The sequence below is a fragment of the Burkholderia sp. BCC0397 genome (assembly GCF_902832865.1).
Lineage (GTDB): Bacteria > Pseudomonadota > Gammaproteobacteria > Burkholderiales > Burkholderiaceae > Burkholderia.
This window is the reverse complement of record NZ_CADFDL010000004.1, coordinates 283,576-710,739: the sequence shown is the minus strand read 5'-3', so window position 1 is coordinate 710,739 and position 427,164 is coordinate 283,576. Positions and strand designations below refer to the sequence as shown.

Here is a 427,164-nt window from a genome sequence, read left to right as displayed (position 1 = left end):
GGCGGCGGCGGCGGCGGCGGCCATGGTGACGGCGGCGGCGGTCACGGCAATGGCGGCGGCCATGGTGACGGCGGCGGCGGTCACGGTAATGGCGGCGGCAATGGCGGCGGAAACGGTAACGGCGGCGGAAGCGGCGGCGGCGCCAATGGCACCGGCGGCCACGGCAATGGCGGCGGCAACGGTAACGGCAATGGCAGTGGCGGCGCCGGCAACGGCGGGGCCAACGGCGTCGGCAATGGCCACGGGACCGGCAACGGCAATGGCGGCGGTCACGGCAACGGCGGATCGTCCGGCGGCAACCACTGACCCGACGCGTTGCCCGGCCGAATACGGTCAGAGCATCTCGAGCGCGCGCTTGCTGCGCGGCGGACGGAAATACGCGTCAAGCTGCGCGCGCTCGTCATCGCTCAACACGAAATCGAGCGCGGCGCGGTTGTCGCGCACGTGTTCGATCCGCGACGCCTTCGGAATCGCGAATACACCGGGCTGCGCGAGCACCCATGCCAGTGCGACGCGCATCACCGACACGCCGCGCAGCCGCGCGATCTCGTCGAGCGGCGAGCGTTTCGGCAGCCGCCCGTGATCGACCGGGCTGTATGCCATCGCCGGGATCCGATGGTCGGCCAGCCACGGCAGCAGGTCGAATTCCGGGCCGCGTCGCGCGATGTTGTAGAGAATCTGGTTGGTTGCGCACGCCCCACCGCCCGCCTCGTCGACGAGTTCGGACATGTCGGCCGTATCGAAGTTGCTCACGCCCCAGTGGCGGATCTTGCCCGCGCGCTGCAACGCGTCGAAGCCCTCGACGGTTTCCTCGAGCGGCACCGAACCGCGCCAGTGCAGCAGGTACAGGTCGAGGCGATCGGTACGCAGGCGCTTGAGGCTCGCGTCGCACGCGGCGACGACGCCGCGCCGGCTTGCATGGTGCGGATAGACCTTGCTGACGAGAAACACGTCGTCGCGCAGGCCCGCGAGCGCATCGCCGACCAGTTCCTCGGTCGCGCCGTCGCCATACATCTCGGCCGTATCGACCAATGTCATCCCGAGCTCGACACCCTCGCGCAGCGCGGCGATCTCGTCCGCGCGCCGCGCCGGCCGCTCGCCCATTTCCCAGGTGCCCAGGCCCAGCTTCGGAATCGTCTCGCCGTTCGGCAAAACGACCGTGGCGATCGTGTCTGTCATGCGTTCCTCGTCGTGGATCGTGGCCGCACACCGCGGCCGAAGCATCGGATACGACGCATCAGTGTAGTCAATCGGTGCGCCCCCGGCCTATTACACGGCAAAAACCGGCTATAACGGCGCGGCATGATGACTTAGAATGGCCGCAACCTGATCGATACCCATTGTATGAAGGCACCCACGGACGACCGCTGGCAGGACCTGCGCCCCGACCCCGACAACGATACGCCGCTCTACCTGCAGCTCGCCCGCAAGCTCGGCGATGCGATCCACGACAACCGCTGGACGGCCGGCGAAGCGCTGCCTTCCGAGCGTGTGTTGTCCGAAGCGCTCGGCGTGTCGCGCATCACCGCGCGCAAGGCGATTGCGCTGCTCGTCGAGCAAGGCTTGATCCGCCGCACGCAGGGCGCGGGCAACTTCATCCAGCCGCGCTACGAGGATCCGCTGTCGCGGCTGTCGAGCTTCAGCGAAATGCTCGAGCGCCGCGGCTTCAAGCCGAGCTCGCAGTGGCTCGCGCGCGAAATCCAGCCCGCGAACCGCGACGAAGTGATCCAGCTCGGACTGTCGCCGGCCGCATCGGTTACACGCCTGAAACGCCTGCGCCTCGCCGACGGCATCGTGATGGCCGTCGAGAACTCGACGTTCCCCGCCACGCTGATTCCCGATCCGCAGGCGATCGTCGGCTCGCTGTACAGCTATCTCGAAGCGCGCGGCACGCCGATCGTGCGCGCGCTGCAGCATTTCCGCGCGGTCAACGCGACCGACGAGATCGCCGAGCAGATGGGCATCGCCCCGCACGACGCACTCCTGCTGATCACGCGGATCGGCTATACGTCCGACCAGCGCGCGATCGAACTGACCGATACCTACTGCCGCAACGACTACTACGATTTCGTGGTCGAACTGCGCAAGTAACGCGAGCGCACGTCGCCGGCCCTCACAGCCAGCGTGCGTCGTCGGTGCCGAGCGGCACGGGCGGACGCGCGAACGACGGCGGCGTCGCCGACAGCCGCTCGGCCGGCCGCACGGTGTCGAGCACGCCGAACGGCGACGCAATGCGGTCGATCCGATCGCGCGCGTCGGCAAGCGCGAGATCGGGCGCCTGCAGCCCGTCCGGCACGGCGCCGAACGACTGCAGCCAGCGCCCCGTCTGCGCGAGCGACATCCGCACGTGCCAGCTTCCCCCTTCGCGCGCCCGCCGTGCGAGCGCGATCATCGCGCCGAACGCCGCGAGATACCCCGTTGCATGATCGAGCGCCTGGCACGGCAGATGGCGCGGCCCGCTCGCCTGCGCGGCCTGCTGCTCCTGCCATGCGATTCCGCTCGCCGACTGCACGAGGCTGTCGAACCCGCGCCGCTTCGCCCAGGGCCCTGCGTGCCCGTACGCCGACACCGACACGTAGACGATACCGGGCCGCCGCGCCGCCAGGGCCTGCGGCGTGAAGCCGCGCGCCTCGAGCGCGCCGGGCCGGTACGACTGCAGGAACACGTCCGCATCGCGCGCCAGAGCGTGCAGCGTATCGACGCCTGCCGCGTCGCGCAGATCGATCCACGTCGAACGCTTGCCGCGCCCGTTGTCGATCACGAGCGGCGCGATGTTCGGCAGGTGCGGACCGTTGACGAGCAGCGTCTGCGCGCCGTGCGACGCCAGCGTGCGGCCCGCGACCGGCCCCGCGATGATGCGCGTGAGATCGAGCACGCGCACGCCGGCCAGCGGCTGGCCGGCCTCGCCGCGGCCGATCGGCTCGGCCGGCGCGTCGCCGATCCGCTCGATCTCGAACAGCGGCAGCGACGCGATCGCGCGCGCCTGCTCGTGCGCCGCCCATTCGTCAGGGGTTCTGATCAATGCCGCGCACAGGCCGGCGTCGGCCAGCGCGGTATCGAGTGCCGCGCCGTCCCACGTACGGATCGCCGCGGCGACGTCGGCGGGCTGCGAGCCGCAGCCGAGCACGTCGAGAATGCCGTGCAGGTGATGCGGGAAATTCGCGTGCAGCTGAATCCAGCGTCCGTCGCCCGTCTCGAAGAAGCCGGTCACCGGATGGCGCAACTCCGGCGGCGGCCCGTCGTCCACGCGCAGGTAGCGTTCGCTGCGGAACGCCACGAGCGCGTCGCGCACCGACACGTCGACCGATTGCGCCACGCCCGTTCGCAGCCGATGGCATTCGGCTGCCGCGAGCCCGGCTGCGGCGATCGTCGCGGCGGCAAGCGTGCCGACATGAAACGTCGACGGCAGCGTCGGGTCCTGCCCGGTCACGGTCGTGCGGGCCAGCGCGTCGCGCTCGCCGTCTGCGAGTTGCCAAAGATGCGCCAATGCGAATTCGGGTGTCATGGTGAAGGAGACGCCGTTGAGGAGACGGAATCGAGTCTAGAATTCGCGACAGGCACGATCAATCTTGATTGCGCAAATCAATACATAACGAATAGTTGTAGCGGGCCCGCACTTCATGCGCGGCGACAGGAGCAACCGGCATGATGTCCGTCAGTGCGCAGGAAGCCGCCGGCATGCTCGGCGTCAGCGTGAGCACCCTTTACGCGTACGTGAGCCGCGGCCTGCTGCGCTCGCTGCCCGACGGCGCGACCAAGCGCCGCCGCTACGACGCAAACGAGGTGCGCCTGCTCGCGCGCCGCCGCGCCGACGCGAAGCGCGCGGGCGGCGTCGCCGAACGTTCGCTCGACTGGGGCGTGCCGGTATTGGAATCGCGAATCACGCAGATCGCCGACGGCCGCCTGCGCTACCGCGGCGCCGATGCGATCGCGCTGGCCGACGCGGCGACACTCGAGGAAACGGCCGCGCGGCTGTGGGACTGTCCGCCCGCGCGGCTAGCCGCCACGTCGCTCGCATCGACCGGTTTCGATGCGGCGCAGTGGGACGACTGGGCGCGTCGCTGGGCACATCTCGCGCCGCTCGAACGAGCGCTGGTGCTGCTGCCGGCCGCCGCCGCGTCGCTGCCGCGCCTGTGGGCGCAGGGGCGCGACGCCCAGCTCGATTCCGCGGCGCTGCTGCTGCGCGTCGCGACGGCCGCGCTCGCCGGCATTGCGCCGGGCGACGCACCCCTGCACCGTCAGCTCGCGGCCGCGTGGCGCGTGCGACGGCGCAATGAGGCCGACCTGCTGCGGCGTGCGCTCGTGCTGTGCGCCGATCACGAACTGAATCCGTCGACCTTCTCGGTGCGCTGCATCGCGTCGACCGGCACCCATCTGTTCGGCGCGATCTCGGGCGGGCTCGCGGCGCTGTCGGGGCCGCGCCACGGCGGCGAGACGTTCCGCGCCGGCACGCTGCTCGACGAAGCCGCCCGCGCCGCCGATCTCGATCGCTACCTCGCGCTGCGGCTGGCGCACGACGAACGCGCGGACGGCGGCCGCACGGCCCTGTCCGGCTTCGCGCACCCGCTGTACCCCGACGGCGACCCGCGCGCGCGGGCGCTGCTCGATGCGCTGCATGCGGCGGCGTCCGAGCGGCCGGCGCTGCGCATGGCGCGCGCGCTCGCCACGCGTGTCGAAGCGGCGACGGGCCTGCGGCCGACGATCGATTTCGCGCTCGCGGTGCTGGCGCGCACGCTCGCGCTGCCCGACGGCGCGGCGTTCACGCTGTTCGCGGCCGGCCGCACGGCCGGCTGGATCGCGCATGCGCTCGAACAGTACGCGGACGGGAAACTGATCCGCCCGCGGGCGCGCTACGTCGGCAGCGACGCGGCCGCGTGACGCCGGCCGCCGCGCCACGCGGCGAACGGGCGCCACCATGCAGACGAACGGCGCACGGCCGGCGCCGCGAGCGGGCCGAACGCGAACGTCGCGCCGCGCGGCCCGGCGCTGACCCACGCGCGCGTGCCGGGCAGCAGCGTCAGCGATGCGCCCGCGCCCAGCCAGTGATCGTCGGGCCGCCCCTCGACGGTCACCCACACGTCGCCTTCGGCCACCTCGAGCAGCGTGCGATCGACGATCCGCCACCGTCCGGCCGGCTCGTCGCCGTCCATCACGTAAAGTCGCAGTTCGCGCATGGCAGCCTCCTGGTCGCACGGATTCGATGCCACCAGTATTTCGGATAGCGGCGGCACATGGACAGATACGGCCGCAGACGCTTTCGGCTGAACTGTACTGGCCGCCCGACGGAGACAGGCGTCCGGCCGGCCGGGCCGGGCGGGGCCACATGACATAGCGCCGAACCTGCACGGCGCGGCGGCTTTCCCTACAATGTCGGCTGTCCCGCGCCACCGCCCCTGCCGTCATGTTCCAACGCCCGCCTGCCGCCGCTCCCGGCGAAAAGAACCTCACCGTGATGCTCTGGCTCGTTGCGACGGGCTTCTTCATGCAGACGCTCGACGCGACGATCGTCAACACGGCGCTGCCGTCGATGGCCGCGAGCCTCGGCGAATCGCCGCTGCGGATGCAATCGGTCGTGATCGCGTACTCGCTGACGATGGCGGTGATGATCCCGGTATCGGGCTGGCTCGCCGACACGTTCGGCACGCGGCGCGTGTTCTTCAGCGCGATCCTGGTGTTCTCGCTCGGCTCGCTGCTGTGCGCGAACGCCCATACGCTGACGCAGCTCGTCGCGTTCCGCGTCGTGCAGGGCGTCGGCGGCGCGATGCTGCTGCCAGTCGGGCGGCTCGCGGTGCTGCGCACGTTCCCGGCCGAGCGCTACCTGCCCGCGCTGTCGTTCGTCGCGATTCCTGGCCTGATCGGCCCGCTGATCGGGCCGACGCTCGGCGGCTGGCTCGTGAAGATCGCGTCGTGGCACTGGATCTTCCTGATCAATGTGCCGGTCGGCGTCGCGGGCTGCATCGCGACCTTCTATTCGATGCCCGATTCACGCAACCCGGCCGCCGGCCGCTTCGACCTGAAAGGCTATCTGCTGCTGACGATCGGCATGGTCGCGATCTCGCTGTCGCTCGACGGGCTCGCCGATCTCGGCATGCAGCACGCGGCCGTGCTGGTGCTGCTGATCCTGAGCCTCGCGTGCTTCGTCGCGTACGGGCTGTACGCGGTGCGCGCGCCGCAGCCGATCTTCTCGCTCGAGCTGTTCAAGATCCACACGTTCAGCGTCGGGCTGCTCGGCAACCTGTTCGCGCGGATCGGCAGCGGCGCGATGCCGTACCTGATCCCGCTGCTGCTGCAGGTGAGCCTCGGCTACTCGGCGTTCGAGGCCGGGCTGATGATGCTGCCGGTCGCGGCGGCCGGCATGTTCTCGAAGCGGATCATCACGCGCCTGATCACGCAGCACGGCTACCGCAAGGTGCTGCTCGCGAACACGATCATGGTCGGCGTGATGATGGCGAGCTTCGCGCTGATGCGCGACACGGTGCCGGTGTGGGTGAAGGTCGTGCATCTCGCGCTGTTCGGCGGCTTCAACTCGATGCAGTTCACCGCGATGAACACGCTGACGCTGAAGGATCTCGGCACCGGCGGCGCGAGCAGCGGCAACAGCCTGTTCTCGCTCGTGCAGATGCTGTCGATGAGCCTCGGCGTCACGGTCGCCGGCGCGCTGCTCGCGACGTTCACCGGCATGCTGCGCACCGTGACGCCGAGCAACACGCTGCCGGCGTTCCATGCGACGTTCATCTGCGTCGGGATCATCACGGCCGCGTCCGCGTGGATCTTCGCGCAGCTCGCGCCGGAGATCCGCAGCACCGCGCGCAAGACCGACCCGTCCGAGCGCGCGTGACGCGCGGCGCGCGCCGAATCGGGCCGGCGCGCACCATCGCGGTGCAACGCGGCCCGGCGCGCGTGCGCGTGCCGACCGCGACGGGCGGCCGCACGCGGCCCCCTGCCGTGCATGCTTCTTGCTCGCCTGTTCTGAAGGTAAACTGGGAGTCTCCTTCGGCCGACATCATGAGCATGATCGAAATCGATCCCCCCGGCTTTCAGCCGCCCCGCCCGATCGCCGGCGACGACGGGAACCGGCGCACCGTGCTGTACGGCGGCTACACCGTGTTCAGCGTGTTCCAGCCCGTTTTCTCGGTGTCGCACCGGCGCGCGATCGGCTATCACGCGTCGCTGCGCGCGCACGACGAGGAAAGCCGCCAGGTGGCGTCGCACGAGGTGTTCACGCAGGCAGCGCGGCGCGGCGACCTGCTCGAGCTCGGCCGGCTCGCCGAATCGCTGCATCTCGGTAACTTCCACGCGTTCGACAGCCACGACGAATGGCTCTTCCTGAGCCTGCATCCGGCCGCGCTGATGGACACCATCTACGGCGACGCGCTGCTCGCGAACCTGAAGGCGCTCGGGCTGCCGCCGCACCGCGTGGTGCTCGAGGTGCCCGAGCAGGCCGGCGGCGAGACGCCGCGCTATGCGGCGATCATCGACGGGCTGCGCAAGGCCGGCTTCCTGATCGCGCTCGTCGGGTTCGGCGCGAAGCATTCGAACATCGATCGCGTGTGGCATCTGCATCCCGACATCGTCACGCTCGACCGCGGCATCCTCGCGCAGGCGAGCGAGCACTCGCATCTCGAACGCGTGCTGCCGGGGCTCGTGTCGCTGCTGCACGAATCCGGCCAGCTCGTGCTGATGGGCGGGCTCGCGACCGAACGCGACGCGCTGATCGCGCTCGAATGCGACGTCGATTTCGTGCAGGGCCAGTACTTCGCGGGGCCAAGCGTCGATCCCGTGCAGCCGCAGGCCGCCGCGGGCTGCATGGATACGCTGTCGGCCGCGTTGCGGCTGCGCGTCGCGCAGCGCGAGCGCACGCAGGCGGAACGGCTCGCGCCGTACGTCGCCGCGCTCGAGGAAGCGAGCCGCAAGCTCGGCGCGGGCGAATCGCTCACCGATGCGGCGGCCGCCGTGCTCGGGCTGCCCGAGACCGCGCGCTGCTTCCTGCTCGACGCGTCGGGCCGCCAGATCGGCGACAACGTGCTCGCGCGCGGCAGCGTGTCGCAACGCGCGAAGCGCTTCCGGCCGCTGCTGCATTCCGAAGGCGCGAGCTGGGAACGCCGCCCGTACTTCATCGACGCGATGCGCGCGCCGGGCGGCGTGCACCTGACGCCGCCCTACCTGTCGATCAACGAGGCGCACCTGTGCGTGACCGCGTCGATCGCCGCCCCGGCCGCGACGGGCATGCAGGTGCTCTGCGTCGACATCAACTGGGAAGCGGCGCTCAGCCGCGAGTGAACCCGACAGCGCGCCGCGTTCATGCGTCGCCGCCCGCCTTGCGCACGATCAGCCGGTGCACGCGCTTGCCGGACGACGCGCTGACGACCTCGTGTTCGTCGATCACCTGCACGCCGGCGCCCAGCGCCGCGCGCATCCGCGCCGAGTCGAGCGACGTATAGAGGCGGCCGCGCTCGTCGCGCAACGTGCCGTTTCCGGCCACCCGCCAGCTCAGGTACAGCGTGCCGCCCGGCATCAGCAGATCGGCCAGCCGCGCGGCGGCGGCCGCTGCGTCCGCCTGTTCGAGATGCATGACGACCGTTTCGCACAGCACGTTGCGAAACGCGCCGGACGGTACGCCGGCCAGCGCCGGCAACGCGGCCAGCTCGAAAACCAGACCCTGATGGCGCCGCCGCGCCTCGTCGAGCAGCGCGGCGCTCGCGTCGTAGCCGCGCACGTCGAAGCCGCGCGACGCGAGCCAGGCCGTGTCGCGCCCCGCGCCACAGCCGACGTCGGCGGTCAGTCCTGGCGAAAAATGCTGTTCGAGCAACGCGTACGTGTCGTCGGGCGCAGCCTGGTCGAGCCAGTCCTGCGCGTATTGCGCGGCATGAGCCTCGTAGGCATCGAGAGTCGGGCGATCCACCATGGCGATTGCTCCGCAAAGGCGTCGTATGACGCACTCCGCATCTTAGCCGTTGCGCACGGCCCGCGCCCCCGGCGGATGGCGCGACACCGGCCTACGCGGCCGGCACGTGGCCCGCACGTAGCGCCTGCGCGGACAGGTCGGCCCACAGCGCATCGCCGCGCCACGCCGGACGCGCCGCCGCGCTTTCCGCGTCGTGGACGAGCGCGCACAGGCGCGCATTGACCGGCGCCGGCGCACCGAAGCGCCCGGCCAGCCGCACGATTTCACCGTTGATCCAGTCGACTTCGGTCGCGCGGCGCGCCGCGAGATCGTCGGACATCGACGACCGCGCCAACGGATCGATCGCGAGCATCCGGCCGCCGAGCACGCGAAAAGCCGCATCGGGCAGATCGAGCACGGCCGGGATCCAGGCGGCCGGCAGCGGCGTCAACCGCGCAGGCCGGATCGCGGCCCGCGCCAGCCAGTGCAGCGCCTCGCGCTGGGCCAATGCGACGCAGCGCCGGTACGTGCGTTGGGCAAGTTCGTCGCGCAGCGGCAGGTTCGCGAGCGCGTTGACAGCGTTGTTCAGGTTGAGCAGCAGCTTCGCCCACTGCACGGCGCGCATGTCGCGATGCAGCACGAGCGGCAATCCGGCGCGCGCGAACAGGCCGGTGAACGACCGCAGCGCGGGCGACGCGTCGGCCGCGAGCGTACCGGCCGAACCCTGGTGAAACGCGCCGGGCTCGCGCTCGATCACGTTGAACGGCACCATGCCGGCCAGCACGGTCGCTTGCGGTAGCGCGTCGCGTAGCGTGTCGGCGTGGTGCAGGCCGTTCTGGAAGCTGATCACGATCGTGCCGGGCCGCAGTACGCCGGCCAGTTGCGCGGCGACCTCGCGCGTGGCCGCCGACTTCACCGTGACGAGCACGAGCCGTGCGTCGGCCGCCGCGGCCGGATCATCGGTCGCGAATCCGACATCGGCCGGCGCCAGCGCCGCGCGATAACCGCGCTGATCGGTCAGCGTGAGCCCATGCAGATGTATCGCGTCGCCGATCCGCGCGCGGCCGACGAGCGTCACGTGCGCGCCGCCCGCCGCGAGGCGGCCGCCGAGATAGCAGCCGACCGCCCCCGCGCCGAACACGCAGACCGGCCCGGCCGGCCCATCAGACATGCGAATGCGCGCCGCCATGCACGGGGCCCGCGCGCCGCTCGACTTCGCGGCGCACGTCGCCGCGCAGCCCCGCGAAGAACGCGACCTCGGCGACGACGAACAGCGGCCCGACGATCAGGCCGACCAGATCGTCGACGAACGCGGGCTTGCGGCCTTCGAACCAGTGCCCGACGAACTGCACGATCCAGCCGACGACGAACGCGCCGATACCGATCGCGAGCCATTGCACGGTCGGCAGCGGCGCCAGCGACTGCGCGGCCCACAGGCCGAGCGCGAGCAGCACGGTCATCACGATCCCGAACCGCAGGTCGAGACGCAGGTAGAACACCGCGGACACGACGGCGAACAGCAGCGCCGGCGACAGCGCGATACCGGCCAGCGCCCCGATCGCCGGCCGCGACAGCAACACCTCGACCGCAAACACGATCATCGGGATGCCGACCAGATGCGTCGCGATGTTGCGCGCGTCGCGATGGTAGGCCGCATACTGGGAAAGATGGTCTTCGAGGGTTTTCATGGCGTCTCCTGATCGGTTATTGAGCGCTATGATGCGCGTCACGCCCGAGAACCTCTGTCAGCTACCCGACATCGCGTGCCCATGCCTGCCTCGCTCGCCCCGTACCTGCCGCAGATCGAAGCGAACCCGTGGTTCGCCGCGCTGCCGCCCGCGCTACGCGCGGCGCTGATCGCCCGCGCGACGCTGCGCCGTCTGCCGGCCGGCCACGCGCTGTTCCGGCGCGGCGACCCGCCGTGCGGGCTGTACGCGGTACTGGCCGGTTCACTCACGATAGGTGCGGTCGATCCGCAGGGCAAGGAAGCGCTGCTGACGGTGGCCGAGCCCGTCACGTGGTTCGGCGAGATCGCGTTGTTCGACGGCCAGCCGCGCACGCACGACGCCATCGCGCTCGACGACGCGCTGCTGCTGCACGTGCCGCAGGCCGCGCTGCTCGCGATCCTCGATACGACGCCGCAATACTGGCGGCAGTTCGCGCTGCTGATGGCGCAAAAGCTGCGCCTGAGCTTCCTGACCGTCGAGTCGATGAGCGTGATGCCGGCCGCGCAGCGGCTCGCCGCGCGGCTGCTGATGATCGCCGAAGGCTACGGCGGCATCAGCGCCGGGCGCATGCACATCCGGCTGTCGCAGGAAACGCTCGCGTCGATGCTGTCGCTGACGCGGCAGACCACCAACCAGTTGCTGAAGGCGCTGCAGGCCGACGGCGTCGTGCGGCTGCACGTCGGCGAGATCGAGCTCGTGGACATCGACGCGCTGCGCCGCGCGAGCGGGCTCGGCGACGGCACGTACTGAACGCCGCACAACGGTCTCGATCAACCTCTATCGGCCGCTACGCGCAGCCCGCGGCCGCCGAGTTGCGCTATCGTGGCGGCTCGTTCCGTCCGCCGCGCGCACCGCCTTGAATACGTCGACCCTCCCCGCCTCCGCCCGTCATCCGTGGCCCGTATTCATCGCGTTCCTGCGGCTCGGCCTCACGTCGTTCGGGGGGCCGGTCGCGCATCTCGGCTACTTTCGCGCGGAATTCGTCACGCGGCGCGGCTGGCTCACCGAGCGCACCTATGCCGATCTCGTCGGGCTGTGCCAGTTCCTGCCGGGACCGGCGAGCAGCCAGGTCGGGATGGCGATCGGTCTCGCGCGTGCCGGCTATGCCGGCATGTTCGCCGCATGGCTCGGTTTCACGCTGCCGTCGGCGCTGCTGATGATGCTGTTCGCGCTCGGCGTTCATGCAACGGGCGCGCCGATCGAAGCCGGCGCGCTGCACGGGCTGCGCATCGTGTCGGTCGCGGTGATCGCGCAAGCCGTGTGGGGCATGGCGCGCACGCTGTGTCCGGATGCGCGGCGCGTCACGCTGATGGCCGCAGCCGCATGTGTCGCGCTGCTCGCGCCGGCCGCCTGGACGCAAATCGCGGTGATCGTCGCGGCCGGGGCGACCGGTCTCGTCCTGCTGCCGCAACCGGCGCGCGACGCGCACGAACCGTTGCCGCTGCACGTATCGCGCCGCGCAGGGGTGCTGTGGCTCGCAGTGTTCGCGGCGCTGCTCGTCGCGCTGCCGTTCGCGGCCCGCGCGCTGCGCTCCGATACGCTCGCCGTCGTCGATGCGTTCTTCCGCACGGGCGCGCTCGTGTTCGGCGGCGGCCATGTGGTGCTGCCGCTGCTGCAGGCGGCGGTAGTCGCGCCCGGCTGGGTCGGCGATTCGGCGTTTCTCGCCGGGTATGGGGTCGCGCAGGCGGTGCCAGGGCCGCTGTTCACGTTCTCGGCATTCCTCGGTGCGTCGCTGCGCGATGCGCGATGCGCGATGCGCGATGCGCCGAACGGCTGGCTCGGCGGCATGATCGCACTCGTGTCGATCTTCGCGCCGTCGTTCCTGCTCATCGCCGGCACCGTGCCATTCTGGGAGCGCCTGCGCCGCAGCGCGCAGATGCAGGCCGCGCTCGCCGGCGTGAACGCAGCCGTCGTCGGGCTGCTGCTCGCCGCGCTCTATCACCCGGTGTGGACCGACACGATCGTCGCGCCGCGCGACCTGGCCGCCGCACTGGTCGCCTTCGTCGCGCTGGTGTTCTGGCGCGTGCCGCCGTGGGCCGTCGTGATCGCGAGCGCGACGCTCGGCTGGCTGCTCGGCATGGCCGGCTGATCCGGCCGACGCGGCACGTTCGGAGCGGGACCAAAAACAAAAAGCCCTCGAAACGAGGGCTTTTTTCGATGCCGCGCGCCGTGGCGGCGCGCAGGTGCCGGACTTACGCGAAGTTCTTCGCTGCGAAGTCCCAGTTCACGATGTTCCAGAACGCTTCGACGAACTTCGGACGGGCATTGCGGTAGTCGATGTAGTACGCGTGTTCCCACACGTCGATCGTCAGCAGCGCCTTGTCGGCGGTCGTCAGCGGCGTCGCTGCGTTGCTCGTCGACACGATGTCGAGCGAACCGTCAGCCTTCTTCACCAGCCATGCCCAGCCCGAACCGAACGTGCCGACCGCGGCCTTCGTGAACGCTTCCTTGAACGCGTCGTACGAACCCCACTTCGCGGTGATCGCATCGCCCAGCGCGCCCGTCGGTGCGCCGCCGCCGTTCGGCGACAGGCTGTTCCAGAAGAACGTGTGATTCCAGATTTGCGCGGCGTTGTTGAAGATGCCGCCCGACGACTTCTTGATGATCTCTTCCAGCGGCAGGTTTTCGAATTCCGTGCCCGGGATCAGATTGTTCAGGTTCGTCACATAAGCCTGATGATGCTTGCCGTAGTGGTACTGGATCGTCTCGAGCGAGATGGTCGGCGCGAGTGCGTCTTCAGCGTACGGGAGCGGCGGGAGCGTATGAGCCATGGCGATTCCTTCGTTGAGTATGTAGGGGGGCTTGTGTTGAATGCTGCCGAGCGTCCGATTGTAGGCGAGGACGAATAACCCCGCAAACTCACGGGCCATTTATCCGCAGTATGCGAAAAAGCGATGCTGGCGCAACGTCCGGCAGGACCAACCCGACGATGCGCAGCATTCGTGCCCGGCCGCGCCGCACGCGTTGCGACGTTCCTCGCGTTTCGCTCGCGCCGCTTACGTCAGATCGTATCGGTCAGCCGCGGCTGCACGTCGGCGAGCGACACGTCCGCCGAGCCTTCGGCGAGATGCACGGTCAGGCGCCGCTGCGGCTTCAGCGCGTTCGGCGCGCGCACCGCGCGGCCCGTCTGCGCATCGATCAGCGCCGCATAGCCGCGCTCGAGCGTGCGCTGCGGGCTCAGCACCTCGAGCCGTGCCGCACAGGCTGACACACGCGCCGTGTCGCGTTCATGACGGCGCTGCAATGCGACCGCGAGACGTTGCGACAGCCCCGCGAGCGCATGGCCCGCCTGTGACGGATCGGGCCGCGCGCGCTGCCAGCGCAGTTGCGCCAGCGCGAAACGCGCACGTGCATCGCGCACCGGCCGCGATGCCGCCGACGCCAGCCGCACCGCGAGCTGTTCGACGTGCGTGCGCTGCCGCTGCAGCCGCTCGGCCGGGCTCACGAGCCGGCGCGCGAGCCAGTCGAGCTGCTGCGCACGCTGTTCGAGCCGGCGCGCCATGCCGCGCGCGAGCGCACGCTGGCGCTCGTCGACCTCGCGCAGCAGCAGCGCGCGCTGCGGGCTCGCGAGCTCGGCCGCGCCGGTCGGTGTCGGCGCACGCAGGTCGGCCGCGAAGTCCGCGATCGTGAAATCGGTTTCGTGCCCGACGCCGCTGACGACCGGCAATTCGCTCGCCGCGATCGCGCGCGCCAGCGCTTCGTCGTTGAACGACCACAGATCCTCGATCGAGCCGCCGCCGCGACAGACCAGCAGCACGTCGACCTCGCGCCGCGCATTCGCGGTCGCGACGGCCGCGACGAGCTTGTCGGCGGAACCGGCGCCCTGCACGGGCGCCGGATAGACGATCACCGGAATATGCGGCGCGCGCCGGGCGAGCGTCGTCAGCACGTCGCGCAGCGCGGCGGCCTGCAGCGACGTGACGATGCCGATCGCGCGCGGGTGGGCCGGCAACGGCCGCTTGCGCTCGGGGGCGAACAGGCCCTCGCCTTCGAGCTGCGCCTTCAGCCGCAGGAACGCCTCGTACAGGCGCCCCTGCCCGGTGCGCCGCACGGCTTCGACGTTGAGCTGCACTTCGCCGCGCGGCTCGTACATCGTGACGACCGCGCGCACCTCGATGCGGTCGCCTTCGCGCGGCGTGAATTCCGCGTATTGGGCGCGGCCGCGGAACATCACGCAGCGCATCTGCGCCTGCTGGTCCTTGATCGAGAAATACCAGTGGCCGCTCGCGGCGCGCGTGAAATTCGACACTTCGCCGGAAATCCACAGCAGCGGAAACGAACGCTCGAGCATCGTCGAAATCGCACGATTGAGCGCCGAAACGGGAATCACTTCGTCGCCGCCGCGCGTGGCGCCGGGGGCGGAAAAAGGAGAATCGGAAAGCATGGGCGGTCGGATGAATGCAGGCGGCGTCACGATAGTCCGACACGCGCGCGGCGTCCAGCGCCGCCGCATTCGCCGCCGCGCGCGGAAAGGTGTCCACACTCTGGCATTCGTCCGCGTAAAACGCTCGGAAACCGCTAAAAAAACCAGACGATTCCTCGTAACGCGTTGATTTTTATAATTTTTTAAACCTTTCGAAATGATTCTCATCCGATTCGATGCCCGCCGGACGGGCGTTTGAGGCAATCGAGCGGGGAGTTTTTCACAGAGTTATCCACAGGCCGCGCCGATCCGGCCCCGTGAGCTACGGCGGCCAGTCGCCCTTGCCGCGCCGGCGTGCGGCGCGCTAGAGTGCCGCCTTCCACCGATCCTGCGGCATGCGCCGCCCAACGGAGAATCCGCCTTGACGAATCCGTCCCTCGCCGCGGCGCACGACGCGCCACGCCCGGCCCGATGAGCGCGCCCGGCGGCCCGCTCGCGCGACTCGAAGCGCGTCTGACACGCGAATGGCAGCGGCGCGGCGCGCTCGCGTGGGCGCTCACGCCGTTCGCATGCGTGTTCGGCCTGTGCGCGGCGCTGCGGCGCACCGCTTACATGCAAGGCTGGAAGCAGCCGGTCGATGTCGGCGTGCCCGTCGTCGTGGTCGGCAACGTGACCGTCGGCGGCACCGGCAAGACACCGACCGTGATCGCGCTCGTCGACGCGCTGCGCGCGGCCGGCTTCACGCCCGGCGTCGTGTCGCGCGGCTACGGCGCGAACGTGAAGGCGCCGACCGCCGTCACGCCGGCGTCGCGCGCGGGCGCGGCCGGCGACGAACCGCTGCTGATCGCGCGCCGCACCGGCGCGCCCGTGTGGGTGTGCCCGGACCGCGTCGCGGCCGCGCAGGCGCTGCGCGCCGCGCATCCGGACGTCGACGTGATCGTCAGCGACGACGGCCTCCAGCATTACCGCCTCGCGCGCACCGTCGAACTCGTCGTATTCGACCACCGGCTCGGTGGCAACGGCTTCCTGCTGCCGGCCGGGCCGCTGCGCGAGCCGCTGTCGCGGCACCGCGACGCGACGCTCGTCAACGACCCGTACAGCGGCGCGCTGCCGCCATGGCCCGACACCTACGCGCTCGCGCTGACGCCGGGCGCCGCGTGGCATCTCGACCAGCCCGCGCTGCGCCGCCCGCTGTCGCAATTCGCGAACGAGCGCGTGCTCGCCGCGGCCGGCATCGGCGCGCCGGAACGCTTCTTCGCGACGCTGCGCGCGGCCGGCCTTGCGCCGGCGACCCGCGCGCTGCCCGACCATTACGCGTTCGTCGACAATCCGTTCGTCGACGATGCCGTCGATGCGATCCTGATCACCGAGAAGGATGCAGTAAAATTGGGCGCTTCCTGGCGCGACGCCCGACTGTGGGTTGTCCCCGTCGAAGCCGCGCTCGACCCTCGCCTCATTGCCCTCGTTGTGGAGAAACTCCGTGGACGCTCGCCTGCTTGAAATCATTGTGTGCCCTATCTGCAAAGGCCCGCTCCACTACGACCGTGCCGCGCAGGAGCTGATCTGCAACGCGGACAAGCTCGCCTACCCGATCCGCGACGGCATCCCCGTGATGCTCGTCGACGAAGCGCGCCAGACCGTCGAAGGCACGCCGGTCGACCCGGCCGGCCGCTGAACCGCCGCGCCGCTCGCCCGGCGCACCGATTCGACACTGACGGCCCGGCCCCGGCCGGGTCGCCGCACTCCGCCGGGCGACCGGCTTCCGGCGTCGCCCGCCCCGTCCTTCTCAGCGCTCCCCGATGACTCACCCGCCACCCTTCATCGCCGTCATTCCCGCCCGGCTCGCGTCGACGCGGCTCCCGAACAAGCCGCTCGCCGATCTCGGCGGCAAGCCGATGGTCGTGCGCGTCGCCGAGCGCGCGCGCGAAGCGGGCGCGCAGCAGGTGCTCGTCGCATCCGACGCGCAAAGCGTGCTCGACGCGGCGCGCGACCACGGCTTCGAAGCGGTGCTCACGCGAGCCGACCATCCGTCCGGCACCGATCGGCTCGCGGAAGTCGCGGCGGCCTTCGGCTGGCGCGACGACACCGTCGTCGTCAACGTGCAGGGCGACGAGCCGCTGATCGACCCCGTGCTCGTGCGCGACGTAGCGTCGCACCTGGCCGCGCATCCGGCCTGCGCGATCGCGACCGCAGCCCATCCGATCCACGATGCGGCCGACGTGTTCAACCCGAACGTCGTGAAGGTCGCGCTCGACGCGCAGAGCGTCGCGCTGTACTTCTCGCGCGCGCCGATTCCGTGGAGCCGCGACGCCTACCAGCCGCACTGGCCCAACGTCGCAGCCATGCCAGCACCGGCTTTCCCGGTCTATCGGCACATCGGCCTCTATGCGTATCGCGCGCGTTTTCTGCGCACTTATCCGTCGCTCGCGCAGGCGCCGATCGAACAAGCCGAGCAGCTCGAACAGCTGCGCGCGCTGTGGCACGGCGAGCGCATCGCGGTGCTGATCACCGCGTCCGCGCCCGAAGCCGGCATCGACACGCCGGCCGATCTCGCGCGCGTGCAGGCCCTTTTTCAGCCGGGTTCAAAATAACCCGTGGCATAATCAGGCGATTGTGCGAGCCGTCCGCGACCAGCGCGTCCTCGCTTGACCCCACCCGTGGCACTGCCGGCAGCCGCGCGTCGCCCAAGCCGACGCGCCGCATCAGACCGGTCCGCCGCGCGCCGGGCAAGCCCCGCGCCCGCTGTCGCCGACGCCTTTGTGTCTCGCCACACGAATCTACATACTTGGAGATATCACCATGCGTTTGATCCTGTTGGGCGCGCCCGGCGCGGGAAAGGGCACCCAAGCAAACTTCATCAAGGAAAAATTCGGGATTCCGCAAATCTCGACGGGCGACATGCTGCGCGCGGCCGTGAAGGCCGGCACGCCGCTCGGCGTCGAGGCGAAGGGCTACATGGATGCCGGCAAGCTCGTGCCGGACGCGCTGATCATCGGCCTCGTCAAGGAACGCCTGAAGGAATCCGACTGCGCGAACGGCTATCTGTTCGACGGCTTCCCGCGCACGATCGCGCAGGCTGACGCGATGAAGGAAGCCGGCGTCGCGATCGACTACGTGCTCGAGATCGACGTCCCGTTCTCGGAAATCGTCGAGCGCATGAGCGGCCGCCGCACGCACCCGGCATCGGGGCGCACGTACCACGTCAAGTTCAACCCGCCGAAGGTCGAAGGTCACGACGACGTGACGGGCGAACCGCTGATCCAGCGCGACGACGACAAGGAAGAAACTGTCAAAAAGCGTCTCGAAGTGTACGAAGCGCAGACCAAGCCGCTGATCACGTACTACGGCGACTGGTCGCAGCGTGGCGAGGAAAACGGTCTGAAGGCACCGCAGTATCGCAAGATCTCGGGCCTCGGCACCGTCGACGAAATCCGCGAGCGCGCGTTTGGCGCACTGAAGTAAGCAGCGCGTCGCGCACCCGCAAGCCGCCCGTTCCGGGCGGCTTTTTTTTCGCCTGCCGCGATTGGCGCGCGCAAGAAAAACGCCCGCGATGCGGGCGTTCTTTCCGTGTGCGGGCAGCGGTGCGCCGGCGGCTCAATCCTCGCCGTCGCGCTGCATCCGCTGCCGTAATTCGCTGACCTGCGACTCGACGACGGTCGCGTCTTCCGCCTCGGGCCGCTCGCCGAGATACTGCTCGAGATCCTCGAGCGCGGGGCGCAGGTAGTCGAGCCGCGCATACGCGAAGCCGCGGTCGCGCACCTCGTCGAGCTGCTCGGGCAGCAGGATCACGAGCCGCTGCTGCACCGCGAGCAGCCGCTGCCAGCGTTCCGTCTGCAGATAGATCGTCTTCAGGTTGCGCAGCATCCGCGCGATGATCTCGCGGCTCGTCGCGGGCTGCAGCAGCGCGCGCAACGCGCTGTCGACCGCACCGGCGGCACGCGCGACGTACGGCTCGAGCATCTCGACCATCTCGGCTTCGGACAGCGAATGGCCGTTGGTCGGATCGATGATCAGGTCGCCGTCCGGCAGCGTCACGCGCAGCAGGAAATGGCCGGGGAACGAGACGCCGCGCGCCGGCACGCCGATCTGCTCGGCGAGCTCCAGGTACAGCACCGACAGCGAGATCGGGATCCCGCGCCGCCGTTTCAGCACGGCGTTCAGGTGGCTGTTATCGGGGTCGTAGTAATCGTTGTGATTGCACGCGAACCCCAGCTCGCGGAAGAAGAAGTCGGTCAGCGCGGCGACGCGGCCCTTCAGGTCCGTATCGTCGGCGAGCCGCCGGCGCAGCCGCGCCGCCAGCATGTCGAGTTCGGCCAGCGTGCCCTGCAGGTCGAGGTCGGGATACGCGTCCTGCGCCAGCGACAGCGCGGCTTCCGTGACGGGCAGACTGTCGTCGTCCGCCACGAGCGTGCTGAAGTAGTCGAGGACGCGGGTCATTGCGGTCGTCACTTGGCGCGCCTTCTGAAATAAGCGTATTTGAAGCCCATCACCCACAACATACCGAAATATAGTGCAGCAAACAGCACGAGGCACGCAGCCATCAGCGCAATGCGATCGAGCGGCTGCGCACGCATCCCGGTCCAGTCGAAACTGATCGCGCACCAGTGCATCAGGCCCGCGAGCACGAGCGCCGCGCCGACGAGCTGCACGAAGAAGCGCAGCCAGCCCGGCGACGGCTGGTAGATGCCGCGCTTGCGCAGCCCGAGGAACAGCAGCAGCGAATTCAGGCACGCGCCGACGCCGATGCTCAGCGTGAGGCCCGCAGCACCGAGCAGCGGCACGAACACGTAGTTCGAGAGCTGCGTGACGATGAGCACGCCGATCGCGATCTTCACCGGCGTCTTGATGTCCTGCTTCGCATAGAAGCCCGGCGCGAGGATCTTGATCAGGATGATGCCGACGAGGCCGATCCCGTAGGTGGCGAGCGCCCGCGCGACCATCGTGACGGTATGCGCGTCGAACTTGCCGTAGTTGAACAGCGTCGCGGTGAGCGGCGTCGCGAAGAAGAACAGCGCGAGCGCGCTCGGCGCCGCGAGCAGGAACGTGACGCGCAGCCCCCAGTCGAGCAGCGCCGAATATTCGTGCGAATCGGCGTCGACGTGCGCCTTCGACAGGCTCGGCAGCAGGATCGTGCCGAGCGCGACGCCGAGCAGCGCCGTCGGGAATTCCATCAGGCGGTCGGCGTAATTGATCCACGACACCGCCCCCTGCCCGAGCCGTGACGCGATGTTGGTGTTGATGATCAGCGACAATTGCGCGACGGACACCGCGAACGTCGCGGGCACCATCTTCGCGAGCACGCGCTTCACACCCGGATGACGCAGCGCGCGCAGCGGGTTGACGCCGATCAGCGGCACCATGTCGATCTTCTTCAGGCCCGGCAGCTGCACGAGAAACTGCAGCACGCCGCCGACGATGACGGCCCACGCGAGCGCGTAGACCGGCACCTTCAGGTGCGGCGCGACGAACACGGCCGCGGCGATGAACGCGACGTTGAGCAGCACCGGCGCGAACGCGGGCAGCGAGAAGCTCTTGTACGTGTTCAGCACGCCGGAGGCGAGCGTGGTCAGCGAAATGAACACGATGTACGGGAACATGATCCGCGTCATCGTGACCGCGAGCGGGAACGCCTGGCCGTCGCTGTGCAGGCCGGACGCGACCGCGAACACGACCCACGACGCGCCGGCGATGCCGACGACCGACAGCACGGCCAGCGCCCACGCGAGCACGGTGGACATCGCGTCGACGAGCGCCTTCGTCGCATCGTGCCCCTGCTGGTTCTTGAACTCGGCGAGGATCGGCACGAACGCCTGCGAGAACGCGCCTTCGGCGGACAGGCGGCGCAGCAGGTTCGGGATACGGAAGGCGACGTAGAACGCGTCGGTGTATTGACTGGCGCCGAACGCACGGGCGATCAGCGTCTCGCGGGCCAGTCCGGTCACGCGCGACAGCAGCGTGAAGCCGCTGACCGTCAGCAGGGCTCGGAATAGATTCATGGGGCGCTTATTATACGGACGTTGCGCGACGCGGCCACCGGCCGATGCCGAAAAGCGCACCCGCCGCCGGCGCCCCATCCGGCGGGCGTTACGTTGAACTTGCCACTCGCTTGATTTTGTTGTTATAATCGCCGGTTTCTGGGCTCGTACATGCACGGCAACTGCCGTTTTCATGTCCCGGCCTCGGTTAAACTCACCGTTTTTTTATGCGCCCCTGGGCAATCGTTCTCAGGGGACGGATCGAAAAGCAGCGCTTGGCCGTCAGGCTCCAAGCTCTGGAAACAGGACAGGATAAGGAACCGTCATGGCTAACTCCGCACAAGCACGCAAGCGCGCCCGCCAGGCCGCGAAGGCAAACTCGCACAACTCGGCGCTGCGCTCGAAATTCCGTACCGCGATCAAGTCGGTTCGCAAGGCTGTTGAAGCCGGCGACCAGGCAAAGGCTGCCGAGCTGTTCAAGGCTGCCGTGAAGACGATCGACACGATCGCCGACAAGAAGATCGTTCACAAGAACAAGGCCGCTCGCAGCAAGAGCCGCCTGGCCGCAGCCGTCAAAGGCGTGCAGGCAGCAGCGTAACTCCGGTGCGCCCGCTCGCGCGGGCGTTCCTGTTTCCTGCGATCGCAAAAAAGCCCGCCTAGGCGGGCTTTTTTGTTGCCTGTCGCCGGCGCATCATGCGCGGCAGCGGCATTTGCCCGGGCGGGCGCGGCACGCGCCCTCGCCCGTCGGCATCACTCACTTCTTCGCGTTGTAATCCGGCAGTTCGCACGCCTCGGTCACGACGAGGTTGTTGTCCTTCGCGAAATTCAGCACGAAATCGAAAGCCATCGGCTCGATGTCGCGCAACCGCGAATCGAGGATCACGCATTTCAGGTCGCCGAGCATCGTCGGGCGCACGTACAGCGAATACTTGAGACGCGCATTCGGCCCGCTCGCCCCCGGCCCGAAGCAGGCCATCACACCGGCCAGACGTTCCGACCAGTCGCTCGGGCGAAACTTTTTCCCGTCTTTCGTGATGCCCTGGATGAAAAATTCGGTCGGAGGGGTTTCAGCCATGTGGTTACCCAAGTGACGGCCCGGCGATGTCCAGGCAACGGCGCCTGGATACGCGAACACAAAGCTGGAGGGTCGGCGGCACGAGCCGATCGATATCCCGAAAACGGGGCGTCGATGCGCGCCGCCGGTGGACTGCACCGGATTTGTGCAGCGCACGGCTTGTGTCCGGCAGAGCGCGAAAAGCCTTGCCTGCCGGGCTGGAGAAAACTTTTGGATTATACCGCAGCGCGCCATCGCGCGTCGTCCCGACGCCTGCCTTCCCGCACCGCCGGCCGCGCGCGACGATCCTGTCCCGCGTCGCTCCACGGCTCGTCAAAGCACAGAAAATCCTTTATGCTGCTTTGAGTTATCCACACCCGACGGCGGCGCCGTCCGGCCTCGCTGCCGGGTGAAACCCGCCGTATTTCGTTTCATGACCGCCAAAACCATTCGTCACTACCTGCAGTTCAAGGATTTCTCGCTGGAAGACTACGAGTACGTGCTCGAACGCACGGGTATCCTGAAGCGCAAATTCAAGAACTACGAGACCTACCACCCGCTGCACGACCGCACGCTCGCGATGATCTTCGAGAAGAGCTCGACGCGCACGCGCCTGTCGTTCGAGGCCGGGATCTTCCAGCTCGGCGGCCACGCCGTCTTCATGAGCACACGCGACACGCAGCTCGGCCGCGGCGAACCCGTCGAGGATTCCGCGCAGGTCATCTCGCGGATGGTCGACATCATCATGATCCGGACGTTCGAGCAGGACGTGATCACTCGCTTCGCGCAGAACTCCCGCGTGCCGGTGATCAACGGCCTGACCAACGACTACCACCCGTGCCAGGTGCTCGCGGACATCTTCACGTACTACGAGCACCGCGGCCCGATCGCCGGCAAGACCGTCGCGTGGGTCGGCGACGCGAACAACATGCTCTATACGTGGATCGAAGCCGCGCAGATCCTCGGCTTCAAGCTGCGCCTGTCGACGCCGCCCGGCTATGCGCTCGACATGAAGCTCGTGTCGCCCGACAGCGCGCCGTTCTACGAGGTGTTCGACGATCCGAACGAAGCGTGCAAGGGCGCCGATCTCGTGACGACCGACGTGTGGACGAGCATGGGGTTCGAAGCCGAGAACGAAGCACGCATGCAGGCGTTTGCCGACTGGTGCGTCGACGAGGAAATGATGGGCCACGCGAATCCGGACGCCCTCTTCATGCACTGCCTGCCCGCGCACCGCGGCGAGGAAGTGACGGCCGGCGTGATCGACGGCCCGCAGAGCGTCGTGTGGGACGAGGCGGAAAACCGCCTGCACGTGCAGAAGGCGCTGATGGAGTTCCTGCTGCTCGGTCGCCTCAAGCACTGACGCGCCGCAACGCACCCGCGTAAAAAAGCGCCGGTCGAACGATCGGCGCTTTTCGTTTGGATGCGCCGAAACCGGCGTGCGCGCTGCGTTACAGGCAGACCGGCTCCGCCTCCAGCTCGACGCCGAACCGCGCGCGCACGTCAGCCTGGATCGCCCGCGCCAGCGCAAGCACCTCGGCGCCCGTCGCGCCGCCGCGATTGACGAGCACGAGCGCCTGGCGGTCGTGCACGGCCGCCGCGCCCAGCGCGCGCCCCTTCCAGCCGCAGCGGTCGATCAACCAGCCGGCCGCGAGCTTCACGTGCCCGTCCGGCTGCGGATACGACACGACCTCCGGCGCGCGGGCGCGCAGCGCCTCGAACTGCGCGGCGTCGATCACCGGATTCTTGAAGAAACTGCCCGCATTGCCGAGCACCAGCGGATCGGGCAGCTTCGCGCGGCGGATCGCGACGACCGCATCGAACACGTCGCGCGGCGTCGCCGCATCGGCCGCGATGCCGCGTGCATCGAGCTCGCGCGTGACGTCCGCGTAGCCGAGCCGCGGCGTCCATTGCTTCGGCAGCCGGAACGTCACCGCGACGATCGCGAACCGGCCGCGCCCTTCCCGCTTGAAGAAACTATCGCGATAGCCGAACGCGCAGCGCGCGGCGTCGAAACGCTCGCTACGCCCCGTCGCCAGCTCGACCGCGACCAGCGAATCGAAATACGCCTTCATCTCGAGGCCGTACGCGCCGATGTTCTGGATCGGCGCGGCGCCGACGGTGCCCGGGATCAGCGCGAGATTCTCGAGGCCCGGCATCCCGTGCTCGAGCGTCCACGCGACGAACGCGTGCCAGTTCTCGCCGCCGCCGGCCTCGACGTACCACGCGTCGTCGTCCTCGCGCACGACGCGGCGGCCGGCGATCTCGTCGAGCAGCACAATGCCGTCGAAATCGCGTGTGAACACGATATTGCTGCCGCCGCCGAGCACGAGCTGCGGCAGGTTCGCGACCCGCGGGTCGCGATGCAGCGCCTCGAACTGCGCCGCCTGCGTGACGCGCGCGGCGAAGCGCGCGCGCGCGGCGATGCCGAACGTGTTGTGCGCGGCGAGCGGATGGTCGGGAAGCAGCGACAGGGCGGAATCGTCAGGAGGCATCGGCATTCGCGGTCACGTCGGCCCGGGCGGCGCATGGCCGGCCTTGGGCAAACGGAAGGGCATCGGTAAAATGGCAAACAGTCCGCAATTATAGCGAGTGCCCGCGCGCGAGCCGGGTGCCCGCATCTCAAGGGAGAATGCCATGCCATCGTTCGACGTCGTTTCCGAAGCGAACATGATCGAAGTGAAGAACGCCATCGAGCAGTCGAACAAGGAAATTTCGACGCGCTTCGACTTCAAGGGCTCCGACGCACGCGTCGAGCAGAAGGAACGCGAGTTGACGCTGTTCGCCGACGACGATTTCAAGCTCGGCCAGGTCAAGGACGTGCTGATCGGCAAGCTGGCCAAGCGCAACGTCGACGTGCGCTTCCTCGACTACGGCAAGGTCGAGAAGATCGGCGGCGACAAGGTCAAGCAGATCGTCACCGTGAAGAAAGGCGTGACGGGCGACCTCGCGAAGAAGATCGTGCGCCTCGTGAAGGACAGCAAGATCAAGGTGCAGGCGAGCATCCAGGGCGACGCGGTGCGCATCTCGGGCACGAAGCGCGACGACCTGCAAAGCACGATCGCGATGCTGCGCAAGGACGTGACCGACACGCCGCTCGACTTCAACAACTTCCGCGACTGACCGGCCGCCGGCCCGTCGCGTCATCCGGCCGGGCCCCGCCTACGCGGCGCGCCCGGCGCGCGGCAAGCGCCGCGCGTTCTCAGGCTTTCCCGCCGTCCTGCGCGCCGCCGTCCGCGGCCGCCTTCTTCTTGTCGCCGATCCGGCTCTCCTGCCCCGCGAGCAGCTTCGAAATGTTGCCGCGGTGACGCCACACGAGCAGCACGCTCATCGCGAGCACGGCCCATGCGACCGGGTTATGGCCGGTGCCGAACAGGAACACGTCGAATACCGGCGCGAACACGGCCGCCACCAGCGCCGCGAGCGACGAATAGCGGAAGAAGAACGCGACGATCAGCCAGGTCAGCGCGGTCGCGAGCCCGAGCACGGGGTGCACGGCGAGCAGCACGCCCGCCGCGGTCGCGACGCCCTTGCCGCCCTGGAAGCGGAAGAACACCGGGTACAGGTGACCAAGGAACACGGCGATCGCGACCCACGCGACCGCGACGTCGGGCAGGCCGAAGTGCCGGGCGAGCCAGACGGCGATCCAGCCCTTGAATGCGTCGCCGACGAGCGTCAGGATCGCGGCCTTCTTGTTGCCGCTGCGCAGCACGTTGGTCGCGCCGGGATTCTTCGACCCGTACGAACGGGGGTCGGCCAGGCCCATCGTGGCGCTGACGACGACGGCGAACGACACCGAACCGATCAGGTAGGCAACGAGGGCGGCGAGCAGGATCTGCATGCGGGGAACTCTTCTTTCAACGTATCGGGAAAGGGACGGCCGTGCGCGGCAAGCCGGCAAGCCGAAACGGCGCCCATTCTACCGAACGGGCGCGGACTGCCACGAAGGTGAAACCCTCAGTCGACACTCGCGCACTGCACCGGCTGCGCACCGAGCAGCGACGTGAGCACCGCCGGCGCGAGGCTGACGAGGTAGCCGCGCCGGCCGCCGTTCAGGTAGATCGTCGGAAATTCGAGGATCGTCGCCTCGACGTAGACGGGCATCGCCTTGCGTGTACCGAACGGCGACGTGCCGCCGACGAGATAGCCCGAATGGCGGTTCGCGACCTCGGGCTTGCACGGCTCGACGCGCTTCGCGCCGATCTGCCGCGCGAGATTCTTCGTCGACACGGTGCGGTCGCCGTGCATCAGCACGATCAGCGGCTTCGCGTGTTCGTCTTCCATCACGAGCGTCTTCACGACGCTGTGCTCGTCGACGCCGAGCTGGCGCGCCGATTCGCCGGTGCCGCCGTGCTCGACGTATTCGTACGGATGCTCGCCGAAGGCGACGCCATGACGGCGCAGCAACTGGGTCGCGGGGGTTTCGGACACGTGTCTGGATTTGCTCATGGCGGCATTTTAATGGCGAACGATCAACGGGCGCGCAATGGCGTGCCCGCGCCGACGGTATACTCGCGGCCCGTTTTTCCGCCGGGTGGCCCGCCGCATCGCGACGACGATTCCGCTCATCATCGTTGCGAACATCGCGAAGCGCTATTGCCCGATTGGCCGATTGTGGCGCGCGCGCCGTCATGGCACGATCGTTCGCAAACGTCGTCGGCCGCCGCCGGCCCCTCATCTGGAGACGCCATGCCCTCGCCCCCCCGTTCATCCGAATCGCTCGACGTCGATGCGCTGCTCGCCGCGCTGCCACGCCGCATCGCCGACGTGCCTGCCCATCGGGCCGCGCAGTCGCCCGCGCATCCGGCGCTGATCGAAGATGCGCGCCGCCTGTCGTACGGCGATCTGGCGCAGGCCGTCGAGGCGGCGGCCGCGCGGCTGGCGAACCTCGGCGTGCAAGGCGGCGACCGCGTGATGATCGTCGCGGAAAACTGCGTCGCGCAGATCGTGCTGCTGTTCGCGGCCGCCCGCATCGACGCCTGGGCGCTCGTGTCGAACGCGCGGCTGTCGGCCGCCGAGCTCGACGCGATCGCCGCGCACGCGCGCCCGAAGCTGATCGCGTTCACGACCGACGCATCGGCCGACGCGCGCGCCCATGCCGAGCGGCTCGGCGCCACGCCCGCCGGTGCGCTGCCGGTCGACATCGGCGCGTGGTCGTATCGGGTCGATGCGAGCGCGCCCGCCGAACCGGTGGCCGCCGACGGCGCCGAGCAATGCGCGGCGCTGATCTACACGACGGGCACGACCGGTACGCCGAAAGGCGTGATGCTGTCGCACCGCAACCTGCTGTTCATCGCGGCGACGTCGAGCACGCTGCGCCGCGTGTCGCCCGACGACGTCGTCTACACGGTGCTGCCCGTGTCGCACGTGTACGGGCTCGCATCGGTGTGCCTCGGCAGCCTGTACGCGGGCGCGACGCTGCGGCTCGCGCCGCGCTTCGCGCCGGAAGCCATCCGCGTCGCGCTCGCCGACGAAGGTGTCACGATCTTCCAGGGTGTGCCGGCGATGCACGCGAAGCTGCTCGAACATCTGCACACGCACGGCCACGCATGGCGCGCGCCGCGGCTGCGCTTCGCGTATTCGGGCGGCTCGCCGCTCGATGCGAACCTGAAGGCCCGCGTCGAGCGCCTGTACGGCGTGCCGCTGCATAACGGCTACGGGATGACCGAAAGCAGCCCGACGATCACGCAGACGCCGCTCGACGCGCCGCGCACGGACAGCTCGGTCGGCGTGCCGATTCCGGGCGTCGACATGAGGATCGTCGCGCCGGACGGCACCGACGTGCCGCCGGGCGAAGTCGGCGAGATCCGCGTGCGCGGGCCGAACGTGATGCTCGGCTACTACCGCAACGCGGACGCGACGCGCGCGGCCGTGTCGCCGGACGGCTGGCTGAGCACTGGCGATCTCGCGCGGCAGGAGGCGGACGGCGCGGTGACGATCGTAGGCCGCAGCAAGGAGCTGATCATCCGCTCGGGCTTCAACGTGTATCCGGTCGAGGTCGAGCAGGTGCTGAACGCGCACCCGGACGTCGTGCAGGCGGCCGTGATCGGCCGCGCGATCGAAGGCAACGAGGAAGTGCTGGCGTTCGTCGAACTGGTGCCGGGCGCTGCGGCGGACGAAACGGCATTGCACGCATGGTGCACGGATCGGCTCACGGCTTACAAGCGCCCCGCGCACATCCGCGTGCTCGATGCGCTGCCGGCCGCGTCGACCGGCAAGGTGCTCAAGCACCGGCTGCGCGAGCTGGTCTGACGCGGGCGCCGCGCGCTGGAGCCCGCATCCGCGCCCGCGCTGCACCGCGCCGCATGCACGCGTCGCGCGTCAGCCGCGCGGATGGTGCTGCGCGTGCAGCGTCTTCAGCCGTTCGCGCGCGACGTGCGTATAGATCTGCGTGGTCGAGATGTCGCTGTGGCCGAGCAGCAACTGCACGACGCGCAGGTCGGCGCCGTGGTTCAGCAGGTGCGTCGCGAACGCGTGCCGCAGCGTGTGCGGCGACAGGTGCGCGCGCACGTCGGCCTGCTGCGCGTGGCGCTTGATGATGTTCCAGAACTGCTGGCGCGTCATCCCGTCGCCGCGCGCGGTCACGAACAGTGCGTCGGCCGCGCGCGCGCCGAGCAGCGCCGGCCGCGCGTCGCGCAGATAGCGCTCGATCCAGCCGTGCGCGACTTCGCCGAACGGCACGAGCCGCTCCTTCGAACCCTTGCCCATCACGCGCACGACGCCTTCGTTGAGGCCGACCTCGACCGTCTTCAGCGTCACGAGCTCGCTCACGCGCAGCCCGCTCGCATACATCAGCTCGAGCATCGTGCGATCGCGCAGGCCGAGCGGCGTGCCGATGTCGGGCGCGCCGAGCAGCGCCTCGACCTGCGCCTCGGACAGCGTCGACGGAAACCGGGCCGCCTGTTTCGCGGACGTGATCCGCAGCGTCGGGTCGGCGCTCGCGCGATGCTCGCGCACGGCCCAGCCGTAATAGCGGCGGAACACGGACAGTCGCCGGTTCGACGACGTCGCCTTGCCGTCGCTGCGCGCGGCGATGTAGCCCGTCACCATCGCCTCGTCGGCCGAGTCGAGCGGCGCGTCGTGCGTCGCGGCCAGCCAGTGGGAAAACAGCGCCAGGTCGCGCCGGTACGCGTCGAGCGTGTTGCGCGCGAGCCCGTGCTCGAGCCACAGCGCATCGCAGAACACGTCGATCGACGCGCGGCTCGCGAGCAGCGCGGGCGATGCCGCGACGGTGTCGGTGTCGTTGTCGGCGTCGGGGGACATCATCGGTTCGCTCATTGGTACGGCACGCCCTCGTGCGCCAGCAGCCAGCGCTTCACTTGCTGGTAATAGCCGTTGTCGTCGTGATTCGCGAACCCGCCGAGGCCGCCCGCCGCGACGACGCGATGGCACGGGATCACGAGCGGGAAGTAGTTCGCGCCGCATGCCTGGCCGACCGCGCGCGGCGCGCTGCCGATCCGCTTCGCGACCTGGCCGTAGGTCAGCACCGTACCGGGCGGGATATCGCTGATCACGTCCCACACGCGGTGCTGGAATGCGCTGCCAACGTCGGCGAGCGGCAGGTCGAAGCGTGCAGACGCACGCTCGAAATAACGTTCGATCTGCTCGACCGCGCGCTTCGCGAGCGCCGAATCCGGATCGACCGACTTCATCGATTCGGGCAGATAGACGATCTCGCGCACCACCGCGGCATCCGTGCGGATGCCGACCTTGCCGAACGGCGCGTCGATGACTGCGTTGAACATTGCATTCTCCTGACCGGGGGATGGCGCGCGGCCCTGCTCGCGCGCCGACGACACTTTACGCCGCCTTCACGCGGCTCGCAGCGCCCATTCGACATGCTCGCGCACGACCGGCGACGGATCGTCGGCCCGTGCGCGCAGCGCGGCGACGATCGCGTCGCGCGCCGGCGGCGCGAGCCGGTCCGCGCCGGCGCGCAGCGCATTGCCGAGCCCGACCGCGAGATTGCGCAGCCAGCTTTCGTAGCCGATGCGGCGGATCGCGCTGCCCTGCATCCGCGTATCGAACGTGTCGGCATCCCACGCGAACAGCTCGACGAGCGTCGCGCGGTCGAGGCCGTGCCGCACGTCGAAATCGGCGACGGGCGCGGCCTGCGCGAACTTGTTCCACGGGCACACGAGCTGGCAGTCGTCGCAGCCGTACACGCGATTGCCGATCATCGGCCGCAGCGGCTCGGGGATGCTGCCTTTCAGTTCGATCGTCAGGTACGAGATGCAGCGGCGCGCATCGACACGGTACGGCTCGACGATCGCGCCGGTCGGGCACGCGTCGATGCAGCGCGTGCAGCTGCCGCAATGCGCGCCGGGCGCTTCGGGCGCGGTGTCGGGCGACGTGTGCGCGTCGGTCGGCAGCGGCAGGTCGACGTAGATCTCGCCGAGAAAGAACAGCGAGCCGGCATCGCGCTGCAGCAGCAGCGTGTGCTTGCCGCGCCAGCCGACCCCGGCCTTCTGCGCGAGCTCGACTTCGAGCACGGGCGCCGAATCGGTGAACACGCGGTAGCCGAACCCGCCGATCTCGTGCTCGATACGCTCCGCGAGCGTCTGCAGCCGGTTGCGCAGCACCTTGTGATAATCGCGGCCGCGCGCATAGATCGACACGACGGCCGCCTGCGGATCGTCGAGCCGCGCCCGTTCGCGCGCGCGCCAGTCGTGCGGCGCGAGCGCGCCGGGCTCGCCACCGGGCGCCTCGTCAGCGAGCGTCTGGGCCGGCAAATAGGCGAGCCGCACGGAGATCACGCGTCGCGTACCGGCCACAAGTTCGGCCGGCCGCGCGCGTTTCATCCCATGTTTCGCCATATAATCCATTTCGCCGTGGTATCCGGCTTCCAGCCAGGCGGCGAGGCCCGCTTCGGCATCCGAGAGATCGGTATCGCTGATGCCGATCGCCCCGAAACCCAATTCGCGCCCCCACGCCCTGATGCGAGCGGCGAGCGCAGTCAACACCGCATCGTCGAGCGCGCACTGCGCCGCGCCTTCGTCACGAGTCGAAGGCCTGTCGGATGCGGCGCGTTCCGGTAGTCGGTTCATCGCACTATTTTACGAGAATGCCAGCCACGCCCAGCCAACCGCCTCATGCCATGTTGCCCGCCCCGCTCGCGGAGCGCGTGATCGCGCTCGCCGACGAAGCGGCAACCGAGGCCTTCGGCACGCGCTTCGCGCACGCGCTCGACGCAGCGCGCATCGAGCTCGACCGCGTCCATGCGTTCGACGGGCTGCAGATCCAGCTGGTCGGCGATCTCGGCGCGGGCAAGACGAGCCTCGTGCGCGCGATCCTGCGCGGCCTCGGCCACCAGGGACGCGTGCGCAGCCCGACCTATACGCTCGTCGAGCCGTACGCGCTCGAACGCAGCGATGGGGAACTCGAGGTCTATCACTTCGATCTGTATCGATTCAACGATCCGGCCGAATGGTCCGACGCAGGCTTTCGCGAATATTTCAATTCCAGCGCGATCTGCCTCGTCGAATGGCCGCAACAGGCGGGCGCCCTGCTCGGCGTGCCCGATCTGGTTTTCTCGCTCGACGTGGACGGCGACGGCCGCGCTCTCACCGTCCGGGCGTACAGCGCTTCAGGAAAGGCATGTCTCGAAAGATGTTGATCAAACCGTTCCGCTCGATCGAATCGGCGGCCACCGCGACGCACAACTGGCGGCGCCGTCAGATCCTGCGCGCGGGGGCGTCGACGCTGGTGCTCGGTCTCGTCGCGCCGCGGCTCGCGCACGCGTCGTCGGTGCTCGGCGTGCGCGTGTGGCCCGCGCGCGATTACACGCGCGTCACGATCGAATCCGACCAGCCGCTGCAGAATAGCCAACAGCTGCTGCAGGGCCCCGACCGGCTCGTCGTCGACCTGAGCGGCCTCGACCTCGACCAGGCGCTGCGCGACCTCGTCTCGAAGATCGCGCCGAACGATCCGCAGATCCAGTCGGTGCGCGTCGGCCAGTATCAGCCGCACGTCGTGCGGATGGTGTTCGACCTGAAAGGCTCGGTGAAACCGCAGGTGTTCACGCTGCCGCCCGTCGGCACGTACAAGTACCGGCTCGTGTTCGACCTGTATCCGGCCGTCGCGCCCGATCCGCTGTCCGACCTGATCGCGCAGACGGAACGCAAGGAACAGGCGCTCAACGACAACGCGCGCGCGCAGCAGATGCAGCCGCCGTCCACGCTGACCGGCCCGGGCACCCCGCCGCCCGCCGCCGGCGACAACAGCGACGCGTTCTTCCAGCGTTTCGCGCAGAACACGCCGGCCGCGCCGCATGCGCCGCCGGCCGCCGGCACGCCGTCGACGCCCGCGAAGCCGGCCGTCAAGCCGCCGCCCGTCATCGCGCGCCGCGACGACAACGACGACGACGGCGACACCTACAAGTTCACCGCGCCGAAATCGGGCAAGGGCGGCACCGTGCGTCTGCTGACGGTCGCGATCGACCCCGGCCACGGCGGCGAGGATCCGGGCGCGATCGGCGGCGGCGGCACGTACGAGAAACACATCGCGCTCGACATCGCGAAGAAGCTGCGCGCGAAAATCGACGCCGCGCCGAACATGCGCGCAATGATGACGCGCGACGCCGATTTCTTCGTGCCGCTGAACGTGCGCGTGCAGAAGGCGCGCCGCGTCGGCGCGGATCTCTTCGTGTCGATCCACGCGGACGCGTTCACGACGCCGTCCGCGCGCGGCTCGTCGGTGTTCGCGCTGTCCGACCACGGCGCGACGAGCGCCGCGGCGCGCTGGATGGCGAACAAGGAGAATTCGTCGGACCTGATCGGCGGCATCAACATCAAGACGGCGGACGCGGCGGTGAACCGCGCGCTGTTCGACATGTCGACGACCGCGCAGATCCGCGACTCGCTGCGCTACGGCAACTACGTGCTGAAGGAAGTGGGCGGCATCAACAAGCTGCACAAGGGCTCGGTCGAGCAGGCCGGGTTCGCGGTGCTGAAGGCGCCCGACATTCCGTCGATCCTCGTCGAGACCGCGTTCATCAGCAACCCGGACGAAGAGCGCCGGCTCAACGACGACAGCTATCGCGACGAGATGGCCGACGCGATCTTCCGCGGCATCAAGCGTTACTTCGCCGCGAATCCGCCGCTCGCGAAAAACCGGATGGCCTGAGCGCCGCCCGTTCCCTGCCGCCGGCACGCAGCGCGTGCCGGCGCGTCACGACGCCGCGAAGCGGCTCAGCAGTTTCCCGCCGAACACGTTCACCGCGAGCCCGCCCATCACGAGCGCGGCGCCGATCAGCTGCGCTTGCGTCAGATGCTCGTCGAGCAGCAGCGCCGACGACGCGAGCCCGACGATCGGCACCAGCAACGAGAACTGCGCGACCTGCGCGGCCGGGTAGCGCGACAGCAGGCGGCTCCACAGCCCGTAGCCGAGCAGCGTCGCGACGAACGCGAGATAGACGACCGCGAAGATCGACGCGCCGTCCAGCCCGGCGAGCGCGGTCGCGATCCGCTGCGGCCCTTCGAACCACAGCGACAGCAGGAAGAACGGCACGGGCGGCACGAGGCTTGCCCACACGACGAGCGACACGAGGTTCGCCTTCCCGACCTTCTTCGTGACGATATTGCCGACGGCCCACATCGCGGCCGCGCAGATCGTCAGCAGGAAGCCCGCGAGCGTCATCGCGCGGCCGCCCTGCGCGGCGATCACGACGAGCCCGCCCGCGGCGATCGCGAGCCCGAGCAGGTTCTGCACGCGCAGCCGCTCGCCGAGGAACAGCATCGCGAACACCAGCGTGAAGAACGCCTGTGACTGCAGCACGAGCGATGCGAGGCCGGCCGGCATGCCGACGTACATGCCGGTGAACAGGAACACGAACTGGCCGAGCTGGATCGTCGCGCCGTACAGCACCAGCAGCCGCCACGAAATCTGCGGCCGGCGCACGAAGAACACCGCGGGCACGGCCGCGAGCGTGAAGCGCAGCGCGCCGAGCAGCATCGGCGGCATGCCGTGCAGGCCGACCTTGATCACGACGAAGTTCACGCCCCACGCCAGGATCACGACCAGCGCGAGCAGCAGGTCCTTCGGGGCCATCATCGGCGTCTCCTCGATTGTCGGATGTTTTCTGAAGCCGGTCAGTCTACCGGGTTTCGCCGCCCGGCCCGATACCCGCGCGACGCGCATGGAATCGGCGGCGCGCGCGGCGGCTTGTGCAACGCGGCGGATGCCGCACGACGCGTGCCTGCCGCGGCCGCCTCGCGCCGCCAGTACAATGACCGGCAATCCAGCCGCTCCCCACGAGGCCCGCCATGACCGACTCGATCAAAGCCCTGCTGAAGCCGCACGTACGCGACATCGGCAACCTGCAGGTGCGCCGCACGCTGCCCGCGCTCGCCGCACGCCTCGTCGGCCCGTTCATCTTCTTCGATCACATGGGGCCCGCGGCGCTGCCGGCCGGCACCGGGCTCGACGTGCGCCCGCATCCGCACATCGGGCTCGCGACGGTCACCTACCTGTTCGACGGCGCGATCCTGCACCGCGACAGCCTCGGCTCGCTGCAGGAAATCGTGCCGGGCGACGTGAACTGGATGACGGCCGGCCGTGGGATCGTCCACTCGGAGCGCACGCCGGACGCGCAACGCGCCCGCGGCCACACCGTGCACGGCATCCAGACCTGGGTCGCGCTGCCGCAGGCGCACGAGACGACCGCGCCGTCGTTCGAGCACCATGCGGCCGATACGCTGCCCAAGCGGAACGAAGACGGCGTGGCGCTGACGGTGATCGCCGGCGACGCGTTCGGGCTGAGCTCGCCCGTGATGACGTTCTCGCGCACGCTGTACGTCGCGGCCGAATTCGCGGCCGGCGGCCGGCTCGAACTCGATGCGTCGCACGAAGAGCGCGCGGTCTACGTGGTCGACGGCGAACTCGCGATCGACGGCACGCCGGTGCCGGCCGAACAGATGGCCGTGCTCGCGCCGGGCGCGACGGTCACGCTGACGAGCGGCCGCGGCGCGCGCGCGATGCTGCTCGGCGGCGACCGGATCGACGGCGAACGCTACATCGAATGGAATTTCGTCGCGAGCAGCCGCGACGCGATCGAGCGTGCGAAAGCGGCGTGGACGCGCCAGGAAATGGGCAAGGTGCCGGGCGAGACCGAATGGATTCCGCTGCCCGAATCGAAGCCGCGTTGAAAAAGCGGCGCGCCGCCCCCATCCTGACGATATTCGAACGGAAGAGAACGACATGGACACCACGCTTGCCACATTCGAGAAAGACGTCATCGAGGCGTCGCTGGACACGCCCGTGCTGGTCGACTTCTGGGCGCCGTGGTGCGGCCCCTGCAAGACGCTCGGCCCGCTGCTGGAAAAGCTCGAAGCCGACTATGCAGGCCGCTGGAAGCTCGTGAAGGTCAACGTCGACGAGAACCAGGAACTCGCCGCGCACTTCCAGACGCGCAGCATCCCGCACGTGATCGCGTTCGCCGACGGGCGCCCGGTCGACCAGTTCGTCGGCGTGCTGCCCGAAGGCCAGTTGCGCGCGTTCCTCGACCGGCTGCTGCCGGCTGCCGAGGAAGCCGAGCGCCGTGCCGCGCAGTACGCGATGGCCGAACAGCGCTTCGACGATGCGCTCACGCACCTCGAAGCGGCGCTCGCGCTGAACCCCGGCTACGACGACGCGCGCCTCGACCTGATCGAACTGCTGCTCGCGCGCAACGAGGTCGACGCCGCGCGCGCCGAAACCGAGCGCCTGTCGCCGCAAACCGTGCAGAACGGCGACCCGCGCTACCAGGCGATCAAGACCCGTTTCGACGCGCTCGACGCCACGGCCGACCTGCCGCCGACCGACGCGCTCGAAGCGCGCATCGCGGCGAACCCGGCCGATCTCGACGCGCGCTTCGACCTCGCGCAGAGCCTGATCGCACGGCGCGCGTACGAAGGCGCGCTGGAACAGTTGCTGGAAATCGTGACGCGCGATCGCGCGTACGGCGACGACCTCGGCCGCCGCACGATGATCTCGGTGTTCGAACTGGCCGGCGATCGCCCCGACCTCATCGCCGCGTGGCGACGCAAGCTGAGCATGGCGCTCAACTGACCTGACGCGCGACCGGCCGGGCCGCGATGGCCCGGCTGGCTTGCCGTATCGCTCGCGGCGCGTTACCCGCGCCGCGGTATCACCGTTCCCTGCCCGCGCGTCGCGCGCTCAGCCGGCCGCCTGCGCCGCGATCGCCCGCAACGCATGCGCGGCAGCCGCGAACCCGAAGCTCGCAGTCACGCACACGCTCGAACCGAAGCCCGCACAGTTGAGCCCCGCGACGTGCGCGGCCGCGGACGGCTCCGCGCCGTCCTCGATGTCGCAGGCCGCCGCTTCCGGATAGATCAGCGGCTCGTCCGAATACACGGCGCTGACCTTGAAGCGCGCCTTCGGCCCGCGCGGAAAACCGTGCTGCTTGCGCAACTGCGCGCGCACCTTCGACAGCAGCGGATCCTGGATCGTCAGCGCGAGATCGTCGATGCGGATGCGTGTGGGGTCGAGCTGCCCGCCCGCGCCGCCGACGACGATCAACGGCTGCCGTTTCGCGACGCACCACGCGATCAGCGCGACCTTCGTGCGCACGCTGTCGATCGCATCGATCACGTAGTCGAAGCCGCCGCCGAGCAGCGCGTCGAAGTTGTCGGGCTCGACGAAATCCTCGATCCGGTTCACGCGGCACGCGGGATCGATCAGCGCGATCCGCTCGGCCATCGCGTCGACCTTCGGCTTGCCGTAATTGCCGTCGAGCGCATGGACCTGCCGGTTCGTGTTGCTTTCCGCGACGTTGTCGAGATCGATCAGCGTCAGCGTGCCGACCGCGTTGCGCGCGAGCGCCTCGGCCACCCACGACCCGACGCCGCCGATCCCGATCACCGCGACGTGCGCCCGCTCGAACGCGGCGGCCGCCGGCGCGCCATACAGGCGCGCGACGCCGCCGAAACGCCGCGCGCGATCCACGTCAAGCTGGATTTCCGGGGTCGGGGTAAGATCAGAAGAACTGGGCGGGGCAGCGTCGGCGGAGGACATGGCAGCAAGGAAAACGTAAGTCGTGCAGCCCTCTATTTTGCCTGAACTCCCCGCTCCCACGCGCCACTGTGCACGCACGATTCTTGCGCGTTCGCTATACTGGCCCCAGATTGAAGCGTTTGCATAACATGACGACTCTCGCCGATCTTCGCATCAACTATTCGCGTGCTTCGCTCGACGAAGCCGATGCCGCCCCCGACCCCTTCGCCCAGTTCGATCGCTGGTTCAAGGAGGCGCTCGCCGCCAAATTGCCCGAGCCGAACACGATGACGCTCGCGACCGTCGGCGCCGACGGCCGGCCGTCGGCCCGGATCGTGCTCATCAAGGGCGTCGACGAACGCGGGTTCGTCTTCTTCACCAATTACGAAAGCCGCAAGGGACACGATCTCGCCGTGCATCCGCAAGCCGCGCTGCTGTTCTACTGGATCGAGCTCGAGCGCCAGGTGCGCATCGAAGGCCGGATCGAGAAAACCAGCGCGGAAGAAAGCGACCGCTATTTCGCGTCGCGCCCGCTCGGCTCGCGCATCGGCGCATGGGCGTCCGACCAAAGCGCCGTGATCGACAGCCGCGCGACGCTCGAAGCGCGCGAACAGGCCGTCAGCGAACGCTACGGCGACAACCCGCCGCGCCCGCCGCACTGGGGCGGCTACCGCCTCATGCCCGACGCGATCGAGTTCTGGCAGGGGCGCCCGTCGCGGCTGCACGACCGCCTGCTCTATACGCGCGACGCCGCGGCGTCGCCGGGCTGGACGATCTCGCGCCTGTCGCCGTAAGCGCGGCGCCGGCGCACGCCGGTCGTGTCTCGTGTTGCATCCGGGCGCCCGCGCCGCAAGCGGCGGGCGCCGGTCAAGATACTTGGCTGTATTCGATTCAACGAACAAACGGAGAATCCAAATGTTCTGGGAAAAGAAGCTGGCACAGTGGGCGGATGAAGTACGGGCGAAAGCGAACATACCGGCGCGACTCGTGCTGTGGAACGGCGATCAACTCGATTTCGGCACCTTCAGCGCACCGCAGGTCACGCTGAAGGTGAACAGCGCGTCGGCGTTGCCGCTGCTGCTCGAACCGAGCCTCGACAATCTCGGCGAGGCGTACGTGAAGGGCAAGATCGACATCGAAGGCAAGCTGTCGGACATCATCAACATCAGCTACTCGCTCGCGCGCAGCACCGTGACGAGCGCAAGCAAGCTCGCACGCGTGAAGCGCTACTTCAATCACACGAAGAGCACCGACCGGAAGGCGATCCAGTACCACTACGACGTCTCGAACGAGTTCTATCGGCTGTGGCTCGACGAGAACATGGTGTACTCGTGCGCGTACTTCGAGAACGGCGACGAGGATCTCGCCACCGCGCAGATCAAGAAGATCGACCACATCCTGACGAAGATCCAGCTCGAGCCCGGCCAGCGCCTGCTCGACATCGGCTGCGGCTGGGGCGCGCTCGTGCTGCGCGCCGCGCAGAAGTTCGGCGCGACGTGTCTCGGCGTGACGCTGTCGCAGAACCAGTTCGACCTCGCGACCGCGCGCGTGAAGGCCGCGGGGCTGGAGGACCGGATCGAGATTCGTCTGCAGGATTACCGCGAGGTCGAAGGCCAGTTCGACCGCATCACGAGCGTCGGGATGTTCGAGCACGTCGGCCGCAAGAACCTGCCGCTCTACTTCTCGCGCGTGCACGACCTGCTCGCCGACGACGGCATCGCGATGAACCACGGGATCACGTCGACCGACGCGGAAAGCGGCGAAACGGCGCTCGGCGGCGGCGAATTCATCGATCGCTACGTGTTCCCGGACGGCGAGCTGCCGCACATCAGCCTCGCGCTCGAAGCGGCGCAGCGCGGCGGACTCGAGGCGGTTGACGTCGAAAGCCTGCGCCGGCACTATGCGCGCACGCTCGATATCTGGACGGAAAACTTCGAAGCGAAAGCCGAAGAAGCGAGAAAGCTCGTCGACGACGAAAAATTCCGCATCTGGCGCGTGTATCTGGCCGGCTGCGCGTATGCGTTCGAGCACGACGACGTGTCGATCTTCCAGATCGTGTGCCGCAAGGCCGGACGCAGCGCGAAAACGCTGCCGTGGTCGCGGCGCTACATGTACGAACACGCGCTGCCGCGCTAGGCGGCGCCTCACGCTGGGCATGCATGGGTGACGGCAGGACGCGGCGCAAGACGCCGCCGGAACGACAGCAGCGCGACGACGCCAACGAGTCGCACGCCGACGGACAATTCGACCTGTTCGGCGTGCCGACGGACGCCGCACGCGCGTCGCCCGCGAGCAACGACCGCCCCGCCAGCCCCGATGAGCACGTGACGCCGGACGCGCAGGAAGACGCGCGACCGACGCCGCCCGCCCGTACGATCTCCCGCCCCGCCGCCGCCGACGACGAGCCTGCACCATCGTCCGGCCTGCTGTGGGACGAGCCGTCCCCGCCGGCCGCCGCGCCGAAGAAAGGCCGCCGCAAGCGCGGCGTGCTGCCCGCACCGATTTCGGCGGACGTGGCCGACGCCGCGGCCGGCCTGCCGCCGAACGTGCGGCTCGGCACGTCGTCGTGGTATTTCCCCGGCTGGAACGGCATCGTCTACGACGGCGATTTCGCGCAGACGAAGCTGTCGCGCGAAGGGCTCGAAGCGTACGGCGCGCATCCGCTGCTGAAGAGCGTCAGCCTCGACCGGTCGTTCTACGGCCCGCTGTCGGTGGCCGACTACCTGCGCTACGCGCAGCAGGTGCCCGACGATTTCCGCTTCGTCGTGAAGGCGCCGGCCGCGGTGACCGACGCGGTGATCCGCGGCCGGCGCGGCGAGCCGTCCGGGCCGAACCCGACCTTCCTCGATGCGCCGCTCGCGATCCGCGAATTCGTGCAGCCGTGTCTCGACGGGCTCGGCCGGAAAGCTGGCGTGCTCGTATTCCAGTTCTCGCCGCTGCCCGATCAGCTGCTCGCGGAGCCGGCCGCGCTGATCGACCGGCTCGCCGCGTTCTTCGCGGCGCTGCCGCCACTGCCGCCACTGCCGCCGGACGCCGACGGCACGCGTTACGCGATCGAGATCCGCGACGCGAGCCTGCTCACGCCGCGCTTCATCCGCGCGCTGGCCGCGCTCGGCGTGCGCTACTGCGTCGGCCTGCACGCGCGGATGCCCGACCCGCTGCGCCAGGCCGCCGCGCTCGCGCTGCTCGACGGCGACGCGCCGGGCCCGCTGATCGTGCGCTGGAGCCTGCACGGCGGCTTCAAGTACGAGCAGGCGAAAGCGAAATACGAGCCGTTCGACAAGCTCGTCGACGAGGATCCGGCCACGCGCTCGGCGCTCGCCGAACTGGCCGCGCGCTACGCGCTGGCCGGGCAGCCGGTGATCATCACGATCAACAACAAGGCGGAAGGCTCCGCGCCGCTGTCGTGCATCGCGCTCGCACGCGAAATCGCCGCCGCGTGCGCGCAGTGGCGCAACGAGGCGGCTTGACGTCGGTTTCGCCGGTTGCCGCCGACGCTCAGGCGCCGCGCAGCGACTTCAGCCGGTGCGAGAACTTCTGCCGGAATTTCGCGAGCTTCGGCCCGATCACGACCGAGCAATAGCCCTGCCCCGGGTTACGCGCGTAATAGTTCTGATGATAGTCCTCGGCCGGCCAGTAGTTGCCATCGAGCGGCACGACCTGCGTGACGATCGGCTGTCCGAACACCTGTTCGCGCTCGAGCGTGCGGATCACGTCGAGCGCCGTGTCGCGCTGCGCATCCGAATGCGTGAACACGACCGACCGGTACTGCGTGCCGACGTCGTTACCCTGCCGGTTCAACTGGGTCGGATCGTGCGTCGCGAAGAAGATCTCGAGGATCTCGCGATAGCCGATGCGCGCCGGATCGAACGTCACGTTGACGACTTCCGCGTGGCCCGTGTCGCCTTCGCAGATGTCGCGATAGCCGGGATTGCGCGTCTGGCCGCCCGCGTAACCCGACTGGACGGCCGTCACGCCGTCGACGTCGAGAAACACGGCCTCCGTGCACCAGAAACACCCGCCTCCGAGCGTCGCGGTTTCAAGCATCTCGTTCCCCATGAAATCAGCCCCTCGTGGATGACGGCAGCCGGCACGCGAATGCCGGCGCCACCGTTGCGCGTCGCCGCTGCCCGCCCGCGATGCGGGAGGCAGCGGCACTTCGTCAAGTATCTCACTCGCGCGCGAACCTGGCAGATCGGCCAGGTGCCGCACGCGCTCCGTCGCGGCTTTCTCGTCTACACTTAGACACGCGCCAGCGACGGCCAACCCGTCGCGCCCGCGCAGCGTCCGATGCATGCCCGACCCCGATGCCAACATCATCTGCCGGAACATCGATATGCACGCCTTGACAGACATTGCCTGCCTCGCGGGCCTGGTCGCCGACACGCCAATCGCACCATCGCGATGGCGCGCGCCCGTTTCACCGCGAGCACCGCGCGGCAACCCTTCGCCTTTTCCCGCTTTCACGACCTGATGCACGACATCGCGCGCGTCGCCGACGCGTGCCTCCGCCTGCCGCTCGCGCCGCCGGCATGATGCGCGCCGCGCGGCAACCGCAGTCCGCACGCCCGCAATGAACGGCCGTGCGTCCACGATCCGACACCACCGAGAGGGCATCACCATGAGCATGCGGCCTGACCCGACGTTTCACGCTTCGCCCGAGCTTGCGATGCAGGCGCCGGCGGAGGAGTTCGCCTATACGTTGTTGCTGAGCCCCGATTTTTCCAGACCCGACGCGCTCGCCGTGATCGACGTGAAGCCCGGTTCGTCGACGTACGGCAAGATCGTGCATACGGTGACGATGCCGAACACCGGCGACGAGTTTCACCACTTCGGCTGGAATGCGTGCTCGTCGTCGCTGTCGCCGCTGACCGGCCATGCGTTCCTCGAGCGCCGCTTCCTGATCATCCCCGGCCTGCGCTCGTCGCGCATCTACGTGATCGACACGAAGCCGCACCCGACGCAGGCGCGCATCCACAAGATCATCGAGCCCGACGAGATCTTCGCGAAGACCGGCTATTCGCGGCCGCACACCGTGCATTGCGGCCCCGAGGGCATCTACGTGAGCACGCTCGGCGGGGCGGGCAAGGACGGCACCGACGGCGCGCCCGGCATCTTCATCATGGATTGCGAGACCTTCGACGTGCTCGGCCGCTGGGAGATCGATCGCGGCCCGCAGGACAAGCATTACGACTTCTGGTGGAACCTGCCGCGCGACTACATGGTGTCGAGCGAATGGGCGCTGCCGCCGCAATTCGAGAACGGGATCGTCCCCGAGGATCTGCTCGCGAACAAGTACGGGCATCGGCTGCATTTCTGGGACCTGCGCGCGCGGCGCAACGTGCAGACGATCGATCTCGGCGCGCAGCACCAGATGGCGCTCGAGGTGCGGCCCGCGCACGACCCGGTGCGCGAATACGGATTCGTCGGCGTCGTGGTCGATACGACCAATCTCGAAGGCTCGATCTGGACCTGGTGGCGCGAAGGCGGCCAGTTTCATGTGAAGAAGACCGCGACGATTCCGGCCGAGCCGGCCGCGGCCGACGCGCTGCCGCCGCTGCTGCAAGGATTCGGCGCGGTGCCGCCGCTCGTGACCGACATCGACCTGTCGCTCGACGACCGCTTCCTGTACGTGTCGTGCTGGGGCACCGGCGAGATGCGCCAGTACGACGTGTCGGATCCGCACAACCCGGTGCTCGCGGGGTCGGTACGCATCGGCGGCATCGCGCGCCGCGCGCCGCACACGAACGGCCGCACATTCGCGGGCGGCCCGCAGATGGTCGAGATCAGCCGCGACGGCCGGCGCGTGTACTGGACCAACTCGCTCTATTCGACGTGGGACGACCAGTTCTATCCGGACGGCGTGCCGGCCGCGCAGGTGCTCGCGCACGCGGGGCCGGACGGCGGGCTGACGCTCGCCGACGACTACTGGGTCGAATTCCCCGACGGCTACCGCGCGCATCAGATCCGGCTCGAAGGCGGCGACTGCTCGACCGACTCGTTCTGCTATCCGTCGGTCAAGCGTTGAGCGCCGGCCTTCATGCGCCGTTCGCGCTGTGGGCGGCCGTGCTCGCGAGCGGCGTCTATCACGGGCTCAACCCGGCGATGGGCTGGCCGCTCGCGGTGTCGAACGCGCTGATGACGCGCCGCGGTGGCGCGCTCGTCGCGGCGCTCGGCTATCTCGCGCTCGGTCATGCGCTCGCCGTCTTCGCGGTGATGCTGCCGTTCGGGCTGCTTGCGGCGCTGCTCGCATGGCAGTCGGCGATCCGGATCGGCGCGAGCGCGCTCGTGATCGGCTTCGGCGCGGTGCTGCTGATCCGGCGTCGGCATCCGCGGGCGCTCGCGCGGATTCCGCCGGCGCGGCTCGGCCTGTGGTCGTTCGCGGTCGCGCTCGCGCACGGCGCGGGGCTGATGCTCGTGCCGATCTACCTCGGCCTGTGCGGGCTCGACCGGGATGCCGGCCACCGCGCGGCCGCGATGCTCGTCGATGCGCATCTCGGGATGGCGCTCGTCGTCGCGGCCGTGCATGCGGCCGCGATGATCGCCGCCGGCGGCGGGCTCGCGTGGCTCGTGTACCGCTATCTCGGGCTGAAGTTCGTGTCGCGGAGCTGGTTCAATCTGGATGCGGTATGGGCGTCGAGCCTGATCGTGACGGGTGCGTTGTCGCTCGGGCTGGCGGCGGCGCGATAGTGCGGGGCAGCGATGCCAGGTGGAACAACGGGGTGCCAGCCGGAACGGCCGCACCGTCGAAAAACGCGACAGAACGGCGCTGCCGGCCGCGCACCGCAGTGTTCGCTACGCCACCCTGCCGTCGCGCTGCGCCGCCCGACCGGGCCCGGCGGCCCCGATTCCGCTAAAATCGGGCCATGCGCACCCCTTCCCACTCGACCGCGTTGTCGTCTTTCGTCCGCCGCGCCCGTCACGCCCGTGTCGTGTCGCGCCCGCTCGTCCCGTTCCGGATGACTGCCCGATGAGCCACGCCAATCCGCCGGATTTCGACGCGGCCGCCTTCCGGCAGGCGCTCGGCCAGTTCGCGACGGGCGTGACGGTGATCACGACGCAGGCGCCGTCCGGCCAGCTGATCGGCATCACCGCCAGCTCGTTCAATTCGGTTTCGCTCGATCCGCCGCTCGTGCTGTGGAGCCTCGCGCACAAATCGGCGTCGACGCCGGTGTTCCGCGGCAACAGCCATTACGTGGTGAACGTGCTCGCGGCGTCGCAGCTCGACCTGTGCAAGCGCTTCTCGACCTACAAGGGCGACCGCTTCGAAGGGATCGCGCATGCGGCCGGCAACTCGGGGATGCCCGTGCTCGACGGCGCACTCGCATGGTTCGAATGCCACAACCGCAGCCGCTACGACGAAGGCGACCACGTGATCTTCGTCGGCGAAGTGGAACGCTGCGGCGTGCGCGCCGTATCGGAAACGGCACCGCCACTCGTGTTCCACGGCGGCGGCTTCCACGGCCTCACACCGCTTTGATCGCCCCCGTGCGCGCCAGGCCGACCGGCGCGCCGGCTTCGTCCTTCAGCGTCTGCAGCACGATGTTCGAACGGATGTCCATCACGCCCGGCGCCTTGTAGAGGCGGTTCAGCACGAAATCCGAATAGTGCTTGAGGTTGTGCGCGAGCACGCGCAGCAGATAGTGGCTCTCGCCCGTCACGACGAACGCGCCGACCACCTCCGGCCATTCGCGCAGCGCTTCCGCGAAGCGCTCGTGCCATTGATTCTCTTCGTTGCGCATCGACACCTGCACGAACGCCTCGAGCTCGAAGCCGAGCTTCTCGCGGCTCAGGCACGCGCGATAGTGCTCGATCACGCCCTGCTCCTCGAGCAGGCGCATGCGGCGCAGGCAGGCGGATGGCGAAAGCGAGATGCGTTCGGCCAGGTCGAGATTGCTGATTCTGCCTTCCTCCTGCAGTACCGCCAGAATCCGGCAGTCGGTGGCATCGAGCGTGATCGCGTGCATTTTTGGTCCCCGTTTTCCCTCTCAGTCGAATTATCTGCCAATCTGGCGGATTGTCCATGTTTATTTCGCAAGCACTTTCTGCGAGCGTCCACCTATCATTCGAAGCATCGACTCACGCTTCGTCATGCCATGGACACACTCTGGGACATCTCGCCGCCTGTCAGCCCCGCCACCCCCGTGTGGCCGGGCGATACGCCCGTTTCCGTCGAACGCGTGTGGCGCATGGAGGCCGGTTCGCCGGTCAACGTCGCGCGCCTGACGCTGTCGCCGCACACGGGCGCGCACTGCGACGCGCCGCTGCACTACGACGCCGACGGCGCACCGATCGGCGCGGTGCCGCTCGACACCTATCTCGGCCCGTGCCGCGTGATCCATTGCATCGGCGCATCGCCGGTCGTGCGGCCGGCCGACCTCGCGGCCGCGCTCGACGGCGTGCCGCCGCGCGTGCTGCTGCGCACGTACCCGCGCGCCAGCGTCGAGCAATGGGACAGCGATTTCTGCGCGGTCGCGCCCGACACCGTCGACCTGCTCGCCGCGCACGGCGTGAAGCTGATCGGCATCGATACGCCGTCGCTCGACCCGCAGGAATCGAAGACGATGGATGCGCATCACCGTGTGCGCGCGCACCGGATGGCGATCCTCGAAGGCATCGTGCTCGACGACGTGCCGCCCGGCGACTACGAACTGATCGCGCTGCCGCTGAAATTCGCGACGCTCGACGCGAGCCCCGTGCGCGCGGTGCTGCGCGCGCTGCCCGCGCAGGCTTCCTGATTACCCGACCTACGACCCGACATCATGATGATCAAGACCCGTGAAGACGCGCTCGCGCTCGACCGCGACGACCCGCTGGCCCCGCTGCGCGACCAGTTCTCGCTGCCCGACGGCGTGATCTACCTCGACGGCAACTCGCTCGGCGCGCAGCCGCGCGCCTCGGCTGCCCGCGCGCAGCAGGTGATCGGCGCCGAATGGGGCGAAGGCCTGATCCGCAGCTGGAACACGGCCGGCTGGTTCGCGCTGCCGCGCCGCCTCGGCGACAAGCTCGCGACGCTGATCGGCGGCGCGCCCGGCGAAACGGTCGTCACCGACACCATCTCGATCAACCTGTTCAAGCTGCTGTCGGCGATGCTGCGTCACCAGGCCGAGCGTGCGCCCGAGCGCCGCGTGATCGTGTCGGAACGCTCGAACTTCCCGACCGACCTGTATATCGCGCAGGGGCTGATCGAACAGCTCGGCGGCGACTACGCGCTGCGCCTGATCGACGATCCGGCCGACCTGCCGGGCGCACTCGGCGCGGACACGGCCGTCGCGATGATCACGCACGTGAACTACCGCACCGGCTACATGCACGACATGCCGGCCGTCACGCAGCTCGTGCACGACGCGGGCGCGCTGATGCTGTGGGATCTCGCGCACTCGGCCGGCGCGGTGCCGGTCGACCTGAACGGCGCACGCGCGGACGGCGCGGTCGGCTGCACGTACAAGTACCTGAACGGCGGCCCCGGCTCGCCCGCGTTCGTGTGGGTGCCGCAGCGCCATCTCGCGCATTTCTCGCAGCCGCTGTCCGGCTGGTGGGGCCACCGTGCGCCGTTCGCGATGCAGCCGGGCTTCGCGCCCGATCCGGGCATTGCGCGCTTCCTGTGCGGCACGCAGCCGATCGTGTCGATGTCGATGGTCGAATCCGGGCTCGACGTGTTCCTGCAGACCGACATGGACACGATCCGCCGCAAGTCGCTCGCGCTGACCGACGCGTTCATCGCGCTCGTCGAAGCGCGCTGCGCGGGCCTGTCGCTGAAGCTGGTCACGCCGCGCGCGCATCACCAGCGCGGCTCGCAGGCGAGCTTCGAGCATCCGCACGGCTACGAAGTGATGCAGGCGCTGATCGCGCGCGGCGTGATCGGCGACTACCGCGAGCCGTACGTGCTGCGCTTCGGCTTCACGCCGCTCTATACGCGCTTCGCCGACGTGTGGGATGCGGTCGAGACGCTGCGCGACATCCTCGCCACCGACGCGTGGAAGGCGCCCGAGTTCGCCGAACGCGGCGCGGTGACCTGACCGGTTTTGCGCGGCGCGCCGCAGTTGCATGCGGTGCGCGCGCCGCGCGTTCGTCATTCAAATCTGGAGAAAGTCGTGAATTCTGGTCATATGCAGCCCCCCGGCGGCGACGCGCCGGCAGGCTGTCCGTTCTCGGGCGCACGCGCCGCCCAGCCGGCGCAAGCCGCGCACGAAGCGCCGCACGTGCCGGGCGATGCCGCTGAAGGCGGCTGGCACGACGCGCAGCTCGATTTCTCGAAGTCGATGAGCTACGGCGACTACCTGTCGCTGAATGCAATCCTCGACGCGCAGCATCCGCTGTCGCCCGATCACAACGAGATGCTGTTCATCATCCAGCATCAGACGAGCGAGCTGTGGATGAAGCTCGCGCTGTTCGAACTGCGCGGCGCGCTCGATGCGGTGCGCACCGACGCGCTGCCGCCCGCGTTCAAGATGCTCGCGCGCGTGTCGCGCATCCTCGAGCAACTGGTGCAGGCGTGGAACGTGCTGTCGACGATGACGCCGTCCGAGTATTCGGCGATGCGGCCGTATCTCGGCCAGTCGTCGGGCTTCCAGTCGTACCAGTATCGCCAGCTCGAATTCCTGCTCGGCAACAAGAACGCGCAGATGCTGCAGCCGCATGCGCACCGGCCCGACATCCTCGAACAGGTGCGCGCGACGCTCGAGGCGCCGTCGTTCTACGACGAGGTCGTGCGCCTGCTCGCGCGGCGCGGGTTTCCGATCGCGCCGGAGCGGCTCGAGCGCGACTGGACCCAGCCGATGCAGCACGACGAAACGGTCGAAGCCGCGTGGCTCGAGGTCTATCGTCATCCGCAGCAGCACTGGGAGCTGTACGAGATGGCCGAGGAACTGGTCGATCTCGAGGATGCGTTCCGCCAGTGGCGCTTCCGTCACGTGACGACGGTCGAACGCATCATCGGCTTCAAGCAGGGCACCGGCGGCACGAGCGGCGCGCCGTACCTGCGCAAGATGCTCGACGTCGTGCTGTTCCCCGAGCTCTGGCACGTGCGCACCACGCTGTAACGCACGTGATGCGTCCGCACGTCACGACGACGTGCGGGCGAGTTCCTCCCCTTCGCGCGGCACCGCCCGTTCGCGAGTCAGCCGCGGAATGTGCCGCCGCATCACGAGCAGCGCGACGCACACCACGCCCATCGCCACGGCCAGCATCGTCAGGTACGCGCCCGCGCCGCCCGCCGTGATCACGATCGCGCCCGCGAACGCGCTGAGGATCGCGCCGAGCCGGCCGAACGCGAGCGCGCCCGCGGTGCCGGTCGCGCGCACGGCCGTCGGGTAGATGTACGCGCACAGCGCATACATCGTCGACTGCACCGCATTGACGAACAGCCCGTGCAGGCCGAGCCCGACGATCAGCCAGCCCGTATGGCGGCTCGCATCGACGCCCATCAGCCATACCGCGGTCGCCGCGCCGCCGATGCTGCACAGCGCGAGCGGCCAGCGCGACCCCGCATGCGCGATCGCCCATGCGCACAGCAGCGCGCCGATCACGCCGCCGAGGTTGTACGCGGTGAGTCCCGAGCCCGCGACCGACACGCTCAACCCGCTCGCCGCGAGCATCGTCGGCAGCCAGCTGAACGCCGCGTACACGGCGAGCAGGCACATGAAGAACGCGCACCACAGCGCGATCGTGTCGCGCGCCTGGCCGCTCGCGAACAGCGCGCCGAAACCGCCGCGGCCGCCGGGCGTGCGCGCGTCCTTCATATCGGTGAACACGGTGCCCGGCGCGACCGGCCGCTGCATCCGCGCGAGCAGCGCACCGAGTTCGGGCCAGCGTGCGGGGCGCCGCGCGAGATAGCGCGGCGATTCGGGCAACGCGCGCACGAGCACGAAGCCGAGCACGAGCGGCAACGCGCCGCCCGCGAAGAACAGCCCGCGCCAGCCGTAGCGCGGCAGCACCTCGTGCGCGAACAGGCCGGCGAGCATCCCGCCGAGCGGCACGCAGACGATCGTCGCGGTCACCATCATCGTGCGGCGCCGCGCGGGCGTGTATTCGGCGGTCATCGTGGTGGCCGTCGGCAGTGCGCCGCCGATCCCGAGCCCCGCGCAAAAGCGCAGCATCGCGATCGTCGCGACGTCGGGCGCGAAGCCGATCGCGCAGGTCGCGACGCCGAACAGGAACACGCTGCCGATCACGGCCTGGCGGCGGCCGAAGCGGTCCGCGACGATCCCCGCGCACGCGCTGCCGATGCCCATCCCGACCAGCCCCGCCGCGACGGCCGGCGCGAATGCGCCGCGCGTGATGCCCCACTCGCGGATCAGCACCGGAATCGCGAAACCGATCAACTGGCCGTCGAAGCCGTCGAGCACGATCGCGAACGCGGCGAGCAGCACCACGCCGCGCTGCATCGGCGTAAACGGCCCGTCGTCGAGCGTCGTGCCGATGTCGATCGACGGCGGCAGCCGTCCATCCGATGCGTCGCGCGTGCTCATGCGACCTCCCGGGCGCCGCGCGTCGGCGGCAAGGTGCGCGAACGGCGCGCGGCAAGACAACGGCATTCGATGGCTTTCATGGCGTCTCCATTTGCCCGGGCTGGCGCACACGCGTGCCCGGATCTCGTGCTGCGCAGTCGGCCGGCGCCCATGCATCGGCGCCGGCGTCCTGTCCTGCCCTTCACGATCCGGCGCCATCGCCCCGCGGGCGCGGCATCCGTATCGTCACGCGGCGCCAGCCGGCCGCCGGCCTGTTGCTCAGTTCGTCCGTGCGTCGATCAACCGGACGAGCGCGAGCAGCGTCTCGGCATGCGGCACCGCGACGCCCGCTTCGCGCGCGGCCGCGACGACCTTGCCGTTGATCGCGTCGATTTCGGTGCGGCGGCCCGCGAGCACGTCCTGCAGCATCGACGGGCGATGGCCGCGGTGTTCGCGGATTGCATGCTCGACGTTGCGCGCGATGCGTTCGCCGTCGACCGCAATGCCCTTCGCGCGCGCGACGGCGGCGGTCTCGGCCGCGATCGCCAGCGCGAGCCGCGGACCGTCGTGATGATGGCCGAGCTGGTCGACGGTGCAGCCCGTCGCCGCGCACAGCGTGTTGAGCGCCGCATTGAACGCGACCTTCTCCCAGATCGCGGCCCACACGTCGGCATCGAGCGTGCACGCGAGCCCCGCGCGCGACAGCGCGTCGGCCACGGCCATCGCGAATGGGCGCGCCGCGCCGTCGGCCGTCATCATGCGGATCGTGCCGGCGCCATGCGAGCGCACGTGTGCAGGGCCGGCCGCATCGGCCGGCCACGTCGTCACGCCGACCAGGATGCGCTCGAGCGGCACGAACGCATTCAGCGTCTCGACGTTGCCGAGCCCGTTCTGCAGCGTCAGCACGAACGTGTCCGACGTCAGCAGCGCGCGCACGCCGCCGAGCGCCGCCCGCGTGTGCAGCGATTTCGTGAAAACGATCAGCAGATCGAACGGTGTGTCGGGCGCGGCGGCCGCGTGCGTATTCGCGGCTTCCGGCCGCACGGCCTGCAGCGTGCGAATGCGCCGTTCGCCTCGGTCGTCGTCGATGCGCAGCCCGTCGCGACGGATCGCATCGAGATGCGCATCGTTCACGTCGATCAGCGTGACGGCTTCGCCGCTTTCGGCGAGCCGGCCGCCGAACAGCGAGCCCATCGCGCCCGCGCCCAGAATCGCGATTCTCATCGTCGTCGACCTCGTCAGAATGGATAGTGGCGCGGCGCCGTCTGCACGGTGATCCAGCGCAGGTCGGTGAACGCGGCGATGCCGGCCTGGCCGCCGAAATGGCCGAAGCCGCTGTCCTTCACGCCGCCGAACGGCATCTGCGCCTCGTCGTGCACGGTCGGGCCGTTCACGTGACAGATGCCCGATTCGATACGCGCCGCGACACGCAGCGCCCGCGCGACGTCGCGGCTGAACACGGCCGACGCCAGCCCGAACGCGTTGTCGTTCGCGCAGCGGATCGCGGCCTCCGCGCCGTCGACGCGCACGATGCCCTTCACCGGGCCGAACGATTCTTCCGCGTAGATGCGCATCGCCGGCGTCACGTGGTCGAGCAGCGTCGCGGGAAACAGCGTGCTGTCGGCCTTGCCGCCGCACCGCAGCGTCGCGCCGTGTGCGAGCGCATCGTCGATCAGCGCGTTGCAGCGCTCGACGGCCTTCGTGTCGATCAGCGAACCGAGCACGACGGGCCCCTGGCGCGGGTCGCCGAGCGGCAGCGATGCGGCCTTGGCGGCGAGCTTCGCGACGAACGCGTCGGCGATCGACGCATCGACGACGATGCGCTCGGTCGACATGCAGATCTGCCCGGAATTCGCGAAGGCGCCGAAGGCGGCCGCGGCGACCGCCGCGTCGAGATCGGCATCGTCGAGCACGATGAACGGCGCCTTGCCGCCGAGTTCCAGCACCGCCGGTTTCAGGTGACGCGCGCACGCTTCGGCGACGATCCGCCCGACCCGCGTCGACCCGGTGAAATTCACGCGGCGCACGGCCGGATGTGCGATCAGTGCGTCGACGACGGCGCCCGCATCGTCGGGCGCGTTCGTCACGAAGTTGACGACGCCCGACGGCAGCCCGGCCTCCTGCAGCGCCTCGACGACCAGCCCGTGCGTGACGGGGCACAGCTCCGAGCCTTTCAGCACGATCGTGTTGCCGCAGGCGAGCGGCAGCGCGAGCGCGCGCGTCGCGAGAATCACCGGCGCATTCCACGGCGCGATGCCGAGCACGACGCCGGCCGGCTGCCGCACGCCCATCGCGAGCGAGCCCGGCACGTCGGACGGAATCAGCTCGCCGCCGACCTGCGTGGTCAGCGACGCGGCCTCGATGAGCCCGCTCGCCGCGAGCTGCACGTTGAAGCCGGCCCACAGCGCGGATGCGCCCGTCTCGGCCGCCATCGCGGCGACAAATTGTTCATGCTTCGCTTCGAGCGCGGCAGCCGCCTTCAGCAGCAGCGCGCGGCGGGCGCCGGGCCCGAGCGCGGCCCATTCGGGAAACGCGCGGGCAGCCGCATCGGCCGCCGCGCGCGCATCGTCGACGGTGCCCGCGGGCGCGGCCGACGCGATTTCGCCGTCGAGCGGGTTGCGGCGCACGAAGGTCGCGCCGCTGGACGAGTGGCGGCGTTCGCCGCCGATCAGCATTGCTACGGTTTGCATGGAATCTCCGGAAAGACGCGCGCCGCGCGTCAGGCAATCTCGACTTCGACGACGACCGGCGTCGCCGCACGCAGCGCGTCGGTCAGCACGTCGCGCAGCTTCGCCGCTTCGGCGACGCGCACGCCGCGGCAGCCCATCCCTTGCGCGAGCGCGACGAAATCCAGGTCGGGCAGATCGGTGCCCTGCACCGGGTCGCCGGGGCCGAAGCCGAACACGAGCGCGAAATCCTGCAACGCCGCGTAACGCCGGTTGTTCAGGATCACGAACGTGATCGGCAGTTTCAGCTGCGCGGCGCTCCACAGCGCCTGGATCGAATACAGGCTCGAACCGTCGCCGATCAGCCCGATCACGCGCCGGCCCGGCTGCGCGAGCGCGACGCCGACGGCGGCCGGCATCCCGTAGCCGAGCCCGCCGCTATCCATCGTGTAGAACGTGCCGCTGCGCGTGAACGGCAGATGCTCCTGCATCACCGGCCGCGCGCTCGGCGCCTCCTCGACGACGATGTCGTGTGCGTCGCGCACGTCGGCGAGCGTCTGCAGCGCGAACGCGACCGACATGCGCTCGCCGGCAGCCGGTGCGTCGACACGGACCCGCGGCGCGCGCGGCGCGGGCATCGGCCGCTCGGGTGGCGCCGGTCGCGCAAGAAGATCGCGCGCGGCGAGCCGCAAATTGCCGACGACCGCATCGCCCGACGGCGTCCACGCGGCGACGCCCGGATCGTCGACGAGCTGCACGAGCGTCGCACCCTGCGGCACGTGCGGGCCGAAGCCTTCGATGTGATAGGTGAACGCGGGCGCGCCGAACGCGAACACGAGATCGTGCCCGTCGAGCCGCGCGACGATCTTCTCGCGGATCGCGGGCAGGAAGCCGGCGAACAGCGGATGGTCCTCGGGAAAGCTGCAGCGCCCCGACATCGGCGCGACGTACACGCGCGCACGGTGCCGCTCGGCGAGACGCACGACGTCGTCCCACGCCCCCGCGCGATCGACGGCCCCGCCGACCACGAACGCGGGGCGCCGCGCGGCGTCGAGCGCGTCGCCGAGCCGCGCGAGCGCATCGGGATCGGGCCGCACGATACTGCTGACGTCGCGCCGCGGCAGCAACTCGGCCGGCTGGTCCCAGTCGTCGACCGGAATCGACACGAACACGGGGCCGCGCGGCTCCTGCATCGCGATGCGGTACGCCCGCGCGATCGCGGCCGGCACGTCCTGCGCGCGAGCGGGCTCGACGCTCCATTTCACGTAAGGCTTCGGCAGCTCGGCGGCCTGCGTCGCGCCGAGGAACGGATCGAACGGCAGGATCGCGCGCGCCTGCTGGCCCGCGGTGACGATCAGCGGCGTGCGGTTCTTGAACGCGGTAAACAGATTGCCCATCGCGTTGCCGACGCCCGCCGCCGAGTGCAGGTTGACGACCGCCGCATGGCCGGTGGCCTGCGCGTGACCGTCGGCCATCCCGACCACGACGGCTTCGTGCAGGCCGAGCACGTAGCGGAAATCGTCGGGGAAATCGCGGAACATCGGCAGCTCGGTCGAGCCGGGATTGCCGAACACGCGGTCGATGCCGAACTGGCGGAGCAAGTCGATGACGGTGTCGCGGACGGTGATCGGTGCGGCGGAATGGGACGGGGTGCCGGACATGCTCGGGCGTCTCCTCGATGGCTTGGCGGTTTCCATAGTATCGAAGCGCAAGCCATTCACTGATACTGTATTTTCTGCAAAAAGCCATTACGCTCCAGCATGACTTTCGATCTCCGACAACTGCGCGCGTTCACGACGATCGTCGCGTGCGGCAGCCTCGGCCGCGCGGCCGACGCATTGCATGTCACGCAGCCGGCGCTGAGCCGGATCCTGAAGCGGCTCGAGGAGCAGGTCGGCGCGCCGCTGTTCGAGCGCCATTCGAAGGGCGTGCAACTCACCGCGTTCGGCGAAGCGTTGCTGCCGCACGCGACGCTGCTGCAGCACGAGGCCGAGCATGCGCGCGAGGAGCTCGACGCGATGCGCGGATTCGCGAAGGGCACGATCAAGGTCGGTACGGTGGGCAGCATCGCGAGCCTCGTACTGCCGATCGCGGTCGGCCGCGTGCTCGACCGCTGGCCGAACCTGCGCGTCGAAATCATCGAAGGTGTGTGGGACCGGCTCGCGGAAGGGCTGAACAAGCACGAGATCGACTTGGCGCTGTCCGCGCACGGGCCCGATACCGACGAGATCGTCGCGATTCCCGAATGCCGCTGGGAAGATCGCAGCCATATCGTTGCGGCGCCGCACCATCCGCTGCGCGCGCTCGGCCGCGCGCCGACGCTCGCCGATACGCTGCACGCACGCTGGGCGATTCCGCCGCGCGGCACCGCGCCGTTCGACCACATGCGCGCGACCTTCGACGCGCACGGGCTCCCGTTGCCCGACATCGCGGTCGAGACGCGCTCGGTCACGACGCTGAAAAGCCTGGTCGCGCACGCCGGCTTCCTCTGCTGGATGGCCGAGCCGATGTATGGCGCCGAGCGGCGCGCCGGCACGATCGACACGCTGCCCGTGCGCGAAGTAGTCGCGGTGCGTACGCTCACCGCGTTCCGGCGCCGCCACGGGATCCTGCCGGGGCCGGCCGGCAAGCTGCTCGACGAACTCGTCGCACTCACGCGCGAAGGGCGCTGACGCTTTTTTCCGCCCGCTCCGGCGCGCCTGCCCTGCCCGCGCACCGCCGCAGCGCACCATCGAAATGCCGTGTCCCCGCCTTGACTTTCGTTCGCCCGAATACGATCATTCGCTCACACAAAGAGCAAATGATCGTATTCGACACGATAGACAGGCAGGAACAGGAGACACCGGATGAGCGAATCGCCCTCCGCCCACGCGCCCGTGCTGCTGCACATCGGCGCGGGCTCGTTTCACCGCGCGCACCAGGCGTGGTATCTGCATCGCGTGAACGCGGCCGTGCCGGCCGACGAACGCTGGTCGCTGACCGTCGGCAACATCCGCGACGACATGCGTGAGACGATGGACGCGCTCGCCGCGCAACACGGCGCGTACACGCTCGAAACCGTCACGCCGCAAGGCGAGCGCGCGTACGAGACGATCCGTTCGATCACGCGCGTGCTGCCGTGGTCGATCGATCTCGCCGCGCTGATCGACGCCGGCGCCGATCCGGCCTGCCGGATCGTGTCGTTCACCGTCACCGAAGGCGGCTACTACCTCGACGAACACAACCGGCTCGACGTCGCGAACGCCGATCTCGCCGCCGACCTGCAGGGCGCGCGCACGACCCTGTACGGTGCGCTCGCGGCGCTGCTCGCCGAACGCGTGAAGCGCGGCGCGGGCCCGCTCACGCTGCAAAGCTGCGACAACCTGCGCAACAACGGCGCACGCTTTCGCGCGGGGATGCGCGAATTCCTCGAACGGCGCGGCGAAGCGGATCTCATCGCGTGGTTCGATGCGAACGTCGAGACGCCCAGCGCGATGGTCGACCGCATCACGCCGCGCCCGACCGCCGACGTGCGCGAACGCGTGCGCGCGGCCACCGGCGTCGACGACGCGTGCCCGGTGATGGGCGAATCGTTCATCCAGTGGGTGATCGAGGACCGCTTCGCGGCCGGCCGGCCGCGCTGGGAGCTGGCCGGCGCGGAACTCGTCGACGACGTGCATCCGTATGAGGAAGCGAAGATCCGCATCCTCAACGCGACCCACAGCTGCATTGCATGGGCCGGCACGCTCGCGGGCTACACCTACATTCACGAAGGCACGCACGACGCGGCGATCCGCCGCTTCGCGCACGACTACGTGACGCAGGACGTAATCCCGTGCCTGACGCCGAGCCCGCTCGATCTCGCGCGCTACCGCGACGTCGTGCTGGAGCGCTTCGGCAACCCGTACGTGCTCGACACGAACCAGCGCGTCGCGGCCGACGGCTTCTCGAAGATTCCCGGCTTCATCGCGCCGACGCTCGCCGAATCGTTCGCGCGCGGCGCCGCGCCGGTCGCCACCGCCGTGCTGCCCGCGCTGTTCCTGCGCTTTCTCGAACGCTGGGCGCGCGGCACGCTGCCGTATGCGTACCAGGACGGCGTGATGGACGAGAGCAGCGCACGCGCGCTCGTCGGGGCCGACGATCCGGTCGTCGCGCTGTGCGCGAGCCGCGCGCTGTGGGGCTCGCTGGCCGGCAACGCGGCGCTGTTCGAAGCGTTGCGCGCCGGGCTCGCGCGCGTCGACGCATGGCTCGCGGCGCGCTGACGACGCGCGCGCCGGCGCCCGGCCGCGCAGCCAGGCGAACCTGCTTGGCACATGCCGTGCGGCACGGCTAAAGTAGCGGCTCCTCTCTGACGGAACGGATCGCTCATGTATCTCGGCATCGACCTCGGCACCTCGGAAGTGAAGGTGCTGCTGCTCGCCCCGGACGGCGCGGTCGTCGGCACCGCCGGCTCGCCGTTCAGCGTGTCGCGGCCGCATCCGCGCTGGGCCGAACAGCATCCGGACGACTGGTGGCAAGGCACGCTCGCCGCGCTCGCGGCGTTGCGCGAGCGGCATCCCCAGGCGTTCGCGCAGGTGCGCGGCATCGGCCTGTCGGGCCAGATGCACGGCGCGGTGCTGCTCGGCCGCGACGATCGCGTGCTGCGCCCCGCGATCCTCTGGAACGACATGCGCAGCGCCGACGAATGCGCGCTGCTCACCGAACGCGCGCCCGATCTCCATGCGCTGGCCGGCAACCTCGCGATGCCCGGCTTCACCGCGCCGAAACTGCTGTGGGTCGCGAAGCACGAACCCGACGTGTTCGCGGCGACCGCGTGCGTGCTGATGCCGAAGGACTACCTGCGATTCCGGCTGACCGGCGCGAAAGTGTCCGATCCGTCGGACGCGGCCGGCACGCTGTGGCTCGACGTTGCACGCCGCGACTGGTCCGATGCGCTACTCGCTGCGTGCGGGATGACGCGCGAGCAGATGCCGCGCATCGTCGAGGGCAACGCGCCGTCCGGCACGCTGCGTGCGGACATCGCACGCGCGCTCGGGCTGTCGGAGGCCGTCGTGGTCGCGGGCGGCGGCGGCGACAACGCGACGAGCGCGCTCGGCATCGGCGCGATCCACGCGGGCGACGGCTTCGTGTCGCTCGGCACGTCCGGCGTGCTGAGCGTGGTCGGCGACCGCTTCATGCCGAATCCCGCATCGGCCGTGCATGCGTTCTGCCATGCGATTCCCGACCGCTGGCAACTGATGAGCGTCGTGCTGTCGGCCGCGAGCTGCCTGCGCTGGGTCTGCAAGCTGACCGGCACCGACGAGCCCGCGCTGCTCGCCGAAGTCGAGGCGCTCGACCCCGACGCGCTCGCGGCGGCGCCGCTGTTCCTGCCCTACCTGTCGGGCGAGCGCACGCCGCACAACGATCCGTACGCGCAGGGCGTGTTCTTCGGCATGACGCACGCGACCGAGCGCGCGCACCTCGGCTATGCGGTACTCGAAGGCGTGACGCTCGGGCTCGCCGACGGCCTCGACGCGCTGCATGCGGCCGGCGTCGAAACCGACCAGTTGTCGCTGATCGGCGGCGGCGCGCGCAGCGCGTTCTGGGCGCAACTGATCGCGGATGCGCTGAACGTGCGCACGCGCCAGATCGGCGGCGGCGAAACGGGCGCGGCGCTCGGCGCGGCACGGCTCGGCTGGCTGGCCGTCGGCGGCGATCCGCAGACGGTGCTGACCAAGCCGCCGGTGCGCGCCGAATACGCGCCGGACGCTGCCCGCCATGCGCGGCTGCGCGAACGCCTCGATGCGTTCCGCACGCTGTACCGTCACGTGCGGCCGCTGTACGAACCGTCGCGCGCACGGCTCGCGTAGGCGCCGCGCTCGCACGGCCGGCCGCCGGCCGTGCGCGCGACATGCGGTACAGTGGATGCCGTCATGCGGCCCGCCGGCCGGCCCGCGGGGCGGCCCCCAGATCCGAACCGAATCGCTATCGTGTCCAAGTCCTCAGAAAAACTCGATCTCGCCACGCGCGCCGCGTGGCTTTACTACGTCGCGGGCGACACGCAGAACGAAATCGCCGAAAAGCTGCAAGTGTCGCGCCCCGTCGCGCAGCGCCTCGTCGCGTTCGCGGTCGAGAAGAACCTGATCCGCGTGCGCGTCGACCATCAGCTCGCCGACTGTCTGGATCTCGGCGCGCAGCTGTCGAAACGCTACGGCCTCGCGATGTGCGAAGTCGTGCCGGTCGACGCCGACGCGCCCGACGCGATTGACCGCAAGCTCGCGGTCGCCGGCGCGCAGGTGATGGAGCGCTACCTGAACGAAACGCGGCCGATGGTGATCGCGGTCAGCAGCGGCCGGACGCTGAAGGCCGCGGTCGCGCAGATCGCGCAGATCGACCGCCCGCAGCACCGGCTCGTGTCGATGGTCGGCGCGATCGCGGCCGACGGCTCGTCGAACCGCTACGACGTCGCGCAGTACATCTCCGAGAAAACCGGCAGCAAGCACTTCCTGCTGCCCGCGCCGCTGTTCGCCGACAGCGACGCCGAGCGCGCGCAGTGGTGCAACCACCGGCTGTACCGGATCGTCGAGGCGCTGTCGGGCGAGGCCGACGTCGCGTTCGTCGGGATCGGCAACATCGGCCCGCACTGCCCGCTCTACGAAGACGGCTTCATCACCGAACAGGAACGCGACGAGATGACCGCGCTCGGCGCGGTGGCCGAACTGCTCGGCGTGCCGATCGACGCGCAGGGCAAGCTGATCGACGTGTCGACCAGCGCACGCGTGACGAGCGTGTCGCTCGCCACGCCGCCGAAGCTGCCGACGATCGCGTTCGCCGGCGGCCCGAAAAAACACGACGCGGTGATTGCCGCGCTGCGCGGCGGCTGGCTGTCTGGGCTCGTCACCGACGAAGCCTGCGCGCGCGCCGCGCTCGCCGCGAAGGCGGCCTGACGCCGCCGTCGCACGCGCCGGTTCAGGCCGCGCGCGGTGCCGGAAACGCATGCCGGCGCGCGCGCCACGCGCCGACCCACGCCAGCGCCAGCAGCGCAACGAGCACCCACGGAATCGCGCCGGCGCCCGTCGCGCCGAGCAGCATCCCGCCCGCGATGCCGCCGCCGGCAATCGCCAGGTTCCACACCGTCACGAGCATCGACTGCGCGACATCGGCCGACTCCCCCGCCGCGTTCGCGGTGGCCGTCTGGAACAATGTCGGCGCGCCGCCGAACGCGAGCCCCCACAGCACGACGCCCGCATAGACGATCGTCATCCCGGAACCGGCGCCGAGCATCGCCGCCGCCAGCGCGAACAGCGCGATGCTCGCGAGCGTCAGGCGTCGCTGCGCGGCGCCGATCCATGCGCCCGTCAGCGCGATGCCGACGAGCGACGCGATGCCGAACACGAACAGCACCACATCGACCTGCGCGCCCATCCGCACGCCCGCAAGGAACGGCGCGACGTACGTGTACAGCATGTTGTGCGCGAGCACGTACGCGAACATCACGGTCAGCACCGGCCGCACGCCGGGCAGCGTCATCACGCCGAGCACCGGCTCGCGCGCGCCGGCCTGCTGCCCCGGATAGTCGGGCACGCGCACGCGGATCCAGCCGATCAGCGCGAGCGCCGCGAGCGTGATCAACGCGAACGCGACGCGCCAGCCGAGCGCCGCGCCCAGCGCGGTGCCGGCCGGAATCCCGATCGACATCGCAACCGGCGCGCCGAGCATCGCGACCGCGATCGCGCGGCCGCGCAGCGACGCGTCGACCATCCGGCTCGCATAGCCGGCCAGCAGCGCCCACAGCAACCCGGCCGCCATCCCGGCGACGAACCGTGCTGCCAGCGTGAGCGCGTAGTACGGCGATGCGGCCGTCACCGCATTCGACACGACGAACCCGGCCAGCGCCGCGAGCAGCAGCGGGCGCCGGCGCATCGCGCGGGTCGCGGCGACGAGCGGAATCGCCGCGGCGATCGAACCGAGCGCATAGACGGTCACCAGTTGGCCGATCAGCGCCTCGGTCACGTGCAGGTCGGCGCTCATCAGTGGCAGCAGGCCGGCCGGCAGCGCTTCGGTGAGAATCGTGATGAAGCCGGCAGTGGCAAGCGCAAGCAGGTTCGCGACCGGCAGGCGCGCGAGCACCGGTGCAGACGAACCCGATGCAGGATCGGCGGCCCGGTCGGCGGCGGCCGCGGAAGCGGACGGGGAAGCGGATACGCACTCGCTCATGCCGCGCTCCGGTCGTCGACGCCATACACCGCATCGCGCACGTCGGTGACGATGCGCCCGTGCATCCCTTCGTACAACGTATTGGTCAGCGCGACGACGGTCAGCCCGGCCGCGCGGTCGACGAACCACGCATGCCCGTACGCGCCGCCCCAGCGCCAGGTGCCGACCGACTCAGGCGACTGCGCGGCCGCCGGATCGCGCAGCACCGAAAAGCCGAGCCCGAAACCGAATCCCGGCGCATCCCGCAATGCGTGCGCGCCCGGCTGCACCCGCGCCATCTCGTCGATCCAGCGCGGTGCGAGCCAGCCGTCGAGGCCCGTGCGCAGCGTATCGAGCAGCGTCAGGCAATCGTGCGCGGTGCCGACCATGCCCGCGCCGCCGGACGGCCACGCGGTCGCATCGAACGCGCGCGCCGGCTCGAAGCGGATGCCGACCGTGCCGTCGAACACCGGCACGAGATCGTCGTCGGCCATCCGGCGCGGCGCGCCCGGCGTGCTCACGTAAGGCGTCGCGACGCGCTCGGCGTCGGGCGCGACGAATGCGGTATCGGACATCCCGAGCGGCGTCGTGACGAGCGCGGCCACGGCCTGCGGGAGCGGGCGGCCGTCGACCGCCTCGATCAGCGCGCCCGCCACGTCGGTCGCGAGCGAATAGCCCCACGACGTGCCGGGCGCGAACTGCAGCGGCACGCCGGCGATGCGCCGCACGTTCTCGGCGAGCGACAGGCTCGCGCGATCCATCCCGTCGGATACGCCCGCGCGTGCATACGGGCCGTCGCCGTCCGCTTCGAAGAAGCGATAGCCGAGGCCGGCCGTATGCGACAGCAGATGCCGCAGCGTGATGTTCGCCGGCGTGCCGTCCGCGAGCGTCGGCATGAACGCGGGGAGCCAGCGCGCGACCGGCTCGTCGAGCCCGATGCGGCCTGCCGCGACCAGCCGCATCGCGGCGGCGGTCACGATCGGCTTGGACACCGACGCGAGCCGGAACAGCGTGTCCTCGCGCATCGGCGTGCCGGCTTCGCGATCGGCCAGCCCGGCCGCGCGTGCATAACGCACTTCGCCGTCGCGCGCGACCAGCACGACCGCGCCGACCACGCGCGAATCGGCCAGCGCGCGATCGAGCACGGCGTCGAGCCGCGCGCGCAGCGCGGCGTCCGGTTCTCTGCGGGGGGCGGTGACAGGCAGGGATGACATGGCGTGACCTCGAACAATGAAGGAACGCCCATCGTAGGGAGCCGGCGCGGGAAGAAAAACCGGGGTAGAGTTCCGGACACTCCGGACATCGATGTCCGTAATCGGAAACCTGCATGGAAAATCTTGGCGGCTTCGTCGTATTCGTCCAGGTCGCGGAAACGCGCAGTTTCGTCGCGGCCGGTCGCGCGCTCGGGCTGTCGGCGTCGGCAATCGGCAAGCGCATCGCACGGCTCGAAGCGCGGCTGAACGTGCGACTGTTTCACCGCAGCACGCGCAGCATCACGCTAACCGCGGAAGGCGCGCGCTTCCTGGAACGATGCCGGCGCGTGATCGCCGAGATCGACGCGGCCGAGCAGGAACTCACGCACAGCGCCAACGCGCCGCGCGGGCGGCTGCGCGTGAGCCTGCCGACGATCGGCACGCTGCTGCTGCCGGTGCTCGCCGACTTCATGGCCGCGTATCCGGAAATCGAACTCGACATCGACTTCAGCGACCGGATCGTCGACGTGGTCGACGAAGGCTTCGACGCGGTGCTGCGCACCGGCCGGCCGACGGATTCGCGGCTGTCGTCGCGCCTCCTCGGCCACTTCGGCCAGCACCTCGTCGCATCGCCCGACTATCTCGAACGGCACGGCACGCCGCGCACGCCGGCCGATCTCGTGCAGCACCGCTGCCTGCACTACCGCTTCCCGAGCAGCGGCAAGCTCGAGATCTGGCCGCTGCGCGCGTCGCGCTCGGGCACGCCGCCGGCGATACCCGTCTCGATGGTCAGCAACAGCGCGGAGACGCGCCTGTGCTTCGCGCTGCGCGGGCTCGGCATCGCGTGCCTGCCCGAGTTCTTCGTGCGCGACGCGCTCGACGACGGCGCGCTGCGCGCGGTGCTCAGCGAGCACGTCGTGAGCCGCACGCCGTTCTACGTGCTGTGGCCTTCAGGCCGTCATCCGACGCCGAAGCTGCGCGCGTTCGTCGACTACATGGCCGAGCACTTGCGCCTGTAACCGGCGCCCGCCGTCACGCGGCCTTCGCGTGCACACTGAGCCGCCGGAACGCCTGCCCGTGCTCGTCGAACAGGTGGCAGTGCTCGGCCTGCGCATGCACGCGCAGCGCGTCGCCGGTGCGGTACGTGTCGAGCGGCGGAATCCGCGCGATCAGCCCGTCCGGCGCGACGGCCGACTCCGCATACAGATACGCGGCGTCGCCGAGCGATTCGACGGCCATCGTCCGCGCGGCGACGCCCGCCGCCGCCGCATCGACCAGCAGATGCTCGGGCCGCACGCCGACGGTCACCGCAGCGCCGCGCTGCAGCCCCGCCGCGTCGACCGCGACACGCTGCGTCTCGCCGCTGTCGAAGCGCACGAGCACGCCGCCCGCATCGGCCGATTCGACCGTGCCCTTCAGGAAGTTCATCTTCGGCGAGCCGATGAAGCCCGCGACGAACTGGTTCGCCGGCGCGTGATACAACTCGTTCGGCGTGCCGACCTGCTGCACCGCGCCGCCCGACAGCACGACGATCTTGTCCGCGAGCGTCATCGCCTCGACCTGGTCATGCGTCACGTAGATCATCGTCGTCTTCAGCTCGTCGTGCAGCCGCGCGAATTCCAGCCGCATCTTCACGCGCAGCGCGGCGTCGAGGTTCGACAGCGGTTCGTCGAACAGGAACACCTTCGGCTTGCGCGTGATCGCGCGGCCGATCGCGACGCGCTGCCGCTGGCCGCCCGACAGCTGCTTCGGCTTGCGGTCGAGCAGGTGATCGATGTGCAGGATCTTCGCGGCCTGCTTCACCGCCTGGTCGATCTCGGGCTTCTTCGCACCCGCGAGCTTGAGGCCGAACGCCATGTTGTCGTACAGCGTCATGTGCGGATACAGCGCATACGACTGGAACACCATCGCGATGCCGCGCTTCGCGCTCGGCACGTCGTTGACCTTCGCGCCGTCGATCAGCAGGTCGCCGTTCGAAATGTCCTCGAGGCCGGCGATCATCCGCATCAGCGTGGATTTGCCGCAGCCGCTCGGGCCGACGAACACGACGAATTCGCCGTCGGCGATGTCGAGGTTCACGTTGCGCAGCACTTCGGTGTCGTCGTAGCGCTTCGCGATGTTGCGCAGGAGCACGCTTGCCATGATCTGTCTCCGTTCGTTCGTGATGCGCCGCGTGACACGCGGCGCGCAATCGTTGCTAGTTCGGCAGCACCGCGCCCGTCGCCTGCCAGCGCGCGACGTAGCCGGGCAGCTCGTGCATGTCGTCGAATACGTGACGCGCGCCGATGCCGCGCAACGCGTCGATCTGCGCGGCCGATGCGTGCCCGCCGCCGACGAAGCCGAGCACGGTCATGCCGGCCGCGGCCGCCGCGGTGATGCCGGTCACGCTGTCCTCGACGACCAGGCATTGCGCGGGCACCGCGCCGAGCGTGCGCGCGGCCGCCAGATACACGTCCGGCGCCGGCTTCGGCCGCGCGACCGAATCCGCGCAGAACAGCCTGTCGCCGAAGAAGCGCGCGAGGCCGGTACGCGCGAGCGCCGCTTCGACGTACGCGCGATAGCTGTTGCTCGCGCAGGCCGTCGTCAGTGGAATCGCGGCCAGCGCCGCATCGATGCCATCGACCATCGGCGCATTGACGGCCGCCGCCTCGACCGCGCGGCGGATCGCGTCGACGTCGTCGGCCGACAGCGTGCGCCCCACCGCTTCGCTCGCGCCGGCCAGCACGCGCTCGATGCGCAGCCCGAGCAGCGGCATCACGGCCGGCCGCGCATCGACGCCCGGCCAGCGCGCATCGAGTTCGCGCACGATCACGTCGGCGGCCACGGCCTCGCTGTCGATCAGCACGCCGTCGCAATCGCAGATCAGCACGTTCATGCCGTGACCGTTCGTGCGTTCGCCGGCCGCACCTTCGCCGGCCGCGCTCATTTGACCGCCCCGAACGTGAGCCCGCGCACGAGCTGCTTCTGCGACAGCCAGCCGACGATCAGGATCGGCGCGACCGCGAGCAGCGAAGCGGCGGACAGCTTCGCCCAGAACAGCCCTTCGGGGCTCGAGTACGACGCGATGAACACGGTCAACGGCGCGGCGTTCGAGCTCGACAGGTTGATGCTCCAGAACGCCTCGTTCCACGACAGGATCACGAGCAGCAGCGCGGTGGACGCGAGCCCCGGCAGCGCCATCGGCATCAGCAGGTAGACGATCTCCTGCCACGTCGACGCGCCGTCGATGCGCCCGGCTTCGAGGATGTCCTTCGGGATCTCGTTGAAGTACGTGAAGGTCATCCACACCGCGATCGGCAGGTTGATCAGCGTGTAGACGATCACGAGCCCCGACACCGTATCGAGCAGCCCCGCGTTCTTCCACAGCAGGTAGATCGGCACGAGCACGCCGACCGACGGCATCATCTTGGTCGACAGCATCCACAGCAGCACTTTCTGCGTGCGATGGTTCGGGAAGAACGCCATCGCGTACGCGGCCGGCACCGCGAACAGCAGCGAGATCACCGTGACGCCCGCCGAGATCAGCACCGAATTCCACGCGAACGCGAAGTAGTTGCTGCGCGCGAACACCTCGCGGAAGCTGTCGAGCGTCGGCATGAAGAACAGCGTCGACGCGTACGCCTGCTGCTCGGTCTTGAACGCGGTGATCGCCATCCAGAAGATCGGGAAGAACAGCAGCAGTGCGATCAGCCACGCGAGCGCGCCGGGCAGCGCGCGCCGCACGAGGTCGAACACGGCCGGCGTGCGCCGGCCTGCGAAGGTCAGGTCGCTCATTTGTCGTATTCCCCCTTCAGGTTGCGCGCGAGCATCCGCACGAGGAAGAACGACACGACGTTCGCAACCACGACGGCGATGATGCCGCCCGCGGACGCGAGGCCGACGTCGAACTGCTGCAGGCCGAGCGCGTAGATCAGGTACGACAGGTTGGTCGTCGCGTCGCCGGGGCCGCCGCCGGTCGTCGTGTAGATTTCCGCGAAGATCGACAGCAGGAAGATCGTCTCCATCATCACGACCACGGCGATCGCGCGCTTCAGGTGCGGCAGCGTGATGTAGAAGAACATCGCGATCGGGCCGGCGCCGTCGATGCGCGCGGCTTCCTTCTGCTCCTGGTCGAGCGACTGGATCGCGGTGAACAGGATCAGGAATGCGAACGGCAGCCACTGCCACGCGACGATGATGATCACGGCGGTCAGCGGGTAATCGGCGAACCAGTCGATCGGCGTCATCCCGAGCGCGCGCATCGCGTTCGCGACGAGCCCGTACACCGGATGCAGGATCATGTTCTTCCAGATCAGCGCGGAGACGGTCGGCATCACGAAGAACGGTGCGATCGCGAGCAGGCGCGCAATGCCCTGCCCGTAGAACTTGCGGTCGAACAGCACGGCCATCAGCACGCCGCCGACCACCGTGATCGCGAGCACCGCGCCGATCAGCACGAGCGTGTGCCAGATCGCGGGCAAAAACGACGGATCGGTCGCGAGGAAGCGGTAGTTGTCGAACCCGGCGAAGCCCTTCACGTCCGGGTTCAGCAGGTTGTAGCGCGAGAACGAATACCAGATCGTCATCGCGAGCGGAATCGACATCCACAGCAGCAGCACCGCGACGGACGGCGACACGAGCCAGCTCGCGCCGCCGCGCGCACGGCGCGGCGCGCCGGGCGGCAGCGACGCGTCGCCGACCGACGGCGCGTGACTCAGGGGAAGACGCAGGTGACGCATGATCGGAGTCCCTCCGGTTGATACGCGGGCGCGAACGGCCTGCCCGCCTGTCAGCTTCGCCGGCCCGCGCCGTGTGCCACGGCGCACGATGCGGGCCGCGCGACGGCTTGCGCGTTACTTCTTGTAGCCGGCCTGCCGTACCGCGCGGTCGGCGGCGGCCTGGCCCGCGGCGAGCGCCTGGTCGACCGACATCTGGCCCGCGACCGCGCCCGCGATCGACTGGCCGACCACCGTGCCGAACGACTGGAATTCAGGAATCCCGACGTACTGCACGCCCGTGTACGGCACCTTCTTCAGCGACGGATCGTTCGGGTCGGCCGTCTCGATCGCCTTCAGCACGAAGTCCGAGAACGGCGCGGCGGCCTTGTACTCGGGGCGCTGATACGTCGACGTGCGCGTGCCCGGCGGCACCGAGGCCCAGCCTTCGTCCTTGCCGGCCATCTCGATGTACTGCTTCGAGGTCGCCCACGCGATGAACTTGCGCGCGGCGTCCTGCTGCTTCGACGTCTTCGGCACGGCCAGCGCCCACGCCCACAGCCAGTGCGAGCCCTTCGGCGTGGCGGCGACCGGCGCGGCCGCGAAGCCGATCTTGTCGGCCACCTGCGACTGCTGCTTGTTGTAGAGCATCCCGGCCGCGACCGTCGCGTCGATCCACATCGCGCACTTGCCGGACGCGGTCAGCGTCAGGTTCTCGTTGAAGCCGTTCGAGCTCGCGCCCGGCGGGCCGTTCTTCTTCAGCAGGTTCACGTAGAAATTGATCGCCTTCTTCCATTCGGGCGACGTGAGCTGCGCGTTCCAGTTGTCGTCGAACCAGCGGCCGCCGAACGTGTTCACGACCGTCGACACGTACGCCATGTTCTCGCCCCAGCCAGCCTTGCCGCGCAGGCAGATCCCGTAGGTGCCCTTCGACTTGTCGGTGAGCTTGTCCGCGAATTCGGCGATCTGGTCGTAGGTCGGCTGGTCGGGCATCTTCAGCCCCTTCGCCGCGAACAGGTCCTTGCGGTAGAACGTCATCGAGCTTTCCACGTAGAACGGCAGCGCGTAGAGCTGGCCGTTGTACGACAGGCTGTCGCGCGCGGTCTTCACGATGTCGTTCAGGTCGTAGTCGGCCGGCAGGCCCGTGATCGGCGCGAGCCAGCCGCGCTTGCCCCACTGCGGCGTTTCATAGGTGCCGATCGCCATCACGTCGAACTGGCCGCTGCCGGTCGTGATGTCGGTCGTCGCGCGCTGGCGCAGCACGTTCTCCTCGAGGATCACCCAGTTCAGCTTGATGTCGGGGTTCGCTTTCTCGAACGCCGGCGACAGCTTCTTCAGCTCGATCATGTCGGGGTTGTTCAGCGTCGCGATCGTCAGCGTGCCGGCGGACGCCGCGCAGGCCGCCGTCGCGAGCGCGGCTCCGGCGAAACAGCGTGCGGCGGCGTCGAGCATCTTTCGTTGCATGGCATGTCTCCTGTGATTGTTCGATGTATCGTCGTTCCTGCGTTTCCTTCACGGCCCGTCATGCCGGCCGCTGCATGCCGCACGCACGCGCGTAGTGCGCGATCACGTCGCGTATCCGGTGGCGCACCCACGCGCGCGGCGCCTTCGCGAGCCCGCCCGCGCGGCACGCCGCGTAGACATCCGGCAGCCACTGCGCGACGAGCGTCTCCGGCACCGGCTGCCGCGCGAGGTTGCTAAACAGTTGCTCGACCGCGGCCGCGACGGCCGGCTGCAGCCAGTAGTAGCGAATGCGGTCGCTGTAGCTGAACTGGCGCGCGAGCCGCTGCGCGGTCTCGTCGCCGCGGTAGTACGGCGCCCAGTGCTCGGGCTGCGCGCGCATCGCCGCATCGACGACGTCGCGCAGCCGCGAACGCTGCGCGACGTCGTCGATCAGCGCGTCCTCGATGAACGTCAGCGCGAACAGCGCCTCGCGCAGCGCGAACGTCAGCGCGGGGCCGACCTTCAACACCGCGAAGTGGTCGCGCACCAGCGCGGCGAGCGCGGCTTCGGTCTGGTAATCGGTCGAATGCGCTTCGAACACGAGGCGCGGTGTCTGCAGGATACTCGCGCCCAGTGACGCTGCCTTGGCGCTGTCGTAATCGAGCACGTGGCGATCGTCGAAGTCGACACCCGGCTGCGCGACGATCGCGACGACGCGCGTCCACGCGTCGTCGAGCCCGGCCGCCGAGAACGCGCGGCGATGCGCGTCGAGCGTCGCCGCGATGCTGTCGCTGCGCGTGACCGCGATCTGCGCGATCTCGTCGTGACTCGCCTCGCCGCTCACTTCGCCGCCGGGCGTCGGCACCTCGGTGCCGATTACGTAGACGGGCGCGATCCCGACGCGCGTCGCCGCGTCTTCCGCGACGCGGCACAGCTCGGCCGCGCGCGCGGCGATCGTGTGATCGTCGAGCCGGGCCGGATCGTCCGCGCACGCCATGCTCGCATCGAGATGGATCTTTTCGAATCCGGCTTCGACGTAGGCCGCGACCATCGCAGCGGCTTCACGCATCGCGTCGGCCGCGCGGCGATGCCGCCACGGGTTCGGGCCAAGATGGTCGCCACCGAGCACGAGCGCCGTCGGCGCAAGCCCGCAGCGCGCGGCGATCGCATCGACGTCGCGGCGGAAATCGGCGGGCGTCATGCCCGTATAGCCGCCAAGATGGTTCACCTGATTGCAGGTCGCCTCGATCAGCAGCGGCGAGCCGTCCGTGCGCGCGGCTTCGCACGCGGCCTCCAGCACGAGCCGGTGCGCGCTGCAGATCGAATAGATGCCGCGCTGCGCGTCCGCGCGGTTCGCGTCGAAGATCATCCGCAGCACGGTGTCCGCGTGCGCGGTGCGCGTGCGTTCGGCAACGGTCGTCAGGCCGGACATGCGATACCTCGTTCGGTCAGGAAACGGTCGATCTCGGCCGCGCTGCTGTTGCCTTCCATCGGGCCGCGCCGCGTGACCGCGATCGCGCCGGCCGCGTTCGCGCGGCGCAGCGCGACATCGATCGGCACGCCCGCGACGAGGCTCGCGACCAGCGTGCCGCCGAAGCAGTCGCCGGCGCCGGTCGGATCGACTTCGTCGACCGCGAACGCCGGCGCCTCGGCACGGTGCGCGCGATCGAACGCGACGCTGCCTTGCGCGCCGCGCTTGAGCACGACACGCTCGAGCAGCGGATGCGTCGCGAGCAGGCCGGCGATCGCGCGCTCGGCCGGCTGCGGCCCGCAGAAGAACGGCAGGTCGGCTTCGCTCGGCAGGAACAGGTGGCACGCGGCGAGCATCTCGTCGAGTGCTGCGCGCATCGGGCGGAAACTCAGCATTTCGGGCCGCACGTTCGGATCGAACGACACCTTGGCCCCGGCGCGCGCGGCCTCGATCACGCCGCGCTGCACGGCCGCGATCGCCGATTCGCTCGTCAGCGACGAGCCCATCACGTGAAAGTAGCGACAGCCGTCGAACATCGCGGCGTCGACGTCGGACGCATCGACGCATGCAGCGGCACTGGTCGACAGCGAGAAGACGAAACTGCGCGAGCCGTCGTCGCGATACGCGACGAACGCTGTGCCGGTCGGGCGTGCGACGCGGCGAATGCGCGCGACGTCGACGCCGTCGCGTGCGAGCCGCGCGACGATCGCGTCGCCGAACGCATCGCGGCCGACGCAGCCCGCATACGCGACGCGCGCGCCGAGCCGGGCGGCCTGGTCGGCAAAGATCGCCGGCGCACCGCTCGGGAACGGTCCGGCGAACAGGCCGGGCGTATCGAAGCCCTGGCCGCGCTCGGCGGCGACGAATTCGGCCAGCAGTTCGCCGGCGACGACGATCTCGGCCATCAGGCGAGCCCTCCTCGTTCGACGGCGGCCGCTGCGTCGCGGGCCGGCCGGCGGGTGGCGCGTGCGAGCGGCGCCATATCAGCTCATCCAGTTGCCGCCGTCGACGTTCAGCGTCTGGGCGGTGATGTAGTCGGCGTCGGCCGACGCGAGGAACAACGCGGCGCCCGTCAGGTCGCCCGGCACGCCCATGCGGCCGAGCGGCACGGCTTCGCCCACGAGCCGCTTCTTCTCGCCGAGCGGCCGGTTCTCGTAGCGCGCGAACAGCGCATCGACCTGTTCCCACATCGGCGTGTCGACGACGCCCGGCGCGATGCCGTTCACGTTGATCCGGTGCGGCGCGAGCGCGAGCGCGGCCGACTGCGTGTAGCTGATCACCGCGGCCTTGGTCGCGCAGTAGTGCGAAACGAGTGCCTCGCCGCGACGGCCGGCCTGCGACGACATGTTGACGATCTTGCCGCCGCGCCCCTGCTCGACCATCCGCTGCGCGACGGCCTGCATCAGGAAGAACAGCCCTTTCACGTTGACCGAGAACAGCCGGTCGAACACGTCCCACGATTCGTCGAGGATCGGCCGCATGTCGAACAGCGCCGCGTTGTTGAACAGGATGTCGACGCCGCCGAAGCGCTCGACCGCCGTGGCGACGATCCGCTCGATGTCGTCGCGGCGCGTGACGTCGGCCGTGACGGCCACCGCGCGGCCGGGATTGGCCTCGATCAGCCGCGCGAGCGAGCCGCCTGCCGGCTTCAGGTCGACGAGTACGCAGCGCGCGCCCTCGTCCAGATAGCGTTGCGCGACCGCCTCGCCGATGCCGCTTGCGGCGCCCGTCAGGATCGCGACCTTGTCTTCCAGTCTCACTGGCTGTCTCCGGTTCGTTCTGTTGCACGACGGTCGCGAGGTGAGCGAACGCTCTCCGACCGATCAATTGCTCTGTTAGTGATCGAATGATCGGATACGCGATACGCGCTGTCAAGACGACGTGACGGCTTTCTATGACGCGCTGCGGCACGACGGCGCACGACGACGCCCCGCCGCGCCCGCACGGCAACGCGCGCGGCGCACGGTGCGGCGCAGTGGCATTGACGGTGAAGGGGACGGAGCGAGGGCGGGAAAACGGAATTCGCGCTGCACGGTGCGACGATACGTTATATCATCGCCATACTTTGTTTCATCGCCCTGCTTCACGCCATGGCTACCTCATCGCCCATCGACGCCCGGCTGTCCCGGGCCGACGCATTCGCCGCCGAGCACGGGCTCGCGTGGACGCCGCTGCGCCGCCAGGTCTACGAACGCGTGCTGGCCGCGCAGCGCCCGATCGGCGCGTACGACCTGCTCGCCGAACTCGAACCGCAACGCGGCCGCGTGCCGCCGACGACCGTCTATCGCGCGTTGGATTTCCTCGTCGAGCACGGCTTCATCCATCGGATCGAATCGAAGAACGCGTTCTTCGCCTGCTGCGAGATCGGCGTGCCGCACGAAGGCCAGTTCCTGATCTGCGACTCGTGCGGCGACACCGTCGAGATTCCCGGCGGCGACCTCGCGAAGCAGTTGTCCGCGAGCGGGCCCGCGCACGGTTTCGAAGTCCACCACCAGGTCGTCGAGTTGAGCGGCCTGTGCGGGCACTGCAAGCGCAAGCCCGCGCAACGCTGACGCCGCATCGCGCGGCGTACGCGCCGCCCTTCCAACGAGGAGTTCCATGTCCATTGCCCTGAAGCGCGCGCCGCGGCGCGCCCTGTCGCCTGTCCGCTGGCTCGCCGCCGCTGCCGCCGCCCTGTCGATCGCGGCACCCGCGCTCGCGCAGGCCGCGACCGTCAACGTCGTCGCCGCCGAGAATTTCTACGGCGACGTCGCGTCGCAGATCGGCGGCCGCCATGTCGCGGTCACGAGCATCCTCAGCAATCCGGATCAGGATCCGCACCTGTTCGAGGCGAGCCCGAAAACGGCCCGGGCGCTCCAGCACGCGCAGGTCGTGATCTACAACGGCGCCGACTACGATCCGTGGATGGGCAAGCTGCTCGGCGCATCGAAGCAGGCGAAGCGCGCGACGATCGTCGTCGCCGAGCTGGTCGGCAAGAAGGCCGGCGACAACCCGCACCTGTGGTACGACCCGGCGACGATGCCGGCGGCCGCACGCGCGATCGCGGCCGAGTTCGGCCGCGCCGACCCGGCGAACAAGGCCGAGTACGACGCGAACCTGCAGAAATTCGTCGCGTCGCTGAAGCCCGTCGACGACAAGGTCGCCGCGCTGCGCGCGAAATACAAGGGCGTGCCCGTGACGGCCACCGAGCCCGTGTTCGGCTATATGTCGGATGCGATCGGCCTCGACATGCGCAACCAGCGCTTCCAGCTCGCGACGATGAACGACACCGAGGCGAGTGCGCAGGACGTCGCCGCGTTCGAGAACGACCTGCGCAAGAAGCAGGTGCGCGTGCTGATCTACAACAGCCAGGCCGAAGAACCGATGACCAAGCGCATGCTGAAGATCGCGCGCGACGGCGGCGTGCCGACCGTCAGCGTCACCGAGACGCAGCCGGCCGGCAAGACCTTCCAGCAATGGATGATCGGCCAGCTCGACGCGCTCGCCGCCGCGCTGGCCGCCGGCAAGCAATAACACGACCGCAACACCATGACCGCCACTCCCCACGCCCTCGCCGTCGATCGCGTCACGCTCGAACTGGGCGGCCGCACGATCCTGCGCGATGTCAGCTTCTCGATCGAGCCCGGCGAATTCGTCGGCGTGCTCGGGCCGAACGGCGCGGGCAAGACGACGCTGATGCGCGCGGTGCTCGGCCTCGTCCCCGTGTCGGCCGGCACGCTGTCGGTCGGCGGCGTGCCGGTCGTGCGCGGCAACGCATCGATCGGCTACATGCCGCAGATCAGGAGCGGCCTCGCGAACCGCCGGATGCGCGGTTACGACTTCGTCGCGATGGCCGCCGACGGCTACCGCTGGGGCCTGCCGCACACGAACGCGGCCACGCGCCGCGACGTCGATCGCGTGCTCGATCTCGTCGGCGGCACGTCGCTCGCGCGCCGGCCGCTGTCCGAACTGTCGGGCGGCGAACGGCAGCGGCTGCTGCTCGCGCAATGCCTGCTCGGCAATCCGAAGCTGCTGCTGCTCGACGAGCCGCTGATCAGCCTCGACCCGAACCATCAGCGCGGCGTCGTCGAACTGGTGCGCAACGTGCAGCGCGAGCTCGGCATCACCGTGCTGTTCTCCGCGCACGAACTGAATCCGCTGCTGAACGCGCTCGACCGCGTGCTGTATCTCGGCAACGGCGTCGCGGCGCTCGGCACCGTCGACGAGGTGATCACGAAGCCCGTGCTGTCGCGGCTCTACGGATCGCCGATCGACGTGATGCGCGTGAACGGCAAGATCTTCGTGATGTCGGGCGACGTCGAGATCGAGAAGCACGATCACGAACACGAGGACGACGACGGTCACTCGCACGGCGGTGGCGGCGGCCACGGCCATCACCACCACGGACACGCTCATCCCGGGCATTCGCACGATGTTTGAATACGACTTCATGATCAACGCCTTCGCGGCGTCCGGGATCGTCGCGGTGCTCGCGGGCATCGTCGGCTATTTCCTGGTGCTGCGCGGGCAGACCTTCGCCGGCCACGCGCTGTCGCACGTCGGCTTCACCGGCGCGACGGGCGCGGTGCTGCTCGGCCTCTCGCCGATCTGGGGGATGGTCGGCTTCACGCTCGCGGCCGGGATCGGGATGGGTGCGCTCGGCGAAAAGCTCGCGGGCCGCGACGTCGCGATCGGCGTGATCCTGTCCGGCGCGCTCGGCTTCGGCCTGCTGTTCCTGCACTTCTACACGTCGTTCGCGACGCAGGTCACCGCGCTGCTGTTCGGCAACGTGCTCGCGGTCAGCCGCGACACGCTCGCGGTGCTCGCCGGCATCGGCGCGGTGAGCCTCGCCGCGCTCGCGCTGATCGCGCGGCCGCTGTTGTTCGCGTCGCTTCAACCTGAACTGGCCGAAGCCAAGGGCGTGTCGCTGCGCACGGTGTCGATGCTGTTCCTCGCGGTATGCGCACTCGCGGTGGCCGCGGCGACGCAGATCGTCGGCGTGCTGCTCGTGTTCACGCTGCTGGTCGGGCCGGCGGCCGCCGCGCAGAACGTGTCGACGCGACTGTCGACGGGCGTGCTGCTCGCCGCGCTGTTCGCGCTGTTCGAAGCGTGGGCCGGCATCGTGCTCGCGTACCACACCGACTGGCCGACGAGCTTCTGGATCACCGCGCTGTCGGCGCTCGTGTATGGCGCGAGCCTGTTGCGGCGCAACTGATCGGCCCGGCGATCGCCGCCCGATGCCAAAAAAACGCCGGCGTGCCCGAGGGCAGCGCCGGCGTTTTTTTCATGCGCCCGCGAGTTGCGTGCGGCGCGCCGTATGCGTTACCTGCTTCCGCCGCTGCTCACCGCACAAGCACGCGCGTGATGCGCGAGGTGATCGGCGATGAACGTCGAGATGAAGTAGTAGCCGTGGTCGTAGCCCGGATGGCGGCGCAGCGTCAGCGGCTGGCCAGCCTTCGCGCACGCGGCTTCGAACACGTCGGGGTTCAGCTGGTTCGCGAGGAATTGATCAGCGAGACCCTGATCGATCAGGATGCCATCCGCGAACTTCGGCGCATCGGCGCGCGCGACGAGTTCGCTCGCGTCGTGTGCCTTCCATGCATCGCGATCGTCACCGAGGTAACCCGAGAACGCCTTCTCGCCCCACGGGCAGCGCGTCGGCGCGGCGATCGGCGCGAACGCCGACACCGACCGGTACAGGCCCGGATGACGCAACGCGAGCGTCAGCGCCCCGTGCCCGCCCATCGAGTGCCCGAAAATGCCGAGCCGCGCGCCGTCGATCGGCAGCTCGGCCGCGACGAGCTCGCGCAGCTCGCCCGTCACGTAGGACTCCATCCGGTAATGCGTCGACCACGGCGCTTCGGTCGCATCGACGTAGAAGCCCGCGCCGACGCCGAAGTCCCATGCATCGGTCTCGCCCGGTACGCCCGCGCCGCGCGGGCTCGTGTCGGGCATCACGAGCGCGATGCCGTGCTGCGCCGCGTATTGCTGCGCGCCGGCCTTGATCGCGAACGTCTCGTCGGTGCACGTGAGCCCCGCGAGATAGAACAGCGCCGGCACGCGCCCGTGCGCGGCCTGCGGCGGCAGGTACACCGAAAACTTCATCGGCAGGCCGATGGCGGCCGAATCGTGACGGTAGAAACGCTGCTCGCCGCCGTGGCACGCATGCGAGGAAACGAGTTCGAGCATGGCGGTGCGCTCCCGGTCAGTACAGCACGACCGAGCGGATCGACTCGCCGGCCTTCATCAGGTCGAAGCCTTCGTTGATCCGCTCGAGCGGCAGCGTGTGCGTGATCAGGTCGTCGATGTTGATCTTGCCTTCCATGTACCAGTCGACGATCTTCGGCACGTCGGTGCGGCCACGCGCGCCGCCGAACGCCGAGCCCTTCCATTCGCGCCCCGTCACCAGCTGGAATGGACGCGTGGCGATCTCCTCGCCGGCCGCAGCCACGCCGATGATGAACGACTGGCCCCAGCCCTTGTGCGTGCATTCGAGCGCCTGGCGCATCAGCTTCACGTTGCCGACGCATTCGAACGAGTAGTCGGCGCCGCCGTCGGTCAGTTGCACGATGTGGTCGACGACGTTCTCGACTTCGTTCGGGTTGATGAAGTGCGTCATCCCGAACTTCTTCGCGAGCTCGACGCGCTTCGGGTTGATGTCGACGCCGATGATCTTGTCCGCGCCGACCATCTTCGCGCCCTGGATCACGTTCAGGCCGATCCCGCCGAGGCCGAACACGACGACGTTCGCGCCGGCCTCGACCTTCGCCGAGTACACGACCGCGCCGACGCCCGTCGTCACGCCGCAGCCGATGTAGCAGATCTTGTCGAACGGCGCGTCCTCGCGCACCTTCGCGACCGCGATCTCCGGCACGACGATGTAGTTCGAGAACGTCGACGTGCCCATGTAGTGGAACAGCGGCTTGCCGTCGAGCGAGAAGCGCGACGTCGCGTCCGGCATCAGGCCCTTGCCCTGCGTCGCGCGGATCTTCTGGCACAGGTTGGTCTTGCGCGACAGGCAGAACTTGCACTCGCGGCATTCGGGCGTGTAGAGCGGAATCACGTGGTCGCCCTTCCTCACGGTGCCGACGCCGGGGCCGACGTCGACCACCACGCCCGCGCCTTCATGGCCGAGGATCGCCGGGAAGATCCCTTCCGGATCGGCGCCCGACAGCGTGTAGTAGTCGGTGTGGCAGATGCCCGTCGCCTTCACTTCGATCAGCACTTCGCCGGCGCGCGGCCCTTCGAGATCGACTTCCTCGATCGTCAGCGGCGCACCCGCCTTCCATGCAATCGCGGCTTTCGTTTTCATCGTGTCACTCCTGTGTGTCGGTGAGATCGGCCCGGGCCGGCGTGTCGGCGCCGGCCGGGGTTTCATGCAAAGCGGTCGAAGCCGTGCCGCGCGGCACGGCGCAAGAATCTCGTGCTCGCCATGATGGCCGCTCCCGCCGCGCATCGCGTGCGGGAAACGGTCGCCGGCTTGCCAGGATGCGTCATCGCTGGCGCAAAAGAACAAGTGTTCGAGTTTAAACGCCCGTCGTGAACCATGCATCCGTGCGCGCGTACAGATCGACGAAGCGTGCGTGGCGTGCGGCCAGCGGGCGGTCGTCCTGCGGTGCCGCGACCGGCGACGCGCTCGGCGCCAGCGCGCGCAACGCCTCTTCACGCCAATGCCCGATCGCGACGCCCGCGAGCAGCGCGGCGCCGCGCGTCGCGGCGTTCGGGCAGTCGATCGCCTGCAGCGACGCGCCGAGCGCGTCGGCGAGCAACTGGCGCCAGCGCGGATCGACCGAGCCGCCGCCCGCGAGGCGCAGCGTCGTCACCGCGTCGCCCCGATCGGCGTCGCGGATCGCATCGAGCCCCGCGCGCAACGCGAACGCGACGCCTTCGAATGCGGCGCGCATCATCGCGCCGCGCGTGTCGCCGAGCCCGAGGCCGAGCCAGCCGCCGCGCGCATCGGGGTTCATCCACGGCGAACGCTCGCCGGTCAGGTACGGCAGGAAGCACAGCCGTTCGGACGCCGGCTGCGCGAACGCGTCGTCATACGCATCGGCCCATCGCGCGTAGCCGAGCCAGCCGCGCACGGCTTCGAGCGCGAGCCCGACGTTCTGCATCGCCGCCATCGTGTAATAGCCGCCGCCGGCCGCCGCACGATAGCGATGCAATCCGCGCCGCGCGGGCGGCAGCGCATCCGCGAGCACGACGATCTGCCCGCCGCTGCCGGTCGTCAGCAGCGCGTCGCCGGCCGCGGCCAGCCCGCTGCCGAGCGCCGCGCACGCGGTATCGGCCGCGCCCGTTGCGAGCGGCACGCCGGCCGGCAGGCCGAGCGCGGCGGCGGCCGGCGCGCCGAGTACGCCGCAGCGCGCGGTGGACGCACGAACCGGCGCGAAGCGGTCGGCAGGCAGGCCGAGCGTGTCGATCAAGGCGATATCCCACGCGCCGTCGGGCGTCGCGAGCGCGGTTGCGCACGCGTCGCTCGGATCGGCCGCCACGTCGCCGCCGAGCGCGATGCGCAGCCAGTCCTTCGGCTGCACGGCCCAGCGCGCGGCACGCAGCGCATCGGGTTCGTGCGCCGCCAGCCAGCGCAACAGCGGGCCCGCCATGCCGGGCGCGACGGGATTCGGGACGACGGGTAATCCGGCGACGGGCAATCCGGCGACGGGCAATCCGGCGACGGGCAATCCGGCCGCCGGCCAGCCGGCCGCGTCCGCCTCGCGCGCCGCGCGCGTGTCGGGCCACAGCAGCGCGGGCCGCACCGGCTGGCCGGCCGCGTCGATCAGCACGACGCCATGCATCTGGCCCGAAAAGCCGATCGCCGCGACCTGCGCGCGCTCGTCGGCCGGCAGCCGTGCGGCCGCGCGCACGAGCGCCTGCCACCAGGTGTCGGGCGCGATTTCCGCCCAGCCGGGCTGCGGCGACGACAACCCATAAGGTTCGCTCGCGACGGCCCGCTCGACGCCGTCGGCATCGAGCGTGACGAGTTTGACGGAGCCAGTGCCGAGGTCGATTCCGAGCAGGCGCATGACGTAAGGAGATTCGTATGAACGGATGTCGATGATAACGGGATCGCGATGCGCGCCCCGGTTTTTGCCGCCGCGTCGACGCATCGAAAGGGCGGTCGGCTCGCCGCGCTCCACCGGCTGCACCTTGCACGCAAAAGCGGCCGGTCGCGGGTTAACCCGGCACGGTTTCCGCACACCGCTTTTTGCCACTATGCGGCTCGCCCGATACACACCATAAAGCGCGCCATATTTGACATGGGGGCCGGCGCTATTTTGAAGCGCTATAAAACCGGTACACCTCACTCCTGCGGCAGTTTCCCGATGATCGACCCCCTGCTCCATACCGAAATGGCATATCGAACCAGCAAAGAGCGGAATAGAACCCAGTGCTCTTGTTGCATGGATTCATTCCGAATAACTTCGTATCACCCCGAAAACAAGATCATGGAGTGAGACAGATGCAATCGAACACGGTCCATCCGTGCGATGAAGTGCTGCCGACCGGCAAGCTGGTAACGCTTGGCCTGCAACACGTCCTCGTCATGTACGCCGGCGCCGTCGCCGTGCCGCTTATCGTCGGCGCCGCGCTCAAGCTGCCGAAAGACCAGATCGCGTTCCTGATCAGCGCCGATCTGTTTTCGTGCGGCATCGCCACGCTGATCCAGACGCTCGGCCTGTGGATCTTCGGGATCCGCCTGCCCGTCATCATGGGCTGCACGTTCGCGGCCGTCGGCCCGATGATCGCGATCGGCACGAACCCCGGCCTCGGCATTCTCGACATCTTCGGCTCGACCATCGCCGCCGGCATCATCGGCATCGTGCTCGCGCCGATGATCGGCAAGCTGTTGCGGTTCTTCCCGCCCGTGGTCGTCGGCACGGTGATCGCCGTGATCGGGCTGTCGCTGATGGAAGTGGGCATCAACTGGGCGGCCGGCGGCGTCGGCAATCCCGAGTACGGCAGCCCCGTCTATCTCGGCCTGTCGCTGCTCGTGCTCATGCTGATCCTGCTGATCAACAAGTTCGGCCGCGGCTTCATCGCGAACATCTCGGTGCTGCTCGGCATCGTCGCCGGCTTCGTGATCGCGTTCGCGATCGGCCGCGTGAACACCGACGGCGTGGCGCATGCGCCGTGGGTCGGCTTCGTGATGCCGTTCCACTTCGGCCTGCCGCACTTCGACCCGCTGTCGATCGTGACGATGGTCACGGTGATGTTCGTCACGTTCATCGAATCGACCGGCATGTTCCTCGCGGTCGGCGACATGGTCGATCGCCCGGTCAACCAGGAGCGCCTCGTGCGCGGCCTGCGCGTCGACGGCCTCGGCACGCTGATCGGCGGCATCTTCAACTCGTTCCCGCATACGTCGTTCTCGCAGAACGTCGGCCTGATCGGCGTGACGGGCGTGAAGAGCCGCTTCGTGTGTGCGACGGGCGGCGTGATCCTCGTGCTGCTCGGGCTGTTCCCGAAGATGGCGCAGGTCGTCGCGTCGGTGCCGCCGTTCGTACTCGGCGGCGCAGGCATCGTGATGTTCGGGATGGTCGCCGCGAACGGCATCAAGGTGCTGTCGAAGGTCGACTTCGTGAACAACTCGCACAACCTGTTCATCGTCGCCGTGAGCGTCGGGATGGGCCTCGTGCCGGTCGTGTCGCCGCACTTCTTCTCGAAGCTGCCGCCCGCGCTCGCGCCGATCCTGCACAGCGGCATCCTGCTGGCATCGGCCTCGGCCGTGATCCTGAACATCGTGTTCAACGGCGTGAAAGGCGAAAAGGATGCGCGCTGCGAGATTCGGCGCGCGGGACACGACTTCGACGGGCGGTCAGCCGATCTGCACTGATGGACATCACGCATGCGTCGGCTTGTGACGGGCCGGCGCTTGCCGCATGGTGCGTAAGGAGCCGCTTCACACCGTCAAAATGTGCAGCACTACGCGGCAGATCGCGGCCAAGACCTCATTTCACTTGGCAAGGGCATTCATGCGGGCAACCGGGAAGGAAGTCGATTTCTACTCGTCGGCCATTATCCGGAAAACCGTTCAAATGATGCGACTTATAAAGCCTGGCATCGACGTCGATAGGTGCTCGACCAAGCCCCAATGTGACTAGAAGCCCCTTGATACTTTCCGCGCGTTGTTGAGCCAGCACGCGCGGCTGTCTTTCGTCAGCTTCGGCAAGGCCACCGACAGACGTACGATCAAGATTGGGATATTTGAGTTGAAGGTCTATCGTCCAATTGGCCAGCTTTATGAGCTCATCGCCGGGCACTTTGGCAGAATCTCTTTCAAACGAAACATCAAGCGTATGAACCGGGGAGCAGGCGAATGTCCCGGCCGAGAAAAATACCAGTGCAATACATGCCGGTCCTTTTACCATATCGATTTTCCGTTGGGTCCAATCAGATTCAACACGGATCGCCCTGCCACACCGCCTCTAATCCTCATAGATCACATACCCGGCAATGCTATCCGCATTATTGATTGCGAGATCGGGGCGCGTCCGAGCCAATACCAAGCACTCGCGCATGAAATATTGATGATCCTGAGCGCCAAAAGTGTCGGCAAAATGAGTGCACTCATGAATCAGTGTCGATAACATCGAGTCCTTCGCGCTGGATATGGGACGCATCCCACAAAAGTTCTCATGGATACAAATAGTATGCGTAGCAGTGTCAGGGCCGCAAACATGAGCGACGGCACCATCAGGATCCTTGTTATTCGGCGTACAACCAAGATATCGATCAAGTTCCTCTGATTGACGAACAAAGTTTCGAGGCTTGAGATCGCGCATCACCCGACTTACTCGTGCGAGGCCGACTGTCAGACGTTGCCGAATCGTTTCATCGCTTGAGCCAAACCACGTTGCGACGCGCTGACGTTCGACCGCCCCCCACTTGCGTAAGTCTACGAGCCGTACGTCGATCATTTGTACGGCTCTGTCGCGTAATGTTAGAACCATACGGCGAAATTCCGCATCAGTCATGTTTGGACAGATGGGCGGCCCGTTCGATATCAATGCTTCGATTATCGAACCTTCGTTCATGTCTGTCATCGCCTCTGCAATTGCTACACGATCGCCGTCACTCATTCTTCTTCCCCGCTGACTTCCAGTTTTACCGATTCAGACTTCGCTGTGACCACTCGCATGGTATGGCCCTGCGCATCAGTAGTCCCTGACGCCAGCACGTCACCACGGTAATTTGTGATCCAATACCGAACACCCGCAACAGGTTGCCTGGACTTCTTGTTGCGAATGACGAACTGCTGATCGTGGACTGCTGTGCCTCCTCTTGCAGGGGCGACACCTAAGGCATTCTTCCCTGCCAACCGCGCCACCTCTTCCGCGGTAAAGGTCATCTTCATGCCGCGCTCGGCATAGAAAACAGGTGGCGGATTGCAATCGCAGACGTTGATATCACCACTCAACGCCCACGGCTTGCCGTTTGGTCCAGTGCCGGGCCAGCGTGGGCCCTCCGGGGCGACAAACCCTTCCTGCCTGCATGCCGTGCAGTACGTCTTCATGTAGAGCGTTGCGATATGTACGCGCGGCGGCGGATTGGAACAGGTGACGTCCTCCAGTCCTTCCGTAATCGTGGCGCTGCCGCCCTGATCACCTTTGGCAAGGAAATAACGAATCATGAGGTCTTGCCTCGATGCACAGCAGTTAGGCGCTTCATAACGGTGAAGGCGTCAGCAGATACCAAGCCATCACGCTCAGGGCTATCGGTAATGACGTCGCCGTTATCTAGTTCGCTACCGACGAAAGCCAGCGGCTGGAAGTCTCCGTTATCCACCAGCCCAAGGCCGCTTATGATTCGCGCGGTCGAACCGTCTGCGTAGTGAATCCGATTACCCACGACACCAGCCTTGCCAAGGCGGACACCGGTGTCCCACGTGCCGGTAGCTTCGCGCAACGCACCGCCTCGTGCGGTCGTGGCTCCTCGTACAGCCAACCGGTAGCGCGGCAGCGCAGGCGGCGGCACATAATCCTCGTTAAACAATCCCTCGGCCGTTTCGCCAGCCTGTACCTGAATTCCCCACAGCCGCTGAAGCGTTTCGACGATACGATCGCCGTTGCTCAACCGACTACCCACCAGCGCAAACGGCTTATCGCTGCAAATCGCATATTCGCCTGCGCCATCCATAATGACGGCCTCGCTGCCATCCTCGTAGGTGACGACATCGCCAACACGGGCAACGACAAGCCCGGCGACTGTCAGGCCGCTGGTAGCATTGGTTACCCGCCCACCGCGCTCAGTGAGCGCCCCGATGGTGGCAAAAAGATGGGTCGGTGCAGTCTGCTCGCTCTTCATCCGGATTTCCTTTCTCGACAATGGGTGAGGAATGCTCCATGCAAAATTTGCACGGACGAGAAAGAAGAATCAATCAGACGAATTCGAATTTCGTATAACTAATTATTATAAGAACCGTTCAACAGCAAATGAGCCTGCAGCCGCTGGCTTCCATCGAGCCGTGATCCTGAACATCGTGTTCAACGGCGTGAAAGGCGAAAAGGATGCGCGCTGCGAGATTCGGCGCGCGGGACACGACTTCGATGGGCGTCCCGCCGACGTGCACCACTGATCGCGCCGCACCGGACGACGGCGCGAAGCGGTAACGACGAACGCCACGGCATGCCGTGGCGTTTTGTTTGATTCCCCGCACGATCCGACAGCGCAAAAGAAAACGCCACGGATTTGCGTCCGTGGCGTTTTCGTTTCCGCATACAGCCGGTTCGACGTGCAAGCGCGGCAGACCGCGCCTGCCCCTTCTCCGTGCTTACCCGTTCGTCGCAGTGACCGACGCAGGCGCCGGAGCGGCCGCCTTGTCGTAATCGACCGGTGCATCCGGCGCGCGCGGCGCTTCGCCTGCGCGCTGGATCCAGCCGCCGCCGAGCGCGCGGTACAGGTCGACCAGGTTCGTCCAGCGTGCCAGACGTGCGCTGATCAGCGACTGCTGCGCCGAGTACAGATCCGTCTGCGCGGTCAGCACCGACAGGTAGCTGTCGACACCGTTCTTGTAACGCAGGTCCGACAGATCGAAGCGACGCTGCTGCGCGTGCTCGTTGCGCTCGAGCGCCGCGATCTGCTGATCATACGTGCCGCGTGCGGCAAGACCGTCCGACACTTCGCGGAATGCCGACTGGATCGCCTTCTCGTAGTTCGCGATCTCGATGCGCTTCTGCACGTTCGCGAGATCGAGGTTCGCGATGTTCTGCCCGCCTTCGAAGATCGGCAGCGCGATGCTCGGCGCGAACGACCACGCCGCCGTGCCGGCCTTGAACAGGCCGCCCAGCGTCGGGCTCGCGGTGCCGAACGCGCCCGTCAGCGAGATCTTCGGGAAGAACGCCGCGCGGGCCGCGCCGATGTTCGCGTTCGCGGCCAGCAGCGTCTGCTCGGCCTGCATCACGTCAGGACGACGCGTCAGCAGATCCGACGGCAGGCCAGCCGGCACATCAGTCAGCAGGTTCTGCGCGTCGAGCGGCATGCCCGCCGGCAGATCGTCCGGCAGCGGCTCGCCGACCAGCAGCACCAGCGCGTTCAGCGCCTGCGCGCGGGCACGTGCCTGCGCCTGCTGGTTCGCGAGCGCCGTCTCGACCACCGTCTGCGCCTGACGCAGCTCGAGCTCGGAGCCCGTGCCGTTGTCGAACTGCAGCTTGGTCAAGTCGTACGACGCCTGCGCAGACTTCAGCGTGTCCTCCGTGACCTTCAGCAGATCGTCGGTCGACAGCAGCGTCAGGTACTGGTCAGCCACCTGCGACACCAGCGATATCTCCGACGCCTGCCGCGCGTACGACGTCGACAGGTACTGCGCGAGCGCCTGATCCTTCAGGCTCTGCACACGGCCGAACAGGTCGAGCTCCCACGACGCGGACAGCCCGACGTTGTAGGTGCGCGAGATCAGCGGCGCCCTTGTCGTCGACACACCGGCCGGCAGACGCTGGATGTTGCCGGTGCCGGTACCGTCGAGCGTCGGGAACAGCCCCGCGCGCGTGATCTGGTACTGCGCACGCGCCGCCTCGATGTTCAGCACCGACACGCGCAGGTCGCGGTTGTTTTTCAGCGCGATCTCGATCAGCCGCTGCAGGCGCGGATCGACGAAGAACTCGCGCCAGCCGATGGCAGTCGCCGCCTGGCCGTTCGCGCTGCGCGCGCCGGCCGCGCCCGGCTGCGTCGCGTAGACGCCGCCGGCCGGGTACGCCTGCGCGACGGGTGCGTCGGGCCGCTTGTAATGCGGCGCCATCGTGCAGCCCGTGGCAAAGAGCGCGACTGCGATTGCAGTCAAAGCGTGTTTTTGCATCATCACTGTCCCTTGTTGCCTTGGTCGCCGTTGCCCGGCTTCTCTTCGTGGTGCGAGTGCTCCTGAGCCAGGCGCAGCGCCTCGTCGGCATCTTCCTTCTCGCCGCTGAAGATCGCACGGATCTTCACGAAGAACATCGGGATCATGAAAATCGCGAGGAACGTCGCCGTGATCATCCCGCCGATCACGCCCGTGCCGATCGCGTGCTGGCTGGCCGAACCCGCGCCGTTGCTGATCGCGAGCGGCATCACGCCGAGAATGAACGCGAGCGACGTCATCAGGATCGGGCGCAGCCGCAGGCGCGCCGCTTCCAGCGCGGCCTCGATCGGCCCCATCTTCTCCGTCACCTGAAGTTCGCGTGCGAACTCGACGATCAGGATCGCGTTCTTCGCGGACAAGCCCACGGTGGTCAGCAGGCCGACCTGGAAGAACACGTCGTTCTCGAGGCCGCGCATCGTGGCCGCGAGCAGCGCACCGATCACGCCGAGCGGCACGACCATGATCACCGAGAACGGGATCGACCAGCTTTCATACAGTGCCGCGAGACACAGGAACACGACCAGGATCGAGATCGCGTACAGGATCGGCGCCTGCGAACCGGACTGGATTTCCTGGAACGACAGGCCCGTCCACGAATAGCCGATACCGACCGGCAGCTTCTTCGCGAGCCCTTCCATCGCGGTCATCGCCTGACCGGTCGACTTGCCCGGTGCGGCCTGACCCTGGATTTCCATCGCCGACACACCGTTGTAGCGCTCGAGCTTCGGCGAACCGTACGTCCAGTGACCGGTCGAGAACGCGCTGAACGGCACCATCCCGCCCGACCCGTTGCGCACGTACCAGATGTTCATGTCTTCCGGCGTCATGCGGAACGGCGCATCGGCCTGCACGTACACCTTCTTGATCCGGCCGTCGGTATCGAGGAAGTTGTTCACGTACTTCGACGCCCACGCGATCGAGAACGTCTGGTCGATCGCATCCGCCGTCACGCCCAGTGCATTCGCCTTCTCGCGGTCGATGTTGACCTTGTACTGCGGCGTATCGTTCAGGCCGTTCGGACGCACGCCCTGCAGCGTCGGATCCTTCGAAGCCATCCCGAGCAGCTGGTTACGTGCGGCCATCAGCGCATCGTGGCCGAGACCGGCGTTGTCCGTCAGCTCGAAGTCGAAGCCGGCAGCGGTACCGAGTTCGGGAATCGACGGCGGGTTGAACGGGATCACGAGCGCGTCCTTGTAGCTCCCGTAGCGCCCGAACATCCGGCCGATCAGCGCCTGCACCTTCTGGTTCGCATGCTGACGCTGCGAGTAGTCCTTCAGGCGGACGAACACGAGACCCGAGTTCTGGCCGCGGCCCGCGAAGCTGAAGCCGTTGACCGTGAACGCCGATTCGACGATTTCCTTCTCGTCCTTCAGCAGGTAGTCGGAAATGTTCGCGAGCGTCTTCGCGGTCGTTTCCTGCGTCGAACCCGACGGCGTCTGCACGATCACGAACATCAGGCCCTGGTCTTCATCGGGCAGGAACGACTTCGGCAGGCGCACGAACAGCAGCCCGACCGCGACGATCACGACCAGATAGATGATGAGCCAGCGGCCCGAGCGCTTGATCACGTGGTGCACGCCGACGTGGTACTTGTCGCGGCTGTTGTTGAACGTGCGGTTGAACCAGCCGAAGAAGCCCTTCTTCTCTTCGTGATGCCCTTGCGGGATCGGCTTGAGGATCGTCGCGCACAGCGCCGGCGTCAGAATCAACGCGACGAGCACCGACAGCACCATCGCCGACACGATCGTCAGCGAGAACTGACGATAGATCGCGCCGACCGAGCCGCCCGAGAACGCCACCGGCACGAACACCGCCGACAGCACGAGCGCCACGCCGACGAGTGCGCCGGTGATCTGGCCCATCGCCTTGCGGGTCGCCTCCTTCGGTGACAAGCCCTCTTCCGCCATCACGCGCTCGACGTTCTCGACCACCACGATCGCATCGTCGACCAGCAGGCCGATCGCGAGCACGAGGCCGAACATCGACAGCGTGTTGATCGAGAACCCGACCATCGACATGATCGCGAACGTACCGAGCAGCACGACCGGCACCGCGATCGTCGGGATGATCGTCGCCCGCAGGTTCTGCAGGAACAGATACATCACGAGGAACACGAGCACGATACCTTCGAGCAGCGTCTTGACCACTTCCTCGATCGACAGCTTCACGAACGGCGTCGTGTCGTACGGATACTTCACGACGAGGCCGTGCGGGAAGAACGGTGCGAGCTCGTCGATCTTCGCGCGCACGGCCTTCGCGGTCGCGAGCGCGTTCGCGTTGGTCGCGAGCTGGATACCGAGCGCCGCGGTCGGCTGACCGTTGTACTTCGTGTCGAAGTTGTAGTTTTCGCCGCCGAGGCCAATCTGCGCAACGTCCTTCAGGCGAACCTGCGAGCCGTCCTGGTTGACCTTCAGCAGGATGTTGCCGAACTGCTCGGGCGTCTGCAGCAGCGTCGATTCGGTGATCGTCGCCTGCAGCACGGTGCCCGGCTTCGCCGGCGTGCCGCCGATCTGGCCGCCCGCGATCTGCACGTTCTGCGCGGTGATCGCCGAGCTGACGTCGACCGGCGTGAGGCCGTAGTTGGTCAGGCGGTTCGGGTCGAGCCAGATCCGCATCGCGTACTGCGAGCCGAACAGCGTGACAGTACCGACGCCGTTCAACCGGCTGATCGGATCCTTCACGTGCGACGCCACGAAGTTCGCGAGGTCGTACTTGTTCATGCTGCCGTCTTCGGAGTTGAAGGCGAGCACCAGCAGGAAGCTGCTGCTCGACTTCGTGACCGACAGACCGAGCTGCTGCACGACCTGCGGCAGAACCGGCGTCGCGAGCGACAGCTTGTTCTGCACCTGGACCTGCGCGATGTCGGCGTTGGTGCCCGGCGCGAAGGTCAGCGTGATCGTTGCGTTGCCCGAGTCGTCACTCGTCGACGACATGTACAGGAAGTTGTCGAGACCGCTCATCTGCTGCTCGATCACCTGCGTCACCGTGTCTTCCACCGTCTTCGCGGAAGCGCCCGGGTAGTTCGCGGTGATCTGGATCGATGGCGGCGCGATCGTCGGATACTGCGAGATCGGTAGCGTGAAGATCGCCGCAACCCCGGCCAGCATCAGGATGATGGCGATCACCCACGCGAAGATCGGGCGATCGATAAAAAACTTTGCCATGAAACAGGCTCCCTGTTATTTCGCGCTCGACGCAGCGGCGGCGCTCGCCGGTGCTGCGCCCGATGCGGCGGCACCCGAAGCGGCTACGCCGGAACCGGCGGCGGCCGGCGCGGCGGGGGCAGCAGCACCCGAGGCGGCATCGGCCGCCGGGGCGAGCTGCGCGGCGACGGTCTTCACGGTCGCGCCCGGGCGCACCTTGTCGACGCCTTGCACGATCACGTGATCGCCCGCCTGCAGACCGCCTTCGACGACCCAGTTCTGGCCTTGCATGCCGGTGGTCTTCAGCGGACGCGGCTCGACCTTGTTGCTGGCGTTCACCACCATCGCGATCGCCTGGCCCTTCTGGTCGTGCGTGACGCCGATCTGCGGCACCAGGAACGCGTTCTCGTTCACGCCTTCCTCGATGCGTGCGCGCACGAACATCCCCGGCAGCAGCACGCGGCCCGGGTTCGGGAACACCGCGCGGATCGTCACCGAGCCGGTGGTCTGGTCGACCGTCACGTCCGAGAACTGCAGCTTGCCGGCTTCCGAATAGGTCTTGCCGTCTTCCAGGATCAGCGACACCTTCGCCGCGCCCGGGCCGCTCGTCTTCAGGCGGCCGCTCTGCACGTCCTGGCGCAGCTTCAGCCCTTCGAGGCTCGACTGCGTGAGGTCCACGTACACCGGGTCGAGCTGCTGCACGGTCGACATCAGCGTCGCCTGGCTCGCCTGCACGTATGCGCCCGGCGTCACCTGCGAGATGCCGACGCGGCCGCTGATCGGCGACACGACATCCGTATAGCCGAGGTTGATCTGCGCGGTGTCGACCGCCGCCTTGCCGGACGCGACGTCCGCCGCGGCCTGGCCTTGCGTGGCGACCGCGTTGTCGTACTCCTGCTTGCTGACCGCGTTCGCGGCGACCAGCACCTTGTAGCGCGCGACCAGCGCGTTCTGCGTGACGAGGTTCGCCTGCGCCTTCGCGAGCGTCGCCTTCGCGCTGTTCAGGGCCGCGATGTACGGCGCCGGATCGATCTTGTAGAGGCGCTGACCGGCCTTGACGTCGGTGCCTTCGGTGAATTCACGACGCAGCACGATGCCGTCGACCCGTGCGCGCACTTGCGCGACGAGGAATGCACTGGTGCGGCCCGGCAGGTCGGTGAAGACCGGTACGGCTTGCGGCTGGACGGTGACGACGCCGACTTCCGGCGTTTGCGGCGGCGGTGCCGATTCTTTTTTCCCGCACGCGGCCAGGAAAACGGCGGCCGTCGCGACAGTGATTAAGCGGTATGGAACCCGTTCGACGCGCATGGAGCGACCTCTGTGTATAACCAATGGAATAAGTGCCGCGCCCGACCGGAGCGCAACACGGATGCGCCTCGCGGCGCAGATCGAACACCTGAATTACTGGACTGCTAGATACAGCACGTCGGCACGAAACCTCCATGCCGACGGGGATGCCGCGAACTGCGGACTGGTACTAGGGCGGGAATCAGCAGAGTGGGATATTAACTGATTGCCACTTGGGTCATTCGATCGTAGGGTGGTATTGTATATACATTCACGAATGTATGTAAAAAGCCCGTTTGTACTCCGCAGGCTGTCCAGTCTTACAGATTGTTACCAACAGCAAGCATAGCCCGTCTGCATGACGACGACGAGGGTTGCGGGCCCCCATATTCACCGACGATCGATCCAATCAGGCCTGCACATGGTCAGACGTACCAAGGAGGAGGCGCTCGAGACACGCAATCGCATTCTCGACGCCGCCGAACACGTGTTCTTCGAGAAAGGCGTGTCGCACACGTCGCTCGCGGACATCGCCCAGCACGCCGGCGTGACGCGCGGCGCGATCTACTGGCATTTCGCGAACAAGAGCGAACTGTTCGATGCGATGTTCGACCGCGTGTTCCTGCCGATCGACGAACTGAAGCGGATGCCGCTCGACGCGCCGGGCAGCAATCCGCTCGAGAAGGTGCGCCAGATCCTGATCTGGTGCCTGCTCGGCGTGCAGCGCGACCCGCAGCTGCGGCGCGTGTTCAGCATCCTGTTCATGAAGTGCGAGTACGTCGCGGACATGGAGCCGCTGCTGCAGCGCAACCGCGCGGGGATGAGCGAGGCGCTGCACATGATCGACGCCGATCTCGCGGTGGCCGTGGGCCTCAAGCTGCTGCCCGAGCGGCTCGATACGTGGCGCGCGACGCTGATGCTGCACACGCTCGTCAGCGGGTTCGTGCGCGACATGCTGATGCTGCCCGACGAGATCGACGCCGAGCAGCATGCGGAAAAGCTCGTCGACGGCTGCTTCGACATGCTGCGCTACAGCCCGGCGATGCTGAAGGACGGCGACTGACCGCGCGGCGCATCGCGCGCCCCATCGCCGTGCCGGGTCAGGCTGCCTTCGCGCGCTGCGCGCGGGCGCGCCGGTTCGACGCGGCCACCGAATCGCGCGCCGGCATCGGCGCGCCGGCCAGTCCCGCGATCCACGCGTCGGTCGACATCACGGCCGCGAAATTCGACTGGAACACCACCGCATACGCGCGGTGAATCTCTTCGGCGCTCACCGCACCCGCTTCGTTCTCGTAAGGCAGCGCGCCCGTCGCATCGTTCAGGTACTCGACCTTCAACCCCGCATGCGCCGCGTGATAGACCGTCGACGCATTGCAGTTGTGCGTCATGTAGCCGGCCACCGCGAGCGTGTCGATGCCGTGCGCATCGAGCCACGCGGCGAGATCGGTGCCGGCGAACGAGCTGGCCTGCGCCTTCTCGATCCGATGCGCGTACGGCCGGCTGGCGACCACCGCGTGCAGCGCGACGCCGTCGGTGCCGGGCGCGAAGATCGGCGCGCCGGCCGGCGCGACGTGCTGAACCACGATCACCGGCACGTCGGCCGCGTGCGCGGCGTCGATCGCGCGACCGATGTTCGCGAGCGACAGGTCGAGCGGCGGATATTCGATCGGCAGGTTGCCCGTCACGTATTCGTTCTGCACGTCGATCACGATCAGTGCGCGGCGGGCAGCGGGACGGGAAGCAGAATGCGGGACGGCGGGCGACGCGGCGGCAAGCATGGCGGGCTCCTGGTCGGGAGGCGCTGCCCCGCCCCGGAGCGAGGCGGCCAGCAGTGCGATGCGATGCATTGTCGGGCCGCGTGGCTTGCGCCGATAGTGGCCCGATAGCCATTCTTCGATAAAATCGGGCCATCGCCTTTCCGGAGCCCGCCATGCTCGCCGCCGCCCCGCCCGTTCCGACCGTCGTCGCCGTGATCGCGTACGACGGCATCAGCCCGTTCCACCTGTCGGTGCCGTCGGTCGTGTTCGGCAAGGAACGCGACGCAGCCGCGTCGCCCGCGTTCGTGTTCCGCGTCTGCTCGGCCGAGCGCGGCCCGCTCGCGACGACGGGCGGCTTCACGATCACCGCGCCGTACGGGCTCGACGCGCTCGACGATGCGGACATCGTCATCGTGCCTTCCTGGCGCGACCCGGACGAAGTGCCGCCCGACGCGCTGCTCGATGCCGTGCGCGCGGTCGCCGCGCGCGGCGCCGAGCTCGTGGGCCTGTGCCTCGGCGCCTACGTGCTCGCCGCGGCCGGCTTGCTCGACGGCCGCCCGGCCACCACGCACTGGGCGTGGGCCGACGATTTCGCCCAGCGCTTTCCGCGCGTGAAACTCGATCCCGACGTGCTGTACGTGGACGACGGCAACGTGATGACGTCGGCCGGCACGGCAGCCGGCCTCGACTGCTGCCTGCACGTCGTGCGGCGGCGCTTCGGCTCGGATGCCGCGAACCGGATCGCGCGCCGCCTCGTGATCCCGCCGCACCGCCAGGGCGGGCAGGCGCAATACGTGCCGCAGCCGGTCGCTGCGCATCCGCGCGATGCGCGGCTCGCGGGCCTGCTCGACTGGGTGCGCGCCCATCTCGACGCCGCGCACAGCGTCGATTCGCTCGCCGAACGCGTGCTGATGAGCCGGCGCACGTTCACGCGCCATTTCCGCCAGGCAACGGGCACGACCGTCACCGCGTGGCTGCAGGCCGAACGGCTCGCGCGCGCGCAGCATCTGCTCGAAACCACCGGGCAATCGATCGACGCGATCGCGCAGGCGGCCGGCTACGGCTCGAGCGTGTCGCTGCGCCAGCATTTCGCGGGCGCGCTCGGCACGTCGCCGTCTGCGTATCGAAGGGAATTTCGCGGCGCCGGGGCCGGCGCCGATGCGGGACAGTGACGCCCGCCGCGCGAGCGGCGGGCAAACCGTGAAGCGGAACCGTGCGGCTGATCAGCCGCTCAGCCGGCGTTGAACCAGCGTGCCGCGTATAGCAGCAGCGCGACGAACACGATCATCGCCGCCCAGGCCCATACGGGCACCGTGCCGGAATCGCGATGCCGGAGCGCGCTCGCGGCACGCCCGCTCAGCGCGCCGCCGAGATGCGGCGGCAGCGAACGCTTCGTCGCAGCCACCAGCGAGGCCGGCCGCAGAAATACGTGCTGGCGTCGCTGCGCAGGGGCGCTCGCGCGATTCGGCGCGAGACCGTGCTTCGCCTGCACGACCGCGCAGAACTCGCGGAAGAACGTGTCGGTCCACTCGCGCAGCGCATTGTCGATCTGCCGCCCCGGCAGCTCGGCGAGCGGCCCGCTCGCCGTCGCCCAGACCACGTACTCGATCTGCGTGGCGGCCGCATCGTCATCCGGCATCAGCACGAGTTCGACCTGGCCGCGCAGCGCGCCGAGGCCGTCGGCCCGCGCCTTGAAGTTGAGCACGCGGCGCGGCTGCCCTTCGGCGTCGCCCTGCTCGGCGGCCGCATGCGCGCGCACGTCGTAGCGGGCGCGCAGCGGGCCGAGCGGCACCGTGATCGTCAGCGCGAACTCGCCGTGCGCGAGTTTCACGAACGATTCGCAATGATCGAAGCTCGCCCGCAGCAGCGCGAGATCCTCCAGCGCATCCCGCACGACAGGCGGCGCGAGCGGTACGCGTAACGTGTCGTTCAGTTCCATGACGCCTCCCCGATGAACGCGCGCCGCATCAGGACGTCTCGACGAGACTGTCGATCCGTGCGACATCGAAGGCGACGTAGAGCGCCAGCACGGCCGCCGCCGCCTTCGGTTCTTCGTAACTCCATGCGGCGTTCTCGATCACGCCGTCTTCCGTCTGCAAGTCGAAATGCACGGCTTGCCCCCTGAACGGGCAGGCCGTCGTGACGCCCGACTTCACGAGCCGGCGCATGTTGACGTCGCTGCGCGGCAGGTAATGGATGTCCGGGAGCCCCGCTTCACGCACGGTCAGCGCACCCTGCGAATCGGCATAGGTGATGCCGCGATGAATCACGCGCACGCGATGACGGTTCGGCACGATTTCGAGTCGAGGGTCGGCTGCATCGGACATCGTTTCTCCTTCGGGCGGCCGCCTGGCCGGGGCAGGAAACGAAAAAGCCACGGCACGCGTGCCGTGGCTTTCATTATGGGCGAAACTTCGTCCGATTGCGCGCCCGGGGCCCGGGCCGCGCGCGGCGGCTACTGCGCGCTCCACTGGAACGCGGCTTTCGCGCCGCCCTTCGCGCCGACCGTGACGGCGCGCGATTCGTCGCTGCCCTGGTACGACGCGTGCACCGTATAGCGCCCCGGCGGCAGCTTCACCAGCATGTACGGCCCGCGCGCGTCGGTTGCCAGCACCTCGGTGCCCTTGCCGTCGACGATCCGGACATGGACGTCGGCCAGGAACTCGCCGCCCTTGCCGGTGAAGCGCAGCGCCAGCGGCCACGATGCCTCGTTACTCTGGAATGCCGTCGACTGGTCCTTGCCGATACCGCCCGACACATAGCTGATATCGCCTTGCTGGCTCGCGGCGGGCAGACCGTCCGACTGCGCGTACGCGCCGGTCGCACCAGCCGCGAGGCCGGCGGTCAGCGCCGCGGCGACGGCAAATCGGGACACGTTGCGTAGATATTGCATGGCTCTCTCCTTGGGGTCGGAACACATACGGGGCGCAGCGTCACGCGAAACGTACGGCGGCGGCGCCCGCCGCGGCCGGCCAGGCCGGCCGTCGGCCGTCGCCGGTCAGCTCAGGTCGACCGGCACGAAGATCTGTGCATTATCGCGCTGGATCAGCAGAGCAAGACTGTTGCCCGCACCCTTCACCGCGTCGCGCAACTGCTCGGGGCTGGTGACCGGGCGGCCGTTGACCGCGAGGATCACGTCGCCGGGCTGGATGCCTGCGTTGGCGGCCGGCCCGCCGGCCTGCTGCACGATCAGCCCGTGCGACAGGTTGGCGGCGCTGCGCTCCTGCGGCGACAGCGGACGCACCGCGACACCCAGGCGGCCCTGCTCGACCGGCCCGCCGTCGTTCGACGCGAGCTTCGCATCGGCCATCGCGCCGAGCGTCACGCTGATCGACTTCTTCGACTTGTCGCGCCAGATCTGCAGGTCGGCCTTCGAACCCGGCTTCAGGTTCGCGATCTGCGCGGGCAGCGACGTCGAATCGGCGACCGGCGAACCGTTGACCGACAGGATCACGTCGCCCGGCTGCAGGCCGGCCTTCGCGGCCGGACCGTTGGCGTCGACCGAGCTGACGAGCGCGCCGTCCGGCTTCTGCAGCCCGAACGAGCTCGCGAGCGTCTGGTTCAGCCCCTGCACGGCGACGCCGAGACGGCCGCGGCTCACATGGCCCGTCTTCACGAGCTCGTCCTTCACCTTGATCGCCTCGTTGATCGGGATCGCGAACGACAGGCCCTGGAAGCCGCCCGTCTGCGAGTAGATCATCGAGTTGATGCCGATCACCTCGCCCTGCAGGTTGAACAGCGGGCCGCCCGAGTTGCCGGGATTCACCGGCACGTCGGTCTGGATGAACGGCGTGTAGTTCTCGTCCGGCAGCGCGCGCGACTTCGCGCTGATGATGCCCGACGTGACCGTGTTGTCGAAGCCGTACGGCGAGCCGATCGCGACGACCCACTGGCCGACCTTGCTCTGCGCCGGGTCGCCGATCTTCACGGTCGGCAGGCCGCTCGCGTCGATCTTCAGCACGGCGACGTCGGACTGCTTGTCGGAGCCGACGACCTTCGCCTTGTATTCGCGCTTGTCGGTCAGCTTGACCGTGACGACGTTCGCGCCGTCGATCACGTGCGCATTGGTGAGGATGTATCCGTCGGAACTGACGATGAAGCCCGACCCGAGGCTCGCGCTCGGCTGGTCGTCCGGCTGCGCGTCGCCGCCCATGCCCGGCACCTGGCCGTAGAAGTGCTTGAAGAACTGGTAGAACGGGTCGCTCGGATCGATCGGCAGCTGCGGCTGCGGCGCGCGCCGCGACACCTGCTTCACGACATGCTTCGCGCTGATGTTCACGACCGCCGGGCCGTAGGTCTCGACGAGCCCGGAGAAATCGGGAATGCCGGTCTTGGCCGCGGCTTCGGCCGGCATCAATGCCGCCTGCGCGGGCGTGATGATCTGCGGATCGGCGCGGCGGGTGCCGGCGAAATAGCCTGCCGACAGGGCGGCCGCCACGGCGACCGCGACGGTGCCGCGCGCAAGGAATCGGGTGTTCATCGTAGGACCTCCTCTTTGTTAGGACGCAGCGTAACGACCCTGACTTAAAGGAGGCTTAATCAGCCTTAAGCGGGGCTTAAGCGGCTGCCCGGGCCGGGCTGGCCCCGCCCCCTTCAGACGGATTCGGAAGGTTGCCGCGCCTGGGCCGGCATCTCGGCATCGCGGAACACGACGCTGACGAGCAGGCCGCCCGCGGCCGCATCGCCGAGCGACACCGTCGCGCCCTGCTGCGCGGCCACGCGCTTGACGATCGCGAGCCCGAGCCCGCTGCCCGACACGTCGGTGCGCGCGCGCGCCGTGCTGTCGCGATAGAAGCGGTCGAACACGCGCTCGCGCTCGTCGGCCGGAATGCCCGGCCCGCTGTCGCCGATCTGCACGCACGCGCGGCCGGCCGCGTCGCGCGTCAGCGACACGTCGATGCGGCCGCCGTCCGGCGTGTACTTCACCGCGTTGTCGAGCAGGTTGCCGAACATCACGCGCAGCGCGCCGACGTCCGCGACGACGCTCGCCGCGCGCGTTTCCTCGAAGCCGAGATCGATGTCGTGCCGCTGCGCGAGCGGCGCATGCGCGGCCACGCATTCGGCGAGCAGCGCCTGCAGGTCGACCGGTTCGCGCATCGTCGCGCCGTCCGGCTCGGCGCGCGCGAGCGCGAGCAGTTGCTCGGTGAGACGCGTCGCGCGCGACACGCCGTCCTGGAGATCCGCGATCGCCTCGCGGCGCGACGCATCGTCCTTCGCGCGGGCGACGAGCTGCGCCTGGATCTGCACGGCCGCGAGCGGCGTGCGCAATTCGTGCGCGGCGTCGGCGACGAACGCTTTCTGCGTGTCGAGCGCCGCCGACAGCCGCGCGAGCAGCCCGTTCAGCGCCCGCACGAGCGGCTGCACCTCGAGCGGCAGGCGCGCGTCGGGCAGCGAATCGAGCGCTTCCGGCCGGCGCGCCTCGACCGCACGCGTCACGCGGGCGAGCGGCGCGAGCCCGCGCCCGACGATCCCCCACACGGCCGCGCCGAGGAACGGCAGCAGCACGATCAGCGGCCACAGCGTGCGCAGCGCGACGTTCGCCGCCAGCCGGTTGCGCACCGACAGCGGCTGCGCGAGCTGCACGACGTTGTCGCCGACGATCGCGCCGTACACGCGCCATTCGCCGCGATCGGTGCGCTCGGTCGAGAAGCCGAGTTCCGCGCGCGGCGCGATCGGCGCGCGCGGATGCGAGAAGTACATCAGCACGCCGTTGCGATTCCAGATCTGGATCACGATGCCTTCGTCGCCGTTGGTGCGCGAGCCGAACACCTGCGAGAACGGCTCCGACGGCAGCGCCGCGGCGATTTCCTGCAACTGGTAGTCGAACAGTTCGTTCGCCTCGGCGAGCGCCTGCCGGTAGATGAGCCAGCCCGCCATGCCCACGCCCGCGACGACGATCGCGAGCAGCCAGATCAGCAATTGATGACGAATCGACCGCACGCGTCAGCTTTCCTTGACGACCATGTAGCCGAGCCCGCGCACGTTGCGGATCAGGTCCGAGCCGAGCTTCTTGCGCAGCGCGTGGATGTAGACCTCGACCGTGTTGCTGCCGATCTCCTCGCCCCAGCCGTACATCTTCTCCTCGAGCTGGCTCTTCGACAGCACCGCGCCCGGCCGCGCGAGCAGCGCCTCGAGCAGCGCGAACTCGCGCGCGGACAGCGCGACGGGCGCGCCGTCGAGCGTCACCTGGTGCGAAGCCGGATCGAGCGTCAGCGCGCCGTGGCGGATCAGCGACTCGCTGCGCCCGGCCTGGCGGCGGATCAGCGCGCGCATCCGCGCGCCGAGCTCGTCGAGATCGAACGGCTTGACGAGGTAGTCGTCGGCGCCGGCGTCGAGTCCCTTCACCCGATCGGCGACGGCGTCGCGCGCGGTGACGATCAGCACCGGCAGCGCCAGCCCGCGCCCGCGCAGCGTGCGCAGCACGTCGATGCCGTCGCGCTTCGGCAGGCCGAGATCGAGCAGCAGCAGATCGTACGTCTCGCCGCCGAGCGCCGTGAGCGCGGCGTCGCCGTCCTGCACCCAGTCGACCGCAAAGCCGTCCGAGCGCAGCGCCTTGCGCACGCCCTCGGCAATCATTCGATCATCTTCGACAAGCAGAATCCGCATCGGGACAGGTATCCATGGGGCGAGTCAAACACGGCGACCATTGTAGCGCCGCGAATCGCGTGCGCGGCACCGTGCAATGCAACAGTAAGGTGGATTGCAAGGGACCTGCCCCGACTTGTCTCTACAATGTGCGCTTCGACGCCCCCGCGCGTCCTGCCCGAGCCCCCGCTTTTCCCGTATTCGCCCATGCCGATTTCCGATCTTTCCGCCCGGTTCGCCCCGCGCGCCCGCGTCTGCCTGCGGGCGGCCGCCGTCGTCGCCACCTGCACGGCCCTCGCGTTCGCGCCGTCCGCGCAGGCCCGCAAGAAATCCCACAAGGAAGCGCGCAAGACCGCCGTCGTGTCGCCCGCCGCGCGCGCGGCCGGCCTGCCGGCGTCGGTGCTCGTCGCGCTGCAGCGCGCGAAGGTGCCGGCGTCGGCGATGAGCGTCGTCGTCGAGCGCGTCGGCGATCCGCAGCCGCTGATCGCGTGGAATGCGAGCCGGCCGATGCTGCCGGCCTCGACGATGAAGCTCGTGACGACCTTCTCGGGCCTGTCGATCCTCGGTCCCGACTACCGCTGGCGCACGACCGCGTATACGGACGGCACGATCGACCCCGACGGCACGCTGCAGGGCAACCTGTACATCAAGGGCACCGGCGATCCGAAGCTCGTGCCCGAAGAGCTGATCGATCTCGTCGACAAGCTGCGCAAGGCCGGCGTCAAGCGCGTGGCCGGCGGCCTCGTGCTCGACAAGAGCTATTTCGCGGCGTCGACCCGCGACCTGCCGTCGTTCGACGACGATGCGAGCGCGCCGTACAACGTCGGCCCCGATCCGCTGCTGTATGCATTCAAGGCCGTGTCGTTCACGGTCACGCCGGGCGACGACGGCAAGGTCGCCGTCGACGTGCTGCCGCCGCTCGCGGACCTGTCGATCGACAACCAGCTCGTCGAAGGCTCGGGTTCGTGCAGCGCGGCCGCGGCAGCCGCGCGCCCGACGTTGACGGCCGGCGGCGGGATCATGACCGCGTCGTTCGCCGGCGACTACCCGCTGCGCTGCGGCGCGCATACGACCAACCTCGCGATCCTCGATCACACGACGTTCTTCGCGCGCGGCTTCCTCGCGCTGTGGCAGCAGGACGGCGGCACGATCGCGGGGCCCGTGAGCGAAGGCAAGGTGCCGACCACCGCGCGGCCGCTCGCCGTGCATCACAGCCCGGTGCTCGGCAGCATCGTCTACGACATCAACAAGTTCAGCAACAACGTGATGGCGCGCAACCTGTTCCTGACGATCGGCGCGGTCAGCGGCAAGCCGCCCGCGACGCCCGAGCAGTCGAGCCGCGCGATCCAGGCATTCCTGCAGAAGAACGGCATCGCGATGCCCGACCTCGTGCTCGAGAACGGCTCGGGGCTGTCGCGCGAAGAGCACGTGAGCGCGCTGTCGCTCGCCGCGCTGCTGCAAGCCGCGAACGCGAGCCCCGTCGCGCAGGCGTTCGTCGATTCGCTGCCGATCGCGGGCATCGACGGCACGATGAAGAACCGCCTCACCAACGCGGGCGTGCTCGGCAACGCGCACATCAAGACCGGCACGCTGCGCGACGTGCGCGCGATCGCCGGCTACGTCGCGGGCACCGACGGCCAGAGCTACATCGTCGTCAGCTTCATCAACAACGATCACGCGGAAGGCGCGCGCGCCGCGCACGACACGCTGCTCGAGTGGATCTACGCGGGCGCGCACTGACGATTCGCGCACCGCGCAGCGAGCCGTCCTGACAGGGCGGCCCGCGCGCCCCCGCACCGCGTCGCCCGCGAAATCTCGCGCTGCGCGGTTTGAAACGCCCCCGCCACCCTCGCGCGACGCCCCGCGCGCACGCCGCACCCACGAAACGGGGCCGCACCGCCCGGCCCCGTGCAGTACGGATTCCGTAGAAACCCTGTCCTCAGAGGGAACCCTCTACGCTGCCCCCTCGCCTAGCGCGTGGCGATTGCGTAGGCTGTTGGCCTGACCGATATCTACAACGGGCCATACGCCCGGCCTCATGGCTTGCAGGGGAACGAAGGAGACACGCCCATGCGATTCGACGTCGAATTGCTTCTGCTCGCGCTGGCGCCCGTCTTCCTGCTCTGCATCGCGTGGGAGGCCTGGCACCTCGCCCGCACCCGTGCGCAGGACCGCCTCTACGCGTGGCGCGACACGCTGTGCAACGCGGCGCTCGCGCTGATGCACCAGGGCGCCGACAAGATCGCGTGGCTGTTCGTGATTCCCGTCTATGCGTACTGCTACCGGCACTATCGTCTTTACACGTGGCACGACGGCTGGCTGTCGTTCGCGGTGCTGTTCGTCGCGCAGGACTTCCTTTACTACGTGTTCCATCGCGCCAGCCATCGCGTGCGCTGGCTGTGGGCCGCGCACGTCGTGCACCACTCGTCCGAACGGATGAATTTCTCGACCGCCTTCCGCCAGAGCCTGATGTACCCGATCGCGGGCATGTGGCTGTTCTGGCTGCCGCTCGCGTTCGCCGGCTTTCCGCCGCAACAGGTCGTCGGCATCGTGCTGATCAACCTCGCGTTCCAGTTCTTCGTGCACACGCAGGCGATCGGCAAGCTCGGCTGGCTCGAATACGTGCTGAACACGCCGTCGATCCACCGCGCGCACCATGCGCGCAACGCGCGCTACATCGACCGCAATTACGCAGGCGTCCTGGTGATCTGGGATCGCCTGTTCGGCAGCTATGTCGAGGAAACGCCCGACGATCCGCCGCAGTACGGGATCGTCGAACGGCTCGGCTCGAACAACCCGTTCGTCGCGACGTTCCACGAGTGGGTGGCGATGGCGTCCGACGTGTGGCGCGTCGGCGGATGGCGCAACAAGCTGCGCGCGATTTTCGGCCCGCCCGAATGGGCGAGCGCTTATCATGCGCAGATTGCCGAGGCCGCGAACCAGGATCCGCGCACCGTGCCGCCGGCGGCTGCGCGCGACCGATAAACCGTTTCAGCCAACGGCCGCCGCGCAGCCCGGAACCGAGCAGGCACGCGGCAGATGAGAAATACATCAGGGCCATATCTACGAGGAGATCGAACGATGCAGACACAACAACACGCACCTTCCCGCACGCGGCAGCGCATGCTGCGCACCGCGCAAGTCGCGATCGCCGGCGCCGCGCTCGCGCTGCTCGCCGCATGCGGCGGCGGTGACGACAACAACAACAGCGCGTCGAATACGCCGCCGTCGGGCGTGAAGATGCAGGTCGTGTCGTTCGGCGACAGCCTGTCGGACGCCGGCACCTACTCGCAGATCAAGCTCGGCTTCGGCGGCGGCCGCTTCACGACCAACCCGGGCCAGGTATGGACGCAGGACGTCGCGCAGTACTACGGCGACACGCTGCAGCCCGCGAACCAGGGCGGCTTCGGCATCCCGCTGCAGGCCACCGGCGGCCTCGGCTACGCGCAGGGCGGCTCGCGCGTGACGCTGCAGCCGGGCATCGGCCATGCGGACGCGAGCGTGCCGAACCCCGACTACGCCCAGGCAACGACGACGCCGATCGCCGACCAGGTCAAGCAGTACCTGACGCAGCACGGCAGCTTCAACGCCGGCCAGATCGTGCTGATCAACGGCGGCGCGAACGACATCTTCTACCAGGCCCAGGTCGCGCAGGCGCAAGGCAACACGCCGGCCGCGCAGCTCGCGGCGGCGCAGGCGATCGGCCTGGCCGCGCAGCAGCTCGGCGGGATCGTCCAGCAGATCGTCGCGGCGGGCGCGACGCACGTGTTCGTCGCGAACGTGCCGGACATCGGCGGCACGCCGCTCGCGCTGCAGGGCGGCACGCAGGCCGCGTTCACGCAACTGTCGGGGCTGTTCAACAAGACGCTCGTCGGCACGCTCGCCGCGCTGAAGGTCGACTCGACGAAGGTCGCGGTGGTCGATTCGTTCACGTGGCAGGACGGCATCGCGGCCAACTACCAGGCGAACGGTTTCAGCGTGTCGAACACCGACACCGCCTGCAACCTGAAGGCGATGGTCCAGGCCGCCACGCAGTACGGCGTCGCGAACGCGACCGCGTTCGGCTCGTCGCTGTTCTGCTCGCCGCAGACCTACACGGTCGCGAACGCGGACCAGACCTACATGTTCGCCGACACGGTCCACCCGACGACGCACCTGCACGCGCTGTTCGCGCAATACGTCGAACAGCAGATCGCGAAGTCCGGCGTCGGCAAGTAAGCCGCCGGCCACGCGCCGAAACGAAAACGCCCGACTGGCTCACTTCGCCAGTCGGGCGTTTTTTATTTCAGGACGGGTGCGGAAGGCAGCGTCAGTCGCGCGCTTCGAAAGCCGCGGCCGCACGGCCGAGGCGATCGTTGACCGCGATCCATTCGACGGTCTCGGGCAGCTTCTCGACCAGGATGCGTGCGACCTGCGCGCGGTCGAGCGCCCGCAGCATGCCGTACAGGTCGCGCGCATAGGCCTGCGGATCTTCCGGCGCCGCGATGAAATGCACGCCGTCGGCCTGCGCCCAGCGCCCTGCCCGCGACGCGCGGGCGACGAGCGCGACGCGCTCGCCGTCGGTTTGCGCGGCCGCGAGCAGCGGCTCGAGTGCATCGAACGGCAGCAGCGCGAGCGGCGTGCGCGGCGCGTAGTGCGCTTTCAGCGTGCCCGACGCGCGTGGTGCCGTCGCATCGCTGCCGTCCGGCAGCTTCGGCGCGCGGCCGAGCACGTCGGCGATCTGCTGCGGCGTCACGTGGCCCGGACGCAGCAGCGCCGGGAAGCCGCGCGACAGGTCGAGGATCGTCGACTCGATGCCGACTTCGGATGCGCCGCCGTCGAGTACGTGCACGGTATCGCCGAATTCGTCGCGCACGTGTTGCGCGGTCGTCGGACTCACGTGGCCGAACCGGTTCGCGGACGGCGCCGCCACGCCGCCGTGGCCACCGCGCCGTGCGCTGAACGCGGCCAGCAGCGCCTGCGCGACCGGATGCGACGGACAGCGCAGCCCGACCGAATCCTGCCCGCCGCTCACGGCGTCCGGAATGCGCGCATGGCGCTTCAGGATCAGCGTCAGCGGGCCCGGCCAGAATGCATCGATCAGCGCGTGCGCGTCGGCCGGCAAGTCGTCGGCCCAGTAGCCCGGATCGCCGCCGGGCGGCAGATGCACGATCACCGGATGGTTCGCGGGCCGCCCCTTCGCCGCGTAGATGCGCGCGACGGCCTCGGGATTCGCCGCGTCGCCGCCGAGCCCGTAGACGGTTTCGGTCGGAAATGCGACGAGCTGGCCCGCGTCGAGCAACGCGGCGGCCGCGTCGATCTGCGCGGGCGTCACGTGCGTCGGGAGATCGATGGACATCGGCCGGCGCCTCAGTCGAGCGGCACGCGCAGCAACTGCGCGCATGCGGTGGCGGCGGCGACGGCTTCGTCGCGCGTCTCGGCCGTGAAGTTCACGTGACCCATCTTGCGGCCGACGCGCGCGTCTTCCTTGCCGTACAGGTGCAGGTGCGCGGCCGGCATCGCGGCGACCGTGTCCCACGGCGGCGTGACGGCGTCGGCTGCCGCACCGTCGGGGAACCACACGTCGCCGAGGATGTTCAGCATCGCGGCCGGCGAATGCTGGCGCGGGTTGCCGAGCGGCATGCGCGTCATCGCGCGCACCTGCTGCTCGAACTGGCTCGTTGCGCACGCATCGACCGTGTAGTGGCCGGAGTTGTGCGGGCGCGGCGCCATCTCGTTCGCGACGAACGAGCCGTCTTCCAGCACGAAGAATTCGACGCACAGCACGCCGACGTAGCCGAGCGTGTCGGCGATCCGGATGGCGGCCTGCTGCGCCTCTGCGACGCGCGCGGCATCGGCGGCCGGCGCCGGCACGACCGTCAGCGCGAGGATGCCGTCGTGGTGCACGTTCTGCGCGAGCGGAAAGGCGGCCGCGCGGCCGTCCGCGCCGCGCGCGATCAATGCCGACACTTCGTATTTCAGCGGCAGGCGCTTCTCCAGCACGCACGGCACGCCGCCGAGCGCGGCATGCGCGTCGCGTGCTTCCTGCGCGGTGGCGACGCGCACCTGGCCCTTGCCGTCGTACCCGAGGCGGGCCGTCTTCAGGATGCCCGGCAGTACCGCGTCGAGCGCGGCATCGTCGAGCGCGGCGAGCGCCGCCGCCGATTCGATCACGACGTGCGGCGCGACCGGCACGCCCGACGCCTCGATGAAACGCTTCTCCGCGATGCGGTCCTGCGCGACCGCGACGCAGCGGCCGGCCGGTGCGACGAACGTCGTGCGCGCGAGGAAATCGAGGCTCGCGGCCGGCACGTTCTCGAATTCCGTCGATACGGCCTCGCACAGGTCGGCCAGTTCGGCGAGTGCGGCTTCGTCGTCGTACGCCGCGCGCAGGTGCCGATCGGCGACCGCGCCGGCGGGGCTCGCCGGATCGGGATCGAGCACGGCGACGCGATAGCCCATCGACTGGGCGGCAAAGCAGAACATGCGGCCGAGCTGGCCACCGCCGACCATGCCCAGCCACGCGCCGGGCAGGATCGGGGAAACGGAATCAGGAGTTGCGGTCATGTCAGTGGTCGGTCGCGGCGGAACGCGGAAATGCCCGCCGCAGTAGGAAAATCCGGCGCCGGCCGCGTGGTGCGGCCGCGCGCCATGCCGTCATTCCAGCGGCGGCAGCACCATTGCGTGCGCGGCTTCGTTCTGGCGCACGCGGAACGCGGCGAGCCGGTTCGCGTAGTCGACCGAGTTGCCGGACAGGATCGACACCGCGAACAGTGCGGCATTCGCGGCGCCGGCCTCGCCGATCGCGAACGTCGCGACCGGCACGCCCTTCGGCATCTGCACGATCGAGTGCAGCGAATCGACACCCTTCAGGTACTTGCTCGCGACCGGCACGCCGAGCACGGGCACCGTGGTCTTCGCGGCGAGCATGCCGGGCAGGTGCGCGGCGCCGCCGGCGCCCGCGATGATCGCGCGCAGCCCGCGCTCGCGCGCCTTCTCCGCATAGTCGAACATCTCGTCGGGCATCCGGTGCGCGGACACGACCTTCGCTTCGTACGGCACGCCGAATTCCTGCAGGATCGCGACCGCGTTCTTCATCACGTCCCAGTCGGAACTCGAACCCATCAGCACGCCGACGAGCGGCGCGCTGTGCGTGTGGGCGGTTTGGACTTCACTCATTTCGTACGTTCCTTCCGTCAGACGGCGAGCGACTGGCCCGTGATGCGCTCGAGCGCTTCCTGGTACTTCGCGGCCGTCTTCTCGACGACGTCGGCCGGCAGCGCCGGCGCCGGCGCGGTCTTGCCCCACGGCTGCGCCTCGAGCCAGTCGCGCACGAACTGCTTGTCGAACGACGGCGGGTTGGTGCCGACTTCGTACTGGTCGGCCGGCCAGAAGCGCGACGAATCGGCGGTCAGCACTTCGTCCATCAGGTACAGCTTGCCGTGGTTGTCGAGGCCGAATTCGAACTTCGTGTCGGCGATGATGATGCCGCGCGTCGCCGCGTAGTCGGCCGCTTCCTTGTACAGGCGGATCGAGATGTCGCGGATCGTCGCGGCCAGCTCGGTGCCGATGCGGCGCTCGGTTTCGTCGAACGTGATGTTCTCGTCGTGCTCGCCCATCTCGGCCTTCGCGGCCGGCGTGAAGATCGGCTCGGGCAGCTTCTGCGCGTTCTGCAGGCCTTCCGGCAGCTGCACGCCGCACACGGCGCCCGACGCCTGGTATTCCTTCCAGCCGCTGCCGGCCAGGTAGCCGCGCACGACCGCTTCGATCATGATCGGCTCGAGGCGCTTGACGACCACGCCGCGGCCCTTCACCTGCTCGACCTCGTCGGCCGCGACGACCGCTTCCGGCGCGTCGCCCGTCAGGTGATTCGGCACGATGTGCGCGAGCTTGTCGAACCAGAAGTTCGCCATCTGGTTCAGCACGCGGCCCTTGTTCGGAATCGGCTCGCCCATCACCACGTCGAAGGCCGACAGGCGGTCGGTCGTGACGATCAGGAGCTTGTCGTTGCCGACCGCGTAGTTATCGCGAACCTTGCCGCGACCGAGGAGCGGCAGCGAGCGGAGCGTGGATTCGTAAAGGGTAGACATCGTCTTTTCGCAGATAAGGAGCCAAACAAAAAGGGAAACGCCGTTCCCCGCGGCAGGCGGGAACGGCGGTCTTGCAATACGTCAGCGAACCGGCGGGCGCAGTGCCCGGACGGCTGCCGGCCGGCCCTCGTTCGGCCGGACGGAACGGCTGCCGGGGCCGGATCGAATCCGGCCAGCCGGGCGGCCAGCCCGTGCCCGGCGGCAGAACCGGGCGGGGCAATCGTACTACAGTCTCAGCGCACGACCTGGGCGAGCGCGCCCGACTTGTACTGCTCGGCGATCTTGTCGAGCGACACCGGCTTGATCTTGCCGGCCTGGCCTTCGCAGCCGAACGCGAGGTAACGGTCGACGCACACCTGCTTCGCGGCTTCGCGCGCGGGCTTCAGGTAGTCGCGCGGATCGAACTTGCCCGGGTTCTCGAACAGGTAGCGGCGGATCGCGCCGGTGATCGCGAGACGCAGGTCGGTGTCGATGTTGATCTTGCGCACGCCGTGCTTGATGCCTTCCTGGATTTCCTCGACCGGCACGCCGTAGGTTTCCTTCATGTCGCCGCCGAATTCGCGGATCTCGGCCAGCAGTTCCTGCGGCACCGACGACGAACCGTGCATCACGAGGTGCGTGTTCGGGATGCGCGCGTGGATTTCCTTGATGCGCTGGATCGACAGGATGTCGCCCGTCGGCTTCTTCGAGAACTTGTACGCGCCGTGCGACGTGCCGATCGCGATCGCGAGCGCATCGCACTGTGTGAGCTTCACGAAGTCGGCCGCCTGCTCCGGATCGGTCAGCAGCTGCTCGCGGGTCATCGTGCCTTCCGCGCCGTGGCCGTCTTCCTTGTCGCCCTTCATCGTCTCGAGCGAGCCGAGCACGCCGAGTTCGGCTTCGACCGTCACGCCGATCGAGTGCGCCATCTCGACGACCTTGCGCGACACGTCGACGTTGTACTCGTACGACGCGACCGTCTTGCCGTCGGCTTCGAGCGAACCGTCCATCATCACGCTCGTGAAGCCGCTGCGGATCGCGGCCGTGCAGACCGCCGGCGACTGGCCGTGATCCTGGTGCATCACGACCGGGATGTGCGGATACGATTCGACCGCCGCTTCGATCAGGTGGCGCAGGAACGGCTCGCCCGCATACTTACGCGCGCCGGCCGATGCCTGCATGATCACGGGCGCGCCGACCTGATCCGCCGCCGCCATGATCGCCTGGATCTGCTCCAGGTTGTTCACGTTGAAGGCCGGCAGGCCGTAACCGTGCTCTGCCGCGTGGTCCAGCAATTGACGCATTGATACGAGAGGCATTGTGGAACTCCTTGGAATGAAAACCGGTGCGCCCTGACGCCGGCGCGGCGCTCGCTCCCCTCTGAACCGGGACGGCGCGGCGCGGCTGAGCGTCGAATAGCCGCATTTTATCGCGAAGCGCCTCCGATTCCGACCGCCCGGTGGCCCCCGCTCGCAATTTGTTACGTTCGCACGGCACAATGCGGCCAAAAAGGAGAAAAAAAGCCGCGCGGGGCTTCGGACCCCGCGCGGCTTTTGCGCAAAAAAACGGTGCCGGATCGATTCCGGCCGATCCGGACCGCCGGCCCGCGGGCCGGCTCGATGCGGCTCAGCCGGCGCTCAATAGTGCTCGCCGACCCGCACGATCTTCAGCGTGTTGGTGCCGCCCGCCTGCCCCATCGGCTCGCCGACGGTCAGCACGACCATGTCGCCGTGCTGCACGTAACCCTGCTTGACGACGATCTCGAGCGCCGCCTGCAGCGCCGAATCGCGGTCGCTGTTGAAGTCGACGTGCAGCGGCGTCACGTTGCGGTACAGCGCCATCGTGCGCTCGCTGCCGACGCGCGGCGTCAGCGCGAAGATCGGCACGTGCGTGTAGTGACGCGACATCCACAGCGCGGTCGCGCCCGATTCCGTCAGCGCGATGATCGCCTTCGCGCCCAGGTGGTACGCGGTGAACAGCGCGCCCATCGCGATCGACTGGTCGATCCGCGTGAAGGTGCGGTCGAGGAAATCCTTGTCCAGCTCGACTTCTTCGGATTTTTCCGCCTCCACGCACACGGCCGCCATCGTCTCGATCGTGACGACCGGATACTTGCCGGCGGCCGTCTCGGCCGACAGCATCACCGCGTCGGTGCCGTCGAGCACCGCGTTCGCGACGTCCGACACTTCCGCGCGGGTCGGCACCGGTGCGTAGATCATCGATTCCATCATCTGCGTCGCGGTGATCACGAGCTTGTTCGACTCGCGCGCCATCCGGATCATCCGCTTCTGCAGCGCCGGCACGGCCGCGTTGCCCACTTCCACCGCGAGGTCGCCGCGCGCGACCATGATGCCGTCGGACGCGTCGAGGATGCTCTGCAGCGCCGGAATCGCTTCCGCGCGCTCGATCTTCGCGATCATCTTCGGCTTGATGCCGTACGGCGCGCCCGCGATGTTCGCGAGCTGGCGCGCCATTTCCATGTCGGTCGCGTTCTTCGGGAACGACACCGCGACGAGGTCCGCGCCGAGCGACATCGCGGTGCGGATGTCTTCCATGTCCTTCGCGGTCAGCGCCGGCGCCGACAAGCCGCCGCCCTGGCGGTTGATCCCCTTGTTGTTCGACAGCTCGCCGCCCACCTTGACGGTCGTGTGGATCTCGTCGCCGAGCACGCGCTCGACGGTCAGCACGATCAGGCCGTCGTTCAGCAGCAGCAGGTCGCCCGGCTTCAGGTCGCGCGGCAGCTCCTTGTAGTCGAGGCCGACGCGCTCGTCGTTGCCGAGTTCGCAGCCCGCATCGAGGATGAACGGCTGCCCCGGCACGAGCGTGGTCTTGCCGTTCTCGAACTTGCCGACGCGGATCTTCGGGCCCTGGAGGTCGGCCATGATCGCGATCTCGCGGCCAACCTTGCGGGCGGCCTCGCGCACCGTTTCGGCGCGCTGGCGGTGATCGTCGGCCGTGCCGTGCGAAAAATTGAGCCGCACGACGTCGAGGCCCGCCTGCATCATCTGCAGCAGAATCTCCGGCGAACTGGATGCCGGGCCGATCGTGGCGACTATCTTGGTGGCGCGCTGCATGAAACTCCTCATCTGGATCAAGGTGGATGCGCTGGGTGAAACGCTGCGAGAGCCGGAAGCGGCAGGCCCAGCGGCCGCCGTTCCGGGGGGCGTGCCGGTGCTGGCGCCCGGCATCGCTTTGTTCTGAATCTCGTGGTGCTGTGCGGCCGCGTCGCCGGCAGCCGCCGGTGCGCGCGGGGCGGTGTTCGCCCGCGCGGGCGCGCGTTTGCGCTTGCCCGCGCCGGCCGGCTGCTCCGCTTTCGCGGAGCGCGCGGCCTTCGTCACCCCTGCGCGCGCCGCCACGCTCAGGCCGCCCGCGTTTCGAGCACTTCCACCGCCGGCAGCTTCTTCCCCTCGAGGAACTCGAGGAAGGCGCCGCCGCCCGTCGAGATGTAGCTGACCTGGTCGTGGATGCCGTACTTCGCGATGGCCGCGAGCGTGTCGCCGCCGCCCGCGATCGAGAACGCGGACGATTTGGCGATCGCTTCGGCGAGCGTCCTGGTGCCGTTGCCGAACTGGTCGAACTCGAACACGCCGACCGGGCCGTTCCACACGATCGTGCCGGCCTTCTCGAGCTGGCTCGCGAGCGCCTTGGCCGTATCGGGGCCGATGTCGAGGATCATGTCGTCCGCTTCGATGTCGGCGACCTGCTTCACCGTGGCCGCGGCCGTCGGCGAGAATTCCTTGGCGGTGACGACGTCGGTCGGGATCGGCACCGACGCGCCGCGCTCGCGCGCTTCGTCGATGATCGCCTTCGCTTCGGCGACGAGATCGGCCTCCGCGAGCGACTTGCCGATCGACAGGCCGGCCGCGAGCATGAACGTGTTCGCGATGCCGCCGCCGACGATCAGCTGGTCGACCTTGCCGGCCAGCGACTTCAGGATGGTCAGCTTGGTCGACACCTTCGAGCCGGCGACGATCGCCACCAACGGACGCGCCGGGTTGCCGAGCGCCTTGCCGAGCGCGTCGAGTTCGGCGGCCAGCAGCGGGCCCGCGCACGCGACCGGCGCGTACTTCGCGATCCCGTGGGTGGTCGCTTCCGCGCGGTGCGCGGTGCCGAACGCGTCGTTCACGTACACGTCGCAGAGCTTCGCCATCTTTTGCGCGAGCTCGTCCGAATTCTTCTTCTCGCCCTTGTTCACGCGGCAGTTCTCGAGCAGCACGACCTGGCCCGGCGCGACGTTCACGCCGTTCTCGACCCAGTTCGACACGAGCGGCACGTCGCGGCCGAGCAGTTCGGCGAGACGCTTCGCGACCGGCGCGAGCGAGTCTTCCGGCTTGAATTCGCCTTCGGTCGGACGGCCGAGGTGCGACGTCACCATCACGGCCGCGCCGGCGTCGAGCGCGGCCTGGATGGCCGGCACGGACGCACGCACGCGCGTGTCCTCGGTGATGTTGCCGTGATCGTCCTGCGGGACGTTCAGGTCGGCGCGGATGAACACCCGCTTGCCGGCGAGCTGGCCGGCGGCGATCAGGTCGGTAAGACGCTTGACTTGGCTCATGTTGAACAGATTGAAGTAGTGGATGGGGAAAGGGGGTTCACGCTGGACGTGCGCGGGCTGCCGCGAAAGGGCGCCGGATGCGGCCGTGGCTGGCGGTTCGCATGACGCGCACGGGTAAGAAATCTCGAACGGGCATTCTAGCCGATCCACCCGGCAGACTGACCCGTGCGGCGGCGAATTCCGCCTATTTGGAATTGCGCGCCGGAATCGGCGCTTTGCCGCAATGCAGCAATACACGCGCGCAAGCGGGCAGCGCGCGGCGAGCCGGAACGGCGGCCCATCAGAAGATCAGGCGCAGCGCGGTGAACACGAGCATCCCGACGACGATCGTGCCGAGCATGCTGCGCCGCCACAAAAACCAGCCGAGGCCGGCGAGCGCCGCGTAGAACGGATGGTTGGACAGCCCGAACGACAGCCCGGCCGGCGTTTCGAGCACGTCGGGCAGCACGACGGCGACCAGCGCCGCGGCCGGCGCGTAGCGCAGCGCGCGCTGCGCGCGTTCGGGCAGCACGGTGCGCTCGCCGCCGATCAGGAACAGCGCGCGCGTGACGGCCGTGACGATCGTCATCCCGACGATGACGATCCAGATCTCGGTCGCGCTCATTCGATATCCTTTTCGTGCACGGTTTCGGTGCGGATGCGCCGCCAGTCGGCGCGCTCGACGAAGAAATCGGCCGCGCAGCCGGCCGCGAGCGCGGCCAGTACCGCGATCGGCAGCGCGAGCCGGTACGGCAGGTCGAACGCGATCAGCGACACGATGCCCGCGACCGCGACGGCCGCGAGCGTCGAGCGGTTCGCGACCGCCGACACCATGATCGGGATCAGCGCGAGCGTGCCGGCCAGCTCCAGCCCCCAGCTCGCCGGAAAGACGCTCGCGAGCAGGATGCCGGCGAGCGACGACACCTGCCACGACGCCCAGCTCGCGAGCGCCATCCCCCAGAAATACGCTTCCTTGCCCGGCACGCGGCCGTACGCGAAGCCCTGTTTCTGGAACAGCAGGTAGATCACGTCGCCATTGAAATAACCGATCGCGAGGCGCCGCCACAGCGGCAGGTAGGAAAAATGGGGCGCCAGGCCGGCGCTGAAGATCACGAAGCGCAGGTTGACCATCGCGGCCGTGAGCAGCACGGTCCAGATCGGCAGCTTCGCCGCGAGGAGCGGCAGCACCGCGAGCTGCGACGAGCCCGCGTAGACGAACAGCGACATCGCGCTCGCCTGCCCGAGCGTCATCACGGACTTGCTCATCGCGATGCCGGTGACGAGCCCCCAGGACAGGATCGCCATCAGTGTCGGGGAATAGTCGCGCGCGCCCTGGATCAGCGCGAAGCGGTCGGTGGCGGACAATCGAGCGAGCATCGGAAAGCGGGCCGCAGCGGGCGGTTCGTCGGGACGCCGGCGCCTCCTGCCGGTGCGACCCATCGTTATTGGAATCGGTACCGGACGATTATAGCGCCGGCCCCCCTCCGTCCGACCGGATCGCCGCCAAATGACGCTAAAATAAGCGTCTTTCCGGTTCAACGCTGCACACAACCCGCAGCACACCCCCGCTTCCAGGAGAATCCTATGTCAATGGCCGACCGCGACGGCAAGATCTGGATGGACGGCAAGCTGATCGACTGGCGCGACGCCAAGATCCACGTCCTGACCCACACGCTGCACTACGGCATGGGCGTCTTCGAGGGCGTGCGCGCGTACAAGTCGGCCGACGGCAGCACCGCGATCTTCCGCCTGCGCGAGCACACCAAACGTCTGCTGAATTCGGCGAAGATCTTCCAGATGGACGTGCCGTTCGACCGCGAAACGCTCGAAGCCGCGCAACTCGCGGTCGTGCGCGAGAACCAGCTCGAATCGGGCTACCTGCGCCCGATCATCTGGGTCGGCTCGGAAAAGCTCGGCGTGTCCGCGAAGGGCAACACGATCCACGTCGCGATCGCCGCATGGCCGTGGGGCGCGTACCTCGGCGAGGACGGCCTCGCGAAGGGCATCCGCGTGAAGACGTCGTCGTTCACGCGCCACCACGTGAACGTGTCGATGGTGCGCGCGAAGGCATCGGGCTGGTATGTGAACTCGATCCTGGCGAACCAGGAAGCGACCGCCGACGGCTACGACGAAGCGCTGCTGCTCGACGTCGACGGCTACGTGTCGGAAGGCTCCGGCGAGAATTTCTTCCTGGTGAACAACGGCAAGCTGTACACGCCCGACCTGGCGTCGTGCCTCGACGGCATCACGCGCGACACGGTCATCACGCTCGCGAAGGACGCCGGCATCGAGGTGATCGAGAAGCGCATCACGCGCGACGAGGTCTACACGGCCGACGAAGCGTTCTTCACCGGCACGGCCGCCGAAGTCACGCCGATCCGCGAGCTCGACAACCGCACGATCGGCAGCGGCGCGCGCGGCCCCGTCACGGAAAAGCTCCAGTCGGCGTTTTTCGATATCGTGTCGGGCAAGAACGCGAAGTACGCGCACTGGCTGACGAAGGTCTGAGCGCGCCGCGCCACCGACCGCCCCACACAAGAGTGATAAAGAGAAAGTCTCATGAGTGAAATCAAGGAAATGCCGCTGGTCGAGCTGACGGCCAAGGATCTTCCCGCCTACTGCCCGAACCCGGCCATGGCGCGCTGGAGCGCGCACCCGCGCGTCTTCATCGACGTGTCGCACGGCGAGGCGCGCTGCCCGTACTGCGGCACGCGCTACAAGCTGCGCGACGGCGAGGTCGTCAAGGGTCACTGAGCCCCGACGGCCGGGCCTGAGGGCCCGCCGACCCGCAAGGCGGCGCAGCCGGAAGTCCGGCGCGCCGCCCTTCCCCATTCTGGCAACCCGAACGCGGCGCCCGTGCGCCGCGCTTCATTACGACATCGGAAGTCGACCTGATGCGTCGAGCGCTGGTTATCGCACCGAATTGGATCGGTGACGCATTGATGGCGCAGCCGCTTTTTGCGCTGCTGAAAAAGCTCCATCCCCGCATCGCGATCGATGCCGTCGCACCCTCGTGGGTCGCGCCCGTGCTCGAGCGGATGCCCGAGATCCACGATGTCTACGCGACCGATCTCGCGCACGGCAAGCTTCAGCTGCTGCGCCGCTGGCAGCTCGCGAGCGACCTGCGCGACGTCGGCTACGACGCGGCGTACGTGCTGCCGAATTCGCTGAAGTCCGCGGTGATCCCGTGGCTCGCGAACATCCCGCTGCGGATCGGCTACACGGGCGAGCACCGCTACGGGCTGCTGAACGTGCGGCACGCGAACCCCGACAAGTCGGGCGAGCGGCCGCCGATGACGACCCACTACGCGGCGCTCGCATACGCGCCGGGCGCGAAGCTGCCCGAGTCGATGAAGACGCTGCCCGCGCCGCGCCTGGACGCCGACCTGAACGAGACGGCGCGCGTGTCCGCACGTTTCAATCTCGATACGCGCAAGCCGCTCGTCGTGTTCTGCCCCGGCGCCGAATACGGCCCGGCCAAGCGCTGGCCGCCGGAGCATTTCGCGTCGCTCGCGACCATCGTCCACCAGTCGTTCCCGTATACGCAGATCGTCGCGCTCGGCTCGCAGAAGGATGCCGCGGCCGCGCAGGCGATCGCCGACCACGCGCCGAACGTGCGCAACCTGTGCGGGCAGACGTCGTTGTCCGAGGCGTGCGCGCTGATCGCGCGCGCGAACGCGGTCGTCACCAACGATTCGGGGCTGATGCACGTCGCCGCCGCCTTGCGCCGGCCGCTCGTCGCGTTGTACGGATCGACCGATCCGCGCCATACCCCTCCGCTGTCGGACCTGGCGAAGGTACAATGGCTGCATCTCGAATGCAGTCCCTGCTTCGAACGCGAGTGCCCGCTCGGCCATCTGAAGTGCCTGCGCGAACTCGGTCCCGAGCAGGTATTCGGCGATTTGCGCGGCATGCTCGTCGGGCAGCGCTGACCCTGGCCGGCAGCGTCGCACGGCGCGCCGGGCAATCCGATTCACCGGTGCACGGCGGCCCCACCCGGGCCGCCGTGCTGAATACGGCGCGCGACGCGCGCGAGAGACAACCCCGATGCCACGTTTTGCCCGCCTTTTCGAAGCCGCTGCCGATACGCTGAACGCCTACTACCAGGCCGTCGCCGATGCCAATCTCGACGCGCTGCTGGCGTTGTGGATCGACGAGGATTTCGCCAGCTGCGTCTGGGCGGACGGCGAGCATCTGCACGGCCTCGACCAGATCCGCGGCGGGCTCGCCAACCGGCTCGCGACGCGCCCGGTCACGATCGAGCCGCTCGACATCCGCGTGTACGACAGCCTCGGCACGGTCGTCTATACGATCGCCGAAGCGCATCAGCAGGCCGACCTGACGGCCGAACCCGACATGGTTTTCGCCACGTACGTGATGATCCACGAACGCGGCGAATGGCGCATCGCGCACATCCACGCGAGCCCGATTCCTGAACAAGCGGCCGGACAATTCGCCGCGAAGATCCGTCACGGGCAGGGTCCGCTGCACTGACGAAAAACGAAGCAACGCATTTGCGGGGCGATCATGAGTACGGCTTCTCCGCCCACCTCGCCGCTGACCGGGCCCCCGGCCCCCAACGACGATTCATTGCGCTATCGCGCACCGCGCTGGCTGCCCAACAGCCATGTGCAAACCATCGTGCCCGCGCTGTTCGCGCGGCGTCCGGTTGTCGCGTACCGGCGAGAGCGATGGGAAACCCCCGACCACGACTTCATCGATCTCGACTGGGTCGCGCATCTCGACAGCGCGGCGCCGGCGCCCGACGCGCCGCTGTTCGTGCTGTTCCACGGCCTCGAAGGCAGCTCCGGCTCGCACTACGCGCTCGCGATGATGGCCGCCGCGCGCGCGAAGGGCTGGCATGCCGTCGTGCCGCACTTCCGCAGTTGCAGCGGCGAGATCAACCGCCAGCCGCGCTTCTACCATCTCGCCGACAGTGCCGAGGTCGACTGGATCCTGCGCCGGCTCGCCGCGCAGCATCGCGGGCCGCTGGTCGCGGCCGGCGTATCGCTCGGCGGCAACGTGCTGCTGCGCTGGCTCGGCGAGCACCGCAGCGACACGTCGATCGTGCATGCCGCCGCCGCGATCTCGACGCCGATCGACGTGCACGCGGGCGGCCGTGCGCTGTCGCAGGGGTTCGCGATGGTCTACACGCGCAGCTTCCTGAAGACGCTCAAGCGCAAGGCGCTCGCCAAGCTCGACCAGTATCCGGGGCTGTTCGACCGCGAAGCGATGCTGCAGGCCGTGACGATGCGCGACTTCGACGAGGTCGTGACCGCGCCGCTGCACGGTTTCGCGAACGCGGACGACTACTGGACGAAGGCGACCACGCGGCCGCTGCTGCCCGCGATCGACGTGCCGACACTGATCCTCAACGCCCGCAACGACCCGTTCCTGCCCGAATCGGCGCTACCGGGCCCGGCCGACGTGTCGCCGGCCGTCGAGCTCGACCAGCCCGCAGACGGCGGGCACGCGGGCTTCATGACCGGGCCGTTCCCCGGCCGCCTCGACTGGCTGTCGGCGCGGGTGTTCGGCTATTGCTCGAAATTCGTCGACCATGGATGACATCGTCAGGCAGGCGCTCGCCAAATGGCCGAACGTGCCGGATTGCACCGGCTGGCTGCTGCTCGACCGGCGCGGCGAATGGCGGCTGCGCGACGACACCGCGCAGGCGGCCGGCGAACTCGGCTCGCCGGTCCGGCATGCGGCGCTGAACGCGTTCATCGGCCGCAACTACGCATGCGACGCGCAGGGCCAGTGGTTCTTCCAGAACGGGCCGCAGCGCGTGTACGTCGAACTCGCTTATACGCCGTGGGTCGTGCGGCTCGCCGAACGCGACGGGCAGCTTGCGCTCACCGACCAGACGGGCGCCCCGTTCGAACCGGATGCCGCCTGGCTCGACGACGGCGGCGGCGTGCTGTTTCGCGATGCCGGCACACCCGCGCGCATCGCGGCGCTGCACGATCACGACCTCGGGCTGTTCGCCGATCACGCGGATTTCGATGCCGAGCCCCCCGTGCTGCGCTGGCGCGACGGCCGCACGCTGCCGCTCGGCAGCATCGCGAGCGCCGACGTGCCTGGCCGGTTCGGCTACATCGCGAGCCCGGCACGCCACGCGCGCGACGCGGCCGACAGCGGCCACTGACCCGCCGCGGCGCCGTCCGCGTTCGCCGCGCGGCGGCCGCTACCCGCGGCCGTTCTTCTCGTCGTCGCGCTCTTCCTTGTAGCGCGCCTCGAATTCCAGCAGCCGCGCGCCGATGATCGACTGCTCGTAGAACGACACGTCCTTCGCGTCGCGCGCTTCCTTCAGTTGCCGGATCGCCGACGGCCACGCGCCGTCGAGCGCCAGCTTCTCCGCCAGCGCCCGGCGCCGCGCGAGCACGTCGCCCTTGCCGTCGCTCGCCTTCGCGAGGTAATCCCACCAGTCCGGCTGTTCGGGGTCGGCCTTGGCCTGCGCCCGTGCGAGCGTCTGCGCTTCGGCGAAGCGGCGCGCGGCGATCAGCGCCTGCAGATGCGCGACGATCGCCGCGTGCGACGCCGGCCAGCGCCGCTGCGCGAGCGCCGAGAGCCGTACTGCGTCGTCGGCTCGGCCCGCGCGGCGGGCGACGTCGGCGGCCAGCACGTCGAGGCTCGGCGAACTGCTCGCCGGATCGTCGTCGCGCCGCTCGCGCGCATCGAACGCGCTGCGCGCCGACGCGAGCGCCTTGTCCGCCGCGTCGTACTGGCCGAGCAGCGTGTTCGCGAGCGCGATGCCGTACCAGTTCGCCGCGACGTTCGGCGCGGTGCGATCGTCGATCTCGAGCTGCATCCGGCGCGCCTCGGCCGAGATGTCGGTCGGTGCCCGGTTCTGCAGGATGCGCAGCCGCGCACGCACGAACCCGTATTCGGCCGACTGGCGCGGCTGCCGGTACGGCGCGCGGCGCGCGCGATCCTCCATGTCGGCGATCCGCTCGCCGGTCAGCGGGTGCGTGCGCGCATAGGCCGGCACGCCCGCATCGCCCATCGACGCGCGGTCGAGCCGCTCGAAGAAGCCCGGCATCCCGTACGGGTCGTAGCCGGCCCCGGCGAGCAGCTGGAAGCCGACGCGATCGGCCTCGCGCTCGGCCGAACGCGAGAAACGCAGCTGGTTGTCGACCGCATACGCCTGCCCGCCCATCGCGATCGCGCTGCCGAGATCGCCGCTGCGCGCAAGCACGCCGGCCAGCACGCCGAGCAGCATCGTCGCGAGCGCCGTGTAGCCGGTCTTCTCGCTCGCGCCGATCATCCGTGCGATGTGCCGCTGCAGCACGTGGCCCATCTCGTGGCCGACCACCGATGCGAGTTCCGACTCCGTCTGCGTCGTGACGACCAGCCCGCTGTTGATCCCGATGAAGCCGCCCGGCATCGAAAACGCGTTGATCTGCGGATCGCGCACCGGGAACAGGTCGAAGTCCGGCGTGTAGCCGCCGATGTAGCGCGCCGCCGCCGCGGCCGCGAGCCGCGCCGCCATCGCGTTCAGGTAGTCGCGCACCAGCCAGTCGTCGAGATAGTCGGGATCGCGCCGCACTTCGCGCATCACGCGCTCGCCGAGCCGGCGCTCGGCCCGCGGCGTCAGCGAGCCGCCGGAGCCGTCGCCGAGATCGGGCAGCTCCAGCGCACGCAGCGGCGCGCGCAGGCTCGCGACCGGCGCCGACGCACCGTCCGCGCCCGAGAACCGGCTCTCCGCGCCGCCGTACGTGCCGAACACGCCGGTCGCGATGCCGGACGGCACGGTGGAAATCGACGTCGAGCCGCCGGCCGCCGGCTCGAGCGGTGACGCGGATGCGCTCTGCGCATGGCTGCCCGGCGGCAGCGCGAGCGCCGCCGACAGCGACACGGCAAGCAACTGTTTGACACGCATGGCAGGATGAAAACGACGCCGTCCCGCGCGAGCGGCGCGCATCGCGGCGTTTGGTCTGAATATTCGGGTCATTGTACCGGCGCCGCGACGACTGTCCCCTGCCGCGCGTGCGTCATCTGCGCCTCCGGCAACGCGAACGCCGCTGCTATGATAGGCGCCCGTTGAGCGGTTGGATCGGTTCGTCGCGCCGGTACGGGATTTGGTGCCCGGCCGATCGCGAAGCAGGATCGAGGGACGTGCGCGCGCACTCCGTTCCACTAGAGGAAGATATGTCAGGACTCACCCATTTCGACGCCGCCGGCCACGCCCACATGGTCGACGTCGGCGGCAAGCAGGAAACGCAACGCATCGCGATCGCACGCGGCACGATCCGGATGCTGCCGGCCACGTTCGCGCTGATCCGCGACGGCAAGGCCAAGAAAGGCGACGTGCTCGGCGTCGCGCGCATCGCGGCGATCCAGGGCGCCAAACGCACGGCCGATCTCATTCCGCTGTGCCACCCGCTCGCGCTGACGCGCGTGGCCGTCGACTTCGAGCTCGACGACGCGCTGCCGGGCGTGCATTGCGTCGTGCAGGTCGAGACGTTCGGCCGGACCGGCGTCGAGATGGAAGCGCTGACGGCCGTCCAGGTCGGGCTGCTGACCGTCTACGACATGTGCAAGGCCGTCGACCGCGGGATGGTGATCACCGACGTGAGCGTGCGGGAGAAGCGCGGCGGGAAGTCGGGGGATTGGAAGGCGGAAGACGCGGCGGGCTGAACGGCCGGGCACCGCCGGCCCGCCAATTCGAGATAAAACCGTTTATCTCATACAATTACCGGATTCCGCACGAGAGAGCGTGCGAACCAGCACAACAAAAGCGAGCACTGGTGATGAATTCGCAAGCGTTAAGAAGCGCGTTGCTGGCCGGACCGGTTCAGCACGAGCGCCTTGTCAAACTGGATACCCCGCTCGGCCCTAACGTCCTGTTGCCGCAGCGGGTCTCGGGCCGGTCACGGCTCGGACGCCATTTCGAGTTCACCGTCGATACCGTGTCGGTATCCGACAACGTCGAACTCAAGAAACTGATCGCGCAGCCGGTGACGCTGTGGATCCAGCAGGCCGACCAATCGTACGCGCCACACCACGGCTACGTGCATGCGGCCCGCCGGCTCGGGTCGGACAGCGGCGTCACGCACTATCAGATCGTCTTTGCGTCGTTCCTGCACTTCCTGAAGTTCCGCCGCGATCAGCGCATCTGGCAGGACCGGTCGGCAGACGACATCATTGCCGACGTGCTGAACCAGCATCCGCAGGCCAAGGGCCGCTTCACGTTCAAGCTCTACCAGCCGCTGCCGTCGCGCTCGTTCTGCATGCAATACGAGGACGACTGGAATTTCGTCCATCGCCTGATGGAATCGGAAGGCCTGTACGGTTTCTGGGAACAGGACAAGGACGGCAAGTCGCACCGGCTCGTCATCGTCGATCGCATCGACGCGTTGCCCACGCTGTCGCCGCGAACCGTGCGCTTTCATCACGCAGGCGCGGGCGACGAGGCCGACACGCTCGTCCAGTTCACCGGTACGCGCACGCTGCGAAGCGTCGCGCGCACGACGCGCACGTTCGACTACAAGCACCCGCCCACCCCGTCGAATCCGAAGGCCACCCACACGCCGACGATCGCGAACCAGGGCGACCTGCCGCAGCAGCTCGAAGTCTACGAATACACGGGTGCCTACACGTATCCCGAGCAGTCACGCGGCGACCATCTGTCGAAGATCTGGATGGAAGAACAGGAATCGCACGCCAAGCGCTTTCACGGTGTCGGCGGTGTGCGGCGCATGGACGCGGGACGCACGTTCGAGTTCGCCGATCATCCCGAACACGACAAGGACGATGCCGGTCAACGCGAATTCACAGTAATCGAGACCGCATGGGTCATCGTCAACAACCTGCCCGTGGCCGATGAACCGGCCGTTTTCCCGCACAGCCTGCAGGCCGAGATCGACAGCATCATGCAGGCAACCGATACGGACCTGTCGCGCGTGCGTCATCCCGACGGCAGCGAGGGTTTCTTTCAGATCCGCGTCGAAGCACAGCGCACGACGGTGCCGTTCCGCAGCCCGCTCGAGCATGCGAAGCCGCCGATGCACCTGCAATCGGCGATCGTCGTCGCCCCGCAGGGCGAAGAGGTCCACACGGACGAGCTCAACCGGGTCAAGGTCCGATTCCATTGGGACCGCTTGAACGACGGCGACGAAAAGGCGTCGTGCTGGCTGCGTGCCACGGCGTCCGATTCGGGCAATGGCTACGGTGCCGTTCACCCGCACCGCAGTGGCGAGGAAGTGCTGGTCGACTTCCTCGGCGGCGACTGCGATCGCCCGATCATCGTCGGCAAGGTCTACAACGGCGCGACGAATCCGCAATGGCATAGCAACGGGATCCTGTCCGGATACCGGTCAAAGGAATATGCGGGCGCCGGCTACAACCAGCTGGTGCTCGACGACGCGACATCGCAGAACCGCGTGCACCTGTACAGCAGCCAGACCAACGCACATCTGCATCTTGGCTACCTGATCGACCACACGGGCAACAACCGCGGCAGCTATCTCGGCAGTGGCTTCGACCTGCGCTCGGACGCCTACGGCGCCGTGCGCGCAAACCGCGGGCTATACGTCACGACGCATCCCAAGCAGGCGGCAAGCCAGCCGCTCGACGTCGACGAAACGCGGCAACAGCTCGTGCGCGCGGAAGGGCTGATCGACGCCATGTCGCAGGTCAGTGCGCAGCATCAGGGCGAGTCGCTCGACCCCGGCCACTCGGCGCTGAAGCAATTCGCCGATGCGACGCAGAACAGCGTGAGCGGCAGCACGTCGGGCGGGCGGACCGCCGGCGGCGGAACCGGCAGCGCCAATGCGTTCAAGGAGCCCGTGATGCTGTTCGGCAGCCCGGCCGGCATCGGGATGTCCACGCAGCAATCCGTACAATTTGCCGCGGACCAGCACATCAACCTCGTCAGCGGGCAAAGCACGCACATCGCCGCCGGAAAATCGCTGATCGCCGGTGTCCTCGACCGGATCAGCCTGTTCGCGCAGAACGCGGGGATGAAACTGTTCGCCGGCAAGGGCAAGGTCGAAGTGCAGGCGCACGCGGACAACATCGAGCTGACCGCACAGAAGGCGCTGAAGCTGATCGCCGTCACGCAATCGATCGAAGGTGCCGCGGCGAAGGAAATCCTGCTGACGTCCGGCGGCGCCTATATCCGCATCGCGGACGGCAACATCGAGGTGCATGCGCCCGGCAAGATCGACATCAAGGGCGCGCAGCATGCGTTCAGCGGCCCCACCCACCTGTCGCAAACGATGCCGACGCTGCCGAACTCCAACGGCAACTACGACCAGGCGTTCATCGCGCACTGGGCCGGCACCGACATCCCGGTCGCGAACACGCGGTACCAGATGTTCTCGAACGGCAAGCTGCTCTCGGAAGGCGTCACCAACGCGGCAGGCGAGACGGGGCTGACGCAGAGCCACGTGCCGCACGACGTCGTCGTCAAGTTTCTAGGGAAATCGAATGGCTGACGGACAACAGGACAAGGTGCTCGGGACCGGTGCGGGGATGCTGACCCCGACGGGGTACCAGGATCGGCCGAAGGTGCAGATCAACATCTGCGACAAGCATGTGACGCCGGCGTCAGATTCCATTATCGGAACCTGCCCGTACTACTATCAGCCACTGCATGGCGAGTACTGGGAAACGGTCCAAAAGGTCAGCACGTCGAGCATTTGGGCGACCGTCAAGAAATTCGCCACGTCATGGGATCCGTGGAAAGACACGAAAGTTGCCCGTGAACTGCTGCATCGGCGGGAGAAGCTGATAGAAGCCGAAAGCACCGATTCCGACTGGTCCCGCCACGGCAATTTCATGATGCGTCATATCGGGTGCGGGCATAAGCCGCCGGGATACTACGTCAGTTACGGTTATTACTACTGCTCGAATTACGGTAAATACCTGCTTCCGGAATTGAGCGACAAAGGCAAGGCGTGGCTTGCGAGCGCACGCTGGTTCCTGCAGCATTATCTGGAACAGGGTTTGCAGCAGAACATGCGCGGCGACACCATTTCGATCAGGGGCAAGAAGCCGAACAGCGGTAGCTGCGAGATGAACGTGCCGCAGTACTCGCTCGAACTGGACGACGACACCTTCAAGACATACGCGTTCAAGACCCATCCTCTCGCCTATCTCGACGGCGGTCTGGCCGGGCTCGGGCCTGTCGATATGTACTATATCCTGAAGCAACCCAACACCCAGGAATGGGGTGATGTCAGGACATTCTCCCAGGCATTCGACAGCGGTGTCGGCGTGGGCAAACAATATGTCGACAATACCGTGGAATACGCAAAAAAGGCCGGTGATGCCGTCAACGAACATGTCATCGACCCTGTTGCACAGGCACTCGAAAAACTGATGCCGAAATGAAATGACGAAAAAATTCCTGAAGCTGTCGCTGGGTGCGGCAGTCGTGCTCATTGTCTTGATTGTCGGGTTCTCGTATATGTCGAATGACTGGCAGGTCGTTTCCAACACTTTCATGAAGAACAGCAAGCCTTACGGCGGAGGCGACTTCGTGATATCGGGAAACGAGGCGATCACGCTGAAGATCAGCGATCCTGAAATCACCTTCAAGCCGTACGCGGAATGGAAGGACAAGGAAAAAGCCGAGCCGGCCGAGGCCTGGATGAACGACAGTCGCGAAACGCTGAACCGGACGTCGGTCGAATTCTGGCGCGGCCCGGTGAACGGCGACATGACACGCCATTTCAAACAGGTGGGCCAGAACGCCGCCTGGTGGCACGCCAAGGACTGGACGGTCGAATTCATCAGCACCGGCTGGATGGACTACAAGTCGCCTCAGCCTGCCGGCGGGCTGACGCCGCAAGTGACCAAGCTCTGGAAGTCGTCCAACGGCGGACGCGACTGGGTGCAGCTCGCGTGGCCCGAAGATCGGAATATCGGTCGCCTGCTCTTTCTCGATCCGCAGCGCGGCTATGCAATCGGTTGGGGTCCGCACGTGTGGCGCACGTCCGACGGCGGTCAGTCGTGGCGGGAGATCGAACTGCCACCGGGTGCCGCGGAGACCGGCAAACCCCGCCGCACCTTTGACGGCATCGACCTCGGCCCGGACGGTACCTTGCGCGTGGCGTACCACATCGAGAAATCCGAGCATGCTTCCGCCGGAAGCGTCGTCTATCGGCTCGGCTGGGAGCAATCCGAGTTCGCCCTGGATGCCGTTCTGCCTGAACAGGTGATCGTCAACCTGTCCTCGTCACCGGCCGCGTCGAATCACTATGCGCTTTACGCGCTGTCGCGCCTCGGCGAGCCGCGCAATTTCGATAATCCCGCTGACAACGGACAACGCGTCGGCGCCATTTCTACCTGGACGAACAGCGCACCCGGGCAGGTGCAGCAGTTGCATTCGTTTGACGACACGCTGACGCTCGATAGCCTGAGCGTCGGCCGGGACGGATTGCTGCTCGTCTACGCAACCGACTCCAGGCGCAACGGCACACCGCTCGATCTCACGTTCGTCAGCAGCGACGCGGGGAAGACCTGGAACTCAAGCAGGGAGAAGGCGACCCAGGGCGGATATTTCAACGCGCAGACGAACACGCTGTATTCGCTGGTCGCCTATACGCTCAAGAAGCGGCAGTTCTGACCGTTCCGATGCGATTGCCGCGGAGCCCCGTCGCGATTCGGGTGCCGGCTCCGCGGCAGCGCACATCGCGCGTGCGGCGCGACTGCCGCACATATCGACTTTCGGTGGCCGCGTGCAACGGCGCGGCTGTCGGCGCGCGGCACACGCCGCCCCGCGTCACTGCCCGCGCTGCGGCTCGAACACGAAGGGTTGGGTCAGCAGGAAAGGATTCGCCGTCGCGCCGGTCTGCGCGCAGGTCGCGTGCGTCATCGCTTCGACGGCCGCGCGATCGGCCGCCGCATTGCGGCTGCTCGTCGTCACGGTGACGTTTTGCGCTTCGCCGGACGTCGTCATCAACGCACGCACGAGCACGGTCGCCGGGCGCGTGAGCGGCTTCGCGCTATCCGGATAGACGGCACGCGGAATGTGGCAGGTCAGCTTGCTTTCCTGCGACGACGACAGCATCGCGCAGCCGGAAAACAGCATCGCGACGGCGGGCAGGATCAGGTAGGTCGAGCGAATGGCCATGGTCGAATATCGTTCTTCAGCACTGTTCTGGGCACATGCGCCGCGCGTCGGCAGCCTTCCCTCGGCCGTATCGCATGTGTCGTACTGCGCCGCGGCCATCGGACCAGCGCCCCGTTACGGCCGCACGGTCGGGCAATGCCCGGCCGCGATCCTGCCCGGCGGAATGCCCGGATAACCGGGAAGTTTTCCGTGTTCGCACCGGCTATGCCCCGCGCCGCGGGCACGCGAGCACTTCCGCGCATTGTGCACGCGCCGCCCGGTCAGCGGCGGCAATTTGACAATGGTTGACGCGAATCACCGCTCATTCGACCGGAATCCGCGCGATCTGCGAGGTAATCGAGATCCGACCGGATCGGCGCGCTACGCGCCGCGTCGGGTTGCTTCGACGTGAGCCCGCTTGCATCGCGCCCCGACAAACGCCGGAATTCCCCGTTCCGGCGGGCACGACATGCGTCAATCCGAATCGTCGTCGTCCGAGTCGTCGCCCTCATCGGCCGGCGCTTCCCCGTACTTCGCGACGACGGCCGCCCTGAACGTCTTCAGCGCCGGCTCCTGGTTGCACAGCTTGTACAACGCGGCCAGCTGTTGCGGCCAGTCCTTCAATTCCTTCGCAAACACATGCAGGCGCGCGACGGTATCGAGCGCGTCGGCTTCGCGGCCGGCCAGCGCCTGCAGCACCGCGTAGCGGCGCAGCACCGTCTCGCCCGGCAGCAGCGCGATCGCACGCTCGTGCGCGGCGAGCTTGGCCGGCAAATCGTCCGGCGAAATCGGGAGCAGCGTCGCCGCACCGTAATCGCCCCACGCGCCGAACAGCAGCGACGGCGCATCGCGGTACTGCGCGGCCGGATTGCTGCCGTAATAGAGCACTTCCGCACGCTGGTAATCGCGCAGCACGGGCACCGCCGCCAGCACGCCGCCGAACGACAGCACCGCGAACAGCCCGAATGCCGCACGCCCCGGCAGGATGCGCAGCGGCTTCACCTCGAGCAGCCCGATCACGAACATTGCCGGCAGCAGGAAGAACATGTATTGCTGCGGATACTCGACCAGCGCATGCATCAGCAGGATGCCGATCAGCGCGAAGCCGAATACGCGCATGCTCGACTGCGGCGCCCGCACCGCGCGCACGAACCACGTGACGAGCGTGACGGCGAGCACGCCGAGCCCGACGAGACCGGACTTCGCGAGCAGGTCGATGAAGATGTCGTGCGAATTGTTCGCGATCTCGACGCCGCCGAGCGTGCGCACGAGCGCAAACTGGTGCGACGGGAATTCGCCCCAGCCGACCCCCAGCAGCGGATGCTCGCGGAACATCGCGAGCCCGTATTTCCACAGCGCGAGGCGCGGCGCGATCTGCCCGGCGTCGCGCATCCGGTCGGCTGCCGACTCCGCGAGATTCAGGTGATAGTGCACGTTGGCCCAGCGCACCGCGACGTTCACCGCGATGAACGCGACCGCGAGCACGACCGGTATCAGCCACGCACGCGCATTGCCCGGCGTGCGGCGCGATTCGATCCACGCCATCCAGAAGCCCGCGACGACCATCACCGCGACCTGCAGCCACGGCCCGCGCGACACCGTCAGCGCGAGACCGACCGACAGCACGAGCGACAGCGCGAGCCATGCCCACACCGCGAGCCGGCGCGTCTGCACCAGATACAGCGCGCCCGCGAGCGCGAAGGCGATGTAGCTGGCCAGATGGTTCGCCTGCGCCATGTTGCCGTACGGACGGCGGTCGACCGCGATGTTGTACACCACGACGAACGGCGAGACGGCCGACTCGAGGTGGAACAGCTGCACGATCTGGGTACCGACCGCGAACACGCCGCCGACGAGCAGCGCACCGGCCATCATCCGCGACACGGTTTCCGCCATCCCGTCGCGCGCAAGCGCGTAGCCGGCCTGCATCGCGACCAGCGCGGCGGCGAGATAACCGACCGCCAGCCAGTTCATCGACGGCACCTTGAGCGGGATCAGCGCAACCTGCGCGAGCAGCACCGCCGCAAAGCCGAGCGGCACGGCGAACGCAGCCGGTGCGGCAAACGGCTCGGCCGGGCGGCCGGTGCGCGCGAGCAGCACGACGGACGCGCCCACCAGCAGATACAGCACCAGCGCGGAAAACTCGGAATAGAAGGTCGGGATCGGATACGTGTGATTGGTGATCGCGTACGGCACGATCAGGGCGACAGCCAGCGCAACGAGCGACAACGAACGGGAAAAAGTAGAAGGCATGAGCGAACCGGATGTCAGCAACCGGCGCACTATACAAAACTTTCCCTGCTCTGTGCGGGGCTGTCGCTCCGCGAGCCGGCGCAAGGCCGCGGCCCCCGCCGGCCGAAGCGGCGGCCGGCAGGCCGCATGCGCGGCCGCCCTCCTTCTCCGCCAGCCTTATGCGCGGCACTCCGCGGGTGCATATTTCGCGGGCAGCGTCGCGGCGTTACCCGGCAACGGCCCCGCTCCCGGCGCCGGCAGCGACGACGCGTCCTTGCCCGCGGCGAAGCATTCCCACGCAATCGCGCCCGCCTGTATCGCCCCCTTTTTGAGCGGCACGCGTGCGGTGGGCGCATCGGCCTTGTCCGGCGCCGACGGCACGAGCACCAGCGTATTCGTGCCGGCCGCGGCGACGCGGGTGGTGAACGCGACCGTGATCTGGCCGGTAGCGCCGTCGATCGTGACGGATTCGACGTTGCGGGTCGCGGCAGGCGGGCTGTAGCCGCCGTCGAGGCTCGCGCCGCTCGCGGCATTGTCGGCGACCGCGAGCCGCGCGGACGACGCGAGCGCAAGCCCCTCGCCGACGCGCGACCGTGCGAGGTAATCCTGGTACGCGGGAATCGCATAGGCCGCGATGACACCGACGATCGCCAGCACGATCATCAGTTCGATCAGCGTGAAGCCGGCCAGCCGCCAGCGAGGCGACGGCCGGTTCGCGCGCCGGAGATCAGCGGCAACGCGACGGAACAGGGAAACGGAAAAGGCTTCGAACATGACAGGCTCCGGAAACGAAAAACGCCTGCCGATACAGGCAGGCGTCTCGATCGTAGCCAGCTGGCCGCGAAGCCGGCAGTCGGCCGGATGGCCAGTCAGTGCGCGTGCGGCACGCTGCGGCGTTTCCTGAGCGCGTAACCGATCGCGACGACGAACAGTGCGCCGGCAATGCTCGCGCCGTAGACCACCGATGGCGTATCGAGCACCGGCCAGCGATCGCCGACCGGGTCGTTCACGATCAGCCCGCCCGCGATCCAGCCGAGCAGCCCCGCGCCGAACGCCACGACGACCGGGAAACGGTCGAGCAGCTTCAGCACCAGCGTGCTGCCCCACACGATGATCGGCACGCTGACAACGAGCCCGAAGATCACGAGCGCGATCCGGTGCGACGGATCGGCCTGCTCGGCCGCGCCGGCGATCGCGATCACGTTGTCGAGGCTCATGACCGCATCGGCGATGACGATCGTCTTCACGGCGTCCCACAGCCGGTCGGCCGGCTTGATGTCGTCGTGCGCGTCGGTGGCCGGCGCCATCAGCTTGATACCGATCCACAGCAGCAGCAGCCCGCCGCCGAGCTTCAGGAACGGCACGTCGAGCAGCGCGACCGCGAACGTGATCAGAGCGACACGCAGCAGGATCGCCCCCGCGGTGCCCCAGACGACGCCGCGCAGCCGCTGGCTCGCCGGCAGGTTGCGGCACGCGAGCGCGATCACGACCGCGTTGTCGCCGCCGAGCAGGATATCGATGATGATGATCTGGAGAATGGCGCCCCAGTGCAGCGAGGTCAGGAATTCGAGCATGGCGGTGAGGAAAGGACAGCGGCCGCGTCAGGGGCGACCCGGTTCATCGCCGGCACATGCAGGACGCATGCCCGGTGCTTACGAATTCATTGCGCGAGCATAACAAAAAACGCCGGCAAAGCCGGCGTTTTCTGCAGGACGAACCACGCGGAAATTACAGCGCCTTCTTCAGCAGACGGCCCATTTCCGACGGGTTGCGCGTGACGGTGATGCCGCACGCTTCCATGATTTCCAGCTTCGCTTCGGCCGTATCCGCACCGCCCGAGATCAGCGCGCCGGCGTGGCCCATGCGCTTGCCCGGAGGCGCCGTGACGCCCGCGATGAAGCCGACGACCGGCTTCTTCATGTTGTCCTTGATCCACTCGGCGGCGTTGGCTTCGTCCGGACCGCCGATTTCGCCAATCATCACGACCGCATCCGTATCCGGATCGTCGTTGAACATCTTCATCACGTCGATGTGCTTCAGGCCGTTGATCGGGTCGCCGCCGATACCGACTGCCGACGACTGGCCGAGGCCGAGTGCCGTCAGCTGGGCAACCGCTTCATACGTCAGCGTGCCCGAACGCGACACGACGCCGATGCGGCCCTTGCGGTGGATGTGACCCGGCATGATGCCGATCTTCAGTTCGTCCGGCGTGATCGTGCCCGGGCAGTTCGGCCCGAGCAGCAGCGTCTTGCGGCCTTCGCGACGCATGCGGTCCTTCACTTCGATCATGTCGCGGACGGGGATGCCTTCCGTGATGCAGATCGCGAGATCCAGGTCGGCTTCGACCGCTTCCCAGATCGCAGCGGCTGCGCCTGCCGGCGGAACGTAGATGACCGACACGGTCGCGCCGGTTTCCGCCTTCGCTTCCTTGACGCTCGCGTAGATCGGAATGCCTTCGAAATCTTCGCCGGCCTTCTTCGGGTTCACGCCCGCGACGAATGCTTCGCGGCCGTTTGCGTATTCACGGCAGGCGCGCGTATGGAACTGACCGGTTTTGCCGGTAATGCCCTGCGTGATGACCTTCGTGTCCTTGTTGATCAGAATCGACATGTATTTTGACCTCTGTTCGATGGGCGTCGCGTGCTAGCCGCGCCGCCATGCGTATTCGATAGCGTTACTTGCCTGCGGCAGCCGCGACGACCTTCTGCGCAGCCTCTTCCATGCTGTCAGCCGAGATGATCGGCAGGCCCGAATCGGCCAGCATCTTCTTGCCGAGGTCTTCGTTCGTGCCCTTCATGCGCACGACGAGCGGCACGTTCAGGTTCACGGCCTTCGAACCGGCGATCACGCCTTCCGCGATCACGTCGCAGCGCATGATGCCGCCGAAGATGTTCACGAGAATCGCCTTCAGGTCCGGGTTCTTCAGCATCAGCTTGAACGCTTCCGTGACCTTCTCGGTCGTCGCACCGCCGCCGACGTCCAGGAAGTTCGCCGGCTCGCCGCCGAACAGCTTGATGGTGTCCATCGTCGCCATCGCGAGGCCTGCGCCATTCACGAGGCAGCCGATGTTGCCGTCGAGCGAGATGTACGCGAGGTCGAACTTCGACGCTTCGATTTCAGCCGGATCTTCTTCGTCCAGATCGCGGTACGCGACGATTTCCGGGTGACGGAACAGCGCGTTCGAGTCGAAGTTGAACTTCGCGTCGAGTGCGATGACCTTGCCGTCGCCGGAGACGTTCAGCGGGTTGATTTCAGCCAGCGATGCGTCGGTTTCCCAGAATGCCTTGTACAGGCCTTGCAGGATCGCGCGCGCTTGCGGAATCGATGCGGCCGGCACGCCGATCTTCGCGGCGAGGTCGTCGGCCTGAGCATCGAGCAGGCCCGTCGACGGCTCGACGATGACCTTGTGGATCAGTTCCGGGTGCTTTTCGGCGACTTCTTCGATGTCCATGCCGCCTTCGCTCGAACCCATCAGAACGATCTTTTGCGTCACGCGATCAACGACGAGGCTGACATACAGTTCCTGCTTGATGTCGGCGCCTTCTTCGACCATCAGGCGGTTGACCTTCTGGCCTTCCGGACCGGTCTGGTGCGTGACGAGCTGCATGCCGAGGATCTGGTTCGCGTATTCGCGCACCTGCTCGATCGACTTCGCCACCTTCACGCCGCCGCCCTTGCCACGGCCACCCGCGTGAATCTGAGCCTTCACGACCCAAACCGGGCCGCCGAGCTCTTCCGCCACCTTGACGGCCTCGTCCACCGAGAACGCCGGCTTGCCGCGCGGTACCGCGACACCGAACTTCCGCAGGATTTCCTTACCCTGGTACTCGTGAATCTTCATGCGTGATTCCCTTCAGTCTGAGAGTTGGATGAAATGTCGCTAAGACGCTTCTTCGAATGATTTCCGTTCATTCCTTCGTGCTGCCTTCACCGGGCAGATCCGGCCGAATCGGGCCATACCAGCGCGGGTAGTACTGCCGCACGACCTCGCCGTCGAATCGCAGCGCGCGGCAGCGGCCGAGCTGGAACGGCGGTTCGGCGTGCACGCCGTCATGATCCGGCCCTTCGCCGCCCTCCTCGCGCACGTTCCACACATCACCGGCGAACGCCTGGATCGCGGCCGTCGGCAGCACGGCGCACAGTTCGGTGAGATGGGAACAGCCTGCGACGCCGGCGAGCAGCCGGTTCGCGTTGCGGCGGAAATTGCGGAAGAGATTGAGCCCGATGAGGGCCCGATAGGCAGGCGGGGCGGATTGACAGTGACCGGGATAAGGCACCCATTCCGAAGACGCTTCGGCGTCGACGACATTGAGGTCACGATCGATGGTCACGCGCAGCCAGAGTTCGTGGATCGGCAGGCCCTGGGGCCGGATGCCCGACGCAAGCGCGACATCGCGCGGCTTGTGGTCGGTCAGGCAGGCTTCGATGTCCCACAAGCCGTCGCCGCGCTCGTAGGCTTCCGCTCGGATTGCGCGTCGATGTCGCAACTGACGGGGCACGGGCTCGGATAGCGGCATGCTGGAGGTTGAGGCCGAAGAGGAAAACCCGTGGATTTTAGCATATTGGGTATTTGAGACAGTTTGCCGCGACGGCGGGTATTCCCGCCTGCCGGAAGCAGTTGCAATGCAGCAAAATCGCGCGCCACGCGCGCGACCGGGCTCGTCAGTCGTCGATCGGGAAATCGTCGCCGACTTTCAGCAACTTCACGATGGTCGCACTCGAGAAGCCGCGCGCGGCAAGGAAGCGCGCCTGCTTCGCGCGCTCCGCGGGCGTTTGCGGCAGTGCACCGAATTTCTTGCGCCAGACGGCCTGCGCGCGCGTCAACTCGGTCTCGCGCAATTGGGCATTCACCTCTTCGACGAGGCTGTCGCCGACCGCATGGCGCTTCAGTTCGCTGACGATGCGCGCGACGCCGACGCGCGATGCGCGACGATGCACGAGGCTCTCGGCGAAGCGCGCGTCGGACAGCCAGCCTTCCTTTTCCAGCGCATCGAGCACCGGTTCGACGGATTCGTCCTCGCCGACGTAGGGTGCGAGCTTGCGCGCGAGCTCCGCTCGGCTGTATTCGCGCCTAGACAGGTAGCCGAGCGCGCGGCCCTTCAACGACCGCGGCGGCTTCGACGACTTGCGCTCGGTGGCGCCCGACTCGTCGCCGGAAGCCGCGCTGGCAGAGCCGCCGGACGCGCGGCGGGCGCGGCGCGGATGCTGGCTGCTGCGGGTATAGACATCTTCCCTGACCGGCGCGGCGGCGTCGGCTGCGCGCTCGCCCGGGAAGCGGACACCGGACACGCGACGGCGGGAGCGATCGTGTGCGTCGAACGACTCATCGTCGTCGAACGGATCGTCCGGTGCGGCAATCTCAAACGAAACGAGGGCATCGTCGGATGCCCTCGTCGCGGCGCGGTTCGCGGCGTTGCCGCCTGCGTCCCGCCGGCCGGCGCCCGAGGATCCGGCTCGCCGGCCGGAGCGACCCGCCATTTCGGGCGTGTCACGCTCCTCCGGCTCGCCAGCCTGACCTCGGCGCGCAACCATTACTCTTCTTCGTCCAACGCCTCGGCTTCGTTGATTACGCCATCGGGCATGCTGACGACACCGAGCGATTCGCGGATGCGGTTCTCGATCTCGCGTGCGATTTCCGGATTCTCGCGCAGGAATTCACGCGCGTTGTCCTTGCCCTGGCCGATCTTCTCGCCGTTGTAGCTGTACCAGGCGCCTGCCTTGTCGACGATCTTCGCCTGCACGCCGAGATCGATGATCTCGCCCTGACGCGAAATGCCTTCACCGTACAGGATGTCGAAAATCGCTTCGCGGAACGGCGGCGATACCTTGTTCTTGACGACCTTTACGCGGGTTTCGTTGCCGATCACCTCGTCGTTCTTCTTGATCGAGCCGATCCGGCGGATGTCGAGACGCACCGACGAATAGAACTTCAGTGCGTTGCCGCCCGTCGTGGTTTCCGGATTGCCGAACATCACGCCGATCTTCATCCGGATCTGGTTGATGAAGATCACGAGGCAGTTCGTACGCTTGATCGTGCCGGTCAGCTTGCGCAGCGCCTGCGACATCAGGCGAGCCTGCAGACCCGGCAGCGAATCGCCCATCTCGCCTTCGATTTCGGCCTTCGGCACGAGCGCCGCGACCGAGTCGATGACGATCATGTCGATCGAGCCCGAGCGCACCAGCGCATCGGTGATTTCCAGCGCCTGCTCGCCGGTGTCCGGCTGCGAGATCAGCAGTTCCGGCACGTTCACGCCGAGCTTCGATGCGTACTGGACGTCGAGCGCGTGCTCGGCGTCGATGAAGGCTGCCGTGCCGCCGATCTTCTGCAGTTCAGCGATGACCTGCAGCGTGAGCGTGGTTTTACCGGACGATTCCGGACCGTAGATCTCGACCACCCGGCCGCGCGGCAGGCCGCCGACGCCCAGCGCGATGTCGAGACCCAGCGACCCCGTGGAGACGACCTGGATATTCTCGGCCGCCTCGCCGTCGCCCATGCGCATGATCGACCCTTTGCCGAACTGCTTCTCGATCTGTGCGAGCGCGGCCGCCAGCGCCTTGCTCTTCTCGGCGGTCATCCCGGAGCCCTTCTTGCTATCTTCCATGAATCGTCCTTTGCTATGATGAGCAGCGTCTGTTAGAGGCGCGCCCGCTTCAAGCGCTGCCCACGAATGCAGACACTGTATAAAAAAACAGTGTTTTGTGCAAGCCCGCAATGCAGAGCGTTGTACACAAATAACTTCGGAGACAGCCGCACCGGCGCGAACGCCCTGCCGGCATCGGTCAGCAACATGCGAATTCTCATCGCCGAAGACGACAGCATACTCGCGGACGGCCTCACCCGGTCACTCCGCCAATCGGGCTATGCCGTCGATCACGTGAAGAGCGGCGTCGACGCCGACACCGCGCTGTCGATGCAGACTTTCGACCTGCTGATCCTCGATCTCGGGCTGCCGAAAATGTCCGGGCTCGACGTGCTCAAGCGCCTGCGCGCGCGCAATTCCAATCTCCCCGTGCTGATCCTGACCGCCGCCGACAGCGTCGACGAACGCGTGAAGGGGCTCGACCTCGGCGCCGACGACTACATGGCCAAGCCGTTCGCGCTCAACGAGCTCGAGGCGCGCGTGCGCGCGCTGACCCGGCGCGGCGCCGGCGGCGGCCCGACCGTCGTGCGCCACGGCTCGCTCGCGTTCGACCAGGTCGGCCGGATCGCGTATGCGAACGATCACGTGCTCGATCTCTCCGCGCGCGAACTCGGCCTGCTCGAGGTGCTGCTGCAGCGGATCGGCCGGCTCGTGTCGAAGGAACAGCTCGTCGATCACCTGTGCGAATGGGGCGAGGAAGTCAGCAACAACGCGATCGAAGTCTACGTGCACCGGCTGCGCAAGAAGATCGAACCGAGCGGCGTGCGGATCTCGACCGTGCGCGGCCTCGGCTATTGCCTCGAGAAGGTCGCGCCCGCGACGCCGGCCGACATGGCGGCGCCCCAGCCCGCGGCGGCCGGCACGCCGCTGCGCTGACGCCGGGCGGCGCCGCGATGGCCACGCCGGCCCATTCCCGCCACCCGACCGGCGCGCCGTCGTCGGCTGCCGACGAGGCGCGCGACGCGCGCTACGAGAACCCGTTCGCGCCGCCCGACGAAACCGAATCGCCCGAAACGCCGCGCCCGCGCTCGCTGTTCGGCGAAATCCTCGACTGGATGCTCGCGCCGCTGCTGCTGCTGTGGCCGATGAGCATCGCCGTCACCTATCTCGTCGCGAAGACGATCGCGAACAGCCCGTTCGACCGCGCGCTCGAGACCAATGCATACGTGCTCGCACGGCAGATCCATCCGGTCAACGGCGTCGCCGAGCTGACGCTGCCGGAGCAAACGCGCGACTTCCTGCGCGCGGACAACATCGACAGTGTCTACTTCCAGGTGCTCGGCACGCGCGGCGAGCTGGTCGCGGGCGAGGCCGACATGCCGCTGCCGCGCGACGAGGACCGCCCGCCGCCGGGCGTCGTCGTGTTCCGCGACGACCTGCTGCGCGGCAACGACGTGCGCGTCGCGTATACGACCGTCGCGCTGCCGCAGGCGAGCGGCGCGCAGCCCGTGCTCGTGCAGGTCGGCGAGACGCTCGACAAGCGCAACGCGCTCGCGAACGACATCATCAAGGGCGTGATCCTGCCGCAATTCGTGATCCTGCCGCTCGCGATCCTGCTCGTCTGGTTCGGGCTGTCGCGCGGGCTCGCGCCGCTCAACGCGCTGCAGGCGCACATCCGCGCGCGCCGGCCCGACGACCTGTCGCCCGTCGAGGCGCAACGCGCGCCGCCCGAGATCGAACCGCTCGTCACGTCGTTCAACGACCTGCTCGCGCGGCTCGAACAGAACATGGCGCTGCAGAAACGCTTCATTGCCGACGCCGCGCACCAGATGAAGACGCCGCTCGCGGGCCTGCGCACGCAGGCCGAATTCGCGCTGCGCCACCCGGTGCCGCCCGACGTGCAGCGCTCGCTCGAGCAGATCGCGACGAGCTCCGAGCAGGCCGCGCGGCTCGTCACGCAACTGCTTGCGCTCGCGCGCGCCGAGAACCGCGCGAGCGGGCTCACGTTCGAGCCGGTCGAGATCGCCGCGCTCGCGCGGCGCACGGTGCGCGACTGGGTACAGGCCGCGCTCGCGAAACGCATGGACCTCGGGTACGAGGGCCCGGACGACGATGCGCCGCTCAATGTCGACGGCAACCCGGTGATGCTGCGCGAGATGCTCGGCAACCTGGTCGACAACGCGATCCGCTACACGCCCGAAGGCGGCCGCATCACCGTGCGCGTGCAGGCCGAGCCCGCGGCGCGGCGCGTGCATCTCGAAGTCGAGGATACGGGCCCCGGCATCCCGGCCGGCGAGCGCGAGCGCGTCGTCGAGCGCTTCTACCGGATCCTCGGCCGGGAAGGCGACGGCAGCGGCCTCGGGCTCGCGATCGTGCGCGAGATCGCCACCCAGCACGGCGGCACGCTGACGCTCGACGATCACGTCTACCAGCACGCGCCGCGCCTCGCCGGTACGCTCGTGCGCATCAGCCTGCCGCTGGCCGACACCGCCCCGGATTAACCCTGACGCGCGCCGCCGCGGCTCGGCGCCAATACGTCGAAACCGGCGATTTACCGGCCGTTCGCGCCACGATCGGCCCGCGAAGCGGCCGATTCGACCCGGGTTAACGCGCAGTCGTTTTGTACGCGCGAGTCAGTGCGCCGTAAGTTTCCGTGCCAATAATCGTCGACAGGCCCGCCCACCCAAGGCGGCCGCACATCTATATCAAGCGACTTGGAGACGATTCATGGCAACGTTAGGCGGGCAAGTTTCGCACTCGCCGATGACGGGCGAAGAGAAGAAGGTGATCTTCGCGTCGTCGCTCGGCACCGTGTTCGAGTGGTACGACTTTTACCTGGCCGGGTCACTCGCGGCCTACATCAGCAAGAGCTTCTTCTCCGGCGTCAATCCGACCGCCGCGTTCATCTTCACGCTGCTCGGCTTCGCGGCCGGCTTCGCGGTGCGGCCGTTCGGCGCGATCGTGTTCGGCCGGCTCGGCGACCTCGTCGGCCGCAAGCACACGTTCCTCGTGACGATCGTGATCATGGGCGTCTCGACCTTCGTGGTCGGCTTCCTGCCCGGCTACGCGTCGATCGGCATCGCCGCCCCCGTGATCTTCATCGCGATGCGGCTGTTGCAGGGCCTCGCGCTCGGCGGCGAGTACGGCGGCGCGGCGACCTACGTCGCCGAGCATGCGCCGGCCAACCGGCGCGGCTTCTACACCGCATGGATCCAGACGACGGCCACGCTCGGCCTGTTCCTGTCGCTGCTCGTGATCCTCGGCGTGCGCACGTTCATCGGCGAGGAGGCGTTCGGCAACTGGGGCTGGCGCGTGCCGTTCGTCGCGTCGATCCTGCTGCTCGCGGTGTCGGTGTGGATCCGGCTGCAGCTGAACGAATCGCCGGTGTTCCTGCGCATCAAGGCGGAAGGCAAGACGTCGAAGGCGCCGCTGACCGAAGCGTTCGGCCAGTGGAAGAACCTGAAGATCGTGATCCTCGCGCTCATCGGCCTGACGGCCGGCCAGGCCGTCGTGTGGTACACGGGCCAGTTCTACGCGCTGTTCTTCCTCACGCAGACGCTGAAGGTCGACGGCGCCAGCGCGAACATCCTGATCGCGATCGCGCTCCTGATCGGCACGCCGTTCTTCCTGTTCTTCGGTTCGCTGTCGGACAAGATCGGCCGCAAGCCGATCATCCTCGCGGGCTGCCTGATCGCGGCGCTGACCTACTTCCCGCTGTTCAAGGCGCTCACGCACTACGCGAACCCGCAGCTCGAACTCGCGACGCAGAAGGCGCCGATCACGGTCGTCGCCGATCCGGCCACCTGCTCGTTCCAGTTCAACCCGGTCGGCACGTCGAAGTTCACCAGCTCGTGCGACATCGCGAAGAGCGCGCTCTCAAAGGCCGGCCTGAACTACGAGAACGTCGCGGCGCCGGCCGGTGCGCTGGCCGAAATCAAGGTCGGCGACACGGTGATCCAGACCTACGACGGCAAGGCGGCCGACGCGAAGGCGCAGGGCGCGGCGTTCGACAAGACGCTCGCGTCGACGCTGAAGGGGGCCGGCTACCCGGCGAAGGCTGACCCGGCGCAACTCAACTGGCCGATGACGATCGTGATCCTGACGATCCTCGTGATCTACGTGACGATGGTCTACGGCCCGATCGCCGCGATGCTGGTCGAGATGTTCCCGACGCGGATCCGCTACACGTCGATGTCACTGCCCTATCACATCGGCAACGGCTGGTTCGGCGGCTTCCTGCCGGCGACCGCATTCGCGATCGTCGCCGCGAAGGGCAACATCTATTCGGGGCTCTGGTATCCGATCGTGATCGCGCTGGGTACCTTCGTGATCGGCCTGCTGTTCGTCAAGGAGACGAAGGACTCGGACATCTACGCGCAGGATTGACGCCCGGTCGCAGCGGGCGGGAATCGGTCGGCGGGCGTTGCCGGCGACCGGCACCCGCCCGCAACGAAGGCTGGTGTGAGTCTCACTGGCACTTTTTTCGGGAGAGATGAAAAAAGGTGTTGACAGCCTGATGGGCAATCTACATAATTCAAGTCTTCGGCGAATTAGCTCAGTCGGTTAGAGCGACGGAATCATAATCCGCAGGTCCGGGGTTCGAATCCCTGATTCGCCACCAAATGCGAAAAGCCGCTGTTTCGAAAGAAACAGCGGCTTTTTTCATTGCTTCATCCGGCGCACGCGGTGTCGCGCGTTGCCCGCTCCCGCCACGGCGTGTACTACCGGTGCCCCTCACGCCCGTCGCTCCCTCGGCACAAAAGACTTCCAGCGGACACGAATGCAGGCCAACATCGAGACAGTTGGCCGCACGCTCGTCCACGTCCAACTCACTTCAGCCCATACCAGACACCACGCCCACTGCCGTGCTGCTCCAAATGCCCGCGTTCGATCAGGTCGCGCAAGTGTGGCTTCAAGGTGTTGCGATTGCTGCCAGTCAGCTTGATCGCCTCGGCCATCGTAATGCGGCCATGCTCGCGGGCAAACTCGACGATCTGCAAAGACAGCGCGGGCAGCGCGGCCAGCACGATTCTCTCTCGCTCGACCTTTTTCTCAAGCCGCCTCACCTGCTCGGCCAGCGAGCGCAAAAAGAATAGCAACCACGGCTGCCAGTTGGGTGCGTCGGTGCGGATCGTGCCTTGCGTCTGACGCAGCGCGAGATAGTAGGCTTCCTTGTTCATCTCGATCACGCTTTCCAGCGAACTGTACGGAACATAGGCGTAGCCCGCTTGAAGCAATAGCAAGGTCGTCAGCACGCGGCTCAGTCGCCCGTTACCGTCCTGGAATGGATGGATTTCCAGGAACACGACCACGAAGACAGCGACGATCAGCAGGGGATGCAGATACGCTTTTTCCCGCTCGTCATTCACCCACTGCACCAGCTCCGTCATCAAACGCGGCGTATCGAACGGCGAGGCCGTCTCGAACACGATGCCGATCTGCACGCCGTTTTCATCGAAGGCGGCGACGCTGTTGGAACTCGTCTTGTAACGGCCCCGATGGCGTTCGTCCTTCAGGCTGTATTGCAGCAGGATCTGATGCAGTTGCTTGAGGTGGTTCTCGTTGAACGGGATGTCTTCCCACGCCCGGAACATCAAGTCCATCAACTCGGCGTAGCCCGCCACTTCCTGCTCATCGCGCGTCTCGAACTGCTTGATAGCGAGGTTGGATAGCAGGCGCTCGACCTCGCGGTCGCTCAGCTTGCTGCCCTCGATGCGGGTGGACGATCCGATGCTCTCAATGGTGGCAACACGCCGCAGGGCCGACAGTCGATCGGGCGCAAGCGTACCCAAGGCGCGCCACGCGCCCTTGAATTCGTCGATCCGGGCAATCAGGCCCAAGACTTCCGGTGTGATCTGAAGGGTGTCGGTTCGGAACATGAACCAATACTACACCCATTTACACCCATTTCTCTGCAGCCAGCCAAATGGGTGTAAATGGGTGTCAAAATGGTTACGGTCCTCCGTCAAGCCGGATGGCCGTGCGGCATCTCGTCCATTCTCGCCAGCCACTCCTCTGCCGAAATCGCGTCGACCGCCCCCGGCGCGCTACGCCGCCACCGAACTGCGCGGCCCCAGCGCCGCCTCCGTCCCCACCCGTCCCCGCCAGTTCTCCCCACCCTCCAGCGCCGGCGTCGACTCGAACACCTCCGCGATCCAGTCGGCGAACACGCGCACCTTCTGCGACAGATGCCGGTTGTGCGGATAGACGATCGAGATCGGTTTCGGCTTCGGATTGCAGTCCGGCAGCACCTCGACCAGCGAGCCGTCGAGCAGGTTCGGCAGCACCATGAACAGCGTCGGCTGGATCATCCCGAAGCCTTCGAGCCCGCACGTCACGTAGGCATCCGAATCGTTGACCGTGACGCTGGCGTTCATCCGCACCTCGAACGGCTTGCCGTCGATCATGAACACCCACGGAATCGCCCGCGCGCCGTGGCTCGAACGAAAATTCACCGCATGATGGTCGACGAGATCGGCAATCTCGTTCGGCTCGCCGTGACGGGCGAGGTAGTCGGGCGATGCGCATGTGACGCGCTTCAGCATCCCGATGCGCCGCGCGACCATCGACGAATCCTCGAGCGGCCCGACCCGGATCATGCAGTCGATGCCCTCCTCGACCGGATCGACGTAGCGGTCGGACAGCCCCAGTTCGAGCGTGATGTCCGGATAGCGCTGCCGGAAGATCGACAGCGACGGCAGCACGATGCGCCGCCCGAGCGAACTGGGCATGTGGACGCGCAGCATGCCGCTCGGCTTGCGGTTGCCGGCCTGGAAACTCGCGTCGGCCTCGGCGATCTCCGTGATGATCTTCATGCAATGCTCGTAGTACGCGGCGCCCTCCGGCGTCAGCGACAGCCGGCGCGTCGTCCGGTGCATCAGGCGCACGCCGAGCAGCGCCTCGAGATTCTGGATGATGGTCGTCACCGACGCGCGCGGCATCGCGAGCGTGTCGGCCGCCCGCGTGAAGCTGTTCGCGTCGACCACGCGGGTAAAAACTTCCATTGCCTGGATGCGGTCCATGCTGCTTCCCCCTTCGAATCGCCAACGGAACAGAATAGAGCGCGCGGCGGGCACGGCACAAGCCCCCGCCTATTGTTGTCCGATCCTGAATAGTTTCGACATTTCGGACTGGAAATCGACCGGTTTCCGTTCAGTTCCGGACGCAGCCGCTCCGGCCCCGCTCATCCGTCGTCCGTTACCGCACGAACCGCTCGCGATATCCCTGCGGCGACACGCCGAGCACACGCACGAAACTGCGCCGCAGCGTCTCCTCGGAACCGAAGCCGCAACGCCCGGCGATCCGCTTGACGGGCCAGGCCGTTTCGCCGAGCAGGCGTTGCGCGGCTTCGACCCGGATCTGCTCGACCGCGCGCGCGGGCGTGCGGCCGGTTTCCGCACGATAGTGGCGCACGAAGCTGCGCTCGCTCATGCTCACGCGCTCGGCGAGCGCGGGCACCGACAGGTCGGCCGTCAGGTGCTCGGCCATCCATGCGTGCAGCTCGCCGAACCGGTCGGCGGTGCGCTGCATCGACAGCATCGTGCTGAACTGCGCCTGTCCGCCCGGACGCTTCAGGAACACGACGAGTTCGCGCGCGACGTCGAGCGCGGTCGCCCGCCCGAGATCCTCCTCGACCAGCGCGAGCGCGAGATCGATGCCGGCCGTCACGCCGGCCGACGTCCACAGCGCGCCTTCGCGGATGAAGATCGGATCCGGCTCGACGCGCACGTTCGGGTAGCGCGCCGCGAATTCGTCGCAGCGCGCCCAGTGCGTGACCGCGCGCCGCCCGTCGAGCAGGCCGGCCTCGGCGAGCAGGAACGCGCCGGTGCAGACCGACGCCACGCGCCGCGCGCGCCCGGCCTGCTGCCGCACCCAGCGCACCACCCGCGCGTCCTTCGACGCCGCATGCACGCCCTTGCCGCCGGCGACGATCAGCGTATCGGGATGGCGCGCGGCCGCGCGCAGCGACTCGGCCATCACGACGAGGCCCGACGACGTCTCGACGGGCCCCGCCTCGACGGCCACGACGCGCGGCGCATACGGCGCCGGCTGCCCGCGCTCCAGCGCGAGCTCGTTGACGGACGCGAACACCTGCAGCGGCCCCGTCACATCGAGCAGTTGCGCCCGGGGAAACGCGAGGACCAGGATCGAACGCGGGGCGGCGGCAGGCATGGCGATTGGCTGAAAACGTGGGTGATATGGCAATTTCGCCAAACACTACGCGCCTAGAATCGATCTGTCCATCCCGTGCCGAACGGCGCGTGTTCCCTTCCCTCTCGGAGCCTTCGCATGACCCTGCATATCGGCCTTCTCGTCTTTCCGGGCGTCCAGCAACTCGACCTCACCGGGCCGCACGACGTGCTCGCGTCGCTGCCGGACGCAGCCGTCCATCTGGTGTGGAAGTCGCGCGACGCGATCGCGTCGAGCAGCGGCCTCGCGCTCGCGCCGACCTGCACGTTCGACGACTGCCCGCCGCTCGACGTGATCTGCATCCCGGGCGGGATCGGCATCAACGAATTGCTGCTCGATGCCGAAACGATCGCGTTCGTGCAGCAGCGCGCGGCCACCGCGCGCTACGTGACGTCGGTCTGCACGGGCTCGCTGCTGCTCGGCGTGGCCGGCCTGCTGCGCGGGCGGCGCGCGACGACGCACTGGAGGTTCCACGCGCTGCTCGAACCGCTGGGTGCGATACCGGTGCGCGAGCGCGTCGTGCGCGACGGCAACCTGGTCACGGGCGGCGGCGTGACGGCCGGCATCGACTTCGCGCTGACGATCGCCGCGGAGCTGGTCGGCGACGAAGAAGCGCAGGCGATCCAGTTGCAGCTCGAATACGCGCCCGCACCGCCGTTCGACGCCGGCTCGCCCGACACCGCGCCGGCTGCGGTCGTGGCGCGCGTCACCGAACGTACGGCTGCCGGCTTCGCGAAGCGCAAGCAGATCGTCGAGCAGGCGCTGCGCGCAACGTCGCGCTGAGTGCGGATGTCGGGAAAATCACTGGAAAGCGGCGCACACGCGTGCTGGAGAACACCTCGATGAAGATCATCCGGAGCGCCACATTCACGGCGGAGCACGCGTGGGGCGCCCTCGACATCGCGAACCTGAACGGCATCACGGTCCGGCTGCACTGGACCGACCAGCCGTATCGCTGGCACGTGAACGACGGTGAGGAGGTGTTCGCGGTGCTCGATGGCCGCGTCGAGATGCGCTACCGCGAAGCAGGCGTCGAGCACGCGACGGTGCTCGAAACCGGCGACGTGTTCCACGCGACGGCCGGCACCGAGCACGTCGCGCATCCGCTCGGCGAAGCACGCATCCTCGTGATCGAGACCGAAGGCAGCGCCTGACGGCAGGCATCGGTGCATCGATGCCGCGCGGACGACGAACGCCTCCGCGCGGCGGCGGTCACCCCGAGATCGTCCCGGTGGCCTGCGATGCGATCAGTTTCGGCAGCGGCGTGCACTGGCACTGGCACAGGTCGTGTTCGAGCGCGACGACCTTGCCCATCACGGTCATCGTGCGCTCGCCGCCGTCCGACACGATCACGCCCGGCGACTTGCACGCCGCGCAGAACACGGACGCGCCGAGATACGCGAGTTCGCGCCCGTCGAACGACGAATTGGCGATCCCTTCGAGCACGACGCCGCCGTGATCGGTCGTGTCGCCCTTCAGAATGAATTTGCGGCTCATGATGTCGGTTCTTCCCTCGGAAACGCCGCGCAACGCAGTCGCGCACGGGCATCGTGAAACCGCCCGTCGGTTGCGGGCGTCCCGCGAGCATATCATCGCTCGCCGCGGCCGCAGCCTCGCCCCGATCGCGGTAGGGATGCCCATTACTGGACACCCCCCGCACAGATCCCGGCGTGCCCAATTCGGGCACCGGGCTCCTACCTTGAGTGTTTGACGGCGAACCGCCGATCCGGCCACGGGTGAAGGATTCGAGGTTGGGGTAGCCAGGCATCCGCGATCCGCTCGACCCGTGTCCACGTCATGTGATCCTTCTGGCTGCGGCGTCGAAGCGCACGCCGCCAGAGATCCACGACGTGGTAACGGAACGCGCCAAGTGCGCGTGAGTTCGTCGGTACCGCGTGGTACGCGAAGTAGCCGCGCACCACCTGACCAAGCCATTTCCCTTGCACAGGAATCGGTTCATGCATGCGCCGCCGTAGTTCCTCCTTGATTCCCCTGAGCTTCGCCCGCATGCGATCGCCCCGAGTCTTCCGCTGAAGCTGGAAGGCACCCCGGCGCGATCTGCCGCAGATAAAGATGAAGCCCAGAAAGGCAAAGGTCTCCGGCCGGCCAAGACCGCGGCTTTGGCGATTGGCCGCCGCATAGCGACCAAACTCCAGCAGCCTCGTCTTCTCCGGGTGTAACGCAAGCGCAAACTCGTCCAACCTCGAACGCATCGCATCCCAGAAGCGCCTCGCGTCGGCTTCGTGCTCGAAGCCGACCACGACATCATCCGCGTACCGCAGAATGATGACGTTGCCCTTGGCTTCTTGCCGTCGCCACCGATTGGCCCAGAGATCAAAGACGTAGTGCAGGTACACGTTCGCGAACAGCGGCGAAGCCACTGATCCCTGCGGAGTACCTGCCTCACTCACGCTCAACTCTCCGCCTTCTAGCACGCCCGCCTTGAGCCACTTGCGCACAAGACGGATGATGCGTTGGTCACCGATCCGGTGCTCGATGAATCGGATCAGCCATTCCTGACTGACCGAGTCGAAGAAGCTCTTGAGATCGGCGTCCAGAATCCAGTTCACCGGGGTGCGGGTGATCGCTGTCGCCAACGCGTCCAGCGCGTCGTGCTGACTGCGCCCGGGCCGGAACCCGTACGAGAATCCGAGGAAGTCCCCCTCGTAGATCGCGTTCAGCACTTCGACCACCGCGCGCTGGACGATCTTGTCCTCCAGGGCGGCAATCCCCAGCGGGCGCTGTTTGCCGTCCGGCTTCGGTATGTACTGCCGAAGAACGGGCAGTGCCCGATACGCTCCGCTGTGTACTTGCGCGTGCAGGCGCCGGAGATGGTCTTCCAGTCCTGCCTCGTAGTACCGCCACGTCATACCGTCCACCCCAGGGGCAGCATTGCGTTTGAGCGCAAGGAACGACGCCCTGAGGCGATCGATCGTGACGTGGTGCAGCAGCGCGGTGAACCGTTCCTTCTTCCGCTGCCTTGCAGCCTGCCGTACACGGTCCAGCCCCTGTGACACGCTTGCCCGGTTCTGCGCCCGGCACGTATGCGACTGACCCGTGTTCCTCTTGGTCCCCGCCCTTGGCTCCACCCGCTCCGCAGCCGGCTTCCCGGCCTTGTTCGCGGGCTTCGTCGCTACTATGGCAGAGTCTGACTTCTCCCGTCCGTTCATCATCGGCTACGGCTCCTCACCTTCCCGACGCGGACCAACCCGTGCTGCAGTTGGCCGAACGAGAGATCTCCCGGTTCCCGCGCAAAGAGCATCCGTACGTGCCAGGTTCTCCGACCACGCCGGGTCGTCGAGGCACTCGCGCTTACGCACCTCTTCATGTTGCCTTCCGCGTTCTGAACCGCGTCGGCACCCGGAATAACACAACTATCGCGGCTCAATGGCTGGCCCGCACGTTCCCCTACCGACGCTTCGCCGGCTGCCTCGCGGCGGCCGACGCACGGCTCGGGGCCAATGTGGTTCGCTACGCCTTCATCGCAGTGGACTTGCACCACCTGCTCCTTGCCGGTCTCCCGGCGCACTCAGAACTTGTGCCGCATGCCGAGCCGCGCCTCGAACTGGCGATCGTTCGCCGATGCGCCCGGGCCGTTGATCGCGGCGACGGCCGCCCGCCCCGTCGAATCGGTGCTCGACGCGCGCTGATAGACCGCGGTCAGGTACACGTCGGTACGCGTCGACAGGAAGTAGTCGAGCCCGGCCGCGACCTGGTGATACGTCGCGCTGTCACGGCCGTTCACGCCGCCGCCGCGCGTGTAGTCGTACGCGACGCCGCCGAACAGGTAGGGCGCGAACTGATAGCGCACGCTCGCCTCGACGTTGTTGAACACCGCGTTACCGGACACGCCGCCCGGGTTGGGCCCGGACGACAGGTCGCCCAGCCGGCGAAACGACGTGTTCGTATACATCGCGCCGAGCGTCACCGCGCCGAGCGCATAGGTGCCGCCCGCCGCCGCGACCTGCAGCGTGCGCGCCGACGCATAGCCCGAATAGACGGGCGACAGCATGTTGTTGCCGGGCACGCCGCCGACGACCGGCGCGGGGCTGCCCGTCGTGCCGAAGAACGACACGTTCGGGTTGCGCGCATTCAGGTAGCCGGCCGCGGCCGCGAGCGGCCCGCGCGTGTACGCCGCCGTCATCGACCATACCTGGTTGCGCGTCGCCGCGCCCGCGATGCCGCCGACGCCGTACATCGCCGCGACGCGGAACCCGCCGTAGTCGTTGCTCGTGAACTTGATCGCGTGGTTGGTCGAGTTCGCGTTGTTCACGTTGTCGAGATCGCCGGGGTGCGCAACCATGTAGCCGCCGAACAGCGCAGCCGCTTCGAGCGGCCCGAGCAAATCGACGTTGGTGTCGTACTGCCGCCCGAGCGTGACGGTGCCGAACGGCCCCGACAGCCCGACGAATGCCTTCTTGCCGAACATCAGCCCGCCCTGCCCGAGCTTGCCGGTGCTCGGATCGAAGCCGTTCTCGAGCGTGAAGACCGCCGCGAGCCCGCCGCCGAGATCCTCAGCGCCGCGCAGCCCCCAGCGGCTCGCCTGCTGCACGCCGCCGAGCATCCGCCACGCGGGCTTGCCGCTTACGGTGCCGTTGGCGCCCGTCATCGCGAGATTGCTCGTGTAGGTCAGCCCTTCGTCGATGATGCCGTACAGCGTCACGCTGCCCTGTGCATGCGCCGCACCCGCGATCAGCGCGACACCCGCGCCTGCCAACAGCCGTTTTTTCATCGGAAGGTCTCCATTGCGCGGGTCGAATGGCCAAACGCAGGCGTGCGCGTCCCCCGCAGGCGCGCGGCCTGCTCCGGTGGAAACCGGAACGGTCAGGAATGAATCGGGTCGACCAGTCGGCGCATCGCGCCGGCAGCGGCAGCGACAGCGACAGCGACAGCGACAGCGGCAGCGGCAGCGGCAGCGGCAGCGGCAGCGGGCGGTAACCGGCGGCGGCCGGACGCGACCTCGTACGCGTGGCCGACCTGCAGCACGCTCCACTGCTCGCGATAACGGCCGCGGATCTGCATGCCGATCTGCATGCCGGTCGCGCCGATGCCGCGCGGCACCGACAGGAGCGGCGCCTCGATCGACGGGTGGGCCATGACGCCGGCGGGCGCGGACGAAAACGAAACGGTGGCCGTCATACGGTTCGGCACGAAGTGGAAAGAACGAAGCGCCTGCCGTCACGCATCGTGGCCGCTGCGATCCGACGCGAATGCGAGCGCGACGAGCGACAGCACGCCGCAGACGATCACGTACCACGCCGGCGCCGCGGGGTTACCGGTCGCGCCGATCATCCACGTGACGATGAACTGCGCGAAGCCGCCGAAGATCGACACGCCGCCCGCATACGCGATCGACAGCGCGGTTGCCCGCGTGCTCTTCGGGAACAGCTCGGCGAGGATCACGCCGTTCGCGCCCGCGTTGATCGAGTGCAGCGCGGCGAGCAGCATCACGACCGCATACAGCGTCGCGATCGACGGCACCGCGCGGATCAGCCAGAACCCCGGCAGGACCAGCACGGTCAGCGCGATGCGCGACCACAGCGCGACGCGCTTGCTGCCGGTGCGGTCCGACAGCCGCCCGCCGAGCGGCGCGGCGACGAACATCACCGCGCCGGACAGGATCCCGCACCACAGCGCGGTATCCATCGGCAGGTGCAGTTCCCTGATCGCATACGTCGACATGTAATACAGCACGATGAAGTGCGCGGCCGTGCCGCCGATCACGAGGCCGAGCGCGATCAGCACCGCACGGCCGTCGCGCCGCAGCACCGTGCCGAGCACCGCGGACGGACGCCGCGCGGCCGCGGCCGGCGCGTGCTGCTCGATCGCATTGAAGCGCGCGCGCAGATAGAGGCCGACCGGCGCAATCAGCACGCCGAGCAGGAACGGCACGCGCCAGCCCCACGATTCGAGCGCCGCCGGTTCGAGGAAATACGACAGCAGGAAGCCGACGAACGAGCCGGCCAGCGCCGCGGCGCCCTGGCTCGCGAACTGCCAGCTCGTGTAGTAGCCGCGCTCGCCCGGCGGCGCGCGCTCGGCGAGCAGCGACGTCGATACGCCGACCTCGCCGCCGGCCGAAAAGCCCTGCAGCAGCCGCGCGACGACCACCAGCACGGGCGCCGCGATGCCGATCTGCGCATAGGTCGGCAGCACGCCGATCATCCCGGTGCCGATCGCCATCGTGACGAGCGTGAGGTTCATCGCCGGCACGCGGCCGAAGCGATCGGCGACGAGCCCGATCACGACGCCGCCGACCGGCCGCGCGATGAAGCCGACACCGAAGGTCGCGACCGACATCAGCAATTGCTGCTGGGCGGACACCGCGGGAAAAAACAGTTTGCCGAGCAGCACCGCGAAAAAGCTGAACACGGTGAGATCGAAGAATTCGAGGCCGTTGCCGATCGTGATTGCGACGATCAGCCGACGATTGGACGGGGATGCGGCAACGTCGCCGACATGCCCGCCGAGCATGCTGTCCGCTCGGGGCGCCTTCATGAAGGTGTGTCTCCGTACTGGTTGTGCGTCTCGTGTGCGCAGCCGGTTCGGCGGCCCGCGCATGCAGTCTAGACATTCAAGACACATCCCCCGGAGCGACATTTTTCGATCGTGATAACGCACGGTTATCACGTATTTTTCCCGGCGCCATCGCAGGTAGGATACGAGCGTCGCAACCGCCGCCGCGCCCCGCCACGCCACGCCGTGAAACACCATCAGCTCCGGGCGCTTACCGCCATCGCCGAACACGGCAGCCTGCGCGCGGCCGCACGCGCGATCCATCTGTCGCAGCCCGCGCTGACGAAGGCGATCCGCGAACTCGAACTCGATCTCGGCGTGCCGCTCGTCACGCGCAATGCGCGCGGCGCACAGCTCACCCGCTTCGGGCAGGCCGTCTATGCGCGCGCCCGGCTGATCCTCGCGGAAATGCAGCACGCGCGCGACGACGTGATCCAGTTGTCGGGCGGCACGGGAGGCGCGCTCGCCTGCGCGCTGACGCCGCTGATCTCGCTCGGCTTCCTGCCGGCCGCGCTCGACGCGTTCCGCCAGCGGATGCCGGCCATTCGCCTCGACGTGCGCGAAGGGTTTCTCGACACGGCGCTGCCGCGCCTGCGCGACGGCTCGCTCGATTTCGTGATCGCGATCGTCGACGCGGCGCGGCTGTCGCCCGAATTCACGTTCCGGCCGCTGCTCGAATCGGAGCTGATCCTGATGACGCGCGCGAGCAATCCGCTGCGTCATTGCACGTCGCTCGCGCAACTGCAGGCGGCGCAGTGGATCCTCAACACGTCGCCGGAAAGCATCGGCCGGCTGCTGCAGGACGTATTCGTCGCGCACGGCTATCCGGCGCCGCAGCCGATCGTCGAATGCACGTCGTTCAGCGCGGCGTTTTCGCTGTCGGTGCATACCGACACCGTGTCGTGCGTGCCCCAAAGCTTCATGGCAATCGACTGGATTCGCGAACGGATGGTCGCGATCGACGTGGCGGAAACGATTCCCGCCGTGTCGGTCGGCGTACTCACGCGCCGCGACGCGTTGAACACGGTGGCCTGCGACTACCTGATTCACTGCTTCGCCGAGGCCGTGCGGCGGCACGATCGCGCGAAGCTGCTATGGCGATAGGGACGCGTCTCGTTCGCTTCAAATCGCGTCGATAAAACCGCACGCGTTCACTTAAATATCGACCAATATTTTCGTACAATTACTAAATACAAATTCCGCAAAAAGGATTAAAGGACAAATCAATGTGCGACGGGCAACATGCGCTTCAAACCCACCATTCTGGGACCTTTCGCACACCAGATAAATATTCGATTCCATAATAATCATTCGCCTAAACGAGTCGTTCAAGTCATCAAATCGATAGATAGAATTCAATTGTTACTTTCTCTTTATCGATAAAAAAATGGACGAACTCCTACCGATGCGGTTATTTGTCAAGGTCGCCGAACTGCACAGTTTTGCGCGCGCGGCCACGGAACTGAACATCTCCAATTCGTCGGCCACCCGGCTCGTCATGGGCATCGAGGACCGGCTCGGCGCACGCCTGCTGAATCGCACGACCCGCAGTTTGTCGCTGACCGACGCGGGCCACCTCTATCTGGCGCAGATCCGTCACGTGATCGAGGAAATCGACCGGGTCGAGGAAACGATCGCATCGATGCACCACGAGCCGATCGGATCGCTGAAAATCGCCGCGCCGGTCATGTTCGGCATGCACGTGCTCGCGCCGGCCATCGACGCGTTCAAGGCACGCCATCCGGCCATCGTGCCCGAAGTCACGATCGTGGACCGTCACGTCGACCTCGTCTCCGAGGGCTTCGACCTCGGGCTGCTGCTGTCCCAGCACATCAGCAACAACACCCTCGTGAAGCGCCCGCTCTCGCGAATCCACCGGATCGTCTGCGCTGCGCCACACTATGTCGAACGACATGGCGCGCCGGCCCATCCGCACGATCTCGCGTCGCATGCGTGTCTCGCGTTCCATGCCGATTTCGCCGGCGAATACCTGTCGTTCGACCACGAACAGACGCGCATTACCGTGCGGCCCAACAAGTCCGCGTCGTCGAACAACATCGGACTGCTGCGCAACTGGACGCTGTCGGGCATGGGCATCGCGGTCCTGCCCGACTTCCTCGTCCAGCCGGATCTCGATACAGGCCGATTGATCGCGCTGCTTCCGGGCTATCTGCTGGAGGAACTCGAGATGAATGTCGCGTACCCGAGCCGGCGGCACTTTCCGCGCAAGGCCCGGCTTTTCGTCGATCACCTGATCGACCATTTCGTCAGTTGAATGAGCCGTGGAATCGCGCACCATTTTTTCACGCCGACTCACCGCTGCCCGCTCGACCCTCGCATGGCCGTGGCGGCGCGCCGGCAGGCGCTCCGACGGCCGTTGGCCCGTCGCCCGGCTGGCCTGGGCACGCCTGTTGCGCCGGCGCATCTCGGTAGTCAACCGCTCTTGGCAGCCCGCCGCGGAGGACTACACTAATCCTTAATGGGGTGCGGCCGGATAACCGCGTCCCTCAGGGAGACGCCGCCATGAATCGGCCGCTGAATCGTATCCTGCCGCGCGTGACCGGTGCCGCATCGGTCTGGACGTGGGTCAAGTGGTCTTTGCTCGCCGCACTGCTGATCGCGGTGGCGATCGTCGCGCGGCTCGTGCAGACCGAGATCGAAACGTCCCGGCTGCAGGCGCGCTACCTGTCCGAGCTCACCCGCGACGTCGGCTACACGGTCGAGGCGGGGCCGAGCGATCACATCCGCTTCCCCGCGAACGGCCCGTACGACCAGCGCTTCGGCTACGCGATGATTCCCGCGTTCCAGCAGCGGCTGCTCGCGCGCGGCTTCGTCGTCAGCGAACAGGCGCGCGATTCGCAGCGGATGCTGTCGCTCGGTCAGCGCGGGCTGTTCCTTCCTTACGAAGAGAAAGACCAGACTGGCCTGATGCTGTTCGATTCGACCGGCTCGCCGCTGTTCGCGACCGTGTTCCCGCAGCGCGTCTATGCCGACTTCGACACGGTACCGCGCGTGATCACCGATTCGCTGCTGTTCATCGAGGATCGCTACCTGCTCGATGCGAACGAGCCGAACCGCAACCCGGCACTCGACTGGGGGCGCTTCGGCCGCGCGCTCGCCGACCAGGCGCTGCACGTCGTCAACCGCCACCAGGCGCGCCCGGGCGGCAGCACGCTCGCGACGCAGATCGAGAAGTTCCGCCATTCGCCCGAGGGCCGCACCGCGACGCCGCCCGAGAAGCTGCGGCAGATCGCCTCCGCGTCGGTGCGCGCCTACCTGAACGGCCCGCAGACGATGCTCGCGCGCCGCACGATCGTGGTGCGCTACCTGAATTCGGTGCCGCTCGCCGCGCGGCCGCACGTGGGCGAAATCACCGGCATCGGCGACGGTCTCGCCGCGTGGTACGGCCGCGACTTCAACGACGTGAACCGCGTGCTGTCCGCGCCGACCACCGGCGACAACGTCGACCAGCAGGGCAAGACGTTCCGCGAGGTGTTGTCGCTGCTGATCGCGCAGCGCGCGCCATCGTACTTCCTCAATCGCGGCTATCCGGCGCTGCAGAAGCTGACCGACAGCTACCTGCGGCTGCTGTCGAACGGCGGCGTGATCTCGCCCGCGCTGCGCGATGCCGCGCTCGCCGCGCAGATCGAACGCAGCGCGCCGCCGCCGGCCCCGCGCGTGCAGTCGTTCGTGTCGCGCAAGGCCGTCACCTCCGCGCGCGCGTCGCTGCTGTCGGCGCTCGGCATCAGCGACCTGTACCAGCTCGACCAGCTCGACCTCCAGGCCACCAGCACCCTCGACAACGGCGTGCAGCAGGCGGTCGCCGAGCGGCTCGCGCGGGCGTCGACGCGCGACGGCGCGCAGGCCGCCGGCCTGTATGGTTTCGAGATGCTCGCGCCGAAGGACGACCCGTCGCACCTCACGTACAGCTTCACGCTGTACGAGCACCGCAACGGCGCGAACCTGCTGCGCGTGCAGACCGACAGCGTGAACCAGCCGTTCGACGTGAATCGCGGCGGCCGCATCAACCTCGGCTCGACCGCGAAGCTGCGCACGCTGATCACGTACCTGCAGATCGTCGCCGACCTGCATGCGCGTTATGCGAACCTGTCGAACGCGGAGCTGGCGCGCGTGAAGCCCGATCCGATCGACGCTCTGTCGCGCTGGGCGCTCGACTACCTGTCGCATACGCGCGAACGCTCGCTGCAGGCGATGCTCGATGCAGCCGTCGAACGCAAGTATTCGGCGAGCCCGGACGTGTTCTACACGGGCGGCGGCGCGCAGGTGTTCTCCAACTTCGAGAAGTCGGACAACGGCCGCATCCTGACGCTGCATGCGGCGTTCGAGCACTCGGTGAACCTCGTGTTCGTGCGGCTGATGCGCGACATCGTCCACTACGAGACACTGCAGGCGGCCGGCCCGTCGTCGTCGTGGCTCAACGATCCCGCGCAGCGCCAGCATTACCTCCAGCAATTCGTCGACGGCGAAAGCCAGGTCTACGTGAAGCGCTACTACACGCGCTATGCGGGCAAGTCGCCCGACGACGCGCTCGCGCTGATGCTGCGCGACGTACGCAAGTCGCCGCCGAAGATCGCGACGGTGCTGCGCAGCGTCGCGCCGAACGAATCGCTCGCGTGGTTCGATGCGCAGATGCGCGCGCAACTGAAAGGCACGCCGGCCGCGACGCTGTCCGACGACGATCTCGCCGCGCTCTATGCGAAGTACGCGATCGACCGCTTCAACCTCAACGACCGCGGCTATATCGCGAGCGTCCATCCGCTCGCGCTGTGGACGCTCAACTACCTGCGCGCGCACCCGGGCGCCGCGCTCGCCGACGTTCAGCGCGACAGCCGCGATGCGCGTTTCTACACGTATTCGTGGCTGTACAAGACCCGCTACCACGCGACGCAGGACCGGCGCATCCGCCGCATGGTCGAGCTGCGCGCGTATGCGGAGATCACGAAGTCGTGGCGCGCGCTCGGCTACCCGTTCGCCGAAGTGACGCCGTCCTATGCGGCCGCGATCGGCGCATCGGGCGACCAGCCCGACGCGCTCGCGAAATTGATCGGCCTGATCGCGGACGGCGGCCAGAAGGCGCCGACCGAGACGATCACGCGGCTCGATTTCGCGAAGGGCACGCCGTACGAAACCCGCTTCGTGCGCGCGGCCGCGCAGCCGCAGCCGATGCTGGCGCCGGAGATCGTCAACGTGACGCACACGCTGCTGCGCGACGTCGTGCTCCACGGCACCGCGCGCCGCCTCGCGGGCGGGCTCACGCTGCCGGACGGCAAGACGCTCGACGTGTACGGCAAGACGGGGACGGGCGACCAGCGCTTCAACGTCTATGCACGCGGCGCGCGGCTGATCGAGTCGCGCAAGGTCAACCGCAGCGGCACCTTCGTGTTCGTGATCGGCGACCGGTTCTTCGGCGTGCTGACGGCGACCGCACACGAGCCGTATGCGGCGCGCTACGACTTCACGAGCGCGATGGCCGTGCAGTTGCTGAAGTCGATGGCGCCGGCGCTCGCGCCGCTGATCGAACGCCCGGCCGACGCCGGCACGCGCACCGCGGGGCCCGCACCGCAGGCGGAAACGCCGGCGCCGAACGCGGCCGCCGTGCAACCGTCGTAATCCGATTGCGGCGCGCAGGCGCCCGCACCGACGCGCCGCTCAGCGCGAGCGGCCGTCGTAGTGCGTGACGGGCAGCGCGTCGAGGTCGACGCCCTCGAGGCAGCGCACGTTGATCGCTGCCATCGCGGTGCCCTTCGGATCGACGCCTTCGCCGAATGCATGAATCCCGCAGCGCTTGCAGAAGCGATGCCGGATCACGTGCTTGTTGAACATGTAGGTCGCTAGATTCTCGTCGGGCGTCAGCAGCTTCATGTGGTCGCGCGGCACGAACCACATCAGCGCACCCTTGCGCTGGCAGATCGAGCAGTTGCACGCCATCACGCCCTGCAGGTCGCCTTCCGCCTCGAACGTCACGTCTCCACAATGACAGCTTCCGCGATAAAGCATGGTCGTCTCCCGGTGCAGCCCGTGCGCATCGCCGGCGCCCGGGCGGGACGCCGTTGGCCGGGCCGATCCAAACGCGTACAGTAGCGCTCGCATGCGCCGCACGCAATGTCCGGGCGGCGCCCATCCCCACCGACCCAGGAGACCGTCATGCTCGAACTACGCCCCGGCTGCGAATGCTGCGACAAGGACCTGCCGCCCGATTCGGCGGAAGCGCGCATCTGTACATTTGAGTGTACGTTTTGCGCGACCTGCGCGGACGACGTGCTGAAGGGCCGATGCCCGAACTGCGGCGGCGACCTGGTCGCGCGCCCGCGGCGACCGGCGAGCCTGCTCGCGAAGTATCCGCCGTCGACGGAACGCATCCACAAGCCGGGCGGCTGCGCGAACGCCTGACGGCGCGGCACCCGCCCGCCCGTTCCCGTCACGACATCTCGATCCGCGCGCGCGTCACCGCGAGCAGCGTTGCCATCGCGCGGCGCGCGCCGTCCTGGTCGCGCACGCGGATCGCATCGCTGACGGCCGTATGCTCGGCGAGCGACGCGTTGTACACGTCCGCCCGACGCGCGTTCAACTGCAGTTGCGCCTCGAGCGTGCGATCGATCAGTGCGCCGAGCGGCACCAGCAGCTCGTTGCCGCCGGCCTCCAGCACGCTCAGGTGAAAACGCAGGTCGGCGCGCACCCATTCGTCGACGTTGCGCGCGGCGGCCATCGCGCGCGCCGCGCCCTCGATCGCGTCGAACGCGTCGGGTGTATGGGTACGCGCGGCCAGCGCGGCCGCGTACGGCTCGATCATCTCGCGCATCTCCTGCAGCTTCAGCGCGAACGCGAGCGGCGGCGCGACGCGCGCATACCAGTCGAGCAGATCGGCATCGAGCAGGTTCCACGCACGGCGCGGCCGCACGCGCGTGCCGACTTTCGGCCGCGATTCGACCAGCCCCTTCGACGTCAGCGTGCGCAGCGCCTCGCGCATCACCGTACGGCTCACGCCGTACATCTCCATCAGGTCGGGTTCCCTCGGCAGCAGCGATTCGGGCGGATAGTCGCCGCGCAGGATCGCCGTCGCGAGCCGGAAGGCCGTCTGTCCATGCAGGTCGCGTTGAATGATCGTTCTCCGTTGCGCCGGCATGCCGGCTGCCCACTATCTGCACAATAGTGCTATTAATACTATTTTTTATCGGGCTACGCTAGGATAACCGTGAAAGCACGCGACCGTGCGCCGCGCCCGAGCGCCCGCGCCGGTCAACCATGGAGACTCGCATCGTGAAAATCACCCGCCTCGAAACTTTCGTCGTGCCGCCCCGCTGGCTGTTCCTCAAGATCGAAACCGACGAGGGTATCGTCGGCTGGGGCGAGCCGGTCGTCGAAGGCCGCGCGCACACGGTCGAGGCCGCCGTGCAAGAGCTGGCCGACTACCTCGTCGGCCGCGACCCGCTCCTGATCGAGGATCACTGGCAGGTGATGTACCGCGCGGGCTTCTACCGCGGCGGCCCGATCATGATGAGCGCGATCGCGGGCGTCGACCAGGCGCTGTGGGACATCAAGGGCAAGCATCACGGCGTGCCGGTGCACGCGCTGCTGGGCGGCCAGGTGCGCGACCGCATCAAGGTGTATTCGTGGATCGGCGGCGACCGGCCGAGCGACGTCGCGAACAATGCACGCGCGGTCGTCGAGCGCGGCTTCAAGGCCGTGAAGATGAACGGCTCCGAAGAGCTGCAGATCGTCGACACCTACGACAAGGTCGAGCAGGTGATCGCGAACGTCGCGGCGGTGCGCGACGCGGTCGGCCCGCACGTCGGGATCGGCGTCGACTTCCACGGCCGCGTGCACAAGCCGATGGCGAAGGTGCTCGCGAAGGAGCTCGATCCGTACAAGCTGATGTTCATCGAGGAGCCGGTGCTGTCGGAGAACGCCGAGGCGCTGCGCGACATCGTCAACCAGACCAACACGCCGATCGCGCTCGGCGAACGGCTGTACTCGCGCTGGGACTTCAAGCACATCCTCGCGGGCGGCTACGTCGACATCATCCAGCCGGACGCATCGCACGCGGGCGGCATCACCGAGTGCCGCAAGATCGCGACGCTCGCGGAAAGCTACGACGTCGCGCTCGCGCTGCACTGTCCGCTTGGGCCCATCGCGCTCGCCGCGTGCCTGCAGCTCGACGCGGTCAGCTACAACGCGTTCATCCAGGAACAGAGCCTCGGCATCCACTACAACCAGGGCAACGACCTGCTCGACTACCTGCGCAACCCCGAGGTGTTCCGCTACGAAGACGGCTTCGTCGCGATCCCGCAGGGCCCGGGGCTCGGCATCGACGTGAACGAGGAGAAGGTGCGCGAGATGGCGAAGACGGGCCATCGCTGGCGCAACCCGGTGTGGCGCCACGCGGACGGCAGCGTCGCCGAGTGGTGATGAAGGGGTGAGACGAGCCGGGATGCGCGACGATCACGCCGCGCACCGGCTTCGGCACACGGCCGCCCGACAGGCGGCCGTTTTTGCTTCTGCGATCCGCGGGGCGTCGACAGGGAGCGTCGCTACCCTGCCCCGCACGGCCTCCCCGGTCAGCCGAGCGCCGCGAACCCCGGCACGCTGAACGACAGCACGGCCGCCGCGACGAACACGCCGATCATCGTCATCCCTTCGAGATGCAGGATGTTGCGGAACGTGTGCGCGTCCTCGGTCGACGCGGTGCGGCGCAGGCGCGGCAGCGCCGAGAAGCGGTTGAGCCCGCCGAGCACGAGCGCGAGCGCGACGAGCAGCAGCTTCAGCAGCAACACGCGCCCCCACGTGCTGCCGTCGAGCGGCGCGAGCGAGCCGCCGAGCCCGCGGATCGCGTTGAGCACGCCGGTGCCGAGCACGAAGACGACCGCGACGATCGACGTGCGCGACAGGTGCTGGCCGATGCGGATCAGCGCGCCGCGCGCGACCGACGCCCCCAGCGCCGGCAGCACCGCGAGCCCGCCCGCGAGCACGAGGCCGCCCCATACGGCGGTGGCCAGCAGGTGCAGCGTCTGCACGCCGACCGCCGCGGACAGCACGCCGCTATCGGCCGCATGGCCGAGCGAGGCCTTGCCGGCCGCGATCACGATCACCGCGAGCCACAGCACCGCATGCGCGACCGGGCCGTCCGGCTTCGCGAGCGCGACGATCGCGAGCACTACCGCGCCGGCGAACGCGACGCTCCACGCGAAGCCCGTGTGCGTCTGCATCAGCATGACGGGCATCGCGGCGAACGCGCCGCCGAGCCCCGCGCCGCTCATCGTCGCGGCCTCGTAGACGAGCCAGCCGAGATCGGCGAGCACCAGCGCCAGCGCCGCCGCGACCAGCGAATGTTGCGCGCGCAGCCATGCGGGGTGCGACGGCGCGACGAGCGGCCGCGCGCCGTCCTTGCCGAGCCACGCCTTGAGCAGCGCCGAGCCGACCGCCATCGCGAACGCCGCATCCATCAGCGCCGCGAGCGCGACCTGACCGATCCACAAGCTGTCGAACTTCATCGCGCATTCCCTCCCGCAAGCGGCAGGCCGGCAATGCGGCGGCAACGGGACGGACAGCGTGAGGCAGGCAACGGCAGGGTAAGAAACGTCATCGATGAATCCGGAAACGGGAGAAATGACTGGACCTGCGGCGGAGGCGGCGCCGCGCGACCCGCGAGTGTACGGTCTTCGAGGGTGAAAGCGCACGCCGGTTCACTCGAGCGTCGCGCGATGCGCGTCAAATTGTCGCAAGTCGCAAACAGACAGGAACCGATGTCCTTTCGTCAAATAGCCGTCATTACCCATCGATGATAGAATGCCGCGTCGCAGCAGCCCGGCTGTCCTGCCGTCCATGCGCCGAGCCGATCGTAGCCCGGACAAGGTCCCCGACGAATAAACATGGAGTCTCGTGTGTCTTCAAGACGCCTCTTCCGTCCGCTGCTCGCCGTTCTGATGATCGGCGGCGCGGGCCTTATGAGCGCTGCCCAAGCGCAGACCAAGCCCACGGAGCAAGCGCACGCCCAGCAGGCGCCGCTCAAGGCACCCGATACCATGGCCGAGCGCGTGCGCGGCTGTACCGCATGCCACGGCGTTCACGGCCAAGGCACGGACAACGACTATTTCCCGCGTCTTGCCGGCAAGCCGGCCGAGTACCTGTACAACCAGCTCGTCAACTTCCGTGACGGCCGGCGCAAGTACCCGCCGATGAACTACCTGCTGACGTACCTGAACGACGACTACCTGCGCGAAATCGCCGAGCACTTCTCGGCCGAGCGTCCGCCGTACCCGACGCCGGCGAAGCCGACGCTGCCGGCCGCGACGCTCGCACGCGGCAAGCAGCTCGTCACGCAGGGCGACCCGTCCCGCAAGCTGCCGGCCTGCGTGGCCTGCCACGGCGCAGGGCTGACCGGCATGCAGCCGGCGATCCCGGGCCTCGTGGGTCTGCACGCCGATTACCTGAGCGCGCAGCTCGGCGCATGGCGCTCGGGCAACCGCCACGCGAAGGCGCCCGATTGCATGCACGACATCGCCGCGAAGCTTTCCGACGAAGACGTGACGGCTGTGACCGCATGGCTCGCCGCGCAACCGGCGCCCGCCAACCCCGTGCCGGCCCCGGCGCGTTCGATGAAGACTCCGCTCGCCTGCGGCAGCGAACCGCAATAAGGCAAGGGAGACAGACACAATGAAACGCAAGTCCCTGTTTGCACTCTCGGCCGTCGCGATCGTCGCGGCCGCCGCCCTCGTGCCGGTCCTGTGGCCGGGCAACGACACGCTGCACGGCGCTGCCGCCGTCGCGGCCACGCCGGCCGACCAGGCCGCGCTGATCAAGAAGGGCGAATACCTCGCGCGCGTCGGCGACTGTATCGCGTGCCACACCGTGCGCGGCGGCAAGTCGTTCGCGGGCGGCCTGCCGATGGCGACGCCGTTCGGCACGATGTACACGCCGAACATCACGCCGGACGACCAGGCCGGTATCGGCAAGTGGACGTCGGACGACTTCTACCGCGCGATGCACACGGGTCGCTCGAAGGACGGCAGCCTGCTGTACCCGGGTTTCCCGTTCGCGAGCTACACGAAGGTCACGCGCGCCGATTCGGACGCGATCTACGCGTACCTGCGCTCGGTGGCGCCGGTGTCGGTGCCGAGCCGTCCGCACGAACTGAAGTTCCCGTTCAACAACCGCAACCTGCTGATCGGCTGGCGCACGCTGTTCTTCAAGGAAGGCGAGTACAAGCCGGATCCGACGAAGTCGGTCGAATGGAACCGCGGCGCGTATCTCGTCGAAGGCCTCGGCCACTGCTCGATGTGCCACACGTCGATCAACATGATGGGCGGCCCGGTGAGCTCGTCGGCGTTCGCCGGCGGCCTGATCCCGCTGCAGAACTGGTATGCGCCGTCGCTGACGAACGACAAGGAACTCGGCCTCGGCGACTGGCACGTGCAGGAGCTGTCCGACCTGCTGCAAGCCGGCGTGTCGCAGAAGGGCGCGGTATTCGGCCCGATGGCGGACGTGGTCCACAACAGCCTGCAGTACATGACCGACGAAGATACGCGCGCGATGTCGACGTACCTGAAGTCGATCCCGCAGAAGGCTGAAGCGCCGAAGAACATGCAGTACGAGCCGTCGAAGCAGTTCGGCAACGCGCTGTTCGACCAGGGCAAGAAGATCTACGCGGACAACTGCGCGACCTGCCACGCCGAAACCGGCGCCGGCAAGCCGCCGGCCTATCCGCCGCTCGCGGGCAACCACTCGATCATGATGGAATCGGCCGTCAACCCGATCCGCATGGTGCTGAATGGCGGCTACCCGCCGAGCACGTTCAAGAATCCGCGTCCGTATGGGATGCCGCCGTTCGCACAGTCGCTGTCGAATCAGGAGGTCGCGGCGGTCGTCACGTATATCCGGATGTCTTGGGGTAACAACGGTACGCCGATCTCGCCGCAACAGGTGAGCGATCTGCGTTCCGCGCCGCTCGACTAAGAAGCGGCTCACACACACGGGGCGCGGCTGCGGGAAACCGCGGCCGCGCCCTTTTGCTTTTTGGCTGTTTTGCGATGCAGGTTTGCCGCGCGGGCCGCGCGATGCATCGCCGATCATAAAACTCAAGAGTGGTATCTATGTCTTTCGAATCTCTCGGCCTGGCCGAACCGCTGGTCAAGGCGGTCAACGAGCTCGGCTACACGTCGCCGACCCCGATCCAGCAGCAGGCGATCCCGGCCGTCCTCGGCGGCGGCGACCTGCTCGCCGGCGCACAGACCGGCACCGGCAAGACCGCCGGCTTCACGCTGCCGATCCTGCAACGCCTGCACACGTTCTACACCGAGCAACGTGGCGCGAAGCGCGCGGTGCGCGCACTGATCCTCACGCCGACGCGCGAACTCGCCGCCCAGGTCGAGGAAAGCGTGCGCGCGTACAGCAAGTACGTGAAGCTGCGCTCGACCGTGATGTTCGGCGGCGTCAGCATCAATCCGCAGATCGATGCGCTCAAGCGCGGCGTCGACATCGTCGTCGCGACGCCGGGACGCCTGCTCGACCACATGCAGCAGAAGACCATCGACCTGTCGAATCTCGACATCCTCGTGCTCGACGAAGCCGACCGGATGCTCGACATGGGCTTCATCCACGACATCAAGCGCGTGCTCGCGAAGCTGCCGCCGAAGCGCCAGAACCTGCTGTTCTCGGCCACCTTCTCCGATGAAATCAAGGCGCTCGCCGACAGCCTGCTCGACTCGCCGGCGCTGATCGAGGTCGCTCGCCGCAACACGACCGCCGAAAGCGTCGCGCAGAAGATCCACCCGGTCGACCGCGACCGCAAGCGCGAGCTGCTCACGCACCTGATCCGCGAACACAACTGGTTCCAGGTGCTCGTGTTCACGCGCACCAAGCACGGCGCGAACCGGCTCGCCGAGCAGCTGACGAAGGACGGCATCAGCGCGATGGCGATCCACGGCAACAAGAGCCAGTCGGCACGCACGCGCGCGCTGGCCGAGTTCAAGAGCAACACGCTGCAGGTGCTCGTCGCGACCGACATCGCCGCGCGCGGGATCGACATCGATCAATTGCCGCACGTCGTCAACTTCGACCTGCCGAACGTGCCCGAGGATTACGTGCACCGGATCGGCCGCACGGGCCGCGCAGGCGCGACCGGCGAAGCCGTGTCGCTCGTGTGCGTCGACGAGAAGCAGCTACTGCGCGACATCGAGCGACTGATCAAGCGCGAGATTCCGCAGGAAGTGATCGCGGGCTTCGAACCCGATCCGAACGTGAAGCCGGAACCGATCCAGCAGCGCCGCGGGCAGCAGCAGCCGCGCGGCGGTGGCGGTGGTGGTGGTGGTGGTGGCGGCAATCGCCAGCCGCGTGGCGGCGGCTCAGGCCAGCCGGCCGCGAAACGCGACGGCAACGCGCAACCGAAGGCCGGGCAACCGAAGGCAGCGCAGAAGGCCGCGAAGCCGCGCGCGCAAGGCGGCGCCGGTGCCGGTGGTAATAGCGGCGGACGTCCGGCGGGCGGCGGCAACAGCGCCCGCCCGGCAAGCGGCAACGCTGCGCATCCGAACCGCAACCGTTCGTCGCGCAGCGGCCAGCGCGGTCACTGAAGCCGCGCGGCCGCGCGCCGCAGGTGCTCGATCTGGCGTTGCCAGCGTGCGAGCACCGCGGCGCGCTCCCCTTCCAGCGTGAACGTGACGCCTGTCGCGAGACGCGCATAGCCGACCCGCTGCGCATCGCCTTGCGCGATCGTCGCAGCGAATCCGGCCAGTCCGCCGAAGTCTCCTTCGAGCGGCGCCATCTCCAGTTGCGCCTGAAAGAACGCACCGTCCGCGACGAGCGTCAGCGCGGCCGTGCGCCGTTGCGCGATCGCGCGCGCCGCCCGCGACTGCGGCCAGAGCGCGATCAGCAGCGTGCGCGCATCGTGTGCATAGATCTCCCCGACGCCGAGCAGCGTCGTGCGCAACTGGCCGTCGTCGGTCGCGACGATCAGCGACGCGGCGATATCGGCATGACGCTCGAGTGCGGTGCCGTCGAACAGCGACACGACGGCGGACGGCCACGCGTCGAACGTCCATTGTTCGAGCGCGTGGCGATGGGTATCGGTCATGATGGCGTGGCCCGGGTGCGGATCGGATGAGGATGCGCCAGCATACGCGCGACGGGCCCCGCCGCAGCGATCAGCGCAGGAACACGTGCCGCGTGATCTTCGTGAGCGGATAGTGGACGCCCGGCTGGATCTTCGCGGGCAGGTCGAGCGGCTTGAGCAGCATCTTCACGCACATGTCGGCCGACAGGTTGCGCCGGACCAGCGAATTGATGCGCGCGGCGCGCTCGCGGTTGTACTGGCTGTCGCCGACGCGGTCCGGATAGCGGATCGCGAATACGTGGCGCAGCGCGATCTCGGAATCCTCGTTCTTGATTTCCATCACGCGGCGCGCGAGGGCCCCGAGCACCGCGAGCCGGCCGTTGCCTTCGACCTGGTTGTACTTCTTGAAGAACTTGAAGAAGTGCTTGTAGTGACGCACTTCGTCCGTGCGGATGTTGTCGGTGATTTCCTTCAGCACCGGCTCGTCCGAGCATTCGTTGATCGCGCGATAGAGCGTGGCCGTGCCCGTCTCGACGACGCAGCGTGCGACCATTTCGAGCGCGCGGGTTTTTTCGAACGCCTCGACCGAGCAGGTCTTCGAATACTCGGCAAAGAAATTCGCGAAGGCGGTATCCCAGTCGAACTCGGGCCACACGTGCGCGATGTACGCCTTCAGCGCGCGGCCGTGCTGCAATTCTTCGTGCTCCCATGCATTGTTGAGCCATGCGGAGACTTCCGGATCGTCATTGAAGAATTCGCTCAGATTGCTCGTATAGAGATCCGAGCCGCTTTCGATGAACGACGACGCGCACAGCAGCAGCAGCAGATCCTCGTTCGCGGCGGCACGCTGACGATCGATCCGGTTCAGATCGATGTCCTCGATACGCCACGGCATCACATGCGTCGTTTTGGTGTCCATGGTGGTGCGCTCCCAGTCGTCGCGCGGAGGCCGGCCCATGCCTGGGGCACAGGCGCCAGCCGATCCGCGGGCGGCGTTTTACATGCGTTTATAGTGAATCGGTCCGGCCGAACCATCCTGGCATCTTAGCCGGACTTTGATGTTCGTGCTCCAAAGCACTGACCATCCCCGACAGGCGCAGTTCCACGGCGCCTGTTGCCGTTCGTTAGACGAGACCTTCAAACCGCTTGCGCGCATTCGATGGTATGCGCCGCGCCAAACGAAACGGGCGGCCGCCGGGCCGCCCGTGATGCGGGAAAACTGCCGGGAAAGCTGGAAGCGATCCGTCAGAAACCGGCCGCCAGCCCGTCGCGACGGCTGTCGCTCGCGGCCACGTAGCCGCGCTCCGGATCGTCGGGATCGAGGCGCCACACGAACTGCCCCGAACCGAAATCCATGTAAGGATCGTCGATCGACTTGATCGTATGGCCGCGGGCGGCCAGCGCGTCGACCGTCGCGCGGTTCATCGTCACCTCGACGTCGAGCGTGAAGTCGCGGTTGACCTTCCAGCGCGGCGCGCAACACGCGGCCTGCGGCTGCTGGCCATAGCCGAGCATCCGCACGATGGTCTGCAGGTGGCCCTGCGGCTGCATGTCGCCGCCCATCACGCCGAAGCTCATCACGGCCTCGGTGCGGCCGTTGGCTTCCTCGGTGACGAACGCCGGGATGATCGTGTGGAACGGCCGCTTGCCGCCCGCGACGACGTTCGGCGAAGCCGGGTCCATCGAGAAGCCGTGCCCGCGATTCTGCAGCGCAATGCCGGTGCCGGGTACCACGAGCCCCGAACCGAAGCCCATGTAGTTCGACTGGATAAAGCTCACCATCATCCCGCGTTCGTCGGCCGCCGACAGGTAGATCGTGCCGCCGGAATGCGGGCGGCCGGCGGCGAAGTGCGTCGCACGTGCAGGATCGATCAGCTTCGCGCGTTCGGCGAGATAGCCATCGTCGAGCATCTGTTCGGGCGTGACGCCCATCGCGCGCGGATCGGCGACGTAGCGATAGACATCCGCGAACGCGAGCTTCATCGCCTCGATCTGCAGATGCTGCGAATCGACCGAGTCGACCGGCCATTCGGTCGCGCCCGCATGCTCGGCGATGCCGAGCGCGATCAGCGCGGCGATGCCCTGCCCGTTCGGCGGGATCTCGTGAATCGTGTGGCGGCCGAAGCGCTTGCCGATCGGCTCGACCCATTCCGGCCGGTACGCGCGCAGGTCGGCTTCGGTCAGCGCCCCGCCGCCTTCGCGCGCGAACGCGGCGATACGCTCGGCGAGCGCGCCTTCGTAGAACGCGCGGGCGCCGTCCTTCGCGAGCGTGCGCAGCGTCTGCGCATGACCGGGCAGGCACACGCGTTCGCCGACGAGCGGCGCGCGGCCGCGCGGCATGAAGGTGTCCGCGAAGCCCGGCAGGCCCTGCAGCTCGGGAACGGCCGCCGCCCACTTGTGCGCGACGATCGGCGGCACCGCATAGCCGCGCTCCGCGATCTCGATCGCCGGCTCGAGCAGGTCCGCGAACGGCAGCGAACCGAACTTCGCGTGCAGCGCTTCCCAGCCCGCGATCACGCCCGGCACGGTGACGGTGTCCCAGCCGCGCGTCGGCTTGTTCGCGATGCCGCGCGCGTCCTCGCCATGGCGCTTGCGGAAGTAGTCGACGTTCCAGGCGGCCGGCGCGACGCCCGATGCATTGAGCCCCGACAGCCGCTCGCCGTCCCACACGAGCGCGAATGCATCGCCGCCGAGCCCGCACGACACGGGCTCGACGACCGTGATCGCGGCGGCGGCGGCCAGCGCCGCGTCCACCGCGTTGCCGCCCTTCCACAGCATCCGCAGCCCGGCCTGCGCGGCAAGCGGGTGCGACGTCGACACGACGTTGCGCGCGAACACCGGAATACGGGTCGACGGATACGGGTTGTGCCAGTTGAAATCAGTCATCGATACCACCTCGTCGAAAGCCGAATGAACCCGCCCGCATGAGCGGGCAATCCGCCATTGCAGCGCGATCAGCGCAATCGCACAAATTCATTTGTCACATGAATCCATGCAATTTCCACATTAATGATGCGCACCGACGTCCGGCGGGCCGGCCGAACGCCGTTGCCGCCCTTACAATACCCGCTCCGTCTCACGACACGACCATCGAGCCATGACCCGAGATCCCCGCCTCACCCTCAACGCGCGCCAGCAGGAACTGCTCGAATGGGTGCAGCGCGACGGCTTCGTGACCGTCGACGATCTCGCCGCGCACTTCGCGGTGACGCCGCAGACGATCCGCCGCGACGTGAACTGGCTCGCCGACCTGAACCTGCTGCGCCGCTACCACGGCGGCGCGAGCCTGCCGACCAGCTCGGAGAACGTGTCGTACACGGCGCGCCAGCGGATGTTCCACGACGAGAAGCGGCGCATCGCGGCGCTCGCGGCGTCGCACATCCCCGACCAGGCGTCGCTGTTCATCAACCTCGGCACGACGACCGAGGAAGTCGCGCGCGCGCTGAACCGCCATCACGGGCTGCACGTGATCACGAACAACCTGAACGTCGCGTCGATGATGAGCGGCTACCCCGACTGCGAGGTGCTGATCACGGGCGGCATCGTGCGGCCGTGGGACAAGGGCATCGTCGGCGAGCTCGCGATCGACTTCATCCGCCAGTTCAAGGTCGACTACGCGATCATCGGCACGTCGGCGATCGAGGCCGACGGCACGCTGCGCGATTTCGACACGCGCGAGGTGCGCGTCGCCGAGGCGATCATGCAGCATGCGCGCACGGTCTACCTCGTGACCGACCATTCGAAAGTCGGCCGCCCGGCGCTGGTGCGCCAGGGCCATCTGAGCCAGGTGCACGCGCTTTTCACCGACAAGCCGCTGCCGCCCGACATGGCCGATACGGTGGCCGCCGCCGGCACCCAGGTGTACGTCGCGGAATGACGCTTGCGATGCTGCACCGCACCTGAAACTTCAAGTGAAATCAAGAAGTTGGCGCCGCGCGCGGACCGCTTGTGGTGGCCCTTTCTGTCAAACGGAAAATTAACGGGGCACGATTTGTCGTTGCCTGCGCGCTCGACTAGACTCCAGTTCCCCGGCCCGTTCGCCGAGCCGCCTGTGCCAGGGCGGTGCGAATTGCAGGGCCGGCGAATACAGCTTTCCCCCCAAGCCATACCCCTGCGGGGTATCGCGCGGCGGCGTATGCGCCGGCCGCGCGGGCAGTCCGATTGCCATGGAGAGAACGATGCTGAGTCCGCATGAATTCGCCACGCTCTTGCTTGTAAAGGACGCGCCTGACCAGCGCGACATGGATCGGGATGAACTGGACATCCTGCTCGAACAACAACTCGTCCGCCTGGAAGGGCTCGGCTCGGGGCGCAAATACTGCGTGACCGAGACCGGCGACGCCGCGCTGCGATCCATCAAGTACCGCTATTCGTAAGCCCCGCTGTTCCTGACCTGACCTGATCGCGCGGCCGGACTCCGGCCGCGCGGTCGTTCCTGCCATCCCTCTGCCCGTTCGCCGCCGCCGGCTTCAGCCGCCGCGCAGCGTCGGATCGACCGCCGCCCGCCAGCTGATGGCCTGTGCGCGTGCGCCGTTGAAATACGCGATCCAGCCGGCGCGTGCCGCCGCGTCGGGCGCCACATAGTGGGTCGAAAGTTCGTTTACGAACGCGCAATAGTTCGCTTCGGTCAGCCCGCGATACCGTTTCGCCACGTACGCGTCGTACAGCGTCGAATAGACCGGCTGCGCGTCCGCGCCCCAGTCGCGCGCCGTGCCGCCGCACAACGTCTGCAGGTCGACGAACGACGGCGCCCGCCAGTTGCCGGCGAGCGGCGGCGTCCCCGCGCTGCAGCCCGCCAGAAGGACGGCGCACATGCCGGCCCACATCCCAATACGCATGATTCACCTCGCGAAACGGTCGACTCCGCCAGTATCGTCCGGGATCGTGTCGCGCGCTACTGGCCCCGCTTTTTCGAACTTTACTTTTTCGATTCCGTTCGTTAAATTTCGAATTCGAACATTTCATGTTCGCCATATTTCAACAGACGATAAGGACAGCAGGTGACCCAACCGAATCGCTACGATCTGCTCGTCGTCGGCGGCGGCATCAACGGCGCGGGCATCGCGCGCGATGCGGCCGGCCGCGGCCTGTCGGTCATGCTCTGCGAGCAGGACGACCTCGCGTCGCACACGTCGTCGTCCAGCACGAAGCTGATTCACGGCGGCCTGCGTTACCTCGAGTACAACGAGTTCGGGCTGGTGCGTAAGGCGCTGCAGGAACGCGAGACGCTGCTGCGCGCGGCGCCGCACATCATGTGGCCGCTGCGCTTCGTGATGCCGCACATGCCGAACCTGCGCCCGGCCTGGCTGATCCGCATCGGCCTGTTCCTCTACGATCACCTCGCGAAACGCGAACTGCTGCCCGGCTCGCGCGGCATCGACATGCGCCGCCATGCGGCCGGCGCGCCGCTGATCGACTCGATCAAGCGCGGCTTCGTGTATTCCGACGGCTGGGTCGACGACGCCCGCCTCGTCGTGCTGAACGCGATGGATGCAAAGGAGCGCGGCGCCGAGATCCTGACGCGCACGAAGCTCGTTTCCGCCGAACGCCGCGGCGACGAATGGGAAGCGCGGCTGCAGCAGGCCGACGGCTCGGTCCGCGTCGTGCATGCGCGCGCGATCGCGAACGCGGCCGGCCCGTGGGTCGGCGACGTGCTGCACGGCGCGCTCGGCCGCGGCGCGCATCATAGCGTGCGGCTCGTGAAGGGCAGCCACATCATCACGCGCCGCCTGTTCGACCACGATCACGCGTACATCTTCCAGAATCCGGACAAGCGGATCATCTTCGCGATTCCATACGAGCACGACTTCACGCTGATCGGCACGACCGACGTCGAATACACGAACGATCCCGCGAAGGTCGCGATCGATCGCGACGAGACGCAGTACCTGTGCGATTCGATCAACCGCTATTTCAAGCGCAAGATCTCGCCGGCCGACGTGCACTGGACCTATTCGGGCGTGCGCCCGCTGCTGGAAGACGAGAATGCGGCGAACGCATCGGCCGTCACGCGCGACTATCGCCTCGAGCTCGACGACGGCGCGGGCGCCCCGCTGCTGTCGGTGTTCGGCGGCAAGATCACGACGTTCCGCAAGCTCGCGGAAGAAGCCGGCGACATGCTGTGCCGCGCGCTCGGCCGCGACGCGAAGACCTGGACGGCCGGCGTCGCGCTGCCGGGCGGCGACATCGCGAACGCGAAGTTCGACGCGTTCGCCGGCGCGTTCGCGAAACGCCACCCGTGGCTGCCCGCCGCACTCGCGCGCCGCTATGCGCGCGCGTACGGTACGCGTGCGGAGCGCGTGATCGACGGCGCGAAGTCGCTTGCCGATCTGGGCGCCGAAATCGCGCCGGGCATCCACGACGCGGAACTGCGCTACCTGCGCGACGCCGAATGGGCGACCTGCGCGCAGGACGTGCTGTGGCGCCGCTCGAAGCTCGGGCTGCACGTCGCGCCCGGCACGCTCGACGCCGTGACCGCCGCGGTCGATGCGTGGTTCGCCGCCGCGCATGCGCCGCACGCCTGATTCGAATGCAGTTGCAGTTGCCTGACCGACGTTGATTCACCGACGCGCCGCCCACATGCGGCGCGCATCACAACTAAGCCAATCCACGGATGGAGATGAGAGACATGCAGGACCAGTACATCCTCGCGCTTGACCAGGGCACCACGAGTTCCCGCGCGATGCTGTTCGATCGCCAGGGCAATATCGTATCGATCGCCCAGAAGGAATTCGAACAGATCTACCCGCAACCCGGCTGGGTCGAGCACGACCCGCAGGAAATCTGGTCGACGCAAGCCGGCGTCGCCGCGGAAGCCGTCACCCGCACGGGCCTGAACGGCACGTCGATCGCCGCGATCGGCATCACCAACCAGCGCGAAACGACGATCGTCTGGGATCGCGAGACGGGCCAGCCCGTCTACAACGCGATCGTCTGGCAGGATCGCCGCACGGCCGACTTCTGCGATTCGCTGAAGAAGCAGGGCCTCGAAGCGAAGGTGCGCGCGAAGACCGGCCTGCCGATCGACTCGTACTTCTCCGCGACGAAGATCCGCTGGATCCTCGACAACGTGCCGGGCGCGCGCGACAAGGCGCGCCAGGGCAAGCTCGCGTTCGGCACCGTCGACAGCTGGCTCGTGTGGAACTTCACGAAGCACGAACTGCACGTGACCGACGTGACCAACGCGTCGCGCACGATGCTGTTCAACATCCACACGCGCGAGTGGGACAGCGAGCTGCTCGAACTGCTCGACATCCCGCGCAGCATGCTGCCGGAAGTGAAGGCATCGTCGGAAATCTACGGCCACACGAAGACCACCGTGTTCGCGTCGAAGATCCCGCTAGCGGGCATCGCCGGCGACCAGCACGCGGCGCTGTTCGGCCAGATGTGCACGACGTCGGGCATGGTGAAGAACACCTACGGCACCGGCTGCTTCCTGATGATGAACACCGGCGACAAGCCGATCGAGTCGAAGAACAACCTCGTCACGACGATCGCATGGCAGATCGGCGACGACGTGCAGTACGCGCTCGAAGGCAGCATCTTCATCGCGGGCGCGGTCGTGCAGTGGCTGCGCGACGGCGTCGGCATCATCAAGACGGCCGCGGAAATCGAAGCGCTCGCCGCGAGCGTGCCGCATACCGACGGCGTCTACCTCGTGCCCGCGTTCGCCGGCCTCGGCGCGCCGCACTGGAACGCACGGGCGCGCGGCTCGGTGTTCGGCGTCACGCGCGGCACGAGCGCCGCGCATCTGGCCCGCGCGGCGCTCGATGCGATCGCGTACCAGTCGCTCGACGTGCTGGCCGCGATGGAAGCCGATTCGGGCATCAGCATCGGCGAGCTGCGGGTGGACGGCGGCGCGAGCGCGAACGACCTGCTGATGCAGTTCCAGGCCGACCTGCTCGGCGTCGACGCGGTGCGTCCGCAGATCACCGAGACGACCGCGCTCGGCGCGGCCTACCTCGCGGGCCTCGCGATCGGCTACTGGAAGAACCTCGACGAAGTGCGCGACCAGTGGCAGCTCGATCGCCGCTTCGCACCGTCGATGCCGAAGGAGCAGGTCGAGCAGCGCATGGCCGGCTGGCAGCGCGCGGTACGCGCCGCGAAGGCATGGGCCGACGACACGCAGTAACCGCAACACCCTCGAACGAAATACAACAACACCGGCGGACCGCGCAGCGCGCGAGTCCGCCGCAATCTACGAGAGACAACATGTCACCTTATATTGCGGAATTCATCGGCACGGCGATCCTCGTGCTGCTCGGCAACGGCGCGGTCGCAAACGTGCTGCTTGCCAAGACCAAGGGCAAAGGCGCGGACCTGATCGTGATCGTGATGGGCTGGGCGATGGCGGTGTTCGTCGCGGTCTACGTGACCGCGTCGTTCAGCGGCGCGCACCTGAACCCGATCGTCACGATCAGCCTCGCGCTCGCGGGCAAGTTCGCGTGGTCGAAAGTCGGCGGCTACATCCTCGCGCAGATGCTCGGCGGGATGGCAGGCGCGTTGCTCGTGTGGCTCGCGTATCGCCAGCACTTCGCTAAGGAAGCCGATGCGGACCTGAAGCTCGCGGTGTTCTGCACGGCGCCGGCGATCCGCAGCGTCACGCACAACGTGCTGACCGAAGCGATCTGCACGTTCGTGCTGATCCTCGGCGTGCTGTATCTCGCGTCGCCGCAGGTCGGCCTCGGCGCACTCGACGCGCTGCCCGTCGGCCTGCTGGTGCTCGGCATCGGCATCTCGCTCGGCGGCCCGACCGGCTATGCGATGAGCCCCGCGCGCGACCTGTCGCCGCGCATCATGCATGCGCTGCTGCCGATTCCCGGCAAGCGCGACAGCGACTGGCGCTATGCATGGGTGCCCGTCGTCGGCCCGCTGCTCGGCGGCGCGGCGGCAGCCGGGCTGTATCTGCGCCTGCACGCGATGGCCTGATCGCGGTCTGAACGAAGCGCGCGGCCTGCACTGCCGCGCGCTTCACTCGCCTCTTTTCTCTACCGGCCGTCACGAGCCGCGTCCCGGGCGCGCCGCCGGCCGACTACACTCGCAACTCGGGCGGCATCGCGACGGATGTGCCGGAGCCGTTCTTCCTCGAACGCTACCGGCACGCGTACGCGGCCGAGATCGCGCATTTCGTCGACGCGCTGCGCGACGGCACGCCGGTCAGGACGACGATCGACGACGGGCTCGCCGCGCTCGAACTGGCCGAAGCCGCGATGACGTCGTGGAAAACGGGGCGCGTGATCGAGCTGTAACGCGGCAAACGGCGGCCGCGATCCGGGCAAGCAGGCCGCCGCCGCGCGATCGGCGGCACACCGGCACGGCATGCCGCACCGGCGCAGCCGCATCGGGCAAATTTGCCGCCACGTCGCGCGGCCTGCGTGTGAAAGCACGTATGATGGCGAATCGATCGGCGTCGCCGATTTCCCGCGTTTTCATCATCATGCTCGATCACCTCATCTGCGACTGCGACGGCGTGCTCGTCGACAGCGAAGTCATCGCCGACCGCGTGCTGCTCGACACGCTGTCCGCCACGTTCCCGAACCTCGATTTCGAAGCCGCCGCGAAGTCGGCATTCGGCCAGCAGACGTCGCGTTTCCTCACCGGCATCGAATCCCGCTTCGGGATCGAGATGCCCGCCAACTTCATCGAGACCATCGAGCACAACATCGAAGTCGCGCTCGCGCAATCGCTCGCGCCGATCAGCGGCGTGCGCGACGCGCTGCTGAAGGTCACGCTGCCGGCCGCCGTCGTGTCGAACAGCCGGCTCGTGCGCGTGCGCAGCTCGCTGAAGCGCGCATCGCTCACCGAGATCTTCGGCGAGCGGGTGTTCAGCTCCGAACAGGTCGCGCGGCCGAAGCCCTACCCCGACGTCTACCTCCACGCGGCGCACACGCTCGGCGTCGCGCCGGCGCGCTGCGTCGTCGTCGAGGACAGCATCTCGGGGTTGAATGCCGCGCGGGCGGCCGGGATGAAGACGATCGCGTTCGTCGGCGCGAGCCACATCCCCGACAACTACGCGGACGCGCTGCGCGCGATGGGCATCACGCGGATCATGCGCAACATGGATGAACTGCCGGCGCTCGTCGAAGCCGGCATGCGCGGCGAGTTCGGCGACGTGCAGTCCTGATCGTCATTCGGGCCGGATCGGGTCCGCTTGGATCGATCCGGCCGCGCCATGGGCGCGCGAACGCGCCCGCCCTTGCTTCGCTCAGGCCGGCTCGCAGCAGCGTTCGCGCGCCGCCGCCAGCGCCTCGCGGAACGCGACGAGCTCCGCGATCGTCAGCATCGGCAGCCCGTGCCGTTGCGCGAAGCGCTCGACATCGTCGCCGCGCGTCATCGTGCCGTCCGGATTCATCAGCTCGCACAGCACGCCGGCCGGCTTCAGCCCCGCGAGGATCGACAGGTCGACCGTGCCCTCGGTGTGACCGCGGCGCGCCAGCACGCCGCCCGGTTGCGCACGCAACGGAAACACGTGGCCGGGGCGCACGATGTCGTGCGGCTTCGCGCCGTCGGCGATCGCCGCGCGGATCGTCGTCACGCGATCGGCCGCCGACACGCCGGTATGCACGCCTTCGCGCGCCTCGATCGACACGGTGAATGCGGTGCCGTTGCGGCTTTCGTTGGTCTGCACCATCGGCGGCAGCTCGAGCGCGCGCACCGTGTCGTCGGTCAGGCACAGGCACACGATGCCGCTGCACTCGCGGATCAGCAGCGCCATCGTCTCGGGCGTGATGCGCTCGGCGGCGACGATCAGGTCGGCTTCGTTCTCGCGGTCGTGGTCGTCCTGCAGCACGACCGCGCGGCCAGCGCGCATCGCATCGAGCGCAGCGGCGATGCGCGGCGGCACCGGTTCGGAATCCAGCAGAGGGAGATCGGCAAAGGCGTCGGCGGGTGCCGACGAAACGGACATCAAGGACATGTGAAACGCTCCTCGCAAAGACGATTTGGGCGAAAAACGTTTCAGGGCATTGCAAACAGACAGAACGACAACCCGCTTCGCATGCAGCGCGAAGCGGCCCTGACGGACATGACTATCTGCACATCTTCTCTCATCCGGACTGTGACCGTCGGCTCTGGCATTCGACCAGATCTGCTGACCCCGCGCGGATGCGCGGGCGCTCGCGGGCTCGCCGGCTTACGCCAGCCTACCGCCGGTGGGGAATTTCGCCCCGCCCTGAAGACGCACTGATTGCCGGACGGGAACGCCCCGTCACCGGCGGGCCAAGCATACAACAGCCGCGCGCGACGCGCAGCGTAAAACCTTACTGACGACCCCGTCTAACGGCGTCGTCCGAACGGCCGACGGGCGAACCCGCGATCCCGCGACAGTCGGGGAACGCAGTCGCGCCGCGCGGCCCGCGCGATCAGTTGACGGCCGCGTGCGCCGCATCGGGCACGAGCCAGCGCGGCGGCACCTCGGGGCTCACCGTCACGCGGAACGCACGCGCCTCGCTGTCGCCCGGGTTGCGCAGGCTGTACGGCTGATCGGCATCGAATACGATCGCGTCGCCGGTCGCGAGCAACTGGCGGCGGTCGTGCACGCTGACTTCGAGCGTACCTTCGCTGACGACGAGGTTGACCGTCGTGCCGGGTGCGCGACGCGCGCCGGGCTCCGTATGCAGCGGCGCGATCCGCAGCTCGTGGAATTCGGCCGCGGCCGGCTCGCCTTCCGGATACAGCGCACGTGCCGAGAAGCGGCCGTTCGAGCTGACGACGCGCGACGCGCGCTCGGCCGCCAGGTGCTCGAAACCGTTCACCGCATGGCGTCGCAGGAACGCGGCGACCGACACCTTCAGCGCCGCGGCGATCTTGCAGAGCACCTTGATCGACGGCACGCTGCGCGCCGATTCGATCTGCGCGAGCATCGCGCGCGACACGCCGGACAGCCGCGCGAGCGCATCGAGCGACAGTTGCCGCTCGGCGCGCAAGCGCGCGAGATTCACGCCGACGACCTGCTCGAGCGCGTCGAGCGACGCGGACGCGCGCGGGTCGGCAGCATTGCCGGACTCGAAGGAAGACACGTCGCGCACGAGCGCCAGGGATGAAGACATAGCATTGCCTCCGGGCCGCTGCGCGGCCCTGCGTAGGGGGTAAGCCGGAATGGAATCGGGTTGCGCCAGTCATGGCGCGTATCGAGACGCTATCACCCGGCCTGGCACGGGCAAACGAAGTTATCTTCACACCGTTATCAGCATCGCGGAGGAATGCGTTTCTCGCGAACCTTTTCCTGCCGCTATGGCGTCGCCGCGCACGGCGCCACGGCGACGCTCACTGCGCCGCCTGCGCCGCGCCGCGCGCCGGGCCGCGCGCGTCGAGCCGCATCGCGAACCACGTGACGAGCAGCGCGACGAACGTCACCGCGACCGCCACCCACGGCAGCGCATCGAGCGCGAAGCCGTGTTCCAGCGCGAGGCCGCCGAGCCACGCGCCGCCCGCGTTGCCGACGTTGAACGCGCCGATATTCAGCGTCGACGCGAGATGCGGCGCGCTCGCGGCCTTCTCGACCACGCGCGCCTGCAGCGGCGGCACCGTCGCGAACGCAGCGATCCCCCAGACGAATACGGTGACGGCGGCCGCGACCGGCAGGTGGCTGGTCTTCGCGAACACGGCCATCACGGCCATCAGCGCGACGAGGATCGCGATCAGCGACGGCATCAGCGCGCGGTCGGCGAGCTTGCCGCCGATCGTATTGCCGACGGTCAGCCCCGCGCCGAACAGCACGAGGATCAAGGCGACCGCGCGCGGCGAATAGCCCGACACGGTTTCCAGAATCGGCGCGATGTACGTGAACACGACGAACACGCCGCCGAAGCCGAGCACGGTCATCAGCAGCGCGAGCCACACCTGCGGCTCCTTCAGCACGCGCACTTCGTGGCCGAGGCCGACCGGCCCGCTGTCGTGGCGGTTCGGCACCAGCGCGGCGACGCCGCCGAGCGCGAGCACGCCGAGCGCGGCGACGATCCAGAACGACGCGCGCCAGCCGAGCAACTGGCCGACGAACGTGCCGAACGGCACGCCGAGCACGTTCGACAGCGTGAGCCCGGTGAACATCAGCGCGATCGCGCTCGCGCGCTTGTCGGCCGGCACGAGCGACGCGGCGACCACCGCGCCGATGCCGAAGAACGAGCCGTGCGCGAACGACGTGACGACGCGCGCGACCATCAGCATCGCGTAGCCGGACGCGGTCGCGCACAGCACGTTGCCGACGATGAAGATCGCCATCAGCAACTGCAGCGCGGCCTTGCGCGGCATGCGGCTCGTCAGCACCGCGAGCAGCGGCGCGCCGACCGCGACGCCGAGCGCGTAGCCGGTGACGAGCAGGCCGGCTGACGGCAGCGACACGGCCAGGTCGTGCGCGACTTCGGGCAAGAGGCCCATGATGATGAATTCGGTGGTGCCGATGGCGAACGCGCTGATCGCGAGCGCCAGTAACGGAATGGGCATGACGTTCTCCGGAAGGCGGCGGCCGCGGCGCAGGATCGGTGCCGCACCGCACAAGAAAGCGGGATGTGCGCGCATTGTCCCGAAGACGCCTATATTTGATAATTGGCGTGGCTTTTGAACCATTTTCAAATATTTCTGGAAAATCGCATGGATCGACTGGGCGACATCCGGCTGTTCGTCGAGGCGGCGGAGCTCGGCAGCCTGTCCGCCGCCGGGCGCAAGCTGAACCTCACGCCGGCCGCCGCGAGCGCGCGGCTCGCGAAGCTCGAGGCGAAGATCGCGACGCGGCTGTTCGAACGCTCGACGCGGCAATTGCGGCTCACCGACGAAGGCAAGCTGTACCTGAACTGCTGCCGCCAGGCGCTGCAGGCGCTCGACGACGCGGATGCGATGCTGCAGGAAGGCCGCAACGTCGTGAGCGGCAAGGTGCGGCTGTCGTCGACGTCCGATTTCGGCCGCCACCAGCTGCTCGACTGGCTCGACGAATTCACGACGCTGCATCCGGGCGTCACGTTCTCGCTGACGGCGTCCGATTCGTCGTCGAACCTGTGGCAGGACGAGATCGATCTCGCGATCCGCTTCGCCGCGCCGCCCGACGGCGCGCTGATCGCCCGCCGACTCGCGACCAACCGGCGCGTACTGTGCGCGGCGCCGTCGTTCGTCGAACGTCATGGCGTGCCGGCCGATCCGCACGATCTGGCCCGCTTTCCGTGCAACGTGATCACGATCGCGTCCGGTCCGATGAACACCTGGCACTTCACGCGCGGCGACGAAGTGCAGATCCACACGGTGCCCGTCGCGACCGCGTTCGAGACCAACGACGGCGGCCTCACGCGCGAATGGACGCTGCGCGGCCACGGCATTGCGCTGAAGTCGCTGTGGGACATCGCCGACGACGTCCGCGCGGGCCGGCTGCGCGTGCTGCTGCCCGACTGGCGGCACCAGGACGCGCCGCTGCACGCGATCTATCACAGCAAGCGCTACATGGCGCCGCGCGTGCGCGTGCTGCTCGACTTTCTCGCCGAACGCTTCGCGCGCGAGGAAGCCGCGCTCGACGACCTGCTGAACGCATGCCGCTGACGGTCGACCCGCCGCCATCGAGGGGTCGGAACCCGGAAGCCGGCGTCGCGCGCCCGCAACCGGCCGCCCGTCCGTCGTGGCGTGAAAAGCTATAATGGAAGGCTTTCCCGACGGCCTCTCCTGCTGGATGCGCGCGATTCGCGTGCAGCGCACGGCCGTCCCGATTCACTCTTGACGACGCCCCCAGGTCAACCACTGCGAACGGCGAATCCCCATGACCAAGAAAGTTTACGTAAAGACCTTCGGCTGCCAGATGAACGAGTACGACTCGGACAAGATGGTGGACGTCCTCAACGCGGCCGAAGGCCTCGAAAAGACCGACACGCCGGAAGACGCGGACATCATCCTGTTCAACACGTGCTCGGTGCGTGAAAAGGCGCAGGAGAAGGTGTTCTCCGATCTCGGCCGCGTGCGCGAGCTGAAGGAAGCGAAGCCGGGCCTGCTGATCGGCGTCGGCGGCTGCGTCGCGAGCCAGGAAGGCGCGTCGATCGTGTCGCGCGCGCCGTACGTCGACCTCGTGTTCGGCCCGCAAACCCTGCACCGCCTGCCGCAGATGATCGACGCGCGCCGCGCGAGCGGCCGCGCGCAGGTCGACATCACGTTCCCCGAAATCGAGAAGTTCGACCACCTGCCGCCCGCGCGCGTCGAGGGGCCGAGCGCGTTCGTGTCGATCATGGAAGGCTGCTCGAAGTACTGCAGCTACTGCGTGGTGCCGTACACGCGCGGCGATGAAGTGTCGCGCCCGCTCGACGACGTGCTGACCGAAGTGGCCGGCCTCGCCGACCAGGGCGTGCGCGAAGTCACGCTGCTCGGCCAGAACGTGAACGCCTACCGCGGCGCGCTGACGGCCGGTTCGACCGACATCGCCGATTTCGCGACGCTGATCGAATACGTCGCCGACATCCCCGGCATCGAGCGGATCCGCTACACGACGTCGCACCCGAAGGAATTCACGCAGCGCCTGATCGACACCTACGCGAAGGTGCCGAAGCTCGTGAGCCACCTGCACCTGCCGGTCCAGCACGGCTCCGACCGCATCCTGATGGCGATGAAGCGCGGCTACACGGTGCTCGAATACAAGTCGGTGATCCGCAAGCTGCGCGCGATCCGCCCCGACCTGTCGCTGTCCACCGACATGATCGTCGGCTTCCCCGGCGAGACCGAGGACGATTTCGACAAGATGATGGCGCTCGTGCACGAGATGAGCTACGACACCAGCTTCTCGTTCATCTACAGCCCGCGCCCCGGCACGCCGGCCGCGAACCTGCACGACGACACGCCGCGCGAGGTCAAGCTCAAACGCCTGCAACATCTGCAGGCGACGATCGAGGAGAACGTCGCGCGCATCAGCCAGTCGATGGTCGGGAAGGTCGAGCGGATTCTCGTCGAGGGCCCGTCGCGCAAGGACCCGAACGAACTCGCGGGCCGCACCGAGAACAACCGGGTCGTGAATTTCCCGGCGCCGCTCGCGTCGCACCCGCGCCTGATCGGCCAGATGATCGACGTGAAGATCAACCATGCGTACCCGCACTCGCTGCGCGGCGAGCTCGTGCTCGTCAGCGACGACGCGAGCACGGCCACCCACTGACCGACTGACGCCCGACAGGAGCCCGACGCTACTTTGAAGACCGTCCAAGCACTGGAATTCACCGCCCCGCGCGACGACAACGCGCGCCTCGCCAACCTCTGCGGCCCGCTCGACGAAAACCTGCGGCAGATCGAACAGGCGCTCGACGTCACGCTCGCGCGGCGCGGCCACCGGATCACGATCCGCGGGCGCGGCGCCAAGCTCGCGCTCGCCGCGCTCGAAAACTTCTACAACCGCGCGCGCGATCCGCTGTCGGTCGACGACATCCAGCTCGCGCTGGTCGAAGTGCGCCACACGGCCGGCAACGGCCGCCAGGAACCGCTCGACGTGCGCTTTCGCGGCGACCCCGACCATCCGTTCGACGAACCCGTCGCGCAGCTCGACGCCAGCGAGCCGGACGAAGAGCCGGGGCCGAAGCTCTACACGCGGCGCGCCGACCTGCGCGGCCGCACGCCCGCCCAGCGCGAATACCTGAAGCAGATCCTGTCGCACGACGTGACGTTCGGCATCGGGCCGGCCGGCACCGGCAAGACCTACCTCGCGGTCGCGTGCGCGGTCGACGCGCTCGAGCGCGACCAGGTCAAGCGGATCGTGCTGACGCGCCCGGCCGTCGAGGCCGGCGAGCGGCTCGGCTTCCTGCCGGGCGATCTCGCGCAGAAGGTCGACCCGTACCTGCGGCCGCTGTACGACGCGCTGTACGACCTGCTCGGCTTCGACAAGACGGCCAAGATGTTCGAGCGCCAGATGATCGAGATCGCGCCGCTCGCGTACATGCGCGGCCGCACGCTGAACCACGCGTTCATCATCCTCGACGAGGCGCAGAACACGACGCCCGAGCAGATGAAGATGTTCCTCACGCGGATCGGCTTCGGCTCGAAGGCGGTCGTGACCGGCGACACGAGCCAGGTCGACCTGCCGCGCGGCCACAAGAGCGGCCTCGTCGAGGCGCAGCAGGTGCTCGGCGGCGTGCGCGGCATCGCGCTCACGCGCTTCACGAGCGTGGACGTGGTGCGCCATCCGCTCGTCGCGCGCATCGTCGAGGCGTACGACGAATTCCACGCGCAGCATCAGGACGGCTGAGCGGCGGCGCCCGCGCGCAGCCCCCCCGGCCTGCCGGCCCGGCCCGCCAGACGGCGCGCCGGGCTTTTTTTCGCCCGCGCGCGGCCCGGGCGAATTCGGGCGCGATCGGCCGTTTGGTGTATCCTCAACGCGTCCCAATCGCCGCACGCGTCATGAAATCCTCCCGTTCCCGCAAGTCCGGCCGCGCCCCGTCCGCCGCGTCCGAATCCCCCCGCCTTTCGCTGTTCGACGCGAAGGGCAAAGCCCGGACCGTCAACGCGCAAGGGCTGCGGATCGACTTCCCGGACGGCCGCAGCCTGATGTTCGACCTGTCGGGCAGCTCGGGCGATGCGGCTGTCGCGATCGTCGCGCAGCACAACGATCCGGCGATGCGCGCGAAGCTCGCGCTGCAGCCCGAGCATTACGACAGCGTGACGCTGCACGTCGGCGCCGAATTCGCGCCGCGCGAGGACGACCCCGAAGACGAGCCGCGCGCGCTGGAATTCGACCTGTCCGTGCAGTACGGTGACGAAATCACGAGCGACGTGCGCAAGACGCTGCCCAAACGCAAGCTGATCGCCGAATGGATCGAGCCGGCGCTGTTCGCGAGCGCGCAGCTCACCGTGCGCTTCGTCGGCGAAAACGAAGGCCGTACGCTGAACGCCGGCTACCGCCACAAGGACTATCCGACCAACGTGCTGACCTTCGCGTACGACCCGGCGCCCGACGGCACCGTGATCGGCGACCTCGTGCTGTGCTGCCCGGTGGTCGAGAAGGAAGCGCACGACCAGGGCAAGCCGCTCATGGCCCATTACGCGCACCTGCTGGTGCACGGCGCGCTGCACGCGCAGGGCTACGACCACGAGACGAGCGACGAGGACGCGGCCGAAATGGAAGCGCTCGAAGTCGACATCCTCGCGAAACTGGGTTTCCCGAACCCGTACCAGTAAGCCGTTCGCCCGATGCGTAACCCCGCGATGCTGCCGCCCGCCTACCCGCCATCGATCGGCGAAGGCCGTCTGCTGACGGAAGACGAGCTCGCGGCGTCGCTCGCGCACACGATGCGCGACTGGGACGGCCGACAGGATCTCTGGCTGTTCGGCTATGGCTCGCTGATCTGGAACCCCGGGCTGCCGACCGTCGCCGCCGTGCGCGGCAAGGTGCACGGCTATCACCGCGGGCTCTACCTGTGGTCGCGCGTGAACCGCGGCACGCCCGAACGGCCGGGCCTCGTGCTCGCGCTCGATCGCGGCGGCTCGTGCTCGGGCATCGCATTCCGGCTCTCCGGGCCGACCGCGCAGCCGCATCTCGAGACCTTGTGGAAGCGCGAGATGCCGATGGGCTCGTACCGGCCCGCGTGGCTGCCGTGCTCGCTCGAGACCGGCGAACGCGTGAACGCGCTCGCGTTCGTGATGCGCCGCGACGCACCGACCTATACGGGCAAGCTGACCGACCCCGTCGTGAAGGAAGTGTTCGGCTGCGCGGCCGGCCGCTACGGCACGACGCTCGACTACGTGAGCCGCACGGTCGACGCGCTGCGCGCGAGCGGCATCCCCGACCGCGCGCTGGAAGGGTTGCTGGCGCGATGCCGGTGATCCGACACGACGCGCGGCCTGCCGGCCCGCGCATCCGCACGAGGACACGCCCGATGAAACCGTCACGCTGGTCGCGTTGCAGGATCGCCGCGCTGCTCGTCGCCGCGAGCGTCGCGCTGTCCGGCTGCGGGATACTCGGCTGCGGCGGCGCCGCGACCAACGGCGCGGCCGCCGGCGGCTGCTCGGCCGGCATGCGGTTCTGAGCATCGGCGCCGGCGGCGCCCGCCTGCGGCAGAATGCCGCCGTCACCGGCCGTTTCCCGCGTCGGGACGCGCTGCCGTTCCCGCCGCCGTTTTTTGGCCGCCGCGCCCCGCCAGCTCTTTCTGCGATAGGATGGACCCGAGGACGACGTCGCGCCCGGCGCGGCCGTCCGCGAGCGGGGCCCGCGCGAGCCGCCCATCCTGGCCGTGCGGCCGGGTGACACGGCCGCGTCGTGCCCTTGGTGTATCCTTGCCTACTCCGTGACCGCGCGCCCCGGCATGACCCGGGCGCACCACCATGAACGATTCGTATCCCAGTCGTAAGCCAACCGACAAACCGCAAGAAAAGCGCTCGCTGCTCGAGCGCCTGACCGACTTCATCTCGCCCGAGCCCGAATCCCGCGGCGAGTTGCTGGAAATCCTCCAGGACGCCCACGAACGCAACCTGATCGACGCCGATTCGCTGTCGATGATCGAAGGCGTGTTCCAGGTCTCCGATCTGTGCGCGCGCGACATCATGGTGCCGCGCGCGCAGATGGACGCGATCAACATCGCCGACAAGCCCGAGGATTTCATCCCGTTCGTCCTCGAAAAGGCGCACTCGCGCTATCCGGTGTACGAGGAGAACCGCGACAACGTGATCGGCGTGCTGCTCGCGAAGGATCTGCTGCGCTTCTACGCCGAGGAAGAGTTCGACGTGCGCGGGATGCTGCGCCCGGCCGTGTTCATTCCGGAATCGAAGCGCCTGAACGTGCTGCTGCACGACTTCCGCGTGAACCGCAACCACCTGGCGATCGTCGTCGACGAATACGGCGGCGTCGCGGGCCTGATCACGATCGAGGACGTGCTCGAACAGATCGTCGGCGACATCGAGGACGAATACGACTTCGACGAGGAAGCCGGCAACATCATCTCGGGGCCGGACGGCCGCTACCGCGTGCGCGCGCTCACCGAGATCGAGCAGTTCAACGAGGTGTTCGGCACCGATTTCCCCGACGACGAAGTCGACACGATCGGCGGGCTGATCACCCATCATTTCGGACGCGTACCGCACCGCGGCGAGAAGCTGCAGCTCGGCAACCTCGTGTTCGAAATCCAGCGCGGCGATGCGCGCCAGGTTCATGTGCTGCTGGTGCGCCGCAACCCGCTCGCCAGCCGTCGCGCCGAAACCTCGCACGAAGACTGACCGTACCGCGCCAGCCGCGCCTCCTTCAACCGTTCGCCCTCTTCCGCTTCACATGGACGATCCGATCCCGTCCCGCCCGGCTGGCGGCCTTCTCGCGCCGGCGCCCGGCCGCGCGCTGCCGCGCTGGCACTATCCGGCCGCGCTGCTCGCCGGCGCGGCCAATACGCTCAGCTTCGCGCCCACGCCGCATGGCGGCTGGCTGCAACTCGTCGTATTCGTCTGGTTTTTCGCGCAGCTGACGCGCACGTCGAGCTGGCGCGGCGCCGCGCTCACCGGCGGCGCGTTCGGCTTCGGCAACTTCATCAGCGGCGTCTGGTGGCTCTACATCAGCATGCACGTGTACGGCGAGATGGCCGCGCCGCTCGCGGGCGGCGCGCTCGTGCTGTTCTCGCTGTACCTGTCGCTGTACCCGGCGTTCTCGGCCGGGCTGTGGTCGTTCTGCGCGGGCCATGCGTGGCATCGCCGCGACCCCGACCCGCGGCCGTTCTCGCCGACCTGGCACGGCGCGTTCGCATTCGCGAGCGCGTGGGCGCTCGGCGAATGGCTGCGCGGCACCGTGTTCACCGGATTTCCCTGGCTCGGCAGCGGCTACCCGCAGGTCGACGGCCCGTTCGCGGGCTTTGCGCCGGTGGTCGGCGTGTACGGGATCGCGTGGGTGCTCGCGCTGTTCGCCGCACTGGTCGTGCAGGCGCTCGCCGCCGCCCGCCCGTCGCCGGTGCGTGACAGCGGAGCAGGCGCATCGAACGGCAACGCCCGCGTGCGCATCGCGGCGCCGGCCGGCATCGCCGTCGCGCTCGTCGCGGCCGGCCTCGGGCTGTCGCAGGTCACGTGGACCGTGCCCGCGAACGCACCGCTCACCGTGCGGCTGCTGCAGGGCAACGTGAAGCAGGACATCAAGTTCGAGCAGGAAGGCATCGACGCGGCGATCAAGATGTACCAGCAGATGATCGTCGAGAAGCCGGCCGACCTGATCGTCACGCCCGAGACCGCGATCGCGGTGATGATCCAGGAACTGCCCGAACCGTTCGCCGTCGCGATCCGCAAGTTCAGCGACACGACCGGGTCGGCCGTGCTGTTCGGCGCGGTCGGCGCGTCGGTGACCGAGGACCGCCACTACGTCGACTACACGAACAGCCTGTACGGCGTGACGCCGAATTCGCGCGACATCTATCACTACGACAAGCATCACCTCGTGCCCTTCGGCGAATTCATTCCGTGGGGCTTCCGCTGGTTCGTCAACCTGATGAAGATGCCGCTCGGCGACTTCGCGCGCGGCGCGCCGGTGCAGAAGCCGTTCCTCGTGCACAACCAGCCGGTAATGGCCGACATCTGCTACGAGGACTTGTTCGGCGAGGAAATCGCCGCGACGATCCGCGACAACCCGCAACCGCCCGGCGTGCTCGTCAACGTGACGAATCTCGCGTGGTTCGGCGACACGATCGCGCTCGACCAGCATCTGCAGATCGCCCGGATGCGCTCGCTCGAAACGGGCCGGCCGATGCTGCGTTCGACCAACACCGGGATGACGGCCGCGATCGACGCGCACGGCCGCGTGCTCGGCCAGTTGAAGCCGTTCACGATCGGCTCGCTCGACGTGCGGATCGAAGGCACGAGCGGCTTCACGCCGTACGTGACGAGCGGCAACAACATCGTGCTCGCGGTGTCGTTCGTGCTGCTCGCGTTCGGCTTCACGTTCGGGCCCGGGCTGCGCCGGCGCAATAGCCGGCAGCCCGGCGACGACGAAGCGCAATGACGCAACGGGGCCGCTGCCGCGCGCGGCGGCCCGTGACCGCGAACCGGCCGGCCGTTCAGGCCTGCCGGGCCGACCGGTCCGATTGATCCAATCGATCCGGCTGCGCGGCGAGGCCCCGCAGGTCGCGGCTCACTTCTTCCAGCACCGGCGCCCACGCGCCGAACGTCGGCTGCCGGTACAACGTCGCGGTCGGATACCACGGGCTGTCCCGGCGATCGAGCAGCCACGGCCAGTGCGGATTCACGTCGAGCAGCACCCAGGTGCGCGCGCCGAGCGCGCCTGCCAGGTGCGCGACCGACGTGCACACGGTGATCACGAGATCCAGCGCGCCGATGAACGCGGCCGTATCGTCGAAGCGCTTCAATTCGTCCGTGTAGTCTTCGATCGCGAAACCGGCCGCGCGCACGGCGGCGACATCCTCGTCCGCCCCCGGCTGCAGCGAATAGAACGTGACGCCATCGAGGCCGCGAAACGCGTCGGCATAGCGTTCGAGCCCGACGCGCCGGAACGGATTGCGCTGATGGCCCGCGCTGCCCGTCCACACGAGCCCGACCTTCAGCCGGCTCCCGCCCGCGAGCCGCGCGCGCCATGCGTCGCGTGCGCCCGGTTCGGCGCGCAGGTACGGCACCGACTCGGCGAGCGTCGATGCCGCCATGCCGAGCATCAGCGGCAGGCCGATCAGCGGCACTTCGTAATCGAATGCCGGCAGCGCGTCGACGCCGCCGCCCGCGCCGAACGCGTCCGCGTGCGCGCCGAGGCTGCGCTGCATCAGCGCGCCGAGCGCCGGAAACGTATTCCACGCGAGCCGGCCGCCCTCGCGATGCACGCGTTCGGCGAGCGGCGCGACGAAGCGGCAGAACTGCAGCACGTCGCCGAGCCCCTGCTCGCCCCACACCAGCAGCGTCTTGCCGGCGAGCGACTCGCCCTGCCAGCGCGGGCCCGGCAGCGCCGGCCGGCGGCCGCGCAACTCGCCCGCGCCGTCCCAGCGCGCCTCGTGGCCGCGCCAGCCGGCCGCGTAGTTGCCGCGCACGAGCTGGATGATCGCGAGGTTGAAGCGGAACGACGCATCGTCGGGCGCCAGCTCGCACGCACGCGCCGCATGGCGCTCGGCATCGTCCCAGCGCTGCGCCTCCTTCATCGCCATCGCGACGTTGTTCATCGCGAGCGCGTTGTCGGGCGCGAGGTCGGCGAGCCGCGCGGCGCACGCGAGCGCACCGTCCAGGTCGTGCGTCGCGATCCGTGCGACGACGAGGTTGATCCACGCCTGCACGTCGCGCGGATCGTGCTTCACCGCCGCGTCGAGCAACGCGATCTCCTCCGCGCGATCGGCGCCCGACAAGCGCAGCGCAATCGCGAGGTTGTTGCGCAGCGACGGCCAGCCGGCATCGATCGCGAGCGCCGCGCGGTACGGCGCGACCGCATCCGCGTGACGGCCGGCCATCTGCAGCGCGTAGCCGTGGTTGAAATGCGTGGCCGCGCCCGGCTGCGCACGCGCCGCGCATTCGGCAAGCGCAACCGCGTCGGCCGTGCGCTGTCGAGCAACCAGCGTGGCCGTGAACTGCGCGATCGCCGCCGCATCGACCGCATGCAGATGGGCGGCGGCGGCCAGCCACAGATCGTGCGCGGCGCGCTCGCCGCGCGCGTGCGCGTCGGCCGCCTGCCCGAGCAGCGCGAGGAACGGCGGAAGCAGCGGAATCAGAATGTCGGTGGGTTCGTCCATGCAATCGGCATCGGCAAGCGGTGACGCGGCACGCATCGCGCGCGCCGCAATACGCGCATCTTACCGCCCGCACGAAGCGCCGCGGCATGGGCCGCCACGCCCGTGTGCGCACGCTGCCGGAGCGGTGCGGCGGTGCCCGCATCCGCCTTCCGGCCGCATCCGGCCGCCGATCCGGTAAAATTACGCGTTTCAGCACACTAACAAGCCGCGCCGCCGCGCGAGCCGACCCTCCGGGCCCGCCCGGAGCGCCGCCCGCAACGGAGCGCCAGCGCCACGAAGGCTCTTCATGCTTACGTTTCAGCAAATCATCCTGACGCTGCAGTCCTACTGGGACAAGCAGGGTTGCGCCCTGCTCCAGCCCATCGACATGGAAGTCGGCGCGGGCACGTCGCACGTCCACACGTTCCTGCGCGCGGTCGGCCCCGAGCCGTGGCGCGCCGCGTACGTGCAGCCGTCGCGCCGCCCGAAGGACGGCCGCTACGGCGAAAACCCGAACCGCCTGCAGCACTACTACCAGTACCAGGTCGTGCTCAAGCCGGCGCCGGAAAACATCCTCGACCTGTACCTCGGCTCGCTCGCAGCGCTCGGCTTCGACCTGAAGCAGAACGACGTGCGCTTCGTCGAGGACGACTGGGAGAACCCGACGCTCGGCGCGTGGGGGCTCGGCTGGGAAGTGTGGCTGAACGGGATGGAAGTCACGCAGTTCACGTATTTCCAGGAAGTCGGCGGCCTCGAATGCAAGCCGGTGCTCGGCGAGATCACGTACGGCCTCGAGCGCCTCGCGATGTACCTGCAGAAGGTCGAGAACGTGTACGACCTCGTGTGGACCGAGTGGGAAGAGCAAGGCCCGAACGGCCCCGAGCTGCGCCGCCTGTCGTATGGCGACGTGTACCACCAGAACGAGGTCGAGCAGTCGACCTACAACTTCGAGCACGCGAACGTCGACCTGCTGTTCACATTCTTCAACAGCTACGAAGCGGAAGCGAAGAAGATGATCGACGCGCAGCTCGCGCTGCCCGCGTACGAACTCGTGCTGAAGGCCGGCCACACGTTCAACCTGCTCGACGCGCGCGGCGCGATCTCGGTCACCGAGCGGGCAGCGTACATCGGCCGCATCCGCGCGCTGTCGCGTCTCGTCGCGCAGGCTTACTACGACTCGCGCGAGAAGCTCGGCTTCCCGATGCTCGGCAACCCGCCGGGCGTGCCGGGCCTCACCACCGACGCCCAGGACGCCGCGCAACCGGCATGGGCGCCGCCGCTCAAGGTCGAACGCAAGATCGATCAGGACTGACGAGACGAGATTCATTCCAACCATGACGCATAATCATCCCGCCCCCCTGCTCGTCGAACTGCTGACCGAAGAGCTGCCGCCGAAGGCCCTCGCGCGCCTCGGCGACGCATTCGCCGAAGGTCTCGCGCAACGCCTCGCGGCGCGCGACCTCGTCGAAGGCGAACTCGTGTTCGAACGCTACGCCACGCCGCGCCGCCTCGCGGTCGTCGTGCAGAACGTACGCGCGGTCGCGCCTGACAAACAGGTCCGAGAAAAGGTCCTGCCCGTATCGGTCGCGCTCGACGCCGAAGGCAAGCCGACGGCCCCGCTCGCGAAGAAGCTCGCGGCGCTCGGCCACCCGAACGCGTCGATCACCGATCTCGAGCGCGCGCAGGACGGCAAGGCCGAAGCGTTCTTCATCAACTATTCGGCGGCCGGCGCCACGCTCGCCGACGGCCTGCAGGCCGCGCTCGACGAAGCGCTCGCGAAACTGCCGATCCCGAAATTCATGACGTACCAGCGCCCGGACGGCTCGGACGTGAAGTTCGTGCGCCCGGTGCATCGCCTGACGGTGCTGCACGACGACCGCGTCGTGCCCGTCACCGCGTTCGGCGTCGACGCCGGCGACACCACGCTCGGCCACCGCTTCCTGTCCGACGGCCTCGTCGCGATCCAGCATGCCCGCGCGTACGCCGACACGCTGCGCGACAAGGGCCGCGTGATCGCGCACTTCGCCGATCGCCGCGAAACGATCCGCACGCAACTGAACGAACATGCGAACGGCGACACGGTCGTGATGCCCGAATCGCTGCTCGACGAAGTGACGTCGCTGGTCGAATGGCCGGTCGTCTACCCGTGCCGCTTCGAGGACGAATTCCTGCAGGTGCCGCAGGAATGCCTGATCCTCACGATGCAGACGAACCAGAAGTATTTCGCGCTGACCGACGTCGCCGGCAAGCTGCGCTCGCGCTTCCTGATCGTGTCGAACATCGAGACGAAGACGCCGGGCGAGATCATCGAAGGCAACGAGCGCGTCGTGCGCCCGCGTCTCGCCGATGCGAAGTTCTTCTTCGAGCAGGACAAGAAGAAGCCGCTCGCCGACCGCGTGCCGCAGCTCGCGAACGTCGTCTATCACAACAAGCTCGGTTCGGCGCTCGCACGCGTCGAGCGCCTCGAGGCGCTGGCCGGCGAAATCGCCCCGGCGATCGGCGCCGACACCGCGCACGCGAAGCGCGCCGCACGTCTCGCGAAGGCCGACCTGCTGACCGACATGGTCGGCGAGTTCCCGGAACTGCAGGGCACGATGGGCACGTACTACGCGCGCCACGACGGCGAAGCCGACGACGTCGCGCTCGCCTGCGCCGAGCACTACCAGCCGCGCTTCTCCGGCGACGCGCTGCCGACCACGCCGGTCTCGACCGCCGTCGCGCTCGCCGACAAGCTCGAAACGATCGTCGGCATCTGGGGCATCGGCCTCGCGCCGACCGGCGAGAAGGATCCGTTCGCGCTGCGCCGCCACGCGCTCGGCGTGCTGCGCCTGCTGCTCGAAAAGCAGCTGCCGCTCGACCTCGTCGCGCTGCTGCGCACGGCCTACGCACGCTTCGACGGCGTGCCGGGCGTCGCCGAATCGACCGACGCCATCTTCGCGTTCTTCATGGATCGCCTGCGCGGCCTGCTGCGCGAGCGCGGCTATTCGGCCGGCGAAATCGACGCGGTGCTGAGCCTGAACCCGACGCGCATCGACGATCTCGTCGCGCGCCTCGACGCGGTGCGCGAATTCACGCGCCTCGCGGAAGCCGAAGCGCTCGCGGCCGCGAACAAGCGGATCTCGAACATCCTGAAGAAGTCGGAAGGCGGCGCGAACGGCACGGTGCAGCCGGCGCTGCTCGTCGAGGCCGCCGAGAAGGCGCTGCACGAACAGCTCGCGGCCGTCACGCCGCACGTGCAGTCGCAGCTCGAGGCGCGTGCGTACACGGGCGCGCTGTCGGCGCTCGCCGCGCTGCGCGCGCCGGTCGACACGTTCTTCAACGACGTGATGGTCAACGCGGAAGATCCGGCACTGCGCGCGAACCGTCTCGCGCTGCTGTCCGCGCTGCACCAGCAGATGAACTGCGTCGCCGACATCTCGAAGCTCGCCGCATAAGGGCCGCACGATGCCGATCAGCCCCAACCGAAAGCTCGTCGTCCTCGATCGGGACGGCGTGATCAACGTCGATTCGGATGCGTTCATCAAGACGCCCGACGAATGGATCGCGCTGCCCGGCAGCTTCGAGGCGATCGCCCGGCTCAACCACGCGGGCTACCGCGTGGTCGTCGCGACCAACCAGTCCGGCATCGGTCGCGGGCTGTTCGACATGGCCGCGCTCAACGAGATGCACCTGAAAATGCATCGCGCGGCGGCCGCGGTCGGCGCGCGCATCGACGCGGTGTTCTTCTGCCCGCACACGGCCGAGGATCACTGCGACTGCCGCAAGCCGAAACCCGGCATGATGCAGATGATCGCCGAGCGCTTCGAGATCGATCCCGCTCACACGCCGGCCGTCGGCGATTCGCTGCGCGACCTGCAGGCCGGCGTCGCGGTCGGCTTCCAGCCGCACCTCGTGCTGACCGGCAAGGGCAAGAAGACGCTCGCCGCGGGCAATCTGCCGGACGGCACGACGGTCCACGACGACCTGCGCGCGTTCGCGCTCGACTTTCTTTCACACGAACACGAGTGATGCGGCTGCCGCGCGCATCCTCCCCAACGACAGACTCACGCCGATGCGCTTCGTCCGCTCCCTGCTGCTGCTGATCTACTTCATCGTGTACACGGTGCCGTACGCCACCGCGTGCTTCATCGCGTTCCCGTTCATGCGCCCCGACGCGCGCTACTGGATGGCGGCCGGCTGGTGCAAGTCGACGCTGTGGGTCGTGCGCTGGCTGAACGGCATCCGCTACCGGATCGAAGGGTTCGAGAACCTGCCCGACGGCCCGGCCGTGCTGCTGTCGAAGCACCAGTCCGCGTGGGAGACGCTCGCGTTTCCGGCGCTGATGCCCAAGCCGCTCTGCTACGTCTTCAAGCGCGAGCTGCTGTACGTGCCGTTCTTCGGCTGGGCGCTCGGGCTGCTGCACATGGTCAATATCAACCGCAAGGAAGGCAAGAACGCGTTCACCTCGGTGATCCGCCAAGGCAAGAAGCGCCTGTCGGAAGGCGCATGGATGATCATGTTCCCCGAAGGCACGCGCACGCCGGTCGGCAAGCAGGGCAAGTACAAGACGGGCGGCGCGCGCTTCGCGATCGAAACCGGCACGCCGGTCGTGCCGATCGCGCACAATGCAGGTCGTGTGTGGCCGCGCAACTCGTTCACGAAATTCCCGGGCGTCGTCACGGTGTCGATCGGCAAGCCGATCCCGAGCGACGGGCTGACGCCCGACGTATTGAACTCGCAGGTCGAAGCCTGGATCGAAGCGGAAATGCGCCGCATCGATCCCGATGCGTATCGTCAGGCGGGCAACGCCGGCACCCGCGATGCCGCGCGCGCCTGAAGCCCCGGATTGCAGCCGTTGCGTACGACAAAAAGAAGCGAACTGATGAAACAGCGTCCGCGGCCACGGCCTGCCGTCGTGGCCCTCGATCATCGACAGATGGATCTGCCGCTCTTCGACGGGCCGGCCGCGGCGCCGTCGGCGCCGGCCGCCCCGCCGGCGCCGCCCGAAGCCGCCCCCGCCGCGCCGCTCGATCCGGGCCCGGCCCCCGATCGCTCGCGCGTGCGCACGTTCGCGCTCGACAGCCGCGTGCTCGAATACCGGCTGAAACGCTCGGCGCGCCGCACGATCGGCTTCACGATCGACGGTAGCGGGCTGTCGATCACCGCACCGCGCTGGGTCACGCTCGCCGACATCGAAGCGGCGATCGCCGAGAAGCAACGCTGGATCTTCGCGAAGCTCACGGAGTGGAAGACGCGCACCGAGCAGCGCGCGCTGCCGCAGATCGACTGGCGCGACGGTGCGCAGCTGCCGTATCTCGGCAAGACGGTGACGATCGCGCTCGGCGCGGGCGCCGTCGCCTTCGACGCCGATGCGCTGCGGCTGTCGCTGCCGCTGCCCGTGCAGGCCGACATGCAGCAGATCAAGGATCGCGTGCAGGGCTGGCTGCAAGGCGAAGCGAAACGCATCTTCGGCGAACGCCTCGTGGTCTACGCGGAAAAGCTCGGCGTCACGTATTCGATGTATGCGCTGTCGTCGGCCGCGACGCGTTGGGGCAGTTGCTCGAGCGACGGCAAGATCCGCCTGAACTGGCGGCTGATCCATTTCCCGATGTCGATCATCGACTACGTCGTCGCGCACGAGCTGTCGCACCTGCGCGAAATGAACCACAGCCCGGCCTTCTGGCAGACCGTCGAATCGATCTTCCCCGAGTTCCGCGAAGCGCGGCACACGCTCAAGCATCACCCGCCCGAGCTGCTGCCGTCGCTGTAACGCCGTCAGTCACGACGTAAACGCCAAACGGGCGATGCGGATCACGCCGCATCGCCCGTTTTCGTTGCCCGCGACGCGCAACGCGCCGCGAACCGCTCATCCGGCGCTTACTTCTTCTGGATGAACTCGATCTTGTAGCCGTCCGGATCCTCGACGAACGCGATCACGGTCGTGCCGTGCTTCATCGGGCCCGCCTCGCGCGTGACCTTGCCGCCTTGCGCCTTGATCTTGTCGCAGGCCGCGTATGCATCGTCGACCGCCACCGCCAGATGGCCGAAGCCGTTGCCGAGATCGTAGGACGGCGTCTCCCAGTTGTGGGTCAGCTCGATCACGGTGCCCGTGCTCTCGTCTTCATAGCCGACGAACGCGAGCGTGAACTTGCCTTCCGGATAATCCTCGCGACGCAGCAGCTTCATGCCGAGCAATTCGGTGTAGAACTTGATCGAGCGGTCGAGATCGCCGACTCGCAGCATCGTATGCAGCAAACGCATGTGTTGTACTCCTGTGGGGACTTTCCAGAGCCGAGAATTCTACCGGAGTCGCCGAAAATCCGCTGGCCGCGGGCCTCCGCGAGACGTGACAGCCTTGTGGCCGCATGGATGACGCGACAACTATTGGCTCACGTGGGAAATAAAGAAAATACGAGGATTAACAGGAAATCTGCAGCACCGACGCAGCAAAAAGCGCATCGCATCAGCGATATTATTCAGATAAATCCACACAATATCGAGATATTTAAATATCTCAAAATAAATCAGATTGCCATCCCCAGAAACAATACATTATTATTGCAATTTCATTTTCATATCGCCATGCAAAACACATATGCATATGGGATACACAACAACCTCACACCTGCAGAACTATTCTTTTTGATCGCGGTCGATAAAACCATGGATGAATTGGGAGTTAGCGATGCAGCAGGTGTTGCAATGATACTTGCGGGCTCACGGTTTCTCTCAACACGAGGCAAATTCGCTGGTGCAGTAAAAGGGACCTCGGTTGCGTCGAAGGTCTCTCGCTCACTATTGCCCTATGAGATAAAATATCGGATCTTACCGACCTTCACCTCATGGACCAGTGTAGCGCGATTACGAGTGAAGTTGACGAACCATATTGGTGTATTCGTCGGCCGGGCGATTCCGGGAGTCGGCTGGGCGATTACTGCCGTCGACGTGGCAATGATCGGGTACAAATCGGTTATGGAATACAACCGACGAGTAAAACGTGAGGATCGACTGTAATGGACGATGCGTGGCCCCAACTTCAGCAATTCATACGGAAAGTACGCGCCGCCGGAGTATTCGGGCTGGACGATGAATTAACTCGCGATATGGATCTGTATCACGATCTCGACTGGGAACCACCCAAAATCGTGAACATCATACAGATGTGGGGCGAACGATTTCACGTCGACCTCAGCGACTTCAATGTCGCCTACTACGTTCCATCCGCGAGTATGCGAAGGCGTGACGTAGTGCTGGCTGCGTTGAAGTCGCCGTTCAGCGCGAAGGCGCGAGAATCGCTAGGAGGGCGATCGCTCACACTGGGAATGTTGGAAGAAGCAATGAAGCGGGGGCGATGGGAACGGCGTTAACGACGCCGCGCCGCAAGCGTCTGTGCGACGCCGACGTATTCGGCCACGCTCACGTCCTCCGCCCGGCGCGCGAGATCGAAGCCGAGCGCATCGAAATCGATCGTCTCGCGGTACTCGCCGAGCGTATTGCGCAGCATCTTGCGGCGCTGCGAGAACGCGGCCGTGACGATTTCGCCGAGCAGCACCGGATCGACGTCCGGCAGTTCGTGCGGCTCGTACGGAATCATCCGGACGATCGCCGAATCGACCTTCGGCGGCGGCTGGAACGATTCCGGCGGCACGTCGAGCATCTTTTCCATCACGTAGCGGTACTGCAGCATCACCGACAGCCGCGAGAACGCCTTGGTGCCCGGCTCCGCGACCATCCGCTCGACGACTTCGTTCTGCAGCATGAAATGCTGGTCGATGACCGCATCGGCGAACGTCATCAGGTGAAATAGCAGCGGGCTGGAGATGTTGTACGGCAGGTTGCCTACGATCCGCAGCGACGGCTTGTCGCCGGGCGCCGCGAGCGAACGGAAGTCGAACGCGAGCGCGTCGCCCGCGTGCAGTTCCAGCAGCGCGCCGAAGCGTTGCTGCAGGCGCCCGATCAGGTCGCGGTCGAGCTCTACCGCGTGCAGCGGCGACTCGGGCGTCGCAAGGCGCTCGATCAGCGGCCCGGTCAGCGCGCCGAGCCCGGGGCCGATCTCGACCATCCGCTGGCCGCGCGCGGGGCCGATCGTCGCGACGATCGAGTCGATCACGCCGTGATCGACGAGGAAGTTCTGCCCGAAGCGCTTGCGCGCGAAATGGCCTTGGTGCTGTCTGCTGTTCGACATCGACTGAGTAAAACGAAAAATACGACGAATGGGGTAAACCGGCAGCGTCAGGCTGCGCGGCGATGGCGCGCCATCGTGACGGCCGTATCGAGCGCGGCGATCATGCTGCCCGGATCCGCGCGGCCCGTGCCGGCCAGATCGAGCGCGGTGCCGTGATCGACCGACGTGCGGATGATCGGCAGCCCGAGCGTCACGTTGATGCCCTCGCCGAACGTCGCGTACTTCAGCACGGGCAAGCCCTGGTCATGGAACATCGCGAGCACGCAGTCGGCATCGGCCAGATGGCGCGGCTGGAACAGCGTGTCGGCCGGATACGGGCCGCGCGCGTCGATGCGTTGCGCGTTCGCGCGGGCCAGCGCCGGCGAGATCACGTCGATCTCCTCGCGGCCGAGATAACCGTTCTCGCCCGCATGCGGGTTCAGGCCCGTCACGAGGATGCGCGGCGCGGCGAGACCGAAGTCGCGCCGCAGGTCGCGATCGATGATCGCGAGCGTCTCGACGAGCCCGTCGATCGTCAGCGCGGCCGATACGTCCTTCAGCGGCAGGTGCGTGGTCGCGAGCGCGACGCGCAGCGGCCGGTCGCCGGTGCCCGCCAGCATCATCACGACGCGCGGCGTATGCGTGCGTTCGGCCAGGTATTCGGTATGGCCGGTGAACGGCACGCCCGCATCGTTGATCGTGCTCTTCTGCAGCGGCGCGGTGACGATCGCGTCGTACCGGCCGGCCAGCGCGCCGTCGATCGCCGCGTCGAGCAGCCCGAGCACGTAGCGGCCGTTCGCCGCGTCCAGCTTGCCCGCCTGCGCGGGCACGGCCAGCGCATGATGCGCGACCGACACCTGCGCGCCGCCGGCCAGCGCGGCCGGGTCGGCGCCGACCGCCGCCGCCCGCGCATCGAGCAGCGCTGCATCGCCGAGCACGGTGAAATGCGCGTCGGGCCAGCGCTGCGCGGCGTCACGCAGCGCCTGCACGGTCAGCTCCGGGCCGACCCCCGCGGGTTCGCCGGTCGTGATCGCGATCTGCAGCGCGGGCGTGGTCATCCGATGCTCGCTCAGTTCGCCGGGCCGACGCCGCCGATCTTGTACTGCACGTACGACGAATCGCGCAGCTCGCGCAGCCAGTCGGCATACGCCTGTTCGGCCTTGCGCTGGCCGATCGCCTGACGGGCGATGTCCATCTGCTGCTGCACCGAGCCTTCCGCCTCGCGGCGGTTCAGCACCTGGATCAGGTGGTAGCCGTACTCGGTACGAATCGGCTGGCTGATCTGACCGTCCTGCAGGTTGTTCATCGCGCGCTCGAATTCCGGCACGGTCTCGCCCGGGCTGATCCAGCCGAGATCGCCGCCCTGCGATGCGGAACCGTCCTGCGAATAGGTGCGCGCGAACTTCGCGAAATCGCCGCCGGCCTCGACCTGGTTGCGGATGTCGACCAGTTGCTGACGCGCCTGGCCTTCCGACTTGCCTTCGCCGACGCGCAGCAGGATGTGGCGCACGTGCGTCTGGACGATCTTCGGTGCCGCGGCGGTTGCGCCCTGGCTCTGGCGGCGATCGACGAGGCGCACGATCTCGAAACCGTCCGGCACGCGGATCAGCGTCGGGTTGACCTGGCCCGGGCGCAGCTTCGACGCCGCGTCGACGACGTCGGGCGGCAACGCGCTCGGCGCCTTGAAGCCGAGATCGCCGCCCTTCTTCGCGTCGTTCGCTTCGGAGTTGTTCTTCGCGAGCCGCTCGAAATCGGCGCCCGACTTCGCCTGCTGCAGCAGCGCGTCGGCCTTCTTCTGCGCGGCCTCGATGTCGGCCTGCGGCGCGTTGGTGGGCGCCTTGATGAAGATGTGCTGGAAGCGCAGGTCCTGCTGCTGCGACGCGTTCGGCCCACGCTGGCTCGCGATGTAGTTCGCGACCTCGGCGTCCGACACCGTGATCTTGCCGTCGACCTCGCGCTCGCGCAGCTTCGACAGCATCAGCTCGGTGCGCGCGTCGTTCGTGAAGATGCTCCAGGGCACGCCCTGCGCCTCGAGACGCGCGCGGTACTGGTCGAGCGTCATCCCGTTCGCCTGCGCGAGACGCTGCAGCGTGGCCTGCACGGTCGCGTCGTCGATGCGGATCCCGTCGTCCTTGGCCTTCTGCACCTGGATACGTTCGAGCACCATCTGGTTCAGCACCTGCGCGCGCAGCTGGTCGGCCGGCGGCACCGGCGCGTTCTGCTGCTGCAGCCGGCGTGCGATCAGGCCCACGCGCTGGTCGAGTTCGCGGCCCGTGATCACGTCGTTGTTGACGACCGCGACGACTTCGTCGGCGAGCTGCGCACCTTGCGAACCGAGCGCCTGCGCCGCGGCCGGCGCGGCGGCGAGCAGCGCGGCGGACGCGGCGAGGCTGGACACGACTGCCGCGAAACGAAGGGTTTTCTTCATTGCCACTGAAACTCCATTGAAATCGTGCTGACCGGTGCAGACATGCCGGCGTTACTCGTAGTTGCTGAAGCGGGACATCGGCGGCGGCGGCGGCGGCAACGGCGTGTAGCCCGGCACCCCGGCGCGGAATGCGGACACGAGGCCGTTGTCGACGGTCGACAAGCCCTTGAGCGTCAGCTGCATCATGAATCGCGTCGACGAGTTCTGCTGTCCCGACGTATTGATGCCGTTCGCGGCCCGCTGCACCCCGACCCCGAGCGCCCAGCAATCCGCGTCGTATTGTAAGCCGACCAGACCGTCGACCACGCGATCTCCGGCGAGGTCGTAGTTGAAACGGCCGATCGCATACAGGCGGCGCGTGAGCGGCCATTGCGCGGACACCAGGAACTGGTTGATCGGCTGGTTGTCGAGCGTGGTGTTCGCGCGCGTATAGCGGTAGCCGACGTTGATCACGCGGCGCTCGCCCGGGCTGTAGCCAAAACCGACGCTCGATTTCACGAGCTGATTGTTGTTCTGGTTGTACTGGAACGCCGTCTCGGACATGAAGCCCGAGCCGAGCTTCAGCGCGGCGCCGACGATCAGGTCCGAGTGGCGCGCCAGCACGGCGCTCTGCCCGGGGGTCAGCGTGACGCGCTGATCGGCGAAGTAGTACTGCTGCGCGATCACGAAGCGCGCGCGCTCGTCGCCGGTGCGCGGATCGATGAAGCGCGACGTGAGGCCGGCCGTGATCCGGTTCGCATCGGCGATCCGATCGTTGCCGACGAACGTGTTCGGCTGGTAGATCTCCGCGAGGCCGAAGTCCGATTCCGCGGTGTCGAACAGCGGCGCGTTCGACTGATTGCGATACGGCGTGTACACGTAGTACAGGCGCGGCTCGAGGGTTTGAATGAAGTCCTGGCCGAACAGGCGCACCGAACGATCGAAGATCAGGCCCGAATCGAAGCTCACTGTCGGGATCGACTCGGTGAAGCGCTTCGGGCTGTTCGGCGTGGTCGACGACAGGTAGTTCAGGTCGTACGACGCGAAGTGGTACTGGACCTTCGGCACGGCGAAGTAGCCGGGACCGTATACGCCGTAAGAGATGTACGGGTTGAAGACGATCCGGTCGCCCTGGGTCGCATCGGCGGTCGTGATGCGGAACCGCGAATAGTCGGCTTCCGCGCCGAAGTCGAAGCCGCCGACGTTGTACTTCGTGTACTTCACGTTCAACTGCGGCTCGCGGCTGTACGGCGCGATCGACGGCGGCAGCGTCTGCCAGTGCTGGTAGCGCGCGAGCACCGACCACGGGCCGTTGTTGTACGTGAGGCCGGCCTCCTGCTGGTACAGCGTCTGCGTCCCGTTGATGAACTGGTTCGTCGACCCGAGGTCTTCGGGATACGTGTTGTCCGAGACCTTGTTGAAGTAGACGTAGCCGCCGAAGCCGCCGCCGAAGTTCTGCTGGTGCTGCCAGTAGATCGCGTAGCGGTTGCGGTGCGCGAGCCGGTCATCCGGCAGGTAATTGGCCGTAAACGTGCCCGAATACGACGGCGACAGGTAGCGGAACGTCGCTTCGGTCATCACGCCGCGCCGCGAGATGATGCGCGGCGTGAGCGTCAGGTCGCGGTTCGGCGCGATGTTGAAGTAGTACGGCAGCGACAGCTCGAAGCCGTTGTTCGAGTTCATCGAGAACGTCGGCGGCAGCAGGCCGCTGCGCCGTTCGCCCGACAGCGGGAACGTCATCCACGGGCTCGCGAAGATCGGCACGCCCTGGAAGAACAGCACACCGTTGCGCGCGGTGCCCTCGTCGGCGCCCGTATCGAAATCGAAGCGGCTGCCCTTGATGTACCACGCGGGGTCCGTCGAGCACTGGCACGCCGTATACGTGCCGTTGACGAACACCGAGCGCTCGTTGTCGACCATGTCGACGCGCTCCGCGCTGCCCGATCCGCCCGTCATGTTGAAGTGATACTTCGGCGCGGTCATGAAGCCCTGGCTCGCCTCGATCTTCAGGTGCGCCTCGGGGCCCGCGAACGACGTACCGCCATTGACCACCTTGACCTGGCCGTACGCATCGGCCATGTCGGTATCCTGATCGTAGTGGATCGCGTCGGCCTTCACGACGGCGTCGCCGCGCCGCAGCTCGGCGGAACCCTTCGCGGCGAGGTCCTGCTCGGCGGTGCCGCTCGTATGGTCGGCGATCACGAAGGCGGCCGGCTTCGCGCCGTCCTTCAGCGGATGATCCTCGAGCTGGGGTGCGAGACGCAGATCCCACGGCGAGTCGAGCGGCTGCGGCTGCGCAGCCGCGCCCGACAGCTGCGCGTACGACACGGCCGGCACGAGGCCGGGCACGGCCAGGAGCGCGAGCGCGAGCCGCCGTTTGCGCGGCGCCCCGTCACCGGGGAAAACATTCGGGAATAGCGGTTTGGGCGGCATCTATCGTTTGGCGAATCGCCCCTTGTCAACCGCGCCTGCACGGCACCTTCGCGCGCGGCGGGCCGCGCCGTCGAGCCGCGACTGCGGCTCTTCGCAAACCGGGGAGGCGATCGGGCGGACGGCGCGACAGGCGGCGGGCCTGCACGGCGGAAGCTGACGCGGGGCGCGTCAAAAAAGTCGTGGGGTATTATATGGCAAGACGTTCCCCCCTCCGCCGAGTTTCATGACGCCCCCATCCGCCGCATCCCAGCCCGACGCCCGCCTCGAAGCGCTCACCGCGTGGCTGCACCCGCTCGCCGGGCGCTACGCGCTCGATCTGTCGACCCTCGCGCCCGCGTCGTCGGACGCCAGTTTCCGCCGCTATTTCCGCGTCGCGTCGGCCACGAGCCCCGGCGGCACGCTGATCGCGGTCGATGCGCCGCCGCCCGAGAAGTGCCGCGAGTTCGTCCAGGTCGCGCAGCTGCTCGCCGCGGCCGGCGACCACGTGCCGGACGTGCTGGCCCACGATTTCGACGCAGGCTTCATGCTCGTGACCGACCTCGGCCGCACGTCGTACATCTCGGTGCTCGATCCGGCCGACCCGGCCGCCGCGCGAGCGCTGATGCGCGACGCGCTCGACGCGCTGATCCGCTTCCAGCTCACGTCGAAGCCCGACGTGCTGCCACCGTTCGACGAAGCGTTCCTGCGCCGCGAAATGGAGCTGCTGCCCGAATGGTTCGTCGGCCGCCACCTCGGCAAGCCGGTCACCGACGCGATGCGCGGCACGCTCGACCGCACGTTCGCGCTGCTGGTCGCGAGCGCGCACGCGCAGCCGCAAGGCTTCATGCTGCGCGACTTCATGCCGCGCAACCTGATGGTCTGCGAGCCGAACCCGGGCGTGCTCGATTTCCAGGACGCCGTGTACGGGCCGCTGACGTACGACGTCGTGTCGCTGCTGCGCGACGCGTTCATCAGCTGGGACGAGGAGTTCGAGCTCGACTGCTTCGCGTACTACTGGGAGAAGGCGAAAAAGGCCGGCCTGCCGGTCGATCCCGACTTCGGCGAGTTCTACCGCCAGCTCGAATGGATGGGGCTGCAGCGCCATATCAAGATCCTCGGCCTGTTCGCGCGCATCAACTACCGCGACGGCAAGCCGCACTACCTGAACGATCTGCCGCGCTTCCTGACCTATGCACGCAAGGTCGCGCTGCGCTATCGCCCGCTCGTGCCGTTCGCGAAGCTGCTCGACGCGCTCGAGGGCACCGCGCCGGCCGACGTCGGCTATACGTTCTGACCGCCCTCACACCCAGTCGAACATGAGCACTACCCTGACCACGGCGATGATCTTCGCCGCCGGGCGCGGCGACCGGATGCGCCCGCTGACCGACACCCGCCCGAAGCCGCTGCTCGAAGCCGGCGGCAAGCCGCTGATCGTGTGGCAGATCGAGGCGCTCGCGCGTGCGGGCATCGACACGATCGTGATCAACCACGCATGGCTCGGCGAGCAGATCGAGGCCGCGCTCGGCGATGGTTCGCACTGGGGCGTGCGGCTCGCGTATTCGGCCGAGGGTGACGCGCTGGAAACCGCCGGCGGTATTGCGCAGGCGCTGCCGCTGCTCGAGCGCGACGGCCGGCCGACCGTGTTCGCGGCCGTCAGCGGCGACGTGTACTGCGCGTTCGACTACCGGACGCTCGCACCGCGCGCCGCCCGGATGGCCGCGCTCGACACGCCGGCGATGCACCTCGTGATGGTGCCGAACCCGCCGTTTCACCCGGCCGGCGACTTCGCGCTCGGCGACGACGGCCGTCTCGCGCTCGACGGCGCCGCGCGCTTCACGTTCGGCAACATCGGCCTGTACGACACGCGGATGTTCCGCGACCTCGCGCCCGGCACGCGGCGCGCGCTGACGCCGTACTATCGCGCGGCGATCGAAGCCGGCCGCGCGAGCGGCGAACTGTACGAAGGCATCTGGGAAAACGTCGGCACGCCCGCGCAGCTCGGCGAACTCGACGCGCGGCTGCGCGCCGCCGCGGGCTGATCGTTTCGCGGCTGACTGCCGGTTCGCCGGTGCGGCGGCCGATGGGCTGACAGGCCGATGACGGCGCCCGGTCAACCGACCGCGAACCGATCCGGAATCGAATGCCGGGAACGCCCCGCCGGCTCACCCGGCCGTGACGGCGCCACGCTGCACGCTGCCGGACAGCCGGCACACCGCCCGCCCCCGCCGCGCGCCGCGTTGCGCGACACCCGCGCTCACGCGGCCTCGGCCTCTTCCCCGCCGGCCGCCGCGCGCTGCTGCTGCAACGCCCACATCTGCGCATACAGCCCGTCGGCGCGCACGAGTTCGTCGTGCGTGCCGCGCTCGACGATCCGCCCGTGGTCCATCACGAGGATCTGCTGCGCGTGCACGACCGTCGACAACCGGTGTGCGATCACGAGCGTCGTGCGATGCCGCGCGATCTGGTCGAGTTCGTGCTGGATCGCGCGTTCCGAGCGCGAATCGAGCGCCGACGTCGCTTCGTCGAACAGCAGCACCGGCGGATCCTTCAGCAGCGTGCGCGCGATCGCGACGCGCTGCTTCTCGCCGCCCGACAGCTTCAGCCCGCGCTCGCCGACCGGCGTGTCATAGCCCTTCGGCAAGCTTTCGATGAAGTCGTGGATGTGCGCGGCGCGCGCAGCCGCGACCACCTCGTCGCGGCTCGCCGTCGGCCGGCCGTACGCGATGTTGTAGTAGATCGAGTCGTTGAACAGCACGGTGTCCTGCGGCACGATCCCGATCGACGCGCGCAGCGATTCCTGCGTGACGTCGCGGATGTCCTGGCCGTCGATCCGGATCGCGCCGCCCGCCTGCCGGTCGAGATCGTAGAAGCGGAACAGCAGCCGCGACAGCGTCGATTTCCCCGAACCGCTGTGGCCGACCACCGCGGTCGTCGTGCCGGCATCGATCGTAAACGTCACGTCGTGCAGGATCTGCCGCGACGGCTCGTACGCGAAGTTCACGTGCTCGAAGCGCACCTGCGCGCCGGCCACCACGAGCGGCGGCGCATCGGGCCGGTCGGCCACTTCCTTCGGCGCCGACAGCAGCCCGAACATCCGGTCCATGTCGGTCAGGCTCTGCTTCAGCTCGCGATAGACGACGCCGAGGAAGTTCAGTGGAATGTACAGCTGCAGCATGAACGTGTTGATCAGCACGAGATCGCCGAGCGTCAGCTTGCCCGCGAGCACGCCCTGCGTCGCGCGCCACAGGATGAACACGAGCCCGGTGCCGATGATCGCCTGCTGGCCGAAGTTCAGCACCGACAGCGAATTCTGCGAGCGGATCGCGGCCTTCCGGTAGCGCTTCAGGTTCTCGTCGTAGCGCTGCGCCTCCCACTCCTCGTTGCCGAAGTACTTCACCGTCTCGTAGTTGATCAGCGAGTCGATCGCCCGCGAGTTCGCGCGCGAATCGAGTTCGTTCATCGTGCGACGGAAGTGCGTGCGCCAGTTGGTGACCTTCACGGTGAACACGATGTACGTGACCAGCGCCGCGAACGTCACGTACGCGTAGTAGGCCTCGTACTTGACCACGAAGAAGCCGAGCACGAGCCCGACCTCGACGAGCGTCGGCAGGATGCTGTACAGCGAGTACGAAATCAGTTGCTGGATGCCGCGCGTGCCGCGCTCGATGTCGCGCGACATGCCGCCCGTCTGCCGCTCGAGATGGAACCGCAGCGACAGTCCGTGCAGATGCCGGAACACCTGCAGCGCGAGCTGCCGCACCGCGCTCTCGGTGACCTTCGAGAACAGGATTTCGCGCAGCTCGGTAAAGAGCGACGTCGACAGCCGCACGAACGCATACGCGACCACCAGCAGGCCGACGCCGCCCGCGAGCACGATGCCGGCCGACTGCTCGGCACGGCCGAGCGCGGTGAGCTGCTGCACGTAGGACAGATGGTCGACGATGCGCTTCATCACGACCGGCACGCCGAGGTTGGCGACCTTCGCGCCGATCAGGCAGGCGAGCGCGAGCGCGACGCGCCATTTGTAGGTGGTCAGGTACGGCAGCAGCGACCGGATGGTCTGCCAGTCGTTGCGAGGCCCGGTCGAAGCCGGCGCGGGCTCGCCGGAAGCGGGAAATCGGCGCATGGGGGAAGGGTTATGCGGCGACACCGGACGCGCGTATCGGCGGCCGGCTCGCGCGCTTTCTCGTACAATTTGCGAACGTTGTATTGTCGCAGAAGCCGCTTCGCGCCGCTGCCGGCGCCCTCGCCGGCCAGGCTGCGCGCGGCGGCCCATTTATTACAGGATGAAAGCCCCCGCCATGACCGATTCGACCCTCGATCTCCCGCAGAAGCAGCCCGCGCTGCGCGTCGTCCCGCAACCGCACGACGCGAACGTCCACGGCGACGTGTTCGGCGGCTGGATCATGTCGCAGGTCGACATCGCCGGCTCGATTCCCGCGAGCCAGCGTGCGAACGGCCGCGTCGCGACGGTCGCGGTCAATTCGTTCGTGTTCAAGCAGCCGGTATTCGTCGGCGATCTGCTGAGCTTCTACGCCACCATCATGCGCACCGGCAACACGTCGATCACGGTCGACGTCGAGGTGTACGCGCAGCGCATGCGCCTGATGGGCGAAGTCGTGAAAGTCACCGAAGCCACGCTCACCTACGTCGCGACCGGCTCGGACCGCAAGCCGCGGCAACTGCCGCCGCTCTGACGGGCAGGCGCCGCGCCGCAGCGCGGCATGCGGGCGTCAGTGCGTGGCCGTCAGCCCGAATTCCCGCATCGCGGGCAGGAAATCGTGATTCAGCGTCGGCTTGCGCGACAGCTTCACCAGCACGTAGCGCTGGAACGGCGCGAGCCGCTGCCACTGCGCGAGCGCGGGCGCCGGCAGCCCGGCTAGCGCGCTTTGCTGCACGAGCGACTCCGGCACCATATCGACGGCGCGCCAGGCCGGCTGCTCGTCCGGCTGGAACCATGATGGCTCCAGATCAGCGTGCGTGCGCAGCATTTCGAACAGCGCATGATCGAAATTGGGCTCGATCGCGGTGTCGTCGTCGGCCGGAAAGCGCGCGAGCAGCTTGCGGTCCTCGAGCGGCAGCAGTTGCCACTGTTCGAGCGAAATCCGCAGCCCGAAGCGGTCGAGATTGAAACGCACGATCATCGGGATGTACGTGAAGTTTTCCGACGAATCGTGTTCGAAGTTGAAGAGCAACGGAGCGTCGCTGAGTCCCATGGTCGTTACCTGACGTGGCGGATGCCGGCGCGGCCGGCTTGCCTGGGGTATTTTAGAACCTCTGCGCGCGGGCGGCGGCACGATCGTCGCCGGCCGTGCCTCGAATCAACGGGAGTGCTCGTGAATCCGACCCAATCAGACGAACTGCGCGACGAGCTTCGCGATGAACCGCGCGGCGCGATCGAGCTGCCCGTGCGCCGCACGCGCGGCGGCGCGGTCGAAACCGCGCACGACTTCGTCGGCCAGGAATGGCCGGTCGCACTCGTCTTCAACGGCATCTCGCACGCGGTGATGATGTGTACGCCATGCGACCTCGAAGCGTTCGCGGTCGGCTTCGCGATCTCGGAAGGGATCGTCGCGCGCGGCAGCGACATCAAGGACATCGAGGTGATCCTGCACGCCGACGCGCCGCTGCCGCATGCGGAAGTCCACCTGGAAGTCGTCCAGCAGGCGTTCGCCGCGCTGAAGGACCGACGCCGCGCGCTCGCGGGGCGCACGGGCTGCGGCGTCTGCGGCATCGAAAGCATCGACCTGCTCGACCTTGCGCCCGAACGCGTGCCCGATACCGGCTTTCTCGCGCGCCTCGCCCCCGACGCGCTGGCGCGCGCCGCGCATGCGCTGCCGGCGCATCAGGCGCTCACGAAACTGACCGGCGGCCTGCATGCGGCCGCGTGGTGCGACGCAACAGGCGCGATCCGCACGGCATTCGAGGACGTCGGCCGCCACAATGCGCTCGACAAGCTGATCGGCTCGCTCGTGCTGTCGCGCGCCGATACCACCGACGGCTTCGTGTTCCTGTCGAGCCGCGCGAGCTACGAGCTCGTGCGCAAGGCCGCGCGGGTCGGCATCCCGCTGGTTGCGACCATCTCCGCGCCGTCGTCGCTCGCGATCCAGATCGCGAAGGCGGCCGGCTTGCGGCTCGTCAGCTTCTGCCGCGAAACGGGTTACGTCGACTACGGCACGGCCTGATCGCACGTCCGGCCGCGCACCGGCGATCCACCGTCGGCGCGGCCTGCTCCGTCAGTCGAACTGACGGAAATCCGGCTTGCGCTTCTCGAAGAACGCCGTCATCGCCTCGCGCGCTTCCGGCGCGCGCAGCATCGCGGAGAAGTGGGCCGCCTCCTCGGCCATCCGCGCGGCGGTAGCCACGCCGCCCGTATCCTTCAACAGCGCCTTCGTCACACGCAGCGATGCCGCCGGCAACGCCGCCAGCTTCGCCGCCTGCTTCGCCGCGAACGCGTCGAGCTCGGCCGCCGGCAGCACGCGATTGACGATGCCGATCCGGTGCGCTTCCAGCGCGTCGAACGCCTCGCCCAGCAGCAGCTTCTCGGCGGCGACCTGATGGCCGGCCAGGCGCGGCAGCAGTGCGCTCGACGCGGCTTCCGGGCACAGCCCGAGCTGCACGAACGGCAGCAAGAACGTCGCGGTATCGGCCGCGTAGACCAGATCGCAGTGCAGCAGCATCGTCACGCCGACGCCGACCGCGACGCCCGGCACCGCCGCCACGACCGGCTTGCTCGCGCTGCTGATCCGCGCCAGAAACTGGAACACCGAGGCGGTGTCGTCCTTCGGCGGCGACTTCAGGAAATCCTCGAGATCGTTCCCCGCGCTGAAATTGCCATCGCTGCCGCGCAGCAGGATCACGCGCGTCGCCTTGTCTTCCTGCGCGTCGGCGAGCGCATCGGCCATCGTCTGGTACATCGCCGCCGTCAGCGCATTCTTCTTCGCCGGGCGCGCGATCGTGATCGTCATCACGCCGTCGGCGCGTTCCACTTGAATGTCGGCCACAACCGTCTCCTTTGACTTTCCTCTATCGGAACAAAAAACGGTGCGCGAGCTCGTGGCCCGCGCACCGTCGTCGCTTTTCGTCGCGTCCCGCTTACAGGCGTTCGATGATGCCCGCGGCGCCCATGCCGGTGCCGACACACATCGTGACCATCCCGTACTTCAGGTTGCGGCGGCGCAGGCCGTGCACGACGGTCGCCGCGCGGATCGCGCCGGTCGCGCCGAGCGGGTGACCGAGTGCGATCGCGCCGCCCATCGGGTTGACCTTCGACGGATCGAGGCCGAGATCGCGGATCACCGCCAGCGATTGGGCGGCGAACGCCTCGTTCAGCTCGATCCAGTCGAGATCGTCCTGCTTCAGGCCGGCGGCCTTCAGCGCGGCCGGAATCGCTTCCTTCGGGCCGATGCCCATGATTTCCGGCGGCACGCCGCGCACCGCGAAGCTCACGAAGCGCGCGAGCGGCGTCAGGTTGAACTCCTTCAGCACCTTCTCCGACACGACGAGCAGCGCGCCCGCGCCGTCCGACGTCTGCGAGCTGTTGCCGGCCGTGACCGAGCCCTTGTTCGCGAACACCGTGCGCAGCTTCGCGAGGCCTTCGATCGACGTATCCGCGCGCGGACCTTCGTCGAGCTTGATCTCGCGCGTCTTCACATCGACTTCGCCGGTCGCGAGGTTCGGGAAGCGCTCGGTGATCGTGTACGCGGCGATCTCGTCGTTGAACTCGCCGGCCTGCTGCGCGGCGAGCGCCTTGCGGTGCGACTCGACCGAGAACGCGTCCTGGTCGTCGCGGCTCACCTTCCACTGCTCGGCGACGCGCTCGGCCGTCAGGCCCATCCCGTACGCGATGCCGAAATCTTCGTTGCGATCGAAGATGTGCGGCGACATCGACGGCTTGTTGCCCATCATCGGCACCATGCTCATCGACTCGCAGCCGCCCGCGAAGATCGCGTCCGATTCGCCGACGCGGATGCGGTCGGCCGCCATCGCCAGCGCGGTGATGCCCGACGCGCAGAAGCGGTTGACCGTCACGCCGCCGACCGTCTGCGGCAGGCCGGCGAGCAGCGCGCCCATCCGGGCGACGTTCAGGCCCTGCTCGGCTTCCGGAATCGCGCAGCCGATGATCGCGTCCTCGATCAGCTTCGTGTCGAAGCCGGGCACCTGCGCGACCGCCGACCTGATCGCGTGGACCAGCAGTTCGTCCGGCCGCGTGTTCTTGAAGACACCGCGCGGGGCCTTGCCGATCGGCGTGCGGCTGGCGGCGACGATGTATGCGTCTTGCAATTGTTTGCTCATTTCAGACTCCTTGTCCGCTCTGTCCGCTCGCTCAGTTACGCACCGGCTTGCCGGTCTGCAACATGCCCATGATCCGTTCCTGCGTCTTCTGCGTGCCGAGCAGCTCGACGAACGCGCGGCGCTCCAGCGCGAGCAGCCACTGCTCGTCGACGAGGCTGCCGGCCTCGACGTCGCCGCCGCACACGGCTTCGGCGATGCGGCTCGCGATCAGGTAGTCGTGGTCGCTGATGAAGCGGCCGTCACGCATGTTGACGAGCGATGCCTTGATCGTCGCGATCGCCGAGCGGCCTGCCACCGGCACGTCCTTCGCGCGCAGCGGTGCGCGGTAGCCGGTGGCGGCCAGCGCACGCGCTTCCTTCTTCGCGGTGTCGAGCAGTTCGAACACGTTGAAGACGATCGTGTCGGACGGCTTCACGTAGCCCATCGCACGTGCGTCGTGCGCGGACGCCGACACCTTCGCCATCGCCGCGTTCTCGAACGACTTCGTGACGAACTTCAGGATGTCGGTGGTCGCGTTCGCGGCCGTCGCGGCGTCTGCTGCGCGCAGCGCCGCTTCCTTCAGGCCGCCGCCCGCCGGCACGAGGCCGACGCCCACTTCGACGAGACCGATGTAGCTCTCGACGTGCACGACGCGCTTCGCGCTGTGCAGCATCAGCTCGCACCCGCCGCCGAGCGCGATGCCCGACACGGCCGCGACAACCGGCACGTTCGCATACTTCACGCGCAGCATGCCTTCCTGGAACTTCTTCACGAACGGCTCGATGCCCTTCGCGCCGCCCATCATGAACGCGGGCATCGCCTCTTCGAGGTTCGCGCCGGCCGAGAACGGGCCGCCCGGCGTGCCGAGCTTCAGCGACGTCGGCTGCCAGATCACCACGCCCTTGTAGTCCTTCTCCGCGAGTTCGATCGCCTGCACGAGGCCGTCGATCACGCTCGGTCCGATCGTGTTCATCTTCGACTTGAACGACACGATCACGACGTCGTCCTCGCCGGCACGGTCGTCGACCCATGCACGCACCGCATCGGTTTCGAACAGCGTCTTGCCGTACGCCTTCGGATCGGCTCCCGCTTCGCCGAGCAGCGGCGCGCGGAACACCTGCTTGCCGTACACGGCCAGGTCCGAACGCGGCACGAAGCGCTTCGATGCCGGCGCCCACGAGCCTTCGGCCGTGTGCACGCCGCCCTGCTCGGCGACCGGGCCTTCGAGCACCCACAACGGCAGCGGCACGTTCGCGAGCGCCTTGCCGGCCGCGATGTCTTCCTGCACCCACTCGGCGACCTGCTTCCAGCCGGCGGCCTGCCAGCCTTCGAACGGGCCTTCGTTCCAGCCGAAGCCCCAGCGGATCGCGAGGTCGACGTCGCGCGCGTTGTCGGCGATCGATTCGAGATGCACGCCGATGTAATGGAACACGTCGCGGAAGATCGACCACAGGAACTGCGCATGCGGATGATCCGTCTCGCGCAGCAGCTTCAGGCGTTCCCCCGGCGGACGCTTCAGGATGCGGCCAACGGTTTCGTCCGCCTTCGCGCCCGAATCGACGTAGGTACCCGTCTTCGCGTCGAGCACCTTGATCGCCTTGCCTTCCTTCTTGTAGAAACCGCCGCCCGTCTTCTGGCCGAGCGCGCCCTGCTTCACCAGCTCGGCGAGCACGGCCGGCGTCTGGTAAACCGGGAAGAACGGATCGTCGGCGAGGTTGTCCTGCATCGTCTTGATCACGTGCGCCATCGTGTCGAGGCCGACCACGTCCGCGGTGCGGAACGTCGCCGACTTCGCGCGGCCGAGGCGGCTGCCCGTCAGATCGTCGACTTCGTCGAAGCGCAGGCCGAACTTCGCGGCCTCGGTGATCACCGCGAGGATCGAGAAGATGCCGACGCGGTTCGCGATGAAGTTCGGCGTGTCCTTCGCGCGCACGACGCCCTTGCCGACGACGCTCGTCAGGAAGGTTTCGAGCTGGTCGAGGATGTCCGGGCGCGTATGCGCGGTCGGGATCAGCTCGACGAGGTGCATGTAGCGCGGCGGATTGAAGAAGTGCACGCCGCAGAAGCGCGACTTCAGCTCGTCCGAGAACCCTTCGGACAGCTTCGTGATCGACAGGCCCGACGTGTTGGTCGCGAAGATCGCGTTCGGCGCGATGTGCGGCGCGACCTTCTTGTACAGGTCGTGCTTCCAGTCCATCCGCTCGGCGATCGCCTCGATCACGACGTCGCATTCGGCGAGCTTCGCGATGTCGTCTTCGTAGTTCGCCGCTTCGAGGTACTTCGCATCGTCCTTCACGCCGAACGGCGCGGGCGACAGCTTCTTCAGGTTCTCGATCGCCTTCAGCGCGATCGCGTTTTTCGGGCCTTCCTTGGCCGGCAGGTCGAACAGCAGCACCGGCACGCGCGCGTTGACGAGGTGCGCTGCGATTTGCGCGCCCATCACGCCGGCGCCCAGCACGGCGACCTTGCGAATCAGGAAATTGCTCACGGGATGTCTCCGGATAGTGTCGTGCAGCGCGGAATGTGAGGGCTGCACGGCGAAGTGAGTACCAGGAACCGTTGCGTTCGGGCGGCGCGCGGCGCGCACCGCCCGGACTCGCGTCAGAACAGCGATTCGTCGACTTCCATCAGCGTCTTCGAACCGGCGCGCGCGGCGCGGATCGTCGATGCCGTTTCGGGCAGCAGACGCGCGAAGTAGAAGCGGGCCGTCGCGAGCTTCGCCTTGTAGAACGGGTCGCCCGATGCTTCGTTGTCGAGCGCGAGGCGCGCCATGCGCGCCCAGAAGTACGAGAACACCAGATGGCCGACGGTACGCAGGTACGGCACGGCCGCGGCACCGACTTCGTCCGGGTTCTGCATCGCCTTCATGCCGATTTCCATCGTCAGCTTCTGCACCTTGTCGCCGATGTCGGCGAGCGGGTTGATGAACTCGGCCATTTCCGGCTTCACGCCTTCGGCTTCCGCGAATTCGGTGACGAGCTTGCCGAACTTCTTCAGCTTCGCACCCATGTCGCCGAGCACCTTGCGGCCCAGCAGGTCGAGCGACTGGATCGAGTTCGTGCCTTCGTAGATCATGTTGATCCGCGCGTCGCGCACGTACTGCTCCATGCCCCACTCGGAGATGAAGCCGTGACCGCCGTAGATCTGCATCGCATGGTTGGTCGACTCGAACGCGTTGTCGGTCAGGAACGCCTTGATGATCGGCGTGAGCAGCGCGACGAGGTCGGCCGCTTCCTTGCGCACCGCTTCGTCCGCGTGCGACAGTTCCTTGTCGATCTGCAGCGCGGACCAGTACGTGAACGCGCGCGCGCCTTCCGCGTAGGCCTTCTGCGTGAGCAGCATGCGGCGCACGTCCGGGTGCACGATGATCGGGTCGGCCGGCTTGTCCGGCGCCTTCGGGCCCGTCAGCGAGCGCATTTGCAGGCGTTCCTTCGCGTACGTGAGCGAGTTCTGGTACGCGACTTCCGTGAGGCCGAGGCCCTGCATGCCGACGCCGAGGCGCGCGGCGTTCATCATCACGAACATCGCGTTCAAGCCCTTGTTCGGCTCGCCGACCATCCAGCCCTTCGCGCCGTCGAGGTTCATCACGCACGTCGAGTTGCCGTGGATGCCCATCTTGTGTTCGATCGAGCCGCACTTGATGCCGTTGCGCTCGCCCGGCTCGCCCGACGCGTCCGGAATGAACTTCGGCACGATGAACAGCGAGATCCCCTTCGTGCCTTGCGGCGCGTCCGGCAAGCGCGCGAGCACGAGGTGGACGATGTTCTTCGACATGTCGTGCTCGCCGCTCGAGATGAAGATCTTCGTGCCGCTGATCGAGTACGAGCCGTCGCCGTTCGGTTCGGCCTTGGTGCGCAGGATGCCAAGGTCGGTGCCGCAGTGCGGCTCGGTCAGGCACATCGTGCCCGTCCATTCGCCCGACACGAGCTTCGGCAGGTATTGCTGCTGCAGTTCCGGCGCGCCGTGCGCGTGCAGGCATTCATACGCGCCGTGCGACAGGCCCGGATACATCGTCCATGCCTGGTTCGCCGAGTTCAGCATTTCGTAGAGCGCGTTGTTCACGAACGCGGGCAGGCCCTGGCCGCCGTAGTCCGGATCGCAGCCGAGCGCCGGCCAGCCGGCCTCGACGTACTGCTGATACGCTTCCTTGAAGCCGGTCGGGGTCTTCACGACGCCGTCGCCTTCATACGTGCAGCCTTCGCGGTCACCGACCTGGTTCAGCGGGAACAGTACCTCGGAGCAGAACTTGCCCGCTTCCTCGAGGACCTGGTTGATCGTGTCGGCGTCGAGGTCCGCATGCTTGGGCATTTGCTTGACTTCGGCTTCGACGTTCAGAAGCTCGTGCAACACGAATTGCATGTCGCGCAGCGGCGCGGCGTACTGTCCCATGACTCTCTCCAAAGGTGGGCAACGGCTCGAGCTCCTGGCGGGCGGATCACGCGCCGCTAACGGCTCTCGCTCTGATACGAAACAATCGTCTTTTCCAGCGCGGCCCACGTGAGGCGCACGGCGTCCGGCGAATGCAGGAAGCGTGCGTCGTGATGCAGGCCGAGCGTGAAGCTGTACAACTCGAAGAGCATCAGGTCCGGATCCGTATCCGTGCGCAGATGCCCTTCGTCCATCGCCTGCGAAATGGCGCGCAGCAACGCGGCACGCCAGGCGGTCACGCTCGCGATCAACTGCTCGCGCACGGGGCTGTCCGGCCGGTCGTCGTACTCCACTGCGCCGCTGATGTAGATGCACCCGGTCGTCACCTCCTGGATGCGCTTCTCGATCCAGCGCGCCAGCATCGCCCGAAGACGCGGCAGACCGCGCGACTCGCGCAGGCTCGGAAAGAACACCTCGTTTTCGAAACGATGGTGATACTCGCGGACGACCTCGACCTGCAGGTCTTCGCGCGATCCGAAGTGCGCGAACACGCCGCTCTTGCTCATCTGCATGCGCTCGGCCAGCAGGCCGATCGTCAGCCCCTCCAGCCCGTCACGGCTGGCAAGGTCCAAAGCAGCTTCAAGTATCGCGGCACGCGTCTGTTCGCCTTTTCGCATAGCTATTTCTGTAACCGTTCGGGGGTTCGAATAAAATCGAACGGCCGTACTATTATTGAGTGCGGCCGCTCGCGAAACAAGGAAATTATTAGAAACCGGTGTCTAACCGAGCCGCTATTTTGCGCGATTCCGGCGGGACCGGAGCGGCTTTTCCGCACGAACGTGCGGACAGATTTTTTGAAGCGAATACTTAGTCGGCGTCAGTCGTAACCGCCGACCGTCAGCGCCTTCATCACGAGGCGGTACGTGTTGTACGCAAGCCAGTTCAGCAGCCGCTCGATGCGCGGGCGCGCGGCGTAGTGCGCGGCATCGATCTCCCGGCCTTCGGCGAACGCGGTGGCGATCGCGTCACGCAACTGGTTCGTCACTGCATCGTAGCGCACCAGCACGACGTTCGCTTCATTGTTCAGCATCAGGCTCAGCGCGTCCAGATTCGACGAGCCGACCGTCGCCCAGTTGTCGTCGATCACGGCGACCTTGCCGTGCAGGATCGTCTTGTCGTATTCGGCGACGCGCACGCCCGCGCGCAGCAGCGAGTGATACAGGAACGGCACGGCCGTATCGAGCGCCGTGAATTCCTTGCGGCCGATCAGCACCCGCACGTCGACGCCGCGCCGTGCCGCGCCCGTCAGCGCGCGGCGCAGCTTGCGGCCCGGCATGAAATACGGATTCGCGAGCAGGATCCGCTGGCGTGCCTGGCCGATCGCCGCGAGATAGGCCTTCTCGATCGCACGGCGGTTCACGACGTTGTCGCGCGCGACGAACGCGACGCTCGGCTCCGTCACGACCCGCAGCGCGCCGGCCTTGATCCACCGGTGGCTGCGCATCCAGCGCCGGAACATGTCCGGGAACGCTTCGCCGCCGTGCAGCCCGGCCGCGTACTGCGCATACGGCTTGTGGCCGAACTGGATCCGGTGCCACTGCAGTTCGAATGCGGCGCGCACGTCGGACACCGCGGGCCCGGCCATCTCGACCGCGAAATCCCAGCGCGGGAACGGCAGCGTCGCGCTGCCCTGCGTGTAGTCGTCGACGATGTTGATGCCGCCGCAGAACGCGACCGCGTGATCGATCACCGCGAGCTTGCGGTGCGTGCGCGAGAAGCCGAAGCGGCCGAACAGGAAGCGGTTGTAGATGCAGTGCTCGACGCCGGACTCGGCCCACGTGTCGAACAGCGGCAGGCGCGCGGTGCCGATGCCGTCGGTGATCACGCGCACGCGCACGCCGCGCTGCGCCGCGCGGATCAGCGCGGCCGACACCGGGCGACCGGCCTCGTCGTCGCAGAAGATGTAGGTTTCGAGCATCACCTGCTCGCGGGCGGCGTCGATCCGTTCGATCAGCGCGTGGAAGAATTCGCCGCCGGTTTCGCACAGCCGCACCGTATTGCCGGCCGTAAACGCGAGCCGCGACGCGGAGCCGCGCTCCTGCAGGAACATCTGCCGCAATTGCGCGAAGCGCTTGCGGGTCTCCGCATTCATGCGGACGAGCCGTGCGGCGCACGCGTGAGGGCCATGCGCGCGGGCAATTGCAGGATCGCCTCGGCGTTCGACGGCGAGAAGCAGCGCGCGGCCGCCTCGCGGAACGGCAGCCACGCATGATCGACATGCTCGCGCGGCGACAGCGTCACGTCGGCGCGATGCGGCACGCACAGGCCGAACCAGTGCTCGACGTTGCGCGTGACGCCCGGCGCATAGCGATGCAGGTATTGCGGATAGATCGTGTATTCGATCCGGTGATGCCAGTCGACGAGCGCGGTGGCCGGCACGTCCGGCGTGCCGATCGCGATGCCGGTCTCCTCGGCCACTTCGCGCGCGGCGGTGAGCGCGAGCGGCTCGTCGAGCGCGTCCTTCGAGCCGGTGACCGATTGCCAGAAATCGGGCTGGTCGGCACGCTTGATCACGAGCACATCGAGGTCGGGCGTGTAGATCACGACGAGAACGGATTCGGGGATTTTCGGCGGCTTCGTCATCTTTGTTTCATGCGGCACAGGGCCGTGCGCCGGGCCTGCGCCCGAACGTGCGGCAAGTGCTGCGACTGTACCGCAAAAAACGAAAAAGGCGCATCACTGCGCCTTTTTCGTGGGTGTCGTGTGGGCGTGACCGCACACACGACCGGGTGCGCAAACGCGTTACGCCTTCGGCTGTTCCGGCTGACGCAGACGGATGTGCAGCTCGCGCAGCTGACGCTCGTCGACCGGGCTCGGCGCCTGCGTGAGCAGATCCTGCGCACGCTGGGTCTTCGGGAATGCGATCACGTCGCGGATCGAATCGGCGCCGGCCATCATCGTGACGATGCGGTCGAGACCGAATGCGATACCGCCGTGCGGCGGCGCGCCGTACTGCAGCGCGTCCAGCAGGAAGCCGAACTTCAGTTGCGCTTCTTCCGCACCGATCTTCAGCGCGCGGAACACCTTGCTCTGCACTTCCTCGCGGTGGATACGCACCGAGCCGCCGCCGATTTCCCAGCCGTTCAGCACCATGTCGTACGCCTTCGCGAGGCAGCGGCCCGGATCGGTCTCGAGGTACTCGAGGTGCTCGTCCTTCGGGCTCGTGAACGGGTGGTGCGCGGCGACGTAGCGCGCATCTTCGTCGTCGTATTCGAACATCGGGAAGTCGACGACCCACAGCGGCTTCCAGCCAGCCTGGACGAGGCCGTTCGCCTTGCCGAATTCCGAATGGCCGATCTTCAGGCGCAGCGCGCCGAGGCTGTCGTTGACGACCTTCGCGCGATCGGCCGCGAAGAAGATGATGTCGCCGTCTTCAGCGCCGGTGCGCTCGAGGATCGCCGCGATCGACGCGTCGTGCAGGTTCTTGACGATCGGGCTTTGCAGGCCGTCGCGGCCCTTCGCCTTCTCGTTGACCTTGATCCATGCGAGGCCCTTCGCGCCGTAGATGCGCACGAATTCCGTGTAGCCGTCGATGTCGCCGCGCGACAGTTCGCTGCCCTTCGGCACGCGCAGCGCCGCGACCCGGCCGTCCTTCGCGTTGGCCGGCGTGCTGAACACCTTGAAGTCGACGTCCTTCATCGCGTCGGTCAGCTCGGTGAATTCGAGCTGCACGCGCAGGTCCGGCTTGTCCGAACCGAAACGCGCCATCGCTTCCGAGTACGGCATCACCGGGAACGTTGCGTCGAGTTCGACGTCGATCGTCGTCTTGAAGATATGACGGATCATGTCTTCGAACAGGTCGCGGATTTCCTGCTCGCCGAGGAACGACGTTTCGCAGTCGATCTGCGTGAATTCCGGCTGACGATCGGCGCGGAGATCCTCGTCGCGGAAGCACTTGGTGATCTGGTAGTAACGGTCGAAGTTCGCGACCATCAGCAGCTGCTTGAACAGCTGCGGCGACTGCGGCAGCGCGAAGAACTGGCCCGCGTTCGTGCGCGACGGCACGAGGTAGTCGCGCGCGCCCTCCGGCGTGCTCTTCGTCAGCATCGGCGTTTCGATGTCGATGAAGCCCTGCTCGTCGAGGTACTTGCGCGCCTCGATTGCCACGCGGTAGCGCAGGCGCAGGTTGTGCTGCATCTGCGGACGGCGCAGGTCGAGCACGCGATGCGTGAGACGCGTCGTTTCCGACAGGTTGTCGTCGTCGAGCTGGAACGGCGGCGTGACCGACGCGTTCAGCACGTTCAGCTCGTGGCACAGCACTTCGATCTTGCCGCTCTTCAGGCCGGCGTTGACCGTGCCTTCCGGACGGTTGCGCACGAGGCCCTTGATCTGCACGCAGAATTCGTTGCGCACGCCTTCGGCGGTCGCGAACATCTCGGCGCGATCCGGGTCGCACACCACCTGCACGAGGCCTTCACGATCGCGCAGGTCGATGAAGATCACACCGCCGTGATCGCGGCGGCGCTGCACCCAGCCGCACAGCGACACGGTTTGGCCCAGCAGGTGTTCGGTCACGAGACCGCAGTATTCAGTACGCATCGACATGATGTTTGCTTTCGTTCGGTTTGATCAACGGGCGCCGCAACGCGCGGCCCGGGCGATGATTCTTTACTTACAGCGGCGGCTCGACGGGACGGCGGGCGGGCGCCGGAGCCGGCGCCGAAGGCGCCACGACGCCCATCGAGACGATGTACTTGAGCGCGGCATCGACCGACATGTCGAGTTCGATGACTTCGCTCTTCGGCAGCATCAGGAAGAAGCCCGACGTCGGGTTCGGCGTCGTGGGCACGTACACGCTCACGTACTCTTCCGTCAGATGGTTGACCACGTCGCCGCCGGGCGTGCCGGTCAGAAACGCGATCGTATACGAGCCGCGGCGCGGGTATTCGATCAGCAGCGCCTTGCGGAACGCGTTGCCGCTGCTCGACAGCAGCGTGTCCGATACCTGCTTGACGCTCGTGTAGATCGGCCCGACGACCGGGATGTGACGCACGACTGCGTTCCACCACGTGACGAGCTTCTGGCCGATGAAGTTCTGCGTGGCCAGCCCGACGACGAAGATGAACGCGAGCGTCAGCACCGCGCCGATCCCCGGCAGATGGAAGCCGAGCATCCGCTCGGGCTGCCACGATTCGGGCAGCAGGAGCAGTGTCTGGTCCATCGTGCCGATGATGAGGCCGAGCACCCACAGCGTGATCGCGAGCGGGACGAGAACCAGCAAGCCGGTCAGGAACACCGTTTTCAGGGTCGTCTTTTTCATCATCTGCCGTCAATGAACCGCGCCGGAAGCGCGGGTTGGTCGCGACCCGGTCGGGCCGCGACGGTCAACTGCCGGCGGCGGGCGTTGCGGCCGGAGCCGGCGCGGCGCTCGTCGTCGTGGTGCTGCCCGAACTGCTCGCCGCAGCCGGCGCGGCCGCGGCGGGGGCGGCTTCCGCCGCCGGTGCGGCCGGCGCCGCGTCGCCCGACGCCGCCGCCGGTGCGCTGGCGCCGCCCGAGCCGCCGCGGAAATCGGTGACATACCACCCCGAGCCCTTCAGCTGGAAACCGGCGGCGGTCACCTGTTTGCGAAAAGCATCCTTCCCGCATTCAGGGCATTGCGACAGCGGCGCGTCGCTCATCTTCTGGAGCACGTCCTTCGCGAAACCGCACGCTTCGCATCGATAGGCGTAGATCGGCATGATTATTTTTCCCGCAGAAACTGGAAACGGCTTGCAAAACCTTGAATTATAGCTGAAACCCCGGCGCGCTCCGGCAATGGCCGCGACGCCCGCGCATCAGCGGCGACGCCACGTGAGCCAGCGCTCGTGCCCGTCGAATACGGCCAGCGAATCGGTCACGGGCAAATCCTCGAGCAGCTCGAAGTGCGGCGCGAGCAGCGCGTCGAGTTCCGCACGCTCGATCCCGAACGGCGGCCCCTTCGGTTTCGTCGCCAGGAAGAAATAGCCGGCCAGCAATCCGTCCGCGGGCAGCAGCTCGGCCATCCGCGCCGCATAGCCGGCGCGCAGGCTCGGCGGCAGCGCGCACAGGAACGCACGCTCGTACACCCACTGCACGTCGAACGGAGGCCGGTACTGGAAAAAATCGGCCTGCTCAACGACGTCCGCATGCGCGCCGAGCTGCGCCTTCGCAGCAGCGACCGCCTGCGCGGCGAAATCGATCGCACGCACCGGCCACCCGGCCTGCGCGAGCCATCCGGCCTCCTGCGCACTGCCGCAGCCGGGGATCAGCACCGCGCACGGCTCGAGCCGATGTGCGAACACGCGAAAGCCGTCCGGCACGCCGCCGAACTCCCACGGCGTCACGCCGCGCTCGAAGCGCTCGTCCCAGAACGACGCGCTGCCCGGGTCGCGCGTCGAGAAATCGGCGGCCGACGGTGCGGCCGGTTGCTTCGGATCGGACATCGCCCTGCTCCTTTCGGTCAAGCGCCGTACGCGAGCGCGAGCAGCACGCGCGCGACGAGCGCCCCGACGCCGACGGCCAGGCCGAAGATCAGCAACGCCTGCAGCAGCCGGTTCGTCCGTTTCTGCTCGACGAGGACCTGACGCATCAGATCCTCGCTCGCGGCGCGCGGCGCATCGTGGCGCGCGGCCATCGCATGGTGGATCAGGCGCGGCAGTTGCGGCAGCGTCTTGCTCCACTGCGGCGCCTCGACCTTGAACCGCTCGTACCAGCCGCGCAGGCCGATCTGCTCGGTCATCCAGCGCTCGAGATACGGCTTCGCGGTCTTCCACAGGTCGAGTTCGGGGTCGAGCGAGCGGCCGAGCCCTTCGACGTTCAGCATCGTCTTCTGCAGCAGCACGAGCTGCGGCTGGATCTCGACGTTGAAGCGGCGCGACGTCGAGAACAGGCGCATCAGCACCTGGCCGAGCGAGATGTCCTTCAGCGCACGGTCGAAATACGGCTCGCACACCGCGCGGATCGCGCTTTCGAGCTCCTCGACGCGCGTCTCGGGCGGCACCCAGCCCGATTCGAGGTGGAGCGTCGCGACGCGGTGGTAGTCGCGCTTGAAGAACGCGAGGAAGTTCTGCGCGAGGTAATTCTTGTCGAAATCGGACAGCGCGCCGACGATCCCGAAATCGAGCGCGATATAGCGGCCGAACGTGTTCGGATCGAGGCTCACCTGGATGTTGCCGGGGTGCATGTCCGCATGGAAGAAGCCGTCGCGGAACACCTGCGTGAAGAAGATCTCGACGCCTTCGCGCGCGAGCTTCTTGATGTCGACGCCGGCCGAGCGCAGCGTCTCGACCTGGCTGATCGGCACGCCGGTCATGCGCTCCATCACGAGCACCTGCGACGTCGAGAAATCCCAGAACATCTCGGGCACGAGCAGCAGGTCGAGGCCCGCGAAGTTGCGGCGCAGCTGGCTGCCGTTCGCGGCCTCGCGCATCAGGTCGAGCTCGTCGTGCAGGTACTTGTCGAATTCGGCGACGACCTCGCGCGGCTTCAGCCGCCGGCCGTCGGCCCACATCCGCTCGGTCCAGATCGCGATGTCGCGCATCAGCGCGAGATCCGAATCGATCACCGACAGCATGTTCGGGCGCAGCACCTTGACCGCGACGGCCTTGCCCGCGTGCACGCCCTGCTTCAGCTTCGCGAAATGCACCTGCGCGATCGACGCGCTCGCGATCGGCTCGCGCTCGAATTCGTCGAACAACTCGTCGACCGGCGCACCGAGCGACTTCTCGATGATCGCGATCGCGACGGCCGAATCGAACGGCGGCACCTGATCCTGCAGCTTCGCGAGTTCGTTCGCGAAATCGACCGACAGCAGGTCGCGGCGCGTCGACAGCACCTGGCCGAACTTCACGAAGATCGGCCCGAGGCTTTCGAGCGCGTGACGCAGCCGCACGGCGGGCGGATCGGAGTAGCGGCGGCCGATCGTCGTGATCCGCAACAGCAGCTTCACGCGCCGGTCGTCGATCCGGGACAGCATCACTTCGTCGAGACCAAAGCGGATGACGGTGTAGACAATCTTGATGAAACGGAAAATGCGCATGCCCTGCGGCCCTCAGTGCGCGCCGCGCGGGCCGGAACCCGTGCGCGCGCCGATTTTTTGTTCGAGTCGCTCGACCCGCTTTTCGACCCGCGCGAGCGCATCGCGTGCGCGCGCCAGTTCGGCGTCGAAGCCGCCGAGCGACGCGCGCCGGACGACTTGCGGGTTCTCGTCGAGCCAGTATTCGGCGACGGAATCGAGCACGTTGCGGCCGGTGCGGCGCGCGCGCGCGCCAGCGTCGCGCACGACCGTCGCGATCCGGTACGCCGCCGCGTCGCCGACCAGCTTCGCGAGATCTTCTTCCGGTTCCCAGCGCAGGTGCTCGGCCAGCTTCGCGATCTGCGTCGCGAATTCCGCGTCGCCTTCGATCTTCACGTGCTTCATCACGGCCGCCTGGCCGCCCTGCAGGAACGCGGCGACCGTGTCGCCGGCAAGCGCGATCGACACGTCGACCTGTTGCGCATCGTGCGCGTCGACGGCCGACAGATAGCCGTCGGGCTGCACCAGCAGCGTGAGCGTGACGGGGGACACGTCGATGCGGGCAGTCTTGCCCGCATAGGGAATCAGGCGGTCGCGCGCCCACGATTCGCGCGCGAGCAGGTGATTGACGGCAGCAGCAAAAGGCTTGGCGGCAAAGGTCATCGGGCTGGGAAAGAAAAAACCCGCGCGGGCCGGGCGCCCACGCGGGTTTCTATTGTAACGTCGGATCGGCGGCAGACCGTGCCTGACCGTACACCTGGGCGGCAAGCGGTCGCAGTGCGGCGGCCGCTGCCCGGGTGCCCGGCGGCACGGGCCGCCGGCCACGCTCAGTGCGTGTTGATCTGCTGGATACCCGCGAGCAGCCAGCCCTGACTGCCCGACTTCGACAGGTTCCACACCTCGTCGAACGGCGCGGCCGACGTATTCGCCGATTCGCGGATCAGCCCGTGGAAGCGCACGCTCGCCGACTGCTCGATGCCGCGATCCTCGATCGCGACCAGTTCCGCGTCGAGCTGCACGACATCGGTCTGGTTCGCGTCGTTGCCGCGCGAGTCGAGGTCGATCTTGATCTCGGCGAACATTTCGGGCGTCGTGAACTCGCGGATGTCGGCCAGGTTGCCCTGGTCCCACGCCGCCTGCAGGCGCACGAAATAGACTTTCGCGCTGCGCAGGAACGCTTCGGTGTCGAAGCCGGCCGGCACCTGCAGCGGCGCCGCTGCCGCCGCAGCCGCGCCGGCGGCCGCTGCACCGCCGCCGAACACGCCCTGCGCTTCGTTCGCATAGCTGCTGCCGCTACCCGCGTAGTTGCTGCCGGTGTTGCCCTGCTGGAACGACGGGCTTTGCGAGTAGCCGCCCGACGACGACGCAGCACCGCCGACCGAATACGCCGGCTCTTGCGAGCGACGGCGATTCATGAACTTGCGGATCAGCCAGATGCCGACCATCGCGAGCAACGCGATCACGATGACGTTCGCCATCATGCTCGCGAATGCGCCGCCGAGGCCGAAGTGCGACAGCAGCGCCGCGATGCCGAGACCGGCCGCGAGACCGGCGATCGGCCCGAGCCAGCGCGAGCGGTTGGGCTGCGCGGCCGGCGTGGGCGCAGCCGGGTTCGCACGCTGCGCCTGCGACGGCGCGGCCTGCTGCATCGGCTGCTGCGCAGGCGGCGTGGCCTGGCGCTGCGTGACGGTGGAATTCTGGCGGCCGATGCTGCGCCCGCCGCCCATGCGCCGGGCTTCGGCGTCGAGCGATGCGAACGTGCCGGCCGTGAGCAGGCCGACCATCAGCAGCGTGCCGACCCGTCGAGCCCACGGCTTCGACGGTTTGCTACGGTTGAACAACGAACGCGATTCAGACATCAGCTTCTCCGAATGTAAGACGAATGTAGGGAAAGAACCCCTTAGTACTTGGTCCCTAGGTGTAAAGCTACCACGCCACCTGACAAATTGTAATATTTGACGGCATCGAGGCCCGCTTGTTCCATCATCGTCTTCAGCGTGTCCTGATCGGGGTGCATCCGGATAGATTCAGCAAGATACCGATAACTTTCAGCATCTTTCGCGAACTTGTCGCCAAGCCACGGTAATACTTTGAAAGAATACAGATCGTACGCTTTTTTCAGCGGATCCCAGACTTTCGAGAATTCCAGCACCATCACGCGGCCGCCGGGCTTCGTCACGCGGCGCATCTCGGCGAGCGCGGCATCCTTGTGCGTCATGTTGCGCAGCCCGAACGCGACCGTGACCACGTCGAAGTAGTTGTCCGGAAACGGAATTTTCTCGGCGTCGCACAACAGCGACGGCGTCACGACACCCTTGTCGAGCAGCCGGTCGCGGCCGACGCGCAGCATCGATTCGTTGATGTCGGTATGCCAGACCTCGCCCGTCGGCCCGGCCGCCTTCGCGAACGACCTGGTCAGGTCGCCGGTGCCGGCCGCGATGTCGAGCACCTTGAAGCCGGGGCGCACGTTCGCCTGCGCGATCGTGAACGCCTTCCACGCGCGGTGCATGCCCGCCGACATCAGGTCGTTCATCAGATCGTAGTTGCTCGCGACCGAATGAAACACGCCCGCCACTTTCTTCGCTTTTTCGTTTTCCTCGACGCTTTCGAAGCCGAAGTGGGTTTTGCTCATCGCGTTGATCCTCAGTAAATGGCAAGACGGCGCCGAGCGGGCGCCGTCGATTTCAGTGGCAGTGGCCGTGCGGCGCGCTGGCCGCCTGCATCGGCGCGTCGCGCTCGACGCCCGCCGCCTTCAGTTTGTCGAAATAGTCGCGCCACAGCGCGTCCTGCTGCGTCGCCAGTTCGTACAGCAGGTCCCACGAATAGATGCCGGTCGAATGGCCGTCGGAGAACGTCGGCTGCAGCGCGTAGTTGCCCACGCCCTCGAGCGCGGTGATCGTCACCTCGCGCTTGCCGGTCTGCAACGTCTCTTGGCCGGGCCCGTGGCCGCGCACCTCGGCCGACGGCGAATAGACGCGCATCAGCTCGAACGGAACCCGGAAGTTCTCGCCGTTCGGGTACTGCAATTCGAGCACGCGCGATACCGCGTGCACGACGACGCCGGACGGAATCGGCGTCGTGGAAGTCAAACCGCTCATGGCTGCCTCGAATCGGTCATGCGTTGAATTTCCTCGCGCACCGCATTGTGCAGCAGCGAGGCCTGCGCCGCACGCGAGCGCAGCAGCGCCTCGGACACGCTGCGCTGGCGCGGCGCCCACACGGGCTGCGGGAAATGGGCATCGTTGGAAAAGCGCGGAATCACGTGCCAGTGCACGTGCGGCACCATGTTGCCGAGGCTCGCGAGATTCACCTTGTTCGGCTGCATCACGCGGCGCACGGCCCGCTCGACCGCGTAGACCACGCGCATCAGGTGTACCCGCTCGGGCTCGCCGAGATCGGAGAACTCGGCCACGTGCGTGCCCCAGATCACCCGGCAGAAGCCCGGGTAGTCGTGCTCGCCCGTCGCGAGCACGACGCGCAGCGCGTCGTCCTGCCAGAGCACCTCGCCGCCGTCTTCACGGCAAAACACGCATTCCATCGTCGCTCCCATGTGGACCGGCCGGCATGGCCGCGCCGGCGCCCGCTCATTCCCGGCCCGGTCGGGCGGTCGTCATGCCCGCATTAGACCAGCACGCGCTCGATCCCGCCATGGTTCGCCCGTGCGACATAATCGGCCATCCAGTTCTCGCCGAGCACCTGACGCGCGATTTCGACCACGATGTAGTCGGCTTCGAGGTTCGCGTCCTCGTTGTAGCGCGACAGGCCCTGCAGGCACGACGGGCAGCTCGTCAGGATCTTCACGTCCGGGCCGTTCGCGGCCGCGGCGGCCGGCGCCGCCGCATCGCCGGCCACGACGGGGATCGCACGCAGCTTCGCGGCGCCCTTGCGGATCTCCTCTTCCTTGCGGAAACGAACCTGCGTGGAGATGTCCGGCCGCGTGACCGCCAGCGTGCCCGACTCACCACAGCAACGATCGTTCTTCTCGATCTGGTAGCCGTCCTTCTCCGCGCCCATCAGCTCGTTGACGAGCTTCACCGGGTCCATCGTCTTGATCGGCGTATGGCACGGGTCGTGATACATGTAGCGCGTGCCCGTCACGCCGTCGAGCTTCATCCCCTTCTCGAGCAGGAACTCGTGGATGTCGATGATCCGGCAGCCCGGGAAGATCTTGTCGAATTCGTAGCCCGCGAGCTGGTCGTAGCAGGTGCCGCACGACACGACCACCGTCTTGATGTCCAGGTAGTTCAGCGTGTTCGCGACCCGGTGGAACAGCACACGGTTGTCCGTGACGATCTTCTCCGCCTTGTCGTACTGGCCCGAACCGCGCTGCGGATAGCCGCAGCACAGGTAGCCCGGCGGCAGCACCGTCTGCACGCCGGCTTCCCACAGCATCGCCTGCGTCGCGAGCCCGACCTGCGAGAACAGGCGCTCGGAGCCGCAGCCCGGGAAGTAGAACACCGCTTCCGAATCGACGGTCGTCGACTTCGGGTCGCGGATGATCGGCACGATCTTGTTGTCCTCGATGTCGAGCAGCGCGCGCGCCGTCTTCTTCGGCAGGTTGCCCGGCATCTTCTTGTTGACGAAGTGGATCACCTGCTCGACCGCGGGCGGCTTGCCGGTCGTCGCCGGCGGGTGCTGCGTCTGCTTCGTCACGACCTTCTTCAGCATGTCGTTCGCGAAGCGCTGCACCTTGTAGCCGACGCCCATCATCACGCCGCGCGCGAGGTTGATCGTCTGCGGATTGGTCGCGTTCAGGAAGAACATGCCCGCCGCATTGCCGGCGTTGAATTTCTTCTTGCCCATCTTGCGCAACAGGTTGCGCATGTTCATCGTAACGTCGCCGAAGTCGATCTTCACCGGGCACGGCGTCGCGCACTTGTGGCACACGGTGCAGTGGTCGGCCACGTCGTTGAACTCGTCCCAGTGCTTGATCGACACGCCGCGGCGCGTCTGCTCTTCATACAGGAACGCCTCGACCAGCAGCGATGTCGCGAGGATCTTGTTGCGCGGGCTGTACAGCAGGTTCGCGCGCGGCACGTGAGTCGCGCACACCGGCTTGCACTTGCCGCAGCGCAGGCAGTCCTTCACCGAATCGGCGATCGCGCCGATGTCGGACTGCTGCATGATCAGCGACTCGTAGCCCATCAGCCCGAAGCTGGGCGTGTACGCGTTGCGCAGATCGGCGCCGTCGAGCAGCTTGCCCTTGTTGAAGCGGCCGTTCGGGTCGACGCGCTGCTTGTACGCGCGGAATTCGGCGATCTCGTCGTCGGTCAGGAACTCGAGCTTCGTGATGCCGATCCCGTGCTCGCCGGAGATCACGCCGTCGAGCGAGCGCGCGAGCGTCATGATACGCGCGACCGACGCATGCGCGTCCTGCAGCATCTCGTAGTTGTCGGAGTTGACCGGGATGTTGGTGTGGACGTTGCCGTCGCCCGCGTGCATGTGCAGCGCGACGAACACGCGGCCGCGCAGCACGCGCTTGTGGATCGCCTGCGCTTCGTCGAGGATCTGCTTGAACGCGCCGCCGTTGAAGATCGCGCGCAGCTCCGCGCGGATCTCCTGCTTCCACGAGATGCGGACCGTGCGGTCCTGCGTGATGTGGAACACGGTCGCGCCCGGCTGCTCGTCCGCGCGATCCGCGAACTTCTCGGCGAGCGCCTCGTAGCCGAGCTGCACCAGGTAGTGCTGCGCCTCGCGCAGCGGCTGGTCGAGCCGGTCGCGCACGAACTCCCAGCGCGCACGCACGCGCTTGAGCAGCTCCAGCGCCTGCTGGACGCGATCCTCGAGCAGTTCGGCGCTCGGGATCTCGTTCGCGTCGTCGGTCTTGCCGAGCGGCAGGTTGCCGCCGCGGAAGAATGCCTCGAGCGCGTCGACCAGCTGCAGCTTGTTCTTCAGCGACAACTCGATGTTGATCCGCTCGATGCCGTCGGTGTACTCGCCCATCCGGTTCAGCGGGATGACGACGTCCTCGTTGATCTTGAACGCGTTCGTGTGCTTCGCGATCGCGGCCGTGCGGCTGCGGTCGAGCCAGAAGCGCTTGCGCGCCTCCGCGCTGACCGCGACGAAGCCTTCGCCGCTCTTGCCGTTCGCCATCCGGATCACTTCGGACGTCGCCTGTGCGACCGCGTCGGCATCGTCGCCGACGATGTCGCCGATCAGCACCATCTTCGGGAAGGAATTACGCTTGCTCTTGGTCGCATAGCCGACCGCGCGCAGGTAGCGCTCGTCGAGGTGCTCGAGGCCCGCGAGGATCGCACCGCCCTGCTTCGACGTCTCGAACAGGTAGTCCTTGATCTCGACGATGCTCGGGATCGCCTCGCGCGCCTGGCCGAAGAATTCGAGGCAGACGGTGCGCGTGTGCGCGGGCATCTTGTGCAGCACCCAGCGCGCGGACGTGATGAGCCCGTCGCAACCTTCCTTCTGCACGCCCGGCAGGCCGGCGAGGAACTTGTCGGTCACGTCCTTGCCGAGGCCTTCCTTGCGGAACCGGCGGCCTTCGATCTCGAGCATCTCGGTACGCAGCAGCTTCTCGCCCGGCGCATACGCGCCGTCGAACCACTTCAGCTCGAAACGCGCGACCGCGATGTCGTGGATCTTGCCCTGGTTGTGCTCGTGGCGCGTGACTTCGAGCCAGTTGCCGTCCGGGTCGACCATTCGCCACCAGGCCAGGTTGTCGAGCGCGGTGCCCCACAACACGGCCTTCTTGCCGCCCGCGTTCATCGCGACGTTGCCGCCGATGCACGATGCGTCGAGCGAGGTCGGATCGACCGCAAACACGTAGCCGGCCGCTTCCGCCGCTTCCGTCACGCGGCGCGTGACGACGCCCGCGCCGGAAAAGATCGTCGGCACCTTGTGCGCGACGCCCGGCAGTTCGGTGAGTTCGACCGCGCCGAGCTGTTCGAGCTTCTCGGTGTTGATCACCGCGGAGAACGGCGTGAGCGGCACCGCGCCGCCCGTGTAGCCGGTACCGCCGCCGCGCGGGATCACGGTCAGGCCGAGCTCGAAGCAGGCCTTGATCAGCGCCGCAATCTCGGCTTCGGTATCGGGGGTCAGCACGACGAACGGGTATTCGACGCGCCAGTCGGTCGCGTCGGTCACGTGCGACACGCGCGACAGCCCGTCGAAGCGGATGTTGTCCTTCTGCGTGCAGCGGCCGAGCGCCTTGGTCGCGCGGCGGCGCAGGTCGGCCATCTTGTCGAATTCGTCGGCGAACTCGTTGACCGCGCGCTGCGCGGCCGTCTCGAGCATCTCAACGCGCGACGCGCGCTCGCGGCCCGCGTCGTCGCGGTGCGCGGTGAGATCCGCGCTGCGGCGCTTGCCGATCTCGGTCAGGCGATGGTTCAGCGCCTCGATCAGCAGCGCGCGGCGCTTCGGGTTGTCGAGCAGGTCGTCCTGCAGGTACGGATTGCGGCGCACGACCCAGATGTCGCCGAGGACTTCATACAGCATCCGTGCCGAGCGGCCCGTGCGGCGCTCGGCGCGCAGTTCGTCGAGCACCGACCACGCCTCTTCGCCGAGCAGGCGGATCACGATCTCGCGATCCGAGAAGGACGTGTAGTTGTAGGGAATCTCGCGCAACCGGGGCGCGGGGTCGGCGGCAACGGCGGCGGCCGCGCCATTCGGATCGAAAACTTGTGGTGCGTTCATGTTCGGACGACTCGGAGGGCCGATATCCCGTGCACGGGCGTCGGCAAGCGCGTGGGCGCAATCTTGGGGAAATCTGTTCTGTTACCAGGCGCGCGGCTGTCCTTCATGGGGCCGGAGCGGGCGACTCGCCCCTCCTGGCCGGCGACAGGGCCTGGCGGCACTCGGAATCATCAGCACGATCGCGCGCGGCGCGCATGCCGTTCGGCCGCGGGGCTGGCTGCGCGCGGCGTCGGCTTCAACGGTGCGATCCGAGGGTGCCTCTGCATCTTCCGAATCCTTGATTCAAAACGGAATTCTAACCCATGATCGGGCCGCCCGTGACACGCCGGACAGGTCGTGGGGCTATCGCCGCGAGCCGCGCCGGGCGGGGTTCCGCGCGGTTTCGCGCGATCATTCGCCGTCCGTCCGGTCGGTAACCGTGCGGTTAAACCGGTAAAAGGCGCCGGTAAAAAGCGGCACCCGACGGCGCGAATGCCCTGCCCGCACGCGCACACGACCGCCGACGACCAACCGCCCGGCATGCCGCTTGCGTGCAGGCGGACCCTTGGCGCTATCATTGACCCTTTACCGTCTGCATCCGCACTGCACGCGAGCGCCCATGGCATCCCACGATTACCTGAAGAAAATCCTCACCGCGCGCGTCTACGACGTCGCGATCGAGACGGAACTCGAACCGGCCCGCAACCTGTCGGCCCGGCTGCGCAACGCCGTTTACCTGAAGCGCGAGGACAACCAGCCGGTGTTCTCGTTCAAGCTGCGCGGCGCGTACAACAAGATGGCGCACATTCCGGCGGACGCGCTCGCGCGCGGCGTGATTACCGCGTCGGCCGGCAACCACGCGCAGGGCGTCGCGTTCTCGGCGGCCCGGATGGGCGTCAAGGCCGTGATCGTCGTGCCGGTCACGACGCCGCAGGTGAAGGTCGACGCGGTGCGCGCGCACGGCGGCCCGAGCGTCGAGGTGATCCAGGCGGGCGAATCGTACAGCGATGCATACGCGTACGCGGTCAAGGTCCAGCAGGAGCGCGACCTCACGTTCGTCCACCCGTTCGACGATCCGTACGTGATCGCCGGTCAGGGCACGATCGCGATGGAGATCCTGCGCCAGCACCAGGGCCCGATCCACGCGATCTTCGTGCCGATCGGCGGCGGCGGGCTCGCGTCCGGCGTCGCCGCGTACGTGAAGGCGGTGCGCCCCGAGATCAAGGTGATCGGCGTGCAGGCCGAGGATTCGTGCGCGATGGCGCAGTCGCTGGACGCGGGCGAGCGTATCGAGCTGAGCGAAGTCGGCCTGTTCGCAGACGGCACCGCGGTGAAGCTGGTCGGCGAGGAAACCTTCCGGCTGTGCCGCGAATTCCTCGACGGCGTCGTGACGGTCAACACCGACGCGCTGTGCGCGGCGATCAAGGACGTGTTCCAGGACACGCGCAGCGTGCTCGAGCCGTCCGGCGCGCTCGCGGTCGCGGGCGCGAAGCTGTACGCGGAACGCGAAGGCATCGAGAACCAGACGCTCGTCGCGGTCACGTCCGGCGCGAACATGAATTTCGACCGGATGCGCTTCGTCGCCGAACGCGCCGAGGTGGGCGAAGCGCGCGAAGCCGTGTTCGCGGTCACGATCCCCGAGGAACGCGGCAGCTTCAAGCGCTTCTGCTCGCTGGTCGGCGATCGCAACGTCACCGAGTTCAACTACCGGATCGCCGATGCGCAATCCGCGCACATCTTCGTCGGCGTGCAGATCCGCCGTCGCGGCGAATCGGCGGAGATCGCCGCGAACTTCGAGTCGCACGGCTTCAACAGCGTCGACCTGACGCACGACGAGCTGTCGAAGGAACACATCCGCTACATGGTCGGCGGCCGCTCGCCGCTCGCGCTCGACGAGCGCCTGTTCCGCTTCGAATTCCCGGAACGGCCAGGCGCGCTGATGAAGTTCCTGTCGTCGATGGCGCCGGACTGGAACATCAGCCTGTTCCATTACCGCAACCAGGGCGCGGACTACAGCTCGATCCTCGTCGGGCTGCAGGTGCCGCAGGCCGATCGCGCCGAATTCGAACGCTTCCTCGCGGCGCTCGGCTATCCGTATGTCGAAGAGAGCGCCAACCCGGCTTACCGCCTCTTCCTGTCGTAAAGGCGTCACACGATGAATCCCGAACATTCCCCGCTCGGCAAGGCCACCGTCTACGCGGCGCAGTACGACGCGTCGCTGCTGTTCCCGATTCCGCGCGCCGGCGCGCGCGAGCAGCTCGGCATCACGTCGGCGCTGCCGTTCTTCGGCACCGACATCTGGAACGCGTACGAGCTGTCGTGGCTCAATGCGCGCGGCAAGCCGCAGGTCGCGATCGCGACGTTCTACGTGCCGGCCGAATCGCCGAACATCGTCGAATCGAAGTCGTTCAAGCTGTATCTCGGCTCGTTCGCGCAGTCGAAGTTCGACTCGGTCGACGCGGTGCGCGACGTGCTGAAGCGCGACGTGTCGGCCGCGTGCGGCGCGAGCGTATCGGTCCAGCTGGTGTCGGCGCACGATTTCCGCAAGCTGCAGATGGACGAGCTCGACGGGCTGTCGCTCGACCGGCTCGATCTCGACACCGACGTGTACGAACCCGATCCGTCGCTGCTGTCGGCCGCCGACGCCGAGAACGAAGCGCCGGTCGAGGAGACGCTCGTGTCCGACCTGCTGCGCTCGAACTGCCCGGTCACGGGGCAGCCGGACTGGGGCAGTGTGCAGATCCACTACGTCGGGCCGCAGATCGACCATGCGGGGCTGCTGCGCTACATCATCTCGTTCCGCAACCACACGGGCTTTCACGAACAGTGCGTCGAGCGGATCTTCCTCGACATCCTGCATGCGTGCAAACCGGTGAAGCTCGCGGTGTACGCGCGCTATACGCGCCGCGGCGGGCTCGACATCAACCCGTTCCGCACCAACTACAACCAGCCGATGCCGGATAACGCGCGGACGGCACGGCAGTGAGGGTGGGCAGCCGGCGCGCCCAAATGACTCGCGTGCCGATGCTCTCTGCCCACCCGGCCTCGGCATGCGCTCTTCGGGCTGTAGTTGTTGGTACTTAGCTCTTGTCATTCACTGCGCGTTACCGAACGGCAAAGCATGAGCTTCAAATTTGAGGCTGCCTAATATTTCGGCATTGGCGAGTTGACCGTAGCGGTGCCAATAATTGGCATCAAGAATACCAATTACTTACCTACCCTGTTGATCGGGCTCGTCAACCGAGTCTGCCACTCCATACTCCAACCCGCGCCGGGCAGCATTACCGAATGGCTTATACGTGCTGCCTTTGCAAATTTTGTCAAAGACGATCTTCCCGTCCTTTTCGACGTAAACTTCTCCCGGAACGAGCGCATTTGAAACTACGTAGGTATAACGCCCGTCCACGAACTTCAGGTGGCTTCCCAAACCATCCGACAACCTCGAAACATCTACGATGGAAATTTTTCCGCGAGGAGGCAGAAGCCTGCTTGGAAATCTATATTCAACGTAATCGTGCGTTCCGAAACGATACTGCACATATCCGTGATCGGGCGAAACATTACCAGCCGCACAAACAGATGCTATCCTATTGATATCTTGCAGTTCACAGCCAAAATACTCTACCTCGCCTTGGCGACAAAGGCTCGTCGCCCCAAGAAAATCAGCAGCCTTGGCCGACACCAAAGCATTGGCAATTGCAATTACGGTCAAGATGAACAATATTATAGATTTCTTCATGCGAGACCTCCCCATTTTCGGACCTCCTCGAAGTTTCCTCGTCTACCACCGATACTCTCCGTCTTCATCTTGTTAGGCTTCCCCTTGAACAATCCTGGATTGATCACCTTGCTTATAGAATCGACAACATTTTGAGCATCGCCTTGGTCCGCGAGGCTATATAGATTATGGGCAACCCAAAAGAAACATGCTGATCGGACGGCATATTTTACTTGCCCGACGCTTTCGGGATTGACCTCGAAATCCTCTGCCACATCTTCCGGCCACGCTTCGGCATTTGCTTTATGCCACTTCGTGAAACGCTGGTACCCACCTCGATGCGTCAACTGAATCATGCCTCGGCCGCGATAACGGTAACCGTCACCGCTTTCCGGCGGTCCATTACCATCCCGGTCTGCATAAACCCGGTTAGCGATAGCTTCCTCGTTCGCAGGATGATCTTTTGTCCTCCCATATTCTTTTGCCTCTTCCGGATGCTCTGAAAAATAGGAAAAGGTTCCGGATGTGAGCGCCTCGGCAGCATAATTTAGGCTTTCGTTGTGCAGCAGCAAAGCCGATCCTGTTTCTTGTTTTACTTGAGCAAAGAAATGCTCTCGTCTCAAAGAATTATCCAACTTATACAATGCGATGCGCCCATTCAACTCATCAACGACCTCCTGAAGCGTGTTTTCCGACGCATTGTGAAATATATGTTTGAGCATTGACAGCGTGAATTGGAATGCTGACGAAAAATTCGCGATCAAGCTGATCGGATTGATGTGAAAAACGTCAGGTTCCGGAAAGGCCGGTACGCCGGCCTTCACCTCATCCCACCACGCAAGCGCCTCGATCCGCTTCTGCTCCTCCTCATGCTCTGCCTTCGACCCTGTTTGCTTTTCCAACTCGGCGATCAGTTGCTTCCATTTCGACGGATTGGCCCACTCGCTCTCATGCTTAACAATCAGCCGCGACGCGCCCTGCATCAACCCCGGATATTGGCCACGCTTGATCTGCGACAGCGTACAAAGTTCATCAGCTGCCTGCTTGCCATCGCCCTTGCTGAACAGGGCGTCGTACACTTTGAGCATCAATGGGCTGAGATTCGTACGCGAAGCGAGGTCGGCAACGTCGGCACCGCTCGCATAATCAACCCACTTCTGGGTTGTCGCAAAAATCGTATGTGTCGGATCATGAGCATCTTCCAAGCACTCGAAGTCGACCCACTTCTGCGCGAACTCCCGCGTTACCCGACCGCTCGCGTGGTTGAAATCACATACCCAACCGTCGATCGGTTGATCTTGCGCATTCACGCCCTCAACGTGCCACCAGTTCACCGGGTAACCCGGATCGGGGTTCGGACGCGGCTCCGGGATACGCCGCTTTGAGTCACGCGCCAGTTCGGCAAGCGAATACACATGCACGGCGCCCGTCTTTCTCGACTGTGGATCAGCGCCCGGGACGAATTTCTTCTTATCAGCGGTACGTTGATATAGCACCGTACCCGGTGCGATCCGCAGCATCGTCGGCTCGGGTGGCAAGCCCAATGCCGTCCAGTCCTCCTTGCGCGGACCGTGTTCGTTGACCCATGCCCGCCCCTGTTCGAGAAATGACTGGACGCTGTCGTCACAAAACACCTCGATGTGCGCCATCCGACTTCCAGCCGTGCATTGGTTCAGCGAATCATATCGGCCGAGGTGGCCGATCAATTCGCCCGCCTTGATCGAGATACCCTCGTGTGGAGAGGTCGTTGTCACAATCACCCTATCGAATATCGAGTCGGGGAATACTTCCTGGACAAGGGGCCCGCCGTTTTCCTGACCGAGATAGACCCATCCGCCGATGGCATGGGACGGCTCGACGTAGCCGCCGGCTTCGGCCGGGTACGGCGATGCGCCATGCAGCTCTGTCACCTGCCCCCAACCTTTCTCTCGCTTACCGATGCTGAAGCTCGCTCCTTGCGGGAGAATACCGATCGTTTCGCCGCGGGGATGACTTTTGCGAACTCGCAGCCCCTGCTGAGCCGGATCCGGCACCTGCCCGCCACGGCCCGGCGTGGGCTTGTCCTGAGCATGCTGCGTCACTTGCCACTGCCTTGACCAATATGCCGCTTTCTCCCGCTTCGGAAAGTTCGCGTAGTCTTCATGAGACATCAGGTGCATGTAAAGGCTGTAGAACGTCAGCGTCTTGCCCTGTGGAAATTCCGTCGTGTGCCGCACCAGCGCAAAGCCTGTACTGTATGGTGCCTGAACCGGTGCTTCGCTACTGGTCGATGCGATCTGGCCAACCGGATAGGTCTTATTGATGCGAAACGCGATCAACACGCCGTCGGCAATGCAGCGCAATCCCGCCTCGAGATCCAGGGCCTGCCCCACGCCCGCCTCCGTGATGTGGATCCCGCCGTGCCACATCGCCTTGCGGCTGACGAGATACGTGCCGGCCAGCTCGTGTTCAGCAAGCAGTCGGTAAATCTCATGCTCGTCGGTAAATCGTGAAGACGCCTCGGATTTGCTTTGTCCTTTGCGCAGGAAAGGAAAGGCAAACGACAATTGCTTCAGGCGGCCAATGGCGGTCTCGGGAGTTGGCGATGCCTTGTTTGGTGCGCGCTTGTTGGTCACGATCTAACTTATCCAGAGAATTTTTATCGTGACAAGACCATACAGTGCAATTTCCGGATCTCGCTTATCCAGAATTGTCGACGCGCCCCCAGAACAACATCGCCACCTCTGTCCTTTCCGCCAAGCGAAAGCGTTCCACCTATTCCACTGCTCAGAACAGCATTGTTATGAAATGCTAAATCCCGGGATCAACGCGAAAGACAAGCAATCAAGCCCGCGTCAACGCAACGGGGCCGGTGCATTTGCATGCATCGGCCCCGTCGAACAACGATTCGTATCGCCGCGTTACTTCACCGGCGCCTTGTAAGCGATGCAATCGACCTCGACCTTGCAGTCGATGACCATGCTCGACTGCACGCACGCGCGTGCCGGCGGGTTCTCGCCGAAGTACGACACGAACACCTTGTTGAACGACGCGAAATCGCGCGCGTCGTCGAGCCACACGCCGCAGCGCACGACGTGCTCGAGGCCGTAGCCGGCTTCCTTCAGGATCGCGATCACGTTCTCGATCGTCTGCTTCGACTGCGTGACGATCCCGCCTTCGACGACCTCGCCGTTCACCATCGGCGTCTGGCCCGACACGTACAGCCAGCCGTCGGCCTCGACCGCCCGCGCGAACGGCATCACCTGGCCGCCGGTTCCCTTCGCTTCGCCTACGCCATATCGCTTCATCGTTTCACCCCTCGTTTGTCGGCCGGAGCCGGCGCTTCAGCGCCGGCTCCGGCCCCATGCAACGCACGGTTGCGGATGCACGCGCCGGCTGCTGCGGCGCGCACGGAAGATCGGAATGCGCGCGTTCAGAACGCCGCATCGGCACTGGCTGGCACGCGCTCGCCGCGCGCGACGAAACCGCCGGCGCGCTCGCCGGTCGGCTGGCCATTTTCGTAAGTCAGCACGCCGTTCACCCACACGGCGTCGATCCCGTGCGCGGGCTGTTGCGGCTTCTCGAACGTCGCGGCGTCGATCACGCGCGCCGGATCGAACAGCACGAGATCGGCGTGGTAGCCGACATGCACCTCGCCGCGCCGCGGGATTCCGTAGCGGCGCGCGGACAGCGACGTCATCTTGCGGATCGCTTCCTCGAGCGGCAGCAGGTTCGTGTCGCGCACGTAATGGCCGAGCACGCGCGGGAACGCGCCCCACAGCCGCGGATGCGGCAGCGGATCGTTCGGCAGGCCGTCGGAGCCGACCATCGTCGCCGGATGCGACAGGATCCGGCGCACGTCGTCCTCGGACATGTTGTGATACACGGCGCCCGCCGGGCGGATGCGCTGCGCGGCTTCCTGCTCGGTCATGCCCCAGTCGGCCGCGATCGCCTTCAGCAGCTTGCCCGCGACTTCCGGGTGCGACTCCGACCACGTGATCGTGATGTCGATGTCGCCCGTCACCTGCTTCAGGTCGAGCGTCGACGAACTGCGGCTGTACGGATAGCAGTCGCAGCCGACCGGCTGGTAGCGGCGCGCGCCTTCGAGCGACGCGAGCACCTCGGTGCTGCGCCCCCAGTTCGACGGGCCCGCGCACTTCAGGTGCGAGATCACGACCGGCACCTGCGCGTGGCGGCCGACGCGATAGGCCTCGTCCATCGCGTCGAGGATCGCGTCGAACTCGGTGCGCATGTGCGTCGTGTACAGCGCGCCGGCTTGGGCGAGCGGCTCGGCGAGCGCCATCACTTCCTCGGCCGGCGCCGCGAACGCGGAGCCGTACGCAAGGCCCGACGACAGGCCGAGCGCGCCGTTCGCGAGCGCCTCCTCGAGCTGCGCGCGCATGCCGGCGATCTCGCCGTCGGTCGCCGCGCGGTCGAGGCGGTCCATCTGGTTGTTGCGCAGCGCCGTATGGCCGACGAGCGCCGCGACGTTCACGGCCGGGCGCGCATCGTTCACGGCCGCGACGTAAGCGGCGAAGGTCGGGTACTGGAACGCGCCGCGCTCGCCGAGCAGGTTCATCGGGTCGGGCGGGTCGCCCGCGAGCGTCACCGGCGAGGCGCTGATCCCGCAGTTGCCGACGATCACGGTCGTCACGCCCTGCGAGATCTTCGGGATCATCTCCGGCGCACGGATCACGTGCGTATCGTCGTGCGTGTGGACGTCGACGAAACCTGGCGCCAACGCACGGCCGTTCGCGTCGACGACGTGCTCGGCGAGCCAGTTCGACAGGTTGCCGATCGCCGCGATCACGCCGTTGCGGATCGCGACGTCGCGCGTGACGGGCGGTGCGCCGGTGCCGTCGTACAGCTGCGCGCCGACGATCAGCGTATCGGCCGCTTCGGGATGCGAATGCATGGTCAGTCTCCTACCGGTTGACGGTCTCCGCCGCCGCGATGCGCATCGAGTGCGTGTTTGATGCGGCGCAGCGATTCCCGGCCCGCATCGCCGAGCCGCAATGCGACTCCGGTGACGAGCACGTCGATCGCCATCATCATCGCGTAGCGCGATGTCGACGGCTTGTAAATGAAATCGGTTTCGAATGCGACGACCGGGATCAGGTGGTCGGCGAGCTTCGCGAGCGGCGACGCCGGCGCGGTGATCGCGATCAGCTTCGCGCCGTAGCGCTTCGCGAGCCGGCAGCTCTCGAGCAGTTCGGGCACGCGCCCGCTCACCGACAACGCGACGACGACGGTGTCGCTCGACAGCGTCGCGGCCACCATCCGCTGCAGCAAGCCGTCCTGATAACTCGCGACCGGCCGGCCGAACCGCACGAGCCGGAAGCGCAGCTCGTCGGCAAGCGCGGTCGAGCCGCCGCCCTGCCCGTACACGTAGGTCATCTTCGCGCCGGCGAGCAGGTCGGCCGCCGCGTCGAACGACGTGTTGCGCAGCAGCTGGTGGTTGTGCGCGAGCGCCACGCGAATCTCGTCGTAGACCATCGACGCGGGGCTCGCGTCGTCGGCCGGCGCGTCGTCGGTCGGCACCAGGAAGCGCCGACCGACGGCCGCCGCCTGCGCGACGAGCACCTTCAGTTCGCGCACGTCACGGCAGCCGACGGCCTTCGCGAAACGCGTGACCGTCGCGACGCTGACCTCCGCGTCGCGCGCGAGCGCGCCGATGCTCGCATGCGCGGCGCGCGCCAGATCGGCGAGGATGAACGCGGCGACCTTGCGCTCGGCCTCGCGCAGCTCGGGCGCGCACTCGGCGATCCGCGCGACGATGTCGAGGACCGGCGGGGCGGCTTGAGCCGGATAAGGCTCGGCGGCAGGCGAAGCGGACGGGGAAGCGGACGTATTCATCGGCGGAAAAGGGTGCGAAACCTGATGTTATTAAATAACATCACCGCGCCGATGCTACTTTCTGTACCATCGGCATGTCAACTTCAGTGCAATGCATAGTGATGATGGAGCGGGATGACATGAAAGTTACAAACTATCAGGAAGCGACGATCGATCCGTTCGGCAAGGGCCTGGGCAATGTGCCGAGCGCGAGCGTGCCGCTCGGCGACGCGGGCCGGCTCGAATGGAACCTGCTCGCGGAAGACGTCAGCCTGCCGGCCGCCGTGCTTTACGAGGATCGCGTCGAACACAACCTGAACTGGATGCAGGCGTTCGTGCAGAAATACGGCGTCAAGTTCGCGCCGCACGGCAAGACGACGATGGCGCCGCAACTGTTCCGCCGCCAGCTCGACGCCGGCGCGTGGGGCATCACGCTCGCGACCGCGCACCAGACGCAGGCCGCGTATCACGGCGGCGTGCGGCGCGTGCTGCTCGCGAACCAGCTGGTCGGCCGCCAGAACATGACGATCATCGCCGGGCTGCTGTCCGATCCCGATTTCGAATTCTTCTGTCTCGTCGATTCCGCGGAGAGCGTCGATCAGCTCGGCCGCTTCTTCGGCAACGCGAAGAAATCGCTGAACGTGCTGATCGAGCTCGGCGTGCCGGGCGGCCGCGCGGGCGTACGCGATGCCGCGCAGCGCGAGGCCGTGCTGGCCGCGATCGCGCGCTATCCGGACACGCTGAAGCTGGCCGGCATCGAGCTCTATGAAGGCGTGCTGAAAGAGGAAGGCGAGATCCGCGCGTTCCTGCAGCAGGCGGTCGCGCTCACGCGCGAGCTGGCCGAAGCCGGCCGCTTCGCGCGCACGCCGGCGATCCTGTCCGGCGCCGGTTCGGCGTGGTACGACGTGGTCGCGGAAGAATTCAAAAAGGCGTCCGACGCGGGCTTCGCGGAAGTCGTGCTGCGCCCGGGCTGCTACCTGACGCACGATGTCGGCATCTACAAGAAGGCGCAGACCGACGTGTTCGCGCGCAACCCGATCGCCCGCTCGATGGGCGAAGGGCTGCTGCCGGCGCTGCAGCTGTGGGCGTACGTGCAGTCGGTGCCGGAGCAGAATCGTGCGATCGTCGCGCTCGGCAAGCGCGATGCGGCGTTCGACGCGGGCCTGCCCGAGCCGGCGCGCCACTTCCGTCCGGGCCGCGACACCGCGCCGCGCGACGTCGCCGCCACCGAAGGCTGGGCCGTCACCGGGATGATGGACCAGCACGCGTACCTGCAGATCCCGCCGGGCGCGGACGTGAAGGTCGGCGACATGGTCGCGTTCGACATCTCGCACCCGTGCCTGACGTTCGACAAGTGGCGCCAGGTGCTCGTGCTCGATCCGCAGTTCCGCGTGACGGAAGTCGTCGAAACGTTCTTCTGACGCACGCCGCGCGCGGCGCCGCCCTGCCGCTCGCGCAGGGCGGCCGTCACGCGCGCTTCAAGCGGCCGGAGTACACTGCGCTTTCGTCCTCGGGGCCCGTCGTCGCCGTCATGCACGGTGCGGCCGGGCCCTCAACGCTGCTTCACTGGAGAAAGCCATGGCCGCGAAGAAGATCCTGTTCCTGACCGGTGATTTCGCCGAAGACTACGAAACGATGGTGCCGTTCCAGGCGCTGCAGGCCGTCGGCCATCACGTCGACGCAGTCTGCCCGGGCAAGCGCGCGGGCGACAAGATCAAGACCGCGATCCACGATTTCGAAGGCGACCAGACCTACACCGAAAAACCCGGCCACAACTTCACGCTGAACGCGGCGTTCGACGACGTCGATGCGGCGCGCTACGACGCGCTCGCGATCGCGGGCGGCCGTGCGCCCGAGTACCTGCGACTGGATCCGAAGGTGATCTCGCTCGTGCGCGAGTTCGCCGAAGCCGGCAAGCCGATCGCCGCGATCTGTCACGCGGCGCAGCTGCTCGCGGCCGCCGACGTGATCCGCGGCAAGCGCATTTCGGCCTACCCGGCCTGCGCGCCCGAAGTGAAGCTCGCGGGCGGCGAATACGCAGACATCCCGGTCGACGCGGCCGTGACCGACGCGCCGTTCGTCACCGCCCCCGCGTGGCCCGCACATCCGGCCTGGCTCGCGCAGTTCCTCGTGCTGCTGGGCACGCGCATCGAGCTGTGAACGAAGTGAAATGAGTTGAAGTGAAAAGCCGGCCGGCGGCGGGTACGTGCGACCCGCGTGCCGCGCCGGTCATGCTCGGCCGGGCGCGCGCCCTTCCTGCCGCTTCCTGATGCTTGTTGCGGGTTCCCTTCCCACCCTTCAGCGCGACGCCGGCGTCGAGCCGACATCCGCGATGCGCGTTTCCAGCATCGCGAGCGCGCCCGACAGCGCATTCAGCACGTCGTCCGGCAGTTGCGCCATCGTCTGTTCGAGAAACGCCTTGCGGCGCGGCAGGCACGCATCGAACGCCGCGCGGCCTGCGTCCGTCAGCGTGACGTTGGTCACGCGGTTGTCGCGCGCGTCCGATTCGCGCTCGATCCAGCCGAGCGCGTCGAGCGACTTCAACTGGCGCGTGAGCGCGCCCGGATCGATGCGCAGCACTTCGACGAGCTTCTTCTGCGACGAATGCCCGTCCATCGTGTGCAGCGCGACCATGATGCGCCAGCGCGGCATCGGCTGCCCGACGTGCGCTTCGAACGCGGTCATGAATGCGCGATACGTGCGTCCGAATTGCTGCAAGATCGCGACGCGGTCCTGTTCTTCCATGCGCTGATTTCGTTCCGGTGAATCGTTGAGTCGTCGAATCGCTCGACCGCCTGATCGGTCAATCGGCCGCGACGTGCGGTTCGATCTTGCGCCGCAGCGCGATCGGCGGCACGCGACGGCACTGCCACACCGACACCACGGCGACGACGGCCGCCATCGCGACGCCCAGGTGAATCGCGCCGACCAGCGATTCGCGGGCCGCTTCCAGCAGCAGCGCGCCATTATGCCCGGCACGCGTCAACTCCGCGACGAGACCGCCCTGCGCCGCGCGATCGATCAGGATCTGCGGATCGGCGAGCCGCGCGTGCCACTGCATCGCCTGGTCGGCCGACAGCGCGTTGCGCACGCCGCCCGAATACATCTGGTTGACGAGCGTGCCCGTGAGCGCGGTGCCGAGCATCCCGCCGACCATCCGCAGCGACTGCAGCAGCGCCGTCGCGATGCCGAGGTGCTCGCGGCCGGCCGTCTGCTGCGCGAACACGGTGAGGTTCGGCAGCACGAAACCGAGCCCGATGCCGCCCGCGACCATCAGCGCCATCAGCATCCAGGTCGGCGTCGTGTGGGTCGCCACGACGATGCCCGCGCACGCGACCGCGAACAGCACGAAGCCGACGTGCAGCATCGCGTTCGGATTTCGGATACGCGTGACGACGCGGCCGTTCATGATGCTGCCGATCGTGATGAACACGACGAGCGGCGTGATCACGAGCCCGGCCTCCTTCGGCGACATCCCGAAGCCGCCCTGGAACAGCAGCGGCGCGTAGAACAGCAGCGAGAACATCGAGAAACCGGCGAGGATCGCGAGCACGAACAGCGCCGACAGCGCGCGGTTGCCGAACATGTCGAACGGCAAGATCGGCTGCGCGCAGCGCTTCTCCCAGTGCCACAGGCCGACGCCCGCCGCGACCGCCACGACGAGCAGCAGCGACGCCCAGCTCGCGACGCCGTACTTCGGCAGCCATTCGACGAACAGTTGCAGCGCGCCGAGCGACAGCGCGATCAGCAGCGCGCCCGGCCAGTCGAGCCGCATCTTGCGATCGTGCTCGACGTGGCGCAGATGCGGCAGGTAGCGCCACACGAACAGCAGCGACAGCAGGCCGACCGGCAGATTCACGTAGAACACCGAGCGCCAGCCGAACGACTGGGTCAGCACGCCACCGAGCGACGGGCCCACCGCGTTCGCGATGCCGAACGCGGAGCTCATCAGCACCTGCCAGCGCAGCCGCACGACGGAATCGGGGAACAGGTCGGGAATGCACGCGAACGCGGTGCCGACCAGCATCCCGCCGCCGATCCCCTGCAGCCCGCGCGCGAGCACGAGGGTCAGCATGTCGTTGGCCATCCCGCACAGCACCGACGCGCCGGTGAACACGACGATCGACGCGATCACGAACGGCTTGCGGCCGTAATAGTCGCCGAGCCGGCCGAAGATCGGCACCGTGATCACGGAACTGAGCAGGTACGAGGTCGCGACCCACGCGTACAGGTCGAAGCCGCGGAGTTCGGCGACGATGGTCGGCAGCGCGGTGCCGACGACCGTCTGGTCCAGCGCGACCAGCATGGTGACGAACGAAAGTCCGATCATCGCGAGCAGCGATTCGCGGAACGGCAGGACTTGCCCGCTCGAATGGTGGGCGGCAGTATGGACGGCCATTTTTTGTCGACGCAACTTTTGCCGAGTCAAATAATCTCAAAATTCTAGCATGCCGGAGTAATCTAGGCTGGCGATGGTTCAGGGCCCGTTCACGCCAAGGAGAAAGATGGAACCGATTTCAATCACCCCCGCCACGACGCTGTCGCTGGAGGACCGGGACGCGCTGCGGCGCGCGAAGCAGGTGCTGGAAAGCCCGTCGCTGACGATGAAGCTGACGGGCGTGCTCGGCGCGCCGGTCGAGAAAATGATCGCGCGGCTGCCGGACTTCGCGACCGGCAAGATCAACGATGCGACGCAGCTCGCGCTGCGCAAGTGCCTGAACATCGCGCTGCGCACGCTCGGCAAGCCGCAGTCGCCGGACGCCGAGCCCGAGAAGCCCAGCAACCTGCTGCACAAGCTCGCGGTCGCGACGACCGGTGCGGCGGGCGGCGCGTTCGGCTTTCTCGCGCTGCCGGTCGAGCTGCCGGTGACGACCACGCTGATCTTCCGCTCGGTGTGCGACATCGCGCGCAGCGAGGGCGAGGACCTGGCGTCGGTCGATACGCAGCTGCAATGCCTGGCCGTGCTCGGCATGGGCGGCAACCCGGACAAGCAGGAGGAGGACGCCGATCTCGGCTATTTCGTGCTGCGCGGCGCGCTCGCGCAGGCGATCTCGAAGGCGTCCTCGGACATCACGGCGAAAGGCATCGCCGCGCACAGCTCGGCGGCCGTGTTCAAACTCGTGCAGACGGTGGCCTCGCGCTTCTCGGTGCAGGTGACCGAGCAGATGGCCGCGAAGTCGATCCCGGCGATCGGCGCCGTGCTCGGCGCGACCGTCAACACGCTGTTCATCGACCACTTCCAGCAGATGGCGCACGGCCACTTCACCGTGCGCCGGCTCGAACGCAAGTACGGCTCGGTGGCCGTCAAGGCCGCCTATCAGGCGATCGACGCCTCGCCGGCGCGCTGAACCGCCCGCTCGACCGCGACGCGGCGCAGGAACGCGGCCGCGCGGTCGAGCGCGTCGCGCGCTTCCGGCACCATCGGCGCGTACAGCTGCCACACGTGCGGCATGTCGGGCCACACTTCGATCTCCACCGCCACGCCGGCCGCCTGCGCCTTCTCGGCGACGCGGCGCGAATCGTCGAGCAGCACCTCGGTGCTGCCGGCCTGGATGTACAGCGGCGGCAGGCCCGCGAAATCCGCATAGAGCGGCGATGCGTACGGATTCGTTGCCGGCGCGTCGCCGAGATACAGCTTCGCGGCCTTCGGCAGCGCCGCGGCCGCGAACATCGGGTCGAGGCCGTCGTTGCTGCGCATCGTGCCGCCGGTGCCGGCCAGGTCGGTCCACGGCGAGAACAGGATCGCGCCGGCCGGCAGCGGCTCGCCGCGATCGCGCAGCGCGACGAGCGTCGCGAGCGCGAGGCCGCCGCCCGCCGAATCGCCGCCGAACACGATCGACTCCGGCGGCGTGCCGAGCGCCAGCAGTTGCCGGTACGCGGCGAGCGCATCGTCGAGCGCGGCCGGGAAGCGGTTTTCGGGCGCGAGCCGGTAGTCGAGCGAGAACGCGCGCACGCCCGCGCGCTTCGTCAGGCCGAACACCAGCGGCCGGTGGGTTTTCGTCGAACAGAAGTAGTAACCGCCGCCGTGGAAATACAGCAGCGTACGGCCGGGCCCGCGCGCCGCGCCCGCATCGGTGCGTTCGAGCCATTCGCCGCGCAGCGGCGCGTCGCCCGGGCCGTAGCACTGGCGCAGCCGATAGCCCGACGGCGGCCGGCGCGGCACGATCATCCGCAGGTCGGTAAAGCGCCGGGCACGCGCGGGGTCGAGCACCTCGCGCGTGGTTTCGGGACGAAACTGCCAGCGCAACAGCCAGCAGGCGAACTTGCTTTGCCAACTCATCGGACGCACTCCGTCATCGCAGTGTGACGATGGTACGTGCGAACGTTCCCGCGTCGCTCGAAGGGTGCCTCTATATCAAACGCTCAGTTCGCCGGCATCACCTGGCCGCGGATCTCGCCGGACGGGTGTTCCTTCGTATGAATGTTGAAGTACCACTTGCCGCCCATCAGGTCGGTGACCTGCGCGTCGGTGAGTTCCTTCGAGCCCTTGATCGGGCTCGTCAGCTCGTCCTTCGGAACCGGCACCTGCACGCCGGCGTTCTGGCCGACCGGCGCGGGGCCGTGGAAATGCGCGGCCGTGGCCGGCCCCGTGAGGTGTTCGTAAGTAGCCGTCCACTGCAGCATGTGGGTGGCCGTGTCGTAGGTGGCGGCGACGGCGCCCGAGCCCTTGGTCGCCGTCGGCGGCACTTCGCTCGACGGCTGCAGACTGGCGGACAGCCGCACCGTTTCGGCAGCGGCGCTGCCGGCGGCCAGCACGCCCGCGAACAACGCGACCTGGAGCAAACGCAGCTTGAGCATGGATTCTCCTTGTACGACGGGGTACGCCGCCCGGGCGGCGGCGTCACACAGGATGGTAGTCGATTGCCGCCCAATCCGGCAGCCTGCCGAAACCTGGAAGAGACCTTTGCAGCATGGCCCCTGAATCCGTGCACGGCCTTTCGCTACACTTCGTTTCACAGTTGCTTGTTTCCTTCGTCCGAAGGAGTCTGCGAGTATTCACGCGGCCGCCCCGGCCGCGTTTTTTTTGCGTGTCTCCGACGGCAAGCCGGCATGCCGCGCACGTATGCCGCTTTCCAGAATACCAAGCATGACGAATCATTTTTCGTCTCGCTCACATCGCGATCGGCGCGCGTGCCGACGATTGCCGAGACCCGACCGCGTACCCGCATGTTGTCACGATACGTGTAATACGTTATTGCGCGAACCCGGGTCGACACGTGTTTTCCCGCGCAGGAAAATCATCGCGTGTTGTCGTGACTGGAAAGTGAACCGTGCCGGCCCGTCTCCCGATGCCCTGCCCGCCCCTCCCCGTCCGCCCGTTGCTGGCGGGTCTCTGCTCCGTCGCCGCCCTCTACGGCGCGCCCGTCGACGCGCAGGAATTCTCGCTGTTCGCCGGCCCGCTGTGGGGCGGCGGCCAACGCACGTATTCGTGGGCGTTCGATTACCAGGAAGGCTTGAGCGCGCATACCGCGCTCGGCTTCACGTGGTACAACGAAGGGCACATGCCGAATCACCACCGCGACGGCCAGGCGGTGCAGTTCTGGGGCCGCGTGCCGCTCGAGCACCGCCGCCTGGTGCTGTCGGCCGGCGCGGGCCCGTATCGCTACTTCGACACGGTGCCGGCCGCCGAAGGCCGCGGTTACTCGAATACACACGGCTGGGGCGTGCTGATGAGCGTGCGCGCCGCGTACTACACGTCGCACCGCTGGATCACGCAGCTTCAGGTCAACCGCGCGCAGGTGTTCGGCGGCCCCGACACGACGTCGGTGATGTTCGGCGTCGGCTACCAGCTCGATGCGCCCGACACGCCGGGCCCGCGCGACACCGCGCTGCCGCGTATGCGCAAGGTCACGCACAACGAAGTCACCGCGATGCTCGGCGAGACGATTCTCAACAGCCGCTCGTCGCCGTCGACGCTCGGCGGCAGCCTCGAATACCGGCGCGGCCTCACGCGTTCGATCGACTGGACCGCGACGTGGATGTACGAAGGCGCGAAGCAGGCGGTCCGCCGCAACGGGATCGCCTCGGAGCTGTGGCTCACGCGCGCGTTCCTGAACGACAAGGTCACGTTGTCGGCCGGCGCCGGCGCGTATTTCACCGTCAACCAGCGCAACCGCGAAGGCCAGCCGGGCCCGGGCGACGGCCGGTTATCCGGCATCGTGTCGATCTCGGCCAGTTACCGGATCTCCGAGCGCTGGCTCACACGCATCACGTGGAACCGCGTGGTCACGCGCTACGATCGCGACACCGACGTGATCCAGGCCGGCGTCGGCTACCGGTTCTAGTCGGGCGCGCTCATCGGGCGCGCCGCCCGCGTCACGCACGATAGCCCGGATCGATCCGGTCGACGATGCGCTGCAGCGCGTCGAACGCGTCCTGCCCCGCGCCATGCTTCGGATCGAAATTCAGCGAATCGCGCACGCACCCTTCGAGCACGGCCGGCGCAATCGGCAGCGCATCGCCGATCGCATGCGTCGCGACCTGCACCTCGCACGCGCGATTGAGCAGCCACATCAGCGAGAACGTCTGCGCGAGCGTCGCGCCGATCGTCACGGGCCCGTGATTGCGCAGCAGCAGCACGGGCCGCCCGCCCGCGCTGTCGACGATGCGCCGGCCCTCCTCGAGATGCACGGTGATGCCTTCGAAGTCGTGATACGCGACCTTCCCGTACAGCTGCGCCGAATAGAAATTCGAGAACGACAGCTCGTCGCGCGAACAGCACACGGCCATCGTCGGCGTCGTGTGCACGTGCATCACGCAGTGCGCATCGGGCAGCGCCGCATGGATCGCGCTGTGGAACGTGAAGCCGGCCGGATTGATCGGCCAGTCGGAATGACCGATCACGTTGCCGTCGATGTCGATCTTCACGAGGTTCGATGCGCACACCTCGCGGTAATGGAGCCCGAACGGGTTGATCAGGAAATGTCCGTCCTCGCCCGGCACGCGCAGCGAGATATGGTTGTAGATCAGCTCGGTCCAGCCGAGGGTGTCGAAGATGCGGTAGGCGGCCGCGAGCTGCACCCGCGCCTGCCATTCGGCTTCGGAAAAGCGCGCGGGACGCGTGAACGGCTGGTTCGGTACACGTTGCATGGAGAACTCCGGTTGCGGGCCGTGCGGCCACCGCGCGTGGCGGTGCGCATCGTCCATCGTCTGCCGGCGCCGCGCGGTGTGTATCGCACAGGTGCGGCGGCGCGTCGTTCGGCGCTGTTCCGTCCCGCATTGCGTGAGTGGTCCGGCGGCGCGCTTCACGATACACATATCGTTGCGCGCACAACCATATCACCTTTCCCCGCACACCGGTATCGCGGGTTTTGCCGGAGCCGTCCCGCCCTTACAACTGGTCGTCGACCGGCAGCAGCGTGAAGATGCCCGTCATCACGTTGCGCAGCAGCCCCGCATGCGGGTCGACGTGATAGGTGGCGGCCTGACCGCCTTCGGTGCCCGTCCATTCGAGCGCGGGCGGGCTGCCGTCGGTCCGCTTCGCGAGCGTGACGCGGTAGCTTTCGTCCGGCTGCGTCACGCGCGCGAAGATCGCCGCGGTCTGCTGCGCGAGCACCGGGCTATGGATCACGAGCGCGAGCTCGGTGTTCAGGTGCGCGGAACGCGGGTCGAGGTTCAGCGAGCCGATCACGAGGATTTGCCGGTCGATCACGTACGCCTTCGCATGCAGGCTCGCGCGCGAACGCGAACCGAACAGCCGCGCGGGCTGCTGGTCCGGCTGCGACTTGAATTCGTACAGCTCGACGCCGCGCTGCAGCAACGGCACGCGATACGGCGCATAGCCGGCCTGCACCGCGACCGCGTCGGTCGCCGCGAGCGAATTCGTGACGATCGCGACGCGCACGCCGCGCGCGGCCGTGTCGCCGAGGATCTTCACGCCGGCATCGTGCGGCACGAAGTACGGCGAAAACGCGAGGAATTCCTTCTGCGCGCCGCGCGTCAGCTCGGCGAGGCGCCGCATCGGCGGGCTCACGTAGGTGTCGGTCGGCCGCGCGATCTTGTCCGGTGCGTCGACCTTGAATTCGGCAGGTGCCCACACGAGTTCGAGTTCGTCGCGTGCGATCTGCCGCGCAAGCGGCGTCGCGTTCAGCGGCTTCGCATTGTACGGATCGGCATTCTTGCGCCAGTGGTCGCGCAGCTCGTCGCGCATCGCGTCGAGATCCTTCGGATCGAACGTCTGATGATTGAGCACGCGCAACGGATAGCTGCTCGCGCTCGCCCAGTAGTCGTCGAAGCTCTTCGAGACGTCGTTCGTCACGGGGCCCGCCGCGAGCACGTCGAGATCGCGAAACTGCAGCGTCGGACTCGCACTGAAGTACTCGTCGCCGAGATTGCGGCCGCCGACGATCGCGAGCTGGTTGTCCGAGATCATCGCCTTGTTGTGCATCCGGCGCGTGAAGCTGTCGATCCGTGTGAAGAAGTTGGCCGTGCGCTCCATCATGCCGCGCTGCGACGCGCCGAACGGGTTGAACACGCGGATTTCGATGTTCTGATGCGTATTCAGCGCGGCCATCACGCGGTCGATATCGTGGAAGTTCAGGTCGTCGACCAGCATCCGCACGCGCACGCCGCGATCGGCCGCGTACAGCGCCGCGCCGAGCAGCAGCTTGCCGGTCGTATCCTCGGTCGCGATGTAGTACTGCATGTCGAGCGTCTTCGTCGCCGCCCGCGCGAGCGCGATGCGCATCTGCAACGCGGTGGCGCCGTCGGCCAGCAGCCGGAAGCCCGACTGCCCCGGATGCGCGGCTTCCGGCGCGGCCAGCGCATCGCGCAACGGCGTCGCGGTATCGGCCGACAACGCGTGGGAGACGGGACGATCGAGCGAAGTGGCGGGCGGATGCGTCGCGCACGCGGCGAGCGGCAGCAGCGCGCAGACGACCAGCGCGCGGGCCTGGCGGCATACGGCGCGCCACGACAGCGCGGCCGGTGCGCGCCGGATCAGGGACGTGAGCACGGAAGCTTCCTCGACAGTCGGATCAATGGGCACGTCATCGCCGCGGCGCGCGGCTGACAGGCGGTTCCGGTCGATTCTAGTGGGCGCCCGACGAACCGGTCAATTGGGCCGGGCCGCGAGGCCGCCACCTGCACCGTGCAGGGCGGCCCCGCCGCTGGTCCGACCAATCTCACGACGTATCGCCGCTGCGCTCGAAATGGCTGCGCACGTAGTCGATATGCGTCTGCATCGCGGTGCGCGCCTCTTCGGGCCGGTGCGCGCAAATCGCGTCGCACACGACCCGGTGCTGCAACAAGAGCAACTCGGATGCCTGCTCGTCCCCCGTCGTCATCCCGGCCACGTTGATCGAGATGTGCTCGCGCAGCATCCCGATCACGCTCGTATGCAGGTGCAGGAACATCGTGTTGTGCGACGCGAGCGCGATCGCCTCGTGCAATTTCGCGTCGGTCGCGGCTTCGACGGCCGCGTCGTCGTTCGCGTGCGCGGTTTCGAGTTCGCGCAGCAGCGCGCGGATCCGGCGCCGGTCGTTCGCATCGGCCCGCAGCGCGGCGAAATAGGCGGTCGCGCCTTCCAGCACGCGGCGGAATTCGAGGATGTCGTCGCGCAGCGCCGGATGATCGGCGACCAGCTGACCCCACGGCGAAGCGATGCCGGCGCGCAACTGGTCGGTTACGTAGACGCCCGCGCCGCGCCGGCTCTGCAGCAGCCCGCGCGCGACGAGCCGCTGGGTCGCCTCGCGCACCGTATTGCGCGCGACGCCGTACTGCTGCGCGAGCACGCGCTCGGCCGGCAGCCGCGCGCCGGCCGGCCACGTGCCGTCGAGCAGCGCCGTCTCGATCTTGCGCATCACGCCTTCGGTCCGGCCCCGTGCCGTCATCGCTGCCATCGTCGCGTCTCCCCGCGGAATGCGTACCGCGCCGATTGGCCCAACCAATTTGAGCTGCGGCGCGGACGCGGGAATTATGCAGCGAAATCGACGCTCCGCATGCCGGGCCGTCGCCTCTGGAGCGAGACATGAACCCAAGGCCGTACCCCACCGCCCCCGCGCACGTGTATCTGTTCGCGACCTGCCTGGTCGACCTGTTCGTCCCCGAAGCGGGGCTCGACACGGTCCGCCTGCTGGAACGCGAAGGCTTGACCGTCCACTATCCGCGCGGCCAAAGCTGCTGCGGGCAACCGGCCTACAGCAGCGGCAATCCCGACGAAGCGCGCCGCGTCGCGGCCGCGCAGCTCGACCTGTTCGCGCAACCGTGGCCCGTGATCGTGCCGTCCGGTTCATGCGCCGGCATGATCCGGCACCACTGGCCGGCGCTGTTCGCCGACGATCCCGTGCACGGCCCGAAGGCGCATGCAATCGCGGAGCGGACGTACGAACTCGCCGAATTCCTCGTCCACGTGCTCGATGTACAACTCGATGCGGTCATGGCCGACGCCGGGCCCGACGAACGCGTCGTGCTGCACACGTCGTGCGCGGCACGGCGCGAGATGGGCACGCGCGTGCACGGCGTCGCGCTCGTCGACGCACTGCCGGGCGTGACGCGCATCGAACACGAACGCGAATCCGAATGCTGCGGCTTCGGCGGCACGTTCTCGCTGAAGCATCCGGACATCTCCGGCGCGATGGTGCGCGACAAGGTCGCGTCGGCATGCGCAACCGGCTGCGACCGGCTCGTGTCCGCGGACTGCGGCTGCCTGCTGAACATCGGCCACGCCGCGACCAAGGCCGGCGCGGCGCTGCCGGTCGAACATCTCGCGAGCTTCCTGTGGCGCCGCACGGCCGGCGCCGGCTCGCTGCGCGGAGATTCGCAATGAGCGCGCGCGACACGATCCTCGCGCGGCTGCGCGCCGCCGCGCCGGGCGTCACCGCGGCGGCCGCCCCCGCGCTCGACGCACGCATCGACACGCATTACGACACCCGTCGCGCATCGGTTGGGCACGCTCCCGATGCACGCGTGCAGGCGATGCAGGCCGCGCTCGCCGCGTCGCACGCCGAAGTCTGGTGCGCGAGCCCCGACGCATGGCCCGTGCAGCTTGCCGCACGCCTCGCCGACGCCGGCGTGCGCCGCCTGCTGCTCGACCCGGCCCGCGCCGAATCCGCGGCACTCGCCCGCGCGCTGCCCGATACGGTCGCGCCCGTGCCGTTCGACCGGCCGATCGATGCATGGAAGGCCGAGCTGTTCGACACGATCGACGCGGGCTTCACCGTCGCACGCTCGGGCATCGCGGCCACCGGCACCGTCGTGCTCGCGCCCGATGCCGGCACGCCGCGCACGGTATCGCTGGTGCCGCCGCTGCACATCGCGCTCGTTCACGCGAACACGCTGCATGCTGACCTGCACGCCGCCGTGCACGCGGAGCGCTGGCAAGCCGGCATGCCGACCAATCTCGTGCTGGTATCCGGCCCGTCGAAGACCTCCGACATCCAGCAGACGCTCGCCTATGGCGCGCACGGCCCGCGCCGCCTGTGGGTCGTGATCGTCACCGATTCGGCCGCGCCGCCGGCTACCCCTGCTTCCGAGGATCTGCCGCGATGAGCGACCACACGCTGCAATTCGTCGCCCCCGGCGACTTCAAGACCCGCGCGCGCGCCGCGCTCGACGATCCGGCGCTGCGCCAGAGCTTTCGCGGCGCGATGGACTTCCTGCAGGGCAAGCGCGCGACCCAGTTTCCCGACGACGCCGAGCTTCAGCAGCTGCGGGATCTCGGCGAAGCCGTCCGGCAGCATGCGCTCGCGCAACTGCCCGCGCTGCTCGAACGGCTGGAGACGAAGCTCACCGCGGCCGGCGTGCACGTGCACTGGGCCGAGACGGCCGCCGATGCGAACGCGATCGTACTCGGCATCGCGCAGGCGAAGAAGGCGCGCCGCGTGATCAAGGGCAAGTCGATGGCGAGCGAGGAAATCGAGCTGAACCATTACCTCGCGGAGCACGGCGTCGACTGCATCGAATCCGACATGGGCGAATTCATCGTGCAGCTCGCGGGCGAGAAGCCGTCGCATATCGTGATGCCGGCGATCCACAAGACCCGCGGCGATATCGCCGAACTGTTCGAGGCACACCTCCCCGGCACGCGCTACACGGAAGACGTCGACGAACTGATCCAGACCGGCCGGCGCGCGCTGCGCCGCGCGTTCGCGGAAGCGGACATCGGCCTGTCCGGCGTGAACTTCGCGGCGGCCGACACGGGCACGCTGTGGCTCGTCGAGAACGAAGGCAACGGCCGGCTGTCGACGACGGTGCCCGACACGCACGTGGCCATCATGGGGATCGAGAAGGTCGTCGAGAAACTCGAGCACGTCGTGCCGCTGTCGAGCCTGCTCACGCGCTCGGCCACCGGCCAGGCGATCACGACCTACTTCAACCTGATCTCGGGCCCGCGCCGCGCCGGCGAACGCGACGGCCCGCGCGAGCTGCATCTCGTGCTGCTCGACAACGGCCGCACGCAGGCGTATGCGGACGAACAACTGCGCGCGACGCTGCAGTGCATCCGCTGCGGCGCGTGCATGAATCACTGCCCCGTCTATACGCGGATCGGTGGCCACGCGTACGGCACGACCTACCCGGGCCCGATCGGCAAGATCATCTCGCCGCACCTGCTCGGCCTCGCCGCGACGGCCGACCTGCCGACCGCGTCGACGCTGTGCGGCGCATGCGGCGAGGTGTGCCCGGTGCGGATCCCGATCCCGCAACTGCTCGTGCGGCTGCGAACCGAAGCGAACCGCAAGCCCGACGAGCCGGTCGCGCATCCGCTGCGCGGCCAGGGCGCGAACTACCACCGCGCGGAAGAACTCGTGTGGCGCTTCTGGTCGGGCGCGTTCGCGCATCCGCGCGCGTACCGCGCATTCCGCTGGACCGCGACGCGCCTGCGCGCGCTGACGCCCGCGAAACAGATGGGCTGGACGCAGCACCGCACGCCGCTCGAACCGGCGCCGCGCAGCCTGTCCGACCTGCTGCGCGCGCGCGGCCAGCCCGAATAGCGCATCCGCTTTCAAACCCGTACCCCTATAAATCCATGGAGGAGACACCCATGCAGGCTTGGCATCAGATCTACACCCCGCTCGGCAGCCTCGGGCTGTCGGCGTTCGTCGCCGCGATTCCGATCATCTTCTTTTTCGTCGCGCTCGCCGCGCTGCGGATGAAGGGCCACGTCGCGGCCGCGATCACGCTGCTGCTGGCGCTCGGCGTCGCGATCGTCGCGTACGGGATGCCCGTGCCGCAGGCGCTCGCGGCAGCCGGCTTCGGCTTTGCGTACGGCCTGTGGCCGATCGCATGGATCATCGTCGCGGCCGTGTTCCTGTACAAGATCGTCGTGAAGACCGGCCAGTTCGACATCATCCGCGCGTCGGTGCTGTCGATCACCGACGACCAGCGGCTGCAGATGCTGCTGATCGGCTTCTCGTTCGGCGCGTTTCTCGAAGGCGCGGCCGGCTTCGGCGCGCCCGTCGCGATCACGGCCGCGCTGCTGGTCGGCCTCGGCTTCAAGCCGCTGCATGCGGCCGGACTGTGTCTGATTGCAAACACCGCGCCGGTCGCGTTCGGCGCGATGGGCATTCCGATCATCGTCGCCGGGCAGGTGACGGGCATCGACCCGTTCCACATCGGCGCGATGGCCGGCCGCCAGTTGCCGCTGCTGTCGCTCGCGGTGCCGTTCTGGCTCGTGTTCATGATGGACGGGCTGCGCGGTGTGCGGCAGACGTGGCCGGCCGCGCTCGTCGCGGGCGGCAGCTTCGCGGTGACGCAGTACTTCACGTCGAACCACATCGGGCCCGAGCTGCCGGACATCACGTCGTCGCTCGTCAGCCTCGTGTCGCTCGCCGCGTTCCTGAAGGTGTGGCAGCCGAGCAGCGCGAAGCAGACGGCAGGCGGAATCGTCGCGTCCGGCGGCGGTGCGGCGCTCGCGGGGTTCGGCGCGGGCGGCAACGGCTCGGGCGCGAGCCGGCAGACGTCGCCGTACACGCTCGCGCAGACCGTGCGCGCGTGGTCGCCGTTCCTGATCCTGACGGCGGTCGTCACCGTGTGGAGCATCGCGCCGTTCAAGGCGCTGTTCGCCGCGCACGGCGCGCTCGCGTCGACCGTGCTGAAGTTTCACGTGGCCGGGCTCGACCAGCTCGTCGTGAAGACCGCGCCGATCGCCGCGACGCCGAAGGCGCTCGACGCGGTGCTGAAGCTCGATCTCGTGTCGGCGGTCGGCAGCGCGATCCTCGTGACCGCGCTGATCTCGATGGCGCTGCTGCGGATGAAGCCGCGCGACGCGCTCGTCACGTTCGGCGAGACGCTGAAGGAACTGACGCGCCCGATCCTGTCGATCGGCCTCGTGCTCGCGTTCGCGTTCGTGGCCAACTACTCGGGGATGTCGTCGACGCTCGCGCTAATGCTGGCCTCGACCGGCGGCGCGTTCCCGTTCTTCTCGCCGTTCCTCGGCTGGCTCGGCGTGTTCCTGACCGGCTCCGACACGTCGTCGAACGCGCTGTTCTGCTCGCTGCAGCAGGCCACCGCCCATCAGCTCGGCGTGCCCGAAACGCTCGCGGTCGCCGCGAACACGACGGGTGGCGTGACCGCGAAGATGATCTCGCCGCAATCGATCGCGGTCGCGTGCGCGGCCACGGGCCTCGTCGGCAAGGAATCCGAGCTGTTCCGCTTCACGGTGCGGCACAGCCTGCTGTTCGCGGTGATCGTCGGGCTGATCACGCTCGTGCAGGCGTACGTGCTGCCGGGGATGGTGCCGTAAGCGGCGGCGTGCACGCCGAAAAAACAAAAAACCCACGCCCGAACGAGCGTGGGTTTTTTCATGTCGCTTGCCGATCGCCGGCGCTGACGACCGGCGATCCGTTGCGCGAACAGCTACGAGATCAGCTGCCCTTCGTGATGCGATCCTCGATGTGCTGCGCACGGCTCGACGACGACGGGTGCGAGCTCATCATCGAGCTCTTGCCGCCGTCCAGCTGCGCAAGCTTCTGGAACGCGGTGACGAGGCCCTTCTGGTTCATGCTCTTCTGCTTCATCAGGTCGAACGAGTAGTCGTCCGCCGCGCTTTCCTGCGTCTGCGAGAACTGCGCGTTGATGAACTTCTCGGTGATGTCGCCGAGCTGCGAGCTCGACAGTGCCGCCACGCCCGGCGATGCCGCGCCGGCCGCGCTGCGCGCCGCGCTCACCGCGTACGCCGTCTGCATCGCCTTCTTCGAGTGACCGAGCGCGACGTGGCCCATTTCATGGCCGATCACGCCGCGCAGCTCGTCGTCGTTCATCATGTCCATCAGGCCGCTGTACACGCGCACGCAACCGTTGCCCATCGCCCACGCGTTGACGTCCTTGGTCATGTAGACCTTGTAGTTGATCTTCTGGCCGTTCAGCGTCATGTCGCCGAAGCCCTTCATCACCTTCGTCAGGCGCTTCGCGTATGCGCTGTTCGCCGGCGCGATCTTCGATTCGGCGTCGCTCGACTTGCACGATTCGTTCGACAGCGCGGCGATGTCGCTGTCCGACAGCGTCGCTGCCTTGTACAGGTTGGTCCCCGCCGACGTCAGGCTGTTCGCGTCAAGGCTCTGTACCCCGCCGCATGCGCTCAACAGAAACGCCACGCCACACGCCGCCACCGCTTTTTTGAGTTGCATCCCGGAATCCCTCGATAGTTGTATTTGGGAGCGCCGATTTTGCATAATCCGGCAGAAAATTACCAGATGTTTACATCAGATGACACGTTAATTACTCAGCGGATTGAAATGACGCGGCGATCCGGCACCGTATTCGTGACAAAAATCGTGGCAATCGCCGCACGCGAGGGCGGCGAGCGGGAAGGAAAACGGACGGGGCCTGCACTCAGGCCGTCTGGTCGCGGCGCCGCGTCAGGCGGCGTGCGACCAGCATCGGCAGCCGTATCGCGAAGCCGGTGAACAGGCGCAGGTGCATCCAGGCAAGCAGCGCGTTGTCGCGACCGTAGTGAAAGTGCGACACGCCGCCTTCATGCCGGCCGAAATAGCGCACCGGCGCGTCGATGCGGATCGGGCGCACGCCGGCCCAGCACAGCCGCACGGCCGCTTCGGGATCGAAGTCGAAGCCGCGCATCCACGGCTGGCGCCGCATGATCGCCGCCAGCGGCGCGACCGGATACACGCGAAAGCCGTACAGCGAATCGCCGATCCCGGCCCACAGCGTCTCGAGGTCGGCCCACGCGTTCGACAGCCGGCGCCCCTGCACGCGCAACTGCGGCGCGCTCGCGTCGAACTTCGGCACGCCGAGCACCATCGCGTCGGGCTCGGCCTGCGAGGCCGCCATGAAAGCGGGGATCAGGTCGGCCGGATGCTGGCCGTCGGAATCCATCGTCAGCACGTGCGTGAAGCCGCTCGCGGCTGCCGCGTCGAGCCCCGCGAGCACCGCGGCGCCCTTGCCGCGATTCTCCGGCAGCACGATCACGCGCAAGCCGGGATCGCGCTCGGCCATCGCCTGCAGCCGTTCGGCGCTGCCGTCGGTGCTGCCGTCGACGACGACCCACACCGGATTCCACTGCGCGCGGGCATGGCGCACGGTGGTGTCGACCTTGGCGCCCGGGTTGTAGCTCGGAATCAGGACGAGATGGGTGGACGACGCGTGCAGCTTGGACATGGGAACAGCCGATGGCGAAGACGGGGATCCTGACAAAAGTGTATGACTTGCCGACGAACGCCGGCACGCTTCGTCGACACCGGCCGCAGGCTGGACCGGTTGCCGGATCGTGAGACTCTCGCGCTTCATGACAGCCACTCCATGGCATGACCGGCGCTGGCCTCGATCTCGACCAGCAGGTCGTCGCGACACACGTCCGCATGAACGAACAACGGCCGCACGTGAGGACCGGCCGCGTCGCGCAGCACGCGCCCGATCGCGGCCAGCGCCGCGGTATCGCCGGCGTTGCGCACGTAGACGCGATAGCTCAGGTCCGCGAGCGAGAACGGGCCGTGCCCCTGCCGCGCGGCCTGCTCGAGCACCGCCGCGAGGTTCGCGACCGTCTCGCGCGTCTGCGCGACGACGTCGCCGCGATGCACGGTGCGGTGCCCGACGATGCTCGCGGTGCCCGATACGAACAGCACCGGGGTCGCCTCGCCGTCCGCCCACGCGGCGGCGCGCGCGAACGTCGGCGCACGCGGACCGTACTGCGCCGGATAGTGATACGCGCTGACCTGGCGCGGATTCTCGACGGAATCGGCCAGCGTGCGGCTCGCGAGGAAGTAGATCGCGAGCGGCGCGGCCGGCGGCGCATCGCCCGCGACCGGCACGACCGAGCCGAGCGCGCACGCGGCCGGCACGCCGCCCGTCAATGCACGGCGGCACGCGTCGAACGCATGCTGACGGCCGATATTGAACTGACGATAGCGCTCGATCCCGCCCTGCATCGCATTGATCGCCGGCACGGTGTTCCAGATCCGCAGCGGATGCGGCATGCCGAGCGTATCGAGCAGGTCGAACAGCGTGCGGTACGCGTCGAACGTCGCGCGTTCGAGCGGCGTGCCGCCGTCGCGCGGGGCATCGTACGCCGCGTCCGTCTCGTGCACGACGAGGCTGCCGAACACGAGCCCCGCCGCTTCGCTGTAGCGATAGTGCAGCGCACCGCGCCGCGCGCTGCGCAGATCGTGCGCGTCGCATTGCCACAGTTCGCAGACGGCATCGCCCGGTGCGACCTCGGCGCCGAGCAGCGCCATCTGCACCGGCGCGACCGGCAGGCCGGGCACGGCATCGGTCAGCATCCGCGCCATCGCGTCCGCGCGCGACTCGTCCGGTGTTCCCGCTGCGCCGATACACACCGCGCCCAGCGCGCCGGGAAACACGCGGTCGAGTCCGTCGCCCCGGCTGCGCGCATCGTGCAGCAGCGCGACGAGCCGCGCATCGCTCATCTGGACGAGCTGCAGCGCGCGGCCGCCGCCGTGCGCGAACGGCGCGGCCGCAGGCGCGGCGGCGGGCAACAGCGAACACGGGCGCCGTTCGGCGTCGACTGGATGCACGGACACTTCGATTTCCTCACTATATGGCGCAGGCCGCGCGACACCGCGGCACTGCACCGCGTTGCGTGACGTCAGGCCAACGCGGCGCGCTTCGTCATGCGAGCCCGCCGTTGACGGACAACACCTGCCCCGTCACATAGGCCGCGGCGTCGGATACCAGGTACGCGACCATCGCCGCGACTTCGTCGGGCCGGCCCGCGCGCTGCGCGGGCACGAGCTGCTTGATGCGCTCGGCGGGAAACGCCTGTTCGGCCATCGGCGACGCGATGATGCCGGGCGCCACCGCGTTCACGGTGATGCCGCGCGACGCGAGCTCCAGCGACAGCGACTTCGTCGCGCCGATCAGCCCCGCCTTCGCGGCCGCGTAGTTGGCCTGCCCGCGATTGCCGGTCACGCCGGCCACCGATGCGATGTTGACGATCCGTCCGCGCCGCGTGCGGATCATCGGCAGCAGCAGCGGCTGCGTGACGTTGAAAAAACCGTTGAGCGTCACGTCGATCACGCTGTGCCATTGCCGGCGCGACATGCCGGCCATCGGCGCATCGTCGTGAATGCCCGCGTTGTTGACGAGGATCTGCACCGGCGCATCGTCGATGAACGGCTGCAGCGCGGCGAGCGTCGCATCGGCATCGGTCACGTCGAACGCGATTGCGTGCGCGGCACCGCCGGCCGCGACGATCTGCTGGGCGACCGCCTCCGCCTGCGCGAGATGGCGGTTCGCATGCACCCACACTTCATGGCCGGCCTGCGCGAGCGCCGTGCAGATCGCCTGCCCGAGTGCGCCGCTGCCGCCCGTCACGAGCGCCCGCATCGAATGACTCCGTTCATCGCGTTTTCACCTCGATCGACGCGGCCGGCGCATCGTTTGTCGAACGCCGCCGCGTACCGTCTTCACCGTTGCGCCGCACCCATGCGCGATGCCCGTGCGCTACGCCCGTGCGCGACGCCGTCACTTCGTGCGATGCGCGGCGACGTAGGCAGCCAGCGCACCGAGCGTCGCAAAGATCTTTTGGTTGTCCGGATTGTCCGAGCGCAGTTCGAAGCCGTATTTCTTCGAAATCAGCAGCGCGATTTCCAGGATGTCGATGGAGTCGAGCCCGAACCCTTCGCCATACAGCGGGGTGTCGGCCGTCACTGTGTCGAGCGGGACGTCTTCGAGATTCAGTTCGCCGATGATCAGCGTGGCGAGCTCTTGTTCCAGTGCGTTCATCATGCGTGCGGGCAGGCGGCCCATGGCAGCGGGAGGCGCCCGGAAACGGCAACCGTCGTGCACGCCCGGCGCGTGCCAATCTCCGTCCCTCCGGCGTCTGCCGGTGTCCCCGCCTGCGTCATTTGGGGATCGTTTGTAAAAGTTACGCGGATTCTAGACGAAGGGTATCGGGCCGTATACCGCGAATGGTTACAAGACTGGCGAGCTACCGCAGCGGCCCGTTTCGAACACGAATGCACGAGACGCTTGAGCCGCTTTGGATGGAAATGGACCGACCCTGCGAAACCGTTCGTCCGGTGCCATACAATCGGTTACAAAACCCGGTCGCGGCCGCCCCGAACCGGCGCTGCCGCGGCCCTAAAATGAGCGTGCCTGACCACCGGCCCGGACCCGCGTCCCGGCCGCCATTCATATGATGTTTGACGGCCCGACCCCGCGTCCGGCCACGATCCGCCCGATGTCTCCAGTGATACCGCGTCCGCCCTTGCGCTCCGTTCCGGTTCGCCCGCCCGTCAGCCGCTGCGCCCCGGCCGCCGGCCGAGGTGCGCGCCGCGCGTTCGGAGGCCGTCGATGAACCGGCTGCTGCCCGTCGTGCGCGGCGTCGCAGCGGTCGGCGCCGTGGCCGCCTATCAGATCGGCGCCCACTACGCGACCGCGACACCCGGCGCGCACGGCTTCGGCCTCGCGATGGCGCTCGTGCCGCCGCTGCTGCTCGCGCTGGGCGTGGCGCTGCGCTCGCCGCGGCGTGCATGGCTCGTGCCGGCATGGCTGCTGGTTGCCGGCGCGCTGTGGGCCGCGCGCGCGCCGCTCGCGCAGCACTTCGAATGGGGCCTGTATCTGGAACACGCGAGCTTCAACGTCGCGATGGCGCTGCTGTTCGGCCGCACGCTCGTGGCCGGCGACGTGCCGCTGTGCACGCGCTTCGCGGCGATGATCCACGGCACGGTCACGCCGGCCGTCGCGCGCTACACGCGGCAGATCACGCTCGCGTGGACGCTGTTCTTCGTCGCGATCGCCGCCGTATCGACGCTGCTGTTCGCGACCGCGCCGATCGTCACGTGGTCGACCTTCGCGAACTACCTGTCGCTGCCGCTCGTCGCCGTGATGTTCGCCGCCGAGCATGCGTGCCGGCGTGTCGCGCTGCCGCACGAGCCGCGGCCGCGGATGGTCGACGCGGTGCGCGCGTATCGCGCGACGACCCACGCATCGCAGGCCTCGCGATGAATTCATGAACGGCGCGGCCCCACGGCCGCGCCGGCCTTCGTTTCCGTCTTGACCGATTTATGCCGACTCACCCGCTGGTATTCCATGCCTCGCCCGACCAGACGATCGCCTGGCGCGACGGCTCGCCCGTCACCGTGCGCGCGTTCGTCGCCGACGTCGCGCGCGTGGCCGCCGCGCTGCCCGCCGGCGGCCACGTGTTCAACGTGTGCCGCGACCGCTATCGCTTCGCGGTCAGCCTGTGCGCGGCGCTCGTCGCCGGCAGGATCAGTCTGCTGCCGTCGACGCACACGCCGGAAATGGTCCGCCAGCTCGCGTCGTTCGCGCCCGACGCGTTCTGCCTGCACGATGCGCCCGATTGCACGATCGACCTGCCGCGCTTCGCGTATCCCGATGCCGCGCCGGGCGAACTGGCGAGCGATGCGCCGTCCGCCGTCCCGCGGATCGACGCGGCGCGGATCATGGCCTACGTGTTCACGTCCGGCTCGACCGGCGCGCCGGTGCCGCACCGCAAGACCTGGGGTTTCCTGGTCGGCTGCGTGCGCGCGGCGGCCGATCGCCTCGGGCTGCTCGACGGCCGCGCGGCCACGCTGATCGGCACGGTGCCCGCGCAGCACATGTACGGCTTCGAATCGACGGTGCTGCTCGCGCTGATCGGCGGCCTCGCGTTCAGCAACCGCCAGCCGTTCTACCCGAGCGACATTCGCGACGAACTCGACGCGATCCCGCAGCCGCGCGTGCTCGTCACGTCGCCGATCCACCTGCGTGCGCTGCTGTCAGCCGGCCATGCGCTGCCGCGCGCGGCGCTGGTGCTGTCGGCCACCGCGCCGCTGTCGGAAAAGCTCGCATGCGAAGCCGAGGCCGCGCTCGACGCGCCGCTCGTCGAGATCTACGGCAGCACCGAGACCGGCCAGATCGCGACCCGTCGCACGTCGCAAGGCGCGGCATGGGAACTGTTCCCGGACATCCGGCTCGACGCACGCGACGAACCGGACGGCGACGACAGCGGGCCGACCGTGTGGGTGTCGGGCGGGCACGTCGAGGCGCCCGTGCCGATGGGCGATGCGCTCGAGCTGCTCGGCGACGGCCGGTTCCTGCTGCACGGCCGCAAGGCCGATCTCGTCAACATCGCCGGCAAGCGCACGTCGCTCGCGTACCTGAACCATCAGCTCAACGCGATTCCCCAAGTAGTCGACGGCGTGTTCTTCATGCCCGACGAAGCCGCGCCGGCGCACGGCGACACGGCACTCGAGCCGGTTACGCGCCTCGTCGCGCTGGTCGTCGCACCGACGCTCGCGGCCGCCGAGCTGCAACGCGCGCTGCGCGAGCGGATCGATCCCGCGTTCATGCCGCGCCCGCTGGTGTTCGTCGATGCGCTGCCGCGCAACGAAACAGGCAAGCTGCCGCGCGACGTGCTGGCCGCGCTCGTTGCCCAACATGCGCGCGCCGCGGCCACGACGGCCGCGCCGCCGGCCGAGCACGGCCCGGCCGGGCCGCCCGCGCTCGCGTTCACGATCGCCGCCGACCATCCCGCGCTGCCCGGCCACTTCCCCGGCCATCCGGTCGTACCGGGCGTCGTGCTGCTCGATCACGCGATCCACACGATCGGCGCGGCGCTGAACCGTCCTCTGCACGCATGGCGGCTCGGGTCGGCGAAATTCCTGAGCCCGGTCGCACCCGGCGAACCGCTCGCGCTCGCGTACGACGCCGCGGCCAGCGGCGCGATCCGCTTCACGGTGCGCGCCGGGTCGCGCGAGGTCGCGACCGGCGTGCTGTCCGCGCCGCCGGCCGCGCAGGAGGGTGCGCAGCCATGAAGCGCACCGCATGGGCCGAGCGCCAGGAACGCAGCAACGCGGGCCTGCTGCGCACGATGACGTGGATCTCGCTGCGCTTCGGCCGACAGCGCGCGCGCATCGTGCTGCACCTGATCGCGACGTATTTCGTGCTGTTCTCGCCGGTCGCGTGCGCGGCGTCGCGCGACTACCTGCGCCGCGTGCTCGGCCGCCCCGCGCGCTGGCGTGACGTGTACCGGCACGTGTTCACGTTCGCGGCGACGATCCACGATCGCGTCTACCTGATGAACGGGCGCTTCGACCTGTTCGACATCCGGCTGCACGGCGAGACGCTCGTCGACGACGCGCTCGCGGGCGGACGCGGCGCGTTCCTGATGGGCGCGCACCTCGGCAGCTTCGAGGTCGTGCGCGCGATCGGCCGCACGCATCCGGACCTGCGCGTGGTCGTCACGATGTACGAGAAGAACGCGCGCAAGATCAATGCGACGCTCGCCGCGGTGAACCCGGCTGCGCAGCCGGAAGTGATTCCGCTCGGGCAGGTCGACTCGATGCTGAAGGTGCGCGAGCGCCTCGACGCGAACTGCATGGTCGGCATGCTCGCCGACCGCACGCTGCTCGACGACGCGGCCGGGTCGCTGCGACGCTTGCCGCTGCTCGGCGCGCCGGCCGCGTTCCCGCTCGGGCCGCTTTACATGGCCGCGATGCTGAAGCGCCCGGTGATCTTCATGACGGGCCTCTATCGCGACGGCAACCGCTACGATGTGCACTTCGAGACGCTCGCCGATTTCTCCGACGTGCGGCGCGACGCGCGCGCGGCGGCGGTCGATGCGGCACTCGTGCGCTACGTCGCGCTGCTCGACAAGTACTGCCGCATGGCGCCGTACAACTGGTTCAACTATTTCGATTTCTGGCAAGGCGGCGATGCCGCGGCCGCGCGCCGCGAGGCGGTGCAGGCCGGCGCCGACCTGCCCGCCACGAGGGATTCCGACGCATGACCGCCGTTCGCCGCTGCCTGTTCCCGTTCTCGTCGCACCGCATCGCCAGCGTCGCCCGCATGCTTGCCGCCAGCGCCGGCGCGATCGCGCTGGCCATGCCCGCGCACGCGGCGGACGCCGGCTCGGCCTGGACCCTCGACCGGCTGATGTCGACGCTCGCGCAGCACAAGTCGGGCCGCGCGACCTTCACCGAAACGAAGACCCTGTCGATCGCCACGCAGCCGGTCGAATCGTCTGGTGAACTGATTTTCGTCGCGCCCGACCATCTGGAAAAGCACACGCTGAGCCCGAAGCCCGAACACCTCGTCGTCGACGGCGACATGCTCACCGTCGAGCGCAACAACCGCAAATACACGCTCGCGCTCGCGCGCTATCCGGAACTCAGCGCGTTCATCGACAGCATCCGCGCGACGCTCGCCGGCAACCGCTTCGCGCTCGAACAGGTGTACAAGGTCGCCCTTTCCGGACGCGGCGACGACTGGACGCTGACGCTCACGCCGCTCGACTCGCGGATGCTGAAGGTCGTCAGCACGATCACGCTCGACGGCACGCGCGACGTGTTGCGCAGCGTCGCGATCCGGCAGGCCGACGGCGATCGTTCGGTGATGCGCCTGCAACCCGTCGCGGCGAACGCGAACTGATGGACGATCGTACGCGCCCTTCCCCCGTCGCCCGCCGCCTGCCCGCATGGCGGCAGCGCGCGGTGCTCGTGTGGCTGCTCGCGCTCGTCGCGTGCGGCGTCGCGATCGGGCGCGCGCACTTCACGGCCGACCTGTCCGCGTTCCTGCCGAATGCGCCGAGCGCCGGGCAGCGCGTGCTCGTCGACCAGTTGCGCGACGGCATCGTGTCGCGCCTGATCCTCGTCGCGATCGACGGCGGCGATGCGGGCACGCGCGCCGCGCTGTCGCGGCGCGTCGCCGGCACGCTGCGCACCGACCCGCAGTTCGCGGCCGTTCACAACGGCGAGGCCGCGAACGACGCGCGCGACCGGCAATTCATCTTCGATCACCGCTATCTGCTGAGCCCGGCCGTCACGCCGCAACGCTTCAGCGCCGACGGCCTGCACCAGGCGCTCGGCGACAGCCTCGACCTGCTGAGCTCGTCGGCCGGCCTCGTCGCGAAGGCGATGCTGCCGCGCGACCCGACCGGCGAAGTCGCCGCCCTCGTCGACGGGCTCGACAGCGCGGCAGAACCGGCGAGCCGCGACGGCGTGTGGGCGTCGCGCGACGGCACGCGCGCGGTGTTGGTCGTGCAGACGGCCGCCGCCGGCTCCGATACCGATGCGCAGGCCCGCGCGATCGACACGGTGCGTCGCGCGTTCGCCGCTGCGAAACGGGCCATCCCGAATGCAGCGGCAAACACGCTCGCAATGACGGGCCCCGGCGTGTTCTCGGTCGACACGCGCGACACGATCCGGCACGACGTCGAACGATTGTCGACGGCGAGCGTCGTGCTGATCGTCGCGCTGCTGCTCACGCTGTACCGTTCGCCGCGCACGCTCGCGCTCGGCTTGCTGCCGGTGCTGACCGGCGTCGCGGCCGGGATCGCGGCGGTCAGCGTCGCGTTCGGCACGGTCCACGGGCTCACGCTCGGGTTCGGCACCACGCTGATCGGCGAAGCCGTCGACTATTCGATCTACCTGTTCGTGCAATCGGCGCAGGCCGGCACGCGCGGCGCCGCGCGCCCGGCCGACGCGACGCGCGCGTGGGTCGCCGCGTACTGGCCGACGATCCGGCTCGGCGTGCTGACGTCGGTGTGCGGGTTCGCGTCGATGCTGTTCTCCGGATTCCCGGGCCTCGTGCAGCTCGGGCTGTATTCGATCGTCGGGCTGACGGCCGCCGCGCTCGTCACGCGCTTCGTGCTGCCGCACCTGCGCGGCGAGCATGTCGCGATCCGCGACGTATCGCGCGTCGGCGCCGTGCTCGCGCGCGCGGCCGACGCCGCGCCGCGGCTGCGCTGGCCACTCGCGGTGCTCGTGGTCACCGCGTGCGCGACGCTCGCGCTGCATCGCGACGCCCTGTGGAGCCGCGAGCTCGCCGCGCTCAGCCCCGTGCCGGCGCCCGCGCAGGCGCTCGACGCACGGCTGCGCGCCGATGTCGGCGCGCCCGACGTGCGCTACCTCGTCGTGATCGCCGCGCCGACCGAACAGGCCGCCCTCGAAGGCGCGGAAAAAGTCGCCGCGCAATTGCAGCCGCTGGTCGACCGGGGCACGCTCGGCGGTTTCGAGAATCCTGCCCGCTACCTGCCGAGCGACGCCGCGCAGCGCGCGCGCCAGGCGAGCCTGCCGGATGCGAACGTACTCGCCCAACGGATGCGCGATGCCGTCGCGCACCAGCCGATCGCGGTGAAGCCCGACCTGTTCACGCCGTTCCTCGCCGACGTCGACGCCGCGCGTCACGCGCCGCTGCTGACGCGCGCGGACCTGCGCGGCACGTCGATGGCGCTCGCCGTCGATGCGCTGCTGACCGAACGCGACGGCCGCTGGAGCGCGATGCTGCCGCTGCGTGCACCGGACGCCGCGCGCGCCGCACAGCCAGCGTCGAGCCTCGACGCCGCGCCGATTCGCGCCGCCGTCGCGCGCGCGGGCGTGCCCGATGCGCTGTTCGTCGACATGAAGGCCGAAGCCGATCGGCTGTACGTGAGCTACGTGCACGAGGACATCCGGCTGTCGCTCGCAGGGTTCGCCGCGATCGCCGTGCTGCTGCTGATCGCGCTGCGCTCGCCGCGCCGCGCCGTGCGCGCCCTCGCCCCGCTCGTCGCGGCCGTGCTGGTCGTGACGGCCGGCTTCGCGCTCGCCGGCGTGCAACTGACGATCCTGCACCTCGTCGGTATGCTGCTGATCGTCGCGGTCGGCTCGAACTACGCGCTGTTCTTCTGCCGGCGCGACGACGCGCAGCCCGTCACGCCATCCACGCTGGTGTCGCTGCTGATCGCGAACCTCGCGACGGTCGCCGGCTTCGGGCTGCTCGCGTTGTCGCGCGTGCCGCTGCTCGAAACCTTCGGGCTGACCGTCGGCCCCGGCGCGATGCTCGCGCTCGCGTTCGCGGCGATTCTCGCGCCGCGCGCGGCGGCGGCAGTCGGCAATCGTGAACAAGGAGGCTGCGCATGAACGTGCCGCCCTTCATTCCGCCGCGCGATACCGGCAACGCACGCCGCTGGAAGCCGACGCCGCTGATCGCGGGCGCCACCGCGCTGCACGCGGGCGCGGCCGCCGCCGCGATCGCGCAACCGGCCACGTGGCCGTGGGCCGTCGGCGGCGTGGTCGCGTCGCATCTCGCGTTGACCGCGGCCGGCCTGTGGCCGCGCAGCACGCTGCTCGGTCCGAACTGGACACGCCTGCCGCCTGACACGGGCCGCCGCATCGCGCTGACGATCGACGACGGCCCGGACCCGGACGTCACGCCGCGCGTGCTCGACCTGCTCGATCGTTACGACGCGCGCGCGACGTTCTTCTGCATCGGCGATCTCGCGCGCCGCCATCCACGGTGGATCGAGGCAATCGTCGCGCGCGGCCATGCGGTGGAGAACCACAGCCAGCGGCACCGCCATACGTTCTCGCTGTCGGGGCCGGCCGCGCTTCGACGCGAGATCGCGGCGGCGCAGCAGACGCTGACCGACATCGCCGGCACGCGCCCGCTGTTTTTCCGCGCGCCAGCCGGCCTGCGTAATCCGTTTCTCGAACCGGTGCTGTGCGAATTCGGGCTGCAACTGGCGAGCTGGACGCGGCGCGGCTTCGACACGCGTGCGCGCGACGCCGCGACCGTCACGCGCCGCCTGCTGCACGGCCTCGATGCGCGCGACATCCTGCTGGTCCACGACGGTCATGCGGCGCGCGATGCGCGCGGCGAACCGGTCGTGCTCGACGTGCTGCCCGCGGTGCTGCGCGCGGCCGCCGACGCGCGGTTGCGCTGGACCACCTTGCGCGCGGCGCTCGCGCCCGAACCGTCCGGCCAGCCGGGCGTTCCGGCACCCCCGTTTGATAAAATCTGACCTCGAACGGCGCGCCTGCCAGCCCCGCTGCAGCGCCCGTTCCGGCCACCGGATGCGACCCTCGTGAACCCTCTCCTGCTCTCGTACTTCACCGCCACCAGTTGCATCGGCCGCGGCCTCGACGCGACCCTCGATGCGCTACGCCACGCCCGCGGCGGGCTCGTGCCGTGCAACTTCGAGCGTGCGGACCTCGACACGTGGATCGGCGCGGTGGACGGCGTCGATGCGCAGCCCGTGCGCGCCGATCTCGCCGACTTCGAATGCCGCAACAACCGCCTCGCGCAACTCGGCCTGACGCAGGACGGCTTCGACGCACGCGTCGCGGCGGCGGTCGCGCGCTACGGCGCCGCACGCGTCGGCGTGTTCGTCGGCACGAGTACGGCCGGCATCCTCGAAACCGAACGCGCGTACCAGCGCCGCGACCCGGCGAGCGGCGCGCTGCCGGCCGACTTCCGCTATGCGCACACGCACAACCCGTTTTCGCCGGCCGCGTTCGTGCGCGCGTATTTCGCGCTGCGCGGGCCGGCGATGGCGATCTCGTCCGCGTGCTCGTCGGGCGCGAAGGTATTCGGCTCCGCGCGCCGCATGATCGAGGCCGGGTTGATCGACGCGGCCGTCGTCGGCGGCGTCGATTCGCTGTGCCTGACCACGCTGTACGGCTTCAATTCGCTCGAACTGCTGTCGCGCCAGCCGTGCCGGCCGTTCGACGTCGCGCGCGACGGCATCTCGATCGGCGAGGCCGCCGCGTTCGCGCTCGTCGAACGCGTCCCTGCCGCGCCCGCCGCGCTCGACGGCGACGCGATCCTGCTGCTCGGCATCGGCGAATCGAGCGACGCGCACCACATGTCGTCGCCGCATCCGGAAGGGCTCGGCGCGCGCGCCGCGATCGAGCAGGCGCTCGCGTCCGCCGGCCTCGGCGCGCCCGATATCGACTACGTGAACCTGCACGGCACCGCGACGCCGAGCAACGACGCCGCGGAAAGCCGCGCGCTCGGCGCGTTGTTCCCCCGCACGCCATGCAGCTCGACGAAGGGCGCGACCGGCCACACGCTCGGCGCGGCCGGCGCGCTGGAGGCGATCGTCGCCGCGCTCGCGCTGCGCGAGCAGTTCGTGCCGGCCGGCGTCAACACGACGCAGCCCGACCCGGCGCTCGTCGCCGATTACGTGCTCGCGAGCCGCGACACGCGCGTGCGCGCCGTCCTCTCCAATTCGTTCGGCTTCGGCGGCACGAATTGCAGCCTGATTCTCGGCCGCGCCCAGCGTGTGGCCAGTCGCGCCCGCCGTTGAGGCCCGCCATGACACTGACCGCCTTCATCGAAAGCATCGGCCTCGTCGGGCCGGGATTGAACGACTGGCCGCACGCGGCCGACGTGCTCGCGGGCCGCGCGCCCTATGCGCCCGCCCGCACCGAGCTGCCGCCGCCGGCCGGCCTGCCGTCCGCCGAACGGCGTCGCACGGGCCCCGTCGTGCGCGCCGCGCTCGCGGTCGGCCACGAAGCGGTAGCCGCGAGCGGCCGCGACGCCGCGACGCTCGCGACCGTGTTCAGCGCATCCGGCGGCGACGGCCAGAACTGCCACGCAATCTGCGAAACGCTGGCCGGCGACGATCGCCAGCTGTCGCCGACCCGCTTCCACAACTCGGTGCACAACGCCCCGGCCGGCTACTGGAGCATCGCGACCCGCGCGACGGCGACGTCGAACGTGCTGTGTGCGCACGACGGCAGCTTTGCCGCCGGCCTGCTCGAAAGCCTGTGCCAGGTCGTCGTCGATCGCGTGCCGAGCCTGCTGATCGCGTACGACACCGACTATCCCGAACCGCTGCGCACGGTGCGACCGATCGACGACGCGTTCGGCGTCGCGCTCGTGTTCGCGCCGCAAGCAAGCGAGCGCACGCTCGCCCGCATCGACGTGCAGCTCACCGATGCACCCGCGACAACGCTCGCGCATGCCGGACTCGACGCACTGCGCGCCGGCAATCCGGCTGCCCGCGTGCTGCCGCTGCTCGATGCGCTCGCCGCGCGGCGGTCGACTCGGGTCGTGCTCGACTACCTGGACGATACGCGCGTGCAGGTCGACGTCGCGATGCCCGAATCTTTCGCGGAGCGCGCGCGATGACCGCAACGGTCGTATTGACCCCGCCGCTCGACCACGCGTGGATTGCCGCGCACATTCCGCACGCCGGCGCGATGTGCGTGCTCGATTCGGTCGATGCGTGGGATGCCGAACGAATCCGCTGCACCGCGACGAGCCACCGCGATCCGCACAACCCGCTGCGCGCGCACGGCCGGCTCGCGTCGGTCTGCGGCATCGAATACGCGGCGCAGGCGATGGCCGTGCACGGCGCGCTGCTCGGCGCGCACGAAGCGCATCCGCGCGTCGGCTATCTCGCGAGCGTGCGCAACGTCGACGCGTTCGTCGGCCGGCTCGACACGTTCGAGCAGCCGCTCACCGTCGACGCGCAACGCGTGAGCGGCGATGCCCGCTCGGTGCTGTACGGCTTCGCGCTGCGCTGCGGCGAGCGCGTGCTGCTGTCCGGCCGCGCGGCGGTGATGCTCGACGCATCGGCCGCCGGCGCGTTTCGACCGGCGCCTGTCGGCAACCCGAATCCTCGATGAAGAGGCTTACCTCAAGGAAACCCGTCGTGAAAGTTCGTCAGTTCATTGGCGCCGCGCTCGTCCTGGCGCTGCTCAGCCCGCTCGCACACGCGGACATGTCGGAAGTGAAGCAGGACATCAAGCGCGATTCGAAGGAAGCCGCGCACAAGACCGGCGACGCGGCGCGCAGCTTCGGCCATGCGACCGCGAGCGCCGCGAAGGCGGTCGGGCACGGCGTCGCCCATGCGTCGCGCGAAGGCTGGGACGCCACCAAGCGCACGACGAAACGGATCTTCCACAAGAACGACTCGGGCGAGTCGGCTGGAAAGAGCGAAAAGAACGACTGATCACGCGTCCCACGCGCGTTGCCGACGGCATGCGCGCGGGGCGTGATCGTTCACCGATCGCTCACCGATTGCGACGCGCCGGCGCCGCCGTCAGCGTGCGCCGCGCATGCGGCGCAGCGACCTCGCCGGCCGGCGCGCGAAGCACTTGCCGTACGCGACGAGCCAGCAATCGCGATGATCGAAATTCCGCAGCAGCCTCGCGCGGCGCCGCTCGAGCCAGTAGAGCGAGATCGCCATCGTCAGCGCGACGGCCAGCGCCGAGCCGCCGATCACGAGTCCCATCCAGGTGTCGCCCATGCGTTCTCCGGAATGCGAGGCCGAAGCGGCGCGCCTGCCGCCGCTCCGGCACGGGATAGTGGGGAACGCGGCCCGCACGGGCGCGAACGCCGTGCGGGCCGCCGCGCGTCAGTGCATGTGCTGGCCGCCGTTGATCGCAATGTTGGAGCCCGTCACGAAGCCGGCCTCCTCCGAGCACAGGTAGGCCACCAGCGCCGCGACTTCCTCGGGCTTGCCGAGCCGGCCCGCCGGAATCTGCGGGAGGATCTTCGTGTCGAGGATGTCCTGCGGGATCGCGGTAACCATCTTCGTCGCGAGATAGCCCGGCGACACCGTGTTCACCGTCACGCCCTTGCGCGCAACCTCGAGCGCGAGCGATTTCGTGAAGCCGTGCATGCCGGCTTTCGCGGCCGCATAGTTGGTCTGGCCGACCGAACCCTTCGAGCCGTTCACCGACGAGATGTTGACGATACGGCCCCAGCCGCGCTCGACCATGCCGTCGCAGACCGGCTTCGTCATGTTGAACACGGAGTCGAGGTTCGTGCGGATCACCGCGTCCCAGTTGACCTTGTCGAGCTTGCGCAGCGTCATGTCGCGCGTGATGCCCGCATTGTTCACGAGAATGTCGACCGGGCCGATGTCCCGCACGATCTTCTCGATGCATTGCTGGCACGAATCGTAATCGGCCACGTCCACCGGGTACGCATGGAACGCGCGGCCGGCCGCATGCATCTCGGTCAGCCAGCGGTCCGCGCCGGCGTTGTTCGGCGAATACGTGACGACTACCCGGTGACCCGCGTCGTTCAACCGGATGCTGACCGCTTCGCCGAGGCCACCCATCCCACCTGTCACAATTGCAATTCGCTTAGTCATCCTATTAATTACCGACAAAAAAGTAATCGATGAAAGGCGGGGCGACGGCATCGCACATGCTGCCGCCCCACCGCTTCGATGCGCATCCGCCCGCGTCGCAGGCGGCACGCACCGGCACCTCGCGCGTTATTGTTGATTGCCTGTCTTGCGCGAAAACCGTCTGGCTCGCCCGCGGCGCTGACCCGCGCCGCGAGCGAACCGTGTCGTCAGCCCCAGCTCAGGCGCGCTCGACCGCGAGCGCGACGCCCATCCCGCCGCCAATGCACAGCGACGCCAGCCCGCGCTTCGCATCGCGCTTGATCATCTCGTGCAGCAGCGTCACCAGGATCCGGCAGCCCGACGCACCGATCGGGTGGCCGATCGCGATCGCCCCGCCGTTCACGTTCACCTTCGACGTGTCCCAGCCCATCTGCTTGTGCACCGCCAGCGCCTGCGCCGCGAACGCTTCGTTGATCTCCATCAGGTCCAGGTCGCCCGGCGTCCAGCCCGCGCGCTCCAGCGCACGGCGCGACGCCGGCACCGGGCCCATGCCCATCACGCTCGGATCCACGCCCGCGTTCGCGTATGCCTTGATCCGCGCAAGCGGCGTCAGGCCCAGCGCCGCCGCCTTCTGCGCCGACATCACCAGCACCGCCGCCGCGCCGTCGTTCAGCCCCGACGCGTTCGCCGCCGTCACCGAGCCGTCCTTCGAGAACGCCGGCTTCAGCCCGGCGAGCGACTCCGCCGTCACGCCGTGACGCACGAACTCGTCGGTCGCGAACTGCAGCGGCTCGCCCTTGCGTTGCGGGATCGACACCGGCACGATCTCGTCGTTGAAACGGCCGGCCTTCTGCGCGGCTTCCGCCTTGTTCTGCGACAGCGCCGCGAACGCGTCCTGCTCTTCGCGCGTGATCCCGTATTCCTTCGCGACGTTCTCCGCCGTGATGCCCATGTGGTACTGGTTGTACACGTCCCACAGCCCGTCGACGATCATCGTGTCGACCAGCTTCGCGTCACCCATCCGGAACCCGTCGCGCGAGCCCGGCAGCACGTGCGGCGACGCGCTCATGTTCTCCTGGCCGCCCGCGATCACGATCTCCGCGTCGCCCGCGACGATCGCGTTCGCCGCCAGCATCACGGCCTTCAGGCCCGAGCCGCACACCTTGTTAATCGTCATCCCCGGCACGGCGCTCGGTAGCCCCGCCTTGATCAGCGACTGCCGCGCCGGGTTCTGCCCGGAGCCGGCCGTCAGCACCTGGCCCATGATCACTTCGCTGACTTGGTCGGGCTTCACGCCCGCACGCTCCAGCACTGCGCGGATCACCGTCGCGCCCAGTTCGGGCGCCGCAATCTTCGCCAGCGAGCCGCCGAATTTGCCGACCGCGGTCCGCGCGGCCGATACGATCACTACATCCGTCATGTTCAATCCCTGCATTGAAATCAGTTCGTCGTTCTGACGCCGGCGCGAGGCGGCTGCACGTGCGATGCGCGCATCGGGCCACCCGGCGCGATTGCGGTCGCATGCCGCCGTATGGCGGGCAGCACCTGTTCGCACCGGCGGCACGGCACGCCGCGGCACGGGCAACCGTGCACGGTCGTCTTGCGGCGCACCGGACGTTGGCCGGCCCCCGCGTGGCACACGCGGCGCCGGCGCCATCCGGCGCCGATCAATCGTGTCGCGCCTGCGCGCGACACGCACTCACGCAGTTACGCAGCCGATTCGCGCGCAGCCGCTGCGTCCTTGCGGGCGGCAGCCGCCGTCTGCTTCGCGCCGCGCGTGGCCGTTTCGCTGACCGCATCGAAGCCGCTCTGCGCCGCTTCGATCGCCTGCCCCGTCGCTGCGCGCACGGAGTCGGCCGCGGCGCTCGCCGCGGACCACGCCGAATTCAGCGCGGCCACCACCGGCGCCGAGCCGGCCGGCGCATGCTTTGACAGCTCTCCGAGCACGTCCTTCAGGCGCTTGTCGTTCTGCTCGTACTGCGCCTGCGCGACCTTCGCCCATTCCGACTGCGTCGACACCGCGATGTCGAACAGATGGCGGCCGTACGACACGACCTTGCCGGCCGCTTCCTGCGGCACGGCAACCTGCTGCGCGAAGCCCGCGGCCGGGTTGCTGCTGTTGAACGCGTTCTTCAGCTTGTCCTCGTATTCCTCGAGCGCCGTCCGGGCCGCTTGCAGGTTGAGTTCGACGACAGCCTCGAAACCTTGGATCGCCGGACGGGCGATCGCGAACCACGCGGAGATACCGGACTGATAATCGGCGGTGAGTTTTTCGGGGGCAAATACGGACATCGGGCACGCTCCTGTTGGCAATGCGAGAGACAACTTGAAGAAAAAATGGAAGCTTGATCGACGGCAGCTTCCTTATTGACAACCCGTCACCTGTTTGAGCACGGGCAGCTGAAGGAAATCATTCTAGATCGATTAATTGTCAATCAAATGGCATTAATGATAGGTATAAACCCTTATCACTCTTTGGCGCGACCGCTGAAGCCCAAGGCGCGTCGAAATATCAGGCAGGATATCGCCCGTTCCGGCCCGCAATGCCTTTTTACCTTTTTACAGCATAACGCAACATGACGTCGCGCAATATTTGCCAAATTCACTATTCCGATTATTAGAAAAATGGCCGCCATTGAGAATGAAGCAATCGCTTATGTAATCGTTTTTTCTGGATTTATTGTGAAATCGTTTTCTGCATTATTAATGACGAAATCAATAATCGGACGAATTTAGGGTCGCGATAAAAAACGAGGCCGCTCGAAGCGGCCTCGGTCGACGCGGTCGGGCGCGGGCTCAGCCGGCCAGTTCGCGATGCAGCGCGCGGAACTCCTGCGCGAGCTTGTGCGTCGGCTCGAGATGGATCACCGGCGTCGACTGCTGATGCGATTCGCGGATCTTCACCGATGCGGACAACCGCGACGCAAGCACCGGCAGCCCTTCGTCGACGAGTTCGTCGACCAGCCGTTGCGGCAGGCTCGCGCGCGGCTGGAACTGGTTGATGACGATCCCCTCCACCTCGAGCGCGGCGTTGTGGTCCTGCTGGATTTCCTTCACGTTCTCGAGCAGCGTGTACAGCGCGCGGCGCGAGAAATCGTCGCAGTCGAACGGGATCAGGCAGCGCTCGACCGCGATCAGCGCCGAGCGCGTATAGAAATTCAGCGCGGGCGGCGTGTCGATGTACACGGCGTCGTACATGTCGAGCTCGTTCAGCGCATCGCGCAGCTTGTAGATCTTGTAGCGCGATTCGAGCTTGCCGTGCAGCGTGTCGAGATCCGGATGCGCGGGCATCACGTCGAGCCCGTCGAACGGGGTCGCGTGGATGAACGACGTGACGTCGACCGGACGGAAATTGAAGGTCAGCGCGGTTTCGAAGAAGCCGGCGACGCCCGGTTGCGCGTCGGCCGCGGCGTCGCCGAGCAGGTAGCGCGTCGAGTTTGCCTGCGCATCGAGATCGATGACGAGCGTGCGCAGTCCTTCGCTCGCGCTGATCGCCGCCAGGTTGCAGACGATCGTCGACTTGCCCACGCCGCCCTTCTGGTTGAATACGACCCGCCGCATGGTGTCTCCTCGATCGAAACGTCGAAACCGCCAGCTTAGCCGATCAATAATGGCGACCGCGTGACGCAGGTCGAATTGGGCGCGGCATGCGTTACGTGCGCGGCACCGCGCCCGATACGTACCGGTTGCCGGGCACGCTCCACCGCCACGGGAGATCCTGGCCGACGCGAATGCCGATGCGCGGCCCGCCCGCCAGATCGGCGGGCGGCGCCATGCCGTCGTCGACGATCGCGAACCCTTCATGCGCGCCGATCAGGTCGACGCCATCCTGCGCGCCGCCGATCCCCATCGCCTGCGTCAGCCGCGCCGGCCCGCGGCACAGGTCGCGATCGCGCGTGCGCGGCGGCCGCGCCGCACGCATCCGTTCGAGCCCGTGCAGCGGCTCCAGCGCACGGATCAGCACGCCCGTTCCCGCGCCGTCCGGGCCGCACACGCAGTTGCAGCACCAGTGCATGCCGTACGTGAAATAAACGTAGAAGTGCCCGGGCGGCCCGAACATCGTCGCATTGCGCGGCGTCTTGCCGCGATAGGTGTGCGCCGCCGGATCGAGCGCGCCCGCATACGCTTCCACTTCGACGATGCGGCCGGCCCGGCCGTCCGCTGCCGCGAGGATCTTGTTGAGCAGTTGCGGCGCCACCTCGGTGGCCATGCGGTTGAAGAATGCGCGCGGCACGATGGCGCCGGGCCACGGAGCCGCCGTCTTATAGCGTCGCATCGTGTCCCTCCGTCATCGTCGCGAGATGGAGCTCGCGATACGCATCGACCAGATCGTCGAGCCCGAATGCGAGGTTCCTCCCGCTGGGGTTGGGCAGCACCCACACCCGCGTATGCTGGATGCGTGATGGCTGCAATCCCCACGTGACTTCGCGCTGCCCCGACAGCGCCGCATACGCCGCCTTGCCGAGAAACGCGACGAAGCGCGGCGCATGCTGCGCGACCTTCTGCTCGAACCCGGCGGACGCGACCGCGAATTCCGCGCGCGAAAGCTGATCGGCACGCGCGGTCGGCCGCGGCACCACGGCCGTCAACCCGCAGCCGTAACGGAGAATCGCGCGATCGTCCTGCGGCGAAATTTCCGTCGGCGTGAAGCCCGCGAGATGGATCACGCGCCAGAAGCGGTTGTTTCTCCCCGCGAAGTGATGGCCGGTCGCGGCCGCGATCAGGCCGGGATTGATCCCGCAGAACAGGACGTCGAGATGGGGCGCGATGAGGTCGGGGAGTGCGTCAGCCACGTTTCATCCGGAGTGCGGCGTGCAGGAGCGACGTAAACGAAGCAAGGCCCGAAAACCCGGGCCAAGCGACTCGCTTGACTCGGACATTCGGGCCCATCGTGATGCGGGGGTGCGACTTGCGATCAGAACGGGATATCGTCGTCCATCTCGTCGAAGCCACCGCCTGCCGGCGCGCTCGGACGGCTCTGCGCGCCGCCACCCGCACCGCCACGCGCTGCGCCGCTGGCACGACCGCCGCCGCCACCGCCACCGCCGCGCTCCGCCTGCTCGCCGCGACCGCCGCCGCCACCACCGTAGCCGCCGCCATAACCGCCTTCGTCACCGCCGCCACCGCCGCCGCCCGCACCACCGCGGCCGCCGAGCATCTGCATCTGTTCGGCGACGATTTCGGTCGAGTAACGGTCCTGGCCGTCCTGGCCCTGCCACTTGCGCGTGCGGATGCGGCCTTCGATATAGACCGACGAACCCTTCTTCAGGTATTCGCTGACGATTTCCGCCAGACGGCCGAAGAACGCGACGCGATGCCACTCGGTCATTTCCTTGAAATCGCCGCTTGCCTTGTCCTTGTAGCGGTCGGTCGTCGCGAGACGGATGTTCGCAACCGCGTCGCCGCTCGGCAGGTAACGGACTTCAGGATCGGCGCCGAGGTTGCCGACGAGGATGACCTTGTTGACGGATGCCATGTGTTTCTCCAGTAAATTCGATGCGGGGCCGCCCGCGAAAGCGTCGGCGCGGCCCGCCGGGCGAGCCGGCGAACGCCGCCGGTGCCTGCCCGACAATCAGGTTCAGGCCTTGCGCGGCGGCGCTTTCATGCTGGCTGCGATTATAAGCCACGCGGCAACGAGCCCAGAACACGTGTAGAACACCGTGTTCGCACCGCCGTGCTTCAGCAGCCAGCCGCCCACGATGCCGCCGAGCGCGAGCCCGATCGACTGCGTGGTGTTGTAGACGCCCGTGGCCGCACCCTTGCGCGAACCCGGCGCGAGCTTCGACACGAGCGACGGCTGCGACGCTTCCAGGATGTTGAACCCGAGGAAGTACACGAACAGGATCGCCGCCACAATCAGAATGGTATGCGGTGCGCTGCCGAGCAACAATTGGCCGATCAGGATAGCCAGAATGCCGCCGAGCAGCACCGGCTTCATCTTGCCCCGTTTTTCCGCGACGATGATCGCCGGCACCATCATCACGAACGCGAGCCCCATCACCGGCAGGTAGACCTTCCAGTGCGCGGCGACCGGCAGCCCGCCGTCGACCAAGAGGCGCGGCACGACGAGGAACAGCGCCGTCTGCGTCGCATGCAGCACCAGCACGCCGAAGTTCAGGCGCAGCAGCTCGACGTTGTGCAGCACCTCGGCGAACGGCGCGGGCACGTGCACGGGCTTCGCCGCGTCGGGCACGATCCACAGCACGACGCCGATCGCGAGGATCGACAGCACGCCGACGATCGCGAACAGCCCGTTCATCCCGACCCAGTGGAACACGATCGGCGCGCCGACGATCGCGACCGCGAACGACACGCCGATCGAGCCGCCGACCATCGCCATCGCCTTCGTGCGGTTCTGCTCGGAGGTCAGGTCGGCGATGAACGCGAGCACCGCCGACGACACGGCGCCCATGCCCTGGATCACGCGGCCGACGATGATCCACGTGATGTCGTGCGCGAACGCGGCGACGAAGCTGCCGAGCGCGAAGATCACGAGGCCCGTGGCGATCACCGGCTTGCGGCCGAACTTGTCGGACGCCCAGCCGTAGAAGATATAGAACAGCGACTGCGTGACGCCGTAGGCCCCGAGCGCGACACCGACGAGCAGCACGTTGTCGCCGCCCGGAATGGTTTTCGCGTAGACCGAGAACACCGGCATGATCATGAACAGGCCGAGCATGCGCAGCGCGAAGATCGCCGCGAGCGACGTGGTCGCGCGCAGTTCGGGCGCAGTCATGCGGGAAGACGTGGCAGACGGATTGGACATCGGGAATGAATTTCGAATGATCGGAATGTCCGCCCGGCAGCGGGCGGCGGAAGATCAGGACCGGCGGCCTGGCGGCCTTTCGGGCGACACGTCGGGGCCGGATGCAGGCGGCCTGCGGGCCGTCCGAAACGCGCGGCGCGACCGCTTTCCCCGGCGCGGAGGTCGCCTTGCTGCCACCTGCTGTAAAGGCTGGGGGCCGTAAACGACGGTCTCGAAAAGCCGTTATAGTAGCAGGTTTGGTTCCCTCCATTTTCGCCAGGTTCATGGAACAGATCCGTATCCGTGGGGCACGCACCCACAACCTGAAAAACGTCAATCTCGACCTGCCGCGCCACAAACTGGTCGTGATTACCGGGTTGTCCGGGTCGGGCAAGTCGTCGCTCGCGTTCGACACCCTTTATGCCGAAGGCCAGCGCCGCTACGTGGAAAGCCTGTCCGCGTACGCCCGCCAGTTCCTGCAGCTGATGGAGAAGCCCGACGTCGACCTGATCGAGGGGCTGTCGCCAGCGATCTCGATCGAGCAGAAGGCAACGTCCCACAACCCGCGTTCGACCGTCGGCACGGTCACGGAAATCCACGACTACCTGCGACTTTTGTACGCACGTGTCGGCACGCCGTACTGCCCCGACCACGACATCCCGCTCGAGGCGCAGAGCGTGTCGCAGATGGTCGACGCGGCGCTCGCGCTGCCCGAGGAAACCAAGCTGATGATCCTCGCGCCCGTCGTCGCGAACCGCAAGGGCGAGCACGCCGAGCTGTTCGAGGAGATGCAGGCGCAGGGCTTCGTGCGCTTTCGCGTGCGCTCGGGCGGCGGCACCGCGAACGAAGGCGTCGCGAAGATCTACGAGGTCGAGTCGCTGCCGAAGCTGAAGAAGAACGACAAGCACACGATCGACGTCGTCGTCGATCGCCTGAAGGTGCGCCCGGACATGAAGCAGCGGCTCGCCGAATCGTTCGAAACCGCGCTGCGCCTCGCCGACGGCCGCGCGATCGCGCTCGAGATGGATACCGACCGCGAGCACCTGTTCAGCTCGAAGTTCGCGTGCCCGATCTGCTCGTACTCGCTGCAGGAGCTCGAGCCGCGCCTGTTCTCGTTCAACAACCCGATGGGCGCGTGCCCGGAATGCGACGGCCTCGGCCAGATCACGTTCTTCGACCCGAAGCGGGTCGTCGCGCACCCGTCGCTGTCGCTTGCCGCCGGCGCGGTGAAGGGCTGGGACCGGCGCAACCAGTTCTATTTCCAGATGCTGCAGAGCCTCGCGGCATTCTACGAATTCGACATCGACGCCGCGTTCGAGGATCTGCCCGAAAAGATCCGCAAGGTGCTGCTGTTCGGCTCGGGCAAGCAGACGATCCCGTTCTCGTACATCAACGAGCGCGGCCGCACGACGATCCGCGAGCACGTGTTCGAAGGGATCATCCCGAACCTCGAACGCCGCTACCGCGAGACCGATTCGGTCGCGGTGCGCGAAGAGCTGTCGAAATACCAGAACAACCAGCCGTGCCCGTCGTGCGACGGCACGCGCCTGCGCCGCGAGGCGCGCCACGTGCGGATCGGCACTGGCGACGACGCGCGCGGCATCTATGAAATCAGCGGCTGGCCGCTGCGCGACGCGCTCGGCTATTTCGACGGGCTGACGCTCGAAGGCGCGAAGCGCGAGATCGCCGACAAGGTGATCAAGGAAATCGTCGCGCGCCTGACGTTCCTCAACAATGTCGGCCTCGACTACCTGTCGCTCGAGCGCAGCGCCGAAACGCTGTCGGGCGGCGAGGCGCAGCGGATCCGGCTCGCGTCGCAGATCGGCTCGGGGCTCACGGGCGTGATGTACGTGCTCGACGAGCCGTCGATCGGCCTGCACCAGCGCGACAACGACCGCCTGATCTCGACGCTCAAGCACCTGCGCGACCTCGGCAACTCCGTGATCGTCGTCGAGCACGACGAGGACATGATCCGCACGGCCGACTACGTCGTCGACATGGGCCCCGGCGCGGGCGAGCACGGCGGCGTCGTGGTCGCCGAAGGCACGCCGAAGCAGGTGCAGTCGAACCCGCAGTCGCTGACCGGCCAGTACCTGCTCGGCAAGCGCGTCATCGAGTACCCGGACGAGCGGCTCGCGCCCGATCCCGAGCGGATGCTGCGCATCGTCGACGCGCACGGCAACAACCTGAAGCACGTCGATCTGGAGCTGCCGGTCGGCCTCCTGACCTGCATCACCGGCGTGTCGGGCTCCGGCAAGTCGACGCTGATCAACGACACGCTGTATCACGCGGTCGCGCGCCACCTGTACGGCTCATCGGCCGAGCCGGCGCCGCACGAGGCGATCGAGGGCCTCGAGCATTTCGACAAGGTGATCAACGTCGACCAGTCGCCGATCGGCCGCACGCCGCGCTCGAACCCGGCCACGTACACGGGCCTGTTCACGCCGATCCGCGAGCTGTTCTCGGGCGTCCCGGCGTCGAAGGAGCGCGGCTACGATCCGGGCCGCTTCTCGTTCAACGTGAAGGGCGGCCGCTGCGAATCGTGCCAGGGCGACGGCGTGCTGAAGGTCGAGATGCACTTCCTGCCGGACGTCTACGTGCCGTGCGACGTGTGCCACGGCAAGCGCTACAACCGCGAAACGCTCGAAGTGCAGTACAAGGGCAAGAACATCAGCGAAGTGCTCGACATGACGGTCGAGCACGCGTACGAGTTCTTCAGCGCGGTGCCGGTCATCGCGCGCAAGCTGAAGACGCTGCTCGACGTCGGCCTCGGCTACATCCGCCTCGGCCAGTCGGCCACGACGCTGTCGGGCGGCGAGGCGCAGCGCGTGAAGCTGTCGCTGGAGCTGTCGAAGCGCGACACCGGCCGCACGCTGTACATCCTCGACGAGCCGACCACCGGCCTGCACTTCCACGACATCGCGCTGCTGCTGGAAGTGATCCACCGGCTGCGCGACCAGGGCAACACGGTCGTGATCATCGAGCACAACCTCGACGTGATCAAGACGGCCGACTGGGTGATCGACCTCGGCCCCGAAGGCGGCGCCGGCGGCGGCCAGATCATCGCGCAGGGCACGCCCGAGCAGGTCGCGAAGACGAAGGCGAGCTTCACCGGCAAGTACCTCGCGCCGCTGCTCAAGCGTCCGACCCGCAAAGTCGCGGCCGGCTGACACCCGTCCGCCGGTTCCGCCCTTCCCCGCGCGCGGCCGCCCGGCCGTGCGCGCGTCGAGGGCGGGCCGCGTCCCCTCGTTTTCCCTTCTGCGTTTACACCACGCGCCAAACGGTCCGTTTGCGGACCATAATGGCAGCTATACTTTACGGTCGTAAGGTTCGCCATCCGCACCAATCCGGTGCGGTGCCGGGCGACCGGCGCTCTGCCGCGCGCTGCGCGGCACGACACACGGACGACAGGAATCCACGATGGAGAAGCAACAAGAGTCGCGCGACACGCAGAACCGCGAGCCGCACCTGCGCAGCGTGCGGCTGACGAGCGACTTGAGCCTGCCGAAGCTGTCGGCACTCGAGGTCGGCAGCTATCTCTTCGCGCTCGTCATGATGTGGCTCGTCCTCGAGCTCCGGCTGCTCGGCGGGATGCTGGCCGGCCTGCTCGTCTATCAGCTGATCCACACGATCGCGCCCGTGATCGAACGCCATACCACCAGCATGCGCGCGCGCTGGGTCGCCGTCGTGCTGCTGTCGATCGCGATCGTCGGCGGGCTCACCGGCCTGACGCTCGGCATCATCGAGCATTTCGAGCACACGGTGCCGAACCTGCAGAGCCTGCTCGACCAGTTGATGCAGATCGTCGAGCAGACCCGCGCACGCACGCCGGCCTGGATCGCGAACCTGCTGCCCGTCGACGTCGAACAGATGAAGACGAAGGCGGCCGTGCTGATGCACTCGCACATGGACCAGCTCCAGCAAAGCGGCAAGAGCGTCGCGCGCGGCTTCGGCCACGTGCTGTTCGGGATGATCATCGGCGCGATGATCGCGATCGGCGTCGAGCAGGGCAAGGTGCGCCGGCCGCTGTCGACCGCGCTCGTCACGCGCGTGTCGCGCTTCGCCGACGCGTTCCGCCGCATCGTGTTCGCACAGATCAAGATCTCGGCGATCAACGCGACCTTCACCGGCATCTACCTGCTCGTCGCGCTGCCGATCTTCCACCAGCGGCTGCCGCTGTCGAAAACGCTCGTGCTCGTCACGTTCATCGTCGGCCTGCTGCCCGTGATCGGCAACCTGATCTCGAACACGCTGATCGTCGCGGTGTCGCTGTCGGTCAGCATGGGCACCGCGATCGCGTCGCTCGCGTTCCTCGTGGTCATCCACAAGCTCGAATACTTCCTGAACGCGAAGATCATCGGCGGCCAGATCGAGTCGCGCGCGTGGGAGCTGCTGCTCGCGATGCTGATCATGGAAGCCGCGTTCGGGCTGCCGGGCGTGATCGCCGCGCCGATCTTCTACGCGTACCTGAAACGCGAGCTGTACCTGCTGCGGCTGATCTGAAGCCGCCCGCTCACCAACGGCGATAAAAAACGCCGCGCCCCGTGAAGGGCGCGGCGTTTTTGCTCGTGGAGCCAGCCTGTCAGGGCCGACGGATCAGCGGAACACGACCGTCTTCGTCCCGTTCAGCACGATCCGGTGCTCGACGTGCCACTTCACCGCGCGCGCGAGCGTCACGCACTCGACGTCGCGGCCGATCGCGGTCAGCTGGTCGGGCGTCATGCTGTGATCGACGCGCTCGACTTCCTGCTCGATGATCGGGCCTTCGTCGAGATCGGTCGTCACGTAGTGCGCGGTCGCGCCGATCAGCTTCACGCCGCGGTCGAACGCCTGGTAGTAAGGCTTCGCACCCTTGAAGCTCGGCAGGAACGAATGGTGGATGTTGATCGCGCGCCCGGCGAGCTGCTCGCACATGTTCGGCGACAGGATCTGCATGTAGCGCGCGAGCACGACGAGATCGGCCTGGTGCTCGTCGATCACTTCCAGCACGCGCGCTTCCTGCGCGGCCTTCGCGGCATCGGACGAACCGCCGATCAGCGGGAAGTGATGGAACGGAATGTTGTAGCTCGCGGCAAGCTGGTAGAACTCCTTGTGGTTCGACACGATCGCCGGAATCTCGATCGGCAGCTGGCCGGTGCGATAGCGGAACAGCAGGTCGTTCAGGCAGTGGCCGATCTTCGACACCATGATCACGACGCGCGGCTTCACGGCCGCATCGTGCAGCTCCCAGCGCATCGAGAACTGTTCGGCGAGCGGCGCGAATTCGTTGCGAAGCGTGTCGAGCGCCGACGCGGCATCCACGCCGCCGCCGTCCTGCTCGAAGTGCACGCGCATGAAGAACTCGCTGGTGCGGCTGTCGCCGAACTGCGCGGAATCGAGGATGTTGTTGCTGCGCTCGAACAGGAAGCCCGAGACCGCATGGACGATACCGTGCCGGTCGGGGCACGACAGTTTCAAGATAAAGCTGTGATCGGTCGGCATGACCGCGACTCCCATTGTTTCCGTATTCGTCAAATTGCCCGTTCGCGCCGCCGGACTGCGCGCGCGGCGCGCGTCACGCGGCCGGCACGAACAGCGCGTCGATACCGGCCGCGTCGGCCGCCGGAATCCAGCGGTGGCGCAGCAGCGTGTCGAGCGTCGCGAGGCTCGCATCCATCGTCGCGCGGCCTTCGCGCAGCCAGCCGATCACCTCGGGCACGCCGGCCAGCAGGTGCTCGGCCACTTCGCCGTCCTGGTTGCGCGGCGCGAAGTCGTGCGGCAGCGGCAGGTCGTACACGAAGATCAGTTCCGACTGCGTGCCTTCCGGCAGCGCGTTCAGCACCTGTACCGTGCGGCCCGCGATCGCGCGCGCCGCCAGATCGGCCGGAATGCCGGCTTCTTCCCAGCATTCCTTCGCGAGCGTCTCGTGAACGCCCAGCCCCCAGCCGATCCCGCCGGCGACGACGTTGTCGAGCATGCCGGGGTCGGTGGCCTTGGTCGCGCTGCGGCGGCCGAGCCACATCTTCGGCGCGGCCGCGGCGGGCGGCTCGCCCGGCGTAACCGCGTATTCTACGATGCCGTTCACGTGCACCGCATAGGTCTGCGTGCCGAAGAAGCGCGACGCGGCGCGCTCGATGTACGCGAGCGGCGGATCGTCGAAGCGGTTGCGGATCGCGTAGATCTCGTCGCGCCAGCCGGGAATCGCGCCTTCGGCCGCGAGCGCGCCGATCGCGCTGGCCAGCGCCATGCTGCGCGCGTCGACCGAATCGTAGCGCGCCGACAGCACGACCCGCTCGCCGGTCAGCTCGAACACGTCGGGCCAGCGCGCGAGCTTCGCGACGTCCTGGCGGCGCACCCAGCCGACCGCGTGGCCGGCGATCTCGAAACGCAGATGCGCGGCCGGATCGAAGCGGCGCGCGGCCGCGATGCACGGAAACGTCATCGCGCTCAGTCCTTCAGCGCGACGCGGATGCCGATCGCGATGAACGTCGCGCCGGCGATCCGGTCGAGCCACACGCCGGCCTTCGGGCGGCGCTTCAGCCATGCGCCGATCATGCCCGCGCCGACGCCGAACAGCGAGAAGACCGCGGCCGTCTGCAGCATGAACAGCGCGCCGAGCTCGAACATCTGCAGCGTCACGCCCTGCGTGCCGTGCGGATCGACGAACTGCGGCAGGAACACGACGAAGAACAGTGTGACCTTCGGGTTCATCAGGTTGCCGATCACGCTCTGCCGGAAGATCGTGCCGAGCGGCTGCGGCGGGCGCGCATGCGCGTTCGCGAGGCCCTGGCTGCGCAGCGCCTTGATGCCGATCCACACGAGGTACGCGGCGCCCGCGAGCTTCAGGATCTGGAACGCGACCGGCGACGAACGCAGCACGGCCGCGACGCCGAGCGCCGCGAGCGTCGTGTGGAACAGGATCCCCGCCGTGAAGCCGAGCGCGGCGACGAAGCCGGCCGCGCGGCCCTGCGAGATGCCGCGGGCGAGCACCTGCAGGTTGTCGGGACCCGGCGCGAACGTGATCGCGATCGACGTGGCGAGAAACAGCATGAAATTGGGCATCGTGACCTCGCTGCGGAATGTGAACCAAGCATGAACCAGGCGTGAACCCGGCAAGCCGGAGCGGCAACCCCCGGCGGACCGGCGTTCAGTGGCCGGCGAATTCGGTAACGGTATAGACCGGCAGTCCGGCATTGCGCAGCAGCGCCGAGCCGCCGAGATCGGGCAGGTCGATGATCGCCGCGCCTTCGACGACCACCGCGCCGAGCCGCTGCAGCAGGTTGCGTCCCGCCATCATCGTGCCGCCGGTCGCGATCAGGTCGTCCATGATGATCACGCGATCGCCGGGCTTGCACGCATCTTCGTGGATCTCGACCGTCGCGCTGCCGTATTCGAGGTCGTACGATTCCGAACGCGTCTTGTACGGCAGCTTGCCGACCTTGCGGATCGGCACGAAGCCGACGCTCAGCTCGTACGCGACGATCGGCGCGATGATGAAGCCGCGCGCGTCGAGGCCCGCGACGTAGTCGAGCTTCGCGTCGACATAGCGTTCGACGAACAGGTCGACGAGGATGCGCAGCGCCTTCGGGCTCTGCAGCAGCGTCGTGATGTCGCGGAACTGCACGCCCGGCTGCGGCCAGTCGGGCACCGTGCGGATCTGGCTGTGGAGGAAGGCGACCGGATCGAGCGGTGTGCCCGGCGACGAATGCGGCATGAAACTCTCCGAAAAAAACGGTGCGCGAAGATCGGGCACCGTTTCTGATCAATACGGGTCAGGTTGTGAATCGCGGCTCACGCAGCCGCGGCCGGCGGATCGCGCCGATGGCGCGACAACCGCTCCTCCGCGAGCGCGAGCGCCTCGGGCAGCCCGCGCAGCACCACGATGTCGCTCGCGCGCAGCTTGGTCTGCGGATCGGGTTCGACGCCGCGGATGCCGTGCCGGCGGATCGCCGTGACTTCCAGGCCGAGCGCATACAGCCCCAGTTCTTCCAGCGAACGCCCGACCGCGTCCGCGCGCGCATCGACCGGCACCGATTGTAGCCGCACCTGCTCGTGATCGTCGTCGTCCGCGTCGTCCGCGCCGCGGAAATAGCCGCGCAGCAGGCTGTAGCGCTCGTCGCGCATCTCCTCGACGCGCCGCACGACCTTGCGCATCGGCACGCCGACCAGCACCAGCGTATGCGACGCGAGCATCAGGCTGCCCTCGACGATCTCCGGAATCACCTCGGTCGCGCCAGCCGCGAGCAGTTTCTCGAGATCGGCATCGTCGACGGTGCGCACGATCGCCGGCAGCGTCGGCTCCAGCTCGTGCACGTGATGCAGCACGCGCAGCGCGGACGGCGTGTTCGCGTAGGTGATCGCAACGGCCGCCGCCCGGTGGATACCGGCCGCGACCAGCGACTCGCGGCGCGCCGCGTCACCGAACACGACCGATTCGCCGGCCGTCGCGGCCGCGCTCACGCGATCGGGGTCGAGGTCGAGCGCGACGTACGAAATGCCTTCCTGTTCGAGCATGCGCGCCAGGTTCTGGCCCGCGCGGCCGTAGCCGCAGATGATCACGTGGCCGCGCTGCTTCAGGCTTTGCGTCGCGATCCGCGTCATCTGCAGAGACTGCTGCATCCATTCGGTCGACGACAGCCGCATCACGATGCGGTCGGCGTTCTGGATCAGGAACGGCGCGGCGAGCATCGACAGCAGCATCGACGCGAGGATCGCCTGCAGCAGCGTCGAATCGACGAGATGCCGGTCGAGGATCAGGTTCAGCAGCACGAAGCCGAATTCGCCGGCCTGCGCGAGGCCGATGCCCGTGCGCATCGCGACGCCCGGCGTCGCGCCGAAGAGGCGCGCGAGCCCGGCGATCATGGTCGCCTTGAACAGGATCTGCCCGACGAAGAAGCCGAGCACGAGCAACGGATGCTCCCAGATCACGCGCGGATCGAGCAGCATCCCCGTCGTCACGAAGAACAGCCCGAGCAGCACGTCGCGGAACGGCTTGATGTCCTCCTCCACCTGGTGGCGGAACGGCGTCTCGGAAATGAGCATCCCCGCGATGAACGCGCCGAGCGCGAGCGACAGGCCGAACTTGTCGGTGATGAACGCAGCGCCCAGCGTGACGAGCAGCAGGTTCAGCACGAACAGCTCCTGCGAGCGGCGCCGCGCGACGACGTTGAGCCAGCGCGTCATGAAGCGCTGCCCGATGACCAGCAGCAGCGTGAGCGCGATCACGATCTTGACCGCCGCGACGCCGAGCGTGAGCGCGAGGTCCTTCGACGATTCGGCGCCGAACGCGGCGATCACGATCAGCAGCGGCACGACCGCGAGATCCTGGAACAGCAGCACGCCGAAGATGTTGCGGCCGTGCTCGGTCTCGATCTCGAGCCGCTCGGCGAGCATCTTCGACACGATCGCCGTCGACGACATCGCGAGCGCGCCGCCGAGCGCGATGCTGCCCTGCCATGTGAGGTGCTCCCAGCGCTCGAACAGCGCGCCGAGCGCGAGCGCGAGTACCAGCGTCGCGACGACCTGCAGCAGCCCGAGCCCGAACACGAGCCGCTGCATCGACCTCAGCTTCGCCAGCGAGAATTCGAGGCCGATCGAGAACATCAGGAACACCACGCCGAATTCCGCGAGATGCTCGGCCCGTTCGAGATCCGCCGTGATGCCGAGCGCGTGCGGGCCGACCAGGATGCCGACGGTCAGGTAGCCGAGCATCGGCGGCAGGTTCAACGAGCGGAATACGACGACGCCCACCACCGAGGCCAGCAGCAGCAGCAGGGTCATTTCGAGCGGGGAAATCACAGGCGAAGCGTCCTCGTTCGTCGGGGCCACGGCAATGCGGGCGCGGGGTGGTGGCGGTGGACAGGCTGCTTCGGACGAGTCCGAAGGCCGGCGCGGCGAACAAACGCCTTTGCTATACTCCGCGCATGATAGCGAAAATCAATGATGACCGGGCGCTCGCGCTCGCCCGCGACGTGCTCGACATCGAGGCGGACGCCGTGCGCGCGCTGCGCGACCAGCTCGATGGCGGCTTCGTCGAGGCCGTTGCGCTGCTGCTCGGCTGCCGCGGCCGCGTGGTGGTGTCCGGCATCGGCAAATCGGGGCATATCGCCCGCAAGATCGCAGCCACGCTGGCCAGCACCGGCACCCCGGCCTTCTTCGTCCACCCTGCCGAGGCCAGCCACGGCGACCTCGGGATGGTCACCTCCGACGACGTCTTCATCGGCATCTCCTATTCCGGCGAATCGGCGGAACTCGTCGCGATCCTGCCGCTCGTGAAGCGGATCGGCGCGAAGCTGATCGCGATCACGGGCCGAGCGGGGTCGAGCCTCGGCACGCTCGCCGACGTGAACCTGAACGCCGCAGTGTCGAAGGAAGCGTGCCCGCTGAACCTCGCGCCCACCGCGAGCACGACCGCCGCGCTCGCGCTCGGCGATGCGCTCGCCGTCGCCGTGCTCGACGCGCGCGGCTTCGGCTCGGACGATTTCGCGCGCTCGCATCCGGGCGGCGCGCTCGGCCGGCGCCTGCTCACCTACGTGCGCGACGTGATGCGCTCGGGCGACGACGTCCCGTCCGTCGGGCTGAACGCGACGCTGTCGGACGCGCTGTTCCAGATCACCGCGAAACGCCTCGGCATGACGGCCGTGGTCGACGCCGACGGCAAGGTCGCCGGCATCTTCACGGACGGCGACCTGCGCCGCGTGCTCGCGCGCGACGGCGACTTCCGCACGCTGCCGATCACCGAAGTCATGACGCGCGACCCGCGCACGATTGCGCCGGATCACCTGGCGGTCGAGGCCGTGGAACTGATGGAGCGCCACCGGATCAACCAGATGCTGGTCGTCGATGCCGACGGCGCGCTGATCGGCGCGCTGAACATGCACGACCTGTTTTCGAAGAAGGTGATCTGATGAGCGCAGCGCTGACTGCGGCCGAACGCGCGAGCCGCGTGAAGCTGATGATTTTCGACGTCGACGGCGTACTGACCGACGGCGGCCTGCTGTTTACCGCGGCCGGCGACGCGATGAAGTCGTTCAATTCGCTCGACGGCCACGGCGTGAAGCTGCTCGGCGAAGCCGGCATCGCGACCGCGATCATCACGGGCCGCCGCTCGGACATCGTCGCGGCGCGCGCGAAGGAAATGAAGATCGCGCACCTGTTCCAGGGCGTCGAGAACAAGCTCACCGTGTTCGCCGACCTGATCGCGTCGCTCGGCCTGACGGCCGACGCATGCGGCTACATGGGCGACGACTGGCCCGACCTGCCGGTGATGCTGCGCTGCGGCTTCGCCACGGCCCCCGCGAACGCGCACCCCGAGGTGATCGCCCGCGCGCACTGGGTCGCCGAGGCCCGCGGCGGCCACGGCGCCGTGCGCGAGGCCTGCGATGCGATCCTGCGTGCGCAGCGCCGCTACGACGCGCTGCTCGCCGCCGCCTGCGGAGCCTGACCGATGAGCACGCATTTCCGCTGGACCCAGATGCTGCCGCTCGCCGCGGTCGCCGCGCTCGCGGGCGTCACCTGGTGGCTGCTGCAGGCCACGCTGCCGCCGCCCGGCGAGGGCACCGTGCAGCCGAAGCGCCACACGCCCGACTATTTCGCGGACAACTTCTCGGTCACCGAGCTCGACCAGTCCGGCACGACCCAGTACCGGCTGACGGCCGCGAAGCTGGTCCATTACGAAGACACCGAAAGCAGCGACCTGACCGATCCGGCCATGCGCGCGTTCCAGCCCGGCAAGCCCGTCGTGACGACCACCGCGAAGCGCGGCACCGTCAACGGCGACGTGTCGATCGTCGATTTGTACGACGATGCGCGCATCCTGCGCGCAGCCGGCGGCGGCGATCCGCAGATGCAGGCCGATTCCCAGCATTTCCGGATCTTCGTCAATGACGATGTGATCCAGACCGAAAAGCCGGTTAAACTTCAGCGCGGCCTGTCGCTCGTCAACGCGACCGACGGCATGAAGTACAACAACGTCACCCGGGTCATCGAGCTTTACGGCAACGTGCGCGGCACGATTGCCGCGGCGGACACGTCCGGCGGCTCGAAAGGTCAACCCAAGTGACGCATCCCTCACGTGACTGCATGAACGAACCGTTCCCTCGACATATTTCCGGCGGCGCTGCGCGCGCCGTCCGCGCCGCGCTCGCCGCGACGCTCGTGGCGCTCCCGCTCATCGGGCTGGCGCCGCTCGCCCATGCCGAGAAGGCCGACCAGAACAAGCCGATCAACGTCGAGGCCGACAACCTGACCTATGACGATCTGAAGCAGGTCACGGTCGCGACCGGCAACGTCGTGATCACGAAGGGCACGATCATCATCAAGGGCGATCGCGTCGAAGTGCGTCAGGACCCGGAAGGCTACCAGTACGCGACGTCGTTCGGCAGCGGCAAGAAGCACGCGACGTTCCGCCAGAAGCGCGAAGGCATCGACGAATACATCGACGGCGACGCCGAGCGCATCGACTACGACGGCAAGCAGGACCTGACCACGCTGACCACCGCCGCGACCGTGCGCCGCCTGCAAGGCACGTCGACGATCGCCGATACCGTGCACGGCAGCGTGATCACGTACGACGGCCAGCGCGACTTCTACACCGCGAAGGGCGGCAAGGACGTCGCGGCGCCGGGCAACCCGAACGGCCGCGTGCGCGCGATGCTGTCGCCGAAGAACGGCGGCCCCGCGCCGCTGAACGGGGCGCCGGCCAAGCTGTCGCCGTCGACCACGATTCAGGGAGCGCCCGGCCAATGAACGCGCTCCCGAACCGCCAGCCGGCCGGCACCACGAGCTCGCTCGTCGTCCGCAACCTGAAGAAGCGCTACGGCTCGCGCACGGTCGTCAAGGACGTGTCGCTCGACGTGAAGAGCGGCGAAGTCGTCGGCCTGCTCGGCCCGAACGGCGCTGGCAAGACCACGTCGTTCTACATGATCGTCGGCCTCGTGCCGACGGACGCGGGCGAAATCTCGCTGAACGGCAGCTCGATCAGCCTGCTGCCGATCCACAAGCGCGCGTCGCTCGGCCTGTCGTACCTGCCGCAGGAAGCGTCCGTGTTCCGCAAGCTGACCGTCGAGGAAAACATCCGCGCGGTGCTCGAGCTGCAGCACGGCGAAGACGGCAAGCGGCTGTCGAAGGACGCGATCTCGTTGCGCACCGAAGCGCTGCTCGACGAGCTGCAGATCGGCCACCTGCGCGAGAATCCCGCGCTGTCGCTGTCGGGCGGCGAACGGCGCCGCGTCGAAATCGCGCGCGCGCTCGCGACCAACCCGAGCTTCATCCTGCTCGACGAACCGTTCGCCGGCGTCGACCCGATCGCGGTGCTCGAGATCCAGAAGATCGTCAAGTTCCTGAAGCAACGCAACATCGGCGTGCTGATCACGGACCACAACGTCCGCGAAACGCTCGGCATCTGCGACCACGCGTACATCATCAGCGACGGTTCGGTGCTGGCCGCCGGCGCCCCCAGCGAAATCATCGAAAACGAAAGCGTGCGCCGCGTGTACCTCGGCGAACACTTCCGCATGTAACTTCCTCCTCGTGGCTGGCTGCACCCCGCCCGGCATCGCCGCGCGGGGCCGCGCCCCGCTTCGCGGCCATGCCCGCGACCGAGCGGCGCGCCGCGCGTAATCGCGGATGGCTCAACGCGCCTGGGTCGTGGCAAACTGCCGGTATGACTCCCTCCTTGCCATGAAAGCCAGCCTTCAACTCCGCCTGTCGCAACATCTGGCGCTGACGCCGCAGCTGCAGCAGTCGATCCGGCTCCTGCAGTTGTCGACGCTCGAATTGCAGCAGGAAGTCGCGATGGCCGTCGCGCAGAACCCGCTGCTCGAGAGCGACGACGAATGGATCGCGAGCCCGCTGCGTGTCGCGTCGGACGGGTCGCTGATCGCGCAGACGCCGCCCGCCCAGAACACCGAGCCCGCCGCGTCGAACGGCAGCGGCTCGTCCAGCGATCGCGCGGAGCGCGACGAGCCGGCCGGCGCCGACGAATACGACGGTTACGGGTCCGGCGACGGCAATGACGGCCCGCAGTGGAACCTCGACGAATACGGCCGCTCGAGCGGCGCGTCCGACGACGACGACCTGCCGCCGCTGCAGGTGCAGGAAGCCGCGACGTCGCTGCGCGACCACCTGTCCGCGCAGTTGCGCGTCACGCAGGCCGGCCCCCGCGATCGCGCGCTCGTGATGTTCCTGATCGAATCGCTCGACGACGACGGCTACCTGACCGCCACGCTCGACGAAGTGCTCGCCGACCTGCCGCCCGAACTGGACATCGACTGCGACGAACTGAACGCGGCGCTCGCGCTGCTGCACAGCTTCGACCCGGCCGGCGTCGGCGCGCGCTCGGCCTCCGAATGCCTGAAGCTGCAGCTGCTGCGTCTCGATCCGTCCCCGACGCGCACGCTCGCGCTCGAGATCGTGTCGCAGCATCTCGAACTGCTCGCCGCACGCGACTTCACGCGGTTGCGCAAGCACCTGAAGGCGAGCGACGACGCGCTGCGCGACGCGCACGCGCTGATCCGCTCGCTGGAGCCGTTCCCCGGCGCCGCATACGGCAAGGCCGAGGCCGACTACGTCGTGCCCGACATCATCGTGAAGAAGGCCGGCCAGGGATGGCTCGCGGAGCTCAATCCGGAAGTCATGCCGCGCCTGCGGATCAACAACCTGTACGCGAACATCCTGCGCAACAGCCGCGGCGATCCGTCGGCCGGATCGCTGAAGCAGCAGCTTCAGGAAGCGCGCTGGTTGATCAAGAACATCCAGCAGCGTTTCGACACGATCCTGCGCGTCGCGCAGGCTATTGTCGAGCGTCAGAAGAATTTCTTTGCGCACGGTGAAATTGCCATGCGCCCCTTGGTTTTGCGGGAAATAGCTGATACGCTGGGCCTACACGAGTCGACTGTCAGCCGTGTGACAACCGGGAAGTACATGCTGACCCCGTTCGGGACGCTTGAATTTAAGTACTTCTTCGGATCTCACGTCTCGACCGACACCGGTGGCGCCGCGTCGTCGACTGCCATCCGAGCCCTCATCAAGCAACTGATAGGAGCTGAAGACCCAAAATCGCCACTTTCGGACAGCCGCATTGCCGAGCTGCTGGCAGAACAGGGTTTCGTGGTCGCACGCCGCACGGTTGCGAAATATCGCGAAGCCCTCAAGATCCCGGCAGTAAATCTGCGCAAGTCTCTTTAAGCCTGCTGCCTGCTCGGCGGCAGGCGTGTCCCGGCCACCGCGCACACGGGGAACAGGCCGGACGACCTGTCCGCGATACGCCGCCTCGTGCGGCACGGGCAAGTCGACCGGAGCGCCGCCTCGATGCGGCCGGGTGGCCACTCGCTTGGAGAAGCACTATGAACCTGAAGATCAGTGGACATCATCTCGAAGTCACGCCTGCAATTCGCGAATACGTGATCACCAAGCTGGACAGGGTGCTACGGCATAGCGATCAGGTGATCGATGGCACTGTGATCCTCTCGGTCGACAACCACAAGGAAAAGGACAAGCAGCAGCGCGCGGAAATCAACCTGCACCTGAAGGGCAAGGACATCTTCGTCGAAAGTGCGAACGGCAACCTGTACGCCGCGATCGATCTGCTGATCGACAAGCTGGATCGCCAGGTCGTCAAGCACATGGAGCGCCTGCAAACGCACGCGCACGACCCGATCAAGCTTCAACCGTCGATCGACCAGATCGAACTGCCGCCGCAATAACCGTCACTGCAACACGCACGCCGCCCGGTTCGCCGGGCGTTTTTTTTGCGACTCCGCGCGGAGGTGCAACCGGTCCGTCCGTGCTGCGCCACGCACGCGGCTGTGCTCTATAATGTTCCGGTTATCGCCGGGGGGTGTTGGATGCGGTAGCTGCGTTGCAGGTTGCCATGCCACATGCCTTGATATCGCCGAACATGGAAAATCAGTCCGCCGCCGCAAGGAGACCCCAGGCCGCTCAATCGCCTGCCAACATGAATCGCCTAGCCAAAATCCTGCCCATAGAGAACGTCGTCATCGACCTCTCGGTCACCAGCAAGAAACGCGTCTTCGAACAAGCCGGGCTGATGTTCGAGAATCAGAACGGCATCGGCCGCAGCACCGTCACGGACAACCTGTTCGCGCGCGAGCGCCTCGGTTCGACCGGGCTCGGCGAAGGTGTCGCGATTCCGCACGGCCGCATCAAGGGCCTCAAGCACCCGCTCGCCGCGTTCGTCCGCCTGGCCGATGCGATCCCGTTCGAAGCGCCCGACGGCCAGCCGGTCGGCCTCCTGATCTTCCTGCTCGTCCCCGAGCAAGCCACCCAGCAGCACCTCGAGATCCTGTCGGAAATCGCGCAGCTGCTGTCCGATCGCGACGCCCGCGAGCGTCTGCACAACGAAACGGATATCGCCGAGTTGCATCGCCTGCTCACTCAGTGGCAACCTTGAGTTGTTCCGGGCGGAATATTTCCCCGTACGAGGCGGCACACGCCGCCGTCCAGGGCCGCCCGGCGCCGGCCCGGCATGGCGACGTCCGTCGCCGCGCGCCCGCACCGGCCCATTGGAGTGACGAGAGTCATGGATACGTCCAGCATCAACGCCCAGAGCATCTTCGACGACAACGCAGCCACGCTGAAACTGAGCTGGCTGACGGGGCATGAAGGCTGGGAACGCGGCTTTTCGGCCGACACGGTCGGCAACGCAACGTCGAGCGCCGACCTCGTCGGCCACCTGAACCTGATCCACCCGAACCGGATCCAGGTGCTCGGCGAAGCCGAAATCGACTACTACCAGCGGCAGACCGACGAAGACCGCTCGCGCCACATGGCCGAGCTGATCGCGCTCGAACCGCCGTTCCTCGTCGTCGCCGGCGGCGCCGCGGCACCGCCCGAACTGGTGCTGCGCTGCACGCGCTCGTCCACGCCGCTGTTCACGACGCCGATGTCGGCCGCCGCGGTGATCGACAGCCTGCGGCTCTACATGTCGCGCATCCTCGCGCCGCGCGCGACGCTGCACGGCGTGTTCCTCGACATCCTCGGGATGGGCGTGCTGCTGACCGGCGATTCGGGCCTCGGCAAGAGCGAGCTCGGCCTCGAGCTGATCAGCCGCGGCCACGGCCTCGTCGCCGACGACGCGGTCGATTTCGTCCGTCTTGGCCCCGATTTCGTCGAAGGGCGCTGCCCGCCGCTGCTGCAGAACCTGCTCGAAGTGCGCGGCCTCGGCCTGCTCGACATCAAGACGATCTTCGGCGAAACCGCCGTGCGGCGGAAAATGAAGCTGAAGCTGATCGTCCAGCTCGTGCGGCGCCCCGACGGCGAATTCCAGCGCCTGCCGCTCGAAAGCCAGACCGTCGACGTACTCGGTCTGCCGATCAGCAAGGTCACGATCCAGGTCGCGGCCGGCCGCAACCTCGCGGTGCTCGTCGAGGCGGCGGTCCGGAACACGATCCTGCAGTTGCGCGGAATCGACACGTTGCGCGATTTCATGGATCGGCAACGACTCGCGATGCAAGATCCCGACAGTCAGTTCCCCGGCAAGCTGGTGTAACCCGCACGCGCCGGCCGCGCAACGCCGACGCGTCGAGCCGGTGCTATGATGAAACGTCAGGATTCTCCGTTCCCATGCGCATCGTCCTCATTACCGGCATCTCCGGCTCAGGCAAGTCCGTCGCGCTGAACGCGCTCGAAGACGCAGGCTATTACTGCGTCGACAATCTGCCTCCGCACGTGCTGCCCGAACTCGCCCGCTACCTCGCCCAGGACGGCCAGCGCCGGCTCGCGGTCGCGATCGACGCGCGCTCGAGCGCGTCGCTCGATGAAATGCCCGGCCTGATCCGCGAACTGTCCCGCAAGCACGACGTGCGCGTGCTGTTCCTCAACGCGAGCACCCAGGCGCTGATCCAGCGCTTCTCCGAAACGCGCCGCCGCCATCCGTTGTCCGGCTCGCGGTCGCACGATGCGGACGTCGGCCTGCTGTCGTCGCTCGAGGAAGCGATCGAGCGCGAGCGCGAGCTCGTCGCGCCGCTCGCCGAATTCGGCCACCAGATCGATACCAGCACGCTGCGCGCGAACGCGCTGCGCACCTGGGTCAAGCGCTTCATCGAGCAGAAGAACAACGACCTGATGGTGATGTTCGAATCGTTCGGCTTCAAGCGCGGCGTGCCGCTCGACGCCGACCTGATGTTCGACGTGCGCGCGCTGCCGAACCCGTACTACGACCACGAGTTGCGCCCGCTCACCGGGCTCGACCAGCCGGTCATCGCCTTTCTCGACGCACTGCCGATCGTCCATCAGATGATCGACGACATCCATGCGTTCCTGATGAAATGGCTGCCGCACTTCCGCGATGACAACCGCAGCTACCTGACCGTCGCCATCGGCTGCACGGGCGGCCAGCATCGCTCGGTGTTCATCGCGGAAACGCTCGCCGCGCGCCTGGCGCGCAACGCGAACGTGATCGTGCGGCATCGTGACGCGCCAGTGGATGTCGACGCGTCGTCGCGGCTCGTCTCCGAGGTCGACCGACCCTAGCGACACCCGCCCCCACGCCCGCGCGCCATGTCCTCCCTATCGACCACCCTGATCGACCTGCCGCTGTTTCCGCTGCACACGGTGCTGTTTCCGGGAGGGCTGCTCCCGCTCAAGGTGTTCGAGGCGCGCTATCTCGACATGTCGCGCGCATGCCTGCGCGACGACGCACCGTTCGGCGTGTGCCTGCTCAAGAGCGGGCCCGAAGTCGCGCAGGACGGCGCGGTGTCGGTGCCCGAGACCATCGGCTGCATGGCGCGCATCACCGAGTGCGATACCGGCGAGTTCGGGATGCTGTATCTGCAGGCGATCGGCACGCAGCGTTTCGAGCTGCTGTCGTATCGCGTCGAAGGCAACGGGCTGCTGGTCGGCATCGCGGAGCCGCTGCCCGACGACATTCCGCTCGAAGGCGAACAGGCGCTCGCGCAGTTCGGCTCGTGCGCCGAGGTGCTCGAGCGCATCATCGACGCGTTGAAGAAGTCCGATCCGGAGAAGATGCCGTTCGGCGAACCGTTCCGCCTCGACGATCCGAGCTGGGTATCGAATCGCCTCTCGGAACTGCTGCCGCTCGACCTGCGCGCGCGGCAAAAGCTGATGGAGTTTCCGGACGTCGGCGCGCGCATCGACGCCGTGCACCACGTGCTCGATCGGCACGGCTGGCTGTAACGACCGCCGGCTCTGTCGCGCGTCGCGCGTGCCGCCCGCCTGAAGGGCCCTTCCTGCGCGACGGCCAAGCCGCGGCAGCCCGGCGCCTTCCCGAACGCGGCCCGCGCCGCGCCCTTCCCCGTTCGTTACAGCAGCGGCCCGCTCAGCGCATCGAGCAGCTTGCGCACGGGCGCCGGCACGCCATACGCGTCGAGCCGGCTCAGCGGCACCCATGCGGTGTCCGCGTCCCGCGCCGGCGACGGCAGGCCGCCGCCGCCGTCCGCCAGATCGCTCAGCCGCGGCTCGATCTCGAGCCGGAAATGCGTGAACGTATGCGTGAGCGGCGCGAGCGGCACCGTGCCGCCGCCGCCGAAGCCGCGCGCGAGATCCGCGAGCGCGGCATCACCGTCCGCTTGCGGCAGGCTCCACAGCCCGCCCCAGATGCCGGTCGGCGGCCGTCGCTCGAGCAGCACGGCGTCGCCGTCGCGCAGCACGAGCATCCAGGTCTTGCGCGTCGGCACGGCCTTCTTCGGCCGCGCGGCCGGCAGTTCGCGCTGGCGGCCGGTCGATTGCGCGACGCAGTCGCCCGCGAACGGGCAGCGCGCGCAGTCGGGCTTGCCGCGCACGCACAGCGTCGCGCCCAGATCCATCAGCCCCTGCGTATACGCGCTCACGTCGGCCGCGTTCGCGGCATCGGGCAGCAGCGACTCGGCGAGCGCCCACATGTCGTTCTCGACGCGCTTCTCGCCCGGAAAGCCCTCGACGCCGAATACCCGCGCGAGCACGCGCTTCACGTTGCCGTCGAGGATCGTTGCGCGCGCACCGTACGCAAACGATGCGATCGCGGCGGCCGTCGAGCGGCCGATGCCGGGCAGTTCGGCCAGCGCATCGGGCGTCGCCGGAAACACGCCGCCGTGCTCGGCGACGACGACCTGCGCGCAGCGGTGCAGGTTGCGCGCGCGCGAGTAGTAGCCGAGCCCCGCCCACAGCGCCATCACGTCGTCGTTCGGCGCGGCCGCGAGCGCGGCGACGTCGGGGTAGCGGTCGAGAAAACGCGTGTAATACGGAATGACGGTCGAGACCTGCGTCTGCTGCAGCATGATTTCCGACAGCCAGATCCGGTACGGATCTCGGGTGTTCTGCCATGGCAGGTCGTGGCGGCCATGCGCGCGCTGCCACGCGACGAGACGCGTGGCGAACGTGCGGTGCAGCGGCGTGACGGGGAACGGAGCGGGGGCGATGCGGGGCGGCTTCAAGTTATCTGATCGTGGAAAAGGGTTTCAACGCTGGCACGTCGGACAGAAATAGGTCGACCGCTGGCCCTGCACGATCTGGCGGATCGGCGTACCGCATACGCGGCACGGCTGGCCGGCGCGATCGTAGACGAAGCAGTCGAGCTGGAAGTAGCCGCTTTCGCCGTTGCTGCCGACGAAATCGCGCAACGTGCTGCCGCCGCGCTCGATCGCGTCGGCGAGCGTCGCGCGTACCGCGTCGGCCAGCCGCTCGTAGCGCGGCAGCGAAACCTTGCCGGCGGCGGTGGTCGGCCGGATGCCGGCGCGAAACAGGCTCTCCGACGCATAGATGTTGCCGACGCCGACGACCATGTCGCCCGCGAGCAGCGCCTGCTTGACCGACACCGTGCGGCCGCGCGTGCGCGCATGCAGCAGCGCGCCGGTGAACGCCGGCGAGAACGGCTCGACGCCGAGGCTCGCGAGAAGCGGATGCGCATGCACGTCGCCTGCTTCGCGCGGATGCCACAGCACGGCGCCGAAGCGGCGCGGATCGCGGAACCGCAGCACGAATTCGTCGAAGATCCAGTCGATGTGGTCGTGCTTCGCGGCGACCGGCACGCCGGCCGCGGGCAGCACGCGCAACGTGCCGGTCATCCCGAGATGGACGATGAACCAGCCGGCATCGACTTCGAACAGCAGGTACTTGCCGCGGCGCTCGACGGCAAGCACCTCGCGCGCGCGCAACTGCTCGGCGAGCCCCGCCGGCACGGGCCAGCGCAGCATCGCGGTACGGACGTCGACACGCTCGACGCGGCGGCCCGCGACAAAGGGCTCGATGCCCCGGCGCGTGACTTCGACTTCTGGCAACTCTGGCATGTTTTGCGGGTCTGAGGCTACGGTCTGCTTACATAGGGAACGCGCATGCGCCGCCACGAGAACGGACGTTCTCGCGGCGATCCCGAATCAAACACGGGAATGCCCGACCTCGCCCGCCTGGCAGCACGCGAGGCGGGCGAGGTCGGGCATTCGCATGGGGGTTCCACAGGTAAACGGACCCTATCACGATCGTGCGTGTATTGTAGCGAGCGCGTTACAATCGGTTGAAACATCGAACGGATTTCCATGACCCTGCCCTCGAAGCTGCTTCAGAAGCGCCCCGCCGCCGTGCGCGGCGCGCGCGCCTTCCCGGTCCGCCGTGCACTCGGTGCCGCGCTGTTTGCCGCCTGGACCCTCACCGCCTTTCCGGCCCACGCGCAGGCTCCGGCATCGGACGACGCGGAGCCGCAGGGTGCGTTCGAGCATGTGATGCCGGACGAGCAGAAGAATCTCCCCGGCGTGCCGCTGACGAGCCAGATCGTCTACCAGGTGCTCGCCGCCGAGGTCGCGCTCCAGCGCAGCCAGCCGGCGCCGGCCTACCAGACCTACCTCGCGCTTGCCCGCGACACGCGCGATCCGCGCATGGCGCAGCGCGCGACCGAAATCGCGCTCGGCGCGCAAAGCCCGGCCGACGCGCTGTCCGCCGCGAACCTGTGGCGCCAGTACGCACCGGATTCGAACCGGGCGTCGCAGGTCGACGCCGCGCTGCTGGTGCTCGCCGGCAAGCCGGCCGACGCGCAGCCGATGCTCGCGCGCGAGCTGGCCCGCGCGACCGGCGACACGCGCGGCCCGGCGATCCTCGCGTTGCAGGCGCTGCTCGTGCGCGGCTCCGACCGCGTCGGCGGCCTCGCGGTGCTGAAGGACATGCTGAAAAACGACATGAATCGCCCCGAGGCGCAGCTCGCGATCGCGCGGCAGCAGCTCGCGGTCGACGACAAGGAAGGCGCCGCGCAGTCGCTGAAGCAGGCGCTGCAGATTCGCCCCGATTACCTGCCGGCGGCGCTGATGCTGTCGCAGATGGGGCCGGCGGAACGCGCAGCGGGCATCGCGTCGTTCGAGAAGTATGTTCAGCAGAATCCGAAGTCGCGCGACGCACGGCTCGCGCTGTCGCAGCTCTATCTGGCCGACGACCGCCTCGACGACGCACAGAAGCAGTTCGAGACGATGCGCAAGCTCGACTCGAAGGATCCGACGCCGCTGATGGCGCTCGCGCTGATCAAGATCCAGCAGAAGAAACTCGACGAGGCGACCGGCTACCTGAAGCAGTACGTGCAGCTCGGCGACAAGCAGCCGAACCTCGACGTCGGCCAGGGCTACATCTACCTCGCGCAGATCGCGATCGACCAGAACAACGACGCGCAGGCGTCGCAATGGCTCGACAAGGTCGACCAGACGAGCCAGCACTACCTGCCCGCGCAGATCACGCGCGCGCAGCTGCTGCAGAAACAGGGCAAGACCGACGAGGCGCGCAAGGTGCTCGACAACCTGCCGATCACGGATCCGCGCGACGCGGCCGTGGTGGCGCGCACCGATGCATCGATCCTGTTCACGGCGAAGCGCTATCCGGAAGCGGAGGCGCGGCTCGGGCAGGCCGTCCAGGACTTCCCGGACGATCCCGACCTGCGCTACGACTACGCGATGGCGGCCGAAAAGACGGGCCACTACACGACGATGGAAACGCAGTTGCGCGAGCTGATCCGCACGCAGCCCGACAACCCGCAGGCCTACAATGCGCTCGGCTATTCGCTCGCCGACCGCAACCAGCGCCTGCCCGAGGCCAACAAGCTGATCGACAAGGCGATGGCGCTCGCGCCGAACGACGCGTACATCATGGACAGCCTCGGCTGGGTGAAGTACCGGATGGGCGACACGGCCGGCGCGACGAAGGTGCTGCAGCGGGCATACGAACTGCAGCCGAACGCCGAAATCGGCGCACATCTCGGCGAAGTGCTGTGGAAGAGCGGCGCGCAGGACGACGCGCGCAACGCGTGGCGTGCCGCGCAGAAGCTCGAGCCCGACAACGAAACGCTCGTGCAGACGCTGAAACGCTTGCAGATCAACGGCCTCTGATGCAGATGTTCCCGATGTTTTCCCTGTCCTCCCGCGCGCAGCGCATGCTGGCCGCGGCCGGCGCGGCGCTCGCGCTCGCCGGCTGCGCGAGTACGCCGCCGTCGGCCGGCACGCCGACGGGCGCGGCACTGCAGACGGCGGCGACGCATGCGTACCATGGCCGCTTCGCGGTGCGGTACGACGATCGTCTCGGCAACCCGCAGAACGTGTACGGCAACTTCGACTGGCAGGAACACGGCGACGACGTGTCGCTCGAACTGCGCAGCCCGCTCGGCCAGACGCTCGCGGTCGTGAAATCGACGCCGCGCGCGGCGTCGCTCGAATTGCCGAACCGTCCGACCCAATATGCGCCGGACGTCGGCGACCTGATGCAGAAAACGCTCGGCTTCGAGCTGCCGCTCGCGGGCCTGCGCTACTGGCTGCTGCCGACCGCCGCCCCCGCGACGCCCGCGGAAACCGTGCGCGACCCGGCCGACGGCACGCGCCTCAAGCAGCTCCGCCAGGACGGCTGGACGATCGACTACCTTGCCTACGCGGATGCCCCGGCCACGGGCGTCAAACGCGTCAACCTCGTGCGCGCGACGCCGCCGCTCGACATCAAGCTCGTGCTCGATCAGTGAGCACGCGCGCCTAGCCCCGATACCCGCATGACCGATTCGACCCGCTCGCTGCGCAACTGCCTGGCGCCCGCGAAACTCAACCTGTTCCTGCACATCACCGGCCGTCGTCCGAACGGCTATCACGATCTGCAGAGCGTATTCCAGCTGCTGAACTGGGGCGACACGCTGCACTTCACGCGGCGCGACGACGGCCGCGTCGCACGCGTCACCGACGTGCCTGGCGTGCCCGAGGAAAGCGATCTCGTCGTGCGCGCGGCCAACCTGCTGAAAGCGCATACGGGCACCGCGCACGGCGTCGACATCGAGATCGACAAGATCCTGCCGATGGGCGCCGGCCTCGGCGGCGGCAGCTCCGACGCGGCGACGACGCTGCTCGCGCTGAACCGCCTGTGGCAACTCGATTTGCCGCGCGCCGAACTCCAGTCGCTCGCGGTCAAACTCGGCGCCGACGTCCCGTTTTTTATTTTTGGAAAAAATGCGTTCGCAGAGGGTATCGGAGAAGAATTAGCTGAGGTAGAATTGCCGACTCGCTGGTTCTTGGTTGTGACGCCACGCGTTCATGTCCCGACCGCTGAAATATTTTCAGATGAGTTGTTGACAAGAGATACGAAGCCCGTCACAATTGCTGACTTTCTTGCACAGCAAACCAGCGATGCGGAATGGCCAGATAGCTTCGGCCGGAACGATATGCAGGAAGTTGTAACAAGGAAGTACGCGGAAGTTGTGCAGGTGGTCAAATGGTTGTATGATGTGACCCCCGTGAGGATGACCGGCTCCGGAGCAAGTGTGTTTGCAGCGTTTCACAGCAAGCACGAGGCAGAAACGGCGAAAGCCAAACTGCCCGCCAGTTGGAATGGCGCAGTTGCCGAGAGCCTGAACGAGCATCCGCTCTTCGCTTTCGCGTCATAAAGTTTTACTTTGCCGAACGGCCTACACGAGTTCGGTGAAGTTATCAGTTAAGTGTAGGGGAGTCGCCAAGTTGGTCAAGGCACCGGATTTTGATTCCGGCATGCGAGGGTTCGAGTCCTTCCTCCCCTGCCAAAAATTTTCCCGCATTTCCCGCCCAAGCCTGAAGCAGGTGCACGATGAGCAGCCACAGCCATGATGGCCTGATGGTCTTTACTGGCAACGCGAATCCCGCGCTCGCCCAGGAAGTCGTCAATATCCTTGGTATTCCCCTCGGCAAAGCGATGGTCAGCCGTTTCTCCGATGGCGAGATCCAGGTCGAGATCCAGGAAAACGTGCGCGGCAAGGACGTCTTCGTCCTGCAATCCACGTGCGCACCGGCGAACGACAACCTGATGGAACTGATGATCATGGTCGATGCGCTCAAGCGCGCATCTGCCGGCCGGATCACCGCTGCCATCCCCTACTTCGGCTACGCCCGTCAGGATCGCCGCCCGCGTTCGGCGCGCGTCGCGATCTCGGCGAAGGTCGTCGCGAACATGCTGGAAATCGCCGGCGTCGAGCGGATCATCACGATGGATCTGCACGCCGACCAGATTCAGGGCTTCTTCGACATCCCGGTCGACAACATCTACGCCACGCCGATCCTGCTGGGCGACCTGCGCAAGCAGAACTACTCGGATCTGCTCGTCGTGTCGCCGGACGTCGGCGGCGTGGTGCGCGCCCGGGCACTCGCGAAGCAGCTCAACTGCGATCTCGCGATCATCGACAAGCGTCGCCCGAAGGCGAACGTCGCCGAAGTGATGAACATCATCGGTGAAGTCGAAGGCCGCACCTGCGTGATCATGGACGACATGGTCGATACGGCCGGCACGCTCTGCAAGGCCGCGCAAGTGCTGAAGGATCGCGGTGCGAAGCAGGTGTTCGCGTACGCGACGCACCCGGTGCTGTCGGGCGGCGCCGCAGATCGCATCGCCGCATCGGAACTCGACGAGCTGGTCGTCACCGATACGATTCCGCTGTCGGCTGAATCGCTGGCGTGCTCGAAGATCCGCTCGCTGACGAGCGCGAGCCTGCTGGCCGAGACGTTCTCGCGGATTCGCCGTGGCGATTCGGTGATGTCGCTGTTCGCGGAATCCTGATCGCGAATCGACGGAACAAAGCATGCGCAGAAAGCGAAGCGGCAACGCTTCGCTTTTTGCACAATCGGACGGGATAGACGAAACCCCGGCCGTTTCATCGGGGGCCGCTTGATGGCCCCGTTTTACTGCCTGGTCGCGGGCAGCAAATGGAGAATCACATGAAAGTCGTCGCTTTCGAGCGCCAACAGCAAGGTACGGGTGCGAGCCGCCGCCTGCGCAACGCCGGTAAGACCACGGGTATCGTCTACGGTGGCGAAGCAGCCCCGCAAAAGATCGAACTGGATCACAACGCGCTGTGGCATGCACTGAAGAAGGAAGCCTTCCACTCGTCGATCCTCGACCTGGAAGTGGCTGGCCAGTCGCAACAGGTTCTGCTGCGCGACGTGCAATACCACCCGTTCAAGCAACTCGTGCTGCACGTGGACTTCCAGCGCGTCGACGCGAAGAAGAAGCTGCACACGAAGGTGCCGCTGCACTTCCTGAACGCTGAAGTCAGCCCGGCCGTGAAGCTGTCGAGCGCGATCGTTTCGCACGTCGCGACGGAAATCGAAGTCGAGTGCCTGCCGTCGGCCCTGCCGGAATTCCTCGAAGTCGACCTGTCGAAGATCGAAGCCGGTCAGTCGCTGCACGCGAAGGACATCGCGCTGCCGAATGGCGTCGCGCTGGTCGCGCACATCGACGCGGAAAACCCGGTTGTCGCATCGGCGACGGTCCCGGCGGGTGCCGTATCGGACGCAGCAGAAGGCGAAACGCCGGCTGCCTAAGCGGCTGTCTGCGCGCCCCATCGATCCGTTTCACGAAACGGTCGACGCAACCCGCCGCGGCTTGCCCGGCGGGTTTTTCTTTTTCTGCGCCCAGGCGGCAGCCGCCGCCTTCGAAACGTCATGATCAAACTGATCGTCGGCCTCGGCAATCCCGGGGCGGAATACACCGCGACGCGCCACAACGCCGGCTTCTGGCTGATCGACCAGCTCGCCCGCGAAGCCGGCACGACGCTGCGCGACGAACGCCGCTTCCACGGCTTCTATGCGAAAGCGCGCCTGCACGGCGAGGAAGTCCACCTGCTCGAGCCGCAAACCTACATGAACCGCTCCGGCCAGTCGGTCGTCGCGCTCGCGCAATTCTTCAAGATCCTGCCCGACCAGATCCTCGTCGCGCACGACGAGCTCGACCTGCCGCCCGGCACCGTGAAGCTGAAGCTCGGCGGCGGCAGCGGCGGCCACAACGGCCTGAAGGACATCTCCGCGCACCTGTCGTCGCAGCAGTACTGGCGGCTGCGGATCGGCATCGGCCATCCGCGCGACCTGATTCCGGAAAGTGCGCGTGCCGGCGCGAAGCCCGACGTCGCGAACTTCGTACTGAAACCGCCGCGCCGCGAGGAACAGGACGTGATCGACGCATCGATCGAACGCGCGCTCGCCGTGATGCCGATGGTCGTCAAGGGCGAACTCGATCGCGCGACGATGCAGCTGCATCGCAACTGATCGCCCGTCGCACCGGCCGGGTGCATCGGCCGTCCGGCGCAACCGGGCGGCCTCCCCCGCCCCACCGCGACGCGCACATGCGGTAATCTCGACGTTTTGCCCGACAGGAGCCACGCGGTGAGCCGTTACTGGAGCGACGTCGTTCAGCAACTCGTGCCTTACGTGCCGGGCGAACAGCCCGCGCTCGCGCACCCCGTCAAGCTGAACACCAACGAGAATCCCTATCCGCCGTCGCCGCGCGTCGTCTCGGCGATCGCACGCGAACTCGGCGACACCGGCGACACGCTGCGCCGCTATCCGGACCCGCTCGCGCGCGCACTGCGCGAGACGGTCGCGGCCCATCACCGCATCCAGCCCGAGCAGGTGTTCGTCGGCAACGGCTCCGACGAGGTGCTCGCGCACGCGTTCCAGGCACTGCTCAAGCACGACCGGCCGCTGCGCTTTCCCGACATCACGTACAGCTTCTATCCGACCTACGCGCGCCTGTACGGCGTCGAGACCACGGTCGTGCCGCTCGCGGACGATTTCTCGATCCGCGTCGACGACTATCTCGACGACGCCGGCGGCGTCCTGTTTCCGAACCCGAATGCGCCGACCGGGCGCGCGCTGCCGCTCGCGGACGTCGAGCGGATCGCGGCCGCGAATCCGTCGTCGGTCGTCGTGATCGACGAAGCGTACGTCGATTTCGGCGCGCAGTCGGCCATCACGCTGATCGACCGTCACCCGAACCTGCTCGTCGTGCATACGACGTCGAAGGCGCGCTCGCTCGCGGGCATGCGCGTCGGCTTCGCGTTCGGCGATGCGGCGCTGATCGACGCGCTGAACCGCGTGAAGGACAGCTTCAACTCGTACCCGCTCGACCGGCTCGCGCAGGTCGCCGCGCAGGCCGCGTACGAGGACACCGATTATTTCAACGCCACCTGCCGGCGCGTGATCGACAGCCGGGCGCGGCTCACGCATGCGCTCGACGCACTCGGCTTCGAGATCGTGCCGTCGGCCGCGAATTTCGTGTTCGCGCGCCATCCCGCGCACGATGCGGGCACGATCGCGGCGAAGCTGAAGGAACGGGAAATTTTCGTGCGGCACTTCCGGCTGCCGAAGATCGATCAGCATCTGCGCATCACCGTCGGCACCGATGCCGAATGCGATGCGCTCGTCGCGGCGTTGCGCGAGCTGCTGGCCTGACACGGAAGAACCGGCGCCGGGCGGCGCCGATCTGAAAGCGCGACGCGCGCGCCGGTCAATCAAAGCGCGCGCGTCAGCGCAGGATCACGATGCGTCGTCGCCTTTCACGGCGATCAACGCGTGGTACTTCTCCATCAATTGCGCGTGCGATTCGTCATGCTGCGGATCGCGCGGAATGCATTCGACCGGACACACCTGCTGGCACTGCGGTTCGTCGAAATGGCCGACGCACTCGGTGCACTTGTTCGGGTCGATCACGTAGATGTCCGGGCCCATCGAAATCGCGCCGTTCGGGCACTCGGGCTCGCACACGTCGCAATTGATGCACTCGTCGGTAATCATCAAAGCCATACTGATCTCACTTCTTCAGGCCGCCGGCCGGCTTCGCAACGAAACCGGCCGGCGCCGCGTCACGCGGCAGGGCCTCCGATCGCGGCGACTTTCTCGGTCAGCCACTTCTCGACGGACGGGAACACGAATTTGCTGACATCGCCGCCCAACTGCGCGATTTCGCGCACGATCGTCCCCGAGATGAACTGGTACTGGTCGGACGGCGTCATGAACATCGTCTCGACGTCGGGCAGCAGATAACGGTTCATCCCCGCCATCTGGAACTCGTATTCGAAATCGGACACGGCGCGCAGCCCGCGCACGATCACGCGCGCGTTGTTGGTGCGGACGAAATCCTTCAGGAGGCCGGTGAAACTCATCACCTTCACGTTCGGATAATGACCGAGCACCTCGTTCGCAATCGTCAGACGTTCTTCGAGCGAGAAAAACGGCTTCTTCGCGCGGCTGTCGGCGACACCCACCACCAGCGTATCAAAAATGCTCGACGCACGCCGCACGAGGTCTTCGTGCCCGCGCGTCAGCGGATCGAACGTACCGGGATACACGGCGACTACCATGTCGCTCCTCCTGTCATCACGCAAACGGGATGGCAGCCGTGCGATGCACGCGCCGCTGCCGAGATGGGCATGCGTCGCCTTTGCGGCGCGCCGCCTCGTATGGAACGCGCATTATTCATCATTTTCGCGCCGCAGCAAATGATAGTGAACCGCACCGGCCTTGCCGTGCTTCACCACCTGCCAGCCCGCGAGCGCGTCGTGCGCGGCCGGATCGAGTTCCGCCCCCGTTTCGACGTACAGCGCGCCGCCTGCCGCGACGAGCGGCGCCGACAGCGCGATCGCGCGCTCGAGCGCGGCCAGGTCGTCGAACGGCGGATCGAGGAACACGACGTCGAACGCGCCCGGCGTGAGCCCGGCCGCGAGCCGCAGCGCATCGGCTTCGGCGATCTCGACCGAGCGGGCGCCGAGCTTGTCCTTGATCGCACGCAGCTGCTGCGCGGCGCGCGGATGGCGCTCGACCATCACGACGCTCGCCGCGCCGCGCGACGCGGCCTCGAAGCCGAGCGCGCCGGTGCCCGCGAACAGGTCGAGGCAGCGCCAACCTTCGAGATCCTGGCCGAGCCAGTTGAACAGCGTCTCGCGTACGCGATCGGGGGTCGGGCGCAGGCCGTCGAGATCGAGCACCGCGAGCGGCGTGCGTTTCCAGTCGCCGCCGATGATGCGGATCGTGTGCGGCTTGCCGCGGCCAGGGGGGGCCGCCGGGCGGCCGGAAGAGGAACGGGACATACGGGATATCGACAACGGGTGGGACCGGGCGCGCGCAGGGGGCGCCGCCAAACAGGCGCACGTTACCACAGCGGCGACGCGCACTGACGCGAGCGCCACGCCGCACTGATAAAATGCACGGTTTCGGCCGCCGAGCGCCGCGCCCGCGCGAACGCAGAACGGCCCGTCCGGCGCCCCGCCCTCGGCGGCGGCCCGCCCTCTTCCCGACGCCAGACCATGTTCAGTTTCTTCAAACGATTCAAGAAAACGCAGGAGCCCGATCCGGCGGAATCGCAATCGGCCGACGCGCAGCAAGCGGACGAAGCGTCCGACGCCGACGCGCCCGCGCTCGACGCGCCGCCCGCGGCCGACGTGCCGCAGGCGAGCGCGCAACCGGCCGCGCCGGCCGTCGTGATGACGGTCACGCCGACCAACGACGGCCGCGACGAAGTCGTCGAGACGGTCGAGATCGTCCCGCCGCCGCTGCAGGACGCGTCCGCGAAGAAGTCGTGGCTCGCGCGCCTGAAAACGGGGCTCGCGAAGACGGGCTCGAACATCACCGGCGTCTTCGTCAACACGAAGATCGACGAGGATTTGTATGAAGAGCTCGAAGCCGCGCTGCTGATGTCCGACGCCGGCGTCGACGCGACCGAGTACCTGCTCGGCGCGCTGCGCGAGAAGGTGCGCGCGGGCCGGCTGACCGATCCGCAGCAGGTAAAGGATGCGCTGCACGACCTGCTCGTCGAGCTGCTGACGCCGCTCGAGAAATCGCTGATGCTCGGCCGCGCGCAGCCGCTCGTGATGATGATCACCGGCGTGAACGGCGCGGGCAAGACGACCAGCATCGGCAAGCTCGCGAAGCATTTGCAGAGCTTCGACCAGTCGGTGCTGCTGGCCGCCGGCGACACGTTCCGCGCGGCCGCGCGCGAACAGCTGGCGGTCTGGGGCGAGCGCAACAACGTGACGGTCGTCCAGCAGGAAAGCGGCGATGCGGCCGCGGTGATCTTCGACGCGGTCAGCGCCGCGCGCGCGCGCAAGATCGACGTGATGATGGCCGACACGGCCGGCCGCCTGCCGACGCAGCTGCACCTGATGGAAGAGCTGAAGAAGGTGAAGCGCGTGATCGCGAAGGCGCACGACGGCGCGCCGCACGAAGTGCTGCTGGTGATCGACGCGAACACCGGCCAGAACGCGCTCACGCAGGTGAAGGCATTCGACGACGCGCTCGGCCTCACCGGCCTGATCGTCACGAAGCTCGACGGCACCGCGAAGGGCGGGATTCTCGCCGCGATCGCGCGGCAACGCCCGGTGCCCGTCTACTTCATCGGCGTCGGCGAGAAGGTCGAGGACCTGCAGCCGTTCAGCGCCGTGGAATTCGCGGACGCGCTGCTCGGCTGAACGCCGCCGGGTCGCGTCGCACAGGGCGCCTTCGGGCGCCCTTTTTCATGCGCGCCCGATCATGCCCGCCACGGGCCCGGCGCGCTCATTCTGCGCTCATTCCGCGTCGGGCTGCACGCCCGGCTCGGCGGCCTTGAACGCATCGATCGTCGCCGCATGGTCGACGATCCGCTGGATCGTCGGGAAACGCGTCGTGTCGATCGAGAAACGGTTCGCGTTGAACACCTGCGGCACGAGGCACACGTCGGCGAGCGTCGGCGTGTCGCCGAAGCACAGCTTGCCGGTGCGCGGATCGTTCGCGAGACGCGTCTCGAGCGTCTCGAAGCCCGCCTCGATCCAGTGCCGGTACCACGCGTTCTTTGCCTCCTCGGGCACCTTCAGCGTGTGCTTCAGGTACTTCAGCACGCGCAGGTTGTTGAGCGGGTGGATTTCGCATGCGATCTGCAGCGCAACCGCGCGCACGTACGCGCGATCGACCGGCTGCTTCGGCAGCAGCGCGGGCTCGGGATGAGTTTCGTCGAGATATTCGATGATCGCGAGCGACTGCTGCAGCGTCGCGTCGCCATCGATCAGCGTCGGCACGACCGCATCCGGATTCAGCGCGCGGTACGCGTCCTTCAGTTGCTCGCCGCCGTCGCGCAGCATGTGCACGGGCGCATAGTCGAACGGCAGCTGCTTCAGGTTCAGGGCGATCCGCACGCGGTACGACGCGGAACTGCGGAAATAGCTGTAGAGCTTCATGGGATGTCTCTCTTTTGGTCGTATTCGGCCGGCGGCGGCGGCACGGGCGCGGCGCAGCCGGTGTGCACGCCGCCGGGAACCAGAGTGTAGCGCGGCACGATGCGCGGCCGCGCCCATGCGATACTCGGGCATTCCTCACCGCTCACCGCGCGGCCCGATGCCGGCCGCCCGCCCCACGTTCCGATGACCGCTTCCCACGATCCCGCCGCCGCTCCGTTCCCTTGCGCCCGCTTCATCAAGGAAATCGGCCGCGGCCCGAACGGCGCACGCGCCCTGTCCGCCGAGGACACGTTCGAGCTTTATCGCGCGATGCTCGATGCGCGCGTGTCGGACGTCGAACTCGGTGCGATCCTGATCGCCTATCGGCTGAAAGGCGAATCCGCCGACGAACTGGCCGCGATGCTCGCCGCCGCGCAGGCGTCGTTCGAGCCCGTGCACGTGCAGGACGCCGCGTTCCGCCCGGTATCGATCCCGAGCTACAACGGCGCGCGCAAGCAGCCGAACCTCGTGCCGCTGCTCGCGCTGCTGCTCGCACGTGAAGGCGTGCCGGTGCTGGTGCATGGGGTGGAGCGCGATCCGGGCCGCGTGACGAGCGCCGAGATCTTCTCGGCGCTGTCGCTCGCGCCGTCGACGTCGCACGATGCGATCGAGGACACGCTCGCCGAGCGCCGTGTCGCGTTCGCGCCGATCGACGTGCTGGCGCCGCGCATCGCGCACCTGCTGTCGATGCGCCGCGTGCTCGGCGTGCGCAATTCGACGCATACGCTCGTGAAGATCCTGCAGCCGTTCGCGCCGGCCGGGCTTCGGCTCGTCAACTACACGCACCCGCCGTACCGCGACAGCCTCGCGCAACTGTTCCGCGACCACCCGGACGCCGCGCTGGGCGGCGCGCTGCTCGCGCGCGGCACCGAAGGCGAAGCGGTGGCCGACACGCGACGCCAGGTGCAGGTCGACTGGCTGCACGACGGCGTGTGCGACACGCTGATCGACGCCGAGCGTTCGTCGACCGACGCGCCGCCCGTCGCGCTGCCCGAGTCGCGCGATGCGGCGACCACGGCCGCGTGGACGGACGCCGTGCTGCGCGGCGAGGTGCCGGCGCCCGACACGGTGGCGCGCCAGGTCGAGACGATCGTGCGGATCGCCCGCGTCGCGCGCTGAGGGTGCCGCGGCGACCCGCCCCTTTATCCCGACATTTGACACGCGAGCGCATCCTGGCATAGAGTGGGCGCCATGCGTTCCTTTCCGAACCCCCTCCGAATTACCTCCGGCCGCCTAGCGCGGCCGCTATCGCTACGACTAGCCTAAGGCTCTCGTAGCGCCGTGTGCTGTCCGCACGGTCCTCCCAGCAGTTCCTCGCCGTACCCCTCTCGCAGTTTTTACAACCCGAAGTCGTCAGCATTCGTCCGTCCATCCGTCGGCCGATTCGCGAAGATCATCCGCATCCGCGGCGCCATCGCGCGCCGGATGCGAGGCAGCGCCAACCGGCGCCCATGCCGCCCGTCTTCGCTCGCGACTTGAGACCCGAGGTCCAGAAGATGATGCGCAATCCGCAAGACAAGTACCGTCCGTTCGAGCCCGTCCGCCTCAATGGCCGCCGCTGGCCGGCCCGCACCATCGAGCGTGCGCCCGTGTGGATGAGCACCGACCTGCGAGACGGCAACCAGTCGCTGATCGAGCCAATGAGCATCGAGCAGAAGCTCGAGTTCTTCGAAATGCTGGTCGCCATCGGGTTCAAGGAGATCGAAGTCGGTTTTCCGTCGGCGTCGCAAACCGACTTCGATTTCGTCCGCAAGCTGATCGACGACAAGCGGATTCCCGACGACGTGACGATCGAGGTGCTCGTGCAGTCGCGCGAAGACCTGATCGCGCGCACGTTCGATGCACTCGAAGGCGTGCCGCGCGCGATCGTGCACCTGTACAACGCGGTCTGCCCGTCGTTCCGCCGCATCGTGTTCGGCATGTCGAAGAACGACGTGAAGGCGCTCGCGATCGACGGCACGCGCATCATCAAGGAACACGCGGCCGTGCGCCCCGCTACGCACTGGACCTTCCAGTACTCGCCGGAAACCTTCAGCATGACCGAGCTGACGTTCGCGCGCGAGATCTGCGACGCGGTCGCGCAGACGTGGCGCCCGACCCGCGACCACAAGATGATCGTCAACCTGCCGGCCACCGTCGAAGCCGCGACCCCGAACGTGTTCGCCGACCAGATCGAATGGATGGACCGCAACCTCGCGTATCGCGACAGCATCGTGCTGTCCGTGCATCCGCACAACGATCGCGGCACCGCGGTCGCGGCGGCCGAACTCGCGCTGCTCGCGGGCGCCGACCGCATCGAGGGCTGCCTGTTCGGCAACGGCGAGCGCACCGGCAACGTCGATCTCGTCACGCTCGCGTTGAACCTCTACACGCAAGGTATCGACCCGGGCCTCGATTTCTCCGACATCGACGCCGTGCGCCGCGTCGTCGAGCGCTGCAACCAGATTCCCGTGCATCCGCGCCACCCGTACGCGGGCGACCTCGTGTTCACCGCATTCTCGGGCTCGCACCAGGACGCGATCCGCAAGGGCTTCGCGCAGCAGCGCCCCGACGCGGTGTGGGAGGTGCCGTACCTGCCGATCGACCCGGCCGACCTCGGCCGCAGCTATGACGCGGTGATCCGCGTGAACAGCCAGTCCGGCAAGGGCGGCGCGACGTTCCTGCTCGAACGCGGGATGGGCTTCACGCCGACGCGCCGCGTACAGATCGAGTTCAGCCATGCGGTGCAGACGCTCGCCGACGCATCGGGCGAGGAAGTGACGGGCGACGCGATCTGCGCGCTGTTCGCGCGCGAATTCTTCGAGACCGACGGCCCGGCCGCACGCCACGGCAGCGGCGCGCGCTGGCAAAACCGCGAGATCGCGGCGGCGAGCGCCGCCGACGCGACGCCCGACGACGCCGTGCGACATTTCGCCGCGGCATTTGCGGCAGCCGCCGGCGCCGCGATCGACGTCGCGTCGTGCGAACACACGCGCGCCGCGGACGGCCGGATCGCGGTATCGGTCGGCTGCCGGGTCGGCGACGCGCCGCTGCGGCACGGTGTCGGCGTGCACGCCGATGCGGCGAGCGCGGCGCTCGATGCGGTCGTCAGCGCGATCAACCGCTCGGCATGGCACTGCGCGGACCGCCGCGCGGCGGCCTGAGCGGCAGGTTTCGATTCACGGTTTGAACGTCAGCGAGCGGGGCGTGACCGCCCGTGCGCCGCGCGATCCGCGCCGCACGGGCCAGTAAAAAGCGGCCCAGAAGGCCGCTCGAATCGGGACATGAAAAGGAGCGCCACGCGCGCTCATGTCTCGGTCGCGCACCGCGTCGCCTGCCACGCAAGCAGGCGCCACTGGCCCTGCTCGTGGGTGTGGACGGCGGTATAGGCGATCGGAAACACCAGCCCGCCGTTGTTCGTTTCCATCTCGACCAGCGCGCGCCCGGTGACGACGCAGGTTGCGTCGCCGACGGGCAGCAGGTCCTGCGACTGGATTTCGATCTGGCGATAGCGGCGGCGGCCGGCGACGATGGCATCGATGAACTGCTGCTTGGTTTCGCGTTTGCCGTTGGTGTGCACGAAGAACACCTTGTCCGACAATTGCGCGTCGAGCGCCTCGCCGTCCCCGTCCACCATCGCCCGGAACCGATCGCGCTCGAGCGCGCGAATCGCATCGACCACCTTCGCCATCGCCTGACTCCTCGGCAACGCGCCCGCCGTGCGCGGGCGTGCGGATCAGAAGTTGTACTGCACGTAGAACTGGTGGAAATTTATACCAGGATTCGGCTCTTTGATACCCGCGTTAGACACATGTTGAAAACGGTAACCGACCTGATATTGTTGCCGTTGTCCGAACTGCGCGCCGACACCGACGACGTCCGCGAACTGGAATGACGTCGACAGCGACAGGTCGTTGGAGATCGTCGGGTGCGTCAGGAACCGGATGCCGGCGCCGGCCTCGATGAACGGCCGAACCTGGCCCGCGCTCTTGATGAAACGGAACATCGGCGTCGCGCCGATCTCGCCGATGTTGCCATGCACGTTGCCGCCCGTGTGCCAGTAGCCGACGTGGCCTTCCAGTACGAACGCGAAGTGCCAGCCGCCGATTTCCCACCAGTTCCAACCGGGATCCCAAACCACGCCGAGATCGGCCTTGTCGATCCCGTGACGGTCGGAAAACCCGCCGCCCGCCTGGATCCCCCATCGATCCGCGAAAGCCGCACCCGATCCGCCCAGAAGAGACGCTGCCAGCATCGCATGCAGGACCAGCCGGCTGCGAGGCCGACGATTCTTCTTATTGTTCATCTGACACTCCAACTTTGTGGGTTGAATGGAGCCTGCCGCAACGGCCGGGCCCGAGCGAACTGAATGGTATGGTAAAGGACTTTTCGGATCGGCATCACGAAGCGAAATTGTTTGCTTCCAAAACGACAAAAATCGAAATCGTCTACCGATTCCCATCTGAAACAACGGCTTACGGAACTTCGTGGCGCGGCCCGTGTCGCAGAATAGACTATCGACTCGACTGATTCGATAGAAAAATGGGGAACTCGGATGCCCCCGCCCGCTCTAAGGAATTAGCACTCGTCTTGCGGGAGTGCTAAGATGGCCCACGGAATCTCATCCGAGACCGGGGTTTGTCCCTGATTCCAAAGGAGTTTTTAGTGAGCAACGCCCTGACCCTCCCGAACACCCTGAGCCCGACGCCGGCCAAGGCCGAATCGGCAGGCTCGCTGGCGCTCGCAGCCCAATCGATGTTGCCCGGCCAGCTCGGCAACATCGACGCGTACATCCAGGCCGTCAATCGCATTCCGCTGCTGACCGCCGAAGAGGAACGCCAGTACGCAACCGAATTCCGCGAAAACAACGACCTCGACTCGGCGCGCCGCCTCGTGCTGTCGCACCTGCGTCTCGTCGTGTCGATCGCGCGCAACTATCTCGGCTACGGCCTGCCGCACGGCGACCTGATCCAGGAAGGCAACATCGGTCTGATGAAAGCCGTGAAGCGGTTCGACCCGGCGCAAAACGTGCGCCTGGTGTCGTATGCGATTCACTGGATCAAGGCCGAGATCCACGAGTACATCCTGCGCAACTGGCGCATGGTGAAGGTCGCGACGACGAAGGCGCAGCGCAAGCTGTTCTTCAACCTGCGCAGCCACAAGAAGAGCATGCAGGCGATGACGCCCGAGGAAATCGACGGCCTCGCGCAGGCGCTCAACGTCAAGCGCGAAGAAGTGACCGAGATGGAAACGCGCCTGTCGGGCGGCGACGTCGCGCTCGAGGGCCAAGTGGAAGACGGCGAGGAGTCGTACGCGCCGATCGCCTATCTGGCCGACTCGCACAACGAGCCGACCGCCGTGCTGGCCGCGCGCCAGCGCGACATGCTGCAGACGGACGGCATCGCGCAGGCGCTCGACGCGCTTGATGCGCGCAGCCGCCGCATCATCGAGGCGCGCTGGCTGCACGTCGACGACGACGGCTCGGGCGGCTCGACGCTGCACGATCTCGCCGCCGAATTCGGCGTGTCGGCGGAACGCATCCGCCAGATCGAAGCAAGCGCGATGAAAAAGATGCGCACCGCCCTCGCCGAATACGCGTAAATCCCCGGCGTTCCAGAGCGCTTCATCGAAAACCGCTGCCCGACCGGCAGCGGTTTTTTTTCGTCCGTTTTTTCCACTGCTTTTCACCCGCTTTTCAGCGCGTTTCACGCGCCGTTTCTGCACCGATTAATTGAACTGATTCATCGGGTATTACGCCATTTGCGGCGCCCTTCCGCATAACCTTGATCTGCCTCAATTTTTGCCCCCTGTTTCGCGACGGTCTGCCGCAGCGCAGCACTCGGCATCGGAAAGCAGTCCTTTTAAAATTGGCATGTCAGGCGCAAAAGGATTAAAACAGCTTCACGGCCGTCATATATCCGACGTAAAGTCGCCCCCAATCCGACCTCAATCGATTCAGGATAATCGCCTTGATCTCGATCAAAAAAGAGCCTGCGCCGCCCTCGCGGCCGGCCGGCACGATCGGCTGGCGGGCGCGCATCGCCGCGTGGGCACGCGGACCGACCCTCGCCCGCGACATCACCCTGGTGCTGATCGTCAAGCTGATCCTCCTGATGTCGCTCAAATACGCATTCTTCAATCATCCGCAGGCCCAGCATATGTCACTGCCGCCTGCTGCCGTCGCCGAGAGGCTGCTCTCGGTGCCGGCGCCCGCCTCTACCGAGGGAGACCACCATGATAAGTAGTGAAGTCGTCGATCTGTCACGTCTGCAGTTCGGCATCACGGCGCTCTACCACTTCCTGTTCGTGCCGCTGACGCTCGGCCTGTCCTGGCTGCTCGTCATCATGGAAGCGGTCTACGTGATGACCGGCAAGCAGGTCTACAAGGACATGACCCAGTTCTGGGGCAAGCTGTTCGGGATCAACTTCGCGATGGGCGTGACGACCGGCATCACGCTCGAATTCCAGTTCGGCACGAACTGGTCGTACTACTCGCACTACGTCGGCGACATCTTCGGCGTGCCGCTCGCGGTCGAAGGCCTGATGGCGTTCTTCCTCGAATCGACGTTCGTCGGCCTGTTCTTCTTCGGCTGGAACCGCCTGTCGAAGGTCAAGCATCTGATGGTCACGTTCCTCGTCGCGCTGGGCTCGAACCTGTCCGCGCTGTGGATCCTCGTCGCGAACGGCTGGATGAACAACCCGGTCGGCGCCGAGTTCAACTACCAGACGATGCGCATGGAAATGACCAGCCTGTTCGACGTGCTGTTCAACCCGGTCGCGCAGGTGAAGTTCGTGCACACGGTATCGGCCGGCTACGTGTCGGCGGCGATGTTCGTGCTCGGCGTGTCGTCGTGGTACCTGCTGAAGAAGCGCGACGTCGACTTCGCGCTGCGCTCGTTCGCAGTCGCGGCCGGCTTCGGCCTCGCGGCCACGCTGTGCGTGATCGTGCTCGGCGACGAATCGGGCTATACGACCGGCGAAGTGCAGAAGATGAAGCTTGCCGCGATCGAATCCGAATGGGAAACCCAGCCGGCGCCCGCGTCGTTCACGCTGATCGGCATCCCGAACCAGGCAGAACAGCGCACCGACTACGCGATCAAGATCCCGTACGCGCTCGGCCTGATCGCGACGCGCTCGATCGACGAACCGGTGATTGGCCTGCGTGATCTCGCGAAGCACAGCGAGGAGCACATCCAGAGCGGGATGATCGCGTACGGCGCGCTGCAGAAGCTCAAGCAGGGCGACACGAGCGACGCGACCCGCGCGCTGTTCGACCAGCACAAGCAGTATCTCGGCTACGGGCTGATGCTCAAGCAGTTCACGCCGAACGTGACCGACGCGACGCCCGAGCAGATCAAGGCCGCCGCGAAGAAGACGATCCCGCCCGTCGCACCGGTGTTCTTCTCGTTCCGGATCATGGTGTTCCTCGGCTTCCTGTTCGTCGCGACGTTCGTTGCCGCGTTCTGGTTCTGCGCGCGCCGCGAACTGCTGCAGGACAACCGCCGCTGGTTCCTGCGCTACGCGGTGTGGGCGATCCCGCTGCCGTGGATCGCGATCGAATTCGGCTGGATCGTCGCCGAGCTCGGCCGCCAGCCGTGGACGATCGCCGGCGTGCTGCCGACGCACCTGTCCGCGTCGAGCCTGCAGCCGAGCGACCTGTACCTGAGTCTCGCCGGCTTCATCCTGTTCTACACCGCGCTGTTCGTCATCGAGATCAAGCTGATGTTCAAGTACGCGCGCCTCGGCCCGTCGTCGCTGCATACCGGCCGCTATCACCACGAACTCGCCGCTGCCGGCGAGCGTGCCGCAGTCTGAGTACGCCCTCGCAACGGAACAAGGAATCGCTATGGACTATGCAACTCTCAAGCTGATCTGGTGGCTGCTCGTCGGCGTGCTGCTGATCGGCTTCGCCGTCACCGACGGCTTCGACATGGGCGCGACCGCGCTGCTGCCGTTCCTCGGCAAGACCGACGAGGAGCGCCGCATCATCGTCAACACCGTCGGCGCGACGTGGGAAGGCAACCAGGTGTGGCTGATCACGGCCGGCGGCGCGATGTTCGCGGCCTGGCCGCTCGTCTACGCGGCGTCGTTCTCCGGCTTCTACTTCGCGATGCTGCTCGTGCTGTTCGCGCTGTTCTTCCGGCCGGTGGGCTTCGACTACCGCAGCAAGCGGCCGGACCCGCGCTGGCGCGCGGGCTGGGACTGGGGCCTGTTCGTCGGCGGCTTCGTACCGGCGCTGGTGTTCGGCGTCGCGTTCGGCAACCTGCTGCAGGGCGTGCCGTTCAAGTTCGACAGCGACCTGCGCGTGACCTACTACGGCGGCTTCTGGGCGCTCTTGAACCCGTTCGCGCTGCTGTGCGGGCTCGTCAGCCTCACGATGCTCGTCGCGCACGGCGCCGCATTCATCAAGATGAAGACCGACGGCGCGATCGCGCGCCGTGCATCGATCGCGCTGCGCGCCGCGTCGTTCCTCGCGGTCGTGCTGTTCGTGCTGGCCGGCGTGCTGGTCGCGTCGTATATCGGCGGCTTCCACATCACCCACGCCGCGCCGACCGACACCGTCGCGAACCCGCTGCTCAAGGACGTCGCCGCCGGTTCGGGCCTGTGGCTCGCGAACTACGGCGAATATCCGTGGATGATCGCGGCGCCCGTCGTCGGGATCGCGGGCGGCGTGCTCGCGCTGCTGCTCGCCGGCTCGAAGCAGGAGAAGACGGCGTTCTTCTGCACCGGCCTGATGATCGTCGGCGTGATCCTGACCGCGGGCTTCTCGATGTTCCCGTTCATCATGCCGTCGTCGCTCGACCCGCGCAGCAGCCTGACCGTGTGGGATTCGACGTCGAGCCACATGACGCTGCAGGTGATGCTGTTCGCGGTGATCGTGTTCCTGCCGATCGTCCTGCTCTACACGAGCTGGGTGTATCGCGTGATGCGCGGCAAGGTCACGCACCAGTCGCTCGAAGAGAACAAGCACTCGATGTATTGATGCATTGAACTGGGCCGGGGCGCGCAGGCGCCCTCGCCCACCGTTTCGCAAGGAGTCGGATCATGTGGTATTTCAGCTGGATTCTCGGTATCGGCGTCGCGCTGTCGTTCGGCATCGTCAACGCGATGTGGCTCGAAGCGCGGCAGAAGACGCAGGAAGCGCCGGTGCGGGCGCGCCGGGACTGACGCACTGACGTGTGCGGCGGATCGCACCGCCGCGGTCCGCAAAGAACCTCGCTTCGCGCGAGGTTTTTTTTCGTCCCGGCCGCGCCGGCACGCGTCAGACATCGATGCCAATTTAGCGCCAGATTGATACCACTTGAATACCAATAAAAGGTTTCATAAGATCGTTGGACACGGCCGCTGACAGGCCGATTCCTTCTGGGTGGGGGAGACATGCGAATCCCGTGTGTGGCGTGCGCCTGCGCGCCGTGTCGACGTCCGCTTGCCACGGCGCGCGCCGTCGTCGCGCTCGTGCGCGGCCGGACGAATGCCGCCGGCTGCGGCCGCGTCGCCGCCGTGGCGATTGCCACGTGCCGTCGATGATTCCGCGCACGCCGCCGCGCCGGTCCGATCGGCACGCATGCCCGCCTCCCGTTCCGTAACGCACGCTCCCGCGTGCCGAATGCGCGCGGGGCAACCGCATCGCCCCGCGTGCTGGTATCTCCCGCAGCTCCACTGAAAGACCCGATCGCAGCGACGTCGCGTCCCGACGCCGCCACGCCCTCTTTTTCTCAGGAGTTCGAATTGAAGCGTACCTTGCCCTCCCTCATTGCCGGTCTGCTGCTCGCGGTGCTGTCGCCGGCTGCGATCTCCGCGGTACCGGCGTCGGCCGCCGCTGGCGCGAACGCCGGCGCCGCGCAATCGGCCGCCGCCCAGGCGGCCGGTCTCGCGGCGCTGCTGTCGAACGGCCTCGCGTTGCGCGTGGCCGTCGACAACAACCACGCGGCCGCGGCCGGCGTGCCATGCGCCGATCTCGGCGCCGACGGCGCCGCCTGCGCGACGGGCCGCCTGATCCTGCAGAACCGCGGCCACCAGGCGATCGCCGACGGCGGCTGGAAGCTCTACCTGCACAGCATCCGCCGCCTGCTGCGGATCGACCGTCCGGGCTTCGCGCTACGGCGGCTCACCGGCGACCTGTACGAACTGACGCCACAGCCGGGCTCGGTGCGGCTCGCGCCCGGCGAGCGCATCGAGCTGCCGTTCGTCGCCGAATACTGGCTGCTGCGCTACAGCGACGTGATTCCGCGCCCGTATGTCGTCGTCGACGGCGCGCCGCCGGCCGTGCTGCGCTACAACGACACCGACAACGAGCTGCGCTACGTCGAATCGCTGCCGGCCGACGCGCAGAACAACTCGACCGGCAACGCGCCGCCGGTGGCCGCACGGCCCGATCCGGGCCGCGCGCTGCCGAGCGTGAAGCGCGAACTGCCGCTGCCCGGCACGCTCGAGCTGCGCGGCGTCGAACTCGCGCTGCCGGACCTGCCTGGTGCACAGGTCGCGGCGCTGCGCGAGCGCGCGACGACCCTCGGGCTCGACGGCGCACGCGTGCCGGTTCTCGGCATCGTCGCGCCGCGCCGGCTGCCGGCCGACCTCGCGACACCGGGCGGCTACCGGCTCGCGATCGGGCCGCGCGGCGTGCTGATCGAAGGCTACGATCGCGCGGGCCTGTACTACGGCGTGCAGACGCTCTACTCGCTCGCGCCGGCCGGCGGCGGCCCGATCCCGGCAATGCTCGTCGAGGATGCGCCGCGCTTCCCGCATCGCGGCATGCACGTCGACCTCGCGCGCAACTTCAAGCACCCGGCGACGCTGCGCCGCCTGATCGACCAGATGAGCGCGTACAAGCTCAACCGCCTGCATCTGCATCTGTCCGACGACGAAGGCTGGCGCATCGAGATTCCCGGCCTGCCCGAGCTGACCGAGATCGGCTCACGCCGCTGCCACGACCCGGGCGAGACGCGCTGCCTGCTGCCGCAGCTCGGCTCCGGCCCCGACAACCGCTCGGGCGGCGGCTACCTGACGCGCGACGACTACGTGGCGCTCGTGCGCTACGCGGCCGCGCGCTTCGTGCAGGTGATCCCCGAGATCGACATGCCCGCGCATGCACGGGCGGCCGTCGTGACGATGGAGGCGCGCTACCGGCGGCTGCATGCGGCCGGCCGCGAGCAGGAAGCGAACGCGTATCGGCTGCTCGACCCGCAGGACACGACGAACCTGACGACGGTGCAGTTCTACGACCGGCGCAGCGACCTGAACCCGTGCGTGCCGGGCGCGCTCAACTTCGCGTCGAAGGTGATCCGCGAGATCGCGGCGATGCACGCGGACGCGCAGGCGCCGCTGCAGACCTGGCACTACGGCGGCGACGAGGCGAAGAACATCTTCCTCGGCGGCGGCTTCCAGCCGCTGAACGGCACCGATCCGAACAAGGGGCGCATCGATCTGGCCGCGCAGGACAAGCCATGGGCGCGTTCGCCCGCGTGCACGGCGCTGCTCCAGCGCGGCGAGATCAAGTCGATCGACGAGCTGCCGACGCGTTTCGCGAAACAGGTGAGCGCGGCCGTCAACGCGAACGGGATCGGCACGATGGCCGCGTGGCAGGACGGCATCAAGCATGCGAACGGGCCGCAGGATTTCAGCACGCGCCGCGTGATGGTGTCGCTGTGGGACACGATCTTCTGGGGTGCGTCGGACAGCGCGCGCGACCTGAGCGGCAAGGGCTACCTGACGGTGCTCGCGCTGCCCGACTACCTGTACTTCGACTTCCCGTACACGCTCAATCCGCGCGAGCGCGGCTACTACTGGGGCTCGCACGCGACCGACGAGTACAAGGTGTTCTCGTTCGCGCCGGAGAACCTGCCGCAGAACGCCGAAGTGATGGGCGACCGTGACGGCAACCCGTTCGAGGTGACGGGCACGGGCCCCGCGCCGCGCATCGAAGGCATGCAGGGCCAGGCGTGGGGCGAGGTGATGCGCAACGACACCTTCCTCGAATACATGACCTACCCGCGGCTGCTCGCGCTCGCCGAGCGCGCGTGGCACCGGGCCGACTGGGAACTGCCGTATGCGGCCGGCGTGCGCTTCAAGCGCGGCGACACGCACCACGTCGACATCGCGGCGCTGCAGCGCGACTGGGCCGGCTTCGCGACGCTGCTCACGCAACGCGAATTGCCGAAGCTCGACCGCGCCGGCGTCGGCTACCGGAAGCCGACCTTCACGCTGACGAATCCGTGAACGGCTGAAGGCGGCGGGTAATGCGCGATGCGGGCAAACGCATCGCGCATCGCCCGCCCCAAAAGAAAAACGGCTTGCGACGCGTACGTCGCAAGCCGTTTTCCTTTGACCGCCGGCCCGAATCCGCCGCGCGGATCGATCAGGCCGGCGTCACCGCATCACGCCGGTTGTGCCGCCGCCCCGCCGCCCGACGGCGGCAGGCGCGCGCCGAGCTGTTCGGCATAGCGAGCCGCCGCGTTGCCGCAGACGATGTGGAACGTGTCGAGCGACACCCATGCGACGTCGAGCGTGCCGAGACGCTCGCGATCGACCGCCGACGGATCGCGCACGACCACGCGCAGGCGCGTGGTGGCCACCGCATCGAGCGACGCGACGTTGGTCGCCCCGCCGAACACCGCGAGCCAGCGCGTCGGCTCCGGATCGAGCGGGCCGGCGGCCGCGCCCGTGACGGGCTGCGCAGCAGCGCCGGTTGCGGTCGATGCGGCACCGGTCGCGCCGCCGCCGATCGCGGCACGCATCTCGTCGGCGATGAGGTCGGCCTCGGGCCCGATGATCACCTGCACGCTGTTGCCGCCGCGCTTGAGCACGCCGCGTGCGCCGATCGACTTCAGTTCCGGCTCCGATACCTGCTCCGGATCGACGACGGTCAGGCGCAGGCGCGTCGTGCACGCGTCGACGACCGACAGGTTGGCCGCCCCGCCGAGCGCGGCGATGTAGCGTTGCGCACGCGGTGCGGCAGCCGTTGCAGCCGCGCCCGCGGCCGGCGCGACGAAGCCGCCCGATGCGTACGATTCCGTGGCCGCATCGGTCGATGCCGGCTCACGGCCAGGCGTGGCCATGTTGAACTTGCGGATGAAGAAACGGAACAGCCCGTAGTACGCGGCGCCGTACGCGATGCCGAGCGGGATCGCAAGCCAGCCCTTCGTCGACAGCCCGTAGTTCAGCACGTAGTCGATCGCGCCGGCCGAGAACGTGAAGCCGAGCTTCACGTCGAGGATCTGGCAGATCGCGAGCGACAGCCCCGTCAGCACCGCATGGATCACGTACAGCACCGGCGCGAGGAACATGAAGCTGAACTCGATCGGCTCGGTCACGCCGGTCAGGAACGACGTAAGCGCCATCGACAGCAGCAGGCCGCCGACCATCGCGCGGCGCTCCTTCGGCGCTTCGTGCAGCATCGCGAGACACGCCGCCGGCAGGCCGAACATCATGATCGGGAAGAAGCCGGCCATGAAGGTGCCCGCGGTCGGGTCGCCCGCGAAGAAGCGGTGCAGGTCGCCGTGCACGATCTCGCCGCCGGCGGGCGGCGTGAAGTTGCCGAACACGAACCACGCGAGCGAGTTGATGATGTGGTGCAGGCCGGTGACGAGCAGCAGGCGGTTCAGGAAGCCGAACACGAACGCACCGATCGCGCCCGCCGTCGTCAGCCACTGGCCGGCCGCGTCGATCGCATGCTGGACCGGCTGCCACACGTATCCGAACGCGATGCCGAGTACCACGCAGACCAGCCCCGTAATGATCGGCACGAACCGTTTCCCGCCGAAGAACGCGAGGTAGTCCGGCAGCTTGATGTCCTTGTAGCGGTTGTACAGCAGGCCCGCGACGACCCCCGCGATGATCCCGGACAGCACGCCCATGTTCAGCTTGGGATCGATGTCCTTCATGATCGCGGTTTCGATCAGGTAACCGATCGCGCCCGCGAGCGCCGCCACGCCGTTGTTGTCCTTCGCGAAGCCGACCGCCACGCCGATCGCGAACAGCAGCGGCAGGTTGTCGAAGATCGCACCGCCGGCGTCGGCGATCATCTTGATGTTGAACACGTCCGGCTGGCCGAGCCGCAGCAGGATGCCGGCGACCGGCAATACCGCGATCGGCAGCATCAGCGCCCGGCCCAGGCCCTGTATTTTCAGAAACGGATTCCCGTTCATTCAGTCCTCCAATCCTTGTCTCGTCATTAATCGTCGTTGACCCAATTGCCTTCGTCGTGAAACCGGTCGCGAACCTGCCGTCGACGCTCAGTCGAGCGGCCAGACCTCGCGGCTTGCTGCCCTTACCGCCTGTGCCGAATCGAGCGCGAGCAGATCCTGCGCGCGCTGACGGCACAACTGGTAATCGAGACGGCGCACACGCGCCTTGATGCCCGGCACCGACACCGGGTCGACCGACAGTTCGGTCACGCCGAGGCCCACCAGGACCGGCACCGCGAGCGGATCGCCGCCCAGCGCGCCGCATACGCCGACCCACTTGCCGTGCTTCGCGGCGCCGCGCACCGCGATGTCGATCAGGCGCAGCACGGCCGGATGCAGGCCGTCGGACTGCGCGGCGAGATCGGCCTGGCAGCGGTCCATCGCGAGCGTGTACTGGGTCAGGTCGTTGGTGCCGATCGACAGGAAATCCGCGTGCTGCGCGAGCTGGTCGGCCAGCAGCGCGGCCGACGGCACCTCGATCATCACGCCGACCTCGATCGACTCGGTGCGGCCCTGCGCGCGCGCGAATTCGTCGATGCGCTTCCTGAGCCGCACGAGTTCGCCCGCGTCGGTCACCATCGGCAGCAGGATGCGCACCGCGCCGAACGGCTTCACCGCGAGCAGGCCCTGCAATTGATCGTCGAGCAGATCGGGGCGCACCTGCGCGAGGCGGATGCCGCGCAGGCCGAGCGCCGGATTCGGTTCGGGCGGCAACGTCAGGTAGTCGACTTCCTTGTCCGCGCCGACGTCGAGCGTGCGGATGATCGCCGTGCGGCCCTGCAGCGCGTCGACGATCGACTGGTAGCTCTGCTGGTGTTCGACCGCCGTCGGCGCGGCCTGGCGATGGATGAACATCAGTTCGGTGCGCAGCAGGCCGACCGCGTCCGCGCCGTTGTCGACCGCGGTGTTCGCGTCGTCGAGCGTCGCGATGTTCGCGGCCACCTCGATCGCGCGGCCGTCGACCGTCGCGGCTGCCTCACCGGCCTGTTGCCGGTTCGCCTCGCGCACGCCGTCCAGGCGCTGGCGCTCGTGCCGCGCGCGCTCGACGTCGAGCGCGGTCGGCGCGTGTTCGAGCCGGCCCGCGCTCGCATCGACGACGACCTGCGTGCCGTCCGGAATCGCGTACAGCGCATCGCCGACCGCCACCAGCGCCGGGATGCCGAGCTGCCGCGCGATGATCGCCGCATGCGACGTCGCGCCGCCGCGCGCCATCACGAGCGCGGTCACGCGCTGGCGATCGAGCGACGACAAGTCGGACGGCGTGAATTCCTCGGCCGCGAGCACGGCTTCGTCGGGCAGCGCACGCGTCGCGCCGCTCGTATGGCCGAGCGCGCGCAGCACGCGCTTCTCGATGTCGCGCAGGTCGGCCGCGCGTTCGGCGAGCAGCGCATCGTCGAGCTTCGACAGCGTGTCGATCTGCGTGCGGATCGTCGCGCGCCACGCGAAGCCCGCGCCCTTGCCGAGGCTGATCAGGTCGCGCGCCGCGTCGACTAGCGTGGGGTCTTCCAGCAGCACGCGATGCACCGCGAAGATGCCCGCTTCGCCGACCGCACCGCGCGCCGAGGCGTTGCGCACCGTTTCGTCGAGTTCGGCATCGACCGCCTTCAGCGCCTGGTCGAGCTGGCGGCTTTCCGTGGCCGGCGTGCCGGAGGCTTGCTCGGGCGGCAAGATGTCCGCATCGTCGAGACGCACCAGCGTGCCGACCGCGATACCGGGCGCCGCGCACACGCCCGCGAGCGTGTTCGGATCGATGGGCGCGCCATCGCGCGGCGCGCCGGTGTGGCGCGCAACCATCTGCGGCGCGGGCGAGCGCAGCCGCGCCGGCTTTTCTTCCACTTCGCCGTGCGCTTCGCGCAGCAGCTCGTGCTCGACCGCATCGACGGCCTGCTGCGCGTGCGCGCCGCGGCCGACCAGCTCGACCGTCGCGCCTTCGCCGGCGCCGAGACCGAGCAGGCCGACGACGCTCGCGATCGACGCCTTGCGGCCGTCGAACAGCACGTCGACGGTCGCGTCGAACCCGCGCACGGCTTCACGCGCCCGTGCGGCCGGCCGTGCATGCAGGCCGCCCGGCTGCGCGAGCACGATCTCGCGGCGCACTTCGTTGTGCGCGGCCGCACCGGCCTGCGCCGCCTGCGCGGCGGCTTCGCCCTTGCCGCGCAGCGCGAGCAACGGCGTCTCGCCGGCGGTCGCGAAACCGCTCGCGCGATCGACCACCTCGAACGCGTCGGAATTCGCGATCGCGATCACCGACACGAGCGAATGTGCGTGGCGCGCCACCGCGTCCTGGTCGAACTCGATCAACAGCGTGCCCGCTTCGACGCGCGCGCCGGCTTCGACGTGCGCGATGAAACCCTGCCCGTTCAGCTCGACGGTGTCGATGCCGATGTGCAGCAGCACTTCCGCGCCTTGCGGCGTCGTGATCGTCACCGCGTGGCCGGTGCGCGCCAGATGCGACACGACGCCCGCGCACGGCGCGACGAGCCGGCCCGCTAGCGGGTCGATGCCGATGCCGTCGCCGAACATCCCGCCGGAGAACACCGGATCGGGCACGTCGGCCAGTGCGACGATCGGCCCGGTCAACGGGCTGAGCAGAACGATCTGATCGTGGGTGGGGCTCTTCAACTGGGACTCCTCGGCGCGTCTCATCGGCTTTCTCGGCTATCAGTGCGTTTCGGTGACTTTGTTCAGGTGGCGCGGCGTGTCGGGATTGCGGCCGCGTGCGACGGCGAGATCCGCCGCCATCACGTAGAACGAAAGAATGGCGGCGATCGGGTCGAGCGCCGAATGGGCGGACTGCGCGAGCGGCAGCACGGTGCCCGATACGCCGGGCGTCGATACGCCGGGCGTGCCGGCGGGCGCCGCGAGCAGCACCGCGGCGCCGCGTGCGCGCATGTCTGCGGCAAGCTGCAGCAGGCCGGCCTGCTCGGGCCCGGGCGGGGCGAACACGAGCAGCGGATAGTCGCGGTCGATCAGCTCCATCGGGCCGTGACGGACTTCGGCGCTCGAGAATGCCTCGGCCTGGATGCCGGACGTTTCCTTCAGCTTCAGCGCGGCTTCCTGCGCGATCGCGAGGCCCAGGCCGCGGCCGATCACGATCATCCGCTCGACGCCCGCGAGCGCCGCGACGGCCTGCGACCAGTCGAGCCGGCCGGCCTGCGCGAGCACGTCGGGCAGGCCGCGCAGCGCGGTGATCAGCGCGGCGTCGCGCTGCCAGTACGCGACGATCTGCGCGGACAGCGACAGCATCGCGATATAGCTCTTGGTCGCGGCGACCGACAGTTCGGGGCCGGCCAGCAGCGGCAGCTGGTGCTCGCATGCGTCGGCGAGCGGCGACGGCAGCACGTTCACGGCGGCGACGGTACGCGCGCCGGCTTCGCGCAGCGCGGCCATCGTGTTGACGAGATCGGGGCTCTTGCCCGACTGGGAGAACGCGAGCGCGAGCTGGTCCTGCACCTTCAGCGGCGCCTGCTGCAGCGTCGCGACCGACATCGGCAGCGACGCGACCGGCACGCCGAGGCGGCTCATCGTGAGGCTCGCGAAATAGCTGGCGGCGTGATCCGAGCTGCCACGCGCGACCGTCAGCGCGACGGCCGGCGGGTGATCGAGCAATTGCCCGGCGAGCGCTTCGACGCGCGTGGTGTCGGCGATCTGCGCGGCGACGACCTGGGCGGACTCGCGCGCTTCCTTAAGCATATTCGACAATCGATTCTCCTTCGACGTAGGTCGCGGTGAGGTTCAGGTCGCGATCGAATACCGCGAGGTCGGCCCATGCGCCGCGCTCGAGGCGGCCGCGATCGGTCACGCCGAGGTAGTCGGCCGCGTAGCGCGACATCCGGTTCGACACGTCGGCGATCGGCAGGCCGAGCGATACCAGGTTGCGCAGCGCCTGATCCATCGTCAGCGTGCTGCCGGCGAGCGTGCCGTCGGCGAGCCGCACGCCGCCGAGGCACTTCGTCACGTGCTGGCTGCCGAGCCGGTATTCGCCGTCGGGCATGCCGGTGGCGGACGTGCTGTCGGTCACGACGTACAGGCGCGGGATCGCGCGCAGCGCCGCACGAATCGCGCCCGGGTGCACGTGCAGCAGGTCGGGGATGATTTCCGCGTACTCGGCGTGCGCGAGCGCCGCGCCGACGAGGCCCGGATTGCGGTGATGCAGCGGCGACATCGCGTTGAACAGGTGCGTGAAACCGCACGCGCCGTGCTTGAGCGCGGCGACCGCGTCGTCGTAGGTCGCGAGCGAGTGGCCGAGCTGCACGCGCACGCCGCGCGCGGCCATCTCGCCGATGATCTCGATGTGGCCGGCGATTTCCGGCGCCAGCGTGACGACGCGGATCGGCGCGATCGACAGGTACTTCAGCACCTCGTCGAGCACGGCCGACACGGCCGCGTCGGGCTGCGCGCCGAGCTTGCCGGGGTTGATGTACGGCCCTTCGAGATGCACGCCGAGCACGCGCGCGCCGCCCGGCGTGCGGGTGCGCGCGACGGTGCCGAGGTTCGCGACGACCTCCATCAGTTCGTCGCGCGGCGCGGTCATCGTCGTCGCGAGCAGGCTCGTCGTGCCGAATTGCGCGTGCGTGCGGACGATCGTTTCGATCGCGTCGCCGCCTTCCATCACGTCGGCGCCGCCGCCGCCATGCACGTGCAGGTCGATGAAGCCGGGCAGGATGTACGGTGCGTCGTTCTTCGCGGGATCGACGGGCGTGCCGTCGAGCGTGGTGATGCGGCCGTTCTCGCTATCGAGCGAGCCGTGAATCCAGCCGTCGGGGGTGAGGATGTTGCCAGTCAGCATGACGTTCTCTTGATGATCTGGTGACGCGGGCATCCGCGTCGTGATTTGCCAATGCGTTGCGATTCATTGCGCGCGATTGCGTTCCATCGCGCGGGGTGCGCGGACAGTCTCGCGCGTCAGCGTTTCAGTTCGGCGACGAAGTCGTAGTAGTCGTCGCGGCAATACGTTTCGGTCATTTCGATCGCGCGCTGGTCGGCGCCGTAGCCGATCCGCGTGATCACCAGCAGCGCCGAGCCCGGCTTCACCGCCATCCATTTCGCGATCGCGTGCGTCGCGTTCGCCGCGCGAAAGTGCTGCAGCGCGCGCACGACGGTCATGCCGCGCGCCTCGAGGTATTCGTACAGCGACGCGCCGAGCACCTGCGGATCGGGCACCGCCGCGGCGGGCAGCGTCGAATGCTCGACCGCCATCACGATGCCGTCCGCGCGGCGCAGCCGTTCGAGCCGCGCCACCGTCGCGCCGGGCGCGAGGCCGAGATGCGTGATCTCGTCGCGGCTCGCGGCGCGCAGCGTGCGCGACAGCCACACCGAATCGGGCACGAAGCCGCGCTGCTGCATCTTCGCGGTGAAGCCGACGAGCCGCGACAGCGGATCGGCGACACGCGGCGTGATGAAGCTGCCCGCGCCACGCGCCCGCTTGATCAGGCCCTGCTCGACCAGCAGCGCGAGCGCACGACGCGCGGTGATCCGCGACACGCCGACCGACACCGACAGCAGCCGCTCCGACGGCAGCGCCTCGCCGGCGCGCCACGCGCCGGCGTGGATCGCGCTCGCCAGCTTGCGGGCGAGCTGCAGATACAGCGGCGTGTCGTCAAGGGGATCGGGCGCCAGTTCGGACCAGCCGGTTTCCATGTGCCTCCGCGTGTCGGGCGACGATCTCGGACCGTCGAAAGTGAACGCATTATATAACCACCATAATACCAGTCAACGAACTGGTATTAGCGCCGCGGAAATCGCCGAAAGCCTTGCGCGGCAAGCGTTTTAGTGCCGGCAAAGCCTTTGTTTACAACGCAGTGCGGGATAGGGATTTACCCGAAGTGGTATGCAAGGGGACGGTTCCGGTGCACGGTCAAGCCGGATTTCGGGCACGAATATGAGACCAGAATAGAACCAGTTGAGCCAATTGGTATGCACCGGTGAGCGGGCCGGCGCGATGCAGACGTCAATGGAATTCCCGGCTCGACGTGCGCAGGCCGCCGAGCAACGGCGTCAGATCCTCGAAATGCTGCGCGACGAGGTGCCGCACGTCGCTCACGACCTGCCACACGCCGGATGCCGCGAGCAGCCGCGAATCGAGTGTTTCGCGGCGCTGCCGCGCGAGCAGCTCGGGCCGGACGATCACGTTCACGCAGCCCGTTTCGTCCTCGAGCGTCATGAACATCACACCCTTCGCGGTGCCCGGCATCTGCCGCGCGATCACGAGCCCGCATGCGCGCGCGAGCCGGCCGTCCGGACGGTCGCGCAGTTCGGCCGCGGACGACAGCCGCTGCGCGCGCAACGCCGGCCGCAGCAACGCGACCGGGTGGCGGTTCAGCGTGAGGCCGGTGGTGTGATAGTCGGCGAGGATGTCGTCGGCTTCCGACGGCGCGCCGAGCGTGGGCTGCTCCGTTTCGTCGATCGGCGCGACGGCAAGAAGGTCGCGCTCCGGCGCCGCGGCGACGGCCTGCCACAACGCATCGCGGCGATGGCCCGCGAGCGTCGCGAGCGCGTTCGCGGCGGCGAGCGCTTCGAGGTCGCGGCGTTCGAGCTGCGCGCGGCGGGCGAGGGTGTCGACGTTGTCGAACGGGCCGGCAGTGCGTGCGGCCTCGATGCGGCGCGCGGCGGCTTCGCCCAGGCCGCGCACGAGCGACAGGCCGAGCCGCACGGCCGGCTGGCCGTGTGGAGGCGGCTGATTGGGCAGCGCTTCGAGCGACGCTTCCCAACCGCTTCGCGTCACGTCGATCGGCAGCACCTTCACGCGATGACGCTTCGCGTCCTGCACGAGTTGCGACGGCGGGTAGAAACCCATCGGCTGGCTGTTCAGCAGCGCGGCGAGGAAGATCGCCGGTTCGTGGCATTTGAGCCAACTGCTCGCATAGGCGAGTTTCGCGAAGCTTGCTGCATGGCTTTCGGGGAAACCGTAATCGCCGAAGCCCTTGATCTGTTCGAAGATCTGTTCGGCGAATTCGGGCGGATAGTCGCGCTCGCGCATCCCGTCAACGATCTTGCGGCGATATTTCTCGAGATTGCCCTTGCGCTTCCACGCGGCCATCGCGCGGCGCAGTTCGTCAGCCTCGCCGGGCGTGAAGCCTGCCGCGATCATCGCGATCTGCATCACCTGTTCCTGGAAGATCGGCACACCGTACGTACGTTCGAGTGCAGGCTTCAAGTCCTCCTTTGGATAACTGACTTTTTCGATTCCCTGGCGGCGTTTCAGATAGGGGTGCACTGCCCCGCCCTGGATCGGCCCTGGCCGCACGATCGCCACCTCGATCACCAGATCGTAGTAAGTCTCCGGGCGCAAGCGCGGCAGCATTGACATCTGCGCACGCGATTCGATCTGGAACACGCCAACCGTGTCGGCGCGGCAGATCATGTCGTAGGTCGCCTTGTCATCCTGCGGGATGTGCTTCAGCGTGAACGGCTCGCCACCCGGCTCCGGCGGCCCGCGCCACGCGGTACGCATGTCGAATGCGCGATGCAGCGCTGACAGCATGCCGAGCGCGAGCACGTCGACCTTCATCAGCCCGAGCGCTTCGAGATCGTCCTTGTCCCACTGGATCACGCGCCGTCCGTCCATCGCCGCGTTCTCGACCGGCACGAGCCGCGTGAGCTTGCCGCGGCTGATCACGAAGCCGCCCGAGTGCTGCGACAGGTGACGCGGGAAGTTGAGCAAGCGCCCCGCCAGTTCGGCCCATGCCTGAATGATCGGCGTCGCCGGATCTAGCCCGGTCGACGCGAATTGCTGCAGCAGATCGCGGCTGCCGTGGAACCAGCGATGCCCCTTCGCGACCCGATCGACCAGCATCGGATCGACGCCGAGCGCCTTGCCGGTTTCGCGCAGCACGCCACGCGGACGATACGTCGAGACGGCGGCCGCGAGCGCGGCACGGTCGTGTCCGTATTTTTCGTAGATATGCTGAATCACTTCTTCCCGACGCTGATGCTCGAAGTCGACGTCGATATCCGGCGGCTCGCCGCGTTCCTCGCTGATGAAGCGCTCGAACAGCATCGTGCTTTGATCCGGATCGACCTCGGTGATGCGGAGGCAATAACAGACGACCGAGTTCGCGGCCGAGCCGCGGCCCTGGCACAGGATGTTCTGGCTGCGCGCGTATTTGACGATGTCGTAGACGGTCAGGAAGAACGGTTCATACTTCAGTCGGGCGATCAGATCGAGTTCGTATCGGATCTGCTTCTCTACCTTTTCCGGAATGCCCTGCGGATAACGATCGGCCGCGCCTGCGAAGGTTTCCTGTTCCAGATAGCGCGTCGGCGTGAGCCCCTTCGGCACGATTTCGTCGGGATACTCGTAGCGCAGCGAGTCGAGTTCGAAATCGCACGCATCGAGCATCGCGCACGTCTCCGCGATCTCGGCCGCCGAAAACAACTTCGCGATCCGCCCGCGCGAGCGCAGATGCTGCTCCGCATTCGGCGCGAGCGCATACCCGCACTCCGCAACCGGCATGCCGACACGAATCGCCGTCATCACGTCCTGCAGCGGCTTGCATGAGCGCACATGCATCGTCACGTCGCCCAGCGCGACGAGTCGCACGCGTCGCCGCTCGCCGGCCTCACGAATCTCCTCGCGCTGCGCACCGTCCAGCGCACGCTGCAACTGCACGAGCCCGAGCCGCGCACGCTCGCCGAACGTCGCGCGAAACCACGCGACCTGCGCATCGAGCACGTCCGCCCGCACCGGATACGCGGGCACGAGGATCGCGAAGCAGTCGGGCATCCCCCGCAAGTGTGCAAACTCCGCCGGCGGCGCCGACAGCATCCGCGACGTCAGCTTGTAAGTGCCCTTCGGCGATGCCATCCGCTGCCACGAAATCAATTCGGACAGGTTGCCGTAGCCCTCGCGGTTCTGCGCGAGCAACACGAGCCCGAACGCACCGGGGCCCGGATCGTGGCCGGGCGCGACTTCATCCGGCGTGACCTCGAAATACGATCCGATGACGAGCGGCAGCCCTTTCGCTTTCGCCGCGACATGCATGCGCGGCGCGCCGGCGAGCGAACATTCGTCGGTGATCGCGATCCCGCGATAACCGAGCTCGAACGCACGCTCGACCAGTTCCTCTGCATGCGACGCGCCATGCAGGAACGAAAAGTTCGAGCGGCAAAACAACTCCGCGTAATCGGGCAGCCCGCTGAAATCCGCAACCATCTTCGTTCACCCGAACAGGCCGTGCAGTAACCAGTGCGGTTCGGACTCGCTTCCCGCCCGCTCCCTGAACACCCAATAGCACGCACCGGCTTCGTCCTGCGCGACGTGGTAATCGCGTGCAGCGAGCTGACCATCGAACCACCCGGCCTCGATCCGCTCCGGCGACGACATCATCCTCAGCGGCGTATGAAATACCGGCCGCTCCCCGCGCATCAACAGCGGCAGCGGCTCGGCCAGCAACCACGCGGGCCTCGGCGGCACGGCCGGCGGCCCGCCGGCCGGCTTGCCCGTTTGCGCATCGAGCGGCAGCCAGCGGTTCGCCACCTCGGGCCGGTAATCGGCGACAGGCGCCGCGCGCAATACGTTCTCCGCGCCGAGCCGCGCGACCAGCAGTTCGAACAACCGCTCGCGGGTTTCCCGCGTCCCCCCCGGCTCAGGAAAAAGATCGTCGGCCGGCGGCGCGACCGATTCGACGCGCGTGGCCTTCAGGCGCACCGCGATCACCGCGGCCGGCAACTCGACGCGCGCGAGCCGCTCGCCGAGCAGCCGCATGAAATGCCCCTCGTCGCGCACGGGGGCGGCGAACGCGAGTTCGAGCGGGGTCGGCGGCACGGCCTGGCGGCCGCGCTCGTGCTCGAGATCGAACGTCATCGCGGCCAGCGACAGTTGCCGCGCGGCCAGCCAGCCGCACAGCTGCACGACGAGCCGCCGCGCGGCGAACAGCACGGCTTCCGCGTATTCGACGCGCTCCGGCAATTCGAGCCGCACGTCGAACACGGGCGGCACCGCCATCCACGCGAGCGGCTCGACCGCTTCGCCGTACGCACGATCGAGCGCGGCCAGCAGCGCGGGACCGCAGCGCCGCTGCAGCCCCGCGCGCGGCAGGCGGCGCAGATCGGCGAGCGTGCGGCAGCCGAGGCCGTCGAACCAGCCCGCATACGGACGCGCGTCGGGCAGCAGCACACAGGGCAGCCGGTCGAGCGTGCGGACGAGCGAGGCCTGGCGCGCGACGCGGCGCCGGATGCGTGCCCGGGCTGACGTGCGCGCGAGCAACCACGCGCCGCACCCGGTCGGCGCGGCGGACAGGCGCGCCGCATAGCCGAGCGCCGCGAGCGTCGCGCGCACCTGGCGGCACAGCGACGGCAGGCCGCCGAACAGGCGCAGGCTCGGGCCGACGTCGACGATCAGCGTGGCTTCGTCGTCGAGCGCGACGCACGGCGAGAAACGCAGCAACGCGAGCGCGACCGCGCGCAGCGCATCGGCTTCGCGGGCGGGATCGCGTTCGACGAGCTGCGTGTCGGGCGCGAGCGTGAGCACGCCGCCGCGCTTCATGCCCGCGCGCACGCCCTGCCGGCGCGCGGCCGCATCGGCGATCAGCACGACACCCTGCTCGAGCACCGCACTGCCGGCCGCGCCGGCCGCTGCGTCAGACGGCGGCGGGGCGCACACGTCGAGCGGCAGGCGCGGCAGATGGATGCCGAGCAAGACGCGCATAGCGGCTCTCCACGATGGGCGACGGCAAATCGAGCACGAGCGGCTCGCTGCGCGCGGGCCCGCGACGCTTGACGATGTCGAGCGACACGCCGCCCGGCACCGGATACAACGCGACGCGCAGCACGGCCGGCGACGGCTGCCGCGCGGCCGACAGCGGACGCAGCATCACGAACAGCGTGTCGCCAGTGCGCGCGGCCGCGAGATGCAGGCGCCGCAGCGCATCGGGCCGCGCGTCCTGCCAGAGCAGCAGCGCGCCGCAACAGCCGGTCTTGAGCGCCTGCTCGGCGGCCCACAGCGCATCGGTGCGGCTACCGGCGCGCAGCCACAGCAGCGTGTCGGCCGGCACGCCGAGACTGGCGAGCGCGGTGGCATGCGGCGACTGCGGCGGCGCGACGAGCGCGAGCGGCCGCCGGACGCTGACGCTGCGGGCAAGCGCGGGCGCGAGCAGCCGCATCTCGCCGCAGCCCGGCTGCGCGGCCAGCAGTTCGACGAGGCCGCCGACCGGCCAGCCGCCGCCCGGCAGCTCGGCCGACAGCGGTGCGAAGCCCGTCTCGATCGTGCGCGGACCGCCGCGCGCGAGCTGCGAGCCGCGCCAAAGGGTTATTCCCCCCGTCGCTGAATACATATTGGTGTCGAGAAGGGCATCGACGGCGCGAGCCCGTTCATCAGGCGCACGTATCTGCTGAGCATCGGCGGCGGTGCGGTTCACGATCCGGCTCCAAAATACTGTATAAATATACAGTTATTCTAGCGCAAGATTTCGCGATTGGCGCGGCCGCGTCATCAACCTGTCGCTGGTCACGCGGCGTCACGCACGTCGCGCGACGCGGCGATGCAAGTCATCGTGCGAGTGCTTTCACGACCGCGCATAGTGACTGCGGCCGCCTTGCTTTTCCAGTCGCAGCGGCCGAGTGGACTGGCGTCAATGAGCAGGCCTTGGCCGAAAATCGTGGACCTCGATCGCAACGAGAGCCGGAGCCGGCCATGGAGCGTTGCCAACCGGCAACGGCTTCACCGTCCTGCGGGTCGGCACCAGGAACCCCTCGAATTCGCGGAAATCCTCGCAGATATGAGCGGCCCGCGCCCAGCGTCCGACCACCATGGCGGTGTAATCGAGCCTGCAAAGCCTGTGCTGACTATCGAAATAGAAGTCCTGGACCCGGCTGTGCGTTGGAACGTCGGGGGGAAAGGTCGCCCGGATTCTCGACCATGTCCCGGCCGAAGTCACCAGTGGCGGAAGTTCCTGGAACGTAAAGCCGCCGCGCAAGAATAGGAAAGGCGCTGTCAGATAGTTCCAGAACGCGTAGGCGCCGAAAAAGACAAAGTCGAGGTCGTCCCAATAGATTTGCCGTCGCCAGCCGCCAAATGCGGTTCGCGGCCCTTCGCGGCGTGCCAGAACCGCCCCGTCTCGGCCGACGATCTGAACGCGTTCTTCTCCTTGAAGTTCGCTCGTCTCGCCGACATGCGGAAAATCGTCGAAAGCGAATCGAGGCTCATGTGTCGACGCTCGAACCTGCACCTGTCGCAGTACCGGCCGTCGCTTCGCGGTGAACAGGAAGCCGCGGGCGGATACCGTCGCCTCGATCTCCGCCAGTTCGGCCCACCGCGCTGCACCGCCGTGTGCCTCGATCGCCGCCCGGATGGAATCCGGCAATGCATTGCCATGGTCCATGTCGTTTCCTCACCGCCACGCGCCGCCTACGCGCCTTGCCAGCAAGGGCGCATCGCGGCGTTGCACCATCACAAGCAAGCCGCGCTTTGCGCGACCGGCTCTGTCACCCAGACGAATCGGTGACCGCCACCACGTTCACATGGCGCTCAATTTACCATCCGAAGTGACGGCGCGCCGACCCGCAGCATGGCCGACTCGCGCCACCCCCAACGCTCGCGCACTCCCCGATGCGTCGCGGGCGAACCGGATCGCGCGGCCGGACCGGCACGCTGCAACGCGCAGCACGCCAGTCCGCCTGCCGCACGCCGGTCCCGGCGCAACGCGTCAGCCGCGCCGGTGGCTTTACGTTATGCTGTCCGCCGACCCGATCCACACCATCGGAGGAGACATGAAACGGGGAATCCGTGCGATCGCATGCGCGGCCGTCGCGCTGGCGGTGCCGGTAGCTGCATTCGCGCTGACCGACGGCTATGCGCAATACGACGACTGCATGCTCAATGCGCTGCGCGAAAGCCGCAACGGCGCCGCCGCGCAGCTGATCCAGCGCTCGTGCGACGCGCTGTACCGCAACAACGCGATGCTGCTGCCGCGCGAGCGGCGCTTTCACGAGTGCGTCGTGCAATCGCTGCCCGGCGTGCGCGACAACTACGCGATCCAGCAGATCATGTCGATCTGCTCGCGGCGCGGCGAGATGTGAGCGGGCGGCGGACGCCGCGCAGTCGCCCCGCCTTTACGCGTACCGATATGAAGCGATGTTTGCAGCAACGCCGCACAGCGCCCCCTCAGGTCGTAGACAAAATCGGTGAGCGGTCAGTCGTAGAGCCAGCGTCCCGCTTTTGCCGATGCGATCAGCATTCGAACATTCAGATCCGGAACACGATGGATCACTTTTTTCTTAAACGGATTGATCAAGTCAAAAAACGAAGAATCGTCTTCCGGATAATATTTTTTTATATCAAATCCACTTATATCAACATTAAATTTCACTGAATACTCCCGCATCAGATCCTCGACCTCACAATCATCAAAATTCAAGTCCAGATCCAAATCGGTACTTTCCGTTATCTCATCAGCCATGAATGATATAGAGAATCCGGACTTTTTCCTTATAAACTCAATCACCTTTTTCTCAAGATCTACCATAGCCTATCCCCCTCCATTGCAACTCTATTGTAGTGAGCCACCGTCTTGCCGGCAATAATATAAATATCGCTTGCAAGAATTACCCAACCCAGCACGGGGATCGTTCTTCCTACGAAGGTTCCGATGTTTCGGACCAACCTAATTTTCAAATTTCGTACGGGACCGCCTACCAGTGTTGGCAAATTCAAACCAAACGGGAATTGAGCCTTTTGAAAAACTCTTCTTGAGTATTTGCTTGCAAGCGAAGTTCCCTGTATCGCGTCGATCGGCTTTGTCCTGGTCGGCAAATTATTTCTACCAAGCAAGATCATGCCAACCGACACGACATCATCGACGCCCAACTGATTCATTGTTTCGTCGACCATGATCCAGAAGAACAGTTCTCCCGCAGTCAGATTGACCATCCCGTAATAATGGTAGGCCCCATTCAATTGACCGGCAGCATCCATTCAGCATCCTCGCGCGTAATTTTTAAACTGCTTTTTATTCTAACGAAGACATATGGTTATCGCGCCGACAAACTCAGCCGATCTGTCGGCTAATCGCACCGTAACGATGGTGGAATCTCACTCAAAATTAATCGTCATTGGGCTCGGCATCAGCAATGACGGGGCACAACGGGATGCCGGAGAGAGAACGTGCATAACCATTCTGAATTCGAGCGGCGGCGCACACGCTCCATGCCAACGTGACGAACCGTTACCAAAAAGCGTTTATCAATGAACGCAAATGCAATTGCGATGTGTAATCTTCGCGCTGCTCCTGAATCTCGAAAGCACACCGATCGCCCATAAAAAAAGGCCTGCACACGTGCAGGCCTTCGTTCGATCAACCGACCGCGCTCAGAACGACGCGACCATCGAGCCCTTGAACTGCTTCTTGATGTATTCCTTCACTTCCGGCGACTGGTACGCCTTGACCAGCTTCTTCACCCACGGCTGATCCTTGTCCTTCGCGCGCACGGCGATCAGGTTCGCGTACGGGCTCGTCAGCGCTTCGAGCGCGATCGCGTCCTTGGTCGGCTGCAGGTTCGCGGCCAGCGCGTAGTTCGTGTTGATCACGGCCGCGTCGACGTCCGACAGCACGCGCGGCAGTTGCGCGGCGTCGAGTTCGGAGATCTTCAGCTTCTTCGGGTTCTCGGCGATGTCGAGCACCGTCGCGTTGTTGCCGCCCGTGCCGGCGCCCGACTTCAGCTTGATCACGCCTTGCGTCTGCAGCAGCAGCAGCGCGCGGTTTTCGTTCGACGGATCGTTCGGCACCGCGAGCTTCGCGCCCTGCGGCAGATCCTTCAGCGACTTGAACTTCTTCGAGTACACGCCGATCGGCGAGATGTAGGTCAGGCCCGCGCTGACGAGCTTGTAGCCGCGCTGCTTCACCTGGCTGTCGAGGTAGGGCTGGTGCTGGAAGCTGTTCGCGTCGAGGTCGCCCGAATCGAGCGCCGCGTTCGGCTGCACGTAGTCGTTGAACTCGATGACCTTCACGTTCAGGCCTTCCTTCTCTTTCGCGACCTTCTGCACGACTTGCCACACTTCCGAATCCGGGCCGGCGACCGTGCCGACCTTGATCACCTTGTCTTCGGCGTGCGCGCCTGCCGACAGCGTCAGCGCGGCACCGGTGGCCAGCACGGAAAATACCTTCAGGAGACTGCGACGCTTCATCTGTTTCTCGCTTTCTTGCTTACTTGAAATGGGGCGCGATACGGGTATGCCCGGACTCGCAGGGAGGGCCAAATGGTGTCACAGGATCGGCGTGAAGTGAAATACATCCCGCTCATATGGGTATGCACCAGCGCAGTGCTGGCGGCCGCTGCACGGCTCGGCCGTTAGTTGCACTTTCTCCTCGACCGCATCGACCGCATCGACCGCATCGACCCATCGACCCATCGGCCGCCCCGTGTCACGCCGCCACCGTCCCGTCGACCGCCTTCGCGCTACCGAATCCCGGTTCGGCCGCCCGCACACCGGTCCCGCGCGGCGACGGGCCGCCGGTATGGCCGACCCGGAACGCGCCGACCGTATCGCGCAGCCGCGCGGCCTGCTCCTGCAGCGACGCGGCCGCCGCGGCGGCCTCCTCGACCAGCGCCGCGTTCTGCTGCGTCACCTGGTCCATCTGCGTGACCGCGCGCCCGACCTGCGTGATGCCGCTCGCCTGTTCCTCGGACGCGGCCGCGATCTCGCCCATGATGTCGGTCACGCGTGCGACCGCCTGCAGGATCTCGCCCATCGTCGTGCCGGCCTGACCGACCAGCGTCGAGCCGTTGCGCACGCGCTCGACCGAATCGACGATCAGCTCGCGAATCTCCTTCGCGGCCGTCGCGCTGCGCTGCGCGAGCGAGCGCACCTCGCCCGCGACCACCGCGAAGCCGCGGCCCTGCTCGCCCGCGCGCGCGGCCTCGACCGCCGCGTTCAGCGCGAGGATGTTGGTCTGGAACGCGATGCCCTCGATCGTGCCGATGATGTCGGCGATCTTGCGCGAGCTGTCGTCGATCTCGCCCATCGTGCCGATCACGCGGTTCACGACGTCGCTGCCGGTGCGCGCGATGTCCGACGCGTTGTTCGCGAGCCCGCTCGCCTGCCGCGCGTTGTCGGCGTTCTGCTTCACCGTCGCGGTCAGCTGCTCCATGCTCGCGGCCGTTTCCTCGAGCGACGCGGCCTGCTCCTCGGTGCGCTGCGACAGGTCGTCGTTGCCGGCCGAGATCTGGCGGCTCGCCGACGCGATCGCTTCGGCCGACTGGCGAATCCCGCCGATCGTCGCCTGCAGCCGCGCCTGCATGTCGTGCATCGCGGCCATCATGCTCGTGCGGTCGCCCGCGCGCACCGGCACCGGCTGCGTGAGGTCGCCCTGCGCGATGCGCGTCGCGAGCGCGGCCGCTTCGTCCGGCTCGCCGCCGAGGCTGCCGCGCACGTTGCGGATGATCACCAGCATCGCCGCGCTGATCACGAAGCCGATCACGAACACCACGGCCAGGTGGCCGAGCAGCGTCCGGTAGTAGACGGTGTCGATGTCCTTCAGGAATACGCCGCTCGAGATGTTCCAGTCCCACGGCGCGAACCGCGTGACGTAGCTGATCTTCGGCACGGCCGTCTCGCTGTGCGGCAGCCGCCCGCGATATTCGGCGAACCCGCTGCCGGTCGCCTTCGCGGCGTTCAGGATCGTCACGAACAACGGCTTGCCGTCCGGATCGAGATAGTCGCCGACCTGCGTATTGACGAGCTTCGGCAGCGTCGGATGCATCAACACCACCGGCTTCGAATCCATCACGAACACATAGCCCGAATCGCCATAGCGCATCGCGGCGAGGCTCGCGAGCGCGTCGCGCTTCGCGTCGGCCTCGGGCAGCGTGCCGTTCTGCGCAAACGCGTGATAGGCCTTCACGATGCCCGCCGCCGAGTCGACGAGATTCGCGATGCCGGCCTTGCGTTCGGCGAGCATCGTCGCGCGCGTCTCGTAGGCGCTCCATGCGCCGACGCCCAGGAGACCGATCCATACCAGCGCAAGCGCGAGCCACAGCTTGCGGTTCAAACTCATTCTGCTCATCTGCGTGCCTCTGTCGATGTCGATGCAGCCGACGCGCGAACGGCCTGCCGCGCGCAAACGGTTGCTCCTTCATTTACGGCAACGAGGCTTACATCTTGAATACACGTCGCCGCGATGAACCGGCGATCGACAGGCACGCCGCCCGTCGCGAGGCAGCACCGGCGCGACAGCCCGCATCCGCTGTGCTAAAAAGACCGGCTGGCCGGCGCGCGAAGCGCCGGCATCATTCCAGGGCCATCCATGTACGTCATCGACATCCACTACACCGCGTCGCTCGAGCGCATCGACGACGCGCTCGAACGCCACCGCGCGTACCTGCAGCCGCAGTTCGACAAGGGCATCTTCATCGCGGCGGGGCCGAAGGTGCCGCGCGAAGGCGGCGTGATCCTCGCGGCCCGCATCGACCGGGACGAACTCGACGCGATCCTCGCAACCGACCCGTTCGTCACCGAGGGGCTCGCCACGTATCGCGTGACGGAATTCCGGATCACGCGCGCCGCCTCCGGCTTCAACGTGCCGGCGCTGCCGTAACGCCGCTTCGGCGCGACGCGCGCGCATGCCGACGCGCCGCCCGGCGGGCAGCGCATGCGCATAACGAGGAAAGAGGGAAAACGTGACGGCGCGAAAAAGGCCATCACGCGAAACGCCGGGCCGGGCGCCCGGCGGCTGCCGGTCAGTCGACCAGCAGCTTCAGGTCGTGGACCCACGGGGCCGGGCCCTGGCCGTCGCGCACGAACAGGCGCAGCTTGCCGTCGCGGTCGAACACGTAGCTCGCGGCCGTGTGATCCATCGTATAGCTGCCGGGCGTCTTGCCGGGCACCTTCGCGTAGTACACGCGGAAATCCTTCGTGACCTTCTTGAGCTGCGCTTCGTCGGCCGGCCGCAGGCCGATGAACGACGGATCGAACGCGGGCACGTACTGGCCGAGCAGCGCCGGCGTGTCGCGTTCCGGATCGACGGTGACGAACAGCACCTGCACGCGCTTCGCGGCATCCGGCCCGAGCTGCTTCAGCGCTTCGGACAGTTCGGCCATCGTGGTCGGGCACACGTCCGGGCAGTGCGTATAGCCGAAGAACATCACGACCGCACGGCCCTTGAAGTCGGCGAGCGTGCGGACCTTGCCGGTCGTATCGGGCAGCGAGAAATCGCTGCCGAACTGCGTGTTGCCGGTGATGTCGAGATTCTGGAATTTCGGCGCGTTGTCGCATCCGGCGAGCAGCAGCGCTGCCGTGAATGCGCACGCGAGCATCCAGCCTTGGCGCGCGCGGCGCCCGAACCGTGATGGGAGCATTGCGTTCAAACCGTGCGGTTACACGCCGAGCAGCGGGCGTGCATAGTGATCGACGAGCAACGCGGCGAACAGCAGCGACAGATAGACGATCGAGTAGCGGAAGGCCTTGCGGGCGAGTGCGTCCGAATAGTCGCGATGGATCTTCCACGCATACGCGAGGAACACCGCGCCGAGCAGCACCGCGCTCGTCAGGTAGACAGCCCCGCTCATCCCGGAAATGAACGGCATCAGCGTGACCGCGAACAGGATCACCGTGTACAGCAGGATGTGCAGCCGCGTGAACTTCTCGCCGTGCGTGACGGGCAGCATCGGCAGCCCGGCGTTCTCGTAATCCTTGCGGCGATAGAGCGCGAGCACCCAGAAATGCGGCGGCGTCCACACGAAGATGATCAGCACGAGGATCCACGCGTCGCCCGGCACCGCGCCGGTGACGGCAGCCCAGCCGAGCGCCGGCGGCATCGCGCCCGACGCGCCGCCGATCACGATGTTCTGCGGCGTCATCGGCTTGAGCAGCAGCGTGTAGATCACCGCGTAGCCGACGAACGTCGCGATCGTCAGCCACATCGTCAGCGGGTTCGTGAACGTATAGAGCGTCCACGCGCCGACGCTGCCGAGCACGGCCGAGAACACCAGGATCTGCGGCGTCGTGATCTCGCCGCGCGCGGACGGGCGCCACGCGGTGCGGCGCATCATCGCGTCGATCTTCTGTTCGACGAGGCAGTTGATCGCGAACGCGGCGCCGGCCAGCAGCCAGATGCCGATGGTGCCGCCGATCAGCACATGCCACGGCACCATGCCCGGCGTCGCGAGGAACATGCCGATCACCGCGCAGAACACCGCGAGCTGCGTGACACGCGGCTTCGTCAGCGCCATGTACTGGGAAAAGCGGCTACCGGGCGATTGGGAGAGGGTGCTTTGCATGGGGACGGTCACGCCGGGGCGGCGTCGCGCGCGGGCTGCGCGACAAGGCCGGGGCGGCTTGAAAGGATGCGAAAGTTTAACATGACGACGAGCAGCAGCAGGATCGCGGCCCCGCCGTTGTGCGCGACGGCGACGGGCAGCGGCCACTGCAGCACGATGTTGGTCAGGCCCGTCACGAACTGCAGCAGGACGACCAGCAGCACGCCGTTCGCGGGCCGCCGCAGCGATTCGAAACGGCGCATCTTCAGCGCGAACACGACCAGGTACGCGACCACGACGAACGCGAACGTGCGGTGCGTCCAGTGGATCGCGACCAGCGCGTCCTGCGTGATCGCGTCGCCGTCCTTCGTCATCCCGAGCGCGCGCCACAGGTGGAAGCCGTGCTGGAAGTCCATCGGCGGGATCCACTGGCCGTTGCAGGTCGGGAAGTCGGTGCACGCAAGCACCGCGTAGTTGGTGCTCACCCAACCGCCGAGCGCGATCTGCACGACCAGCAGCACGAGCGCCGCGAGCGCGGCCGCACGGTAGCGGCCGGCCTCCGGGTCATACGACGGCAGCGGCGTCTGCCGCGCCGCGAGCCAGCCCAGCGTGCCGAGCAGCGTGAGGCCGAGCAGCAGGTGGATCGTGACGATCACCGGCTGCAGCTTCATCGTGACCGTCCATGCGCCGAACGCGCCCTGCACGAGAATCAGCAGCAGCAGGCTCGTCGGCCACCACGGCGACACGTGCAGCGGGCGGCGGCGCAGCCGCGCGGCCCACGCGATCACCACCTGCGCGATGATCAGCACGCCGATCGCCATCGCGAAATAGCGGTGGATCATCTCGATCCACGCCTTCGTCATGCTGACCGGCCCGGTCGGCATCGCCTGGTGCGCGGCCGTGATCGCGGCATGCGCGATGAACGGCGACGACGTGCCGTAGCAGCCGGGCCAGTCGGGGCAGCCGAGGCCTGAGTCGGTCAGCCGCGTGAAGCCGCCGAACATCACGAGGTCGAGCGTCAGGAACGTGGTGATCCACACGAGCTTGCGGAACTTGTCGTCGTCGGCCTTCACCCACACGTACGACAGCGGCAGCAGCGCGATGCACAAGCCGATCAGGCCGAGTTGCAGTAGATACGACATCGGAATGGTGCCTCGTTCTCTCGCCTTAACCGATGCTCGACCACTTCAGCAGCTTCGTCACATCCGACTTGATCTTGCTGGGATTCGGGTCTTTCGGGAAACGCATCATCAGGTTGCCGTTCGGGTCGACCATGTAGATGTGGTCGCTGTCCTTCGTGCCGGCGTCGGCCGGCAGCCACGCGGCCACCGCGGCCGGATCGGCGACGAGCCGGCGCGTGTCCGGGTACGCATCCAGCACCTTCTGCGGCGTCGCGCCCACATCGCTGCGCAGCCACACCATCGTGATCCGGTGCCGTTCGCCCGCCTGCGTGACGCGGATCTGGCGCATGAAATAGAGCTTCTGCGCGCAGGCGTCGTCGCACGCGCTGCGGTCGGTCATCACGAACAGCCAGACACCGCGCAGCGACGACAGCGGCACCGTCTTGCCGGTTTCGTCGGTGACCTGCAGATCCGCCGGGATCGGGCGCTGCGGCTCGATCAGCGTGCCGTAGTTCGTCGACCCGCCCTTCGGCTTGATCACGTAATAGGTGAAGTACGACGCGATCATCGGTGCGGCGCACACGAGCCCCAGCAGCACGAGCATCCAGCGGCCGCGCTTGCGGGCCGCGGGGGAGATCGGCGCAGCGGCCGGACCTTGACGGGAAGATTGCATGGACAAATCAGACCTCTCGAAACGAACCCGCGGCGCCGGCGCCGCGTCCTGGCATGACGCTCACGCGCCGGCCGACTTCTTCGCCGCACGCCGCGCGGCGTACAGGCCGAAGCCGAGCGCGGCCGCCGCCATCGCCCACCACTGAAACATATAACCGTAATTGCGCTCGACGCCGGTCGTCGCCGCCGGCCAGTCGCGCACGAGCTTGTCGCCGTCGTCGCTCGTCTGCTGGATCACGAACGGCTGCAGCGGCAGCCCGGTTTCCTTCGCATACGCGGCGACGTCGAGGTTCTGCCGGATCTTCTGGTGCGCGGCCGACCCGCCTTCGCCGAGCTCGAACGCGCGCGACGCGTCGGCGCGTGCGATGCCGACGATCTCGACGTCGCCCGCCGGCGTCGCGAACGGCTCGATCGCCGTGCGATCGGCGATGTTGCGCGGCAGCCAGCCGCGGTTCACGAGCACGACGCCGCCGCCCGTGAGTTTAAACGGCATCACGACGTAAAAACCCGGCTGGTCGTTATACGGCCGATTGTCGAGGAACACCGCCTGTTCGGGCATGAAACGGCCTTTTGCCCGCACGCGATGAAACTCGATCGACGCGAGCGGCACCGGCTGCGCGCCGATGTCGACGGGCGCCGCCTGCTCGTAGCGCGCGACGCTCGCCTGCAGCGCTTCCTTCTGGTGCGCGCGATCGCGTTGCCAGAAACCGAGACGGATCGTGACGGCGACGACGACGAGGATCAGCAGCGCAGGCAGCCAGCGGATCTTCATCGTGCGGCCCGCCCGGCACATGCGCGAAAGCGAAGTGCGATAATTATCCTCTTCCTTTCGAATTGCCGTCGTCCGGTTCGTGTCATGCACATCCTCGTTCCCATCGCCTTCGTCCTCATCATTGCCAGCATGGGCTCGGCGCTCTACTTCATGATGCACGACCGCGGCCATACGAAGCGCATGGTCTGGTCGCTCGCCACCCGCGTCGGGCTGTCGGTGTCGCTGTTCCTGCTCATCCTGTTCGCGAACTGGATGGGCTGGATCCATTCGACCGGCCTGCCGATCGGGCGTTGATCCCGTTGCCGCGCCGGCCGCTGTGAGCGCTGTGACATTTCGCCGCACGGCCGCGCCACCAAGCAAAAGCGCCGCCTGACTGAGTCGCGGCGGCGCCCGGGTGGTGTCGCCCGCAGCTTCGCTGCCGCGCCCACACACCAATGAAAACGGCCCGCGCATCGCTGCGCGGGCCGTTTTTCCATTTACAGCCAGTAGACGACGACGTACAGGCCGAGCCAGACGACGTCGACGAAGTGCCAGTACCACGCGGCGCCTTCGAACGCGAAGTGATGATCGGGCTTGAAGTGGCCGCGGATCATCCGCACCAGCACCACCGCGAGCATCGTGCCGCCGAGGAACACGTGGAAGCCGTGGAAGCCGGTCAGCAGGAAGAACGTCGAACCGTACACGCCCGAGTTCAGCGTCAGGTTCAGTTCGTTGTACGCGTGGTAGTACTCGAAGCCCTGCAGGAACAGGAAGCAGATCCCGAACGCGAGCGTCGCGGCCAGCCACGCGATCGCCTTCTTGCGATGATCGTCGCGCAGCGCGTGGTGCGAGATCGTCAGCGTCACGCCCGACGACAGCAGGAACGCGGTGTTCAGCGTCGGGATCGGCCACGGGCCCATCGTCTTGAAGTGACCGGCGAGCGCGGCGGGGCCTTCGTTCGGCCACACGGCGGAGAAGTCCGGCCAGATCAGCTTGTAGTCGAGGCTGCCGAGCTGGTGCAGCGCGATTTCACGCGCATAGAACAGCGCGCCGAAGAACGCGCCGAAGAACATGACTTCCGAGAAGATGAACCAGCTCATGCTCCAGCGGTACGACTTGTCGACGTTCTTGCCGTAATGACCGCCTTCCGATTCGGCGATCGCGTCGCCGAACCAGTGATACAGCGTGAAGAGCAACCACAGCAGGCCGAGCAGCGCCGTAAACGGCGCCCAGTCGTGACCGTTGATCCACAGCGCTACCGACCCGAGCATGACCAGCAGGCCGATGGCCGCGCTGATCGGATGCTGCGACGGATGCGGCACGAAATAGTACGGGGTCTGGTTTTGACCGCTCATGCTTGATTCTCCACTTCAGTCCAATTTGTGTACCGGAAACCGCTCCGGCTTTATTTCTTGCGCGGCGAGACCGCCGCCGCGCTTTCCTGCACGCCGCGCCGTGGCGCCGCGCACTGCATTCTTTCGTGGCCGCGGGCCTCAGCCTCAGCCCACGACCGCACGCACGATCAGGATCAGCACGCCGATGAACACGCCGGCCGCGATCAACGCGACGATCAGCACGTGCAGCGGATTGAGCTGCGTCGCATCGGCCTCCAGGTCGCGCCGCTTGCGCACCCCGAAGAACGACCACAGCACCGCTCTCAACGCCTGGCCGAACGACCCGCTCCGCTTCGTCTCCGTCATCGCCCCGTCTCCTTCGTCATGCGTCCGGCTTCGCCGCACCCTGCGCCGCCGCCGTACTGCGCTGCGCCGGTGCCGGCGTGGCCGGGGTATTCAGCTCGAAGAACGTGTACGACAGCGTGATCGTCTTCACGTCCTTCGGCAATTTCGGGTCGATCACGAACACCACCGGCATCTTGCGCGACTCGTTCGCGGTCAGCGTCTGCTGCGTGAAGCAAAAGCACTCGATCTTCTTGAAGAACTCCGTCGCCTGCTTCGGCGCGTAGCTCGGAATCGCCTGCGCCACGACCGGCCGGCCCTGCCCGTTCGTCACGTCGTACACGATCGTCGTCAGTTCGCCCGGGTGCACGTCGAGACTGTTGTGCTCCGGCTTGAACCCGAGCGGCCCGCGTGCGTTCGCATCGAACTCGACCGACACCGTGCGGCTGGTGTCGACCTGCGAGTTCTTCACCTCGCGCTCGCTGACATCGCGCTGCACCAGGTTGTTGATGCCGGTGATCTGGCAGATCGCCCGATACATCGGGATCAGCGCGAAGCCGAAACCGAACATCAGCCCGGCCACGACGAAGAGCTTCACCAGCATCGAACGATTGAACGCGCGATCCACGGCGCCCTCTTCCGGCTTCGACATACGACGACTTCCTCGCTACTGCGTCAGTTACTGCATCAGTGGGTGGACAGCCACCACTGCTTGATCACGACACCCACAAAAAAAACGGCGGCGATGACGAGCAGGGTGAGGCCGAGCCGCTTGTTGCCCGCGCGGATCTGCTCGGGCGTTCGTCTTTCTTGTGGATTCCGGGTCATCTGCAACTTCGCTGAAACTTCAGTTCCGCGCCCGCCGCGCCTGCCTGCGCGGCAGGCAGCGGCGGAACGCTCGGTGAAACTTATTCGACGTGCGGCGGTTGCTCGAACGTGTGGAACGGAGCCGGGCTCGGCACCGTCCACTCGAGGCCCGTCGCGCCATCCCACGGCTTGTCCGACGCCTTCTCCAGCTCGCCGCCGCCACGGTAGGCCGGCAGCGCGACCGCGAACAGGAAGTACACCTGTGCGAGGCCGAAGCCGAATGCGCCGATCGTCGCCACCTGGTTGAAGTCCGTGAACTGCGCCGGGTAGTCCGCATAGCGGCGCGGCATGCCCGCGAGACCGACGAAGTGCATCGGGAAGAACGTCAGGTTGAAGAAGATCATCGACGACCAGAAGTGGATCTTGCCGCGCGTCTCGTTGTACATCCAGCCCGTCCACTTCGGCGCCCAGTAGTACCAGCCCGAGAACAGCGCGAACAGCGAACCGGCCACCAGCACGTAGTGGAAGTGCGCGACCACGAAGTAGGTGCCGTGGTACTGGATGTCGAGCGGCGCCATCGCGAGCATCAGGCCCGTCAGGCCGCCGAACGTGAACACGAACAGGAAGCCGATCGCGAACAGCATCGGGGTTTCGAACGTCATCGAGCCGCGCCACATCGTCGCGAGCCAGTTGAACACCTTCACGCCCGTCGGCACCGCGATCAGCATCGTCGCGTACATGAAGAACAGCTGGCCGGTGACCGGCATGCCGGTGGCGAACATGTGGTGCGCCCAGACCATGAACGACAGGATCGCGATCGACGCCGTCGCGTACACCATCGAGCTATAGCCGAACAGCGTCTTGCGTGCGAACGCCGGGATCACCTGCGACACGATCCCGAACGCCGGCAGAATCATGATGTACACCTCGGGGTGGCCGAAGAACCAGAAGATGTGCTGGTACATCACCGGGTCGCCGCCGCCTGCCGCGTTGAAGAACGACGTGCCGAAGTGGCGGTCGAACAGCACCATCGTGATCGCGCCTGCCAGGACCGGCATCACGGCGATCAGCAGGTACGCGGTGATCAGCCACGTCCACGCGAACATCGGCATCTTCATCAGCGTCATGCCCGGTGCGCGCATGTTCAGGATCGTCACGACGATGTTGATCCCGCCCATGATCGACGACGCGCCCATGATGTGGACCGCGAAGATCGCGAAGTCCATGCCCGGGCCCATCTGCGTCGACAGCGGTGCGTACAGCGTCCAGCCGGCCGCCGTCGCGCCGCCCGGCGCGAAGAACGAACCGACCAGCAGCACGGCCGCGACCGGCAGCAGCCAGAAGCTGAAGTTGTTCATCCGCGCGAACGCCATGTCGGATGCGCCGATCTGCAGCGGAATCATCCAGTTCGCGAAGCCGACGAACGCCGGCATGATCGCGCCGAACACCATGATCAGGCCGTGCATCGTCGTGAGTTCGTTGAAGAACTCCGGACGCATGATCTGCAGGCCCGGCTCGAACAGCTCGGCACGGATGCCGAGCGCCATCACGCCGCCCGACAGGAACATGATGAACGAGAACAGCAGGTACAGCGTACCGATGTCCTTGTGGTTGGTGGCGAACAGCCAGCGACGCCAGCCGTGCGGGGTTTCGTGCGCGTGGTCGTCGTGCGCGTGGCCCGTGTGGTCCGCGGCTACGTCGTGCCCGATGCTAGACATGAGAATCTCCTAATGCGAATACGTCGACTAACTCAGCGACACGTCAAGCCGCCGGGCCGATCTCGACACGCCGGGCTTCCTTCGTGTCAGCCCCGCCCGTGATCGTTTCCGGCTTTTTGAGAATAATGTGGTCTTCCGCCACGCCTGCTGCCTTCAGCGCATCGCGCACGGCCTGCGCCCGATGCTTCGCCAGTTCGGCGTTCGCGTCGGCCGAGCCCGTCTTGTCGGTGAAGCCCGACAGCGCGAGCTTCGCGTCCGGATGCGCCTTCGCATAGTCGGCCGCGGCGGCGATCGCCGCCTTCGCGTCGGCCGGCAGCACGCTCTTGCCCGTCTCGAAGTAGATCGTCGACAGCGCGGCCGATGCCGCTGCCGCCGGCTGCTCGGCGCCCGACGCGGCTTGCGCCGGCGCCGAAGCCGCTTCTGCCGGTGCCGGTGCCGGTGCCGGTGCCGCTGCCGTTGCCGCGCCCGCCGTGTCTTCCGGCATCTTGCCGTTGCGTGCGTCAGCCACTTGCTTCGGCTGCAGCAGGTCGTTCTTGTGGTTGCCCCACGAGTTGCGTTCGTACGTGACGACCGAAGCGATGTCGAGGTCCGACAGCGACGCCCACGACGGCATCGCGCCCTTGCCGTGCAGCACACGCTCGACGTGGGCCGCGATCGGGCCGTTCACGATCGGGCTGCCGTCCATCGCCGGGAACGCGCCGAGGCCCTTGCCGCTCACCTGGTGGCAGGCCGCGCAGTTCGCCTTGTAGACTTCCTCGCCGTGCGCGACGAGTTCGGCCATCGTGTAGACCTTGTTCGGATCGACCGCCGCGCTGGCCAGCTTGGCCTTCTGCGCGGTGACCCACTTCGCGTAGTCGTCGTCCGACAGGACAACGACCACGACCGGCATGTACGCGTGTTCCTTGCCGCACAGCTCGGTACAGAAACCGCGGAACGTCCCGACCTTGTCGGCCTTGAACCACGTGTCGCGCACGAAGCCGGGGATCGCATCCTGCTTCACGCCGAACGCGGGCACGTACCACGAGTGGACGACGTCGTTCGCGGTCGTGATGATGCGGATCTTCTTGTTGACCGGCACGACGAGCGGATTGTCGACTTCCTGCAGATAGGTGTCGGTGATCGGCTTCTTGCCCATCACTTCGTCGCGCGGGGTGGTCAGCGTCGACAGGAAGCCGATGCCCTCGCCCGGGCCCTTCACGTAGTCGTAGCCCCACTTCCACTGGTAGCCGGTGACCTTGATCGTGAGATCGGCGTTGGTCGTGTCCTTCATCGCGACGACGGCCTTCGTCGCCGGCAGCGCCATCAGCACGACGATGACGAACGGCACGATCGTCCAGATGATCTCGACGGTCGTGCTTTCATGGAAATTGGCGGCCTTGTGGCCCTTGGATTTGCGGTGCGCGAAGATCGAATAGAACATCACGCCGAACACGCCGACGAAGATCACCGTACACAGGATCAGCATCATTGTGTGGAGATCGTAGAGCTCCTCGGCGATTTTCGTGACCGGCGGCTGAAAGTTGATCTCGTTGACACGGGGGCCGCCCGGGCTATCACCGACCGCCAGGGCCGCACCGGCAAAGAGCAATCCGCTGCATGCCAGCACGCCCGCGAGGGCTCGCTTGATTGTTTTCATAGCATCCTTACCCAAAATTTCCATTCAAACCCTCCCCCGTCGCAAGCCGCCGGCCTGTTCCGGCCGGTGACCGCGCCTCGTCAGCCGCAGCGCCTGAGCGACACGCGCAGTTCGTCGGCGAACTGCGCACGCTTGTACTGCGCGAGATGCTGCCCGATTACGACGGTCTGCCCGCGCGATACCAGCCGAATCGGATCGCGTGGCGTCGCACCCGGCTCGACCCGCACCCAGCGCGGGTTGAATTCGATCTGCGTGAGCCGCTCCGCATCCATCCGCTCGATCACGAGCCGGTGCGGAAACAGCCTGATGCGCTCGTAATCGACCGCATGGCGAGCATAGATCGCAAATGCGACACCCACCGCCAGCAACTCGATGCCGGTGAAGGGCATGACGAGCCAGACCCCTCTCCACATCAGCAACGCCGCGATCGCCAGCGAGAAGCCCGCGAGCGACGCGTAAAACAGCACGAACTGGCGTGGCGACACCGAACAGTTGCGTTTCATGAGCCAGTCTTCGAGGACCGGTTCGCTGTCCGCCGTCTCCGCCAAAACCCTCGCTGCTCCCATCGCCGCCTCACGCGAATGGCATGCGATGCATGCCTGCATCGGACTCGCCGCCCCGTATTGCGGGGACCCCGGGACGACAAGCTGACGCATTATAGGCGGGTTCAATGGCATCCACAAGCAAGCGCCTATCGCCCGCCAAGCCAAGCGCGACAAGCTTTCCGGCCGTTTTTGCCGCTAATTCGACCCCGCTTTGCGCCGCTAATTTCGGACATAACAAAACCCCTCTTTACCGCTTTACCGATTCTTCGGACGCCCCTTGCCGATGTCCTCGATGCGCACGATCCCGTGCCCTTCCGCGGTCGTGCGCGGCACGGCCTTCCACGCGTGGCCGTAGATCACCTCGAAGGTCAGCGGGATCGTGCCGTCCTCGCGCCGGCGCGCGTCCAGCGCATCGCCGAGCGCCGCGCGAAAGCGCCGCGTCGCGTGCTGCGGCGCCGTGCGCTCGAACGGATAGGCGCCCCAGCGGCGCACGTCGGCCAGCAGGGAATCGGGGGATTGGTAGGTGACGGTCAGCACTTCCTGGTCCATCACGGGAATCTCGAAGCCGCTCTCGACGAGCATGTCGCCGAGGTCGTGCATGTCGACGAAATCGATCACGCGCGCGGCGGGCGGCGCGATGCCGAGCGCCGCTTCGGCGTCCGCGCAGGCCGCACGCAGCTCGCGCAGCGTGTCCGGGCCGAGCGTGCTGAACATCAGGAGGCCATTCACACGCAGCACGCGCTGCCATTCGGGCAGCACCGCGTCGGGACGCGAATGCCAGTGGAGGGCGAGATTCGACCAGATCAGGTCGAACGCGCCGCCGGGAAACGGCAGCGCGGCGAAATCGGCCTGCGCGACGCGCGGGCCGCGCTGGCCCAGCGCCCGGCCGAGCGACGCCGGCAGCCAGCGGCGCCAGGTGGTCTGCTCGACTTCGCGCTGACCGGCCCGCGCGAGCATCGCGCCGGACAGGTCCACGCCGAACACCGGTGCTTCCGGAAAACGCGCGCGCAGCGCCGGGAGGTCGTCGCCCGGGCCGCAGCCCGCATCGAGCACGGCCGCGGGGCTCACCTTGATGTATTCGAGGCGCTCGTTCATCCGCTGCGCGATCTCGCGCGGCAGGAACGCAACCGCATCGAACGTGGCGGCACGGCGGTCGAAGATCCGCCGCAGGCGCCTGGCGTCATTGGCCGGACGGCCGGTTGAAGTCGAAGCTGGGGACATGTCGGGCACACTGGCGAAGAGCCCGAAGTATACTCGCTCGCCTCGCAAGCTTCATTGAGGCGGCGTGCCAGGAGTGTTGCGATGGTCCGCGGTTCCGCCGAGCGCACGATGCGCGTCGTTTTGTCGCAGGTTCGAACGCTGGCCGTGCGCGTTGCCGTGGTCGCGTTGCCGAATCGCTGCGCGTTGTGCGGCAATTTGTCACACGCCGTGATTTGCGGCGCCTGCGATGCCGCGTACTGGAATGAAGCGCGGCTGCGCTGCGACGTCTGCGCGCTGCCGCTCGGCGTCGGGCAGGCACGATCGCCCGGCGGCAGTCGCACCGGCGCCGGCCACCAAGCCGCGTACCGGTGCGACGCGTGCCGCACCGCGCCGCCGCCGTTCGACGCGACGCTCGCGCTCGCCGATTACCGCGCGCCGCTCGACGGGCTCGCGCGCGGCCTGAAGTTTCATGCGCGGCTCGCGCTCGGCGGCGAATTCGCGGCCCGGCTCGCCCGGCTGGTCGACGATACGCGCGGCGCGCGCGGCTTCGACCTCGTCGCGCCGGTGCCGCTGTCGCACCGGCGGCTCGTCGCGCGCGGCTACAACCAGGCGTGGGCGATCGCGCGTCCGCTCGCGCGCCGGCTCGGGGTGCCAGCGGACGCAGCCTTGCTCGCGCGCGTCGCCGACACCGCGCCGCAGTCGCGGCTCGACCGGCACGCGCGGCGCGACAACGTGATGGCGGCTTTCGCGGTGGCAGGCGGCGTCGCCGGTCGCCACATCGCGCTCGTCGACGACGTGATGACGTCCGGCGCGACGCTCGCGGCGGCCGCGCACGCGCTGAAGGCGGCGGGCGCCGCGCGCGTGACGAATCTGGTTGCGCTGCGCACCGCCAGGGATTAACTAGATAGAAAGGCCGGCCGCCCGCGTGCGGCCGTCACGAACCGGCCGGCCGGATGCACGCGCGCCTTGCGCCGCTCCGGCCGCCCCAGCCAAACCGAAACATGTTCAACGTCGTTCTCGTCGCCCCCGAAATTCCGCCGAACACCGGCAACGTGATCCGCCTGTGCGCGAACACCGGCGCGCACCTGCATCTGATCGAGCCGCTCGGCTTTCCGCTCGACGACGCGCGGATGCGCCGCGCCGGCCTCGACTATCACGAGTATGCGCAGATGCGCGTGCACCGCGACTGGGACGCGTTCGTCGCCGCCGAAACGCCCGATCCCGCGCGGATGTTCGCGTTCACGACGCGCGGTTCGGGCCGCTTTCACGATCATGCGTTCCTGCCCGGCGACTGGTTCGTGTTCGGCTCGGAAACGCGCGGCCTGCCCGCCGAGCTGCTCGAACGCTTCCCGAATGAACAGCGCGTGCGCCTGCCGATGCGGCCGGACAACCGCAGCCTGAACCTGTCGAACACGGTCGCGGTGGTCGTGTTCGAGGCGTGGCGTCAGGCCGGCTTCGAAGGCGGCGCCTGAAACTTGCCGAGCGCAGCCCGCGGCGCCGAATGCGTCAGGTTCGCGCGAGCCGCGCGCGGTACAGGTCGTAGATGTCGGGGGAAAAGCACGCGAACACGACGCGTGCAAGGTTCGGCGCCTGCGCCAGCATCTCGGCGACGGTGCCGACCGCGATGTCGACGGCCTCGCCGACCGGATAGCGGTAGACCCCGCAACTGATCGCCGGAAATGCGATCGACGTCGCGGCCACTTCTTCGGCCAGCTCGATCGCGCGCCGGTAGCACGACGCGAGCAGGTCGGCCTCGCCGCGCGCGCCGCCGTACCAGACCGGCCCGACCGCGTGGATCACGTAGCGCGCCGGCAGCCCGTGGCCGCGTGTGAGCTTCGCGTCGCCGGTGTCGCAGCCGCCGAGCGCGCGGCACTCGGCGAGCAGGCCGGGGCCGGCCGCGCGGTGAATCGCGCCGTCGACGCCGCCCCCGCCGAGCAGCGAGCCGTTCGCGGCGTTGACGATCGCATCGACGTCGAGCGTCGTGATGTCGACGACCTGCGCATCGAGCGTGGTGGAATGGATCTGCAGCATGACAACCTCGCGGAACGCCGGAGACGGTTCAAGCGTAGTCCGCTTTGGCGCCGCGCGCCCGGCGCAACCGTGCCGGGCGATCCCGGCCCGTGCTACTCGGCGCGCGCGTCGCGGCGCAGCAGGCCGCTGACGGCGTCGCGCGGCGCGATGCCGTCGAACAGCACGCCGCACACGGCTTCCGTGATCGGCATTTCGATCGACTGCGCGCGCGCGAGCGCCAGCACGGCCTGCGCGCAGCGCACGCCTTCGGCCACGTGGCCGAGCGCGCCGAGGATGTCGTTCAGCGTGCGGCCGACCGCCAGTTGCAGGCCGACCGTGCGGTTGCGCGACAGGTCGCCCGTCGCGGTGAGGATCAGGTCGCCGAGGCCCGTGAGGCCCGTGAAGGTTTCCGCGCGGCCGCCGAGCGCCACGCCGAGCCGCGACATTTCGGCGAGGCCGCGCGTGATCAGCGCGGCGCGCGCGTTCAGCCCGAGGCCGAGGCCGTCGGAAATGCCCGTCGCGATCGCGAGCACGTTCTTCACCGCGCCGCCGACCTCGACGCCGACCACGTCGTCGCCCGTATAGATCCGCATCGCGCCATGATGGAACGCGGCGAGCGTGCGCTCGCGGCATTCGGCCGACGGGCTCGCCACCGTCAATGCGACGGGCAGCGACTGGCCGACCTCGCGCGCGAAACTCGGGCCCGACAGCACGCCGTTGCTCTGCTGTTCGGGCAGCTCGGCCGCGATCACCTGATGCGGCAGCAGATGCGTGTCGGCCTCGAAGCCCTTGCAGACCCAGACGACGTGCGCGGGCACGCAGCCCGCGTCGCGCATCGCGTGACACAGCGTGCGCAGCCCCGCCACCGGCGCGGCGATCACGCACAGCGCGTCGTCCGCGGCGCCATGCGCGAGCGCGGCGCCGAGATCGGCGTCGTAGCGCAGCGTGTCAGGCAGCGCGATGCCGTCCAGATAGCGGGAATTTTCGTGCCGGGCCTGCAGCCCGGCGATCAGCGCGGCGTCGCGCGCCCACAGAAGCGTATCGTGCCGCGCGGCCAGATGGCCCGCGAGCGCGGTGCCCCACGCACCGGCGCCGAGAACGGCTACTTTCATACCCAGCACCGGTCCGAGCGAAACGTCAGTTCAGCGTCGTGCCATTCGGCGCGCCGTTCGGCGCACCTGCGGCGCCGCCGGCCTGCTGCTGAAGCTGCGCGAGACGCTGCTCGTACAGCGCCTGGAAGTTGATTTCCGCCAGGTGGATCGGCGGGAAGCCGGCGCGCGTGATCGCGTCGGCGATGTTCGAGCGCAGGTACGGGAACAGGATCGTCGGGCACGCGATGCCGACGAGCGGGTCGAGCTGTTCGTCCGGAATGTTGCGGATGTCGAAAATGCCGGCCTGCTTCGCTTCGATCAGGAACGCGACCTTGTCCTTCACCTTCGCGGTGACGGTACCCGACACGACGACTTCGAACACGCTTTCCGCGAGGCGGTCGGCCTTCACGTCGACTTCGACTTCAACCGACGGCATGTCCTGCTCGAGGAAGATCGCCGGCGAATTCGGCTGCTCGAGCGACATATCCTTCAGGTAGACGCGCTGGATGTTGAAGAACGGTTGGTTTTCGACGTCGGACATGGTGTTTCCCTAAAAGTGGTGACGGGGCGGCCCGGCTGTTCGCCGGCCGCCACGGATGAATCCTGCGCGCCCAAGCCGCGGCGCGGCCGGCGGCCATTCTGCCTTAATCAGGCCGCTTGCAGAAGCGGCGCGAGGCCGCCTTCGCGGTCGAGCTTCGACAGATCGTCGTAGCCGCCGACGTGCGTGTCGCCGATATAGATCTGCGGCACCGTGCGGCGCCCCGTGCGCGTCATCATTTCCTCGCGGCGAGCCGGATCGCGATCGATCAGCACCTTTTCGATCTGCTCGACACCGCGCAGCTTCAGCAGGCGCTCGGCCTGCATGCAATACGGACACACCTGCGTGCTGTACATCAAAACCTTGTTCACTTCGCCACTCCTTGTTTGACGACCGGCATCCCGGCCTGCTGCCAGGCGGCCACGCCGCCTTCGAGCACGTGCACCTCGGCATAACCCGCCGCCTCGACCTCGCGCGCCGCCTTCTGCGACTGCTGGCCGTTCTGGCAGACGAGCAGCACCGGGGTGCTCTTGTTCTTCGCGACCTGCGCAATTTTCGCGCCGATCTCGCCCGCCGCGACCTGACGCGCCGACGGCAGGTGGCCGGCGGCGAAATCGGAGGCCGCACGCACGTCGATCACGACCGCGTTGCGACGGTTGATGAGTTGCGTCGCCTCCGCGGCAGACAGGCCGCCGCGGCCACGGCGCAGGGCCGGCCACGCAAGCAGGCCGCCGGAAACCACCAGGATCGCGATAAGGGCCAGGTTGGTGTAATTGGTAAAGAACGTCACGGAATTCCGCCGGAAGAAGAGAAATCGGATGAGGACAATCCCGCCATTATAAAATAACCGCCTTGCGCGATGGCGGGCCCGGTCCGGGTGCCGCGCGACGCGCCCCGCTTCCCTATCACTACCGACCGCAAGATCCATGTACAAACTCGTTCTCATCCGCCACGGCGAATCGACGTGGAACAAGGAAAACCGCTTCACCGGCTGGGTCGACGTCGACCTGACCGAACAGGGTCGCAATGAGGCCTACCAGGCCGGCGAATTGCTCAAGGAGGCCGGCTACACGTTCGACATCGCGTACACGTCGGTGCTCAAGCGCGCGATCCGTACGCTGTGGCACGTGCAGGACAAGATGGACCTGATGTACCTGCCGGTCGTCCATTCGTGGCGCCTGAACGAGCGCCACTACGGCGCGCTGTCGGGCCTGAACAAGGCGGAAACGGCCGCGAAGTTCGGCGACGAGCAGGTGCTCGTGTGGCGCCGCAGCTACGACACGCCGCCGCCCGCGCTGGAGCCGACCGACGAGCGCGCGCCGTTCAACGACCCGCGCTATGCGAAGGTGCCGCGCGAGCAGCTGCCGCTCACCGAGTGCCTGAAGGACACGGTCGCGCGCGTGCTGCCGCTGTGGAACGAGTCGATCGCGCCGGCGGTGCGCGCCGGCAAGCAGGTGCTGATCGCCGCGCACGGCAACTCGCTGCGCGCGCTGATCAAGTACCTCGACGGCATCTCGGACAGCGACATCGTCGGCCTGAACATCCCGAACGGCGTGCCGCTCGTCTATGAACTCGACGAGAACCTGAAGCCGATCAAGCACTATTACCTCGGCGACGCGGATGCGATCGCGCAGGCGCAGGCCGCCGTCGCGAAGCAGGGCAAGGCGGGCTGACGCCCGGCGCGGCGGGCAGGCCGCGTTCCGGCGCGGCGTGCCGGGCCCCGGCCTCAGCCCGGCACTCACGCCGCGCGAACCTTCGCGGCCCTGCTACGGTCGAATCCGCTTTCGAACCCCGCAGCACACCCGGCGGTGCCCCGCCGGGCCCTTTGCGGCCTTTTCGACGCTTTTCGCGCCGTTCCACTGAGTTATCGGACGAACAGTTATACTTGTCCGCTACATCCCCGCTACCGCCACGCGCTTCCCGACCGCACCAGACTCTCTATGCGAATGAATTTGAAGAACATCGGCCTGATTGCCGCGGGCCTCGCCACGGGCGTGTTCGCCACGCTGCAGGTTTCCGCATCGGCCGAGCAGACCGCCACGGCGCCGCTTCCCCTCGACCAGCTCCGCCTGTTCGCGGAAGTTTTCGGGCAGATCAAGCGCGAGTACGTCGAACCGGTCGACGACAAGAAGCTGCTGACGGCCGCGATCAAGGGCATGGTGTCGAGCCTCGACCCGCACTCGTCGTTCCTCGACAAGACCGACTATGACGAGCTGCAGGAGCAGACGAAGGGCCGCTTCGCGGGCCTCGGCATCGAGATCTCGCAGGAAGACGGCCTCGTCAAGGTGATCTCGCCGATCGAGGACACCCCCGCGTTCCGCGCCGGCATCCGTCCGGGCGACCTGATCACGCGCATCAACGACAAGCCGGTGCGCGGCATGACGCTCGACAAGGCCGTGAAGCAGATGCGCGGCGAGCCGGGCACCAAGGTCACGCTGACGATCTTCCGCAAGAGCGACGACCGCACGTTCCCGATCACCGTCACGCGCGCGATCATCAAGGTCCAGAGCGTGAAGATGAAGATGCTCGATCCGGGCTACGCGTATATCCGCATCACGAGCTTCCAGGAGCGCACGACGCCGGATCTCGCGCAGAAGCTGCAGGACATCGCGCGCCAGCAGCCGAACCTGAAGGGCCTCGTCCTCGACCTGCGCAACAACGGCGGCGGCCTGCTGCAGAGCGCGGTCGGCGTGGCCGGCGCGTTCCTGCCGCCCGACTCGGTCGTCGTGTCGACCAACGGCCAGATCCCCGATTCGAAGCAGGTCTACCGCGATACGTACGACAACTATCGCCTGCCGTCCTTCGACGGCGATCCGCTGAAGAACCTGCCGCCGGTCTTCAAGACCGTGCCGATGATCGTGCTGACGAACGCATATTCGGCGTCCGCGTCGGAAATCGTCGCCGGTGCGCTGCAGGATTCGAAGCGCGCGCAGATCATGGGCAAGACGACGTTCGGCAAGGGCTCGGTGCAGACGGTCCGCCCGATGACGGCCGACACCGCGCTGCGCCTGACCACCGCGTACTACTACACGCCGAGCGGCCGTTCGATCCAGAACAAGGGCATCACGCCGGACGTGCCGGTCGATCAGTACGCGGACGGCGATCCGGACGACGTGCTCGTGACGCGCGAGGTCGACTACACGAACCACCTCGCGAACACGCAGGATCCGAACGAGAAGAAGGAACAGGAAGAGCGCGAGCAGCGCCGGCTGGATCAGCTGCGCATTCTCGAAGAGCAGAACGACAAGAAGACGCCGGAGCAGCGCCAGAAGGATCGCGATCGCAAGCCGATCGAGTTCGGCAGCGCCGACGACTTCATGATGCAGCAGGCGCTCAACAAGCTCGAAGGCAAGCCGGTCCAGGCATCGAAGTCGCTGCTCGCCGAGAGCACGACGAAGGGCCCGGCCGCCAAGGCTGCCACGGCCGCGAAGGCATCGGGCGCGAGCGCCGCGAAGCCGGCGTCCGCACCGAAGCCAGCGTCGGCGCCGCAGTAAGCGCCGGCCGGCCATCCAACGGGCCATCGCGGGAAGACCGCGATGGCCCGTTTTTCATGCGCGCCTAAAATAACGAACGTCCGCCCGCCTCGCTCACGCCTCCCCATGAACGACGATCAACTCCTTCGCTACTCCCGCCACATCCTCGTCGACGAAATCGGCATCGAGGCGCAGCAGCGCTTCCTCGACGCGCATGCGATCGTCGTCGGCGCGGGCGGCCTCGGCTCGCCGGCCGCGATGTACCTCGCGGCCTCGGGAGTCGGCACGCTCACGCTCGTCGACGCCGATACGGTCGACCTCACGAACCTGCAGCGGCAGATCCTGCACGTGACGGCATCGGTCGGCCGCAGCAAGGTCGAATCGGGGCGCGACGCGCTCGCGCAACTGAACCCGGAGGTGACGGTGAACGCGGTCGCCACGCGCGTCGACGATGCGTGGCTCGACGCGCACGTGCCGCACGCGAGCGTCGTGCTCGACTGCACCGACAACTTCGCGACGCGGCACGCGATCAACCGCGCGTGCGTCGCGCACGGCGTGCCGCTCGTGTCGGGCGCCGCACTGCGCTTCGACGGCCAGATCAGCACGTTCGACTTCCGCGACGCGGCCGCGCCCTGCTATGCGTGCGTGTTCCCGGAAGACCAGCCGTTCGAGGAAGTCGCGTGCGCGACGATGGGCGTGTTCGCGCCGACCGTCGGGATCATCGGCGCGATGCAGGCCGCCGAGGCGCTGCGCGTGATCGGCGGCATCGGCAAGACGCTCAACGGGCGGCTGATGATGCTCGATTCGCTGCGGATGGAATGGACGACGATGAAAATCGCGCGCCAAGCCGACTGCCCCGTGTGCGGGGGTCGGCACTGACGCGCGACGGGCATGCGCCGGGCCGCGCATGCGTGTGACGCTTCGCCATGGTTAGTGGCGGCAAGAACGCCTAAGCAGCCGCATCCGCCCGCGGCTCGGCGACCGACAGCCGCTGCAGCGCCGCCTGCACCTCTTCCGGCTCGAACGCGGCCAGCACGTCGGCCGTCGGCTTCTCGAGCGCCTTCAGGTGTGCGCGCAGGATCTCCTGCTTCACGACCAGCAACTGGCTCGGGTGCATCGAGAACTCGGTGAGCCCCATCCCGAGCAACAGGCGCGTGAGCGCCGGATCGCCCGCCATCTCCCCGCATACCGACACCGACACGCCCGCGCGCTTCGCTTCCCGCAACGTATAGGAGATCAGGTGCAGCACGGCCGGATGCAGCGGGTCGTACAGGTGCGCGACCGCGTTGTCGGCGCGATCGATCGCGAGCGTGTACTGGATCAGGTCGTTCGTGCCGATCGACAGGAAATCGAAGCGCTTCAGGAACAGCGGCAGCGCGATCGCCGCGGCCGGGATCTCGATCATCGCGCCGAGGCGCACGTTCGGATCGTACGCGAGCCCCGCGTCGTCGAGCTGGCGCTTCGCCTCGCGGATCAGGTCGAGCGTCTGGTCGATCTCCTGCGCGTGCGCGAGCATCGGGATCAGGATCTTCACCTGGCCGAACGCGGACGCGCGCAGGATCGCGCGCAACTGCGTGAGGAACATCTGCGGCTCGGACAGGCTCCAGCGGATCGCGCGCAGGCCGAGCGCCGGGTTCGGCGCCGTTTCGTAGCCTTCGTCGAGCGCCTCGAGCGGCTTGTCCGCGCCGACGTCGATCGTGCGGATCGTCACCGGCATGCCCTTCATCCACTCGACGGCGCGCTTGTACGCGGCGAACTGCTCCTCCTCTTCCGGCATTTCCTTCTGATGCATGAACAGGAACTCGGAGCGGAACAGGCCGACGCCGACCGCGCCGGCCTCGACGGCCGTCTTCGCGTCGTCGGGCAGCTCGATGTTCGCGTACAGGTCGATCTTCGTGCCGCACAACGTTTGCGTCGGCGAGAACTTCAGGCGCTGCAGCTTGCGTTGCTCGAGCAGCTTCTCGGACTGGCGGTACGAATATTCCTCGAGGACGATCGGCGCCGGATCGACGATCACGATGCCCTGGTCGCCGTCGACGATGATCAGGTCGTTCTGGCGGATCAGCGAACTCGCATGCTGCACGCCGACCGCGGCCGGAATCCCGAGGCTGCGCGCGACGATCGCCGTGTGCGACGTGCGGCCGCCGAGATCGGTGACGAACGCCTGGAACGACTGCGTCTTGAACTGCATCATGTCGGCCGGCGCGATGTCGTGCGCGACGACGATCATCTCGTTCGTGCCGTTCCTGGCCGCGCGGTCGAGCGCCTGCGACGCGGACGGCGCACCGGCGAGCGCCTTCAGCACGCGCTCGACCACCTGCTCGATGTCGGCCTTGCGCTCGCGCAGGTATTCGTCCTCGATGTCGTCGAAATGGCGCGTGAGCAGTTCGAGTTGCTCGGTCAGCGCCCATTCGACGTTGTAGCGGCGCGTGCGGATCAGGTCGATGGTTTCCTGCACGAGCATCTCGTCGCTCAGGATCATCATGTGGACGTCGATGAATGCGCCGACTTCGCTCGGCGTATCGTCGGTCAGGTCGGCGCGCAGCGCTTCGAGCTCGCGACGCACGACGTCGAGCGCCGTGCGGAATCGCTCCACTTCGGCGTCGGTCTGGTTGGGCTCGATCAGGTAATGGGCGACGTCGAGCGCCGCCGGCGCGATCAGATACGCTCGCCCGATCGCGATACCCCGTGAGACGGGAATGCCATGCAGCGTGAAGGACACGCGCACCTCCTCTGTACAAGTAAAGCCGCGGCACACTGCTGCGATGCGCTTATGACCCCGGTTAGCGATTATAAATTCCGCGACTCCCTGCTGACTGCATGCACCGCAGCATTGCGCATTTCGCATCAATGCTTCCGACGAAAAAAATGCCGCGACATCCGCGGCATTCCGACTGGAAACGGCAACGATCCGACGGCCTGTTTCCATATGGAAACAGGCCCTGGCTCACTGGCCTTCGCCGAACTTGTCGGCGATCAGCTTCAGCAGCGCGTCCATCGCTTCCCGCTCGTCGGACCCTTCGGTCTCGATCGTCACGGTGCTGCCGATGCCGGCCGCCAGCATCATCACGCCCATGATGCTCTTCGCATTGATCTTGCGCCCGTTGCGTGTCATCCACACTTCCGACTGGAAGTTGCCGGCCAGTTGCGTAAGCTTGGCCGATGCGCGCGCATGGAGCCCCAATTTATTGACGATGGTGGTTTCTTGTTGAAGCATGATTCTCGGTCGGGTCGGTCGGGACCGCCGGCGGCGCGCGCCGGCGGGTCGGTCTAAAACGGAAAACGGGGGCTCAGTGCGATTCGGTGCGCGGCTGCGGTTCGGGCGGAATCGGCGCGCACTGGCCGCAGCCGGTTTCCGTCGGCGGCGGCGGCGTGCCGGACGACACCTCGTGGACGCCCTTCGCGCCGCCGGACAGCGCCTTGTCGACCAGCTTGTCGAGCGGCACGGTGCGGTAGCAGACGGCCCGCACGAGCATCGGCAGGTTCACGCCCGCCAGCACGCGCACGTTGTCGAGCTTCGCGAGCTGGCCCGCGATGTTCGCGGGCGTCGCGCCGTACATGTCGGTCAGCACGACCACGCCGTTCTCTTCCCGCAGCCGCGCGAGTTCCGCGTGCGCAAACGCCATCACCTGGCTCGGATCGCTGTCCGCCGTCACGTCGATGCAGCCGATGCGGGCGGGCACGCCGCCGTAGATGTGCGCGATGCAGTCCCGCAGCGCGGTGGCGAGCGGCGCGTGTGCGATGATCAGAATCCCGGCCATGTCAGATCGCTCCCGGCCGCCCCTGGCGGGCCGATACCCCGCGGCGGGGCAGTGAGCGTAGCGAGTGTAGGGAACGTTTCATGTTCTGCCTTGCAACGGTGTCGGCCCGACCGCCGGGCCTTCGGTGCGCCGATTTCGGCACCGGGCGAGCGGGCATTGTAGCAGGCCGGTCAAGCTGCTCCGGCGACGGGGGACCTGCGCGGCCGCCGCCGGGGTTGCGCGGGAGGCGGCCTACGCGGCCGCACGCTCCAGCGCGTCGATGAACATCGCGGCGACGTCGAAGCCCGTCTGCTCCATGATCTCGCGGAAGCACGTCGGGCTCGTGACGTTCACCTCGGTCAGCCAGTCGCCGATCGCATCGAGCCCGACCAGCAGCAGCCCGCGCGCCGCGAGCACGGGCCCGAGCGTGGCGGCGATCTCGCGATCGCGGTCCGTCAGCGGCTGCGCGACGCCGAGCCCGCCCGCGGCGAGATTGCCGCGCACCTCGCTGCCCTGCGGAATCCGCGCGAGCGAATACGGCACCGGCTCGCCGCCGATCAGCAGGATGCGCTTGTCGCCGGCCTTGATCTCGGGGATGAACTTCTGCGCCATCACCGAGCGCGTGCCGTCGTGGCTCAGCATCTCGACGATCGAGCCGAGGTTCATGCCGTCCGGCTTCACGCGGAACACGCCCATCCCGCCCATCCCGTCGAGCGGCTTCAGGATCACGTCGCCGTGCTCGGCGTGGAACGCGCGCAGCCGCTTCGCGTCGCGCGTGACGAGCGTCGGCGCGACGAACTGCGGAAACTCGCCGATCGCGAGCTTCTCCGAATGATCGCGGATCGACTGCGCCTTGTTGAACACACGCGCACCCGCGCGCTCGGCCAGCTCGAGCAGCCACGTCGACGTCACGTATTCCATGTCGAACGGCGGATCCTTGCGCATCAGCACCGCGCCGAACGATTCGAGACGGCGCGCGTCGACCGGGCCCGCGTCGAACCAGGTGTCGCGATGCAGGTCGTCCAGTTCGCCGACGAACGTGATGCGCCGCACGTCGGCCTCGACGGCCGAGCCCGTCCACGCGAGGTGGCGCGGTTCGCACGCGTACACCGCATGCCCGCGCCGAGCGGCCTCCGCCATCATCGCGTAGGTCGAATCCTTGTAGATCTTGAAATGCTCGAGCGGGTCGGCGATAAAAAGAATGTCCATGCGGGTCCTGTACGTAGCGAAGGTCCGAAGGTCCGTTACACCTGGATGGCTTCGGGGTCGGTCTTTTCCAGTTCGATCGACGATGCGATCAGCGACAGCCGCGCGACGACGCCGTACATGTAGAAACGGTTCGGCGGCGCGGCCCCCGGCTTAGCTCCTGCATCCGGCAGCGCGGTGTGCTCGAAGCCGAGCGGCACGTAGTGCATGCCGGGCGCGTTCAGGTTCTGGTCGCGCTCGCGGCCGCCGTGCGTGCGGTAGAAACCGCCGACCACGTAGCGGTCGATCATGTACACGACCGGCTCGGCCACTTCGTCGCCGACGCGCTCGAACGTGTAGACGCCTTCCTGCACGATCACGTCGCGCACCGCGAGGCCGGCCTTCGATTCGGCCATCTGCGCGCGCTCGGCCTTCGTCATCCGGCCGATCTCGGCCGCGTCGTGCACGGTCATCACGCCGCGGCCCGCGGTGCCCGCGTCGGCCTTCACGACGACGTACGGCTTCTCGCTGATCCCGTATTCGCGATACTTGCGCGCGATCTTCTTCAGCACGCCGTCGATTGCGTCGGCGAGCGCCTGCTCGCCTTCATGCGCCTGCCAGTCGACGCCTTCCACGTGCGCGAAATACGGATTCACCATCCACGGATCGACGCCGACCATCTTCGCGAACTTCTTCGCGACGTCGTCGTAGCACGCGAAGTGCGTCGACTTGCGGCGCACGGCCCAGCCCGCGTGCAGCGGCGGCAGCAGGTACTGTTCGTGCAGGTTTTCCAGCACGGCCGGGATACCGGCCGACAGGTCGTTGTTCAGCAGGATCGAGCACGGGTCGAAATTCTTCAGGCCGAGGCGGCGCTGCGAACGCTCGAGCGGTTCGAGCACGATCTTCTGGCCGTCGGCCAGCGTGATCGGCGTCATGTCGGTGATGCTGGGGTCGAGCGAGCCGAAACGCACGTTCAGGCCGGCCTGGCGCATGATCGTCGCGAGGCGCGCGACGTTTTCCAGGTAGAACGCGTTGCGGGTCGGCAGCTCGGGAATCACGAGCAGGTTCTTCGCGTCCGGGCAGATCTTCTCGATCGCGGCCATCGCGGCCTGCACGGCGAGCGGCAGCACTTCGGACGGCAGGTTGTTGAACGCGCCGGGAAACAGGTTCGCGTCGACGGGCGCCAGCTTGAAGCCGGCATTGCGCAGGTCCACCGAACAATAGAACGGCGGGGTGTGTTCCTGCCATTCGAGCCTGAACCAGCGTTCGATCGCAGGCGTCGCGTCGAGGATCTTCTGCTCGAGTTCGAGCAGCGGACCGTTCAACGCGGTAACGAGGTGGGGAACCATGAATCACTCGCGAGCGGGAGAATGAAGATTGTAGAGCAATTGCCCTGCCCATTTGGGGATTGTTCCCGGCTTCGCAAGGGTTTCGAGGATATTTTCGGCTATTGACCCGATAGCGCGCAGGGTTATGCGCTACGGCAGTGGGTGACAGGAGAAAAAAAGCCCGCCGGGTAGGCGGGCCGAAGTCGCTGCGCTCATTCGGAGCGGGCGCCGTCGTCGCGGCGGCCCGCCGTTGATTCGTATGACTTACTCCACGTGCTCGCCGTGCAGGATCACGTCGAGCCCTTCGCGCTCTTCCTCTTCGGTCACGCGCAGGCCGATCGTCAGGTCGATCAGCTTCAGCAGCACGAAGCTCAGCACGCCGCTGTAGACCAGCGTGATCAGCACGCCCTTCGCCTGCAGCAGCAGGCTGCCGTCCATGCCGCCGATGTCCTTGACCGCGAACACCCCGGTCAACAGTGCGCCGAGAATCCCGCCCACGCCGTGCACGCCGAACGCGTCGAGCGAATCGTCGTAGCCGAGCTTCGACTTGAGCCACGTCGCCGACCAGAAGCAGATCACGCCTGCCGCGATACCGATCACGAGTGCGCCCGCCACGCCGACGAAACCGGCCGCCGGCGTGATCGCCACCAGACCCGCGACCGCGCCCGACACGATGCCGAGCACCGACGGCTTGCCCTTCGCGATCCATTCGGCAAACATCCAGCCGAGCGCCGCGCAGGCCGTCGCGACCTGCGTCGTCAGCATCGCGAAGCCGGCACGGCCGTCGGCCGCGACCGCGGAACCCGCGTTGAAGCCGAACCAGCCGACCCACAGCATCGAGGCGCCGATCATCGTCAGCACCAGGTTGTGCGGCGCCATCGACTCACGGCCGTAGCCGACGCGCTTGCCGAGCACGAGGCACGACACGAGGCCCGCGATACCGGCGTTGATGTGCACCACCGTGCCGCCCGCGAAGTCGAGCACGCCGTCGGCCGACAGCCAGCCGGTCGGCTCCCACACCATGTGCGCGATCGGCACATAGACGATCAGCGACCAGAGCGCCATGAACACGAGCATCGCCGAGAACTTCATCCGGTCGGCGAACGCGCCGCAGATCAGCGCCGGCGTGATGATCGCGAACGTCATCTGGTAGACGAAGTAGACCGATTCCGGAATCGTCGACGCGAGATGGCTGACCGTCAGCGTCGTCGCCTTGTCGCCCTTCACGTAGGCCATGCCGTGCAGGAACACGCGCGACAGGCCGCCGATGAAGCCGTTGCCCGGCGTGAACGCGAGGCTGTAGCCGACCACCGTCCACAGCACCGTGATCAGCGCGGTGATCGCGAAGCTCTGCATCACGGTCGCGAGCACGTTCTTCTTGCGGACCATGCCCGCGTAGAACAGCGCGAGGCCGGGGACCGTCATGAACAGCACGAGCGCGGTGGAGGTCAGCATCCACGCGGTGTCGCCCGCGCTGATCTTCGACGAATCGACCGAGAACGGCGCGGTGGGCGCCGCCGGGGCGGCCGGCGCGGAGGCGGCGGCCGATGCGTCGGCCGCGCCCGAAGCGGGTGCGGCAGCGGCGGTGGCGGATGCGTCGGCGGCCGGCGCCGAAGCGGCGGCAGCCGATGCGTCGGAAGCGGTGGCGGCGGGCGTGGAAGCAGCCGCGGTGGAACCAGCCGCGGCGGACGCCGCGTCGTCCGCGAGCGCGGAGCCGACGCCGGCCGCGATCAGCGAGCCGGCCATCAGCAGGGACATCAGAAGTTTGCGCATCTTGGGTTTCCTCTTGTCGCTTGTATTGTCTGTTCTGTTACAGCGCGTCCGCGCCTGTCTCCCCGGTGCGAATCCGGATCACTTGTTCGATCGCCGTGACGAAGATCTTGCCGTCGCCGATCTTGCCCGTGCGCGCGGCCCGCTCGATCGCTTCCACCGCCTGGTCGACGAGATCGTCGGACACGGCCGCCTCGATCTTCATCTTCGGCAGGAAATCGACCACGTATTCGGCGCCGCGGTACAGCTCGGTGTGCCCCTTCTGGCGCCCGAACCCTTTCACCTCCGTCACCGTGATGCCGGAGACGCCAAGCGCCGACAGCGCCTCGCGCGTCTCATCGAGCTTGAACGGCTTGATGATTGCGGTAATGAGTTTCATGAAGTCCTCTCGCTGGGTTGTCCCGTCGACTGAGTTGGAATGTTGTAACGGACTCTTCTCAGCAACTCGCATGCCATGTTGGTCCGAACACCGTCTCGAATGGCTCCGGAACGGGGTCGCATCCCGCGATGTAAGGCGCGGAAGCCCGGCCGAATGGCCAACATGGCCCGGTTTGCTGGCGCGGCGAAAGGATCGTTGCTAGAGTGCACGCACGTCCCGGATCGCCGGGCCATTCACCCATGCGGGCGCCGTGCCCGGAATTCGCGCCCCGCGCGCACCATTTCCGGTCATGCGTGCATCATGGGCACGTACGCAACTGAAGATGCACATTTTTTGTGCAAGGAAGGGGAATCACATGAAGCAACCCAGCGACGTTTTCAACGATCTGCAGTCGCGCGTCAGCGATTTGCTGAAAAACTCGCCGGCCAAGGACGTCGAGCGCAACGTGAAGGCCATGCTGTCGCAAGGCTTCTCGAAGCTCGATCTCGTCACGCGCGAGGAATTCGATACCCAGGCCCAGGTGCTCGCCCGCACCCGCGTGCGCCTCGAGGAACTCGAAAAGCGCGTCGCGGAACTCGAGCAGAAGCTCGCCGCCCCGCAGGCCTGACGCCCCACCCGGCCGCAAGGTCCGGGCGCGGGCCGCCTCGTGCGGCCCGCGTCCGCCACCCTGAAGCCGCGCGTCCGCTCTTCGTCGTCCGTCGTTCTTCGTAGTCCATCGCTCTTCGCAGTCCATCGCTCTTCGCAGTCCATCGCTCTTCGCAGTTCGTCGTTCGCAACACCTCGTTCTTTCCCCGCGCCACGCCGGCAAGCGCGCACCCGATTCCTCCGATTCCCGCGGCATGCGGCCCCGAACGGCCGTCGTCCGCCTGTTTACAGGAGCCTCGCCATGTCGCTCGCCGTGGTGCGCAGTCGCGCGCCCGCCTCCGGCCGCGCGCCGGACGTCACCGTCGAAGTCCATCTCGCCAACGGGTTGCCGTCGTTCTCGATCGTCGGGCTGCCCGATCTCGAAGTCCGCGAAAGCCGCGAGCGCGTGCGCGCCGCGCTGCAGAACTGCGGATTCGAATTCCCGGTGCGCCGCATCACCGTCAATCTCGCGCCGGCCGACCTGCCGAAGGAATCGGGCCGCTTCGACCTGCCGATCGCGCTCGGCATCCTCGCCGCGAACGGCCAGATCCCGGCCGACGCGCTGGCCGGCCGCGAATTCGCGGGCGAGCTGTCGCTGACCGGCGCACTGCGGCCGATGCGCGGCGCGTTCGCGATGGCGTGCGGCGCCGCGCGGGACCGGCGTGCGGAGGAATCCGGTGCGGGCTTCGCCGGCGGCCCTGGCCTGGATTCCGGCGCCCCGCGCGATTCCACCGCGACATCGCGTCCGCCCGAGCTGTACCTGCCGCTCGACAGTGCCGCCGAGGCCGCGCTCGTGCCGGGCGTGACCGTGTTCGGTGCACGCGACCTCCCCGCGCTGTGCGCGCACCTTGCCGATGCGCCGGACGGGCGGCTCACGCCGGTCGCGGCACCCTGTCTCGACGGCCTGCCGGCACCCGCCGCGCCCGACCTCGCGGACGTCGTCGGCCAGCGCGGCGCGCGGCGCGCGCTGGAAGTCGCGGCCGCGGGCGGCCATCACATGCTGATGGTCGGCCCGCCCGGGGCCGGCAAGTCGATGCTGGCGGCACGGCTGGCCGGCCTGCTGCCGCCGCTGACCGACGACGAGGCGCTGACCTCGGCCGCGCTGCTGTCCGCGAGCCGGCTCGGCTTCTCGCCCGCGCAGTGGCGGCGCCGGCCGTTCCGCGCGCCGCACCACTCGTCGAGCGCCGCCGCGCTGGTCGGCGGCCGCAATCCGCCGCAGCCGGGCGAAATCACGCTCGCGCACCTCGGCGTGCTGTTTCTCGACGAACTGCCGGAATTCGACCGGCACGTGCTGGAAATGCTGCGCGAGCCGCTCGAAGCCGGCCGCATCACGATCTCGCGCGCGGCCGAGCAGGCCGACTTCCCCGCCGCGTGCCAGCTGATCGCCGCGATGAACCCGTGCCCGTGCGGCTGGCACGGCGATCCGTCCGGGCGCTGCCGCTGCTCGCCGGACGTGGCCGCCCGTTATCTGCGCAAGCTGTCGGGGCCACTGCTCGACCGCATCGACATCCAGATCGACCTGCCCGCGCTGTCGCCGGCCGAACTCGCGACCCGCGCGACGGCACCCGGCGAGCCGAGCGCGGCGGTGGCCGCCCGGGTCGCGCAGGCGCGTGCGCTGCAGCTCGATCGGCAGGGCAAGACGAATCACATGCTGAGCGGCCGCGAAACCGACGACCTGTGCCGGCCGACCGACGAAGGCGAACGGCTGCTGCGCGAGGCCGGCGAGCGCTTCGGCTGGTCGGCGCGGGCGTATTTCCGCGTGCTGAAAGTCGCGCGGACGATCGCCGACCTGGCCGGCGACCCGCTGCCGACCGCCGCGCAGATCGCCGAGGCGATCCGCTATCGGCGCGCGCTGACGGCGCTGTGAGCGGCTTGGGAGGACAAAATCAGGCTGTCAAGACTTGACTTATGCACAATTTCACGAATCCGGCCCCGGATTGCGGCTCGCCGCGGCCTTTGCCGGACGGAATTCATATCCCATTGTTTTGATTGATTTTTCTCAAAAGGCGAACGGGCGACCAAACGGACCGGAAGGCCGTCCCGCGCGGCTTTGCGGGAAATACCGGCTACTTTTCAACAAAGTTATCCACATGCGCTGTGGATAGCTGAAAAACCCTCGCAAAATCCGGCGATTAGCGTCGAAAGCTGCGAATGAACTTTCAGTTGTCACAGTGTGTCTGAGCGCCCTCGCCGGCCATCGTCAATCGAGTTTGAACGAGCCGAAAAACTGGTCGAACTGCTCCTGCGCGAGCGGCCCGTCGGCGATCACGACGGCCTGGTACGCGTGCCGGCCGCGCGCGGCCAGCCGCGCGACGATCGTCTTGCGTGCGCGATCGCCGCCGGCAGCGGCACCCGCGATGCGCAGCTCGAGCCCGTTCACCGCGCCGCCGGCCGCGAGCGGCACGGGCACCGACGCGGTCTGCGGCGCGCCTTCGAGGTTGCGCGACAGCCCCGCGCGCAGGAATTCGAGTGCCGCTCGGCGCGTGTCGTCCCGGTCGTCGGGCAGCGTCAGCGTGCCGACCGCGAATACCGCGCCGTCGACGTGCGCGGCCTGCATCCGCATCGGCATCGACGTGCCGCCGAGCGCCACCGGCTGTTCCTCGACGGTCGGCTTCGCCGGCAGGTCGATCGTATAACCGGCGTCGTTGTGCAGCGTGCGCCAGTCGTACGATGGCGAGCACGCGGCCAGCGCGGTGCTCAGGCAGGCCAGCGCGGCGAAGTGTCGCAGCGGGCGAAAAAGGGGGCGCAACGAATCGATGACTTCCTTCGGCATGGCGTGGATCGCGGCAGGCAAAGCGGCCATTATCCGCCGAACCTGAAACCCGAGATGTGTGGCCGCCGCCGGTGCGCGCGCCGCATTCGCGCTAAAATGAGCGCCGAATTTCGACGTCCTTTGCATCGATCAGCGTCATCGACTCCGAGAGCACCAGATGAACACCACGCCTCCCGCCCGCCGCAGCACCGGCCCCGTCCGCTACCTCGTCGCGGCCGCCGTCGTCGCGGCGATCGCCGTCGCCGGCTTCTTTGCGTTCAACGGCAAGTCCAGCGTGCCGGACGCGACCTTCACGCTGCTGTCGGGCCAGAAGGTCTCGACCGCCGGCGACCTGAAGGGCAAGGTCTATCTCGTGAACTTCTGGGCGACGAGCTGCGCGACCTGCATGCAGGAAATGCCGCAGATGGTCGAGACCTATAATCGCTTCAAGGGTCAGGGGCTGGAATTCGTCGCGGTCGCGATGAACTACGATCCGCCGATGTACGTCGCGAACTACGCGCAGACGCGCCAGTTGCCGTTCAAGGTCGCGCTCGACGACGGCAGCGTCGCGAAGCAGTTCGGCAACGTGCAGCTCACGCCGACGACCTTCGTCGTCGACAAGGACGGCAAGATCCTGAAGCGCTACGTCGGCGCGCCGCAGTTCGCGGAACTCGACGCGCTGCTCAAGAAGGCGCTCGACGGCAACGCGGCCTGAGCGCCGCCGGATCCGGCTCGAGGGCACGCGCACCGCGCCCTTCCGGCAAAAGAAACGGACCGCATGACCGGGCCCCCCGGTTCCGCGGTCCGTTTGCTTTTCAGCGCTCGGTTTCGCCTTTCGCCGACAGCCCGTAGCGCTTCATCTTCTCGTACAGCGTCGCCTTGCCGACATGCAGCCGGTCGGCCGTTGCCGCGACCGCGCCGCCCGTCTGGTTCAGCGCCTCGGCGATCACCGCGCGCTCGAACTGCTCGATGCGCTCCTTCAGCGTCTGGTCGTTGTCGGCGTCGTCGCCCGCGCCCGTTTCCTGCGGCATGTCGGCCACGCCGAGCACGAAGCGGTCGGCCGCGTTGCGCAGCTCGCGCACGTTGCCCGGCCAGTCGCGCTGCATCAGGCTCGCGCGCTGCCGGTCGGTCAGCACCGGCGCGGGCCGTCCGTAGCGCACGGCCGCATCGAGCATGAAGTGCTCGAACAGCGGCACGATGTCCTCGCGGCGCTCGGCGAGCGGCGGCAGCGCGATCGTCACGACGTTGAGCCGGTACAGCAGGTCGCGCCGGAACGTGCCGGCCGCGACGAGCTCGCTCATGTCGCCCTTCGCGGCCGCGACCACGCGGCAGTTCACGCGGATCGGCTGGTTCGAGCCGAGCCGCTCCAGCACGCCGTCCTGCAGCACGCGCAGCAGCTTCACCTGCAACGCGAGCGGCATGCTTTCGATTTCGTCGAGGAACAGCGTGCCGCCGGACGCGTATTCGAGCTTGCCGACGCGCCGCTTCGCGGCGCCGGTGAACGCACCGGGCTCGTAGCCGAACATCTCCGACTCGAACATCGGCTCGGGCAACGCGCCGCAATTCACCGCGATGAACGGCTTGTCGCGGCGCGGCGACAGCTCGTGCAGGCTGCGCGCGATCAGCTCCTTGCCGGCGCCCGTGTCGCCGTTGATCAGTACCGACGCGTCGGTCGGCGCGACGTTCGCGATCAGCTTGCGCACCTGCTCGATCGCCGGGCTGCGGCCGATGATGCGCGGCGCGACGACGTTCTGCCCGGCCAGCTCGCGCCGCAACGCGTGGTTCTCGAGCACGAGCTCGCGGCGCTCGAGCGCGCGGCGTACCGTCTCGATCAGGCGCTCGGCCGCGAACGGCTTTTCGATGAAATCGTACGCGCCGTCGCGCATCGCCTGCACGGCCATCGAGATGTCGCCGTGCCCGGTGACGAGGATCACCGGCACGTCGGGCACGCGCTCGCGGCACTGCGCGAGCACGTCGAGCCCGCTCGCGCCGGGCAGCCGGATGTCGCTGACGATCGCGCCGGCGGTATCCGCGACGATCGCCTTCTCGGCCGCTTCGGCCGACTCGAAGCCGGCGACGTCGAAGCCCGCCAGTTGAAGGCTCTGCACGCTCGCCCGGCGCACGAGCGCATCGTCTTCGATATAGATCACTTGCAGCCGGTTGGCCATCGTACTCACTTGCTCCTGACAAGCCGCGCGGCGCTATAGCACGCGGCGCTCGTTGATGCCGGTCGTTCGCCGACCGGGCCGGCTCACGCTAATGCGAGCCCGCCGGCTCGGACACGGAGTCCGGATGATGCGTGCGGGCGCGCCGCAGCGTCAAGACGAACAGCGCGCCGCCCGACGGTGCGTTGCGTGCGGTCAGCGCGCCGCCCGCGTCGCTCGCGATCGACGACGAGATCGCAAGGCCGAGGCCGAGCCCGCGCCCCATTTCCTTGGTCGTGAAGAACGGCTCGAACAGGCGCGGCAGCAGATCGGGCGCAATGCCGGAGCCGTTGTCGCGCACTTCGACCGCGAGCGTCGCGGCCGACACCGCGATCGTCACCTCGATGGCCGGCGCCGCGACGCCGGCCACCGCGTCGAGCGCGTTGCCGAGCAGGTTGATCAGCACCTGTTCGAGGCGCAGGTCCTCGCAGCGGGCGACGAGTTCGGGATAATCGCGCGCCAGGTCGAGCGGCGCGTCGTGCGCGGGCGAGACGGTCGCGTCCTGCAGCGTCAGCGTGAGCGCGACGCCGCGCAGGCGCTCGTCGAGCAGCGACAGCACGCTGCGCAGCGCGCGCACGACGAGTGCCTGCTCGTTGCGCGGCTTCGCGCGGCCGACGAACAGCTTCAGCTGGTTGGTGATCTTGCCCATCCGCTCGGTGAGCGCGGCGATCGCCTCGAGATTCTCGCGCGCGGCGGCCTGCTCGCCGCGATCGAGCAGCACGCGCGTGTTGTCCGAGAAGCTGCGCAGCGCCGCGAGCGGCTGGTTCAGTTCATGCGTGATGCCGGCCGCCATCTGGCCGAGCGCGGCGAGCTTGCTCGCCTGGATCAGTTCGTCGTGCGCGGCGCGCAGCTCCTGCTCCGCGCGGATGCGGTCGCCGACTTCCTTCTGCAACTGCTCGTTCGCTTCAGACAAATCGGCCGTCCGCTCCTCGACGCGCCGGTTCAGCTCCGCGTACGCCTGCTGCAGCAGCGCGCGGCCGCGGATCATCTCGCGCACGCGGGCGCGGCGCATCCGCCAGTAGAACGCGAGCAGCGCGACCGATACGAAGCCGAAGCCGGTGACGATCGTCGCGTTGCGCGCATCGGCGTCGATCGGCGCGAGCGGCGCGAGCGTGACGAGCAGCCAGTCGGGCTCGCCGATCCGCCGCTTGCTGGCGAGGAAGCGCGGCGCGCGCAGGCCGGGCCCGAGGCGCACGATCTCCGCATCGGCGCCGAGCGTCTGCTCGACGCGCAGCGGCAGCGGCGTGACCGGTTGCTGCGCGTACTGGCGCGTTTCGTAGATCGACGCGGCGACGGGCCCCGTGAGCGGGCGCAGCGTGTGGTACTTCCATGCGGGCACGGACGACAGGAACACGACGCCGTGATCGTCCACGACGACGAGCGGCTCGGACGCGTCGGCGCCCTGGAACCATTCGAGGTTGAGCTTCACGACGACGACGCCCGCGATCTTGCCGTCGCGCCACACGGGCTGCGAGATGTAGTAGCCGGGATCGCGCGAGATCGTGCCGATCCCGAAGAAGCGGCCGACCCGGCCATTCATCGCATCGAGGAAATACGGGCGGAAACGGTATTCGATCCCGACGAAGCTGTCGGGCGCGCGCCAGTTGCTGGCGGCGACGCACAGGCCGTCCGCGCCGATCACGTAGGTGACGGTCGCGTGCGCGTGTTCGTTGAGATCTTCGAGATAACGGTTGACGCGGGCGGTGTAGTCGCCGCGCTTCGGCTCGGCCAGGAGGTCCTGCACGTACGGATGGCTGCCGAGCAGGTAAGGCAGCGATTCGTAGCGGTCGAGCGTGCTCTTGAGCGCGTTGGTGGTGCGCTCGACGCGCACCGCGGCATTGCGCTGCAGCTCGGCGACGCCGCGCTGCCAGGTGATCGTCCACGTGAGCGCGCACGCCGCCGCGAGCGCGGCGGCAAGCACGACGAGGATGAGCAGGCGGCGCGTCACGGTCGAGGCTTCCTGGCGATGCGGATCGCCTATTGTGTCATAGGCCTGCGCATCGATACCCCGGCCGCCGCGGGCCGCACGGCCGGCGGGCGGTGCCGCCGCCTGCTCGTTCATCGCGTCAGACGCCGGCCGTCTTCTCGGTCGGCGCGACTTCGCCGCCGCCCTTCAGCGCCTGGCGCAGCTTGTTGCGGTCGAGCTCCTTCTCCCACGCGGACACGACGACGGTTGCCACGCCGTTGCCGACGATGTTGGTCAGCGCACGGCATTCGCTCATGAAGCGGTCGATGCCGAGGATCAGCACCATGCCCGACAGCGGAATCGTCGGCACGACGGCCAGCGTCGCGGCGAGCGTGATGAAGCCCGCGCCGGTCACGCCGCTCGCGCCCTTCGACGTCAGCATCGCGACGGCCAGCAGCGTGAGCTGCTGCATCCACGTCAGCTCGATGTTGGTCGCCTGCGCGATGAACAGCACGGCCATCGTCATGTAGATGTTGGTGCCGTCGAGGTTGAACGAATAGCCGGTCGGCACGACGAGGCCGACGACCGAACGCGAGCATCCCGCCTTCTCGAGCTTTTCCATCAGCTGCGGCAGCGCGGCTTCCGACGAGCTCGTGCCGAGCACGATCAGCAGTTCTTCCTTGATGTACGACACGAAGCGGATGATCGAGAAGCCGGTGAAGCGCGCGATCGTGCCGAGCACGACCAGCACGAACACGATCGACGTCAGGTAGAACGTGCCGATCAGCTTGAGCAGCGGCACCAGCGAGCCGACGCCGTACTTGCCGATCGTGAACGCCATCGCGCCGAACGCGCCGATCGGGGCCAGCTTCGTGACGATGTGCACGATGCCGAACAGCACGCGCGTGAGCCCGTCGATGAAGTCGGTGACGACCTTGCCGCGCTCGCCGAGGTGCGCGAGCACGCTGCCGAACAGCAGCGCGATCAGCAGGATCTGCAGGATCTCGCCCTGCGCGAACGCATCGACCATCGTGTTCGGGATGATGTGCAGCAGGAAGTCGACCGTCGACTGCCCATGCGCCTTCGCCGCGTACGACGCGACGGCCTTGCCGTCGAGCGTCGCCGGATCGATGTTGAAGCCGACGCCCGGACGCAGCAGGTGCGTGGCCGCGAGGCCGAGCAGCAGCGCGAAGGTCGACACGATCTCGAAGTACAGCAGCGCCTTGCCGCCGACGCGGCCGACCTTCTTCATGTCCTCCATGCCGGCGATGCCGGTGACGACCGTACAGAAGATGATCGGGCCGATCACCATCTTGATCAGCTTGATGAAGCCGTCGCCGAGCGGCTTCATGTCGGTGGCGATCGACGGGTAGAAATGGCCGAGGATCACGCCGACGATGATGGCGAAAATCACCTGCACATAGAGCACTTTGTAGAAAGGTTTCTTCTTCACGATGATTCCTGCTGAAGTAGATGATGAGCCGGTGGAAACGGCGTCACGCGCGCAGGCGAATGTCTCAGGGGAAAGCCAATCGCCCGCGCGGCTGCCGTGCCGCAACAAGCGATGCCTCAGGACATCCGGAGGGGGAGGAAGGCATTGGTCATCGGTTGTCTCCTTGCTTGCTGTAGTAGTTCGGCCGGGGGATGGCCGTGCGTTTTATATCGCAAGGTCGATGCCAGGTTTCCGGAACCCCTCAAGCCGTTGTTTTCATTGTATTTCCCATAATGCGGCAGGCAAGGAAATCCGGGATTCCGGATTTCCGGAAAATATCCGTCCGGCGATCCGGACGGATCCATCGTTTCGTCATATGAATCAATGCTGCACGGCCTCGCCGGCCAGCAGGCCCGTCTGCGCATAGAACTCCTGCTGCGCGAACGCGTCGCGCTCGCGGCGCGCCCGCTCGCCGCGATCCGCGAGCGAACCGACGACGATCCCGATGAACGCGAGCGGCACCGACACGAGCGCCGGGTTGTCGAGGAATACCGGCGCGTGCGCGTGGTGCAGCACGTCGACCCACACCGACTTCGACAGCACCGTGAGCGCGACCGCCGACACGAGGCCGAGGCCGCCGCCGAGCACCGCGCCGCGCGTGGTCATCCCGCGCCAGAAGATCGACATCGCGAGCACCGGGAAATTCGCGCTCGCGGCCACCGCCGCGACGAGCCCGACCATGAACGCGACGTTCACGTGCTCGAACAGGATCGACAGCGCGATCGCGACGGCCGACAGCACGATCGTCGCCGCGCGCGAGATGCGCATCTCCAGCCGTTCGTCGGGCTTGCCGCGCGCCCACATCTGCGCATACAGGTCGTGCGAGATCGTCGTCGCCCCGGCGAGCGTCAGGCCCGCGACCACCGCGAGAATCGTCGCGAACGTGACGGCCGCGATGAACCCGTAGAACCAGTTGCCGCCGACCGCCTGCGCGAGCTTCACCGCGACCATGTTGGAGCCGCCGAGCAGGTCGTGCGTCAGGTTGAAGGTGCCGTTCGCGCCGAGCTTGAAGAACTCGGGATGCTGCGCAAGCAACACGATCGCCGAGAAGCCGATCACGAAGGTCAGCAGGTAGAAGTAGCCGATGAAGCCGGTCGCGTAGAGCACCGACTTGCGCGCCTCCCTCGCGTTCGGCACCGTGAAGAAGCGCATCAGGATGTGCGGGAAGCCGGCCGTGCCGAACATCAGCGCGATGCCGAGCGACAGCGCATTGGCCGGGTCGCGGATCAGCTTGCCGGGCCCCATGATCGACAGCGCGCCCGGATGCACGGCCACCGCGCGGCGGAACATCGCGTCGATGCTGAAGCCGAATTCGCCGAGCGCGAGCAACGCGAGCAGCGTCGCGCCGCACAGCAGCAGCACGGCCTTGATCACCTGCACCCAGGTGGTCGCGGTCATCCCGCCGAAGAACACGTAGACGACCATCAGCACGCCGACGATCAGCTCGGCCGTGCCGTACGACAGCCCGAACAGCAGCTGGATCAGCTTGCCCGCGCCGACCATCTGCACGACGAGGTACAGCACGACGATCGTCAGCGCGTTCGCGGAGGTCAGCAGCCGGATCGGCCGCTGTGCGAAGCGGTACGCGACGACGTCGACGAACGTGAACTTGCCGAGGTTGCGCAGCGGTTCGGCGATCAGGAACATCACGAACGGCCAGCCGACCAGGAAGCCGATCGAGTAGATCAGCCCGTCGAAGCCGAACATGAACACCATGCCGGACAGCCCGAGGAACGATGCGGCCGACATGTAGTCGCCGGCGATCGCGAGCCCGTTCTGCAGCCCGGTGATGCCGCCGCCGGCCGTGTAGAAGTCGCGCGTCGAGCGCGTGCGGCGCGCGGCCCAGCGCGTGAGCGCGAGCGTCGCGAACACGAACGCGAAGAACATCCCGATCGCGACCGGGTTCAGCTCGACCTTGTCGGGCATCGGGCCGGCGACGCCGGTCGCATGGGCGGTGGAGGAAACGAGAACGGCCAGCGCGCCGAGCGCGCTCGAAATGAATCGCATGGCGGCCTCCGTTACGAACGCTGCAGGATCGCGTCGACGCGGCGGTCGAACGCCCGGTTCGCGCGCAGCACGTAGCACGCGGTCAGGCCGATCGCGACCAGGATGATCGCGACGCCCGCGGCGATCCCGACCGTCGTCGTCGCGCCGCGGTACAGCGGCGCGGCGAGCACGTGCGGCGCGAGCGCGACGAGCAGGATGAAGCCGTAGTACGTGGCGATCATCAGTGCCGTCAGCGTGAAGCTGAAGCGGCGCCGTGCGCGCACGAGTTGCTGGTAGTCACGGCGCGCCGTGACCGATTCGATGACGGAAAGCTCCATGGTGTCTCCTATGTCGACCAGAGTTAGCGCTTCAGCGCTTACTCTGGTCCCATGCTTCGCGGTCGACCGAAGCTGGCGCGCGAGCGCCGACTCCAGTCCTCGCAGGGCGCCTCGTCGTTTCGCGAGGGTCGTCTTGTAGATAGCCGGCGCGTCAACCGATCCGCCCGCGCCGCGGCGGCAAAGATCGATTCAGACCACGCGGTCCGCACGCAGACGCGCCACCTCGTCGGCCGACATCCCGAGCCACCCGCCGAGCACCGCATCCGTATCCGCGCCGAGCACCGGCGGCGCACCGCGCACCGGCAGGCGCGCGCCGTCGAAGCGGTACGGCGGCGCGAGCACGTCGACACCGCCCGCGACCGGATGCGGCTGCCGCGTGACGAGCCCGGCGCGGGTTGCGCGTTCGGACGTCAGCGCTTCGTGCAAGCCAAGCACTTCGCCGCACGGAATGCCCGCGTCGGCGAGCGCCGCCAGCAGCGTCGCACGCGACCGGCGCGCAAGTTCGCCACGAATCTCGGGCAGCAGGTCGGCACGATTCTCCGAGCGGCCGAGGTTGGTCTTGTAGCGTTCGTCGGCCGCGAGATCGGGCCGCTCGATCGCGTCGCAAAAGCGCGCGAACTGCGTGTTGTTGCCGACCGTGATCACGAGCGGGCCGTCGGCCGCGTCGAACACGCCGTACGGCACGATCGACGGATGCGCGTTGCCGTAGCGCGGCGGATCCTCGCCCGTCAGCAGCGCGTCGAGCCCGTAGTACGCGGTAATCATCAGCCCGCAGTCGAACAGCGCCATCTCGATGCGCCGCCCGCGCCCGGTCGCATGGCGTTCGTACAACGCGGCGAGGATCGCCTGCGCCGAATACATGCCGGTGAACAGGTCGACCGCCGCGACGCCGAACTTCAGCGGCGGCTGGCCGGCCTCGCCGTTCAACGCCATCAGCCCCGCCTCGCCCTGCACGACGAGGTCGTAGCCGGGCCGTGCGGCCTCCGGGCCCGAACGGTCGTAGCCCGAGATCGCGCAATGCACGAGGCGCGGATTCAGTTCGGCCAGCGCGTCGTAGCCGAGACCGAGCTTCTCCGCACCGCCGCACTTGAAGTTGTGGATCACCACGTCGGCCTGCGCGGCCAGCTCGCGCGCGATGCGCTGGCCGGCTTCCGTCTGCAGGTCGACGCAGATCGACCGCTTGCTGCGGTTCACGCTGTTGAAGTACGTGGTTTCGGTCTCGCCGATCCGCAGCCCCCAGTCGCGTGTATCGTCGCCGCGCGCCGGATGCTCGACCTTGATCACTTCCGCGCCGAAATCGGCGAGCACCATTGCGCACCACGGGCCCGCGAGCACGCGCGAGAAGTCGAGCACCTTCACGCCGGCCAGCGGCAGCGCGCGCGTGTCGTTCGTCATCGTTGTCTCCTCCATTCGCGTTTCCGCGCTTATTGTTTCGACAGCGCGATGTAGCGCGCGAGGTGGTGATCCTCGTCGCCGAGCTGGTGGTCGATCATCACGAGCCGCTTCGCGTAGTGCGACAGCGGCAGCTCCCACGTCATCCCGATGCCGCCGTGCAGCTGGATGCTTTCCTCGGCGACGAGCGTGCCGATCCGGCCGATGCTGTATTTCGCCGCCGCGAGCGCGCGCTCACGCACCGCGCGCGGCGCATCGAGTTGCGCGGCCGCGTTGATCACGGCCGAGCGCGCCTGCTCGACTTCGAGCAGCAGGTCGGCCATCCGGTGCTGCAGCGCCTGGAAGCTGCCAATCGGCAACCCGAACTGCTTGCGCGTGCGCAGGTAGTCGAGCGTGTGCTCCTTCGCAACGTCCATCGCGCCGAGCGCTTCCGCCGACAGCGCGAGCAGCCCGTAGCCGAGCACGCGTTCGAGCAGCTCGGCGCCTGCTTCGCCGTCGAGCGCATCCGGCGCGCCGAGCGCCGCATCGGCCGGCAGCGCGACGCGATCGAAGCGCACCTCGGCCGCGCGGCCGCCGTCGATCTTCCGGTAATCGCGCAGCGACACGCCCGGCGCATCGACCGGCACGACGAACAGGCCGATGCCGGCCGGGTCGTCGTCGTGGCCGGACACGCGTGCGCTGACGACGAAGAACGCCGCCTGCGCGGCCTGGTCGACGACGCCCTTCGCGCCCGTCAGCACCCAGCCATCGCCCGAACGTTCGGCGCGCGTACGCACCGTCGTCAGTTCGTAGTGCGAGCCCGGTTCGTCGTGCGCGAACGCGGCGCTCGCGCTGCCGTCGATCAGCGCGGCGAGCCGGTCGCGATGCGCATCGCCGCCGGCGAGCGCCAGCGCCCGGCCCGCGAGCAGCGCGCCGAGGAACGGCTCGACGACGAGCCCGCGCCCGAGGCATTCGAACACCACGGCGATGTCGAAGCCCGCGCCGCCGAAACCGCCGTCGGCTTCGGAAAACAGCGCGCCGACCGTGCCGAGCTCGGCGAAGCGCTGCCACATCGCGCGGTCGAAGCCTTCGGCCGACTGCGCGATGCGGTCACGCACCGGGAACGCGTACTGTTCGGCGATGAAGCGGTTCAACGTATCCGCCAGCATCCGGCGGTCTTCTGTGTGCTGGAAATCCATCGTCGCGTCCCTCGTTACAGCCCGAGCATCATCTTCGCGATGATGTTCTTCTGGATCTCGTTCGAGCCGCCGAAAATCGACAGCTTCCGGTTGTTGAAATACTGCTGCGCGGCGCTCGCGGCTTCGTCGGGGCCGACCGGTTCGCCGGCGTAGTCGGCGTCGAGCGCATCTTCGACGAACGGCTGCGCGTACGGCCCCATTGCGCGCCGCATCAGCGCGGTGATCTCCTGGCGGATCTGCGTGCCGCGAATCTTCAGCATCGAGCTTTCCGAGCCCGGCACGCCGCCGCCCGCGACCGCAGCCAGCACGCGCAGGTTGGTCGTGCGCATGTTTTCCAGTTCGATCTCGACGCGCGCGACGCGTGCCGCGAAGAACGGATCGTCGGCGAGCGGGCGGCCGTTCTTCGTGACCTTCGCGGCGACCGCGCGCAGCCGGTCGAGCGCTGCGGTCGAGAAGCCGATTCCGGCGATGTTGGTGCGCTCGTACGTCAGCAGGTATTTCGCGTAAGTCCAGCCGCGGTTCTCTTCGCCGACCAGGTTTTCCACCGGCACGCGCACGTCGGTGAAGAACACCTCGTTCACCTCGTGCTCGCCGTCGAGCGTGATGATCGGACGGACCTCGACGCCCGGCGTGTTCATGTCGATCAGCAGAAAGCTGATGCCTTCCTGCTTGCGCACGTCGGTCGCGGTGCGCACGAGGCAGAAGATCATGTTCGCGTAGTGGCCGAGCGTGGTCCACGTCTTCTGGCCGTTCACGACGTAGTGATCACCGTGGCGCACCGCGCTCGTCTTCACCGCCGCGAGATCGGAACCGGCGCCCGGCTCCGAATAGCCCTGGCACCACCAGTCGGTGCCGTCGAGAATGCGCGGCAGCCAGTGATGCTTCTGCGCGTCGTTGCCGTACTTGATCAGCACGGGGCCGAGCATGTTCACGCCGAACGGCACGATGCGCGGCGCGCCGGCGAGCGCGCATTCGTTGTCGAACAGGAACTTCTGCGCGACGCTCCAGCCGGGGCCGCCGTATTCGCGCGGCCAGTGGCTCGCGAGCCAGCCGCGGGCATTCAGGATCGCGTGCCATTCGCGCATGTCGTCGCGCGTCAGGTGCAGGCCGCCCTTCACCTTGCGCGCGATGCGCGCCGGCAGTTCAGCGGCGAGGAAGCGCTGCACTTCCGTGCGGAAGGCTTCCTCTTCGGGGGTGAAATCGAGGTCCATCTTCGGTCCGTTGCAAATGCGGTTGGCGTTCAGTCGATGCGGTTCAGGCTCGCGAAATCCGCGCCGCGCGCGACGAGATCGACGAGCAGCGGCGACGGCTTCCAGAACAGCGGATCTTCCTTCGCGAACGCACGGATATCGGCGAGCACGTTCGCCAGGCCGACCGTGTCCGCGTAGTGCATCGGGCCGCCGCGATAGCGCGGGAAGCCGTAGCCGTACAGGAACACCGCGTCGACGTCGAGCGGGCGCAGCGCGATCTTCTCGTGCACGACGTTCGCGCCTTCGTTGATCATCGCGGCAAGGTAGCGGCGCAGGATCTCGTCGTCGGTGAACGTGCGCGGCGTGACGCCCTTCTTCGTGCGTTCTTCCGCGACGATCGCTTCGACTTCCGGGTCGGGCGTGCCGACGCGCGCGCCGTCCGGATACAGGTAGTAGCCGCGGCCGGTCTTCTGCCCGAACCAGCCGCGCTCGCACAGCCGGTCGGAAATCTCCACGTAGCGCGCGTTCGGGTCGCGCGTCGCCGCGCGGCGCTTGCGGGTCGCCCAGCCGATGTCGCCGCCCGCGAGGTCGACGACCTGGAACGGGCCCATCGGGAAGCCGAACTCGCGCACCGCGCGATCGATCTGGTACGGCGACGCGCCGTCTTCCATCAGGTAGTCGGCCGCCGTCCGGTAGACGGCGAGAATCCGGTTGCCGATGAAGCCATCGCATACGCCCGCGCGCACCGGCGTCTTCTTCAGTTGCTTCGCGAGCGCGAACGCGGTCGCGACGACGTCCGCGCTCACGTGCGCCGGCACGACGATCTCCAGCAGCTTCATCACGTTGGCCGGCGAGAAGAAATGCAGGCCGATCACGTCGGCCGGCCGGTCGATGCTCGCGGCGAGCGCGTCGATGTCGAGATACGACGTGTTGGTCGCGAGCACCGCGCCCGGCTTGCACACGCGGGTGAGTTCGGCGAACACGGCCTGCTTCACGGCCATGTCCTCGAATACGGCTTCGATCACGACGTCGGCCTGCGCGAGCGCGTCGTACGACGTGCTGCCCTTGAAGCGCGCGAGCCGCGCCGCATGCGCGGCCGGCGTCATCCGCCCTTTCGCGACGAGGCCGTCGTACACCTTCTCGACGTGCGCCCGACCGCGCGCGAGCGACGCGTCGTCGCGCTCGATCATCGTCACCGGCAGCCCGGCGTCGAGCGCCGCGACCGCGATGCCCGCGCCCATCGTGCCGCCGCCGACCACGCCGATCCGCTCGACCGGCCGTGCGCGCCCGCGTCGCGCCTCGGGTGCCTTCGCCGCTTCGCGTTCCGCGAAGAACGCATGCACGAGGCCCGCGCGCTGCGGGCTGTCGAGGCACTGCAGGAACAGGCTGCGTTCGAACTTCATCCCCGCGTCGAACGACTGCGTGAGCGCGGCCTCGACCGCGTCGACGATCTTCGACGGCGAGAAGAGGCCGCGCGACTTCTTCGGCAGTTCCGCGCGCGCCGCGTCGATCGCGGCCTGCGCGGCCGCGCGGTCGGTCAGGCCCTGCGCGTCGCGCGTGCGGCGCACGGGCGCGCCGAGCGACACGAGTTCCTGCGCGTACGCGAGCCCTTCGGCGAGCGTGTCGTCGCTGTGCGCGATGCGATCGACGAGGCCGAGTGCGAGCGCTTCCTCGGCGCTCGCATGACGACCCGTCAGCATCAGGTCGAGCGCGGCCTTCGCGCCGATCAGGCGCGGCGCGCGCTGCGTGCCGCCCGCGCCGGGCAGCAAGCCGAGCGTCACTTCGGGCAGCCCGAGCTTCGCGCCGGGCACCACGAGCCGGTAATGCGCGGCCAGCGCGACCTCGAGGCCGCCGCCGAGCGTCGCGCCGTGCAGCGCGACCACGACCGGCTTGGCGCCCGATTCGATCCGTTCGCACACGTCGGGCAGCGACGGCGGCACGGGCGGCTTGCCGAATTCGCGGATGTCCGCGCCCGCGATGAAGTTGCGGCCGGCGCCGACGATCAGCACCGCGCGGATCGCGTCGTCGGCCTGCGCGGCGTCGATCGCGTCGGCGAGGCCGCGCCGCACGTCGGCGGACAGCGCGTTGACGGGCGGATGGTCGATCGTGACGACGAGCACCTTGTCGCGCCGTTCGCGCGTGACGGTGCCGGTTTGAGGGGTAGCGAGGGAATTCATGGCGTCTCCTGTCGAAGCTGTCGATGCAGCAGGCATGACCCGATTCTCGATTGATCGAGATTCATTGACAATTCCCTCGCGCCTTTACAAGCTGTCAAGTCTGACTTGACACTGAATGCTTTCGGACCGTTTCGGATCGATTAACGGGACGGATCAGGAGACACCCCGCATGGACCTGAACGCGCTGACGCTGCTCGTCGAGATCCTCGACGCCGGCAATCTCAGCAAGGCCGCGCAGCGGCTCAAGATGAGCCGGGCGAACGTCAGCTACCGGCTGAACCAGCTCGAGCGCTCGATCGGCCAGCAGCTCGTGCGGCGCACGACGCGGCGCATGGAGCCGACCGAGATCGGGCTGAAGCTGTACGAGCACGGCCGGCGCATCCGCAACGAACTGCTCGCCGCGCAGGAATCGGTCACGACGCTCGGCCAGGACCTGCAGGGTCGCGTGCGGTTGTCGGTGCCGAGCGGCTACGGGCAGATCGTGATGTCCGAATGGCTGCTCGCGTTCAAGCGGCGGCATCCGGGCATCGTGCTCGACGTCGTGTTCGAGAATCGCGTGGAAGACCTGATGCGCGACGAAGTCGACATCGCGATCCGCGTGATGTCCGAGCCGCCGCAGAACCTCGTCGCGCGCGACATGGGCGCGGTGCGCTACGTCGCGTGCGCGTCGCCCGCGTTCGCGGCCGCGCACGGGATGCCCGCGAGCCTCGGCGCGCTGGCCGCCGCGCCGGTCGTCACCGCAACCGTGATGGGCCGGCAGCTCCGGATCGCCGCGTATCTCGGCGACGAACGCCACGAGGTGCTGCTCGAACCGACGCTGATTTCGGAGAACTTCTTGTTCCTGCGCCAGGCGATCCTCGCGGGGATCGGCGTCGGCATCGTGCCCGACTACGTGATGCAGGACGACCTGCGGCACGGCACCGTCGTCACGTCGCTCGATGCGTACCGGCTCAGCATCTTCGGCACCCACATGTACATGCTCTACATGCCGAACCGCCACCACACGCGCGCGACGTCGACGTTCATAGAGTTCATCCTCGAACAGGCCGGAAAGACCGGCCGGGGCGGGCCCGGCGGGATGCGTCAGGGTTTCCTGTCGGATGACAAGCCGCCGGGCACGCGGCGACAATAGCCCGCCGGGGCGGGCAGCGCCGTTGCGCCCGCGCCAACGTCAACGCCGCCGTCTCCTTCGAATTCACTGCTGCCGAGGGTTCAATGTTCGACCGGATTCGTCCGCATTCGCGTCCCTGGACGCTGCTCGCCGCCGTCGCGCTCGTCGCGTTCAACGCCGGCTGCACGTCCCCGTCCGCGCCGTCGGGCGCCGTCGTCCCGGTCGCCGCCGCGTCGGGCGCGGCCGTCCCGCTGCCCGGCGTTCACGCGCCCGAACTGTCGTCCGGCTGGACGGACAAGTCGGGCTGGACCTCGCAGCACTTCATGATCGCGGCCGCGAACCCGCTCGCGACGCAGGCCGGCTACGACATGCTGAAGGCCGGCGGCACCGCGATCGATGCGGCCATCGCGACGCAGATGGTGCTCGCGCTGGTCGAGCCGCAATCGTCGGGTATCGGCGGCGGCGCGTTCATGCTGTACTTCGACGGCAAGACGACGCAGGCGTACGACGGCCGCGAAACCGCGCCGGCCGCCGCGACCGACCGGCTGTTCTATGGGCCGACCGGCCAGCCGATGCGCTTCTACGAAGGCGTCGTCGGCGGGCGCTCGGTCGGCACGCCGGGCGTGCTGCGCATGCTCGACGCCGCGCACCGCGCGCACGGCAAGCTGCCGTGGCGCCGGCTGTTCCAGCCGGCCATCCGGCTCGCCGAGCGCGGCTTCACGATCAGCCCGCGGCTCGCGATGCTGATCGCGAACGACAAGTACCTGAACAACGACCCGGCCGCCCGCGCGTACTTCTACAACGCGGACGGCACGCCGAAGGCCGCCGGCACGGTGCTGAAGAATCCCGCGCTCGCGACCGTGCTGCGTCAGGTCGCCGACCGCGGCGCGAACGCGTTCTACAGCGGCGCGATCGCACGCGACATCGTCACGAAGGTGCGCAAGCACCCGACCAACCCGGGGCTGCTGTCGCTGCAGGATCTCGCTCGCTACAAGGCGAAGGTGCGTGCGCCGCTGTGCGCCGACTACCGGCGCTCGGTGGTGTGCGGGATGCCGCCGCCGTCGTCGGGCGGCCTCGCGATCGCGCAGATGCTCGGCATTCTCGAGGCGATGCCCGACTGGCAGCAGATCGGCGCGCAGAAGCCGGTGCGCAACGAGGTCGGCTACGAGCCGACGCCGTTCGCCGCACACCTGTTCAGCGAAGCCGGGCGCCTCGCGTACGCGGACCGCGCGCGCTACGTGGCCGATCCCGATTTCGTGCCGCTGCCGGGCGGCACCTGGGCGAGCCTCACCGACAAGACCTATCTCGCGCAGCGCGCGCGGCTGATCGGCGACAACAGCATGGGCATCGCGCAGGCCGGCACGCCGCAAGGCGCGACGCTCGCGATGGCCGACGACCGCAGCCCCGAATTGCCGTCGACGTCCGACATCGCGATCGTCGACCGCTACGGCCAGGCACTGTCGATGACGACCAGCATCGAGGATGCGTTCGGCTCGCGGCTGATGGTGCGCGGCTTCATGCTGAACAACCAGCTCACCGATTTCTCGTTCGTGTCGAACGACGACGGCCGGCCGGTCGCGAACCGCGTGCAGCCCGGCAAGCGGCCGCGCTCGGCGATGTCGCCGGAACTCGTGTTCGACAAGCAGACGAAGCAGGTGACGATGATCGTCGGCTCGGCCGGCGGCCCCGCGATCATCAACCACGTCGCGAAGACGCTGATCGGCGTGCTCGACTGGGGGATGACGATGCAGCAGGCGATCGCGCTTCCGAACTTCGGGTCGATGAACGGGCCGACGCAGCTCGAGCGCGGCCGCGTGTCGGACGCGCTCGCCGACGGGCTGAAGGGCCGCGGGCACGACGTGCAGGTGGTCGAGATGAACTCGGGGCTGCAGGGGATCCAGCGGCTGAACGTGCAGGGGCAGACAGTGTGGTTCGGTGGGGCGGATCCGCGGCGGGAAGGGGTGGCGATGGGGGAATGACGATCACGCTTGTCGGCCCTGCCCCCGGTCCCACGTGCGCCCGATGTATCGCGGGCGCTTAGTGGAGCGTGGAAGCCGCACCGCAGCATTTCTTGAACTTCTTGCCGCTGCCGCACGGACACGGATCATTGCGACCGATTTTCGGCTCGGAACGCTGCGCTGTCGCGGCAAGGCGCCGCTCGTGCACGGCTTTGCGATACGGCAACCAGTAACGGTAGATACCGGCGATGCCCGCAGGAATCCGGTCGGCCAGAATTTCTCGCCCCACCGGGTCGAGCATAAGCGCCGCCTCGGCGGACGCTGCTTCGCCGGAGGCTGTTTCATCGGCCCCGAGCAGACGAAGCGGCCGCATCCATTCTTGACCTTGCGGATTGTCGAAGAGCGACTGCCAGTATTTCCGCAATAGGGCCACCCCCTGCATGAAACCCGCTGCCCATGCCTCGGCATCGCGATATTCCCGATCGTCATCGGCATAGGTAACCGTGTCGAAAACGGGCCGAAATTCATCGGGATTGCGCTCCAGGCTCCGGATAATGCCGTTGTAATGCCGCATCAGCAAATCGAACACGCGCTGGGCCTGCTCGACCGTATCGAAAGCCGGTGCGTCGTCGGGCGCCGGTCCCCAGATGCCGGGCAGCCATTCGCTCGGCAGTAGCGTTACCGGGCCGGCGACGATCGCGGTCAAGTACCCGTCAACTGCAGGGAGGGTCAGGGTCTCGTCCGACGTGATATCGGAGAGCAGGAATGCATCGAGTTCGTCGAGATCGGCTTGAGCGAGGAGTTTCATCATGCCAGCACTGTACGTCGGCCATCGCCAAACGGACAACTCCGGCCTGACATTCATGCGTAATACAGCGACACAAGCGCGGCCGCGCGCAGCATTACCCCCGCCCCTTCCACGGCACCACCCGCCGCTCGACCCACCGCATCGCGAGATCGAACAGCCACGCGATCGCACCGATGATCAGGATGCCCATCACGACGATGTCGGTGCGCAGGAAGCTCGATGCGTTGAGCACCATCTGCCCGAGCCCGGCCGTCGCGGCGACCATCTCGGCCGCAACGAGCGTCGTCCAGCCGAACCCGATCGCGATCCGCAGCCCCGTGAGGATTTCCGGCAGCGCGGCCGGCAGCACCACGTGGCGCACGATCTGCGCGAAGCTGCCGCCGAGCGAATACGCGGCGTTGATCTGCTCGACCGTCGCCGCACGCACGCCGGCGCGCGCGGCCATCGCGATCGGCGCGAAGCATGCGAGAAAGATCACGACCAGCTTCGCCGTCTCGTCGATGCCGAACCAGATCACCACGAGCGGCAGATACGCGAGCGGCGGCAGCGGCCGATAGAACTCCAGCAACGGATCGAGCACGCCGCGTGCGATGCGGCTCACGCCCATCAGGATGCCGGCCGGCACGCCGATCGCGGTCGCGAGCGCGAACGCACCGAACACGCGGGCAGCGCTCCACAACAGATGTTCGGACAACGGCAGGCCGCCCTGGATGCGGCCGTGCCAAGCATCGACGAACGCGGTCCACACCGCTTCCGGTGCGGGCAGGAACAGCGGCGGCAGCCACTGCAGATGCGTCGCGACCCACCACAGCACGGCCAGCGCCGCGACCGTCGCAGCGCTCAGCGCGGCCGTCTTCCCCTGCCCCGGCAACCGGTAACGATGCGATATGCGTGCGGGGCGCGCGGCGCGATGCCGTTGCGTCGCGCGTTGATCCTGCCCGCGCTCCGCGGCCGTTCGATCGGCCGCCCACGATTCCTGCGTGCTCATGTCGTCCTGCCTGTGCAATGTACTGATCCGGCCACGCCCGACGGACGCACCCTGCCTCGCGAACTCGTGCATCACGCGGTCTCCGCGACCACCTCGTCGCGATGCAGATACGCGATCAGCCGCTCGCGCCACGCGATGAATTCCGGCGACGACTTCACCGCACGCGCATCGCGCAATTCGACGTAGCGGCGCGCGAACGGCAGCTCGAAGGTTTCGGCAATGCGGCCGGGGCCCGGCGTCATCACGACGAGACGCGTCGCGAGGAACAGCGCCTCCTCGACATCGTGCGTGATGAAGAACACCGTCTTGCCGGTGCGCGCCCATACGTCGAGCACGAGCGCCTGCATCGTGCCGCGCGTCATCGCGTCGAGCGCGCCCATCGGCTCGTCCATCAGCAGCACGCGCGGGTCGCTCGCGAGCGCACGCGCGATGCCGACCCGCTGCTGCATCCCGCCCGACAGTTCGTACACGCGCGCATGTGCATGACATTCGAGGCCGACGAGCGCGAGCATCTCCGTCGCCCGCGCTTCGCGCTCGGCCTTCGACACGCGCGCGAAGCGCAGCCCGAGCGCGACGTTGTCGAGCACGTCGAGCCACGGCAGCAACGCGTATTTCTGGAACACGACGCCGCGATCGGCGCCGGGGCCCGTGACCGGCACGCCGTCCACGCACACGTCGCCGGTCGTCGGCGCGACGAAGCCGGCCATGCAGTTCAGCAGCGTCGTCTTGCCGCATCCGGATGCGCCGAGCGCGACGACGAATTCACCGGAATCGATGCGCAGGTCGACGCGCGCGAGCGCCTGCGTCGTCGGCCTGCCGCGCTCGCCCGGATAGGCAACCGATACCTGACGGACTTCCAGCGTGCTCATGATCGACGGGCTCCGCGACGAGTGGGCTGAGTGGCCGCGCTCAGCGCGCGGCCTTCTGCACGAACTGCGGATCGACGCCGGCCGAATAGTCGGCGAGCACCGTCTGGATCGTGCCTTGCGATTTGAGGAACGCGGCCGTGGCCGCGAGCGACTTCGCGGCGCCCGATTGCGCGCCGCCGCCGAGCCACGTCGGCGAAGCCTGCTCCGCCGCCGTCGGGAACGCGTACAGCGCGAGGCTCGCCGGCACGTCCTGCGCGTTCGCGCCCGACACCTTCGCCACCGCCGCGACCTGCGGCGAACCGACCTTCCACGCCGCCGCATGCGCGCGATAGTCGGCATCGGCGGCCGCGAGCACCTTCACGAAGCGCGTGACGAACTCGGGGTTCTCGCGCGCGAACGTGCGACTCACGACGAAGCCGTCGAACGTCGACTTGCCACTTTCTTTCGCAACCTGGCCGGACGTCGTCAGCACGGTGCCCGACTGCTTGACCTTCGCGAGCACCGGGTCCCAGATATAGGTCGCGTCGATGTCGCCGCGCGCCCACGCCGCCGCGACTTCGGGCGGACGCAGGTTGACGATCTTCACGTCGTTCGGATTGACGCCCGCGGCCTGCAACGCGACGAGCGTATGGAAGTGCGACGTCGACACGAACGGCACGCCGATCTTCTTGCCCTTGAGCGCGGCGACGCTGGTTACGCCCGAGCCGTTGCGCGCGACGAGCGCCTCGGCGTCGTTGATGTTGTCGAGCACCCAGAACAGCGAGATGTCGAGCCCCTGCGACAGGCCGGCCGCGATCGGGCTCGACCCGGCTTCGCCGAGCTGTACGGAGCCCGACGCGAGCGCGCGGATCACGTCGGCGCCGCTGTCGAGCTTGCGGAACCTGACCTTGTAGCCGGTCGCCTTTTCGACTTCACCGCTCGCCTGCGCGTAGCGCCACGGCACGACCATGTCCTGGTACGCGATCACGACTTCGCGCGATTCGGCGTGCGCCGCGCCGAGCGCGGCAAAGGCGGTCAGCGCGACGACGGCGCGGCGGATGAAGCTGAAACGGGACATGCGGCTCTCCTTCGGAATGCGGGCATTGCTGCGGGAGAGCCGACTATAGGAGCTTTGCGCGCGGCGGAAGCGAACTTATCCTGCGAAGCTATCGATGCCGTTTCAGCTTTGCTTTTCATGCTCGACCGGATTGCGCGTCCGGTCGGGTGACGATTGCCGTGCGCCTGCGCGGATAGCCGCCGCGCCAACGAAAAAGCCCGCATCGCTGCGGGCTTTCGGGACTGCGGGACTTCTGCAGATGGAGGCGAACGCGACGCTCAGACCACCCCTGCCCCATGCGCCTGCAGATCGGCGTGATAGCTCGACCGCACCATCGCGCCGACGGCCGCGTGCGTGAAGCCCATCTTGTACGCCTCTTCCTCGTACATCTTGAACGTATCCGGATGCACGTACGCACGCACCGGCAGGTGGTGCTCGGACGGCTGCAGATACTGGCCGATCGTCAGCATGTCGACGTCGTGCGCGCGCAGGTCGCGCATCACCTGCAGGATTTCTTCTTCCGTCTCGCCGAGGCCGACCATCAGGCCCGACTTCGTCGCGACGTCCGGATGCAGCGCCTTGAAGTCCTTCAGGAGCTTCAGCGAGTGCGCGTAGTCCGAACCCGGGCGCGCTTCCTTGTACAGGCGCGGCACCGTTTCGAGGTTGTGGTTCATCACGTCGGGCGGCGCGGCGTTCAGGATCGAGATCGCGCGGTCGAGACGGCCGCGGAAATCCGGCGTCAGGATCTCGATGCGCGTGTCCGGCGACTGCGCACGCGTTTCGCGGATGCACTCGACGAAGTGGGCGGCGCCGCCGTCGCGCAGGTCGTCGCGGTCGACGCTCGTGATCACCACGTACTTGAGCTTCAGCGCAGCGATCGTGCGCGCGAGGTTCTTCGGTTCATCCGCGTCGAGCGGATCGGGACGGCCGTGGCCGACGTCGCAGAACGGGCAGCGGCGCGTGCACTTGTCGCCCATGATCATGAACGTCGCGGTGCCCTTGCCGAAGCATTCGCCGATGTTCGGGCAGCTCGCTTCCTCGCACACGGTGTGCAGGTTGTGCTCGCGCAGGATCGTCTTGATCTCGTTGAAACGCGAGCTGCCGGTGGCCGCCTTCACGCGGATCCACTCGGGCTTCTTCAGCTTTTCGATCGGAATGACCTTGATCGGGATGCGCGCCGTCTTCGCCTGCGCCTTCTGCTTGGCGGTCGGATCGTAGGCAGGGGTCGCGGCCGTATCGGCCGGTGCGGGAGAAGCGGTAACGTCAGTCATTCGATTGTTCCAGTGCCTGCGGCTTGTCGGCGGCCGCGGATGCGCCGTCGAGGTTGGCGATCAGACGGCCCACCAGCGTGTGAGCGACGTCGTTCCAGTCGGCGGCAACCTCGAGGCTCGCCATGTCGACGGTTTCCAGTCCGGCATAGCCGCACGGGTTGATCGCAAGAAACGGGCGCAGATCCATCTTCACGTTCAGGCTCAGCCCGTGATAGCTGCAGCCGTTGCGGATCTTCAGGCCGAGGGCCGCGATTTTCGCGCCCTCGTGCACGCCGGACGCCACGTAGATCCCGGGCGCGCCCGCCTTGCGGACCGAAGCGAGATTATACGCCGCGAGGGTTTCGATCACGGCCTCCTCGATCTTCGTCACGAGCGTGCGCACCATCAGCTTGCGCCGGCGCAGGTCCAGCAGCAGGTAGACGACGATCTGGCCGGGGCCGTGGTAGGTGATTTGTCCGCCGCGGTCGACCTTCACGAGCGGCACGCCGCTGTCGGCCACCAGCAGGTGGGCCGGGTCGCCGGCCTGGCCGAGCGTGTAGACGGGCGGATGCTCGACCACCCAGATCTCGTCGCCGGTGTCGGCCGTGCGCGTGTCGGTGAACGCGCGCATCGCGTCGAAGCTCGCCTCGTACGCCTCGCGGCCCCGCCACCGCACGGTGACCGGCTGGACCGGCTGATCCGGGGCTCCGGCGGGCGATGCGGAAACGGCGACAGGCGTGGACACGATGGAAACCGGCGAAACGGACATGGGCGGTAGTTTACCGAAAACCCGTGGGTCTCGCCGGCCTGGGGAGGGGGACGGATCGCCGGTATCCGTCGGATGAAACGATGGTCAGACGGTGCGCCAGCCATCGTGGAACAGCGCGCTCACGCGTTCGCGCAGCCGGGACAGCCCGCCGAGCGCGACTTCCCGCGGCGGCCGCGACACCGAGAACGCGACGCACGCGCCCTCGCGGCCTTCCGCGCTGAGCCACAGCCGCTCGCCACGGCGCAGCTTCAGCGTCTCGCCATCGGCGAGGAAGTAGTCGTCGACGTCGTTGCTGCGCGTCGCCCAGACCGGCCCGCACTGGACGATCAGCCGCGTGCTGCGTTGCACCTTCATCGGCACGGTCTCGCCCGCGGGAATTTCGAAGGTGATGCTTGAAGAGATTTCTTGCATGATCGACTCCGCCAATAAGTGCTTCGATGGCTACAATCGTAGTCATTCAAAGGCGTCCGACCAAACGACCAATTTTCACGTCGATGTGAGGAAAATTAGCAAATGGACCTCCGCCAGCTCCCGGCGCTAAACGCGATTCGCGCGTTCGAAGCCGCCGCCCGCCACGAGAACTTCTCGCGCGCCGCCGACGAGCTGTTCGTCACGCACGGCGCGGTCAGCCATCAGGTGCGCGCGCTCGAGGAAGAGCTCGGCGTGCAGCTGTTCACGCGCAACGGCAAGCGGCTGTGCCTGACCGACGCCGGCATGCGCTACGCGCAGCAGATCCGCACCGCGCTGATGGTGATCGCCGACGCGACGCGCGACGTGCGCGCGAGCGACCGCGACCGGCGGCTGGTGGTGTCGATGCTGTCGTCGTTCGCCGCGCGCTTCATCACGCCGCGCATCGGCACGTTCATCGAGCGGCATCCGGAAATCGACGTCGAGCTGCAGTCGACCAACTCGCTCACCGATTTCGCGCGCGACGACGTCGACCTCGCGATCCGCTTCGGCTTCGGCAGCTATCCGGGGCTCCACGTGGAGCCGCTGTTCGAGGAGGTGTTCTTTCCGGCGTGCGCGCCGACGCTGAACGGCGGCAAGCTGCCGCAGACGCCCGCCGATCTCGTGCACTACCCGCTGCTGCGCTCGGACGACGAGCTGTGGCGGCCGTGGTTCGACGCGGCCGGGCTCGATACGCTGACCGAGCCGAAACGGGGGATTCTGTACCAGGATTCGTCGAACCTGCTGCTGGCCGCGATCGAGGGCCAGGGCATCGCGCTGGTGCGCCGCTCGCTCGCGGTGCACGACCTGCTCGACGGGCGCATCGTGCGCCTGTTCGACATCGACGGGCCGAGCCCGTGGCACTATTTTTTCGTGTGCCCGCCGCCGCTGCTGAACACGCCGCGCGTGCAGGCGTTCCGGACCTGGCTGTTCGAGGAAGTCGCCGAATACAAGCGGCTGTGCGACGAGCTGGACGCGCGGCGCGCGGCAGGGAAATGCCCCGCCGAGTGCGCGCTGGAGGGAGGATGGAAAGGGATCAGCGGACGTTTGCGCTGATCCACGGGCCCTTCCTTAGAGCACGACCTTGACCATCGGATGGCCGGTCAGTGCGCGGTAGATGTTGTCGAGCTGTTCCTGGCTCGTCGCGCGCACGGTAATCGTGAGGCCGGTGTAGTTGCCGCCGCTCGATTCACGCTCTTCGATTTTCTCGACGTCGATCTCGTTGTCGTGGACGGCCACGACCTTGAAGATCGTGTCCTTGAATTCCGGGTGCGCCTTGCCCATGATCTTGATCGGGAAATCGCACGGAAACTCCAGCAGCGACTCCTTCCGGGTTTCGATCGCGCCGGTGACCTCGACGGTTTTGGTCGGTTCGCTCATCATTTTCTCCGGGTTAGGTCAAACTGTTCAAATTCGCGTGCCTTCGCACGCTGGTACGCGTCATACAGCGCCGCGAACACGGGGCCCGGCTTGCCGCCCTGCACGGGCAGATCGTCGAGCGACGTAACAGGCAGGATTTCCTTGGTGGCCGACGTCAGCATGATCTCGTCGGCCGTACGCAGCTCGACCTCGCTGATCTCGCGCGCGACGAACCGGATCCCGCATTCGTCGGCGAGCTGCTCGACCAGCGCGTAGCGGATCCCTTCGAGGATCTTGTTGCTGCGCGGCGGCGCGAACAGTTCGCCGTTCTTCACGATCCACACGTTCGACGACGAGCCTTCCGTCACGTTTTCGTCGCGCAGCTGGATCGTCTCGAACGCGTCGCGTTCGGCCGCATGCTGCGCCATCAATACGTTGCCGAGCAGCGAGATCGACTTGATGTCGCAATGCAGCCAGCGGCGATCCTCGGCCGTCACGCAGCGCACGCCGCGTGCGCGCTCCTCTTCCGACGGCAGGCGCAGCGGGCTCGCCATCGCGAACACCGTCGGCACCGCGTTCGCCGGGAACGCGTGGCCGCGCTTCGCGACGCCGCGCGTCACCTGCAGGTAGACGAGCGCGTTGCCGTCGCCGAGGCCTTCGGCATTCGCCGCGACCACCCGCTCGATCAGCGCGCGCCAGCCCGCCGCATCGTGCGGATTGTCGATGCCGATCTTCTTCAGGCTGCGCGCGAGCCGTTCCAGATGCTGTTCGATCCGGAACGGCACGTGCGCGCCGTCGTGCGCATACACGGGGACGACTTCATACACGCCGTCGCCGAAGATGAACCCGCGGTCGAGCACCGGCACACGGGCTTCGGACAGCGGCACCAGTTCCTCCTGCGACGAGACGCTGAGGTAGACGATCGGTTCGAATTCGGCTTGGCTCATGGCGATGACAGATGGGGATGAAGTCGTGAAAACAAAGGCCCGTCGTGCTTACTTCTTCTTGCTGAACATCAGCAGGATCGAGTCCCAGATACGTCCGAAGATACCCGCTTCCGGCACGGCCTGCAGCGCGACGACCGGGAATTCGGACAGCGTCTTGCCGTCGGCGACGATCTTCACGGTGCCGACCTGCTGGCCTTGCGCGAGCGGCGCGATCAGCGGCGCGTTGACGTCGACTTCGGTCTTGACCTTGTCGCCGAGGCCGCGCGGCACGGTCGCCCACTGGTCGACCTTCACGCCGACCTGCACGGTGTTGTCCTTGCCCTTGTAGAGGCGCGGCGTCGCGATCGCCTGGCCGCCCTTGAACAGGCGCACCGAATCGAACGCGCTGTAGCCGTAGTTCAGCATCTTCATGCTGTCCTGCGTACGGTCGCTTTCCTTCTGCTCGCCCATCATCACCGACACGAGGCGGCGCTGGCCGTCGACACCCGGGATCGCGCGCTTGGCCGACGCGATCAGGCAGTAACCAGCCGCCTGCGTGTGGCCCGTCTTCAGGCCGTCGACCGTCGGGTCGAGCCACAGCAGCCGGTTGCGGTTGCCCTGGCGGATGTTGTTGTACTTGAATTCCTTCTCCGAGAAGATGCCGTAGTACTGCGGAAAATCGCGGATCAGGTGCGCGGACAGCTTCGCGAGGTCGCCGGCCGTCGTGTAGTGGTTCGGGTCGGGCATGCCGTTCACGTCGGCGAAGTGCGTGCCCTTCATGCCGAGGCGCGTCGCCTCGTCGTTCATCAGCGTGACGAACTGCCCTTCGCTGCCGCCGACGAGTTCGGCCAGCGCGATCGCGGCATCGTTGCCCGACTGGATGATCATCCCGTACACGAGGTCATGCACGGACACCGGCTTGTTCGCCTCGATGAACATGCGCGATTCGTCGCGGCCGACGCGGCGCACCGCTTCGCTCGGCGTGACGATCTGCTCCATCGAAATCTTCTTCTTGTCGAGCGCCTCGAACACGAGGTAGGCGGTCATCAGCTTCGTCAACGACGCCGGCTCGACGCGTTCGTCCGCATTGCCCGATGCGAGCACCGTGTTGCTCGTCGCGTCGACGAGCACCCACGAGCGCGCGTTCACGCCCGGCGGCGGCACCGCGCCCGGCATGTAGGTCGCGGGCGCGCCGGTGGACTGCTCGGCGGCCGGCGCCGCATGCGCGGCCTTGGCCTTGGCGGCCGGCTTCGCCTCGGCGACGACGATCGTCGATGCAAGCGCGACAGGCAACATCACGCCGAGCGCGACGTTGCGCGCGGCGGTGCCGAAGACGATGGAGGAAGCGAGGGACTTGAGGCCTTGGGAAGACAGACGCATGATCGATTCAGGCTGATGGCAGAAAGTGCGGTGCGAAACGCGCAGGGTTGAACGGCAAGGCGGCGGGCGTGTCGGGCACTCGCCCGACACCGTCGGGCGACGCGAAACGCGCCGGTTGGACTCGTGCGGACGCGTTCGGTTCGCGGCCGTCGCGAGCGGGCGGACAGGCGGCGAAACGAGCGCCGCATGGGCCCAGCCGGGCCGCGGGCAACGCGAAAGCGGCCATTATACGTGGCCGCGAACGGCGTTTTCGCGAACCTGGCAGCGGACGCCCGCATACCGGCTGCGAGAGCATGGCACGGGAATGCAGCGGGCACGCGTGCTCGAAGCCGCGCGAAAGGTGTGCGCAGGCGGCGTGCAAGTCGGGTTGCGCCGCCGTGCGGCAGGCGGCGCGCGGTGCGGTGCTGCACGAAGTGTCGGGAAGGGTCGCGCATCATCCGGCCGGGCGCCGGTGCGCGGTACGGGCCGCCGGCGCTTACGCCGGCGCCCGCATGCAGGCTAGCGCCTGTTCACGCTAACAACGGGCTTGCGCTGGCCTCAGCGCCACGCGTCGACGATGATGCGCTTCAGCACGTGCAGCTTGCGATGGAGGAAATGCTCGGCGCCGGGGATCACGACGACCGGCAGCTCCTGCGGCCGCGCCCAGTCGTACACCGACGCGATCGGCACCGTGTCGTCGGTTTCGCCGTGGATCACGAGCGTGTTCTCGGGCACGTCGGCCACCTGCCAGCGGCTCGCGGCCGTGCCGACGAACACCATCCGCTCGATCGTCTCGCCCGCGTCGCGCAGCCGCTTCGCGACGTGCGACAGCACGAAGGTGCCGAACGAGAAGCCCGCGAGCACGAGCGGCAGGTCCGCATACGCGGGCTGCGCGCGCATGTGCGCGAGCACCGCGAGCAGGTCGTCGGCCTCGCCCGTGCCGTTGTCGTGCACGCCTTCGGTCGCGCCGACGCCGCGGAAGTTCGACCGGTAGACGACATAGTTCAGCTGCACGAGCGTGCGCGCGAGCGTCTGCGCGACCTTGTTGTCCATCGTGCCGCCGAACAGCGGATGCGGATGCGCGACGAGCGCGATGCCGCGCGGCGCGGCGCCGCCTTCGCGCACGGCGTCGGGCAGGTCGACCGCGATTTCGATCTGGCCGATCGGGCCCGCGATCAGCGATTTCTGCGTATGAACGTTCATTCGGCCGGCCCGCTCAGATCTTCAGGCGGTCGACGACCTTGCCGTCGCGCAGGTGCGATTCGACGATCTCGTCGATGTCGGCCTGATCGACGTACGTGTACCACGTGCCTTCCGGATACACGACCATCACCGGCCCTTCCTCGCAGCGGTCGAGGCAGCCGGCCTTGTTGATACGGACCTTGCCGGGCCCCGCGAGACCGAGTTCCTTCACGCGCTTTTTCGCGTATTCCTGCATGGTCTGCGCATCGCATTGCGCGCAGCTCGGACGCTCGGCGCCCGGTTCGCGCTGGTTCAGGCAGAAGAAGACGTGGTGCTGGTAGTAGGAATCCATGATGGTGACGAGCGGCCCGGCGCAGGGCCGTGCGGAAAGAGGGGCGATGAATTGCCGTTGCGCGAGGCGGCAACGGAGGATGCGGACGATTATAGCGACCGACGCACGCCGCTGCCCGCGGCACGGCCGCCGCCGCACGGTCCGGGCTGCCGCGTCAGCGGCGCAGCGCAGCCGGCAGCCACGCGTGCTCGACGCGCTGGCCGAGCCAGATCAGCGCTGCGTAGGGCCAGATCCATGCGAGCCAGCGCGCGATGCTGTTGAAGTGCACGTAGCGGCCCTGTCGCCACCCCGACAGCGTGAAGTCGAAGAACGGGTTGACCGGCAGCAGGTTCACGAGCGCGACGCCGGCCAGCAGCGCGAGCGCCGCGAGCATCGCGCGCCACGTCGCCGGCACGCGCAAGGCGACGAGCGCCGCCGCGAAACCGAGCTCGATGCCGAGCCGCGCGCCGGGCGTCGCCCACACGACGACGAGGCCGGTGGCCGACTGCATGAACGTCGCGGCCGCCTTCAGCACGAGCGTGGCGACCACCAGCGCGATCAGCAGCCGGATGCGCGGCGCGCGCGGGCGCATCGCGAGCGACGCGATCGCCAGCGCGGCGAACAGCATCAGCGCGCCAAGCACGGCTTCCCACGCGGAATCCGACAACCAGCCGTCGACCCGCTCGGGCCATTCGCTGACGCGCCACGCGGCCGGCAGCCACGCGAGCAGCGCGTCCTGCATCGACGCGTCGGCGCGCTCCCACAGCGCGGCCGGCCAGTCGCCGATGCCGAACAGGAACGGCGACGGAAACACGATCGCGAACGGCCACAGCGCGGCGAGCAGCAGCGGCGTCGACCCATCGGCCTCCAGCCACGCGAAGCGCAGCCGGCGCAGCGCGCCGCGGTCGAGCAGCGCGCCGGTGGCCGGCGCAGCGAGCGCCGCGCCCAGCAGCGCGCCGAGCGCGTTGGCGCCGAGGTCGAGATTCGACGCGACGCGCGTCGGCAGGTAGGTCTGCAGCGCTTCCATCGTCCCCGACAGCAGCACGCCGAGCCCGCCCGCGATCAGCGTCGCGGCCACGCCGCGCCAGCGCGGATGCAGCGCGAGCACGCCGAGCGCGCCGAACGGCAGATAACCGAGCACGTTCGTGACCACGTCGAACGCCGTCACGTAGCGCTGCATCGGCGCGAACAGGTAATCAAACGGACCGATGCCGAGCGACACCCAGCCTTCGAACGGATACAACGACGCATAGACGATCAGCGCCGCGTAAGCGGCAAACGCCTGCCGCGCGAGCGGTGACGCGCGATGCGTGCCGGGCACGCTCATCGCGGCTGTACGTCGGGCGTCACGGCGTGCCCGCGTACGCCTGCACGCCGACCCACGCGGCGATCTGCGACACGAGTTCGTCGCTGGCCGCCGCGAGCGCACGTGCGCCGCCGGCCGCGTCGGGCGTACTCGACGGCGCGCGCGCGACGAACGTGCGCTGGCCGAGCACCTTGCCGTCCTGCATCAGCGTCGCGCGCGCGGTCACCGCGCCGTGGCTTTGCGACTGCCCGTCGAAGACCTGTTCGAATTCGCTCAGGTCGACCTTGAGGGTCGGCGCGCGCACGCCGTCGGTGCCTTCGAGCACCGTGCCGCGCGACGACAGCGCGCCGCGCAGCCGCTGCGTGAGCAACTGCGCGGGCGGCGCGGTCCAGCGGCTGTCGCGATAGACGGCCACGTGCTGCGCATCGGCGTATGCGAGGCGGTAGGCGAACTTGTCCGAATCGAGCGCGTCGGGTGCGGCGACGTCGAGCACCTTCAGCGCGGGGCCCGACCCGGTGGTCGCCACCGACGACGCGGGCCCGAGGTCGTAGCGGATGTTCGACAGCACCGCGCTGTTGCCGGCGCAGCCGGCCGCCAGCGCGAGCGTCAGCACGGCAAGCGCGGCCGCGGCCGGGCGCAGCGCGCGGTCAAGGATTCGTGGCATGGCGTATTCCTGCATGAGGTTTCCGGTTTCGAGGCGCGTCATGGTCCGGCCGCTTCCGGGCGGACGATCGATGGGTTTCCGCTTCACTTCCCGGCCGCCGCATCCGCACCCGGCCAGACGAAGCCCGCTTCGCCGGGCCCCGGCGCCGCGCCGGGCGACCCGAACAACAGACTGCGCGGGTTGCGGCCGAGTTCACCGGCGACGTCCTTCAATTGCCGCGACGCGTCGCCGACGCTGCCGGCCAGCGCATTGAAGCGCGGCAGCGTGTCGTACTGCACGCGCGCGTTGAGCCCGTTCAGCGCGACGCCGACCTGCTCGGCGGCCGTGCCGGCCTTGTTCAGGTTCGACACGAGCGGCCCGTTCGGCTGCAGCAGCGTGTTCGCCGACGCCATCGCGCGGTTCACCTCGTGCATCGTTTCCGGCAGCGCGGTGACCGCCGGGCCGAGCTGCTTCGTCAGCGTCGCGGCGCTGTCGGCCGCGTGCTGCAGGCTCTCGGCGGTCGCGCGCAACTGCTCGCGCATCTCGGGCGACATCAGCGCGTTCGCGCTCTTCGCGGCCAGTTCGAACTGCCGCAGCAGCACGTCGCCGCGCTCCTGGATCTGGTCGAACAGGCTCGGCCGCATCGGGATCTGCGCGATCGACTTCGCGGACGACGGCAGCGGCGCCAGATCGCGCCCCGTATCCTCGAGCTGCACGAACGCGATACCCGTCACGCCCTGGAAGCCGAGGCTGCCGTAGGTCGACTGCGTGATCGGCGCGTCGTGATCGACGAGAATCCGGATCCGGATCTGCCCCGGGTGCGTGCGATCGAAGCCGATCGACTGCACCTTGCCGACGTCGAGGCCGCGAAAGCGCACCGCCGCGTCCGGGAACAGCCCCGTCACGTTGGTGCGCGCCAGCAGGTCGTACGGCACGCGCACGGTGCGGTCGACGTTGAACCAGAACACGGTGCCCGCGATCGCGAGCGTCAGCGCGATCGTGAACAGGCCGGCCCAGAACGCATGTGATTTGTTTTCCATTCGCGGGTTCCTTGCTTCTACAGCTCGACGCTCGACAGCGCCGGTTCGAGGGCCGCCTTCGGCAGCTTCGCGCGCCGCTCGGGCGGCAGCGCCTGCAATGCGCGGCGCCCGCGCAGCCCCAGGAAATATTCGTGGATGAACGGATGGTCGACGTTCGCGACCTCCTCGACGGGGGCGGCGACCAGCACCTTGCGGTCGGCCAGCACCGCGACGCGCGTCGACAGCGCGACCATCGTGTCGAGGTCGTGCGTCACCATCACGACGGTCAGTCCGAGCGTGCGGTGCAGCGTCGCGATCAGCTCGACGAATTCGTCGGACGCCTGCGGATCGAGGCCGGCCGTCGGCTCGTCGAGGAACAGCAGCTCGGGCTCCAGCGCGATCGCGCGCGCGATGCCGACCCGCTTCACCATCCCGCCCGACAGCGCGGCCGGCATCTTCGACGCGTGCTTGCACGGCAGCCCGACCATCTCGAGCTTCAGCATCACGATGTCGTGCAGCAGGTCGGGCGGCACGCGGCCGAGCTCGCGCAGCGGCTGCGCGACGTTGTCGAACACCGTCATCGACGAGAACAGCGCCCCCTGCTGGAACAGCATCCCCGAGCGCGTGCGCATCATCCGCGCGCTCGCGTCGTCGATCTTCGACGTGTCCTCGCCGAACACCTTGATCGTGCCCGACGTCGGCCGCTCGAGGCCGAGGATCTGCCGCACGAGCGTCGTCTTGCCCGAGCCGGAGCCGCCGACGACCGACACGATCTCGCCGCGCCGCACGTCGAAATCGAGCTTCTGGTGGATGATGTTGCGCCCGTAGCGCTTGGTCAGGTTGTGCACCTCGATCACGAGGTCGCCGGCATCGGCGGCGGCGTCCGGCCGGGGGTCGACCGTCCCGGCGCCGATGGCCGCGGCATGCGTGGTCGTTTCGTTCGATGCGTTCATCCGAGCCCCACGTTCTGGAACAGGATCGCGAACACCGCGTCGGCGAGGATCACGACCGTGATCGACGACACCACCGACGTGGTCGTGCCTTCGCCGAGGCTCTGCGAGTTCGCCTTGATCCGGAAGCCGAAATGGCACGCGACCAGCGCAATCAGCATGCCGAACACGACGCCCTTGCCGACGCCGATGTACAGGTTCGCGATCGGCACGACGCCCGGCAGCGAGCGCACGAAATAGTTGACGTCGATCCCGAGCACCAGCTTCGCAGCGAGCGCGCCGCCCGTCAACGCGATGATGTTGGTCCACATCACGAGCAGCGGCATCGCGACGCCAAGCGCGAGCACGCGCGGCAAGACCAGCCGCAGCCCGTGCGGGATGCCCATCACGCGCATCGCGTCGAGCTCCTCGGTCACCCGCATCACGCCGATCTGCGCGGTGATCGCCGAGCCCGAGCGGCCCGCGACGAGAATCGCCGACAGCACGGGCCCGAGCTCGCGGATCACCGACAGCCCGAGGATGTTCACGATGTAGCGGTTCGCGCCGAACGTCTGCAACTGCTGCGCGGACAGGTAGCTGAGCACGATGCCGATCAGGAACGCGACCAGCGCGGTGATCGGCAGCGCCTGCGCGCCGGCGCTGTAGATGTTCGCCGAGGTTTCCTTCCATGGCATCGTCTTTGGACGGCGCAGCACCGACAGCGCATCGAGGATCACGAGGCCGAACATCGCGATGCCGCCCTGCAGGTGTTCGCCGAACGCGAAGATCGCCAGGCCGAGGCGCGTGACGGGACCGAACCGCACGATGCGCTCGGGCGCCTCGCGCTGGCTGTCGAGCCGTTCGATGCGCTCGAAGATCGTGCGCTGCGTGGCGCTCAGCGCGACGCCGGGCGGCAGCTTGCGGCCCCACACGCGCCACAGCGCCTGGCCGCCGACGTGGTCGAGCCGCTCGATGCCGGACAGATCCCATTCGCTCACGCGCCCGGCGGCGATGCTCGCGACGCGGCGCGCCACGGCGCCTCGGTTGCGCGCGAGCGCGAGCGCGGTCCACTGGCCGGTCAGGCGCACCGTCTGGCCCTGGCCGCCGGCGTCGACCGACAGGCCGGGAGGAGTCTCGAAGTCCAAGGGCAGGTTGTTTGCAAAAGGATGACAGCGGCCATTGTAGCGAACCGCCCGATGCCGCGACGTGAGGATTTCCGGCGGAGCGTCGGGCTCGCGGCGCGCAGCCGGGAGCGCCGGGCTCGCGGCGCCGGCCGAGAGCGCCGGGCCGGGGCGCCAGCCGGGACCAGCCCAAGCCGCCGCCGGCCACGGCCCGCTGCCGGCATCGCGACCTTTCATTGTCCCGTCACGTTTCCTTTCGATACTCTCACGCGCCGCACATCAGGCCGTCGGCGCGCCGCGCCGCCATTCGTGCGTACCTCGCGTTTCATAAAACAGAACACCGAACAGGACAACCGATGCGTCTCCCCCCGCTTTCCCGCCGCCACGTGCCGGCCGCCGCCGCGCTCGCCAGCCTCGCCTTCGTCCTCGCCGGCTGCGGCGGCGACGACGTCACCGCCACGCCGCCGTCGCAGCCCGAGGCCCAGGCGCCCGTCGGCACGACGGCCACGCTCGCGCTGCTCGAGACGACCGACCTGCACACCAACGTGCTGTCGTACGACTATTTCAAGCTCGCCGCCGACAATTCGCTCGGCTTCGAGCGCGTGTCGACGCTGATTACGCAGGCGCGCAAGCAGTACCCGAACACGCTGCTGCTCGACAACGGCGACACGATCCAGGGCACCGCGCTGTCGGACTACCAGGCGCTCGTGAAGCCGGTCGGCTGCGACCAGACGCTCGCGATCTACAAGGTGATGAACGCCGCGAAATTCGACGGCGGCGGGATCGGCAACCACGAGTTCAACTACGGGCTGCCGTACCTGTCGCAGGTGACCGGCAACACGTTCGAGGTCGACGGCCTGCCGGCGCCGGCCCAGCAGAAGAAGTGCGCGGGCCCGAACTTCCCGCAGGTGCTCGCGAACGTGATCAGCGCGAAGACCAATGCGCCGCTGTTCACGCCGTACACGATCCTGACGCGCACGGTGACGGCCACGACGCCGGACGGCAAGACGGTCAGCGCGCCCGTGAAGATCGGCATCATCGGCTTCACGCCGCCCGCGATCATGAACTGGGACAAGCGCTGGCTCGACGGCAAGGTCTACACGACCGGGCTGAAGGAAGCGGCCGAGAAGTACATTCCGGAGATGCGCGCGAAGGGCGCCGATCTCGTCGTCGCGATCTCGCACGGCGGCCTCGACAATGCCGCGTACTCGCCGACGATGGAAAACGGCAGCTGGTGGCTGTCGAAGGTAGCCGGCATCGACGCGATGCTGATCGGCCACTCACACCAGGTGTTCCCGGACGCGAACAGCACCGTGTCGCAGTTCAACCTGCCGGGCGTCGACAAGGTCAAGGGCACCGTCAACGGCGTACCGACCGTGATGGCCAACTACTGGGGCAAGCACCTCGGCGTGATCAAGCTCGGCCTGAAGTTCGACGGCAAGACGTGGGCCGTCGACAAGTCGCAGACGACCGTCGAGGCGCGGCCGATCCAGAACGCCGACAAGAGCTACGTCGCCGCCGACCCGTCGGTCTCCGCCGCGATCGCGGCCGAGCACCAGGCGACGATCGACTACGTGAAGACGCCGATCGGCTCGACCGACTACCGGATGAACTCGTACTTCGCGGACGTCGGCGATCCGGGCGCGATCCAGATCGTCAACGAGGCGCAGGCCGACTACGTGAAGACCTACGTGCAGGCGAACCTGCCGCAATATGCGTCGCTTCCGGTGCTGTCGGTCAGCGCGCCGTTCAAGAGCGGCTTCGGCGGCGGCACCGACTACACCGACGTCGCGCCGGGTGCGCTCGCGATCAACAACGCGGCCGACCTGTACCTGTATCCGAACACCGTGTACGCGGTGAAGGTGAGCGGCGCCGACGTGAAGAACTGGCTCGAGACGGCCGCCAAGCGCTTCAATACGATCGACCCGGCCAAGGCGACCGTGCAGCCGCTCGTCAGCACCTTCCCCGGCTACAACTTCGACATGTTCACGTCCGCCGATCTCGCGTATGAAATCGACGTCACGCAGCCGGTCGGCAGCCGGATCAGGAACCTGACGTACAAGGGCGCGCCGATCGACCCGAATGCGCAGTTCATCGTCGCGACCAACAATTACCGTGCGAGCGGCGGCGGCAACTTCCCGGGCCTCGACGGCAGCAAGACGATCTTCGCGTCGCCCGATGCGAACCGCGACGTGCTGATCGCGTTCATCAAGAAGCGCGGCGCGATCACGCGCGCGGCCGACGGCGCGCAGCGCAGCTGGCGCTTCACGAAGCTCGCGAGCTCGGTCGCGCACGTGCAGTTCACGTCCGCGCCGAACCGCCTCGGCGACGCGGCGGCGGCCGGCCTGACCGGCATCACGCAGGTTGCGGCCGACGACGGCTCGGGCAAGAACCTCGCGACCTACGAGATCGACCTCACACAATGAGACACGCGATGCAACCAATCCGGACGATGCGGCCCGCCGAAACCGGCTTCGCCGCTGCCGCGCGGCGCGTGCTGCGCGTGAAACTCCCGCCGGCCGTGCTGCTCGCGACGGCGGCCGTGACCGTCGCGGCCGTCGTCGCGGCGACCGGCCTGCGCGGCGCCGGCCCCGCGCCGAGCGCCGCGCAGCTCGACGAATGGCAGGCGATGGTCACGCAGGCGACCGAGCCGCATGCGCTGGCCCAGCTGCGCACGCTCGCGCGCCGCGGCTCGGGCGCCGCGCAGGCGGCGCTCGGCATCGCGCTCGTCGATGCGCATGAACCGGGGCTGCGCGACGAGGGGCGCGGCTGGCTGGAAACGGCCGCGGCGGCGGACGGCAAGGCCGACGCGCCGGCTGCGCGGCGCGCGCAGCTCGCGCTCGGCAAGGCATTGCTGCTCGGCAGCGGCGATCTCTCGAAAGACTATGCACGCGCTCGTGCGCTGCTCGGCGCCGCGGCCGAACAGGGCGACCCGGCCGCCGCGTATTACCTCGGGCTGATCTACCGCAGCGGCTACGGCATCGCCGCCGACCCGGTGCAGGCGGCGCACTGGTTCGACATCGCGTCGCGCGCGGACATCCCGGCCGCCGACTTCATGCTCGCGAACGCGTATCGCGACGGCAGCGGCGTGCCGCGCGACGACGCGCGCGCGCTCGCGCTGTATCGCCGGGCCGCCGAGCACGAGCTGCCGGAAGCCGTGCAGACGCTCGCGATGGCCTATCGCAACGGCGAACTCGGGCTTCGGCCCGACGCGGACGAATTCCACGCGCAGTGGATCGAGACCGCGCATGCGCTGAAGCACCCGGTCGTCGCGCCGTGACGGCCGTTCGGCCGGGGGACGCGCGAGCGTGACCTGGCCGAACGGATGGCGGCTCCGCGTGCGTCATCCGCGCACCGCGTATTGGTATCGGTCACCGCAACCGGAATCGGCCGCGCAGCGCCCGTGGCACGCCGATCATTCGACCGGTGAAAGATCGTCCGTTCATCACATACGCCACTTAAGCAGACGGGAAACATAGGGCTCAAGGTAGAACAGGCCCGCGAGTAGGGTTCCAGTGCCGAGCACGGCACTCCACCTCTTGCATGACCAGCGCCTATAAGCCAGTACATTGACGATGCAGAAAAACAAGGCAGGCCCCAGCAAGTACGCAAAAAACAATACTCCCTGCCACCATGAGGTCGGGCACTTGTCGATCTCGTAACAACCGCGAGCCGGTGTGCCTGCAAGTTTCGGCCAACTGATATGGCTGTATACGAAGAGGTAAAACCAAGTTAACAGCAAACCGCCAAGCGCCCCCGAGAGCGCAATCGCAAACCGCTTCACTTGATCTCCCAAAACAAGACTGAATTCGATCTTCCGAGATCGGAATAGCTGAGACTTGGGAGGACATTCGCACCTTGCCGAAACGACACCATCCCGATATATCGCCCTATCGTCGACGCGGCGCCCCAGAAGCCATTCATCGTCATTCGAGAGCCATTCCAGAGATCAATGTGCCCACCGCTCGCATTCAATTCCGACTCGCCAGCACGCGCTCCGTAGCCGTCGAACATCACGCGTGCGGCGGCATCATTGCACCTGCTCCGGCAAGACCGCACCGCATGGATTCTCGCAACCATCCGGCAAACACGCAGGGATGAACTCTATCTCTAGCTGATTACGTTCAGTCGAGGAGACAGCGGAGTTGCTTCGCCAGATTTTAGGCTCCACATGAATTCGGTCTTTTGATACGCCGAGATCAAGCAGATATGCTCGGACAGCATGCGCCCGAGTACGGGCGATCGCAATTGCGTCACGTTCGTGCTCATCTGCATATCCGTAGATCACGACGGGACCATTATTGGCCGCACTGTTCCGAACAGTCACCAACAAGCTGGCGAGCGCGATCCGGTCAGAATTCGAAATGGCCATGACGCCGTGGTCGAGCTTACTTGCGTATTGCAAGGAAAAGCTGCATGCAAACACGACGCCTGAAGCACAAAGCCCCGCAAGGCTAATCGATGCACAAGATATACCACGCAATATTGTCCGCATTCCTGATCGCCATTGTCGGGGCCTCTTTGGCGAGCCGCCTGCTGAGAAATTGTCCATAGGTGTTCTTGTAATCAACCGCTCCGAATGTATCCCGAAAATGCACGCACTCGTGAACAATGGTCAGTTGCATCGAGGAAAACGTACCTGCACTCGTATCCGGAAGCTCACAGAACTTCGGGGAAATCGATATCGTGTGCGTGGCGGTATCGGGGCCGCAAACGTGCGCAACTTCGCCGTCTAGATTTTTGGTATTTGGCGTACAGCCGAGGGCCCGATCAAGGTCGGGATCGGAGCGAACGAAATTCCTTGCCTTCAATCCATTCATGACTGTGATCAACGCCACCAATCCCTTCGTCAGCGCACCGCGAGTGGGCTCGTCGGCGATCCCGAACCACTCTCTGACTCTTGCCCGCGCAGGCTCTCTCCAGACATCGAGTTCGTCAATTCGCTGCGTGATTATTTTTACGGCCTCGTCGCGCAACGTCAGGACTTTCTTCCGAAATTCCGCGTCGGTCATGTTTTTACAGATGGGCGGCCCGTCGACTGCCAATAAAAGCTCAACCTTCGAACCACGCGTCGTATTCGTCATGGCCGAGTCATGCACGGTCACGTATTCGTAGTCATCGTGCGGCATGGTTATGCTCGACTATTTCAATTCGCAGTTTCTCCGAATGACGCGTCGCTACGCGCCGTGTGTGCCCGACACGATCAGTCATACCGCTGAATACATGGCCGGAACTGGTATGTATTCGGTACGGCACACCTACCAAGGGCTGCCCCGTCTTCTCGTTTTTCAATACATACTGCTCGTCGCATTCCGCCCCAGCGACGGGTGAGTGAGAATGGTCGTCTCCCAGCCCTTTCCGCTCGGTCGACTCGTCACCGACAAGCATCCGCATGCCCCGCTCGGCATAGAACACAGGCGGCGGACTGCACCCGCATGCATTGATATCCCCACTCAACGCCCATCCCTGACCATTCGGCCCCCTGCCGGGCAAGCGCGGCCCCTGCGGCGCGACAAACCCCACCTGCTCGCAAGCCGTACAGTAGGTTTTCATGTAGAGCGTGGCGATCTGCACACGCGGCGGCGGATCGGAACACGTGACGCATTCCAGTCCCTCGGTGATCGTCGCGCTGCCGCCCCGATCGCCCTTGGCGAGGAAATAGCGGATCATGCGGCGTCACCTCGGCTCATCGCGCCCGAGCAACGCTCATCCGCGAAAGTATCGGGCGCAGCCCATCCGACGGCGGTCGGCCTGCCAGCGGCATACCGGCCTCCGCTAGCCATCAACCGGCCGACAACAGCCAACGAAGACGCGAGTAACCATTGCTTGCCACCATTCATCCGGATTCCCTCTCGTCGCGCTCAGCGCAAATCTCGTCGCACCAAAATGCGCGATCGGCACAAGGAAATCCATCGTACGAATTCGAAATCCCGATCAATCGATATCGGTCGACGATGTTTCGTCAATCGATCAACCGGAATGTCGGAACGGTATTTCTTCCGGCTCGCGTGCCCATGACTACCTGAATGCAACTTCTCTCGATTCGCCACGAGCACATTCGCGCGAAGCGTCGCACATCAATCGGCCCCTGCCGCCCGAGGAAATGACCGTCGCCCCGCTTGCCGACGCGCCAACGCCCCCTGTCGCTACAATAGGCGCCATGAACGCCCCCACCTCCTCCGACACGCCCGAATCCGGCGACGCGCACATCGCGCGCAACCGGCTCGAGGCGCACCTGGACGCCGCGCCGCGCGCGTGGCCGCTCGACATCGTCGCCGCCACCGGCTCGACCAACGCCGACGTCGCAACGCGGCTCAAGGCGCTGCCGCGCAGCGCGAACGCGTTGCCCGCGCCGCTCGTGCGCGTCGCGTTCGAGCAGACGGCCGGCCGCGGCCGGCAGGGCCGCCCCTGGTTCGCGCAGCCCGGCAATGCGCTGCTGTGCTCGGTCGGCTGCATCGTGCCGCGCGCCATCGATGCGCTCGGCGGCCTCAGCATCGCGATCGGCGTCGCGCTCGCCGAAGGGCTGGCCACGCTGCCGCTCGACGCCCGCATGCGCGTCGCGCTCAAATGGCCGAACGACCTGCTGCTGACGACCGACGACGACGGCACGCCGCGCATCGTCGGCAAGCTCGCCGGGATCCTGATCGAAACCGTCTGGACCACCGCCGACGCCACCGCCGTCGTGATCGGCTTCGGCATCAACGTGCGCGGCGCGGAAGCCGTCGCCGCGCAGGTCGACGCGCTGCGCGCGCGCGAAGCGACGCTCGCGAGCGGGCTGCCGCCCGCCGCGCTGTCGATCGCGTGCGCGTCGGCGAACCTCACCGATACGCTCGCCGCGTCGCTGAACGCGCTCACGCCCGCACTCGCGCAATTCGGCGCCGAGGGCCTCGCGCCGTTCCTGCCGCGCTGGCGCGCGCTGCACGCGTACGCGGGCCGCGAAGTCGTGCTGCTCGAACAGGGCGTCGAACGCGTGCGCGGCATCGCGACGGGCATCGATGCGACCGGCCAGTTGCTGCTCGACACGCCGAACGGCGTGCAGACGATCGCGGCCGGCGACGTGTCGCTGCGCGAAGCGCAATGAGCGAACCGCACCTGCTGATCGACGCCGGCAACAGCCGGATCAAGTGGGCACTCGCCGACGCGCGGCGCACGCTCGTCGACACGGGCGCGTTCGGCCACACGCGCGACGGCGGCGCCGATCCCGACTGGTCGCGCCTGCCGCGTCCGCGCGGTGCGTGGATCTCGAACGTCGCGGGCGCCGACGTGGCCGCGCGGATCGACGCGCTGCTCGACGCGCGCTGGCCGGGCCTGCCGCGCACGACGATCCGCTCGCGGCCCGCGCAATGCGGTGTGACGAACGGCTATACGACGCCCGAACAGCTCGGCAGCGACCGCTGGGCCGGCCTGATCGGCGCGCACGCGGCGTTTCCGGGCGAGCATCTGCTGATCGCGACGTTCGGCACCGCGACGACGCTCGAGGCACTGCGCGCGGACGGCCGCTTCACGGGCGGGCTGATCGCGCCGGGCTGGGCGCTGATGATGCGCGCACTCGGCACGCACACCGCGCAGTTGCCGACGCTGACCACCGATATCGCCAGCGGCCTGCTCGCGGGCGCGCAGGCCGAACCGTTCCAGATCGATACGCCGCGCTCGCTGTCGGCCGGCTGCCTGTACGCACAGGCTGGCCTGATCGAACGCGCGTGGCGCGATCTCGTCGAGGCGTGGCAGGCGCCCGTGCGGCTCGTGCTGGCCGGCGGCGCGGCGGACGACGTCGCGCGTGCGCTGACGGTCGCGCATACGCGGCACGACGCGCTGATCCTGTCCGGGCTCGCGCTGATCGCAGCGGACCCGGCCGGCCCGGCAACGGCGCCGGATTGACGCAAAGGCGCCGGCATCGCGCCGGCGCGTGGCGATGCCGGCCGGAGCGGGCCCAAGCGGGCCCGCATCACGCCGACGATGCAATACGCGCGGTGCCGCGCCGGCGGCCCGCACGAACGGTCGACGGAAGCCATGAAAAAAGCCGGCCATGCGGCCGGCTCGACTGAATGACGTGAATCACGTCGATGACGACAAGGAGTTTCGACGATGCTGCGCTGGCTGATCGCTGTTCTCTTTCTCGCCAACATGCTCGCGTTCGTGGTGGCGCGCGGCGTGTTCGGGCCGCTGCCGGCGGCCGGCCCGCGCGAACCCGGCGTGCTGTCGCGGCAGGTACGGCCCGACGCGCTGCGCGTGACACCGCTCATGCGGGCGACCGACCAGCCCGTCGTCGGCGGCCCGATCGCGGCGCCGGCCGTCACGACCGCACCGCTCGCGGCGTCCGCCCCGTGACGGCGCCGCGTCGCGCTCAGGACTGTTGCGCGCGCACCTTCTTCAGCAACGCAGTGGTCGAGCGGTCGTGCTCGAACGGAATCGCCAGCGCCCGGCCGCCCCAGCCGCGCACGAGCGCGGATTCCGGCAGCGCGTCCATGTCGTAATCGCCGCCCTTCACGAGGATGTCCGGACGGACGGCCTCGATCAGCGACACGGGCGTCTTTTCCCCGAACGTCACGACCCAGTCGACGCTTTCCAGCGCCGCCAGCAGTGCCGCGCGATCCTCTTCGCGGTTGATCGGCCGGTCGTCACCCTTGCCGAGCATGCGCACCGACGCATCGCTGTTCACGCCGACGATCAGGCAGGCGCCGAGCGCTTTCGCATCGGCGAGATACGTGACGTGACCGCGATGCAGGATGTCGAACACGCCGTTGGTGAACACGACGGGCGACGGCAGCGACGCACGCAGCGCGACGAGGGCATCACGAGTGATCAGCTTGCGTTCGAAGGTGGCGGACATGATGGAGATCGGACGGAATGAACGACGGCGCACGCGACGGCGGCACCCGATAAAAAGCCCGCCGGACCGGCCGGGCGGGCTTCATGCAACGAACGCGACACGGTGCCGCGGGCCGGGCACGACTCGCGCCGCCGCCGGCACCTGCCGGCCTCAGGCCGGCTGCGCGGCCGACGACGGGCCGCTTTCGGCCTGCAGGCGGCCGGTGACTTCCTTGCGGTAGCGGTTCAGTTCCTGCGCGGTCGCGAACGTGCGCTCGAACAGGATCGACAGGTTGTGCAGGATCCGCTCGACGACCTTCTTCTCCCACTCGCCGTCGAAACGGATCTGCTCGTCGAGCCAGCGCTCGAGCCACTCCGGATCGGGCAGGCGCGACTGCACGGTGTCGCGCGGGAACAGCGCCTGGTTCACGTGCAGGTTGGTCGGGTGCAGCGGCTTCTCGGTGCGGCGCGCCGACGCCATCAGCACGCCGATCTTCGCGAATGCGGCGCGTGCGACGTCGCCGCAGTTGTTCAGCGCTTTCTTCATGTAGCGCAGGTACGCGCCGCCATGACGCGCTTCGTCGCGCGAAATCGTTTCGTAGATCTGCTTGATGACGGGCTCGGTATGCCAGTCGGCCGCGCAGCGGTACCAGTGGTTCAGGCGGATCTCGCCGCAGAAGTGCAGCATCAGCGTCTCGAGCGGCGGCGCCGGGTCGAACTGGAAGCGCACCGCGTGCAGTTCCTCTTCGGTCGGCACCATTTCCGGCTTGAAGCGGCGCAGGTACTCCATCAGCACGAGCGAATGCTTCTGCTCCTCGAAGAACCACACGCTCATGAACGCGGAAAAGTCGCTGTCGTGCTGGTTGTCGCGCAGGAACATTTCCGTCGCGGGCAGCGCCGACCATTCGGTGATCGCGTTCATCTTGATCGTCTTCGCCTGCTCGTCGGTGAGCAGCGAAGCGTCGAACTTGTCCCACGGAATGTCCTTCTCCATGTCCCAGCGGACAGCTTCGAGCGACCTGTAAAGTTCCGGATAAAGCATGGTGTTCATGATGGTCCCACCCCTGTTCTGCGCAATGCGACTTCTCTAAACGTGACTGTTGCCGCGCAAGCGCGCCACGCGCGCTTTTTGCAGCCAAGACTCTAATTTTACGCGGGAAACCGGCCCGCCGGACGTCGATTCCTCGTCCGGCAGCCAGGCGGCCGCGTTGCCGCTGCTGGGCATGCCGCCACCCCGCTCCGTTCGGGCGGAGCCGGGCGCGCGTGCCTGAGTGGGGGCCGGCGCTGGCCGGCTCGGTGGCGCGCCCGTCCCCTGCCCCAGGCGGGTTCCCCGAAAGGTCCCGTGCGGATGCCGGATCGGCGGGCTGCTCGATATGGTGTATACGGCGGCGGCCATGATAGCACGCGTGCATGACGGTTCCGAGACGCCTGGCCGGTCGCGCGCCGCCCACCGCGGTGCGGCGATCTGTCGCGGCCGACCGTCGCGAAAACGCAACCTTACATTGCGCCTGCGCGTGTCAGACCCGCATTTCGCCGGTCGCGAGGCCGTCTTCCGGCGGCGTACCGGCCGCCGGCGCGCTGCTGCCGTCCGCGTGCGCGATCCAGCCGGCGAGCGTCTCGCGCTGCGCCCGGCCGTCGCGGTAGCCGAGCTCGATCAGCTCGCACGTGAAGGCCTCCTCGAACAGCAGGTAGCTGGCAAATGATGCACCGGCCGGCTGGCTGCCGCCGATCGCGCCGAGCAGCCCGCGCATCGTCGCCGGCATCTGCTTCAGATGCTTCGCGGCAATCAGCTCGATGCGCTCGGACGGCGCGATCGCGAGCACGTCGACGTGCCGCCAGCCGCTGTCGACCTCGATCTGGTGCGGCAGGTGCTCGATCATCCGGTTGATGTGCTCGATCCGTTCGATGTCCGAGCCGATCGAATCGAGGAACACGCTCGCGAGCACCTGCTGGCCGATCTGCGCAAGCGTCGGGTAGCCCCGGGGCCGCCCCGCGCCGTTCGCGGCCGGAATCTCGGGCCGCGGATCGGCCGCGCCGACGACGACGATCCGGTGCGCGCCGAAATGGATCGCCGGCGACAGCGGCGCGATCTGCCGGATCGAGCCGTCACCGAAGTACTCGATCTGCCCGTCGAGCACGAGCGGCACGGCCGGAAACACGAACGGAATGGCCGACGATGCGAGCAGGTGCGACGCCGACAGGTCGACGAGCCGCGCGGTGCGCTGCGCGCGCCGCCACGCCTGGATCGGCTCGGCGGCCTGGTAGAACGTGAGGTGCCGGCCGCTCGAATAGCTGAGCGCGGTGATCGCGAGCGCGTGCAGCTGGCGCGCCTCGAGCATCTGCTCGATCCGGTGAAAGCTCAGCTCGCGCTGCAGCAGGTGCGCGAGCGGCGTGTTGTCGAGCAGCCCGCGCGGCGAGCGGCGAGCCGCCCAGCCGAACGTCATCGTCGCGAGCCAGCGCGCGCCGGCGCCCGCGATGCCGAGCCAGTCGGTGCGATACACGTAATCGGCGCGCAGCGGCTCCCAGAATTCGAGCAGGCGCCGCACGCCATGGGAAAAGTCGTCCGCGTGGCTGGCGATCGACGTCGCGTTGATCGCGCCGGCCGACGAGCCGCACACGACCGCGAACGGCAGCGTGTTCCGTTGCGGATCGGCCTCGCGCGCGATCTCGGCCAGCGCCTTCAGCACGCCGACCTGGTATGCGGCGCGCGCGCCGCCTCCCATCAGAACGAGCGCGAGCCGCATGATCGACCTGCTACCTGCGCCGCGTCACGTCGAGCGCTTCGGCGGACGCGTGTCGGGCGACGAAGCGGCCGCCGCGCGCGCCGCGGCCGAACCGGACGGCTTCGCGCGCTTCGCGGCGGGCTTGCGCGGCGCGGTTGCGGCCGCAGCCGGCTTCGCGGCGGGTTCCGGCGCGGCAGCGGCTTCCGGCGGCGCGGCGTCCGGCGCCGCAGGCTGCATGCCCGGCTGCGCCATCGCGAGGCCCGCGAGCTGGTTGAATTGCGTCTGCAGCAGGTTCCACCAGCCGGCCGGGTCGAACGGCTGCTGCGCGGGGTCGCCCGCCGGCGCATCCGCGGCGGACGCCGCGGCATCGGCCGCGGGCGCGGGCTCACCCGCCGCCGCGGTTTTGGCGGCCTGCGCGGCGGCAACGGCCGCCTCCTCGGCCGCCGACATCGAACTTTGCGCAAACGCGCCGAACGCGCGCAGCGTCGCGAGCGTCGCGCGCTGCACCTCGAGCGCCTGGATCGCGGACTGCAGCATCCCGAGATTGAGCTTCAGCCACTGCTCGACCGCGCGCAGATCGGTGATCCGCTTGTCGAGTTCCTCGACGTTCGTGAGCGGCGACATCATGTCGGACATGCTCGACAGCGACGGCGGCAGCCCGTGCGTAGCGCCCGGAAACGGCGCCATCCCGCCGAACGGCGACATCCGCATCATGTCCCACATCCGGTCCATCATGTCGGCGGGCTGGAACCCGGCAAAGCCGGCGAAAGGGTTGGCGCCGGAGGCATCGGTCGTCATACGGGCATCCTGGTTGACTGGGGGAGCGAGGCGGCTGCCGTGCGTCGCGCAGCCGCGCGTGGTTCGATCATAGCGCGCACGTCAGAACGGCGCGTCGCCGGGGAACGCGGGCGGGCGCCGTTCGCGCAGCGAGCGAATGCCTTCCTGCACGTCAGGCCCCGAAAAACCCATGAATTCGAGCGCGAGCGACGTGTCGAAGGTCGGCCCGGCGGTGCGCAGCCAGTTGTTCAGCGCGTACTTGGTCCAGCGGATCGCCGACTGCGAACCGTGCGCGAGTCGCTCGGCCACTTCGTACGCCTTCGGCAGCAGGTCGGCCGGCTCGACCGCCAGCGAGACCAGCCCGATCCGCTCGGCCTCCGCGCCGCTCACGGGCTCGCACAGCATCAGGTAGTACTTCGCCTTCGCCATCCCGCACAGCAGCGGCCACACGATCGCCGCGTGGTCGCCGGCCGCGACCCCGAGCCGCGTATGGCCGTCGATGATGCGCGCATCCTTCGCGGCGATCGAGATGTCGGCGAGCAGCCCGGCGACGAGCCCCGCGCCGACGGCCGGGCCATGCATCGCCGACACGATCGGCTTGCTGCAGTTGATCACGTTGTAGACGAGGTCGCGCGCCTCGCGCCACACGCGGGCGCGCACGTCGAAATCGTTCGCCATCGCCTCGACGAGCGCGAGATCGCCGCCCGCCGAAAAGCCCTTGCCTTCGCCGCGGATCACCGCGACGCGCGTGTCGGGATCGCGATCGACGTCGCGCCAGATGTCGGCGAGCTCGCGATGCATGCGTGCGTTCGCGGTCGCGAGGCCGCTGCGGTTCGCGCCCTCGCCGCTCATCACGATGTCGAGCACGCCATGGTCGCGGCGCGTCACCTTCAGTGCTTCGTAACCGCCATATGCGGCGAGATCGGCCATGCGCAGCTCCCGGGTTCTTAAACGCTTGAAACGCTTGAATCGAGTGTAGCCAAGCCCGCGCGGGCAAACATCAGGCGAAACCCGGCGCGCGGGCCAAAGCGGGGCTTCGCCGCTGCGTTGCGTCCGCCGCGAGGCTTATGCCGCGCCGTCGGGCGGCGCGACCGACTGCTCGATCGCACCGAAGATCGACTTGCCGGCCGCATCGAACATCTCGATGCGCACGGTGTCGCCATAGCGCATGAATTCGGTCTGCGGCGCGCCGTGCTCGATCGTCTCGAGGCAGCGCTTCTCGGCGATGCAGCAGTAGCCGCGCTTCGCGTCCTTGTTCGATACCGTACCGGAGCCGACGATCGAGCCGGCACGCAGGTTGCGCGTCTTCGCCGCGTGCGCGATCAGCTGGCCGAAGTGGAACACCATGTCGGTGCCCGCATCGGGCTGGCCGACCTTCTTGCCGTTCCAATGGACGATCATCGGGCGGTGCACGCGGCCTGCGCGCCATTCGTCGCCGAGCTCGTCCGGCGTGACGGCGACCGGCGCGAACGCGGTGGCCGGCTTGCTCTGGAAGAAGCCGAAGCCCTTCGCGAGTTCGGCCGGAATCAGGTTGCGCAGCGACACGTCGTTCACGAGCGTGACGAGCCGCACGGCCTTCAGCGCGTCGTCGGGCGACGCGCTCATCGGCACGTCGCCGGTGATCACCGCGACTTCCGCCTCGAAATCGATGCCCCATTCCTCGGACGGACACACGACGTCGTCGCGCGGCCCCAGGAAATCGTCGCTGCCGCCCTGATACATCAGCGGATCGGTCCAGAACTCGGGCGGCATCTCCGCGCCGCGCGCGCGGCGCACGAGCTCGACGTGGTTCACGTACGCGGAGCCGTCGGCCCACTGGAACGCGCGCGGCAGCGGCGCCATGCAGTTGGCCGGATCGAACGTGAACGTGTTGCGCGCGCGGCCGTGGTTCAGCGCGTCGTACAGGTCGCGCAGTTGCGGTGCGTAGAACGCCCAGTCGTCGAGGACGCGCTGCAGCGTCGGCGCGATCGCATCGGCAATCGCCGCGGTGTGCAGGTCGCGCGACACGACGATCAGCTGGCCGTCGCGCGTGCCGTCCTTCAGCGAAGCAAGTTTCATAGGGAGGATCTGCCGTTGTAGTGACGATGGAGGGAATCTATTTTACGATGGTGAATCCCTGCGGCGCGCCATGATCGCGCACGCCGTTTTCGCCCCGTTTCCTGTCGCATTTTCGCGCACCCGTTGCCCATGCCCGCCAGCCCGCTTCCCGACGACGATCTCGCCGACTCCGATACCGACGACGCCGCCTCCGGCGAACACGGCGAGAAGGTCCGTTCCGGCATCCAGTCGATCGAGGTCGGCTTCCGCCTGCTCGATGTGCTGACGAGCGAGCCGCGCGCGATGATGCTGCGCGATCTCGCGCAGCGCGCGGGCATGAGCCCGGCGAAGGCGCACCGCTACCTGGTCAGCTTCTCGCGGCTCGGCGTCGTGTCGCAGGATCCCGTCTCGGGCCGCTACGAGCTGGGCGGCTTCGCGCTGCAGATGGGCCTCGCGCGGCTCGCGCGCGTCGACGGCGTGAAGCTCGCGCGGATCGCGCTGACCGAATTCCGCGACCGCCTCGACCAGACGGTCGGCATCGCGGTATGGGGCAACCAGGGGCCGACGATCGTGCACTGGATGGAATCGAGCCATCCGGCGAAGGCGTCGCTGAAGCTCGGCGACGTGATGCCGCTGCTCGGCTCCGCGACGGGCCTGCTGTTCGCCGCGTACCTGCCGCGCAGCAAGACCGCCGCGATGCTCGAGCGCGAACTCGCCGATACGCGCCGCTCGCCGCACCACGGCGGCCCGCGCACGCTCGACGAAGTCGATGCGGTGCTCGCCGACGTGCGCGAGCACCAGGCCGCGCGCGTCGAAGGGATGCTGCTGCCGACGATCCACGCGTTCTGCATGCCGGTGTTCGACGCGGTCGGCGAACTCGCGCTCGCGATCGTCGCGCTCGGCCAGGAAGGCTCGTTCGACATCGCGTGGGGCGGCGAGATCGACACCGCGCTGCGCGCATGCGCACAGAAACTGTCTTACGAACTCGGCTATAGTCCCGACGCACGCGACGCCTGACGCATCCGGTTCACACCACGTCACGCATCGCGAACGCGCGGCGCATCCGACGGTCCGATTCCTGTGGCGCGCGCCGCGCGCCCGACGTCACGCACGCGCCCCGACCCTGCTCCGATGCCCATGCAGCCTGCCGACCTTCGCCCGAGTCACGCCCTGCCCCGCCGCTGGCTGCGCGTGGGCGTCGCGCTCGTCGCCGTGCTGGTGCTGCATGCGCTCGCCGGGTTCTGGCTGATGCGCAACCGCGAATCGTTCACGCCGCCGCCGCCCGCTGACATCCCGGTGCAGATCGAATTGCTGAAACCGCAGCCGATCGAGCGCCAGCCTGCGCCGCCGGAGCCGAAACCGGTCGAACGTCCGGCCGCGCCGAAGGCGGCCCCGCCGACACCCGCGCCGTCGCGCGAGCCGGTCCTCACGTCGACGCAGACGGCCGAGCACGGCGAACCGCCGGCGGCTGCCGCGTCCGCTGCGAGCGGCACACCGGGGGCCGCGGGGGCCTCGGGCGCACACGCCGCGTCGGCCGCCGGCGCCAGCGCCGCGACCCCGGGCTCCGCGACGAGCGGCGTGAAGTTCGCCGCGCCGCCGTCCGGCGACCTGCAGTACGACACGTTCTACAACGGCATGCAGAACATGATCGGCACGATCCGCTGGCGCACCGACGGGCACACCTACGACCTGTCGGTGTCGATGCCCGTGCCGTTCGTCGGCCCGTTCACCTATCGCAGCGAAGGCCGCATCGACGCATTCGGCGTCGCGCCCGACCGTTACGTCGAGAAGCGCGGCAAGCGGCCGGAAGACATCGCGATCTTCAACCGCGAGATCCGGCAGGTCGTGTTCACGCGCACGCCGAACAACGCGCCGCTGCCCGACGGCGTGCAGGACCGCTTCAGCATGCTGATGCAGTTGTCGGGGCTCGTGCGCGGCAATCCCGCCGCCTACAAGCCGGGCGTCACGCAGCAGTTCTTCGTGATCGACAACAACAGCGGCGAGACCTGGCCGATCACCGTGATCGGCGACGAGCAGGTGCAGACGCAGTCCGGCATCATCGCGGCGCGGCACTTCATGCGCCTGCCGCGCCGCGACGGCGATACGCGCCGCATCGACATGTGGCTCGCGCCGTCGCTCGGCTGGCTGCCCGCGCGGCTCGTGCAGAGCGAGCCGAACGGTGCGCAGATCGAGCTGCTGTGGCACGGCCGCCTCGCCGCACCGAACGTGCCTGCCGATGCCGCACCGCCCAGCGGCGCAACGAACGCGCCCGCCGCCGCACCGGCAGCCGATGCATCGCCTGCGCCGCCCGCGGAACCGGCGCAATCGGCACCGCCCGCGACAATGCAACCACCTGCGTCATCGACTGTCACACAATGAACGCGCGTGAATGCGCGCCAATCGGCAATTTCGACCGATTACAGATTTACAAAAAATGGCCGATGACACTCTTTAACAACTATTTCAGTCCACCGGCTCACAATGAGAAACGTTTGATAGACATCGGCTTCTAACCGATACACCCCACGCAAACGGGAGAACGGGGTGTGCAGCGCAAGCCCCTTGAAACCGGCAAGGCTTGCCCCACCTAGGGGACAACAAGGCCAGATGCCACTGCGAAGAGGAGTGCCGCCATGCAAATGATCTACAACAGCCCCAACTACTGCGTCGTCGAATTTGCGCCGCAGGCCGGCCATCACCTGATGAATGCCGGCGGATACGAAATCGTCGACAAGAACGCGCAGCGCGAAATCTTCATCGACGGCGAACTTGCCGAACGATTCCGCGCACACGTGAAGCAGCTGATCGAGGATGAACCGTCGCTCGACGAGGTCGACGAATTCCTCGGACAATTCGACAGCCTGATGATGATGCCCGTCGTGCTGCACTGACGACCCGCGGCCCGGCGCGTCACGCGGCCGGGCCATTCGCCGCGCATCGATGCGGCGCCGCGTGCACTCCGATCATGCCCCCGTCCGGTTCGCCGGCGGGGGCTTTCATTTGGCGGGCCGTCCGGCCGGCGCGGCGAGGGCGGCGACTGCTTGACGCACCGGCTACAATGACGGTTTTCCGTCTTCGCCGGTCTTCCGCCCATGTCTGCGACTCCTCTCGCCGCTTCCGTCCCGCTCGACGCGCCCTACACGCGCGGCGCCGCCCTGCCCGCGCTGCTGAAATCGCGCATCCTGATCCTCGACGGCGCGATGGGCACGATGATCCAGCGCTACAAGCTCGACGAAGCCGCGTACCGCGACGAGCGCTTCAAGGATTTCCCGCGCGACATCAAGGGCAACAACGAGCTGCTGTCGCTCACGCAGCCGCAGATCATCCGCGAGATCCACGACCAGTACTTCGCGGCCGGCGCCGACATCGTCGAAACCAACACGTTCGGCGCGACGACCGTCGCGCAGGCCGACTACGGGATGGAAAATCTCGTCGTCGAGATGAACGTCGAATCGGCGAAGCTCGCGCGCGAATCGGCCGCGAAATACGCGACGCCGGACAAGCCGCGCTTCGTCGCCGGCGCGATCGGGCCGACGCCGAAGACGGCCAGCATCTCGCCGGACGTCAACGATCCGGGCGCCCGCAACGTCACGTTCGACGAGCTGCGCACGTCGTACTACCAGCAGGCGAAGGCGCTGCTCGACGGCGGCGTCGACCTGTTCCTCGTCGAGACGATCTTCGACACGCTGAACGCGAAAGCCGCGCTGTTCGCGCTCGACGAGCTGTTCGAGGACACCGGCGAGCGCCTGCCGATCATGATCTCGGGCACCGTCACCGATGCGTCGGGCCGGATCCTGTCGGGCCAGACCGTCGAGGCATTCTGGAATTCGCTGCGTCACGCGAAGCCGCTCACGTTCGGCCTGAACTGCGCGCTCGGCGCGGCGCTGATGCGCCCGTACATCGCCGAGCTCGCGAAGCTGTGCGACACCTACGTGTCGTGCTACCCGAACGCGGGCCTGCCGAACCCGATGAGCGACACCGGTTTCGACGAAACCCCCGACGTCACGTCGGGCCTGCTGAAGGAATTCGCGCAGGCCGGGCTCGTGAACCTCGCGGGCGGCTGCTGCGGCACGACGCCCGAGCACATCGCCGAGATCGCGAAGGCGCTCGCCGACGTGAAGCCGCGCCGCTGGCCGAACCAGTACAGCGACAACGCCTGACCCGACCGCCCCACGTCCTTCATCACCAGAATTCGCACCGCCATGACCGATCACATGATGCGCCTTGCCGGCCTCGAGCCGTTCAACGTCACGCCCGGGACGCTCTTCATCAACGTCGGTGAACGCACCAACGTCACCGGCTCGAAGGCGTTCGCACGGATGATCCTCAACGGCCAGTTCGACGAGGCGCTCGCCGTCGCGCGCCAGCAGGTCGAGAACGGCGCGCAGGTGATCGACATCAACATGGACGAGGCGATGCTCGATTCGAAGGCGGCGATGGTGCGCTTCCTGAACCTGATCGCATCGGAGCCGGACATCGCGCGCGTGCCGATCATGATCGACTCGTCGAAGTGGGACGTGATCGAAGCCGGCCTCAAGTGCGTGCAGGGCAAGGCGATCGTGAACTCGATCTCGCTGAAGGAAGGCGAGGACGCGTTCCGCCACCACGCGAACCTGATCCGCCGCTACGGCGCGGCCGCCGTCGTGATGGCGTTCGACGAAACCGGCCAGGCCGACACCTACGCGCGCAAGACCGAGATCTGCAAGCGCTCGTACGACTTCCTCGTGAACGAAGTCGGCTTCCCGCCGGAAGACATCATCTTCGACCCGAACATCTTCGCGGTCGCGACCGGCATCGAGGAGCACAACAACTACGCGGTCGACTTCATCGAGGCGACCCGCTGGATCAAGCAGAACCTGCCGCACGCGAAGGTGAGCGGCGGCGTGTCGAACGTGTCGTTCTCGTTCCGCGGCAACGACCCGGTGCGCGAGGCGATCCACACCGTGTTCCTGTATCACGCGATCCAGGCCGGGATGGACATGGGCATCGTGAACGCGGGCCAGCTCGGCGTGTACGCCGATCTCGACGCGGAGCTGCGCGAGCGCGTGGAGGACGTGATCCTGAACCGCCGCGACGATTCCACCGACCGCCTGCTCGAGATCGCCGACAAGTTCAAGGCGGGGGGCGCGAAAAAGGAGGAGAACCTCGAGTGGCGCAACCAGCCGGTCGAGAAGCGGCTCTCGCATGCGCTGGTGCACGGCATCACGACCTTCATCGTCGAGGATACCGAAGAAGTGCGCGCGAAGATCGACGCGGCCGGCGGCCGCCCGATCAACGTGATCGAAGGCCCGCTGATGGACGGGATGAACATCGTCGGCGACCTGTTCGGCCAGGGCAAGATGTTCCTGCCGCAGGTCGTGAAGTCGGCGCGCGTGATGAAGCAGGCGGTCGCGCACCTGATTCCGTTCATCGAGGAAGAAAAGCGGCTGCTCGCGGAAGCGGGCGGTGACGTGCGCGCGAAGGGCAAGATCGTCATCGCGACCGTGAAGGGCGACGTGCACGACATCGGCAAGAACATCGTGTCGGTCGTGCTCCAGTGCAACAACTTCGAAGTGGTCAACATGGGCGTGATGGTGCCGTGCAACGAGATCCTCGCGAAGGCGAAGGTCGAAGGCGCGGACATCATCGGGCTGTCGGGCCTCATCACGCCGAGCCTCGAGGAAATGGCGTACGTCGCGTCCGAAATGCAGCGCGACGACTACTTCCGCGTGAAGAAGATTCCGCTCTTGATCGGCGGCGCCACGACGTCGCGCGTGCACACGGCCGTGAAGATCGCGCCGCACTACGAAGGCCCGGTCGTCTACGTGCCCGATGCGTCGCGCTCGGTGTCGGTCGCGTCGAACCTGCTGTCGGACGAAGGTGCGGCGAAGTATCTCGACGAGCTGAAGTCCGACTACGAACGCATTCGCGACCAGCACGCGAACCGCAAGCAGCAGCCGATGGTCACGCTTGCCGAAGCGCGCGCGAACAAGACCAAGGTCGACTGGGCCGGCTACACGCCCGTGAAGCCGAAGTTCATCGGCCGCCGCGTGTTCAAGAACTACGACCTGAACGAGCTCGCGAACTACATCGACTGGGGCCCGTTCTTCCAGACCTGGGACCTCGCGGGCCCGTACCCGGCGATCCTGAACGACGAGATCGTCGGCGAATCGGCGCGGCGGGTGTTCTCCGATGCGAAATCGATGCTCGCGCGCCTGATCCAGGGCCGCTGGCTGACCGCGAACGGCGTGATCGCGCTGTTGCCGGCAAACACGGTCAACGACGACGACATCGAGATCTACAGCGACGAGTCGCGCTCGGAAGTGCTGCTCACGTGGCGCAACCTGCGCCAGCAGAGCGTGCGCCCGGTGGTCGACGGCGTGATGCGGCCGAACCGTTCGCTCGCCGACTTCATCGCCCCGAAGGAATCGGGCGTCGCCGACTACATCGGGATGTTCGCGGTGACGGCCGGCCTCGGCGTCGACGTGAAGGAAAAGCAGTTCGAAGCCGACCACGACGACTACAGCGCGATCATGCTGAAGGCGCTCGCCGACCGCTTCGCGGAAGCGTTCGCGGAAGCGATGCACGCGCGCGTGCGGCGCGAGCTGTGGGGCTATGCGAGCGGCGAGACGCTCGACAACGACGCGCTGATCGCCGAGAAGTACGCGGGCATCCGCCCGGCGCCCGGCTACCCGGCCTGCCCCGACCACCTCGTGAAGCGCGACATGTTCGACGTGCTGCATGCGGACGAGATCGGCATGAGCGTGACGGATTCGCTGGCGATGCTGCCGGCGGCGAGCGTGTCGGGCTTCTACCTCGCGCATCCGGACAGCCGCTATTTCTCGGTCGGCAAAATCGGGCAGGATCAGCTCGAGGACTACGCGAAGCGCATGGCGCTGTCGCTCGACGACGCGCGCCGCGCGCTTGCGCCGCAGCTGTAACTGATCGAGCCGCGGCACCTCAGCCGCGACTTGCCATCACGCGCCCCGATCCCGGGGCGCGTTGTACATCTTGCCATTCAATCAGGATAACTAATCTCAATATTAGCCGATCAGAGCCGCAGCCTCTCGACCCGACATTCGCCCCGCCATGCCCTCCTTCGAGATCAGGATCACCGACACACCGCTCGACGCCACCGGGCCCTTCCCGCCGACCCGCTACCGCGGCGAAAGCTGGGACCTGAGCCACTTGCGCCCGTTGACGTTCACATGCGATCTGGAAACCGGCTTCGACGTGACGGTCCTGGTCCTGTTCTCCTGTCACTGCTTCACACGCAGCTTCAAATGGGACGGACGCACCCGCGACGCCATTCCGGACGACGAGATCTACGACGACGGCCGCGAGACACGCGGACTCTGCGCGGAACGGTATCGCGCGTCACGGCAGCTGTTGCGCGGCGTGATCGTCGGGCTGGAGACGCGCCGGATCGTTGTCGCGGATGAACGGCAACCCAATTTCGTGACGGTGGAGACGGTCGCAGCGGACGGCACGCAACGCGTGTATGCCGTGTTTTTCGAGGTGGCGAAGGACCGGCTCAGGAAACGCAGGCTCATCCTGCGCGTGCAGTCGGCCTACATGCTGGATGGCGACCTGACCCGACGCCAGCGGGAAGCCCGGAAAGTCGCGTTGCGCACGTTGCTGCGCGCAAGCCTGGAAGGGCGCAAGATTCGAGCGTAGAAAAACCAACGGCCGCCTTTCGGCAGCCGTCGCATGCGGGACTCTCTTTCCGTCTTCCGACGAAATACCCACTCCAGGTGGGACCCGATTGCTCGGGCGGCGCTATGTTTTCGCACCCGCTTTCACATAGTCTTGCATTGAATTATAAGGAATTTTACCTTTCGGTCAAGGCAGGCGCCGCGCTGCCGCCCCGATTTCGCACCCACCTTCTGCTCGGCGCAATTATCATCAGACAAAAGAAAAAGCCCGCTCGAAGGCGGGCTTTTTCCTGTCTGGCGAACCTTTCGATTCGCCACGCAAGGAAGCTCAGAAGCCCCAGTGCACGTCGGCCTCGCCGGCCTTCGCTTCGCGCAGCATCGTCAGGAACGGCGCGACGCGCTGGGCCAGGCTCGGCGGCACTTCGTGGTGCGCGTGGTCGGCTTCGTCCTCGTGGAAATGGCCGGCGTGCTCGGCGCGCTCCTGCTTCGCCTGCGCGACCGCGCCTTCCAGCTTGGCGATCGCGTGGTCCAGTTCGTCGTGCGTAATCACACCGCGCTCGCCCAGCTGCTTGCCGACGAGACCCAGCACATACACGGCGAAATCCTTCAGCACGTCGAGATCCTGTGCCGCCTTGCTCTTGAACGTAATCATGACAATTCCCTTTTCATCTTGTTGTGCCTGCGCGGCGCGGTTGGGGAACGCCGACAGACCGGCGTCCGGCCTCGCGGACGCGGGCCGCCTGAGCGGCATATTAGCACCTGTTAAAATTCTGCGATCCCTGAAACGCGCGCTTAAAAAGCGCGCCGGCAGGCCGGCGTTTCCGGCCGCCACCAACGAAGCCTTCTACCAGCATGCTGCCAGCACACAAACAGACTCTCGAAGCCCTGCTCGCGGATAGCGTCAAGCAGGTCGCACACGCGCTGAAAGGCGCCGACGCGGCATTCGTCGCCCCGGCCATCACGCTGGAGCGCCCGAAGGTCGCCGCGCACGGCGACGTCGCGTGCAACGTCGCGATGCAGCTCGCGAAGCCGCTCGGCACGAACCCGCGCCAGCTCGCCGAGCAGATCGTCGCCGCACTCACCGCGCAGCCGGCCGCGCAAGGTCTCGTCGAAGCCGCCGAAATCGCCGGCCCCGGCTTCATCAACCTGCGCCTGTCGGCCGCCGCGAAACAGGCGGTGATCGCCGCCGTGTTCGACCAGGGCCGCGCGTTCGGCACGTCGGATCGCGAGAAAGGCAAGCAGGTGCTGCTCGAATTCGTGTCGGCCAACCCGACCGGCCCGCTGCACGTCGGCCACGGCCGCCAGGCCGCGCTCGGCGACGTGCTCGCGAACGTGATCGCGAGCCAGGGCTACGCGGTGCACCGCGAGTTCTACTACAACGACGCGGGCGTGCAGATCGGCAACCTGGCGATCTCGA

398 protein-coding genes, 2 tRNA genes, 1 pseudogene and 1 riboswitch (1 of these 402 only partly in view) are annotated in these 427,164 nt (G+C 67.8%); of the genes and pseudogenes, 170 read left to right on the top strand and 231 right to left on the bottom strand.

Annotation, left to right across the window (positions count from 1 at the left end):
• A partial coding sequence (locus HWX03_RS17405) for a hypothetical protein (protein WP_175871989.1) occupies positions 1–273 on the bottom strand: 273 nt, incomplete at its 3' end.
• 60 nt (positions 274–333) lie between these two features.
• Positions 334–1,179: an aldo/keto reductase gene (locus tag HWX03_RS17400; RefSeq protein ID WP_175871988.1), complete on the bottom strand. Its 846-nt coding sequence runs from the start codon at positions 1,177–1,179 to the stop codon at positions 334–336.
• Positions 1,180–1,344: 165 nt separating this feature from the next.
• On the opposite strand from HWX03_RS17400, the gene HWX03_RS17395 reads away from it, so the two are divergent.
• Positions 1,345–2,091, top strand: coding sequence for a GntR family transcriptional regulator (locus HWX03_RS17395; protein WP_006489667.1), 747 nt, complete (start codon positions 1,345–1,347; stop codon positions 2,089–2,091).
• Between the two features lie 22 nt (positions 2,092–2,113).
• Here the strand turns inward: HWX03_RS17395 and HWX03_RS17390 are convergent, their stop codons facing one another.
• A complete protein-coding gene (locus HWX03_RS17390) occupies positions 2,114–3,505 on the bottom strand; it encodes a CoA transferase (RefSeq protein WP_175871987.1) in 1,392 nt (463 codons plus the stop codon).
• A gap of 140 nt (positions 3,506–3,645) precedes the next feature.
• Here HWX03_RS17390 and HWX03_RS17385 point away from each other — a divergent pair, with 140 nt between their 5' ends.
• Entirely contained in the window at positions 3,646–4,878 is a 1,233-nt protein-coding gene (locus HWX03_RS17385; RefSeq protein WP_175871986.1) for a citrate/2-methylcitrate synthase, read from the top strand.
• Here the strand turns inward: HWX03_RS17385 and HWX03_RS17380 are convergent.
• Positions 4,851–5,174: a DUF2917 domain-containing protein gene (locus HWX03_RS17380; protein WP_175871985.1), complete on the bottom strand. Its 324-nt coding sequence runs from the start codon at positions 5,172–5,174 to the stop codon at positions 4,851–4,853. The genes HWX03_RS17385 and HWX03_RS17380 overlap by 28 nt on opposite strands.
• Before the next feature lie 227 nt (positions 5,175–5,401).
• Here HWX03_RS17380 and mdtD point away from each other — a divergent pair, with 227 nt between their 5' ends.
• Both mdtD and HWX03_RS17370 read left to right on the top strand, forming a co-directional pair.
• A complete protein-coding gene (mdtD, locus tag HWX03_RS17375) occupies positions 5,402–6,838 on the top strand; it encodes a multidrug transporter subunit MdtD (protein ID WP_011694373.1) in 1,437 nt (478 codons plus the stop codon).
• Between the two features lie 167 nt (positions 6,839–7,005).
• A complete protein-coding gene (locus HWX03_RS17370; RefSeq protein ID WP_175871984.1) occupies positions 7,006–8,280 on the top strand; it encodes an EAL domain-containing protein in 1,275 nt (424 codons plus the stop codon).
• Positions 8,281–8,299: 19 nt separating this feature from the next.
• Here the strand turns inward: HWX03_RS17370 and HWX03_RS17365 are convergent, their stop codons facing one another.
• From HWX03_RS17365 to HWX03_RS17355, 3 genes are all read right to left on the bottom strand, one after another.
• Positions 8,300–8,905: a methyltransferase domain-containing protein gene (locus HWX03_RS17365; protein WP_175871983.1), complete on the bottom strand. Its 606-nt coding sequence runs from the start codon at positions 8,903–8,905 to the stop codon at positions 8,300–8,302.
• Positions 8,906–8,996: 91 nt separating this feature from the next.
• Positions 8,997–10,055: a 2-dehydropantoate 2-reductase gene (locus tag HWX03_RS17360; RefSeq protein ID WP_175871982.1), complete on the bottom strand. Its 1,059-nt coding sequence runs from the start codon at positions 10,053–10,055 to the stop codon at positions 8,997–8,999.
• Positions 10,048–10,572, bottom strand: coding sequence for an Mpo1-like protein (locus tag HWX03_RS17355; RefSeq protein WP_175871981.1), 525 nt, complete (start codon positions 10,570–10,572; stop codon positions 10,048–10,050). The genes HWX03_RS17360 and HWX03_RS17355 overlap by 8 nt, the downstream gene beginning before the upstream one ends.
• Positions 10,573–10,653: 81 nt before the next feature.
• Here HWX03_RS17355 and HWX03_RS17350 point away from each other — a divergent pair, with 81 nt between their 5' ends.
• Both HWX03_RS17350 and chrA read left to right on the top strand, forming a co-directional pair.
• Positions 10,654–11,361, top strand: coding sequence for a Crp/Fnr family transcriptional regulator (locus tag HWX03_RS17350; protein ID WP_175871980.1), 708 nt, complete (start codon positions 10,654–10,656; stop codon positions 11,359–11,361).
• A 106-nt stretch (positions 11,362–11,467) separates the two neighbouring features.
• Positions 11,468–12,700 carry a chromate efflux transporter gene (gene chrA, locus HWX03_RS17345; RefSeq protein WP_175871979.1) on the top strand — a complete coding sequence of 411 codons (1,233 nt, stop codon included), beginning with the start codon at positions 11,468–11,470 and terminating at the stop codon, positions 12,698–12,700.
• A 103-nt stretch (positions 12,701–12,803) separates the two neighbouring features.
• On the opposite strand, the gene sodB is transcribed toward chrA, so the two are convergent.
• Positions 12,804–13,382 carry a superoxide dismutase [Fe] gene (sodB, locus tag HWX03_RS17340; protein WP_175871978.1) on the bottom strand — a complete coding sequence of 193 codons (579 nt, stop codon included), beginning with the start codon at positions 13,380–13,382 and terminating at the stop codon, positions 12,804–12,806.
• A gap of 230 nt (positions 13,383–13,612) precedes the next feature.
• Complete coding sequence (xseA, locus tag HWX03_RS17335) at positions 13,613–14,995, bottom strand: exodeoxyribonuclease VII large subunit (protein WP_175871977.1); 1,383 nt, start codon at positions 14,993–14,995, stop codon at positions 13,613–13,615.
• A 450-nt stretch (positions 14,996–15,445) separates the two neighbouring features.
• On the opposite strand from xseA, the gene lpxK reads away from it, so the two are divergent.
• The 4 genes from lpxK (at position 15,446) to adk (ending at position 18,436) form a co-directional block, all read left to right on the top strand.
• Positions 15,446–16,474, top strand: coding sequence for a tetraacyldisaccharide 4'-kinase (gene lpxK / locus HWX03_RS17330; RefSeq protein ID WP_175871976.1), 1,029 nt, complete (start codon positions 15,446–15,448; stop codon positions 16,472–16,474).
• Positions 16,455–16,649, top strand: coding sequence for a Trm112 family protein (locus HWX03_RS17325; RefSeq protein WP_006482216.1), 195 nt, complete (start codon positions 16,455–16,457; stop codon positions 16,647–16,649). Before lpxK ends, HWX03_RS17325 begins: the two co-directional genes overlap by 20 nt.
• Positions 16,650–16,773: 124 nt before the next feature.
• Entirely contained in the window at positions 16,774–17,565 is a 792-nt protein-coding gene (gene kdsB, locus HWX03_RS17320; RefSeq protein WP_174433792.1) for a 3-deoxy-manno-octulosonate cytidylyltransferase, read from the top strand.
• A gap of 208 nt (positions 17,566–17,773) precedes the next feature.
• On the top strand, positions 17,774–18,436 hold the full coding sequence (gene adk / locus HWX03_RS17315) for an adenylate kinase (RefSeq protein ID WP_174390095.1): 663 nt from the start codon (positions 17,774–17,776) through the stop codon (positions 18,434–18,436).
• A gap of 132 nt (positions 18,437–18,568) precedes the next feature.
• Here adk and HWX03_RS17310 read toward each other — a convergent pair whose 3' ends face one another.
• Both HWX03_RS17310 and murJ read right to left on the bottom strand, forming a co-directional pair.
• Positions 18,569–19,411, bottom strand: a complete 843-nt coding sequence (locus HWX03_RS17310) for a SirB1 family protein (protein WP_174390096.1) — start codon at positions 19,409–19,411, stop codon at positions 18,569–18,571.
• A gap of 8 nt (positions 19,412–19,419) precedes the next feature.
• A complete protein-coding gene (gene murJ, locus HWX03_RS17305; RefSeq protein WP_174390097.1) occupies positions 19,420–20,970 on the bottom strand; it encodes a murein biosynthesis integral membrane protein MurJ in 1,551 nt (516 codons plus the stop codon).
• A 304-nt stretch (positions 20,971–21,274) separates the two neighbouring features.
• Here murJ and rpsT point away from each other — a divergent pair, with 304 nt between their 5' ends.
• Complete coding sequence (gene rpsT, locus HWX03_RS17300; RefSeq protein WP_121859527.1) at positions 21,275–21,547, top strand: 30S ribosomal protein S20; 273 nt, start codon at positions 21,275–21,277, stop codon at positions 21,545–21,547.
• 156 nt (positions 21,548–21,703) lie between these two features.
• Here rpsT and HWX03_RS17295 read toward each other — a convergent pair whose 3' ends face one another.
• Positions 21,704–22,024: a DUF3579 domain-containing protein gene (locus HWX03_RS17295; protein WP_006482210.1), complete on the bottom strand. Its 321-nt coding sequence runs from the start codon at positions 22,022–22,024 to the stop codon at positions 21,704–21,706.
• 412 nt (positions 22,025–22,436) lie between these two features.
• On the opposite strand from HWX03_RS17295, the gene argF reads away from it, so the two are divergent.
• Complete coding sequence (gene argF, locus HWX03_RS17290) at positions 22,437–23,366, top strand: ornithine carbamoyltransferase (protein ID WP_174433794.1); 930 nt, start codon at positions 22,437–22,439, stop codon at positions 23,364–23,366.
• A gap of 88 nt (positions 23,367–23,454) precedes the next feature.
• On the opposite strand, the gene murB is transcribed toward argF, so the two are convergent.
• A complete protein-coding gene (murB, locus tag HWX03_RS17285; protein WP_175871975.1) occupies positions 23,455–24,504 on the bottom strand; it encodes a UDP-N-acetylmuramate dehydrogenase in 1,050 nt (349 codons plus the stop codon).
• Positions 24,505–24,640: 136 nt separating this feature from the next.
• Between murB and HWX03_RS17280 the strand changes: the two genes are divergently transcribed.
• Complete coding sequence (locus HWX03_RS17280) at positions 24,641–25,126, top strand: YajQ family cyclic di-GMP-binding protein (RefSeq protein ID WP_006482217.1); 486 nt, start codon at positions 24,641–24,643, stop codon at positions 25,124–25,126.
• Positions 25,127–25,205: 79 nt separating this feature from the next.
• Here the strand turns inward: HWX03_RS17280 and plsY are convergent, their stop codons facing one another.
• The gene (plsY, locus tag HWX03_RS17275; protein ID WP_027785242.1) at positions 25,206–25,844 is read right to left on the bottom strand and encodes a glycerol-3-phosphate 1-O-acyltransferase PlsY; all 639 of its coding nucleotides are present in this window, start codon (positions 25,842–25,844) and stop codon (positions 25,206–25,208) included.
• Between the two features lie 116 nt (positions 25,845–25,960).
• A complete protein-coding gene (gene ybaK / locus HWX03_RS17270) occupies positions 25,961–26,452 on the bottom strand; it encodes a Cys-tRNA(Pro) deacylase (RefSeq protein WP_175871974.1) in 492 nt (163 codons plus the stop codon).
• Between the two features lie 240 nt (positions 26,453–26,692).
• On the opposite strand from ybaK, the gene HWX03_RS17265 reads away from it, so the two are divergent.
• Positions 26,693–28,255, top strand: a complete 1,563-nt coding sequence (locus HWX03_RS17265) for an AMP-binding protein (RefSeq protein WP_175871973.1) — start codon at positions 26,693–26,695, stop codon at positions 28,253–28,255.
• Positions 28,256–28,324: 69 nt separating this feature from the next.
• Here the strand turns inward: HWX03_RS17265 and xerD are convergent, their stop codons facing one another.
• From xerD to queG, 3 genes are all read right to left on the bottom strand, one after another.
• Positions 28,325–29,281: a site-specific tyrosine recombinase XerD gene (gene xerD / locus HWX03_RS17260; protein WP_175871972.1), complete on the bottom strand. Its 957-nt coding sequence runs from the start codon at positions 29,279–29,281 to the stop codon at positions 28,325–28,327.
• A complete protein-coding gene (locus HWX03_RS17255) occupies positions 29,278–29,748 on the bottom strand; it encodes a methylated-DNA--[protein]-cysteine S-methyltransferase (RefSeq protein ID WP_126363037.1) in 471 nt (156 codons plus the stop codon). Before HWX03_RS17255 ends, xerD begins: the two co-directional genes overlap by 4 nt.
• Positions 29,749–29,814: 66 nt before the next feature.
• The gene (queG, locus tag HWX03_RS17250) at positions 29,815–31,050 is read right to left on the bottom strand and encodes a tRNA epoxyqueuosine(34) reductase QueG (protein ID WP_175871971.1); all 1,236 of its coding nucleotides are present in this window, start codon (positions 31,048–31,050) and stop codon (positions 29,815–29,817) included.
• Between the two features lie 17 nt (positions 31,051–31,067).
• Here queG and tsaE point away from each other — a divergent pair, with 17 nt between their 5' ends.
• Complete coding sequence (tsaE, locus tag HWX03_RS17245) at positions 31,068–31,619, top strand: tRNA (adenosine(37)-N6)-threonylcarbamoyltransferase complex ATPase subunit type 1 TsaE (RefSeq protein WP_175824283.1); 552 nt, start codon at positions 31,068–31,070, stop codon at positions 31,617–31,619.
• Positions 31,601–33,127 (top strand): N-acetylmuramoyl-L-alanine amidase, encoded by a 1,527-nt coding sequence (locus HWX03_RS17240; protein WP_175871970.1) that lies wholly within the window; start codon positions 31,601–31,603, stop codon positions 33,125–33,127. Before tsaE ends, HWX03_RS17240 begins: the two co-directional genes overlap by 19 nt.
• Positions 33,128–33,172: 45 nt before the next feature.
• Here the strand turns inward: HWX03_RS17240 and HWX03_RS17235 are convergent, their stop codons facing one another.
• Entirely contained in the window at positions 33,173–34,051 is an 879-nt protein-coding gene (locus HWX03_RS17235; RefSeq protein WP_175872000.1) for an EamA family transporter, read from the bottom strand.
• Positions 34,052–34,266: 215 nt separating this feature from the next.
• On the opposite strand from HWX03_RS17235, the gene HWX03_RS17230 reads away from it, so the two are divergent.
• A complete protein-coding gene (locus tag HWX03_RS17230) occupies positions 34,267–35,148 on the top strand; it encodes a pirin family protein (protein WP_175871969.1) in 882 nt (293 codons plus the stop codon).
• A 52-nt stretch (positions 35,149–35,200) separates the two neighbouring features.
• Positions 35,201–36,049 carry a thioredoxin gene (trxA, locus tag HWX03_RS17225; protein WP_174433803.1) on the top strand — a complete coding sequence of 283 codons (849 nt, stop codon included), beginning with the start codon at positions 35,201–35,203 and terminating at the stop codon, positions 36,047–36,049.
• Positions 36,050–36,157: 108 nt separating this feature from the next.
• On the opposite strand, the gene HWX03_RS17220 is transcribed toward trxA, so the two are convergent.
• Complete coding sequence (locus HWX03_RS17220; protein WP_174433804.1) at positions 36,158–37,015, bottom strand: tRNA threonylcarbamoyladenosine dehydratase; 858 nt, start codon at positions 37,013–37,015, stop codon at positions 36,158–36,160.
• 128 nt (positions 37,016–37,143) lie between these two features.
• Between HWX03_RS17220 and pdxH the strand changes: the two genes are divergently transcribed.
• The 3 genes from pdxH to HWX03_RS17205 all read left to right on the top strand — a co-directional run bounded on the left by pdxH (position 37,144) and on the right by HWX03_RS17205 (position 40,464).
• The gene (gene pdxH / locus HWX03_RS17215; protein ID WP_175871968.1) at positions 37,144–37,788 is read left to right on the top strand and encodes a pyridoxamine 5'-phosphate oxidase; all 645 of its coding nucleotides are present in this window, start codon (positions 37,144–37,146) and stop codon (positions 37,786–37,788) included.
• 121 nt (positions 37,789–37,909) lie between these two features.
• A complete protein-coding gene (locus tag HWX03_RS17210; RefSeq protein WP_175871967.1) occupies positions 37,910–39,130 on the top strand; it encodes a cyclopropane-fatty-acyl-phospholipid synthase family protein in 1,221 nt (406 codons plus the stop codon).
• Between the two features lie 23 nt (positions 39,131–39,153).
• Positions 39,154–40,464 carry a DUF72 domain-containing protein gene (locus tag HWX03_RS17205; protein ID WP_175871966.1) on the top strand — a complete coding sequence of 437 codons (1,311 nt, stop codon included), beginning with the start codon at positions 39,154–39,156 and terminating at the stop codon, positions 40,462–40,464.
• Between the two features lie 28 nt (positions 40,465–40,492).
• On the opposite strand, the gene msrA is transcribed toward HWX03_RS17205, so the two are convergent.
• Complete coding sequence (msrA, locus tag HWX03_RS17200) at positions 40,493–41,053, bottom strand: peptide-methionine (S)-S-oxide reductase MsrA (RefSeq protein WP_174433808.1); 561 nt, start codon at positions 41,051–41,053, stop codon at positions 40,493–40,495.
• 345 nt (positions 41,054–41,398) lie between these two features.
• Between msrA and HWX03_RS37235 the strand changes: the two genes are divergently transcribed.
• The 4 genes from HWX03_RS37235 to HWX03_RS17185 all read left to right on the top strand — a co-directional run bounded on the left by HWX03_RS37235 (position 41,399) and on the right by HWX03_RS17185 (position 44,474).
• Entirely contained in the window at positions 41,399–41,530 is a 132-nt protein-coding gene (locus HWX03_RS37235; protein ID WP_279608069.1) for a hypothetical protein, read from the top strand.
• Between the two features lie 85 nt (positions 41,531–41,615).
• On the top strand, positions 41,616–43,022 hold the full coding sequence (locus HWX03_RS17195; RefSeq protein WP_175871965.1) for a selenium-binding family protein: 1,407 nt from the start codon (positions 41,616–41,618) through the stop codon (positions 43,020–43,022).
• The gene (locus HWX03_RS17190; protein WP_175871964.1) at positions 43,019–43,684 is read left to right on the top strand and encodes a hypothetical protein; all 666 of its coding nucleotides are present in this window, start codon (positions 43,019–43,021) and stop codon (positions 43,682–43,684) included. Before HWX03_RS17195 ends, HWX03_RS17190 begins: the two co-directional genes overlap by 4 nt.
• Before the next feature lie 280 nt (positions 43,685–43,964).
• A complete protein-coding gene (locus HWX03_RS17185; RefSeq protein WP_174389026.1) occupies positions 43,965–44,474 on the top strand; it encodes a flavin reductase family protein in 510 nt (169 codons plus the stop codon).
• Here the strand turns inward: HWX03_RS17185 and HWX03_RS17180 are convergent.
• A complete protein-coding gene (locus HWX03_RS17180; protein WP_006477992.1) occupies positions 44,461–44,961 on the bottom strand; it encodes an Lrp/AsnC family transcriptional regulator in 501 nt (166 codons plus the stop codon). The two genes, HWX03_RS17185 and HWX03_RS17180, sit on opposite strands and share 14 nt — an antisense overlap.
• A 129-nt stretch (positions 44,962–45,090) precedes the next feature.
• On the opposite strand from HWX03_RS17180, the gene kynB reads away from it, so the two are divergent.
• From kynB to kynA, 3 genes are all read left to right on the top strand, one after another.
• Positions 45,091–45,732, top strand: a complete 642-nt coding sequence (kynB, locus tag HWX03_RS17175; RefSeq protein WP_175824274.1) for an arylformamidase — start codon at positions 45,091–45,093, stop codon at positions 45,730–45,732.
• A gap of 30 nt (positions 45,733–45,762) precedes the next feature.
• Entirely contained in the window at positions 45,763–47,013 is a 1,251-nt protein-coding gene (gene kynU / locus HWX03_RS17170; RefSeq protein ID WP_175871999.1) for a kynureninase, read from the top strand.
• Between the two features lie 90 nt (positions 47,014–47,103).
• Positions 47,104–48,036 carry a tryptophan 2,3-dioxygenase gene (gene kynA / locus HWX03_RS17165; RefSeq protein WP_174429631.1) on the top strand — a complete coding sequence of 311 codons (933 nt, stop codon included), beginning with the start codon at positions 47,104–47,106 and terminating at the stop codon, positions 48,034–48,036.
• Positions 48,037–48,057: 21 nt separating this feature from the next.
• Here kynA and HWX03_RS17160 read toward each other — a convergent pair whose 3' ends face one another.
• From HWX03_RS17160 to mdlC, 4 genes are all read right to left on the bottom strand, one after another.
• Positions 48,058–49,464 (bottom strand): MFS transporter, encoded by a 1,407-nt coding sequence (locus HWX03_RS17160; protein ID WP_175871963.1) that lies wholly within the window; start codon positions 49,462–49,464, stop codon positions 48,058–48,060.
• A gap of 258 nt (positions 49,465–49,722) precedes the next feature.
• Positions 49,723–50,667, bottom strand: coding sequence for a 2-dehydropantoate 2-reductase (locus tag HWX03_RS17155; protein ID WP_175871962.1), 945 nt, complete (start codon positions 50,665–50,667; stop codon positions 49,723–49,725).
• Positions 50,668–50,681: 14 nt separating this feature from the next.
• Positions 50,682–52,133 (bottom strand): aldehyde dehydrogenase family protein, encoded by a 1,452-nt coding sequence (locus HWX03_RS17150; protein WP_175871961.1) that lies wholly within the window; start codon positions 52,131–52,133, stop codon positions 50,682–50,684.
• Between the two features lie 29 nt (positions 52,134–52,162).
• Positions 52,163–53,770 (bottom strand): benzoylformate decarboxylase, encoded by a 1,608-nt coding sequence (mdlC, locus tag HWX03_RS17145; RefSeq protein ID WP_175871960.1) that lies wholly within the window; start codon positions 53,768–53,770, stop codon positions 52,163–52,165.
• Positions 53,771–53,869: 99 nt separating this feature from the next.
• On the opposite strand from mdlC, the gene HWX03_RS17140 reads away from it, so the two are divergent.
• The 4 genes from HWX03_RS17140 (at position 53,870) to HWX03_RS17125 (ending at position 59,014) form a co-directional block, all read left to right on the top strand.
• Positions 53,870–54,781, top strand: a complete 912-nt coding sequence (locus HWX03_RS17140; RefSeq protein WP_175824269.1) for a LysR family transcriptional regulator — start codon at positions 53,870–53,872, stop codon at positions 54,779–54,781.
• Positions 54,782–54,955: 174 nt separating this feature from the next.
• A complete protein-coding gene (gene dalD, locus HWX03_RS17135; protein ID WP_175871959.1) occupies positions 54,956–56,350 on the top strand; it encodes a D-arabinitol 4-dehydrogenase in 1,395 nt (464 codons plus the stop codon).
• A 105-nt stretch (positions 56,351–56,455) separates the two neighbouring features.
• The gene (gene xylB / locus HWX03_RS17130; RefSeq protein ID WP_175871958.1) at positions 56,456–57,937 is read left to right on the top strand and encodes a xylulokinase; all 1,482 of its coding nucleotides are present in this window, start codon (positions 56,456–56,458) and stop codon (positions 57,935–57,937) included.
• Positions 57,938–58,057: 120 nt separating this feature from the next.
• Complete coding sequence (locus HWX03_RS17125; protein WP_244107412.1) at positions 58,058–59,014, top strand: sugar-binding transcriptional regulator; 957 nt, start codon at positions 58,058–58,060, stop codon at positions 59,012–59,014.
• 22 nt (positions 59,015–59,036) lie between these two features.
• Here the strand turns inward: HWX03_RS17125 and HWX03_RS17120 are convergent, their stop codons facing one another.
• Both HWX03_RS17120 and HWX03_RS17115 read right to left on the bottom strand, forming a co-directional pair.
• Positions 59,037–60,284 carry an MFS transporter gene (locus HWX03_RS17120; protein ID WP_175871957.1) on the bottom strand — a complete coding sequence of 416 codons (1,248 nt, stop codon included), beginning with the start codon at positions 60,282–60,284 and terminating at the stop codon, positions 59,037–59,039.
• On the bottom strand, positions 60,281–61,477 hold the full coding sequence (locus HWX03_RS17115; RefSeq protein ID WP_175871956.1) for a serine hydrolase domain-containing protein: 1,197 nt from the start codon (positions 61,475–61,477) through the stop codon (positions 60,281–60,283). The genes HWX03_RS17120 and HWX03_RS17115 overlap by 4 nt, the downstream gene beginning before the upstream one ends.
• Positions 61,478–61,590: 113 nt before the next feature.
• On the opposite strand from HWX03_RS17115, the gene HWX03_RS17110 reads away from it, so the two are divergent.
• Entirely contained in the window at positions 61,591–62,475 is an 885-nt protein-coding gene (locus tag HWX03_RS17110; protein ID WP_175871955.1) for a LysR family transcriptional regulator, read from the top strand.
• Positions 62,476–62,488: 13 nt separating this feature from the next.
• On the opposite strand, the gene ugpC is transcribed toward HWX03_RS17110, so the two are convergent.
• The 8 genes from ugpC to HWX03_RS17070 all read right to left on the bottom strand — a co-directional run bounded on the left by ugpC (position 62,489) and on the right by HWX03_RS17070 (position 70,824).
• A complete protein-coding gene (gene ugpC / locus HWX03_RS17105; RefSeq protein WP_175871954.1) occupies positions 62,489–63,598 on the bottom strand; it encodes a sn-glycerol-3-phosphate ABC transporter ATP-binding protein UgpC in 1,110 nt (369 codons plus the stop codon).
• A gap of 55 nt (positions 63,599–63,653) precedes the next feature.
• Complete coding sequence (locus HWX03_RS17100; RefSeq protein ID WP_175871953.1) at positions 63,654–64,382, bottom strand: HAD family phosphatase; 729 nt, start codon at positions 64,380–64,382, stop codon at positions 63,654–63,656.
• The gene (locus HWX03_RS17095; RefSeq protein WP_175871952.1) at positions 64,379–65,230 is read right to left on the bottom strand and encodes a carbohydrate ABC transporter permease; all 852 of its coding nucleotides are present in this window, start codon (positions 65,228–65,230) and stop codon (positions 64,379–64,381) included. Before HWX03_RS17095 ends, HWX03_RS17100 begins: the two co-directional genes overlap by 4 nt.
• Entirely contained in the window at positions 65,227–66,174 is a 948-nt protein-coding gene (locus HWX03_RS17090; protein ID WP_174429606.1) for a sugar ABC transporter permease, read from the bottom strand. Before HWX03_RS17090 ends, HWX03_RS17095 begins: the two co-directional genes overlap by 4 nt.
• Before the next feature lie 114 nt (positions 66,175–66,288).
• Positions 66,289–67,614, bottom strand: a complete 1,326-nt coding sequence (locus tag HWX03_RS17085; protein ID WP_175871951.1) for a sugar ABC transporter substrate-binding protein — start codon at positions 67,612–67,614, stop codon at positions 66,289–66,291.
• A 58-nt stretch (positions 67,615–67,672) separates the two neighbouring features.
• Positions 67,673–69,025, bottom strand: a complete 1,353-nt coding sequence (locus HWX03_RS17080) for a D-tagatose-bisphosphate aldolase, class II, non-catalytic subunit (RefSeq protein WP_175871950.1) — start codon at positions 69,023–69,025, stop codon at positions 67,673–67,675.
• Positions 69,013–69,969 (bottom strand): sugar kinase, encoded by a 957-nt coding sequence (locus HWX03_RS17075; RefSeq protein ID WP_175871949.1) that lies wholly within the window; start codon positions 69,967–69,969, stop codon positions 69,013–69,015. The genes HWX03_RS17080 and HWX03_RS17075 overlap by 13 nt, the downstream gene beginning before the upstream one ends.
• A gap of 78 nt (positions 69,970–70,047) precedes the next feature.
• Entirely contained in the window at positions 70,048–70,824 is a 777-nt protein-coding gene (locus HWX03_RS17070; protein WP_085041034.1) for an L-iditol 2-dehydrogenase, read from the bottom strand.
• A gap of 330 nt (positions 70,825–71,154) precedes the next feature.
• Between HWX03_RS17070 and HWX03_RS17065 the strand changes: the two genes are divergently transcribed.
• Genes HWX03_RS17065 through HWX03_RS17050 form a run of 4 tightly spaced genes read left to right on the top strand, consistent with a single transcriptional unit; the run spans position 71,155 to position 74,258 of the window.
• Positions 71,155–71,616, top strand: coding sequence for a Fur family transcriptional regulator (locus tag HWX03_RS17065; RefSeq protein ID WP_174390673.1), 462 nt, complete (start codon positions 71,155–71,157; stop codon positions 71,614–71,616).
• 46 nt (positions 71,617–71,662) lie between these two features.
• Positions 71,663–72,577 (top strand): metal ABC transporter solute-binding protein, encoded by a 915-nt coding sequence (locus tag HWX03_RS17060; RefSeq protein WP_175871948.1) that lies wholly within the window; start codon positions 71,663–71,665, stop codon positions 72,575–72,577.
• Between the two features lie 15 nt (positions 72,578–72,592).
• Entirely contained in the window at positions 72,593–73,483 is an 891-nt protein-coding gene (locus tag HWX03_RS17055; protein ID WP_175871947.1) for an ABC transporter ATP-binding protein, read from the top strand.
• Positions 73,476–74,258: a metal ABC transporter permease gene (locus HWX03_RS17050; protein ID WP_175871946.1), complete on the top strand. Its 783-nt coding sequence runs from the start codon at positions 73,476–73,478 to the stop codon at positions 74,256–74,258. Before HWX03_RS17055 ends, HWX03_RS17050 begins: the two co-directional genes overlap by 8 nt.
• A 107-nt stretch (positions 74,259–74,365) precedes the next feature.
• On the opposite strand, the gene fghA is transcribed toward HWX03_RS17050, so the two are convergent.
• From fghA to HWX03_RS17035, 3 genes are all read right to left on the bottom strand, one after another.
• On the bottom strand, positions 74,366–75,232 hold the full coding sequence (gene fghA, locus HWX03_RS17045) for an S-formylglutathione hydrolase (protein ID WP_175871945.1): 867 nt from the start codon (positions 75,230–75,232) through the stop codon (positions 74,366–74,368).
• Between the two features lie 16 nt (positions 75,233–75,248).
• Positions 75,249–76,355 carry an S-(hydroxymethyl)glutathione dehydrogenase/class III alcohol dehydrogenase gene (locus tag HWX03_RS17040; protein ID WP_175824253.1) on the bottom strand — a complete coding sequence of 369 codons (1,107 nt, stop codon included), beginning with the start codon at positions 76,353–76,355 and terminating at the stop codon, positions 75,249–75,251.
• A 214-nt stretch (positions 76,356–76,569) separates the two neighbouring features.
• Positions 76,570–78,066 carry an FGGY family carbohydrate kinase gene (locus HWX03_RS17035; RefSeq protein ID WP_175871944.1) on the bottom strand — a complete coding sequence of 499 codons (1,497 nt, stop codon included), beginning with the start codon at positions 78,064–78,066 and terminating at the stop codon, positions 76,570–76,572.
• Positions 78,067–78,503: 437 nt separating this feature from the next.
• On the opposite strand from HWX03_RS17035, the gene HWX03_RS17030 reads away from it, so the two are divergent.
• Positions 78,504–79,877, top strand: coding sequence for a nucleobase:cation symporter-2 family protein (locus tag HWX03_RS17030; RefSeq protein ID WP_175871943.1), 1,374 nt, complete (start codon positions 78,504–78,506; stop codon positions 79,875–79,877).
• A 115-nt stretch (positions 79,878–79,992) separates the two neighbouring features.
• On the opposite strand, the gene HWX03_RS17025 is transcribed toward HWX03_RS17030, so the two are convergent.
• The 7 genes from HWX03_RS17025 to HWX03_RS16995 form a co-directional block, all read right to left on the bottom strand.
• Positions 79,993–80,412 carry a hypothetical protein gene (locus tag HWX03_RS17025; RefSeq protein WP_175871942.1) on the bottom strand — a complete coding sequence of 140 codons (420 nt, stop codon included), beginning with the start codon at positions 80,410–80,412 and terminating at the stop codon, positions 79,993–79,995.
• A 57-nt stretch (positions 80,413–80,469) separates the two neighbouring features.
• Positions 80,470–81,123, bottom strand: coding sequence for a M35 family metallo-endopeptidase (locus HWX03_RS17020; RefSeq protein WP_175871941.1), 654 nt, complete (start codon positions 81,121–81,123; stop codon positions 80,470–80,472).
• Complete coding sequence (locus HWX03_RS17015) at positions 81,120–81,674, bottom strand: hypothetical protein (protein WP_175871940.1); 555 nt, start codon at positions 81,672–81,674, stop codon at positions 81,120–81,122. The genes HWX03_RS17020 and HWX03_RS17015 overlap by 4 nt, the downstream gene beginning before the upstream one ends.
• Positions 81,671–82,348 (bottom strand): PAAR domain-containing protein, encoded by a 678-nt coding sequence (locus tag HWX03_RS17010; RefSeq protein ID WP_175871939.1) that lies wholly within the window; start codon positions 82,346–82,348, stop codon positions 81,671–81,673. Before HWX03_RS17010 ends, HWX03_RS17015 begins: the two co-directional genes overlap by 4 nt.
• Positions 82,349–82,814: 466 nt before the next feature.
• Positions 82,815–84,338 carry an efflux transporter outer membrane subunit gene (locus HWX03_RS17005; protein ID WP_175871938.1) on the bottom strand — a complete coding sequence of 508 codons (1,524 nt, stop codon included), beginning with the start codon at positions 84,336–84,338 and terminating at the stop codon, positions 82,815–82,817.
• Positions 84,338–87,538 carry an efflux RND transporter permease BpeB gene (bpeB, locus tag HWX03_RS17000; RefSeq protein ID WP_175871937.1) on the bottom strand — a complete coding sequence of 1,067 codons (3,201 nt, stop codon included), beginning with the start codon at positions 87,536–87,538 and terminating at the stop codon, positions 84,338–84,340. Before bpeB ends, HWX03_RS17005 begins: the two co-directional genes overlap by 1 nt.
• A gap of 15 nt (positions 87,539–87,553) precedes the next feature.
• Positions 87,554–88,825 carry an efflux RND transporter periplasmic adaptor subunit gene (locus HWX03_RS16995; RefSeq protein ID WP_175871936.1) on the bottom strand — a complete coding sequence of 424 codons (1,272 nt, stop codon included), beginning with the start codon at positions 88,823–88,825 and terminating at the stop codon, positions 87,554–87,556.
• A gap of 400 nt (positions 88,826–89,225) precedes the next feature.
• Between HWX03_RS16995 and HWX03_RS16990 the strand changes: the two genes are divergently transcribed.
• Positions 89,226–89,867, top strand: a complete 642-nt coding sequence (locus tag HWX03_RS16990) for a TetR family transcriptional regulator (protein ID WP_175822398.1) — start codon at positions 89,226–89,228, stop codon at positions 89,865–89,867.
• A 37-nt stretch (positions 89,868–89,904) separates the two neighbouring features.
• Here HWX03_RS16990 and HWX03_RS16985 read toward each other — a convergent pair whose 3' ends face one another.
• Entirely contained in the window at positions 89,905–90,582 is a 678-nt protein-coding gene (locus tag HWX03_RS16985) for a cysteine hydrolase family protein (RefSeq protein WP_175871935.1), read from the bottom strand.
• A gap of 152 nt (positions 90,583–90,734) precedes the next feature.
• Between HWX03_RS16985 and HWX03_RS16980 the strand changes: the two genes are divergently transcribed.
• The gene (locus HWX03_RS16980; RefSeq protein ID WP_175871934.1) at positions 90,735–91,733 is read left to right on the top strand and encodes a helix-turn-helix domain-containing protein; all 999 of its coding nucleotides are present in this window, start codon (positions 90,735–90,737) and stop codon (positions 91,731–91,733) included.
• 59 nt (positions 91,734–91,792) lie between these two features.
• Here the strand turns inward: HWX03_RS16980 and HWX03_RS16975 are convergent, their stop codons facing one another.
• The 6 genes from HWX03_RS16975 to HWX03_RS16950 form a co-directional block, all read right to left on the bottom strand.
• Positions 91,793–92,500: an SRPBCC domain-containing protein gene (locus HWX03_RS16975; RefSeq protein WP_175871933.1), complete on the bottom strand. Its 708-nt coding sequence runs from the start codon at positions 92,498–92,500 to the stop codon at positions 91,793–91,795.
• Positions 92,501–92,528: 28 nt separating this feature from the next.
• A complete protein-coding gene (locus HWX03_RS16970) occupies positions 92,529–92,888 on the bottom strand; it encodes a DUF427 domain-containing protein (protein WP_175871932.1) in 360 nt (119 codons plus the stop codon).
• Between the two features lie 128 nt (positions 92,889–93,016).
• Complete coding sequence (locus tag HWX03_RS16965; protein ID WP_050014530.1) at positions 93,017–93,454, bottom strand: carboxypeptidase-like regulatory domain-containing protein; 438 nt, start codon at positions 93,452–93,454, stop codon at positions 93,017–93,019.
• A 105-nt stretch (positions 93,455–93,559) separates the two neighbouring features.
• A complete protein-coding gene (locus HWX03_RS16960; protein ID WP_175871931.1) occupies positions 93,560–95,041 on the bottom strand; it encodes a DegQ family serine endoprotease in 1,482 nt (493 codons plus the stop codon).
• A gap of 113 nt (positions 95,042–95,154) precedes the next feature.
• A complete protein-coding gene (locus tag HWX03_RS16955; protein ID WP_175871930.1) occupies positions 95,155–96,501 on the bottom strand; it encodes an ATP-binding protein in 1,347 nt (448 codons plus the stop codon).
• A gap of 3 nt (positions 96,502–96,504) precedes the next feature.
• The gene (locus HWX03_RS16950) at positions 96,505–97,167 is read right to left on the bottom strand and encodes a response regulator (protein WP_006481728.1); all 663 of its coding nucleotides are present in this window, start codon (positions 97,165–97,167) and stop codon (positions 96,505–96,507) included.
• Positions 97,168–97,353: 186 nt separating this feature from the next.
• On the opposite strand from HWX03_RS16950, the gene dacB reads away from it, so the two are divergent.
• The 3 genes from dacB to HWX03_RS16935 all read left to right on the top strand — a co-directional run bounded on the left by dacB (position 97,354) and on the right by HWX03_RS16935 (position 101,364).
• Complete coding sequence (gene dacB, locus HWX03_RS16945) at positions 97,354–98,886, top strand: D-alanyl-D-alanine carboxypeptidase/D-alanyl-D-alanine-endopeptidase (RefSeq protein WP_174432752.1); 1,533 nt, start codon at positions 97,354–97,356, stop codon at positions 98,884–98,886.
• A gap of 330 nt (positions 98,887–99,216) precedes the next feature.
• Positions 99,217–100,131 carry a sterol desaturase family protein gene (locus tag HWX03_RS16940; protein ID WP_175822403.1) on the top strand — a complete coding sequence of 305 codons (915 nt, stop codon included), beginning with the start codon at positions 99,217–99,219 and terminating at the stop codon, positions 100,129–100,131.
• A 96-nt stretch (positions 100,132–100,227) separates the two neighbouring features.
• Positions 100,228–101,364 carry an SGNH/GDSL hydrolase family protein gene (locus tag HWX03_RS16935; protein ID WP_175871929.1) on the top strand — a complete coding sequence of 379 codons (1,137 nt, stop codon included), beginning with the start codon at positions 100,228–100,230 and terminating at the stop codon, positions 101,362–101,364.
• Between the two features lie 91 nt (positions 101,365–101,455).
• On the opposite strand, the gene HWX03_RS16930 is transcribed toward HWX03_RS16935, so the two are convergent.
• The 6 genes from HWX03_RS16930 to pyk form a co-directional block, all read right to left on the bottom strand.
• Positions 101,456–102,484, bottom strand: a complete 1,029-nt coding sequence (locus tag HWX03_RS16930; protein ID WP_174390564.1) for an L-threonylcarbamoyladenylate synthase — start codon at positions 102,482–102,484, stop codon at positions 101,456–101,458.
• An 11-nt stretch (positions 102,485–102,495) separates the two neighbouring features.
• Complete coding sequence (locus HWX03_RS16925; protein WP_175871928.1) at positions 102,496–103,692, bottom strand: 5-(carboxyamino)imidazole ribonucleotide synthase; 1,197 nt, start codon at positions 103,690–103,692, stop codon at positions 102,496–102,498.
• A gap of 90 nt (positions 103,693–103,782) precedes the next feature.
• Positions 103,783–104,304 (bottom strand): 5-(carboxyamino)imidazole ribonucleotide mutase, encoded by a 522-nt coding sequence (purE, locus tag HWX03_RS16920; protein ID WP_175822407.1) that lies wholly within the window; start codon positions 104,302–104,304, stop codon positions 103,783–103,785.
• Between the two features lie 17 nt (positions 104,305–104,321).
• Positions 104,322–105,215: a phosphoribosylaminoimidazolesuccinocarboxamide synthase gene (locus HWX03_RS16915; protein WP_175871927.1), complete on the bottom strand. Its 894-nt coding sequence runs from the start codon at positions 105,213–105,215 to the stop codon at positions 104,322–104,324.
• 233 nt (positions 105,216–105,448) lie between these two features.
• Positions 105,449–106,513, bottom strand: a complete 1,065-nt coding sequence (gene fba, locus HWX03_RS16910) for a class II fructose-bisphosphate aldolase (RefSeq protein ID WP_174390560.1) — start codon at positions 106,511–106,513, stop codon at positions 105,449–105,451.
• 318 nt (positions 106,514–106,831) lie between these two features.
• The gene (gene pyk, locus HWX03_RS16905) at positions 106,832–108,268 is read right to left on the bottom strand and encodes a pyruvate kinase (RefSeq protein ID WP_175871926.1); all 1,437 of its coding nucleotides are present in this window, start codon (positions 108,266–108,268) and stop codon (positions 106,832–106,834) included.
• Between pyk and HWX03_RS37230 the strand changes: the two genes are divergently transcribed.
• Complete coding sequence (locus HWX03_RS37230; RefSeq protein WP_021164118.1) at positions 108,267–108,395, top strand: hypothetical protein; 129 nt, start codon at positions 108,267–108,269, stop codon at positions 108,393–108,395. The genes pyk and HWX03_RS37230 overlap by 2 nt on opposite strands.
• A 157-nt stretch (positions 108,396–108,552) precedes the next feature.
• On the opposite strand, the gene HWX03_RS16900 is transcribed toward HWX03_RS37230, so the two are convergent.
• The 3 genes from HWX03_RS16900 to HWX03_RS16890 form a co-directional block, all read right to left on the bottom strand.
• Positions 108,553–109,749, bottom strand: coding sequence for a phosphoglycerate kinase (locus tag HWX03_RS16900; protein WP_175822409.1), 1,197 nt, complete (start codon positions 109,747–109,749; stop codon positions 108,553–108,555).
• A 280-nt stretch (positions 109,750–110,029) separates the two neighbouring features.
• Positions 110,030–110,353 (bottom strand): AzlD domain-containing protein, encoded by a 324-nt coding sequence (locus tag HWX03_RS16895; RefSeq protein WP_126363139.1) that lies wholly within the window; start codon positions 110,351–110,353, stop codon positions 110,030–110,032.
• A complete protein-coding gene (locus tag HWX03_RS16890) occupies positions 110,350–111,105 on the bottom strand; it encodes an AzlC family ABC transporter permease (protein WP_050014553.1) in 756 nt (251 codons plus the stop codon). Before HWX03_RS16890 ends, HWX03_RS16895 begins: the two co-directional genes overlap by 4 nt.
• A 207-nt stretch (positions 111,106–111,312) precedes the next feature.
• Between HWX03_RS16890 and HWX03_RS16885 the strand changes: the two genes are divergently transcribed.
• The 6 genes from HWX03_RS16885 to HWX03_RS16860 all read left to right on the top strand — a co-directional run bounded on the left by HWX03_RS16885 (position 111,313) and on the right by HWX03_RS16860 (position 115,873).
• Positions 111,313–112,236: a branched-chain amino acid transaminase gene (locus tag HWX03_RS16885; RefSeq protein ID WP_175871925.1), complete on the top strand. Its 924-nt coding sequence runs from the start codon at positions 111,313–111,315 to the stop codon at positions 112,234–112,236.
• Positions 112,237–112,287: 51 nt separating this feature from the next.
• Positions 112,288–112,482: a zinc-finger domain-containing protein gene (locus HWX03_RS16880; protein WP_006749970.1), complete on the top strand. Its 195-nt coding sequence runs from the start codon at positions 112,288–112,290 to the stop codon at positions 112,480–112,482.
• 140 nt (positions 112,483–112,622) lie between these two features.
• Positions 112,623–113,660 (top strand): lipopolysaccharide heptosyltransferase II, encoded by a 1,038-nt coding sequence (waaF, locus tag HWX03_RS16875; RefSeq protein WP_072442744.1) that lies wholly within the window; start codon positions 112,623–112,625, stop codon positions 113,658–113,660.
• 115 nt (positions 113,661–113,775) lie between these two features.
• Positions 113,776–114,222 carry a nuclear transport factor 2 family protein gene (locus tag HWX03_RS16870; protein ID WP_006477934.1) on the top strand — a complete coding sequence of 149 codons (447 nt, stop codon included), beginning with the start codon at positions 113,776–113,778 and terminating at the stop codon, positions 114,220–114,222.
• A 33-nt stretch (positions 114,223–114,255) separates the two neighbouring features.
• Complete coding sequence (locus tag HWX03_RS16865; protein WP_175822411.1) at positions 114,256–115,293, top strand: hydrolase; 1,038 nt, start codon at positions 114,256–114,258, stop codon at positions 115,291–115,293.
• On the top strand, positions 115,286–115,873 hold the full coding sequence (locus tag HWX03_RS16860; protein ID WP_175871924.1) for a DUF2946 family protein: 588 nt from the start codon (positions 115,286–115,288) through the stop codon (positions 115,871–115,873). Before HWX03_RS16865 ends, HWX03_RS16860 begins: the two co-directional genes overlap by 8 nt.
• A 39-nt stretch (positions 115,874–115,912) precedes the next feature.
• Here HWX03_RS16860 and HWX03_RS16855 read toward each other — a convergent pair whose 3' ends face one another.
• A complete protein-coding gene (locus HWX03_RS16855; RefSeq protein ID WP_175871923.1) occupies positions 115,913–117,607 on the bottom strand; it encodes a M48 family metalloprotease in 1,695 nt (564 codons plus the stop codon).
• 269 nt (positions 117,608–117,876) lie between these two features.
• Between HWX03_RS16855 and moaC the strand changes: the two genes are divergently transcribed.
• From moaC to HWX03_RS16835, 4 genes are all read left to right on the top strand, one after another.
• Entirely contained in the window at positions 117,877–118,365 is a 489-nt protein-coding gene (moaC, locus tag HWX03_RS16850; RefSeq protein ID WP_174432744.1) for a cyclic pyranopterin monophosphate synthase MoaC, read from the top strand.
• 113 nt (positions 118,366–118,478) lie between these two features.
• The gene (locus HWX03_RS16845) at positions 118,479–121,166 is read left to right on the top strand and encodes a type VI secretion system tip protein VgrG (RefSeq protein ID WP_175871922.1); all 2,688 of its coding nucleotides are present in this window, start codon (positions 118,479–118,481) and stop codon (positions 121,164–121,166) included.
• Positions 121,159–122,064, top strand: coding sequence for a hypothetical protein (locus HWX03_RS16840; protein WP_175871921.1), 906 nt, complete (start codon positions 121,159–121,161; stop codon positions 122,062–122,064). The genes HWX03_RS16845 and HWX03_RS16840 overlap by 8 nt, the downstream gene beginning before the upstream one ends.
• A 76-nt stretch (positions 122,065–122,140) precedes the next feature.
• Positions 122,141–123,301 (top strand): glycosyl hydrolase, encoded by a 1,161-nt coding sequence (locus HWX03_RS16835; protein WP_175871998.1) that lies wholly within the window; start codon positions 122,141–122,143, stop codon positions 123,299–123,301.
• A gap of 156 nt (positions 123,302–123,457) precedes the next feature.
• Here the strand turns inward: HWX03_RS16835 and HWX03_RS16830 are convergent, their stop codons facing one another.
• The 10 genes from HWX03_RS16830 to HWX03_RS16785 all read right to left on the bottom strand — a co-directional run bounded on the left by HWX03_RS16830 (position 123,458) and on the right by HWX03_RS16785 (position 132,809).
• A complete protein-coding gene (locus HWX03_RS16830; protein ID WP_126363157.1) occupies positions 123,458–123,808 on the bottom strand; it encodes a TonB family protein in 351 nt (116 codons plus the stop codon).
• A gap of 453 nt (positions 123,809–124,261) precedes the next feature.
• Positions 124,262–126,040 carry a Wzy polymerase domain-containing protein gene (locus HWX03_RS16825; RefSeq protein ID WP_175871920.1) on the bottom strand — a complete coding sequence of 593 codons (1,779 nt, stop codon included), beginning with the start codon at positions 126,038–126,040 and terminating at the stop codon, positions 124,262–124,264.
• Positions 126,041–126,196: 156 nt separating this feature from the next.
• Positions 126,197–126,793, bottom strand: coding sequence for a pilin (locus tag HWX03_RS16820; RefSeq protein WP_175822417.1), 597 nt, complete (start codon positions 126,791–126,793; stop codon positions 126,197–126,199).
• A 95-nt stretch (positions 126,794–126,888) separates the two neighbouring features.
• Positions 126,889–127,593: a TerC family protein gene (locus tag HWX03_RS16815; protein ID WP_175871919.1), complete on the bottom strand. Its 705-nt coding sequence runs from the start codon at positions 127,591–127,593 to the stop codon at positions 126,889–126,891.
• Positions 127,594–127,747: 154 nt separating this feature from the next.
• Entirely contained in the window at positions 127,748–128,629 is an 882-nt protein-coding gene (gene sucD / locus HWX03_RS16810; RefSeq protein ID WP_006477916.1) for a succinate--CoA ligase subunit alpha, read from the bottom strand.
• A 64-nt stretch (positions 128,630–128,693) separates the two neighbouring features.
• Positions 128,694–129,860: an ADP-forming succinate--CoA ligase subunit beta gene (sucC, locus tag HWX03_RS16805; protein ID WP_132022571.1), complete on the bottom strand. Its 1,167-nt coding sequence runs from the start codon at positions 129,858–129,860 to the stop codon at positions 128,694–128,696.
• Between the two features lie 67 nt (positions 129,861–129,927).
• Positions 129,928–130,536, bottom strand: a complete 609-nt coding sequence (locus tag HWX03_RS16800; protein WP_027785327.1) for a DUF2889 domain-containing protein — start codon at positions 130,534–130,536, stop codon at positions 129,928–129,930.
• 145 nt (positions 130,537–130,681) lie between these two features.
• A complete protein-coding gene (gene recX, locus HWX03_RS16795; RefSeq protein ID WP_175871918.1) occupies positions 130,682–131,551 on the bottom strand; it encodes a recombination regulator RecX in 870 nt (289 codons plus the stop codon).
• Entirely contained in the window at positions 131,551–132,621 is a 1,071-nt protein-coding gene (gene recA / locus HWX03_RS16790; RefSeq protein ID WP_175822421.1) for a recombinase RecA, read from the bottom strand. The genes recX and recA overlap by 1 nt, the downstream gene beginning before the upstream one ends.
• Before the next feature lie 32 nt (positions 132,622–132,653).
• Positions 132,654–132,809 (bottom strand): hypothetical protein, encoded by a 156-nt coding sequence (locus tag HWX03_RS16785; RefSeq protein ID WP_174389798.1) that lies wholly within the window; start codon positions 132,807–132,809, stop codon positions 132,654–132,656.
• Here HWX03_RS16785 and HWX03_RS16780 point away from each other — a divergent pair.
• The 4 genes from HWX03_RS16780 (at position 132,808) to HWX03_RS16765 (ending at position 137,221) form a co-directional block, all read left to right on the top strand.
• Positions 132,808–133,536 (top strand): response regulator transcription factor, encoded by a 729-nt coding sequence (locus HWX03_RS16780; RefSeq protein ID WP_175822422.1) that lies wholly within the window; start codon positions 132,808–132,810, stop codon positions 133,534–133,536. The two genes, HWX03_RS16785 and HWX03_RS16780, sit on opposite strands and share 2 nt — an antisense overlap.
• 17 nt (positions 133,537–133,553) lie before the next feature.
• Positions 133,554–135,101 (top strand): sensor histidine kinase, encoded by a 1,548-nt coding sequence (locus tag HWX03_RS16775; protein ID WP_175871917.1) that lies wholly within the window; start codon positions 133,554–133,556, stop codon positions 135,099–135,101.
• A gap of 226 nt (positions 135,102–135,327) precedes the next feature.
• Positions 135,328–136,986, top strand: coding sequence for an MFS transporter (locus HWX03_RS16770; RefSeq protein ID WP_175822424.1), 1,659 nt, complete (start codon positions 135,328–135,330; stop codon positions 136,984–136,986).
• 158 nt (positions 136,987–137,144) lie between these two features.
• A tRNA-Met gene (locus HWX03_RS16765) sits at positions 137,145–137,221 on the top strand.
• Positions 137,222–137,429: 208 nt separating this feature from the next.
• Here HWX03_RS16765 and HWX03_RS16760 read toward each other — a convergent pair.
• The 3 genes from HWX03_RS16760 to HWX03_RS16750 all read right to left on the bottom strand — a co-directional run bounded on the left by HWX03_RS16760 (position 137,430) and on the right by HWX03_RS16750 (position 140,772).
• Entirely contained in the window at positions 137,430–138,479 is a 1,050-nt protein-coding gene (locus HWX03_RS16760) for a Fic family protein (protein ID WP_175871916.1), read from the bottom strand.
• A gap of 168 nt (positions 138,480–138,647) precedes the next feature.
• The gene (locus tag HWX03_RS16755; RefSeq protein WP_175871915.1) at positions 138,648–139,622 is read right to left on the bottom strand and encodes a LysR family transcriptional regulator; all 975 of its coding nucleotides are present in this window, start codon (positions 139,620–139,622) and stop codon (positions 138,648–138,650) included.
• A gap of 175 nt (positions 139,623–139,797) precedes the next feature.
• Entirely contained in the window at positions 139,798–140,772 is a 975-nt protein-coding gene (locus HWX03_RS16750) for a GlxA family transcriptional regulator (protein ID WP_175871914.1), read from the bottom strand.
• 117 nt (positions 140,773–140,889) lie between these two features.
• Between HWX03_RS16750 and HWX03_RS16745 the strand changes: the two genes are divergently transcribed.
• Positions 140,890–141,573, top strand: coding sequence for a DJ-1/PfpI family protein (locus HWX03_RS16745; protein ID WP_174389792.1), 684 nt, complete (start codon positions 140,890–140,892; stop codon positions 141,571–141,573).
• 59 nt (positions 141,574–141,632) lie between these two features.
• Complete coding sequence (locus tag HWX03_RS16740; RefSeq protein ID WP_175871913.1) at positions 141,633–141,944, top strand: cupin domain-containing protein; 312 nt, start codon at positions 141,633–141,635, stop codon at positions 141,942–141,944.
• 58 nt (positions 141,945–142,002) lie between these two features.
• Here the strand turns inward: HWX03_RS16740 and HWX03_RS16735 are convergent, their stop codons facing one another.
• The 5 genes from HWX03_RS16735 to HWX03_RS16715 form a co-directional block, all read right to left on the bottom strand.
• Positions 142,003–142,287 carry a PAAR domain-containing protein gene (locus tag HWX03_RS16735; protein WP_174389790.1) on the bottom strand — a complete coding sequence of 95 codons (285 nt, stop codon included), beginning with the start codon at positions 142,285–142,287 and terminating at the stop codon, positions 142,003–142,005.
• Between the two features lie 197 nt (positions 142,288–142,484).
• Positions 142,485–143,963 carry a group II intron reverse transcriptase/maturase gene (gene ltrA / locus HWX03_RS16730; RefSeq protein ID WP_175871912.1) on the bottom strand — a complete coding sequence of 493 codons (1,479 nt, stop codon included), beginning with the start codon at positions 143,961–143,963 and terminating at the stop codon, positions 142,485–142,487.
• 356 nt (positions 143,964–144,319) lie between these two features.
• Positions 144,320–145,522 (bottom strand): porin, encoded by a 1,203-nt coding sequence (locus tag HWX03_RS16725; RefSeq protein ID WP_175871911.1) that lies wholly within the window; start codon positions 145,520–145,522, stop codon positions 144,320–144,322.
• Positions 145,523–145,614: 92 nt separating this feature from the next.
• A complete protein-coding gene (locus tag HWX03_RS16720; protein WP_175871910.1) occupies positions 145,615–145,929 on the bottom strand; it encodes a hypothetical protein in 315 nt (104 codons plus the stop codon).
• 39 nt (positions 145,930–145,968) lie between these two features.
• Positions 145,969–147,285, bottom strand: a complete 1,317-nt coding sequence (locus HWX03_RS16715) for an MFS transporter (protein ID WP_175871909.1) — start codon at positions 147,283–147,285, stop codon at positions 145,969–145,971.
• 204 nt (positions 147,286–147,489) lie between these two features.
• Between HWX03_RS16715 and HWX03_RS16710 the strand changes: the two genes are divergently transcribed.
• From HWX03_RS16710 to HWX03_RS16700, 3 genes are all read left to right on the top strand, one after another.
• Positions 147,490–148,407, top strand: coding sequence for a LysR substrate-binding domain-containing protein (locus HWX03_RS16710; protein WP_175822435.1), 918 nt, complete (start codon positions 147,490–147,492; stop codon positions 148,405–148,407).
• 283 nt (positions 148,408–148,690) lie between these two features.
• The gene (locus HWX03_RS16705; protein WP_175822436.1) at positions 148,691–149,578 is read left to right on the top strand and encodes a LysR family transcriptional regulator; all 888 of its coding nucleotides are present in this window, start codon (positions 148,691–148,693) and stop codon (positions 149,576–149,578) included.
• 248 nt (positions 149,579–149,826) lie between these two features.
• Positions 149,827–152,934, top strand: coding sequence for a transglycosylase domain-containing protein (locus HWX03_RS16700; protein ID WP_175871908.1), 3,108 nt, complete (start codon positions 149,827–149,829; stop codon positions 152,932–152,934).
• A 39-nt stretch (positions 152,935–152,973) separates the two neighbouring features.
• On the opposite strand, the gene HWX03_RS16695 is transcribed toward HWX03_RS16700, so the two are convergent.
• On the bottom strand, positions 152,974–153,321 hold the full coding sequence (locus HWX03_RS16695; protein ID WP_175871907.1) for a GFA family protein: 348 nt from the start codon (positions 153,319–153,321) through the stop codon (positions 152,974–152,976).
• Between the two features lie 147 nt (positions 153,322–153,468).
• Between HWX03_RS16695 and HWX03_RS16690 the strand changes: the two genes are divergently transcribed.
• Positions 153,469–153,714, top strand: coding sequence for a DUF1272 domain-containing protein (locus HWX03_RS16690; protein WP_006483256.1), 246 nt, complete (start codon positions 153,469–153,471; stop codon positions 153,712–153,714).
• Between the two features lie 28 nt (positions 153,715–153,742).
• Here HWX03_RS16690 and HWX03_RS16685 read toward each other — a convergent pair whose 3' ends face one another.
• Positions 153,743–154,447 carry a FadR/GntR family transcriptional regulator gene (locus HWX03_RS16685; protein ID WP_175871906.1) on the bottom strand — a complete coding sequence of 235 codons (705 nt, stop codon included), beginning with the start codon at positions 154,445–154,447 and terminating at the stop codon, positions 153,743–153,745.
• Positions 154,448–154,581: 134 nt separating this feature from the next.
• Here HWX03_RS16685 and dgoD point away from each other — a divergent pair, with 134 nt between their 5' ends.
• Positions 154,582–155,730, top strand: coding sequence for a galactonate dehydratase (dgoD, locus tag HWX03_RS16680; RefSeq protein ID WP_021160175.1), 1,149 nt, complete (start codon positions 154,582–154,584; stop codon positions 155,728–155,730).
• Between the two features lie 149 nt (positions 155,731–155,879).
• Here the strand turns inward: dgoD and HWX03_RS16675 are convergent, their stop codons facing one another.
• Complete coding sequence (locus HWX03_RS16675; protein WP_175871905.1) at positions 155,880–156,812, bottom strand: CopD family protein; 933 nt, start codon at positions 156,810–156,812, stop codon at positions 155,880–155,882.
• 378 nt (positions 156,813–157,190) lie between these two features.
• Here HWX03_RS16675 and HWX03_RS16670 point away from each other — a divergent pair, with 378 nt between their 5' ends.
• From HWX03_RS16670 to HWX03_RS16660, 3 genes are all read left to right on the top strand, one after another.
• Positions 157,191–157,955: a c-type cytochrome gene (locus HWX03_RS16670; protein ID WP_124453691.1), complete on the top strand. Its 765-nt coding sequence runs from the start codon at positions 157,191–157,193 to the stop codon at positions 157,953–157,955.
• Between the two features lie 19 nt (positions 157,956–157,974).
• Positions 157,975–159,273, top strand: coding sequence for a cytochrome c (locus tag HWX03_RS16665; RefSeq protein ID WP_174389779.1), 1,299 nt, complete (start codon positions 157,975–157,977; stop codon positions 159,271–159,273).
• Between the two features lie 137 nt (positions 159,274–159,410).
• Positions 159,411–160,886, top strand: a complete 1,476-nt coding sequence (locus HWX03_RS16660; protein ID WP_175871904.1) for a DEAD/DEAH box helicase — start codon at positions 159,411–159,413, stop codon at positions 160,884–160,886.
• Here HWX03_RS16660 and HWX03_RS16655 read toward each other — a convergent pair.
• The 3 genes from HWX03_RS16655 to HWX03_RS16645 all read right to left on the bottom strand — a co-directional run bounded on the left by HWX03_RS16655 (position 160,880) and on the right by HWX03_RS16645 (position 164,251).
• The gene (locus HWX03_RS16655) at positions 160,880–161,386 is read right to left on the bottom strand and encodes a hypothetical protein (protein ID WP_175871903.1); all 507 of its coding nucleotides are present in this window, start codon (positions 161,384–161,386) and stop codon (positions 160,880–160,882) included. The genes HWX03_RS16660 and HWX03_RS16655 overlap by 7 nt on opposite strands.
• Before the next feature lie 70 nt (positions 161,387–161,456).
• Positions 161,457–162,284 carry a ferritin-like domain-containing protein gene (locus HWX03_RS16650; protein ID WP_006484464.1) on the bottom strand — a complete coding sequence of 276 codons (828 nt, stop codon included), beginning with the start codon at positions 162,282–162,284 and terminating at the stop codon, positions 161,457–161,459.
• A 326-nt stretch (positions 162,285–162,610) separates the two neighbouring features.
• The gene (locus tag HWX03_RS16645; RefSeq protein WP_175871902.1) at positions 162,611–164,251 is read right to left on the bottom strand and encodes a gamma-glutamyltransferase family protein; all 1,641 of its coding nucleotides are present in this window, start codon (positions 164,249–164,251) and stop codon (positions 162,611–162,613) included.
• A 211-nt stretch (positions 164,252–164,462) separates the two neighbouring features.
• Between HWX03_RS16645 and HWX03_RS16640 the strand changes: the two genes are divergently transcribed.
• Both HWX03_RS16640 and HWX03_RS16635 read left to right on the top strand, forming a co-directional pair.
• Positions 164,463–165,242, top strand: a complete 780-nt coding sequence (locus HWX03_RS16640; protein ID WP_034208319.1) for a DeoR/GlpR family DNA-binding transcription regulator — start codon at positions 164,463–164,465, stop codon at positions 165,240–165,242.
• Between the two features lie 301 nt (positions 165,243–165,543).
• Complete coding sequence (locus HWX03_RS16635) at positions 165,544–165,741, top strand: hypothetical protein (protein WP_006477892.1); 198 nt, start codon at positions 165,544–165,546, stop codon at positions 165,739–165,741.
• A gap of 93 nt (positions 165,742–165,834) precedes the next feature.
• On the opposite strand, the gene HWX03_RS16630 is transcribed toward HWX03_RS16635, so the two are convergent.
• The gene (locus HWX03_RS16630) at positions 165,835–166,203 is read right to left on the bottom strand and encodes a hypothetical protein (RefSeq protein ID WP_175871901.1); all 369 of its coding nucleotides are present in this window, start codon (positions 166,201–166,203) and stop codon (positions 165,835–165,837) included.
• 162 nt (positions 166,204–166,365) lie between these two features.
• Here HWX03_RS16630 and glpD point away from each other — a divergent pair, with 162 nt between their 5' ends.
• The 5 genes and pseudogenes from glpD (at position 166,366) to HWX03_RS16605 (ending at position 171,488) form a co-directional block, all read left to right on the top strand.
• Positions 166,366–167,889, top strand: coding sequence for a glycerol-3-phosphate dehydrogenase (gene glpD / locus HWX03_RS16625; RefSeq protein WP_175871900.1), 1,524 nt, complete (start codon positions 166,366–166,368; stop codon positions 167,887–167,889).
• A gap of 104 nt (positions 167,890–167,993) precedes the next feature.
• Positions 167,994–169,496, top strand: coding sequence for a glycerol kinase GlpK (glpK, locus tag HWX03_RS16620; protein ID WP_174434835.1), 1,503 nt, complete (start codon positions 167,994–167,996; stop codon positions 169,494–169,496).
• 80 nt (positions 169,497–169,576) lie between these two features.
• On the top strand, positions 169,577–170,293 hold the full coding sequence (locus HWX03_RS16615) for an MIP/aquaporin family protein (protein WP_011353113.1): 717 nt from the start codon (positions 169,577–169,579) through the stop codon (positions 170,291–170,293).
• Positions 170,294–170,409: 116 nt separating this feature from the next.
• Positions 170,410–170,613 (top strand): annotated as a pseudogene (locus HWX03_RS16610) (Gfo/Idh/MocA family oxidoreductase); the annotation flags it as partial.
• Positions 170,614–170,801: 188 nt separating this feature from the next.
• Entirely contained in the window at positions 170,802–171,488 is a 687-nt protein-coding gene (locus tag HWX03_RS16605; RefSeq protein ID WP_175822450.1) for an HAD-IA family hydrolase, read from the top strand.
• An 81-nt stretch (positions 171,489–171,569) separates the two neighbouring features.
• Here HWX03_RS16605 and ribB read toward each other — a convergent pair whose 3' ends face one another.
• The 3 genes from ribB to HWX03_RS16590 all read right to left on the bottom strand — a co-directional run bounded on the left by ribB (position 171,570) and on the right by HWX03_RS16590 (position 174,805).
• A complete protein-coding gene (gene ribB / locus HWX03_RS16600; protein WP_012329192.1) occupies positions 171,570–172,280 on the bottom strand; it encodes a 3,4-dihydroxy-2-butanone-4-phosphate synthase in 711 nt (236 codons plus the stop codon).
• A 118-nt stretch (positions 172,281–172,398) separates the two neighbouring features.
• Positions 172,399–172,547: riboswitch (FMN riboswitch) on the bottom strand.
• Positions 172,548–172,725: 178 nt separating this feature from the next.
• Entirely contained in the window at positions 172,726–173,412 is a 687-nt protein-coding gene (locus HWX03_RS16595; protein WP_174433581.1) for an XRE family transcriptional regulator, read from the bottom strand.
• Positions 173,413–173,629: 217 nt separating this feature from the next.
• Complete coding sequence (locus HWX03_RS16590; protein ID WP_174388580.1) at positions 173,630–174,805, bottom strand: MFS transporter; 1,176 nt, start codon at positions 174,803–174,805, stop codon at positions 173,630–173,632.
• A gap of 147 nt (positions 174,806–174,952) precedes the next feature.
• Between HWX03_RS16590 and HWX03_RS16585 the strand changes: the two genes are divergently transcribed.
• The 8 genes from HWX03_RS16585 (at position 174,953) to lnt (ending at position 183,266) form a co-directional block, all read left to right on the top strand.
• Positions 174,953–175,885: a LysR family transcriptional regulator gene (locus HWX03_RS16585; protein WP_174433583.1), complete on the top strand. Its 933-nt coding sequence runs from the start codon at positions 174,953–174,955 to the stop codon at positions 175,883–175,885.
• Positions 175,886–176,099: 214 nt separating this feature from the next.
• A complete protein-coding gene (miaB, locus tag HWX03_RS16580; protein ID WP_175871899.1) occupies positions 176,100–177,473 on the top strand; it encodes a tRNA (N6-isopentenyl adenosine(37)-C2)-methylthiotransferase MiaB in 1,374 nt (457 codons plus the stop codon).
• A 33-nt stretch (positions 177,474–177,506) separates the two neighbouring features.
• On the top strand, positions 177,507–178,553 hold the full coding sequence (locus tag HWX03_RS16575) for a PhoH family protein (RefSeq protein ID WP_174433585.1): 1,047 nt from the start codon (positions 177,507–177,509) through the stop codon (positions 178,551–178,553).
• A 152-nt stretch (positions 178,554–178,705) separates the two neighbouring features.
• Positions 178,706–179,482, top strand: a complete 777-nt coding sequence (ybeY, locus tag HWX03_RS16570) for an rRNA maturation RNase YbeY (RefSeq protein ID WP_175871898.1) — start codon at positions 178,706–178,708, stop codon at positions 179,480–179,482.
• 12 nt (positions 179,483–179,494) lie between these two features.
• Positions 179,495–180,127, top strand: a complete 633-nt coding sequence (locus tag HWX03_RS16565) for a gamma-glutamylcyclotransferase (protein ID WP_175871897.1) — start codon at positions 179,495–179,497, stop codon at positions 180,125–180,127.
• A 53-nt stretch (positions 180,128–180,180) separates the two neighbouring features.
• The gene (locus tag HWX03_RS16560; protein ID WP_171984331.1) at positions 180,181–180,330 is read left to right on the top strand and encodes a hypothetical protein; all 150 of its coding nucleotides are present in this window, start codon (positions 180,181–180,183) and stop codon (positions 180,328–180,330) included.
• Between the two features lie 295 nt (positions 180,331–180,625).
• Complete coding sequence (locus HWX03_RS16555) at positions 180,626–181,513, top strand: transporter associated domain-containing protein (protein WP_059504489.1); 888 nt, start codon at positions 180,626–180,628, stop codon at positions 181,511–181,513.
• A 52-nt stretch (positions 181,514–181,565) separates the two neighbouring features.
• Entirely contained in the window at positions 181,566–183,266 is a 1,701-nt protein-coding gene (gene lnt, locus HWX03_RS16550) for an apolipoprotein N-acyltransferase (RefSeq protein WP_175871896.1), read from the top strand.
• A gap of 55 nt (positions 183,267–183,321) precedes the next feature.
• Here lnt and HWX03_RS16545 read toward each other — a convergent pair whose 3' ends face one another.
• A complete protein-coding gene (locus tag HWX03_RS16545) occupies positions 183,322–184,986 on the bottom strand; it encodes a hypothetical protein (RefSeq protein ID WP_175871895.1) in 1,665 nt (554 codons plus the stop codon).
• Positions 184,987–185,272: 286 nt separating this feature from the next.
• Between HWX03_RS16545 and glyQ the strand changes: the two genes are divergently transcribed.
• The 5 genes from glyQ to HWX03_RS16520 are packed head-to-tail and all read left to right on the top strand — an operon-like array spanning position 185,273 to position 190,714.
• A complete protein-coding gene (glyQ, locus tag HWX03_RS16540) occupies positions 185,273–186,277 on the top strand; it encodes a glycine--tRNA ligase subunit alpha (protein ID WP_080681364.1) in 1,005 nt (334 codons plus the stop codon).
• Positions 186,278–186,299: 22 nt separating this feature from the next.
• Entirely contained in the window at positions 186,300–188,399 is a 2,100-nt protein-coding gene (gene glyS, locus HWX03_RS16535; protein WP_175871894.1) for a glycine--tRNA ligase subunit beta, read from the top strand.
• A 10-nt stretch (positions 188,400–188,409) separates the two neighbouring features.
• Positions 188,410–188,973 carry a D-glycero-beta-D-manno-heptose 1,7-bisphosphate 7-phosphatase gene (gene gmhB / locus HWX03_RS16530; RefSeq protein ID WP_175871893.1) on the top strand — a complete coding sequence of 188 codons (564 nt, stop codon included), beginning with the start codon at positions 188,410–188,412 and terminating at the stop codon, positions 188,971–188,973.
• Positions 188,974–189,016: 43 nt separating this feature from the next.
• Positions 189,017–189,781, top strand: coding sequence for a lysophospholipid acyltransferase family protein (locus tag HWX03_RS16525; protein WP_175871892.1), 765 nt, complete (start codon positions 189,017–189,019; stop codon positions 189,779–189,781).
• Positions 189,782–189,826: 45 nt separating this feature from the next.
• The gene (locus HWX03_RS16520; protein WP_175822458.1) at positions 189,827–190,714 is read left to right on the top strand and encodes a SprT family zinc-dependent metalloprotease; all 888 of its coding nucleotides are present in this window, start codon (positions 189,827–189,829) and stop codon (positions 190,712–190,714) included.
• Positions 190,715–190,821: 107 nt separating this feature from the next.
• On the opposite strand, the gene gloA is transcribed toward HWX03_RS16520, so the two are convergent.
• On the bottom strand, positions 190,822–191,205 hold the full coding sequence (gene gloA / locus HWX03_RS16515) for a lactoylglutathione lyase (RefSeq protein WP_174388591.1): 384 nt from the start codon (positions 191,203–191,205) through the stop codon (positions 190,822–190,824).
• A gap of 321 nt (positions 191,206–191,526) precedes the next feature.
• Between gloA and HWX03_RS37335 the strand changes: the two genes are divergently transcribed.
• Both HWX03_RS37335 and HWX03_RS16505 read left to right on the top strand, forming a co-directional pair.
• Positions 191,527–191,958: an STM2901 family protein gene (locus HWX03_RS37335; RefSeq protein ID WP_175871997.1), complete on the top strand. Its 432-nt coding sequence runs from the start codon at positions 191,527–191,529 to the stop codon at positions 191,956–191,958.
• The gene (locus HWX03_RS16505; RefSeq protein ID WP_175871891.1) at positions 191,958–192,311 is read left to right on the top strand and encodes a DUF1493 family protein; all 354 of its coding nucleotides are present in this window, start codon (positions 191,958–191,960) and stop codon (positions 192,309–192,311) included. Before HWX03_RS37335 ends, HWX03_RS16505 begins: the two co-directional genes overlap by 1 nt.
• Here HWX03_RS16505 and rsmA read toward each other — a convergent pair.
• From rsmA to HWX03_RS16485, 4 genes are read right to left on the bottom strand one after another with little or no spacing between them, the layout of a single operon-like run.
• Positions 192,308–193,129: a 16S rRNA (adenine(1518)-N(6)/adenine(1519)-N(6))-dimethyltransferase RsmA gene (gene rsmA, locus HWX03_RS16500; protein ID WP_175871890.1), complete on the bottom strand. Its 822-nt coding sequence runs from the start codon at positions 193,127–193,129 to the stop codon at positions 192,308–192,310. The two genes, HWX03_RS16505 and rsmA, sit on opposite strands and share 4 nt — an antisense overlap.
• A gap of 47 nt (positions 193,130–193,176) precedes the next feature.
• The gene (gene pdxA, locus HWX03_RS16495; RefSeq protein WP_175871889.1) at positions 193,177–194,166 is read right to left on the bottom strand and encodes a 4-hydroxythreonine-4-phosphate dehydrogenase PdxA; all 990 of its coding nucleotides are present in this window, start codon (positions 194,164–194,166) and stop codon (positions 193,177–193,179) included.
• 11 nt (positions 194,167–194,177) lie between these two features.
• On the bottom strand, positions 194,178–195,536 hold the full coding sequence (locus HWX03_RS16490; RefSeq protein ID WP_174433598.1) for a peptidylprolyl isomerase: 1,359 nt from the start codon (positions 195,534–195,536) through the stop codon (positions 194,178–194,180).
• Positions 195,537–195,587: 51 nt separating this feature from the next.
• Entirely contained in the window at positions 195,588–197,948 is a 2,361-nt protein-coding gene (locus tag HWX03_RS16485; protein ID WP_175822462.1) for an LPS-assembly protein LptD, read from the bottom strand.
• Positions 197,949–198,171: 223 nt separating this feature from the next.
• On the opposite strand from HWX03_RS16485, the gene HWX03_RS16480 reads away from it, so the two are divergent.
• Both HWX03_RS16480 and murU read left to right on the top strand, forming a co-directional pair.
• A complete protein-coding gene (locus HWX03_RS16480) occupies positions 198,172–199,221 on the top strand; it encodes a phosphotransferase (protein ID WP_175871888.1) in 1,050 nt (349 codons plus the stop codon).
• A gap of 22 nt (positions 199,222–199,243) precedes the next feature.
• Positions 199,244–199,966: an N-acetylmuramate alpha-1-phosphate uridylyltransferase MurU gene (murU, locus tag HWX03_RS16475; RefSeq protein ID WP_175871887.1), complete on the top strand. Its 723-nt coding sequence runs from the start codon at positions 199,244–199,246 to the stop codon at positions 199,964–199,966.
• 215 nt (positions 199,967–200,181) lie between these two features.
• Here the strand turns inward: murU and HWX03_RS16470 are convergent, their stop codons facing one another.
• Complete coding sequence (locus tag HWX03_RS16470) at positions 200,182–202,053, bottom strand: ABC transporter ATP-binding protein/permease (RefSeq protein WP_175871886.1); 1,872 nt, start codon at positions 202,051–202,053, stop codon at positions 200,182–200,184.
• A gap of 175 nt (positions 202,054–202,228) precedes the next feature.
• On the opposite strand from HWX03_RS16470, the gene HWX03_RS16465 reads away from it, so the two are divergent.
• The gene (locus HWX03_RS16465) at positions 202,229–202,624 is read left to right on the top strand and encodes an acyl-CoA thioesterase (RefSeq protein ID WP_027785387.1); all 396 of its coding nucleotides are present in this window, start codon (positions 202,229–202,231) and stop codon (positions 202,622–202,624) included.
• 36 nt (positions 202,625–202,660) lie between these two features.
• Here HWX03_RS16465 and HWX03_RS16460 read toward each other — a convergent pair whose 3' ends face one another.
• A complete protein-coding gene (locus HWX03_RS16460) occupies positions 202,661–203,143 on the bottom strand; it encodes a nitrate reductase associated protein (RefSeq protein WP_175822466.1) in 483 nt (160 codons plus the stop codon).
• Between the two features lie 114 nt (positions 203,144–203,257).
• On the opposite strand from HWX03_RS16460, the gene fdhD reads away from it, so the two are divergent.
• Entirely contained in the window at positions 203,258–204,112 is an 855-nt protein-coding gene (gene fdhD / locus HWX03_RS16455; protein WP_175871885.1) for a formate dehydrogenase accessory sulfurtransferase FdhD, read from the top strand.
• Between the two features lie 51 nt (positions 204,113–204,163).
• Here the strand turns inward: fdhD and HWX03_RS16450 are convergent, their stop codons facing one another.
• The 18 genes from HWX03_RS16450 to HWX03_RS16365 form a co-directional block, all read right to left on the bottom strand.
• A complete protein-coding gene (locus HWX03_RS16450; RefSeq protein WP_175871884.1) occupies positions 204,164–204,931 on the bottom strand; it encodes an enoyl-CoA hydratase in 768 nt (255 codons plus the stop codon).
• Between the two features lie 91 nt (positions 204,932–205,022).
• Entirely contained in the window at positions 205,023–206,222 is a 1,200-nt protein-coding gene (locus tag HWX03_RS16445) for an acetyl-CoA C-acyltransferase (RefSeq protein ID WP_174388603.1), read from the bottom strand.
• 31 nt (positions 206,223–206,253) lie between these two features.
• Positions 206,254–208,689 (bottom strand): 3-hydroxyacyl-CoA dehydrogenase/enoyl-CoA hydratase family protein, encoded by a 2,436-nt coding sequence (locus HWX03_RS16440; RefSeq protein WP_175871883.1) that lies wholly within the window; start codon positions 208,687–208,689, stop codon positions 206,254–206,256.
• Positions 208,690–208,802: 113 nt separating this feature from the next.
• Entirely contained in the window at positions 208,803–210,590 is a 1,788-nt protein-coding gene (locus HWX03_RS16435; RefSeq protein ID WP_175822470.1) for an acyl-CoA dehydrogenase C-terminal domain-containing protein, read from the bottom strand.
• Between the two features lie 56 nt (positions 210,591–210,646).
• On the bottom strand, positions 210,647–211,246 hold the full coding sequence (locus tag HWX03_RS16430) for a TetR/AcrR family transcriptional regulator (RefSeq protein WP_174388606.1): 600 nt from the start codon (positions 211,244–211,246) through the stop codon (positions 210,647–210,649).
• A 200-nt stretch (positions 211,247–211,446) separates the two neighbouring features.
• The gene (gene clsB, locus HWX03_RS16425; RefSeq protein WP_175871882.1) at positions 211,447–212,721 is read right to left on the bottom strand and encodes a cardiolipin synthase ClsB; all 1,275 of its coding nucleotides are present in this window, start codon (positions 212,719–212,721) and stop codon (positions 211,447–211,449) included.
• Entirely contained in the window at positions 212,718–213,212 is a 495-nt protein-coding gene (gene nudB, locus HWX03_RS16420; protein WP_175871881.1) for a dihydroneopterin triphosphate diphosphatase, read from the bottom strand. Before nudB ends, clsB begins: the two co-directional genes overlap by 4 nt.
• Positions 213,213–213,371: 159 nt before the next feature.
• Positions 213,372–215,174, bottom strand: coding sequence for an aspartate--tRNA ligase (gene aspS, locus HWX03_RS16415; protein ID WP_175822472.1), 1,803 nt, complete (start codon positions 215,172–215,174; stop codon positions 213,372–213,374).
• Positions 215,175–215,241: 67 nt separating this feature from the next.
• Entirely contained in the window at positions 215,242–215,892 is a 651-nt protein-coding gene (locus HWX03_RS16410; RefSeq protein ID WP_006477842.1) for a DUF502 domain-containing protein, read from the bottom strand.
• Between the two features lie 61 nt (positions 215,893–215,953).
• Positions 215,954–216,307, bottom strand: coding sequence for an FmdB family zinc ribbon protein (locus HWX03_RS16405; protein WP_175822473.1), 354 nt, complete (start codon positions 216,305–216,307; stop codon positions 215,954–215,956).
• Between the two features lie 96 nt (positions 216,308–216,403).
• Positions 216,404–217,030, bottom strand: a complete 627-nt coding sequence (locus tag HWX03_RS16400) for an SAM-dependent methyltransferase (RefSeq protein WP_174433447.1) — start codon at positions 217,028–217,030, stop codon at positions 216,404–216,406.
• A gap of 17 nt (positions 217,031–217,047) precedes the next feature.
• The gene (gene ubiB, locus HWX03_RS16395) at positions 217,048–218,625 is read right to left on the bottom strand and encodes a ubiquinone biosynthesis regulatory protein kinase UbiB (protein WP_034179005.1); all 1,578 of its coding nucleotides are present in this window, start codon (positions 218,623–218,625) and stop codon (positions 217,048–217,050) included.
• Between the two features lie 12 nt (positions 218,626–218,637).
• Entirely contained in the window at positions 218,638–219,264 is a 627-nt protein-coding gene (locus tag HWX03_RS16390; RefSeq protein WP_174388613.1) for an SCP2 sterol-binding domain-containing protein, read from the bottom strand.
• A gap of 164 nt (positions 219,265–219,428) precedes the next feature.
• Entirely contained in the window at positions 219,429–220,460 is a 1,032-nt protein-coding gene (locus HWX03_RS16385; protein ID WP_174388614.1) for a TIM44-like domain-containing protein, read from the bottom strand.
• A gap of 41 nt (positions 220,461–220,501) precedes the next feature.
• Positions 220,502–221,233 (bottom strand): bifunctional demethylmenaquinone methyltransferase/2-methoxy-6-polyprenyl-1,4-benzoquinol methylase UbiE, encoded by a 732-nt coding sequence (gene ubiE, locus HWX03_RS16380; RefSeq protein WP_027785403.1) that lies wholly within the window; start codon positions 221,231–221,233, stop codon positions 220,502–220,504.
• Between the two features lie 52 nt (positions 221,234–221,285).
• Positions 221,286–221,699, bottom strand: a complete 414-nt coding sequence (locus HWX03_RS16375) for a DUF971 domain-containing protein (RefSeq protein ID WP_174388615.1) — start codon at positions 221,697–221,699, stop codon at positions 221,286–221,288.
• Entirely contained in the window at positions 221,696–222,139 is a 444-nt protein-coding gene (locus HWX03_RS16370) for an HIT family protein (protein ID WP_175871880.1), read from the bottom strand. Before HWX03_RS16370 ends, HWX03_RS16375 begins: the two co-directional genes overlap by 4 nt.
• 83 nt (positions 222,140–222,222) lie before the next feature.
• Positions 222,223–226,248 carry a DUF3683 domain-containing protein gene (locus HWX03_RS16365; protein WP_175871879.1) on the bottom strand — a complete coding sequence of 1,342 codons (4,026 nt, stop codon included), beginning with the start codon at positions 226,246–226,248 and terminating at the stop codon, positions 222,223–222,225.
• A 598-nt stretch (positions 226,249–226,846) separates the two neighbouring features.
• Here HWX03_RS16365 and ilvA point away from each other — a divergent pair.
• Entirely contained in the window at positions 226,847–228,370 is a 1,524-nt protein-coding gene (gene ilvA, locus HWX03_RS16360) for a threonine ammonia-lyase, biosynthetic (RefSeq protein WP_175871878.1), read from the top strand.
• Positions 228,371–228,382: 12 nt separating this feature from the next.
• Positions 228,383–229,213, top strand: coding sequence for an NADPH-dependent 7-cyano-7-deazaguanine reductase QueF (gene queF, locus HWX03_RS16355; protein ID WP_175871877.1), 831 nt, complete (start codon positions 228,383–228,385; stop codon positions 229,211–229,213).
• A 225-nt stretch (positions 229,214–229,438) separates the two neighbouring features.
• Here queF and HWX03_RS16350 read toward each other — a convergent pair whose 3' ends face one another.
• From HWX03_RS16350 to HWX03_RS16330, 5 genes are all read right to left on the bottom strand, one after another.
• Positions 229,439–229,966, bottom strand: coding sequence for a hypothetical protein (locus HWX03_RS16350; RefSeq protein ID WP_175871876.1), 528 nt, complete (start codon positions 229,964–229,966; stop codon positions 229,439–229,441).
• Positions 229,963–232,560 (bottom strand): glycoside hydrolase family 19 protein, encoded by a 2,598-nt coding sequence (locus tag HWX03_RS16345; protein ID WP_175871875.1) that lies wholly within the window; start codon positions 232,558–232,560, stop codon positions 229,963–229,965. Before HWX03_RS16345 ends, HWX03_RS16350 begins: the two co-directional genes overlap by 4 nt.
• Positions 232,561–232,845: 285 nt before the next feature.
• Positions 232,846–233,232 carry a RidA family protein gene (locus HWX03_RS16340; RefSeq protein ID WP_124453562.1) on the bottom strand — a complete coding sequence of 129 codons (387 nt, stop codon included), beginning with the start codon at positions 233,230–233,232 and terminating at the stop codon, positions 232,846–232,848.
• Between the two features lie 125 nt (positions 233,233–233,357).
• Positions 233,358–234,839, bottom strand: a complete 1,482-nt coding sequence (locus tag HWX03_RS16335; protein WP_175871874.1) for a D-aminoacylase — start codon at positions 234,837–234,839, stop codon at positions 233,358–233,360.
• 2 nt (positions 234,840–234,841) lie between these two features.
• Positions 234,842–235,780 carry a MurR/RpiR family transcriptional regulator gene (locus HWX03_RS16330; protein WP_175871873.1) on the bottom strand — a complete coding sequence of 313 codons (939 nt, stop codon included), beginning with the start codon at positions 235,778–235,780 and terminating at the stop codon, positions 234,842–234,844.
• A 119-nt stretch (positions 235,781–235,899) separates the two neighbouring features.
• Here HWX03_RS16330 and HWX03_RS16325 point away from each other — a divergent pair, with 119 nt between their 5' ends.
• Together HWX03_RS16325 and HWX03_RS16320 are read left to right on the top strand one after the other, a co-directional pair.
• Positions 235,900–237,180: an amino acid deaminase gene (locus HWX03_RS16325; RefSeq protein ID WP_175871872.1), complete on the top strand. Its 1,281-nt coding sequence runs from the start codon at positions 235,900–235,902 to the stop codon at positions 237,178–237,180.
• A 157-nt stretch (positions 237,181–237,337) separates the two neighbouring features.
• Positions 237,338–237,919 (top strand): DJ-1/PfpI family protein, encoded by a 582-nt coding sequence (locus HWX03_RS16320; RefSeq protein ID WP_174433435.1) that lies wholly within the window; start codon positions 237,338–237,340, stop codon positions 237,917–237,919.
• A 138-nt stretch (positions 237,920–238,057) separates the two neighbouring features.
• Here HWX03_RS16320 and HWX03_RS16315 read toward each other — a convergent pair whose 3' ends face one another.
• Both HWX03_RS16315 and HWX03_RS16310 read right to left on the bottom strand, forming a co-directional pair.
• A complete protein-coding gene (locus HWX03_RS16315) occupies positions 238,058–238,504 on the bottom strand; it encodes a MarR family winged helix-turn-helix transcriptional regulator (RefSeq protein WP_174433434.1) in 447 nt (148 codons plus the stop codon).
• Between the two features lie 58 nt (positions 238,505–238,562).
• Positions 238,563–240,158 (bottom strand): MDR family MFS transporter, encoded by a 1,596-nt coding sequence (locus tag HWX03_RS16310; RefSeq protein ID WP_175871871.1) that lies wholly within the window; start codon positions 240,156–240,158, stop codon positions 238,563–238,565.
• A 106-nt stretch (positions 240,159–240,264) separates the two neighbouring features.
• Between HWX03_RS16310 and HWX03_RS16305 the strand changes: the two genes are divergently transcribed.
• The gene (locus HWX03_RS16305; RefSeq protein ID WP_175871870.1) at positions 240,265–241,107 is read left to right on the top strand and encodes an EcsC family protein; all 843 of its coding nucleotides are present in this window, start codon (positions 240,265–240,267) and stop codon (positions 241,105–241,107) included.
• On the opposite strand, the gene HWX03_RS16300 is transcribed toward HWX03_RS16305, so the two are convergent.
• Both HWX03_RS16300 and HWX03_RS16295 read right to left on the bottom strand, forming a co-directional pair.
• Entirely contained in the window at positions 241,077–242,039 is a 963-nt protein-coding gene (locus HWX03_RS16300; protein WP_175871869.1) for an alpha/beta hydrolase, read from the bottom strand. The genes HWX03_RS16305 and HWX03_RS16300 overlap by 31 nt on opposite strands.
• 83 nt (positions 242,040–242,122) lie before the next feature.
• Positions 242,123–242,557: a CHRD domain-containing protein gene (locus tag HWX03_RS16295; RefSeq protein ID WP_175822487.1), complete on the bottom strand. Its 435-nt coding sequence runs from the start codon at positions 242,555–242,557 to the stop codon at positions 242,123–242,125.
• A 491-nt stretch (positions 242,558–243,048) separates the two neighbouring features.
• Between HWX03_RS16295 and HWX03_RS16290 the strand changes: the two genes are divergently transcribed.
• Entirely contained in the window at positions 243,049–244,044 is a 996-nt protein-coding gene (locus tag HWX03_RS16290; protein ID WP_175871996.1) for a hypothetical protein, read from the top strand.
• Between the two features lie 31 nt (positions 244,045–244,075).
• On the opposite strand, the gene HWX03_RS16285 is transcribed toward HWX03_RS16290, so the two are convergent.
• The 3 genes from HWX03_RS16285 to HWX03_RS16275 form a co-directional block, all read right to left on the bottom strand.
• Complete coding sequence (locus HWX03_RS16285; RefSeq protein WP_175871868.1) at positions 244,076–244,849, bottom strand: class II aldolase/adducin family protein; 774 nt, start codon at positions 244,847–244,849, stop codon at positions 244,076–244,078.
• 241 nt (positions 244,850–245,090) lie between these two features.
• Positions 245,091–246,713, bottom strand: coding sequence for a phospholipase D family protein (locus HWX03_RS16280; RefSeq protein ID WP_175871867.1), 1,623 nt, complete (start codon positions 246,711–246,713; stop codon positions 245,091–245,093).
• Between the two features lie 169 nt (positions 246,714–246,882).
• Positions 246,883–247,599 (bottom strand): FadR/GntR family transcriptional regulator, encoded by a 717-nt coding sequence (locus HWX03_RS16275; RefSeq protein ID WP_175822490.1) that lies wholly within the window; start codon positions 247,597–247,599, stop codon positions 246,883–246,885.
• 128 nt (positions 247,600–247,727) lie between these two features.
• Here HWX03_RS16275 and HWX03_RS16270 point away from each other — a divergent pair, with 128 nt between their 5' ends.
• The 4 genes from HWX03_RS16270 to HWX03_RS16255 are packed head-to-tail and all read left to right on the top strand — an operon-like array spanning position 247,728 to position 252,440.
• The gene (locus tag HWX03_RS16270; RefSeq protein WP_175871866.1) at positions 247,728–248,525 is read left to right on the top strand and encodes a (Fe-S)-binding protein; all 798 of its coding nucleotides are present in this window, start codon (positions 247,728–247,730) and stop codon (positions 248,523–248,525) included.
• Positions 248,522–249,247, top strand: a complete 726-nt coding sequence (locus HWX03_RS16265; protein WP_175871865.1) for a lactate utilization protein C — start codon at positions 248,522–248,524, stop codon at positions 249,245–249,247. Before HWX03_RS16270 ends, HWX03_RS16265 begins: the two co-directional genes overlap by 4 nt.
• Positions 249,244–250,689 (top strand): LutB/LldF family L-lactate oxidation iron-sulfur protein, encoded by a 1,446-nt coding sequence (locus HWX03_RS16260; protein WP_175871864.1) that lies wholly within the window; start codon positions 249,244–249,246, stop codon positions 250,687–250,689. The genes HWX03_RS16265 and HWX03_RS16260 overlap by 4 nt, the downstream gene beginning before the upstream one ends.
• A gap of 50 nt (positions 250,690–250,739) precedes the next feature.
• Entirely contained in the window at positions 250,740–252,440 is a 1,701-nt protein-coding gene (locus HWX03_RS16255) for a lactate permease LctP family transporter (RefSeq protein ID WP_175871863.1), read from the top strand.
• 121 nt (positions 252,441–252,561) lie between these two features.
• Here the strand turns inward: HWX03_RS16255 and HWX03_RS16250 are convergent, their stop codons facing one another.
• The 5 genes from HWX03_RS16250 to HWX03_RS16230 form a co-directional block, all read right to left on the bottom strand.
• Positions 252,562–253,323, bottom strand: coding sequence for a M48 family metalloprotease (locus tag HWX03_RS16250; protein WP_174433422.1), 762 nt, complete (start codon positions 253,321–253,323; stop codon positions 252,562–252,564).
• Between the two features lie 205 nt (positions 253,324–253,528).
• Positions 253,529–254,311: a glycosyltransferase family 2 protein gene (locus tag HWX03_RS16245; protein WP_175822495.1), complete on the bottom strand. Its 783-nt coding sequence runs from the start codon at positions 254,309–254,311 to the stop codon at positions 253,529–253,531.
• A 125-nt stretch (positions 254,312–254,436) separates the two neighbouring features.
• Complete coding sequence (locus HWX03_RS16240) at positions 254,437–255,741, bottom strand: endoribonuclease L-PSP (RefSeq protein WP_175871862.1); 1,305 nt, start codon at positions 255,739–255,741, stop codon at positions 254,437–254,439.
• Positions 255,742–255,778: 37 nt separating this feature from the next.
• Positions 255,779–256,495: a 3-oxoacyl-ACP reductase FabG gene (gene fabG / locus HWX03_RS16235; protein WP_006490635.1), complete on the bottom strand. Its 717-nt coding sequence runs from the start codon at positions 256,493–256,495 to the stop codon at positions 255,779–255,781.
• Between the two features lie 138 nt (positions 256,496–256,633).
• A complete protein-coding gene (locus tag HWX03_RS16230) occupies positions 256,634–256,918 on the bottom strand; it encodes a phosphopantetheine-binding protein (RefSeq protein WP_124453521.1) in 285 nt (94 codons plus the stop codon).
• Positions 256,919–257,464: 546 nt separating this feature from the next.
• Here HWX03_RS16230 and HWX03_RS16225 point away from each other — a divergent pair.
• The 10 genes from HWX03_RS16225 to HWX03_RS16180 all read left to right on the top strand — a co-directional run bounded on the left by HWX03_RS16225 (position 257,465) and on the right by HWX03_RS16180 (position 267,833).
• Entirely contained in the window at positions 257,465–258,118 is a 654-nt protein-coding gene (locus HWX03_RS16225; protein ID WP_175871861.1) for a hypothetical protein, read from the top strand.
• A 59-nt stretch (positions 258,119–258,177) separates the two neighbouring features.
• Entirely contained in the window at positions 258,178–259,929 is a 1,752-nt protein-coding gene (locus HWX03_RS16220; protein ID WP_175871860.1) for an acyl-CoA synthetase family protein, read from the top strand.
• Positions 259,926–260,903 (top strand): acyl-CoA synthetase, encoded by a 978-nt coding sequence (locus tag HWX03_RS16215; protein ID WP_175871859.1) that lies wholly within the window; start codon positions 259,926–259,928, stop codon positions 260,901–260,903. The genes HWX03_RS16220 and HWX03_RS16215 overlap by 4 nt, the downstream gene beginning before the upstream one ends.
• On the top strand, positions 260,900–261,544 hold the full coding sequence (locus HWX03_RS16210; RefSeq protein WP_175871858.1) for an outer membrane lipoprotein carrier protein LolA: 645 nt from the start codon (positions 260,900–260,902) through the stop codon (positions 261,542–261,544). The genes HWX03_RS16215 and HWX03_RS16210 overlap by 4 nt, the downstream gene beginning before the upstream one ends.
• Positions 261,544–264,012 carry an MMPL family transporter gene (locus tag HWX03_RS16205; protein ID WP_175871857.1) on the top strand — a complete coding sequence of 823 codons (2,469 nt, stop codon included), beginning with the start codon at positions 261,544–261,546 and terminating at the stop codon, positions 264,010–264,012. The genes HWX03_RS16210 and HWX03_RS16205 overlap by 1 nt, the downstream gene beginning before the upstream one ends.
• A complete protein-coding gene (locus tag HWX03_RS16200; RefSeq protein ID WP_175871856.1) occupies positions 264,009–264,893 on the top strand; it encodes a polysaccharide deacetylase family protein in 885 nt (294 codons plus the stop codon). The genes HWX03_RS16205 and HWX03_RS16200 overlap by 4 nt, the downstream gene beginning before the upstream one ends.
• Before the next feature lie 63 nt (positions 264,894–264,956).
• Positions 264,957–266,180, top strand: coding sequence for a beta-ketoacyl-[acyl-carrier-protein] synthase family protein (locus HWX03_RS16195; protein ID WP_175871855.1), 1,224 nt, complete (start codon positions 264,957–264,959; stop codon positions 266,178–266,180).
• Positions 266,181–266,188: 8 nt separating this feature from the next.
• On the top strand, positions 266,189–267,007 hold the full coding sequence (locus HWX03_RS16190) for a beta-ketoacyl synthase chain length factor (RefSeq protein ID WP_175871854.1): 819 nt from the start codon (positions 266,189–266,191) through the stop codon (positions 267,005–267,007).
• On the top strand, positions 267,004–267,507 hold the full coding sequence (locus HWX03_RS16185) for a hotdog family protein (RefSeq protein WP_175871853.1): 504 nt from the start codon (positions 267,004–267,006) through the stop codon (positions 267,505–267,507). The genes HWX03_RS16190 and HWX03_RS16185 overlap by 4 nt, the downstream gene beginning before the upstream one ends.
• Positions 267,504–267,833 carry a hypothetical protein gene (locus tag HWX03_RS16180; RefSeq protein ID WP_174433409.1) on the top strand — a complete coding sequence of 110 codons (330 nt, stop codon included), beginning with the start codon at positions 267,504–267,506 and terminating at the stop codon, positions 267,831–267,833. Before HWX03_RS16185 ends, HWX03_RS16180 begins: the two co-directional genes overlap by 4 nt.
• A 90-nt stretch (positions 267,834–267,923) precedes the next feature.
• Here HWX03_RS16180 and HWX03_RS16175 read toward each other — a convergent pair whose 3' ends face one another.
• From HWX03_RS16175 to HWX03_RS16135, 9 genes are all read right to left on the bottom strand, one after another.
• Positions 267,924–268,130 carry a hypothetical protein gene (locus HWX03_RS16175; RefSeq protein WP_175871852.1) on the bottom strand — a complete coding sequence of 69 codons (207 nt, stop codon included), beginning with the start codon at positions 268,128–268,130 and terminating at the stop codon, positions 267,924–267,926.
• Positions 268,131–268,238: 108 nt separating this feature from the next.
• Positions 268,239–268,982: an acetoacetyl-CoA reductase gene (gene phbB, locus HWX03_RS16170; protein ID WP_175871851.1), complete on the bottom strand. Its 744-nt coding sequence runs from the start codon at positions 268,980–268,982 to the stop codon at positions 268,239–268,241.
• 217 nt (positions 268,983–269,199) lie between these two features.
• Positions 269,200–270,381 carry an acetyl-CoA C-acetyltransferase gene (locus HWX03_RS16165; protein ID WP_175871850.1) on the bottom strand — a complete coding sequence of 394 codons (1,182 nt, stop codon included), beginning with the start codon at positions 270,379–270,381 and terminating at the stop codon, positions 269,200–269,202.
• Between the two features lie 287 nt (positions 270,382–270,668).
• Positions 270,669–271,253, bottom strand: a complete 585-nt coding sequence (phaP, locus tag HWX03_RS16160; protein ID WP_175871849.1) for a TIGR01841 family phasin — start codon at positions 271,251–271,253, stop codon at positions 270,669–270,671.
• Positions 271,254–271,757: 504 nt separating this feature from the next.
• Positions 271,758–272,522 (bottom strand): ParA family protein, encoded by a 765-nt coding sequence (locus HWX03_RS16155; protein ID WP_174391231.1) that lies wholly within the window; start codon positions 272,520–272,522, stop codon positions 271,758–271,760.
• Positions 272,523–272,613: 91 nt separating this feature from the next.
• On the bottom strand, positions 272,614–273,237 hold the full coding sequence (locus HWX03_RS16150) for a DNA-3-methyladenine glycosylase (RefSeq protein ID WP_175871848.1): 624 nt from the start codon (positions 273,235–273,237) through the stop codon (positions 272,614–272,616).
• On the bottom strand, positions 273,224–273,754 hold the full coding sequence (gene mug / locus HWX03_RS16145; RefSeq protein WP_175871847.1) for a G/U mismatch-specific DNA glycosylase: 531 nt from the start codon (positions 273,752–273,754) through the stop codon (positions 273,224–273,226). Before mug ends, HWX03_RS16150 begins: the two co-directional genes overlap by 14 nt.
• Before the next feature lie 122 nt (positions 273,755–273,876).
• Complete coding sequence (locus HWX03_RS16140; protein ID WP_175871846.1) at positions 273,877–274,437, bottom strand: single-stranded DNA-binding protein; 561 nt, start codon at positions 274,435–274,437, stop codon at positions 273,877–273,879.
• A 102-nt stretch (positions 274,438–274,539) separates the two neighbouring features.
• Positions 274,540–275,727, bottom strand: coding sequence for an MFS transporter (locus tag HWX03_RS16135; RefSeq protein ID WP_174432220.1), 1,188 nt, complete (start codon positions 275,725–275,727; stop codon positions 274,540–274,542).
• A 263-nt stretch (positions 275,728–275,990) separates the two neighbouring features.
• On the opposite strand from HWX03_RS16135, the gene uvrA reads away from it, so the two are divergent.
• Both uvrA and HWX03_RS16125 read left to right on the top strand, forming a co-directional pair.
• Entirely contained in the window at positions 275,991–278,876 is a 2,886-nt protein-coding gene (gene uvrA / locus HWX03_RS16130) for an excinuclease ABC subunit UvrA (RefSeq protein ID WP_175871845.1), read from the top strand.
• A gap of 250 nt (positions 278,877–279,126) precedes the next feature.
• Positions 279,127–280,209, top strand: coding sequence for a hypothetical protein (locus HWX03_RS16125; RefSeq protein ID WP_174432222.1), 1,083 nt, complete (start codon positions 279,127–279,129; stop codon positions 280,207–280,209).
• A 93-nt stretch (positions 280,210–280,302) separates the two neighbouring features.
• On the opposite strand, the gene purU is transcribed toward HWX03_RS16125, so the two are convergent.
• The 5 genes from purU to HWX03_RS16100 all read right to left on the bottom strand — a co-directional run bounded on the left by purU (position 280,303) and on the right by HWX03_RS16100 (position 285,483).
• Positions 280,303–281,187 (bottom strand): formyltetrahydrofolate deformylase, encoded by an 885-nt coding sequence (gene purU / locus HWX03_RS16120; RefSeq protein ID WP_174389022.1) that lies wholly within the window; start codon positions 281,185–281,187, stop codon positions 280,303–280,305.
• A 73-nt stretch (positions 281,188–281,260) separates the two neighbouring features.
• Entirely contained in the window at positions 281,261–282,127 is an 867-nt protein-coding gene (locus HWX03_RS16115; protein ID WP_175871844.1) for an NUDIX hydrolase family protein, read from the bottom strand.
• Positions 282,128–282,132: 5 nt separating this feature from the next.
• Positions 282,133–282,747, bottom strand: coding sequence for a LysE family translocator (locus HWX03_RS16110; protein ID WP_175871843.1), 615 nt, complete (start codon positions 282,745–282,747; stop codon positions 282,133–282,135).
• A gap of 85 nt (positions 282,748–282,832) precedes the next feature.
• Complete coding sequence (locus HWX03_RS16105) at positions 282,833–283,399, bottom strand: adenine phosphoribosyltransferase (protein ID WP_175822531.1); 567 nt, start codon at positions 283,397–283,399, stop codon at positions 282,833–282,835.
• Positions 283,400–283,476: 77 nt separating this feature from the next.
• Complete coding sequence (locus HWX03_RS16100; RefSeq protein ID WP_175822532.1) at positions 283,477–285,483, bottom strand: monovalent cation:proton antiporter family protein; 2,007 nt, start codon at positions 285,481–285,483, stop codon at positions 283,477–283,479.
• 125 nt (positions 285,484–285,608) lie between these two features.
• On the opposite strand from HWX03_RS16100, the gene kdsD reads away from it, so the two are divergent.
• From kdsD to HWX03_RS16045, 11 genes are all read left to right on the top strand, one after another.
• Positions 285,609–286,592 carry an arabinose 5-phosphate isomerase KdsD gene (kdsD, locus tag HWX03_RS16095; RefSeq protein ID WP_175871842.1) on the top strand — a complete coding sequence of 328 codons (984 nt, stop codon included), beginning with the start codon at positions 285,609–285,611 and terminating at the stop codon, positions 286,590–286,592.
• The gene (locus HWX03_RS16090; RefSeq protein WP_175822534.1) at positions 286,592–287,128 is read left to right on the top strand and encodes an HAD family hydrolase; all 537 of its coding nucleotides are present in this window, start codon (positions 286,592–286,594) and stop codon (positions 287,126–287,128) included. The genes kdsD and HWX03_RS16090 overlap by 1 nt, the downstream gene beginning before the upstream one ends.
• 3 nt (positions 287,129–287,131) lie before the next feature.
• Entirely contained in the window at positions 287,132–287,746 is a 615-nt protein-coding gene (gene lptC, locus HWX03_RS16085) for an LPS export ABC transporter periplasmic protein LptC (RefSeq protein ID WP_174432229.1), read from the top strand.
• A 20-nt stretch (positions 287,747–287,766) separates the two neighbouring features.
• Positions 287,767–288,432 carry a lipopolysaccharide transport periplasmic protein LptA gene (lptA, locus tag HWX03_RS16080; RefSeq protein WP_174389015.1) on the top strand — a complete coding sequence of 222 codons (666 nt, stop codon included), beginning with the start codon at positions 287,767–287,769 and terminating at the stop codon, positions 288,430–288,432.
• The gene (gene lptB, locus HWX03_RS16075; protein ID WP_175822536.1) at positions 288,429–289,205 is read left to right on the top strand and encodes an LPS export ABC transporter ATP-binding protein; all 777 of its coding nucleotides are present in this window, start codon (positions 288,429–288,431) and stop codon (positions 289,203–289,205) included. Before lptA ends, lptB begins: the two co-directional genes overlap by 4 nt.
• Positions 289,206–289,365: 160 nt before the next feature.
• Entirely contained in the window at positions 289,366–290,871 is a 1,506-nt protein-coding gene (locus tag HWX03_RS16070; RefSeq protein ID WP_175871841.1) for an RNA polymerase factor sigma-54, read from the top strand.
• Positions 290,872–291,029: 158 nt separating this feature from the next.
• Complete coding sequence (gene raiA, locus HWX03_RS16065) at positions 291,030–291,389, top strand: ribosome-associated translation inhibitor RaiA (protein WP_006477786.1); 360 nt, start codon at positions 291,030–291,032, stop codon at positions 291,387–291,389.
• A gap of 194 nt (positions 291,390–291,583) precedes the next feature.
• A complete protein-coding gene (locus HWX03_RS16060) occupies positions 291,584–292,096 on the top strand; it encodes a PTS sugar transporter subunit IIA (protein WP_027806888.1) in 513 nt (170 codons plus the stop codon).
• 129 nt (positions 292,097–292,225) lie between these two features.
• The gene (gene hprK / locus HWX03_RS16055) at positions 292,226–293,194 is read left to right on the top strand and encodes an HPr(Ser) kinase/phosphatase (protein WP_006483133.1); all 969 of its coding nucleotides are present in this window, start codon (positions 292,226–292,228) and stop codon (positions 293,192–293,194) included.
• A 74-nt stretch (positions 293,195–293,268) separates the two neighbouring features.
• Complete coding sequence (gene rapZ / locus HWX03_RS16050; RefSeq protein WP_174432231.1) at positions 293,269–294,177, top strand: RNase adapter RapZ; 909 nt, start codon at positions 293,269–293,271, stop codon at positions 294,175–294,177.
• Positions 294,178–294,204: 27 nt separating this feature from the next.
• Positions 294,205–294,840, top strand: coding sequence for an LON peptidase substrate-binding domain-containing protein (locus tag HWX03_RS16045; RefSeq protein ID WP_175871840.1), 636 nt, complete (start codon positions 294,205–294,207; stop codon positions 294,838–294,840).
• Between the two features lie 125 nt (positions 294,841–294,965).
• Here HWX03_RS16045 and mutY read toward each other — a convergent pair whose 3' ends face one another.
• Together mutY and mutM are read right to left on the bottom strand one after the other, a co-directional pair.
• Positions 294,966–296,075 carry an A/G-specific adenine glycosylase gene (gene mutY / locus HWX03_RS16040; RefSeq protein WP_175871839.1) on the bottom strand — a complete coding sequence of 370 codons (1,110 nt, stop codon included), beginning with the start codon at positions 296,073–296,075 and terminating at the stop codon, positions 294,966–294,968.
• A gap of 24 nt (positions 296,076–296,099) precedes the next feature.
• Positions 296,100–296,927 carry a bifunctional DNA-formamidopyrimidine glycosylase/DNA-(apurinic or apyrimidinic site) lyase gene (mutM, locus tag HWX03_RS16035; protein WP_048246970.1) on the bottom strand — a complete coding sequence of 276 codons (828 nt, stop codon included), beginning with the start codon at positions 296,925–296,927 and terminating at the stop codon, positions 296,100–296,102.
• Between the two features lie 246 nt (positions 296,928–297,173).
• On the opposite strand from mutM, the gene HWX03_RS16030 reads away from it, so the two are divergent.
• The 8 genes from HWX03_RS16030 (at position 297,174) to hisC (ending at position 304,334) form a co-directional block, all read left to right on the top strand.
• The gene (locus HWX03_RS16030; RefSeq protein WP_175871838.1) at positions 297,174–298,997 is read left to right on the top strand and encodes a tetratricopeptide repeat protein; all 1,824 of its coding nucleotides are present in this window, start codon (positions 297,174–297,176) and stop codon (positions 298,995–298,997) included.
• Positions 298,997–299,617, top strand: a complete 621-nt coding sequence (gene lolB, locus HWX03_RS16025) for a lipoprotein insertase outer membrane protein LolB (protein WP_175871837.1) — start codon at positions 298,997–298,999, stop codon at positions 299,615–299,617. Before HWX03_RS16030 ends, lolB begins: the two co-directional genes overlap by 1 nt.
• A 27-nt stretch (positions 299,618–299,644) precedes the next feature.
• Positions 299,645–300,526, top strand: a complete 882-nt coding sequence (ispE, locus tag HWX03_RS16020) for a 4-(cytidine 5'-diphospho)-2-C-methyl-D-erythritol kinase (protein ID WP_175871836.1) — start codon at positions 299,645–299,647, stop codon at positions 300,524–300,526.
• 55 nt (positions 300,527–300,581) lie between these two features.
• Positions 300,582–300,658: transfer RNA gene (locus HWX03_RS16015), tRNA-Gln, on the top strand.
• A 44-nt stretch (positions 300,659–300,702) separates the two neighbouring features.
• A complete protein-coding gene (locus HWX03_RS16010; protein WP_006477778.1) occupies positions 300,703–301,665 on the top strand; it encodes a ribose-phosphate pyrophosphokinase in 963 nt (320 codons plus the stop codon).
• Between the two features lie 158 nt (positions 301,666–301,823).
• Positions 301,824–302,429, top strand: coding sequence for a 50S ribosomal protein L25/general stress protein Ctc (locus HWX03_RS16005; protein WP_175871835.1), 606 nt, complete (start codon positions 301,824–301,826; stop codon positions 302,427–302,429).
• Between the two features lie 120 nt (positions 302,430–302,549).
• Complete coding sequence (gene pth, locus HWX03_RS16000) at positions 302,550–303,149, top strand: aminoacyl-tRNA hydrolase (RefSeq protein ID WP_048246979.1); 600 nt, start codon at positions 302,550–302,552, stop codon at positions 303,147–303,149.
• 117 nt (positions 303,150–303,266) lie between these two features.
• A complete protein-coding gene (gene hisC, locus HWX03_RS15995; RefSeq protein WP_175871834.1) occupies positions 303,267–304,334 on the top strand; it encodes a histidinol-phosphate transaminase in 1,068 nt (355 codons plus the stop codon).
• 84 nt (positions 304,335–304,418) lie between these two features.
• Here hisC and HWX03_RS15990 read toward each other — a convergent pair whose 3' ends face one another.
• The 3 genes from HWX03_RS15990 to rsmD form a co-directional block, all read right to left on the bottom strand.
• Entirely contained in the window at positions 304,419–304,685 is a 267-nt protein-coding gene (locus tag HWX03_RS15990) for a YfhL family 4Fe-4S dicluster ferredoxin (protein ID WP_006477774.1), read from the bottom strand.
• Positions 304,686–304,744: 59 nt separating this feature from the next.
• Entirely contained in the window at positions 304,745–305,242 is a 498-nt protein-coding gene (gene coaD, locus HWX03_RS15985) for a pantetheine-phosphate adenylyltransferase (protein WP_039346084.1), read from the bottom strand.
• A 111-nt stretch (positions 305,243–305,353) separates the two neighbouring features.
• Positions 305,354–305,968 (bottom strand): 16S rRNA (guanine(966)-N(2))-methyltransferase RsmD, encoded by a 615-nt coding sequence (gene rsmD, locus HWX03_RS15980; RefSeq protein ID WP_175822542.1) that lies wholly within the window; start codon positions 305,966–305,968, stop codon positions 305,354–305,356.
• 216 nt (positions 305,969–306,184) lie between these two features.
• On the opposite strand from rsmD, the gene ftsY reads away from it, so the two are divergent.
• Positions 306,185–307,345, top strand: coding sequence for a signal recognition particle-docking protein FtsY (gene ftsY / locus HWX03_RS15975; protein ID WP_175822543.1), 1,161 nt, complete (start codon positions 306,185–306,187; stop codon positions 307,343–307,345).
• Positions 307,346–307,441: 96 nt separating this feature from the next.
• Here the strand turns inward: ftsY and maiA are convergent, their stop codons facing one another.
• Positions 307,442–308,086 carry a maleylacetoacetate isomerase gene (maiA, locus tag HWX03_RS15970; protein WP_175871833.1) on the bottom strand — a complete coding sequence of 215 codons (645 nt, stop codon included), beginning with the start codon at positions 308,084–308,086 and terminating at the stop codon, positions 307,442–307,444.
• 183 nt (positions 308,087–308,269) lie between these two features.
• Between maiA and ybiB the strand changes: the two genes are divergently transcribed.
• Together ybiB and leuA are read left to right on the top strand one after the other, a co-directional pair.
• Positions 308,270–309,244 carry a DNA-binding protein YbiB gene (gene ybiB, locus HWX03_RS15965; RefSeq protein ID WP_174389001.1) on the top strand — a complete coding sequence of 325 codons (975 nt, stop codon included), beginning with the start codon at positions 308,270–308,272 and terminating at the stop codon, positions 309,242–309,244.
• A 377-nt stretch (positions 309,245–309,621) separates the two neighbouring features.
• A complete protein-coding gene (leuA, locus tag HWX03_RS15960) occupies positions 309,622–311,268 on the top strand; it encodes a 2-isopropylmalate synthase (protein WP_175871832.1) in 1,647 nt (548 codons plus the stop codon).
• Between the two features lie 143 nt (positions 311,269–311,411).
• Here the strand turns inward: leuA and HWX03_RS15955 are convergent, their stop codons facing one another.
• Both HWX03_RS15955 and HWX03_RS15950 read right to left on the bottom strand, forming a co-directional pair.
• Positions 311,412–311,795 carry a nuclear transport factor 2 family protein gene (locus HWX03_RS15955; protein ID WP_175822546.1) on the bottom strand — a complete coding sequence of 128 codons (384 nt, stop codon included), beginning with the start codon at positions 311,793–311,795 and terminating at the stop codon, positions 311,412–311,414.
• Between the two features lie 45 nt (positions 311,796–311,840).
• A complete protein-coding gene (locus tag HWX03_RS15950) occupies positions 311,841–312,410 on the bottom strand; it encodes an acyloxyacyl hydrolase (RefSeq protein WP_175822605.1) in 570 nt (189 codons plus the stop codon).
• Positions 312,411–312,769: 359 nt separating this feature from the next.
• Between HWX03_RS15950 and rpoH the strand changes: the two genes are divergently transcribed.
• From rpoH to HWX03_RS15920, 6 genes are all read left to right on the top strand, one after another.
• Positions 312,770–313,705: an RNA polymerase sigma factor RpoH gene (rpoH, locus tag HWX03_RS15945; protein WP_175871995.1), complete on the top strand. Its 936-nt coding sequence runs from the start codon at positions 312,770–312,772 to the stop codon at positions 313,703–313,705.
• 368 nt (positions 313,706–314,073) lie between these two features.
• Positions 314,074–314,349, top strand: coding sequence for a cytochrome oxidase putative small subunit CydP (gene cydP, locus HWX03_RS15940; protein WP_175822547.1), 276 nt, complete (start codon positions 314,074–314,076; stop codon positions 314,347–314,349).
• Positions 314,339–315,919: a cytochrome ubiquinol oxidase subunit I gene (locus HWX03_RS15935; RefSeq protein WP_175822548.1), complete on the top strand. Its 1,581-nt coding sequence runs from the start codon at positions 314,339–314,341 to the stop codon at positions 315,917–315,919. Before cydP ends, HWX03_RS15935 begins: the two co-directional genes overlap by 11 nt.
• Before the next feature lie 31 nt (positions 315,920–315,950).
• A complete protein-coding gene (gene cydB / locus HWX03_RS15930; protein WP_174388998.1) occupies positions 315,951–317,087 on the top strand; it encodes a cytochrome d ubiquinol oxidase subunit II in 1,137 nt (378 codons plus the stop codon).
• A gap of 62 nt (positions 317,088–317,149) precedes the next feature.
• Complete coding sequence (cydX, locus tag HWX03_RS15925; RefSeq protein WP_006477761.1) at positions 317,150–317,272, top strand: cytochrome bd-I oxidase subunit CydX; 123 nt, start codon at positions 317,150–317,152, stop codon at positions 317,270–317,272.
• 561 nt (positions 317,273–317,833) lie between these two features.
• A complete protein-coding gene (locus tag HWX03_RS15920; protein WP_175871831.1) occupies positions 317,834–320,320 on the top strand; it encodes a family 20 glycosylhydrolase in 2,487 nt (828 codons plus the stop codon).
• A 158-nt stretch (positions 320,321–320,478) separates the two neighbouring features.
• Here HWX03_RS15920 and nagE read toward each other — a convergent pair whose 3' ends face one another.
• From nagE to HWX03_RS15875, 9 genes are all read right to left on the bottom strand, one after another.
• Positions 320,479–322,248, bottom strand: a complete 1,770-nt coding sequence (nagE, locus tag HWX03_RS15915) for an N-acetylglucosamine-specific PTS transporter subunit IIBC (protein WP_175871830.1) — start codon at positions 322,246–322,248, stop codon at positions 320,479–320,481.
• An 87-nt stretch (positions 322,249–322,335) separates the two neighbouring features.
• Positions 322,336–324,933, bottom strand: a complete 2,598-nt coding sequence (gene ptsP / locus HWX03_RS15910) for a phosphoenolpyruvate--protein phosphotransferase (protein ID WP_175871829.1) — start codon at positions 324,931–324,933, stop codon at positions 322,336–322,338.
• 15 nt (positions 324,934–324,948) lie between these two features.
• Entirely contained in the window at positions 324,949–325,980 is a 1,032-nt protein-coding gene (locus HWX03_RS15905; RefSeq protein WP_174432271.1) for an SIS domain-containing protein, read from the bottom strand.
• Entirely contained in the window at positions 325,973–327,076 is a 1,104-nt protein-coding gene (nagA, locus tag HWX03_RS15900; RefSeq protein ID WP_174390697.1) for an N-acetylglucosamine-6-phosphate deacetylase, read from the bottom strand. The genes HWX03_RS15905 and nagA overlap by 8 nt, the downstream gene beginning before the upstream one ends.
• Positions 327,077–327,192: 116 nt before the next feature.
• A complete protein-coding gene (locus HWX03_RS15895; RefSeq protein ID WP_174390696.1) occupies positions 327,193–327,927 on the bottom strand; it encodes a GntR family transcriptional regulator in 735 nt (244 codons plus the stop codon).
• Positions 327,928–328,237: 310 nt separating this feature from the next.
• Positions 328,238–331,441 (bottom strand): error-prone DNA polymerase, encoded by a 3,204-nt coding sequence (locus HWX03_RS15890; protein WP_175871828.1) that lies wholly within the window; start codon positions 331,439–331,441, stop codon positions 328,238–328,240.
• A 6-nt stretch (positions 331,442–331,447) separates the two neighbouring features.
• Positions 331,448–332,935 carry a DNA polymerase Y family protein gene (locus tag HWX03_RS15885; RefSeq protein WP_175871827.1) on the bottom strand — a complete coding sequence of 496 codons (1,488 nt, stop codon included), beginning with the start codon at positions 332,933–332,935 and terminating at the stop codon, positions 331,448–331,450.
• Positions 332,868–333,560, bottom strand: a complete 693-nt coding sequence (gene imuA, locus HWX03_RS15880) for a translesion DNA synthesis-associated protein ImuA (protein ID WP_175871826.1) — start codon at positions 333,558–333,560, stop codon at positions 332,868–332,870. Before imuA ends, HWX03_RS15885 begins: the two co-directional genes overlap by 68 nt.
• A gap of 297 nt (positions 333,561–333,857) precedes the next feature.
• Positions 333,858–334,607 carry a hypothetical protein gene (locus HWX03_RS15875; protein ID WP_175871825.1) on the bottom strand — a complete coding sequence of 250 codons (750 nt, stop codon included), beginning with the start codon at positions 334,605–334,607 and terminating at the stop codon, positions 333,858–333,860.
• A gap of 388 nt (positions 334,608–334,995) precedes the next feature.
• Here HWX03_RS15875 and HWX03_RS15870 point away from each other — a divergent pair, with 388 nt between their 5' ends.
• Positions 334,996–335,304, top strand: coding sequence for a VF_A0006 family four-cysteine protein (locus HWX03_RS15870; protein ID WP_175871824.1), 309 nt, complete (start codon positions 334,996–334,998; stop codon positions 335,302–335,304).
• 113 nt (positions 335,305–335,417) lie between these two features.
• Here HWX03_RS15870 and HWX03_RS15865 read toward each other — a convergent pair whose 3' ends face one another.
• The 4 genes from HWX03_RS15865 to HWX03_RS15850 form a co-directional block, all read right to left on the bottom strand.
• Positions 335,418–335,750: a DUF1493 family protein gene (locus HWX03_RS15865; protein ID WP_175871823.1), complete on the bottom strand. Its 333-nt coding sequence runs from the start codon at positions 335,748–335,750 to the stop codon at positions 335,418–335,420.
• Complete coding sequence (locus tag HWX03_RS15860) at positions 335,744–336,199, bottom strand: STM2901 family protein (RefSeq protein WP_175871822.1); 456 nt, start codon at positions 336,197–336,199, stop codon at positions 335,744–335,746. Before HWX03_RS15860 ends, HWX03_RS15865 begins: the two co-directional genes overlap by 7 nt.
• A 393-nt stretch (positions 336,200–336,592) precedes the next feature.
• A complete protein-coding gene (locus HWX03_RS15855; protein WP_175871821.1) occupies positions 336,593–337,408 on the bottom strand; it encodes a MetQ/NlpA family ABC transporter substrate-binding protein in 816 nt (271 codons plus the stop codon).
• 238 nt (positions 337,409–337,646) lie between these two features.
• Complete coding sequence (locus HWX03_RS15850) at positions 337,647–339,287, bottom strand: methyl-accepting chemotaxis protein (RefSeq protein WP_175871820.1); 1,641 nt, start codon at positions 339,285–339,287, stop codon at positions 337,647–337,649.
• Between the two features lie 240 nt (positions 339,288–339,527).
• Between HWX03_RS15850 and HWX03_RS15845 the strand changes: the two genes are divergently transcribed.
• Positions 339,528–339,818: a YciI family protein gene (locus HWX03_RS15845; protein WP_128842619.1), complete on the top strand. Its 291-nt coding sequence runs from the start codon at positions 339,528–339,530 to the stop codon at positions 339,816–339,818.
• Positions 339,819–339,960: 142 nt separating this feature from the next.
• On the opposite strand, the gene HWX03_RS15840 is transcribed toward HWX03_RS15845, so the two are convergent.
• Genes HWX03_RS15840 through HWX03_RS15820 form a run of 5 tightly spaced genes read right to left on the bottom strand, consistent with a single transcriptional unit; the run spans position 339,961 to position 344,043 of the window.
• Entirely contained in the window at positions 339,961–340,578 is a 618-nt protein-coding gene (locus HWX03_RS15840; RefSeq protein ID WP_034208447.1) for an SCO family protein, read from the bottom strand.
• Between the two features lie 18 nt (positions 340,579–340,596).
• Positions 340,597–341,499 carry a heme o synthase gene (gene cyoE, locus HWX03_RS15835; RefSeq protein ID WP_174390415.1) on the bottom strand — a complete coding sequence of 301 codons (903 nt, stop codon included), beginning with the start codon at positions 341,497–341,499 and terminating at the stop codon, positions 340,597–340,599.
• Positions 341,500–341,507: 8 nt separating this feature from the next.
• On the bottom strand, positions 341,508–342,620 hold the full coding sequence (locus HWX03_RS15830; protein ID WP_175871819.1) for a COX15/CtaA family protein: 1,113 nt from the start codon (positions 342,618–342,620) through the stop codon (positions 341,508–341,510).
• Between the two features lie 25 nt (positions 342,621–342,645).
• Positions 342,646–343,272, bottom strand: coding sequence for a cytochrome C oxidase subunit I (locus HWX03_RS15825; protein WP_175871818.1), 627 nt, complete (start codon positions 343,270–343,272; stop codon positions 342,646–342,648).
• 60 nt (positions 343,273–343,332) lie between these two features.
• Positions 343,333–344,043, bottom strand: a complete 711-nt coding sequence (locus tag HWX03_RS15820) for an SURF1 family protein (protein ID WP_244132650.1) — start codon at positions 344,041–344,043, stop codon at positions 343,333–343,335.
• 84 nt (positions 344,044–344,127) lie between these two features.
• Here HWX03_RS15820 and HWX03_RS15815 point away from each other — a divergent pair, with 84 nt between their 5' ends.
• On the top strand, positions 344,128–344,337 hold the full coding sequence (locus HWX03_RS15815; RefSeq protein WP_006477735.1) for a twin transmembrane helix small protein: 210 nt from the start codon (positions 344,128–344,130) through the stop codon (positions 344,335–344,337).
• A gap of 182 nt (positions 344,338–344,519) precedes the next feature.
• Here HWX03_RS15815 and HWX03_RS15810 read toward each other — a convergent pair whose 3' ends face one another.
• From HWX03_RS15810 to HWX03_RS15775, 8 genes are all read right to left on the bottom strand, one after another.
• Entirely contained in the window at positions 344,520–345,377 is an 858-nt protein-coding gene (locus tag HWX03_RS15810; protein WP_174390411.1) for a cytochrome c oxidase subunit 3, read from the bottom strand.
• Positions 345,378–345,521: 144 nt separating this feature from the next.
• Positions 345,522–345,722, bottom strand: a complete 201-nt coding sequence (locus HWX03_RS15805) for a DUF2970 domain-containing protein (protein ID WP_006760730.1) — start codon at positions 345,720–345,722, stop codon at positions 345,522–345,524.
• 16 nt (positions 345,723–345,738) lie between these two features.
• Positions 345,739–346,350 (bottom strand): cytochrome c oxidase assembly protein, encoded by a 612-nt coding sequence (locus tag HWX03_RS15800; RefSeq protein ID WP_089468522.1) that lies wholly within the window; start codon positions 346,348–346,350, stop codon positions 345,739–345,741.
• 35 nt (positions 346,351–346,385) lie between these two features.
• Complete coding sequence (locus HWX03_RS15795) at positions 346,386–346,526, bottom strand: cytochrome oxidase small assembly protein (protein WP_006486385.1); 141 nt, start codon at positions 346,524–346,526, stop codon at positions 346,386–346,388.
• An 80-nt stretch (positions 346,527–346,606) separates the two neighbouring features.
• Positions 346,607–348,223 carry a cytochrome c oxidase subunit I gene (ctaD, locus tag HWX03_RS15790; RefSeq protein WP_174432266.1) on the bottom strand — a complete coding sequence of 539 codons (1,617 nt, stop codon included), beginning with the start codon at positions 348,221–348,223 and terminating at the stop codon, positions 346,607–346,609.
• Between the two features lie 43 nt (positions 348,224–348,266).
• Positions 348,267–349,883 (bottom strand): cytochrome c oxidase subunit II, encoded by a 1,617-nt coding sequence (gene coxB, locus HWX03_RS15785; RefSeq protein WP_175871816.1) that lies wholly within the window; start codon positions 349,881–349,883, stop codon positions 348,267–348,269.
• A 56-nt stretch (positions 349,884–349,939) separates the two neighbouring features.
• Positions 349,940–350,464 (bottom strand): DUF2244 domain-containing protein, encoded by a 525-nt coding sequence (locus HWX03_RS15780; RefSeq protein WP_051421408.1) that lies wholly within the window; start codon positions 350,462–350,464, stop codon positions 349,940–349,942.
• 195 nt (positions 350,465–350,659) lie between these two features.
• A complete protein-coding gene (locus HWX03_RS15775) occupies positions 350,660–351,625 on the bottom strand; it encodes a methyltransferase domain-containing protein (protein WP_174432268.1) in 966 nt (321 codons plus the stop codon).
• An 81-nt stretch (positions 351,626–351,706) separates the two neighbouring features.
• On the opposite strand from HWX03_RS15775, the gene HWX03_RS15770 reads away from it, so the two are divergent.
• Positions 351,707–352,504 (top strand): phosphoribosyltransferase family protein, encoded by a 798-nt coding sequence (locus tag HWX03_RS15770; RefSeq protein ID WP_175871815.1) that lies wholly within the window; start codon positions 351,707–351,709, stop codon positions 352,502–352,504.
• A 101-nt stretch (positions 352,505–352,605) separates the two neighbouring features.
• Entirely contained in the window at positions 352,606–353,076 is a 471-nt protein-coding gene (gene trmL / locus HWX03_RS15765) for a tRNA (uridine(34)/cytosine(34)/5-carboxymethylaminomethyluridine(34)-2'-O)-methyltransferase TrmL (protein ID WP_006477726.1), read from the top strand.
• A 34-nt stretch (positions 353,077–353,110) separates the two neighbouring features.
• Here the strand turns inward: trmL and HWX03_RS15760 are convergent, their stop codons facing one another.
• From HWX03_RS15760 to HWX03_RS15740, 5 genes are all read right to left on the bottom strand, one after another.
• Positions 353,111–353,635, bottom strand: a complete 525-nt coding sequence (locus HWX03_RS15760; protein ID WP_175871814.1) for an O-acetyl-ADP-ribose deacetylase — start codon at positions 353,633–353,635, stop codon at positions 353,111–353,113.
• A 92-nt stretch (positions 353,636–353,727) separates the two neighbouring features.
• Positions 353,728–354,726, bottom strand: coding sequence for an NAD(P)H-dependent glycerol-3-phosphate dehydrogenase (locus HWX03_RS15755; protein ID WP_175871813.1), 999 nt, complete (start codon positions 354,724–354,726; stop codon positions 353,728–353,730).
• Positions 354,727–354,751: 25 nt separating this feature from the next.
• Complete coding sequence (gene secB, locus HWX03_RS15750) at positions 354,752–355,246, bottom strand: protein-export chaperone SecB (RefSeq protein WP_059506567.1); 495 nt, start codon at positions 355,244–355,246, stop codon at positions 354,752–354,754.
• Positions 355,247–355,353: 107 nt separating this feature from the next.
• Complete coding sequence (grxC, locus tag HWX03_RS15745) at positions 355,354–355,614, bottom strand: glutaredoxin 3 (RefSeq protein WP_034179116.1); 261 nt, start codon at positions 355,612–355,614, stop codon at positions 355,354–355,356.
• The gene (locus HWX03_RS15740) at positions 355,611–356,033 is read right to left on the bottom strand and encodes a rhodanese-like domain-containing protein (RefSeq protein WP_027785516.1); all 423 of its coding nucleotides are present in this window, start codon (positions 356,031–356,033) and stop codon (positions 355,611–355,613) included. Before HWX03_RS15740 ends, grxC begins: the two co-directional genes overlap by 4 nt.
• A gap of 136 nt (positions 356,034–356,169) precedes the next feature.
• Here HWX03_RS15740 and gpmA point away from each other — a divergent pair, with 136 nt between their 5' ends.
• From gpmA to moeB, 3 genes are all read left to right on the top strand, one after another.
• The gene (gene gpmA / locus HWX03_RS15735; RefSeq protein WP_050014779.1) at positions 356,170–356,916 is read left to right on the top strand and encodes a 2,3-diphosphoglycerate-dependent phosphoglycerate mutase; all 747 of its coding nucleotides are present in this window, start codon (positions 356,170–356,172) and stop codon (positions 356,914–356,916) included.
• Between the two features lie 267 nt (positions 356,917–357,183).
• Positions 357,184–358,737 carry a S41 family peptidase gene (locus HWX03_RS15730; protein ID WP_175822569.1) on the top strand — a complete coding sequence of 518 codons (1,554 nt, stop codon included), beginning with the start codon at positions 357,184–357,186 and terminating at the stop codon, positions 358,735–358,737.
• A gap of 105 nt (positions 358,738–358,842) precedes the next feature.
• Positions 358,843–359,595, top strand: a complete 753-nt coding sequence (gene moeB, locus HWX03_RS15725) for a molybdopterin-synthase adenylyltransferase MoeB (RefSeq protein WP_175871812.1) — start codon at positions 358,843–358,845, stop codon at positions 359,593–359,595.
• Between the two features lie 70 nt (positions 359,596–359,665).
• On the opposite strand, the gene ptsP (HWX03_RS15720) is transcribed toward moeB, so the two are convergent.
• From ptsP (HWX03_RS15720) to HWX03_RS15690, 7 genes are all read right to left on the bottom strand, one after another.
• On the bottom strand, positions 359,666–361,438 hold the full coding sequence (gene ptsP, locus HWX03_RS15720; RefSeq protein ID WP_175822570.1) for a phosphoenolpyruvate--protein phosphotransferase: 1,773 nt from the start codon (positions 361,436–361,438) through the stop codon (positions 359,666–359,668).
• A 225-nt stretch (positions 361,439–361,663) separates the two neighbouring features.
• The gene (locus HWX03_RS15715; protein WP_031401331.1) at positions 361,664–361,933 is read right to left on the bottom strand and encodes an HPr family phosphocarrier protein; all 270 of its coding nucleotides are present in this window, start codon (positions 361,931–361,933) and stop codon (positions 361,664–361,666) included.
• A 73-nt stretch (positions 361,934–362,006) separates the two neighbouring features.
• Positions 362,007–362,477 (bottom strand): PTS fructose transporter subunit IIA, encoded by a 471-nt coding sequence (locus HWX03_RS15710; RefSeq protein WP_174390399.1) that lies wholly within the window; start codon positions 362,475–362,477, stop codon positions 362,007–362,009.
• Positions 362,478–362,708: 231 nt separating this feature from the next.
• Positions 362,709–363,665, bottom strand: a complete 957-nt coding sequence (gshB, locus tag HWX03_RS15705) for a glutathione synthase (protein WP_174390398.1) — start codon at positions 363,663–363,665, stop codon at positions 362,709–362,711.
• A gap of 35 nt (positions 363,666–363,700) precedes the next feature.
• Positions 363,701–364,990: a glutamate--cysteine ligase gene (gene gshA, locus HWX03_RS15700; protein ID WP_034208466.1), complete on the bottom strand. Its 1,290-nt coding sequence runs from the start codon at positions 364,988–364,990 to the stop codon at positions 363,701–363,703.
• Positions 364,991–365,233: 243 nt separating this feature from the next.
• A complete protein-coding gene (locus HWX03_RS15695) occupies positions 365,234–366,742 on the bottom strand; it encodes an ammonium transporter (RefSeq protein WP_175871811.1) in 1,509 nt (502 codons plus the stop codon).
• A gap of 37 nt (positions 366,743–366,779) precedes the next feature.
• Positions 366,780–367,118 carry a P-II family nitrogen regulator gene (locus HWX03_RS15690; protein ID WP_027789049.1) on the bottom strand — a complete coding sequence of 113 codons (339 nt, stop codon included), beginning with the start codon at positions 367,116–367,118 and terminating at the stop codon, positions 366,780–366,782.
• A 355-nt stretch (positions 367,119–367,473) separates the two neighbouring features.
• Here HWX03_RS15690 and HWX03_RS15685 point away from each other — a divergent pair, with 355 nt between their 5' ends.
• Together HWX03_RS15685 and HWX03_RS15680 are read left to right on the top strand one after the other, a co-directional pair.
• Positions 367,474–367,725, top strand: coding sequence for an accessory factor UbiK family protein (locus tag HWX03_RS15685; protein WP_006489451.1), 252 nt, complete (start codon positions 367,474–367,476; stop codon positions 367,723–367,725).
• Between the two features lie 279 nt (positions 367,726–368,004).
• The gene (locus HWX03_RS15680) at positions 368,005–369,609 is read left to right on the top strand and encodes a YifB family Mg chelatase-like AAA ATPase (protein WP_175871810.1); all 1,605 of its coding nucleotides are present in this window, start codon (positions 368,005–368,007) and stop codon (positions 369,607–369,609) included.
• Positions 369,610–369,942: 333 nt separating this feature from the next.
• On the opposite strand, the gene HWX03_RS15675 is transcribed toward HWX03_RS15680, so the two are convergent.
• Positions 369,943–370,515 carry a hypothetical protein gene (locus HWX03_RS15675; RefSeq protein WP_175871809.1) on the bottom strand — a complete coding sequence of 191 codons (573 nt, stop codon included), beginning with the start codon at positions 370,513–370,515 and terminating at the stop codon, positions 369,943–369,945.
• 157 nt (positions 370,516–370,672) lie between these two features.
• Between HWX03_RS15675 and HWX03_RS15670 the strand changes: the two genes are divergently transcribed.
• Positions 370,673–371,209 carry a TlpA disulfide reductase family protein gene (locus HWX03_RS15670; RefSeq protein WP_174389939.1) on the top strand — a complete coding sequence of 179 codons (537 nt, stop codon included), beginning with the start codon at positions 370,673–370,675 and terminating at the stop codon, positions 371,207–371,209.
• Positions 371,210–371,309: 100 nt separating this feature from the next.
• Here HWX03_RS15670 and HWX03_RS15665 read toward each other — a convergent pair whose 3' ends face one another.
• The 9 genes from HWX03_RS15665 to HWX03_RS15625 form a co-directional block, all read right to left on the bottom strand.
• A complete protein-coding gene (locus HWX03_RS15665; protein ID WP_174389938.1) occupies positions 371,310–372,662 on the bottom strand; it encodes a sigma-54 dependent transcriptional regulator in 1,353 nt (450 codons plus the stop codon).
• 88 nt (positions 372,663–372,750) lie between these two features.
• Positions 372,751–374,760 (bottom strand): ATP-binding protein, encoded by a 2,010-nt coding sequence (locus tag HWX03_RS15660; RefSeq protein WP_175871808.1) that lies wholly within the window; start codon positions 374,758–374,760, stop codon positions 372,751–372,753.
• Positions 374,761–374,764: 4 nt separating this feature from the next.
• Entirely contained in the window at positions 374,765–376,057 is a 1,293-nt protein-coding gene (locus HWX03_RS15655; RefSeq protein ID WP_175871807.1) for a dicarboxylate/amino acid:cation symporter, read from the bottom strand.
• Between the two features lie 360 nt (positions 376,058–376,417).
• Entirely contained in the window at positions 376,418–378,103 is a 1,686-nt protein-coding gene (locus HWX03_RS15650; RefSeq protein WP_175871806.1) for a cation acetate symporter, read from the bottom strand.
• 11 nt (positions 378,104–378,114) lie between these two features.
• Positions 378,115–378,420 (bottom strand): DUF485 domain-containing protein, encoded by a 306-nt coding sequence (locus tag HWX03_RS15645; RefSeq protein WP_014895931.1) that lies wholly within the window; start codon positions 378,418–378,420, stop codon positions 378,115–378,117.
• Between the two features lie 189 nt (positions 378,421–378,609).
• Positions 378,610–379,815, bottom strand: a complete 1,206-nt coding sequence (locus HWX03_RS15640; protein WP_175871805.1) for a CaiB/BaiF CoA-transferase family protein — start codon at positions 379,813–379,815, stop codon at positions 378,610–378,612.
• 29 nt (positions 379,816–379,844) lie between these two features.
• Positions 379,845–380,990, bottom strand: a complete 1,146-nt coding sequence (locus HWX03_RS15635; protein ID WP_175871804.1) for an acyl-CoA dehydrogenase family protein — start codon at positions 380,988–380,990, stop codon at positions 379,845–379,847.
• 14 nt (positions 380,991–381,004) lie between these two features.
• The gene (locus tag HWX03_RS15630; RefSeq protein ID WP_175871803.1) at positions 381,005–382,201 is read right to left on the bottom strand and encodes an acyl-CoA dehydrogenase family protein; all 1,197 of its coding nucleotides are present in this window, start codon (positions 382,199–382,201) and stop codon (positions 381,005–381,007) included.
• A 29-nt stretch (positions 382,202–382,230) separates the two neighbouring features.
• Positions 382,231–384,357 (bottom strand): 3-hydroxyacyl-CoA dehydrogenase NAD-binding domain-containing protein, encoded by a 2,127-nt coding sequence (locus HWX03_RS15625; RefSeq protein ID WP_175871802.1) that lies wholly within the window; start codon positions 384,355–384,357, stop codon positions 382,231–382,233.
• 169 nt (positions 384,358–384,526) lie between these two features.
• Between HWX03_RS15625 and HWX03_RS15620 the strand changes: the two genes are divergently transcribed.
• Together HWX03_RS15620 and ggt are read left to right on the top strand one after the other, a co-directional pair.
• Entirely contained in the window at positions 384,527–385,489 is a 963-nt protein-coding gene (locus HWX03_RS15620; protein ID WP_175822582.1) for a LysR family transcriptional regulator, read from the top strand.
• A gap of 83 nt (positions 385,490–385,572) precedes the next feature.
• Complete coding sequence (ggt, locus tag HWX03_RS15615; protein WP_175871801.1) at positions 385,573–387,447, top strand: gamma-glutamyltransferase; 1,875 nt, start codon at positions 385,573–385,575, stop codon at positions 387,445–387,447.
• Positions 387,448–387,505: 58 nt separating this feature from the next.
• Here ggt and HWX03_RS15610 read toward each other — a convergent pair whose 3' ends face one another.
• The 7 genes from HWX03_RS15610 to HWX03_RS15580 all read right to left on the bottom strand — a co-directional run bounded on the left by HWX03_RS15610 (position 387,506) and on the right by HWX03_RS15580 (position 393,557).
• On the bottom strand, positions 387,506–388,237 hold the full coding sequence (locus HWX03_RS15610) for a UPF0149 family protein (protein ID WP_175871800.1): 732 nt from the start codon (positions 388,235–388,237) through the stop codon (positions 387,506–387,508).
• A gap of 91 nt (positions 388,238–388,328) precedes the next feature.
• Entirely contained in the window at positions 388,329–389,294 is a 966-nt protein-coding gene (locus HWX03_RS15605) for an ABC transporter permease subunit (protein ID WP_175871994.1), read from the bottom strand.
• The gene (locus HWX03_RS15600; RefSeq protein WP_175871799.1) at positions 389,294–390,091 is read right to left on the bottom strand and encodes an ATP-binding cassette domain-containing protein; all 798 of its coding nucleotides are present in this window, start codon (positions 390,089–390,091) and stop codon (positions 389,294–389,296) included. Before HWX03_RS15600 ends, HWX03_RS15605 begins: the two co-directional genes overlap by 1 nt.
• Positions 390,092–390,131: 40 nt before the next feature.
• Complete coding sequence (gene tauA / locus HWX03_RS15595; RefSeq protein WP_175871798.1) at positions 390,132–391,148, bottom strand: taurine ABC transporter substrate-binding protein; 1,017 nt, start codon at positions 391,146–391,148, stop codon at positions 390,132–390,134.
• Between the two features lie 257 nt (positions 391,149–391,405).
• Positions 391,406–392,398, bottom strand: coding sequence for a lipoyl synthase (lipA, locus tag HWX03_RS15590; RefSeq protein WP_006477693.1), 993 nt, complete (start codon positions 392,396–392,398; stop codon positions 391,406–391,408).
• Positions 392,391–393,146 (bottom strand): lipoyl(octanoyl) transferase LipB, encoded by a 756-nt coding sequence (gene lipB, locus HWX03_RS15585; RefSeq protein ID WP_175871797.1) that lies wholly within the window; start codon positions 393,144–393,146, stop codon positions 392,391–392,393. Before lipB ends, lipA begins: the two co-directional genes overlap by 8 nt.
• A gap of 84 nt (positions 393,147–393,230) precedes the next feature.
• Positions 393,231–393,557 (bottom strand): DUF2917 domain-containing protein, encoded by a 327-nt coding sequence (locus tag HWX03_RS15580; protein WP_175871796.1) that lies wholly within the window; start codon positions 393,555–393,557, stop codon positions 393,231–393,233.
• A 102-nt stretch (positions 393,558–393,659) separates the two neighbouring features.
• Here HWX03_RS15580 and HWX03_RS15575 point away from each other — a divergent pair, with 102 nt between their 5' ends.
• Complete coding sequence (locus HWX03_RS15575; protein ID WP_006485238.1) at positions 393,660–394,649, top strand: transcriptional regulator GcvA; 990 nt, start codon at positions 393,660–393,662, stop codon at positions 394,647–394,649.
• 15 nt (positions 394,650–394,664) lie between these two features.
• On the opposite strand, the gene HWX03_RS15570 is transcribed toward HWX03_RS15575, so the two are convergent.
• The 10 genes from HWX03_RS15570 to HWX03_RS15525 all read right to left on the bottom strand — a co-directional run bounded on the left by HWX03_RS15570 (position 394,665) and on the right by HWX03_RS15525 (position 403,792).
• Entirely contained in the window at positions 394,665–394,973 is a 309-nt protein-coding gene (locus HWX03_RS15570; protein ID WP_174389920.1) for a YbeD family protein, read from the bottom strand.
• Positions 394,973–395,899, bottom strand: coding sequence for a D-amino acid aminotransferase (locus HWX03_RS15565; protein ID WP_175871795.1), 927 nt, complete (start codon positions 395,897–395,899; stop codon positions 394,973–394,975). Before HWX03_RS15565 ends, HWX03_RS15570 begins: the two co-directional genes overlap by 1 nt.
• A gap of 48 nt (positions 395,900–395,947) precedes the next feature.
• Positions 395,948–397,258 carry a D-alanyl-D-alanine carboxypeptidase family protein gene (locus HWX03_RS15560; protein WP_175871794.1) on the bottom strand — a complete coding sequence of 437 codons (1,311 nt, stop codon included), beginning with the start codon at positions 397,256–397,258 and terminating at the stop codon, positions 395,948–395,950.
• Positions 397,259–397,795: 537 nt separating this feature from the next.
• Positions 397,796–398,440: an alpha/beta hydrolase gene (locus tag HWX03_RS15555; protein ID WP_006485236.1), complete on the bottom strand. Its 645-nt coding sequence runs from the start codon at positions 398,438–398,440 to the stop codon at positions 397,796–397,798.
• A 13-nt stretch (positions 398,441–398,453) separates the two neighbouring features.
• Positions 398,454–398,771, bottom strand: a complete 318-nt coding sequence (locus HWX03_RS15550; RefSeq protein ID WP_011694422.1) for a ferredoxin — start codon at positions 398,769–398,771, stop codon at positions 398,454–398,456.
• A 154-nt stretch (positions 398,772–398,925) separates the two neighbouring features.
• The gene (locus HWX03_RS15545) at positions 398,926–400,077 is read right to left on the bottom strand and encodes a VanZ family protein (protein WP_175822590.1); all 1,152 of its coding nucleotides are present in this window, start codon (positions 400,075–400,077) and stop codon (positions 398,926–398,928) included.
• Between the two features lie 19 nt (positions 400,078–400,096).
• On the bottom strand, positions 400,097–400,720 hold the full coding sequence (locus tag HWX03_RS15540) for an ABC-type transport auxiliary lipoprotein family protein (RefSeq protein ID WP_175822591.1): 624 nt from the start codon (positions 400,718–400,720) through the stop codon (positions 400,097–400,099).
• Positions 400,721–400,803: 83 nt separating this feature from the next.
• Complete coding sequence (locus HWX03_RS15535) at positions 400,804–401,739, bottom strand: MlaD family protein (RefSeq protein WP_174389915.1); 936 nt, start codon at positions 401,737–401,739, stop codon at positions 400,804–400,806.
• Positions 401,740–401,756: 17 nt separating this feature from the next.
• The gene (locus tag HWX03_RS15530) at positions 401,757–402,671 is read right to left on the bottom strand and encodes an ATP-binding cassette domain-containing protein (protein ID WP_174431723.1); all 915 of its coding nucleotides are present in this window, start codon (positions 402,669–402,671) and stop codon (positions 401,757–401,759) included.
• Complete coding sequence (locus tag HWX03_RS15525; RefSeq protein WP_175822594.1) at positions 402,668–403,792, bottom strand: ABC transporter permease; 1,125 nt, start codon at positions 403,790–403,792, stop codon at positions 402,668–402,670. The genes HWX03_RS15530 and HWX03_RS15525 overlap by 4 nt, the downstream gene beginning before the upstream one ends.
• Before the next feature lie 332 nt (positions 403,793–404,124).
• Between HWX03_RS15525 and HWX03_RS15520 the strand changes: the two genes are divergently transcribed.
• Together HWX03_RS15520 and HWX03_RS15515 are read left to right on the top strand one after the other, a co-directional pair.
• Positions 404,125–406,194 carry a bifunctional 2',3'-cyclic-nucleotide 2'-phosphodiesterase/3'-nucleotidase gene (locus HWX03_RS15520; protein ID WP_175871793.1) on the top strand — a complete coding sequence of 690 codons (2,070 nt, stop codon included), beginning with the start codon at positions 404,125–404,127 and terminating at the stop codon, positions 406,192–406,194.
• A gap of 8 nt (positions 406,195–406,202) precedes the next feature.
• Positions 406,203–407,048: a tetratricopeptide repeat protein gene (locus HWX03_RS15515; protein ID WP_175871792.1), complete on the top strand. Its 846-nt coding sequence runs from the start codon at positions 406,203–406,205 to the stop codon at positions 407,046–407,048.
• A gap of 750 nt (positions 407,049–407,798) precedes the next feature.
• On the opposite strand, the gene HWX03_RS15510 is transcribed toward HWX03_RS15515, so the two are convergent.
• The 3 genes from HWX03_RS15510 to HWX03_RS15500 form a co-directional block, all read right to left on the bottom strand.
• A complete protein-coding gene (locus tag HWX03_RS15510) occupies positions 407,799–408,140 on the bottom strand; it encodes an OmpA family protein (RefSeq protein WP_175871791.1) in 342 nt (113 codons plus the stop codon).
• A gap of 82 nt (positions 408,141–408,222) precedes the next feature.
• The gene (locus HWX03_RS15505) at positions 408,223–408,897 is read right to left on the bottom strand and encodes a M35 family metallo-endopeptidase (protein WP_175871790.1); all 675 of its coding nucleotides are present in this window, start codon (positions 408,895–408,897) and stop codon (positions 408,223–408,225) included.
• The gene (locus HWX03_RS15500) at positions 408,884–409,438 is read right to left on the bottom strand and encodes a hypothetical protein (RefSeq protein ID WP_175871789.1); all 555 of its coding nucleotides are present in this window, start codon (positions 409,436–409,438) and stop codon (positions 408,884–408,886) included. Before HWX03_RS15500 ends, HWX03_RS15505 begins: the two co-directional genes overlap by 14 nt.
• Positions 409,439–409,928: 490 nt before the next feature.
• Between HWX03_RS15500 and HWX03_RS15495 the strand changes: the two genes are divergently transcribed.
• From HWX03_RS15495 to HWX03_RS15485, 3 genes are all read left to right on the top strand, one after another.
• Positions 409,929–410,849: a biotin--[acetyl-CoA-carboxylase] ligase gene (locus HWX03_RS15495; RefSeq protein ID WP_175871788.1), complete on the top strand. Its 921-nt coding sequence runs from the start codon at positions 409,929–409,931 to the stop codon at positions 410,847–410,849.
• The gene (locus HWX03_RS15490; protein ID WP_175871787.1) at positions 410,846–411,646 is read left to right on the top strand and encodes a type III pantothenate kinase; all 801 of its coding nucleotides are present in this window, start codon (positions 410,846–410,848) and stop codon (positions 411,644–411,646) included. Before HWX03_RS15495 ends, HWX03_RS15490 begins: the two co-directional genes overlap by 4 nt.
• Positions 411,647–411,853: 207 nt before the next feature.
• Positions 411,854–412,096, top strand: a complete 243-nt coding sequence (locus tag HWX03_RS15485; protein ID WP_059575981.1) for a hypothetical protein — start codon at positions 411,854–411,856, stop codon at positions 412,094–412,096.
• A gap of 16 nt (positions 412,097–412,112) precedes the next feature.
• Here HWX03_RS15485 and rfaE2 read toward each other — a convergent pair whose 3' ends face one another.
• The 6 genes from rfaE2 to HWX03_RS15455 form a co-directional block, all read right to left on the bottom strand.
• The gene (gene rfaE2 / locus HWX03_RS15480) at positions 412,113–412,598 is read right to left on the bottom strand and encodes a D-glycero-beta-D-manno-heptose 1-phosphate adenylyltransferase (protein WP_012329309.1); all 486 of its coding nucleotides are present in this window, start codon (positions 412,596–412,598) and stop codon (positions 412,113–412,115) included.
• A gap of 150 nt (positions 412,599–412,748) precedes the next feature.
• Entirely contained in the window at positions 412,749–413,627 is an 879-nt protein-coding gene (locus HWX03_RS15475) for a diiron oxygenase (RefSeq protein ID WP_011353352.1), read from the bottom strand.
• Positions 413,628–414,093: 466 nt separating this feature from the next.
• Positions 414,094–415,320, bottom strand: coding sequence for a patatin-like phospholipase family protein (locus HWX03_RS15470; protein WP_175871786.1), 1,227 nt, complete (start codon positions 415,318–415,320; stop codon positions 414,094–414,096).
• 24 nt (positions 415,321–415,344) lie between these two features.
• A complete protein-coding gene (locus HWX03_RS15465; protein ID WP_175871785.1) occupies positions 415,345–416,097 on the bottom strand; it encodes a PhaM family polyhydroxyalkanoate granule multifunctional regulatory protein in 753 nt (250 codons plus the stop codon).
• A gap of 81 nt (positions 416,098–416,178) precedes the next feature.
• Positions 416,179–417,006 (bottom strand): enoyl-CoA hydratase/isomerase family protein, encoded by an 828-nt coding sequence (locus HWX03_RS15460; RefSeq protein WP_175871784.1) that lies wholly within the window; start codon positions 417,004–417,006, stop codon positions 416,179–416,181.
• Between the two features lie 135 nt (positions 417,007–417,141).
• Positions 417,142–418,134, bottom strand: coding sequence for a fumarylacetoacetate hydrolase family protein (locus tag HWX03_RS15455; protein ID WP_174389880.1), 993 nt, complete (start codon positions 418,132–418,134; stop codon positions 417,142–417,144).
• A 129-nt stretch (positions 418,135–418,263) separates the two neighbouring features.
• Between HWX03_RS15455 and HWX03_RS15450 the strand changes: the two genes are divergently transcribed.
• From HWX03_RS15450 to HWX03_RS15425, 6 genes are all read left to right on the top strand, one after another.
• Positions 418,264–419,130, top strand: coding sequence for an IclR family transcriptional regulator (locus HWX03_RS15450; protein ID WP_027812547.1), 867 nt, complete (start codon positions 418,264–418,266; stop codon positions 419,128–419,130).
• Positions 419,131–419,244: 114 nt separating this feature from the next.
• Positions 419,245–420,492: a DUF3108 domain-containing protein gene (locus HWX03_RS15445; protein WP_175871783.1), complete on the top strand. Its 1,248-nt coding sequence runs from the start codon at positions 419,245–419,247 to the stop codon at positions 420,490–420,492.
• Between the two features lie 254 nt (positions 420,493–420,746).
• A complete protein-coding gene (locus tag HWX03_RS15440; RefSeq protein ID WP_006477667.1) occupies positions 420,747–421,004 on the top strand; it encodes a DUF3567 domain-containing protein in 258 nt (85 codons plus the stop codon).
• A 201-nt stretch (positions 421,005–421,205) separates the two neighbouring features.
• The gene (locus HWX03_RS15435; RefSeq protein WP_175871782.1) at positions 421,206–422,273 is read left to right on the top strand and encodes a homocysteine S-methyltransferase family protein; all 1,068 of its coding nucleotides are present in this window, start codon (positions 421,206–421,208) and stop codon (positions 422,271–422,273) included.
• 42 nt (positions 422,274–422,315) lie between these two features.
• Positions 422,316–425,033 carry a methionine synthase gene (metH, locus tag HWX03_RS15430; RefSeq protein ID WP_175871781.1) on the top strand — a complete coding sequence of 906 codons (2,718 nt, stop codon included), beginning with the start codon at positions 422,316–422,318 and terminating at the stop codon, positions 425,031–425,033.
• Positions 425,034–425,181: 148 nt separating this feature from the next.
• Entirely contained in the window at positions 425,182–425,769 is a 588-nt protein-coding gene (locus HWX03_RS15425; protein WP_175871780.1) for a hypothetical protein, read from the top strand.
• Positions 425,770–426,075: 306 nt separating this feature from the next.
• On the opposite strand, the gene HWX03_RS15420 is transcribed toward HWX03_RS15425, so the two are convergent.
• Positions 426,076–426,399, bottom strand: a complete 324-nt coding sequence (locus HWX03_RS15420) for a DUF1840 domain-containing protein (protein ID WP_011353361.1) — start codon at positions 426,397–426,399, stop codon at positions 426,076–426,078.
• 200 nt (positions 426,400–426,599) lie between these two features.
• Here HWX03_RS15420 and argS point away from each other — a divergent pair, with 200 nt between their 5' ends.
• Positions 426,600–427,164: the 5' end (the start) of an arginine--tRNA ligase gene (gene argS / locus HWX03_RS15415; protein ID WP_175871779.1), read on the top strand. The gene runs 1,217 nt beyond the window's last position; the window shows 565 of its 1,782 coding nt (coding positions 1–565); it begins with the start codon at positions 426,600–426,602; its stop codon lies off the right edge, out of view.

What these genes read in the sequence shown, in the direction of transcription:
- HWX03_RS17400 (WP_175871988.1), bottom strand. Translation starts at nt 1,179, where the DNA reads ATGACAGACACGATCGCCACGGTCGTTTTGCCGAACGGCGAGACGATT.
- HWX03_RS17395 (WP_006489667.1), top strand. Translation starts at nt 1,345, where the DNA reads ATGAAGGCACCCACGGACGACCGCTGGCAGGACCTGCGCCCCGACCCC.
- HWX03_RS17390 (WP_175871987.1), bottom strand. Translation starts at nt 3,505, where the DNA reads ATGACACCCGAATTCGCATTGGCGCATCTTTGGCAACTCGCAGACGGC.
- HWX03_RS17385 (WP_175871986.1), top strand. Translation starts at nt 3,646, where the DNA reads ATGATGTCCGTCAGTGCGCAGGAAGCCGCCGGCATGCTCGGCGTCAGC.
- HWX03_RS17380 (WP_175871985.1), bottom strand. Translation starts at nt 5,174, where the DNA reads ATGCGCGAACTGCGACTTTACGTGATGGACGGCGACGAGCCGGCCGGA.
- mdtD (WP_011694373.1), top strand. Translation starts at nt 5,402, where the DNA reads ATGTTCCAACGCCCGCCTGCCGCCGCTCCCGGCGAAAAGAACCTCACC.
- HWX03_RS17370 (WP_175871984.1), top strand. Translation starts at nt 7,006, where the DNA reads ATGAGCATGATCGAAATCGATCCCCCCGGCTTTCAGCCGCCCCGCCCG.
- HWX03_RS17365 (WP_175871983.1), bottom strand. Translation starts at nt 8,905, where the DNA reads ATGGTGGATCGCCCGACTCTCGATGCCTACGAGGCTCATGCCGCGCAA.
- HWX03_RS17360 (WP_175871982.1), bottom strand. Translation starts at nt 10,055, where the DNA reads ATGTCTGATGGGCCGGCCGGGCCGGTCTGCGTGTTCGGCGCGGGGGCG.
- HWX03_RS17355 (WP_175871981.1), bottom strand. Translation starts at nt 10,572, where the DNA reads ATGAAAACCCTCGAAGACCATCTTTCCCAGTATGCGGCCTACCATCGC.
- HWX03_RS17350 (WP_175871980.1), top strand. Translation starts at nt 10,654, where the DNA reads ATGCCTGCCTCGCTCGCCCCGTACCTGCCGCAGATCGAAGCGAACCCG.
- sodB (WP_175871978.1), bottom strand. Translation starts at nt 13,382, where the DNA reads ATGGCTCATACGCTCCCGCCGCTCCCGTACGCTGAAGACGCACTCGCG.
- xseA (WP_175871977.1), bottom strand. Translation starts at nt 14,995, where the DNA reads ATGCTTTCCGATTCTCCTTTTTCCGCCCCCGGCGCCACGCGCGGCGGC.
- lpxK (WP_175871976.1), top strand. Translation starts at nt 15,446, where the DNA reads ATGAGCGCGCCCGGCGGCCCGCTCGCGCGACTCGAAGCGCGTCTGACA.
- kdsB (WP_174433792.1), top strand. Translation starts at nt 16,774, where the DNA reads ATGACTCACCCGCCACCCTTCATCGCCGTCATTCCCGCCCGGCTCGCG.
- adk (WP_174390095.1), top strand. Translation starts at nt 17,774, where the DNA reads ATGCGTTTGATCCTGTTGGGCGCGCCCGGCGCGGGAAAGGGCACCCAA.
- HWX03_RS17310 (WP_174390096.1), bottom strand. Translation starts at nt 19,411, where the DNA reads ATGACCCGCGTCCTCGACTACTTCAGCACGCTCGTGGCGGACGACGAC.
- murJ (WP_174390097.1), bottom strand. Translation starts at nt 20,970, where the DNA reads ATGAATCTATTCCGAGCCCTGCTGACGGTCAGCGGCTTCACGCTGCTG.
- rpsT (WP_121859527.1), top strand. Translation starts at nt 21,275, where the DNA reads ATGGCTAACTCCGCACAAGCACGCAAGCGCGCCCGCCAGGCCGCGAAG.
- HWX03_RS17295 (WP_006482210.1), bottom strand. Translation starts at nt 22,024, where the DNA reads ATGGCTGAAACCCCTCCGACCGAATTTTTCATCCAGGGCATCACGAAA.
- argF (WP_174433794.1), top strand. Translation starts at nt 22,437, where the DNA reads ATGACCGCCAAAACCATTCGTCACTACCTGCAGTTCAAGGATTTCTCG.
- murB (WP_175871975.1), bottom strand. Translation starts at nt 24,504, where the DNA reads ATGCCGATGCCTCCTGACGATTCCGCCCTGTCGCTGCTTCCCGACCAT.
- HWX03_RS17280 (WP_006482217.1), top strand. Translation starts at nt 24,641, where the DNA reads ATGCCATCGTTCGACGTCGTTTCCGAAGCGAACATGATCGAAGTGAAG.
- plsY (WP_027785242.1), bottom strand. Translation starts at nt 25,844, where the DNA reads ATGCAGATCCTGCTCGCCGCCCTCGTTGCCTACCTGATCGGTTCGGTG.
- ybaK (WP_175871974.1), bottom strand. Translation starts at nt 26,452, where the DNA reads ATGAGCAAATCCAGACACGTGTCCGAAACCCCCGCGACCCAGTTGCTG.
- HWX03_RS17265 (WP_175871973.1), top strand. Translation starts at nt 26,693, where the DNA reads ATGCCCTCGCCCCCCCGTTCATCCGAATCGCTCGACGTCGATGCGCTG.
- xerD (WP_175871972.1), bottom strand. Translation starts at nt 29,281, where the DNA reads ATGAGCGAACCGATGATGTCCCCCGACGCCGACAACGACACCGACACC.
- HWX03_RS17255 (WP_126363037.1), bottom strand. Translation starts at nt 29,748, where the DNA reads ATGTTCAACGCAGTCATCGACGCGCCGTTCGGCAAGGTCGGCATCCGC.
- queG (WP_175871971.1), bottom strand. Translation starts at nt 31,050, where the DNA reads ATGAACCGACTACCGGAACGCGCCGCATCCGACAGGCCTTCGACTCGT.
- tsaE (WP_175824283.1), top strand. Translation starts at nt 31,068, where the DNA reads ATGCCAGCCACGCCCAGCCAACCGCCTCATGCCATGTTGCCCGCCCCG.
- HWX03_RS17240 (WP_175871970.1), top strand. Translation starts at nt 31,601, where the DNA reads ATGTCTCGAAAGATGTTGATCAAACCGTTCCGCTCGATCGAATCGGCG.
- HWX03_RS17235 (WP_175872000.1), bottom strand. Translation starts at nt 34,051, where the DNA reads ATGGCCCCGAAGGACCTGCTGCTCGCGCTGGTCGTGATCCTGGCGTGG.
- HWX03_RS17230 (WP_175871969.1), top strand. Translation starts at nt 34,267, where the DNA reads ATGACCGACTCGATCAAAGCCCTGCTGAAGCCGCACGTACGCGACATC.
- trxA (WP_174433803.1), top strand. Translation starts at nt 35,201, where the DNA reads ATGGACACCACGCTTGCCACATTCGAGAAAGACGTCATCGAGGCGTCG.
- HWX03_RS17220 (WP_174433804.1), bottom strand. Translation starts at nt 37,015, where the DNA reads ATGTCCTCCGCCGACGCTGCCCCGCCCAGTTCTTCTGATCTTACCCCG.
- pdxH (WP_175871968.1), top strand. Translation starts at nt 37,144, where the DNA reads ATGACGACTCTCGCCGATCTTCGCATCAACTATTCGCGTGCTTCGCTC.
- HWX03_RS17210 (WP_175871967.1), top strand. Translation starts at nt 37,910, where the DNA reads ATGTTCTGGGAAAAGAAGCTGGCACAGTGGGCGGATGAAGTACGGGCG.
- HWX03_RS17205 (WP_175871966.1), top strand. Translation starts at nt 39,154, where the DNA reads ATGGGTGACGGCAGGACGCGGCGCAAGACGCCGCCGGAACGACAGCAG.
- msrA (WP_174433808.1), bottom strand. Translation starts at nt 41,053, where the DNA reads ATGGGGAACGAGATGCTTGAAACCGCGACGCTCGGAGGCGGGTGTTTC.
- HWX03_RS37235 (WP_279608069.1), top strand. Translation starts at nt 41,399, where the DNA reads ATGGCGCGCGCCCGTTTCACCGCGAGCACCGCGCGGCAACCCTTCGCC.
- HWX03_RS17195 (WP_175871965.1), top strand. Translation starts at nt 41,616, where the DNA reads ATGAGCATGCGGCCTGACCCGACGTTTCACGCTTCGCCCGAGCTTGCG.
- HWX03_RS17185 (WP_174389026.1), top strand. Translation starts at nt 43,965, where the DNA reads ATGAGCCACGCCAATCCGCCGGATTTCGACGCGGCCGCCTTCCGGCAG.
- HWX03_RS17180 (WP_006477992.1), bottom strand. Translation starts at nt 44,961, where the DNA reads ATGCACGCGATCACGCTCGATGCCACCGACTGCCGGATTCTGGCGGTA.
- kynB (WP_175824274.1), top strand. Translation starts at nt 45,091, where the DNA reads ATGGACACACTCTGGGACATCTCGCCGCCTGTCAGCCCCGCCACCCCC.
- kynA (WP_174429631.1), top strand. Translation starts at nt 47,104, where the DNA reads ATGCAGCCCCCCGGCGGCGACGCGCCGGCAGGCTGTCCGTTCTCGGGC.
- HWX03_RS17160 (WP_175871963.1), bottom strand. Translation starts at nt 49,464, where the DNA reads ATGAGCACGCGCGACGCATCGGATGGACGGCTGCCGCCGTCGATCGAC.
- HWX03_RS17155 (WP_175871962.1), bottom strand. Translation starts at nt 50,667, where the DNA reads ATGAGAATCGCGATTCTGGGCGCGGGCGCGATGGGCTCGCTGTTCGGC.
- HWX03_RS17150 (WP_175871961.1), bottom strand. Translation starts at nt 52,133, where the DNA reads ATGCAAACCGTAGCAATGCTGATCGGCGGCGAACGCCGCCACTCGTCC.
- mdlC (WP_175871960.1), bottom strand. Translation starts at nt 53,770, where the DNA reads ATGTCCGGCACCCCGTCCCATTCCGCCGCACCGATCACCGTCCGCGAC.
- HWX03_RS17140 (WP_175824269.1), top strand. Translation starts at nt 53,870, where the DNA reads ATGACTTTCGATCTCCGACAACTGCGCGCGTTCACGACGATCGTCGCG.
- dalD (WP_175871959.1), top strand. Translation starts at nt 54,956, where the DNA reads ATGAGCGAATCGCCCTCCGCCCACGCGCCCGTGCTGCTGCACATCGGC.
- xylB (WP_175871958.1), top strand. Translation starts at nt 56,456, where the DNA reads ATGTATCTCGGCATCGACCTCGGCACCTCGGAAGTGAAGGTGCTGCTG.
- HWX03_RS17120 (WP_175871957.1), bottom strand. Translation starts at nt 60,284, where the DNA reads ATGAGCGAGTGCGTATCCGCTTCCCCGTCCGCTTCCGCGGCCGCCGCC.
- HWX03_RS17115 (WP_175871956.1), bottom strand. Translation starts at nt 61,477, where the DNA reads ATGTCATCCCTGCCTGTCACCGCCCCCCGCAGAGAACCGGACGCCGCG.
- HWX03_RS17110 (WP_175871955.1), top strand. Translation starts at nt 61,591, where the DNA reads ATGGAAAATCTTGGCGGCTTCGTCGTATTCGTCCAGGTCGCGGAAACG.
- ugpC (WP_175871954.1), bottom strand. Translation starts at nt 63,598, where the DNA reads ATGGCAAGCGTGCTCCTGCGCAACATCGCGAAGCGCTACGACGACACC.
- HWX03_RS17100 (WP_175871953.1), bottom strand. Translation starts at nt 64,382, where the DNA reads ATGAGCGCGGCCGGCGAAGGTGCGGCCGGCGAACGCACGAACGGTCAC.
- HWX03_RS17095 (WP_175871952.1), bottom strand. Translation starts at nt 65,230, where the DNA reads ATGAGCGACCTGACCTTCGCAGGCCGGCGCACGCCGGCCGTGTTCGAC.
- HWX03_RS17090 (WP_174429606.1), bottom strand. Translation starts at nt 66,174, where the DNA reads ATGCGTCACCTGCGTCTTCCCCTGAGTCACGCGCCGTCGGTCGGCGAC.
- HWX03_RS17085 (WP_175871951.1), bottom strand. Translation starts at nt 67,614, where the DNA reads ATGCAACGAAAGATGCTCGACGCCGCCGCACGCTGTTTCGCCGGAGCC.
- HWX03_RS17080 (WP_175871950.1), bottom strand. Translation starts at nt 69,025, where the DNA reads ATGTCCGGCCTGACGACCGTTGCCGAACGCACGCGCACCGCGCACGCG.
- HWX03_RS17075 (WP_175871949.1), bottom strand. Translation starts at nt 69,969, where the DNA reads ATGGCCGAGATCGTCGTCGCCGGCGAACTGCTGGCCGAATTCGTCGCC.
- HWX03_RS17065 (WP_174390673.1), top strand. Translation starts at nt 71,155, where the DNA reads ATGGCTACCTCATCGCCCATCGACGCCCGGCTGTCCCGGGCCGACGCA.
- HWX03_RS17060 (WP_175871948.1), top strand. Translation starts at nt 71,663, where the DNA reads ATGTCCATTGCCCTGAAGCGCGCGCCGCGGCGCGCCCTGTCGCCTGTC.
- HWX03_RS17055 (WP_175871947.1), top strand. Translation starts at nt 72,593, where the DNA reads ATGACCGCCACTCCCCACGCCCTCGCCGTCGATCGCGTCACGCTCGAA.
- HWX03_RS17050 (WP_175871946.1), top strand. Translation starts at nt 73,476, where the DNA reads ATGTTTGAATACGACTTCATGATCAACGCCTTCGCGGCGTCCGGGATC.
- fghA (WP_175871945.1), bottom strand. Translation starts at nt 75,232, where the DNA reads ATGCTCGAACTCGTTTCCTCGCATGCGTGCCACGGCGGCGAGCAGCGT.
- HWX03_RS17040 (WP_175824253.1), bottom strand. Translation starts at nt 76,355, where the DNA reads ATGAAAACGAAAGCCGCGATTGCATGGAAGGCGGGTGCGCCGCTGACG.
- HWX03_RS17035 (WP_175871944.1), bottom strand. Translation starts at nt 78,066, where the DNA reads ATGCGCCTGCTCGGAATCGACCTCGGCACTGGCTCCGTCAAACTCGTC.
- HWX03_RS17030 (WP_175871943.1), top strand. Translation starts at nt 78,504, where the DNA reads ATGCAATCGAACACGGTCCATCCGTGCGATGAAGTGCTGCCGACCGGC.
- HWX03_RS17025 (WP_175871942.1), bottom strand. Translation starts at nt 80,412, where the DNA reads ATGGTAAAAGGACCGGCATGTATTGCACTGGTATTTTTCTCGGCCGGG.
- HWX03_RS17020 (WP_175871941.1), bottom strand. Translation starts at nt 81,123, where the DNA reads ATGAGTGACGGCGATCGTGTAGCAATTGCAGAGGCGATGACAGACATG.
- HWX03_RS17015 (WP_175871940.1), bottom strand. Translation starts at nt 81,674, where the DNA reads ATGATTCGTTATTTCCTTGCCAAAGGTGATCAGGGCGGCAGCGCCACG.
- HWX03_RS17010 (WP_175871939.1), bottom strand. Translation starts at nt 82,348, where the DNA reads ATGAAGAGCGAGCAGACTGCACCGACCCATCTTTTTGCCACCATCGGG.
- HWX03_RS17005 (WP_175871938.1), bottom strand. Translation starts at nt 84,338, where the DNA reads ATGATGCAAAAACACGCTTTGACTGCAATCGCAGTCGCGCTCTTTGCC.
- bpeB (WP_175871937.1), bottom strand. Translation starts at nt 87,538, where the DNA reads ATGGCAAAGTTTTTTATCGATCGCCCGATCTTCGCGTGGGTGATCGCC.
- HWX03_RS16995 (WP_175871936.1), bottom strand. Translation starts at nt 88,825, where the DNA reads ATGCGCGTCGAACGGGTTCCATACCGCTTAATCACTGTCGCGACGGCC.
- HWX03_RS16990 (WP_175822398.1), top strand. Translation starts at nt 89,226, where the DNA reads ATGGTCAGACGTACCAAGGAGGAGGCGCTCGAGACACGCAATCGCATT.
- HWX03_RS16985 (WP_175871935.1), bottom strand. Translation starts at nt 90,582, where the DNA reads ATGCTTGCCGCCGCGTCGCCCGCCGTCCCGCATTCTGCTTCCCGTCCC.
- HWX03_RS16980 (WP_175871934.1), top strand. Translation starts at nt 90,735, where the DNA reads ATGCTCGCCGCCGCCCCGCCCGTTCCGACCGTCGTCGCCGTGATCGCG.
- HWX03_RS16975 (WP_175871933.1), bottom strand. Translation starts at nt 92,500, where the DNA reads ATGGAACTGAACGACACGTTACGCGTACCGCTCGCGCCGCCTGTCGTG.
- HWX03_RS16970 (WP_175871932.1), bottom strand. Translation starts at nt 92,888, where the DNA reads ATGTCCGATGCAGCCGACCCTCGACTCGAAATCGTGCCGAACCGTCAT.
- HWX03_RS16965 (WP_050014530.1), bottom strand. Translation starts at nt 93,454, where the DNA reads ATGCAATATCTACGCAACGTGTCCCGATTTGCCGTCGCCGCGGCGCTG.
- HWX03_RS16960 (WP_175871931.1), bottom strand. Translation starts at nt 95,041, where the DNA reads ATGAACACCCGATTCCTTGCGCGCGGCACCGTCGCGGTCGCCGTGGCG.
- HWX03_RS16950 (WP_006481728.1), bottom strand. Translation starts at nt 97,167, where the DNA reads ATGCGGATTCTGCTTGTCGAAGATGATCGAATGATTGCCGAGGGCGTG.
- dacB (WP_174432752.1), top strand. Translation starts at nt 97,354, where the DNA reads ATGCCGATTTCCGATCTTTCCGCCCGGTTCGCCCCGCGCGCCCGCGTC.
- HWX03_RS16940 (WP_175822403.1), top strand. Translation starts at nt 99,217, where the DNA reads ATGCGATTCGACGTCGAATTGCTTCTGCTCGCGCTGGCGCCCGTCTTC.
- HWX03_RS16935 (WP_175871929.1), top strand. Translation starts at nt 100,228, where the DNA reads ATGCAGACACAACAACACGCACCTTCCCGCACGCGGCAGCGCATGCTG.
- HWX03_RS16930 (WP_174390564.1), bottom strand. Translation starts at nt 102,484, where the DNA reads ATGTCCATCGATCTCCCGACGCACGTGACGCCCGCGCAGATCGACGCG.
- HWX03_RS16925 (WP_175871928.1), bottom strand. Translation starts at nt 103,692, where the DNA reads ATGACCGCAACTCCTGATTCCGTTTCCCCGATCCTGCCCGGCGCGTGG.
- purE (WP_175822407.1), bottom strand. Translation starts at nt 104,304, where the DNA reads ATGAGTGAAGTCCAAACCGCCCACACGCACAGCGCGCCGCTCGTCGGC.
- HWX03_RS16915 (WP_175871927.1), bottom strand. Translation starts at nt 105,215, where the DNA reads ATGTCTACCCTTTACGAATCCACGCTCCGCTCGCTGCCGCTCCTCGGT.
- fba (WP_174390560.1), bottom strand. Translation starts at nt 106,513, where the DNA reads ATGCCTCTCGTATCAATGCGTCAATTGCTGGACCACGCGGCAGAGCAC.
- HWX03_RS37230 (WP_021164118.1), top strand. Translation starts at nt 108,267, where the DNA reads ATGAAACTCCTCATCTGGATCAAGGTGGATGCGCTGGGTGAAACGCTG.
- pyk (WP_175871926.1), bottom strand. Translation starts at nt 108,268, where the DNA reads ATGCAGCGCGCCACCAAGATAGTCGCCACGATCGGCCCGGCATCCAGT.
- HWX03_RS16900 (WP_175822409.1), bottom strand. Translation starts at nt 109,749, where the DNA reads ATGAGCCAAGTCAAGCGTCTTACCGACCTGATCGCCGCCGGCCAGCTC.
- HWX03_RS16895 (WP_126363139.1), bottom strand. Translation starts at nt 110,353, where the DNA reads ATGAGCGCGACCGAGATCTGGATCGTCATCGTCGGGATGACGATCGTC.
- HWX03_RS16890 (WP_050014553.1), bottom strand. Translation starts at nt 111,105, where the DNA reads ATGCTCGCTCGATTGTCCGCCACCGACCGCTTCGCGCTGATCCAGGGC.
- HWX03_RS16885 (WP_175871925.1), top strand. Translation starts at nt 111,313, where the DNA reads ATGTCAATGGCCGACCGCGACGGCAAGATCTGGATGGACGGCAAGCTG.
- HWX03_RS16880 (WP_006749970.1), top strand. Translation starts at nt 112,288, where the DNA reads ATGAGTGAAATCAAGGAAATGCCGCTGGTCGAGCTGACGGCCAAGGAT.
- waaF (WP_072442744.1), top strand. Translation starts at nt 112,623, where the DNA reads ATGCGTCGAGCGCTGGTTATCGCACCGAATTGGATCGGTGACGCATTG.
- HWX03_RS16870 (WP_006477934.1), top strand. Translation starts at nt 113,776, where the DNA reads ATGCCACGTTTTGCCCGCCTTTTCGAAGCCGCTGCCGATACGCTGAAC.
- HWX03_RS16865 (WP_175822411.1), top strand. Translation starts at nt 114,256, where the DNA reads ATGAGTACGGCTTCTCCGCCCACCTCGCCGCTGACCGGGCCCCCGGCC.
- HWX03_RS16860 (WP_175871924.1), top strand. Translation starts at nt 115,286, where the DNA reads ATGGATGACATCGTCAGGCAGGCGCTCGCCAAATGGCCGAACGTGCCG.
- HWX03_RS16855 (WP_175871923.1), bottom strand. Translation starts at nt 117,607, where the DNA reads ATGCGTGTCAAACAGTTGCTTGCCGTGTCGCTGTCGGCGGCGCTCGCG.
- moaC (WP_174432744.1), top strand. Translation starts at nt 117,877, where the DNA reads ATGTCAGGACTCACCCATTTCGACGCCGCCGGCCACGCCCACATGGTC.
- HWX03_RS16845 (WP_175871922.1), top strand. Translation starts at nt 118,479, where the DNA reads ATGAATTCGCAAGCGTTAAGAAGCGCGTTGCTGGCCGGACCGGTTCAG.
- HWX03_RS16840 (WP_175871921.1), top strand. Translation starts at nt 121,159, where the DNA reads ATGGCTGACGGACAACAGGACAAGGTGCTCGGGACCGGTGCGGGGATG.
- HWX03_RS16835 (WP_175871998.1), top strand. Translation starts at nt 122,141, where the DNA reads ATGTCGAATGACTGGCAGGTCGTTTCCAACACTTTCATGAAGAACAGC.
- HWX03_RS16830 (WP_126363157.1), bottom strand. Translation starts at nt 123,808, where the DNA reads ATGGCCATTCGCTCGACCTACCTGATCCTGCCCGCCGTCGCGATGCTG.
- HWX03_RS16825 (WP_175871920.1), bottom strand. Translation starts at nt 126,040, where the DNA reads ATGCCTTCTACTTTTTCCCGTTCGTTGTCGCTCGTTGCGCTGGCTGTC.
- HWX03_RS16820 (WP_175822417.1), bottom strand. Translation starts at nt 126,793, where the DNA reads ATGTTCGAAGCCTTTTCCGTTTCCCTGTTCCGTCGCGTTGCCGCTGAT.
- HWX03_RS16815 (WP_175871919.1), bottom strand. Translation starts at nt 127,593, where the DNA reads ATGCTCGAATTCCTGACCTCGCTGCACTGGGGCGCCATTCTCCAGATC.
- sucD (WP_006477916.1), bottom strand. Translation starts at nt 128,629, where the DNA reads ATGTCGATTCTGATCAACAAGGACACGAAGGTCATCACGCAGGGCATT.
- sucC (WP_132022571.1), bottom strand. Translation starts at nt 129,860, where the DNA reads ATGAAGATTCACGAGTACCAGGGTAAGGAAATCCTGCGGAAGTTCGGT.
- HWX03_RS16800 (WP_027785327.1), bottom strand. Translation starts at nt 130,536, where the DNA reads ATGCCGCTATCCGAGCCCGTGCCCCGTCAGTTGCGACATCGACGCGCA.
- recX (WP_175871918.1), bottom strand. Translation starts at nt 131,551, where the DNA reads ATGGTTGCGCGCCGAGGTCAGGCTGGCGAGCCGGAGGAGCGTGACACG.
- recA (WP_175822421.1), bottom strand. Translation starts at nt 132,621, where the DNA reads ATGGAAGATAGCAAGAAGGGCTCCGGGATGACCGCCGAGAAGAGCAAG.
- HWX03_RS16780 (WP_175822422.1), top strand. Translation starts at nt 132,808, where the DNA reads ATGCGAATTCTCATCGCCGAAGACGACAGCATACTCGCGGACGGCCTC.
- HWX03_RS16785 (WP_174389798.1), bottom strand. Translation starts at nt 132,809, where the DNA reads ATGTTGCTGACCGATGCCGGCAGGGCGTTCGCGCCGGTGCGGCTGTCT.
- HWX03_RS16775 (WP_175871917.1), top strand. Translation starts at nt 133,554, where the DNA reads ATGGCCACGCCGGCCCATTCCCGCCACCCGACCGGCGCGCCGTCGTCG.
- HWX03_RS16770 (WP_175822424.1), top strand. Translation starts at nt 135,328, where the DNA reads ATGGCAACGTTAGGCGGGCAAGTTTCGCACTCGCCGATGACGGGCGAA.
- HWX03_RS16760 (WP_175871916.1), bottom strand. Translation starts at nt 138,479, where the DNA reads ATGTTCCGAACCGACACCCTTCAGATCACACCGGAAGTCTTGGGCCTG.
- HWX03_RS16755 (WP_175871915.1), bottom strand. Translation starts at nt 139,622, where the DNA reads ATGGACCGCATCCAGGCAATGGAAGTTTTTACCCGCGTGGTCGACGCG.
- HWX03_RS16750 (WP_175871914.1), bottom strand. Translation starts at nt 140,772, where the DNA reads ATGCCTGCCGCCGCCCCGCGTTCGATCCTGGTCCTCGCGTTTCCCCGG.
- HWX03_RS16745 (WP_174389792.1), top strand. Translation starts at nt 140,890, where the DNA reads ATGACCCTGCATATCGGCCTTCTCGTCTTTCCGGGCGTCCAGCAACTC.
- HWX03_RS16740 (WP_175871913.1), top strand. Translation starts at nt 141,633, where the DNA reads ATGAAGATCATCCGGAGCGCCACATTCACGGCGGAGCACGCGTGGGGC.
- HWX03_RS16735 (WP_174389790.1), bottom strand. Translation starts at nt 142,287, where the DNA reads ATGAGCCGCAAATTCATTCTGAAGGGCGACACGACCGATCACGGCGGC.
- ltrA (WP_175871912.1), bottom strand. Translation starts at nt 143,963, where the DNA reads ATGATGAACGGACGGGAGAAGTCAGACTCTGCCATAGTAGCGACGAAG.
- HWX03_RS16725 (WP_175871911.1), bottom strand. Translation starts at nt 145,522, where the DNA reads ATGAAAAAACGGCTGTTGGCAGGCGCGGGTGTCGCGCTGATCGCGGGT.
- HWX03_RS16720 (WP_175871910.1), bottom strand. Translation starts at nt 145,929, where the DNA reads ATGACGGCCACCGTTTCGTTTTCGTCCGCGCCCGCCGGCGTCATGGCC.
- HWX03_RS16715 (WP_175871909.1), bottom strand. Translation starts at nt 147,285, where the DNA reads ATGAAGGCGCCCCGAGCGGACAGCATGCTCGGCGGGCATGTCGGCGAC.
- HWX03_RS16705 (WP_175822436.1), top strand. Translation starts at nt 148,691, where the DNA reads ATGGACGAACTCCTACCGATGCGGTTATTTGTCAAGGTCGCCGAACTG.
- HWX03_RS16700 (WP_175871908.1), top strand. Translation starts at nt 149,827, where the DNA reads ATGAATCGGCCGCTGAATCGTATCCTGCCGCGCGTGACCGGTGCCGCA.
- HWX03_RS16695 (WP_175871907.1), bottom strand. Translation starts at nt 153,321, where the DNA reads ATGCTTTATCGCGGAAGCTGTCATTGTGGAGACGTGACGTTCGAGGCG.
- HWX03_RS16690 (WP_006483256.1), top strand. Translation starts at nt 153,469, where the DNA reads ATGCTCGAACTACGCCCCGGCTGCGAATGCTGCGACAAGGACCTGCCG.
- HWX03_RS16685 (WP_175871906.1), bottom strand. Translation starts at nt 154,447, where the DNA reads ATGCCGGCGCAACGGAGAACGATCATTCAACGCGACCTGCATGGACAG.
- HWX03_RS16675 (WP_175871905.1), bottom strand. Translation starts at nt 156,812, where the DNA reads ATGAAGTTCGACAGCTTGTGGATCGGTCAGGTCGCGCTCGCGGCGCTG.
- HWX03_RS16670 (WP_124453691.1), top strand. Translation starts at nt 157,191, where the DNA reads ATGGAGTCTCGTGTGTCTTCAAGACGCCTCTTCCGTCCGCTGCTCGCC.
- HWX03_RS16665 (WP_174389779.1), top strand. Translation starts at nt 157,975, where the DNA reads ATGAAACGCAAGTCCCTGTTTGCACTCTCGGCCGTCGCGATCGTCGCG.
- HWX03_RS16660 (WP_175871904.1), top strand. Translation starts at nt 159,411, where the DNA reads ATGTCTTTCGAATCTCTCGGCCTGGCCGAACCGCTGGTCAAGGCGGTC.
- HWX03_RS16655 (WP_175871903.1), bottom strand. Translation starts at nt 161,386, where the DNA reads ATGACCGATACCCATCGCCACGCGCTCGAACAATGGACGTTCGACGCG.
- HWX03_RS16650 (WP_006484464.1), bottom strand. Translation starts at nt 162,284, where the DNA reads ATGGACACCAAAACGACGCATGTGATGCCGTGGCGTATCGAGGACATC.
- HWX03_RS16645 (WP_175871902.1), bottom strand. Translation starts at nt 164,251, where the DNA reads ATGACTGATTTCAACTGGCACAACCCGTATCCGTCGACCCGTATTCCG.
- HWX03_RS16640 (WP_034208319.1), top strand. Translation starts at nt 164,463, where the DNA reads ATGACCCGAGATCCCCGCCTCACCCTCAACGCGCGCCAGCAGGAACTG.
- HWX03_RS16635 (WP_006477892.1), top strand. Translation starts at nt 165,544, where the DNA reads ATGCTGAGTCCGCATGAATTCGCCACGCTCTTGCTTGTAAAGGACGCG.
- HWX03_RS16630 (WP_175871901.1), bottom strand. Translation starts at nt 166,203, where the DNA reads ATGCGTATTGGGATGTGGGCCGGCATGTGCGCCGTCCTTCTGGCGGGC.
- glpK (WP_174434835.1), top strand. Translation starts at nt 167,994, where the DNA reads ATGCAGGACCAGTACATCCTCGCGCTTGACCAGGGCACCACGAGTTCC.
- HWX03_RS16615 (WP_011353113.1), top strand. Translation starts at nt 169,577, where the DNA reads ATGTCACCTTATATTGCGGAATTCATCGGCACGGCGATCCTCGTGCTG.
- HWX03_RS16605 (WP_175822450.1), top strand. Translation starts at nt 170,802, where the DNA reads ATGCTCGATCACCTCATCTGCGACTGCGACGGCGTGCTCGTCGACAGC.
- ribB (WP_012329192.1), bottom strand. Translation starts at nt 172,280, where the DNA reads ATGTCCTTGATGTCCGTTTCGTCGGCACCCGCCGACGCCTTTGCCGAT.
- HWX03_RS16595 (WP_174433581.1), bottom strand. Translation starts at nt 173,412, where the DNA reads ATGTCTTCATCCCTGGCGCTCGTGCGCGACGTGTCTTCCTTCGAGTCC.
- HWX03_RS16590 (WP_174388580.1), bottom strand. Translation starts at nt 174,805, where the DNA reads ATGCCCATTCCGTTACTGGCGCTCGCGATCAGCGCGTTCGCCATCGGC.
- HWX03_RS16585 (WP_174433583.1), top strand. Translation starts at nt 174,953, where the DNA reads ATGGATCGACTGGGCGACATCCGGCTGTTCGTCGAGGCGGCGGAGCTC.
- miaB (WP_175871899.1), top strand. Translation starts at nt 176,100, where the DNA reads ATGACCAAGAAAGTTTACGTAAAGACCTTCGGCTGCCAGATGAACGAG.
- ybeY (WP_175871898.1), top strand. Translation starts at nt 178,706, where the DNA reads ATGAAATCCTCCCGTTCCCGCAAGTCCGGCCGCGCCCCGTCCGCCGCG.
- HWX03_RS16565 (WP_175871897.1), top strand. Translation starts at nt 179,495, where the DNA reads ATGCGTAACCCCGCGATGCTGCCGCCCGCCTACCCGCCATCGATCGGC.
- HWX03_RS16560 (WP_171984331.1), top strand. Translation starts at nt 180,181, where the DNA reads ATGAAACCGTCACGCTGGTCGCGTTGCAGGATCGCCGCGCTGCTCGTC.
- HWX03_RS16555 (WP_059504489.1), top strand. Translation starts at nt 180,626, where the DNA reads ATGAACGATTCGTATCCCAGTCGTAAGCCAACCGACAAACCGCAAGAA.
- lnt (WP_175871896.1), top strand. Translation starts at nt 181,566, where the DNA reads ATGGACGATCCGATCCCGTCCCGCCCGGCTGGCGGCCTTCTCGCGCCG.
- HWX03_RS16545 (WP_175871895.1), bottom strand. Translation starts at nt 184,986, where the DNA reads ATGGACGAACCCACCGACATTCTGATTCCGCTGCTTCCGCCGTTCCTC.
- glyQ (WP_080681364.1), top strand. Translation starts at nt 185,273, where the DNA reads ATGCTTACGTTTCAGCAAATCATCCTGACGCTGCAGTCCTACTGGGAC.
- glyS (WP_175871894.1), top strand. Translation starts at nt 186,300, where the DNA reads ATGACGCATAATCATCCCGCCCCCCTGCTCGTCGAACTGCTGACCGAA.
- gmhB (WP_175871893.1), top strand. Translation starts at nt 188,410, where the DNA reads ATGCCGATCAGCCCCAACCGAAAGCTCGTCGTCCTCGATCGGGACGGC.
- HWX03_RS16525 (WP_175871892.1), top strand. Translation starts at nt 189,017, where the DNA reads ATGCGCTTCGTCCGCTCCCTGCTGCTGCTGATCTACTTCATCGTGTAC.
- HWX03_RS16520 (WP_175822458.1), top strand. Translation starts at nt 189,827, where the DNA reads ATGAAACAGCGTCCGCGGCCACGGCCTGCCGTCGTGGCCCTCGATCAT.
- gloA (WP_174388591.1), bottom strand. Translation starts at nt 191,205, where the DNA reads ATGCGTTTGCTGCATACGATGCTGCGAGTCGGCGATCTCGACCGCTCG.
- HWX03_RS37335 (WP_175871997.1), top strand. Translation starts at nt 191,527, where the DNA reads ATGCAAAACACATATGCATATGGGATACACAACAACCTCACACCTGCA.
- HWX03_RS16505 (WP_175871891.1), top strand. Translation starts at nt 191,958, where the DNA reads ATGGACGATGCGTGGCCCCAACTTCAGCAATTCATACGGAAAGTACGC.
- rsmA (WP_175871890.1), bottom strand. Translation starts at nt 193,129, where the DNA reads ATGTCGAACAGCAGACAGCACCAAGGCCATTTCGCGCGCAAGCGCTTC.
- pdxA (WP_175871889.1), bottom strand. Translation starts at nt 194,166, where the DNA reads ATGACCACGCCCGCGCTGCAGATCGCGATCACGACCGGCGAACCCGCG.
- HWX03_RS16490 (WP_174433598.1), bottom strand. Translation starts at nt 195,536, where the DNA reads ATGAAGAAAACCCTTCGTTTCGCGGCAGTCGTGTCCAGCCTCGCCGCG.
- HWX03_RS16485 (WP_175822462.1), bottom strand. Translation starts at nt 197,948, where the DNA reads ATGCCGCCCAAACCGCTATTCCCGAATGTTTTCCCCGGTGACGGGGCG.
- HWX03_RS16480 (WP_175871888.1), top strand. Translation starts at nt 198,172, where the DNA reads ATGACGCCCCCATCCGCCGCATCCCAGCCCGACGCCCGCCTCGAAGCG.
- murU (WP_175871887.1), top strand. Translation starts at nt 199,244, where the DNA reads ATGAGCACTACCCTGACCACGGCGATGATCTTCGCCGCCGGGCGCGGC.
- HWX03_RS16470 (WP_175871886.1), bottom strand. Translation starts at nt 202,053, where the DNA reads ATGCGCCGATTTCCCGCTTCCGGCGAGCCCGCGCCGGCTTCGACCGGG.
- HWX03_RS16465 (WP_027785387.1), top strand. Translation starts at nt 202,229, where the DNA reads ATGACCGATTCGACCCTCGATCTCCCGCAGAAGCAGCCCGCGCTGCGC.
- HWX03_RS16460 (WP_175822466.1), bottom strand. Translation starts at nt 203,143, where the DNA reads ATGGGACTCAGCGACGCTCCGTTGCTCTTCAACTTCGAACACGATTCG.
- HWX03_RS16445 (WP_174388603.1), bottom strand. Translation starts at nt 206,222, where the DNA reads ATGAGCAAACAATTGCAAGACGCATACATCGTCGCCGCCAGCCGCACG.
- HWX03_RS16435 (WP_175822470.1), bottom strand. Translation starts at nt 210,590, where the DNA reads ATGGGACAGTACGCCGCGCCGCTGCGCGACATGCAATTCGTGTTGCAC.
- HWX03_RS16430 (WP_174388606.1), bottom strand. Translation starts at nt 211,246, where the DNA reads ATGCGAAAAGGCGAACAGACGCGTGCCGCGATACTTGAAGCTGCTTTG.
- clsB (WP_175871882.1), bottom strand. Translation starts at nt 212,721, where the DNA reads ATGAATGCGGAGACCCGCAAGCGCTTCGCGCAATTGCGGCAGATGTTC.
- nudB (WP_175871881.1), bottom strand. Translation starts at nt 213,212, where the DNA reads ATGACGAAGCCGCCGAAAATCCCCGAATCCGTTCTCGTCGTGATCTAC.
- aspS (WP_175822472.1), bottom strand. Translation starts at nt 215,174, where the DNA reads ATGTCGATGCGTACTGAATACTGCGGTCTCGTGACCGAACACCTGCTG.
- HWX03_RS16410 (WP_006477842.1), bottom strand. Translation starts at nt 215,892, where the DNA reads ATGATGAAAAAGACGACCCTGAAAACGGTGTTCCTGACCGGCTTGCTG.
- HWX03_RS16405 (WP_175822473.1), bottom strand. Translation starts at nt 216,307, where the DNA reads ATGCCGATCTACGCCTATCGATGCGAAGCGTGCGGTTTCGCGAAGGAC.
- HWX03_RS16400 (WP_174433447.1), bottom strand. Translation starts at nt 217,030, where the DNA reads ATGTCCGATCCGAAGCAACCGGCCGCACCGTCGGCCGCCGATTTCTCG.
- ubiB (WP_034179005.1), bottom strand. Translation starts at nt 218,625, where the DNA reads ATGCGCATTTTCCGTTTCATCAAGATTGTCTACACCGTCATCCGCTTT.
- HWX03_RS16390 (WP_174388613.1), bottom strand. Translation starts at nt 219,264, where the DNA reads ATGACCTTTGCCGCCAAGCCTTTTGCTGCTGCCGTCAATCACCTGCTC.
- HWX03_RS16385 (WP_174388614.1), bottom strand. Translation starts at nt 220,460, where the DNA reads ATGTCTGAATCGCGTTCGTTGTTCAACCGTAGCAAACCGTCGAAGCCG.
- ubiE (WP_027785403.1), bottom strand. Translation starts at nt 221,233, where the DNA reads ATGAGCAAAACCCACTTCGGCTTCGAAAGCGTCGAGGAAAACGAAAAA.
- HWX03_RS16375 (WP_174388615.1), bottom strand. Translation starts at nt 221,699, where the DNA reads ATGAGCGGTTTGACTTCCACGACGCCGATTCCGTCCGGCGTCGTCGTG.
- HWX03_RS16370 (WP_175871880.1), bottom strand. Translation starts at nt 222,139, where the DNA reads ATGGAATGCGTGTTTTGCCGTGAAGACGGCGGCGAGGTGCTCTGGCAG.
- HWX03_RS16365 (WP_175871879.1), bottom strand. Translation starts at nt 226,248, where the DNA reads ATGAACGCACCACAAGTTTTCGATCCGAATGGCGCGGCCGCCGCCGTT.
- ilvA (WP_175871878.1), top strand. Translation starts at nt 226,847, where the DNA reads ATGGCATCCCACGATTACCTGAAGAAAATCCTCACCGCGCGCGTCTAC.
- queF (WP_175871877.1), top strand. Translation starts at nt 228,383, where the DNA reads ATGAATCCCGAACATTCCCCGCTCGGCAAGGCCACCGTCTACGCGGCG.
- HWX03_RS16350 (WP_175871876.1), bottom strand. Translation starts at nt 229,966, where the DNA reads ATGAAGAAATCTATAATATTGTTCATCTTGACCGTAATTGCAATTGCC.
- HWX03_RS16340 (WP_124453562.1), bottom strand. Translation starts at nt 233,232, where the DNA reads ATGAAGCGATATGGCGTAGGCGAAGCGAAGGGAACCGGCGGCCAGGTG.
- HWX03_RS16335 (WP_175871874.1), bottom strand. Translation starts at nt 234,839, where the DNA reads ATGCATTCGCATCCCGAAGCGGCCGATACGCTGATCGTCGGCGCGCAG.
- HWX03_RS16330 (WP_175871873.1), bottom strand. Translation starts at nt 235,780, where the DNA reads ATGAATACGTCCGCTTCCCCGTCCGCTTCGCCTGCCGCCGAGCCTTAT.
- HWX03_RS16325 (WP_175871872.1), top strand. Translation starts at nt 235,900, where the DNA reads ATGAAAGTTACAAACTATCAGGAAGCGACGATCGATCCGTTCGGCAAG.
- HWX03_RS16320 (WP_174433435.1), top strand. Translation starts at nt 237,338, where the DNA reads ATGGCCGCGAAGAAGATCCTGTTCCTGACCGGTGATTTCGCCGAAGAC.
- HWX03_RS16315 (WP_174433434.1), bottom strand. Translation starts at nt 238,504, where the DNA reads ATGGAAGAACAGGACCGCGTCGCGATCTTGCAGCAATTCGGACGCACG.
- HWX03_RS16310 (WP_175871871.1), bottom strand. Translation starts at nt 240,158, where the DNA reads ATGGCCGTCCATACTGCCGCCCACCATTCGAGCGGGCAAGTCCTGCCG.
- HWX03_RS16305 (WP_175871870.1), top strand. Translation starts at nt 240,265, where the DNA reads ATGGAACCGATTTCAATCACCCCCGCCACGACGCTGTCGCTGGAGGAC.
- HWX03_RS16300 (WP_175871869.1), bottom strand. Translation starts at nt 242,039, where the DNA reads ATGAGTTGGCAAAGCAAGTTCGCCTGCTGGCTGTTGCGCTGGCAGTTT.
- HWX03_RS16295 (WP_175822487.1), bottom strand. Translation starts at nt 242,557, where the DNA reads ATGCTCAAGCTGCGTTTGCTCCAGGTCGCGTTGTTCGCGGGCGTGCTG.
- HWX03_RS16290 (WP_175871996.1), top strand. Translation starts at nt 243,049, where the DNA reads ATGCCCTGCCCGCCCCTCCCCGTCCGCCCGTTGCTGGCGGGTCTCTGC.
- HWX03_RS16285 (WP_175871868.1), bottom strand. Translation starts at nt 244,849, where the DNA reads ATGCAACGTGTACCGAACCAGCCGTTCACGCGTCCCGCGCGCTTTTCC.
- HWX03_RS16275 (WP_175822490.1), bottom strand. Translation starts at nt 247,599, where the DNA reads ATGGCAGCGATGACGGCACGGGGCCGGACCGAAGGCGTGATGCGCAAG.
- HWX03_RS16270 (WP_175871866.1), top strand. Translation starts at nt 247,728, where the DNA reads ATGAACCCAAGGCCGTACCCCACCGCCCCCGCGCACGTGTATCTGTTC.
- HWX03_RS16265 (WP_175871865.1), top strand. Translation starts at nt 248,522, where the DNA reads ATGAGCGCGCGCGACACGATCCTCGCGCGGCTGCGCGCCGCCGCGCCG.
- HWX03_RS16260 (WP_175871864.1), top strand. Translation starts at nt 249,244, where the DNA reads ATGAGCGACCACACGCTGCAATTCGTCGCCCCCGGCGACTTCAAGACC.
- HWX03_RS16255 (WP_175871863.1), top strand. Translation starts at nt 250,740, where the DNA reads ATGCAGGCTTGGCATCAGATCTACACCCCGCTCGGCAGCCTCGGGCTG.
- HWX03_RS16250 (WP_174433422.1), bottom strand. Translation starts at nt 253,323, where the DNA reads ATGCAACTCAAAAAAGCGGTGGCGGCGTGTGGCGTGGCGTTTCTGTTG.
- HWX03_RS16245 (WP_175822495.1), bottom strand. Translation starts at nt 254,311, where the DNA reads ATGTCCAAGCTGCACGCGTCGTCCACCCATCTCGTCCTGATTCCGAGC.
- fabG (WP_006490635.1), bottom strand. Translation starts at nt 256,495, where the DNA reads ATGCGGGCGCTCGTGACGGGCGGCAGCGGCGCACTCGGGCAGGCGATC.
- HWX03_RS16230 (WP_124453521.1), bottom strand. Translation starts at nt 256,918, where the DNA reads ATGGGCCGCCTGCCCGCACGCATGATGAACGCACTGGAACAAGAGCTC.
- HWX03_RS16225 (WP_175871861.1), top strand. Translation starts at nt 257,465, where the DNA reads ATGAACCGGCTGCTGCCCGTCGTGCGCGGCGTCGCAGCGGTCGGCGCC.
- HWX03_RS16220 (WP_175871860.1), top strand. Translation starts at nt 258,178, where the DNA reads ATGCCGACTCACCCGCTGGTATTCCATGCCTCGCCCGACCAGACGATC.
- HWX03_RS16215 (WP_175871859.1), top strand. Translation starts at nt 259,926, where the DNA reads ATGAAGCGCACCGCATGGGCCGAGCGCCAGGAACGCAGCAACGCGGGC.
- HWX03_RS16210 (WP_175871858.1), top strand. Translation starts at nt 260,900, where the DNA reads ATGACCGCCGTTCGCCGCTGCCTGTTCCCGTTCTCGTCGCACCGCATC.
- HWX03_RS16205 (WP_175871857.1), top strand. Translation starts at nt 261,544, where the DNA reads ATGGACGATCGTACGCGCCCTTCCCCCGTCGCCCGCCGCCTGCCCGCA.
- HWX03_RS16200 (WP_175871856.1), top strand. Translation starts at nt 264,009, where the DNA reads ATGAACGTGCCGCCCTTCATTCCGCCGCGCGATACCGGCAACGCACGC.
- HWX03_RS16190 (WP_175871854.1), top strand. Translation starts at nt 266,189, where the DNA reads ATGACACTGACCGCCTTCATCGAAAGCATCGGCCTCGTCGGGCCGGGA.
- HWX03_RS16185 (WP_175871853.1), top strand. Translation starts at nt 267,004, where the DNA reads ATGACCGCAACGGTCGTATTGACCCCGCCGCTCGACCACGCGTGGATT.
- HWX03_RS16180 (WP_174433409.1), top strand. Translation starts at nt 267,504, where the DNA reads ATGAAGAGGCTTACCTCAAGGAAACCCGTCGTGAAAGTTCGTCAGTTC.
- HWX03_RS16175 (WP_175871852.1), bottom strand. Translation starts at nt 268,130, where the DNA reads ATGGGCGACACCTGGATGGGACTCGTGATCGGCGGCTCGGCGCTGGCC.
- phbB (WP_175871851.1), bottom strand. Translation starts at nt 268,982, where the DNA reads ATGACTAAGCGAATTGCAATTGTGACAGGTGGGATGGGTGGCCTCGGC.
- HWX03_RS16165 (WP_175871850.1), bottom strand. Translation starts at nt 270,381, where the DNA reads ATGACGGATGTAGTGATCGTATCGGCCGCGCGGACCGCGGTCGGCAAA.
- phaP (WP_175871849.1), bottom strand. Translation starts at nt 271,253, where the DNA reads ATGTCCGTATTTGCCCCCGAAAAACTCACCGCCGATTATCAGTCCGGT.
- HWX03_RS16155 (WP_174391231.1), bottom strand. Translation starts at nt 272,522, where the DNA reads ATGCGGCGGGTCGTATTCAACCAGAAGGGCGGCGTGGGCAAGTCGACG.
- HWX03_RS16150 (WP_175871848.1), bottom strand. Translation starts at nt 273,237, where the DNA reads ATGCGACGCTATAAGACGGCGGCTCCGTGGCCCGGCGCCATCGTGCCG.
- HWX03_RS16140 (WP_175871846.1), bottom strand. Translation starts at nt 274,437, where the DNA reads ATGGCATCCGTCAACAAGGTCATCCTCGTCGGCAACCTCGGCGCCGAT.
- HWX03_RS16135 (WP_174432220.1), bottom strand. Translation starts at nt 275,727, where the DNA reads ATGTCCAATCCGTCTGCCACGTCTTCCCGCATGACTGCGCCCGAACTG.
- uvrA (WP_175871845.1), top strand. Translation starts at nt 275,991, where the DNA reads ATGGAACAGATCCGTATCCGTGGGGCACGCACCCACAACCTGAAAAAC.
- HWX03_RS16125 (WP_174432222.1), top strand. Translation starts at nt 279,127, where the DNA reads ATGGAGAAGCAACAAGAGTCGCGCGACACGCAGAACCGCGAGCCGCAC.
- purU (WP_174389022.1), bottom strand. Translation starts at nt 281,187, where the DNA reads ATGCCGACCGATCACAGCTTTATCTTGAAACTGTCGTGCCCCGACCGG.
- HWX03_RS16115 (WP_175871844.1), bottom strand. Translation starts at nt 282,127, where the DNA reads ATGACGTTTCCGTGCATCGCGGCCGCGCGCCGCTTCGATCCGGCCGCG.
- HWX03_RS16110 (WP_175871843.1), bottom strand. Translation starts at nt 282,747, where the DNA reads ATGCCCAATTTCATGCTGTTTCTCGCCACGTCGATCGCGATCACGTTC.
- HWX03_RS16105 (WP_175822531.1), bottom strand. Translation starts at nt 283,399, where the DNA reads ATGCCGCATTCGTCGCCGGGCACACCGCTCGATCCGGTCGCCTTCCTC.
- kdsD (WP_175871842.1), top strand. Translation starts at nt 285,609, where the DNA reads ATGATAGCGAAAATCAATGATGACCGGGCGCTCGCGCTCGCCCGCGAC.
- HWX03_RS16090 (WP_175822534.1), top strand. Translation starts at nt 286,592, where the DNA reads ATGAGCGCAGCGCTGACTGCGGCCGAACGCGCGAGCCGCGTGAAGCTG.
- lptC (WP_174432229.1), top strand. Translation starts at nt 287,132, where the DNA reads ATGAGCACGCATTTCCGCTGGACCCAGATGCTGCCGCTCGCCGCGGTC.
- lptA (WP_174389015.1), top strand. Translation starts at nt 287,767, where the DNA reads ATGAACGAACCGTTCCCTCGACATATTTCCGGCGGCGCTGCGCGCGCC.
- lptB (WP_175822536.1), top strand. Translation starts at nt 288,429, where the DNA reads ATGAACGCGCTCCCGAACCGCCAGCCGGCCGGCACCACGAGCTCGCTC.
- HWX03_RS16070 (WP_175871841.1), top strand. Translation starts at nt 289,366, where the DNA reads ATGAAAGCCAGCCTTCAACTCCGCCTGTCGCAACATCTGGCGCTGACG.
- raiA (WP_006477786.1), top strand. Translation starts at nt 291,030, where the DNA reads ATGAACCTGAAGATCAGTGGACATCATCTCGAAGTCACGCCTGCAATT.
- HWX03_RS16060 (WP_027806888.1), top strand. Translation starts at nt 291,584, where the DNA reads ATGGAAAATCAGTCCGCCGCCGCAAGGAGACCCCAGGCCGCTCAATCG.
- hprK (WP_006483133.1), top strand. Translation starts at nt 292,226, where the DNA reads ATGGATACGTCCAGCATCAACGCCCAGAGCATCTTCGACGACAACGCA.
- rapZ (WP_174432231.1), top strand. Translation starts at nt 293,269, where the DNA reads ATGCGCATCGTCCTCATTACCGGCATCTCCGGCTCAGGCAAGTCCGTC.
- HWX03_RS16045 (WP_175871840.1), top strand. Translation starts at nt 294,205, where the DNA reads ATGTCCTCCCTATCGACCACCCTGATCGACCTGCCGCTGTTTCCGCTG.
- mutM (WP_048246970.1), bottom strand. Translation starts at nt 296,927, where the DNA reads ATGCCAGAGTTGCCAGAAGTCGAAGTCACGCGCCGGGGCATCGAGCCC.
- HWX03_RS16030 (WP_175871838.1), top strand. Translation starts at nt 297,174, where the DNA reads ATGACCCTGCCCTCGAAGCTGCTTCAGAAGCGCCCCGCCGCCGTGCGC.
- lolB (WP_175871837.1), top strand. Translation starts at nt 298,997, where the DNA reads ATGCAGATGTTCCCGATGTTTTCCCTGTCCTCCCGCGCGCAGCGCATG.
- ispE (WP_175871836.1), top strand. Translation starts at nt 299,645, where the DNA reads ATGACCGATTCGACCCGCTCGCTGCGCAACTGCCTGGCGCCCGCGAAA.
- HWX03_RS16010 (WP_006477778.1), top strand. Translation starts at nt 300,703, where the DNA reads ATGAGCAGCCACAGCCATGATGGCCTGATGGTCTTTACTGGCAACGCG.
- HWX03_RS16005 (WP_175871835.1), top strand. Translation starts at nt 301,824, where the DNA reads ATGAAAGTCGTCGCTTTCGAGCGCCAACAGCAAGGTACGGGTGCGAGC.
- pth (WP_048246979.1), top strand. Translation starts at nt 302,550, where the DNA reads ATGATCAAACTGATCGTCGGCCTCGGCAATCCCGGGGCGGAATACACC.
- HWX03_RS15990 (WP_006477774.1), bottom strand. Translation starts at nt 304,685, where the DNA reads ATGGCTTTGATGATTACCGACGAGTGCATCAATTGCGACGTGTGCGAG.
- coaD (WP_039346084.1), bottom strand. Translation starts at nt 305,242, where the DNA reads ATGGTAGTCGCCGTGTATCCCGGTACGTTCGATCCGCTGACGCGCGGG.
- rsmD (WP_175822542.1), bottom strand. Translation starts at nt 305,968, where the DNA reads ATGTCCCGTTCCTCTTCCGGCCGCCCGGCGGCCCCCCCTGGCCGCGGC.
- ftsY (WP_175822543.1), top strand. Translation starts at nt 306,185, where the DNA reads ATGTTCAGTTTCTTCAAACGATTCAAGAAAACGCAGGAGCCCGATCCG.
- maiA (WP_175871833.1), bottom strand. Translation starts at nt 308,086, where the DNA reads ATGAAGCTCTACAGCTATTTCCGCAGTTCCGCGTCGTACCGCGTGCGG.
- ybiB (WP_174389001.1), top strand. Translation starts at nt 308,270, where the DNA reads ATGACCGCTTCCCACGATCCCGCCGCCGCTCCGTTCCCTTGCGCCCGC.
- leuA (WP_175871832.1), top strand. Translation starts at nt 309,622, where the DNA reads ATGATGCGCAATCCGCAAGACAAGTACCGTCCGTTCGAGCCCGTCCGC.
- HWX03_RS15955 (WP_175822546.1), bottom strand. Translation starts at nt 311,795, where the DNA reads ATGGCGAAGGTGGTCGATGCGATTCGCGCGCTCGAGCGCGATCGGTTC.
- HWX03_RS15950 (WP_175822605.1), bottom strand. Translation starts at nt 312,410, where the DNA reads ATGAACAATAAGAAGAATCGTCGGCCTCGCAGCCGGCTGGTCCTGCAT.
- HWX03_RS15935 (WP_175822548.1), top strand. Translation starts at nt 314,339, where the DNA reads ATGATAAGTAGTGAAGTCGTCGATCTGTCACGTCTGCAGTTCGGCATC.
- cydB (WP_174388998.1), top strand. Translation starts at nt 315,951, where the DNA reads ATGGACTATGCAACTCTCAAGCTGATCTGGTGGCTGCTCGTCGGCGTG.
- cydX (WP_006477761.1), top strand. Translation starts at nt 317,150, where the DNA reads ATGTGGTATTTCAGCTGGATTCTCGGTATCGGCGTCGCGCTGTCGTTC.
- nagE (WP_175871830.1), bottom strand. Translation starts at nt 322,248, where the DNA reads ATGAACGGGAATCCGTTTCTGAAAATACAGGGCCTGGGCCGGGCGCTG.
- ptsP (WP_175871829.1), bottom strand. Translation starts at nt 324,933, where the DNA reads ATGAGACGCGCCGAGGAGTCCCAGTTGAAGAGCCCCACCCACGATCAG.
- HWX03_RS15905 (WP_174432271.1), bottom strand. Translation starts at nt 325,980, where the DNA reads ATGCTTAAGGAAGCGCGCGAGTCCGCCCAGGTCGTCGCCGCGCAGATC.
- nagA (WP_174390697.1), bottom strand. Translation starts at nt 327,076, where the DNA reads ATGCTGACTGGCAACATCCTCACCCCCGACGGCTGGATTCACGGCTCG.
- HWX03_RS15895 (WP_174390696.1), bottom strand. Translation starts at nt 327,927, where the DNA reads ATGGAAACCGGCTGGTCCGAACTGGCGCCCGATCCCCTTGACGACACG.
- HWX03_RS15890 (WP_175871828.1), bottom strand. Translation starts at nt 331,441, where the DNA reads ATGGTTGCGGATTTCAGCGGGCTGCCCGATTACGCGGAGTTGTTTTGC.
- HWX03_RS15885 (WP_175871827.1), bottom strand. Translation starts at nt 332,935, where the DNA reads ATGCGCGTCTTGCTCGGCATCCATCTGCCGCGCCTGCCGCTCGACGTG.
- imuA (WP_175871826.1), bottom strand. Translation starts at nt 333,560, where the DNA reads ATGTATTCAGCGACGGGGGGAATAACCCTTTGGCGCGGCTCGCAGCTC.
- HWX03_RS15875 (WP_175871825.1), bottom strand. Translation starts at nt 334,607, where the DNA reads ATGGACCATGGCAATGCATTGCCGGATTCCATCCGGGCGGCGATCGAG.
- HWX03_RS15870 (WP_175871824.1), top strand. Translation starts at nt 334,996, where the DNA reads ATGAAACGGGGAATCCGTGCGATCGCATGCGCGGCCGTCGCGCTGGCG.
- HWX03_RS15865 (WP_175871823.1), bottom strand. Translation starts at nt 335,750, where the DNA reads ATGGTAGATCTTGAGAAAAAGGTGATTGAGTTTATAAGGAAAAAGTCC.
- HWX03_RS15860 (WP_175871822.1), bottom strand. Translation starts at nt 336,199, where the DNA reads ATGGATGCTGCCGGTCAATTGAATGGGGCCTACCATTATTACGGGATG.
- HWX03_RS15855 (WP_175871821.1), bottom strand. Translation starts at nt 337,408, where the DNA reads ATGAAGCGTCGCAGTCTCCTGAAGGTATTTTCCGTGCTGGCCACCGGT.
- HWX03_RS15850 (WP_175871820.1), bottom strand. Translation starts at nt 339,287, where the DNA reads ATGAGCAGAATGAGTTTGAACCGCAAGCTGTGGCTCGCGCTTGCGCTG.
- HWX03_RS15845 (WP_128842619.1), top strand. Translation starts at nt 339,528, where the DNA reads ATGTACGTCATCGACATCCACTACACCGCGTCGCTCGAGCGCATCGAC.
- HWX03_RS15840 (WP_034208447.1), bottom strand. Translation starts at nt 340,578, where the DNA reads ATGCTCCCATCACGGTTCGGGCGCCGCGCGCGCCAAGGCTGGATGCTC.
- cyoE (WP_174390415.1), bottom strand. Translation starts at nt 341,499, where the DNA reads ATGCAAAGCACCCTCTCCCAATCGCCCGGTAGCCGCTTTTCCCAGTAC.
- HWX03_RS15830 (WP_175871819.1), bottom strand. Translation starts at nt 342,620, where the DNA reads ATGTCGTATCTACTGCAACTCGGCCTGATCGGCTTGTGCATCGCGCTG.
- HWX03_RS15825 (WP_175871818.1), bottom strand. Translation starts at nt 343,272, where the DNA reads ATGCAATCTTCCCGTCAAGGTCCGGCCGCTGCGCCGATCTCCCCCGCG.
- HWX03_RS15820 (WP_244132650.1), bottom strand. Translation starts at nt 344,043, where the DNA reads ATGAAGATCCGCTGGCTGCCTGCGCTGCTGATCCTCGTCGTCGTCGCC.
- HWX03_RS15815 (WP_006477735.1), top strand. Translation starts at nt 344,128, where the DNA reads ATGCACATCCTCGTTCCCATCGCCTTCGTCCTCATCATTGCCAGCATG.
- HWX03_RS15810 (WP_174390411.1), bottom strand. Translation starts at nt 345,377, where the DNA reads ATGAGCGGTCAAAACCAGACCCCGTACTATTTCGTGCCGCATCCGTCG.
- HWX03_RS15805 (WP_006760730.1), bottom strand. Translation starts at nt 345,722, where the DNA reads ATGACGGAGACGAAGCGGAGCGGGTCGTTCGGCCAGGCGTTGAGAGCG.
- HWX03_RS15800 (WP_089468522.1), bottom strand. Translation starts at nt 346,350, where the DNA reads ATGTCGAAGCCGGAAGAGGGCGCCGTGGATCGCGCGTTCAATCGTTCG.
- HWX03_RS15795 (WP_006486385.1), bottom strand. Translation starts at nt 346,526, where the DNA reads ATGACCCGGAATCCACAAGAAAGACGAACGCCCGAGCAGATCCGCGCG.
- ctaD (WP_174432266.1), bottom strand. Translation starts at nt 348,223, where the DNA reads ATGTCTAGCATCGGGCACGACGTAGCCGCGGACCACACGGGCCACGCG.
- coxB (WP_175871816.1), bottom strand. Translation starts at nt 349,883, where the DNA reads ATGGAAATTTTGGGTAAGGATGCTATGAAAACAATCAAGCGAGCCCTC.
- HWX03_RS15780 (WP_051421408.1), bottom strand. Translation starts at nt 350,464, where the DNA reads ATGCAGGCATGCATCGCATGCCATTCGCGTGAGGCGGCGATGGGAGCA.
- HWX03_RS15775 (WP_174432268.1), bottom strand. Translation starts at nt 351,625, where the DNA reads ATGTCCCCAGCTTCGACTTCAACCGGCCGTCCGGCCAATGACGCCAGG.
- HWX03_RS15770 (WP_175871815.1), top strand. Translation starts at nt 351,707, where the DNA reads ATGGTCCGCGGTTCCGCCGAGCGCACGATGCGCGTCGTTTTGTCGCAG.
- trmL (WP_006477726.1), top strand. Translation starts at nt 352,606, where the DNA reads ATGTTCAACGTCGTTCTCGTCGCCCCCGAAATTCCGCCGAACACCGGC.
- HWX03_RS15760 (WP_175871814.1), bottom strand. Translation starts at nt 353,635, where the DNA reads ATGCTGCAGATCCATTCCACCACGCTCGATGCGCAGGTCGTCGACATC.
- HWX03_RS15755 (WP_175871813.1), bottom strand. Translation starts at nt 354,726, where the DNA reads ATGAAAGTAGCCGTTCTCGGCGCCGGTGCGTGGGGCACCGCGCTCGCG.
- secB (WP_059506567.1), bottom strand. Translation starts at nt 355,246, where the DNA reads ATGTCCGACGTCGAAAACCAACCGTTCTTCAACATCCAGCGCGTCTAC.
- gpmA (WP_050014779.1), top strand. Translation starts at nt 356,170, where the DNA reads ATGTACAAACTCGTTCTCATCCGCCACGGCGAATCGACGTGGAACAAG.
- HWX03_RS15730 (WP_175822569.1), top strand. Translation starts at nt 357,184, where the DNA reads ATGCGAATGAATTTGAAGAACATCGGCCTGATTGCCGCGGGCCTCGCC.
- moeB (WP_175871812.1), top strand. Translation starts at nt 358,843, where the DNA reads ATGAACGACGATCAACTCCTTCGCTACTCCCGCCACATCCTCGTCGAC.
- HWX03_RS15715 (WP_031401331.1), bottom strand. Translation starts at nt 361,933, where the DNA reads ATGCTTCAACAAGAAACCACCATCGTCAATAAATTGGGGCTCCATGCG.
- HWX03_RS15710 (WP_174390399.1), bottom strand. Translation starts at nt 362,477, where the DNA reads ATGGCCGGGATTCTGATCATCGCACACGCGCCGCTCGCCACCGCGCTG.
- gshB (WP_174390398.1), bottom strand. Translation starts at nt 363,665, where the DNA reads ATGGACATTCTTTTTATCGCCGACCCGCTCGAGCATTTCAAGATCTAC.
- gshA (WP_034208466.1), bottom strand. Translation starts at nt 364,990, where the DNA reads ATGGTTCCCCACCTCGTTACCGCGTTGAACGGTCCGCTGCTCGAACTC.
- HWX03_RS15695 (WP_175871811.1), bottom strand. Translation starts at nt 366,742, where the DNA reads ATGCGCAAACTTCTGATGTCCCTGCTGATGGCCGGCTCGCTGATCGCG.
- HWX03_RS15690 (WP_027789049.1), bottom strand. Translation starts at nt 367,118, where the DNA reads ATGAAACTCATTACCGCAATCATCAAGCCGTTCAAGCTCGATGAGACG.
- HWX03_RS15685 (WP_006489451.1), top strand. Translation starts at nt 367,474, where the DNA reads ATGAAGCAACCCAGCGACGTTTTCAACGATCTGCAGTCGCGCGTCAGC.
- HWX03_RS15680 (WP_175871810.1), top strand. Translation starts at nt 368,005, where the DNA reads ATGTCGCTCGCCGTGGTGCGCAGTCGCGCGCCCGCCTCCGGCCGCGCG.
- HWX03_RS15675 (WP_175871809.1), bottom strand. Translation starts at nt 370,515, where the DNA reads ATGCCGAAGGAAGTCATCGATTCGTTGCGCCCCCTTTTTCGCCCGCTG.
- HWX03_RS15670 (WP_174389939.1), top strand. Translation starts at nt 370,673, where the DNA reads ATGAACACCACGCCTCCCGCCCGCCGCAGCACCGGCCCCGTCCGCTAC.
- HWX03_RS15665 (WP_174389938.1), bottom strand. Translation starts at nt 372,662, where the DNA reads ATGGCCAACCGGCTGCAAGTGATCTATATCGAAGACGATGCGCTCGTG.
- HWX03_RS15660 (WP_175871808.1), bottom strand. Translation starts at nt 374,760, where the DNA reads ATGAACGAGCAGGCGGCGGCACCGCCCGCCGGCCGTGCGGCCCGCGGC.
- HWX03_RS15650 (WP_175871806.1), bottom strand. Translation starts at nt 378,103, where the DNA reads ATGCGATTCATTTCGAGCGCGCTCGGCGCGCTGGCCGTTCTCGTTTCC.
- HWX03_RS15645 (WP_014895931.1), bottom strand. Translation starts at nt 378,420, where the DNA reads ATGGAGCTTTCCGTCATCGAATCGGTCACGGCGCGCCGTGACTACCAG.
- HWX03_RS15640 (WP_175871805.1), bottom strand. Translation starts at nt 379,815, where the DNA reads ATGACGAACGACACGCGCGCGCTGCCGCTGGCCGGCGTGAAGGTGCTC.
- HWX03_RS15635 (WP_175871804.1), bottom strand. Translation starts at nt 380,990, where the DNA reads ATGGATTTCCAGCACACAGAAGACCGCCGGATGCTGGCGGATACGTTG.
- HWX03_RS15630 (WP_175871803.1), bottom strand. Translation starts at nt 382,201, where the DNA reads ATGGACCTCGATTTCACCCCCGAAGAGGAAGCCTTCCGCACGGAAGTG.
- HWX03_RS15625 (WP_175871802.1), bottom strand. Translation starts at nt 384,357, where the DNA reads ATGAATTCCCTCGCTACCCCTCAAACCGGCACCGTCACGCGCGAACGG.
- HWX03_RS15620 (WP_175822582.1), top strand. Translation starts at nt 384,527, where the DNA reads ATGGACCTGAACGCGCTGACGCTGCTCGTCGAGATCCTCGACGCCGGC.
- ggt (WP_175871801.1), top strand. Translation starts at nt 385,573, where the DNA reads ATGTTCGACCGGATTCGTCCGCATTCGCGTCCCTGGACGCTGCTCGCC.
- HWX03_RS15610 (WP_175871800.1), bottom strand. Translation starts at nt 388,237, where the DNA reads ATGATGAAACTCCTCGCTCAAGCCGATCTCGACGAACTCGATGCATTC.
- HWX03_RS15605 (WP_175871994.1), bottom strand. Translation starts at nt 389,294, where the DNA reads ATGCACGAGTTCGCGAGGCAGGGTGCGTCCGTCGGGCGTGGCCGGATC.
- HWX03_RS15600 (WP_175871799.1), bottom strand. Translation starts at nt 390,091, where the DNA reads ATGAGCACGCTGGAAGTCCGTCAGGTATCGGTTGCCTATCCGGGCGAG.
- tauA (WP_175871798.1), bottom strand. Translation starts at nt 391,148, where the DNA reads ATGTCCCGTTTCAGCTTCATCCGCCGCGCCGTCGTCGCGCTGACCGCC.
- lipA (WP_006477693.1), bottom strand. Translation starts at nt 392,398, where the DNA reads ATGACTGACGTTACCGCTTCTCCCGCACCGGCCGATACGGCCGCGACC.
- lipB (WP_175871797.1), bottom strand. Translation starts at nt 393,146, where the DNA reads ATGTCCGTTTCGCCGGTTTCCATCGTGTCCACGCCTGTCGCCGTTTCC.
- HWX03_RS15580 (WP_175871796.1), bottom strand. Translation starts at nt 393,557, where the DNA reads ATGCAAGAAATCTCTTCAAGCATCACCTTCGAAATTCCCGCGGGCGAG.
- HWX03_RS15575 (WP_006485238.1), top strand. Translation starts at nt 393,660, where the DNA reads ATGGACCTCCGCCAGCTCCCGGCGCTAAACGCGATTCGCGCGTTCGAA.
- HWX03_RS15570 (WP_174389920.1), bottom strand. Translation starts at nt 394,973, where the DNA reads ATGAGCGAACCGACCAAAACCGTCGAGGTCACCGGCGCGATCGAAACC.
- HWX03_RS15565 (WP_175871795.1), bottom strand. Translation starts at nt 395,899, where the DNA reads ATGAGCCAAGCCGAATTCGAACCGATCGTCTACCTCAGCGTCTCGTCG.
- HWX03_RS15560 (WP_175871794.1), bottom strand. Translation starts at nt 397,258, where the DNA reads ATGCGTCTGTCTTCCCAAGGCCTCAAGTCCCTCGCTTCCTCCATCGTC.
- HWX03_RS15555 (WP_006485236.1), bottom strand. Translation starts at nt 398,440, where the DNA reads ATGAACGTTCATACGCAGAAATCGCTGATCGCGGGCCCGATCGGCCAG.
- HWX03_RS15550 (WP_011694422.1), bottom strand. Translation starts at nt 398,771, where the DNA reads ATGGATTCCTACTACCAGCACCACGTCTTCTTCTGCCTGAACCAGCGC.
- HWX03_RS15545 (WP_175822590.1), bottom strand. Translation starts at nt 400,077, where the DNA reads ATGAGCGTGCCCGGCACGCATCGCGCGTCACCGCTCGCGCGGCAGGCG.
- HWX03_RS15540 (WP_175822591.1), bottom strand. Translation starts at nt 400,720, where the DNA reads ATGCCACGAATCCTTGACCGCGCGCTGCGCCCGGCCGCGGCCGCGCTT.
- HWX03_RS15535 (WP_174389915.1), bottom strand. Translation starts at nt 401,739, where the DNA reads ATGGAAAACAAATCACATGCGTTCTGGGCCGGCCTGTTCACGATCGCG.
- HWX03_RS15530 (WP_174431723.1), bottom strand. Translation starts at nt 402,671, where the DNA reads ATGAACGCATCGAACGAAACGACCACGCATGCCGCGGCCATCGGCGCC.
- HWX03_RS15520 (WP_175871793.1), top strand. Translation starts at nt 404,125, where the DNA reads ATGCGTCTCCCCCCGCTTTCCCGCCGCCACGTGCCGGCCGCCGCCGCG.
- HWX03_RS15515 (WP_175871792.1), top strand. Translation starts at nt 406,203, where the DNA reads ATGCAACCAATCCGGACGATGCGGCCCGCCGAAACCGGCTTCGCCGCT.
- HWX03_RS15510 (WP_175871791.1), bottom strand. Translation starts at nt 408,140, where the DNA reads ATGGCCATTTCGAATTCTGACCGGATCGCGCTCGCCAGCTTGTTGGTG.
- HWX03_RS15505 (WP_175871790.1), bottom strand. Translation starts at nt 408,897, where the DNA reads ATGCCGCACGATGACTACGAATACGTGACCGTGCATGACTCGGCCATG.
- HWX03_RS15500 (WP_175871789.1), bottom strand. Translation starts at nt 409,438, where the DNA reads ATGATCCGCTATTTCCTCGCCAAGGGCGATCGGGGCGGCAGCGCGACG.
- HWX03_RS15495 (WP_175871788.1), top strand. Translation starts at nt 409,929, where the DNA reads ATGAACGCCCCCACCTCCTCCGACACGCCCGAATCCGGCGACGCGCAC.
- HWX03_RS15490 (WP_175871787.1), top strand. Translation starts at nt 410,846, where the DNA reads ATGAGCGAACCGCACCTGCTGATCGACGCCGGCAACAGCCGGATCAAG.
- HWX03_RS15485 (WP_059575981.1), top strand. Translation starts at nt 411,854, where the DNA reads ATGCTGCGCTGGCTGATCGCTGTTCTCTTTCTCGCCAACATGCTCGCG.
- rfaE2 (WP_012329309.1), bottom strand. Translation starts at nt 412,598, where the DNA reads ATGTCCGCCACCTTCGAACGCAAGCTGATCACTCGTGATGCCCTCGTC.
- HWX03_RS15475 (WP_011353352.1), bottom strand. Translation starts at nt 413,627, where the DNA reads ATGAACACCATGCTTTATCCGGAACTTTACAGGTCGCTCGAAGCTGTC.
- HWX03_RS15470 (WP_175871786.1), bottom strand. Translation starts at nt 415,320, where the DNA reads ATGCGGCTCGCGCTCGTTCTGATGGGAGGCGGCGCGCGCGCCGCATAC.
- HWX03_RS15465 (WP_175871785.1), bottom strand. Translation starts at nt 416,097, where the DNA reads ATGACGACCGATGCCTCCGGCGCCAACCCTTTCGCCGGCTTTGCCGGG.
- HWX03_RS15460 (WP_175871784.1), bottom strand. Translation starts at nt 417,006, where the DNA reads ATGGCCGATCTCGCCGCATATGGCGGTTACGAAGCACTGAAGGTGACG.
- HWX03_RS15455 (WP_174389880.1), bottom strand. Translation starts at nt 418,134, where the DNA reads ATGAAACTTGCTTCGCTGAAGGACGGCACGCGCGACGGCCAGCTGATC.
- HWX03_RS15450 (WP_027812547.1), top strand. Translation starts at nt 418,264, where the DNA reads ATGCCCGCCAGCCCGCTTCCCGACGACGATCTCGCCGACTCCGATACC.
- HWX03_RS15445 (WP_175871783.1), top strand. Translation starts at nt 419,245, where the DNA reads ATGCCCATGCAGCCTGCCGACCTTCGCCCGAGTCACGCCCTGCCCCGC.
- HWX03_RS15440 (WP_006477667.1), top strand. Translation starts at nt 420,747, where the DNA reads ATGCAAATGATCTACAACAGCCCCAACTACTGCGTCGTCGAATTTGCG.
- HWX03_RS15435 (WP_175871782.1), top strand. Translation starts at nt 421,206, where the DNA reads ATGTCTGCGACTCCTCTCGCCGCTTCCGTCCCGCTCGACGCGCCCTAC.
- metH (WP_175871781.1), top strand. Translation starts at nt 422,316, where the DNA reads ATGACCGATCACATGATGCGCCTTGCCGGCCTCGAGCCGTTCAACGTC.
- HWX03_RS15425 (WP_175871780.1), top strand. Translation starts at nt 425,182, where the DNA reads ATGCCCTCCTTCGAGATCAGGATCACCGACACACCGCTCGACGCCACC.
- HWX03_RS15420 (WP_011353361.1), bottom strand. Translation starts at nt 426,399, where the DNA reads ATGATTACGTTCAAGAGCAAGGCGGCACAGGATCTCGACGTGCTGAAG.